This window comes from Variovorax sp. YR634 (genome assembly GCF_900106655.1).
Classification (GTDB): domain Bacteria; phylum Pseudomonadota; class Gammaproteobacteria; order Burkholderiales; family Burkholderiaceae_C; genus Variovorax.
Genome location: NZ_FNOL01000001.1, coordinates 503865 through 901262 on the forward strand (window position 1 = coordinate 503865; position 397398 = coordinate 901262).

At 66.4% G+C, this 397398-nt stretch carries 363 protein-coding genes, 4 tRNA genes, 1 other RNA gene and 2 pseudogenes (1 of these 370 cut by a window edge); 201 read left to right on the forward strand and 169 right to left on the reverse strand.

What is annotated here, in order from left to right; genetic code table 11:
* Positions 1 to 321 carry the beginning of a substrate-binding domain-containing protein gene (locus BLV60_RS02360; protein ID WP_093049234.1) on the reverse strand. The gene continues 789 nt to the left of window position 1, outside the view, so only the first 321 of its 1110 coding nucleotides appear in the window; it begins with the start codon at positions 319 to 321; its stop codon lies beyond the left edge, outside the window.
* A 142-nt stretch (positions 322 to 463) separates the two neighbouring features.
* On the opposite strand from BLV60_RS02360, the gene BLV60_RS02365 reads away from it, so the two are divergent.
* Positions 464 to 898, forward strand: coding sequence for a MarR family winged helix-turn-helix transcriptional regulator (locus tag BLV60_RS02365; protein WP_093049237.1), 435 nt, complete (start codon positions 464 to 466; stop codon positions 896 to 898).
* A 9-nt stretch (positions 899 to 907) separates the two neighbouring features.
* Here the strand turns inward: BLV60_RS02365 and BLV60_RS02370 are convergent, their stop codons facing one another.
* Genes BLV60_RS02370 through BLV60_RS02410 form a run of 9 tightly spaced genes read right to left on the reverse strand, consistent with a single transcriptional unit; the run spans position 908 to position 9156 of the window.
* Positions 908 to 1261: a RidA family protein gene (locus BLV60_RS02370; RefSeq protein WP_093049240.1), complete on the reverse strand. Its 354-nt coding sequence runs from the start codon at positions 1259 to 1261 to the stop codon at positions 908 to 910.
* Entirely contained in the window at positions 1258 to 2415 is a 1158-nt protein-coding gene (locus BLV60_RS02375; RefSeq protein ID WP_093049242.1) for an NAD(P)/FAD-dependent oxidoreductase, read from the reverse strand. The genes BLV60_RS02370 and BLV60_RS02375 overlap by 4 nt, the downstream gene beginning before the upstream one ends.
* On the reverse strand, positions 2412 to 3791 hold the full coding sequence (locus BLV60_RS02380; RefSeq protein ID WP_093049245.1) for an NAD(P)/FAD-dependent oxidoreductase: 1380 nt from the start codon (positions 3789 to 3791) through the stop codon (positions 2412 to 2414). Before BLV60_RS02380 ends, BLV60_RS02375 begins: the two co-directional genes overlap by 4 nt.
* Entirely contained in the window at positions 3781 to 4146 is a 366-nt protein-coding gene (locus BLV60_RS02385) for a (2Fe-2S)-binding protein (RefSeq protein WP_093049248.1), read from the reverse strand. Before BLV60_RS02385 ends, BLV60_RS02380 begins: the two co-directional genes overlap by 11 nt.
* The gene (locus BLV60_RS02390) at positions 4136 to 5272 is read right to left on the reverse strand and encodes an NAD(P)/FAD-dependent oxidoreductase (protein ID WP_093049251.1); all 1137 of its coding nucleotides are present in this window, start codon (positions 5270 to 5272) and stop codon (positions 4136 to 4138) included. The genes BLV60_RS02385 and BLV60_RS02390 overlap by 11 nt, the downstream gene beginning before the upstream one ends.
* 60 nt (positions 5273 to 5332) lie before the next feature.
* Positions 5333 to 6127, reverse strand: coding sequence for an ABC transporter permease (locus BLV60_RS02395; RefSeq protein WP_093049254.1), 795 nt, complete (start codon positions 6125 to 6127; stop codon positions 5333 to 5335).
* A 16-nt stretch (positions 6128 to 6143) separates the two neighbouring features.
* Positions 6144 to 7022, reverse strand: coding sequence for an ABC transporter permease (locus tag BLV60_RS02400; RefSeq protein ID WP_093049256.1), 879 nt, complete (start codon positions 7020 to 7022; stop codon positions 6144 to 6146).
* Positions 7015 to 8085 (reverse strand): ABC transporter ATP-binding protein, encoded by a 1071-nt coding sequence (locus tag BLV60_RS02405; RefSeq protein WP_093049259.1) that lies wholly within the window; start codon positions 8083 to 8085, stop codon positions 7015 to 7017. Before BLV60_RS02405 ends, BLV60_RS02400 begins: the two co-directional genes overlap by 8 nt.
* Positions 8086 to 8091: 6 nt before the next feature.
* The gene (locus tag BLV60_RS02410) at positions 8092 to 9156 is read right to left on the reverse strand and encodes an ABC transporter substrate-binding protein (protein WP_371127340.1); all 1065 of its coding nucleotides are present in this window, start codon (positions 9154 to 9156) and stop codon (positions 8092 to 8094) included.
* Positions 9157 to 9341: 185 nt separating this feature from the next.
* Between BLV60_RS02410 and BLV60_RS02415 the strand changes: the two genes are divergently transcribed.
* Positions 9342 to 10250 carry a LysR substrate-binding domain-containing protein gene (locus BLV60_RS02415; RefSeq protein WP_093049262.1) on the forward strand — a complete coding sequence of 303 codons (909 nt, stop codon included), beginning with the start codon at positions 9342 to 9344 and terminating at the stop codon, positions 10248 to 10250.
* Positions 10251 to 10266: 16 nt separating this feature from the next.
* On the opposite strand, the gene BLV60_RS02420 is transcribed toward BLV60_RS02415, so the two are convergent.
* From BLV60_RS02420 to BLV60_RS02460, 9 genes are all read right to left on the reverse strand, one after another.
* Positions 10267 to 11601, reverse strand: coding sequence for an amidase (locus tag BLV60_RS02420; protein WP_093049265.1), 1335 nt, complete (start codon positions 11599 to 11601; stop codon positions 10267 to 10269).
* Complete coding sequence (locus tag BLV60_RS02425; protein WP_093050376.1) at positions 11601 to 12320, reverse strand: DUF2848 domain-containing protein; 720 nt, start codon at positions 12318 to 12320, stop codon at positions 11601 to 11603. Before BLV60_RS02425 ends, BLV60_RS02420 begins: the two co-directional genes overlap by 1 nt.
* A gap of 11 nt (positions 12321 to 12331) precedes the next feature.
* Positions 12332 to 13669 carry an MFS transporter gene (locus BLV60_RS02430; RefSeq protein ID WP_176928694.1) on the reverse strand — a complete coding sequence of 446 codons (1338 nt, stop codon included), beginning with the start codon at positions 13667 to 13669 and terminating at the stop codon, positions 12332 to 12334.
* A 37-nt stretch (positions 13670 to 13706) separates the two neighbouring features.
* A complete protein-coding gene (locus BLV60_RS02435) occupies positions 13707 to 14387 on the reverse strand; it encodes a DUF4286 family protein (protein ID WP_093049268.1) in 681 nt (226 codons plus the stop codon).
* Between the two features lie 144 nt (positions 14388 to 14531).
* Positions 14532 to 15449, reverse strand: a complete 918-nt coding sequence (locus BLV60_RS02440; RefSeq protein ID WP_093049270.1) for a LysR family transcriptional regulator — start codon at positions 15447 to 15449, stop codon at positions 14532 to 14534.
* A 47-nt stretch (positions 15450 to 15496) separates the two neighbouring features.
* The gene (locus tag BLV60_RS02445; protein WP_093049273.1) at positions 15497 to 15865 is read right to left on the reverse strand and encodes a nuclear transport factor 2 family protein; all 369 of its coding nucleotides are present in this window, start codon (positions 15863 to 15865) and stop codon (positions 15497 to 15499) included.
* Between the two features lie 86 nt (positions 15866 to 15951).
* Positions 15952 to 16293 (reverse strand): NIPSNAP family protein, encoded by a 342-nt coding sequence (locus tag BLV60_RS02450; protein WP_093049276.1) that lies wholly within the window; start codon positions 16291 to 16293, stop codon positions 15952 to 15954.
* 15 nt (positions 16294 to 16308) lie between these two features.
* Positions 16309 to 16998, reverse strand: a complete 690-nt coding sequence (locus BLV60_RS02455; RefSeq protein ID WP_093049279.1) for a hypothetical protein — start codon at positions 16996 to 16998, stop codon at positions 16309 to 16311.
* 73 nt (positions 16999 to 17071) lie between these two features.
* Positions 17072 to 23053: an alpha-2-macroglobulin family protein gene (locus tag BLV60_RS02460; RefSeq protein WP_371127346.1), complete on the reverse strand. Its 5982-nt coding sequence runs from the start codon at positions 23051 to 23053 to the stop codon at positions 17072 to 17074.
* A 265-nt stretch (positions 23054 to 23318) separates the two neighbouring features.
* On the opposite strand from BLV60_RS02460, the gene opgC reads away from it, so the two are divergent.
* Entirely contained in the window at positions 23319 to 24461 is a 1143-nt protein-coding gene (gene opgC, locus BLV60_RS02465; protein ID WP_093049285.1) for an OpgC domain-containing protein, read from the forward strand.
* A 10-nt stretch (positions 24462 to 24471) separates the two neighbouring features.
* Here opgC and BLV60_RS02470 read toward each other — a convergent pair whose 3' ends face one another.
* From BLV60_RS02470 to BLV60_RS02480, 3 genes are all read right to left on the reverse strand, one after another.
* On the reverse strand, positions 24472 to 25230 hold the full coding sequence (locus tag BLV60_RS02470; protein WP_093050382.1) for an SGNH/GDSL hydrolase family protein: 759 nt from the start codon (positions 25228 to 25230) through the stop codon (positions 24472 to 24474).
* Positions 25231 to 25331: 101 nt separating this feature from the next.
* A complete protein-coding gene (locus BLV60_RS02475; protein WP_093049288.1) occupies positions 25332 to 26093 on the reverse strand; it encodes an anti-sigma factor in 762 nt (253 codons plus the stop codon).
* 28 nt (positions 26094 to 26121) lie between these two features.
* Positions 26122 to 26697 carry an RNA polymerase sigma factor gene (locus tag BLV60_RS02480; RefSeq protein ID WP_371127341.1) on the reverse strand — a complete coding sequence of 192 codons (576 nt, stop codon included), beginning with the start codon at positions 26695 to 26697 and terminating at the stop codon, positions 26122 to 26124.
* Between the two features lie 166 nt (positions 26698 to 26863).
* Between BLV60_RS02480 and BLV60_RS02485 the strand changes: the two genes are divergently transcribed.
* Together BLV60_RS02485 and BLV60_RS02490 are read left to right on the forward strand one after the other, a co-directional pair.
* The gene (locus BLV60_RS02485; RefSeq protein WP_093049294.1) at positions 26864 to 27403 is read left to right on the forward strand and encodes a hypothetical protein; all 540 of its coding nucleotides are present in this window, start codon (positions 26864 to 26866) and stop codon (positions 27401 to 27403) included.
* A 30-nt stretch (positions 27404 to 27433) separates the two neighbouring features.
* On the forward strand, positions 27434 to 28744 hold the full coding sequence (locus BLV60_RS02490) for a hypothetical protein (RefSeq protein ID WP_093049296.1): 1311 nt from the start codon (positions 27434 to 27436) through the stop codon (positions 28742 to 28744).
* A 9-nt stretch (positions 28745 to 28753) separates the two neighbouring features.
* Here BLV60_RS02490 and BLV60_RS02495 read toward each other — a convergent pair whose 3' ends face one another.
* Genes BLV60_RS02495 through BLV60_RS02510 form a run of 4 tightly spaced genes read right to left on the reverse strand, consistent with a single transcriptional unit; the run spans position 28754 to position 32742 of the window.
* A complete protein-coding gene (locus BLV60_RS02495) occupies positions 28754 to 29578 on the reverse strand; it encodes an ABC transporter substrate-binding protein (RefSeq protein ID WP_093049299.1) in 825 nt (274 codons plus the stop codon).
* 20 nt (positions 29579 to 29598) lie between these two features.
* Positions 29599 to 30969 (reverse strand): MmgE/PrpD family protein, encoded by a 1371-nt coding sequence (locus BLV60_RS02500; RefSeq protein ID WP_093049302.1) that lies wholly within the window; start codon positions 30967 to 30969, stop codon positions 29599 to 29601.
* Between the two features lie 59 nt (positions 30970 to 31028).
* Positions 31029 to 32003 carry a Bug family tripartite tricarboxylate transporter substrate binding protein gene (locus BLV60_RS02505; RefSeq protein WP_093049305.1) on the reverse strand — a complete coding sequence of 325 codons (975 nt, stop codon included), beginning with the start codon at positions 32001 to 32003 and terminating at the stop codon, positions 31029 to 31031.
* Between the two features lie 46 nt (positions 32004 to 32049).
* Positions 32050 to 32742, reverse strand: a complete 693-nt coding sequence (locus BLV60_RS02510; protein ID WP_093049308.1) for a GntR family transcriptional regulator — start codon at positions 32740 to 32742, stop codon at positions 32050 to 32052.
* A 137-nt stretch (positions 32743 to 32879) separates the two neighbouring features.
* Here BLV60_RS02510 and BLV60_RS02515 point away from each other — a divergent pair, with 137 nt between their 5' ends.
* From BLV60_RS02515 to BLV60_RS02535, 5 genes are read left to right on the forward strand one after another with little or no spacing between them, the layout of a single operon-like run.
* Complete coding sequence (locus tag BLV60_RS02515; RefSeq protein WP_093049311.1) at positions 32880 to 34070, forward strand: CaiB/BaiF CoA transferase family protein; 1191 nt, start codon at positions 32880 to 32882, stop codon at positions 34068 to 34070.
* A 10-nt stretch (positions 34071 to 34080) separates the two neighbouring features.
* On the forward strand, positions 34081 to 34890 hold the full coding sequence (locus BLV60_RS02520; protein WP_093049314.1) for an enoyl-CoA hydratase: 810 nt from the start codon (positions 34081 to 34083) through the stop codon (positions 34888 to 34890).
* A 23-nt stretch (positions 34891 to 34913) separates the two neighbouring features.
* Positions 34914 to 35900, forward strand: a complete 987-nt coding sequence (locus BLV60_RS02525) for a zinc-binding dehydrogenase (RefSeq protein ID WP_093049319.1) — start codon at positions 34914 to 34916, stop codon at positions 35898 to 35900.
* 51 nt (positions 35901 to 35951) lie between these two features.
* Entirely contained in the window at positions 35952 to 36926 is a 975-nt protein-coding gene (locus BLV60_RS02530; RefSeq protein WP_093049322.1) for a Bug family tripartite tricarboxylate transporter substrate binding protein, read from the forward strand.
* Between the two features lie 57 nt (positions 36927 to 36983).
* Positions 36984 to 37661, forward strand: a complete 678-nt coding sequence (locus BLV60_RS02535) for a GntR family transcriptional regulator (RefSeq protein ID WP_093049325.1) — start codon at positions 36984 to 36986, stop codon at positions 37659 to 37661.
* Positions 37662 to 37679: 18 nt separating this feature from the next.
* Here the strand turns inward: BLV60_RS02535 and BLV60_RS02540 are convergent, their stop codons facing one another.
* Positions 37680 to 39158, reverse strand: a complete 1479-nt coding sequence (locus BLV60_RS02540) for a rhomboid family intramembrane serine protease (RefSeq protein WP_093049328.1) — start codon at positions 39156 to 39158, stop codon at positions 37680 to 37682.
* A 19-nt stretch (positions 39159 to 39177) separates the two neighbouring features.
* Positions 39178 to 40575: an argininosuccinate lyase gene (gene argH / locus BLV60_RS02545; protein WP_093049331.1), complete on the reverse strand. Its 1398-nt coding sequence runs from the start codon at positions 40573 to 40575 to the stop codon at positions 39178 to 39180.
* Between the two features lie 56 nt (positions 40576 to 40631).
* Between argH and BLV60_RS02550 the strand changes: the two genes are divergently transcribed.
* From BLV60_RS02550 to BLV60_RS02560, 3 genes are read left to right on the forward strand one after another with little or no spacing between them, the layout of a single operon-like run.
* Entirely contained in the window at positions 40632 to 41705 is a 1074-nt protein-coding gene (locus tag BLV60_RS02550; protein WP_143042540.1) for a sensor histidine kinase, read from the forward strand.
* The gene (locus BLV60_RS02555) at positions 41702 to 42448 is read left to right on the forward strand and encodes a LytR/AlgR family response regulator transcription factor (protein WP_093049334.1); all 747 of its coding nucleotides are present in this window, start codon (positions 41702 to 41704) and stop codon (positions 42446 to 42448) included. Before BLV60_RS02550 ends, BLV60_RS02555 begins: the two co-directional genes overlap by 4 nt.
* Positions 42445 to 43722 (forward strand): AI-2E family transporter, encoded by a 1278-nt coding sequence (locus tag BLV60_RS02560; RefSeq protein ID WP_093049337.1) that lies wholly within the window; start codon positions 42445 to 42447, stop codon positions 43720 to 43722. Before BLV60_RS02555 ends, BLV60_RS02560 begins: the two co-directional genes overlap by 4 nt.
* Before the next feature lie 237 nt (positions 43723 to 43959).
* On the opposite strand, the gene BLV60_RS02565 is transcribed toward BLV60_RS02560, so the two are convergent.
* A complete protein-coding gene (locus BLV60_RS02565) occupies positions 43960 to 44451 on the reverse strand; it encodes a winged helix-turn-helix transcriptional regulator (RefSeq protein ID WP_093049340.1) in 492 nt (163 codons plus the stop codon).
* A gap of 99 nt (positions 44452 to 44550) precedes the next feature.
* On the opposite strand from BLV60_RS02565, the gene BLV60_RS02570 reads away from it, so the two are divergent.
* Positions 44551 to 44946 (forward strand): tautomerase family protein, encoded by a 396-nt coding sequence (locus BLV60_RS02570; RefSeq protein WP_093049343.1) that lies wholly within the window; start codon positions 44551 to 44553, stop codon positions 44944 to 44946.
* On the opposite strand, the gene BLV60_RS02575 is transcribed toward BLV60_RS02570, so the two are convergent.
* A complete protein-coding gene (locus tag BLV60_RS02575; RefSeq protein ID WP_093049346.1) occupies positions 44940 to 46196 on the reverse strand; it encodes an MFS transporter in 1257 nt (418 codons plus the stop codon). The two genes, BLV60_RS02570 and BLV60_RS02575, sit on opposite strands and share 7 nt — an antisense overlap.
* A complete protein-coding gene (locus BLV60_RS02580; RefSeq protein WP_093049349.1) occupies positions 46183 to 46707 on the reverse strand; it encodes a GNAT family N-acetyltransferase in 525 nt (174 codons plus the stop codon). Before BLV60_RS02580 ends, BLV60_RS02575 begins: the two co-directional genes overlap by 14 nt.
* 48 nt (positions 46708 to 46755) lie before the next feature.
* Here BLV60_RS02580 and BLV60_RS02585 point away from each other — a divergent pair, with 48 nt between their 5' ends.
* Positions 46756 to 47682, forward strand: a complete 927-nt coding sequence (locus tag BLV60_RS02585; protein WP_093049352.1) for a LysR family transcriptional regulator — start codon at positions 46756 to 46758, stop codon at positions 47680 to 47682.
* 18 nt (positions 47683 to 47700) lie between these two features.
* Here the strand turns inward: BLV60_RS02585 and BLV60_RS02590 are convergent, their stop codons facing one another.
* The 5 genes from BLV60_RS02590 to ppc form a co-directional block, all read right to left on the reverse strand.
* Entirely contained in the window at positions 47701 to 48951 is a 1251-nt protein-coding gene (locus BLV60_RS02590; RefSeq protein ID WP_093049355.1) for an MFS transporter, read from the reverse strand.
* A gap of 197 nt (positions 48952 to 49148) precedes the next feature.
* Positions 49149 to 49682 (reverse strand): hypothetical protein, encoded by a 534-nt coding sequence (locus BLV60_RS02595; protein ID WP_093049358.1) that lies wholly within the window; start codon positions 49680 to 49682, stop codon positions 49149 to 49151.
* 109 nt (positions 49683 to 49791) lie between these two features.
* Positions 49792 to 57957, reverse strand: a complete 8166-nt coding sequence (locus tag BLV60_RS02600; RefSeq protein WP_093049361.1) for a glycoside hydrolase family 94 protein — start codon at positions 57955 to 57957, stop codon at positions 49792 to 49794.
* Entirely contained in the window at positions 57954 to 58172 is a 219-nt protein-coding gene (locus BLV60_RS02605) for a hypothetical protein (RefSeq protein WP_093049364.1), read from the reverse strand. Before BLV60_RS02605 ends, BLV60_RS02600 begins: the two co-directional genes overlap by 4 nt.
* A gap of 163 nt (positions 58173 to 58335) precedes the next feature.
* A complete protein-coding gene (gene ppc, locus BLV60_RS02610) occupies positions 58336 to 61179 on the reverse strand; it encodes a phosphoenolpyruvate carboxylase (protein ID WP_093049367.1) in 2844 nt (947 codons plus the stop codon).
* Positions 61180 to 61291: 112 nt separating this feature from the next.
* Here ppc and hemC point away from each other — a divergent pair, with 112 nt between their 5' ends.
* The 4 genes from hemC to BLV60_RS02630 are packed head-to-tail and all read left to right on the forward strand — an operon-like array spanning position 61292 to position 65374.
* A complete protein-coding gene (gene hemC / locus BLV60_RS02615; protein ID WP_256328816.1) occupies positions 61292 to 62197 on the forward strand; it encodes a hydroxymethylbilane synthase in 906 nt (301 codons plus the stop codon).
* 16 nt (positions 62198 to 62213) lie between these two features.
* On the forward strand, positions 62214 to 62987 hold the full coding sequence (locus BLV60_RS02620) for a uroporphyrinogen-III synthase (RefSeq protein WP_093049373.1): 774 nt from the start codon (positions 62214 to 62216) through the stop codon (positions 62985 to 62987).
* Positions 62984 to 64084 (forward strand): uroporphyrinogen-III C-methyltransferase, encoded by a 1101-nt coding sequence (locus BLV60_RS02625; protein WP_093049375.1) that lies wholly within the window; start codon positions 62984 to 62986, stop codon positions 64082 to 64084. The genes BLV60_RS02620 and BLV60_RS02625 overlap by 4 nt, the downstream gene beginning before the upstream one ends.
* Positions 64085 to 64090: 6 nt before the next feature.
* Entirely contained in the window at positions 64091 to 65374 is a 1284-nt protein-coding gene (locus tag BLV60_RS02630) for a heme biosynthesis protein HemY (protein WP_093049378.1), read from the forward strand.
* 6 nt (positions 65375 to 65380) lie between these two features.
* Here the strand turns inward: BLV60_RS02630 and BLV60_RS02635 are convergent, their stop codons facing one another.
* Complete coding sequence (locus BLV60_RS02635; RefSeq protein WP_093049381.1) at positions 65381 to 66943, reverse strand: MFS transporter; 1563 nt, start codon at positions 66941 to 66943, stop codon at positions 65381 to 65383.
* A 122-nt stretch (positions 66944 to 67065) separates the two neighbouring features.
* On the opposite strand from BLV60_RS02635, the gene BLV60_RS02640 reads away from it, so the two are divergent.
* Positions 67066 to 67932 carry a LysR family transcriptional regulator gene (locus BLV60_RS02640; protein WP_093049383.1) on the forward strand — a complete coding sequence of 289 codons (867 nt, stop codon included), beginning with the start codon at positions 67066 to 67068 and terminating at the stop codon, positions 67930 to 67932.
* 46 nt (positions 67933 to 67978) lie between these two features.
* On the opposite strand, the gene BLV60_RS02645 is transcribed toward BLV60_RS02640, so the two are convergent.
* Entirely contained in the window at positions 67979 to 71176 is a 3198-nt protein-coding gene (locus tag BLV60_RS02645) for an Rne/Rng family ribonuclease (protein ID WP_093049386.1), read from the reverse strand.
* A gap of 561 nt (positions 71177 to 71737) precedes the next feature.
* Between BLV60_RS02645 and BLV60_RS02650 the strand changes: the two genes are divergently transcribed.
* From BLV60_RS02650 to BLV60_RS02665, 4 genes are read left to right on the forward strand one after another with little or no spacing between them, the layout of a single operon-like run.
* On the forward strand, positions 71738 to 72838 hold the full coding sequence (locus tag BLV60_RS02650) for an RluA family pseudouridine synthase (protein ID WP_093050385.1): 1101 nt from the start codon (positions 71738 to 71740) through the stop codon (positions 72836 to 72838).
* The gene (locus BLV60_RS02655) at positions 72831 to 73502 is read left to right on the forward strand and encodes an HAD family hydrolase (RefSeq protein WP_093049389.1); all 672 of its coding nucleotides are present in this window, start codon (positions 72831 to 72833) and stop codon (positions 73500 to 73502) included. Before BLV60_RS02650 ends, BLV60_RS02655 begins: the two co-directional genes overlap by 8 nt.
* A gap of 12 nt (positions 73503 to 73514) precedes the next feature.
* A complete protein-coding gene (locus BLV60_RS02660; protein WP_093049392.1) occupies positions 73515 to 73886 on the forward strand; it encodes a Rieske (2Fe-2S) protein in 372 nt (123 codons plus the stop codon).
* 1 nt (position 73887) lies between these two features.
* Entirely contained in the window at positions 73888 to 74904 is a 1017-nt protein-coding gene (locus BLV60_RS02665; RefSeq protein ID WP_093049395.1) for a S49 family peptidase, read from the forward strand.
* A 4-nt stretch (positions 74905 to 74908) separates the two neighbouring features.
* Here the strand turns inward: BLV60_RS02665 and BLV60_RS02670 are convergent, their stop codons facing one another.
* Genes BLV60_RS02670 through BLV60_RS02680 form a run of 3 tightly spaced genes read right to left on the reverse strand, consistent with a single transcriptional unit; the run spans position 74909 to position 77408 of the window.
* Positions 74909 to 76060, reverse strand: a complete 1152-nt coding sequence (locus BLV60_RS02670) for an MFS transporter (RefSeq protein ID WP_093049398.1) — start codon at positions 76058 to 76060, stop codon at positions 74909 to 74911.
* Positions 76061 to 76062: 2 nt separating this feature from the next.
* A complete protein-coding gene (locus BLV60_RS02675) occupies positions 76063 to 76830 on the reverse strand; it encodes an SAM-dependent methyltransferase (protein ID WP_093049401.1) in 768 nt (255 codons plus the stop codon).
* The gene (locus BLV60_RS02680) at positions 76827 to 77408 is read right to left on the reverse strand and encodes a Maf family nucleotide pyrophosphatase (RefSeq protein ID WP_093049404.1); all 582 of its coding nucleotides are present in this window, start codon (positions 77406 to 77408) and stop codon (positions 76827 to 76829) included. The genes BLV60_RS02675 and BLV60_RS02680 overlap by 4 nt, the downstream gene beginning before the upstream one ends.
* Positions 77409 to 77490: 82 nt before the next feature.
* Here BLV60_RS02680 and BLV60_RS02685 point away from each other — a divergent pair, with 82 nt between their 5' ends.
* From BLV60_RS02685 to BLV60_RS02800, 24 genes are all read left to right on the forward strand, one after another.
* Positions 77491 to 78048, forward strand: coding sequence for a YceD family protein (locus BLV60_RS02685; protein ID WP_093049407.1), 558 nt, complete (start codon positions 77491 to 77493; stop codon positions 78046 to 78048).
* Between the two features lie 155 nt (positions 78049 to 78203).
* On the forward strand, positions 78204 to 78386 hold the full coding sequence (rpmF, locus tag BLV60_RS02690) for a 50S ribosomal protein L32 (RefSeq protein ID WP_007830466.1): 183 nt from the start codon (positions 78204 to 78206) through the stop codon (positions 78384 to 78386).
* A gap of 61 nt (positions 78387 to 78447) precedes the next feature.
* A complete protein-coding gene (plsX, locus tag BLV60_RS02695; protein ID WP_093049410.1) occupies positions 78448 to 79545 on the forward strand; it encodes a phosphate acyltransferase PlsX in 1098 nt (365 codons plus the stop codon).
* Positions 79545 to 80525 (forward strand): beta-ketoacyl-ACP synthase III, encoded by a 981-nt coding sequence (locus tag BLV60_RS02700; protein WP_093049413.1) that lies wholly within the window; start codon positions 79545 to 79547, stop codon positions 80523 to 80525. Before plsX ends, BLV60_RS02700 begins: the two co-directional genes overlap by 1 nt.
* Positions 80526 to 80580: 55 nt before the next feature.
* Entirely contained in the window at positions 80581 to 81534 is a 954-nt protein-coding gene (fabD, locus tag BLV60_RS02705) for an ACP S-malonyltransferase (RefSeq protein WP_093049416.1), read from the forward strand.
* A gap of 28 nt (positions 81535 to 81562) precedes the next feature.
* A complete protein-coding gene (gene fabG / locus BLV60_RS02710) occupies positions 81563 to 82306 on the forward strand; it encodes a 3-oxoacyl-ACP reductase FabG (protein WP_093049420.1) in 744 nt (247 codons plus the stop codon).
* A gap of 99 nt (positions 82307 to 82405) precedes the next feature.
* Positions 82406 to 82645 carry an acyl carrier protein gene (acpP, locus tag BLV60_RS02715; RefSeq protein ID WP_007830471.1) on the forward strand — a complete coding sequence of 80 codons (240 nt, stop codon included), beginning with the start codon at positions 82406 to 82408 and terminating at the stop codon, positions 82643 to 82645.
* Between the two features lie 102 nt (positions 82646 to 82747).
* Positions 82748 to 83992, forward strand: a complete 1245-nt coding sequence (fabF, locus tag BLV60_RS02720) for a beta-ketoacyl-ACP synthase II (protein ID WP_093049422.1) — start codon at positions 82748 to 82750, stop codon at positions 83990 to 83992.
* A 13-nt stretch (positions 83993 to 84005) separates the two neighbouring features.
* A complete protein-coding gene (locus BLV60_RS02725; RefSeq protein WP_093049425.1) occupies positions 84006 to 84488 on the forward strand; it encodes a hypothetical protein in 483 nt (160 codons plus the stop codon).
* A 10-nt stretch (positions 84489 to 84498) separates the two neighbouring features.
* The gene (gene rpoE, locus BLV60_RS02730; protein WP_093049428.1) at positions 84499 to 85167 is read left to right on the forward strand and encodes an RNA polymerase sigma factor RpoE; all 669 of its coding nucleotides are present in this window, start codon (positions 84499 to 84501) and stop codon (positions 85165 to 85167) included.
* 17 nt (positions 85168 to 85184) lie between these two features.
* A complete protein-coding gene (locus BLV60_RS02735) occupies positions 85185 to 85859 on the forward strand; it encodes a sigma-E factor negative regulatory protein (protein WP_093049431.1) in 675 nt (224 codons plus the stop codon).
* Positions 85860 to 85884: 25 nt separating this feature from the next.
* Positions 85885 to 86970: a MucB/RseB C-terminal domain-containing protein gene (locus BLV60_RS02740; protein WP_093049434.1), complete on the forward strand. Its 1086-nt coding sequence runs from the start codon at positions 85885 to 85887 to the stop codon at positions 86968 to 86970.
* A gap of 94 nt (positions 86971 to 87064) precedes the next feature.
* The gene (locus BLV60_RS02745) at positions 87065 to 88546 is read left to right on the forward strand and encodes a DegQ family serine endoprotease (RefSeq protein WP_093049437.1); all 1482 of its coding nucleotides are present in this window, start codon (positions 87065 to 87067) and stop codon (positions 88544 to 88546) included.
* A gap of 522 nt (positions 88547 to 89068) precedes the next feature.
* Complete coding sequence (gene lepA, locus BLV60_RS02750; protein WP_093049440.1) at positions 89069 to 90880, forward strand: translation elongation factor 4; 1812 nt, start codon at positions 89069 to 89071, stop codon at positions 90878 to 90880.
* 8 nt (positions 90881 to 90888) lie between these two features.
* A complete protein-coding gene (gene lepB, locus BLV60_RS02755) occupies positions 90889 to 91860 on the forward strand; it encodes a signal peptidase I (RefSeq protein WP_093049443.1) in 972 nt (323 codons plus the stop codon).
* A gap of 39 nt (positions 91861 to 91899) precedes the next feature.
* Entirely contained in the window at positions 91900 to 92268 is a 369-nt protein-coding gene (locus tag BLV60_RS02760; protein ID WP_093049446.1) for a DUF4845 domain-containing protein, read from the forward strand.
* A 17-nt stretch (positions 92269 to 92285) separates the two neighbouring features.
* Entirely contained in the window at positions 92286 to 92972 is a 687-nt protein-coding gene (gene rnc / locus BLV60_RS02765) for a ribonuclease III (protein ID WP_093049449.1), read from the forward strand.
* 7 nt (positions 92973 to 92979) lie between these two features.
* Positions 92980 to 93945 carry a GTPase Era gene (gene era / locus BLV60_RS02770; protein WP_093049452.1) on the forward strand — a complete coding sequence of 322 codons (966 nt, stop codon included), beginning with the start codon at positions 92980 to 92982 and terminating at the stop codon, positions 93943 to 93945.
* 1 nt (position 93946) lies between these two features.
* Positions 93947 to 94720, forward strand: coding sequence for a DNA repair protein RecO (gene recO / locus BLV60_RS02775; RefSeq protein WP_093049455.1), 774 nt, complete (start codon positions 93947 to 93949; stop codon positions 94718 to 94720).
* Positions 94717 to 95475 carry a pyridoxine 5'-phosphate synthase gene (locus BLV60_RS02780; protein WP_093049458.1) on the forward strand — a complete coding sequence of 253 codons (759 nt, stop codon included), beginning with the start codon at positions 94717 to 94719 and terminating at the stop codon, positions 95473 to 95475. Before recO ends, BLV60_RS02780 begins: the two co-directional genes overlap by 4 nt.
* Positions 95476 to 95488: 13 nt before the next feature.
* The gene (gene acpS / locus BLV60_RS02785; RefSeq protein ID WP_093049461.1) at positions 95489 to 95881 is read left to right on the forward strand and encodes a holo-ACP synthase; all 393 of its coding nucleotides are present in this window, start codon (positions 95489 to 95491) and stop codon (positions 95879 to 95881) included.
* Positions 95878 to 96957 (forward strand): beta-N-acetylhexosaminidase, encoded by a 1080-nt coding sequence (gene nagZ, locus BLV60_RS02790; protein WP_093049463.1) that lies wholly within the window; start codon positions 95878 to 95880, stop codon positions 96955 to 96957. Before acpS ends, nagZ begins: the two co-directional genes overlap by 4 nt.
* Positions 96958 to 97082: 125 nt before the next feature.
* On the forward strand, positions 97083 to 97757 hold the full coding sequence (locus BLV60_RS02795; RefSeq protein ID WP_093049465.1) for a class I SAM-dependent methyltransferase: 675 nt from the start codon (positions 97083 to 97085) through the stop codon (positions 97755 to 97757).
* Between the two features lie 13 nt (positions 97758 to 97770).
* Positions 97771 to 98586 carry a glycosyltransferase family 2 protein gene (locus BLV60_RS02800; protein ID WP_176928695.1) on the forward strand — a complete coding sequence of 272 codons (816 nt, stop codon included), beginning with the start codon at positions 97771 to 97773 and terminating at the stop codon, positions 98584 to 98586.
* Here BLV60_RS02800 and BLV60_RS02805 read toward each other — a convergent pair whose 3' ends face one another.
* The 4 genes from BLV60_RS02805 to BLV60_RS02820 form a co-directional block, all read right to left on the reverse strand.
* On the reverse strand, positions 98587 to 99105 hold the full coding sequence (locus tag BLV60_RS02805) for a YgjP-like metallopeptidase domain-containing protein (protein WP_093049471.1): 519 nt from the start codon (positions 99103 to 99105) through the stop codon (positions 98587 to 98589).
* Complete coding sequence (locus BLV60_RS02810) at positions 99102 to 100382, reverse strand: Hsp70 family protein (RefSeq protein ID WP_256328817.1); 1281 nt, start codon at positions 100380 to 100382, stop codon at positions 99102 to 99104. The genes BLV60_RS02805 and BLV60_RS02810 overlap by 4 nt, the downstream gene beginning before the upstream one ends.
* Entirely contained in the window at positions 100379 to 101917 is a 1539-nt protein-coding gene (gene lysS, locus BLV60_RS02815) for a lysine--tRNA ligase (protein ID WP_093050387.1), read from the reverse strand. Before lysS ends, BLV60_RS02810 begins: the two co-directional genes overlap by 4 nt.
* A 124-nt stretch (positions 101918 to 102041) precedes the next feature.
* Positions 102042 to 102686, reverse strand: a complete 645-nt coding sequence (locus BLV60_RS02820) for an LON peptidase substrate-binding domain-containing protein (protein WP_256216697.1) — start codon at positions 102684 to 102686, stop codon at positions 102042 to 102044.
* A 49-nt stretch (positions 102687 to 102735) separates the two neighbouring features.
* On the opposite strand from BLV60_RS02820, the gene BLV60_RS02825 reads away from it, so the two are divergent.
* Entirely contained in the window at positions 102736 to 103296 is a 561-nt protein-coding gene (locus tag BLV60_RS02825) for a YggT family protein (RefSeq protein WP_093049480.1), read from the forward strand.
* A gap of 64 nt (positions 103297 to 103360) precedes the next feature.
* Here BLV60_RS02825 and accD read toward each other — a convergent pair whose 3' ends face one another.
* The 12 genes from accD to BLV60_RS02885 all read right to left on the reverse strand — a co-directional run bounded on the left by accD (position 103361) and on the right by BLV60_RS02885 (position 117392).
* Complete coding sequence (gene accD, locus BLV60_RS02830; RefSeq protein WP_012746558.1) at positions 103361 to 104233, reverse strand: acetyl-CoA carboxylase, carboxyltransferase subunit beta; 873 nt, start codon at positions 104231 to 104233, stop codon at positions 103361 to 103363.
* A gap of 25 nt (positions 104234 to 104258) precedes the next feature.
* Positions 104259 to 105104, reverse strand: a complete 846-nt coding sequence (gene trpA / locus BLV60_RS02835; RefSeq protein WP_093049483.1) for a tryptophan synthase subunit alpha — start codon at positions 105102 to 105104, stop codon at positions 104259 to 104261.
* Positions 105104 to 106390: a tryptophan synthase subunit beta gene (gene trpB / locus BLV60_RS02840; RefSeq protein WP_093049486.1), complete on the reverse strand. Its 1287-nt coding sequence runs from the start codon at positions 106388 to 106390 to the stop codon at positions 105104 to 105106. Before trpB ends, trpA begins: the two co-directional genes overlap by 1 nt.
* A gap of 47 nt (positions 106391 to 106437) precedes the next feature.
* Positions 106438 to 107139, reverse strand: a complete 702-nt coding sequence (locus tag BLV60_RS02845) for a phosphoribosylanthranilate isomerase (RefSeq protein ID WP_093049489.1) — start codon at positions 107137 to 107139, stop codon at positions 106438 to 106440.
* Positions 107136 to 107948 (reverse strand): tRNA pseudouridine(38-40) synthase TruA, encoded by an 813-nt coding sequence (truA, locus tag BLV60_RS02850; RefSeq protein WP_093049491.1) that lies wholly within the window; start codon positions 107946 to 107948, stop codon positions 107136 to 107138. Before truA ends, BLV60_RS02845 begins: the two co-directional genes overlap by 4 nt.
* A 33-nt stretch (positions 107949 to 107981) precedes the next feature.
* Positions 107982 to 110804 (reverse strand): FimV/HubP family polar landmark protein, encoded by a 2823-nt coding sequence (locus BLV60_RS02855; protein WP_093049494.1) that lies wholly within the window; start codon positions 110802 to 110804, stop codon positions 107982 to 107984.
* A gap of 169 nt (positions 110805 to 110973) precedes the next feature.
* Positions 110974 to 112116, reverse strand: a complete 1143-nt coding sequence (gene asd, locus BLV60_RS02860) for an aspartate-semialdehyde dehydrogenase (RefSeq protein ID WP_093049497.1) — start codon at positions 112114 to 112116, stop codon at positions 110974 to 110976.
* Between the two features lie 90 nt (positions 112117 to 112206).
* A complete protein-coding gene (leuB, locus tag BLV60_RS02865) occupies positions 112207 to 113295 on the reverse strand; it encodes a 3-isopropylmalate dehydrogenase (RefSeq protein ID WP_093049500.1) in 1089 nt (362 codons plus the stop codon).
* 40 nt (positions 113296 to 113335) lie between these two features.
* Entirely contained in the window at positions 113336 to 113986 is a 651-nt protein-coding gene (leuD, locus tag BLV60_RS02870; protein ID WP_093049503.1) for a 3-isopropylmalate dehydratase small subunit, read from the reverse strand.
* A gap of 14 nt (positions 113987 to 114000) precedes the next feature.
* Positions 114001 to 115422, reverse strand: coding sequence for a 3-isopropylmalate dehydratase large subunit (gene leuC / locus BLV60_RS02875; RefSeq protein ID WP_093049506.1), 1422 nt, complete (start codon positions 115420 to 115422; stop codon positions 114001 to 114003).
* Positions 115423 to 115484: 62 nt separating this feature from the next.
* Positions 115485 to 116429 (reverse strand): LysR substrate-binding domain-containing protein, encoded by a 945-nt coding sequence (locus tag BLV60_RS02880; RefSeq protein WP_093049509.1) that lies wholly within the window; start codon positions 116427 to 116429, stop codon positions 115485 to 115487.
* Between the two features lie 141 nt (positions 116430 to 116570).
* Positions 116571 to 117392: a helix-turn-helix transcriptional regulator gene (locus BLV60_RS02885; protein ID WP_093049513.1), complete on the reverse strand. Its 822-nt coding sequence runs from the start codon at positions 117390 to 117392 to the stop codon at positions 116571 to 116573.
* Positions 117393 to 117564: 172 nt separating this feature from the next.
* Here BLV60_RS02885 and BLV60_RS02890 point away from each other — a divergent pair, with 172 nt between their 5' ends.
* The gene (locus tag BLV60_RS02890; protein ID WP_093049516.1) at positions 117565 to 120909 is read left to right on the forward strand and encodes an autotransporter outer membrane beta-barrel domain-containing protein; all 3345 of its coding nucleotides are present in this window, start codon (positions 117565 to 117567) and stop codon (positions 120907 to 120909) included.
* A gap of 20 nt (positions 120910 to 120929) precedes the next feature.
* On the opposite strand, the gene BLV60_RS02895 is transcribed toward BLV60_RS02890, so the two are convergent.
* The 8 genes from BLV60_RS02895 to BLV60_RS02930 all read right to left on the reverse strand — a co-directional run bounded on the left by BLV60_RS02895 (position 120930) and on the right by BLV60_RS02930 (position 128151).
* A complete protein-coding gene (locus BLV60_RS02895) occupies positions 120930 to 121988 on the reverse strand; it encodes a purine-nucleoside phosphorylase (RefSeq protein WP_093049519.1) in 1059 nt (352 codons plus the stop codon).
* Between the two features lie 98 nt (positions 121989 to 122086).
* Complete coding sequence (gene gltA / locus BLV60_RS02900; protein WP_093049522.1) at positions 122087 to 123397, reverse strand: citrate synthase; 1311 nt, start codon at positions 123395 to 123397, stop codon at positions 122087 to 122089.
* A gap of 24 nt (positions 123398 to 123421) precedes the next feature.
* On the reverse strand, positions 123422 to 123736 hold the full coding sequence (locus tag BLV60_RS02905) for an FAD assembly factor SdhE (protein ID WP_093049525.1): 315 nt from the start codon (positions 123734 to 123736) through the stop codon (positions 123422 to 123424).
* 28 nt (positions 123737 to 123764) lie between these two features.
* Complete coding sequence (locus tag BLV60_RS02910) at positions 123765 to 124466, reverse strand: succinate dehydrogenase iron-sulfur subunit (RefSeq protein WP_093049529.1); 702 nt, start codon at positions 124464 to 124466, stop codon at positions 123765 to 123767.
* A 49-nt stretch (positions 124467 to 124515) separates the two neighbouring features.
* Positions 124516 to 126324: a succinate dehydrogenase flavoprotein subunit gene (gene sdhA, locus BLV60_RS02915; RefSeq protein WP_093049532.1), complete on the reverse strand. Its 1809-nt coding sequence runs from the start codon at positions 126322 to 126324 to the stop codon at positions 124516 to 124518.
* Positions 126325 to 126331: 7 nt separating this feature from the next.
* Positions 126332 to 126697, reverse strand: a complete 366-nt coding sequence (gene sdhD / locus BLV60_RS02920) for a succinate dehydrogenase, hydrophobic membrane anchor protein (RefSeq protein WP_093049535.1) — start codon at positions 126695 to 126697, stop codon at positions 126332 to 126334.
* Positions 126698 to 126710: 13 nt separating this feature from the next.
* On the reverse strand, positions 126711 to 127157 hold the full coding sequence (gene sdhC / locus BLV60_RS02925; protein ID WP_093049538.1) for a succinate dehydrogenase, cytochrome b556 subunit: 447 nt from the start codon (positions 127155 to 127157) through the stop codon (positions 126711 to 126713).
* Between the two features lie 235 nt (positions 127158 to 127392).
* A complete protein-coding gene (locus tag BLV60_RS02930; RefSeq protein WP_093049541.1) occupies positions 127393 to 128151 on the reverse strand; it encodes a GntR family transcriptional regulator in 759 nt (252 codons plus the stop codon).
* Between the two features lie 184 nt (positions 128152 to 128335).
* Between BLV60_RS02930 and BLV60_RS02935 the strand changes: the two genes are divergently transcribed.
* The 5 genes from BLV60_RS02935 to BLV60_RS02955 all read left to right on the forward strand — a co-directional run bounded on the left by BLV60_RS02935 (position 128336) and on the right by BLV60_RS02955 (position 134373).
* Entirely contained in the window at positions 128336 to 129322 is a 987-nt protein-coding gene (locus BLV60_RS02935; RefSeq protein ID WP_042578072.1) for a malate dehydrogenase, read from the forward strand.
* A gap of 16 nt (positions 129323 to 129338) precedes the next feature.
* Positions 129339 to 130124, forward strand: a complete 786-nt coding sequence (gene tam / locus BLV60_RS02940; protein ID WP_093049544.1) for a trans-aconitate 2-methyltransferase — start codon at positions 129339 to 129341, stop codon at positions 130122 to 130124.
* Entirely contained in the window at positions 130121 to 131119 is a 999-nt protein-coding gene (locus BLV60_RS02945; RefSeq protein ID WP_093049547.1) for an HpcH/HpaI aldolase/citrate lyase family protein, read from the forward strand. The genes tam and BLV60_RS02945 overlap by 4 nt, the downstream gene beginning before the upstream one ends.
* Before the next feature lie 34 nt (positions 131120 to 131153).
* Positions 131154 to 131711, forward strand: a complete 558-nt coding sequence (locus tag BLV60_RS02950; protein ID WP_093049550.1) for a hypothetical protein — start codon at positions 131154 to 131156, stop codon at positions 131709 to 131711.
* A 76-nt stretch (positions 131712 to 131787) separates the two neighbouring features.
* The gene (locus tag BLV60_RS02955; protein ID WP_093049553.1) at positions 131788 to 134373 is read left to right on the forward strand and encodes a bifunctional aconitate hydratase 2/2-methylisocitrate dehydratase; all 2586 of its coding nucleotides are present in this window, start codon (positions 131788 to 131790) and stop codon (positions 134371 to 134373) included.
* 75 nt (positions 134374 to 134448) lie between these two features.
* Here the strand turns inward: BLV60_RS02955 and BLV60_RS02960 are convergent, their stop codons facing one another.
* Positions 134449 to 135309, reverse strand: coding sequence for a hypothetical protein (locus BLV60_RS02960; RefSeq protein WP_093049555.1), 861 nt, complete (start codon positions 135307 to 135309; stop codon positions 134449 to 134451).
* Between the two features lie 20 nt (positions 135310 to 135329).
* A complete protein-coding gene (locus BLV60_RS02965; protein ID WP_093049558.1) occupies positions 135330 to 136466 on the reverse strand; it encodes a DUF2827 domain-containing protein in 1137 nt (378 codons plus the stop codon).
* A 502-nt stretch (positions 136467 to 136968) separates the two neighbouring features.
* On the opposite strand from BLV60_RS02965, the pseudogene BLV60_RS34830 reads away from it, so the two are divergent.
* From BLV60_RS34830 to BLV60_RS02990, 6 genes and pseudogenes are all read left to right on the forward strand, one after another.
* A pseudogene (locus BLV60_RS34830) lies at positions 136969 to 143850 on the forward strand (ESPR-type extended signal peptide-containing protein); the annotation flags it as partial.
* A gap of 81 nt (positions 143851 to 143931) precedes the next feature.
* A pseudogene (locus BLV60_RS34835) lies at positions 143932 to 144249 on the forward strand (YadA-like family protein); the annotation flags it as partial.
* An 82-nt stretch (positions 144250 to 144331) separates the two neighbouring features.
* Positions 144332 to 145483: a DUF2827 domain-containing protein gene (locus BLV60_RS02975; RefSeq protein ID WP_093049564.1), complete on the forward strand. Its 1152-nt coding sequence runs from the start codon at positions 144332 to 144334 to the stop codon at positions 145481 to 145483.
* The gene (locus BLV60_RS02980) at positions 145480 to 146634 is read left to right on the forward strand and encodes a DUF2827 domain-containing protein (protein ID WP_093049567.1); all 1155 of its coding nucleotides are present in this window, start codon (positions 145480 to 145482) and stop codon (positions 146632 to 146634) included. Before BLV60_RS02975 ends, BLV60_RS02980 begins: the two co-directional genes overlap by 4 nt.
* An 8-nt stretch (positions 146635 to 146642) precedes the next feature.
* Positions 146643 to 147236 (forward strand): hypothetical protein, encoded by a 594-nt coding sequence (locus BLV60_RS02985; protein WP_093049571.1) that lies wholly within the window; start codon positions 146643 to 146645, stop codon positions 147234 to 147236.
* Between the two features lie 110 nt (positions 147237 to 147346).
* Positions 147347 to 149611, forward strand: coding sequence for an acyl-CoA dehydrogenase (locus BLV60_RS02990; protein WP_093049574.1), 2265 nt, complete (start codon positions 147347 to 147349; stop codon positions 149609 to 149611).
* Here the strand turns inward: BLV60_RS02990 and BLV60_RS02995 are convergent.
* Complete coding sequence (locus BLV60_RS02995) at positions 149511 to 150362, reverse strand: helix-turn-helix domain-containing protein (protein WP_093050390.1); 852 nt, start codon at positions 150360 to 150362, stop codon at positions 149511 to 149513. The genes BLV60_RS02990 and BLV60_RS02995 overlap by 101 nt on opposite strands.
* 131 nt (positions 150363 to 150493) lie before the next feature.
* Between BLV60_RS02995 and BLV60_RS03000 the strand changes: the two genes are divergently transcribed.
* Together BLV60_RS03000 and BLV60_RS03005 are read left to right on the forward strand one after the other, a co-directional pair.
* The gene (locus tag BLV60_RS03000; RefSeq protein ID WP_093049576.1) at positions 150494 to 150928 is read left to right on the forward strand and encodes a hypothetical protein; all 435 of its coding nucleotides are present in this window, start codon (positions 150494 to 150496) and stop codon (positions 150926 to 150928) included.
* A gap of 159 nt (positions 150929 to 151087) precedes the next feature.
* Positions 151088 to 153952, forward strand: coding sequence for an aconitate hydratase (locus BLV60_RS03005; protein WP_093049579.1), 2865 nt, complete (start codon positions 151088 to 151090; stop codon positions 153950 to 153952).
* Between the two features lie 27 nt (positions 153953 to 153979).
* Here the strand turns inward: BLV60_RS03005 and BLV60_RS03010 are convergent, their stop codons facing one another.
* Entirely contained in the window at positions 153980 to 155446 is a 1467-nt protein-coding gene (locus tag BLV60_RS03010) for a C13 family peptidase (RefSeq protein WP_093050392.1), read from the reverse strand.
* Between the two features lie 81 nt (positions 155447 to 155527).
* On the opposite strand from BLV60_RS03010, the gene BLV60_RS03015 reads away from it, so the two are divergent.
* The 5 genes from BLV60_RS03015 (at position 155528) to BLV60_RS03035 (ending at position 159862) form a co-directional block, all read left to right on the forward strand.
* The gene (locus BLV60_RS03015) at positions 155528 to 156022 is read left to right on the forward strand and encodes a metallophosphoesterase family protein (RefSeq protein ID WP_093049582.1); all 495 of its coding nucleotides are present in this window, start codon (positions 155528 to 155530) and stop codon (positions 156020 to 156022) included.
* A gap of 143 nt (positions 156023 to 156165) precedes the next feature.
* A complete protein-coding gene (locus BLV60_RS03020) occupies positions 156166 to 156468 on the forward strand; it encodes a FeoA family protein (protein WP_093049585.1) in 303 nt (100 codons plus the stop codon).
* Entirely contained in the window at positions 156461 to 158356 is a 1896-nt protein-coding gene (locus BLV60_RS03025) for a ferrous iron transporter B (protein ID WP_093049588.1), read from the forward strand. Before BLV60_RS03020 ends, BLV60_RS03025 begins: the two co-directional genes overlap by 8 nt.
* Before the next feature lie 28 nt (positions 158357 to 158384).
* On the forward strand, positions 158385 to 158672 hold the full coding sequence (locus BLV60_RS03030) for a DUF6587 family protein (RefSeq protein WP_093049590.1): 288 nt from the start codon (positions 158385 to 158387) through the stop codon (positions 158670 to 158672).
* A gap of 5 nt (positions 158673 to 158677) precedes the next feature.
* Positions 158678 to 159862, forward strand: coding sequence for an FAD-dependent monooxygenase (locus BLV60_RS03035; RefSeq protein ID WP_093049593.1), 1185 nt, complete (start codon positions 158678 to 158680; stop codon positions 159860 to 159862).
* Positions 159863 to 159884: 22 nt separating this feature from the next.
* Here BLV60_RS03035 and BLV60_RS03040 read toward each other — a convergent pair whose 3' ends face one another.
* The 9 genes from BLV60_RS03040 to BLV60_RS03080 form a co-directional block, all read right to left on the reverse strand.
* Entirely contained in the window at positions 159885 to 161135 is a 1251-nt protein-coding gene (locus BLV60_RS03040) for an SMI1/KNR4 family protein (RefSeq protein ID WP_093049595.1), read from the reverse strand.
* Between the two features lie 70 nt (positions 161136 to 161205).
* Entirely contained in the window at positions 161206 to 162591 is a 1386-nt protein-coding gene (locus BLV60_RS03045) for a reverse transcriptase family protein (RefSeq protein WP_093049598.1), read from the reverse strand.
* A 241-nt stretch (positions 162592 to 162832) separates the two neighbouring features.
* Entirely contained in the window at positions 162833 to 163681 is an 849-nt protein-coding gene (gene kynA / locus BLV60_RS03050; RefSeq protein ID WP_093049601.1) for a tryptophan 2,3-dioxygenase, read from the reverse strand.
* 16 nt (positions 163682 to 163697) lie between these two features.
* Positions 163698 to 164183 carry a hypothetical protein gene (locus BLV60_RS03055; RefSeq protein ID WP_093049603.1) on the reverse strand — a complete coding sequence of 162 codons (486 nt, stop codon included), beginning with the start codon at positions 164181 to 164183 and terminating at the stop codon, positions 163698 to 163700.
* Positions 164184 to 164196: 13 nt separating this feature from the next.
* A complete protein-coding gene (gene kynU / locus BLV60_RS03060) occupies positions 164197 to 165474 on the reverse strand; it encodes a kynureninase (RefSeq protein ID WP_093049606.1) in 1278 nt (425 codons plus the stop codon).
* 10 nt (positions 165475 to 165484) lie between these two features.
* Complete coding sequence (gene kynB, locus BLV60_RS03065) at positions 165485 to 166135, reverse strand: arylformamidase (RefSeq protein ID WP_093049609.1); 651 nt, start codon at positions 166133 to 166135, stop codon at positions 165485 to 165487.
* Between the two features lie 74 nt (positions 166136 to 166209).
* Entirely contained in the window at positions 166210 to 166524 is a 315-nt protein-coding gene (locus BLV60_RS03070; protein ID WP_093049612.1) for a YkgJ family cysteine cluster protein, read from the reverse strand.
* 26 nt (positions 166525 to 166550) lie between these two features.
* Positions 166551 to 167492, reverse strand: a complete 942-nt coding sequence (gene argF, locus BLV60_RS03075) for an ornithine carbamoyltransferase (protein ID WP_093049615.1) — start codon at positions 167490 to 167492, stop codon at positions 166551 to 166553.
* The gene (locus BLV60_RS03080) at positions 167489 to 168697 is read right to left on the reverse strand and encodes an aspartate aminotransferase family protein (RefSeq protein WP_093049618.1); all 1209 of its coding nucleotides are present in this window, start codon (positions 168695 to 168697) and stop codon (positions 167489 to 167491) included. Before BLV60_RS03080 ends, argF begins: the two co-directional genes overlap by 4 nt.
* 161 nt (positions 168698 to 168858) lie before the next feature.
* On the opposite strand from BLV60_RS03080, the gene BLV60_RS03085 reads away from it, so the two are divergent.
* The gene (locus BLV60_RS03085) at positions 168859 to 169188 is read left to right on the forward strand and encodes a DUF3579 domain-containing protein (protein WP_093049621.1); all 330 of its coding nucleotides are present in this window, start codon (positions 168859 to 168861) and stop codon (positions 169186 to 169188) included.
* Positions 169189 to 169333: 145 nt separating this feature from the next.
* Here the strand turns inward: BLV60_RS03085 and rpsT are convergent, their stop codons facing one another.
* Complete coding sequence (rpsT, locus tag BLV60_RS03090) at positions 169334 to 169648, reverse strand: 30S ribosomal protein S20 (protein WP_007831346.1); 315 nt, start codon at positions 169646 to 169648, stop codon at positions 169334 to 169336.
* Between the two features lie 131 nt (positions 169649 to 169779).
* Here rpsT and murJ point away from each other — a divergent pair, with 131 nt between their 5' ends.
* The 7 genes from murJ to BLV60_RS03125 all read left to right on the forward strand — a co-directional run bounded on the left by murJ (position 169780) and on the right by BLV60_RS03125 (position 176713).
* A complete protein-coding gene (gene murJ, locus BLV60_RS03095; protein ID WP_093049624.1) occupies positions 169780 to 171333 on the forward strand; it encodes a murein biosynthesis integral membrane protein MurJ in 1554 nt (517 codons plus the stop codon).
* 75 nt (positions 171334 to 171408) lie between these two features.
* Positions 171409 to 172260 carry a SirB1 family protein gene (locus BLV60_RS03100; RefSeq protein WP_093049627.1) on the forward strand — a complete coding sequence of 284 codons (852 nt, stop codon included), beginning with the start codon at positions 171409 to 171411 and terminating at the stop codon, positions 172258 to 172260.
* Between the two features lies 1 nt (position 172261).
* Positions 172262 to 172690, forward strand: a complete 429-nt coding sequence (locus BLV60_RS03105; RefSeq protein ID WP_093049630.1) for a bleomycin resistance protein — start codon at positions 172262 to 172264, stop codon at positions 172688 to 172690.
* A 144-nt stretch (positions 172691 to 172834) separates the two neighbouring features.
* Positions 172835 to 173266, forward strand: a complete 432-nt coding sequence (locus tag BLV60_RS03110) for a YciI family protein (protein WP_093049633.1) — start codon at positions 172835 to 172837, stop codon at positions 173264 to 173266.
* Between the two features lie 37 nt (positions 173267 to 173303).
* Positions 173304 to 173729, forward strand: coding sequence for a YciI family protein (locus BLV60_RS03115; RefSeq protein WP_093049636.1), 426 nt, complete (start codon positions 173304 to 173306; stop codon positions 173727 to 173729).
* A gap of 70 nt (positions 173730 to 173799) precedes the next feature.
* Complete coding sequence (locus BLV60_RS03120) at positions 173800 to 175044, forward strand: RNA polymerase sigma factor (protein ID WP_256328839.1); 1245 nt, start codon at positions 173800 to 173802, stop codon at positions 175042 to 175044.
* A gap of 61 nt (positions 175045 to 175105) precedes the next feature.
* On the forward strand, positions 175106 to 176713 hold the full coding sequence (locus BLV60_RS03125) for a M14 family metallopeptidase (RefSeq protein ID WP_143042534.1): 1608 nt from the start codon (positions 175106 to 175108) through the stop codon (positions 176711 to 176713).
* 6 nt (positions 176714 to 176719) lie between these two features.
* Here the strand turns inward: BLV60_RS03125 and BLV60_RS03130 are convergent, their stop codons facing one another.
* From BLV60_RS03130 to purM, 5 genes are all read right to left on the reverse strand, one after another.
* Positions 176720 to 177721 (reverse strand): GlxA family transcriptional regulator, encoded by a 1002-nt coding sequence (locus BLV60_RS03130; protein ID WP_093049644.1) that lies wholly within the window; start codon positions 177719 to 177721, stop codon positions 176720 to 176722.
* Positions 177685 to 178314, reverse strand: a complete 630-nt coding sequence (locus BLV60_RS03135) for a DJ-1/PfpI family protein (RefSeq protein ID WP_093050395.1) — start codon at positions 178312 to 178314, stop codon at positions 177685 to 177687. The genes BLV60_RS03130 and BLV60_RS03135 overlap by 37 nt, the downstream gene beginning before the upstream one ends.
* Positions 178315 to 178319: 5 nt before the next feature.
* The gene (locus tag BLV60_RS03140; RefSeq protein ID WP_093049647.1) at positions 178320 to 178880 is read right to left on the reverse strand and encodes a cysteine hydrolase family protein; all 561 of its coding nucleotides are present in this window, start codon (positions 178878 to 178880) and stop codon (positions 178320 to 178322) included.
* A gap of 120 nt (positions 178881 to 179000) precedes the next feature.
* On the reverse strand, positions 179001 to 180086 hold the full coding sequence (locus BLV60_RS03145) for an AI-2E family transporter (protein ID WP_176928696.1): 1086 nt from the start codon (positions 180084 to 180086) through the stop codon (positions 179001 to 179003).
* Between the two features lie 50 nt (positions 180087 to 180136).
* Positions 180137 to 181177 carry a phosphoribosylformylglycinamidine cyclo-ligase gene (gene purM / locus BLV60_RS03150; protein ID WP_093049650.1) on the reverse strand — a complete coding sequence of 347 codons (1041 nt, stop codon included), beginning with the start codon at positions 181175 to 181177 and terminating at the stop codon, positions 180137 to 180139.
* A gap of 130 nt (positions 181178 to 181307) precedes the next feature.
* Here purM and hda point away from each other — a divergent pair, with 130 nt between their 5' ends.
* From hda to BLV60_RS03180, 6 genes are all read left to right on the forward strand, one after another.
* On the forward strand, positions 181308 to 181994 hold the full coding sequence (gene hda / locus BLV60_RS03155; RefSeq protein ID WP_305367572.1) for a DnaA regulatory inactivator Hda: 687 nt from the start codon (positions 181308 to 181310) through the stop codon (positions 181992 to 181994).
* Between the two features lie 27 nt (positions 181995 to 182021).
* A complete protein-coding gene (gene pcnB / locus BLV60_RS03160; protein WP_093049656.1) occupies positions 182022 to 183656 on the forward strand; it encodes a polynucleotide adenylyltransferase PcnB in 1635 nt (544 codons plus the stop codon).
* Positions 183653 to 184291, forward strand: a complete 639-nt coding sequence (folK, locus tag BLV60_RS03165) for a 2-amino-4-hydroxy-6-hydroxymethyldihydropteridine diphosphokinase (protein ID WP_093049659.1) — start codon at positions 183653 to 183655, stop codon at positions 184289 to 184291. Before pcnB ends, folK begins: the two co-directional genes overlap by 4 nt.
* 5 nt (positions 184292 to 184296) lie before the next feature.
* Positions 184297 to 184905 carry a trimeric intracellular cation channel family protein gene (locus BLV60_RS03170; protein ID WP_093049662.1) on the forward strand — a complete coding sequence of 203 codons (609 nt, stop codon included), beginning with the start codon at positions 184297 to 184299 and terminating at the stop codon, positions 184903 to 184905.
* Between the two features lie 125 nt (positions 184906 to 185030).
* Positions 185031 to 185675, forward strand: a complete 645-nt coding sequence (locus tag BLV60_RS03175) for a DUF47 domain-containing protein (RefSeq protein WP_012746613.1) — start codon at positions 185031 to 185033, stop codon at positions 185673 to 185675.
* A gap of 13 nt (positions 185676 to 185688) precedes the next feature.
* Positions 185689 to 186699, forward strand: coding sequence for an inorganic phosphate transporter (locus BLV60_RS03180; protein ID WP_093049665.1), 1011 nt, complete (start codon positions 185689 to 185691; stop codon positions 186697 to 186699).
* A gap of 3 nt (positions 186700 to 186702) precedes the next feature.
* Here BLV60_RS03180 and BLV60_RS03185 read toward each other — a convergent pair whose 3' ends face one another.
* Both BLV60_RS03185 and BLV60_RS03190 read right to left on the reverse strand, forming a co-directional pair.
* Entirely contained in the window at positions 186703 to 187149 is a 447-nt protein-coding gene (locus BLV60_RS03185) for a TM2 domain-containing protein (RefSeq protein ID WP_093049669.1), read from the reverse strand.
* On the reverse strand, positions 187146 to 187670 hold the full coding sequence (locus BLV60_RS03190; protein ID WP_093049672.1) for a GNAT family N-acetyltransferase: 525 nt from the start codon (positions 187668 to 187670) through the stop codon (positions 187146 to 187148). Before BLV60_RS03190 ends, BLV60_RS03185 begins: the two co-directional genes overlap by 4 nt.
* A 179-nt stretch (positions 187671 to 187849) precedes the next feature.
* Here BLV60_RS03190 and rpsP point away from each other — a divergent pair, with 179 nt between their 5' ends.
* The 8 genes from rpsP to BLV60_RS03230 all read left to right on the forward strand — a co-directional run bounded on the left by rpsP (position 187850) and on the right by BLV60_RS03230 (position 194029).
* A complete protein-coding gene (rpsP, locus tag BLV60_RS03195; protein ID WP_093049676.1) occupies positions 187850 to 188113 on the forward strand; it encodes a 30S ribosomal protein S16 in 264 nt (87 codons plus the stop codon).
* A 15-nt stretch (positions 188114 to 188128) separates the two neighbouring features.
* Positions 188129 to 188683, forward strand: a complete 555-nt coding sequence (gene rimM, locus BLV60_RS03200; RefSeq protein ID WP_093049679.1) for a ribosome maturation factor RimM — start codon at positions 188129 to 188131, stop codon at positions 188681 to 188683.
* A gap of 16 nt (positions 188684 to 188699) precedes the next feature.
* A complete protein-coding gene (gene trmD / locus BLV60_RS03205; RefSeq protein ID WP_093049682.1) occupies positions 188700 to 189446 on the forward strand; it encodes a tRNA (guanosine(37)-N1)-methyltransferase TrmD in 747 nt (248 codons plus the stop codon).
* Between the two features lie 110 nt (positions 189447 to 189556).
* Complete coding sequence (rplS, locus tag BLV60_RS03210; RefSeq protein ID WP_093049685.1) at positions 189557 to 189940, forward strand: 50S ribosomal protein L19; 384 nt, start codon at positions 189557 to 189559, stop codon at positions 189938 to 189940.
* A 130-nt stretch (positions 189941 to 190070) separates the two neighbouring features.
* On the forward strand, positions 190071 to 190814 hold the full coding sequence (locus tag BLV60_RS03215) for a CoA pyrophosphatase (protein WP_093049688.1): 744 nt from the start codon (positions 190071 to 190073) through the stop codon (positions 190812 to 190814).
* 62 nt (positions 190815 to 190876) lie between these two features.
* Positions 190877 to 191878, forward strand: coding sequence for a CobD/CbiB family protein (locus BLV60_RS03220; RefSeq protein WP_093049691.1), 1002 nt, complete (start codon positions 190877 to 190879; stop codon positions 191876 to 191878).
* A 19-nt stretch (positions 191879 to 191897) separates the two neighbouring features.
* A complete protein-coding gene (hisC, locus tag BLV60_RS03225) occupies positions 191898 to 192989 on the forward strand; it encodes a histidinol-phosphate transaminase (protein WP_093049694.1) in 1092 nt (363 codons plus the stop codon).
* 14 nt (positions 192990 to 193003) lie between these two features.
* Positions 193004 to 194029: a hypothetical protein gene (locus BLV60_RS03230; protein WP_093049697.1), complete on the forward strand. Its 1026-nt coding sequence runs from the start codon at positions 193004 to 193006 to the stop codon at positions 194027 to 194029.
* Positions 194030 to 194042: 13 nt separating this feature from the next.
* Here BLV60_RS03230 and rsgA read toward each other — a convergent pair whose 3' ends face one another.
* The 3 genes from rsgA to BLV60_RS03245 are packed head-to-tail and all read right to left on the reverse strand — an operon-like array spanning position 194043 to position 196649.
* Positions 194043 to 194996, reverse strand: a complete 954-nt coding sequence (rsgA, locus tag BLV60_RS03235) for a ribosome small subunit-dependent GTPase A (RefSeq protein WP_093049700.1) — start codon at positions 194994 to 194996, stop codon at positions 194043 to 194045.
* Between the two features lie 12 nt (positions 194997 to 195008).
* The gene (locus BLV60_RS03240; RefSeq protein ID WP_093049703.1) at positions 195009 to 195359 is read right to left on the reverse strand and encodes a 4a-hydroxytetrahydrobiopterin dehydratase; all 351 of its coding nucleotides are present in this window, start codon (positions 195357 to 195359) and stop codon (positions 195009 to 195011) included.
* Between the two features lie 30 nt (positions 195360 to 195389).
* Complete coding sequence (locus BLV60_RS03245) at positions 195390 to 196649, reverse strand: M48 family metallopeptidase (protein ID WP_093049706.1); 1260 nt, start codon at positions 196647 to 196649, stop codon at positions 195390 to 195392.
* Positions 196650 to 196708: 59 nt separating this feature from the next.
* Between BLV60_RS03245 and orn the strand changes: the two genes are divergently transcribed.
* The 6 genes from orn (at position 196709) to BLV60_RS03275 (ending at position 203417) form a co-directional block, all read left to right on the forward strand.
* On the forward strand, positions 196709 to 197305 hold the full coding sequence (orn, locus tag BLV60_RS03250) for an oligoribonuclease (RefSeq protein ID WP_093049709.1): 597 nt from the start codon (positions 196709 to 196711) through the stop codon (positions 197303 to 197305).
* A gap of 254 nt (positions 197306 to 197559) precedes the next feature.
* Positions 197560 to 199461 (forward strand): DEAD/DEAH box helicase, encoded by a 1902-nt coding sequence (locus tag BLV60_RS03255; protein ID WP_093049712.1) that lies wholly within the window; start codon positions 197560 to 197562, stop codon positions 199459 to 199461.
* Positions 199462 to 199674: 213 nt separating this feature from the next.
* Positions 199675 to 200748 (forward strand): NAD/NADP-dependent octopine/nopaline dehydrogenase family protein, encoded by a 1074-nt coding sequence (locus BLV60_RS03260; protein WP_093049715.1) that lies wholly within the window; start codon positions 199675 to 199677, stop codon positions 200746 to 200748.
* Entirely contained in the window at positions 200738 to 201742 is a 1005-nt protein-coding gene (locus BLV60_RS03265; protein ID WP_093049717.1) for a 3-hydroxybutyryl-CoA dehydrogenase, read from the forward strand. The genes BLV60_RS03260 and BLV60_RS03265 overlap by 11 nt, the downstream gene beginning before the upstream one ends.
* Positions 201739 to 202536 carry an alpha/beta fold hydrolase gene (locus BLV60_RS03270; RefSeq protein WP_093049720.1) on the forward strand — a complete coding sequence of 266 codons (798 nt, stop codon included), beginning with the start codon at positions 201739 to 201741 and terminating at the stop codon, positions 202534 to 202536. Before BLV60_RS03265 ends, BLV60_RS03270 begins: the two co-directional genes overlap by 4 nt.
* The gene (locus tag BLV60_RS03275) at positions 202533 to 203417 is read left to right on the forward strand and encodes a quinone oxidoreductase family protein (protein ID WP_093049723.1); all 885 of its coding nucleotides are present in this window, start codon (positions 202533 to 202535) and stop codon (positions 203415 to 203417) included. Before BLV60_RS03270 ends, BLV60_RS03275 begins: the two co-directional genes overlap by 4 nt.
* A 22-nt stretch (positions 203418 to 203439) precedes the next feature.
* On the opposite strand, the gene BLV60_RS03280 is transcribed toward BLV60_RS03275, so the two are convergent.
* Positions 203440 to 203919 (reverse strand): MarR family winged helix-turn-helix transcriptional regulator, encoded by a 480-nt coding sequence (locus BLV60_RS03280; protein WP_093049726.1) that lies wholly within the window; start codon positions 203917 to 203919, stop codon positions 203440 to 203442.
* Positions 203920 to 204063: 144 nt separating this feature from the next.
* Here BLV60_RS03280 and BLV60_RS03285 point away from each other — a divergent pair, with 144 nt between their 5' ends.
* The 23 genes from BLV60_RS03285 to BLV60_RS03395 all read left to right on the forward strand — a co-directional run bounded on the left by BLV60_RS03285 (position 204064) and on the right by BLV60_RS03395 (position 229467).
* Entirely contained in the window at positions 204064 to 206256 is a 2193-nt protein-coding gene (locus BLV60_RS03285; RefSeq protein WP_093049729.1) for a thiamine pyrophosphate-dependent enzyme, read from the forward strand.
* Between the two features lie 4 nt (positions 206257 to 206260).
* Positions 206261 to 207769, forward strand: a complete 1509-nt coding sequence (locus BLV60_RS03290) for an indolepyruvate oxidoreductase subunit beta family protein (RefSeq protein ID WP_093049732.1) — start codon at positions 206261 to 206263, stop codon at positions 207767 to 207769.
* A gap of 13 nt (positions 207770 to 207782) precedes the next feature.
* Positions 207783 to 208775 (forward strand): PDR/VanB family oxidoreductase, encoded by a 993-nt coding sequence (locus BLV60_RS03295; RefSeq protein ID WP_093050401.1) that lies wholly within the window; start codon positions 207783 to 207785, stop codon positions 208773 to 208775.
* 23 nt (positions 208776 to 208798) lie between these two features.
* Positions 208799 to 210112, forward strand: coding sequence for an aromatic ring-hydroxylating dioxygenase subunit alpha (locus BLV60_RS03300; RefSeq protein WP_093049735.1), 1314 nt, complete (start codon positions 208799 to 208801; stop codon positions 210110 to 210112).
* Positions 210112 to 210600 (forward strand): aromatic-ring-hydroxylating dioxygenase subunit beta, encoded by a 489-nt coding sequence (locus BLV60_RS03305; RefSeq protein ID WP_093049738.1) that lies wholly within the window; start codon positions 210112 to 210114, stop codon positions 210598 to 210600. The genes BLV60_RS03300 and BLV60_RS03305 overlap by 1 nt, the downstream gene beginning before the upstream one ends.
* 7 nt (positions 210601 to 210607) lie before the next feature.
* Positions 210608 to 212245, forward strand: a complete 1638-nt coding sequence (locus tag BLV60_RS03310; protein WP_093049741.1) for an AMP-binding protein — start codon at positions 210608 to 210610, stop codon at positions 212243 to 212245.
* On the forward strand, positions 212242 to 213417 hold the full coding sequence (locus BLV60_RS03315; protein WP_093049744.1) for a thiolase family protein: 1176 nt from the start codon (positions 212242 to 212244) through the stop codon (positions 213415 to 213417). The genes BLV60_RS03310 and BLV60_RS03315 overlap by 4 nt, the downstream gene beginning before the upstream one ends.
* 85 nt (positions 213418 to 213502) lie before the next feature.
* Complete coding sequence (locus tag BLV60_RS03320) at positions 213503 to 214756, forward strand: SDR family NAD(P)-dependent oxidoreductase (RefSeq protein WP_093049747.1); 1254 nt, start codon at positions 213503 to 213505, stop codon at positions 214754 to 214756.
* Positions 214757 to 214772: 16 nt separating this feature from the next.
* Positions 214773 to 215585: a cyclase family protein gene (locus tag BLV60_RS03325; RefSeq protein WP_093049750.1), complete on the forward strand. Its 813-nt coding sequence runs from the start codon at positions 214773 to 214775 to the stop codon at positions 215583 to 215585.
* A complete protein-coding gene (locus BLV60_RS03330) occupies positions 215582 to 216313 on the forward strand; it encodes an SDR family oxidoreductase (RefSeq protein ID WP_093049753.1) in 732 nt (243 codons plus the stop codon). Before BLV60_RS03325 ends, BLV60_RS03330 begins: the two co-directional genes overlap by 4 nt.
* Before the next feature lie 49 nt (positions 216314 to 216362).
* Positions 216363 to 217529: an ABC transporter substrate-binding protein gene (locus BLV60_RS03335; RefSeq protein ID WP_093049757.1), complete on the forward strand. Its 1167-nt coding sequence runs from the start codon at positions 216363 to 216365 to the stop codon at positions 217527 to 217529.
* A gap of 1 nt (position 217530) precedes the next feature.
* The gene (locus BLV60_RS03340; protein ID WP_093049760.1) at positions 217531 to 218676 is read left to right on the forward strand and encodes an ABC transporter substrate-binding protein; all 1146 of its coding nucleotides are present in this window, start codon (positions 217531 to 217533) and stop codon (positions 218674 to 218676) included.
* 28 nt (positions 218677 to 218704) lie between these two features.
* Complete coding sequence (locus tag BLV60_RS03345; protein WP_093049764.1) at positions 218705 to 220030, forward strand: aromatic ring-hydroxylating dioxygenase subunit alpha; 1326 nt, start codon at positions 218705 to 218707, stop codon at positions 220028 to 220030.
* Entirely contained in the window at positions 220027 to 220491 is a 465-nt protein-coding gene (locus BLV60_RS03350; protein ID WP_093049767.1) for an aromatic-ring-hydroxylating dioxygenase subunit beta, read from the forward strand. The genes BLV60_RS03345 and BLV60_RS03350 overlap by 4 nt, the downstream gene beginning before the upstream one ends.
* Positions 220492 to 220535: 44 nt before the next feature.
* Positions 220536 to 221699: an ABC transporter substrate-binding protein gene (locus tag BLV60_RS03355; RefSeq protein WP_093049770.1), complete on the forward strand. Its 1164-nt coding sequence runs from the start codon at positions 220536 to 220538 to the stop codon at positions 221697 to 221699.
* Between the two features lie 34 nt (positions 221700 to 221733).
* On the forward strand, positions 221734 to 222789 hold the full coding sequence (locus BLV60_RS03360) for a branched-chain amino acid ABC transporter permease (RefSeq protein WP_093049773.1): 1056 nt from the start codon (positions 221734 to 221736) through the stop codon (positions 222787 to 222789).
* Complete coding sequence (locus BLV60_RS03365; RefSeq protein WP_093049776.1) at positions 222786 to 224576, forward strand: branched-chain amino acid ABC transporter ATP-binding protein/permease; 1791 nt, start codon at positions 222786 to 222788, stop codon at positions 224574 to 224576. Before BLV60_RS03360 ends, BLV60_RS03365 begins: the two co-directional genes overlap by 4 nt.
* Complete coding sequence (locus BLV60_RS03370; protein ID WP_007831224.1) at positions 224573 to 225304, forward strand: ABC transporter ATP-binding protein; 732 nt, start codon at positions 224573 to 224575, stop codon at positions 225302 to 225304. Before BLV60_RS03365 ends, BLV60_RS03370 begins: the two co-directional genes overlap by 4 nt.
* Positions 225294 to 226883, forward strand: coding sequence for an ATP-dependent acyl-CoA ligase (locus tag BLV60_RS03375; protein WP_093049779.1), 1590 nt, complete (start codon positions 225294 to 225296; stop codon positions 226881 to 226883). The genes BLV60_RS03370 and BLV60_RS03375 overlap by 11 nt, the downstream gene beginning before the upstream one ends.
* Before the next feature lie 10 nt (positions 226884 to 226893).
* Positions 226894 to 227643 (forward strand): SDR family NAD(P)-dependent oxidoreductase, encoded by a 750-nt coding sequence (locus BLV60_RS03380; protein WP_093049782.1) that lies wholly within the window; start codon positions 226894 to 226896, stop codon positions 227641 to 227643.
* A gap of 53 nt (positions 227644 to 227696) precedes the next feature.
* Positions 227697 to 228473: an SDR family NAD(P)-dependent oxidoreductase gene (locus BLV60_RS03385; RefSeq protein WP_093049785.1), complete on the forward strand. Its 777-nt coding sequence runs from the start codon at positions 227697 to 227699 to the stop codon at positions 228471 to 228473.
* Positions 228470 to 229003 carry a MarR family winged helix-turn-helix transcriptional regulator gene (locus BLV60_RS03390; RefSeq protein WP_093049788.1) on the forward strand — a complete coding sequence of 178 codons (534 nt, stop codon included), beginning with the start codon at positions 228470 to 228472 and terminating at the stop codon, positions 229001 to 229003. Before BLV60_RS03385 ends, BLV60_RS03390 begins: the two co-directional genes overlap by 4 nt.
* A 2-nt stretch (positions 229004 to 229005) precedes the next feature.
* Positions 229006 to 229467, forward strand: a complete 462-nt coding sequence (locus tag BLV60_RS03395; RefSeq protein ID WP_093049791.1) for an acyl-CoA thioesterase — start codon at positions 229006 to 229008, stop codon at positions 229465 to 229467.
* Positions 229468 to 229474: 7 nt separating this feature from the next.
* Here BLV60_RS03395 and BLV60_RS03400 read toward each other — a convergent pair whose 3' ends face one another.
* Positions 229475 to 229867, reverse strand: coding sequence for a hypothetical protein (locus tag BLV60_RS03400; RefSeq protein WP_093049836.1), 393 nt, complete (start codon positions 229865 to 229867; stop codon positions 229475 to 229477).
* A gap of 723 nt (positions 229868 to 230590) precedes the next feature.
* On the opposite strand from BLV60_RS03400, the gene BLV60_RS03405 reads away from it, so the two are divergent.
* The 4 genes from BLV60_RS03405 (at position 230591) to BLV60_RS03420 (ending at position 231629) form a co-directional block, all read left to right on the forward strand.
* A tRNA-Arg gene (locus BLV60_RS03405) sits at positions 230591 to 230667 on the forward strand.
* Between the two features lie 41 nt (positions 230668 to 230708).
* A complete protein-coding gene (locus BLV60_RS03410; protein WP_093049839.1) occupies positions 230709 to 230915 on the forward strand; it encodes a short-chain dehydrogenase in 207 nt (68 codons plus the stop codon).
* Between the two features lie 25 nt (positions 230916 to 230940).
* Positions 230941 to 231014 (forward strand) — tRNA-His (locus BLV60_RS03415).
* Between the two features lie 51 nt (positions 231015 to 231065).
* Positions 231066 to 231629 carry an HNH endonuclease gene (locus BLV60_RS03420; RefSeq protein ID WP_093049842.1) on the forward strand — a complete coding sequence of 188 codons (564 nt, stop codon included), beginning with the start codon at positions 231066 to 231068 and terminating at the stop codon, positions 231627 to 231629.
* Between the two features lie 88 nt (positions 231630 to 231717).
* On the opposite strand, the gene BLV60_RS34285 is transcribed toward BLV60_RS03420, so the two are convergent.
* Entirely contained in the window at positions 231718 to 231888 is a 171-nt protein-coding gene (locus BLV60_RS34285) for a hypothetical protein (protein ID WP_176928697.1), read from the reverse strand.
* 274 nt (positions 231889 to 232162) lie between these two features.
* Here BLV60_RS34285 and BLV60_RS03425 point away from each other — a divergent pair, with 274 nt between their 5' ends.
* The gene (locus tag BLV60_RS03425) at positions 232163 to 232573 is read left to right on the forward strand and encodes a hypothetical protein (RefSeq protein WP_093049845.1); all 411 of its coding nucleotides are present in this window, start codon (positions 232163 to 232165) and stop codon (positions 232571 to 232573) included.
* A gap of 27 nt (positions 232574 to 232600) precedes the next feature.
* Here BLV60_RS03425 and BLV60_RS03430 read toward each other — a convergent pair whose 3' ends face one another.
* Positions 232601 to 233419 (reverse strand): SDR family NAD(P)-dependent oxidoreductase, encoded by an 819-nt coding sequence (locus tag BLV60_RS03430; protein WP_093049848.1) that lies wholly within the window; start codon positions 233417 to 233419, stop codon positions 232601 to 232603.
* A gap of 13 nt (positions 233420 to 233432) precedes the next feature.
* Positions 233433 to 234059: an MSMEG_1061 family FMN-dependent PPOX-type flavoprotein gene (locus BLV60_RS03435; protein ID WP_256328840.1), complete on the reverse strand. Its 627-nt coding sequence runs from the start codon at positions 234057 to 234059 to the stop codon at positions 233433 to 233435.
* A 129-nt stretch (positions 234060 to 234188) separates the two neighbouring features.
* Between BLV60_RS03435 and BLV60_RS03440 the strand changes: the two genes are divergently transcribed.
* Complete coding sequence (locus BLV60_RS03440; protein WP_093049854.1) at positions 234189 to 234968, forward strand: AraC family transcriptional regulator; 780 nt, start codon at positions 234189 to 234191, stop codon at positions 234966 to 234968.
* A 67-nt stretch (positions 234969 to 235035) separates the two neighbouring features.
* Here BLV60_RS03440 and BLV60_RS03445 read toward each other — a convergent pair.
* Positions 235036 to 235111, reverse strand: a tRNA-Lys gene (locus BLV60_RS03445).
* A 142-nt stretch (positions 235112 to 235253) separates the two neighbouring features.
* Between BLV60_RS03445 and BLV60_RS03450 the strand changes: the two genes are divergently transcribed.
* Positions 235254 to 235961 (forward strand): SDR family NAD(P)-dependent oxidoreductase, encoded by a 708-nt coding sequence (locus BLV60_RS03450; RefSeq protein ID WP_093049857.1) that lies wholly within the window; start codon positions 235254 to 235256, stop codon positions 235959 to 235961.
* A gap of 52 nt (positions 235962 to 236013) precedes the next feature.
* Here BLV60_RS03450 and BLV60_RS03455 read toward each other — a convergent pair.
* Positions 236014 to 236089 (reverse strand) — tRNA-Ala (locus BLV60_RS03455).
* A gap of 90 nt (positions 236090 to 236179) precedes the next feature.
* Between BLV60_RS03455 and BLV60_RS03460 the strand changes: the two genes are divergently transcribed.
* Positions 236180 to 237046 (forward strand): alpha/beta hydrolase, encoded by an 867-nt coding sequence (locus BLV60_RS03460; RefSeq protein ID WP_093049860.1) that lies wholly within the window; start codon positions 236180 to 236182, stop codon positions 237044 to 237046.
* 21 nt (positions 237047 to 237067) lie between these two features.
* Here the strand turns inward: BLV60_RS03460 and BLV60_RS03465 are convergent, their stop codons facing one another.
* The gene (locus tag BLV60_RS03465; protein WP_093049863.1) at positions 237068 to 238045 is read right to left on the reverse strand and encodes a GMP reductase; all 978 of its coding nucleotides are present in this window, start codon (positions 238043 to 238045) and stop codon (positions 237068 to 237070) included.
* Positions 238046 to 238251: 206 nt separating this feature from the next.
* Between BLV60_RS03465 and BLV60_RS03470 the strand changes: the two genes are divergently transcribed.
* Complete coding sequence (locus BLV60_RS03470; RefSeq protein ID WP_371127342.1) at positions 238252 to 240669, forward strand: UvrD-helicase domain-containing protein; 2418 nt, start codon at positions 238252 to 238254, stop codon at positions 240667 to 240669.
* Positions 240670 to 240698: 29 nt separating this feature from the next.
* Here the strand turns inward: BLV60_RS03470 and BLV60_RS03475 are convergent, their stop codons facing one another.
* Genes BLV60_RS03475 through BLV60_RS03485 form a run of 3 tightly spaced genes read right to left on the reverse strand, consistent with a single transcriptional unit; the run spans position 240699 to position 243030 of the window.
* On the reverse strand, positions 240699 to 241535 hold the full coding sequence (locus BLV60_RS03475) for a BPSS1780 family membrane protein (RefSeq protein WP_093049869.1): 837 nt from the start codon (positions 241533 to 241535) through the stop codon (positions 240699 to 240701).
* 9 nt (positions 241536 to 241544) lie between these two features.
* A complete protein-coding gene (locus tag BLV60_RS03480) occupies positions 241545 to 242603 on the reverse strand; it encodes a homoserine kinase (RefSeq protein ID WP_093049872.1) in 1059 nt (352 codons plus the stop codon).
* A gap of 55 nt (positions 242604 to 242658) precedes the next feature.
* The gene (locus tag BLV60_RS03485; RefSeq protein ID WP_093049875.1) at positions 242659 to 243030 is read right to left on the reverse strand and encodes a hypothetical protein; all 372 of its coding nucleotides are present in this window, start codon (positions 243028 to 243030) and stop codon (positions 242659 to 242661) included.
* A 97-nt stretch (positions 243031 to 243127) separates the two neighbouring features.
* On the opposite strand from BLV60_RS03485, the gene polA reads away from it, so the two are divergent.
* From polA to BLV60_RS03500, 3 genes are read left to right on the forward strand one after another with little or no spacing between them, the layout of a single operon-like run.
* Positions 243128 to 245944 carry a DNA polymerase I gene (gene polA, locus BLV60_RS03490; RefSeq protein ID WP_093049878.1) on the forward strand — a complete coding sequence of 939 codons (2817 nt, stop codon included), beginning with the start codon at positions 243128 to 243130 and terminating at the stop codon, positions 245942 to 245944.
* 43 nt (positions 245945 to 245987) lie between these two features.
* A complete protein-coding gene (locus tag BLV60_RS03495) occupies positions 245988 to 247280 on the forward strand; it encodes a M20/M25/M40 family metallo-hydrolase (protein ID WP_093049881.1) in 1293 nt (430 codons plus the stop codon).
* A gap of 13 nt (positions 247281 to 247293) precedes the next feature.
* Positions 247294 to 248196, forward strand: a complete 903-nt coding sequence (locus BLV60_RS03500) for a LysR family transcriptional regulator (RefSeq protein ID WP_093049884.1) — start codon at positions 247294 to 247296, stop codon at positions 248194 to 248196.
* On the opposite strand, the gene BLV60_RS03505 is transcribed toward BLV60_RS03500, so the two are convergent.
* The gene (locus BLV60_RS03505) at positions 248193 to 248795 is read right to left on the reverse strand and encodes an FMN-dependent NADH-azoreductase (protein ID WP_093049887.1); all 603 of its coding nucleotides are present in this window, start codon (positions 248793 to 248795) and stop codon (positions 248193 to 248195) included. The genes BLV60_RS03500 and BLV60_RS03505 overlap by 4 nt on opposite strands.
* An 88-nt stretch (positions 248796 to 248883) precedes the next feature.
* Here BLV60_RS03505 and BLV60_RS03510 point away from each other — a divergent pair, with 88 nt between their 5' ends.
* The 3 genes from BLV60_RS03510 (at position 248884) to BLV60_RS03520 (ending at position 251203) form a co-directional block, all read left to right on the forward strand.
* The gene (locus tag BLV60_RS03510) at positions 248884 to 250305 is read left to right on the forward strand and encodes a MocR-like pyridoxine biosynthesis transcription factor PdxR (protein WP_093049890.1); all 1422 of its coding nucleotides are present in this window, start codon (positions 248884 to 248886) and stop codon (positions 250303 to 250305) included.
* Positions 250306 to 250412: 107 nt separating this feature from the next.
* The gene (locus BLV60_RS03515) at positions 250413 to 250877 is read left to right on the forward strand and encodes a carboxymuconolactone decarboxylase family protein (protein ID WP_093049893.1); all 465 of its coding nucleotides are present in this window, start codon (positions 250413 to 250415) and stop codon (positions 250875 to 250877) included.
* Between the two features lie 5 nt (positions 250878 to 250882).
* Positions 250883 to 251203, forward strand: coding sequence for a DMT family transporter (locus tag BLV60_RS03520; protein ID WP_093049896.1), 321 nt, complete (start codon positions 250883 to 250885; stop codon positions 251201 to 251203).
* An 18-nt stretch (positions 251204 to 251221) separates the two neighbouring features.
* On the opposite strand, the gene BLV60_RS03525 is transcribed toward BLV60_RS03520, so the two are convergent.
* Positions 251222 to 252433 carry a D-amino acid dehydrogenase gene (locus tag BLV60_RS03525; protein WP_093049899.1) on the reverse strand — a complete coding sequence of 404 codons (1212 nt, stop codon included), beginning with the start codon at positions 252431 to 252433 and terminating at the stop codon, positions 251222 to 251224.
* 187 nt (positions 252434 to 252620) lie between these two features.
* On the opposite strand from BLV60_RS03525, the gene BLV60_RS03530 reads away from it, so the two are divergent.
* From BLV60_RS03530 to BLV60_RS03550, 5 genes are all read left to right on the forward strand, one after another.
* The gene (locus tag BLV60_RS03530) at positions 252621 to 253511 is read left to right on the forward strand and encodes a transporter substrate-binding domain-containing protein (RefSeq protein ID WP_093050403.1); all 891 of its coding nucleotides are present in this window, start codon (positions 252621 to 252623) and stop codon (positions 253509 to 253511) included.
* Between the two features lie 31 nt (positions 253512 to 253542).
* Complete coding sequence (locus BLV60_RS03535) at positions 253543 to 254283, forward strand: aspartate/glutamate racemase family protein (RefSeq protein WP_093049902.1); 741 nt, start codon at positions 253543 to 253545, stop codon at positions 254281 to 254283.
* A 102-nt stretch (positions 254284 to 254385) separates the two neighbouring features.
* Positions 254386 to 255282 (forward strand): dienelactone hydrolase family protein, encoded by an 897-nt coding sequence (locus BLV60_RS03540; protein WP_093049905.1) that lies wholly within the window; start codon positions 254386 to 254388, stop codon positions 255280 to 255282.
* A gap of 121 nt (positions 255283 to 255403) precedes the next feature.
* Positions 255404 to 256294 (forward strand): ZIP family metal transporter, encoded by an 891-nt coding sequence (locus BLV60_RS03545; protein ID WP_093049908.1) that lies wholly within the window; start codon positions 255404 to 255406, stop codon positions 256292 to 256294.
* A 129-nt stretch (positions 256295 to 256423) separates the two neighbouring features.
* Positions 256424 to 256636: a hypothetical protein gene (locus BLV60_RS03550; RefSeq protein WP_093049911.1), complete on the forward strand. Its 213-nt coding sequence runs from the start codon at positions 256424 to 256426 to the stop codon at positions 256634 to 256636.
* A gap of 15 nt (positions 256637 to 256651) precedes the next feature.
* Here the strand turns inward: BLV60_RS03550 and BLV60_RS03555 are convergent, their stop codons facing one another.
* Genes BLV60_RS03555 through BLV60_RS03590 form a run of 8 tightly spaced genes read right to left on the reverse strand, consistent with a single transcriptional unit; the run spans position 256652 to position 266314 of the window.
* A complete protein-coding gene (locus BLV60_RS03555) occupies positions 256652 to 258109 on the reverse strand; it encodes an N-acyl-D-amino-acid deacylase family protein (protein ID WP_093049914.1) in 1458 nt (485 codons plus the stop codon).
* A 22-nt stretch (positions 258110 to 258131) separates the two neighbouring features.
* Entirely contained in the window at positions 258132 to 259121 is a 990-nt protein-coding gene (locus BLV60_RS03560; RefSeq protein ID WP_093049917.1) for an ABC transporter ATP-binding protein, read from the reverse strand.
* Positions 259118 to 260149, reverse strand: a complete 1032-nt coding sequence (locus tag BLV60_RS03565; protein ID WP_093049920.1) for an ABC transporter ATP-binding protein — start codon at positions 260147 to 260149, stop codon at positions 259118 to 259120. The genes BLV60_RS03560 and BLV60_RS03565 overlap by 4 nt, the downstream gene beginning before the upstream one ends.
* Before the next feature lie 10 nt (positions 260150 to 260159).
* Entirely contained in the window at positions 260160 to 261062 is a 903-nt protein-coding gene (locus BLV60_RS03570; protein ID WP_093049923.1) for an ABC transporter permease, read from the reverse strand.
* Between the two features lie 19 nt (positions 261063 to 261081).
* Positions 261082 to 262017 (reverse strand): ABC transporter permease, encoded by a 936-nt coding sequence (locus tag BLV60_RS03575; protein WP_093049926.1) that lies wholly within the window; start codon positions 262015 to 262017, stop codon positions 261082 to 261084.
* Between the two features lie 27 nt (positions 262018 to 262044).
* The gene (locus tag BLV60_RS03580) at positions 262045 to 263616 is read right to left on the reverse strand and encodes an ABC transporter substrate-binding protein (RefSeq protein WP_093049928.1); all 1572 of its coding nucleotides are present in this window, start codon (positions 263614 to 263616) and stop codon (positions 262045 to 262047) included.
* A 43-nt stretch (positions 263617 to 263659) separates the two neighbouring features.
* Complete coding sequence (locus BLV60_RS03585; RefSeq protein ID WP_093049930.1) at positions 263660 to 265111, reverse strand: M81 family metallopeptidase; 1452 nt, start codon at positions 265109 to 265111, stop codon at positions 263660 to 263662.
* Between the two features lie 45 nt (positions 265112 to 265156).
* Positions 265157 to 266314, reverse strand: coding sequence for an NAD(P)/FAD-dependent oxidoreductase (locus BLV60_RS03590; protein ID WP_093049932.1), 1158 nt, complete (start codon positions 266312 to 266314; stop codon positions 265157 to 265159).
* A gap of 203 nt (positions 266315 to 266517) precedes the next feature.
* Between BLV60_RS03590 and BLV60_RS03595 the strand changes: the two genes are divergently transcribed.
* Positions 266518 to 267252, forward strand: coding sequence for a helix-turn-helix domain-containing protein (locus BLV60_RS03595; RefSeq protein WP_093049934.1), 735 nt, complete (start codon positions 266518 to 266520; stop codon positions 267250 to 267252).
* Between the two features lie 4 nt (positions 267253 to 267256).
* On the opposite strand, the gene BLV60_RS03600 is transcribed toward BLV60_RS03595, so the two are convergent.
* From BLV60_RS03600 to BLV60_RS03620, 5 genes are read right to left on the reverse strand one after another with little or no spacing between them, the layout of a single operon-like run.
* Entirely contained in the window at positions 267257 to 268447 is a 1191-nt protein-coding gene (locus tag BLV60_RS03600; RefSeq protein ID WP_093049936.1) for a DUF5624 domain-containing protein, read from the reverse strand.
* Between the two features lie 12 nt (positions 268448 to 268459).
* A complete protein-coding gene (locus BLV60_RS03605) occupies positions 268460 to 269536 on the reverse strand; it encodes a hypothetical protein (RefSeq protein ID WP_218132209.1) in 1077 nt (358 codons plus the stop codon).
* A 31-nt stretch (positions 269537 to 269567) separates the two neighbouring features.
* Positions 269568 to 270461, reverse strand: a complete 894-nt coding sequence (locus tag BLV60_RS03610; protein ID WP_093049938.1) for an amidohydrolase family protein — start codon at positions 270459 to 270461, stop codon at positions 269568 to 269570.
* A gap of 44 nt (positions 270462 to 270505) precedes the next feature.
* On the reverse strand, positions 270506 to 271507 hold the full coding sequence (locus BLV60_RS03615) for a Bug family tripartite tricarboxylate transporter substrate binding protein (RefSeq protein ID WP_093049940.1): 1002 nt from the start codon (positions 271505 to 271507) through the stop codon (positions 270506 to 270508).
* Complete coding sequence (locus BLV60_RS03620; RefSeq protein WP_093049943.1) at positions 271491 to 272336, reverse strand: HpcH/HpaI aldolase family protein; 846 nt, start codon at positions 272334 to 272336, stop codon at positions 271491 to 271493. The genes BLV60_RS03615 and BLV60_RS03620 overlap by 17 nt, the downstream gene beginning before the upstream one ends.
* Positions 272337 to 272447: 111 nt before the next feature.
* Here BLV60_RS03620 and BLV60_RS03625 point away from each other — a divergent pair, with 111 nt between their 5' ends.
* Positions 272448 to 273356: a LysR substrate-binding domain-containing protein gene (locus BLV60_RS03625; RefSeq protein ID WP_218132210.1), complete on the forward strand. Its 909-nt coding sequence runs from the start codon at positions 272448 to 272450 to the stop codon at positions 273354 to 273356.
* Between the two features lie 10 nt (positions 273357 to 273366).
* Here BLV60_RS03625 and BLV60_RS03630 read toward each other — a convergent pair whose 3' ends face one another.
* Positions 273367 to 274605 carry an MFS transporter gene (locus tag BLV60_RS03630; RefSeq protein ID WP_176928698.1) on the reverse strand — a complete coding sequence of 413 codons (1239 nt, stop codon included), beginning with the start codon at positions 274603 to 274605 and terminating at the stop codon, positions 273367 to 273369.
* 234 nt (positions 274606 to 274839) lie between these two features.
* On the opposite strand from BLV60_RS03630, the gene BLV60_RS03635 reads away from it, so the two are divergent.
* Positions 274840 to 276108 (forward strand): M20/M25/M40 family metallo-hydrolase, encoded by a 1269-nt coding sequence (locus BLV60_RS03635; protein WP_176928699.1) that lies wholly within the window; start codon positions 274840 to 274842, stop codon positions 276106 to 276108.
* A 27-nt stretch (positions 276109 to 276135) separates the two neighbouring features.
* Here the strand turns inward: BLV60_RS03635 and BLV60_RS03640 are convergent, their stop codons facing one another.
* From BLV60_RS03640 to BLV60_RS03675, 8 genes are all read right to left on the reverse strand, one after another.
* Positions 276136 to 278118: a DUF3300 domain-containing protein gene (locus BLV60_RS03640; RefSeq protein WP_093050409.1), complete on the reverse strand. Its 1983-nt coding sequence runs from the start codon at positions 278116 to 278118 to the stop codon at positions 276136 to 276138.
* 180 nt (positions 278119 to 278298) lie between these two features.
* Positions 278299 to 278937, reverse strand: coding sequence for a DUF3299 domain-containing protein (locus tag BLV60_RS03645; protein WP_093049955.1), 639 nt, complete (start codon positions 278935 to 278937; stop codon positions 278299 to 278301).
* A gap of 3 nt (positions 278938 to 278940) precedes the next feature.
* The gene (locus tag BLV60_RS03650) at positions 278941 to 280203 is read right to left on the reverse strand and encodes an ABC transporter permease (protein ID WP_093049958.1); all 1263 of its coding nucleotides are present in this window, start codon (positions 280201 to 280203) and stop codon (positions 278941 to 278943) included.
* Positions 280200 to 280946 (reverse strand): ABC transporter ATP-binding protein, encoded by a 747-nt coding sequence (locus BLV60_RS03655; protein ID WP_093049961.1) that lies wholly within the window; start codon positions 280944 to 280946, stop codon positions 280200 to 280202. The genes BLV60_RS03650 and BLV60_RS03655 overlap by 4 nt, the downstream gene beginning before the upstream one ends.
* A gap of 4 nt (positions 280947 to 280950) precedes the next feature.
* Positions 280951 to 281550: a DUF2796 domain-containing protein gene (locus BLV60_RS03660; protein ID WP_093049964.1), complete on the reverse strand. Its 600-nt coding sequence runs from the start codon at positions 281548 to 281550 to the stop codon at positions 280951 to 280953.
* Positions 281547 to 282455, reverse strand: a complete 909-nt coding sequence (locus BLV60_RS03665) for a sulfurtransferase (RefSeq protein WP_093049967.1) — start codon at positions 282453 to 282455, stop codon at positions 281547 to 281549. Before BLV60_RS03665 ends, BLV60_RS03660 begins: the two co-directional genes overlap by 4 nt.
* Positions 282456 to 282494: 39 nt before the next feature.
* Positions 282495 to 283427 (reverse strand): DMT family transporter, encoded by a 933-nt coding sequence (locus BLV60_RS03670; RefSeq protein WP_256216693.1) that lies wholly within the window; start codon positions 283425 to 283427, stop codon positions 282495 to 282497.
* A gap of 58 nt (positions 283428 to 283485) precedes the next feature.
* Positions 283486 to 284628 (reverse strand): aromatic ring-hydroxylating oxygenase subunit alpha, encoded by a 1143-nt coding sequence (locus BLV60_RS03675; protein ID WP_093049970.1) that lies wholly within the window; start codon positions 284626 to 284628, stop codon positions 283486 to 283488.
* A 228-nt stretch (positions 284629 to 284856) separates the two neighbouring features.
* Between BLV60_RS03675 and xseB the strand changes: the two genes are divergently transcribed.
* The 4 genes from xseB (at position 284857) to BLV60_RS03695 (ending at position 289269) form a co-directional block, all read left to right on the forward strand.
* Positions 284857 to 285123, forward strand: a complete 267-nt coding sequence (xseB, locus tag BLV60_RS03680; protein ID WP_007829283.1) for an exodeoxyribonuclease VII small subunit — start codon at positions 284857 to 284859, stop codon at positions 285121 to 285123.
* On the forward strand, positions 285120 to 286040 hold the full coding sequence (locus tag BLV60_RS03685) for a polyprenyl synthetase family protein (protein ID WP_093049973.1): 921 nt from the start codon (positions 285120 to 285122) through the stop codon (positions 286038 to 286040). Before xseB ends, BLV60_RS03685 begins: the two co-directional genes overlap by 4 nt.
* 181 nt (positions 286041 to 286221) lie before the next feature.
* Positions 286222 to 288078: a 1-deoxy-D-xylulose-5-phosphate synthase gene (dxs, locus tag BLV60_RS03690; protein ID WP_093049976.1), complete on the forward strand. Its 1857-nt coding sequence runs from the start codon at positions 286222 to 286224 to the stop codon at positions 288076 to 288078.
* A 111-nt stretch (positions 288079 to 288189) separates the two neighbouring features.
* The gene (locus BLV60_RS03695) at positions 288190 to 289269 is read left to right on the forward strand and encodes a TRAP transporter substrate-binding protein (protein WP_093049979.1); all 1080 of its coding nucleotides are present in this window, start codon (positions 288190 to 288192) and stop codon (positions 289267 to 289269) included.
* Positions 289270 to 289326: 57 nt separating this feature from the next.
* Here the strand turns inward: BLV60_RS03695 and BLV60_RS03700 are convergent, their stop codons facing one another.
* The 3 genes from BLV60_RS03700 to BLV60_RS03710 form a co-directional block, all read right to left on the reverse strand.
* Positions 289327 to 289815 carry a hypothetical protein gene (locus BLV60_RS03700; protein ID WP_093049982.1) on the reverse strand — a complete coding sequence of 163 codons (489 nt, stop codon included), beginning with the start codon at positions 289813 to 289815 and terminating at the stop codon, positions 289327 to 289329.
* Positions 289812 to 291353, reverse strand: a complete 1542-nt coding sequence (locus tag BLV60_RS03705; RefSeq protein ID WP_093049984.1) for a TRAP transporter large permease — start codon at positions 291351 to 291353, stop codon at positions 289812 to 289814. Before BLV60_RS03705 ends, BLV60_RS03700 begins: the two co-directional genes overlap by 4 nt.
* 68 nt (positions 291354 to 291421) lie before the next feature.
* On the reverse strand, positions 291422 to 291961 hold the full coding sequence (locus BLV60_RS03710) for a TRAP transporter small permease subunit (RefSeq protein WP_093049987.1): 540 nt from the start codon (positions 291959 to 291961) through the stop codon (positions 291422 to 291424).
* 175 nt (positions 291962 to 292136) lie between these two features.
* On the opposite strand from BLV60_RS03710, the gene BLV60_RS03715 reads away from it, so the two are divergent.
* Positions 292137 to 293438: an SUMF1/EgtB/PvdO family nonheme iron enzyme gene (locus BLV60_RS03715; RefSeq protein ID WP_256328824.1), complete on the forward strand. Its 1302-nt coding sequence runs from the start codon at positions 292137 to 292139 to the stop codon at positions 293436 to 293438.
* 6 nt (positions 293439 to 293444) lie between these two features.
* Here BLV60_RS03715 and BLV60_RS03720 read toward each other — a convergent pair whose 3' ends face one another.
* The gene (locus tag BLV60_RS03720) at positions 293445 to 294887 is read right to left on the reverse strand and encodes an MFS transporter (protein ID WP_093049991.1); all 1443 of its coding nucleotides are present in this window, start codon (positions 294885 to 294887) and stop codon (positions 293445 to 293447) included.
* Between the two features lie 107 nt (positions 294888 to 294994).
* On the opposite strand from BLV60_RS03720, the gene BLV60_RS03725 reads away from it, so the two are divergent.
* Positions 294995 to 295855, forward strand: coding sequence for a hypothetical protein (locus BLV60_RS03725; RefSeq protein ID WP_093049994.1), 861 nt, complete (start codon positions 294995 to 294997; stop codon positions 295853 to 295855).
* Between the two features lie 33 nt (positions 295856 to 295888).
* On the opposite strand, the gene BLV60_RS03730 is transcribed toward BLV60_RS03725, so the two are convergent.
* Positions 295889 to 297244, reverse strand: coding sequence for an omega-aminotransferase AptA (locus BLV60_RS03730; protein WP_093049997.1), 1356 nt, complete (start codon positions 297242 to 297244; stop codon positions 295889 to 295891).
* Between the two features lie 106 nt (positions 297245 to 297350).
* Here BLV60_RS03730 and BLV60_RS03735 point away from each other — a divergent pair, with 106 nt between their 5' ends.
* Positions 297351 to 298310 carry a LysR family transcriptional regulator gene (locus tag BLV60_RS03735; RefSeq protein ID WP_093050000.1) on the forward strand — a complete coding sequence of 320 codons (960 nt, stop codon included), beginning with the start codon at positions 297351 to 297353 and terminating at the stop codon, positions 298308 to 298310.
* A 6-nt stretch (positions 298311 to 298316) separates the two neighbouring features.
* Here the strand turns inward: BLV60_RS03735 and BLV60_RS03740 are convergent, their stop codons facing one another.
* Complete coding sequence (locus BLV60_RS03740) at positions 298317 to 299081, reverse strand: FadR/GntR family transcriptional regulator (RefSeq protein ID WP_093050003.1); 765 nt, start codon at positions 299079 to 299081, stop codon at positions 298317 to 298319.
* Between the two features lie 206 nt (positions 299082 to 299287).
* On the opposite strand from BLV60_RS03740, the gene BLV60_RS03745 reads away from it, so the two are divergent.
* The 9 genes from BLV60_RS03745 to BLV60_RS03785 all read left to right on the forward strand — a co-directional run bounded on the left by BLV60_RS03745 (position 299288) and on the right by BLV60_RS03785 (position 308183).
* A complete protein-coding gene (locus tag BLV60_RS03745) occupies positions 299288 to 300493 on the forward strand; it encodes an ABC transporter substrate-binding protein (RefSeq protein ID WP_093050006.1) in 1206 nt (401 codons plus the stop codon).
* 24 nt (positions 300494 to 300517) lie between these two features.
* Positions 300518 to 301378 (forward strand): branched-chain amino acid ABC transporter permease, encoded by an 861-nt coding sequence (locus tag BLV60_RS03750; RefSeq protein ID WP_093050009.1) that lies wholly within the window; start codon positions 300518 to 300520, stop codon positions 301376 to 301378.
* 8 nt (positions 301379 to 301386) lie between these two features.
* The gene (locus BLV60_RS03755) at positions 301387 to 302346 is read left to right on the forward strand and encodes a branched-chain amino acid ABC transporter permease (protein ID WP_093050418.1); all 960 of its coding nucleotides are present in this window, start codon (positions 301387 to 301389) and stop codon (positions 302344 to 302346) included.
* Positions 302343 to 303110, forward strand: coding sequence for an ABC transporter ATP-binding protein (locus tag BLV60_RS03760; protein WP_093050013.1), 768 nt, complete (start codon positions 302343 to 302345; stop codon positions 303108 to 303110). Before BLV60_RS03755 ends, BLV60_RS03760 begins: the two co-directional genes overlap by 4 nt.
* A complete protein-coding gene (locus tag BLV60_RS03765; protein WP_093050016.1) occupies positions 303107 to 303820 on the forward strand; it encodes an ABC transporter ATP-binding protein in 714 nt (237 codons plus the stop codon). The genes BLV60_RS03760 and BLV60_RS03765 overlap by 4 nt, the downstream gene beginning before the upstream one ends.
* A gap of 34 nt (positions 303821 to 303854) precedes the next feature.
* Positions 303855 to 305108, forward strand: a complete 1254-nt coding sequence (locus BLV60_RS03770; RefSeq protein ID WP_093050019.1) for a Zn-dependent hydrolase — start codon at positions 303855 to 303857, stop codon at positions 305106 to 305108.
* Positions 305105 to 306223: an ABC transporter substrate-binding protein gene (locus BLV60_RS03775; RefSeq protein WP_093050022.1), complete on the forward strand. Its 1119-nt coding sequence runs from the start codon at positions 305105 to 305107 to the stop codon at positions 306221 to 306223. Before BLV60_RS03770 ends, BLV60_RS03775 begins: the two co-directional genes overlap by 4 nt.
* The gene (locus BLV60_RS03780) at positions 306220 to 307713 is read left to right on the forward strand and encodes a M81 family metallopeptidase (protein WP_093050025.1); all 1494 of its coding nucleotides are present in this window, start codon (positions 306220 to 306222) and stop codon (positions 307711 to 307713) included. The genes BLV60_RS03775 and BLV60_RS03780 overlap by 4 nt, the downstream gene beginning before the upstream one ends.
* 92 nt (positions 307714 to 307805) lie before the next feature.
* Positions 307806 to 308183, forward strand: coding sequence for a nuclear transport factor 2 family protein (locus tag BLV60_RS03785; RefSeq protein WP_093050028.1), 378 nt, complete (start codon positions 307806 to 307808; stop codon positions 308181 to 308183).
* 28 nt (positions 308184 to 308211) lie between these two features.
* Here the strand turns inward: BLV60_RS03785 and BLV60_RS03790 are convergent, their stop codons facing one another.
* Positions 308212 to 309357, reverse strand: coding sequence for a helix-turn-helix domain-containing protein (locus tag BLV60_RS03790; protein WP_093050031.1), 1146 nt, complete (start codon positions 309355 to 309357; stop codon positions 308212 to 308214).
* Positions 309358 to 309535: 178 nt separating this feature from the next.
* Here BLV60_RS03790 and BLV60_RS03795 point away from each other — a divergent pair, with 178 nt between their 5' ends.
* The 7 genes from BLV60_RS03795 to BLV60_RS03825 all read left to right on the forward strand — a co-directional run bounded on the left by BLV60_RS03795 (position 309536) and on the right by BLV60_RS03825 (position 317160).
* The gene (locus tag BLV60_RS03795; RefSeq protein WP_093050034.1) at positions 309536 to 310033 is read left to right on the forward strand and encodes a (2Fe-2S)-binding protein; all 498 of its coding nucleotides are present in this window, start codon (positions 309536 to 309538) and stop codon (positions 310031 to 310033) included.
* Positions 310034 to 310046: 13 nt separating this feature from the next.
* A complete protein-coding gene (locus BLV60_RS03800; protein ID WP_093050036.1) occupies positions 310047 to 312431 on the forward strand; it encodes a xanthine dehydrogenase family protein molybdopterin-binding subunit in 2385 nt (794 codons plus the stop codon).
* 23 nt (positions 312432 to 312454) lie between these two features.
* A complete protein-coding gene (locus tag BLV60_RS03805) occupies positions 312455 to 313246 on the forward strand; it encodes an FAD binding domain-containing protein (RefSeq protein WP_093050039.1) in 792 nt (263 codons plus the stop codon).
* A gap of 67 nt (positions 313247 to 313313) precedes the next feature.
* A complete protein-coding gene (locus BLV60_RS03810) occupies positions 313314 to 314204 on the forward strand; it encodes an AAA family ATPase (protein WP_093050042.1) in 891 nt (296 codons plus the stop codon).
* Positions 314201 to 315421 carry a vWA domain-containing protein gene (locus tag BLV60_RS03815; RefSeq protein WP_093050045.1) on the forward strand — a complete coding sequence of 407 codons (1221 nt, stop codon included), beginning with the start codon at positions 314201 to 314203 and terminating at the stop codon, positions 315419 to 315421. The genes BLV60_RS03810 and BLV60_RS03815 overlap by 4 nt, the downstream gene beginning before the upstream one ends.
* Positions 315422 to 315454: 33 nt before the next feature.
* On the forward strand, positions 315455 to 316123 hold the full coding sequence (locus BLV60_RS03820) for an SRPBCC family protein (RefSeq protein ID WP_093050048.1): 669 nt from the start codon (positions 315455 to 315457) through the stop codon (positions 316121 to 316123).
* 14 nt (positions 316124 to 316137) lie between these two features.
* On the forward strand, positions 316138 to 317160 hold the full coding sequence (locus tag BLV60_RS03825; RefSeq protein WP_093050051.1) for an XdhC family protein: 1023 nt from the start codon (positions 316138 to 316140) through the stop codon (positions 317158 to 317160).
* A 46-nt stretch (positions 317161 to 317206) separates the two neighbouring features.
* Here BLV60_RS03825 and BLV60_RS03830 read toward each other — a convergent pair whose 3' ends face one another.
* The gene (locus tag BLV60_RS03830) at positions 317207 to 317758 is read right to left on the reverse strand and encodes a MarR family winged helix-turn-helix transcriptional regulator (RefSeq protein WP_093050054.1); all 552 of its coding nucleotides are present in this window, start codon (positions 317756 to 317758) and stop codon (positions 317207 to 317209) included.
* A gap of 152 nt (positions 317759 to 317910) precedes the next feature.
* Here BLV60_RS03830 and nadC point away from each other — a divergent pair, with 152 nt between their 5' ends.
* Genes nadC through BLV60_RS03850 form a run of 4 tightly spaced genes read left to right on the forward strand, consistent with a single transcriptional unit; the run spans position 317911 to position 322708 of the window.
* Positions 317911 to 318744, forward strand: coding sequence for a carboxylating nicotinate-nucleotide diphosphorylase (gene nadC / locus BLV60_RS03835; RefSeq protein WP_093050057.1), 834 nt, complete (start codon positions 317911 to 317913; stop codon positions 318742 to 318744).
* Positions 318745 to 318752: 8 nt separating this feature from the next.
* Positions 318753 to 320894, forward strand: a complete 2142-nt coding sequence (phnN, locus tag BLV60_RS03840) for a phosphonate metabolism protein/1,5-bisphosphokinase (PRPP-forming) PhnN (protein WP_093050060.1) — start codon at positions 318753 to 318755, stop codon at positions 320892 to 320894.
* 15 nt (positions 320895 to 320909) lie between these two features.
* Entirely contained in the window at positions 320910 to 321896 is a 987-nt protein-coding gene (locus BLV60_RS03845; protein ID WP_093050063.1) for a Bug family tripartite tricarboxylate transporter substrate binding protein, read from the forward strand.
* Entirely contained in the window at positions 321893 to 322708 is an 816-nt protein-coding gene (locus BLV60_RS03850) for an FRG domain-containing protein (protein WP_256328828.1), read from the forward strand. The genes BLV60_RS03845 and BLV60_RS03850 overlap by 4 nt, the downstream gene beginning before the upstream one ends.
* 10 nt (positions 322709 to 322718) lie before the next feature.
* On the opposite strand, the gene mnhG is transcribed toward BLV60_RS03850, so the two are convergent.
* The 21 genes from mnhG to gyrA form a co-directional block, all read right to left on the reverse strand.
* Positions 322719 to 323075, reverse strand: a complete 357-nt coding sequence (mnhG, locus tag BLV60_RS03855; RefSeq protein WP_093050066.1) for a monovalent cation/H(+) antiporter subunit G — start codon at positions 323073 to 323075, stop codon at positions 322719 to 322721.
* Positions 323072 to 323350, reverse strand: a complete 279-nt coding sequence (locus BLV60_RS03860) for a K+/H+ antiporter subunit F (RefSeq protein ID WP_093050069.1) — start codon at positions 323348 to 323350, stop codon at positions 323072 to 323074. Before BLV60_RS03860 ends, mnhG begins: the two co-directional genes overlap by 4 nt.
* Positions 323347 to 323838, reverse strand: a complete 492-nt coding sequence (locus tag BLV60_RS03865; protein WP_093050072.1) for a Na+/H+ antiporter subunit E — start codon at positions 323836 to 323838, stop codon at positions 323347 to 323349. Before BLV60_RS03865 ends, BLV60_RS03860 begins: the two co-directional genes overlap by 4 nt.
* Entirely contained in the window at positions 323835 to 325502 is a 1668-nt protein-coding gene (locus BLV60_RS03870; RefSeq protein ID WP_093050423.1) for a monovalent cation/H+ antiporter subunit D, read from the reverse strand. Before BLV60_RS03870 ends, BLV60_RS03865 begins: the two co-directional genes overlap by 4 nt.
* Positions 325503 to 325543: 41 nt before the next feature.
* Positions 325544 to 325894, reverse strand: coding sequence for a Na+/H+ antiporter subunit C (locus BLV60_RS03875; RefSeq protein ID WP_093050075.1), 351 nt, complete (start codon positions 325892 to 325894; stop codon positions 325544 to 325546).
* Positions 325894 to 328842 carry a monovalent cation/H+ antiporter subunit A gene (locus BLV60_RS03880; protein WP_093050078.1) on the reverse strand — a complete coding sequence of 983 codons (2949 nt, stop codon included), beginning with the start codon at positions 328840 to 328842 and terminating at the stop codon, positions 325894 to 325896. The genes BLV60_RS03875 and BLV60_RS03880 overlap by 1 nt, the downstream gene beginning before the upstream one ends.
* Positions 328843 to 328919: 77 nt before the next feature.
* Positions 328920 to 329297: a fluoride efflux transporter CrcB gene (gene crcB, locus BLV60_RS03885; protein ID WP_093050081.1), complete on the reverse strand. Its 378-nt coding sequence runs from the start codon at positions 329295 to 329297 to the stop codon at positions 328920 to 328922.
* A 41-nt stretch (positions 329298 to 329338) separates the two neighbouring features.
* On the reverse strand, positions 329339 to 330652 hold the full coding sequence (locus BLV60_RS03890) for a TRAP transporter large permease (RefSeq protein WP_093050084.1): 1314 nt from the start codon (positions 330650 to 330652) through the stop codon (positions 329339 to 329341).
* Between the two features lie 5 nt (positions 330653 to 330657).
* On the reverse strand, positions 330658 to 331191 hold the full coding sequence (locus BLV60_RS03895; RefSeq protein ID WP_093050087.1) for a TRAP transporter small permease: 534 nt from the start codon (positions 331189 to 331191) through the stop codon (positions 330658 to 330660).
* 3 nt (positions 331192 to 331194) lie between these two features.
* Positions 331195 to 332163, reverse strand: coding sequence for a TRAP transporter substrate-binding protein (locus tag BLV60_RS03900; protein WP_093050090.1), 969 nt, complete (start codon positions 332161 to 332163; stop codon positions 331195 to 331197).
* Between the two features lie 143 nt (positions 332164 to 332306).
* Entirely contained in the window at positions 332307 to 332627 is a 321-nt protein-coding gene (locus BLV60_RS03905; RefSeq protein ID WP_093050093.1) for a ComEA family DNA-binding protein, read from the reverse strand.
* 137 nt (positions 332628 to 332764) lie between these two features.
* On the reverse strand, positions 332765 to 333934 hold the full coding sequence (gene lapB / locus BLV60_RS03910) for a lipopolysaccharide assembly protein LapB (protein ID WP_093050096.1): 1170 nt from the start codon (positions 333932 to 333934) through the stop codon (positions 332765 to 332767).
* The gene (locus BLV60_RS03915; RefSeq protein ID WP_093050099.1) at positions 333924 to 334259 is read right to left on the reverse strand and encodes a LapA family protein; all 336 of its coding nucleotides are present in this window, start codon (positions 334257 to 334259) and stop codon (positions 333924 to 333926) included. Before BLV60_RS03915 ends, lapB begins: the two co-directional genes overlap by 11 nt.
* Positions 334260 to 334305: 46 nt before the next feature.
* A complete protein-coding gene (locus tag BLV60_RS03920; protein WP_093050102.1) occupies positions 334306 to 334635 on the reverse strand; it encodes an integration host factor subunit beta in 330 nt (109 codons plus the stop codon).
* Positions 334636 to 334713: 78 nt separating this feature from the next.
* Complete coding sequence (rpsA, locus tag BLV60_RS03925; RefSeq protein WP_007829366.1) at positions 334714 to 336402, reverse strand: 30S ribosomal protein S1; 1689 nt, start codon at positions 336400 to 336402, stop codon at positions 334714 to 334716.
* Between the two features lie 215 nt (positions 336403 to 336617).
* Entirely contained in the window at positions 336618 to 338630 is a 2013-nt protein-coding gene (locus BLV60_RS03930) for a bifunctional 3-phosphoshikimate 1-carboxyvinyltransferase/cytidylate kinase (RefSeq protein WP_093050105.1), read from the reverse strand.
* A gap of 1 nt (position 338631) precedes the next feature.
* Positions 338632 to 339522: a prephenate dehydrogenase gene (locus BLV60_RS03935; protein ID WP_093050107.1), complete on the reverse strand. Its 891-nt coding sequence runs from the start codon at positions 339520 to 339522 to the stop codon at positions 338632 to 338634.
* A gap of 20 nt (positions 339523 to 339542) precedes the next feature.
* Positions 339543 to 340667: a prephenate dehydratase gene (gene pheA, locus BLV60_RS03940; protein WP_093050110.1), complete on the reverse strand. Its 1125-nt coding sequence runs from the start codon at positions 340665 to 340667 to the stop codon at positions 339543 to 339545.
* Positions 340668 to 340691: 24 nt separating this feature from the next.
* Entirely contained in the window at positions 340692 to 341759 is a 1068-nt protein-coding gene (serC, locus tag BLV60_RS03945) for a 3-phosphoserine/phosphohydroxythreonine transaminase (protein WP_256328841.1), read from the reverse strand.
* Positions 341760 to 341829: 70 nt separating this feature from the next.
* A complete protein-coding gene (locus tag BLV60_RS03950; RefSeq protein WP_093050116.1) occupies positions 341830 to 342420 on the reverse strand; it encodes a DUF2059 domain-containing protein in 591 nt (196 codons plus the stop codon).
* Positions 342417 to 345062 (reverse strand): DNA gyrase subunit A, encoded by a 2646-nt coding sequence (gyrA, locus tag BLV60_RS03955; RefSeq protein ID WP_093050119.1) that lies wholly within the window; start codon positions 345060 to 345062, stop codon positions 342417 to 342419. Before gyrA ends, BLV60_RS03950 begins: the two co-directional genes overlap by 4 nt.
* Before the next feature lie 224 nt (positions 345063 to 345286).
* Between gyrA and ompA the strand changes: the two genes are divergently transcribed.
* The 17 genes from ompA to BLV60_RS04030 all read left to right on the forward strand — a co-directional run bounded on the left by ompA (position 345287) and on the right by BLV60_RS04030 (position 363597).
* On the forward strand, positions 345287 to 345937 hold the full coding sequence (ompA, locus tag BLV60_RS03960; RefSeq protein WP_093050122.1) for an outer membrane protein OmpA: 651 nt from the start codon (positions 345287 to 345289) through the stop codon (positions 345935 to 345937).
* A gap of 128 nt (positions 345938 to 346065) precedes the next feature.
* Positions 346066 to 346800: a bifunctional 2-polyprenyl-6-hydroxyphenol methylase/3-demethylubiquinol 3-O-methyltransferase UbiG gene (gene ubiG, locus BLV60_RS03965; RefSeq protein ID WP_093050125.1), complete on the forward strand. Its 735-nt coding sequence runs from the start codon at positions 346066 to 346068 to the stop codon at positions 346798 to 346800.
* Positions 346797 to 347465 (forward strand): HAD family hydrolase, encoded by a 669-nt coding sequence (locus BLV60_RS03970; protein ID WP_176928701.1) that lies wholly within the window; start codon positions 346797 to 346799, stop codon positions 347463 to 347465. Before ubiG ends, BLV60_RS03970 begins: the two co-directional genes overlap by 4 nt.
* 12 nt (positions 347466 to 347477) lie before the next feature.
* Positions 347478 to 347862: a transfer-messenger RNA gene (gene ssrA, locus BLV60_RS03975) on the forward strand.
* Positions 347863 to 347939: 77 nt separating this feature from the next.
* Positions 347940 to 349634: a site-specific integrase gene (locus BLV60_RS03980; protein WP_093050131.1), complete on the forward strand. Its 1695-nt coding sequence runs from the start codon at positions 347940 to 347942 to the stop codon at positions 349632 to 349634.
* Between the two features lie 121 nt (positions 349635 to 349755).
* Positions 349756 to 351378 (forward strand): site-specific DNA-methyltransferase, encoded by a 1623-nt coding sequence (locus tag BLV60_RS03985; protein ID WP_093050134.1) that lies wholly within the window; start codon positions 349756 to 349758, stop codon positions 351376 to 351378.
* Between the two features lie 20 nt (positions 351379 to 351398).
* Positions 351399 to 354101: a DEAD/DEAH box helicase gene (locus tag BLV60_RS03990; RefSeq protein WP_093050425.1), complete on the forward strand. Its 2703-nt coding sequence runs from the start codon at positions 351399 to 351401 to the stop codon at positions 354099 to 354101.
* A gap of 46 nt (positions 354102 to 354147) precedes the next feature.
* Positions 354148 to 355239, forward strand: coding sequence for a DUF3644 domain-containing protein (locus BLV60_RS03995; RefSeq protein WP_093050137.1), 1092 nt, complete (start codon positions 354148 to 354150; stop codon positions 355237 to 355239).
* A gap of 516 nt (positions 355240 to 355755) precedes the next feature.
* Complete coding sequence (locus tag BLV60_RS04000) at positions 355756 to 357198, forward strand: DNA cytosine methyltransferase (protein WP_176928702.1); 1443 nt, start codon at positions 355756 to 355758, stop codon at positions 357196 to 357198.
* 98 nt (positions 357199 to 357296) lie between these two features.
* Positions 357297 to 357935, forward strand: a complete 639-nt coding sequence (locus BLV60_RS04005) for a hypothetical protein (RefSeq protein ID WP_143042535.1) — start codon at positions 357297 to 357299, stop codon at positions 357933 to 357935.
* A gap of 22 nt (positions 357936 to 357957) precedes the next feature.
* Complete coding sequence (locus BLV60_RS33900; RefSeq protein WP_143042536.1) at positions 357958 to 358500, forward strand: hypothetical protein; 543 nt, start codon at positions 357958 to 357960, stop codon at positions 358498 to 358500.
* A gap of 21 nt (positions 358501 to 358521) precedes the next feature.
* A complete protein-coding gene (locus BLV60_RS04010) occupies positions 358522 to 358947 on the forward strand; it encodes a hypothetical protein (protein ID WP_093050146.1) in 426 nt (141 codons plus the stop codon).
* A 337-nt stretch (positions 358948 to 359284) separates the two neighbouring features.
* Positions 359285 to 359650: a plasmid mobilization protein gene (locus tag BLV60_RS04015; RefSeq protein ID WP_176928703.1), complete on the forward strand. Its 366-nt coding sequence runs from the start codon at positions 359285 to 359287 to the stop codon at positions 359648 to 359650.
* 131 nt (positions 359651 to 359781) lie between these two features.
* Entirely contained in the window at positions 359782 to 360117 is a 336-nt protein-coding gene (locus BLV60_RS33905; protein ID WP_143042537.1) for a hypothetical protein, read from the forward strand.
* Positions 360114 to 361523 carry a relaxase/mobilization nuclease domain-containing protein gene (locus BLV60_RS04020; RefSeq protein WP_143042538.1) on the forward strand — a complete coding sequence of 470 codons (1410 nt, stop codon included), beginning with the start codon at positions 360114 to 360116 and terminating at the stop codon, positions 361521 to 361523. The genes BLV60_RS33905 and BLV60_RS04020 overlap by 4 nt, the downstream gene beginning before the upstream one ends.
* Before the next feature lie 91 nt (positions 361524 to 361614).
* A complete protein-coding gene (locus BLV60_RS04025) occupies positions 361615 to 362529 on the forward strand; it encodes a hypothetical protein (protein WP_093050155.1) in 915 nt (304 codons plus the stop codon).
* A 99-nt stretch (positions 362530 to 362628) separates the two neighbouring features.
* Positions 362629 to 363597: an ArdC family protein gene (locus BLV60_RS04030; protein ID WP_093050158.1), complete on the forward strand. Its 969-nt coding sequence runs from the start codon at positions 362629 to 362631 to the stop codon at positions 363595 to 363597.
* A gap of 473 nt (positions 363598 to 364070) precedes the next feature.
* Here the strand turns inward: BLV60_RS04030 and BLV60_RS04040 are convergent, their stop codons facing one another.
* Complete coding sequence (locus BLV60_RS04040) at positions 364071 to 364352, reverse strand: hypothetical protein (RefSeq protein WP_093050166.1); 282 nt, start codon at positions 364350 to 364352, stop codon at positions 364071 to 364073.
* Positions 364353 to 364672: 320 nt separating this feature from the next.
* On the opposite strand from BLV60_RS04040, the gene BLV60_RS04045 reads away from it, so the two are divergent.
* The 13 genes from BLV60_RS04045 to BLV60_RS04105 all read left to right on the forward strand — a co-directional run bounded on the left by BLV60_RS04045 (position 364673) and on the right by BLV60_RS04105 (position 379557).
* The gene (locus BLV60_RS04045; RefSeq protein ID WP_093050169.1) at positions 364673 to 366268 is read left to right on the forward strand and encodes a class I SAM-dependent methyltransferase; all 1596 of its coding nucleotides are present in this window, start codon (positions 364673 to 364675) and stop codon (positions 366266 to 366268) included.
* A 53-nt stretch (positions 366269 to 366321) separates the two neighbouring features.
* A complete protein-coding gene (ggt, locus tag BLV60_RS04050; RefSeq protein WP_093050172.1) occupies positions 366322 to 368058 on the forward strand; it encodes a gamma-glutamyltransferase in 1737 nt (578 codons plus the stop codon).
* A 61-nt stretch (positions 368059 to 368119) separates the two neighbouring features.
* Positions 368120 to 368869, forward strand: a complete 750-nt coding sequence (locus BLV60_RS04055; protein WP_093050175.1) for a pseudouridine synthase — start codon at positions 368120 to 368122, stop codon at positions 368867 to 368869.
* Positions 368870 to 368951: 82 nt separating this feature from the next.
* Positions 368952 to 369959 (forward strand): YncE family protein, encoded by a 1008-nt coding sequence (locus tag BLV60_RS04060; protein WP_093050178.1) that lies wholly within the window; start codon positions 368952 to 368954, stop codon positions 369957 to 369959.
* A complete protein-coding gene (locus BLV60_RS04065) occupies positions 369943 to 370755 on the forward strand; it encodes a polysaccharide deacetylase family protein (RefSeq protein WP_093050181.1) in 813 nt (270 codons plus the stop codon). The genes BLV60_RS04060 and BLV60_RS04065 overlap by 17 nt, the downstream gene beginning before the upstream one ends.
* A 13-nt stretch (positions 370756 to 370768) precedes the next feature.
* Positions 370769 to 371743 carry a sterol desaturase family protein gene (locus tag BLV60_RS04070; RefSeq protein WP_093050184.1) on the forward strand — a complete coding sequence of 325 codons (975 nt, stop codon included), beginning with the start codon at positions 370769 to 370771 and terminating at the stop codon, positions 371741 to 371743.
* A gap of 50 nt (positions 371744 to 371793) precedes the next feature.
* The gene (locus BLV60_RS04075; RefSeq protein WP_093050187.1) at positions 371794 to 372684 is read left to right on the forward strand and encodes an EI24 domain-containing protein; all 891 of its coding nucleotides are present in this window, start codon (positions 371794 to 371796) and stop codon (positions 372682 to 372684) included.
* Positions 372681 to 373481, forward strand: a complete 801-nt coding sequence (locus tag BLV60_RS04080; protein WP_176928704.1) for a competence/damage-inducible protein A — start codon at positions 372681 to 372683, stop codon at positions 373479 to 373481. Before BLV60_RS04075 ends, BLV60_RS04080 begins: the two co-directional genes overlap by 4 nt.
* Positions 373482 to 373627: 146 nt before the next feature.
* The gene (gene glnA / locus BLV60_RS04085) at positions 373628 to 375043 is read left to right on the forward strand and encodes a type I glutamate--ammonia ligase (protein WP_093050193.1); all 1416 of its coding nucleotides are present in this window, start codon (positions 373628 to 373630) and stop codon (positions 375041 to 375043) included.
* Positions 375044 to 375196: 153 nt separating this feature from the next.
* A complete protein-coding gene (locus BLV60_RS04090) occupies positions 375197 to 375706 on the forward strand; it encodes a hypothetical protein (protein ID WP_093050195.1) in 510 nt (169 codons plus the stop codon).
* 2 nt (positions 375707 to 375708) lie between these two features.
* Positions 375709 to 376788: a nitrogen regulation protein NR(II) gene (gene glnL, locus BLV60_RS04095; protein ID WP_093050198.1), complete on the forward strand. Its 1080-nt coding sequence runs from the start codon at positions 375709 to 375711 to the stop codon at positions 376786 to 376788.
* A gap of 27 nt (positions 376789 to 376815) precedes the next feature.
* Positions 376816 to 378348: a nitrogen regulation protein NR(I) gene (ntrC, locus tag BLV60_RS04100; RefSeq protein WP_093050201.1), complete on the forward strand. Its 1533-nt coding sequence runs from the start codon at positions 376816 to 376818 to the stop codon at positions 378346 to 378348.
* Positions 378349 to 378537: 189 nt separating this feature from the next.
* Positions 378538 to 379557 carry a patatin-like phospholipase family protein gene (locus tag BLV60_RS04105; RefSeq protein WP_093050204.1) on the forward strand — a complete coding sequence of 340 codons (1020 nt, stop codon included), beginning with the start codon at positions 378538 to 378540 and terminating at the stop codon, positions 379555 to 379557.
* A 27-nt stretch (positions 379558 to 379584) separates the two neighbouring features.
* Here BLV60_RS04105 and BLV60_RS04110 read toward each other — a convergent pair whose 3' ends face one another.
* The 6 genes from BLV60_RS04110 to BLV60_RS04135 all read right to left on the reverse strand — a co-directional run bounded on the left by BLV60_RS04110 (position 379585) and on the right by BLV60_RS04135 (position 384385).
* A complete protein-coding gene (locus tag BLV60_RS04110) occupies positions 379585 to 380094 on the reverse strand; it encodes a hypothetical protein (protein WP_093050207.1) in 510 nt (169 codons plus the stop codon).
* Positions 380095 to 380098: 4 nt separating this feature from the next.
* Positions 380099 to 380884 carry an exodeoxyribonuclease III gene (gene xth / locus BLV60_RS04115; protein ID WP_093050428.1) on the reverse strand — a complete coding sequence of 262 codons (786 nt, stop codon included), beginning with the start codon at positions 380882 to 380884 and terminating at the stop codon, positions 380099 to 380101.
* Between the two features lie 210 nt (positions 380885 to 381094).
* A complete protein-coding gene (locus BLV60_RS04120) occupies positions 381095 to 381313 on the reverse strand; it encodes a hypothetical protein (RefSeq protein ID WP_093050210.1) in 219 nt (72 codons plus the stop codon).
* Positions 381314 to 381463: 150 nt separating this feature from the next.
* The gene (locus BLV60_RS04125; RefSeq protein ID WP_093050213.1) at positions 381464 to 382150 is read right to left on the reverse strand and encodes an RraA family protein; all 687 of its coding nucleotides are present in this window, start codon (positions 382148 to 382150) and stop codon (positions 381464 to 381466) included.
* Between the two features lie 22 nt (positions 382151 to 382172).
* Positions 382173 to 383159, reverse strand: a complete 987-nt coding sequence (locus tag BLV60_RS04130) for a Bug family tripartite tricarboxylate transporter substrate binding protein (protein ID WP_093050215.1) — start codon at positions 383157 to 383159, stop codon at positions 382173 to 382175.
* Positions 383156 to 384385: a pyridoxal phosphate-dependent aminotransferase gene (locus BLV60_RS04135; RefSeq protein WP_093050218.1), complete on the reverse strand. Its 1230-nt coding sequence runs from the start codon at positions 384383 to 384385 to the stop codon at positions 383156 to 383158. The genes BLV60_RS04130 and BLV60_RS04135 overlap by 4 nt, the downstream gene beginning before the upstream one ends.
* A 102-nt stretch (positions 384386 to 384487) precedes the next feature.
* Here BLV60_RS04135 and BLV60_RS04140 point away from each other — a divergent pair, with 102 nt between their 5' ends.
* Positions 384488 to 385492 (forward strand): LysR family transcriptional regulator, encoded by a 1005-nt coding sequence (locus BLV60_RS04140; RefSeq protein WP_093050221.1) that lies wholly within the window; start codon positions 384488 to 384490, stop codon positions 385490 to 385492.
* A gap of 18 nt (positions 385493 to 385510) precedes the next feature.
* Here the strand turns inward: BLV60_RS04140 and BLV60_RS34290 are convergent, their stop codons facing one another.
* The 4 genes from BLV60_RS34290 to phnD all read right to left on the reverse strand — a co-directional run bounded on the left by BLV60_RS34290 (position 385511) and on the right by phnD (position 390330).
* Positions 385511 to 387694: a histidine phosphatase family protein gene (locus BLV60_RS34290; protein WP_176928705.1), complete on the reverse strand. Its 2184-nt coding sequence runs from the start codon at positions 387692 to 387694 to the stop codon at positions 385511 to 385513.
* Positions 387695 to 387821: 127 nt separating this feature from the next.
* Positions 387822 to 388661 carry a phosphonate ABC transporter, permease protein PhnE gene (phnE, locus tag BLV60_RS04150; protein WP_218132211.1) on the reverse strand — a complete coding sequence of 280 codons (840 nt, stop codon included), beginning with the start codon at positions 388659 to 388661 and terminating at the stop codon, positions 387822 to 387824.
* Positions 388658 to 389464 carry a phosphonate ABC transporter ATP-binding protein gene (gene phnC, locus BLV60_RS04155; protein ID WP_093050227.1) on the reverse strand — a complete coding sequence of 269 codons (807 nt, stop codon included), beginning with the start codon at positions 389462 to 389464 and terminating at the stop codon, positions 388658 to 388660. Before phnC ends, phnE begins: the two co-directional genes overlap by 4 nt.
* A complete protein-coding gene (gene phnD, locus BLV60_RS04160; RefSeq protein ID WP_093050230.1) occupies positions 389461 to 390330 on the reverse strand; it encodes a phosphonate ABC transporter substrate-binding protein in 870 nt (289 codons plus the stop codon). Before phnD ends, phnC begins: the two co-directional genes overlap by 4 nt.
* 116 nt (positions 390331 to 390446) lie before the next feature.
* Between phnD and BLV60_RS04165 the strand changes: the two genes are divergently transcribed.
* A complete protein-coding gene (locus tag BLV60_RS04165) occupies positions 390447 to 391334 on the forward strand; it encodes a LysR substrate-binding domain-containing protein (protein ID WP_093050233.1) in 888 nt (295 codons plus the stop codon).
* On the opposite strand, the gene BLV60_RS04170 is transcribed toward BLV60_RS04165, so the two are convergent.
* From BLV60_RS04170 to BLV60_RS33915, 5 genes are all read right to left on the reverse strand, one after another.
* The gene (locus BLV60_RS04170; protein ID WP_093050236.1) at positions 391327 to 392238 is read right to left on the reverse strand and encodes a LysR substrate-binding domain-containing protein; all 912 of its coding nucleotides are present in this window, start codon (positions 392236 to 392238) and stop codon (positions 391327 to 391329) included. The two genes, BLV60_RS04165 and BLV60_RS04170, sit on opposite strands and share 8 nt — an antisense overlap.
* An 82-nt stretch (positions 392239 to 392320) precedes the next feature.
* The gene (locus tag BLV60_RS04175) at positions 392321 to 394471 is read right to left on the reverse strand and encodes a phosphocholine-specific phospholipase C (RefSeq protein WP_093050239.1); all 2151 of its coding nucleotides are present in this window, start codon (positions 394469 to 394471) and stop codon (positions 392321 to 392323) included.
* Between the two features lie 22 nt (positions 394472 to 394493).
* Positions 394494 to 394739, reverse strand: coding sequence for a hypothetical protein (locus BLV60_RS04180; protein ID WP_093050242.1), 246 nt, complete (start codon positions 394737 to 394739; stop codon positions 394494 to 394496).
* Between the two features lie 13 nt (positions 394740 to 394752).
* Positions 394753 to 396996, reverse strand: coding sequence for an alkaline phosphatase family protein (locus tag BLV60_RS04185; RefSeq protein ID WP_256328830.1), 2244 nt, complete (start codon positions 396994 to 396996; stop codon positions 394753 to 394755).
* A gap of 234 nt (positions 396997 to 397230) precedes the next feature.
* A partial coding sequence (locus BLV60_RS33915; RefSeq protein ID WP_143042539.1) for an aldehyde dehydrogenase family protein occupies positions 397231 to 397398 on the reverse strand: 168 nt, incomplete at its 5' end.

Consider the following 397398-nt stretch of genomic DNA (forward strand, 5'->3'; position numbering starts at 1 on the left):
GCGATGGCGCACGGCGCTGGTGTGCATGCCGATGATGGCGTCGATGTCGCCGGCCTGCACCAGTTCGGTCAGCGTGGCTTCGATGTCGGCCGAATCGCCCGCGGCATTGACGGTCAGCAGCCGGCATGAGCGGCCCCCGATGCCCGCGTCGCGGTTGAGCTCGGCCTGCGCCAGCTTGGCGCAGGCGAGGGAAGAGGGAGCCCATATGCCGGCCGTGCCGCCCAGCGGCACGCACAGCGCGATGTTGAGTTCCTGGCGCGCAAGCAGGGGCCGCGGCCGTTGCGCGCGGGCCGCAATCCTGTTCGATGAGAGGGCGGGCATGGGACGAGTGACCGGTGCGGAGGATGGAAGGACGGCGACTGGGGCTGAGCATGCTGCAAAAATCGCGCCAATACTTTCCAAGGCAAACGATTCTGCGTAGACTCACCCGCATCCGATTCCGACGCAGACCGCCCCGCCGCCCATGCCCGAGCAAGACATTTCCCAGTACCTGGCCTACCTGCTGGCCTCCGCCAACCGGCGCATGCGCATCGGCCTGGCCCAATCCATCGCCGCGGAAGAGGTGACGGAAGAGCACTGGCGCATCCTGCAGGTGCTGGCCGACGAGCAGGGGCGTTCCATGGGCGACCTGGCGGAAACCGTGCTGCTTAACCATCCGGCGCTGACCAAGAACATCGACAAGCTGGTGAGCCGCGGGCTGGTGCAGCGCGCAGCCGACGCCACCGACAGCCGCAGGGTGCTGGTCTACATCAGCGACCTGGGCCTGGAAACGGTCTCGCGCCTGAAGAAAAGCGTGGACGCGCACCACGATGTCATCGAAGAAGCGCTGGGGCCGCGCAAGACCAGCCAGCTCAAGAAGCTGCTCGAGAACTTCATCGACGAGTGCGAAGCGCCCTGACGCGACGCCCTACAGCGCCGCCGTCACGATGATCTCGACGCGCAGGTCGGGCGCTGCCAGCCTGGCCTCGCAGGTGGCCCGTGTGGGCATGGCATCGGCGGGAATCCACTCTGCCCAGGCGGCGTTCAGGCCGGCGAAATCTCGGTCGATGTCCTGCAGCCAGATCTGCACCGACAACAGGCGCGACTTGTTCGTGCCGACGCTCGCAAGGTAGCCGTCGATCTTGGCGAGGATGTCCGCGGCCTGCGCCTGGGCGTCGCCGCTGCGGTCGTTCGCGGTGACGCCTGCGACGTAGACCACCGAGTTGTGCACGACGATGCGGGAAAGGCGTGCGTTGGAGTCGTAGCGCTGGATGTCGCTCATGATGGTTGTCCTTGCTGGAGTGGTTGAAAAGTTGCGGCCGCTCGACGCGCGAAGCGGTCGACGGCAAAGGCTTCGATGGGCAGCGTGCTGCGGCCTTCGGTCACGAGCTCGGCAACGATCTGCCCGCCGATCGGCCCGAGCTCGAAGCCGTGCGCAGAAAAGCCGAAGGCATGCACGAGGTTCGGCGCCGCGCGGCTCGGGCCGATCACGGGAATACCGTCGGGCATGAAGGCCTCGACGCCGGCCCAGGCGCGGTTGACGCCCAGCGGCTTCAGGTGCGGGAACAAGTCGGTCACCGTGCGCGCGCTGCGGGCGAGCTTCGGCATGTCGACGATGCCATGCCGCGCGTCGAGGTCCGCGGTGCAGCGCAGCCCACCGCCGATCAGCACCGTGCCGTTCGCGAACTGCTTGAAGGACAGCGGCCGGCCGGTCGCGCCGAGCACCGGCGTGACGAAGGGCGGTGCACGGTGCGTGATCATGAGCATCAGCCCGCCCCCTTCGACCGGCACCGGGTCACCGGCCTGCGCGGCCAGCGTGCCGGCCCAGGCACCGGCGGCGTTGACCAGATGGGTGGCATCGAAGCTGCCACGCGTGGTTGCCACGTGCCAGCGGCCGGCGCGATGGTCGATGCGTTCGACGCGCGTCTCCTCGTGCACTTCTGCGCCGGCGCGCTGGGATGCCAGCCGGAATGCGGTGACGGCGCGGTACGGCAAGGCATGGCCGTCATCGCGCACCCAGATGCCGCCGACGACGTGCGGCGCAATGGCGGGCACGAGTTCGCGCACCTGTTTGGCGTCGACGAGTTCTTCATGGCCGAAGCCAAGCGAATGCAGACGCGCAACGGTGTCGCGCAGCGTCTGCAGTTCCTCATCGGTCTCGGCAACCTTCAATTGGCCGCTGGGCGCAAAACCCGCGTCATCGCCGACGAGTTCGGCCAGCCGGTGCCACATTGTTCGCGACGCCAGCGCGAGCGGAATCTCGGCGACGTGGCGCCCGAGGGTTCGCACGCCGCCCGCGTTCACGCCGGAAGCATGGCGGCCACAGAACTCGGCCTCGAGCACGATGACCGCCAGCCCGCGCTGCGCAAGATGCAGCGCGCTCGACAGGCCGTGCAGGCCGCCGCCAACGACGATCACATCCGCCGATCGCTTCATTCCGCGCCCGCGAGCTCGCCCAGCGAGATCGGCTTGATCGGCGGCCGGATGCGGTAGTAGCCCACTTCGGCCGGCGTCACGCCGCGCGCGTCCGCGATCAGCTCAGTCACGGTCAGGCCGCACTGGCGCCCCTGGCACGGGCCCATGCCGCAACGCCCGAAGGCCTTCGCCTGGTTCGGTCCGTCGCAGCCGAGCGCCACGAAATGCCGGATGGCGCCGGCAGCGACTTCCTCGCAGCGGCACACGATCACGTCGTCTGCCGGAATGCGGTTGGCCTTCTTGGGCCGGTACAGCGCATCGAGGAAGGGGCGGATGCGCAGGTGCTCGCGCAGCGCCGCGCGAAGCGGCTCGGCAAGCTTGTCGCGCTCCGCGGTGGTGATCCGGCCGAGCCCGTGCATCGCGCCGAGCGCCGCAAGCTCGCCCTGCTGCGCCGCCGCCAGCGCACCACCGATGCCGAGGCCATCGCCGGCGACGTGGATGCCGGGCACGTCGAGCGCACCCCAGGCATCCGCCTCGGGCCGCCAGCACAGTTGCGCGTCGTTCCAGGTGTGCCCGGCCCGCAGCGACCAGGTGAATTGCGTGTTCGGCACCACGCCGTGGTGCAACAGAAGGGTCGAGGTTTCGATGCGATGCGCCTTGCCGCCGGCCGTGAAGCGCAGCGCCTCCACGCCGTCATCGCCTTCCGCTGCGAGGTTCTCGGCACCGGTGTGGAAGGGCACACCGGCGCGCTTCAGCACACGCATGAGCGACAGCCCTTTCTTCAGGTAGCGCCAGCCGGCCAGCGCGCCGCCGAGGTGCGAGAGCGCGCGGCGGTAGTCTTCCATCGACGTCGTGTCGACCAGCGCGCGAATTGGCACGCCCGCGCGCACGTACTGCCAGCCGAGCAGGTAGAGCAGCGGTCCGCAGCCCGCGAGCACGACGGGCTCGGCCGGCACCACGTCGGCGCTCTTCAGCAGGATTTGCGCAGCGCCAGCGGTGAGCACGCCCGGCAGCGTCCAGCCCGGGATCGGGAACGGACGCTCCATGGCGCCCGAGCAGAGCACGACGCGTCCGGCCTGCAGCGTTGAGGTCGCGCCGTCGCGCAGGTAATGCACAGCGCCTTCGGGCGTCACCTGCCAGACGGCGGCGTTGGTCAGGTGCCGGGCGCCGCTTGCAGCGAAGGCATCGGCGAGCGAGCGGCCGGCGGCGTAGTCCGGCCCGAGCAGGTCGACCCGGCGCGCCGGCGCGTCGGTGATGGAGCGATAGATCTGCCCGCCCGCACCGCGTTGCTCGTCGAGCACGACGACGCTGGCGCCGAGCCGCGCGGCAACGATGGCGGCCGACATGCCGGCCGGTCCGGCGCCAACGATGGCGATGTCGCAACGTTCATTCGACATGCGCGGCCTCTTCGGCTATCACGGCATCAGCGCCGTCGAAGGAACGCAGGCCGGCCTGCGTCTTTACCTGCATGCCTTCGGCCACCGCGACGAGGCAGCTCTGCCGGTTGGGCTGGCCGTCGATATCGACCAGGCAATCGAAGCACGCGCCCATCATGCAGTAGGGCGCGCGCGGCGCCCCGCTCACGGGCGTGGTGCGGAAGGTAGAGACACCGTTGGCGAGCAGGGCCGCGGCCACGCTGCAACCGGCCGGAGCCTGCAGGCCACGGCCATCGAAAAACAGGTTGACCATCGGCTCGCCGCGCGGCGAAGCATCGGCCGGAACCAGGGAGCGAAAGCGGATGTTAGTGGGCATGTTGGAAGGTCTCGTTGCCGTTGAGGAAGCGGTCACCGCTGAAAGATTCGATGCCGGCCGGTGCGCCGTCCCCGGCGCTGCCGGCGATCCACGGCGCGATGGAGAACGCATGGTTGGCGGCCAGCGTCACGCCGCTGTGACAGGTCACGACGAATGCGCCAGGGCACTGCGTCGATGCTTGGTAGATCGGAAAGCCGTCGGGCGTCATCACCCGCAGCGCGCCCCATGCGCGCACCAGCCGCAGGCTCTCCAGCACCGGAAAGCTGCGCACGCCGCGACGCGCGATGGTGCTCAGTACGTCGGCGGTCGTGCCGTCGTCGAGGCCGACGTCCTCGAGCGAATCGCCGAGCTGGATCGTGCCTTCGTCCGTCTGGCGCACGTAGGTGGTCGGATGGTCGAGAAAGCGGGCGACGCGTTCGCCGACCAGCACCTGGCCCCGGTTGGGTTGCACTGGCGCAAAGAGGCCGACCTGCGGCGCCAGCTCGCGGTTGCCGAGGCCGGCCGCGAGCACCACGCGCGGCGCGTGCCATGTGGCCGTGCCGGCCTCGATCTCGAAGCCGCCGGCCTGCGGCGTGATCCGCGTCGCCCGGCTGCCCTGCGCGAAGCGCACGCCGTGATGGCGGCAGGCCGCGTGCAGCGCCCGCAGCAGCTTCAGCGGATTGGCGTGGCCATCCATCCGCGTATAGCTCGCGCCGGCGACCGCGGGCCCGATGCCGGGCAGCCGTGCCTTGAGCGATGCGTGGTCCAGCATTTCGAAGGAGTAGTTGCCGTCGAGCGCGTCGCTGATGCTGCGCATGCGCGCTTCGCGTGCCTGCATCTCCTCGTCGGAAAAGCAGAAATGAAAGCCGCCGGGCTGGCGCAGCTGCACGTCGATGCCGGTGTCGGTATTCAGTGCCTCGGCGAGCTGCGGCCATTGCGCGGCCGACCTCATCGTCCAGCGCGCATACGGCGTCATGCCGAAGCCCTTGCCCTGGACCCATACGAGTCCGAAGTTGCCGCGCGACGCACGAAAGGCATCGTCGCCCTCGTCGAGGACGGTCACGCGAGTGCCGTTGCGCGCCGCGCCGTAGGCCAGCGCGGTGCCGACCAGGCCGCCGCCGACGACGATCAAATCACTTGTGTTCATGGAATGCAGAAAAAGAAATGCCCGGATGCGAGCAGATGGGCAGAGGCGGGCAGGGCGCGCTCAGCCCTTGCCGATCAGCACGCGGTCGAGACCGACGAGGCGGTCGAGCAGCACCATCAGCACCACCGTGCCGGCGATGAGCACGGTCGATACCGACGCCACCAGCGGGTCGATGGTCTGCGCGATCTGGTTGTACATGGCGACCGGCAGAGTCGTGGTGCCCGGCGTGGCGACGAACACGGTCATGGTGAGCTCGTCGAAGCTCTGGATGAAGGCGAGCATCCAGCCGCCGACCACGCCCGGCAGGATCAGCGGCAGCACGATGCGGCGGAACGCGGTCATGCGGTTCGCGCCGAGCGAGAGCGCGGCCTTCTCTGCATCGCGATCGAGGCCCGTGGCCGAGGCCAGCACCAGCCGCAGTGCGTAGGGCATGACCACCACCACGTGCGTCAGCGCGAGCCACGCGAACGACCCCGACACGCCCACCGTGGTGAAGAAGCGCAGGAACGCCACGCCCAGCACCACATGCGGAATCATCAGCGGCGACATGAAGAAGGCCGCGAGCACGCCGCGCCCCGGAAAGCGGTAGCGCACCAGCGCCAGCGCGGCCGGCACTGCCAGTACCACGGCGACGGTCGCGCTCGCAAGGCCGAGCCAGAGCGAGATCCAGAACGCGTTGACCAGCTCGGTGGCGCCGCCGATGGCGCGGAACCAGCGCAGCGAGAAGCCGTCGGTCGGCAGCGAGATGTAGCCCTTGCCTGTGAACGACACCAGCACCACTACGACCAGCGGCGCCAGGATGAAGGCGATGAAGATCGCGTGGTAGACGAGGGAGAGCAGTCCGTTCTTGCGCATGTCGTGCCTCTTTTTCTCAGCCTTCGAAGACCTGTGCGTAGCGCCGCTCGAGCCAGCGGTTGAAGCCGGCGATGACGATGACGTTGGCCACCAGGAGCAGGATCGCGATCGACGCGCCCAGCGGCCAGTTCAGCGTGCTCAGGAACTCGTCGTACGCGGCCGTGGCCACCACCTTGAGCCGGCGCCCGCCAAGAATGGCCGGCGTGGCGAAGGCCGAGGCCGCCAGCGCGAACACGATGATCCCGCCCGACAGGATGCCTGGCAGGATCTGCGGCAGGATGACCCGGCGAAACACCGTGAAAGGCGCCGCGCCGAAGGAGAGCCCCGCGTTCTCGACCTGCGGATCGAGCTTCTGCAGCGAGGCCCACACCGAAATCACCATGAACGGCATCAGCACGTGCGTGAGCGCGATGACCACCCCGGTCATCGTGAACAGCAGGCGTACCGGTTCGTCCGTGAGGCCGAGCGCCCGCAGGCCCGCATTGATGAGCCCGTTGTTGCCCATGAGGATGGCCCAGCCCAGCGTGCGGACCACGACCGAGACCAGCAGCGGGCCAAGAATGACGATCAGGAAGATGCCGCGCCACGGCGCCTTCATGCGCGACAGGATGATGGTTTCCGGCACGCCGAACAGCACCGACAGCAGCGTGACCGCGAGCGCCAGGCCGGCCGTGCGCAGGAAGATCTCGTAGTAGTACGGGTCCGAGAAAACTTCGAAGTAGTTGCGCGCGGTGAAGTCCGGCAGCACACCGCGCGTGCCGTCGAACGAATGGAATGACAACACCGCGGTGAGCGCGAGCGGAATCACCAGCAGCCCGAGAAACAGCAGCAGCGCGGGCGCGCTGAGGAACCAGGGCGCAGAACCCGCGCGCGGCCCGGAGGCTGCCTCAGCCATTCGCGGCCTCCGTGTCGAGCAGGCGCAGGTCGTCGTCCAGCCAGTGCAGCGCGACGGCTTCGCCTTCGGCCGGTGGCACCGCGCCGATGTTGGGATGGCTTACGCGCATCGGCCCGAGCGCGCTGTCGACCTCGACCAGCCAGTGGTTGCCCAGGAAGAGCCTCGTGCGGATGGTGGCCGGAATGCCGTTCGCGGCCGAGGCCGGCGCAAGCTTCACCTTCTCGGGCCGAACATAGACGTTGACCTCGCGCGCAAGCGGCTTTTCCTGGTGCGGCACGTGCAGCAGCGAATCGCCGACACGCACTTCGCAGCAGCGCATGTTGCGGGCTTCGACGACACCTTTCAGCACGTTCGTCTTGCCGAGGAAGGACGAGGCGAATGCGGATTCGGGTCGCTCGTACGCCTCGTAGGGCGTGGCGAGCTGCACGATGCGCCCGCCGTGCATGACCGCGATGCGGTCGCTCATGGTCATGGCCTCGACCTGGTCGTGCGTGACCAGGATCGTGGTGATGCCAAGGTGCCGCTGGATGCCGCGCAGCTCGACGTGCATGTCCTCGCGCAGCTTCGCGTCGAGGTTCGACATCGGCTCGTCGAGCAGCAGCACCTCGGGGCGCACCGCCAGCGCACGGGCGATGGCAACGCGTTGCCGCTGGCCGCCCGAGAGTTCCTTTGGATAGCGCTTGCCCAGGCCCGGCAGCCGCACGAGCTCGAGCGTCTCGTCGATGCGTTTCAACTTCTCGGCGCCCCGCATGCCGCGCATCTCGAGGCCGAAGCCGATGTTGTCGGCCACGGTCATGTGCGGAAACAGCGCATAGCTCTGAAACACCACGCCCATGCCGCGCTTCTCCGGCCGCATGGCCGTGATGTCGGCGCCGTTCAGGCGGATGCGTCCGCGCGTCGGCTCGACGAAGCCCGCCACCATCTGCAGGGTGGTGGTCTTGCCGCAGCCCGAGGGGCCGAGCAGCGAGATGAACTCGCCGCGCTCGACATGGAGGCTCAGGCTCTCCACGGCGCGGAAGTCGCCGAAGGTCTTGCCGAGTTGATCGAGTTGAAGGAAGGTCATGCTTGCTCAGCGTTCGACGGTGCGGTTCCAGCGGTTGGTCCACTCGGCGCGCTTCTCGTTGACCAGCGTCCAGTCGGTGGGCAGCAGCTTGTCCATCTGTTCCTTGCCGTACGGCACCTTGGCCGCCACTGCCGGTGCCAGCTTGGTGGTCGAGTTGGCCGGGCCCCAGCCCTGCGTGTCGGCGAGGATGGCCTGCACTTCAGGCGTCAGCAGGTAGTTGACGAAGGCCTGCGAGAGCGCCGGGGCGGTGTTCTGCGCCACGGGGCAGGCAGCTATCAGCAGGGCCGGCGCGCCTTCCTTCGGAATCACGAATTGCACCGGGAAGCCCGTGTCCTTCAGCGCCTGCACGCGGCCGCTGCCCCACACGGCCAGCATGATGTCGTTGTTCTGGAACAGCTCGGTCATCTTGCCCGGCGACGGTTCCCACGCCAGCACGTTGGGCCCGACTTCGCGCGCCATTGCCGTGAAGCCCGGGTCGATGTTCTTGTCGCCGCCCTTGCGCAGCTTGGCGAAGGTCAGCAGCGTCTGCAGGCCGTAGGTGTTGCTGATCGGCGGGATCGCGACCTTCTGCTTGAAGCGCTTGTCGGTGAGCACCTCCCACGAATCCGGCGGAGGCAGGTTCGCCTTCTTGAAGGCTTCGGTGTTGTAGGCGATGCCGGCGGCGACGATGCCCACGCCGACTGCGCTGTCGGTCATGCGTGCGACGGGGTACAGGTCTTTCAGCACCGGCTGGTTGCCCAGCTTGTCGCAGAAGCCGAACTGCACAGCCTGGTACATCGGGCCGTCGTCGAGCAGCACGACGTTGAGTTCCTGCTTGCCCTTTTGTGCCTGCAGCTTGGCCAGTGTGTCTGTCGAGTTGCCCGACACGTAGACGATCCTGGCGTTGTGCTTGGCCTCGAACGCGGGGATCAGCTTCTCCTTGAAGGCCTTCTCAGTCGAGCCGCCGTAGGAGCCGACGTAGAGCGTGGTCGGCTGCTGGGCTGACGCGATGGTTGCTGCGGCAAGGGCGCAGAAGGCCAGCACGGTGGACAGCGCCGCATTCACGGCCGCGGAAACGGGACGAAGCATCATGGGATTTCCTTTGTTGCGCACCAAAAAGTCCGGGTTTTCCCTATCGTGATGCGTTTCTCTTATGGCGCACCAGAATGGGTTCTGCAGTTCGTTTCACTCGAAGAACGCAGATTAACGATGCGTTCGTTCGCTGAACAATCGTTTTTTTTCGGAAGGCCATAACATTCATGTATGGAGTGCCCGACATGAAGATTCGTCAATTGGAGGCCTTTCGCGCCGTGATGCTGTGGCAAACGGTGACACGCGCGGCCGAGTCGCTGCACGTGTCGCAGCCCGCCGTCACGCGGTTGATTGCCGACCTGGAGGAAAGCGTGGGCTTCCCGCTCTTTTTGCGTGTGCGGGGGCGCCTGCAACCCACCGCGGAGGCCGAGGCGCTGAACGAGGAGGTCGAGCGCTCGCTGCTCGGCATGGAGCGCATTGCGCGAACCGCCGAGGAGATCCGGTCGTTGCAGCGCGGCGCGCTGCGCGTTGCCGCCGCGCCGGCATTGGCGCTGTCTTTCCTGCCGCGCGCAATTGCGGGCTTCCTGGCCGAGCACAACGACATCCGGGTGTCGCTCGCCAACCATTCCTCGCGCACGGTGGTGGACCTGGTGGTGGGCGAGCGCTGCGACGTCGGATTCGTCATCCTGCCGGTAAGCCATTCGAGCACGCACGGTGAGCGGCTGATCGCGACCCGGATGGTTTGCGTAATGCGCAGCGATCACCGGCTCGCGAAGAAAAAGGTGATCCGTCCTCCAGACCTGGCTGGCGAGCACTTTGTCTCGCATCCGCATGTGATCGAGTCGCGGCTGCACGTCGACGCGCTCTTTGCGTCCTACGGCATCGAGCGCAAGCTGCAGGTCGAGACACAGGTGTCGGCCGGCGTTTGCGCCATGGTGGCTGCCGGCCTCGGCGTGTCGCTGGTGGACCCGATCACCGCGCTGGAGCACGCCGGCCAGGGCCTGAGCTTCCTGCCCTTCGAGCCGGAAATGGTGACGGATTTTTCCGTGCTCACGCCGGTGCGGCGGAGCTCGTCATTGCTGGTGAGCGCCTTCGTCGATCACGTGCGCAAGTTCGCCGTGGCGCAACTCGACCCGAGATTCGTCAGCCCCTGATTTACGTTCCGGGCTTCTACAGCGCAGCCTCCACAGCCAGCGCCACGGCCGCAAGCCGCGCATCGTCGCCGCGCATCGAGGCCAGCATCAGCCCCACCGGCAGTTCGCCCGGCGCATGGCAGGGCAGGCTGAAGGCGCAGCCGTCGAGCAGGTTGATCGCGAAGGTGTTGCGCAGCAGCAGGCCGTTGGCCTTGAAGAAGGCGGCGTCTTCCGCCAGCGCCGCAATGGGCGGCGCGACGATCGGCACGGTCGGGCACACGAGGGCGTCGAAGCCTTCGATGGCCCGTTCGACGCGGCCGATCCAGTCGCGCCGGCGGTCTTGCATGGCGATGTAGTCGGCGGCGCGCACTTCAGTGCCGAGCGCGATGCGTGCGGCCACGCGCGAATCGAAGCCGCTGCGCTTTGCGGCGAAGCGCTCGCGATGCACCGCAGAGGCCTCGACCGGCGAGAAGCCGCCGGGCGCGTTGACGGTCGCGATCTCGGCGAGTTCGGCCAGCGTGATGTCGATGATCTGCGCGCCAGCGGCCGATAGGGCCTGCAGCGCGCGGTCGAAGGCGTGCGCCACTGCGGGCTCGATATCGTCGAACATCATCGTGCGCGGCACGGCAAGGCGCATGCCCTGCAGCGGGCGGCGGCGCACCGCGAGCGGTGCATCGGCAATGGCCGCATCGGCGATCAGGCAGTCTTCGACGCTGCGGGCCATGGCGCAGACCGTGTCTAGCGAGCGCGCCAGTTCGAAGGCACCCGTGCGCGGCACGCGCGACTGCGTGCTCTTGAAGCCCACGAGCCCGCACAGCGCGGCAGGAATGCGGATGGAGCCGCCCGTGTCCGAGCCCAGCCCCGCGACAGCGAGGCCGAGCGCCACCGACACCGCAGCGCCCGACGACGAACCACCCGGAATGCGCGCCGTGGCCGCGTCGGCCGGATTGCGCGGCGTGCCGTAGTGCGGGTTGATGCCCACGCCCGAGAACGCGAACTCGGTCATGTTGGTCTTGCCGACGATGGCAGCGCCTTGCGTGCGCAGCCGCGTCACGGCGATTGCGTCGCGCGTGGCCGGCGGCTCGCCTGCGCAGACGGCGGAGCCGGCCATGGTGGTCTCGCCGGCCACGTCGTAGAGGTCCTTGACCGACACGGGCAGGCCGGCGAGCGGGCCGAGCTCGATGCCGGCCTTGCACGCCGCATCGGCGTGCCGGGCTGTAGCGAGCGCGGCATCGGCGTAGAGCCGCGTGAAGACGTGCTCGGCAGCGGGTTGCGTGGCCGCTTCGAGCACCTGTTCGATCAGCGCCTCGTGCGACAGCTCGCCGCGCGCGATGCGTTCGCGCAGGGCTGCAATGGTGAAGCCGTCTTTCATCACGCCACCACCGGTAGTGCTTCCACCGCATAGCGATGCACGATGCGGCGCTGCAGCTTCGGGTCGTGCAGTTCGATTTCCATCTGCCCGGCAGGCCGGATGCCTTCGCCCTTCGCGTTGGGCAGTGCGCCCAGCGTGCCGCAGGTCATGAACAGGCCTTCGGGCGCGCTGCCTGCGCCGGGCATGCCGTCGCGCAGCGCGGCCAGCGGCCGGATCGACGCGAGCGTGCCGTGCTGGTAGTCGGTCCAGCGGCCATCCTCGAAGATGCGCGAGCGCAGTTCGAGTGAGTCCTGGTGCGCCTGCACGTCGCGCCAGCGCCATGCGGTCTCGGCCACGGGCTTTGCGCACATCTGTTTCGACACGGCCACCGAATAGCTCTCGACATGCCGGTCGGTGTGATCAGAGGCCACGCTCAGCCACCACTCGCCCTGCGAGAAGAAGAACACGGGCTCGGCCTCGCCGGAGCTCTGGTCGCCCAGCGCCTCGATGGCCGGCGATTGCGTCAGCAACTGGGCCGCGACGCGGTAGTACAGCGGCACGCTCGAAGGGCGCGGCACGCCGAGGGCCGCCAGCTCCTCGATGTGGTGCTCGATGGCAGCGATGTCGCGGCCGGTCCAGCCCGCCACCACGAGCGCGCGGGGCGCGACGCTGTGCAGGGTGGTGGAGCGGGTGCCGTCGTCGGCAATACTCTCGCAGGCGAAGCGCAGGGAATGATGCATGTTCGTCGTCATCACTTCTCCAGCGGGCGCTTGGCGGTTTCGCGGGCCACCACGAGGGCGATCAGCGTCAGGCCCAGTGCGGCCACCACGTACAGCGACACGGCCACGGTGGTGCCCCACGACTTGAACAGGCTCGCGATGATCAGCGGCGCGAAGCCACCGCCCACGATGCCGGCCAGCGTGTAGGCCAGCGAGGCGCCCGCATAGCGCACGCGGCCGGGGAACTGCTCGGTCACGAAGGCGGCCTGCGGGCCGTACATCATTGCGTGGATCAACAGGCCCACCACCACCGCCGCGCAGATGGCGACCGGTTGCACGCTGTCCATCAGCACGAAGAACACGAAGGCCCACACCATGCCCAGCAGCGCGCCGGCAATGTAGACCGGCCGGCGGCCGATGCGGTCAGACAGGCTGCCGAACCACGGCACTGCAATCGCGTTGCAGGCCGCGCCGATCATCGTGGCGGTGAGCGCCAGCGGCCGCGACAGGTGCAGCACCGTCGTCACGTAGGTCAGCGTGAACACCACCACCAGCGCGTACAGCACGTCGGAGCCGATGCGCGAGCCGCCGGCCACCAGCAGGCTGCGCCAGTGCTGGGTGAACACTTCCTTGATGGGGGTCTTGGCGGTGGCCTTCTTCTCTTCCATCTCGCGGAACACGGGAGTCTCGTCAACACCGCGGCGCAGCCACAGGCCGAACAGCACCAGCGCGACGCTGGAGATCAGCGGCAGGCGCCAGCCCCAGGCCTGGAACTCTTCCGGGCTCAGCCAGGCCGACACGATGGCGATGAAGCCCGTGCCTATCAGCGTGCCGCACGACGGGCCGACCTGCGTGAACGAGGCGTTGCGGCCGCGCTCGTCGGGCTTGCCGTGTTCCATCGACAGCAGCACCGCGCCGGCCCATTCGCCGCCGAGCGCCACGCCCTGCACGAAGCGCAGCGCAACCAGTGCCACCGGCGCCCAGATGCCCCACGTTGCATAGGTGGGCAGCAGGCCCATCAGGCCAGTGGACACACCCATGATGACCAGCGTGGCCACCAGCACGAAGCGCCGGCCCAGCCGGTCGCCGAGGTGGCCGAACACCATGCCGCCCAGCGGACGCGAGATGTAGCCGACCGCATAGGTCGAGAACGCGAGGATGGTGCCGGTGAGCGGGTCGAACGACGGGAAGAACACCGCGTTGAAGACCAGCGCGGCCATGATGTTGTAGACGGTGAAGTCGTACCACTCCAGCGTGGTGCCGATGGAGCTGGCCATGGCCAGGCGGCCCATCTTGGCGGACCCGGAACTGGAACCGGGTGTGGGCGGCGTGGCTGCGGTGGCCGCAGCGGGAAGAACATGTTCGGTCATTGGAATACCTTTGTTCAGGGAAGAGATGGAAGTCGGGTCAGCCCAGCTCGGCCGCGCTCAGCTTCCAGCCGAGAGCGAGCAGCCAGCCTGTGGCGGGGTCGGCATCGAAGGCGGCGGCGGCCGTGGCACGCGCGGTGCGCGCGGCGTCGGCGCTGCTGGTTTCGATCACCAGCATCGGCTGCAGCACGCGGCCTTCGGTGGATTCGCGCGGCAGCGGCGTGCTGAGCGCGGTGTCGGGCACGAGCAGGTACGACTGCACGAAGCCTGCCTGCTCTTTCTTCAGCTGAAGGCCGGTGCGCTCTGCGCTTTGCACCAGCGCTTCAGCGTCGGCGGCCACCGGCAGGGGCAGCACGACCACGTGGCTGCCGCTGCCGAAACCCGTGACGGCGCGCACGGCGCAGACGCGACGGATCGGCTGCCGCATGCGGTCGAGGTTGGCGATGGACCACGGCGTCTGCTTCTCGAAAGCGGCGCGGTAGCCCGGCGAGCCGAACACCGCCAGCGATTCGGTGCGGTACAGCCCGAGGTACTTGCGGCCGCCTTCGAGCGAGAAGTAGCGCGCGCCCGAGAGAAAGCCGGGGATGCGCACGCGCTCTTCCACGTGCTCCTGGTCGTACCAGCGGTTGAAGTCGGCATCGTCGGCCGGCTCGACATCGGAAGCGACGAACAGCAGGCCGTTCGCGTTCGCTACGGGGAAAGAAAGGTCAGGTGTGTTCATGGCGGCGGAAGAGCAGGCGGGCCTTCGAAAAATGAAGGCGCGATCTTCCGTCGCAGGGGCGAACTGTCACAAACGAGTTTTTCTGGGCTACAGCCACAAGAATTACTGGCCCCTTTTCGGGGCCGAAATGCGCTGTTTTGAGGGTTAACCCTCTGCCGATGCGCTCCAGGTTGGTGCGATTGCCGACGTGGTGAACTGGTCGGAAGCGCGGCAGGCCAGCTCGGCCACGAGCCGGATGGCGTCGGAGTCTGCGGCTTCGAGGTGGCTCACCACGATGCGCTGCGGCGAGATGAGCGCGTCGCACTCGATGATCCGCACGTCGCCGATGGCCACGTATTCATAGCAGGGCGGCAGCGGCACCAGCGCGTTGCCGAAGCCCGCCTTCACCAGCCGCGCCAATGCAGAGATCGAGCTCACGCAGTGCACCTTGCCCAGCGGAATGCCGGCCGCGCGGAACAGGTTCTTCAGCGCTTCGTGCGGCTGCGAGCCGGGGCTCATCGTGAGCACGGGCTGGCGCAGCAACTGCTCGACCGTCTGCATGGGCTCGGCGCCGGGCGGCCCGACCCAGCCCATGGGCATCGGCAGGCAGGGCGTGCTCACGATGCCCGCGCCGGCGATGTGGTCGGTCTGCAGCGCGATGTCGAGCGCGCCTTCGCGCAGGCCGCGGTGCAGGGCCAGCGTGGTCTCGGAGGTCAGCTGCACCTCGATGCCCGGGTAGGTGGAGCGCAGGTTGGTGAGAAAGCCCAGCAGCCAGGTGTGGACGACGGTCTCGATGGCGCCGATGCGAACCAGGCCGAGGATGTCTTCGCGCGGACGGCCGAGCGAGACGATCTCGCGGCGCAACTCGAGCAGGCGCTCGCCGTAGTCCATCAGCCGCACGCCCACCGGCGTGAGCCGCAGCTCGCGCGCATCGCGTTCGAACAGGCGCGCGCCGATGTCTTCCTCGAGGGAGGCGACACGGTTGGACACCGCCGCCTGCGTGATGTGGAGCCGGTCGCTCGCCGCGCGGAAGCTGCCGAGCCGTGCGGCCCAGAGAAAGGCTTCTACAAATCGTGTGTTCATGGGGGCACCTGCAGGCATTTTGCCGGTGTTCGTGCCCCCGGGGCGCCTCAGCCGCCCATCGAATAGAAGAACTCTTCGCGCACGATGGCCCCGTCCTTGACGGTGTAGAGGCCCGCTTCCTCCATCTGGAAGCGCTGGCCCGTGGGCTTCATGGTCACGTCGAAATCGAAGCCGACGATGAAGCGGTCGTCATGCGGCCAGGGGCCGGTGATCTTGAATGAATGCACTTCGTGGTTGTCGCTCCACCACTTGCCCTTGGCCTCGATGGCTGCCAGGCCGACGGCTTCGCGCTGCTGGCCGGGCGGGGCGCCCGCCTCGACGCTCACCGCGTCATCGGCGTAGAGCGATTTCGCGTCCTCGAACTTTCCTTCTCTGCACAGCGCGACGAGCTTGTTCGCGATTTCGAGCGTGGTCATGGTTGTCTCCTGGGGAAGGGGCGGGTGGGAAAGCAGTTTAGGCCGATGGGCGCGTCAGAGGGCGTTCAACACTGCCTGTGTCGCGGTCAGCCGGGGTTCAGCGAACGCATGCTGGCCACGGTTTCGTCCGACGCCCACAGCAGCGTGTTGAGGTAGGTCTCGATACGGTCGACCAGCGCGCTGCGCGGGCCTTCGCGCCATTCAGCCGAACCGTAGAACGCGGCCTGTTCCGCTTCCAGCGCCTGCCGGTTCGCATACGCACGCACGAGGTGGTAGGTCTCTTCCTCGTGGTCCGACTTGCCGTAGGTGACGACGTCCATGCCCTTGCTGCGCAGCATCGGCACGGCCCGCGTGTGCATGGCTTCGTGGAAGTCGGCGAGCGTGCCGGGCTTGAGCCTGTAGGTGCGGATTTCGAGCAGCCGGGTCATGGTGGAGTGACGGCGTCAGCAGAAAACAATCGCCGTCTTGTGCGCAATGCTCAGCCGCGCCGATTCATACAGCAGCAGCCAAGACACGTATTCCCGGTACAGGCCGCCGTCTTCCTCGATCAGCGCGTCGATGCGTTCCGCTTCCTCGTCCGAGAGCTTGCCGTTGTCGAGGTGGATGCCCAGGGCCGGAGCCACGAACACGAGTTCTTCGAGCAGGCGGTAGGACGAGCCGAGCATGCCGCCGGGGAGGCCGGCTTCCTCTTCTTCCTCGTCTTCGTCGTCCTCGTCATCCTCTTCGCAGCTGTCATCCCCGTCGAACAGCACATCCTTGAAATCGATGGGAACGTAGAAGCCCTCCGCGTCCGAGTGGCACAGCAGGTGGCTTGCCGAGCCGTCGAGCAGCGCCTGGATCTTCGGGTCGGCCGTGGGGTCGACGTCGTCCGGCAGCGGCGTCGCTACCCAGTCGGGCGAGAGCAGTCGGTGGGCGTAGGCGCGGCGCAGGTAGTGGATGAAGGAATACGGGAAGCCGTCGATCGAAGCGCGCGAGTCGAGCTCCATCGGCTCGCGTGGCTCCGTGTGCTGGGGAAGCCCCGCGGCGGCCAGCACGCGGTTGGCTTCGGCCAGTTCTTCCTCGAAGCCCTCGGCGCTTTCGGGATCGTCTTCGAGCAATTCGGCGAGCATGCCGACACAGACAGCCAGACCCATGATCTTTCCTCCAGGTTGTTGGTTCGCCGCGATGGTGACGACCGCCGGTGAAGAAGCGATGACCGCTAAATTGTTACTTCGCCGCCTCCACCTTCACCCGCGCATTCGGCGCCTCGCCGAACATCTCCGGCGCATACATCGCCTCGACGCGGCTTGGCGGCAACGCGAAGTCGCCGACGTTGTTCAGGCGCACGGTGTATTCCATCTTCACCACGCCCTTGGGCAGGTACTCGTAGTAGCTGCGGAAGGCCTCGAAGCTGCGTTCCTCGAAGGCGGCCCAGCCGGCGCCCGACTTCTTCTCGCCCTGGGTGGCGATCTGCGAGTCGCGGCCGAGGCCGCCGCCGAGGATGGTGGCACCACCGGGGATCGGGTCGCTGATGACTACCCAGGTCATGTCGGCGCTGGCGTTCACTTCCAGCGTCACGCGCAGCACGTCGCCGCGCGTGTACTTGCCCGCGGTGGCCTGCTCGACCGGCGTGATGGTCTTCTTGATGGCGTAGCCGGCCGCGAACGGCGCCTTCAGCTGCACGGCGGCAATCGACTGCAGCGTGAGCCACGGCTTGCCGGTTCCCTGCTGCGTTACCAGCAGGGTGTCGCGCACGGGTGCGCCCGACGGCGATGCTGCCCACGGCAGGAACATCGTGTTGTTCTTCAGGTTGCCCGGCGAAGCGGGCGCGCCGAAGAAGGTGGTCTGGTTCGGTGCACCGGCCGGGTCGCTGGTCTTCACGCGTTCGACCTGGCTCCAGTTGACCTGGGCTTTCACTGCACCGAGCGTGGCGGCAGTGACGCCGGCCACCGGCGTGCTTTCGAACACCTTGCTGAACTTCTCCAGCGCCAGCCCGCCCCACAGGTTGGCGGTGGTGGTGTGCCATGCGCCGTTCTGCTGACGGCCGATGAAGCCGTTGGCGAGCTTGCCGATGTCGTCCTTCCAGCTCGGGTCGTCCATCACGCTGAGCAGCAGGCGGGCGGTGTTGACGTCGCCGTTGGTCATCAGCCACCACCAGTAGTCGTCCTGCTCGGTGCTGAAGATCAGCTTGGTGCCCTGGTATGAGAGACGGGCCTTCAGCACGTTGTTGGCTTCGTCCAGGCGCTGCTGGCGCTGCGGCACGTCGTTCACGCGCTTGAGGATGTTGAGCCAGTCGATCACCGCGCTGGTGGGCCACTGGTTCGGCGCAATGGTGATGCTGCCGAGCATGCTGCCCTTGGCCTTGCCGTAGCGCGAGAGCGCTTCGAGCGCGGCGAGCTTGCGCACGTCGAGGTCCTTGCGCGGGCTCCAGAACTCGCGCGTGATGCGGCCTTCGACGAAGGCGATCAGGCCCGACTCCATCGGCGCGCGCACGTCGTCGGCCAGCGCGAAGGCCGGGTTGAGCTGCGCGGCCTCGTTCGTCGCCGCGAGCAGGTACGACGTGAGGATGTCGCTGCCGCGGTTGGCCTCGCCGTCGCGCGGCGGGAAGTAGTTGGCCAGGCCGTCGCTGTCGAGGTACGTCGGCAGCTGGGCCAGCACGCCCTGCCACATCTTCGCGTCGCGCAGGCCGACCGACTTGCTGGTCTTCTGTTCGAGGCAGATGAAGGGGTAGTTCGCGAACCAGTCGCGCACGCCCGGCAGGCCTTCGGCCAGCTTGGGCTGCAGAGACAGCTTGAGGCCGCCGCGGCCGGGGAGGGCGTCGGCGGGCGGTGCCACGTCGAGCGTGAACGGCCCATCGACCTGCACCAGCGTGGCTTGCTGCACCGTGAGCGGCACCGAAGGCACGATGCGCTGGCGCACCTTGAGCGCATCTCTCGCACCTTGCGCGCCGCCGATGATGTCTTTCGCCTCGATCTCCCACAGGATGGCTTCGGCGCGCGTCTGCGCGAGCTGCGCGGGCGCGGTCACGGTCCATGCCACTTCACGCGCCTCGCCGGCCGGAATGTCCACGGTCTGCGGCTCCAGCGTGAGCAGGGTGGCGCGCGGCGTGGCCTCGACCTTCATCGGCTTCTGCGTGGTGTTGCGCAGCGTGATCTGCGCGCGGAACTGGTCGTCCTCGCGCACCAGCGGCGGCAGGCCGCTGATGATCTGCAGATCCTGCGTGGCCTGGATGCTGGCCTGGCCGGTGCCGAACAGGCTGGTGCCCGAATCGGCCACCGCCACGATCTTGAAGGTGGTGAGCGCGTCGTTCAGCGGCACCGTCACCACGGCCTGGCCGTTGGCATCGAGCACCACCTTCGGGTTCCATACGAGCAGGGTGTCGAGCAGTTCGCGCGTCTGGCCCTTGCCGCCGCCACCGCCCGCGGGCACGGCCTTGCGCCCGTAGTGGCGCCGGCCGACGATTTCCATCTGCGCGGTGGAGGTGCTCACGCCCCAGCTGCGTCGCTGCAGCATGGCGTTGAGCAGGTTCCAGCTGTCGTTGGGCATCAGCTCCAGCAGGGCCTGGTCGACCGCGGCCAGCGCCACTTCGGCACCTGCCGCCGGCTTGCCGTCGGGCAGCTTGGCGCTGATGGTGACCTGCGCCTTGCTGCGGATCGGGTAGCTGGGCTTGTCGCTGGTGACGGTCACGTCGAGCTGATGAGCGCGCGTGCCGACGCGGATCTCGGCCATGCCGAGGCGGTAGGCCGGCTTGCTCAGGTCGACCATGGCGGTCGGCGCCACGTATTCCTTGCCTTCGTACCAGAAGGCCGTCCACCACTCGCGCGGCGACTTGAAGCCCCAGGTGAAGAAGCTGTACCACGGCACTTCGCGCAGGCGGCCGCGCAGGGCGAGCACGCTCACGTAGGCGTTGGGCCCCCATTCGGGCTTGACCTGCAGGGTGACGGTCGGGTCCTTGCCGTCGAGCTGCACCACGTGCGTCTCGATGATGCCTTCGCGTTCCACCGCGACCAGCGCGGTCGCGAAGCGGAAGGGGCTGCGCACTTGGAACTTGGCGACCTCGCCGGGCTGGTAGCTCTTCTTCTCGGGCAGCACGTCGATGCGGTCGTTGTCCTCGCCGCCGAACCAGAGCTCGCCCTGCTTCGTCACGTAGACCGAGCTCACGGCCTTGGCGTCGCGGCCGTCGCTGTCGGTGGCGCTGGCGATGAGCTCGACTTCGCCGGCTTCCTTCAGCTCCGACTCGCACAGCAGCAGGCCGCGCGCATCGCTCTTGCCGCTGCAGACGGTGCCGATGTCCTTGGTCTCGGTCTTGTTGTCGTAGGTGTAGAAGCCGCCCACCATGCGCTTGCGGCTGGTGGTGGTGATGCGCGCCACGGCGCGCACGTTGAGCGTCACGTTGGCCTGGGGCTTGCCCGTGAGGTCGAGCGCGAGTGCCTGGAACTTCAGCTTCTGGGCGGTGGAGACCCAGCCCTCGGTCTTGATGCCGGCGATGACGGATGCAGGCCACAGCGTCTGCGTGCTGCGGATGGTCTGCACCTCGCCGTTCGGATCGGCGTACGTGGCTTCGAGCAGCAGCTCGCGCGCGGCCTTGACCTTGGGCACCTTGTCGATGGTGACCTTGCCGCCGCCGTCCTTGTTCAGCGTGAGCGGCAGCTTGTCGGCGATCACGCGGGTGTCGTTCACGCTGTTGAGGTCTTCCTCGCCGGCGCTCGTGTCCGCGGCCGGTGTGGCGGCCTCGGTGCCATCGCCCTGCGTGGCGCGCGGCGGATTGAAGCTGAAGGCGTCGTAGTCGGAGAAGCTCAGGGCCTTGCCGCGCACCATGGCCGACACGCGCACCGGCAGGTTGGCGGCGCCGCCGCCGGCCACGTAGTTGATCTGCACGTCGGTCGGCACGCTGGTGGCTGCCACCAGCGGCTTCTTCTCGGTGGGCGAGATGCGGCCTTCGAGCACGGGCAGGCGGAATTCCTCGACGCGGAACATGCCGGTGCTGAAGCTGCGGGCGTAGTCCTCGTCGCCGTCGGACTCGCCTTCTCCGTTGGCATCCTTGCCTTTGCCGGTGCGCAGCATCACCTCGTACACGCCGAGCTTGGCTGCCGGCGGAATGGGGAATGTGTTCTCCGCGCTCAGGCCGCCGGTAGCCGTCTTGCGCCAGTTCAGCGGCTGCGTGAAGCGCTGGCCGCTGCCCGTGTGGGTAATGACAAGGGTGTCGGGCCGGTTCTCCGGCAGGCCGAAGCCCTTGCTGGTCTGCGTGCGGATCAGGCTCTTCATCGACACCGTTTCGCCGGCGCGCAGCAGCGTGCGGTCGAAGATGGTGTGGGCGACGCGATCGGGCTCGGCCTGCAGGTTGGTCGGCACATTGAAGCGCCAGGGCTCGATGCCGCGCTGCCAGTCGCTCCAGGTGAAGGCGAGGTCTTCAACGCCCTTGTCGTCCTTGGCGCGGGCGCTGACGAACCAGGCGCCCGTTTCGTATTCGTTCGGGCCGTTGCACGACGGCGGCTGCGGCGACACGCCGTTCAGCATGACGATGCCGTTCGCATCGGTGGTGCCGCTGGCCACGGCCTTGCCGTCGCAGCCGGACACGCGCACTTCGGCGCCGGCCACGACCTTGCCCTTGTCGAGCGTGGTCACCCAGGCCATCGAGTTCTCGCGGCCCAGCTTGAAGTGCACGGCCAGGTTGGTGGCCAGCGCGGTGGTGCGCACGTACATCGTGCGGCCGGCGTTGTAGCGCTCGTCGAGCAGCGCCTCGCCGAGTTTCTGCGAGGCGATTTCCAGCACGTGGAAGCCGGGAGTCAGCGGAATGCCGATGACTTCGAAGGGGCGCGGATCGCCGGCGTCCGACTTGGGCATGTCGAGCGCCTTCACGCCCGACTGGCCCGCCAGCAGCGACAGCATGCGCGTTTGCAGGCTGGTGCGGTCGTCCTTGTCGATGACCGGGGGCAGCGGGCCCTTCACGTCCTTGCGGGCTTGTTCGCGCGAGATGGTGAAGCTGTCGTAGCGGCGCACCTTGCGGAACCACGCGATGATTTCCGCGTCGGTCTTCGGGTTCATGTCGCTCACCTTACCGGGCGTGAGGGCGTTCACCATCAGCTTCGGCTCCACGCGGCGCACGGTGACCGGCATCATGGCCGGGGTGTCGGGCTCGGCCAGTCGCTCGACCACGCCGAAGGGCGAGGCGGCGAACTTGGCCAGCGGCGGCATCATGCCGGTCGCCACCTTCAGCGGGAAGGTGCCGGGCGAGGCCAGCGGGCGGCCCGAGGCGTCCTCGAACTTCGAGGGCAGTTCGATGCTGTATTGCGTGCTCTCGGCCAGCGGCGGCTCGAAGCTCACGCCGTTGACCACGTCATCGTCGCTCTGCGTGCCGCCCTCGTTCTCGAGCTTGGCCTTGGTGGTCTTGTCGCCCTTGAGCTGGATCTGCGCGGCCAGCTTGCGCGTGACCGGTGCATTGAACGTCAGCTGCATCGGGCGCAGCGGCAGGCAGGCGGCCTGCGCGTTCTCGCGCTCGCAGGTGAACGAGACGGCGAAGGGCTCGCGCACCTGGAAGTCGAGGCGGCGTTCCACGTTGTTGGGCACACCGGAAGGCGTGGCCACGCCCTTGCCGTAGACGACCTGCACCTTGGCGCCGGGAGTCAGCGTGCGGTTGCACTGCATGGTGACGAAGCGCAGCGGGTCTTTCTCGGCGGCCTTGTCGCGGCCGAAGGCCTTGAGCAGGCCTGCGCGCTGCTCGCCGTCGAGCAGCTTGACGGGAATGCGCTCGCCCACGCCGTCGGCGGCGCACCAGATGTTCTGGCGCACGCTGTCGAGCGTGGCCGCGCCGTTGAGCTCGAGCACGAACATCTGCTGTTCGTCGATGCGGCTGTAGCTGCCCGGCATGTAGTTGCGCACGAAGGGGCCACCGGTGTTGAACTGGTAGCGCTCGGGGCCGGTCAGCTCGCCGCTGGCGGGCTTGAAGGTGGGAATGCGGGTGACCGTGCAGCGCACGCCGGGCGGCAGGTCGTTCTCGAAGTCGTAGACCCAGGCCTTGGCGTCGGTCCAGCGGCCCGTGCCCTTGGCGGCCTGCGCGTCGGTGCAACTCACCGTGAGCGGGGCGGGGGCCTTGGGGTCGCCGAAGTTGACGGCGGCCTGGTCGAACTTGGCGACGACCTGGCGTACGCGCGCGACCTCGCCCTGGGGCGAGAGGCTGGTGATCTGGAGGGCAAAGCCCGGGCCGGCCATGAGGACGCCGCCGGCCAGGAGCAATGTTGGAAGGAAACGGTTCACTTTTTTGTATCTCCACCTTGAGGCAGCGCGCAGCGTAGCCGATTTGCGCGACGCTTCGGCAGTGCCAACAGTCATAGGCCGTCGGCGCTGTCCGGAGCTGCGCTCACTACGACGGTGTCGTTCGCACGCACCCCGAAACGTCTTTACACCGGCCTTCTTACAATCAGCCGCTGTCGTGCGTGCGCCGCGCGGACCGCCACCAAGACCTCGCCGCCGACCGATGAAACGCTACTGGGAAATAGACGCCTTGCGCGGGCTGATGCTCGTGCTGATGACCGTCACCCACCTTCCCACCCGGCTGACCGATCCGCTGGGCCAGCCTTTCGGGTTCGTTTCGGCGGCAGAGGGCTTCGTGCTGTTGTCGGCCTTCGTGGCCGGGCTGGTGTACAGCCGCATCGGCTATCTGCGCGGGGTCGATTCGATGCGCCAGGCCTTCTGGAGGCGCGTGCTGAAGGTCTACCTGTGCCAGGCGGCGATCCTGCTGTTCCTGTTCACGGTGATCGCGGCGGTGGGGCTGCACATCGACCAGCCGGCCGTGAAGAACCTGGTGTCGTACTACCTGGCGGAGCCGCGCGAGGGCTTCCTGTTCGGGCTGCTGCTCATCTACGAGCCGGCGCTGCTCGACATCCTGCCGATGTACATCTTTTTCATGCTTTTGAGCCCCTGGGTGCTGGCCTTCGCCATGCGCCATGGCTGGACCTGGGTGATGGTGGCGAGCGCGACCGTGTGGGCGGCGGCGCAGTTCGGGCTCAGCGAATGGGTCTACGGGCTGGCAGAGCGCTACCTCGGTGTGCCGGTGCCGTTCCACGAGATGGGCGCGTTCAACACCTACGCCTGGCAGTTCCTGTGGTTCGCGGGGCTGTGCATCGGCGCCACCCGCAACGGGCCGGAAGCCCGGCCGCTGCGCTTTCCGGCGTGGCTGCTGGTGCTGGCGGCGGGCATCGCGCTGTACGGCGTCTATTGGCGCCACACCGGCATCAACGGGCAGGCGCCGTTCGGCGGCGACGTGGAGCTGAACCTGCTGTTCGACAAATGGCAGCTCGGGCCGCTGCGGCTGGTGAACCTGGTGGCGCTGGGCATCCTGGCGGTGCGCTTCGGGCCCTGGCTGATGCGGCGCATTCCGCGGCTACGCTGGCTGGAGGCAATGGGCTCGGCCTCGCTGCCGGTGTTCTGCGCGCACCTGGTGGCGGTGCTGCTGGTGCTGGCCTTCTACGGCGACAGCCAGACGGCACGGCCATGGTGGGGCGACGGCCTGCTGCTGCTGGCGGTGTTCTCGGGGATGTACTTCGTGGCGCGTTTCACGCGTGGGGCGGACGTGCCGCCGCCGGCGGACGACGTGCCGTCGGAGCCCGCGCCGGCCTGAGCGCCCAGGTTCAGGGCAGGCTGGCCGTCGGCGGCGCGGGCGGAACAGGCAGGTGCGGCGCGATCACCGAGTGCCAGAGTCGGTAGCCCTCGTCCGTCATGTGCAGCCTGTCGCCGCGGAAAAGCTCCATGCGCGGGCGGCCATCCGCGCCGAGCATCGGCGTGTAGATATCGATGAACTCACTGTTGGGCAGCAGGTTCAGGTAGGCCGAGATCACGTGATTGGTCTCGCGGATCTGCGGCATCAGCTGCTCGCGCGAGGGGCTGGGCTTGACCGAGATGAAGCTGATGCGCGCATCCGGCAGCTCGGCGCGCACCGCGTTGGCAAAGCGCGCGAAGCTGTCGAGCACCTGCAGCGGCGTGCGGCCCTCGGCCAGGTCGTTATCGCCCGCATAGACCATCACCTGCCGGGGCTTGTAGCGCACCACGAGGTCGCGGGCGAACAAGCTGCAGTCTTGCAGCGTCGAGCCGCCGAAGCCGCGGTTGATCACGCCGCCGGGCACGCGCGCGAAATCTTGCTGCAGGCGGGTCCACATGCGCACCGTGGAACTGCCGACGAACACCACGCCGCCGGGCGCGGGAAAGCGTTCCTGGTCGGCGCGCGCAAAAGCCGCGAGCTCGTTGTGCCAGCGGTCCTTTGCGGCCAGGTAGTCGCGCGCGGCCGCGGCCTCGGCAGCGGCCGTCTCGGATTCCTGGGGGAAGAAGCTGGACTGGGCGTGCGCTGTGAGCGCTGCGGCGAGCAGGGCGATCGCGGCCAGCGCGGTTTTCATCGAATGCATCGGAAGAACGGAAGAAGGGCGGGGAGCGAGCGGTAGGCGGATTTTCCATCACGACGCCCCAGGGGCCGTGATCGTTGACAGCCGGGTCCCGCCTAGATGGTTTTCTCGATGAGCGCGCCCTTGAACAGGACCGGTCCTTTCGGCCCGCTGCCCGGCGGGACGCCGCCCTTGGCTTCGAGCGTGATGGCCAGCGCAGGCACGGCATGCACGTCGGACTCCGATGCCGCGAGGCGCAGGCCCGGGGCGTTGTCGAGCACACCCAGCGATCGCGGCGCGCCGCCCGGCGGCAGGGCCCAGAGCTGCAGCGACTTGTCGTTGCCTTCATTGAAGCCGCCCACGCGCTGAAGCACCAGCTGCTTTTTCTTGGGGTCGAAGGTCACGAGCATCGAGGCTGCGTCCTTGTCGTCGCTCAGCACGGCCACGTACTGCACCGCCGGGGCGTTGTGCAGCTGGTCGCGCAGGTTCAGGCCGACCGCCACGGCCAGCACCGTGGCCAGCGCGCCGGCGGCGGTGGCGCCGCGCCACAGCGTGAGGCTGCGCAGCCAGCCGCCTTGGCGCGGCTCACTGTCGGCCCTGGCATTGGCGGCATCGCGTTGCCGTTCGATGGCGAGTGCCGACTGCTCGGCGTCGATCATGTTGCGGATGCGGGTCCACACGGCTGGGTCGGGCGCGACCGAGGTTTGCAGTTCGGTCATGCCCGCGAGCCGGCCTTGCCAGACCAGCGCGGCGGCGCGCACCGGTGCCTGTTCGCGGGCCAGGGCTTCGAAGCGGCGTCGGGCGCCGCCGCGCAGCGTGCCGAGCGCATGGCTCGCGGCCAGCAGTTCGAGCAGTTCGGGGTGGGCGATGAGGTTCATTGGGAGGCTGCCTTGTTCATCGTCGCTCTCACGCAAAGCGCCCCATGCAGACGCGCAGCTTTTCCAGCCCGCGCCGGATCCACGTCTTGACCGTGCCGAGCGGCAGCTTCAGTTGCTCGGCCAGCTCGCCGTGGCTCATGTCGCGCAGGTAGGCCAGGCTGACCACCTCGCGCTGGCGGCCCTCTAGCTGGCTCAGGCACTGGTGCAGCGCCCAGGCCTGCTCGCTCGCATCGGCGGTGTCGGCCGGGTTGGGCGCGTCCGATTCGAGCTGGTCGGCCATGAGCTCGTCGAATTCCTGGGTCAGCTGGGCGCGGTCGGCGGTGCGGCGGCGCAGCAGGTCGAGCGCCCGGCTGCGCACGATCAGCCCGAGCCATGCGAGCGGCGGGCTGAGCGAGGCGCGATAGTCGCCGGCGACTCGCCAGACAGTCAGGAAGGCCTCCTGGAGCACGTCCTCGGCCCATTCGCGCTGCCGCACGACCCGCATCGCCAGGCCCATCAGCCTGGGCGAGGTGCGGTCGTAGAGCTGGCGCAGGGCGGCTTCGTCGCGATGGCCGATGCGGTCGATCAGCGCCATCAGTTCGGCGTCGGGGCTGGGAGCTGGCATCCGCGGATTGTGGGGCATCGATGCACATGCCAGATATACGGGGCGCCCGGGTGGCCGGATTCATGCCGCAGGCCCGATTTGGGGCCGAATGCAGTCTTTAGGAAACATTCGGCAACGTATACTGCCCGCAAAATTTAGAGGGACGCGCACACGCGCGAGCGGGGAAATGAAGCAAATTGCGATTGCGATCGTGCTCTGCGTGGGCGCGTGGTATTTCTTTATCGGCGGTCGCAAGCTCGACGAGCCGATGGTGCGCGACTACTACCAGAAGGAAGCGCGCGCCATTGCCGCCCGCGACGCCGACAAGCTGTGCAAGCAGCTCAGCCGCAAGGCCGTCATCGACAGCAAGACGACCATGATGGGCCGCACGGAAGAGACCTCGCACAACCGTGACGAGGCCTGCGAGGCGCAGCACAAGACCTTCGAGATCCTGCGCCGCGTCGGCGACCAGATGGGCGGCATCCTCACCCTCGACTACGACTACCACATCGATTCCGTCGAAGTGGCGCCCAACCGCAAGAGCGCCATCGTCAAGGGCACCAGCGTGCTGCAGATGGGCGAGTCGGTCATTCAGCTCAAGACCAGCTTCACGCAGCGTCTGGAGAGCGAGCTGGGCCAGATGCGCTTGGTGCATGCCGAAGAGGCCACCGTGGTGCGCCTGGGCGGCCGGGGCGCCATGAGCCAGAGCGATTTCTTCCGCAAGTAAGCGAATCCATAAAAACAGGGGGTCGTTGCCATGATCGTCGTCAAGGATGCGGCGCCGCCGCCACCGCCGTTCTGGCACCGCCTGAACAGCTTCTTCGCCTTTCCGTTCCAGATGCGGCCGCTGGCCTACGGGCTGCTGCTGTCGTTCTGCAGCCTGTTCTTCGACGCGATCTTCTTCCTGCCCGACGCGCTGGCGCTCTTCGTCATCGAGGTCGGCATCATGCTGGCGGCCAGCCGCTACGGCTTCAAGATCATTGCGCTGGGCGCGCGCGGCATCCGCGATTCGGCGGACTTCGGCCGCGAGTCCAGCGACGACTGGACCTACCTGCCGTGGAAGCTGTTCGCGATCACGATGGTGCAGGCCTTTCTCATCGGCTGGCTTGCCTGGTACGCGCCGATCCTCGGCACGGTGGGGCTGTTCGTCATGTCGTTCACGTTCCCGGCGGCGGTGATCGTGCTGGTGCAGTCGGCCAGCTTCTTCCAGGCGATGAACCCCGGCAACGTGATGGACGCGATGCGCATCATCGGCTGGCCGTATGCGCTGCTGTGCTTCTTCCTGTTCCTGCTGAGCACGGGCGCGCAGGTGGCGCTGTCGATGCTGCTGCCGATGTTCGACGGGCGCATCGCGCTGCCGGTGATCAACTTCGCCTTCATCTACTTCGGCTGGGTCATGGCGAGCCTGCTGGGCTACGTGATGTTCCAGCACCACGACGCCTTCGGCTTCGACGCCGTGCCGGGCAGCGAACTGGGCGACGGCGCCACGGTCGACCGCCGCACGCCCGAGCAGATCGCCGCGCAGCGCATGGACGCAGAAGTGGCGCAGCTGATCACCGAGGGCGACCTCGCCGCCGCATTGGGCTCGGCCTACGAGGCCCAGCGCACGGCCGCGTCCGACGACCTCGCGGCGCAGCGCCGCTACCACCGTGTGCTGGCGCTGATGCCCGACAAGAAGGACACGATGCTCGATCAGGCGCGGCGCTTCATCCCGCTGCTGATGCGGCGCGACCTGGCCTCGGAGGCGCTCAAGGTCTTCAAGGCCTGCAAGGAAAAGGACAAGGCCTTCGCGCTCGACGATGCCGCCATGGTGATCGCGATGGCGCGCGCCGAATGGCGCAACGGCGATGCGCACGCCACGCTGGCACTGCTGTCGGGCTTCGACAAGCGCTTTCGCGGCAACGAGGCGATTCCGCAGGCCTACGAGCTGGCCGCCCGCGCGCTGGTGCAGGGGCTGGGCCGGGCCGACATGGCGCAGCCCATCCTGACGACGATGGAGTCGCGCTACCCCGACAGCGAGCAGACGCAGGAAGTGCGCTGGTTGCTGCGGCCGACCCCGGCGGCCTAGCGCGCGGTATTACGAGGCGCGGCGCGGCGCCACCGCGGCGCCCTCGATGCCGTGCCGTTTCAGCGCCTCGGCAACGAAGCCTGATGCCTTCATCTCCTCGATGAAATCGCTGAGCCACGCCTGCGCAGCGAGCCGGCCCTTCGGCACGCCCATGGCCTGCTCGATCACCATGAAGCGGCCCGGCAGCAGGCGCACGCCGCCCACTCGCGCGGCATCCGCTTCCAACTGCTGCTTCACGCCGGCGGCCACGTCGAGGTTCTGGGCCAGGAACTGGTTCGTGACCTCGGGCGAGGTCGGCGCGCGCACCAGCGTGGCGGCCTTCAGCTCGCGCGTGAGGAACAGGTCGTAGGCGCTGCCGCGGCCCACCACGACGCGGGTTCCCGCACGGTCGACATCGGCGTTGCGCTGCAGCGGCGAGCCGTTGCGAACGAGGTAGGCGCCTTCGATGATCACGTAGGGCGCGGTGTATTCCATGTCCGCCGCGCGCACCGGGTCGATGGCGACAAAGGCCATGTCGACCTGCCGCGCCTTGACCGCTTCGACCACGTTGCCGGCGGAGTTGAACTGCACCAGCTCGACGGCCAGGCCGAGGCGGCGCGCCGCCTCGCGCGCAAGGTCCACCGAGACGCCGCTCGGCACGCCACCCGCGCCTCGGCTGGCGAGGATCGGGTTGCCGAAGTTGATGGCGGCGCGCAGCTTGCCGGCGCCGCCGAGCTCCGCCGCGGCGGCTGCTTGCAAACTGGCCCTGGTGCCGGCGCAGCCCGTCAGCAGGAGTCCGCCCGCGGCGCAGAAGGCGCGGCGGTCGATGGCGCGGGAAAGGTCGGACGGTTTCATGCGGGTCTCCGTTCTCCGTACTAGGGCCGGGCCAGCGCCACAAGGCTGCGCACATCGGCGGCAGTGCCCAGCGACCAGCAGGCCGCGAGAAGCTCGCTCGTGCGCTGCGAGCCCAGGATGCCGTCAGACAGTCCATGGAACTTGCGCTCCAGGTCCGCGTCGCTCATGGGGCGTTGCAGCGAGCCAATCGCGTGCTCGATGAACACGTGCTCGCGGCGGCCATCGGTCAGCACCGCGGTCACGTCGGCGCTGGCCTCGTCGATGCTGTCGTCGACCGTGGCCACCACCTTGCGACGCAGGGCGACCACGTCGGGCCGCGTCACGATGTCGTCGGCGAATTCTTCTTCGGCCGCACGGCCGAACAGCAGGCCGGCCGCGCACCCGTGGTACACGCTGAACTTGCCTTGCAGCCCGTCGGCCGGCTCCTTCTTGCCCGTGAGTTCGAGCACCAGCGAGTGCACCTTGAGCTCGATGCGCTCGATCTGCTCCGGTGCAATGCCGCGCTCGCGCAGTTGCACGCAGGCGTCGATGCTCGGGTGGATCACGATGCCGCAGGCAAAGGGCTTGTAGCTGTTGAACGAAATCTCGAAACGCTCGCCGAGCTCGTCGGTGACTTCGTCCCACGCGTACCTGGTCGACATCACCTGCGCCCAACCGCGCGGCGCCTCGATCGCCTTCGGGCTCGCGGTGTAGCCGTGCCGGGCCATCAGCGCGGCCATCAGGCCGGCGCGCGCCGCGCCGCCTGGATGGAATGGCTTGGTCATGGTGCCGAACTGCTCGCGCAGGCCGACCGGCTGCGACGCGGCAATGCCGAGCGCCATCGCCGTGCGGTCCGCATCCAGGCCGAGCAGGCGCGCGCAACCCGCCGCCGCGCCGAACATGCCCGTGGTGCCGGTGATGTGCCAGCCGCGGTCGTAGTGCTCGGGGTAGACGGTGTTGCCCAGGCGGCAGGCAACGTCGATGCCCAGCACCAGCGCATCGAGCACCGCGCGGCCGCTCGCACCGGTGTGCTCGGCCAGCGCCAGCACGGCGGAGGCCACCGGGCCGGCGGGGTGGATGATGGTCTTCAGGTGCGTGTCGTCGAAATCGAAGGTGTGCGAGCTGATGCCGTTGAGCAGCGCCGCGTTCGCGATGTCGACTTTCTCCGTGCGGCCGAGCACGGTGGCCTGCGGTGCGGGCTGCAGCACCTGCACGGCAGCCAGCGCGGCCTCGACGGCTTCGTGCCGCGCGGCGCCCACGGCGCAGCCCAGCCAGTTGAGGAAGGTGCGGTGCGCCTCGTGGTCCACCGCGTCGCTCCAGCCGCGCGAGGCATGGCCCGCGACGTACTCGGCAAGGATGCGGGTGATGGGAGGTGCGTTGTGGTCTGCGGCGACCTGGGTATTGCGGGCCATGTGTGTGAAAGCCTTTGGTGGATAGCTGGGAAGGGAAAAAAGGAAAACTGTGGCGGGCTTCAGGTCGTGAGCTCGATCTTGCGGTCGCGCGCGAGCTGGGTCCATCGCGCGACGTCGGCGCGGATGTAGTCGCCGAACTGCTGCGCGCTCATGGGCATGGGCTCGACGGCCTCGATCGCCAGCTTCTCGCTGAGATCGGGCGCCTTGAGCACGGTGTTGAGCGTGTCGTTGAGCAGCTTCACGACGGCGGGCGGTATGTTGGCCGGGCCGACCACGCCGTACCACTGCATCGCGTCGAAGCCTTTCAAGCCCAGCTCCTCGAGCGTGGGCACGTCCTTGATCTGTGGGTGGCGCGCCTTGCCGGTCACTGCCAGCGGACGCACGCGGCCCGACTTGATGTGCGGCATTGCCGCGGCCAGGCCGGGGAACATGGCCTGCGTCTGGCCACCCATCAGGTCGTTGAAGGCTGGCGCCACGCCGCGATACGGCACGTGCGTCATCTGCAGGTCGGTCTGCTGCTTGAAGAGCTCCATCGTCAGGTGCGTCAGCGAGCCCGCACCGGCCGAGCCATAGCTGAGCTTGCCCGCGTTGGCCTTCGCGTATTCGACGAACTGCCTGAAGTCCTTGGCCGGCAGGTCGGCGTTGACCACCAGCACGTTGGGCGTGCCGCCGATCATGCCGATCGGCGTGAAGTCCTTGACCGGGTCGTAGGGCACCTGGCGCGTCGCGGGGCTGGTGCCGTGCGTGGCGACGTAGCCCTGCATCAGCGTGTAGCCGTCGGCCGGGGCGCGGGCCGTGTTCTGCGAGGCGATCACGCCGCCTCCGCCGCCCTGGTTGTCGACGATGAAGGTCTGGTTGAGCAGCTTGCCCCAGCGTTCGGTGACGGTGCGGCCCACCATGTCGCTGCCGCCGCCGGCCGCGACCGGCACGATGTAGCGGATGGGCTTGTTCGGAAAGTCCTGCGCACGCGCAAGACCGTGCATCCCGAGGAATGCGGAAGTAGGAATGGCCAGTGTGAAGGCGCGGCGTTGCATGAATGTCTCCTGTAGTTGTTCGGGCAAGAGCGGCTGCGCCGCGTGTTCAGCGGCGATGGCTCTGCAGGCGGTCGTAGGCGTCGCTCACGTGGCGCGCCATGAGGTCTTCGCAGCGGGCGATGTCGCCCTTGCGCAGCGCGCGGGCAATGCGCGTGTGCTCGGTGATCGACGCGCGCATGCCCATGTCCTGCGAGAGGTTCTTCAGGCGCGACAGGTGCAGCTTCTGCACGATCGTCCGGTAGGTCTGGGCCAGCGCGTGGTTGCCCGCCGCCTCGACGATGGCCCAGTGGAAGGCGAGGTTCTCGCGGTAGTAGCGCTGCACGTCGTGGGCGGCAAAGGCAGCGTTCATGGCGGCGATGGAGGCGTCGAGCACATCGGCCAGCGCGATGCGCTCCGGCTCGGCCAGCCGTGCCGCGCGGCGCCCGGCAAAGCCGTCGAGCAGGCCGCGCATCTCGTAGAGGTCGCGCACTTCGTCGCTGGTCGGCTCGCGCACGAAGACGCCGGCGTGCTTGCGCGCGACCACGAGTCCGGTGCTTTCGAGTTCGCGCAAGGCCTCGCGCACCGGCACCCGCGAAACGCCGAGTCGGGCGGCAACGTCGGGCTCGTTGATGCGCTGGCCGCTCTTCAGTTCGCCTCGCAGGATCATCGCCAGCATGTCGTCTCGCACCAGCTTCGCAAGCGGTGTGTCGCGCACGGTCGAGAGGTGATCGGAGGCCTGTTCGGCGAGCCAGGGCAGCATGCGGAGATCCTTTGTTTGCCGAAATATCGTATACGGTTTCCGCCTTTAATGTCCACTGTTTCTATAAAAGTGTTGACACTTTTGGTTGTCGATGAAAACAATCTGGCCCGTTCAAGGTCCTTCTTCATCGAGCCCGCATGCCCCATCTGCCTGCCTCTTCCGCCCTGCAACGCTTTCGCGTCATCGACCTGACCCAGGTGCGCGCCGGGCCCACGGCCTGCAGGCAACTCGCCGACTGGGGCGCCGACGTGATCCAGGTGCAGATGCCCGAACACATGCGCGGCGACGACACGCTCGGCGGGCAGGACGGCTCCGACTACCAGTACACCCACCGCAACAAGCGCTCGATCACGCTCAACCTGAAGGAAGAAGAGGGCGTCGCTACGCTGAAGCGCCTGATCGCCAGCGCCGACGTGGTGGTCGAGAACTTCAGGCCCGACGTGAAGTTCCGCCTGGGCATCGACTACGAAACGCTCTCGGCCGACAACCCGGGCCTGGTCTACGCCAGCATCTCGGGCTTCGGCCAGAGCGGTCCGCTTGCCAAGCGACCGGGCTTCGACCAGATCGCGCAGGGCATGGGCGGCCTGATGTCGGTGACCGGCCTGCCGGGCGACGGCCCGGTGCGCGTCGGCATCCCGATTGCCGACCTTTGCGCCGGCATCTTCGCGGCGCAGGGCATCCTCGTGGCCCTGCTGGAGCGCGAAGCATCGGGCCGCGGCCAGTGGCTGCACACCTCGCTGCTGGAGGCGATGGTCTACATGATGGATTTCCAGACCTCGCGCTACCTGATCGACGGCGAAGTCGGCACGCAGGCGGGCAACTTCCACCCGACCAGCATTCCGACCGGCGTCTACAAGGCGCGCGACGGCTATCTCAACATCGCCGTCTTCGGCTCGAAGATCTGGGAGCGCTTCTGCCAGATCCTCGGCGCGCCGGAATGGATCGAAGACCCGCGCTATCACGACAAGGCTTCGCGCTCCGTCAACCGCGACACGCTCAACGCCGAGATCAACCACCGGCTGGCCGCGCAGGACCGCAGCCACTGGATCGAGCAGTTCAACGCCGGCGGCGTGGCCTGCGGCCTCATCAGCGACATGCGCGAAGTGTTCGAGGAGCCGCAGATCCGGCACCTCGGCATGGTCAAGGACGTGGTCTCGGCGCGCCTCGGCCCGCAGCGGCTGGTCGGCCAGCCGATGCAGCTCGAACGCACGCCCAGCACCATCGCCCGCGCAGCGCCGCGGCGAGGTGAACACACGGAAGAAGTCCTCGGCGAACTGGGCCTCGGCCCGGACGAGCTTGCCCGAATGAAGGCGACCGGAGTCTATTGAAGAGAAGAGCATGACCAACCCCACCTACGCATCCAGCACCGAACGCGTGCAGACCTGGCTCGACGCCAGCACGCTGCACATCCGCTTCAACAACCCCGCGCGGCACAACGCGCTGTCGGTCGACATGTGGGAGGCCGTGCCGCAGCTGCTGCGCGTGGCGCAGGACGACGACCGTGTGCGCCTGGTCGTCTTCTCGGGCGCGGGCGAGAAGGCCTTCGTCTCGGGCGCCGACATCTCGCAGTTCGAGGACATGCGCGCGGCGCGCGAGGCCGTGGCCCGCTACGAGGCCATGGCCGAAGACGCGCTGATGAGCATCCACGACTTTCCCAAGCCCACGCTCGCCTGCATCCGCGGCTACTGCATCGGCGGCGGCGTGAACGTGGCGATCAGCTGCGACATCCGCATCGCGGCGCAGGACGCGGTGTTCGCCATTCCGGCGGCGCGCCTCGGCCTGGGCTACCGGTACTCGGCGATGAAGAACCTGGTCGACCTGATCGGCCCCGGCGCAGCGAAAGACCTGTTCTTCACGGCCCGCCGCATCGACGCAGCCGAAGCCAGGTCGCTCGGCCTGGTAACGCGCGTGAGCGCGCCGGACGCACTGGACAAGCTGCTCGCCGAATACACCGGCGCGATGGCGGAGAACGCGCCGCTCACCATTGCGGCGGGCAAGGCGATCACGCGCGAGATCCTCAAGCCCTCGCCGGAACTTGACCTGGCGCTGTGCAATTCGCTGATTCGCGGCTGCTTCGAAAGCGCCGACTACACCGAAGGCCGCACCGCCTTCATGCAGAAGCGCAAGCCGGTCTTCACCGGACGCTGAGAAGAAGCAAGGAGACAAACACCATGCAGTCGTACAGGATGCAGATGAGCGACGAGGCCACGGTCCTCGAAATACGCGACACGGCCGTGCCGCAGCCGGGAGCGAACCAGCTGCTGGTGCGCATGCGGGCCGCGTCGCTCAACCGCGGCGAGTTCGTGTCGGGCCATGGCCTGCACGGCCAGGCCGGGAGCTGGAAGGCGATCGGCGGGGAGGGGGCCGGCGAGGTCGTTGCCGTGGGTGCGGAGGTCACGCGCTTTCGCGCGGGCGACCGGGTGATGGGCCGCTGCGCAGGGGCTTTTGCCGAATACGCGCTGATGGAAGACATCGAGGCGATGGCCATGCCGGCCAGCCTGTCGTGGGAAGAGGCCGCCAGCGTCGCGCTGACCTTCCTGGTGTCGTACGACATGCTCGTGCTGCAGGGCCGGCTGCGCGCGGGCGACTGGGTGCTGATCAACGGCGTGTCTTCCGGCGTGGGCGTGGCTTCGCTTCAACTTGCCAAGGTACTCGGCGCCAAGGTGATCGGCACCTCGGGCTCGGCCGACAAGCTGGCGCTGCTGCAAAGCCTGGGGCTCGACGTAGCGATCTGCACGCGTACGCCCGACTTCGCGGCCGCCGTGCTGGAGGTGACGCAGGACCACGGCGCCGACATCGTCATCAACACCGTTGGCGGCACGGTGTTCGCGGAAAACATCCGCGCGATGGCCTTCGAAGGCCGGCTCGCCACCGTGGGCTATGTCGACGGCGTGGTGAAGGCCGAGCTCGACCTGGCGGCCCTGCATGCGAAGCGGCTGGCCGTGTTCGGCGTGTCCAACAAGCTGCGCAGCAAGGCGCAGCGCGCAGCGGCGCTGCCCGCCTTCGTGGCCGACGTGCTGCCGCACATTGCCGCGGGGCGGATCAAGCCGCACGTCGACCGTGTCTTCGACTTCGCCAGGCTGCAGGAAGCGAAGGACCGGATGGAAGCCGGCGGCCATGTCGGAAAGATCGTGCTGCGAATGCCGCCTGCGGGCTGATCGATCTGTCCCGAAGCGCGCGACGAAAAACACAATGAAGGAGACAAGCGCATGAAAACAACGAAGAACCTCGTCATGACATTGGGGCTGTGCGTCTTCGCGGGCACTGGCTGGGCGCAACCGGCGGACTACCCGAGCAAGCCGGTGCGTCTCGTGATCGGCTTCGCCCCGGGCGGCGCGGCCGACTACGTGGCCCGCGCGATGGGCGACGCCTTCGCCAGGGCGCTCGGGCAGCCGGTGGTGATCGACAACAAGCCTGGCAACGGATCGAGCATTGCCGCGGAAATCGTGACCAAGGCACCGCCCGACGGCTACACGCTGCTGATCGCAAGCCCGAGCAGCATCTCGGTGAACCCGGCGCTCAACCCCAGGCTGGCCTACTCGGCGCGCGACCTCGCGCCCGTTACCAAGATCACCACCTCGCCGCTGGTGCTGGCCGTCAACCCCGCGACCGGCATCCGCTCGGTGGCCGACCTTGTCGCGGCGGCGAAGAAGGACCCGGGCAAGCTCAACTACTCGACTTCTGGCAACGGCTCGGCGCCGCACCTGGGCGCGGCGCTGTTCGGCCAGATCACCGGTGCCGAGATGACGCACATTCCCTATCGGGGCGGCAGCCTGGCGATCCAGTCGGTGATGGCGGGCGACACGCAGCTGACCTTCGGCACCTCGCCCTCGGTGCTGCCCATGGCCAGCGGCGGCAAGCTGCTCGCGCTGGCCGTCAGCACGCGCGAGCGCTCGCCGCTGGTGCCCGGGCTGCCGGGCATGAAGGAGGCGGGCCTGCCCGACTACCACCTCGAGTTCTGGTACGGCATGTTCGTGCCCGCCGGCACGCCGCCGGCCGTGGTGAAGAAAATCTACGACGCGACCGTCACCGCGATGCAGCAGCCTTCGGTCAAGGCCTCGCTGGCGCGCGACGGCACCGAGGTGTCGGTCTCCGCGTCGCCCGAGGCGTTCGGCAGCTTCCTGGCGGAGGACGGCAAGTTCTGGGTGAAGCTGGTGAAGAGCGCGAACGTCAAGGTCGACTAGCCGCCGGCCAGGACGAGGCTGGGCGGAGCGCAGTTGGTCTGAAGTTAGGATTGCCGCATGCCTCCGCCATCTTCCAGCACCCGTGGTTCCGCACTGTCGGATGCCATCGTCAATGAACTCAAGCAGCTGATCTACACCGGGGAGTTCAAGCCGGGGGAGCGGCTCAACGAGGCGGCCCTGGCACTGCGCATGGGCACCAGCCGCGGACCGATCCGCGAGGCCATCAAGGTGCTGGCGGGGCTGGGCATCGTCAATGCGGTAACCAACCGCGGCGTGTACGTGCGGCAGCTTTCGCTGCGCGAGATGCTGGAGATCTACGAGATGCGCGCACTGGTGTTCGGCTATGCCGCCGACCGCGCCTGCGAGCACCTCACCGAAGAGCACAAGAAGCAGTTCGAGTCGTTGCTGTCTGCGATGGACACCGCCTGCGACGCGGAAGACGGCACGCTCTACTACGAGCTGAACCTGCAGTTCCACGCGCTGATCCTCACGCTGTCGAACAACCGTCGCGCCCACCAGGCCTACGACGACTACGTGAAGGAACTGCACCTGGTGCGGCGCAAGTACTTCAACGCGCCGGGCAACATGCGCCGCTCGAACATCGAGCACCGCGCGATCTTCGAGGCGATCGTGGCGTCGAACCGCGCGCGTGCGCGCTCTGCCGCCGAACGCCATGTGCTGGCTGGCCGGGCGCGGCTGCTGTCGAATTTCGAAGAGCCGATGCCGGGCGGTTGACGCCCGCTCAGGCGCTTGTCAGGCGCGCTGCAGGGCGCGCGTGACCATGTCGTTCGGCGCCAGCCGCAGCAGGTGCGGCAACAGGCCCAAGGCCTTTTCACGTTCGCCGGCATGCAGCAACCCGTTCGCACACACGGAGAGCGTGTCGGCCAGCTGCGGATGATCGGGCGCGGTCTTCAGCAGGATGCGGCACAGCATGTCGGCATCGCCGAACTCGCGGATGCGGGCGAAGCGGCGCGCGAGCCGGGCCATGTCGTCGGGCTTCAGGCGCAGGCCAGGCTTGGCCTGGTCGAGGTAGGTCTTGTAGCTGGCGTGTTGCAGCGCGATCGTCTCGGGGTCGGTGCCGGGCAGGCGGAAGATGCGGCGCGCAGCCTGGTGGAAGTCGTCGCTCGCGGGCTGCAGCCGCGCGGTGTTGAACCAGGCGCGCAGGGTGTCGGCGTCGTTGGGGCGCAGGGCGGCGGCGGCGCGCCACTCGGCGCAGGCGGGCTCGAACTTCATTGCGGCAGCCAGCCGGCGTGCGGCGGCCACGTGCGCATCGAAATGGTCGTCGTCGTTCGTCATTTCCGACTTGACGGTTTCGGGCGTTTTCACGCGGCCCAGCAGCATGGCGCCGGTCATCAGCGCGGCGCCGGTCAGCAGGCCACCCAGGTGGGCCATGTAGGCGATGCCCTGGCCGCCCAGCCAGTGCTGCATCAGCTCGTTGACGATCCAGGCCGGCAGCAGCAGCAAGGCCGGCGCGGTGACGTAGTTGAAATAGAAGAACAGCTGGTAGAAGAAGCGGATGCGCCGCAGCCGGTACATCACCGCGTACATGCCCATCAGCGCCGAGATGGCGCCCGAGGCGCCGAGCCCGTAGCCCTCCTTGCCCGCATAGGCCCAGCCGGCCAGCAGGGAGGAGCCGACGGCGCCCAGCAGATAGAACGTCAGGTAGGTGCCGCGCCCCAGCGCCAGCTCGACCGAGAAGCCGAACAGGAAGAGGAACAGCATGTTGCCCAGCAGGTGGCCGGTGCTGCCGTGCAGGAAGGCGGCGGTGATCCAGGTCCAGGGCTTGAACTCGGCGTCCTTGTTGTAGTCCTGCGACCAGCGCTCGGTGAAGGGCGCCGGCAGCATCGCCTCGTACTGCTGGCGGTCGCGCTTCCATTCGCCGTACTGCGGGTTCGTGGGCTTGATGACCTCGTCGGCCCGCAGCTTTGCCAGGAACTTCTTGTCGTTCTGCAGGCCTTCCAGCAACTGCGCATAGGCCTCTTCGTGCGGCAGCATGCGCCGGGCCAGCTTGCCGCGCTTGGGGTCGGTTTTTTCCAGCCATTCGACGAAGGGCGGCAGCTCCAGTTCGGGCAGCACGCTCTTCGTGTAGTAGTTGGCGGCACGCTCGCGCGTGTTCTCTTCACTGCGCTGCGGCCCCCAGAACACGAGCATGTTCAGGAGGATCAGCAGCACCGTCATCCACGGTGGGTTGCGCCAGCTCGGTTTGTTCTCGAGCGGGATGGCGTAGAACACGGTGCGGCCGCCGGTGCGATCAGCCGAGGCGGGCGCGGTGGCGCGCCACTTGCGCCTTCACCTGCGCCGGGGCGGTGCCGCCCAGGATGTTGCGTGCGTTCAGCGAGCCGCGCAGGCTCAGCACGTCGTACACGTCCTTCTCGATGCCCGGGTTGAACTGCTGCAGCACGGCCAGCGGCAGCTCGGCCAGGTCGACCTTGTGCGAGGTGGCGGCCTTGACGGCATGCGCCACCGTTTCGTGCGCGTCGCGGAAGGGCAGGCCCTTCTTCACCAGGTAGTCGGCCAGGTCGGTGGCGGTGGCATAGCCGCGCAGCGCGGCCATTTCCATGGCCTCGGGCTTCACGGTGATGCCGCCGATCATCTCGGCAAAGATGCGCAGGGTGTCCTTGAGCGTGTCGACGGTGTCGAACAGTGGCTCCTTGTCTTCCTGGTTGTCCTTGTTGTAGGCCAGCGGCTGGCCCTTCATGAGCGTGATGAGCGCCATCAGGTGGCCGACCACGCGGCCGGTCTTGCCGCGCGCCAGCTCGGGCACGTCGGGGTTCTTCTTCTGCGGCATGATCGACGAGCCCGTGGTGAAGCGGTCGGCGATCTGGATGAAGCTGAAATTCTGACTCATCCACAGGATGAGTTCTTCGCTCATGCGGCTGATGTGCACCATGCACAGGCTGGCCGCAGCGGTGAATTCGATGGCGAAGTCGCGGTCGCTCACGGCGTCCAGGCTGTTCTGGCACACGCCGTCCATGCCCAGCGTCTTGGCGACCAGCTCGCGGTCCAGCGGGTAGCTGGTGCCGGCCAGCGCGGCGGCGCCCAGCGGCAGGCGGTTGACGCGCCTGCGCACCTCGCCCATGCGTTCCGCATCGCGGCTGAACATCTCGACATACGCCAGCATGTGGTGGCCGAAGCTCACCGGCTGCGCCACCTGCAGGTGGGTGAAGCCCGGCAGGATCACGTCGACGTTCTTCTCGGCGATGTCGACCAGCGCCTTCTGCAACTCGACCAGCAGGTCGCCGATCAGGTCGATTTCGCCGCGCAGCCACAGGCGCACGTCGGTGGCGACCTGGTCGTTGCGGCTGCGGCCGGTGTGCAGGCGCTTGCCGGCGTCGCCGACCAGCTGGGTCAGGCGGGCCTCGATGTTCAGGTGCACGTCTTCGAGGTCGAGCTTCCACTCGAAGGCGCCGGATTCGATTTCGGCGCGAATCTGCGCCATCCCGCGTTCAATGGCGGCGTGGTCCTGCACGCCGATGATCCCCTGTGCGGCCAGCATGCCGGCATGGGCCAGCGAGCCCTGGATGTCGGCCTGCCACAGGCGCTTGTCGAAGAAGACGCTGGAGGTGTAGCGCTTCACCAGGTCGCTCATCGGTTCGGAGAAAAGGGCCGACCAGGCTTCGGATTTCTTGTCGAATTGGTTTTGGGTCATGGGAGCCGTCCAGGAGGCAATAATGGGTTGGTCACCCGATGGATCTGATGTCTGCGATGCGCAACCCGGCGATTTTATCGGCCAGCTCTACCCCCACGCCCCCGTCATCGTCGGAAAGGGCTCGCATGCCCTTGCGCGGCGACCCGTCGATCTTCGACGCCTGCCAGATCGGGGTGGTGCTGCGCACCGTGGTGTTCGTCGAGGCGGTGGTGGCCATCGCCACCCTGTTCGTGGCCTCCACGCCCGGCGAATGGCTGGTGCAGACGGCCACGGTCACGGGCGGGGCCCTGCCAGCCACCCTGATGTGGCTGGTGAGCGCCTGCGGGCTGAAGAAGCCGCTGCGGCGCCTGCCGAAGCAGGGGCAGTACGCAGCCGGTGCGGTGCTCGGTGCGGTGTCGGCGCTGTATGGCTGTGGCCTGCTGCGGCTGACGGGTGTTCTTGCCAGTGCGCCGTGGCTGGCCAGTGCGTTGACCGGAGCCCTGTTCGCGGGGCTGGTAATGGCCGCGATGGTGCTGCGCGCCCGGGGCCAGACGCCGGCGGCGACCACCGCGCGGCTCGAAGAACTGCAGTCGCGCATCCGCCCCCACTTTCTGTTCAACACGCTCAACAGCGCCATTGCGCTGGTGCGCGAGGAGCCGGCCAAGGCCGAGACCATGCTCGAAGACCTGGCCGAACTGTTCCGCCAGGCGCTGGCCGACCCGGGCGAATCGTGCACGCTGGCCGACGAGATCGCGCTGGCCGAGCGCTACCTGGCCATCGAGCAGGTGCGCTTCGGCGACCGCCTGCGCATCCGCTGGGACCTGGACGCCGCCGCCAGCAACGCGCGCCTGCCGCCCCTGCTGCTGCAGCCGCTGGTCGAGAACGCCATCAAGCACGGCGTGGAGCCCAGCCCCGAGGGCGCCAGGCTGCGCATCCGCACCGAGCGGCGCGGTTCCATGGTGGTGATCGAGGTGGTCAACAGCCTGCCGCCGCTGCGCTGGGCCGACGAGCCGCTGCCGCGCGGCCACGGCATTGCGCTGGCCAACGTGCGCGACCGGCTGCGGCTGCTGCACGACATGCAGATGCAGTTCAGCGCCGGCATGGACCAGAAAAGCTACCGGGTGCGCATAGCGATCCCCGCCGAATCATGACCCTCAAGACACTCATAGTTGACGACGAAGCCCTGGCGCGATCGCGCCTTCGCACGCTGCTGCGCGACTGCACATCGCCCGCCGCCGAAGTGGTGGCCGAGGCTTCGCAGGGTGCCGAGGCGCTGCAGCACCTGACGACGATGGCGCTCGACCTGGTGCTGCTCGACGTGCACATGCCCGGCGTCGACGGCATCGAGGTGGCGCGCGCGCTGCGCAGCCGCTCCGATGCGCCGGCCGTGGTGTTCGTGACCGCGCACGCGACCCACGCGGTGACGGCCTTCGACCTCGATGCGGTCGACTACCTCACCAAGCCCGTGCGCGCCGAGCGTCTGCAGCAGGCGCTGCAGAAGGCAGAACGCTTCCTGAAGGAGCGCCGCGCGCTGCAGGCCGAGGCCGTGCCCGAGACGGTGCTGATCCAGGACCGCGGCCGAGCCGAGCGCGTGCCGCTGTCGGAAGTGCTCTACCTCAAGTCCGAATACAAGTACCTCACCGTGCGCACCGCCACGCGCAGCCACATCCTCGACGGCTCGCTCAACGAGTTCGAGGAGCGCTATCCGAACCGCTTCCTGCGCGTGCACCGCAATGCGCTGGTGGCGCGCTCGGCGATTCGCGCGCTGGAGAAATACGACGACGGCGAAGACGCCGAGGGCTGGGCCCTGCGGCTCGACGCCATTCCCGAACCCGTGGCCGTGTCGCGTCGCCAGCTTGCCGCGGTGCGCGAAGTGCTCAAGGAAGCGCGATGAGCGACGACAAGCCCGCGGCTGCCGAGGCGCCACCGCCGCCTGAGCCAAAGCCGGAACCGGCTGCCGAGCCACCGCAGGCCGCAGCGGTCGAGCCCGCACCTGCGCCCGAGGCGCAAGAGCCCGAACCGGTCACCGAGCCCGAACCGGAGCCGCCCGCACCCGCGCGCGACCGCCTGCTGCTGCACATGCCCGTCGACGTGCGCAGCGCCTCGCTGGTGGTGCTCGCGGTGCTGGCCAGCGTGTTCGCGCTGCAGTGGGGCCAAGCCGTGTTCATTCCGCTGATGCTGAGCCTGCTGCTGACCTACGCTCTCTCGCCGCTGGTGGACCTGCTCCATCGCTGGAAGCTGCCGCGCTGGATCGGCGCGGCGCTGATCCTCGTGGGGCTGTTCGGCGGGCTGGGCTGGACCGGCTATTCGCTGTCGGGCAGCGCCTCGCAATTGCTCGATTCGTTGCCGGTGGCCGCGCAGAAGCTCGGCCAGGCCATGCGCCGCGACAAGGGCGCCAGCGCCACGCCGCTCGAAAGCGTGCAGCAGGCCGCCGCGCAGCTCGAGAAAGCCGCCGAAGAAAACTCCGCCCGCGTTGCAGGGCGCAAGGGCGTGGCGCGCGTGGTCATCGAACGGCCGGGCTTCAACGTGCGCGACTACCTGCTGAGCGGCACCGTCGGGCTGCTGAGCGCGATGGGGCAGCTCACGCTGGTGGCTTTCCTCACTTACTTCGCCCTGTGCTCGGGCGACACCTTCCGCCGCAAGCTCATCAAGATCACCGGGTCGAGCCTGCAGAAGAAGAAGGTCACGGTGCACGTGCTGGACGACATCACCCGCAACATCGAGCGCTACCTGCTGGTGCAGATACTGGTGAGCGGGGTGGTGGGCGTGGCGACCGGGCTGGCGTTCTGGGCCCTCGGCGTGGAGAACGCGGCGGTGTGGGGAATCATCGCGGCAGTGACCAACCTCATTCCCTACATCGGCTCGGTGATCGTGCTGGCGGCCGCGGGGCTGGTGGCCTTCCTCCAGTTCAACAGCCTGCAGATGGGCATCGTGGTGGGCGGCGTGTCGCTGGCGATCCACACGATCATCGGCAACCTGCTGATGCCCTGGCTCACCAGCCGCACCAGCCGCATGAACCCGGTGGCAGTGTTCGTGGGCGTGATTTTCTGGGGCTGGCTCTGGGGCATCTGGGGCCTGCTGCTGGGCATTCCGATCACGATGGTGATCAAGTCGATCTGCGACCGGGTGGAAGACCTGCAGCCGATCGGGGAGCTGCTGGGGGAGTAGGCCTAGCCCAGCAGGGCCTTCAACTCGCCAGCCGCAGCCGTGAGGATCTCCCGCGAAAGAGCCTCGTCGTTGACCGCACGCGACAGCGACACTGCACCCACCAGCGAAGACAGCGCCGAGAATCGGGCGATCGGCTGCAGTGGGTGGGGAACGTGAACGGCGCCGAGACCGTCTACGAGAGCGACCCCGGCGTCGACTTCGGCACGCGGCTGCAGCTGTGGCTGCTTTTCCCGTTCATCAGCGAGAGCCTGCTTTAGTCGCTGTTGTTGCCGTTGCCGTTCTTGCCGGCAGTTTCTTCACGAAGGTGAGGTCCGGGTCCAGCGGCTTTCCGTCGCGCGTGCGCAGGTCGATCTTCGGCACCGGCTTGCCGCTGTCGCGCTCGAGCAGCACCGAATGCCGCTCGCCCTTGGCGTACAGGTGCGCTTCGCCCCAGTGCCGCAGGCCCACCACCACGGGAAACAGGCCTTTGCCCTTGGCCGTCAGCACGTACTCCTGGTAGAGCGAGCCGTCGGAGGCGGGCACCAGGTCGAGCACGCCTTCCTGCACCAGATTTTTCAGCCGGTCCGACAGGATGTTCTTCGCGACGCCCAGGCTCTGCTGGAACTCGCCGAAGCGCTTCATGCCGTCGAACGCATCGCGGATGACAAGCAGCGACCACTGGTCGCCAACGATCTCGAGCGCGCGTGCCATCGGGCATGCGTCGGTTTTGAGGCTTCTTCTTCGGGCCATGGCTTTTCTTCCTGCGTTGGGCGCGAGTTTAGACCGCAATGGCCGTTCGGTTGCAGAGTAAAACCGCAATGACTAGCATCAGCCTGAAGGAATCCCCAGATGCCCTATCTCCAACTCGATGTGAACGGCCGCCACCCCGTGGCCGACAAGAAACGCCTCGCCAAGAAACTCAGCGAAACCTACGCGCAGATGATGAGCGTCGACATCCGCCGCATCAGCATCGCAATCCGCGAAGTGGGCGAAGGTGGCGTGTGGCGCATGGTGGACGGCGAGCCCGCCGAGGTGTCGGTGCTCATGTGCGACATCCGGCGCGGCCGATCGGCCGAACTGCGGCTCGAAGTGGCCAAGGCGCTGTGCCGCGACTGCATCGAGATCCTGGGCTTGCGCGAAGACCGGCTCAATGTCGAGTTCACCCAGCATTCGGGCGACGAGATGTACCACCCGACGCTCGGCGGCTACAGCCCCGAGTGGTCCGAGGGCGAAGAAGCTCAGTGAGCAGCAGCCGCGTGTGCACGGTGCAGCCGTGAGAAGCGCGCGATCATCAGCGGCCCCAGCAGCGCGCCCAGCCCGACCGAACTCCACGCCGCCACCCAGCCGTGCGTGCTGCCCAGGCCGAAGCGCGTCTGCCCCCAGTCCAGCGCGAGGCCGAACACCCACGGACTGAGCGCCCCCGCGCCGAAGCCCATCACCGAACGCACCGAATACGCCACGCCCAGCCGGTGCGGCGCCACCACGTCGGCCAGCGCGGTCGAGTAGACCGACGAATCCGCAATGGCGAGCAGGTTGTAAATGGCGGCGGCCGCAGCCAGCAGCCACAGCGGCCAGCTCCACATCCAGCCGAAGGCGAAGGACATGCACAGGCTTGCGACGGTGGCGATCATCATCACCCGCGCGCGGCCGAGCCGGTCGGAAGCCGCACCGCCCGCGATGCTGCCGAACACGCTGACGAGGTGCGCCAGCGCGGCAAGCGCGATGCCCGCGCCTTGCCACGATGTCGCCGTGCCTGAGGAGGCCACAAGATAGGCCGGCAGCCACGCCCACAGCGCCATGAGCTCCCAGCAATGGAAGGCGTAGGCCCAGTTGCCCGCCATCGCGGGCTTGTCGCGCACCGTGGCGGCCAGCGCGTGCCAGGTGCCTTCGCGGACCGCGCCAGGCACGGGCGCCGAAGGCGGTCGCATGCGGCGCAGCGCCTGCAGCGTCAGCAATGCGCCCGCCACGGTGCAGCCCGCCGCGACCAGCAGGCCCAGCCGCCAGTGCTGCAGATGGCTGAATGCCGCCACCACCGCAAGCGAGAGCGCATAGCCCATCGACGACGAACCAATGAAGAGGCCCATCGCACGCCCACGTACGGCGGGCTCGGTGTTGCGCGCCAGCAGTTGCAGGCCCGGCGTGTACGAGGCCCCTGCGCACAGCCCGGCCAGGCCGTAGAGCAGCATCGCCGAGAGATGGCCGCGCGCGAAGATGGCGAAGGCCAGTGCCGCCATCGCGCTGATGGCGCTGCCGGCGAAGAAGATGCGGTGCGGCCCGTAGCGGTCGGCCAGCAGGCCCACGGCGAACAGCGAGCTCATGTAGCCCACGTGCCAGGCGCTCTGGATCGAGCCGGCCTGCGCGGCCGTCATGTGCCAGTCGGCCATCATGAACGGCAGCACGCCGGAATAGGCGGTGACGATCATCGCCTGCAGCAGCCGGCTCGTGCACAGCAGTGCCAGCCAGCCGCGCTGCGGGGCGGGCTCAGCGCAATGCACGTTGCAGGAGCACGGTGTCGACCCACTGCCCGAACTTGAAGCCGATGTCGCGCAGCACGCCGACCTGCTCGAAGCCCAGGCTTTCGTGCAGCCGCAGCGAGCCCGTGTTGGCGCTGTTGCCCACGCACGCCACCATCTGCGTGAAGCCGCCGTCGGTGCAGCGCCGGATCACTTCGCGCAGCAGCGCCTTGCCGATGCCATGGCCGTGCATGCCTTGCGCGACGTAGATCGAGTCTTCCACCGTGTGCCGATATGCGGAGCGGGCGCGGTAGGCAGTGGCGTAGGCATAGCCGGCGACCTCGCCGTCCTCCAGCGCGACGAGGTAGGGAAGGCCGCGCTGGAGCACATCGGCGCGGCGCGCCTGCATCTGGTCGACGGTGGGTACTTCTTCCTCGAAGGAGCACAGGTCGTTCAGCACGTAGTGGCTGTAGATGGCCTGCACGGCGGCCATGTGATGCGGCTCGGCGTCGAGGATTTCAACGGTGGCGGAAGTGAGGCATGGAGATGACATGGCCCGATCTTGACGATCCACAATTGATAAGTGAAGCTTCGTTGACCTATGCAAGGCATAAGAAATACTTTGAATAAATCACTGAACCTAGACCAGCTCAAGTCTTTCGGGCTGGTGATTGAAACGGGCAGCTTCTCGGCAGCGGCCGACCGGCTAGGCATCTCGCAGCCGGCCGTGAGCCTGCAGATCCGCCAACTGGAGCGCCACTTGGCGGTGCGCCTCGTCGAGCGGGTCGGCAAGCGCGCGAAGGCCACGCCAGCGGGCATGGAGCTGCTGCGCCACGCGCAACACATCGAGACCGCGGTCGAGAACGCCGTCGATGCATTGGCCGACCATGCCAGCGGCATCGCGGGCCGCGTGCGGCTGGGCACTGGCGCGACGGCCTGCCTGCATTTCCTGCCGGCCGTGCTGCGCGGACTGCGCGAGCAGTTTCCGGAGTTGGGCGTGGTGGTCAGCACCGGCAACACCGAAGACCAGGCGCGCAAGGTGGAAGAGAACAGCCTCGACCTAGCGCTGGTCACGTTGCCGGCAGCTGGGCGCTCGTTGACGGTGATGCCGGTGCTCGACGACGAGTTCGTCGCCATCGGCCGGGCAGACCTCGCACCGCTGAAGGCGAGGGTGGCGCCGGCCGATCTGGGCGCGCTGCCGCTGGTGCTGTTCGAGCCCGCTGCCAACACGCGCAAGCTGGTCGACCGCTGGTTCGCCGCCGGTGGCCTGCAGCCGCAGCCCGTAATGGAGCTGGGCAGCGTCGAGGCGATGAAGGAGATGGTGGCCGCGGGCTTGGGCTACGCCATCGTGCCCGGCATGTCGATGGTGGGGCGCGGTGCCCACCCCGAGTTGAAGACCAGCCGCCTGAATCCCCGCATGCACCGCACGCTGGCCGTGGTGATCCGGCGGGACAAGCCCGTCAACAAGGCCTTGCGCGTGGTGCTCGATGCGATCGTGGCGGCCGGAAAGAAGCCCGGCCGCCGTTGATCGATCTTCAGTGCCGCGTTATTCCGGAACCGCAGCCAGCGAAGCACCGCCGCGTGCCCGGCCCAGCGTGCCGACGATGAGCGCAGCGATCAGCACCAGCACGCCGCTGAGCACCATCGCGCTGGAGATGCCGAAGCTGTCGACCGTCACGCCACCGATCAGCGCGCCGGAGGCAATCGCCACCTGGAAGCCGCTCACCAGTAGGGCCTGGCCGGCTTCGGGTGCGTCGGGCACCGCTTCCATCATCCAGCCCGTGAGCGCCACGGGGATCAGGCCGAAGGCCACGCCCCAGATCACGACCACCACTGCGCCGGGCACGAAGCCGGAGCCGATCACCGTCGTCAGCAGCAGGGCGGTGGCGAGCATCAGCGCCGCCAGCAGGGTGGTGCCGCGCACGCTGCGCGCCACCAGGCTGCCGCCGACGAAGGTGCCGACGAAGCCCACCGCGCCGTAGACCAGCAGCAGCGTCGAGACCGAGTTGGGCGCCAGGCCGAACACCTGCTGCAGCAGCGGCTTCAGGTAGGTGTAGGCCGCGAAGTGGCCCGCGATGAAGAACAGCACCGCGAGCAGGCCGACCTGCGCCATGCGGCGCGTGAGCGGCGTCAGCAGGTCGCGTGCGCCGATGGCGCGCACCGGCGGAATCGCGGGCAGCAGCCACAGCTGCACCAGCAGCACGACGGCCGCCAGCGCACCGGTCACCGCGAACGAGGCGCGCCAGCCGAACAGTGTGCCGAGGAACGAGCCGGCAGGCACCCCGAGCACCGTGGCGGCCGACACGCCGGCCAGCACCAGCGACATGGCACGCGCCTGCGAAGCATGCGGCACCAGCTGCGTGGCGGCGGCGGGCGCAAAAGTCCAGAAGCCGCCGACGCACAGGCCGAGCAGCAGGCGCGCCACGAGCATCGTGCCGAAGTTGGGCGCGAAGGCGGCGAGCAGGTTCGAGGCAATCAGCAGCGTGGTGAGCGCGATCAGCACGGTGCGGCGGTCGAGCTTGCCCGACGCCACGATCAACGCCGGGCCGGCGAATGCGGCCAGCACGCCGGGCATGGTGACCATCAGGCCGGCCGTGCCGTCGGACACGTTGAGCCCGCGCGCAATGTCGGTCAGCAGGCCGATGGGCATGAACTCGGTCGAGACCATCGCGAAGGTGCCGACGGCGATGGAGCTGACGGCGAGCCATGCGGAGCGGGACGCAGGCACCGGTGCGGAGACCGGCGCCGGTGCAGCGAGGTCGTCGATGCACGGGTTGCTGCTTGGGGAATTCATCATGGGAAGCGGTCCTTGGAAGCATCGGCGACGCGTGGGCCAATGCTGGTGAAGAGGCATTGGAGTGTGCGAGCCGTCGCCTCCGCGACAAAGACGCCGGGGAGCAGTAGTCAGTTTCCCTGGGGCGAACAATCGACCCTTTTGATGGCTGTAGCCATCCGCGTATCCGTATTTGCTGGCTTTGCTGGCGCGGTCCGCAGCTACAGCACCCGGCCGTCGGCGATGAACGAGTCGCCGATCAGTACACGAAAGACCGCACCCTGCGCAAACTTCGGTTGTGCCACGGCCGGCGAGAGGAATTCGACCTCCAGCGCCGCAGGCTTGCCGCGCTCCAGCGCATCGCCCGGTGGCACGACCCAGCGCGCCGAGAAGCCTTCCTTGTCGATCACCAGTGCGCAGCGGTATTCGCCCGGCGCAATCGGCACGTCCTGCGAGGGCAGCGCGGGCTTGCGGAAGGTGAGCTCGACGCGCGCATGCGGCGTGAAGGCGCCTGCCGTGTCGAAGCTCGGCGGCATGACGGCCGGCGCACTCGGCGCACGGCGCGGGCGCTTGCTGATGAGCCATGCAATCACGTTGCCGATGATCGGCACCCACAGCACCATCAGCAGCGTGGCGATGTCGCGCGTGGTGGTGCCGGGTGTCGCGTAATGCCGGACGACGGCGCCACCGACGGCCACGCACAGCAGGACGATGACGATGACCTTGCGGCGGAACTGGATCTTGGTGGTGCTCATGTTCTGGGTGGCGCCGCTTCGGGAAGCGATGGAATGTCGGATGCGTGATCGAGTCACGACTTCTGATGCGAGGTCTGGTTGCGAGTCTAGGGCCACCGCGAGTGCCGGCTCATCCCACCCGCAGCACCGCATCGGCCGGCAGCGCCTGCCAGTCGATCCATTCGCCCACCGCCAGCTGATGCGTGGAGGCGGCAGCGCCTTGCACATCGCCCCATTGCAGCGTGAGCTTGCGCGCGCCGAGCCGCAGTGCGATCTCGAAGCCCGGCCAGTGCGCAGGCACGCGCGGCGTCAGCGAGAGCTGGCGACCCTTCACGCTCAGGCCCAGCAGCGTCTCGACCGCCGCACGGTGCAGCCACGCGGCCGAGCCGGTGTACCAGCTCCAGCCGCCACGGCCCACGTAGGGCGCGGCACCGTAGATGTCGCCCGCCATCACGTAGGGCTCCAGCTCGTAGGCCGGGCCGCGCTCGGGGTGCTGTGCGCGATGGGCAGGGCTCAGCCCCTCGAAGCTCCGCCACGCGGCCTCGTGGTCGCCCTGCAGCGCCTGCGCCATCAGCGCCCACACCGCGCCGTGCGAGTACTGCCCGCCGTTCTCGCGCACGCCGGGCGGGTAGGCCTGGATGTAGCCCGGGTTGTTGCCCGAACGCGCGAACGGCGGCGTCAGCAGGCGCAGCAGTCCGGCCGGTTCGTCGTGCAGCAGTTTCTTGACGGATTCCATGGCCGGCCCCGTGTGCGCCGCGTCCGAGGCGCCCGACAGCACCGACCACGCCTGCGCAATCAGGTCGATGCGGCATTCGTCGTTGGACGAAGAGCCCAGCGGCGCGCCGTTGTCGAAGAAGGCGCGGCGGAACCACGCGCCGTCCCAGCCGGCGTCGTGCAGCGCGGCGATCCAGCCGGTGCGTGCCGCGGTCCAGCGCGCGGCGCGTTGGTGCTCGCCGCGTGCCTGGGCCAGCGGCGCAAACTGCGCGACCACGCTGCACAGGAACCATGCGAGCCACACCGATTCGCCGCGGCCTTCGTTGCCCACGCGATTCATGCCGTCGTTCCAGTCGCCGGTGCCCATCAGCGGCAGGCCGTGCACGCCGGTCTTCAGGCTGCGGTCGATGGCGCGCGCGCCGTGCTCGAACACGCTGGCCATCTGGCCGCTGCGCTGCGGCGCGTAGTAGGCGTCTTCGGCACCGTCGGGAATGGCGGGGCCTTCGATGAAGCCGGCCATCTCGTCGAGCAGAGATGCATCGCCCGTCACCTCGACATAGTGCGCCGACGCGTACGGCAGCCACAGCAGGTCGTCAGAGAAATGCGTGCGCACGCCGGCACCGCCGGGCATGTGCCACCAGTGCTGCACGTCGCCTTCGGGAAACTGCCGCGCCGCGTTGACCAGGATCTGCTCGCGCAGCCGCGCCGGGTCGGTGAGCGCGAAGGCCATCGCGTCCTGCAGCTGGTCGCGAAAGCCGAAGGCGCCGCCTGCCTGGTAGAAGCCCGCTTTCGACCACAGCCGGCAGGCCAGCGTCTGATAAATCAGCCAGCGGTTGACCAGTGCGTCGAACAGCGGATCGGGCGTGCGCACCTGCAGGCGGCCGAGCAACTCGTCCCAGAAGCCGCGCACCTGCGCCAATGCTTCGGGCACGTCGCGCTGGCGCCAGCGGCGCGCGAGTTCGAGTGCGGCGTCTGCGCTGCCCGCGTGGCCCAGCACGAAGGTGAAGCTGGCGGTGTCGCCGGCCGCCACCACGAACTCGCCGCCGATGGCCGCGCAGGCGTCGAGCCCGCTGCCGGCGCGCCGTGCGAGCGCGTCGGGTACTTCGACCATGCCGCGATCACCGAAGAATTCATTGCGGTCGCAGGTCCATTGCGTGGCACCTTGCAGCCCCGCCAGCAGCAGGAAGGCCGTGCTGCCGCCGAAGCCCGCGCCCGATTCGCGCTGCTGGCCGAACACTGCCGGCTGGTCTTCCGGCTTCCAGCAATGCACGGTGCGCCGCGTGCCCCGCGCGTCGCCGAGCTGCCACTCGGCCATGGCCAGTGCGCGCAGGCGGCGCGTGCCGGTGCCGCCGTTTCGCACGCGCACATGCACGAGCTTGACGGCCTCGTCGCGGTCCGCGAAGAAGGTGGTTTCCAGCGCGAGACCATTCGCCTTGTGCTCGAACACCGTGTAGCCCTGTCCGTGTCGCACACGGTGGCGTGCGCTGCCCGCGCTGCCGCCGGCAGGTGTCAGCGGCAGCATCTCGCGCGAAGCAAGGTCCTGCAGCAGGTAGTGCTCGAAGGCCGGGTCCTGCACCGGATCGTTCGACCACGGCGTCACCTGGTGCATGCGGCTGTTGCCGGCCCAGGTGAAGCCCGTGCCCCACTCGGACACCTGGAAGCCGAAGCCCGCGTTGGCGATGACGTTGATCCACGGCCGTGGCGTGCGCCGGCCTGCGCCGACCTCGAAGCGGAACTCGCCGGTGCCGGCGTCGAAGTCGCCGGTCGGGGCGGTAGCCGATGGCGTCGGGGCAGGGCGCGGCAGCAGGGGCACGCCCGGCGGTGCGGCGACGTCATTGACCATCGATGCCGTATCGCTGCGGGCCTCGTGCAGCGCAGCCACCTGCACTTCGAGCGGGCGCCCGTCGGCCGTGAAGACCGCGCGCGCCAGGCTGGAGAACGCGGCCTTTTCCGAGGGCACCACGTCCTGGTCGCGCAGCAGGTAGAAGCCGGCCGTGTCGTTGCGCGGAAAGCTGTTCTGCGTCTGCTGCGCGACGCGCGCGCGCAGGCTTTCTATTTCGCGCTGCAGCGGCATCAGGTACGAGTTGGGCTCGCTGTTGAGCACCACCAGGTCGCAGGCCACGCCGCCGAAGCCCCACCAGGGCTGGGCGCGCAGCAGCGTGTTGATGAGCCCCATGCCGATCATCGAGTGGATGTGCACCAGCACGATGGGCTTGTCGCCCGAGATGCCGAAGCGCCAGATCTGCCGCAGGTCGATCAGCCCGCGGTCGCGCATGACGCGCGGCGTGGTGTAGGTGAGGATGGTCGTCAGGTCCTGCAGCGCCAGGTTCTGCGCGGGCGCGATGCTCAGGTCGCGCAGCCGCACCTGCGCCAGCGTGGCGGCCATGCGGGTGGCGCGCTCCACGTGCATGGGCTGCATGTAGCGGTCGATGCCGGGCATCAGCGCATCGATGTTCTTGTCGGCCGCGGTGGCAAAGCTCAGGCGCGCGGTGGCACCGGGCGCAATCGACAGCCGCACGCGCAGGCAGGCGATGGGGTCCAGCCCGTTGACCTGCTTGCCGTTGGGCGTGAGCGGCTGCGCGTCGAGCGCGGGGCTGGCGAGCGTGCGGTTGCGCCCGATGAAGGCGCGCCGGTCGGTCATGCAGTCGACCGAGAGCACTTGCGCGTCCGCCGAGGCCAGGAAGTGCGCGGCGGCCATCACCGCGTCGCCATGCAGGCGCGGCTTGCGCGACATCAGCAGCGCGCGCCATGCGGGCTCCCAGCGCGACTCGACGAACAGGTTGGCGAAGGCTGGATGCGCCTCGTCGGCCTTGGGGTTCGACAGCACAGGCTCGAAGTACGAGACCAGTTCGAGCGTGCGCGTTTCCTCGCCCGAGTTGTGCAGCGTGATGTTGCGCAGCTCGGTGTCGTCCTCGGGGCTGATGAGCACAGTGGTACGCACCTGCAGGCCGGGGCCGGTCGCGTCGAACTGCACGTGGTCGGCAAGGAAGCGGGTGCGGTAGCGCCAGCCGTCGCCCGGCGCGGGCAGGGCGGTGAGCGAGGTGAGTTCCTGGGTTCCCTCGTCGCGCACGAAGAAGAAGGTGCCGTAGCTGTCGCGCAGCGGGTCGTCGCGCCAGCGCGTCACGTTGAACGAATGCCAGCGGCTCACACCGGCGCCGTTGGCGCGCAGGGCAACGGTGTAGCGGCCGTTCGACAGCAGGTGCGTGGGCTGGAAGCCGGGCGCCATCGGGTCGACAAGGCGGGGCTGGAACAGCGGCGCCAGCTCGGCCTGGCTGGGCTCGGGCGGCGTGCGCGGATCGGCGCTGCCGATGATCTGCCGCGGCGTGCGCTCGTGCAGCAGCGACTCGTGCGCCTGCACCAGCGCGGCGCTGCCGAACCAGCGGCGCGGCGCATCGGCGCACAGCACATTGCACAGCGCCACCAGCGACATGCCCTGGTGGTGCGCCATGAAGTTGCGCACCACGGTGAAGTCCTGCCCCTCGGGTTGGCGCGAGACGGTGAAGTCGACCGCGTCGTGAAAGCCGAACTCGCCGCGCGCGCCGAGCGATTCGAGCTGTTCCAGATTGATCACCGCCGCCCCGGGCGCGAACGGCGCGGCCATGGCGCTCGCATAGGGCGCCACCACGCGGTCGGTGGGCGGCGTGCGCCGCAGTGCGAGGCGCGGCACGCCGAAGGGCGAGTACTGGTAGGCCAGCGAGTGGTCTTGTGCGAAGTAGGCCGATTCGGAAACGCCCCACGGCAGGTTCTGCGCCCGCCCGAAGGCCTGCTGCTCGGCAATGGCGGCGGCATTGGCCACTTGCAGCAGGCCGTCGGTGGGCTCGGTCATCACCAGCGCGGGCATCACGTACTCGAACATCGAGCCCGACCACGACTTCAGGCTGGGCCGGAAGCCCACCAGAAGGAACGGTCGGCCCAGCGCCATCCAGTGGCGGCGCGGCACGTCGCCCTTGGCAATCGCCAGGAAGCTCAGCAGCCGCGATTCGGAAGCCAGCAGGTCGTAGTAGCTTGCGTCGAGCACGTTCTCCTCGACCCGCAGGCCGATATGGAACAGGTGACGCTTGGGGTCGTAGAGGCCGCTGAAGTCCATGCCGGCGTGCAGCGCGTCGCAGCGCTCGGCAAGTGCTTCGAGCGCGGGCGCTTCATGGGGCTGGCAACCTTCGGCGGCGAAGGCGCGGCAGGCCTGCGCCACGGCCACGAGGTGGCCCGCGAAGTTGCCGCTGTCCACGCTCGACACGTAGTCGGGCGGCAGCGGCTTCAGCGTCTGTGTGTCGTACCAGTTGAACAGGTGGCCGTCGTGCTTCTGCATGCGGTCCACGCTGTCGAGCGTGGCGGCGATGCGGGCGAGCAGGGCGGCGGTGTCGATCCACCCGAACTCGCGCGCGCAGCAGGTGGCCAGCAGGTACATGCCGATGTTGGTCGGCGAGGTGCGATGCGCGACGATGGGTTGCGGCTCCAGCTGCAGGTTGTCGGGCGGCAGGTGGTTGTCGTCCGGGCCCACCACATGCTCGAAGAAGCGCCATGTGTCGTGCGCAAGCTTCTCGAGGTAGGTGCGCTGGTCGGTGCTGAGCGGGTCAGGTGCCTTTGCTTCAGAGCGGCTGCCCCACCAGGCCGCGACCGGCGCCAGCGCCCACAGCACGAACAGCAGCGTGCCGATCACGGGGTATGCGCTCCAGTGCGCCGCCACGGCGAGCGCGATGCACGCCACGCTGCTCGCGGCGGCATTGCGCACAAAGGATGCGAGGCGACCGCTCGATTGCGCCTGCGCCTGCGCGGCCGTGGTCCATTCGAGCAGATGCCGGCGGCTGACCACGAGGCGCCATGTCGCGCGGAACCACGCGTCGAGCAGCAGCCGCGTCTGCGCCGCGAGTTGCACGAACTGCCAGGCCGCGCCGGCCATGGCGCGCAGCAGCTCGACCGCGCCCACGTCGAAAAAATGGCGCAGCTCGATGGCGCGGCGCGTGGGCACCAGCCCGGCCAGCGCGCCGAGCAAGGGCCCGAGCGTGAGCGCCGACGCCACGGCCGCCAGCGCCCAGCCCAGCGGCATGGCCTGCGTGAAGACCACCAGCACCAGCAGCGCGAAAGAAGCCGGCACCACCAGTGAGCGGCGCAGGTTGTCGCTCATCTTCCAGAGGCCCAGCGCATCGATGCCGAAGCGGCGCGCGCGCCACATCAGCGGCAGCAGCTGCCAGTCGCCGCGCACCCAGCGGTGCACGCGCGACGCCGCAACGCCGGCATGGTGCGGATGATCCTCGACAAGTACGACGTCGCTCACCATCGCGCAGCGCGCGACCGTGCCTTCGAGCAGGTCGTGGCTGAGCACCGCGCCGTCGGGCAGGCGGCGATCGAGCGTGGCGTGCAGCGCACGCACGTTCAGCAGGCCCTTGCCGGTGAAGGAGCCGCTGCCGAACACGTCCTGGTAAATGTCGGAGGCGCCGCTTCCGTAGGGGTCTAGCCCGCACTGGCCGGCGAACACCCAATGGAAGAAGGAGCGCTCGTGGCGCTGCGGAAACGGCGTGACGATCCGCGGCTGCAGGATGCCGAAGCCGGCGACCACGCGCTGGCGTTGCACGTCGATTTCGGGCGCGTTGAGCGGATGCGCGGCAATCGACACCAGGTCGCGCAGGGCGCCCGGCGGCAGGCCGGTGTCGCTGTCGAGCGTCAGCACATACGGCGTGCGGCCGGCGGCGAGCCGCAAGCCCGGTGCGAGCGGCAGGAAGCCGCTGGCGTCACCGGCTGCGAGCAGGCGCACCAGCATTTCGAGCTTGCCGCGCTTGCGTTCCCAGCCCATCCAGCGCTGCTCGGTGTCGCTCCAGCTGCGCGGGCGGTGCAGCAGCAGGAAGCGCGGCGCTTCGCCTGGCGCCACGGGGTATTTGGTGTTGAGCGCGGCGATGCGCTGCAGGGCGTCGTCGAGCAGGGGGCCGTCTTCGGGCAGCGAGGCCAGCGGTGCATCGGCCCAGTCGGTGAGCAGCGCGAACTGCGCATTTGTTTCGCGGTTGGCGAGCCAGTGCAGTTCGAGCCGGTGCGCGAGCTGCGCGTTGTTCGCTGCCGAACCCAGCAGCGTGGGCATGACGACGAGCGCGCGGTGCCGCTCGGGAATGCCGTTCGCAAAGTCCAGGCGCGGCAGGCCCTGCACTCGCACCGACTCGGCCATGATGCGTTGCGCAAGCGCGAGCAGCGCTTCAGAGAGCGGCCACGCCAGAAGGACGAGCGCCAGCACGGTGGTCCAGTCTTCGCGGTGCGGCAGGCTGTGCACCACGGCGAACAGCAGCAGCGCGGTGCCCAGCGCAACGGAACCGACGTAGACGGGCAATCGCCAGCCGCGATGGCTGCGTGCCTGCCGCGTGTCGGGCGCCCGCCCGGCACGGCCCGCATGACCGTTCGATTGCAGCGCCGCGATCAGCGCGGGCCTGCCCTGGCCGAAGAGGTAGTAGCCGGCGGTGCCGTCGGCGCGGTCGGTCTCCGCGCCCGCGTCGTCGGCCGGCGCGCTGGCGGCCAGTTGCACCACGGCTTGCGCGACGGCGCGCTCGGGCTGTTCGCTGCTGCGCGCCACCTGCTCCATCGCATGCGTGATCTGCTGGCGCGTGAGTTCGCTCTCGTTGGCGAAGCTCGGCAGTTCGCGCAGCACGCGCAGCGAACGGCTCACGGGCTCGATCAGGTCGCTCCACTCGACCTGGCCGATCATGCGCAGCGTGGTGATGATGTTGCCGACCGTGAGATTGGCGGCGGCCTGTGCGTTCTGCGCTTCGCCGATCAGTGCCGGCCCGTTGGGGCAGTGCTGCTCGGTCCAGCGCACCAGCGCGGGCATGTCTTCGCCGTGCTCGACGGGCAGGCGCTGCCACAGCTGCGTGAGGTAGTTGTCCTGCAGGCCGTGGCTTTGCAGCGCGCGGTAGAGCACGTCGAGGTCTTGCACCGAAAGGTGCGGCGCGGCGTCCCATGCGGCATGCGCGATCTCGCGCGCCACCTTGTTCTCGGCAATGCTCTCGGCCACGCGGCGCAGGTTTTCGAGCAGCACCACGCGCAGGGTGGTGGGCAGCGCCCACAGCTCGCCGAGCGTGAGCTCGTCGATGTCCTGGTAGGCGTTGAGGAAGGCGGTGAACAGCGTCTTGTTGAGCACGCTGTCGGTGTGGGCCACGTAGGCCCATGCAATGCCGTACACGCGCGGCAGCCCCGCCAGCGGCGGCGCGGCGAGCTTGGGCAGGCGCGCGTAGTAGCTGCGCGGCACGCCGTCGTGAATCTGCTGGAGCTGCGCCTCGACCAGGTGGAAGTTGTCGAGCAGCCACTCGGCCGCGGGCGACACGTAGCGCCCGCTGAGCGAGATCAGCGCGATGTAGTCGAAGGCGTTGCGCAGCGACGCGAGGTTTTCGTCCACGCGCGGAAAGAAGGGCGCGCCCTCGCGCGCGAGGCGGCGGTCTTCTTCCACCACCTGGGCGCGGGCGAGGCTGTGGCCGTGCTGCTCGAAACGCTGGATGCCGAAGAGTTCGGCGCGGATCGGTGCGGCTACCGGATCATGCGGGCCGAGCAGCAGCGCCCGGGCGTACGGACTGAGTCCCTGGAGACGGTCGACGACGGCTGCGGCGCTCAAGCGATGGCGAAGAGACCGATACCCAGCACCACGGCCACGCAGGCGATCGTGACGATGCGGCCCGCAGCGAGCGCGCGCACCCGTTGCATGTGGCTTCGCAGCGAGAACCAGCGCCCGTGAGCGCGCGCGCAGTGGCGCATGTGGGAGGCCAGCGCCTCGGCGTCGTTGCCGACGAAGTCGATGGGCGAATGGGTGAGGGACTGCGGGACTGGCATGGCAACGGGCTCCTTGTAACGACTTCGAGCTGCCGCGCGATTGCGAGAACTGTGAACGTGTCCGACCGTACCCTTTTAAATGACCTTACAGGTGCCTGATTGCCGATGCCAGACGTAGGAAAGGGCGCCGAAGCGCCCTTTGCCGTGGTCGGAATGGGTGTGGTCAGCCCGTGTTGCGCAGCCCCGCCGCCACCCCGTTGATCGAGATGTGGATGCCGCGCTGCAGCCGCTCGCCGCCGTCGCCCGCGCGGTAGCGCCGCATCAGCTCGACCTGCAGGTGGTGCAGCGGGTCGATGTACGGAAAGCGGTGGCGCACCGAGCGTTGCATCTCGGCATTGCCTTCGAGCCGCTGCTTCGCGCCGGTGATGAGTGTGAGTGCGTCGGAGGTGCGGTGCCATTCGGCATCGATCATCGAGAACACCTTCTGGCGCAGCTTGCGGTCGGTGACCAGCTCGGCGTAGCGCGAAGCCAGCGCGAGGTCGCTCTTTGCCAGCACCATGTCCATGTTCGACAGCAGCGTGCGGAAGAAGGGCCACTGCTCGTACATGCGCTGCAGCAATGCCTGGCGCTCCTTCTTCCCCGCAGCCGTGCCCGCTGCGGCGAGGAACTGTTCGACGCCCGAGCCGAAGCCGAACCAGCCAGGAATGGTGAGGCGGCACTGGCCCCAGCTGAAGCTCCACGGCACCGCGCGCAGGTCGTCGATCTTGTGGCTGGGGTTGCGCGAGGCGGGGCGCGAGCCGATGTTGAGCTCGGCAATTTCGCGGATCGGCGTGGAGCCGAAGAAATAGTCGCCGAAGCCCGGGGTTTCGTAGACCAGCTTGCGGTACGCGGCCATGCTGGCGGTCGACAGTTCGCCCGCAGCCGAGAGAAAGGTGGCGGGCGCCGACTTGCCCTGCGGCAGCAGCGTGGCTTCGAGCGTGGCAGCCACCAGCGTTTCGAGGTTGCGCCGGCCGATCTCGCGGTTGGCGTACTTCGAGCCGATGACTTCGCCCTGCTCGGTCAGGCGGATCTGGCCGCGCACCGTGCCGGGCGGCTGCGCGAGGATGGCCTGGTAGCTCGGGCCGCCGCCGCGTCCCACGGTGCCGCCGCGGCCATGGAACATGCGCAGGCGAATGGGGTTGGCCTTCTTCTTGTTGAGCTCGTCGAACAGCGACACCAGCGCGATGCCCGCGCGGTACAGCTCCCAGTTGCTGGTGAAGATGCCGCCGTCCTTGTTGCTGTCGGAGTAGCCGAGCATCACGTCCTGCTCGGCGCCCGAGCGTTCGACGAGCGCCTGGATGTTCGGCAGTGCATAGAAAGCGCGCACGATGGGCGCGGCGTTGCGCAGGTCTTCGATGGTTTCGAACAGCGGCACCACGATCAGGTCGCAGGTCGCGTTGCTGTCCATCGCGCCGCGCAGCAGGCCCACTTCCTTTTGCAGCAGCAGTGCTTCGAGCAGGTCGCTCACCGTTTCGGTGTGGCTGATGATGTAGTGGCGGATGGCCGCGGCGCCATAGCGCGCACGCGAAACGCGGGCGGCGGCGAAGATGGCCAGCTCGCTCTTCGCAAGCGGCGAGTAGTCGGCGTCGGGCACGCGCAGCGGGCGGGCGTCGTCGAGCAGCCTGAGCAGCAGGGTCTGCTTGGCTTCTTCGGCCAGCGACGCATACGAGGGCTCGATGCGAGCGGTGGCCAGCAGCTCGGCGATCACCGCCTCGTGCTTGTCGGAGCTCTGGCGCAGGTCGACCGTGGCCAGGTGAAAGCCGAACACCTCGACCGCGCGAATCAGCGGCAGCAGGCGCGGCGCGGCAAGCACGGTGCCGTGCTTTTCTTCGAGCGATTCGGCCACGGTGCGCAGGTCGGCCAGGAACTCTTCGGCTGTGGCGTACGGGTTCTGCGGCGCGACGGCGTGGCGCGCGGCCTCGCCGCCGGTGAGCTCGCGCAGCGTGGCCGCAAGGCGCGCATACACACCGGTGAGGGCGCGGCGGTAGGGCTCGTCCTTGCGGTGCTCGTTGGTGTCGGGCGAGCGTTCGGCCAGCGCCTGCATCTCGACCGTCACATCGACCAGCGTGGCCGACAGCGACAGCTCGCCGCCCAGGTAGTGCACTTCGGTGAGGTAGTGGCGCAGCGCCAGTTCGCACTGGCGGCCCAGGGCGTATTCGAGCGTCTGGGCGGTGACGTTGGGGTTGCCGTCGCGGTCGCCGCCGATCCACTGGCCCATGCGCAGGAAGGGCGCGACCGAAGGTGTGTGGCCGCCCTGGGCGAGGGCTTTTTCGAGGTCGGCGTAGACGCGCGGAATCTCGCGCAGGAAGGTGGCTTCGTAGTAGCTCAGCGAGTTCTCGATCTCGTCGGCCACCGTGAGCTTGGAAAAGCGCAGGATGCGCGTCTGCCAGATCTGCGTGACGCGGGTGCGCATCTGCGTTTCGTTCTCGGCAAACTCGAGCGGCGAGAGCGCATCCTTGCCGCCCGCATAGGCGCTCTGGCGCAGCCTGATCTCGTCGCGCACGGTGAGCAGTTGCGCGATGGCGCGCTCGGCATCGAGGATGCTCTTGCGCTGCACTTCGGTCGGGTGCGCGGTGAGCACCGGCGACACATAGCTGTGGGCCAGCGAGGCGACGATGTCGTCGGGCTTCACGCCGGCCTTGCGGATGCGGGCGAGTGCCGTTTGCAGGTCGCCTTCGACGCTTTCGCCGGCGCGTTCCGTTTCCGTGCGGCGGCGGATCTGGTGGCGGTCTTCCGCAAGATTGGCCAGGTGGCTGAAGTAGGTGAAGGCGCGAATCACGCGCACCGTCTCGGCCGCGCTCAGGCCCTTGAGCAGGTTCTTCAGCGCGCGGTCGGCGGCGTGGTCGGCGTCGCGGCGGAAAGCCACGGACAAGGTGCGGATCTTTTCGACCAGCGCGTAGGTTTCGTCTCCTTCCTGCTCCCGGATCACGTCGCCGAGGATCCGGCCCAGCAGCCGGATGTCGTCGATCAGTGGCTGGTCTTCGGTCTGGCGGCGCTTGGGGGGAGCAGGGGTCTTGCTGGCTTTCATTCGATGTTTGTCCTGGACTTTTTGACTTCTTGAATGGATGCGCCGCCTGCGTTGTTGCGGCGCAACATGCTAGCATTCCGGCGGTTTAGAACATGTACTTTTGGAACCGGTCTTGAGCAATATCGTGATCGCCACGCGCGAAAGCCGCCTGGCACTGTGGCAAGCCGAACACGTCCGGGCGCTTTTGCAAGAAAAGGGCCATACGGTCAGCCTGCTCGGCCTGACGACCACCGGCGACCAGATCCTCGACCGCACGCTCAGCAAGGTGGGCGGCAAGGGGCTCTTCGTGAAAGAGCTCGAACTCGCGCTCGAAGAAGGGCGCGCCGACATCGCCGTCCATTCGCTGAAAGACGTGCCGATGGACCTGCCCGAAGGCTTCGCGCTGGCCTGCGTGCTGGAGCGCGAAGACCCGCGCGACGCGCTCGTCTCCCCCCGCTATGAATCGCTCGACGCGCTGCCACAGGGTGCGGTGGTCGGCACTTCGAGCCTGCGCCGCGTGGTGCTGCTGCGCGCGCTGCGGCCCGACCTGCGCATCGAACCGCTGCGCGGCAACCTCGATACCCGCCTGCGCAAGCTCGACGAAGGGCAGTACGACGCCATCGTGCTGGCGGCGGCCGGGCTCAAGCGGCTGGGGCTGGAAAGCCGCATCCGCGTGGCCTTCGATCCCGACACCATGCTGCCGGCCGCCGGGCAGGGCGCATTGGGCATCGAGGTGCGCGCGGACCGTGCCGAACTCATCGAACTGCTGCGCTCGCTGGCCCACCAGGGCGATTGGCTTTCCACCGCCGCCGAGCGCGCTGTGAGTCGCGCGATGGGCGGCAGCTGCTCCATGCCGTTGGCGGCTCATGCACGCTGGCAGGCCGACGGCGCGCTGCGCATCGACGCCGCTTGGGGCGATCCGGAGGGCAACGCGCCGCTGGTGAAGGTGCATGCGCTGGCGCAGGCCGGCGATTTCGCGCAGGCCGATGCGCTCGGCGAGCGCGCCGCGGCGCTGCTGCGCGACGCCGGGGCCCACTGAGATCGGTGGTCATCGTATGACCGCCCGCCCCGTCATCGTCACGCGGCCGGCGCGCGAGGCGGCGCAATGGGTGAGTGACCTGCGCGCCGCTGGGCTCGATGCGGTGGCGCTGCCGCTCATCGTGATCGCGCCAGTGGCCGATGCCGAACCGCTGCGTACGGCGTGGCGGCAGTTGGTGGACTACGCGGCGCTGATGTTCGTGAGCGCCACGGCCGTCGAACATTTCTTCCAGCACAAGAACGCTGCCGATACGCTGGCAGAGCGCCGCTTCTGGGCCACGGGCCCAGGCACCACGCGCGCCTTGCTTCGCGCCGGCGTGCTGTCGGAGCTCATCGACGCACCACCTCCCGAGGCCACGCGTTTCGACTCCGAAGCGCTGTGGGAGCGGGTGCAGGCCCAGGTGTCTGCCGGCGTGCGAGTGCTGATCGTGCGTGGCGGCGACGAAGCCGGGCACCCCACAGGGCGCGACTGGCTCGCCAATGAAATCGATGCCGCGGGCGGCCATCGCGACACCGTGGTGGCCTATCGCCGGTTGCCGCCGTCGCTGGATGTCGTACAACGTCGGCTGGCCATCGACGGCGCCGAAGGCCGCGCGATCTGGCTCTTCAGCAGCTCCGAGGCCATCGGCAATCTGCAGCGCGCGATGCCCGGTGTGCAATGGCATGCCGCGAGCGCGGTCGCCACGCATGCACGAATCGGCGAAGCCGCGCGGGCCGCGGGTTTCGGGGCGTTGCGTGTATGCACACCACTGCGGGATGCGCTGATCGCGTCTATAGAATCCTTGGCATGAGCGCCGCGTCCCCGTCAGACGATTTTTCCTCTCCTTCCCCAACCGCTGCCACGGCGCCGGTGCCCGCCACGCTGGCACCGCACCAGACGCCGGCCGCACAGGCAGCAGGGGCGCTGATCCTCTCTCGCATCGCATTCGGCCTCGTGGCCCTCGTGGCGCTGGCCGCGTTGCTGATGACGATCGCGTTGTGGCAGAAGGTCGGCGGCATGAAGGAGCAGCTGGCACGCCAGAGCGCCGATGCCATCGCGCAATCGATGGAGGCGCGCACGCTGGCCCGCCAGGCAAGCGACACCGTTCGCGAGGCCTCGGCCCGCGTGGCTCTGGTCGAAACCCGCGTGGCTGAAGTCGCGCTGCAACGCTCGCAGCTCGAAGAGCTCATTCAAAGCCTCTCGCGTTCGCGCGACGAGAACCTCGTGGTCGACATCGAGTCGGCCGTGCGCCTTGCCCTGCAGCAGGCACAGGTCACCGGCAGCGTCGAGCCGCTGCTGGCTGCGCTGAAGGCCGGCGACGTGCGCATCGCGCGAGCCGCGCAGCCACGGCTGACGCCACTGCAGCGTGCCATGCAGCGCGATGCCGACCGCCTGCGCAGCACTGCAAGCACCGACAGCGCCGAAGCGCTGCAGAAGCTCGACGAACTGATGCGCGGCGTGGACGACCTGCCCACGCTCAACGCCGTTGCCGTGCGCGGCACCGGCACCAACGCCTGGCAGCCCGAGCCGATTCCCGCCGACGCGCCGTGGTGGCGCCGCGTGCTGCTCACCGTGCGCGGCGAGGCACGCTCGCTGGTGCGCGTCGGCCGCATCCAGAGCCCGGAGGCGATCCTGCTGGCGCCCGAGCAGTCTTATTTCCTGCGCGAGAACCTGAAGCTCAAGCTGCTCAATGCGCGCCTGTCGCTGCTGTCGCGGCAAATGGAGGCCACGCGCGGCGAGCTGTCGCAGGTAACTGCCTCGCTCAACCGCTATTTCGATCCCGCATCGCGCCGCACCCAGGCCGCCGCCACGCAGCTGCAGCAGCTGCAGGCGCTGGTGAAGACGTCCGAGCCGGTCCGCATCGACGACACGCTCGCGGCACTGGCCACCGCCGCAGCAGGACGCTGATCGGACATGCGCGCCGCAATCTGGCTCCTCGCGCTGTTCGCTGTTGCAGCAGCAGTCGCTCTTTTCGCAGGCAACAACCAGGGCACGATCACCGTGTTCTGGCCGCCCTGGCGTGTCGACCTGTCGCTGAACCTCGTGCTCGTGATCCTGCTGGTGGCCTTCGTGCTGATGCACGTGGCTTTGCGTGCGCTGGCAGCACTGTTCTCGCTGCCGACGCAGGCGCGCCAATGGCGGCTGCAGCAGAAGGAGCGCACGCTGCATGCAGCCCTGCTCGATGCGATGGTGCAGCTGATCTCGGGTCGCTTCTCGCGTGCACGCAAGGCCGCGCAGGCCGCGCTCACGCAGGAGAAAACGCTGTCGGCGCTCGGCGCCAGCCTGCCGCAGGCGCAGCAGGTGCGCGTGCTGTCGCACCTGCTGGCAGCCGAGAGCGCACAGGCCCTGCAAGACAAGCCAGCACGCGACGCCCATCTGCAGCAGGCCCTCAACGAAAGCGCCGACCGCGCCGTGCTCGCCAGCCCGGAGACGCGCGAAGGCGTGCAACTGCGCGCGGCGCGTTGGGCGCTCGAAGACCGCGATGCAGCCGCGGCACTTGCGCGGCTCGAAGAACTGCCGCAAGGTGCACAGCGCCGCACGCTCGCACTGCGCCTGCGGCTCAAGGCGGCACGGCAGGATCGCCGCACGCTCGAAGCGCTCGAAACCGCGCGCCTGCTGGCCAAGCACCGCGCCTTCTCTGACGCCGCGGCACAGAGCATCGTGCGCGGGCTGGCGACCGAGCTGCTGACGGGCGCGCACGATCCGGCGCAGCTGCTTCGCGCGTGGACTGAGCTCGATGCCAATGAGCGCGACATGCCCGAAGTGGCGATTCACGCTGCCCAACGGATGGTCGCGCTGCGTGGCGACCTTGCTCTGGCGCGCGGCTGGCTGCTGCCGGCCTGGGAGCGCATGGTGGCCAACCCACGCGCGCTCGGCGATGCGCTGCGCGTCAAGCTGGCGCGTGCGCTCGAAGCGGGGCTCGACTCGGTCGATGCCGACTGGCTGGCGCGCATCGAAAGCGCGCAGCGCAACAACCCGCGCGACCCGAACCTCCAGTACCTCGCAGGCATGGCCTGCATGAAGCGCCAGTTGTGGGGCAAGGCCCAGCAACTGTTGACGCAGGCCGGCCTTGGGCTGCAGGACACCGATCTGTACCGCCGTGCCTGGCTCGCGTTGGCCCAGTTGGCCGAAGACCGCGACGATGCCGAGCAAGCCGCCGAGGCGTGGAAGCGCGCGGCGCAGATCGAGAACAGCTGAGCGTTTTCAGGGGCAGGACCTCTCGGCGTGCAGGCCCGATGACTGCGCCAGTGGCTTGCCACTGCCGAAGATCAGCAGACTGACGCCGGCCAGCACCCAGACGCCGACTCCCCCGTAGAGCATCACCAGCCCGAAGCTGCTCACCAGCGCCGCATGCACGACGGCGCCGGACGGGTCCGCCTGCGACAGCGCCGGAAAGCCTTCGGCAAGCGACGCGAAGTTGCCGGCCGCGATCTTTTCCGCCAGCGCGCGCAATTGCATTGCGTCGAGCGATGCCGACAACGCGCCGCGCAGATGCGCATGAATGCCTTCGAGCAGGATGAACCCCATCAGAGCGATGTTGATGGCCAGCGTGATCAGCCGTGCGCTCATGTCCATGCCCGAAGCCATGCCCGCGCGCGAGCTCGGCACCGAACCGGTGGTAGTGTTGGTGACGGGCGTGTTGGTCAGGCCCAGCCCGATGCCGGCCAGCAGGCAGCCGGGCAGCATCGTCATCCAGCCCGCGTGAACCATGCCGCTGCCATAGCGCATTGCAATGAAGCCGAGCCCGATGACGAACAGCCCTGCGGGAATGACCACGCCGGGCCGGTAGCGCAGCGACAGCCGCTCGGCCAGCGGCGGCAGCACGAGCGTGGGCAGCGTGTAGGCCAGCAGTGCCGAGCCGGCCGTGACCGCGTCGTAGCCCAGCGCGCCCTGGAAGTAGATCGGCAGGTAGATCATGAACGGCCAGAAGCTGAAGTTCATGCCGATGGAGCCGATGATCGAACCCGAGAAATTGCGAATCTTGAAGACCGAGAAGTCGAACATCGGATGCGGGTTGATCTTTTCCACCCACAGGAAGAGCGCGAAGCTCGCGGCCGACGCCGCGATCACGCCGATGGCCAGCGGGCTCGCAAAGCCGAGACCCGGCCCCTGCGTGATGAAGTACGTCAGGCCCAGCACCGCAAGCGACAGCGTGACGATGCCAGGCAGGTCGAGCTTTTGCGCATCGGGGTCGCTCGACTCTTCCACGCTGCCGAACACCAGGGCAACGGCCACCGCCGCCAGCGGCACATGGACCAGGAACACCCACTGCCAGTTCGACAGCGCCACGATCGCGCCGCCGATGATCGGCCCGAACCCCAGGCCCATGCCGAAGACCACGCCCCAGATGGCGAAGGCCTTGCTGCGTTGCTTGCCTTCCTGGAACTGGTGCGAGAGCACGGCGAGCTGGCAGATCAGCATCGCGCCGCCGCTCAGGCCCTGGAGGAAGCGGCTGACGATCAGCACCGGCGCGCTCTGCGCCAGCCCGCAGGCCAGCGAGGTGAGGCCGAAGAGCACCACGCCGACGACGAGGAGGCGCTTGCGGCCGTAGCGGTCGGCAAGCGTGCCCGCGGCCATCAAAACCGTGGTGCAGGCGATGGTGTAGGCGTTCATGATCCACTGCATGTCGCTGAAGTCGGCGTGCAATGCCTGTTCGAGCGTGGGAAGAATGACCGGCACGCTGGAGATTTCCAGGCCGAACATCAGGGCAATGAGGCAGATCGCGGCCAGCGCGACCCGGTTCTTGCCGGTATGGGAGAGAGGCATCGGAAGTCTTTCGGGAGTCTTTGGCAAAGAGGTCCGGGCGATTCTGGGGAAGGCCTCTTCATGATGGAAATGATTTAATTTCCTAGAATCCATGATGATTCATCATTGATTGGTTGATTGCCATGGATTTCGACCCTGCGCTGCTGCGAGCCTTCGTGGCCGTCAAGGAAACCGGCGGCTTCACGCGCGCTGCCCAGCGGCTGCACCTGACGCAGTCGGCCATCAGCCACCAGATCCGGCGGCTCGAGGAACAAGTGGGCCGGCCGCTGCTGCATCGCACGACACGCCGCCTCACGGTGACGGAAGACGGCGAAGACTTCCTTCGCTATGCGCAGCAGATCCTCGACACGCTCGACACGATGACGCGGCGCTTTCAACCCTCGCTGATCTCGGGCGTGGTGCGCTTCGGCGCGCCTGACACCTTCATGGGCGACCGGTTGCCGCCGCTGCTCTCGCAGTTCGCGCGCTCGTTCCCCGCCACGCGCATGGAAGTCAGCGTGAGCATGCACCTCGACTTTCGCGCAATGATCAAGGCGGGCGAGCTCGACCTCGCGGTGGTGATGTCGCCGGCCGATTGCGAGGAGGGCACGCGCTTGCGGCGCACGCAACTGGTGTGGGTGGCGGCTGAGACTTTCGAGCCGCCCGCCGGCGCGTCGCTGCCGCTGGCGTACTTTCCGAAGCCCTGCGTCAACCGTGAACTGGCCGGCGCAGCGCTGGATGCGACGCCGGTCGACTGGCACGTCGTGTTCACCTCCGCGAGCCAGCATGGCATTCGCGCGGCCGTGCTGGCGGGGCTGGCCGTGACGGTGCTCACGCGCGAGGACGTGGAGCCGGGCATGAAGATCGTCGACGGCCGCTATGGCCTGCCGCCTTTGCCGAACGTGGATTTTTCGCTTATCTGGAGCGAGGGCGGCAAGACGGAATGCGCCTGCCGGTTCGGCCAGCTGATCCTGGAGATGCCGGAACTGCCGGCGCACGACAAGGCATAAAAAAACGGCGCCACTGGCGCCGTTTTTACTTGGGAGCGTGTGTCGCTCAGAGGCTGCGTTGCTGCTCTTGCTCGAACGGCAGCGACATCGAACCGAGGTCGCGGCGGGTTTCGACCAGCACCAGCGGACCTTCGTCGAGCACAACCACCGGTGGGCGTTCGCGCGGCACGTGCACCGGCTTCGGCTCGGCTTCGATGGCGGCGCGTGCTTGCGCGATGCGTTCGGCATCCGAGTTGACCCACTGCAGGCCCGAGCTCTCGGCGATCTGCGCGAGCTCGTTCAGCGGCAGTTCGAAAGGCTGGACCTTGGGCAGTGCGCGGCCGTTGGCGGCGACAGGCGCCTTGGCGCTTTCGACGACGATCGGCGCAACTGCTGCCACGACAGCCGGTGCCGGCGCGGGGCGCTCAGCGCGGACCTGCTGCGGTGCTGCCACGGGTTCTCGGACTTCCGGTGCCGCAGCGGCTTCGACTGCTTCGAAGCGTTCCGACGCCAGCGGCAGTTGCTGCTGCGGGGCTTGCTGCTGTGCATCGCCCGTGGCTTCCGTTGCGGCGCCTTCGGCGGTGGCTTCGGCTTCATCGCGCGGGCCGCGTTCGCGGCGGTCACGGCCGTAGCGGTCACGCGAACGGCCGCGGCGCTCGTCGCCTTCGCGGCGCGGTGCCTGCTCGTTGCTGCCGTTGATGCTGGCTTCGCCGCCTTGATCGACATCGGCTGCTGCGGCCTCGGCGCCGCGTGCATCCGCTTCGGCTTGAGGTGCGTCGTTGCGGCGTTCGCGGCGGCCGTCGTTGCGGTCGCTGCGTTCGCCACGCGGTGCGCGCTGCTCGTCGCGGCCGTTGCGGGGCTGGCGTTGCTCGCCTTGTGCGGCGCCTTCGCCGGCTTCGGCATTGTTGCGTTCGCGGGCGCCGTTGTTGTCGGCGCCATTGCGTTCGCCACCACGTTCACCGCGCTCGCCACGTTCACGGCGTTCGCCGCGGGCGCGGGGTGCGCGTTCCGCTGCGTTGCCTTCGTCGCCTGCAACGGCGCCGGGCGCCAGTTGCTGGGCTTCGAGGTTGACGTTGCCGTCGAGTGCTTCGGCCGGTGCGTTGTTGCGACCTTCGCGGCCTTCGCCTTCGCGGCGCTCGCCACGACCGTTGCGGCGTTGTTCGCCGTCGCGCGGTGCGCGCGCTTCACGCGGCTCGCGGGGTTCACGCTGCTCGCGCGGTTCGCGTTGTTCACGCGGCTGGTTGGCGGCGTCGTTGCGCAGTTCGCTGCTGCGGCCTTCACGGCCTTCGCGACCTTCACGGCGCTCGCCACCACGGCCGCCACGGCGTTCGCCGTCGCGACCGCCGGAGCGTCCGCCGTTCTCGCCGCGGCCTTCGCCGCCGCGGCCGCCGCGGCGCTGTTCGCCGTCACGTGCGCCGCCGCGTGCTTCGCCGTCGCGGCCAGGACGGCCGTCGCGACGGGGCTTCGGTGCCTCGACCGGGATCGCGGACGGCGCAGGCGCCGCAGCGGGGGCCGGCGTGCCGCCGAACAGGTTCTTGATCCAGGCGAAGAAGCCGGTCTGCGCCGGAACCGGTGCGCTCACCACGGGCGGTGCGACCGGTGCGGGTGCTGCTGCGACAGGCGCACGCACTGCTTCGGGCTTGGGCGGCACCACGGGCGCGGGCGCATCGGGCAGCACGCCCTTGATGACCGGCGTCTGCTTGTTGGTGGGCTCTTGCGAACGGCGCGTGACCGATGTCGGGTCTTCGATCTCGTCGGCCATCTTGTAGCTGGCTTCGATGTGGTCGAGGCGCGGATCGTCGTGCTTCAGGCGCTCGAGCTTGTAGTTCGGCGTTTCGAGCGTCTTGTTGGGCACCATCAGCACGGTGACGCGCTGCTTGAGCTCGATCTTCGCGATTTCGGGGCGCTTTTCGTTCAGCAGGAACGAGGCGACTTCCACGGGCACCTGCACATGCACGGCGGCCGTGTTGTCCTTCATGGACTCTTCCTGAATGATGCGCAGGATCTGCAGCGCGCTCGATTCGGTGTCGCGGATGTGGCCCGAGCCGCCGCAGCGGGGGCAGGGGATCGACGAGCCTTCGGAGAGCGCGGGCTTCAGGCGCTGGCGGCTCATTTCCATCAGGCCGAACTTGCTGATCGAGCCGAACTGCACGCGGGCGCGGTCCTGGCGCAGCGCGTCGCGCAGGCGGCTTTCGACTTCGCGGCGGTTCTTCGACTCGTCCATGTCGATGAAGTCGATGACGATCAGGCCGCCCAGGTCGCGCAGGCGCATCTGGCGGGCCACTTCGTCGGCGGCTTCGAGGTTGGTGCGGGTGGCGGTCTCCTCGATGTCGCCGCCCTTGATGGCGCGGGCCGAGTTCACGTCGACGGAGACCAGTGCTTCGGTGTGGTCGATCACGATGGCGCCGCCCGAAGGCAGTTGCACGGTGCGGGCGTAGGCCGATTCGATCTGGTGCTCGATCTGGAAGCGGCTGAACAGGGCCGCGTCGTCGCGGTAGCGCTTCACGCGGGCGGCATGCTCGGGCATGACGTGCGCCATGAACTGCTGCGCCTGGTCGTAGATGTCGTCGGTGTCGATCAGGATGTCGCCGATGTCGTGATTGAAGTAATCACGGATGGCGCGGATGACGAGCGAAGATTCCTGGTAGATCAGGAAGGCACCCTTGCCGCCCTTGGCCGCGCCGTCGATGGCGGTCCAGAGCTTGAGCAGGTAGTTCAGGTCCCACTGGAGTTCGGACGCGATGCGGCCGATGCCGGCGGTGCGCGCGATGATGCTCATGCCCTTCGGGTACTCGAGCTGGTCCATCGCCTCCTTGAGTTCAGCGCGGTCGTCACCCTCGATGCGGCGCGAAACGCCACCGCCACGGGGGTTGTTCGGCATCAGCACGACGTAGCGGCCGGCCAGCGAGATGAAGGTGGTGAGGGCTGCGCCCTTGTTGCCGCGTTCTTCTTTTTCGACCTGGACGGTGAGTTCCTGGCCTTCGCGGATCGCGTCCTGGATGCGGGCCTGGCTGGCAGACACGCCCTCGGCGAAATATTGCTTGGAGATTTCCTTGAACGGCAGGAAGCCGTGGCGGTCTTCGCCGTAGTCGACGAAACAGGCTTCGAGCGAGGGCTCGACGCGCGTCACGACGGCTTTGTAGATGTTGCCCTTGCGCTGTTCGCGCCCTTCGATTTCGATTTCGTAGTCGAGCAGTTTCTGCCCGTCGACGATGGCCAGGCGGCGTTCTTCGGCCTGCGTGGCATTGATCAGCATCCGCTTCATGATGCGTTGTCCTTATATGTATCGTTCTACCGGCCCTTGATGGGCCAACGATGCACGGACGACGCCCGCGAAACCAGGGAATTGCCGCTTGGGCCCCGGATGCTGTTCACTGCCGCGCCAGGCGCGAGCAGGCCTCTCGAGCGTTAGCTCAAGAAGACAGCCGGGGTGGGGGCGCGTGGATGGGCGCGAGCCAGATTCGGTGTTGGCCAGCTATCTTTTTGATAGCTGGTTGCGCAAGAGTGGCGCACGCTGCCAACGATTCAATGCCTGAGGCCACTGGTCGAAACCAGGTTGGCCAGCGCAGGCACATTTGAATCAGCAGCATCAACACAACAAGGGACTCGCTTCGATCCGCCGGCAGCTTGGAAGCTGCAGGCTGGTATTCCGTATCGGTGTTTCGTGGGTGTCGGCTTGACTTGGGTGCCTGGTCTGCCACTTTGCGCAATTGCGCGGGGTTTGCAGCTCGGCGCCAAAGCGGCATCGACCTCACAGCGCCGTCCTGGGTATTTGATGGCAGTGGACTAAACTTCTGTCTAATCAAGCACTTACATGACCGCGCTGGTGAAAAACATTATAGGTGCGAAGCAAGGCCCCGCGGCTGCTCCAAATCCCGCAGGCCAAAAAGCCCCAGGCGAAGCCGGGGCGCCGCATTCGGCCATCACATTCCTCACGGTCGACGCCGAATCTGCCGGGCAGCGGCTCGACAACTTCCTTTTCCGCCATCTGAAAGGCGTTCCGAAGACGCACGTCTACCGGATCATCCGGTCGGGCGAGGTGCGCATCAACAAGGGCCGGGTGCAGGCCGAAACCCGTATCGAGGCGGGCGACGTGCTGCGGCTGCCACCGATCCGCATCTCGCCGCGCGCTGAAGAGGGCGGCACCCCGCCGGCACCGGCGCGCGAATTTCCGGTGCTGCTCGAAGACGAAGCCGTGCTGGCCATCGACAAGCCGGCCGGCGTGGCCGTCCATGGCGGCAGCGGCGTGAGCTTTGGCGTAATCGAGCAACTGCGCACGGCCCGGCCCGCCGCCAAATTCCTGGAACTGGTGCACCGGCTGGACCGCGAAACCTCCGGCATCCTGCTCGTCGCCAAGAAGCGCAGCGCGCTGGTCGCGCTGCAGGACCAGTTCCGCGAACGCGAAACCGGCAAGACCTATCTGGCGCTGGTCGAGGGCACCTGGCCGGCCAACAAGAAGGTGCTCGACGCGCCGCTGGCCAAGTATTTGCTGCCCGACGGTTCCGGCGCTGGCGCCGGCGAGCGCCGCGTGCGCGTGGTCGCCAAGGACCATCCGGACGCCATGCGCGCCGTCACGCTGGTGCGGGTGCTGGCGCGGCTCTCGCTGCCGGGCGATGCCGCGCCGCTGTCGTTGCTGGCAGTGACTATCAAGACCGGGCGCACGCATCAGATTCGCGTTCACCTCGCGTCGGCCGGGCACCCGATTGCCGGCGACGACAAGTACGGCGAGTCCGAACGCCAGCGCGCATTTCAGAAACTTGGCCTCAAGCGCATGTTCCTGCACGCCTGGCGGCTGCAATTCAACCATCCGGCCAGCGGCCATCGCGTGGCGCTGCAGGCCGACCTGCCGCCCGAACTGCACGCGCTGATGCCGCCCGCTGCCCTCGAGGCACTGGCCCAACACCCCACTCCCACGGCCCATGACTGATTCTTCCAGACCTCTTCGCTTCGACCTGATTGCCTTCGACTGGGACGGCACGCTCTATGACTCCACGCGCCTGATCGTGCGCTGCATCCAGGCCGCGGTGATCGACGTCGGCGGCGCCAAGCCGAGCGAGAACGACGCCGCCTGGGTGATCGGCCTCGGCCTGGCCGAGGCGCTCGCGCGTGCGGCGCCCGACGTGCCGAAAGAAAAATACCCGGAGCTTGGCGCCCGTTACCGCTACCACTATCTTCAGCACCAGGACGACCTCGTGCTCTTCGATGGCGTGCTGCAGATGCTCGATGCCCTGCGCGCGCGCGGCCACAAACTGGCCGTGGCCACCGGCAAGTCGCGCCGCGGCCTCAATGAGGCGCTCAAGTCGGTCGCGCTGCGCGACCGCTTCGATGCCTCTCGCACTGCCGACGAAACCTTCGGCAAGCCGCATCCGCGCATGCTGCTGGAGCTGATGGAAGAACTCGACGTGCCGCCGGAACGCACCCTGATGATCGGCGACACCACGCATGACCTGCAGCTTGCGCAGAACGCCGGCTGCGCCAACGTGGGTGTGAGCTACGGCGCGCACGAACCCGCCAGCTTCGACGAATTCAAGCCGCTGCACATTGCGCATTCGGTGGCCGACCTCGAGGCGTGGCTCCTCGGAAACGCCTGAAAAAGTCCCGCCATGAGCGACGAAGAACGTATCCCGTTGTGCAATGCCGCGGACCTGGTCGAAGGCAGCCTGGCCGTGCCCTTCGACGTGGTCTATGGCGGAGAAACCTGCCGCGCCTTCGCGATACGTTTCGAGGGGCAGCCGCATGCGTTTCTCAACCGGTGCAGCCACGTCGCGATGGAACTCGACTTCCAGCCCGACCGCTTCTTCGACGACACCGGCCAGTGGCTGCTGTGCGCGACGCACGGCGCGGTCTACAAGCCCGACACCGGCGAATGCGCGGGCGGGCCGTGCCGCGGCGGCCTCGTGAAGATCGCCTTGAGCGAGCATGACGGCGTAGTGCACTGGCATACTGGCTGGAACCTTCACCCCCTGACCTTCTGACATGACCGACCCGAACCGAACGGAACCCGCCGGGTTCGAACCATTTGAGCCGGCCCCTCCCACGAATATGGCCAAAGATCCCACGCAGCGCCCCGGTTGGGAGCGCGCCACCCTCGAAAAGCTCGCCTTCGCTTCGTTGAACGAACAGAAGGCCACGCGCCGCTGGAAGACCTTCGTGCGTCTGTCCTGGCTTGCCTTCTTCGTCTTCCTGGCGTGGTTCGCGCTCTCGCGCAGCGCGCCGAGCACGGCCAAGACCACGGCGCACACCGCCGTCGTCGAGATCAAGGGCGAAATCGCCAATGGCGGGGATGCGAGCGCGGAGTTCGTGGTCGCCGCGATGAAGACGGCCTTCGAGGACGAAGGCGCCAAGGGCGTGGTCCTGCTGATCAACTCGCCCGGCGGCAGCCCGGTGCAGGCCGGCATCATCAACGACGAGATCAAGCGCCTGAAGGCCAAGTACAAGAAGCCGGTCTATGCCGTGGTCGAGGAGACTTGCGCCTCGGCCGCCTATTACATTGCCGCCGCCGCCGACAAGATCTACGTCGACAAGGCCAGCATCGTCGGCAGCATCGGCGTGCTGATGGACGGCTTCGGCTTCACCGGCGTAATGGAGAAGGTCGGCGTCGAGCGCCGCCTGCTGACGGCGGGCGAGAACAAGGGCTTCCTCGATCCGTTCAGCCCGATGAGCGATGCGCAGCGCGCGCACGCGCAGACGATGCTCAACCAGATCCACACGCAGTTCATCAATGTGGTGAAGGCCGGCCGTGGCGACCGCCTGAAGCTCGACACCCCCGGCCTGTTCAGCGGACTGTTCTGGAGCGGCGAGCAGGCCGTCGAATACGGCCTGGCCGACCAGCTGGGCAATGTCGACTACGTGGCGCGCGAAGTGATCAAGGCCGAAGAGGTGATCGACTACACGCGGCGCGACAACGTGGCCGAGAAGCTGGCCAAGAAGTTCGGCGCGGCGATGGCTGAAACCACGGTGCGGCTGATGCACACCGCGCCGGCCCTGCGCTGATCTCTTATTTGTTTTCGCCGCTGGCGGTGTATCGCGCAGATGCCGCCAGCGCCGCGGCGAAGACCACGACGACATAGAGCGCGGCGGTCAGCGAGGTCGCCCGCGCCAGCAGCCCGATCACTGCCGGGCCTGCCATGAACCCCAGATAGGCCAGGGCCGAGACCGACGCAATGCCGCGTGCGGGCTCGATGCCTGGAACTTTCGCCGAGGCCGAGAACAGGATCGGCACCACGTTCGCAAAGCCGACCCCCACGCCCGCGAAGCCGACCAGCGCCAGCCAGGGCAGGTCGGTGATGAGCACCAGCGCCATGGACGCCGCGGCCAGCAGGCCGCTGCCGAGCAGCAGCGTGCTCGGCGAGAAGCGGGCGCGCAGCGCGTCGCCGCCGAAGCGCGCCGCGGCCATCGCGGCCGAGAAGCTTGCATAGGCCAGGGCGGCCTGTTGCTGGGGACTGCCGATTTCCTGCTGCATATAGAGAACGCTCCAGTCGTAGATCGCGCCTTCGGCGATCAGACCCAGTGCGGCGAGCACGCCCAGCACCGCGAGCGTGCCGCGGGGCAGCAGGAAGCCGTGATCGGCCTCGGTGGCGCCGCTGGTGGCGGGGCGGGGCAGCATGCGTGTCGAGGCTACGGCAACGAGCAGCACCATCGCGACCGAGACCAGCAGCAGGTGCGCCTGCGCGCCGAGCCCGGCCGCCAGCGCGGCGCTGCCGCTCGCGGCGCCGGCCATGCCGCCCAGGCTGAACATGCCGTGCATGCCGCTCATCAGGGGCGTGTCGCCGTGCAGTTCAAGCTGGGCGGCTTCAGTGTTGATCGAGACGTCGAACACGCTGGTCACGAGGCCGAAAGCCGCCAGCAGAACCAGCAGCGCGGCATAGCCGGGCATCGCGATCAGGCCGGCCAGCAGCAGTGCATAAATGCAGCCGCAGATGCCGGCCACGCGACGCGGGCCGTGGCGGCCGATCCAGCGGCCTGCACTGGTCAGGCCGAACATCGCACCGGCACCGGCCGCGAGCATCGCCAGCCCGAGCTGGGCTTCGTCGATGCCGTAGTGCGCCTTGACCGTGGGCACATGCACGCCCCAGGTCGCGAAGATGAAGCCGGCGGCAAAGAACTGCGCGCGCGATGCCCAGCGCGTGGCTGCGGTAACACCCACCATCGTCAGCGGCCGATCGCGAACACGGCGGGCAGGCGTTCGTCTGTGGTGGCTTGTGGCTTGGCGCGCCAGGATTTGACCGTCTCGCTGCGCACGTGGGCGGAGGCGAGCGTCAGGCCGCGTGCCACGGCGAGCCGGGTGTTGTGCTGCAGGGTCTGCACGAGGGCCTGCAGCAGCGTGGCGTTGCGATAGGGCGTCTCGATGAACAGCTGCGTCTGGCCCGACTTGAGCGCGAGCGCTTCGAGCTCGCGGATGCGGGTCTGGCGCTCGCCGGCGTCCTGAGGCAGATAGCCGACGAAGGCGAAGTTCTGGCCATTGAGCCCGCTCGCGGCCAGCGCAAGCAGCAGCGAGACCGGGCCGGTCAGCGGCACCACGGTAAGGCCCAGGTCGTGCGCGGCGCGCGCCACCGAGGAGCCCGGGTCGGCCACCGCCGGCATGCCTGCCTCGCTCAGCAGGCCGATGTCGTGGCCTTCGAGCGCGGCGGCCAGCAGGGGGCGGGCGTCGAACTGGCCTGCGTGATCGCCTTTCTTGTGCACTTCGCGCGGTAGTTCCTGGATGTTCTGCGCCTGCAGCGCAGCGGCCAGTGGCGCCACTTCGTCGATGCGCTTCAGGTAGGCACGCGCGGATTTCGCGTTCTCGCAGATCCAGTGGGTGATGCCGGCGGCTGTCTGCAGCGTGCCCAGCGGGAGGGCGTCTTGCAGCGGGGCTTGCACGTCGCAGCCGAAGTCGAGCGGCGCGGGAACGAGGTAGAGCTTGCCTTTTTGTTGTGTCACAGCAGATCGACCCCCGCGGCGCGCAGCATCTGGCAGGTGCGGATCAGCGGCAGGCCGACCAGTGCGGTCGGGTCGTCGCTGTCGATGGCGCTCAGCAGCGCGATGCCGAGGCCTTCGCTCTTGGCGCTGCCGGCGCAGTCATAGGGCTGCTCGGCCTGCAGATAGTGTTCGATGGCGGCGTCGCTGAGGTCGCGGAACACCACGCGCACGGGCGCGATGTCGCGCTGGACGAAGCCGGTGGCCTTGCAGACGACGGCCACGGCCGTCTGGAAGATCAGCGTCTGGCCGCGCATGCGGCGCAATTGGGCGGTGGCGCGGGCATGGTCGCCGGGCTTGCCCAGCGCCTCGCCGGCCAGGTCGGCCACCTGGTCCGAACCGATGACCACGGCTTCTGGGAAGCGGGTAGCCACGGCGTTGGCCTTTTCCAGCGCGAGGCGCACGGCCAGGTCGTGCGGCGTTTCGCCGGTCTGGGGCGTTTCGTCGACTTCCGGCGAGTGCACATCGAAGGGCAGGCGCAGGCGGGTGAGCAGTTCGCGGCGGTAGCGCGAGGTCGAGGCGAGGATCACGGTGCGTTGCATGGTGACGATTGTGCGTGAGCCGCCCAGAACTCTCAGGTATGCCCCAAGCCGGTGAAATGGCCGGCACGCTAGACTGGCGCGGATGAAGAGAGAATTTGCCCCCGAACGGCTCAATGTGCCCGGCTTTACCGCCGCTGCCGCCACCCTGGAAGCCGCCGATCCGGTTCCGAACTATGTACGCCTGGTCGCCGAACTGGCCGTCCCGGCGCCCGACGCGGTGGTCCGATGGGAGGCCCACGGGGAAGAGCGCCCCGGTGCGGATGGCAAGGCCGCGCCCTGGCTGCACCTGGAGGCTGAAGCCACCGTGCCGCTGGTCTGCCAGCGTTGCCTGTCGCCGGTCGACACGCTGCTTTCCGTGGATCGCTGGTTCCGTTTCGTGGCCGACGAGGCCACTGCCGAGGCGCAAGACGAGGAATCCGAGGAAGACCTGCTCGTCGTGAGCCGGGATTTCGACCTGCGTGCCCTGATCGAGGACGAGCTGCTGATGGAAATCCCCGTCATGCCCGTTCACGATGTCTGCCCCACGCCGGTGCAACTTGCGTCCAGCGACGAGGACTTCAAGGCGGCTGAAGAGGCCAAGCCGAACCCCTTCGCAGTGCTCGGCGCGTTGCGTTCGCGCAAGCCCGAAGAGGGAAAGTAGCCCTTTCCCGCAGGCTGGGCTATAATCATGGGCTTCGCGCGCGCCGCCGTGAGCAGCAGTACAGATAAAGGCATTCCATACATGCCGTTAAATTTTTTGTATTGCCACCGCTTGAGCCCGCATCCAATCACTCACCTAACAGTCCAGGAGCCATCATGGCCGTCCAGCAAAACAAGAAGTCGCCTTCCAAGCGCGGCATGCACCGTTCCCACAATGCGCTGGTCGTGCCCGGCATCGCCGTGGAACCGACCACCGGCGAAACGCACCTGCGCCACCACATCAGCCCCAACGGTTTCTACCGTGGCCGCCAGGTGCTCAAGAACAAGTCTGAAGCCTGATCTCGCATTCCAAGGCCAAGGCCCGAAGCTACTTCTGCTGTAGCGTCGGGCCTTTGTTTTGATGGCTACGCCTTCTTCCCCCGAAATCACTGCTGCGCCTTCTGCAATCACGCTCGCCGTGGATTGCATGGGAGGCGATCATGGGCCGCGCGTCACGCTCGCGGCCTGCCGCGCGTTTCTCGAGCGGCATAGCGAAGCCTCGTTGTTGCTGGTCGGCGCGCCGGCCGCGCTGGCGGGGTTTGCCGCGCATCCGCGTGCCCGCATCGTCGCTGCAAGCGAAGTGGTGGGCATGGATGACCCGGTTGAAATCGCCCTGCGCAAGAAGAAAGACTCTTCGATGCGCGTCGCGATCCAGCAGGTCAAGGACGGCGCCGCCCAAGCCGCCATCTCCGCCGGCAACACCGGCGCCCTCATGGCGATTGCGCGCTACCTGCTCAAGACGCTCGAAGGCATTGATCGCCCCGCGATCGCACCGCAGCTTCCCAATGCCAAGGGCGGGGCAACGACCGTGCTCGATTTGGGTGCGAACGTCGATTGCGACGCCGAAGACCTGCTCCAGTTCGCCGTGCTCGGCTCGGCCCTGGTGTCGGCGCTGACTGGCAACGAGGCGCCCTCGGTCGGCCTGCTCAATATCGGCGAGGAAGCAATCAAGGGCAGCGAAACGATCAAAAAAGCGAGCCAACTGCTGCGTACAGCTGCCAACTCCAAGGATCTGAACTTCTACGGCAACGTGGAAGGTAACGACATCTTCAAGGGCACGACCGACATCGTCGTCTGTGACGGCTTCGTCGGAAACGTGGCTCTGAAGGCCAGCGAGGGCGTGGCTTCAATGATCGGTGAATTCATTCGCGTCGAATTCTCCCGGAGCATTTTTACCAAGGTGGCGGCAATTGTTGCCTATCCGGTTCTAAAAGCGTTCAAAAGTCGCCTGGATCATCGTCGCTACAACGGCGCAGCCTTGCTGGGGCTGCGTGGCCTGGTTTTCAAGAGCCATGGCTCGGCTGACGAAGTGGCTTTCGGCCATGCGCTGGATCGCGCTTATGATGCCGCTCGCAACAACCTGCTCGATCGCGTGCGGGCCCGCATCGCCCACGCCGCGCCTTTGCTAGCGCGACAGGAACCGGCGGCGCCGGTCGACGCGACGGCCCTTCACGTTTGATGACCCCTTCTTATTCACGCATTACCGGCACCGGCAGCTATCTGCCCCCACGCCGCGTGACCAATGACGATCTCGCCAAGGATCTGGCGACGCGAGGCATCGAAACCTCCGACCAGTGGATCGTCGAGCGCACCGGCATCCACGCGCGGCATTTCGCCGCGCCGGATGTCACGAGCAGCGACCTTGGTCTTGAAGCGGCCCGACACGCCCTGGAGGCTGCCGGCCGTAAAGCCAGCGACATCGACCTGATCATCGTCGCGACCTCGACGCCCGACATGGTGTTTCCGTCGTCGGCCGCCATTCTCCAGAACAAGCTCGGCATTGCCGGCTGCCCGGCGTTCGACGTCCAGGCGGTTTGCAGTGGTTTCGTCTATGCACTGACCGTCGCCGACGCGATGATCCGCACCGGCACAGCGCGTTGCGCGCTGGTGGTGGGTGCCGAAGTGTTCTCCCGCATCCTCGATTTCAACGACCGCACCACCTGCGTGCTGTTCGGCGATGGCGCGGGCGCGGTGGTGCTCGAAGCCAGCGAAGAGCCCGGCATTCTGGCCAGCGACCTGCATGCGGACGGCAAGCACGTCGGCATTCTTTGTGTGCCGGGCCACGTTTCAGGCGGCAATGTGCTGGGCACGCCGCTGCTGCACATGGACGGCCAGGCCGTCTTCAAGCTCGCGGTCCGCGTGCTCGAAGAGGCTGCGCGCGCCACGCTGGCCAAGGCCGGCAAGGTCGACACCGACATCGACTGGCTCATTCCGCATCAGGCCAACATCCGCATCATGGAAGGCACGGCGAAGAAGCTGAAGCTTCCGCGCGAGAAGCTGATCGTCACGGTGAACGAGCACGGCAATACTTCCGCCGCCTCGATTCCGCTGGCGCTCGACGAGGCCGTGCGCTCCGGCAAGGTGAAGAAAGGCGAAACGCTCATGCTCGAAGGCGTGGGTGGCGGCTTCACCTGGGGCGCGGTGCTATTGAATCTGTAGTGCGTTGCGGCGCCCTGGAAGAGGGCGGCCGCGATGCGAGATGGCGCATACAACAATGAAATCCTTTGCTTTTGTCTTTCCGGGTCAGGGCTCGCAGGCGGTCGGCATGCTCGACGCCTGGGGCGATCACCCGACCGTGGCTGAAACGCTGCGCGAAGCTTCCGAAGCGCTCGGCGAAGACGTCGGCGCGCTGATCAAGAACGGCCCCAAGGAAGAGCTGGCGCTCACCACCAACACTCAGCCCGTGATGCTGGTGGCTGGTGTTGCTGCATGGCGCGCCTGGTTGGCCGAGGGTGGTGCCGCGCCTTCTGTGGTGGCTGGTCATTCGCTCGGCGAGTATTCGGCGCTGGTGGCTTCGGGTGTTCTGACGCTCGCGCAGGCTGCGCCGCTCGTGCGTTTCCGCGCGCAAGCGATGCAACAGGCGGTGCCCGTCGGTGTCGGCGCGATGGCTGCGGTGCTCGGCATGGAGTCGGGCAAGGTGGCGGCAGGCTGCGCGGAAGCCACTGCCAGCTTTGGCTCTGGCAGCGCGGAAATCGTCGAAGCGGTGAATTTCAACGACCCCATGCAGACCGTGATCGCCGGCAGCAAGGCTGCGGTCGACAAGGCCTGCGAACTGCTCAAGGCCAACGGTGCCAAGCGGGCGCTGCTGTTGCCGGTTTCGGCGCCTTTCCATTCGAGCCTCATGAAACCTGCCGCGGAAGCGCTGCGCGAGAAGCTGGCTTCCATCGCGCTGGCCACGCCGCAAATTCCGGTGCTGAACAATATCGACGTCGCCATCGAGACCGATGCCGACCGCATCCGCGACGCCCTGGTGCGCCAGGCCGCCGGCCCGGTGCGCTGGGTCGAGAGCGTGCAGGCCTTGAAACTGCGCGGTGTAGCCGCCATCATCGAGTGCGGTCCCGGCAAGGTGCTGGCCGGCATGGTGAAGCGCATCTCCCCCGATCTGGAAGCCGCGTCGGTATACGACCCGGCCACGCTCGCGGACACCCGACAATCGCTCGCCGGCTGACCGGCGCAAGGCTCCGACACTTTTTCTTATGAGCATTCCCAAATTCGAAGGGCAAGTCGCCCTGGTCACAGGCGCAACGCGCGGCATCGGCGCGGCGATCGCGTTGGAGCTGGCGCAGCGCGGCCTCAAGGTCGTGGGCACCGGCACCACCGACGATGGCGCGGCCAAGATCACTTCGGCCCTGAGCGCCTACGGCGGTCGCGGCCGTGCGCTCGACGTGAACGACGGCGCCGCCGTCGAGGCCCTGATCGACGAGATCGTGCAGGCCTACGGCGCCATCCACGTGCTGGTGAACAACGCCGGCATCACGCGCGACACGCTCGCCATGCGCATGAAGGACAGTGATTGGGACGCGGTGCTCGACACCAATCTCAAGGCCGTCTTCTCCCTCTCGCGCGCCGTGATCCGCCCGATGATGAAGCAGCGCTACGGCCGCATCATCAGCATCACCAGCGTGGTCGGCGCCTCCGGCAATGCCGGCCAGGCCAACTACGCCGCTGCCAAGGCAGGCGTCGCGGGCATGACCCGTGCGCTGGCCCGCGAGCTGGGCAGCCGCAACATCACCGTCAACTGCGTCGCACCTGGTTTCATCGAAACCGACATGACGGCCAGCCTCCCCGAAGCCCAGCAACAGGCGCTGCTCCAGCAGATCCCGCTAGGCCACTTGGGCAAGCCGGCCGACATCGCGCACGCGGTGGCTTACCTCGCATCGCCCCAGGCGTCCTACGTCACGGGGCAAGAGCTGCACGTCAACGGCGGCATGCACATGTAGCCGCAAGGCGCAAGTTTTTCCCGTACCGGACGCGCGGCAAATGCCACAATGCGCCCGGCTAAAATCCACCGATTACCTACAACCCTCAGAGGGAACCAAATGAGCGATATCGAAGCACGTGTCAAGAAAATCATCGCCGAGCAGCTCGGCGTGGAAGAGTCCCAAGTGACGAACGAAAAGGCTTTCGTGGCCGACCTCGGCGCTGACTCGCTCGACACGGTCGAACTCGTGATGGCACTCGAAGACGAATTCGGCATCGAAATTCCCGACGAAGATGCCGAGAAGATCACCACGGTGCAAAACGCCGTCGACTACGCCACCAAGAATCAAAAGGCCTGATAGGCCAGCTGACAACACTGCAACTGCGGCCGGCGGCTTTTCCTTTAAAAACCGCACGCGCCGACAGGCAACTGTTCAGCGCTTCCAGAAAGGTTTGCCGGCATGACCAAACGCCGCGTCGTCGTGACCGGACTCGGTTGCATCGCTCCTGTCGGAAACACCGCAACCGAATCCTGGGCCAACCTGTTGGCCGGGAAATCGGGTATTGCGAACATCACCGCGTTCGATGCAAGCGCCTTCGCCTGCAAGTTCGCCGGTGAGGTCAAGGGTTTCGACATCACCCAATACATCTCGGAGAAAGAAGCGCGCCACATGGACCGCTTCATTCATCTGGGTCTCGCCGCCGCCATCCAGGCGGTGCAGGACAGCGGACTGCCGACCGGCGAAGCGCTGTCCTATGAAAAAGCCGTGCGCATCGGATGCAACATCGGCTCCGGCATCGGCGGCCTGCCGATGATCGAAGAGACGCACGGCGAACTGATGAGCCGCGGCCCGCGCCGCGTCTCGCCGTTCTTCGTGCCGGCATCGATCATCAACATGATCTCGGGCCACGTCTCGATCAAGTACGGCTTCAAGGGCCCGAACATCGCGGTCGTGACCGCCTGCACCACCGGCCTGCATGCCATCGGCACGTCGGCACGCATGATCGAGTACGGCGATGCCGACGTGATGATCGCGGGTGGCGCGGAGTCGACCATTTCTCCGCTCGGCATCGGTGGCTTCACCGCGCCTCGCGCGCTGAGCACCCGCAACGACGATCCCGCCACGGCCTCGCGTCCGTGGGACAAGGACCGCGACGGTTTCGTGCTGGGCGAGGGCGCTGGTGTGCTGGTGCTCGAAGAGTACGAACACGCCAAGGCACGTGGCGCCAAGATCTACGCGGAAGTCGCGGGCTTTGGCCTGACGGGCGACGCGTATCACATGACCGCGCCCGACGTCGACGGCCCGCGCCGCTCGATGGCCATGGCGCTGGCCAATGCCGGTGTCAATGCCGATCAGGTGCAGTACCTCAATGCGCACGGCACTTCGACGCAGATCGGCGACGTCAACGAGACCAATGCGGTCAAGCTGGCATTCGGCGATCACGCGAAGAAGCTCGTCGTCAATTCGACCAAGTCCATGACCGGCCATTTGCTGGGCGGCGCGGGCGGCATCGAATCGGTGTTCACGGTGCTGGCACTGCACGAGCAGAAGAGCCCGCCGACCATCAACATCTTCAATCAGGATCCGGAATGCGATCTCGACTACTGCGCCAACGAGGCGCGCGATCTGAAGATCGACGTCGCGGTCAAGAACAACTTCGGCTTCGGCGGCACCAACGGCACGCTGGTGTTCAAGCGCGCTTGAGCACTGCTCTTTCATGCACAGCGCACCGTCGGTGACCTATCCGGTGGGGCGCTCGCGTGGCGCAACCCGGATTCTCGTTGTCCTCTGGGCCCTGGGCGCTTGCTGTGCGGGTGCATCTTGCTATCTCTTCGATAGCGCCGGATGGCGCCAGCTGCTGCTGGTTCTCAGTGTCGTGTTTGCAGGTGTCGCCGCGGGCTTCGGCTTGCGACGCGATGGCGCGGGCGTTCTGCATTTCGACGGCCTCTACTGGTCGTTGACGGGAGGCCATGCCTCCCGGGCCGTGCATGCTGCCAGGGCGTTCGTGGCGCTCGATTTCCAGTCGCTGATGCTGGTGCGGCTCAGCGAGCCGGGCCGCGCCCGCCGCTGGGTCTGGATCGAGCAGCGGGCCATGCCTGAGCGCTGGCGCGACGTGCGCCGTGCGGTATATTCGCGCCCCCCGTCCGCAGCACCTGCGGGCGACCCCTGGCGCGCGACGGCTCCCGCCGACGCGCCCTGATCCTCCGTCGATGACCACTTCTCCGCCTGTGCCGCCGGATTCCGGCCTGAACGATGCGCCCGCCGTGGTGCGTCCGGGCGAGGTCGATTTCCAGCTGGTCCAGCGCACCGTCGCGGGCGACCAGAAGGCATTCGAGTTGCTGGTCATCAAGTACCAGCGCCGCATCGAGCGCCTGATCGGGCGGATGGTGCGCGATGTCGACCTGGTCGAGGACATTGCGCAGGAAACCTTCATTCGCGCGTATCGCGCGCTGCACCAGTTCCGCGGTGAGGCGCAGTTCTACACCTGGCTCTACCGGATCGCCGTCAACACCGCCAAGAAGGCACTGGTGGACATGAAGCGCGATCCGACTGTCTCCGAGGCCGCTCTCAGGCCTTCTTCTGAGGACGACGATGAAACTTACCGTCCCGGAAACGAACCAACCACCGACGAAACCCCCGAATCGGTCATGGCGGCGAATGAAATCGCCAGTGCCGTCGAGGCGGCCATGGAAGCACTCCCTGCCGAGTTGCGCCAGGCGGTCACGCTGCGCGAAATCGAGGGCATGAGTTACGAAGAGATTGCCGAGGTCATGGATTGCCCTATCGGCACGGTGCGTTCGCGTATTTTCCGGGCGCGCGAGGCCATTTCGGCCAGGGTCAAGCCGCTGCTGGACAACCAGTCCGGCAAGCGTTGGTAAGTAAGCAGGTGAATGAAATGAATCAGACGATGACGGTTCGGGAACAGGTGTCCGCACTTGCGGATGGTCATTTGCAGGGCGAGGCGTTTGCGCAGGCGATCGAAGCTGTCTGCGCCGAAGGCGAATCGCGCGCGGCATGGCAGGCCTACCACGTGGTGGGCGATGTGCTGCGTTCGGGCTCTCATTCGCCGTGCAGCGACACCTCGGCATTCCTGGCGCGCTTCCAGCAGCGATTGGCGGCGGAGCCTGTGATGGTCGCCCCCATGTCGGTGCCGGTCGCCGCACCGGTGGCACTGCCCGCGCAGCGCAGGGCGGAAGCGGCCAACGAGCCTGTGTTCCGCTGGAAGCTTGTGGCTGGTGCCGCGTCGCTGATGGCCGTGGCTGCCATCAGCTGGACCCTGGTCGGCAACGGCACAGCGGTGCCGCAGGGCGGCGCGCAGCTGGCTTCGGTCCAGCAGCAACAGCAGCCGGCGGTCAATTCGGTGTTGGCGGCGGCTGCGGTCAACAGCCCGCAACCCGCGAGCAACACGTTGACCCCGACCCGCGTGATCGTGGGTAACGGCAATCCGCAGGTCATGCTGCGTGACCCGCGGCTCGATCAACTGCTCGAAGCGCATCAGCAAGCCGGCGGTGCTTCGCAAATGCCTTCCGGTTTCCTGCGCAATGCCACCTTCGAGGGTCCGACGCGCTGAGTGCGCGCACCCCTAGCTGCCCGTAATGACCGTTCCGATGCCGATCTCCGCGCGCGCTTTCGTACTTGTGTTTGCTGCTTTTTGCCTTGCGCAGACTGCCACCGCGCAGACCCGCTCGGGCGCTGCGAATACGAAGAGCGCGGCAACTGCGCAGACGGACGAGCCACCGGCCATGAGCGTGACCGAGTGGCTGCAGCGCATGCACGCGGGCGCCCGGCAGCGCAATTACGTGGGCACCTTCGTGGTGTCGGCGCCGGGCGGCGACCTGTCGAGCGCACGCATCTGGCATGTGCGCGACGGCGAGCATCAGATCGAACGCATCGAAGCTCTCTCGGGGCCGCCGCGCTCGACCTTCCGGCGCAACCGCAATGTCATGACCTTCCTGCCGGAGGCGAAGGTGGTGAAGGTCGAGAAGCGCGAGAACCTTGATCTCTTCCCGAACCTGCCGGACAAGCCCGATTCGTCGATTGGCGATTTCTACGACGTGCGCGCGATCGGCAAGGACCGCGTGGCCGGCTTCGATGCCGACGTGGTGCAACTGGTGCCGCACGACGCGCTGCGCTTCGGCTATCGCATCTGGAGCGAGCGCCGCTCGGGCCTGGTGGTGAAGCTGCAGACCATTGACGGCGATTCCCGCGTGGTGGAGCAGTCGGCGTTTTCCGAGCTGCAACTCGACGCGCCGGTGAAGGCGCAGGCGCTCTCGCAGATGATGTCCAACACCTCCGGCTACCGCATCGAGAAGCTGGAGCTCGAGCGCAGCAATGCGCAGGACGAAGGCTGGACGCTGCGCACGCCCGTGGCCGGATTTAAGCCCCGAAGCTTCTTCCGTCGCCCGACAGCGGGCGGTGATGGCGACAGCAGCGGCAAGTCGAAGCAGGACGCGGCGACGGTCCAGTGGACCTTCTCCGATGGCCTGGCCTCGGTGTCGCTTTTCATCGAGCGCTACGACGCGGCGCGCGCGCCCCGCGACGGCGTGCTGACCATCGGAGCGACCAACGCCATTCGCCGGCGTCTGCCCGAGCCGGCCAGCGACTGGTGGCTGACCGCAGTCGGCGAGGTGCCGCAGCAGACGCTCAATGCATTCGCCCAAAGCCTCGCGCGCACGCGCTGACAGGCCAAATAAGCGCCAATTGCGCTGAACCAAGCACACAGCGCAAACTCATAGCACTTGTTTTCAGCCGCTCTGTTCTTTTGAAAGAAAACCGATGATCTTCAAAGTCGAGGGACACAAGTTTCGTTCCGGTCTGCTGGCTTGCGCGCTCGCACTGACTGCAAGCGCCACATTCCTTCCGGTCGAGCCGGTCCATGCGCAAACGCGCACGCTGCCCGATTTCACCGATCTGGTCGACCAGGTCGGCCCTTCCGTCGTCAACATCCGCACCGTCGAGAAGGTTGCCCAGCGCGGCGGCAATGGCGAGATGGACGAGGAGATGCAGGAGTTCTTCCGCCGTTTCTTCGGCCAGCCTCTGCCTGGCCAACCGCGTCAGGGCCCGACCCCCAAGCGCCCGCAGCAGCCGCAGGAAGAGGAGCGTCCGCGTGGCGTCGGATCCGGCTTCATCCTGACGGCCGACGGCTACGTGATGACCAATGCGCACGTGGTCGAAGACGCTTCCGAAGTGCTGGTCACGCTGCCCGACAAGCGCGAGTTCAAGGCCAAGATCGTTGGCGCCGACAAGCGCACCGACGTCGCGGTCGTCAAGATCGAGGCCACCGGCCTGCCAGCGGTGAAGGTTGGCGACATCTCCAAGCTGCGTGTCGGCGAATGGGTGATGGCAATCGGTTCGCCCTTCGGCCTCGAGAACACCGTCACGGCCGGCATCGTGAGCGCCAAGCAGCGCGACACCGGTGAGTACCTGCCGTTCATCCAGACCGACGTGGCCATCAATCCCGGCAACTCGGGCGGCCCGCTGATCAACATGCGCGGCGAAGTGGTCGGCATCAACAGCCAGATCTACTCGCGCTCGGGTGGCTTCATGGGCATCTCGTTCTCGATCCCGATTGACGAGGCGATTCGCGTGAGCGATCAGCTACGCACCTCGGGCCGCGTCTCGCGCGGCCGCATCGGCGTGCAGATCGACCAGGTCACCAAGGACGTGGCCGAGGCCATCGGCCTGGGCAAGGCACAGGGTGCGCTGGTGCGCGGCGTCGAAGCCGGCTCGCCGGGCGAAAAGGCCGGTGTCGAGCCGGGCGACGTCATCACCAAGTTCGACGGCAAGCCCATCGAGAAGCCGAGCGACCTGCCGCGCCTGGTGGGCAACACCAAGCCGGGCACCAAGAGCACGCTCACCGTGTTCCGCCGCGGCGCTTCGCGCGACCTCAGCGTGACCATTGCCGAGATCGAGCCCGACAAGCCGGGCAAGCGTGCGGGCGACCGCGACGAGCCGGCGCCGAAGCCGCCCGCATCTGCAGCCGCCAAGTCGCTCGGTCTGGCTGTGAGCGATCTCACCGACGCGCAGAAGAAAGAGCTCAAGCTGAAGGGCGGCGTGAAGGTCGATGCCGCCAGTGACGCCGCAGCCCGTGCAGGCTTGCGCGAAGGCGACATCATCCTGTCGGTGGGCAATGTCGAGGTGTCGAATGCGCGCGAATTCGAGTCCGCCATCGGCAAGGCCGACAAGAGCAAGGCGCTCAGCGTGCTGTTTCGCCGTGGCGATTGGGCGCAGTACGCGCTGATTCGCCCTGCACGCTGATCTGGCTCTGGCGTCAAGTGGCCCCACCCGGCAGTCGGGTTTGGGGCCGTTTTTTTGAGGTGTTTACGACGTTCAGGCGCCGGCCCCTAAAAAAATCTGAGGGCTCGGAAATGCCGATTTTTGTTTGTGCTCACTAACTTTTAAAGAGGCTAAGGACGGATTTCGGTAGAATAGGGCGCTCTCGGCGGTCGGTCGGCGCATAAGGAGTGCCCTGACCTTCACCATGCGAGATGTCAGACAGCAGTCCACCGGTGCTCCACAGATCGCCCACAAGTTGTTCAGTGACTGCTCCACCGATCCTGTTGATAACCTGTTCATATCTTTCATGTTGTGGACCTGCAACGACCCCTTTGGACCCCGTTCCCGGATGTACGCGCTTCCCTTTTTGCCTACAATGAAGTTCCAACTACTGCAGTTGCCATTGCTTGTTGGTTCAGGGCGCGTCTCCAGAAGACGCGCCCTTTTTTCTTGCCTGTCGCACTCTGCGCACGAGCCAATTCAAGTACTTAAGCGTTCCCGTTGATGAATCACATCAGAAATTTTTCGATCATTGCGCACATCGACCATGGCAAGTCGACGCTCGCAGACCGTTTGATCCAGCGTTGCGGCGGCCTCGCAGACCGCGAGATGGAAGCGCAGGTGCTCGACTCGATGGACATCGAAAAAGAGCGTGGGATAACCATCAAGGCGCAGACCGCTGCGCTGCACTACAAGGCACTCGATGGGCAGGTCTACAACCTCAATCTGATCGACACGCCGGGCCACGTCGACTTCTCGTATGAAGTGAGCCGCTCGCTGTCGGCGTGCGAAGGCGCACTGCTCGTCGTCGATGCATCGCAAGGCGTCGAAGCGCAGACAGTGGCCAACTGCTACACCGCGCTCGACCTCGGAGTCGAAGTGGTGCCCGTGCTCAACAAGATCGATCTGCCCAACGCGGACCTCGACAACGCGCGCACCGAAATCGAAGACGTGATCGGCATCGACGCGACCAATGCGATCCCGTGCTCGGCAAAGACCGGCGTGGGCATCGACGACATTCTCGAAGCCATCGTTGCCAGGATGCCCGCGCCCCGCGGCAACCCCGACGGCCCGCTGCGCGCGATGATCGTCGATAGCTGGTTCGACCCATACGTCGGCGTCGTCATGCTGGTGCGCGTGGTCGACGGCCGGCTCGCGAAGGGTGATCGCATCAAGATGATGGCGTCGGGTGCGATGTACAACGCCGACAGCGTCGGCGTCTTCACGCCCGCCAACGAACCCCGCAATTCGCTCGAAGCGGGCGAGGTGGGTTACATCATCGCGGGCATCAAGGAGCTGCAGGCGGCCAAGGTCGGCGATACGGTCACGCTGATCAAGGCCGGCACTGGTGGTGCCGCGGCAACGGCGACCGAGGCACTGCCTGGCTTCAAGGAAATCCAGCCGCAGGTGTTCGCGGGCTTGTACCCGACCGAAGCGAGCGAGTACGACTCGCTGCGCGACGCACTCGAAAAGCTCAAGCTCAACGATTCGTCGCTGCGCTACGAGCCCGAGGTGAGCCAGGCGCTCGGCTTCGGCTTCCGCTGCGGCTTCCTCGGCTTGCTGCACATGGAAATCGTGCAGGAGCGCCTGGAGCGCGAGTTCGACCAGGACCTGATCACGACCGCGCCGAGCGTGGTCTACCAGGTGGTCAAGAACGACGGCGAAGTGATCATGGTCGAGAACCCGTCCAAGATGCCCGACGTCGGCAGGATGGCGGAGATCCGCGAGCCGATCGTCACCGTTCATCTCTACATGCCGCAGGAATACGTCGGCTCCGTCATGACGCTGGCGAACCAGAAGCGTGGCGTGCAGATGAACATGGCCTACCACGGCCGCCAGGTCATGCTGACCTACGAGATGCCGCTCGGCGAGATCGTGCTCGACTTCTTCGACAAGCTGAAATCGGTGAGCCGAGGCTACGCCTCGATGGACTACGAGTTCAAGGAGTACCGCGCGTCCGACGTGGTGAAGGTCGACATCCTGCTCAACGGCGACAAGGTCGACGCGCTGTCGATCATCGTGCACCGCAGCCAGTCGCAGTACCGCGGCCGGGCCGTGGTGTCGAAGATGCGCGAGATCATTTCGCGCCAGATGTACGACGTTGCGATCCAGGCGGCGATCGGCGTCACCATCATTGCGCGTGAGACAATCAAGGCGCTTCGCAAGAACGTGCTGGCCAAGTGCTATGGCGGCGACATCACCCGCAAGAAGAAGCTGCTCGAGAAGCAGAAGGCGGGCAAGAAAAGAATGAAGCAGATCGGCTCCGTCGAGGTCCCGCAAGAGGCCTTCCTCGCGATTCTGCAAGTCGAAGACTGATCAAAAAAATGGCATTCATCACCACCCTGGTCCTCGCGGCCTTCGCCGCCTATGTCGGCGCCTGGTATTTCAACGCGATCGAAGGCAACTTTGCCTTGCTGCTGTTCCTGGCGACGGTGGTCACCGGCCTCTACTGGCTGGCCGAGCGCTTCTATTTCCTGCCCCGGCGCGAACAGGCCGCCGCCAAGCTGGAAGCTTCGCTGACCGAGCGCAATGCGCGCTTGTCCGAGCAGGGTATCAAGCAGGTCGACACGGCCGACGCGAAGGCGAGCGAACGGCTGCTGATGCAGCCCTGGTGGCTCGACTGGACCGCCGGCCTGTTCCCGGTGATCCTGGTGGTGTTTCTGCTGCGCTCGTTCCTCTACGAGCCTTTCAAGATCCCGTCGGGCTCGATGATGCCCACGCTGCTGACCGGCGACCTGATCCTGGTCAACAAGTTCACCTACGGCCTTCGCCTGCCCGTGATCAACACCAAGATCACCGACGGTACGCCGCTGGCGCGCGGCGACGTGGTGGTGTTCCGCTACCCGCCCAAGCCGAGCATGGACTACATCAAGCGCGTGGTCGGCGTCCCGGGTGACGAGGTGGCCTACCTGAACAAGAAGCTCACGATCAACGGCCAGCCGGTGTCCAAGGAGTCGGATGCCGACTACCTCGACGGCGAATCGATGCGCCTGCTCAAGCAGTACACCGAGAACCTCGGCGGCAAGCAGCACAAGATCCTCAACGACGAAACCACGCCATCCTACGTTCCCGGTGCCAGTGGCTTCAATTTCCCGGGCATCGAAAACTGCCGCTACTCGGTCGAGGGCGTGGTCTGCAAGGTGCCGGCCGGCAACTATTTCATGATGGGCGACAACCGCGATAATTCGGCGGACTCGCGTTTCTGGGGCTTCGTGCCGGACAAGAACATCGTGGGCAGGGCGTTCTTCGTCTGGATGAACTTCGGCGATCTGGGTCGCATCGGTCCGTTTCAATAAGCATTCATCTGAATAGTTCAGTTCGAGGGGTATGAGGGCATGAGAACACATCGGTTCGTTCGCAGCAGGGCTGCGCAACAACGCGGCATTTCGTTCATCGGCTTGGTGTTTGTCGCGGTCGTGCTCGGGTGCCTGGGCGTGGTCGTCGCGCAGGTCATCCCGACGCTGATCGAATGGCAGGCCATCGACAAGGCGGTCAACAAGGCCAAGGAAGGCACGACCGTGCCTGAAGTGCGCGCCATCTTCGATCGTGCCCAGGCCATCGACGACTTCAAGTCGGTCAGCGGCAAGGATCTCGACATCAAGAAGGTCGGCGACAAGGTGGTCGTGTCGTACTCGTACGAGCGTGAGATCCCCCTGTTCGGCCCGGCCTACCTGACGCTCAAGTACAAGGGCGAATCCCGCTGAACACGGCGCCCAAAAAGGTGGAGGGCAGCCTCGCCGCGCTGCAGGCGCGCCTCCAGCACACCTTCTCCGATCCGCGGCTGCTCCAGCTCGCGCTCACGCATCGCAGCTTCTCGGCCGACCACAACGAGCGCCTTGAATTTCTCGGCGACTCGGTGCTGAACCTGGCGGTCTCGCACCTGCTCTACATGCGCCTGTCGGCTCTGCCCGAAGGCGACCTGTCGCGCGTGCGGGCCAACCTGGTCAAGCAGGACACGCTGCACCGCCTGGCGGTAGGGCTGGCGCTGTCGCCGCTGCTGCGGCTCGGCGAAGGCGAGGCGCGCTCGGGCGGGCCCAACCGGCCGTCGATCCTGGCCGACGCGCTCGAGGCGCTGATCGGCGCCGTCTATCTCGACGCCGGCTTTGCGGCCGCACAGTCGCTGGTGCACCGGCTCTACGAGGCGGTCGAAATCAATCCGCGCATGGAAGCCGCAGCCAAGGATCCCAAGACCGAATTGCAGGAATGGCTGCAGGGTCACAAAATGAAGCTGCCGGTGTATCGCGTGGCCGCCACACTGGGCGCAGCGCATAAGCAGACTTTTGATGTCGAGTGCGAGGTGCCCGAGTTGGGGCTTCGCGAACGCGGCATCGGCGGCTCGCGCCGCGCCGGCGAGCAGGCGGCTGCGGCCGCCATGTTGATCCGGCTCAAGGCACGCGGCACCGCGTGAAACCAGAATGAACGATGCTATCAATCCCGTAGCGGGACCCGAAGACACTGCAGGCGATGCGCCTGCCACCGGACCCCAACACTGCGGCCTCATCGCCATCGTCGGCAAGCCCAACGTGGGCAAGTCGACGCTGCTCAATGCGCTGGTCGGCCAGAAGATCAGCATCACCTCGCGCAAGGCGCAGACCACGCGCCACCGCATCACCGGCATGCGCACGCTGGGCGCCACGCAGTTCGTGTTCGTCGACACGCCGGGCTTCCAGACCCTGCACGCCAACGCGCTGAACAAGTCGCTCAACAAGACCGTACAGGGTGCGGTCGGCGATGTGGACCTGATTCTTTTCGTGGTCGAGGCCGGCAGCTTCACGCCGGCCGACGAGCGCGTGCTCAAGCTGCTCGGCAAGGGCATTCCGACCGTGTTGCTGGCCAACAAGCTCGACAACGTGCACCGCCGCGGCGACATCGCGCCCTGGCTGAAGACCATGCAGGAGAAGCACAGCTTCGCCGAGTTCGTGCCCATGTCGGCGAAGAACGCCAAGGACGTCGAGCGCCTGTTCGGCATCTGCGAGAAGTACCTGCCCGAACAGCCCTGGTTCTACGACGAGGACGAGCTGACCGATCGCAGCGAGAAATTCCTTGCCGGCGAACTCGTGCGCGAGAAGCTGTTCCGCCTCACCGGCGACGAGCTGCCCTACACCTCGACCGTCATCATCGACAAGTTCGAGGAAGAGCCGCCCCAGAAGAAGGGCCAGAAGCGCCTGCTGCGCATTGCCGCCACCATCGTGGTCGAACGCGACGGCCATAAGGCCATGGTGATCGGCGACAAGGGCGAGCGCATCAAGCGCATCGGCATGGAAACCCGCGTCGAGCTCGAGAAGCTGGCCGACGCCAAGGTGTTTCTCGAACTGTGGGTGAAGGTGCGTTCGGGCTGGGCCGACGACGAAGCCCGTGTCCGTTCGTTCGGCTACGAATGAAGTGGCCGCTGCCCACCGCGTTTCGCACGAACCGGCGTACGTTCTCCATCGCTACGACTGGAGCGAGTCGAGCCTGATTCTCGAAGTCTTCACCCGCCACCACGGGCGCATTGCGCTCGTGGCCAAGGGGGCGAAACGGCCGAGTTCGAACTTTCGGCCGGTGCTGCTGCCGCTGCAGCCCCTGCAGCTCAACTACGGCGGCGACGCCGAAATCCGCACGCTCAAGGGCGCCGAATGGATGGGCGGCCATGTGATGCCGACCGGCGAGGCGCTGCTGTCGGGCTATTACGTCAACGAACTGCTGCTGCGCCTGCTGGCGCGTGACGATGCCCATGAAGCGCTGTTCGATGCCTACGCCGGGGTCGTTCAGGTGCTGGCAGGCGATCACGTCGGCGCGCAGGCCGCGACCCAGGCTGCCGCGCTGCGTGCTTTCGAGTTGCTGCTGCTGCGCGAGGTCGGCCTGCTGCCGTCGCTCGATGTGCAGACCCTCACGCTGGAGCCGCTTGCTGCCGAGCAGCGCTACAGCCTCGTGCCGGAAGCCGGCCTGCGCCAAGCCGCCGACGACGAGGCCGCGCTGAATGGAGCCGACTGGCAGGCTCTGCAGACCGTTCTCGACGACCGCGCCCCTTTTACCGTCACGTTGCGTGAAATTGCCACCATGAACGCCGGCAGCAACAGTGCCCTGCGAAACCAGTTGCGCACCTTGCTCAACTACCATTGCGGCGTGTCCACGCTGCGCACGCGGCAAATGATGAGAGATCTGCAAGCACTATGAGCACTTCAGGCACCACCACCTCGCTGTCCGTCAACCTCAACAAGGTGGCCCTGGTCCGCAACACGCGCCACCTGGGCATCCCGAGCGTGGTGAAAGCCGCCCAGGCCTGCCTGGCTGCCGGTGCGCACGGCATCACCGTGCACCCGCGGCCCGATGCCCGCCACATTCGCGCACACGACGTGAGCGACCTGTCGGCGCTGCTCGCCAAAGACTGGCCCGCGATCGAATTCAATATCGAAGGCAACCCCTTCCAGAACCTGATGGACTTCGTGCGCACGCTGAGGCCGCACCAGGCCACCTTCGTGCCCGACAGCGAAACCCAGTCGACCAGCGACCACGGCTGGACCTTCCCCGACGACGCCGAGCGCCTGCGCCCCCTGATCGCCGAAGCCAAGGCGCTGGGCGTGCGCGTCAGCCTGTTCATGGACCCGATTCCCGAAATGATGGCGGCGGTCAAGGCCGTGGGCGCCGACCGCGTCGAGCTCTACACCGAAGGCTATGCCGCATCGCGCGGAACGCCCGACGAGAAGGCCGTGCTCCAGCGTTATGCTGACACGGCGCGCGCGGCCCATGCCGCAGGCCTGGGCATCAACGCCGGCCACGACCTGAGCCGCGACAACCTGACGGCTTTCCTGCGTGCCGTGCCTGGCGTGCAGGAGGTCTCGATCGGCCATGCCTTCGTGGCCGACGCGCTCGAGCTTGGCTATACGGCCGCCACGCGCGACTACCTGCGCTGCATCAACGAGGCGCAATGAGCGCCGGCGCCGCATGATCTACGGCATTGGCACCGACATCTGCGACCTGCGTCGCATTGCCGCGACCTTCGAGCGCCAGGGCGAACGCTTTGCCCGCAAGGTGCTGAGCGACGCTGAATTCGCAGTCTGGAAGGCCCGCAGCGAACGCTGGCCCAAGCGCGGCCTGAGCTATCTGGCGACCCGCTTCTCCGCCAAGGAGGCCTTCAGCAAGGCCATCGGCCTGGGCATGCGCATGCCCATGAGTTGGCGCCTGTGCGAGATCGCCAACCTGCGCAGTGGCAAGCCCGTCATCGTGCTGCATGGCGGCCTGAAGGACTGGTTCGAGGCGCAGGGCCTCACGGCCCATGTGACCGTGACTGACGAAACCGAATACGCCGCGAGCTTCGTGGTGGTGGAGAAGCTATGACTGCCGGGCCCGCCGCTCGCCCCCATGCGCCGCTGATCATCGATGTGGCGGCTACCGAGCTCAACGACGCCGACCGCCGTCGCCTCGCCAATCCGCTGGTCGGCGGAGTGATCCATTTCGCCCGCAACTGGCAGGACCGCGCGCAGATGACTGCGCTCAATGCCGAGATCAAGGCGATCCGCCCCGACCTGCTGATCTGCGTCGACCACGAGGGCGGCCGCGTGCAGCGCTTTCGCACCGACGGCTTCACGCACCTGCCGTCGATGCGCGCACTCGGCGAGCTGTGGATGCGCGACGCCATGCGCGCCACCCAGACCGCGACCGCGGTCGGACAGGTGCTGGCGGGCGAGTTGCGCGCCTGCGGCGTCGACTTCAGCTTTGCGCCGGTGCTCGACCTGGACTACGGCGGCAGCAGCGTCATCGGCAGCCGCAGCTTTCATCGCGATCCGCGCGTGGTGGCGCTGCTGGCCAAGAGCGTGATGCACGGCATGCTGCAGATGGGCATGCGCAACTGCGGCAAGCATTTTCCGGGGCATGGCTTCGTGCAGGCCGATTCGCATGTCGAGATCCCGGTGGACAAGCGCGGCCTCAAGGCCATCCTTGACGACGACGCACGGCCGTACGACTGGCTGTCGGGCACGCTCGGCGCGGTGATGCCGGCGCACGTGATCTATCCGAAGGTCGACAAGCGGCCGGCGGGGTTTTCGTCGAAATGGCTCAAGGCGATCCTGCGGCAGCGCTTTGCCTTCGACGGCGCCGTGTTCAGCGACGACCTGAGCATGGAGGCGGGCCGCTACATCGATGGCCGGCTGCTCAGCTATACCGATGCGGCGCTGACCGCGCTGGAAGCCGGATGCGACATGGCGCTGCTGTGCAACCAGAGCATCGGCGAGGGGAGCCTGCTCGACGACTTCCTCGAGGGCTTCGAGGCTGCCGCGCGCGCGGGCCGATGGCTGCCGGACGCGAGCAGCGAAGCGCGCCGCCAGGCGCTGCTGCCGCAGGGCGCTGCACCCGATTGGTCGACGCTCGTCGCTTCGCGCGGGTACCGCGATGCGAGGCGGATGACGGACGTTTGAAGGCTGTCCAGCCGATCCGGAATTGGCGCATTTGTGAACAAGCTGGCAAATACGCCAGATAAGTCAGCCGCGCCGTCCTATAGAGTCAAATGTTCTGAATCAGGCAGTTTCGGGGGACATTTCTCATGGCGCACATCGGCGAATCCTGGCTGACTTTCGACAGCTTGACGCAGCACGTCGTCAAGACGATCAATCCCAAGCGCATCCTGGACATCGGTGCCGGGGGCGGCAAATATGGAGCCTTGCTCAAGAACGTCGTGCCCGAATGCGAGCTGACCGCGCTGGAGTGTGACGAAGTGGCATTTCCTCAACTGCGCGAGGTCGGCTACCACCAGATTCTTCCGATCACGGCCGACAAGCTCTATGAACGCAGCGGCGATCTCTACGACGTGGTGATCCTGGGCGATGTCATCGAGCACATGCTCCATTCGCAAGGCCGCGACCTGCTGGAATTTCTCAACTACCGCTCCCGCTATCTCATCGTTTCCACGCCGGAATGCATGCCGATGAGCCGTCCCATCTTCTTCGAAGGTCACAACTCGCTGTGGCGTCCCGATTCGTTCGGCTGGCACGACTACTGGGCGCACCAGCAGTGCGGCGTGATGCACTTCTATCTGCTCAGGGGGCACGACAACTGGGCTGGGCCGGGTCTGGCAGAGGTAGTGAGTGCGGTCAATGGAGCGGGAATTTTCAACGACCATTCCAGCGACAAGAAGCAGGCCGTCAACCTGACGATTCATGACACGCGCTACAAGGAGCCGGCCGACGAACACAACGTCGTGCTCTACCGCCCCTTCTGACGGACGTTGTTTCATGACGGCAACCGACAAGATCTCCCTTCGCGATATAGACATCATCGTTTCGTACAGGGAGGCGACCGAAGAGCGGCGCGAGAACCTCTATGCCGTGCTGGCGCATCTGGCCTACACCTATACCGACTACCGGCTGTGGTTGATGGAGGCGGCGACGGCGCCGCGCTTCGACTGGCAGCGGCTGTGCGATCCGAAGATCCGGCATGTCTTCATCCATCACGATGGGCCGTTTCCCAAGTCGATGCTCTACAACACGGGCGTCCGGCTGGCCCGCAGCCCTGTGATCTGCTTCCACGACGCCGATTCCATTGCCCAGCCTTCAACGCTGCGTGGCTGTGTCGATGTGCTGCTGGACCGTGACAGCAGCGAGGTGCTGTGCCCCTACTGGAGCGTCATCAACGTGACGGGTGAACTCAAGCGCGATTTCATGCAGTTGCCCGACTACGCCCGATTCGCATCGATCAACGTGGAGCAACTGCCTCCGGATGCCGGCGTGCTGTACTCGAATGCCAATGGGGGCATCGTGCTGTTCAAGCGCAGCGAGTACATCCGTGTCGGCGGGTACAACGCACGCCTGGAAGGATGGGGCGGCGAGGACGACGAACTGCTGCGCAGGGCAGGGCGGCTGGGTCTGCGTTGGCACTCGATGCACGTGCCCCTTTTCCACTTGCACCACGATTCGGGTTCGCGCAATGAATTGATCGAGAGCCTTCATGGCACCGAGAACCTGCGTGCGTCGCATGCCATCGAGACCATGTCCCAGGAAGAGGTCGAGGTGCTGGCGCGCGAGTTGTCCGCGTTCTTCGCGTCCGACTGATCAGGGCCGGGAGCTGGCGTCCCAGAGCCGACGACCGTTCATGTCCAGGTGCGTCAGATACAGCCGCAAGTCGAATTCGAGCTGCTGGTAGTCCGGCTCCATGTGCATGCACAGCGCATAGAAGGCCTTGTCGTGCTCTCGCTCCTTCATGTGGGCAAGTTCGTGCACGACGATCATCCGCAACCAGGCCAGCGGCACGCCCTTGAACAGGCTCGCCACCCGGATCTCCCGCTTGGCCTTGAGCTTCCCGCCCTGCACGCGCGACACCGTGGTGTGCGTGCCCAGCGCGTTGCGGATCACGTGCAGCTTGTTGTCGAACATCACCTTCGACAGCGGTTCGGCCTTGCGCATGAACTCGCTCTTGAGCTCGCTCACGTACTCGTAGAGCGCGCGGTCGGTCTGCACGTTGTGCACTCCGTCCGGATAGCGCTTGCCGAGCAGCGCAGCGAGCTTGTCCTCGGCGATCAGCTGGCGGACCTGGTCCAGCAGGGGTGCCGGATAGCCCGCCAGGTATTTCATGCGCGACGGCGCTCCGTGCGCGCCGCGCAGGCCAGCCCCGTGGCCACGCCGCCGAACAGGTCGCCCTCGACCAGGTTCACGCCCGCGAAGCTCTTGCGCAGTGCGTGCTGGAACGGTCGCAGCGCCGAAGAGCCGCCGGTGAGGTAGATCGCGTCGAGGTCGCCGCTGCGCAGGCCCGCGCGCTTGACGCAGGCGTGTGCGCACGCGATCACGTTCTCGAGCGGTCCGGCCAGCTGCTGTGCCATATCGTCCGGCGTGAGCGAGGCCACCAGCCCGTGTTCGGCGCAGGAGAGGTCGATGGCCGTCGCCGCATCGGTCACCGAGGCATCGATCTTGGCCGCTTCCACCGCACTCGCGATGCGGTGCCCGTGCCGCTCTTCGAGCACGGTCATCAGCCGGTCGTGCAGCCGCGTGTCGCTGTAGCTCGTGCGCAAATCCTTTGCCTGGCGCACCGCCTTGGCGGCGTAGAGCCAGTTGATCAGGTGCCAGGACGAGAGCTCGAAGAACACCTTGCTCGGCACCTCGCGTCCCTGCGGGCCGTGGTGGCGGAAGCCGAATTGCGGCATCACGCGCTCGAGGTTCAGGCGCTGGTCGAAGTCGGTGCCGCCGATGTGCACGCCGCTGGTGGCCAGCACGTCGTCGCTGCGGTCCTCGCGCGCGGCACGCTCGGGGCCGACGCGCACGACGGTGAAGTCCGAGGTGCCGCCGCCGATGTCGACGATGAGCACGATCGATTCCTTGGCGATGCGCTGCTCGTAGTCGAAGGCGGCCGCAATAGGTTCGAGCTGGAAGGCGATCTCGCGGAACCCCGCCGCGCGCGCTGCGTGGCGCAGGCTCTCTTCGGCACGCTCGTCGCGCTTGGCATCGTCGTCCACGAAATGCACGGGCCGTCCGATCACCACGCGCTCGGGCATCCGGCCGAGCTCGCGGCTGGCGCGCATGGCCAGTTCGCGCAGGAAGCGCGCGATGATGTCCTCGAAGCTCACGAGACCGTCGTAGATGGCAGTCTTCTCCTGCATCAGCGCGCTGCCGAGCAGGCTTTTCAGCGAGCGCATCAGGCGGCCTTCGGTGCCCGAGAGGTACTGGCCGATGGCATCGCGGCCAAAGTGGGTCGTGCGGTCTTCGGCGTTGAAGAAGATCGCGGTGGGCAGGGTGGTGGCCGCGCCTTCGATGGGCAACAGGCGGGCCTCGCCGTCGACCCGGCAGGCCACGGCGGAGTTGGAGGTGCCGAAGTCGATGCCGATCGTCGGCAGCGACGACGGTGACAACACGCTCAAGATTCCCTGCGCAGCGCCGGGAACAGGATCACGTCGCGAATGCTCGGCGAATCCGTCAGCAGCATCATCAGCCGGTCGATGCCGATGCCGCAGCCGCCGGTGGGCGGCATGCCGTATTCGAGCGCACGCACGAAGTCGTGGTCGTAGTACATGGCTTCGTCGTCGCCGCTGTCCTTGGCGGCCACCTGCGCGTTGAAGCGCGCGGCCTGGTCTTCGGCGTCGTTCAGCTCGCTGAAGCCGTTGCCGAACTCGCGGCCGGTGATGTACAGCTCGAAGCGTTCGGTGACCTCGGGGCGCTCGTCGTTGGCGCGCGCCAGCGGCGAGATCTCGGTCGGGTGCTCCATGATGAAGGTCGGCTGCCAGAGCTTCTCTTCCACAGTCTCCTCGAAGTACATCACCTGCAGGCTGGCCAAACTGCGCTGCGAGAGCTTGTCCTTCTCTTCGCTCAGGCCGATCTTGCGCAGGGCGTTGATGAGCCAAGCGGCGTCGTCGACACCATCACCGGCGTCGGTGTACTTCAGGATCGCCTCGCGGATCGTCAGGCGCTCGAAGGGCTGGGTCAGGTCGACCGGCTTGCCCTGGTAGGTGAGCTGCTGCGTACCCACGGCCTTGTCGGCGATGGTGCGGATCAGCGTCTCGGTGAAGTCCATCAGGTCGCGGTAGTTCCAGTAGGCCGCGTAGAACTCCATCATCGTGAACTCGGGGTTGTGCCGCACCGAGATGCCCTCGTTGCGGTAGCTCCGGTTGATTTCGAACACGCGCTCGAAGCCGCCGACGATCAGGCGCTTGAGGTACAGCTCGGGCGCGATGCGAAGGAACATCTCCTGGTCGAGCGCGTTGTGGTGCGTCTTGAAGGGCTTGGCGTTCGCGCCGCCCGGAATCGGGTGCAGCATGGGCGTCTCGACTTCGAGGAAGTCGTTGGCCACCATGAACTCGCGCAGCGCGCTCACGGCCTTGCTGCGCGCGGTGAAGCGCACGCGTGCCGATTCGTCGGTGATCAGGTCGACGTAGCGCTGGCGGTACTTCTGCTCCTGGTCGGCCATGCCGTGGAACTTGTCGGGCAGCGGGCGCAGGCTCTTGGTGAGCAGGCGCAGCTTGGTCACCTTGACCGACAGCTCGCCGGTCTTGGTCTTCATCAGCGTGCCTTCGGCGCCAACGATGTCACCCAGGTCCCAGCGCTTGAAGTCGGCGTAGATGTCTTCGCCGACCGCGTCGCGCGTCACGTAGAGCTGGATGCGGCTGGTGGCATCTTGCAGGGTGGCGAAGCTGGCCTTGCCCATCACGCGCTTGAGCATCATCCGGCCGGCTACGCTCACTGCAACGGCTTGCGCCTCGAGGGCTTCGGCCTCGGTGGCGTCATACGCCTCGGCGAGTGCCGCCGCACGGTGGCCAGGCTTGAAGTCGTTCGGGAACGCAACGCCTTTGCCCTCGGCCTGCGCCGTGCGCAGCAGCTTGAGCTTTTCGCGGCGTTCTGCGATGAGCTGGTTTTCGTCGACGGGGGGCGGAGGAGGCGAGGGGGTCTTTTGATCGGACATGGGAGGCGGGTGGCGCGCATCCGGGAGCGTGCGCGGGGCTGGCATTTTAGCCCATCGGGTTTGAATAAAACCTGCGCCCAGCGCCCGTCAATCCTGCGCAATGTGCTACAAAAAAAGTAGCGGCCTATTCAGTGATGCCCGTGCGTGCGAGCAGATCGCTGACCAGTTCGAGCCGCATCAACGGACTGTCGAGCTCCATCAGGCGCTGGCGCAGTTCGAGTTGCATCGGCACCAGTTCGCACCAGCGGTTGGCCACCCAGCCGCAATCGTTGAGCTGGTAGGGCGCGCCGATGGGCAGCCGCACCGCTTCGCCTTGCGCACGCCGGCGTTCTTCCAGCGTGTCGATCAGGCGCTGCAGCGCGGTGGCGGTGTGCCGCAGGTCGTCGGGGATTTCGAGCGCGACGTCGTCGCTCACGGCCTCGACTTCGGCGACCCACAGGCCATGCTTCTGCAGCTCATTGCTGCGAACCCGAAAGCGTTGCGTGCCCACGCATTCGATCTGCAGCAGGCCGCTCTGCGGCGATTCGAACTCGCGGATCATGGCCAGCGTGCCGATGGCGGCGAAGCTTTCCGCATCGGCGCCGGCCTTGCGCACTTCGCTGCCGCTGGTGAGGCTCACCACGCCGAAGGGCGCATCGGCCTTGCGGCACTTGCCGATCATGTCGAGATAGCGAACCTCGAAGATGCGCAGTGGAAGAAGGCCACCCGGAAACAGGACCGTACCGAGCGGGAACAATGGCAGTGAATGCAAAAAGGGTTGTGTCGTCATCGAAGAGCCTTGCGTGGCTATCATCGCATTCCGCTCACGGCCACGCCCCATGCTCTATCAGATTCCCTCGTTCCTTCTCGACGTGATCGTCGGCCTCCTCGGCGGCGCATGTCTGCTGCGGCTCTACATGCAGTACCACCGGGTGCCGTTCGGCAATCCGCTCGGGCGCTTCGTGTTCGCCATCACCGACTGGATCGTGCTGCCGCTGCGGCGCATCGTGCCCGCGGTGAAGCGCTGGGACATGGCAAGCCTGATCGCGGCCTGGCTGCTGGTGATGCTGAAGTTTCTGCTGCTGTGGCTGCTGGTGGGCAATCTTGGGCGCATCGCGACCTTGCCGCTGGTGTCGCTGGTCGGGTTGATGCAACTGGCGGTTTCCGGCCTGACCGCGCTGCTGGTGGTCTACGCGGTGCTGTCGTGGATTCCAAACGCCTCGCCGATGCTGCTCGACCTGATCTCGCGCCTGGCCGAGCCGCTGGTGCGGCCGTTTCGCCGCTTCATTCCGCTGATCGGCGGGGTCGACCTGTCGCCGCTGGCAGCCATCGTCGTGCTGCAGGTGATCGCGATCGTGCTGGGCAACCTGCTGGTGTTTGCCTATCAACTGACTTTCTGAAGCGGCAATAAAAAAGGGCCCGGATGCATCGCACCCGGGCCCTTTTGCTTTTGCCCTGTTTCGCTCAGCTGACCGCGTCGGCCGGCTGGCGCAGCAGCATGGCCAGCGTGCTGGCGATGGTCTTGCGCAGTTCGCGGCGGTCGCTGATGAAGTCGATGGCGCCCTTGGTCTGCAGGAACTCGGCGCGCTGGAAGCCTTCGGGCAGCGTCACGCGCACGGTCGATTCGATCACGCGCGGGCCGGCAAAGCCGATCAGCGCCTTGGGCTCGGCGATCACCACGTCGCCCACGAAGGCGAAGCCTGCCGACACGCCGCCCATGGTCGGGTCGGTCAGCACGCTGATGTAGGGCAGGCCCTTCTTTGCCAGGCGCGTGAGCGCGGCATTCGTCTTGGCCATCTGCATCAGCGAGAGCAGGCCTTCCTGCATGCGCGCACCGCCGGTGGCGGTGAAGCAGATGAAGGGCACCTTCTGCTCGATGGCGGTCTCGACGCCGCGCACGAAGCGCTCGCCGACCACGCTGCCCATGGAGCCGCCCATGAATTCGAACTCGAAGCAGGCCACGACCACGCTGATGCTGTGGACCGAGCCGCCCATGACGACCAGCGCATCGGTTTCGCCGGTGTTTTCCAGGGCTTCCTTCAGGCGCTCGGGGTACTTGCGGCTGTCCTTGAACTTCAGCGCGTCGACGGGCAGCACTTCCTGGCCGACTTCGTAGCGGCCCTCGGCATCGAGGAACGCGTCGAGCCGCGCGCGGGCGCCGATGCGGTGGTGGTGGCTGCAGCTGGGGCAGACGTTCTGGTTGTGCTCGAGATCGGTCTTGTACAGAACGGTCTCGCAGGCGGGGCATTTGATCCACAGGCCCTCGGGCACCTGGCGGCGCTCGGACGGGTCGGTTTGTGCGATCTTGGCGGGTAGCAGTTTTTCAAGCCAGCTCATAAGGGGCTCCTTGTGTTGGCGGTGATTATCGACCAGCCGCGTTCTTGGCCGTGGCGGCAGGCAGCGCGTCGAGCGCCTCGCGGATGCCCGCAAGGAATTCGCGCACCGCCGGCACCACCCGCTCGCGGGGCTGGTCTTCGATGAGTTGAATGATCTTGGTGCCGATGATGACCGCATCCGCGGCCGATCCGACCGCCTGCGCCGTGCGCGCATCGCGGATGCCGAAGCCCACGCCGACCGGGATGCTCAAGTGCTGGCGGATGCGCGGGACCATCTGGCCGACCGCCTCGGTGTCGAGGTGGCCAGCGCCGGTCACGCCCTTGAGCGACACGTAGTAGACGTAGCCGCTGGCAATGCGAGCCACTTGGGCCATACGCTCGTCGGTGCTGGTGGGCGCCAGCAGGAAGATCAGGTCGATGCCGGCAGCCTTCAGTTCGGCGGCGAAGTCTTCGCATTCCTCCGGCGGGTAGTCGACCACCAGCAGGCCGTCGACGCCGGCGGCGACCGCATCGCGGATGAAGGCTTTCTTGCCGTGCACGAGGTCGTAGCGCTCGACCGGATTGGCGTATCCCATCAGCACCACGGGCGTCGTCGAGTCCTTCTGGCGGAAGGCGGCCACGATGGCGAGCACCTGCTTCATGCCGATGCCCAATGCCAGCGCGGCTTCGCCGGCTTTCTGGATCACAGGCCCGTCGGCCATGGGGTCGGAGAAGGGCACGCCCAGCTCGATCACGTCGGCGCCGGCCTCGACCATGCCGTGCATCAGCTCGGGCGTGATGTCGGCGAAGGGGAAGCCGGCGGTCACGTAGGGAATCAGGGCGCGACGGCCGTCTTTTTTCAGCGCGTCGAAGGTGGCGGCAATGCGGCTCATCACTTGCCTCCCTTCACGCTCAGACCGCGCATCGAGGGCCGGTCGTAGAAATCGACGCCCGACAGATCGGCGACGGTGCCGATGTCCTTGTCGCCGCGGCCCGAGAGGTTCACCAGGATCGACTGGTCGGGGCGCATGGTCTTGGCGAGCTTCATTGCATGGGCCAGGGCATGGCTGGATTCGAGCGCGGGGATGATGCCCTCCGTTCGGCACAGGTAATGGAAGGCTTCGAGCGCTTCGGTGTCGGTGATGCCGACGTATTCGGCGCGGCCGATGTCGGCCAGGTACGCGTGCTCGGGACCCACGCCTGGGTAGTCGAGGCCCGCGCTGATGCTGTGGGTCTCGGTGATCTGCCCGTCCTCGTTCTGCAGCAGGTAGGTGCGGTTGCCGTGCAGCACGCCGGGGCTGCCGCGCAGGATCGACGCTGAATGCTTGCCGCTGTCGAGCCCTTCGCCCGCAGCTTCCACGCCAATCAGGCGCGTGCCAGCGAACGGGATGTAGGGATGGAAGATGCCCATGGCGTTGCTGCCGCCGCCCACGCAGGCGACGACCACGTCGGGCTGCCTGCCCTCGGCCTCGCCGGTGATGCCGTCGGCCGCGAGCATGGCCGGCATCTGCTCGATGCACTCGGTGCCGATCACGCTCTGGAAGTCGCGCACCATCGTCGGATAGGGGTGCGGGCCGGCGACGGTGCCGATGATGTAGAAGGTGTTTTCCACATTGGTGACCCAGTCGCGCATCGCCTCGTTGAGCGCGTCCTTCAGCGTCTTGCTGCCGGATTCGACGGGCACCACGGTCGCGCCGAGCAGGTTCATGCGGTAGACGTTGGGGCTCTGGCGCTTCACGTCCTGGCTGCCCATGTAGACCACGCATTCGAGGCCATAGCGCGCGCAGATGGTGGCGGTGGCCACGCCGTGCTGGCCGGCGCCGGTTTCGGCAATGACGCGGGGCTTGCCCATGCGGCGAGCGAGCATCGCCTGGCCGATCACGTTGTTGATCTTGTGCGCGCCGGTGTGGTTCAGGTCTTCGCGCTTCAGGTAGATCTGCGCGCCGCCCATTTCACGGCTGGTGCGTGCGGCGTGGTAGATCGGCGAGGGGCGGCCGACGAAGTGCTTCAGCTCATAGTGGAATTCGGCGAGAAACGCCGGATCGTCCTTGAACCTGGCGTACGCGTCGCGCAGTTCGTTGATCGCGTGGGTGAGCGTTTCGCTCGCGAAGGTGCCGCCGTAGTTGCCGAAATGGCCGGTGGCATCGGGTTGCTGGTAGTCCTGGAATTGGCTTTGCATGATTCTCGATCGGTGAGCCGCAGCCCGACAACGATCGGCTGCGGCGGCTAACTGGAGAAGGACGCGTCGGCAGCCCTGACGGCTGCGACGAATTGCCGGATCTTTCCGGCGTCCTTGAGGCCCTTGTTCCCGGGACCGTCGATTTCGACGCCCGAGCTCACATCAACGGACAGCGTCTTGCAGCGCGTCCGCAGGATGCGAATGCCATCGCTCACGTTTGCAGGTGTGAGCCCACCACTCAAGACGAGGTGAGCGTCGACGGCGGGTGGAAGAAGTGACCAATCGAATGCCTTGCCGCCACCGCCATAACCTTCGACATGGGCGTCGAGCAGGATGGCCTGGGCGTGGGAGTAATCGGACGCGTATTTTACGAGGTCGAAGCCGGCCCCGGCAGCCCCCAGCGGAATGCGGGCCGCGCGCATGTAGCGAAAGCGCCCCGGACCGCTGGCTTCTTCGCACTGTTCGGGCGTCTCCTCGCCGTGGAATTGCGCGATGGCGCCCTTCACGCGGCTGAGTGCTGCTATGACTTTGGGAGCATCCTCGTTCACGAACAGCAGCACGGGCGTGATGAACGGGGGCAGGCGCGAGGCCAGTTCGGCGGCGCGCTCGGGTGTCACGGCCCGGGGGCTCTTCGCGTAGAGCACGAAGCCGATGGCGTCGGCGCCGGCTTCGACTGCCGCATCCACGTCGGCCTCACGTGTCAGACCACAGATCTTGATGCGGGTGCGGGGAACGGGAGGCGCGGTCATGGCGGACCATCATACGGAGCCCCGCCGGCCTGCAGCGTGGCTTCCGCCGGCAGACCCCACTTGGCGTCGTACAACGGGCCCAGGAAATACAGGCCGTCCGCGGAGAAGGTGGGCGCCGCCACCTTGCGGCTGCGCGCCTCGAGCACTTCAGAAATCCACTCGGGCCGTTCGTCGCCACGGCCGATGCGCACGAGGCAACCCATCAGGTTGCGGATCATGTGGTGCAGGAAGGCGTCGGCTTCGAATTCGAAATGCCAGCGGCAGCGTTCGCCGTCGCCCACGCGCGTGATCTCGATGCGCCGCAGGTCCTTGACCGGCGAGCGCGCCTGGCAGGCCGAGGCGCGGAACGAACTGAAGTCGTGCCGCCCGACGAGCAGCGCGGCCGCGGCGCGCATCGCATCGCCGTCGAGCGCATGCATCGACCAGCCGACCCGGCCCGTATCGAGGCTGGGCCGCACCGGCGATTGAGAAAGCACGTAGAGGTAGCGGCGCGCCAGGGCACTGGCACGGCAGTGGAATTCGTCGGGCACCGGCTGCGCCCACTGCACCGCGATGTCGTCGGGCAGAAAGCGGTTGGTGCCGCGCATCCAGGAGAAGGGTTCGCGCTCGACGGTGGTGTCGAAGTGCACCACCTGCATCAGCGCGTGCACGCCGGCATCGGTGCGTCCGGCGCACAGCGTGCCGATGGGCTGCGCGGCGAACTTCGTGAGGGCCGCTTCGAGCTTGTCCTGCACCGTGCGGCCCGAGCGCTGGCTTTGCCAGCCCTCGTACGCTTGGCCGTTGTACCGGATGCCGAGCGCCAGCCTCACGAATTCAGGAAGAACGACAGGAGCGGCAATCGCTCAGCGCAGTTCCGCGAGCAGTTGACGGGCTTGCGACTTGAGGTCGCCGGCGCTTTCGGCCTCGACTTCCTCGACCAGCGAACGGGCGCCTTCGACGTCGCCGATGGCTTGCAGTTCGCGAGCGAGCGACAGCTTGACGGCGTGCGGGCTGTCATCGCCTTCGTCGTCAGGCGCGGTAGCCGCAGGCCTTGCAGTTTCGGCCGAGCGGGCAGCCGGCAGGCCTGCCAGTGCGCTCATGTCGAACTCGATGAAACCCGAGTCGGCCGGCAGCGCATTGCGCAGCGCGGCGGGGCGGGTGTTGTGTTCCGCATCGCTCAGCGAGCTGGGGAGCGTGTCTGCCGACAGCGCGCCGGGGGCGGTGTCGAAGTCGTTCTCGAGATCGACAGGCGTTGCGGCGTGGCCGTTCGACAGGGACGGCGCGGGGCGTGCTGTCGTCGGAGCGGGCGCGTAGACCGACTTCGGCAGGCTGGCGCCGACCGGTGCGTGCTGGACCGGCGCAGGGGCGGGTGCCGGCGGCGTGGTCAGGTCGAGGTCGAAGTCCAGCGGTGCCACCGAGGGCACGAAGGCGGGCGGTGCAACGGCCACTGGCGGTGCTGCGGGAGGCGGAACTGCTGCCGGCTTGGCGGCCGAAGCGAGGGCGCCTGCGAAGGCGGCCGTCTCGGCAGCGCTGGCACCGCCACCGCTGCGGGGAGCGCCCGATTCGTACAGCGGGTTGCCCGGATCGAGATCCTTGCCCATGTCGACCACGCGGGTCCAGTCGGAGCCGAGGCCGCCGGTCAGCTTGTGCACTTCGGTAGCCAGGCCTTCGTAGGCGCGCACATCGCGGCGCTTGGCGTGGATTTCGAGCAGCTTCAGGTGGATGGCGGTGCGGTCGGGGTTCAGGCGCAGCGCTTCACGCAGGATTTCCTCGGCCTGCAGGTCGCGGCCGTAGGCCAGGTACACGTCGGCTTCGGCCACGGGGTCCACGTCGCCTGCGTCGAGCTGGCTCGGGGAGTACGACAGCGACGAGACGGTGGAGTCGCCGCGATGCTTGGTGTCGACTGATTCACCGCCACTGGCGCCGAAGAACGAATCCTTCGGGATGCGGCTTTCGAGGAACACGCTTTCGCTCATTTCCTCGCGCCGGCGGCCCAGCACGCGGTACAGCAGGAAGCCGATCAGCAGCGCGATCAGCGCCGCGCCGGCCAGCATCAGCGGGTTGTCCAGCAGTTCTTCGAGGAAGGTGGGCTCCGGCGGGGGCGGCGGAGCGGGCTTCTTCACGACTGGCTTCGGTGCAGCGGCGGCCACCGCAGCGCTCGCTGCCGCGGTTGCGGGAGCGGCACCGGCGTCGGTTGCAGCCGGCGCAGCGGCGGCTGCCTCGGCCGTCGGAGCCGGTGCAGCAGCAGGGGCTGCAGCCGTTGCCTCGGGCGTGGGCGCGGGGCTCGGTGCTGCTGCGGGAGCGGCTGGCGCGGCTGCCGCAACGGGGGCGGGAGCCGGGACTGGTGCAGCAACGGGTGCCGGTGCAGGGCTTGCTACCGGGGAAGCGGTCGTGGCACTGGTGGTCGGTGCCGGAACCGGGATGCCCGGCGTCGACGGTGCTGCCGGCGCAGCGGCTGCGGCAGGTGCCGACGAACCGGTGCCCGTTGCAGCCTTGAGCTTGTTCAGCTCGTTGATGTTCTTCGACAGTTCCGCGACGCGGTTGTTGTTGTCTTGTGCCTGACGGGTCTGCGCGACCTTTTCGTCGGCGGCGCGGGTGGCCGCGTTGCCTTGCGAGATCGTGAGCTTGTCGGGGGCACTGGCCGCTGCATTGCGGTCTTCGACGTTGGCTTGCAGCTTGCCCGATGCCTTGCGGCTGGCGGCGGCCACGTTCGAGGTCGGCGCGTTGTCGGCCAGGCGCTGGCGGTAGGCGCCGAAGTCGCGGCTCTGTGCCGTGACCGTGCGGCGGGCTTCGTCCGGCAGAATGGCGGCCGCCTCGGCACCGCTCGGCAGATCGAGCACCGCGCCGGCGCGCATGCGGTTGACGTTGCCGCCGACGAATGCATCGGGATTGGAGAGCAGCAGCGCCACCAGCATCTGGTCCAGCGACACGTCAGCTGGCTTGTGGGCGCCGGCGATCTTGCTGGCGGTGTCGCCGCGCTGAACGGTGACTTGTTCGCCGCCACCGCTGCGAACTGCCGGAGCGGCTGCGGTGACAGGGGCGGGTGCTGCCGCAGCGGGCGCAGGCGCCGGTGAAGCTGCCGCAGGTGCAGAGGGGGCTGCCGAAGGCGCAGCCGGCACCACCGGAGGGCGCTCGCGGCGAGCACGGGCTGCCGGGGCAACGCGTTCGGTCGGCGTGGCGATCTGGGGCGAAATGGGCGTGGCCGGTGCCGCCGCCTGGCGCGTGGCCGGCGGATCGAGCAGCACGGTGTAGTCGCGCACGATGCGGCCCGACGAACCGTTGGCCTCGAGCAACAGGTCGATGAACGGGTCGTTCAACGGGCGGTTACCGCTCAAGCGCACCACGTATTGGCCGCCGGCGCGGCGCTGAAGCGTCGCCTTGACGTCGCTCAGTGCCGAGTTGTACGGAACGCCCGCGCTCTTGAAAGCTTCGGCCGTGGCGATGTTGATCTTCAGACCGTCCGCCTCGTTGGCGGCGATTTCGGTCACGTCGATCTCGGCGCGCAAGGGTTCGCCCAGCGCCGATTGCACCTTCAGCTGACCCAGCGCGAATGCGCTGGCGTCGGTGCTGACGATGCCCAGGGCCACGGCTGCCGCCGCGCCAAGGATGGAAAGGCGCCAGCCATTCGATGGCAGAGGCGGGCGAGCGGCCGATGGGCTGGCCGCAGGCAACAGATGTCTTGTCATGCTGATAGGGGGCGGCTCAGGCCCAGAATTTGTAAGAGGACGTTAGCACCATCACCGGGCACTGACAAGGCAATGCGCTTGTTCTACCCAGTGCGCGCATACTTACGCACACATTCGATGTTGCCGTAAGGCAACAATTCATGTTTCAAAAGGCCCTGAGCAGCCCGCATCAGGCTTCGAGCAGGATACGCAGCATGCGGCGCAGCGGTTCCGCGGCGCCCCACAGCAGCTGGTCACCGATGGTGAAGGCACCAACGTATTCCGGGCCCATCGCCAGCTTGCGGATGCGGCCGACTGGGATGTCCATGGTGCCCGTCACGGCCACCGGCGTCAGGTCCTTCAGGGTGGCTTCGCGCGTGTTCGGCACGACCTTCGCCCAGGGGTTGTCGGCGGCGATCATCGCTTCGATGTCGGCGACCGGCACGTCCTTCTTGAGCTTGAAGGTCAGGGCCTGGCTGTGGCAGCGCATCGCGCCGATGCGAACGCAGAAACCGTCGACCGGCGTGGCAGCGGTGCTGAAGCCCGGGCCCTGGCCGAGGATCTTGTTGGTCTCGGCGCCGCCCTTCCACTCTTCCTTGGACATGCCGTCGCCCAGGTCCTTGTCGATCCAGGGGATCAGCGAACCGCCCAGCGGCGCGCCGAAGTTGGCCGTTTCAGCGGCGCTGAGGGTCTGCTGCTTGTGCAGCACCTTGCGATCGATTTCGAGGATGGCCGACTTCGGGTCGTCCAGCAGGGCGCGCACTTCGGCGTTGAGAGTGCCGAACTGGGTCAGCAGCTCGCGCATGTGCTGCGCGCCGCCGCCCGAGGCTGCCTGGTAGGTCATGCTGGTCATCCACTCGACCAGGCCTGCCTTGTAGAGGGCGCCCACGCCCATGAGCATGCAGCTCACGGTGCAGTTGCCGCCGATCCAGTTCTTGCCGCCCTTGGCGAGCGCGTTCTCGATGACCGGCAGGTTGACCGGGTCGAGCACGATGATCGCGTCGTCCTGCATGCGCAGGGTGGAGGCGGCGTCGATCCAGTGGCCGTTCCAGCCGGCGGCGCGCAGCTTGGGGAACACCTCGCTGGTGTAGTCGCCGCCCTGGCAGGTGATGACGATGTCGCACTTCTTCAGTGCCTCGATGTCGTTCGCATCCTTCAGCGCGGTTTCGTTCTTGGCCATCGCCGGGGCCTTGCCGCCGGCGTTGGAGGTCGAGAAGAAGACCGGCTCGATGAGACCGAAGTCGCCTTCGGCCTGCATGCGGTCCATCAGGACCGAGCCGACCATGCCGCGCCAGCCCACGAGGCCGACCAGAGGTTGAGATGCGTTCGCCATTTCAGTTTGCCCTTATGAAAAAAGAAAAATTTGTCTTTTCTTGCCCCCGACTCGTCGAGCCGGGGAGGGGCGTGACGAAGCGGGCTGCGGTTAGCCGGTAATCGTCTTTTTGGTGATTGCTGCAACGACCGCGTCGCCCATTTCGCGGGTGCCGACGCGCTTCGTACCTTCTGACCAGATGTCGCCCGTGCGCAGCCCGGAGGCGAGCACGTCCTTGACCGCCGACTCGATACGGTCGGCAGCTTCGGCTTGGTTGAGTGAGAAGCGGAGCATCATGGCAGCGGACAGGATTGTAGCCAAAGGATTGGCAACCCCTTTGCCGGCAATGTCGGGGGCGCTCCCGTGGCTGGGCTCGTACAGGCCCTGGTTGCTCGAATTGAGCGACGCCGAAGGCAGCATGCCGATGGAGCCGGTGAGCATCGCGGCCTCGTCCGAGAGGATGTCGCCGAACATGTTGCCGGTGACCACCACGTCGAATTTCTTGGGCGCCTTCACGAGCTGCATGGCCGCGTTGTCGACCAGCATGTGGTCGAGTTCGACGTCCGGATATTCCTTCGCGATGTCGAGCATCACGTCTTTCCACAGCTGCGAGGTTTCCAGCACGTTGTTCTTGTCGACGCTGGTCACGCGCTTGCTGCGCTTGCGGGCCGCCTCGAAGGCCACGCGGGCGATGCGTTCGATCTCGGGGCGCGAATAGCGCATCGTGTCGAACGCCTCTTCGGCGCCCGGGAAGTGCCCGTCCGTCGCGATGCGGCGGCCGCGCGGCTGGCCGAAGTAGATGTCGCCGGTCAGCTCGCGAATGATGAGGATGTCCAGGCCCGCGATCAGCTCGGGCTTCAAGCTCGATGCATCCACCAGTTGCTCATAGCAGATGGCGGGACGGAAGTTCGCGAACAGGCCGAGGTTCTTGCGCAGCCCCAGGATGGCCTGCTCGGGCCGCAGCGGCCGGTCGAGCTTGTCGTACTTCCAGTCGCCGACGGCGCCGAACAGCACTGCGTCGGCTTCTTTCGCCAGCTTGAGCGTCGATTCGGGCAGCGGGTGGCCGTGCGCCTCGTAGGCCGCGCCGCCGACCAGTGCCGACTCCATCTCGAACTTCAGGTCGAGCACGTCGAGCACCTTGACGGCTTCCGCCACGATTTCGGTGCCGATGCCGTCACCCGGGAGAACTGCGATTTTCATAAATTGGTCTGAGGTTTTTTGAGAACGGAAATGCGCGCGATCAGGAGATCATCGTGTGCGCGAGCCACGGCTTCTGCGCCAGGCGCTCGGCCTCGAAGGCCTTGATCTTGTCCTTGTGGCGCAGCGTGAGGCCGATGTCGTCCAGCCCGTTGATCAGGCAGTACTTGCGGAAGGCCTGCACGTCGAACGCGAACTCCTGCCCATCGGGCTTCACGACCATCTGGCGTTCCAGGTCGATGGTCAGCTGGTAGCCCGGAAACGCGAAGGTCTCGTCGAACAGTTGCGCCACCTGCGCCTCGGGCAGCACGATCGGCAGCAGGCCGTTCTTGAAGCTGTTGTTGAAGAAGATGTCGGCGTAGCTCGGCGCGATGATCGCGCGAAAGCCGTATTGGTCCAGCGCCCACGGCGCATGCTCGCGCGACGAGCCGCAGCCGAAGTTCCTGCGCGCCAGCAGCACCGAGGCGCCGGCGTAGCGCGGCTGGTTCAGCACGAAGTCGGGGTTCGGCTTGCGGCTGGCCGGGTCCTGGCCCGGAAAGCCTGCGTCGAGGTAGCGCCATTCGTCGAACAGGTTCACGCCAAAGCCGGTCTTCTTGATCGACTTCAGGAACTGCTTCGGAATGATCGCGTCGGTGTCGACGTTCTCGCGGTCCATCGGGGCCACGAGGCCCTTGTGCACGGTGAATTTCTGCATGTGTTGTCTCCAGATCAGGCGAAGGTGCGCACGTCGACGAAGTGGCCGTGCACGGCAGCAGCGGCAGCCATCGCGGGGCTCACGAGGTGGGTGCGGCCGCCGGCGCCCTGGCGGCCTTCGAAGTTGCGGTTGCTGGTGGATGCGCAGCGCTCGCCGGGCTCGAGCCGGTCGGCGTTCATCGCGAGGCACATCGAGCAGCCGGGCTCGCGCCATTCGAAGCCTGCTGCCTTGAAGATCAGGTCGAGCCCTTCGCGCTCGGCCTGTTCCTTCACCACGCCCGAGCCGGGCACGACCATCGCGAGCTTCACGTTCTTCGCGACCTTCTGGCCGAGCTTCTTCACCACGGCGGCGGCTTCGCGCATGTCTTCGATGCGGCTGTTGGTGCAAGAGCCGATGAACACCTTGTCGATGAAGATGTCGTTCATGGCCTTGTTCGGCTCCAGGCCCATGTAGACCAGCGCGCGCTCGATGGCGCCGCGCTTGTTCGCATCTTTTTCCTTGTCGGGATCGGGCACGCGGCCGTTGATATCGACCACCATCTCGGGCGAGGTGCCCCAGGTCACTTGCGGCTGGATCTGCGCGGCGTCGAGCTCGACCACGGCGTCGAAGGTCGCGCCAGGGTCGGACTGCAGCGTGCGCCAGTAGGTCACTGCCTGGTCCCACTCCACGCCGGTGGGCGCGAGCGGACGGCCCTTCACGTAGCTGATGGTCTTCTCGTCGACCGCCACCAGCCCGGCGCGCGCGCCGGCCTCGATGGCCATGTTGCAGACCGTCATGCGGCCTTCCATGCTCAGGTCGCGAATGGCCGAGCCCGCGAATTCGATGGTGTAGCCGGTACCGCCGGCCGTGCCGATCTTGCCGATGATGGCCAGCACGATGTCCTTGGCGGTGCAGCCGAGCGGCAGCTTGCCTTCGACCTTCACGAGCATGTTCTTCGCCTTCTTGCCCAGCAGCGTCTGCGTGGCCATCACGTGCTCGACCTCGCTGGTGCCGATGCCGTGCGCCAGCGCGCCGAACGCGCCGTGCGTGGAGGTGTGCGAGTCGCCGCAGACGACAGTCATGCCCGGCAGCGTCGCGCCCGACTCGGGGCCGATCACGTGCACGATGCCCTGGCGCTTGCTCAGGAACGGGAAGAACGCGGCCGCGCCGAATTCGGCGATGTTGTGGTCAAGCGTGGTGACCTGTTCCTTGCTGGTCGGATCGGCAATGCCTTCGTAGCCGCGCTCCCAGCCCGTGGTGGGCGTGTTGTGGTCGGCGGTGGCCACGACCGAGCTGATGCGCCACAGCTTGCGACCGGCTTCGCGCAGGCCTTCGAAGGCCTGAGGGCTGGTCACTTCATGCACCAGGTGGCGGTCGATGTAGAGGATCGCGGTGCCGTCTTCCTCGGTGTGGACGACGTGTTCGTCCCAGATCTTGTCGTAGAGCGTGCGTGCCATGTCGGTCTCTTGTCTTTCGTGGGGAAATGGATTGTCTGTCGTTGCGGCCGTGAATTCGAGGTTCAGGCCGCGATCTGTTCTGTGGCGTCCGCAGCCGCGTGCAGGTGATTCACCAGCGAGCGCGCCGCCACCGGCAGGGTGGAGAAGTCGCGCGCCACCAGCCGGATCTCGCGTGCAGCCCAGGCGTCGTTGAGTGCCACGCTCACGAGGCCGCGGCCGATGCCGTTCTGCATGAGCTCGAAGGCGCGCTGCGGCATCACGCCGATGCCCAGGCCGTTCTCGATCATCCGGCACATGGCGTCGAGGCCCGTCACGTGGATACGCAGCTTGATGCTGCGGCCGGCGTCGAGCGCGGCCTCGTGCATCGCGACGTAGATCGAGCTGTTGGTGTGCAGGCCGACGTGGTCGAAGTCGAGCGAATCCACGAAGTCGATGGCGCCCTGCGCCGCCAGCGCATGCCCCGTGGGCACGATGAGCGCGAGGCGGTCGTGCCGGTACGAGAGGCTTTGCAACTCGCCCACGCCGCCGGCCACGTGGCACACGCCGAGGTCGGCCGCGCCTTCCTGCACCGCGCGGATCACTTCGCTGCTCAGGTGTTCTTCAAGGTCGATCTTTATGGCCTCGTGGGCGCGCGTGAACACGCCCAGGTCTTCGGGCAGGAACTGAACGATGGCCGAGATGTTGGCGTGCACCCGCACGTGGCCGCGCACGCCGTCGGCGTATTCGCTGAGTTCGCCCTGCATCTTCTCCAGGCTGTAGAGCACCGAGCGGGCGTGATGCAGCAGGCTTTCGCCAGCGGGCGTGAGGTCGACGCCACGCGCGTGGCGGTAGAGCAGGGTGGTGCCGAGCGTGGCCTCGAGGTCGGACAGCCGCTTGCTGATGGCCGAGGCCGCGATGAACTCGCGCTCGGCAGCGCGGCCGATGCTGCCCAGTTCGCACACGGCAACGAACAGCTGCAGCGACGTGAGGTCGATGCGGCGGGCGAAGTTGCGTTCGGATGTGCTCATGGGGCTGTGGGGAGTCATCGCGCTTTGCGATGAGATCGTCATTTTCCCCTTGTTTTCGCCCCATATCCATCGCGATGCACGATGGCATCGTTGCCGGGTGGCGACGGGATGCCCTGCGGCTGCACGGCTTCGCCGTGCGCGTCACCCAAGTCTGGTTTGCGTTTTCCACGTTCCCATCGGCAGCTTCCACAGCGGCGGCATCTGCGAGAACGGCGGCACGGTGTGGACAAGCTTGGCCAGGGCGAGCCGGCTGTCGGTGCCGATCTTGCTGAAGATCGCCTTCAAATGCGCCTTGACGGTATCCAGAGTGACGTTCATGGCACTGGCGATGGCCTCGTTCGAGTTGCCTTGGGCAATCCACACGGCAACCTCGACCTGACGCTGCGTCAACTCCGGAAAGGCGTAGCGAAGGCGGTCGGCTGGGGGAAGGTTGTCGACGGTGCGCTGCTGCGCCTGGCGGTATACGCGCAGCACGTGCCCTCGGTAGATCTGAAGCCGGTCGCGCTGCGCATCGCTGTATGCCGGTCGCCCGATGACCCGATGCGCGCTCAGGTCCAACGCGTATTCGCCGTGCTGAATCAGGACGCCCATGATGCGGTGAGCGCCCGATGGCAGGAAGACATCGCGAGCCATGGGGAGCGCCATGAATTCCTCATCGGTAAAGACATCCGATTCACGCACCGCGCGCTCGCCGTAAAAGGCTGGATCCTTCTGCCAGAAAGGGTGGCTGCCCGCGTGACGTGCGTAGGCTTGGAACGCTGTCTGGCGCCGATCCGGGTCGTCTTCGACCGACAGCAGCGCGCGCAGCTCGCCGCTGCGATGGTGGACCTCCGTCCAGCCGACCACGTCGGAGTCCGTCAGGCGGACCACACCCTCGAAGAGCAGCTGCGGCAGCGTCAGCAGGTCAGGTTCGGCCTCGTAGAGGCGCACGATTTCCTGCAACAGGATCGGGTCGGTGTTCATGACTACTCTTTCGGGTAATTGAATCGTCCTGTTGCAAATCTTACATTGGCTCCTTCAAGTCTCCCGGATGCCCGGCATAGCTCCGTCGCGAGCAAGTGCCTCGAGTGGCGTTCCGTGAAACGCGGCTGCGACCACGTAGCCGGATCCGACAAAACAGAACGGGATCAACAGGATGAATCGCACTTTCAGGGTCGTCTGGAACGGGAGTCTGGGCGTCTGGCAGGCTGTGTCTGAACTGGCCGTGTCGGCCGTCAAAGGAGCGGGCGCGGGCGGGAAGCGCCGCGCACGGCGTCGCGCTGCGGCGAGCGCGATGTTCGCGGTGTCGCTGGGCCTGGCCGCGCCGCTTGCGCACGCGGCCGACGTGCTCCTCATAGGCACAGGCGGCACGGGCGGCGGTGACGGTGGCAACGGCAGCATCAGCGGCGGCGGTGGCGGGGCAGACTTCTACCTTCCAGGCGCTGGTGGTGCGGGTGGTGTTCCCGCTCCGACGCAGACGCTCCCCAGCCCGGCCAGCGGCAGCAGCCTCCTGCCGATCTACGACTACGTCGGCATCGGGGGCGGCGCCGGCGGCGGGGACGGCGCCAACCTGGGCGGCATGAATGGAGGCGACGGAGGTGCAGGGGTACTCAATCTCAACGGCACGGCCCTGAACGTCACCAACACGCTGCTGATCGGCGGTGCCGGTGGCGGTGGCGGTTCGGGGGGAGCCCCTTTCACACGGGGCGGCAATGGCGGCACGGGCGGCAGTGGAACGCTCACTGCCACCGGCGGGGCGACCATCACGGTCGGCACCCAGCTGTACATCGGCGGCCTGGGGGGCACGGGCGGCAACTGCGGCTGCTCCGGCAACGGCGGGGCGGGCGGCGCGGGTGTCTTCAACCTGGGTGATGGCAGCACGCTGAACCTGACCGGTGCCGCTTTCACCATCAATGGAAACGGCACGCTCAACATCGGCAATGCCACGGCCAACGGCACGACCGCCGGCACCGTCACCGGGCTGGTCGGCAGCATCACCAATGCGGGCACGATCAACTTCAACCAGTCCGATGCCACCTACACATTTGCCACGGCCATCGCCGGCACTGGCGCGGTCGTGCAGAACGCCAGCGGCATCACCTTCCTGACCGGGGCGAACACCTACTCGGGTGCCACGATCGTCAACGCCGGCCTGATCAACTTCAGCAACGGCGGCAACCTCGGCACCGGCCGCATCACCCTGAACGGCGGCGGCCTGCAATGGGCCGCGGCAAACACGACGGACATTTCCGGCCGGTTGAATGCGCTGGGTGCAAGCGGCGGTACGTTCGACACCAACGGCAACGACGTGACGCTGGCAAGCGGCATCAGCGGTACCGGCGGCCTGACGAAGACGGGTACCGGCACCCTGACGCTGACGAACGCGAACAGCTACACGGGCGAGACGACCATCAGCAACGGCACGCTGAAATTGGCCGGCGCGGGCACCCTGGCCGGGGCGACCGGGGTATCGCTGACGGGGGGCAGCGCGGTGTTCGACCTGTCGACCGGCAGCAGCCAGTCGGTGGCGCACCTGTCGGGCGTGGCGGGCAGCCTGGTGGCACTGGGCGCCAACACCTTGACCCTGACCGACAACACATCGCAAACCTTCAGCGGCAGTCTGACCGGCACCGGCGGCGGCCTCGTCAAGCAGGGCACCGGCACGCTGACGCTCTCGGGCGCCAGCACCTACACCGGCGGCACCGCGCTGCGCCAGGGGCGCCTGAACCTCGGCAACAACCTGGCGCTGGGCACCGGCACGCTGTCGATGGACGACGACACCACGCTGGGCTTCAGCGCCGACGGGCTGACGATCGCCAACGCGATCCAGCTCACGGGCAACAACGATCCGGTCATCGACACCGGCGCATTCAACGCGATCTTGAGCGGCGCGATCAGCGGCGGCGGCTTCATCACGAAGGAAGGCACGGGTACGCTGACGCTGTCGGGCGCCAACAACTACACCGGCGCGACCAACGTCGCGCAGGGCACGCTCAAGGCGGGCGCCGCCAACACCTTCAGCGCGGCTTCGGCGCACAGCGTGGCTTCGGGCGCGACGCTCGATCTGGCGGGCTTCAATCAGAGCGTGGCCTCGCTAGCCAACAGCGGCACCGTCTCGCTGGTGGGTGCGACCGCAGGCACCACGCTGACGGTGACGGGCGCGTACGTCGGCAACAACGGCGTGCTCAGGCTCGGCACCGCGCTCAACGGCACGGGGCCGTCGGATCGTCTGGTGCTCAACGGCGCATCTGCGGTGGCCAGCGGCAAGACCACGGTGCAGATCACCAACCTCGGCGGCCTGGGTGCGCTCACCAGCGGCAACGGCATCGAGGTGATCACCGCGCAGAACGGCGCGACGACCACTGCCCAGACGACCAAGGATGCGTTCTCGCTGGCCAATGGCCATGTGGATGCCGGCGCCTACGAGTACCGCTTGTACGCCGCCGATGCCAATGGCGCAGGCGAGAACTGGTTCCTGCGTTCGAGCACCACTGCATCGCCAGGTGCGCCCACGCCCTCTGCGCCCGTGATCACCTACCGCGCGGAAGCCTCGCTCTACGCCGCGCTGGCGGGCCAGCTGCGACAGGGCAACCTCGCGATGCTGGGCGACCTGCGCAAGCGCGTGGGCGATGACGACGTCAAGGGCACCGCGACCACCCCGACCGGTTCTGATCGCCGCGCCTGGGCCCGCGTGCTCTCCACCGACATCGACATCCGGCAGGGCGGTGCCGTCTCGCCATCCAGCAAAGGGCGCCTCACCGGCTTCCAGGCAGGCACAGACCTGCTGGTCATGCCGAACTGGCGAGCAGGCCTCTACGTCGGCCAGCTCGACGGCGATGCCCGCGTGAACGGCTTCGCCAGCGGCATCCAGAACCTGGCCGTGGGCCGCAACGACCTGCGCAGCCAGTACCTGGGCGTGTACGGCACCTACACCAGCGACAGCGGCTTCTACGCCGATGCGGTGGTGCAGTCGGGCCGTCACCGCTACACGGTCGAGCCATTCCTGAGCCCGGGTGTCGGCGGCAAGGGCAACAGCCTGCTGGGCTCGATCGAGGTGGGCCAGGCCTTTGCGTTGGGCGGCAGTGGCTGGAGCGTCGAGCCGCAGCTGCAGCTGATTCACCAGCACATGGATCTGAACAACTCCGCCATCGCTGGCGCCATCGCGCAGCCGCAGGCCGACAGCGGCTGGATCGCCCGTGCGGGCGTTCGGGTGAAGGGCCAGATCGACACCGGCATCGGCGCGCTGCAGCCGTACGGCCGCTTCAACGTCTACAGGACATCGAGCGGCGCGGACATCGCGCGCTTCGTGAACGGGGCGACGACGACCGATATCTCGGCGCCGACGGGCGGCACAAGCACCGAGCTGGCAGGCGGCTTCACGCTGGCGCTGGGCCAGACGACAAGCCTCTACGGCGAAATCGGCAAGCTCTGGGCCAGCGGTGGCGACGCCAAGGTCAAGAGCTCGATCAACGGGTCGATCGGCGTGCGGGTGAAGTGGTGAAAGGCTGAGCCCGGAACGGATCAGTCCGCGGGAACCCCCGCGCTCCACGCGGACCAGTTGCCCACGATCGCATCCACCAGCGGGCGTCCCGCGATCAGGAGATTGCCGGTAGCGATCGGGAAACCGCCCGACTCGGCATTCAACGAGGCGTAAGCGGTCTGCCCCTGGTAGGGCCGATCGAAATTGGAGGCCGTGCGGAGAACCGCCACGCGCTGCAGGTCGAGCAGCCCCGCGCTGGCGCCTCGCTTCAATGCCTCGTAGGTGGCGTTGTCTTCCTGCTGGGTGGTGCAGTACTTGCCCTGCCCGTCGGTCACGAGCGAAACCCAGCGCGTGGCGGTTTCGCCCAGGAACCTGCCGTGCCAGTAGGTGTCCCCGGCCGCGGTGTCGCATTGCAGGACCGACGGGCGGGCCTTGGCGGTTGGCTGCGAATACCTGGCGCGGTAGGCGCGTGCCTTGTCGTTGTCGGCCAGCGGCGCATTGGCCGACAGCTTCAGGGCCTTCTGCAGCAGCTTCTCGTTGAGGCGGAAGACCTCGGTCCGGTATTCGAACTTGGGCTTCGAGTCCGGATCTTTGGCGCCGATGCCGAAGTAGCCAGAGCGCCAGGTCGATGGCATTTCACGCGCATCTATCTCGTGCGCGATGCCGAAGTCGACCAGGAACCTGGCCCAGGTGGCAGAACCGATGGTCGAGACATTCGGGTCAACGCCCGCGATGCCGGCCACGAGGAAGTAAGTCTTCGAGAGGTCGAACTTCCCGCTGAACACCAGTGCCGTGATGGAAGCCGCCGCGTTGGTATGGCCCATGCCGGTGGTGACCTGGCACACCGAATCGGCGTTGCACCGGACCAGCGGATCCTCGGCGGACAGGCCGGGCACCTTGATCTCCCGGGTCAGCTTCAGCGGCTCGAACCACACCTGTGCCTCGGGCTTGAACATGCTGATGATGAGAACCTTCACTGCAATCTGCTGCGGCGCCTTTGCGCCGGGAGCGTCGGTAGCGCAGCCGAACAGCAGCGTTGTCGCGAAGGCAACGAATGCCGCCTTCGCGCCAAACCAGGTCACGCGTTGAAAAACTGACATTCGCCTTCTCCTTCTTGAGCCCAAAGAGATCGCAATTTACAGGCCAAAAAAAAGCTGCCCGAAGGCAGCTTTTCTGATCATCGAGATTCGACGGAAGCTCAGCGAGCCGTGATCGGCTTCACGTCGCGCTTCGGCGAACCTTCGAACAGCTGGCGCGGGCGGCCGATCTTGTACTCGGGGTCGCCGATCATTTCGTTCAGCTGGGCGATCCAGCCGACCGTGCGGGCCAGCGCGAAGATCGCGGTGAACAGCGGCACCGGGATGCCGATGGCGCGCTGTACGATGCCCGAGTAGAAGTCGACGTTCGGGTACAGCTTGCGCGACACGAAGTACTCGTCTTCCAGGGCGATCTTTTCCAGTTCCTTGGCGAGCTTGAACAGCGGGTCTTGTTCCAGGCCCAGCTCGGTCAGCACTTCGTTGCAGGTTTCCTGCATCAGCTTGGCGCGCGGGTCGTAGTTCTTGTACACGCGGTGGCCGAAGCCCATCAGCTTGACGTTCGAGTTCTTGTCCTTGACCTTCTTGATGAACTCGCCGATCTTCTCCACGCCACCTTCCTTCTGGATGTCGTAGAGCATGTTCAGCGCCGCTTCGTTGGCGCCGCCGTGGGCGGGGCCCCAGAGGCAGGCCACGCCGGCCGCGATGGCCGCGAAGGGGTTCGTGCCCGACGAGCCGCACAGGCGCACCGTCGAGGTCGAGGCGTTCTGCTCGTGGTCTGCGTGCAGGATGAAGATGCGGTCGAGCGCGCGCTCGAGCACCGGGTTCACCTTGTACTCTTCGCACGGCGTGGCGAACATCATGTGCAGGAAGTTGCCGGCGTAGCTCAGGTCGTTCTTCGGGTACATGTACGGCTGGCCGATCGTGTACTTGTAGGCCATGGCCACGAGCGTGGGCATCTTCGCGATCAGGCGGATCGCGGCGATCTCGCGGTGCTCGGGATTGTTGATGTCCGTGCTGTCGTGATAGAAGGCCGACAGGGCGCCCACCAAGCCGGTCATGATGGCCATCGGATGCGCGTCGCGGCGGAAGCCGCGCAGGAAGAACTGCATCTGCTCGTTCACCATCGTGTGGTTGGTCACGAGCTTGGTGAAGTTGGCCTTCTTGGCCGTGTCCGGCAGTTCACCGTACAGCAGCAGGTGGCAGGTCTCCATGAAGTCGCAGTTGGTCGCGAGCTGCTCGATGGGGTAGCCGCGATACAGCAGCTCGCCCTTGTCGCCATCGATGTACGTGATGGCCGACTGGCAGGCGGCGGTCGACATGAAGCCCGGGTCGTAGGTGAACATGCCGGTCTGTGCGTACAGCTTGCGGATATCGATCACGTCGGGGCCCACGGTGCCCTTGTAGATCGGCAGTTCGACGCTGTCGCCGCCGTTGCTGAACGACAGCGTGGCCTTGGTATCGGATGCTTTCATTTCGGTTTACTTTCAGAGGTGGATTCAGGACGAAGGAGAGATTGCGGGACGCTGCGCGCCGTCGGTACGCATCAGCTGCAGCAATGCGACCACCTCGGCCCCGGCCCATGCGGGCTCGGGCTCCTTCCTGCGCAGAAGGAGGTCAAGGAGGTCGTTGTCCGACAGGTCCATCAGTGTCTCCATCGCTCCCGCTTGACCCACGGTCATGCGGAATTCGTGCCGCTCGAAGAAGCGGGCGATGAACAGGTCGTTCTCGAGCAGTCCGCGCCGGCAGCGCCATTTGAGCTTGCTCAGCGCACGTTCACTGAGCAGGTCGGCGGAGTCGGCGGCGGGTTGCATGGTGGCTTCTCGAACAAATGGATCAGGGTCAGATGGCGCGGCGCACCATCAATTCCTTGATCTTGCCGATGGCCTTGGTCGGGTTCAGGCTCTTCGGGCACACGTCCACGCAGTTCATGATCGTGTGGCAGCGGAACAGGCGGTACGGGTCTTCCAGGTTGTCCAGGCGCTCGGCGGTGGCTTCGTCGCGGCTGTCGGCGATGAAGCGGTAGGCCTGCAGCAGGCCGGCGGGGCCCACGAACTTGTCGGGGTTCCACCAGAAGCTCGGGCAGCTCGTGGAGCAGCTCGCGCACAGGATGCACTCGTACAGGCCGTTGAGCTCTTCGCGCTCTTCGGGCGACTGCAGGCGTTCCTTCTCGGGCGGCACGGTGTCGTTCTGCAGGTACGGCTTGATCGAGTTGTACTGCTTGAAGAACTGCGTCATGTCCACGATCAGGTCGCGGATGACGGGCAGGCCCGGCAGCGGCTTGAGCACGACGGTGCCCTTGAGCGTGTTCATGTTGGTCAGGCAGGCCAGACCGTTCTTGCCGTTGATGTTCATCGCATCGGAGCCGCAGACGCCTTCGCGGCACGAGCGGCGGAACGAGAGCGTAGGGTCTTGCGCCTTGAGCTTCATGAGGGCGTCGAGCAGCATGCGCTCGTGGCCGTCGAGTTCGATCTCGACCGTCTGCATGTAGGGCTTGGCGTCCTTGTCCGGGTCGTAGCGGTAAATCTGGAATGTGCGCTTCATCGTAGTGACCTTGTGAATGCTTTGTGTGAGCTGACTGTGAGCCGTTCTCTTAGAACGTGCGGACCTTGGGTGGAACCGAGGCCACGGTGAGCGGCTGCAGCTTGACCGGCTTGTACGAGAGGCGGTTGTCCTGGCTGTACCAGAGCGTGTGCTTCATCCAGTTGACGTCGTCGCGGCCGAGCGGTGCGACAGGGTCGTCCGCCGGGCGTTCGTAGTCTTCGACCGTGTGGGCGCCGCGGCATTCCTTGCGGGCGGCGGCCGAAACCATGGTGGCCTGCGCCACTTCGATCAGGTTGTCGACTTCCAGCGCTTCGATGCGGGCGGTGTTGAACACCTTCGACTTGTCCTTCAGGCCGATGGCCTTGACGCGCTCGCGCACGGCGGCGATCTTGGTCACGCCTTCGTCCATCGAGGCCTGCTTGCGGAACACTGCCGCATGTTGCTGCATGACGGCGCGGATCTCGCCGGCCACGTCCTGGGCGTATTCGCCGGTGGTGGTCGATTCGAGGCGGTTCAGGCGCTCCAGCGTGCGGTCGGCCGCATCGTTGGGCAGGGGCTTGTGTTCCTTGAGCTTGTCGTTGAACTCGACGATGTGGTTGCCGGCCGCGCGGCCGAACACCAGCAGGTCGAGCAGCGAGTTCGTGCCCAGGCGGTTGGCGCCGTGCACGCTCACGCAGGAGCATTCGCCCACGGCGTAGAGGCCGTTCACCACTGCGCTGTTCTCTTCACCCTTCTGGATGACGACCTGGCCGTGGATGTTGGTCGGGATGCCGCCCATCTGGTAGTGGATGGTGGGCACGACCGGAATCGGTTCCTTCGTGATGTCGACGTTGGCGAAGTTGACGCCGATTTCGTACACCGAGGGCAGGCGCTTGTGGATGGTTTCGGCGCCCAGGTGGTCGAGCTTGAGCAGCACGTAGTCCTTGTTGGGGCCGCAGCCTCGGCCTTCCTTGATTTCCTGGTCCATCGAGCGCGACACGAAGTCGCGCGGCGCCAGGTCTTTCAGGGTGGGCGCATAGCGCTCCATGAAGCGTTCGCCGTTGCTGTTCAGCAGGATCGCGCCTTCGCCGCGGCAGCCTTCGGTCAGCAGCACGCCTGCGCCGGCCACGCCGGTCGGGTGGAACTGCCAGAACTCCATGTCCTGCAGCGGAATGCCCGAGCGGGCCGCCATGCCGAGGCCGTCGCCGGTGTTGATGAAGGCGTTGGTCGAGGCCTGGAAGATGCGGCCTGCGCCGCCGGTGGCCAGCAGCACGGTCTTGGCCTGCAGGATGTGCAGGTCGCCGGTTTCCATTTCGAGCGCGGTCACGCCGACCACGTCGCCTTCGTCGTCACGGATGAGGTCGAGTGCCATCCATTCGACGAAGAACTGGGTGCGGGCTTCGACGTTCTTCTGATAGAGCGTGTGCAGCATCGCGTGGCCGGTACGGTCGGCCGCGGCGCAGGCGCGCTGCACGGGCTTCTCGCCGTAGTTGGCCGTGTGGCCGCCGAACGGACGCTGGTAGATGGTGCCGTCGGGATTGCGGTCGAAGGGCATGCCGAAGTGTTCGAGCTCGTACACGACCTTCGGGGCTTCACGGCACATGAACTCGATCGCGTCCTGGTCGCCGAGCCAGTCGGAGCCCTTGATCGTGTCGTAGAAGTGGTAGTGCCAGTTGTCTTCGCTCATGTTGCCGAGCGATGCGCCCACGCCACCTTGAGCGGCGACGGTGTGCGAACGGGTCGGGAACACCTTGGAGAGCACGGCCACGTTGAGGCCGGCACGGGCGAGTTGCAGCGAGGCGCGCATGCCGGAGCCGCCGGCACCGACGATCACGACGTCGAACTTGCGCTTGGTGATTTTTTCTTTTGTGTAGGTCATGGTGGGGTCAGATCTTCCAAAGCACTTGAATGGCCCAACCCGCACAACCGACAAGCCAGACGATGGTGAAAATTTGCAGCACGAGACGGATGCCGACGGGCTGGACGTAGTCCATCCAGACGTCGCGCATGCCGACCCACACGTGGTAGAGCAGGGCGACGATCACGGAGAACGTGAGCACCTTCATCCACTGCGCGGCGAAGATGCCGGCCCAGAGGTCGTAGCCGATGGGGCCGCGGGTGAAGATCAGTTGCGCGAGCAGCACGATCGTGAAGAGCGCCATCAGGCCGCCCGTGATGCGCTGGCTGAGCCAGTCGCGCAGACCGTAGTGCGCGCCGACGACGATGCGCTTGGAGCCGTAATTCACAGACATGGTTGGCTCCTTCTCAGTACAGGCCGAACAGCTTGGCGCCGAGCACCACGGTGAGCAGGATGCTCAGTGCCAGCGTGACGACGGCCGAGGTGTGGCCGAATTCCTTGGTCACGGCGGCGTGGCTCACGTCCATCCAGAGATGGCGCAGGCCGGCGATGAAGTGGTGCAGGTAGGCCCAGATGAGCGCGAGCGCGACCAGCTTGAAGAACCACCCCGGAACGAAACCAAGGCCGCTGTTGAAGGCGGCCTTGAACTTGGCGAACGAATAGTCGGAAGACAGCGAGGTGTCGAACATCCAGATGATGAACGGCAGCAGCAGGAACATCAGCACGCCGCTGACGCGATGCAGGATCGACACGATGCCGGCCGGCGGCAGCCGGTAGGTCGTGAGGTCGGTGAAGGCATTGATGTTGCGGAATTCGCGACGCGGAGGCCGGGGGGGAGTTGCAAGCTCTGTCATTGGGGGAAGTGCTTTCGTGGCTTTTGTGACTTGTTGGCTTGTTCTGAGAGCGAACGCTTTTGTTTCTTCTGCGGAAATGCAAACAACGCAAAATTCTATTGCAATGCACCATCGCGCAGCGGACATGCACGAGTCGGCGCACCGTTGCAGTCGGATGCTATTGACTTCGTAGCGCAATGCGCAGCTTGTATGCGCACATCGGCGCGGCGGTATTCGGCCTTCGTCTGCATCGGGATCAGCCCAGCTGGTTCCTGTAGTGGTGCGTGTCGGTGCGATAGAGCCCGCGACGCAGCTCCATCGGCATGTCATGGTAGGTGTGCGCCACGCGTTCCACGCTCAACAGGGGCATCTGCAGCGTCACGTCGAGCAGCGCGGCCTGTTCGGCATCGGGCAGCACGGCGCGGATTTTTTCTTCTGCGCGCACCATGCGCACGCCGAACTCGGTTTCGAACAACGCGTACATCGGGCCGGGCCACGCGCGCAGCCGCTCGGCGGTGAGCCCCTTGAAGGGCGCACCGGGCAGCCAGAGGTCTTCGAGAATGGTGGGCACGCCGCCATAGGCGAGCACGCGCCGCACCTGCAGCACCGCGTCGCCCGTACGCAGGCCGAGCGCGCGCGCCACGTCGGCCGATGCGCGCTGGCGCTTGCAGTCGACGATGGTGCGCACCGCCGGGCCCTCGGTGTTCGGGTCGCCCGCATCGGGCACGAGCTTGAGGAAGCGGTACTGCACATGCTGCTCGGCATGCGTGGCGACGAAGGTGCCCTTGCCCTGGCGGCGCACCACGAGGTTTTCGGCAGAGAGTTCGTCGATGGCCTTGCGCACCGTGCCCTGGCTCACCCGATAGCGCACGGCCAGATCCATCTCGCTCGGGATGGGCTCGCCAGGCTTCCACTCGCCCGCCTGCAGGCTCTGCAGGATCAATGTCTTGATCTGCTGGTAGAGCGGACTGAAGGACGGCGTCGCGGGCTCGTCGAATGTGGTGGGCGTGTTCATGGCAGCGGTGGGGTGCGCCTTGGCGGACCCCCAGAGGATATCTTATATAAGACATAAGACGAGGCTCATTGAATCGGCTTAAAATGCGGCCGGTCTCGCGCTGCGGGAAGTATTCCCAGCCCGCAGAACCCCTGGCGCCCCACGAGAGCGCCGACACCGTTTCATTACCTTCTGGAGTCTTCCCATGAGCAAAAAGCCCGTCCGCGTTGCCGTCACCGGTGCCGCCGGTCAAATCGGTTACGCCCTGTTGTTCCGTATCGCCTCCGGTGAAATGCTCGGCAAAGACCAGCCGGTCATCCTGCAACTGCTCGAAATCCCCGACGAGAAGGCCCAGAAGGCGCTCAAGGGCGTGATGATGGAACTCGACGACTGCGCCTTCCCGCTGCTGGCCGGCATGGAAGCCCACGGCGACCCGATGACCGCCTTCAAGGACGCCGACTACGCACTGCTCGTCGGTTCGCGCCCCCGCGGTCCCGGCATGGAACGTGCCGAACTGCTGGCCGTCAACGGCGCCATCTTCACCGCGCAAGGCAAGGCCCTCAACGCCGTCGCCAGCCGCAACGTCAAGGTGCTGGTGGTCGGCAACCCGGCCAACACCAACGCCTACATCGCCATGAAGAGCGCTCCCGACCTGCCGCGCAAGAACTTCACCGCCATGCTGCGCCTGGACCACAACCGTGCCGCCAGCCAGATCGCCGCCAAGACCGGCAAGGCCGTGGCCGACATCGAGAAGCTCACCGTCTGGGGCAATCACTCGCCCACGATGTACGCCGACTATCGCTTCGCCACCATCAACGGCGAAAGCGTCGCCAAGATGATCAACGACCAGGAATGGAACGCCAACACCTTCCTGCCGACCGTCGGCAAGCGCGGCGCTGCCATCATCGAAGCACGCGGCCTGTCGTCGGCTGCCTCGGCTGCCAACGCCGCCATCGACCACATGCGCGACTGGGCCCTGGGCACCAACGGCAAGTGGGTCACCATGGGCATTCCGTCGGACGGCCAGTACGGCATTCCGAAGGACGTGATGTTCGGCTTCCCGGTCACATGCGAAAACGGTGAATACAAGCTGGTCGAAGGCCTCGAGATCGATGCATTCAGCCAGGAACGCATCAACAAGACCCTGGAAGAACTGGAAGGCGAACGCGCCGGCGTCGCTCACCTGCTCTAAAGCACGACCAGCCAGCATGCTCGACTGGAACCCCGCGCTCTACCGTCGCTACGAGGACGAGCGCACCCGACCCGCACAGGAGCTCCTGGCGCGGGTGCCACTGACCGAGGCCGCCCGCGTGGTCGACCTCGGGTGCGGACCGGGCAACTCCACCGAGCTGCTGGTCAACCGGTTTCCGAAGGCGCAAGTCCTCGGAACCGACAACTCCGAAGCCATGCTTGTCAGCGCGCGCGAGCGCCTGCCGCAGGCGCGCTTCGAGTTGAGCGACATTGCGACCTGGGCGCCGCAATCCCAGGAAGAAGCGCCCGACCTCATTTATGCCAACGCGTCCCTGCAGTGGGTGCCCGATCACGAAAAGCTGATCCCGCGCCTGTTCGACGCGCTGGCCCCGGGTGGCGTGCTCGCCATCCAGATGCCCGACAACCGCCAGGAGCCCACGCATCGCCTGATGCGTGCGTTGGCCGCTGAAGCACCGTGGGCCGAACGCATCGGCGACGCCGACAAGCTGCGCACCCTGCTGCTCGACCTCGGTGGCTACTACGACCTGCTGGCGCCGCGTGCGGTGCACGTCGATGTCTGGCACACGATCTACCGGCACCGCATGGCCGATGCCGCATCCATCGTCGAATGGGTGCGCGGCACGGGGCTGAAGCCTTTCGTCGACCGACTGCCGCCGGACCTGCAGGCGAGCTACCTCGCCGAGTACGAGCGTCGAGTGAACGAAGCCTATCCGGCGCGCACCGACGGCAAGCGGCTGCTCGCCTTTCCGCGCATGTTCATCGTGGCGCAGAAAAAGGCATGACGAAGACGGCGCATCCCGCTGAAGTACTGCTCGGCGCACAAGCCGGCGCCGTGACGCTGCCCGTGTGCGACCACTACAGCGGCGTCGAGGCGCGCATGAAGAAGAGCCTCGCGCTCCAGGTCGAAATGGCCGAGGAGTTCGGCGCCTGCGTGTTCGACGTTACCCTCGATTGCGAAGACGGCGCCCCGGTGGGCGGCGAAGCCGAGCATGCCGCGCTCGTCACCGAACTGGCGCTGGCCGCCAGGCCCGGCATGCGCGTCGGCGTGCGCGTGCACCCCGTCGACCATCCCGCCTTTGCCGGCGACGTGATCACCATTGCCGGCCGTGCCGCCCAGCGCCTGAGCCATTTGATGGTGCCGAAGGTCGAATCGGTGGCCGATGTGTTGCAGGCTGTCGCGGCGCTCGAAGCGGCCGATGCCGATGCATTGCCGCTGCACGTGCTGATCGAGTCGCCGCTCGCCGTGCACAACGCCTTCGAGATTGCCGCCCATCCGCGCGTGCAGTCGCTGAGCTTCGGCCTGATGGATTTCGTCTCGGCCCACGCCGGCGCGATCCCCGCCGATGGCATGGGTGCGGCAGGGCAGTTCAGCCACCCGCTGGTGGTGCGCGCCAAGCTGGCCATCGCATCGGCCGCGCATGCCTACGGCAAGGTGCCTTCGCACTGCGTGGTCACCGAGTTCAGCAACACCGATGCCATGCGCACGGCGGCCCGCAAGGCGGCCACCGAATTCGGCTACACGCGCATGTGGAGCATCCACCCGAACCAGATCCGCCCCATCCTCGAGGCCTTTGCGCCCGACGAGGCGCAGATTCAAGTTGCCACACAAATCATTGCAAAAGCGGCGCTTGCTGATTGGGCTCCGACACAAATTGATGGCACATTGCACGACCGCGCGAGCTACCGCCACTTTTGGCAGGTCTTGACGCGCGCCCACGCAACAGGGCGCGCGTTGCCCCCCGAGGCGAAAGCCTGGTTTGCGCTCGCGGCCTCCTGAAACTCTCTGAATCCAGCCTCAAGGAAACCCACACATGAAGAAAATTGCCCTGATCGCCGCCGTCGCCCTGGCCCTGCCGCTTGCAGCAGTCGCGCAGGACGCCAAGCCCGCGGCCAAGCCTGCGGCAAAGGCCGAAGCCAAGAAGACGCCTCCCAAGCGCCAGGTCACCCGCAAGGCGGCCAAGGCTGTCGAGGAAGTCACGCCGATCGCCGACGACACCAACGTCGTGCTCACCGATGCCGACCTGGCTGTCGCCCAGCGCGTGTCGATCGGCCGCGCCCAGTGCGAACTCGGCGCCGACGTGACCGTCACGCCCGACGAGAAGAAGCCCGGCTTCTTCACCGTGACCACCAAGGGCCTGAAGTACCGCATGCACCCGGTCGAAAGCCGCACCGGCGCCATCCGCCTCGAAGACCCGCGTGCCGGCGCCATGTGGCTCCAGCTCGGCAACAAGTCGATGCTGATGAATCAGAAGGCCGGCCTGCGCATTGCCGATGAATGCCAGACCGACGCCCAGGTCGCATTTGCCGCAGAAATGAAGAAGAACCCGCCGAAGGCCCTGTTCGAAGGCGCCGACGGCGAAAAGAAGTAAGTAACGAAACGGCGTGCGGCGCGGCTCTTGCTTGCCGTACTGCACGCCCGCCAGCTCAGTTTCCGGAGAAAAGAAGATGTTGCAAGCCTACGTTGACCATGTTGCCGAACGCGCCGCGCTCGGTATCCCGCCGCTGCCCTTGAGCGCGAAGCAGACCTCTGAAGCAATCGAGCTCCTCAAGAGCGCGAACGCCAAGGACGGCGCCTTCCTGCTCGACCTGCTCACCTATCGCGTGCCCGCCGGCGTCGACGACGCCGCCAAGGTCAAGGCGAGCTACCTCGCGGCCGTGGCCCACGGCACCGAGAAGAGCGAGTTCATTTCGCGCGCCCGCGCAACTGAACTGCTCGGCACCATGCTCGGCGGCTACAACATCAGCCCCATGATCGACCTGCTCGACGACGCTGAAGTCGGCGCTGTGGCAGCAGAAGGCCTGAAGAAAACCCTGTTGATGTTCGACCAGTTCCACGACGTCAAGGAAAAGGCCGACAAGGGCAACGCCAACGCCAAGGGCGTGCTGCAAAGCTGGGCCGATGCCGAGTGGTTCACCAGCCGTCCCGAAGTGCCCGAGAGCATCACCGTCAGCATCTTCAAGGTGGCCGGCGAAATCAACACCGACGACCTGTCGCCCGCACCCGACGCGACGACCCGTCCCGACATTCCGATGCACGCCCTCGCGATGCACAAGAACGCACGCCCGGGCATCGTTCCCGAAGAAGACGGCAAGCGCGGCCCCGTGAAGTTCATCGAAGACCTGCGCGCCCGCGGCCACCTCGTGGCCTATGCCGGCGACGTGGTCGGCACGGGTTCTTCGCGCAAGAGCGCGACCAACTCGGTGCTCTGGTTCACCGGCGAAGACATTCCCTTCGTGCCGAACAAGCGCTTCGGCGGCGTCTGCCTCGGCGGCAAGATCGCTCCCATCTTCTACAACACCATGGAAGACTCGGGCGCGCTGCCCATCGAGCTCGACGTGGCGCAAATGAACATGGGCGACGTGGTCGAGCTGCGTCCCTACGAAGGCAAGGCGCTGAAGGACGGCAAGGTCATCGCCGAGTTCCAGGTCAAGAGCGACGTGCTGTTCGACGAAGTGCGCGCCGGCGGCCGCATTCCGCTGATCATCGGCCGCGGCCTGACGGCCAAGGCGCGCGAGGCGCTGGGCCTGCCTGTGTCGACGCTGTTCCGCCTGCCGCAAAGCCCGGTCGACACCAAGAAGGGCTTCTCGCTGGCACAGAAGATGGTCGGCCGCGCCTGCGGCCTGCCAGAAGGCCAGGGCGTTCGCCCGGGCACGTACTGCGAACCCAAGATGACCTCGGTCGGCTCGCAGGACACCACCGGCCCGATGACGCGCGACGAACTGAAGGACCTGGCTTGCCTGGGCTTCTCGGCCGACCTCGTCATGCAGTCGTTCTGCCACACGGCGGCGTACCCCAAGAAGGTCGACGTCAAGATGCACCACGAACTGCCCGAGTTCATGGCCAACCGCGGCGGCGTGTCGCTGCGTCCTGGCGACGGCGTGATCCACTCGTGGCTCAACCGCCTGCTGACGCCCGACACCGTGGGCACGGGCGGCGACAGCCACACCCGCTTCCCCATCGGCATCAGCTTCCCGGCGGGTTCGGGCCTCGTGGCCTTTGCTGCCGCCACCGGCGTGATGCCGCTGGACATGCCCGAATCGGTGCTCGTGCGCTTCAAGGGCAAGATGCAACCCGGCGTGACGCTGCGTGACCTGGTCAACGCAATTCCGCTGTATGCCATCAAGTCCGGCCTGCTGACGGTCGAGAAGAAGGGCAAGAAGAACATCTTCTCGGGCCGCATCCTCGAAATCGAAGGCCTGCCCGACCTGAAGGTGGAACAAGCCTTCGAGCTGAGCGACGCCTCGGCCGAACGCTCGGCCGCCGGCTGCACGGTGCACCTGAACAAGGAGCCGATCATCGAGTACATCAACAGCAACATCACGCTGATGAAGTGGATGATTGCCGAAGGCTACGCCGATGCCCGCACGCTGCAACGCCGCATCGCCGCGCAGGAAGCCTGGCTTGCGGACCCGCAACTGCTCAAGGGCGATGCCGACGCTGATTACGCCGCCGTGATCGAGATCGACCTGGCCGAGATCCACGAACCCATCGTGGCCTGCCCGAACGACCCCGATGACGTGAAGACGCTCAGCGACGTGGCCGGCGCCGTGATCGACGAAGTGTTCATCGGTTCGTGCATGACCAACATCGGCCACTTCCGCGCCGCGTCGAAGCTGCTCGAAGGCAAGCGCGACATCCCGGTCAAGCTGTGGATCGCTCCGCCCACCAAGATGGACGCGCAGCAGCTCACCGAGGAAGGCCACTACGGCGTGTTCGGCAATGCCGGTGCCCGCACTGAAATGCCGGGCTGCTCGCTGTGCATGGGCAACCAGGCACAGGTGCGCGAAGGCGCGACGGTGATGTCGACCAGCACGCGCAACTTCCCCAACCGCCTGGGCAAGAACACCAACGTGTACCTCGGTTCGGCCGAACTGGCCGCCATCTGCTCGCGCCTGGGTCGCATCCCGACCCGCGAGGAGTACATGGCCGCCACGGGCGTGCTCGATGCGTCCAGCGCGCAGATCTACCAGTACCTGAACTTCGACAAGATCGAGGACTACAAGGGCGTGGCGGACACGGTCGCGGCCTGATCTTCTTCGGATCGCTCCAACCAGAAAGCCCCGCTTCGGCGGGGCTTTTTTGTGGGCGATGTGCCTTCGTTCAGCTCAGAGCGAGGGCGCGTTGGGCTGCAGGTACTCCTGGCCCGTGAGCACCATCTTCGCGCCGACCGGGCCGCCCACCGCATGGGGCAGGGAGGTCAGCAGCGAGTTGGCGAAGTCGCCGCGGTACAGCTTGGCGCCCTGGTGTGTCAGGTTGGAATTGGCGTCGATGTAGATCGACTCGCCCAGCCCCGACCACAGGCGGCAGAAGCCGTAGTCCTCCGAGAGATAGCGGCGCGTCTGCGGGTCGACCATCACGTCGAAGAAGCGGTAGTGCAGGCCCAGGTCGGCCTCGCCGATGCTGTCGGGCACGTAGGCGAGGTCGGGGTAGCTCGCCATGAGCCGCTCGAACACGGCGCGCTTGATCACCATGAATCCGGTCGGTGCCTCGGTCATCTCCATGAAGCCGTCGGGCTGGATCTTGAGTTCGACCTGCGAAGTGGTCTCCGAGGCCTTGGCGTTGACCGTGTAGCGGGTGAAGGTGGCCTCGAACTGCTGCTGCGTCGTGCCCGCGGCCACGCCGCCGTCGGGCCAGTTCTCCCGCTTGAGCGGATAGACGCCGGCCGCGATGTCGTAGCCCGACAGCAGCAACCGGAAGGCCGCCTGCGCCGAGAAGCCGATGTCGGCGTCGATCCAGAACAGGTGGGTCCATTGCGGATTGGCGAGGAACTGGGCCACGCAGTTGTTCCGCGCACGCGTCACCAGGCTCTCGCCCTGGTGCATCAGCACCTGCATGCGCATGCCGGCGCGCTCGGCCTGGACAGTGAAGTTCAGCATCGAGGCGACGTAGTTCTGGAAGAACTTGCCGTCGTGGCTCGGCGTCACGACCACGGGAAAGAACTGCCGGAGTTCGGACGGGTCAAGCATTTCGGGCTCCGTGTGCCTGTCTATCGGGCGGGGCGCTGCATCAGGCCGAGCAGCAGGTTGTTGTAGACCTCGGTGGCCGCGGCGTTGCCGGGGAGGTAGCGGTCGATCAGGCTGCGCTGGCGCTCGCGATAGGCGGCTGCCTGCGCATCATGCGTGTCGATGGCTTCGAGCACCCGGGCGCTGCCGCCGGCCACGTCGTTGCCCTGGTAGTAGTAGCCGAGGTCCGCGCACAGGTGCGCGTTGTGCACCAGCGGGTAGCCCTGCCAGCAGGTTTCCAGGTAGAAATAGTTGAGCGGGTTCTCCCACTGGTGCGAAACCACGATGTCGGTGTTCTGCGCGAGGAACACGGGCGTTTCATGTCGGCCCAGGAAGACCGCCTTGTGCTCGCGGACCAGGTCGAGTTGGTTCATCAGCGTGATGAACTCCATGTTCTCCCTGGCCAGCCGTTCGGCATTGGTGACCTGCAGCAGCGCGATGGCTTCGGGCCGGGCGCGGTAGGCCAGCTCGGCGATCAGTACCGGGTAGAGGCAGAACTTCACCACGTTGATGTTCGGCTCCATCACGCTGAGGCGGCGCGGCCCGGTGTGCGGCTGGTAGACGCCGGCGTCGGGCAGGGCTCGCGTGCGTTCGTCCAGGAATACCGGGCTCCACACGAAAGGCACGGGGCGCGCCTCGGCCCGGCGCAGCACCTCGAAGTACGGCTGGCTGATGTTCGCCACCTGCGGAACCATCCAGATGTCGTCGTAGCGCTGGTTCACGAACAGGTTCTGCCCCCAGAGCGGCTTGTTGAACAGCATCGACTCCATGGCGTGCACGTATTCGAAGCCGCAGCAGTAGGACACCAGCCGCGCGCCGCGCTGCTTCAGGTAGTCGGTCTGCGCCGGGTCGATCTGGCCGCCGAGCTCGATCAGCACGTCCACGTTGTCCTTGGCCGCCTCGAAGGTCACGGTAGGCCAGCGTGTCTGGTCCCAGGGCAGGGCCGGGGTGATCGGGATCGCCGTGGTGTTGACCAGTACCACCGAGGCCACATCCGGGCAGTGCTTCAGTGCTTCCGCCAGGAACACGGCGTTTTGCTTGATGCCGTTGTTCCAGAGGGTTTCGGCCTCGTGGTGGAGGCCGATGGTGATGCCGATGCGCAGCTGAATGGCGGACCTCATTTAATTGTTTCAAGAATGTTAATTGCCATCCGCGGCGATTGGAGATCGCTTTCTGGGATTGGCAATTAATTAACTGCTATGTGACGAAATTCCTATTTCAGCGGGCTTTGTCATTCTTCGAAGCTTGCAAAGAGCAGACGTACTGTTCTTTGAGTAGGCGGAGAGAAGAAGGAGAAAGAGGGCTTATCGGCGAAGTTGTGTGAAAAAAGTCCGCTGAAGCCGCGCTTTGGATTCTATGTGGCCTCCCGCTTTCAGTGGCTTGTCGGCAACCCTCGGGCCTGAATGAGTTCACTCATATTTCATTTTTGTGAACTAAATCATTGGTTCGAAATTTCCCTATTGCGGCATGCGAACTGAAATGTAAACAAGTCCGTACATTCCAGCATTCCTGTAATCGAGGCACTCCCAAGCGCGTGCCTTCAGCGATGGAACCTGACGCAGGGGCATCGCATTTTTTGTCGATCTGAACCCGTCAATCCATTCACCGCGAGCCGAACAGTAAATGAACAAGTCATACAGAAGCATATGGAACGAAGCCCTGGGAGCATGGGTGGCGGCTTCCGAGCTCACCTCGGCGCGCGGCAAGCGAAGCGGTAGCGCGAAGCGGTCGACATTCCGTCTCCTGGCCGTGGCGGCCATCTATGGGGTGATGCAGGGCGCAGCCGGGGTGGCGTACGCCAACGTCATCAATACCGACGGCACCTGTGTGACGGGATCGAGTGGCATCGTCGGCCGCGTGAATCCCGGAAGCACCAGTGGAGCGACCGGTGCACCGACGCAAGACGGTACCGGCACCTACTCGCTGGTGGCGGGATGCAACGCGACCGGTACGGGCTCGACCGCGGTGACCGTGTACGGCGCGTTCGCCCAGGGCCGGGCAACCGGGGCTTCCGCATTCGGCTTCCTCAGCAACGCGAGCGGCAAGTGGAGCAGCGCCTACGGGCTGGAGTCGAGCGCGGGTGGCATCTCCAGCATCGCGATGGGCTTCGGCAGCAACGCTGCCGCGCTCAATTCCGTAGCCATCGGCGGCGCTGGCGGGGACGGCACCACCCCGCTGACCGTTGCCAACTCGACCACCGCCTCGGGCAGTGGGGCGGTGGCCATCGGCAGCAACGCGACCAAGGGCGCGCAGGCGACCGCGACGGATTCCATCGCCATCGGCGGCCAGGCTTTTGTCAGTTCCGGGGCTACTTCGGGCGTAGCCATCGGCCGCGGCGCCAACGTCGCGGGTACCAGTGCGATTGCGCTCGGTGACGGCGCGAACGCGATCGGCAGCAATGCCATCGCCATCGGCACGAATGCCAACGCTGCGACCACCGGCGCCTCGAATCTTGCGATCGGCTGGGGCGCCGTGGCGACGGGTACGGCTGCATCGTTGGGCGATTCCACCGCCGTTGGCACAGGTGCCAAGGCCACCGGCCAGGATTCGACCGCCGTCGGCGGCCAGACCACGGCCAGTGCCTTGAACACGCTGGCGATCGGCAACAACGGCACCACGGCTTCTGCCAGCGGCGCGACCGCCTTCGGGGTGGGAGCCAAGGCCACGGGCCAGAACTCGCTGGCAGCGGGCAATGGCACGCTGGCTTCGAACACCGGCTCCATCGCCATCGGCAGCAACACCACCGACGTGGCAAAGTCGGCGGCCGTCGACGGCATCGCCATCGGCGGTCAGTCTTCGGTGGCGGCTGCCGCCAACTCCGGTATCGCGGTCGGTCGCGGCTCGATCGTCAGCGGCACAGCCGGTGTTGCCGTTGGCGACGGCGCCAATGCGTCGGCCCTCAACGCGGTAGCCCTCGGCGTTTCTGCCATTGGCTCTGGCGCCAACGCAGTCGCGGTCGGCGCCGGTGCCAAGGCCAATGGCGGCGGCGCGACGGCCTTCGGCAACAACGCCAATGCAGCCTTCGGCAACGACATGGCTTTCGGCACCAACGCGCGTGCCGTTGGCGATGCATCGGGACTGGCACCTTCGACCGCTTTCGGCAACAGCGCAAATGCCACGGGCAGCGGTTCCACGGCATTCGGGACCCTTTCGAATGCCCAGGGCGCCACCTCCGCAGCTATCGGTTATGCCGCGCAGACCGGCGCCGGTGCAACAAACGGCCTGGCGGTCGGCACCAATGCTTCTTCCATGGGTGACCGCAGCGCTGCCATTGGCTCGGGAGCCAACGCCACAGGCGCCTACTCCGTGGCCCTTGGCCGGACAGCGAATTCGTTCGCTGACGGATCTACCGCGATTGGCTCCAACTCCGTTGGCGGGGCGAAGGCGCTTGCGAACGATTCGATCGCCATTGGTGGGCAGTCCGCTGTCGCTGCGACGGCAACCTCCGGCATTGCTGTCGGACGTGGCTCAGCCGTCAATGGCGCGTCCGGCATTGCTGTCGGCGACAGCGCCAATGCAGCGTATGCAAACAGCGTCGCAATTGGCGCGGGCAGCGTGACCGGCGCCGCGGCGCCTACCGGCAAGGGGTTCCTCACCAACACCAACGCGCCTGCGTCCGAGGTCTCGGTGGGTTCGTCTTCCGCCCTGCGGCGAATCACGAACGTTGCCGATGGCGCGGCGCCCCAGGACGCTGTGACCGTAGCTCAGTTGAGCACGGGCATGAGCACTACCGCGAGCAGCATCGGCAGCCTGTCCACGGGCCTGAGCACAACGAACAGCAATGTGACCAGCCTGTCGACTTCGACGTCTACCGGTCTGAGCACTGCGACGAGCAACATCGGCAGCCTTTCGACCGGGCTCAGCACGACCAACAGCAGGGTTTCCAGCCTGTCGACCTCGACTTCGACCGGTCTGAGCACTGCGACGAGCAGTATCGGCAGCCTGTCGACTGGTTTGAGCACGACCAACAGCACCGTCAGCAGCCTGTCCACTGGCCTGAGCGCGTCGGCGAGCAGCATCGGCAGCCTGTCGACCGGCTTGAGCAGCACGAACAGCAGCGTGACCAGCCTGTCCACGTCGACCTCGACGGGTCTGAGTACGGCGACTAGCGGCATTGGCAGCCTGTCCACTGGCCTGAGCACGACAAACAGCAATGTCTCCAGCCTGTCGACGTCGACCTCGACCGGTTTGAGCACCGCGACGAGCAGCATCGGCAGCCTGTCGACTGGCCTGAGCACCACGAACAGCAACGTGACCAGCTTGTCGACCTCGACGTCGACCGGTCTGAGCACAGCGACGAGCAGCATCGGTAGCTTGTCGACTGGCCTGAGCACCACAAACAGCAACGTGACCAGCTTGTCGACCTCGACGTCGACCGGTCTGAGTACAGCGACGAGCAGCATCGGCAGCTTGTCGACTGGCCTGAGCACCACGAACAGCAACGTCACCAGTCTGTCGACCTCGACCTCCACAGGTCTGAGCACCGCGACCAGCAGCATCGGCAGTCTGTCTACAGGCCTGAGCACGACCAACAGCAACGTTGCGAGCCTGTCGACTTCGACCTCGACGGGTCTGAGCACCGCCACGAGCAGCATTGGCAGCCTGTCTACCGGCTTGAGCACGACGAACAGCAACGTGACCAGCCTGTCCACCGGCTTGAGCACCGCAACGAGCGGCATCGGCAGCCTGTCGACTGGCCTGAGCACGACCAACAGCAACCTTGGCACCCTGAGCTCGTCGGTCAGCTCGATCTACAACACCGGTACGAAGTACTTCCACGCCAACAGCACCGGCGCGGACAGCCAGGCCAACGGCGCCGACAGCGTGGCCATCGGCCAGAACGCGATCTCCAACGGCGACAACAGCGTGGCGGTCGGCAAGAACGCCCAGACCACCAAGCCTGACAGCGTGGCGCTGGGTGCGAACTCGGTTGCGAGCGTGGGCGCGTTGGCCAACTACGACGCGTTCGGCCTGACGAGCAAGCAAAGCTCATCGGGTGAAGTGAACGTGGGCAACCGCCAGATCACAGGCGTGGCGCCGGGCAGCGCGGACCAGGACGCCGTCAACGTCCTGCAAGTCAAGACAGTCACAGCTTCGTTGTCGAGCAGCATCGGCACCGCGACGAGCAGCATTGCCAGCCTTTCGACGGGCCTGAGCACGACGAACAGCAATGTGACCAGTCTGTCGACCTCGACGTCGACGGGTCTGAGCACAGCGACAAGTAGCATCGGTAGCCTGTCCACTGGCTTGAGCACGACAAACAGCAACGTGACCAGTCTGTCGACCTCGACGTCGACCGGTCTGAGCACAGCCACCAGCAGCATCGGCAGCTTGTCTACCGGCTTGAGCACGACCAACAGCAATGTGACCAGTCTGTCGACCTCGACGTCGACTGGTCTGAGCACTGCGACGAGCAGCATTGGTAGCCTGTCGACTGGCTTGAGCACGACGAACAGCAATGTGACCAGCCTGTCGACTTCGACCTCCACGGGCCTGAGCACAGCGACAAGCAGCATCGGCAGCCTGTCTACCGGCTTGAGCACGACCAACAGCAATGTGACCAGTCTGTCGACCTCGACGTCGACTGGTCTGAGCACTGCGACGAGCAGCATCGGTAGCCTGTCGACTGGCCTGAGCACCACGAACAGCAACGTGACCAGCCTGTCGACGTCGACCTCGACCGGGCTGAGCACTGCGACGAGCAGCATTGGTAGCCTGTCTACAGGTTTGAGCACGACGAATAGCAACGTGACCAGCCTGTCGACTTCGACCTCCACGGGCCTGAGCACAGCGACAAGCAGCATCGGCAGCCTGTCTACCGGCTTGAGCACGACGAACAGCAATGTGACCAGCTTGTCGACTTCAACGTCGACCGGTCTGAGCACTGCCACGAGCAGCATTGGTAGCTTGTCTACCGGCTTGAGCACGACCAACAGCAATGTGACCAGTCTGTCGACCTCGACCTCGACTGGCCTGAGCACTGCGACGAGCAGCATTGGTAGCCTGTCTACAGGTTTGAGCACGACGAATAGCAACGTGACCAGCCTGTCGACTTCGACGTCGACGGGTCTGAGCACTGCGACGAGCAGCATCGGTAGTCTGTCCACCGGCTTGAGCACGACGAACAGTAATGTGACCAGCCTGTCGACTTCGACGTCGACTGGCCTGAGCACAGCCACAAGCAGCATCGGCAGCCTGTCGACCGGCCTGAGCACGACGAACAGTAATGTGACCAGCCTGTCGACTTCGACGTCGACGGGTCTGAGCACGGCGACCAGCAACATCGGCAGCCTGTCGACTGGCCTGAGCACCGCGACCAGCAACATCGGTAGCCTGTCGACTGGCTTGAGCACGACGAACAGCAATGTCACCAGCCTGTCGACTTCGACCTCGACTGGCCTGAGCACAGCCACAAGCAGCATCGGCAGCCTGTCCACGGGCCTGAGCACGACGAACAGTAATGTGACCAGTCTGTCGACCTCGACGTCGACCGGTCTGAGCACGGCGACCAGCAACATCGGCAGCCTGTCGACTGGCCTGAGCACCACGAACAGCAACGTGACCAGCCTGTCGACTTCAACGTCGACCGGGCTGAGCACCGCCACCAGCAACATCGGCAGCCTGTCCACCGGCCTCAGCACCGCCAACAGCAGCATCGGCAGCCTGTCCACGGGCGTCGCGAACTCGGTCCAGTACGACGATGCGACTCACACCAAGGTCACGCTGGGCGGCGCTGGTGCGACATCGCCGGTCATCCTGACCAACGTTGCCGCGGGTGTGAACCCCACCGACGCGGTGAACTTCAGCCAACTGACTTCGCTGTCGACCTCGGTTTCCAGCGGTATTGCCAGCCTGTCGACTTCCACCTCGACTGGCTTGAGCACGGCGACGAGCAGCATCGGCAGCCTGTCCACCGGCCTGAGCACGACGAACAGCAACGTCTCGAGCCTGTCGACCTCGACCTCCACGGGCCTGAGCACCGCCACGAGCAGCATCGACAGCCTGTCTACGTCGACCTCGACGGGCCTGAGCACGGCGACCAGCAGCATCGGCAGCCTGTCGACCGGTCTGAGCACGACGAACAGCAGCGTCTCCAGCCTGTCGACTTCGACCTCCACAGGGCTGAGCACCGCCACAAGCAGCATCGGCAGTTTGTCCACATCGACTTCGACGGGCATCAGCAGCCTGTCGACCGGCCTGAGCACGACCAACAGCAACGTTTCCAGCCTCTCGACTTCGAGCTCCACGGGCCTGAGCACTGCTACGAGCAGCATCGACAGCCTGTCCACGTCGACTTCGACGGGCCTGAGCACGGCGACCAGCAGCATCGGCAGCCTGTCGACCGGCCTGAGCACGACAAACAGCAATGTGACCAGCCTCTCGACCTCGGTCTCCACGGGTCTGAGCACTGCCACGAGCAGCATCGACAGCTTGTCGACTTCGACTTCGACGGGCCTGAGCACGGCGACCAGCAGCATCAGCAGCCTGTCGACCGGCCTGAGCACGACGAACAGCAATGTGGCGAGCCTGTCGACGAGCCTGAGCGGTTCGACGAGCGCCATTGCCAGCCTGTCGACTTCGACCTCGACTGGCCTGAGCACCGCCACGAGCAGCATCGACAGCCTGTCCACGTCGACTTCAACAGGCTTGAGCACCGCGACCAGCGGCATCAGCAGCCTGTCGACCGGCTTGAGCACCACCGACAGCAACCTCGCAAGCCTGTCGACCTCGACCTCGTCGGGCCTGAGCACCGCAACCAGCAACATCGCCAGTCTCTCGACCGGCGTCGGCAGCCTGTCGACCAGCCTGAGCACGACCAATGTCAACGTCAACAGCCTGAGCACGTCGGTCAACAACATCTACAACACCGGCACCAAGTACTTCCACGCCAACTCGACGGCGGCAGACGCAGACGCCTCCGGCCAGGAAGCAGTGGCGATCGGCCCGCAGTCGGTGGCCAGCGGCGCCAACTCCTTTGCGGCCGGCAACGGTGCGAAGGCGACGGCCGACGGCGCGGTGGCGGTGGGCTTCGGCGCCCAGGCCACGGGTGCGAACGCGATCGCAATCGGCACAGGGGCGCTGGCCACGGGCTCGCAGGCGATCGGCGTGAACTCCCGCGCGGGCGGCGGCGGCGTGGCGCTGGGCGACAACGCGGATGCCGGCGGCACGCAGCTGAGCAAGGCACAGAACATCTCGCAGGGCACGGCCATCGGCTTCGGCGCGATCGTGACGCAAAGCGGCGGCGTCGCACTGGGCTCGGGCTCGGTGGCTTCCACCGCGGCGGGCGTGGCCGGTTATGTGCCGGGCGGTGCGTCGGCACAGCAGCAGGCAGCCGTCAATGCGACCACCAGCACGCAGGCCGCAGTGTCGGTGGGCGATGCGGCCAGCGGGCAGTACCGCCAGATCACGGGGGTGGCAGCAGGCACGGCCGACAGCGACGCGACCAACGTGGCGCAGCTCAAGGCGTCGGCAGCCGCCGCGAAGGCCGGCAGCGTGCAGTACGCGACCAACCCGGACGGCTCGGTCAACTACAACCAGATCACGCTGGGCAACGGCCAGGCAACTGGCGGCACGCGCATCAGCAACGTGGCGCCGGGCATCCTGCCGGGCGACGCGGTCAACATGAGCCAGCTGAACCAGGTGCAGAGCCAGGTCGGTGACGTGGCCCGCATTGCCTACTCGGGCACGGCGATGGCCTTCGCGATGTCGGGCACCTACCTGCCGACGCTGTACCCCGGCGAGAAGACGGTGGGCGTGGGCCTCGGCAGCTACAAGGGCTACAGCGCTGTGGCGCTGACCTTCAAGGCGCTGTCCGACGACGGCAAGATGTCCTGGGGCGCGGGCCTGACGACCACGGGCAAGGAGTGGGGCGTCAACGCCGGCATCGGCTGGAAGTGGAAATAAGCCACTGAATCGGCCAGCGACCGGCCGGCTCCCGCGCTGTGATGGTGCGGGAGCCTTTTCTTTTGGTACACACTTCGCCCCCATGCGCATTGGTATTTCAGTCCTCACCCACGCAGGGCAGAACATCTGGGAGAACGGGATGGGGCAGAACGTCCTGTTCCTCGCCCGGCTGCTGCAACGCATCGGGTTCGTCGAATCCGTCACCCTGATCGACGCCGGCGACCAGCCGAACATGCCCCCTCAGGTCGACTTGGCCGCGATGGGCCTAGCCTTCGGGCGGGCGCGCGAGCTGACCGATGCGCTGGACGTGGTCATCGAGATGGCCGGCGCGCTCGACGTGCAATGGCTCTCCTACTTTCGCGCGTGCGGCGGCCGCGTGGTGTTCCATTGCGTGGGCCAGCCTTTCGCGGCGCTGGCCGAGCCGATCGTGTTCACCGACAAGGGCCACTTCAGCAAGCCCGAGCGCTGCGACGAGGTGTGGCTGCTGCCCAAGGACGAGGCATTCATGCCCATGATGCGCACCATGCATCGCTGCCCGGTGTTCGAGGTGCCGTACCTCTGGTCGCCGCAGTTCCTGGCCCAGCGCGTCGCGGAGGTCGAGGCCGCGGGCCATCGTTTCGGCTACACGCCGCGCACGGCGCAGCAGCCGGGCTTTCGGGTGGCGATCTTCGAGCCCAACATCTCGGTGGTGAAGTCCAGCAGCGTGCCCATGCTGATCTGCGACGGGGCCTACCGTGCAGACCCGGCGGCCGTGACCTCGATGCAGGTGCTCAACACCCTGCACATCAAGGACCACCCGACCATGCTGTACCTGGCGAACTCGCTCGACATCGTGCGCCAGCACAAGGCGGTCTTTCATGGCCGGCACGACTTCGCGGGCTTCATGGTGCAGTTTGCCGACGCAGTGGTTTCGCACCAGTGGCAGAACGACCAGAACTACAGCTACCTCGATGCGCTCTACGGCAACTACCCGCTGGTGCACAACTCGCCCTGGCTGCGCGATGCGGGCTACTACTACCCTGACTTCGACGTGGCAGCCGGCGCCGCGCAACTGCAGCAGGCCGTGCGCAATCACGACCGGCAGCTGGACGACTACCGCGCCCGCTCGCAACGCGTCTTCGACGCGGTCGATCCGCTCAACCCCGCGAACGTCGACGGCTATGCGCAGCGCCTGCTGAACCTGGTGGGTGGCAATGCCGCATTCCGTGCCGACGGCGTGAAGGCTGCCGCATGAACGAGGCGCAGCAACAAAAGACCGCAATGCCGGCCAGGCTGAAGGTCGGCGTTTCCATCTTCATCCGGAAGGGTGAGCAGAGCCTGTGGGAGAACGGCGTCTACCAGAACTGCCTGTTCCTCGTGATGCTGCTGCTGCGTTCGCCGCGCGTGGAAAGCGCCGTGCTGGTGGCCGGTGGTGGCGACGGCGGCCCGGCGGACGCCACCAACTTCCTCGCCGATTCGCCGGTGCCCATCATCGACATGGCCACGGCAGCGCAGGAGCTCGACCTCATGATCGAGATGAGCGCCCAGCTGGCCATGCCGTGGTCCGTGGCGTTCCGTGAGCGCGGCGGCAAGATCGTCTCGATGCGCGTGGGCAACGACTACGTGATCGACATCGAGCGCATGATCTTCAACAAGCCGCACGGCCTGCTGATCTCAGGCGCGCCCTACGACGAGGTCTGGACGATTCCCGAGTACGAGGTTTCGTGCAAGCCCTACTTCGAGAGCACCTTCCGCGCGCCGGTGCGGCTCATGCCGCATCTCTGGAGCCCGATGGTGCTGGAGCGCGCCATGACCCGCGCGCCGGCGGACGGCCCGCCCTTTGCCTACGAGCCCGGCCGCAAGCAATGGCGCGTGGCCATCTTCGAGCCCAACATCTGCATGGTGAAGACCAGCTTCATCCCCATGCTCGGCTGCGAGGCGGCGCATCGCGCGCAGCCGCGGCTGATCGAGAAGATGTGGGTCTACAACAGCTTTCACCTGAAGGACAAGCCGCTGTTCATCGGCTTCGCGCAGAGCCTGGACCTCGTGCAGCACGGGCTGGCCACCTTCGAGGGGCGCTTTCCGATGTACCAGGTGATGCCCGGCAAGATCGACGCCGTGTTCGCGCACCACTGGGAGAACGCGCAGAACTACCTCTACTACGAGGCGCTGTACGGCGGCTACCCGCTCGTCCACAACTCGCACCTCATCGGCGACTGCGGCTACCGCTACCACGGCTTCGACTGCGAGGAGGGCGGCCGCGCCCTGCAGCGCGCCTTTGCCGAGCACGACGCCAACCTGCCGGCCTACCGCGAGCGCGCGCGCCGCTTCATCGCCACGCTCGACCCCGAGGGCGAGGACAACGTGCGCGCCTACACCGCCGCCATCGAAAACCTTTACGCATGAGGACCGGGATGAAGCCGACCCAACGAATCTCCCACCTGCTGATTGCCGCCCTTGCATGGGCCGCCGCCGGCACCGCGCTTGCCCAAGGCGTGCTGGTGCCCCAGGCCCCGCCCGCGGCCCCGCAAGACACGCTCACGCGCGCTGCCACCAGCGTGGGCATCAAGCGCTGCCTGCCGGCCATCACGCGGCTTTCCACGCTCACTGTGCAAGGTGCTCGCAGCCACGACGTGCTGCTCGACTGGGACCGCAAGCGCCCCGACGCCGGGCCGATGTTCTCGCTGATCGGCATGGAGTTTCCGAACGCTGGCGTGGCTGCTTCGATCACCGCCATTCCCGATGAAAGCGGCGCCTGCACCGTGTCGGCCGAGCGCATCTCGGTCGCGCCCTTCACCTGCGCGAGCGTCGGCCAGCAGGAGCTGGCGAGCTACAAGATGACGCGGCTGCTGCCCAACTACGCGGTCTACACCGACGAGAAGGAGCCGACCTCGTCGGTCTCGCTGATCGATTCGCCGCCGGGCTGCCTGGTCATCCGGCGCTATGTCGAATATGGCTGGCGGGATCCCGCCGCTGCTGCTGCGGCCCAGCCGCCGAAGAAGCGGTAGGCGCGTCCGTCTCCGACAGGCCGGGGAGCCCTTGACCGGCCCTCGGGGCCAGCCACAAGCCTCAAGAATGGTGCCAATCCGCGCGCATTCGTCGCGGAAGGAGACGCACCATGCCTCTGGCGACACTGATCGGCCGATGGGCCATGCAGCCATTCTCGAAGGCGCTCCCGCCGCTGGGCGACACCGAGCGCGCGGCGCTCGAGGCGGGCACCGTCGGCTTCGAAGGCCAGCTCTTCGCAGGCCGCCCGGACTTCGATGCACTGGCGGCCATGGGCCCCAACCAGCTCACCGAACGCGAGCAGGCCTTTCTCCACAACGAAGTGCGCGAGCTGTGCCACATGCTCGACGACCACGCCATCGACCAGGCGCACGACCTGCCGCCCGAGGTGTGGCGCTACCTGCGCGAGAAGCGCTTCTTCGGAATGATCATTCCAGAGGAATTCGGCGGCCTCGGCTTCGGTCACCATGCACACGCTACGGTGGTGGCGCGCATCGCCACCGTCAACGTGGCCACGGCTGTCACGGTGATGGTGCCCAACTCGCTGGGGCCTGCCGAACTGCTGCTGCGCTACGGCACCGATGCGCAGAAAGAACACTACCTGCCGCGCCTTGCCGACGGTCGCGAGCTGCCGTGCTTCGGCCTGACATCGCCGTATGCGGGATCGGATGCGGCGTCGATTCCCGACCGTGGCGTGGTGGTCGAGCGCGAATTCAACGGCCGCATGACGCGCGGCTTCCTGGTCGATTTCGACAAGCGCTACATCACGCTCGCGCCGGTCGCCACCGTGGTCGGGCTGGCCTTCCACGCCATCGACGAAAGCAGGCCCGAGGGCGAGCGCGAACTCGGCATTACCTGCGCGCTGATTCCAGTGCCGCACGAGGGCATGGAGATCGGCCGCCGCCATCGCCCGATGGACAGTGCCTTCATGAACGGCCCGATCCACGGCCGTCAGGTGTTCGTGCCGACGGACTGGATCATCGGCGGCGAGCAGCAGGTCGGGCAGGGCTGGCGCATGCTGATGGAATGCCTGGCCGCGGGCCGTGCGATCTCGCTGCCGGCGCTGGGCTCGGCGATGCAGCAGACCGCGCTCTACGTGAGCAACGGCTACGGGCAAATTCGCGAACAGTTCGGCATGCCAGTCGGCAAGTTCCACGCGGTCGCCGGGCTGGTGGCGCAGATGTCGGCCGAGCTGTATGCGACCGATGCGGCGCGGCGCTTCACGGCGGCCGCGCTCGACAAGGGCGAACGGCCCAGCGTGGCCAGTGCCATCCTCAAGGTGCAGCTGACCGAAGCCGGACGCCGCGCGGTCAACCACGGCATGGACATCCTCGGCGGCAAGGGCATCATCTCCGGTCCGTCGAACCTGCTCGGCGTGTCCTACCGGCAGGCGCCGATCGCGATCACGGTGGAGGGCGCGAACATCCTCACGCGCGCGCTCATCGTGTTCGGGCAGGGCGCGGTGCGATGCCATCCGCATGTGCTCGACGAAATGGCTACCGTGCAGGCGAAGGACGAGACCGCGCTCGGCAAGGCGCTCATGGCACACGGCAGGCACGTGGCGGTGAACCTGTGGCGCAGCCTCTTCGGCGCGCCGGTGTTCGGCGCGCCGCCCGATGAGCTGATGCACGAAGCGCGGCTCGTCGCGCGCATGAGCGCCAAGTACGCGCTCACGGCCGATCTCGCGATGGGGATGCTCGGCGGCAAGCTCAAGCGCATGGAGCTGCTGTCGGCGCGCCTGGGCGATGTGCTCGCGCACCTGTACCTGGCCAGTTCGTGCATCTGGCGCTATCGCGTCGATGGTGCGCCCGAACTGTTGCCCTTCGCACGGGCTGCGATCCGTCTGCAGATCGACGAGGCCGGCAAGATCCTGCGCGATCTGTATGCCAACCTGCCGACGGCGGGCCGGCGCGTGATCGGTGCGCTGGTACTGCGCCGCACCGCGCACCTGGCGCCGCTGCGCGACGTGCAACTGCTCGAACTGGCCGACCTGCTGCGCAAGGACCCGCGCATCATCGAACGCCTGGCGCCTGACCTGAGCGAGCCCGCCGCGGGTGGCCTGCGCGATCTGATGTACGCGATGGAACTGGGCGTGCAGCTCGGCGATGCCACGGCTGCGCTCAACAAGGCGCTACGCCGCACGAACTCGCTCGAAGAGGCGGCCCGCTCGGCACCCGACCCCGAACTGGCGCTCGCCTACCTGAAGGCAGCCGACAAGGTCATCCAGGTGGACGACTTCGAAGGCCCGCCGCGCGATGCAGACGGCAGGGCCGACCTCAGCCCGCCTGTTGCTGCTGCGCAGCCAGTGCCATCAGCGCCGCAGCCGTCTGCTCATCCGCCGGAAAGAACGACTCCACCGCGAGTTCCTGCAATGTGACGTCGACCGGCGTGCCGAAGATCGTGATGGTGCTGATGAAGCTCAGCACGCCGCTCGGCATGACCACCTGAAAGGGCACGGCCACCGCAGACAGCGCGGTGTCGATGACGGGCGCGTCATGGCTCACGGCGGGCGAGGGATAGGCCGCAAGTTCATCGTGCAGCGCTTGCAGCACCGCGTCGCCCGTGGCGGCAATCTGCTGTTGCAGCCGTTCGAGCAGGTGAGTGCGCCACTGCGCGAGATTGGCAATGCGCGGCGCCACGCCGTCGGGGTGCAGGCTCAGGCGCAGCACGTTGATGGGCGGCTTCAGCAGCTCGGGCGAGGCGCCTTCCATCAGCAGCGGCACCAGCGCGTTGTGCGCGACCAGGTTCCAGTGGCGGTCCACGGCCAGCGCGGGAAAGGGCTCGTGGCCTTTCAGCACCAGATCGACCGCGCGGCGTGCGGCGGCCATTGCCGGATCGTCGAGCGAGCGCTGCCGGTACATCGGCGCGAAGCCGGCGGCCACCAACAACGCATTGCGCTCGCGCAGCGGCACCTCGAGCCGCTCGGCCAGGCGCAGCACCATCTCGCGGCTGGGCGCGGCGCGGCCGGTTTCAACATAGCTCAGGTGGCGGGTCGAGACCTCGGCCTCCTGCGCCAGGTCGAGCTGGCTCAGGCGGCGGTGGGTGCGCCAGTGCCGCAGGTGGGCGCCGAACGGGTCGCGCGCGCCGGGCTGGCTGGCCTTGGTCGGGTGGGAGCGGGTGGTGTTCATGAGGCGCATTCTGGCGTGGCGGCGGCGCGGCGCCATGACCTCCCAGGTCATCGACGCGATCCACGCTGGCCGGAATCATTGGCTCCAACACGGCAGGACTGGCTTGCCGCGTAACCACCAAGGAGATCCTCATGTCCGTCTTCGCATCCCCCCGCTTCCTGCCCGCCGTGATGTGGGCCGACGCCGCCTCCTGCGCCGCGACCGGCGCGCTGCAGGTGGCATTCACCGGCGCACTGGCCGGGTTGACCGGGCTGCCGGCGCCGCTGCTCATGGGTACGGGCGTGTTCCTGCTGGTCTATGCCGCCGCCGCGGCCTTCATGGCCAGTCGCAGCACGCCGCCACGCACGCTGATCGGCCTGGTCGTCGCCGGCAACTTCGGCTGGGCCGTGGCGTGCATCGCGCTGCTGGTGAGCGGCATGTTTGCGATCACTGTGCTGGGCATGGCCTGGGTGCTGGCGCAGGTGGCGTGCGTGGTTGTGTTGGCCGAGCTGCAATGGACTGGCCTGCGCCGCACCCGCGGCAGTGCAGGCGCGGTCACCGGGCTGACGCCGGCCGGTCGTTGGTGATCCGATCTCGCGCAAATGCCGGCGGCACCCCTTTACCCGGCATTTTTCGCGATGAGGAACAGGGCGGCAGAAGGCGGGATCGGAGAAGACCGACTACAACGGCTGACATTGATCCCTGATATCTTTGAGGGGCTTCCACGAACAAACAGGAGTCTCTCCATGGCCAAAGCTCCGGCGCATGCGTTTGCGTCCACCCTCAAGACCTTCAAGACCCCGTCTGGCAAGTCCGGCAAATATTGGTCCCTGAAGGAACTGGCCAAGCAATACCCCACCATCGACCGCCTGCCCGTCTCCATCCGCATCGTGCTCGAGTCGGTGCTGCGCAATTGCGATGGGCAGAAAGTCTCGGCCAAGCACGTCGAAGAGCTGGCCCACTGGGCGCCCAACGCCGAGCGCGTAGACGAAATTCCCTTCGTCGTCACCCGCGTGGTGCTGCAGGACTTCACCGGCGTGCCGCTGCTGGCCGACCTGGCCGCCATGCGCAGCGTGGCCGCCAAGCTGGGCAAGTCGCCCAAGACCATCGAGCCGCTGGTGCCCGTCGACCTGGTGGTCGACCACTCGGTGATGGTCGACTACTACGGCACGCCCAAGGCGCTCGACCTGAACATGAAGCTGGAATTCCAGCGCAACAACGAGCGCTACCAGTTCATGAAGTGGGGCATGCAGGCCTTCGACACCTTCCGCGTCGTGCCGCCGGGCTTCGGCATCGTGCACCAGGTCAACCTCGAATACTTTGCACGCGGCGTCTACAAGAGCCCGAGCGACAAGGACGACAAACCAACGTATTACCCCGACTCGCTGGTCGGCACCGACAGCCACACCACCATGATCAACGGTATCGGTGTGGTCGGCTGGGGCGTGGGCGGCATCGAGGCCGAGGCGGCCATGCTGGGCCAGCCGGTCTACATGCTGACGCCCGACGTGGTGGGCTTCGAGCTCACCGGGAAGCTGCGCGAAGGCGTCACGGCAACCGACCTGGTGCTGTACGTCACTTCCATCCTGCGGGCTGAAAAGGTGGTCGGCAAGTTCGTCGAATTCTTCGGCCCCGGCGCCGCATCCATCGCCGTGCCCGACCGCGCGACCATCGGCAACATGGCGCCTGAATACGGCGCGACCATGGGTTTCTTCCCGGTCGACGACATGACCGTGGCGTATTTCGAAGGCACCGGCCGCACCAAGGAAGAGGTCGAGCGCTTCGCCGCCTATTACAAGGCGCAGGGCCTCTACGGCATGCCCAACCCGGGCGACATCGACTACACGAAGGTCGTCAAGCTCGACCTCGGCACCGTCTCGCCCAGCCTGGCCGGCCCGAAGCGCCCGCAGGACCGCATCGACCTCGGCCACCTCTCCACCAAGTTCTCGGAGCTCTACAGCAAGCCCAACGACGCCAACGGCTTCAACCAGCCGGCCGACAAGCTCAAGCTGCGCTATCCGCTGGTCGCGGCCGGCAAGGCCGGTGACGAAGAAGCCGCTCCGCCGCCAGCAGGCGCGCCGCTCGACGTGGTCGAGATGGTGGCCAACCGCTCGACCAACGCCGCCGCGCACGTGAGCGCCACCGCGCCTTCGGCGCCCAAGGGCGAAGTCACCATCGGCAACGGCGACGTGCTGATCGCGGCCATCACCTCGTGCACCAACACCTCGAACCCGAGCGTGATGCTGGCCGCCGGCCTGCTGGCCAAGAAGGCCGTCGAGGCCGGCCTCACGGTCAAGCCGCACATCAAGACCTCGCTGGCTCCAGGCTCGCGCATCGTCACCGAATATCTTGAGAAGGCAGGCCTGCTGCCGTACCTCGAAAAGCTCGGCTTCTACCTTGCGGGCTACGGCTGCACCACCTGCATCGGCAACGCCGGCGATCTCACGCCCGAGATCAACGAGGCGATCACCAAGAACGACCTGATCGGCGCGGCCGTGCTGTCGGGCAACCGCAATTTCGAGGCGCGCATCCACCCGAACCTGAAGGCCAACTTCCTGGCCTCGCCGCCGCTGGTGGTTGCCTTTGCCATCGCCGGCAACGTAATGACCGACCTGATGACCGAGCCCGTTGGCAAGGGCAAGAAAGGCAAGGACGTGTACCTCGGCGACATCTGGCCCACGCCGAAGGAAATCGACGACAACCTGCGCTACGCAATGAACGCCAAGTCGTTCCGCTCCAACTACGACAAGGTCAAGACCGACCCGGGCAAGTTCTGGAGCAGCATCAAGGGCACCAATGGTCAGGTGTACGACTGGCCGAAGTCGACCTACATCGCCGAGCCGCCGTTCTTCGAGGGCTTCAAGATGAAGCCGCACGCGTCGGACGCAGGCTTCAAGGGCGCGCGCGTGATGGCGCTGTTCGGCGACTCGATCACCACCGACCACATTTCGCCGGCCGGCTCCATCAAGGAAAGTTCGCCCGCGGGCATCTGGCTCAAGGCGCACGGCGTGCCCAAGGCCGACTTCAACAGCTATGGCTCGCGCCGCGGCAACCACGACGTGATGATGCGCGGCACCTTTGCCAACGTGCGCATCAAGAACCTGATGATTCCGCCGGATGCCAACGGCACGCAGGAAGAGGGCGGCGTCACGCTGTTCCAGCCGGGCAACCAGAAGATGTTCATCTACGACGCCGCCATGAAGTACATGGAGCAGGGCGTGCCCACGGTGGTGTTCGGCGGCGAAGAGTACGGCACCGGTTCCTCGCGCGACTGGGCCGCCAAGGGCACGCAGCTGCTGGGCATCAAGGCCGTGGTGGCGCGCAGCTTCGAGCGCATCCACCGCGCCAACCTGGTCGGCATGGGCGTGCTGCCGCTGCAGTTCCGCGGCGCCGATTCATGGCAGACGCTGGGCCTCACGGGCGACGAGCAGATCGACGTGGTGATCGGCAGCGAGCTGAAGCCGCAGATGGACGTGAAGCTGGTGGTGCACCGCCCCGACGGTACGCACCAGGAGGTGACGGTGCGCCTGCGCATCGACACGCCTATCGAGGTCGACTATTACAAGCACGGCGGCATCCTGCCGTTCGTGCTGCGACAGCTCCTGGAATAACTCCCGGGAGCAGGCCCGTCGACGCTGCTACTTCGAGGCGGCGTCGAGTCGCTGCGCAAGCTGGTCGAGCAACGGGCGGATCTTTTCGCCCACGCTGATCTGCGGGTTCGAGAAGCCGTCTTCCTTGCCGGCCTCGATCTCGCGCTGCTTGATCAGCGGTACGGCCGCCGCGAAGGCGGTTTCGAAGGAGCGGGTCTTGCGCAGTTCCTCGTTGAACATCGCGCGACCGAAGAAGGTCAATTCAGACAGCCGGCCGCATCCGTACGAGGTGTGCGTGGCGTCGGCGGCGGTCATCACCAGCGTGTTTTCGTTGGCCAGCGGTTCGATCCATCCCCCTGAATAGCAGGCCGACACCGCCACCACCCGGTGGCGAATGCCGGCTTCGTCGAGCGCTTCGCGCAGTTCTTCCGGCGTGAGCCAGGGCACGGCCAGCGGCCAGTGCGCGGCGGCCAGCTGGTGGTCGCGCGCGCCGTGCGAGGTGAGGTAGACGATCAGCACGTCGTTCTCGCGGTCCATGCGCTCGGCCAGCGCGGCAATGGCCCGCTGCAGGTTGAGCGGGGTGGCCCAGGGCAGCGTCTCGGCTGTGGTCGCGTGGTTCATCAGGTGGATCACGCGGCCCTTGGCGTCGAAGCGCTCTTCCAGCAACTGGGTGACCATGTTGCTCTCGCGCAGGAACACGTCTTCAGACGCGTAGGGCGCAAACACCAGCCCGTAGACGTTGGTTTGCCCCGGCTTGCCGGCGGGCAGGGCCGCGACCGTGCGCTCCCACAGCGCCTGTTGCTCCTCGAAGAGTTCCTGCGTCAGCTGCATGCGCGGACGCTCGGGCTGGGTGGATGCGCTGGTGGCATCGGGCTGCCACATGCGGTCCTGCGTGTTGAGCGATTGCCAGAAAGTAAGCGTCAGCAAGGCCACGAACGCGGGCGCGAAGACCGCAAGCCGCCAGCGCGCGCCGGCTTCGCGCGCGGTGAACCGCACCAGCGCCAGCACCATCCACGCGCATCCCAGGCCGAAGACGACCCAGTAGCCGGGCGAGGTGGCGATCGCCGACGGCAACCAGCCGCGTGTGTAGCCCAGCGCCAGCATGCCGAGCGCCAGGTTGGGCGGGAACATCGCCCAGGTGGCCAGCACGAACCAGCGCGCCAGTCCGCCGCCGCGGGCCCGCCCGGACAGCGCGAACCAGCCCAGCCACGCGAGCACGCCGAGCACCCAGAGCGTATTGAGGCCGACGGTTTCGTAGAGCCGTGCGGGGCCGGCGATTTCGAGGCGCGCCAAGCCAGTCCAGACGAGTTCGGGCAGCAGCACGAGCAGCAGCAACTGCCAGGGCGCGGGTCGTGCATCGACGCGCGGCTCCAGCAGGAGCGAGGCGCGCAGGCCGCCGACCAGCCAGTGCAACAGGCTCGCGCTCGGCGGGGTGTCCTGCGTGGGCGGAGGCGAAGCGGATGCTTCTTCGGTGTTCTCGGGAGGCTGCTGCGGTGCGATGATGTCTTCGGGCATGCCGTCGATCATGCCCTTGGGGGCCGTGCTTCTTGCCGGCTGTCGCCCCGGGTTTGCCTGAATAACTTTCTTCTTCTGCCTATGCTTCGCATCGGTCTGATCTCCGACACGCACGGGCTCATGCGGCCCGAGGCCCTCGCCTTCCTGAAGGGCAGCGACTTCATCGTGCACGGTGGCGACATCGGCAGCGCCGGCATCCTCGAAGCGCTCGCGGCCATTGCGCCGTTGACGGTCGTGCGAGGCAACAACGACCGCGAACCCTGGGCAGATGCCATTGCGGAAACCGAACTTGTGAAGTTCGGCGGCGTGCACCTCTATGCCATTCATGATCTTGCGCAGCTCGACATCGACCCGCCCGCAGCCGGCGTGCGCGTGGTCGTCTCGGGCCATTCGCACAAGCCGAAAGTCGAAGAGCGCGATGGTGTGCTCTACGTCAATCCGGGTAGCGCGGGCCCGCGACGGTTCAAGCTGCCGATTTCCGTCGCCGAACTCGTTATCGACGGTGCGTCAGTGACTGCGCGCGTCGTCTCGATCGACCCGCAGGGTGGTCTTCCCTCTACCGGGGGAGGCACCTGAGACCCGGCCTTGAGCCGGTTTCTTGGTGTTTCTGGATCGATAGGGCCTGATTTCGAGGGGTTGGTCAGGTATTTGTGAGTGAGAATTGCTAGCATCTAGGTTTTGCTTACCGGCGCGCCCGATATCCCGGGCGTCCTCTCACCGTGCGAACCAACGATTTCGGCGCAGCGCCGACCACCGCCGTCGCCCTGCGCCTCGACCAGCTTCCGAACAACCAGTGGGCCACCGTGCTCGACGTGGCGCGCCCCGACAACGCCGACGACCGGGAACTCGTCCTGCGCCTGACCGAAATCGGCTTCGTGCCGGGCGAGGCCGTGCGCATCGTCGCCAGCGGCATTCCGGGCCGCGAGCCGCTGGCGGTGCGCCTCGGCCACACCACCTTCGCACTGCGCCGCCACGAGGCCGCGCTGATCCACGTCACGCCGGGAGCCGCAAACCATGGTTGAAGCCGTCATCCAGGGCCCCGGCCGCCTCGCCGCCACCGCTCAGCCGGGCCGCATCGCCCTGCTGGGCAATCCCAACTGCGGCAAGACCGCGCTGTTCAACCTGCTCACCGGCAGCCGCCAGAAGGTGGCCAACTACGCCGGCGTGACCGTCGAGCGCAAGGAAGGCACGCTGCGCACGCCCTCGGGCCGCCGCGTGTTCGTGCTCGACCTGCCGGGCGCCTACAGCCTGAATGCGCTGAGCGCCGACGAGGCCGTCACCCGCGACATCGTCACCGGCCAGAGCAAGGAAGCCCTGCCCGACCTGCTGGTGTGCGTCACCGACGCCACCAACCTGCGCCTGAACCTGCGGCTGGTGATCGAAGCCAAGCGGCTCGGCCTGCCGATGGTGGTGGCGCTGAACATGACCGACATGGCGAAGAAGCAGGGCATCGTGGTCGACACGGCCGTGCTCTCGCGCGAACTGGGCGTGCCCGTCATCGAAACCGTCGGCGTGCACACCGGCGGCGCGCAAGGCCTGCTCGCAGCGCTCGACACGCCAGTGGCCGCCGCCACGCCGCAGCCCTGGCAGGCGCCGGGCCTCGACGACGTGCTGGCCACGCAGCGCGAGGTGCGCCGCATCCTCGGTCTCACGGTGAAGGAGCCGGTCGGCAGCCTTGCCACCAGCGACCGCATCGACCGCGTGGTGCTGCACCCCGTGTGGGGCATGCTGGTGCTGGCCGTCACCATGTTCCTGATGTTCCAGGCCGTGTTCAGCTGGGCCAACGTGCCGATGGACGCCATCAAGGCCGGCACCGAGGGGCTCGGCAACCTGCTCAAGACGGCCATGCCCGAGGGCATGCTGCAGAGCCTGCTGGTCGACGGCGTGATCGCAGGCGTGGGCGGCGTCATCGTCTTCCTGCCGCAGATCCTGATTCTTTTCCTGTTCATTCTTGCGCTGGAAGACTCGGGCTACCTGCCGCGCGCGGCCTTCCTGCTCGACCGCGTGATGGGCACCGTGGGCCTGTCGGGCCGCTCGTTCATTCCGCTGCTGTCGAGCTTTGCCTGCGCCATTCCGGGCGTGATGGCCACGCGCACCATCAGCAACTGGCGCGACCGCATCACGACCATCATGATCGCGCCGCTCATGACCTGTTCGGCGCGGCTGCCGGTGTATGCGCTGCTCATCGCGGCCTTCATTCCGGCGCGCACCGTGGGCGGCGTGTTCAACCTGCAGGGCGTGGTGCTGTTCGCGCTGTATGTGTTCGGCATCGTCTCGGCGATGGCCGTGGCCTGGGTGATGAAGCGCTTCCGCGACAACACGCAGCATTCGCCGCTGCTGATGGAGCTGCCGGCCTACCGCTGGCCGAACCCGCGCAACCTGGCGCTGGGCCTGTACGAGCGCGCATGGATCTTCATCCAGCGCGTGGGCACGATCATCCTGACGCTGACGATCCTGCTGTGGTTCTTGTCGACCTTCCCGTCGCCGCCAGAAGGCGCGACCGGCCCGGCCATCCAGTACAGCCTGGCCGGCATGATCGGCCGCGGGCTGGAGCACATCTTCGCGCCCATTGGCTTCAACTGGCAGATCTCGATCGCGCTGGTGCCCGGCATGGCGGCGCGTGAAGTGGCCGTGGGTGCGCTCGGCACGGTGTACGCGCTGTCGGCCACGGGCGACGACGTGGCGGGCCAGCTGGAGCCGCTCATCGCCGGCAGCTGGTCGCTGGCTACCGCGCTGTCGCTGCTGGTCTGGTACGTGTTCGCGCCGCAGTGCATCTCGACGCTGGCTGCGGTGAAGCGCGAGACGGGCTCGTGGAAGTACGTCTGGATCATGGCTGGCTACCTGTTCGCGCTGGCCTACATGGCCTGCTTCATCACCTACCGCGTTGCGGTGGCACTCGGAGCGGGTTAAAACCTGTCATGAAAGGTTTGAAGAAGAAATGGCACAGCAACTGATCGTCGGATTGATCGTCGCGGCCGCCGCGTTCTACGCGGTCTGGCGCTGGATGCCCGCAGGCTGGCGCCGCGGCGCGGCACAGAAGCTCGCGGCCGGCACGCATCGCGCGGGCTGGGTCGACGAAGAACGCGCCAAGGAACTGGCTGCATCGCTCGCCAAGACCTCGGGCTGCGGCTCGTGCGACAGCTGCGGAAGCTGCGGTCCCAAGACACCTCTCAAACAACCGGAAGCCGACCAGGCCACCATCAGCCCGTCCATGCACGGCCGCTGAGACCGATGCCCGCGCACATCCTCGTCGCCGGGGGCGGCATCGGGGGGCTGGCCACTGCGCTGGCGCTTTCCAAGGGCCGGCACCGGGTCGACGTTTTCGAGCAGGCCGCCGTCTTCGGCGAAATCGGTGCCGGCGTGCAGCTCGGGCCCAATGCCACGCGGCGTCTTCAGCAACTCGACCTGGGCCCCGGGCTCGCAGCCATCGCGGCGCGGCCCGATGCGCTGGTGGTGCACAGCGCCGAAGGCGGCTCCGAACTCGCCCGCATGCCGCTCGCCGATGCCATGCAGCAGCGCTACGGCGCTCCCTACTTCTGCGTGCATCGCGCCGACCTGCACGGCCTGCTGCTCGATGCCGTGCGTGCGCGCGGCACCGGCACGCTCGTGACTGGCGCGCAGATCAGGCAGGTGGAAACCAGCGATGACCTCGTCTGCCTGTCGAGCACCGACGCGCGCGCCTGGGAGGGCGAAGCCATCGTCGGAGCCGACGGCCTCTGGAGCATGGTGCGCAGGCAGCTCGATTGCGCGTCTGCCGCGCAGCCACCGCGCGTTACCGGCCACACGGCCTGGCGCGCGTTGATCGAGCAATCGCGCCTGCCCGCCGCATTGCGCCGCAAGCGGGTCGATGTGTGGCTCGGCCCACGCCTGCATGCCGTGGCGTACCCGGTGCGCGGCGGCGACTGGCTCAACGTGGTGGTGATCGCCGAATCGGCCCCGGCCGGCGACGCGCGCGACTGGGACCAGTCCAGCAGCATCGCCGCCCTGAAGCAGGCCATGGGCCGCAGCTGCGCCGGACTGCAGTCGTTGCTCGATGCCATGCCCGGCTGGCGCGCATGGTCGCTCGGCGACCGCGCCCCCATGACCAGCGCAGCCGAGATGGCGCATGAGCGTGTCGCGCTGGTGGGCGATGCCGCGCATCCGATGGTGCCGTACCTGGCGCAGGGCGCGGGTATGGCCATCGAAGATGCGGTGACGCTGGCCGATGCGCTCGCTGACAGCAGCGCGGCTGGCGTGCCCGCTGCCTTTGCGCGCTATGCCGAGGCGCGCTGGGCGCGCAACGCGCAGGTGCAGGCACGTGCGCGCCGCAACGGCGAGATCTTCCATGCCACGGGCGCCGTGCGCCTGGGCCGCGACATGGCGATGCGCCTGCTGGGCGCAAAGCTGCTCGACCAGCCCTGGCTGTACGGCGGCTGAGCGAACGGCGCGCCGGCGCCTTTCAGAGCCGGAATGTCTGAAGGTGCTCGATGCGTTCTGCGAGCCCCTCTTGTCCGAGGTAGTGCCCGTGCGTGCCGTCCTGCATCTGCGCGAGCGTGGTCTCCAGTTCGAGCAGCATCGCATCGCGCTCCGCAACGAATGCGGGCGCCACATCGATGCCCGCCTGCGCGCAGGCATCAGCGATCAGGTGCGCGCTTGCGGGCGCGCCGCACGCCGCGCACTTGACGATGGCCGTCACGTTGGGCTCCGCGCCGTTGGCAAGCAACGCGCTCGTGAGTTCGGGAGCGATCTGCCCGTCGATGTTGCGCAGGGCGTCGGCAGCCACCGGCGCGCCTGCGCGCACCAGCGCTGCTGCGGCGGCGAAGGCGCCGTGCCCAACCGCGACGTCGGTCGCGAGCGCGCTGCCCTGATGCGGCCCGTCGAAGCCCACGCCCGAGGCGGCGAGTTCGGCGACCAGCCCGGCGTCGTCGGCCGCGATGGCATGGCGCAAGGCCACGCGCGCGATCGACGGATGGTGGCGCAGCGTGCCTTCGGCCAGCGGCGTGCGCCAGTCGACCACGGCGTGGCAATAGAAGGTCACCAGCTTGTCCATCAGGTCGAGGTCGAGCCCGTGGTCCTGGTGGCGGTCGTCGAGGTAGCCGAGCAGCGTCTGCCCCGAGAAGTAGTCGCTCGTGGGCGCCAGCGGGTCTTCGTCGAGCTGCAGCGCCGCGAATGCGCCGCGCAGGTCGGGCGCGATGGTGTTCACGCTGTCTTCATGCAGCGCGTGCGTCCAGGCCGGTGGCAGGCCCTTCTTCCACGCGACGATCTGCCCGTGCCCGGCACCGGGTTCGACCACCGCGTAGACGCGGTCGGTGTACTCGAAGCCGCCGAAGGGCAGGTGTGTGAGCTTGCCGCTCGATGGCTTGCCGCCGTCCTCGGCGGCTTCCTTGGCCAGTTCCAGTTCGTGCTCGATCCAGCCCTGCAGGTCGTGGTAGCCGTCGCTGCCGTTCCAGAACAGCTCGTTCCAGCTGATGGCTTCGAGGTTGCCGTTCATCTCGAGCGACAGGTCGTAGTCGAGCCGACCGCCCGCCGTCTGCTGCCACAGCGCGAGCAGCGCTTCGGGAACGGGGCCCGCGCACAGGGCCTGCACGGCATCGATCTGCTGCCGGGGCATCGGCGGCTGCGCGTCGAAGATCACGCGGTCGGCGAACAGCACGACGCCATGTTCGCGCAGGGTGGAGAGCTCGTCGGGTGTGAACCGGATGTCGTGCATGGCGGGGGCCTCCGTTGTTTTCAAAACTGTAGCGCTTTGCGCCGACGGAACAATCAGGTCCACCCCAGCTTCATGAGGGCGTTTGCGTGGTACCCGTCCAGTCGATGCGGTCGAAAAGCCTCATCAGCCGGGCCTTGCGCGTCGGGCTGAACTGGCCGATCCATGCGATGTGGCCCAGCAGGTGACCGCGAAAGTCAGCTGCCTTCGCGCGGTTCTGGCTGGCGGGGCCGTCGAGCGCGCAGCGATGCAGCACGGCCTTGAGCCGGTCGAAGTCTTCGCGCGGCGCGTTGGCCTTGTCGTTGATGACCACGCCAGTCACGCGCTGCTGGCGGTGTTGAGGCATGCAGCGCACCTTGCGCGGGTGCAGCTCGAAGCCCTCGTCGGCCGCGATGCCGTCGACCCAGGCGCGCAAGGCGGTGAACCGCGCGCGCAGCGAGGCCGGCCCGGAGAACACCAGGTCGTCGGCATAGCGCGTGTAGGTGGCGCCGAAGACCCACGCCAGGCCTTCGAGCCGCAGGTCGAGCCGGAATGCGCAGAGGTTGGCCAGCGCGGGCGAGCAGGGCGAGCCCTGGGGCAGGTGCGGCGCGGCGAGGCGCTTGGCGCCCATCCAGTCGAGCCCGCCGTCGTCGCGCAGGCGCTCGATCACGGCGGCATCGGTGCGGTGCGTGCACAGCGCGGTGAGGGCGCGCGCCACGCCTTCGGGGTAGCCCAGCGTGCGCCACGTGGCATGCACGCGCGAGGCGCGAACGGCGGGGAAGAAGTCGCGCAGGTCGAATCCGATCACGACCTCCTTGCCGGCGTGGGCGGCCGCGTGGCTCGCGACCGAGCGGCCCGGCACGAAGCCGTGCGCCGCTTCATGAACGGGCACGTGCTGCAGAAGGTCGTCGAGGATGCGGCGCTGCGCGCGCTTCAGGTCGGCCTTGGGAATCTCGAGCAGGCGCAGGCCGCCGAGGCGCTTGGGCTGCAATTGGTAGCGGTAGTGCGATGAGGGCTGCACGCCGGGATCGCTGGGTGCGCGAAAAGCCTGCGCCGGCGATGTGAGCCAGGCCAGCCGGTCCGCGTCGAGCTCCAGCCACTGCGCGAGGTCGGCGAGCGTCGGGATGTTCGGCAGCGCGAAATGGTCCAGCCCCATCGGGCGGGGGAACATCTCCGCAGGCCGGAGGATGATTCGCCGCACGCGTGGCTCCTCGTCCTGCTCGAAGGCCGCATCGAACTCAGGCATTTCATGGATCGCCTTCGCCAGCGTGGGCAGGTCGGTGCGCCGCCAAGTGGCTCGCGACCGGTTGCCGAGCGCTTCCGCCAGTGGCTTCAGCCAGGGCGCGTCGGCGCCCAGCGTTGCCGCAGCCCGCGCGCGTAACGCACCGGGCGCGGTGCCGCCGGGTTGCCTCGCATCGGCAAGCAATGCGCGCGCTAGGCTTTGGGCGATCCATTCGCTGTAGCTCAGTTCACGCGTCATGAATGAAGATGGCGAGGCCTGTGAAGGTGGGTGGCAACCAGCCCTTCAACCAGCCGGTGATGCGCTAGCTGGGCTGCGCGGTAGCGCAGGTCCGCTCACGCGCCGGAATGTGTAGCCATCCATCCACCACGGGGTTCCCCCGCAGTACAAGACCAGGCGACGGATCGCAGAGCCTTGTCGAGTCTTGAAGTGCTGGTGCCGCGCGGATTGTAGGAGCCAACTTCGCGCGCGGTCTTCCAGATTACAGGTCGGTGCGAAGCTTCCAGATCTCGGGGAACAGCACCACGTCGAGCATCTTGCGCAGGTAGCTCACGCCGCCCGTGCCGCCGGTGCCGCGCTTGAATCCGATCACGCGCTCGACCGTCGTCACGTGGCGGAAGCGCCAGAGGCGGAACGCGTCTTCCAGGTCGGTGAGCTTTTCGCCGAGCTGGTACAGGTCCCAGTGATCGTGCGGATTGCGGTAGACCGTGAGCCACGCCGCTTCGACACCATCGCTCGATTCGTAGGGCTGTGTCCAGTCGCGTTCCAGCCGGTCGGCGGGCACCGGCAGGCCGTGGCGTGCCAGCAGGCGCAGCGACTCGTCGTACAGCGAAGGCGCGCGATAGGCCGCTTCGACCTGCGCCAGCAGATCGGCGCGGTGCGCATGCGGCTTGAGCATGGCGGCGTTCTTATTGCCGAGCGCGAATTCGATGCACCGGTACTGCGCACTCTGGAAGCCGCTGGAGTTCGCGAGGTAGGGGCGCATCGCCGTGTACTCGGGCGGCGTCATGGTCGAGAGCACGGTCCATGCGCTTACCAGCTGTTCCATGATGCGGCTCACGCGCGCAAGCATCTTGAATGCGTCGGCCAGCTTCTCTTCGGCGATGTGGGCGGTGGCGGCACGCAGCTCGTGCAGCATCAGCTTCATCCAGAGCTCGCTGGTCTGGTGCTGCACGATGAACAGCATTTCGTCGTGCGCGGGCGAAAGCGGGTGCTGCGCGTTGAGGATCTCGTCGAGGTGCAGGTAGTCGCCGTAGCTCATGGACTTGCTGAAGTCCAGCTGCGCTTTTTCCTCGTGGACGATTTTCTCGGGGGACTTGTCGGTGCTCATGATGTTTGCTGGCGGGTCATCGCCAGACCACGGCGGTGTAGGAAGGAAGGCCCATGCCGGACTCCTTCTTCGGATAGACGAAGCGCACGACCTCGTTCTTGCGCTTGTATTCCTGGTAGGTCTCGCCGCCGGGAATGCGGCCCTTCTCGCCCGGCTTGTAGCCGGTGTCGCGTGCCTCCTTCACGAGGCGCTCGAAGGCGGCCTTGTCGGTCAGCGAGAGCTGCACGCCGTCCTCGCTGCGGCGGCTTTCCACGTAGGTGGACTTCATCAGGTGCGTGGTCTGGCCGTCGACGAACTTCTCGTACTCGATCATGCTGACCTCGTCGGTCACGGTCTTGTCGGCATACGAGAAGCCCTGGCTCTTGATCTGCTGGCGAAAGGCGTCGGGCGTCAGTTCGGCGAAGGCTTTCAGTTGCGGCAGCGTGAACGCCGGTTGCTGTGCAAGGGCGGGTGCCGCCAGCATCAGCAAGGCGGTGTACAGAATGATCAGTCGGGATTTCATGGCTGGCTTCGTCTCAGGTTACGGCGTTCTTGCGGTTGAACTCTTCGCGCTTCCACTCGCCCGTCTCCAGCACCTGCGCCAGGTGCTCGACCGAGTTCCACACGTCTTCGAAGCTCAGGTACAACGGCGTGAAACCGAAGCGCAGGATGTCGGGCATCTGCGAGTCGCCAGCGCGGTAGTCGCCGATCACGCCGCGCGCGATCAGCGCCTGCACGATGGCGTAGGCGCCTTCTTCTCGGCTCAGGCAGACCTGGGAGCCGCGCAGTGCGTGGTCGCGCGGGGTGACGAGCGAGAGGCCTTGACCGGCGCAGCGCTCTTCGACCAGTGCGATGAACAGGTCGGTGAGCGCGAGCGACTTGGTGCGCAGCGCGGCCATCGCGCCGTTCGTGCCGTTGAAGGCTTCGGCCGCGAGCACGGTGTCGAGCCCGCATTCGAGCCCGGCCAGCGCGATGATCGGCTGCGTGCCGCAGAGGTAGCGGCCGACACCCGGGGCAGGCCGGTAGTGCGGCGTGAACTCGAAGGGCGCCGCATGGCCCCACCAGCCGGACAGCGGCTGCTCGAACTGGCCCGCATGCTTCGTGTTCACCCATGCGAACGCCGGCGCGCCGGGGCCGCCGTTCAGGTACTTGTAGCCGCAGCCGATGGCGTAGTCGGCCTCGCTGTCGTTGAGCGCGACCGGCACGGCACCTGCGCTGTGCGCGAGGTCCCACACCGTGAGCGCGCCCACGGCGTGGGCGGCGGCGGTGACGGACTTCATGTCGTGCATGGCGCCGGTGCGGTAGTTGACGTGCGTGAGCATCAGCACGGCCACTTCGTCGGTCAATACGCCGGGCAATTCGCTCGCATCGATCAGCTTCAGCGTGAAGCCGCGCTCGCGGCACAGCGATTCGGCGATGTACAGGTCGGTCGGGAAGTTGCTGCGCTCGCTGATCACCAGCTTGCGACCGCTCTCCTTCTGTTGCGAGAGTGCCGCGAACAGCACCTTGTAGAGGTTGACCGAGGTGCTGTCGGTGCACACCACTTCGCCGGGCGCGGCGCCGATCAGTCGGGCCACCTTGTCGCCCAGGCGTTGCGGGAGGTCGAACCAGCTCGCGGTGTTCCACGAACGGATCAGGCCTTCGCCCCATTCCTTGGTCACGACTTCGGCGATGCGCGCGGGCGCGGCCTTGGGCATCACGCCGAGCGAGTTGCCGTCGAGGTACAGCACGCCCTCGGGAATGGTGAATTGGTCGCGCAAGGCGCGCAGCGGGTCTTGCGCGTCGAGCGCGCGGCAGTCTGCAAGGGTCGTCATGGTGGAGTTTTCAGCGGGGGAGTTCGCGCAGCACGGCGCGAACGGGGGAGGCATCGGCGCTGACCAGCTTGAGCGGCAGCGCGATGAGTTCGTAGTCGCCCTCGGGCACGTCGTCGAGCACGAGGTTCTCGAGCACGCGCAGGTCGAGGCGCCGGATGCGTTGATGGCTTTCCAGCGTCTTGCTGTCGGCCGGGTCGATGCTGGCGGTGTCGATGCCGATGAGCTTCACGCCCATGGCCGCGAGGCGCTCGACGGTGGCGGGGGCGTAGGCCGCAAGTTGCGGGTCCCAGTGGCCGACCGGCATGGTGGTGTACGTGCGCACCAGCACACGCGGGGGCAGGGTGCTGTCGACGGCGTGGGCGATGTGATCCCACTCGACGAGCGGGCCCTTGTCGATCGCGTGGATCACGCGGCAGGGGCCGAGAAAGGGCGCGAGGTCGACGTTGCCGATGGTCTGGCCCTCGGGGTCGTAGTGCAGCGGCGCATCGGCGTGCGCGCCGATGTGGGGCGAGAGCTTGATCTCGCTGACATTCACCGGGCAGTCCGGCGAAATGGTCGCCGCCCAGCGCTGCTGGTAGGGCGTGTCGCCGGGAAAGACCGGCGCGCCTTCATGCACGGGCGGCGAGATGTCCCAGATGCGTTGCTGATGTGATGGAGCCATGGCGCGAAGTTAGCGCCGGGCGAGGGGTCGTGGTGTCGGTTATTTCCAACACCGAACGTGACGAGTTGAACGGATCAGTGCAACGACGACAGCGCCGGCAACCCGTGCCGTGCCCGCGCCCGCTCGCATGCGTCGCTGCCGGCCTGCAGCTCGTGGCACGGATTGGGGCGCCATTCGTAGATGCCGCAGCCCACGGACTGGCCGATCTTGCCGGTGAGCGCGGCGCAGCGCATGGGCGTGTGGTCGGTGCCGCGCATGCGGCAGATGGCGTCGTTCACCTCGACGGCGAGGCCCGAGGGCACCTTGCCGCCGTTGTCGTCGAGCTCATGCACGCTGAAGTCGACGCGATAGCTGGCGCAGCAGGCGCCGCATTGCTGGCAATCGGACATGCGGCTGCGCCTTGTGCTTCAGGTGGTCAGAGCCTGCCGAGGAGCAGGAACTCCATCAGCGCCTTTTGTGCGTGCAGGCGGTTCTCTGCCTCGTCCCACACCACCGACTGCGGTCCGTCGATGACTTCGGCCTGCACTTCTTCGCCGCGGTGGGCAGGCAGGCAGTGCATGAACAGGGCGCCGGGCTGGGCGATGCGCATCATGTCCTCGTCGACGCACCAGTCGGCAAAGGCCTTGCGGCGCGCCTCGTTCTCGGCCTCGTAGCCCATGCTGGTCCAGACGTCGGTGGTCACGAGGTCGGCGCCGCGGCAGGCTTCCATCGGGTCCTTGAAGACCTTGTAGCTGTCGCCCGAGCGGATGCCGGCGATCGACTGGTCCACCTCGTAGCCGCTGGGCGTGCTCACGTGCACCGTGAAGCCCAGGATCTCGGCCGCCTGCAGCCAGGTGTTGGCCATGTTGTTGCCGTCGCCCACCCACGCCACCGTCTTGCCCTGGATGGAGCCGCGATGCTCGATGTAGGTGAAGATGTCCGCGAGGATCTGGCAGGGGTGGAACTCGTTGGTCAGCCCGTTGATGACCGGCACGCGCGAGTGCGCGGCAAAGGTGTCGATCTTGGTCTGCTCGTAGGTGCGGATCATCACGATGTCGACCATGCGGCTGATGACCTTGGCGCTGTCCTCGATGGGCTCGGCGCGTCCGAGCTGGCTGTCGCCGGTGGTCAGGTGGACCACGCTGCCGCCGAGCTGGTACATGCCGGCCTCGAAGCTCACGCGGGTGCGCGTGCTGGCCTTCTCGAAGATCATGGCCAGCGTGCGGTCGACCAGCGGCTGGTGCTTTTCGTAGGTCTTGAACTTCTTCTTGATGATCGCCATGCGATCGAAGAGGTAGGCGTACTCGTCGGCCGTGAAGTCCGAGAACTGCAGGTAGTGCCGGATGGCGGCGGGCGCGGTCGTCGTGGCGGTCGTCATTGGGCGGCAGGCTCCGACAGGAAGTTTTTGACGATGGGCGCGAGGATGGCAACGATCTCGTCTGCCTCGGCAATGCTCAGGATGAGCGGCGGCACGAGGCGGATCACCTTGTCGGCCGTCACGCTCAGCAGCAGGCCGGCGTCGCAGGCGCGGTTCAGGATCACGCCGCAGGGACGGTCGAGCTCGATGCCCAGCATCAGGCCCTGGCCGCGGATTTCCTTCACGCCGGGCAGGCCGCCGATTTCGCGCTCCAGCGCGGCCTTGAGGTGGGCGCCGACGGTGGCGGCGTTTTCGAGCAGCTTGTGCTCTTCCATGATGCGGATGGTTTCGATGCCGGCACGCATGGCGAGCGGGTTGCCGCCGAAAGTGGTGCCGTGGTTGCCCGGGCCGAAGATGTTGGCGGCCTTGGGGCCGGCCACCACGGCGCCGATCGGCACGCCCGAGCCCAGGCCCTTGGCCAGCGGCATCACATCAGGCTTGATGCCCGCCCATTGGTGGGCGAACCACTTGCCGGTGCGGCCCATGCCGCACTGCACTTCGTCGATCATCATGAGCCAGTCGCGCTCGTCGCAGAGTTGGCGCACCTGCTTGAGGTATTCGACGCGCATCGGGTGGATGCCGCCTTCGCCCTGGATGGTTTCGAAGAACACGGCAACCACGTTGGGGTTGCCTTCGGTGGCCTTCTTCAGCGCCTCGATGTCGTTCAGCGGCACGCGGATGAAGCCCTCGACCAGCGGGCCGAAGCCGGCCTGCACCTTGGGGTTGCCGGTAGCCGACAGGGTGGCGATGCTGCGGCCGTGGAAGGCGGCTTCGTAGACGACGATTTCGGGGCGCTCGATGCCCTTGTCGTGGCCGAACTTGCGCGCCAGCTTCAGGGCGGCTTCGTTGGCTTCGAGGCCGGTGCAGCAGAAGAACGCGTTGGTGAGGCCCGACAGCTCGGTCAGCTTGGTGGCGAGCTGTTCCTGGCCGGTCACGTGGTAGTAGTTGGAGCTGTGGATCAGCTTGGTCAGCTGGTCCTGCAGGGCGGGCACCAGTTCGGGGTGGTTGTGGCCCAGCGTGTTCACGGCAATGCCGCCGAGGCCGTCGATGTAGGCCTTGCCCGTGGTGTCCCAGACTCGGCAACCCTGACCGTGCGACAGTGCGATCGGCAGGCGACCGTAAGTGTTCATGACGTGGGGCGAGGTGGGCTGGGCGGTAGCGCTCATTCGGGTTCTCCAGATAGGGAAGGCGGATTCTAGGCGTGCCGTTTGACGGCTTCGTTGAGGATTCCGCATTACAGCAATGCCCCATGTTCAGGATGCAAAAAGTGCCGCGGATAGAATCGCTTGCTGCACCGCAGCACCCGCTCCGGTCGCCTCATTCAACGATGATTTCCCCCACTGCCAAAGAAATCTTCATCCAGGGCATCACCAAGGATGGCCGGACATTCCGCCCCAGCGATTGGGCCGAGCGTCTGGCCGGCGTGATGTGCTCTTTTCGCCCCGGCGGCGCCTATCCGGGCAGCCACCTGAGCTACTCGCCCTGGTGCATTCCGACGACCATCAACGGCGTGAAGTGCGTGATCGTGAACCGCGAGCTGCGCGATGCCGAGCCGATGGCCTGGGATTTCTGCGTGAACTTCGCGAGAGACAACGACCTGCAGGTGGCCGAGGCCTGTCTGGTGCCCGATACGCCCATCCCCCCCAAGAAGGCCTGAGCGGCCTTTTTTCTTGCCCGTCGCCCTGGGGCGCAAATCGAATGGGCATGAAAAAACCGCCCGAAGGCGGTTTTTCACTTTGCTGCAGCGCACCCCGATCAAACGGCGGACTGGAGAATTCCGGTCCGGGCTTGCCTGACAGGTGTCAGGCGGCGGCCTTTTCAGGCGCGAGGGCGAGGGCCTTGACCTTGGCCGACAGGCGGCTCTTGTCGCGGGCTGCCTTGTTCTTGTGGAAGATGCCCTTGTCGGCGACGGTGTCGACGATGCTCTGGGCCTTCGCGAACAGTTCGCTTGCCTTGGTCTTGTCGCCAGCCAGAACAGCCTTTTCGACGTTCTTGACAGCGGTACGGTATTTGGAGCGCAGCGAGGTGTTCGCAGCGTTGAGCTTGGTGTCCTGGCGGACGCGCTTACGACCGGAGGCGAGGCGCGGGTTCTTCTTCTTGGGCTTGGCGGATGCCATATTTAATGTTCCTTAGGTGTCTGAGGATGATGCAGCAAAGCCCTCCATTATAGGCCGGGTTGGCCCTTTTGCCCAATTCGCGCCCGAATCGGCCCGTTTCGGCACCTTCGCGGGCCCTACACTCGGCCCCCGTGTCCCTGCTCAAATCCGCCTCCACCGTCTCCCTGCTGACTCTCGCTTCGCGGATCACGGGCCTTGTGCGCGACGTGCTGTTTGCCTCGGTTTTCGGCGTCAGCGCGCTGACCGACGCCTTCAACGTCGCATTTCGCATCCCCAACCTGTTCCGGCGGGTCTTCGGCGAAGGCGCCTTCAGCCAGGCCTTCGTGCCGGTGCTGGCCGCGCGCAAGGCCGAAGACGGGGAAGAGGGCGCCCGGCAGCTGATCGACCATGTCGCCACGCTGCTCACCTGGACGCTGCTGGTCGTGTGCGTGGCCGGCGTGGCCGGCGCGCCGCTGCTGGTCTGGGCCATGGCGAGCGGACTGCCCGGCTTCGACCCGGCCGTGATCATGACGCGCTGGATGTTCCCGTACATCGGCTTCATGTCGCTGGTGGCGCTGGCGGGCGGCATTCTCAACACTTGGCGCAAGTTCGCGGTGCCGGCGGCGTCGCCGGTGCTGCTCAACATTGCGCTGATTTTGGCGATCGTGGTCGGGGCGCCGCTGTTCCGCCGCTGGGGCATCGAGCCGATCTACGCACAGTGCGTGGGCGTGCTGGTGGGTGGCGTGCTGCAGCTGGCCCTGCAGATTCCGGCGCTGCGCAAGCTCGGGCTGATGCCGCGTGTCGGCGCGAGCTTCCGGGCGCTGCGGACCGCATGGACCGACCCTGCCACGCGCAAGGTGCTCAAGCTGATGCTGCCCGCGCTGCTGGGCGTCAGCGTGGCGCAGATTTCGCTGCTCATCAACACGCAGATCGCCTCGCACCTTGCGGTGGGCAGCGTCACCTGGATCACCAACGCCGACCGGCTGATGGAATTCCCCACCGCCATGCTCGGCGTCGCGCTCGGCGTGGTGCTGATGCCGCAGCTGGCCGGCGCCCGCGCCGCCAAGGACGACGCGCGCTATTCGTCGCTGCTCGATTGGGGCCTTCGTCTCGTCGTGCTGCTTTCGGCGCCTTGCGCCATCGCGCTGCTGCTGTTTGCCAAGCCGCTGGTGGCGGTGCTCTTCCACAACGGTGCGTACACCGGCGAGGACGTAGGCCGCACGACCCTGGCGCTGATGGGCTACGGAGTCGGGCTGGTCGGCATCGTGGCCGTGAAGGTGCTCGCGCCCGGCTACTACGCCAAGCACGACACGCGCACGCCGATGCTCATCGCAGTCGGCGTGCTGGTGCTGACGCAGGTGCTCAATATCTTCCTGGTGCCGGTGCTGCAGCACGCGGCGCTGACCCTGACCATCGCCATCGGCGCGCTGGTCAATTCGACCTGGCTGCTTGTCGGCCTGATGCGCCGCGGCAGCTACAAGCCCGAACCGGGTTGGGGCAAGTTCGCGCTGCAGGTGCTGGCGGGCACGCTGGTGCTGGCCGGCCTGCTGTTCTGGGGCTCGGGCCATTTCGACTGGGTCGGCCTGCGCGAGCAGCGCCTGCTGCGCATCGGCCTGCTCGCTGCGCTGATCGCCGGCTCGGCGCTGCTCTATTTCGCCGTGCTGGCGGCCGTCGGCGTGCGGTTGCGCAGCTTCCTGCGCCGCTGAAGCCCGCGCGCAGGGCGTTGGCAATACGCACGTGTCCCGCCTTGACGCTCCCTGAATGCTCCTCTACAAAGACACATGACGTTCAGCTTTCAGGTTCCTACCGCACTGGAGTATTTCGAATCGCTGGTTCGCAGCGACGATCAATTTCCGTTGCTCGAAGCTGCCGCCAGCCTGGCGCAGGACGAATACCCCGATCTCGACGTTCAGCAGGTGCTTGGCGATGTAGACCAGCTCCTGGCCCGCCTGAAGCGCCGCCTGCCGGCCGACGCCGCACCGCTGGCCCGCCTGCGCGCCCTGAACCAGTTCTTCTTCAATGACCTGAGCTTCGGCGGCAACGTCAACGACTACTACGACCCCGACAACAGCTACCTGAACGCCGTGCTGCGCACCCGCCGCGGCATTCCGATCTCGCTGGCCGTGCTGTGGATGGAACTGGCGCAGGGCCTGGGCCTGCAGGCACGCGGCATCGGGTTTCCGGGGCATTTCATGCTCAAGGTGACGCTGCCCAAGGGGCAGGTGGTGATCGATCCTTTCACCGGCAAGTCGCTGTCGCGCGAGGAACTCGGCGAGCGGCTCGAACCCTACAAGCGCAGCAATGGCCTGGTCGGCGATTTCGACGTGCCGCTGGGCCTGTACCTGCAGCCCGCAAGCCCGCGCGAAATCATCGCGCGCATGCTGCGCAACCTGAAGGAAGTGCACCACGCGCAGGAAGACTGGCAGCGCGTCATCGCCGTGCAGGACCGCCTGATCGCCCTGCTGCCCAGTGCCTGGGGCGAATACCGCGACCGCGGCATCGCGCACGCCGAGCAGGGCAACACGGCGCAGGCCGTGCGCGACCTGGAAACCTATCTGGGGAAGGCCGAGGACGCCCTCGACATCGACGCGATCGCCGAGCGCGTCGCCATGTTGCGCCGAATGGCTAGCTGAAATGAACACCAAGGCCGGTGTGAGCCCGGCGCCCGACCTGGGCACCCTGCATGAATTCCACGGCGTGCAGCCGGTGCTGCCGGTGTCGGACGTGTCGCGCGCCGCGCGCTGGTTTCGCGACGTGCTGGGCTTCGAGCTCGACTTCATCGCGGGGGAGCCGCCCAGCTACGCCCGGGTGAAGAAGGGCGACCGCAGCTACGGCGACCCGGTCTACCTGAGGCTGTGGCAATGCAACTCGCGCGAGGCCAAGCCCTGGCGCGGCGAAATCGTGATCCACGTGGGCAAGGACATCGACGGCCTGCACGCCGCCTACGTGAAGCGCGGCGTGACGGTCATCGAGCCGCCAACCTCCCAGCCCTGGGGACTGCGCGAATTCGCGATCCGGGAGCCCGACGGCCACGTGCTGCGCTTCTGCGGCTACCTGCCCTGAAGCCTCAATTTCAGAAACACAAAATTACAAATAGATCGATGCGATCGTGTCGATCCGTCTTCCGCTCGTCCGACGTGTGAACAGGAGCAGGCAAATTTCATTCGTCAGCCGCTCCCAGTCTCATCAACCTTCAGGAGAAACGACATGCGATTCATGATTCTGGTCAAGGCCAACGCCGATTCCGAAGCCGGCGTGATGCCCAGCACCGAAATACTCACCGCCATGGGCAAGTTCAACGAGGAACTGGTCAAGGCCGGCGTGCTGCTGGCGGGCGAAGGCCTGCACCCCAGCTCCAAGGGCGTGCGCGTGCGCTGCGAAGGCCCGACCAAGCGCACCGTCATCGACGGCCCCTTCGCTGAAACCAAGGAGCTGCTGGCTGGTTTCTGGCTGTTCCAGGTCAAGTCAAAGGAAGAAGCCATCGAGTGGATCAAGCGCAGCCCCTTCCAGGAAGGCGAGATCGAGATCCGCCAGGTGTTCGAGGCTGCCGACTTCGGCGATTCGATGACGCCGGAGTTGCTCGCCCAGGAAGACCGCCTGCGCGCCGAGACCGAGGCCCGCGCGAAGGCCGGCAGCTGAAGCAGCCGCAACCGAATCGAACCCAAGGAGATCCACCATGCGATTCATGCTGCTGATGATTCCCCACGGCTACGAAACCGCGGCGCCCGGCACCATCCCCGAAGACGTCGATGCGGTGTCGGCCATGATGGCCTACAACGAATCGATGCAGAAAGCCGGCGTGCTGATCAGCTGCGACGGCCTGCATCCGCCCTCGATGGGCGCGCGCGTGAGCTTCAAGGACAAGAAGCCCAAGATCGTCGACGGCCCCTTCGCCGAGGCCAAGGAAGTGCTCGGCGGCTTCTGGGTCATCGACGTGCCCTCGCGCGCCGCCGCCATCGAATGGGCTGCCCGCTGCCCCGGCTCCGACAACGAAGTCATCGAGGTGCGCCAGATCCAGGAAATCGGCGACTACCCGCCCGACGTGCAGGCGCTGACCAGCGAGTTCGCGTCGATGCAGACGGTCAAGAAGACCGAGCCGTAAAGCTGTGATCAGGGAAGAGGGCCGCGCGGACGTCGCCGCCATCCACCGCACCATCGAGGCGGTGTGGCGCATGGAGTCCGCGAAGATCATCGCCACCGTCGCGCGCATGGTGCGCGACGTGGGCCTGGCTGAAGAGCTGGCCCAGGACGCGCTGGTCTCGGCGCTTGAGCAATGGAGCGAATCCGGCGTGCCCGACAACCCCGCGGCCTGGCTCACGGCAGTGGCCAAGCGCCGCGCGCTCGACCGCCTGCGCCACCTGCAGCTGGCCGAGCACAAGGCCGGCGAAATCGGCCGCGAGATCGACGCGCAGCATGAGATGGCACAAGACGATTTCGCCGAGGCGATCGATGCCGCGCTGGACGACGACATCGGCGACGACCTGCTGCGACTGGTGTTCACCGCCTGCCACCCGGTGCTGTCGACCGAGGCCCGCGTGGCGCTCACACTGCGGCTGATGGGCGGCCTCACCACCGACGAGATCGCGCGCGCCTTTCTCGTGCCCGAGGCCACCGTGGCGCAGCGCATCGTGCGCGCCAAGCGCACGCTGGCCGAGGCGCGCGTGCCCTTCGAGGTGCCGCGCCGGCACGAGCTCGAAGCCCGGCTCGCCTCGGTGCTCGAAGTGATCTACCTGGTCTTCAATGAAGGCTACTCGGCCACCGCCGGCGACGACTGGATGCGCCCCACGCTGTGCGACGAGGCCCTGCGCCTGGGTCGCATCGTGGCCGAGCTGGTGCCGAAGGAGGCGGAGGTGCACGGCCTCGTGGCGCTGATGGAAATCCAGGCCTCGCGCACCGCCGCGCGCATGGGGCCTTCCGGCGAGCCGGTGCTGCTGCTCGAACAGAACCGCGCGCGCTGGGACCAGATGCTGGTCCGTCGCGGCCTTGCGGCGCTCGCGCGTGCTGAAGCACTCGGCGGCGCGCTAGGCCCCTATGCGCTGCAGGCCGCCATCGCCGCCTGCCACGGCCGCGCGCGCACCGCCGACGAAACCGACTGGGGCCGCATTGCGGCGCTCTACGACGCGCTGGCCGAACTCACGCCATCGCCCATCGTCGAGCTCAACCGGGCGGTCGCGTTGTCGATGGCCTTCGGGCCGGCGACGGGGCTGGAGGTGGTCGATGCGCTCATGGACGAGCCCTCGCTGAAGGGCTACCACCTGCTGCCGACCGTGCGCGGCGATCTGCTCTTCAAGCTAGGCCGCCGCGATGAGGCGCGCAAGGAATTCGACCGCGCCGCAGCGCTCACGCGCAACACGCGCGAGCGGGCCCTGCTGCTCGCGCGTGCGCGGGCCTGCCTCCTCGATGGCCCCGCCGGGTGAGCTGAACGCCGGCTGAAGCTGCGCTGGCCCGCGCGGCCGGTGCCGGGAGAAAATGCGCGCCATGCTGCGCACCCCCTCCCTCCGCCTCCTGTGCGTTTCCTGCCTGGCCCTGCTGCCAGCCCTTTCGGCCCAGGCCCAGTTCGACCCCGCCAAGGCGTGGGTCGAGCCGCAGGCCATCGCCGCGCGTTTCCCCAATCCGCCGGTGAGCTACGCCACGCCGGGCTTTCGTGCCGGGCGCACCGACTTTCCCTCGCACGTCGAGGTGCTGGCCTTCCTGAGCGACCTTGCGCGCCAGTCGCCGAACGTTCGCGTCGAGCGCCTGGGCCTGACGCAGCAGGGACGCGAAATGCCGCTGGTGGTGCTGGCCGACCAGGGGCGAATCGATCCCGCGCGGCCTACCGTGATGGTGATCGGCCAGCAGCACGGCAACGAGCCGGCCGGTGGCGAAGCGGTGTTGGCATTGGCGCAGCAGTTCGCCAGCGAGCCCGGCGCCGCGCTGCTGAAGAAGGTGAACCTGGTGCTGGTGCCGCGCGGCAACCCGGACGGCGCCGAGCGCTTCACCCGCGTCACCGCCAACGGCATCGACGTGAACCGCGACCACCTGCTGCTGCGCACCCCCGAGGCGCGCATGCTCGCGGCCGCCACCTTGCGCTACCAGCCGCAGGTGGTGCTCGACCTGCACGAGTTCACCGTCGGCGGCCGCTGGATCGAGAAGTTCGGCGCGGTCATGAAGTACGACGGCCTGCTGCAGCCTGCCACCGTGGGCAATCTCGACTCCGCCATCGCCGTGGGTGCGCAGCGCGACTACGTCGACGCCATCCAGTCCGCATTCACGCAGGCCGGCTTGCAGGGCTTCAAGTACCACACCACCTCCGGCGGCAAGAGCGAAGACCGCACCGTGTCGATGGGCGGCGTGCAGCCCGACACCGGACGCAACGTGAGCGCGCTGCGCCAGGCCGTGAGCCTGCTGCTCGAAGTGCGCGGCGTGGGGCTCGGGCGTGCTCACTTTGCGCGTCGCGTGCACACGCAGGTGCTGGCTGCCACCACCGTCATCGAGACGGCCGCGAAGCAGGGGCCGGCGCTGATGCAGCTCACCGCGCAGGCTGGCCAGCGCGCCAAGGCCGAGGCGTGCCATGGCGATCTGGTGGTCGAGGCCTGGCAGACGCCGACGCGGCAGCGCCTCGAATTCCTCGACGCGAAGACCGGGGAAGACAAGACCATCGACGTCGAATGGCGCGCCGCCGAGCCGCTCAAGATTGCCAACGCGCGCCCGCGCCCGTGCGGCTATCTGCTCGCGGCCAGCGAGACCACGGCCGTGCAGCGCCTGCAGATGCTGGGCGTGCGGGTAGAGCGCATCGACAGCGCGGCGCCCTGGCAGGTGGAGCGCTACGAGATCCTGTCGCAAACCGACGGCCAGCGGCAGGACGCGCGCGGCGCCATCGAGGACGGCGAGGCGATCCGCGCCTTCCGCGTGCGGCCGCGGGCCGGTCGCGCGGTGGTGCAGCCGGGGAGCTTCTACGTGTCGCTGGCGCAGCCGCTGTCGCCGCTGGTCAGCGCGGCGCTGGAGCCCGACTCGCAGAACAGCTATGCGGCCAACCGGCTGCTCGAAATCGGTGACGACAGGCTGCTGCGCGTGCCCGGGCCGGCGCCCGTCGGCGTCTGGCACTGAGCGTTTTCAGGCCTTGAAGGCCGAGTTCGCCTCCGAAGGCGAGCCCGGCAACCCGAACTGGTGCCACGCGCGGCGCAGTTGGGTGTCCGAGCCGAAGCCCGATTGCTCCGCCGCCCGCGTCACGCTCGCGCCCGAGGCCAGCGCGAGCTGAGCCGCCGCGAGCCGCAGCCGCCGCAGATAGGCCAGCGGCGCTACGCCCGCATGCTCGACGAACAGCCGCGTGAGATGCCGCGCCGAGGTGTGCCCCACCTCGGCCATGCGCGGCACGCTCCAGTCGGCCTGCGGCTGCTCGCTGACCGCGTCCTGCACGCGATGCAGCGCGGCATGCAGGTGGTTGCGGTAGGCGAGAAAGGGCGACAGCTCCGGGTCGTGCGGGCCGCGGCGCAGCGCCACCACCATGGTCTGCGCGACCTGCGCCGCGAGCGCTTCGCCGCACAGCCCGGCGATGCGGTGCAGGACCAGGTCGATGCCGGTCGTCACGCCCGCGCTGCTGTACAGCGGCGGGTCGATCACGAACACGCGGTTGCTGACCACGTCGCAGCGCGGCTCCACGGCACGAAGTTCGTCGAGGTGCTGGTGATGCGTAGTGGCGCGTCGGCCTGCCAGCGCACCGGCATGCGCGGCCAGCACCGCGCCGGCGCAGATCGTCAGCAGCTCCAGCCGGTCGCGTTCGAAGCGCAGGCCGCGCAGCCAGTGCAGCAGGTCTTGCGTCTCGGGGTTGTCGATGGCGATGGTGTCGCCGGGCAGGCCGACCAGCACGATCCAGCCGGGGCCGTCCCACTGCGTCGGCAAGGGCGAAAGCCCGGCCAGCGCGACGCCGACCGAGCCCATCGTCGTCGGCCGGGGGCTCGCGAACTCGATGGCAAAACGCTCGGGCTGGCCCATTGCGCACAGCCGCTGGTTGGCGATGCGCAGCGCCTCGGCCGGGCCGGCCCAGTCGAGCACGATGCTGCCGGGCAGGAGGACGAAGACTACGCGGATGGGTTGTGGCCGGGGTTGCGGGTCCATGCGTAGTCCATCTGGCGCGCGGTGCGCTCGGCCAGTTCGCGTCCGGCCAGCCGCTCGACGAGGTGCAGGCTCATGTCGATGCCGGCGCTGATGCCCGCGGAGCTGACGATGCGGCCGTTGTCGACCCAGCGCACGCCGTCGCGTACGTCGAGCGAAGGAAAGCGCTCGCGCAGGTCGGCGATGTCTTCCCAGTGGGTGGTGACGGTGTCGTTCGTGATCACGCCGCTTTCGGCCAGCAGGAAGGCGCCGGTGCAGACCGAGGCGACGACCTGCGCACCGGCTGCGCTGTGGGCGATCCATCGCAGGGTGTCGGGGCTGGCCATCGGCGCGTCGACCACGCCGCCGGGAACGATCAGCACGTCGGCCTTCGGGCTGTCGGCCAGCGTGTGGTTGGCCAGCAGCTGCAGGCCGGCGCGCGCCTGCACGGGCTGGCCGTGTGCAGCGTGGGCCACCGATGCGACATCGAACGGCGCCGCGGTGCCCGGCTGCATCCGCTGGCTGACCCGGCTCGCGGTGGTGAACACTTCGAAGGGGCCGGCGAAGTCCAGCGCTTCGACGCCGTCGAAGGCGAGGATGAGCACGCGCAAGCTCATGCCGCTCACGCCACGGCCCGTTCGAGCGCCTGCGCCACGGTGCAGACGGTGGCGAAACGGCCCTGCAGCACGGTGGTGGTGCGGGCCTTGATGTCGGCGGCCGAAAGCGGCCGGCCGTCGGGCTGCACCATGTCGAAGGTGAGCGTGGCGTCGGTCACGTAGTCGACCTCCCAGCCCAGGTCCGAGGCGTGGCGGGTTGTGGTTTCGCAGCACTGCTCGGTGCGGATGCCGCTCACGATCAGCCGGCCGATGCCGTTCTGCGTGAGCCAGATGTCCAGCCCGCTGTTGACCAGCGCGCTGTGGCGGTGCTTGGTGAAGGTGGCTGCTGCGGCAAAGTCGGCAAGCCCGCCGATGGGGCGCACGTGGCCCGATTCGACGGCAAACGGGTTGCCCGCATCGGACGGCTCGTCGGTGTGAAAGACCCGCACGATCGGCACGCCGGCGGCGGCGCAGCCTTCGATCAGCGCGTTCTGCGCGGCGAAGTAGGGAGTGGCCTGGCTCTCGGACCAGTACGCGCGCTGGCGGAATGATTCCTGGGCGTCGATCACAATCAGACAGGTTTTCATGGCGGGGCTCGTAGAGGCAAAGTGGATGATGCCGCCTATTCTTCTGCCTTGCCAGCCTGCAGTCCGCTCGCGGCCGGACCAAAACCGATCAGATCAGGACATTGCTTCCCGACGGTTGCCTCAGACCAGCGATGCCGCCTGCAGCTCTTTCTTCAGGTACGCGTAGTACAGCGGCGCCGCCACCAGCCCGGCCGGCCCGAACACCGCCTCAGCCACGAACATCACGGCCAGCAGCTCCCACACGCTCATCTGCGTGCGTGCGCCGACCACCTTGGCGTTGATGACGTACTCGGCCTTGTGGATCACGATCAGGAAGATCAGGCACGCCGCCGCCGTGACCGGCGACACCGACAGCCCCACCAGCGTGATCACCGAGTTGCAGACCAGGTTGCCCACGATCGGCACCAGTCCGGCCAGGAAGGTGAGGGTGATGAGCGCCGGCGTGTACGGCAGGTGCGCCCCCCACGTCGGCATGATGAACAGCAGGAAGATGGCCGTGAGCAGCGTGTTGAAGGCCGCGATCCAGAACTGGGCCGCCACGATCTGGCCGAAGGCTTCGCCGAAGGTCCGCACGCGCTGGTGCAACTGGTCGGCCAGCGGCAGGCGGCGCAGCGGCGCGTGCGCCACGGCGGCCAGGCCGCCCACGATCAGGCCCACGTACGAGAAGAGAATGCCGTGCAGCCAGGCGCGCCCGGCCACGGCCAGCGAGCCGGCCTGCGCGCGCAGGTAATTGGCGATCACCCGCTGCACCTCGGCCGCGCCCTCGGGTAGATAGACAGCGATTTCGACCGGCAGCTTGGAGCGCAGCTCCAGCACCGTGCGCGCCGTGTAGTCGAGCAGTTCGCGGTACTGGTCAGGCGCGTCGACGATGTATTCGCGGGCCTGCGACAGCAGCAGCGTGATCAGCGCGATCGGCCCCACCAGCACGAGGATGACGGCCAGCACGCCGGCCCAGCCATCGGCGCGCTGGCCGCCGAGTGCCGGAATGCGCCGCATGCCCGCACTCAGCACCCGTGCGAACCACCGCGTGGCCAGGAAGCCGATGCAGACGCACAGCAGCCCCGGCAGCAGGTGCTCCCACATCACCAGCAGCAAGGCGGCCAGCATCAGCAGGTAGCTTGCGATCATCACGCCGCGCGAGGCGGCCGGGCGGTGGACGGGGGCCGTTGTCACGGCGGGGCTGATGGGTTGTGGCTTCTTGGCCATCCGGGGCGTCGCGTGCTCTGTTCAGGACATTGTGGATGGGCAGCCGGCGCTCAGCCGACGACTACCGCGGCGCCTTCGCCGCGCTCGGCGATCACGCCGATCTCGTGCACCGATTCGCCAGCGGCGCGCAGCGTGGCGGCGCAGGCGGCGGCTTCAGCCGCGTCGATCACGACCACCATGCCGATGCCGTTGTTGAAGGTGCGGTTCATCTCGATGTCGTCGATGCCGGCTACCTTCTGCAGCCAGGCGAACAGCTCGGTCTGCGGCCAGCTGCCCTTCTTGAGATGGGCGGCGGTGCCTTCGGGCAGCACGCGCGGGATGTTCTCGAGCAGGCCGCCGCCGGTGATGTGGGCCAGTGCCTTGATCGGGTGCTTGCCCAGCGCTTCGAGCACGGGCTTCACGTAGAGGTGGGTGGGCTCCATCACGGCTTCGCGGAAGGGCTTGCCGTCGAGGGTGGCGGGCAGGTCGGCGCCGGCGCGTTCGATCACCTTGCGCACCAAGCTGAAACCGTTGGAGTGCACGCCGGCCGAGGCCAGGCCCAGCACCACGTCGCCGGGCTTGACGTTCTGGCCCGTGAGGATCTTCGACTTTTCGACCGCGCCGACCGCAAAGCCCGCCAGGTCGTACTCGCCGGCCGGGTACATGCCGGGCATTTCGGCGGTTTCGCCGCCAATGAGGGCGCAACCCGACAGCTCGCAGCCGCGGGCGATGCCGCCCACCACGGCCGCGGCCGTGTCCACGTCCAGCTTGCCGCAGGCGAAGTAGTCGAGGAAGAACAGGGGCTCGGCGCCCTGCACCAGCACGTCGTTGACGCTCATTGCCACCAGGTCGATGCCGACCGTGTCGTGCATGTTCCATTCGAAGGCCAGCTTGAGCTTGGTGCCCACGCCGTCGGTGCCGCTCACCAGCACCGGCTCCTTGTAGCGCTTGGGCACCTCGAACAGGGCGCCGAAGCCGCCGATGCCGGCCAGCACTCCTTCGCGCATGGTCTTCTTGGCCAGGGGCTTGATGCGGTCGACCAGCGCGTCGCCGGCATCGATGTCGACACCGGCATCCTTGTAGCTGAGAGGAGTGGGCGTAGGGGAAGTCATGGGTGGTCGAGGTCGGGAAGGACGCGAAGAGTAGGAGCGGAAGGCGGCGCCGGTAACCATGGTGGCCAGGCCGATAGAATTCCTCACGATTTTAAGGGCCCTCGCGGCCCCCTCCATGAACCTTCCCGGGATGAAACAGCTCGCGCTCGATATCGGCATTGCGACGGGCCCCAGCTTCGACGCCTTTTTTGCCGGCCCCAACGAGGCGGCGCTGCGGCACCTGCAAGTGTGGGTGGGCGGCGCCGGCAGCCCCGCGCTGCACTCGCCGGTGCCCACCTATCTTTGGGGCGAAGGCGGCAGCGGCAAGAGCCATCTGCTCGAATCGGTGCGTGTCGCACTGCGCGAGCAGGGCGCCAGCGTGGGCTGGCTGCACGCCGGCCTGCTGGAGCCGCCCGAGTTCGACGAGCGCTGGGGCGCCGTCCTGCTCGACGACGTGCACCTCTACACCGCCGTGCAGCAGCACGCGGCCTTCAACTGGTTCGTCAACGCCCAAACCCTGCAGCGCGGCGTGGTCGCCGCCGGCGCCTTGCCGCCGGCCGACCTGCCGCTGCGCGAAGACCTGCGCACCCGCCTCGGCTGGGGCCACGTGTTCCACTTGCAGGTGCTGAGCGAAAGCGAACGCCGCGCGGTGCTGCGCCAGGCCGCCGATGCGCGCGGCGTGATGCTGTCCGACGACGTGCTCGACTACATGCTGCACCGATTCAGCCGCGACCTCGGCAGCCTGATGGAGCTGCTCACGCAGCTCGACGGCTATGCCCTGCAGACGCAACGCGCGATCACCATTCCGCTGATCCGCTCCATGCTCGAGAACGAATAAAAGAGCGAACTAGGCTTTCAACCAACAATGATCAAGAAATTCATCGACAAGCTGCTTGGCAAGACCGCCGGCGGCACGCAGGGCAAGAGCCGCTTCGGCAAGCGCCAGGAGGTGCCGGCAGAGGTTCACAAGATCGATCCGGCCCTGGTCGACGAACGCGCGAAGAACGTGGTCACCACGCTGCAGCAGGCCGGCTACGAGGCCTACGTGGTGGGTGGCGCGGTGCGCGACCTGCTGCTGGGGCTGCGCCCCAAGGACTTCGACGTGGCCACCAATGCCACGCCCGAGCAGGTCAAGTCGCTGTTTCGCCGTGCATTCATCATCGGGCGGCGCTTTCGCATCGTGCACGTGGTGTACGGCCGTGGGCGCGAGCACGAGGTGATCGAGGTCTCGACCTTCCGCGCCTACATGGACAACGCCGCGGCCGAGCAGGTGGCGGGCAACGAGCGCACCAGCAAGGGCGAGCTTGCCAGCATGAAGCACGCCGTGGACGCCAGCGGCCGCGTGCTGCGCGACAACGTCTGGGGCCCGCAGGAAGAAGACGCGGCGCGCCGCGACTTCACCGTCAACGCCATGTACTACGACCCGGCCAACCAGGTCGTGGTCGACTATCACAACGGCATCAAGGACGCGCAGAAGCTCACGCTGCGCATGATCGGAGACCCGGCCACGCGCTACCGCGAAGACCCGGTGCGCATCATTCGCGCCATCCGCTTCTCGGCCAAGCTCGCCGCCCTGGGCTTCAAGATGGAAGCCAAGACGGCGGCCCCGCTGGTCGAGTCGAGCAAGCTGCTGGCAGATGTGCCGCAAAGCCGCCTGTTCGACGAAATGCTCAAGCTGCTGCAGACCGGCCATGCGATTGCGACCGTCGAGCAGCTGAACAAGCTCGGCCTCGCCCGTGGCATCTATCCGCTGCTCGACGTGGTGGTGGAGCGCGCCGACCAGCCCTTTGTGAAGGCCGCCCTGCAAGACACCGACCGCCGCGTGGGCGAAGGCAAGCCCGTGGCGCCCAGCTTCCTGCTGGCCTGCGTGCTGTGGGCCGACGTGCGCGACGGCTGGGCCCAGCGCCAGGAAGGCCGCCACGGCCAGCGCCCGCAGCCGCCATTTCCGGCGCTGCAGGACGCCATCGACGACGTGTTCAACGCCCGCATCGGCGATGTCTCGGGCCGCGGCAAGCTGGCCGCCGACATGCGCGAGATCTGGATGATGCAGCCGCGCTTCGACAAGCGCACCGGATCCACGCCCTACAGCCTGGTCGAGCAGGCGCGTTTCCGCGCCGCCTTCGACTTCATGCGCCTGCGCGCCGACGTGGGCGAGGTGAGCGAGGCGATTGCCGAGTGGTGGCAGGAATTCAGCACCGCCGACGACGTGCGCCGCCAGGACCTGCTGGAGCAGGTGCGCGAGGAGCAGAAGGTGCGTCAGCGCGTGCGGGTGCGCGAAACCCCGGCGCCGAAGCCGCGCGGCGGTGAACCGGCTGCGCGCAAGAGCCAGGTCCCCGATTCGGAGCAGGACGACGAAGTCGAAGAGGTTGAAGTAGAAGCCGGCGCCGTGCCGCCCGATGGCGAGGCGGTACCGCGCAAGCGCCGGCGTCGCCGCAAGCCCCGCACCGGAGGTGGTGGCGGTGCTGGTGGTGGGGGCGGCGGGAGCGCCGGAGGCGCATGAGCACGCCCAACCGGCCGAAGGACGGCAAGCCAGGCCCCAAGGCCAAGGCTGCACCGCCGCGTGCGGGCGGTGGTGCCAAGCCACCGTCTGCAGGCGCAAAGAGCGGACCGCCCGCGCGCCGCGCGCCCACCCGTGCACCTTCGCGCAGCCCACGCGGTCCGCGGGAGGATTACCCCACGGCACAGGCTTTCATCGCCATCGGCGCCAACCTGGGCGATGCCGAGGCAGCCGTGAAGGCCGCCATGGCCGACATCGGCGCGCTTCAGCGAACCGTGGTGACGGCCCGCTCGTCGCTCTATCGCAGTGAGCCGGTGGATGCCGAAGGCCCCGATTTCATCAACGCCGTGGTGGCCGTGCGCACCGGCCTGGATGCCGAGCAGTTGCTCGTGGCGTTGCAGCGCCTGGAGGCGCTGGCCGGCCGCGAAAGGCCGTTCCCCAACGCGCCGCGCACGCTCGATCTCGATTTGCTGATGCACGGCAACTCGGTGATCGACACGCCCACGCTGACCTTGCCGCACCCCCGCATGCGCGAGCGCGCCTTCGTGCTGAAGCCGCTCGCCGAAATCGCGCCCGACAAGGTGCCGCGCGCGGCGCTGGCACGCGTTACGGGCCAGGTGGTCAAGCGCATCGTCTGAAGGCTGTGCTGCTCTACGTCCTCGATCTCGCCGGCGTGGCGGTCTTCGCGGTCAGTGGGGCGCTGGGGGCCGGCCATGCGGGCCTCGACTGGCTGGGCGTGGTGGTGATCGCTTCGGTCACCGCGGTGGGCGGCGGCACGCTGCGCGACCTGCTGCTCGACCGCCATCCGGTGTTCTGGATCCGCGACACCCGGTATGTCTACGTGATCCTCGCGGCTGCGGCGCTCACCATCGTCTGGGTGCACCTGTTGCCAGTGCCGGAGCATGCGCTGGCCGTTGCCGACGCCCTGGGGCTCGGCCTGTTCGCCATCACCGGTGCGCAGGTGGCCGAGGAGCGGCGCCTGCCGGCCGTCATCGTGCTGCTGGTCGGCACCATGACCGGCGCGGCCGGTGGGCTGCTGCGCGATGTGTTCACCGCCCGCGTTCCGCTGCTGCTGAGCAGCGGCATCTACGGCTCGGCCGCCATCGCGGGCATTGCGGCCTACCTGCTGCTGCAGGCGGCCGGAACGCCGCGGCGCTGGGCTTTTCATGCTGGCGTGCTGCTGATCGTGGCGCTCCGCCTGGGCGGAATCTACGGCGGCTGGCACCTGCCGGTGCTGCGCTTGCCGGCCTGAAAGTCGGGTGTTCCGGCAGCCCCGAAAAGCCTGCCCGGCCGGGCAGGGCCCGCGCGCCCGTTAAACTTCGCCGGTTTTTCATCAAGGCGTCATGAAACTGTGATTGGCGCTCCCCTGGAGTTTTCATGTTCGGCAAGCTGCTGCCCCGCGAGGGCAATTTCTTCGAGATGTTCAACCAGCACGCCGAGCGCATCGTGGAGGCGGCGAGGGCCTTCGAGCAGCTCGTTGCCAACTACAGCGACGTGCACCTGCGCGAGCAGTACAACCGCGACGTCGACAACGCCGAGCGCGCCGCCGACCGCGTGACGCACGACGTCAACCGGCTGATTCACAAGACTTTCATCACGCCCATCGACCGCGAGCAGATCCACAAGCTCATCAACACGATGGACGACGTGGCCGACCTGATCCAGGACTCGGCCGAGACCATGGCGCTGTACGACGTGCGCCACATGACCGACGAGATCGTTCGCCTCACGGCACTGAGCGTGAAGTGCTGCGACCGCCTGAAGGACGCCGTCAAGTTCCTCGGCAAGATCGCCGACCCGGCTGTGGCCGAGGCCACGCTGAAGACCTGCGAGGAAATCGACCGCCTCGAATCGGACGCCGACCGCGTGATGCGCAGCGCCATGAGCAAGCTGTTCCGCGAAGAGCCCGACGTGCGCGAGGTGATCAAGCTCAAGGCGATCTACGAGCTGCTCGAGACGATCACCGACAAGTGCGAGGACGTGGCCAACGTGATCGAGGGCATCGTCCTCGAGAATTCCTGAGCGGGCAGCGCTGATGGCAACGGTTCAGGTCGCCCTCTGGGTGGTGATAGTGCTGGTCGCGCTGGCGATCCTGTTCGACTTCATGAACGGGTTCCACGACGCCGCCAATTCGATTGCGACGGTGGTGTCCACCGGGGTTCTCAAGCCGGGGCAGGCCGTCGTGTTTGCGGCCTTCTTCAACCTGATCGCGATCTTCATCTTCCATTTGAGCGTGGCCGCCACCGTGGGCAAGGGCATCGCCCAGCCGGGGGTGGTCGACGTGCACGTGGTGTTCGGTGCGCTCGTGGGTGCCATCAGCTGGAACCTCGTGACCTGGTACTACGGCATTCCGAGCAGCTCGTCGCACGCGCTGATCGGTGGCATCGTGGGCGCGGTGATCTCCAAGACCGGTACCAGTGGCCTGGTGGCCTCGGGCATCTGGAAGACGGTGGCCTTCATCTTCGTGTCGCCGTTGCTGGGCTTCCTGCTCGGTTCGATGATGATGGTCGTGGTGGCCTGGGGCTTCCGGCGCGCCACGCCGTCGCGCGTGGACCGCTGGTTCCGCCGGCTGCAGCTGGTTTCGGCCGGCGCCTACAGCCTGGGCCACGGCGGCAACGACGCGCAGAAGACCATTGGCATCATCTGGATGCTGCTGATCGCCACCGGCTACGCCAATGCCGGCGACGCGAATCCGCCGACCTGGACCATCGTGAGCTGCTACGCCGCGATTGCGCTGGGCACGATGTTCGGCGGCTGGCGCATCGTGAAGACGATGGGCCAGAAGATCACCAAGCTCAAGCCCGTGGGCGGCTTCTGCGCCGAGACGGGCGGGGCGCTGACGCTGTTCCTGGCGACGGCGCTGGGCATTCCGGTGTCGACCACGCACACCATCACGGGCGCCATCGTCGGTGTCGGCTCGACGCAGCGCGCGAGCGCGGTGCGCTGGGGCGTGGCGGGGAACATCGTATGGGCGTGGATCTTCACGATCCCGGCCTCGGCGTTCGTGGCGGCGATTGCCTACTGGATTAGCATCCAGCTGTTCTGACGGCTACTGCGAGATCTTCCGGCCCTCTTCGACCTGGTGCTCGAAGTAGCGCTGGAAGCTGAACACGATGCTGGCCATCAGGATCGTGCTGCCGAAGAAGAGCGAGAGCACGACGGCACCGATGGTGAACCAGTTCGTGCGGCCGGGTTCCGCGTCGGCCGGCGCGCTGGCGTTGAAGCGGGCATTCCACTTCTCGGGCGTCATGAGGCCATAGATGATGGCCATCAACGCGCAGCCTGCGATGGTGAAGCCCAGCAGCGGGATCAGCGCCCAGCTAACGCCGTCGTCCACGCCGTACATGCGCACGCGCTCGATGCCGTAGATGCCCAGCGCCGTGGGAATGGGCAGCAGCCAGCCGAGCAAGTCGCCCATGCCGCGCAGGTAGAAGCGGTGCAGGCCGAGCGGGCCGCCCAGGAAGGAGAGCCAGGCGGCAACAGTCTTGTTTTTCATTCGGGTTTGGTGGTGCTGCCTTCGCCGAGCACTTTTTCCATCAATACGACATCGCGCCATTCGCCGAACTTCCAGCCGCAGTCTTTCAGCACGCCCACATGCGTGAAGCCCTGGCTGCGGTGCACGCCGACGGAGCCGGCGTTGGCCGAATCGCCGATCACCGCGATCAGCTTGCGCACGCCGGCCGCCTCGGCAGCCTGCGACAGCGCTGCCAGCAGCTTGGCGCCCAGACCCTTGCCGCGTGCTGACTCCGACATGTAGATCGAGTCTTCGGCCGAAAAACGGTAGGCCGGGCGCGGCTTGAACCAGTTGCAGTAGGCAAAACCCAACACTTCGCCATTTTCTTCGGCAACCAGATACGGCAGGTTCTTGCCCAGTACGTCGGCCCGGCGGGCGGCCATGTCGGCGGGGGAAGGAGGCTCTGTTTCGAAGGTGCCGGTGCCGTGCAGCACGTGGTGGGCGTAGATGGCGGCGATGGCCTCGACGTCTTCGTCGCGGCTGGGGCGGATGGTGAGGGGCATGCGGTGGAAACGGGTGGCGCAAGGCCGGAATTCGGAGAAAACGCGGGTCGGGCTATAATCGCGGGCTTTTCAGCGTGTCGCTGGCCGGGTGGCCATGTCGCGTGTCTCGACGCTGGAAGAACATTGTGAGCGGGCCTCTTCTTCATCCATAAGGCCTGCTGACCACCCAAGGATAAATCATGGTCGTCATTCGACTCTCCCGCGGCGGCTCCAAAGGCCGTCCGTTCTTCAACATCGTCGTGTCGGACAAGCGCGTTCGCCGCGATGGCCGTTTCATCGAGCGCCTGGGTTTCTACAACCCGACCGCCAAGGAAAACGAAGAAAGCATCCGTATCGCCCAGGACCGCCTGGCCTACTGGAAGAGCGTCGGCGCACAAGCTTCGCCCACCGTTCTGCGCCTGATCCGTCAAGCTGCCTCGGCAGCTCCCAAGGCGGCGGCCTAAGCCGTCCGCACGGCGATGCTGCCCGCACTCGAAACCGCCGAATTGCCGGCGGATGCGATTGAAGTAGGGCGCATCGCCGATGCCTGGGGCATCAAGGGCTGGTTCAAGGTCCTGCCCCACAGCGCCCAGCCCGAGGCGCTTTTTTCTTCCAAGCGCTGGTTCCTGCAGGCTCCCGGAGCCTCGGCAAGCACCGCTTTCCGGCTCGCGATCCGCGAGGCCAAAGAACATTCCGACTGCATCGTCGCCACATCCGAGGACGTGCCCGACCGCAATGCGGCCGAGGCGCTGCGTGGCGCGCGCGTGTTCGTGCCGCGCTCGAGCTTTCCTACGGCTGGTGACGACGAGTACTACTGGGTCGACCTGATCGGCCTGTCGGTGGTCAACCGCGAAGGCGTGGTGCTCGGCACCGTGCGCGAGCTGCTCGCAACCGGCCCGCAGACCACGCTGGTGCTCACCGCCGAAGAAGACGGCAAGGCCATCGAGCGCATGGTGCCCTTCGTCTCGGTCTTCGTCGACAAGGTCGACCTGCCCGGCCGTCTCATCACGGTCGACTGGCAACCCGATTTCTGATCCGGACCTTGCGCGCATGCGCTTCGACGTCCTCACGCTTTTTCCTGAACTGTTCGCTCCTTTCATGGCCAGCGGCGTGACGCGCCGTGCCTACGAGTCGAAGCAGGTCGAAGTCGTCTTCTGGAATCCGCGTGATTTTGCGCAGGGCAATTACAAGCGCGTGGACGATCGCCCCTTTGGTGGCGGCCCAGGCATGGTGATGATGGCGGAGCCGCTGGCGGCCTGCCTTGATGCGGCGCTGGCTGAACGCGGGGCGCAGGCGCCCGTCGTGTTGTTTTCTCCGATCGGGGAGGCGCTGCGCCATGAGGCGGTCGAGAAGTGGTCGGCCAGCGAAGGCGCGGTGCTGATTTGCGGCCGCTACGAAGGCATCGATCAGCGCTTCATCGACGCGCGCGTCACCCACCAGATCAGCCTCGGCGATTTCGTGCTTTCCGGCGGCGAGATCGCGGCCATGGCGCTGCTCGACGCCGTGGCCCGGCTGCAGCCGGGTGTGCTCGGCGACGAGGCCAGCCACGTGCAGGACAGCTTCAATCCCGCGCTCGACGGCCTGCTCGACTGCCCGCACTACACACGGCCCGAGCAATGGAACGGGCAGGGCGTGCCGGCGCCGCTGCTCTCGGGCCACCATGCGCAGATCGAGCGCTGGCGGCGTGACCAGCGGCTGGCCATCACGGCCGCACGGCGCCCCGACCTGATCGACGCAGCCCGCGCAGCGGGGCGTCTTGGCAGAGCCGATGAGGCCGCGCTGAAAAAAAAGCTATAATCCCCGGTTCCCCGATCCTCTGCCCGGCCGCGCCCGGTCTTTTCCCGGTCATCCCGTGAAAGCCAAAGGCGCCTTTTGTGTAGCCCGACACGATCGACTTTCAGGAAATCATGAACCTCATCCAGACCCTCGAGCAGGAAGAAATCTCCCGTCTCGGCAAGACCATCCCCGATTTCATGCCCGGTGACACGGTCATCGTCAGCGTGAACGTCGTCGAAGGCACCCGCAAGCGCGTGCAGGCCTACGAAGGCGTTGTGATCGCCAAGCGCAACCGTGGCCTCAACAGCGGCTTCACCGTGCGCAAGATCTCCAGCGGCGAAGGCGTGGAGCGTACGTTCCAGACCTACAGCCCGCTGATCGCCGCTATCGAAGTCAAGCGCCGTGGCGATGTGCGCCGCGCCAAGCTGTACTACCTGCGCGACCGCAGCGGCCGTTCGGCACGCATCAAGGAAAAGCTGCCGAGCAAGTCGACGGCTGCAGCGGCTGCCAAGTAAGCAGTCCGCCTGCCGTGCAAGAAAAGCCGCCGCTCTGGCGGCTTTTTGCATTGTTGCCCCCGCTCAGCGACAACCTTCCTTTTTTCCGCTCTACTTCTTTCTTTCCTCCGCCTCAGGTACGTTTCATCTCTTGACCAACTCATCCATTCCTCTGCAGGCCGCATCCGTCGAACCCGTCAACGCCGTGGCGCCGCCCACGCTGCTGCAGTTCGACCCGCGCAAAGTGCCGTTTGTGGCCGGAGGAGTCGAGGGATTGCCGGCGGTGTCGGCCGTGCAGCTGACGGCGCAGGCGTTGCGAGCCCGCTTCGCGACACCGCCTGCCTGGACGCCGGAGCTGCGGCGTGATCCGCGGATGACCGACCGTGTCCCCGCGCAGGCTGCGGTGCTGGTGCCGATCGTGCAACGCCCCCAGGGCGCGACCGTGCTGCTGACCGAGCGGACCTCGAATCTGTCGACGCATTCGGGGCAGGTTGCGTTTCCCGGTGGCCGCGTCGACCCGGAGGACGCCAACATCGCGGCTGCCGCTTTGCGCGAGGCCTGGGAGGAGGTCGGCCTCTCGGCGCAATACATCGAGGTTCTGGGCAACCTGCCGACCTACACGACGGTGACCTCATTCATCGTGACGCCGGTGGTTGCGCTGGTGCAACCTGACTTCGAGCTCACCATCAATCCTTATGAGGTCGCGCAAGCCTTCGAGGTGCCGCTCGCATGGCTGATGGACCCGGCCAATCACCGCCACCACACCGTGCCCGCACCCGATGGCACCCGGCGCCAGTGGTACTCGATGCCCTACCAGGACGGGCCCGACGAGCGCTTCGTCTGGGGCGCGACTGCGGGCATGCTGCGCAATCTCTATCGTTTCCTCGCGGCCTGACTGAATCCGCGGCTCGAATGAAGATGGCCTGAACCTTCAGGCGCTCTCGCTATCATCGAAGGATGAGCTTTTTTGCCATCCTGTGCGCGCTGCTGATCGAGCAGGTGCGGCCCCTGGGCCCGCACAACCCCGTGTACGGCGCGGTGCTGGCGTGGACACGCTGGACCAGCCGCAACTTCGACGCGGGCAAGCCGCATCACGGATGGATCGCCTGGGGCCTCGCGGTGTTCGTGCCCACGCTCGGCGCGCTGGGCGTGCACTGGCTGCTGGTGCTCACGCTCGGCCTGCCGTTCGCGGTGCTCTGGAGCATTGCAGTGCTCTACGTCACGCTGGGCTTCCGGCAGTTCAGCCACCACTTCACCGACATCCGCGATGCGCTCGACGAAGGCGACGAGCCGCTCGCGCGCTCGCTGCTCGCGCATTGGCAGGGCGTGGATGCTGCCAACCTGCCGCGCAGCGAGATCGTGCGCCACGTGATCGAGCATTCGGTGATCGCAGCGCACCGCCATGTGTTCGGCGTGCTCGCGTGGTTCTCGATCGTTGCGGCCATCGGTCTTGGGCCGGCGGGCGCGGTGTTCTATCGCATGAGCGAGTTCGTCTCGCGCTACTGGGCGCACAAGAACGGCGCTGCCGTGCAGCCGTCGAGTGTTTCTGTGCAACAGGCCGCAGACCGCGCCTGGCACATGATCGACTGGCTGCCCGCGCGCATCACGGCGCTGGGTTTCGCGGTGGTCGGCAGCTTCGAGGAAGCGATCGATTGCTGGCGCAATGACGCACAGCGTTTTCCCAATGAGAACGACGGTGTGATCCTCGCGGCCACGTCGGGCGCGGTCAATGTGCGCCTGGGCGGTGGTTCGTTGCGCCCGATTCCGGTCACCGACCCGCTGCCGCGCGCCCAGGCCGGCGAATCGCTGGCCGACGGCCGTCGCACCGACACCGGCAGCACGCCGGGGCGCGAGCCCGAGCCCGGCCACCTGCGCAGTGTGGTGGGTCTGGTCTGGCGCTCGGTCGTGATGTGGATGGTGCTGCTGGCCTTGCTCACCCTGGCTCGCCTGCTCGGCTGAGCGAAGCGGCGAACGAACCATGACACATCCCGTGCCGGCCTTCTGGAGCCCGCGCATCGGCGCGCTCGAACCCTACGTGCCCGGCGAGCAGCCGCGCATCGCGAACCTCGTCAAGCTCAACACCAACGAGAACCCGTATCCGCCGTCGCCGGTCGCCATCGAGGCCATCCGGCGTGCGGCCGAGAACGGCCTGGAGCGCTATCCCGACCCCACCTCGCTTGTGCTGCGTGAAGCGGTAGCGCGGCGGCATGGCCTGCGGGTCGACGAAGTGTTCGCGGGCAACGGCTCGGACGAAGTGCTCGCGCACGCCTTCTTCGCGTTCTTCCAGCAGGCCGAGCCGCTGCTGATGCCCGACGTGAGCTACAGCTTCTACAAGGTCTACGCGCAGTTGTACGGCATCGTCTGCGAGCAGCAGCCGGTGGACGAGGGCCTGCGCATCGATGTCGACGCCCTTGCAGCGCGTGCCCGCCAAGGTTGCGCAGGCATCGTCATCGCGAATCCGAACGCGCCGACCGGCATCGGCCTGCCGCTGTCGCGCATCGAGCAACTGCTCGAAGCCTGCCCCGATCGCGTGGTGCTGGTCGACGAGGCATACGTCGATTTCGGTGGCGAGAGTGCGTTGCCGCTGATCGACAAGCACCCGAACCTGCTCGTGGTGCAGACCCTCTCCAAGTCGCGTTCGCTGGCTGGCCTGCGGGTCGGCTTTGCCTGCGGCCAGGCGCACCTCATCGACGCGCTGGTGCGCGTCAAGGACAGCTTCAACTCGTACCCGCTCGACCGGCTGGCCTCGGCCGGCGCCGTCGCCGCGCTCGAAGACGAAGACTGGTTTCGCAGCACCCGCGACAAGATCGTCGACACCCGGGAGGGCCTCGGCCTGCAGCTCGAAGACCTGGGCTTCGAGGTGCTGCCGTCGCAGGCCAATTTCGTCTTCGCACGCCATCCGCAGCGCGACGCTGCCGAACTGGCGGCCCTGCTGCGCGAGCGTGCGGTGCTGGTGCGGCATTTCAAACAGCCGCGCATCGCGCAGTACCTGCGCATCAGCATCGGCACGCGCGAGCAATGCAGCACGCTGGTCCAGCGGCTGCAGGACATCCTCACTCCAAACCCCTGAAGGAACCCCTGGCGATGCCGACCCACGACACCGATCCGCGCACAGCGGCCTGCACAGGCTTCTGGCAAGCAGTGAGCGCCCAGCTCGAGAGCCTGCGCGCCTTGCCCGCTCGCGAATTGATGGAAGGGTTGAACGAACTGCTCGAACCCTTCTTTCCGCGGCTGGCGGCCGAAGTGGCTGGCGAGCCGCCCGAGTTCAAGCTGGTGCTGACGGCGCACGGTTCGGTAGACGACTTCGAGGATCTGATGGCGCTGGTGCAAAGCAGCCCCAAGCTGCCGCAGGTCGAGGTGGAAGCCTTTCGTCAGCGTTCGAGCGATGGCTTCGGCATGCGCATGAACGACTTCGAATTGGCAAGCTCCGAAGTCCTTGTGAAGCACGAGCTCTACCGGGGGCGGGTGGCGCTGGAGATCGGCTTCGCCAAGCCCATCCCGATGGACATGCAGGACCATGCGCGCCACATGAGCCTCATCATGCTCGACCATATCCTGGGCGAGTACGACTTCGCGGTGAAGGTCGGGGCGGTCGACTACGTCGAGGCCGACGCGCACGCGGATTTCGATGGCGTGCCGCTCGACGATTTCGTGCCCGTGTTCGACGCCTGCTGGCGCGACGAACTCGGCCACACCGGTGTGTTTCCCCAGGGTGAACACGCCTGGTCGGGCATGAACGCGACGCGCACGGCCGAGGACGACCGCGAGATCGAGGTGATCGTCATGCGCAATGACGCGGCCACTGCCCTGGTGGGGCGCGCCGACCTGTGCCATCGCCTGTCGACGGCAGTGCCGGTCGAATCGGGTGAGGAGTTGGAAGAGGCACGCGTCTACGAAGACCGGCTGACGGCGCGGCTGCAGACGCACGAAGCAGGCTGCTGCACGCACGTGGTGTTGGAGGAGGGCGTTCGCACCGTCCACTTCCAGGTGTCCGACCCTGAGGCAGCGATTTCGCATGCTCAATCGCTGCAGGACGACATGGACCTGCCGGTGACGTTGGACCTTGTCTTCGACCCGACCTGGAAGTCCTACCGCATCTGGCTCGGCTGAAGCTGCCTTTCGGTCAGTACCGCTTCTGGCTCAACTCGGCAAACAGCTCGCCATAAATCTTGTAGCGGCTCGCGCTGATGGCGCCCGGTCCGCTGCTCGCTGTTTCCACGTTCGCAATCACGCCGCAGCCCGGCTCGTGCAGATGCGTGCAGTTGTAGAACTTGCAGTCGTTCGCATGCTCGGCGATGTCCGGCATGAGCCCGGCGAGCTGCATCGGCGCGATGTGGTTCAGGCCGAACTCCTGGAAGCCCGGCGAGTCGATCAGGCCGGTGGTGCGGGCTTCATCGATCCAGTACCAGGTGGTGCTCGTGGTTGTGTGCTTGCCCGAATTCAGCGCCTGCGAAATCTCCTGGGTCAGCACGGTCGCGCCCGGCACCAGCAGATTGGTCAGCGTGCTCTTGCCCGATCCGGACGGACCGAGCACCAGCGTGGATTTGCCGGCCAGAAGCTTCATAAGCGAGGCGTAGTCCGCCTCGCCTGACGCCTTCAGCGACAGGGGCAGCACGCCGTGGTGCATGCGGCGGTAGGGTGCCAGCTTGGTCCATGCGCGCTCGAAGGGCTCGACAAGGTCGCTTTTGTTGAGCGCGATGATCGGCGTAATGCGCTCGGCCTCCGCCGCGATCAGCGCGCGAGCCAGCTGATGTTCGGAAAACTCCGGCTCGGCCGCGATCAGGATCAGCACGTGGTCGAGGTTGGCCGCGAACGACTTGGTGCGAATCTCGTCCTGCCGATAGAACAGGTTGCGCCGCGGCAGCACCTGCTCGATGGTGCCTTCGTCCTCGCTGGCCTGCCAGTGCACGCGGTCGCCGACCACGGCCTGGCTCTTCTTGCCGCGCGGGTGGCAGATTAGCCGCTCGCCCGTGGGCGTTTCGACGAGGCAATGACGCCCGTGGCTGGCAACGACAAGGCCCTCGTGGAGTGCCTTCGCAGCAGCGGCTGCGGGCGCGGCGCGGCCGGGCTTAGCCAAGGGCTCGTTCCGTCATGCGGCGGGGGGCGCGACCAGCGCGTCGGCCTGGCGGGCGCAGTCGAAGTCGGTGACCGACAGGCCGCCCACGTCGTGCGTGTTGAAGCGCACTACGCAGCGGTTGTAGTGCACCGCCAGGTCGGGGTGGTGGTCTTGCGTGTGCGCCACGAAAGCCAGCGCGTTCACGAAGGCGATGGTCTCGAAGTAGTTGGCGAAGCTGAAGGTTTTCTCGATGGCGACGTTGGCGCCGTCGCCGGTGAGCATCCAGCCGTCGAGGCGCGCCAGGCCGGCCACGATCTCGGTGGCGCTCAGCGCCTTGCGGGGAGGGAGGTTCTTCCAGTCCTTGGGCTTGAACATGCTGCTCATGATGGGCTTCTTCGAAATGAGGGGGTCGGGTCAGGCGGCCGTCATGCGCGCAAGGCGCTCTGAAGCCGGCGGGTGCGAATAGTAGAACTTGACGAACACCGGATCGGGCGTGAGCGTCGACGCGTTGTCCTGGTAGAGCTTGAGCAGGGCGGCCGACAGGTCGGCGCCGCTGGTTTGCGCCACTGCGTAGGCGTCGGCCTCGAACTCGTGCTTGCGCGACAGTCGTGCGGGCAGCGGAGCAACGAAGAAGCCGAACACCGGCACGGCAATCATGAACAGCAGCAACGCCAGCGCGCTGTTGGGTGCCGTCATGTTGGGCTGCACGCCCAGGCCCGTGTAGAACCAGACCTGCGTCGACACCCAGCCCAGCAGCGCGAAGCCAGCCAGGCTCAGGGCGAACATCGCGACCAGCCGCTTCACGATATGGCGGTGCTTGAAGTGTCCCAGTTCGTGCGCGAGTACGGCCTCGACCTCGCCGGCGTTGAGCTGGCGCAGCAGCGTGTCGTAGAACACCACGCGCTTGCTGGCGCCGAAGCCGGTGAAATAGGCGTTGGCATGGGCGCTGCGCGTGCTGCCGTCCATCACGAACAGGCCCTTGGCCGCGAAGCCGCAGCGCTTCATCAATGCCGTCACGCGCTCCTTGAGCGTCGGGTCGTCGAGCGGCTTGAACTTGTTGAACAGCGGTGCGATGAAGGTCGGGTAGATCAGCATCAGCAGCAGGTTGAATCCCATCCACGCGCCCCAGGACCACAACCACCACAGCTGCCCGGCCGCGCCCATGAGCCAGAGGATCAACGCTGCGATCGGCAGGCCGATCACCGCGCCCAGCAGCGTCGACTTGAGCGTGTCGGCCAGCCAGAGCTTCCAGGTCATCTTGTTGAAGCCGAAGCGCTCTTCGAGCCTGAAGGTCTGCCAGAGCGTGAAGGGCAGTTCGAGCAGGCCGCCGATGGCCGCGAAGGCTGCCAGCAATGCCAGCTGCTGCGCCATGCCGCCGCCGATCCACGCCAGCAGAAGCTTGTTGAGCACGTCGAGGCCGCCGAGCAAGGTCCAGCCCAGAAGCAGCGCTGCGCCCCAGGCCATCTCGACCAGGCCGAAGCGCGCCTTGGCGATGGTGTAGTCGGCCGCTTTCTGGTGGGCGGCGAGGGTGATGGTCTGCGCGAAAGCGGCCGGCACGATGCCGCGGTGCTGCGCCACATGGCGCACCTGCCGCGTGGCCAGCCAGAACTTCACGAGCAGGCCTGCAACCAATGCGGCCGCAAAGGCGATGGTGAAGATGAGCGAATAGGACATGGAGCGGCGAGTTTAGTCCCCGCTATCTGGGGGCGCAGCCCTTCGACGACAATCCTGCGATGCCTGAATCCCTTGACCCGACGCCCCCCGCAGCTGTGCCCAGCCTGAAGAAAAGCGACCAGAACCTGGTCTGGCTGGACTGCGAAATGAGCGGCCTCGACCCCGAAAAAGAGCGCCTGCTCGAAATCGCCGTGGTCGTTACCGGCCCCGACCTCACGCCCGTCATCGACGGCCCCGTGCTCGTCATTCACCAGAGCGACGCCGTGCTCGACGCTATGGATGCCTGGAACAAGGGCACCCACGGCCGCAGCGGCCTGATCGACAAGGTCAAGGCATCCACCCTCGACGAAGCCGCCGCCGAGCAGCAACTGCTGGAATTCATCGCCAAATACATCCCGCGCAGCGGCTCGCCCATGTGTGGCAACACCATCGGGCAGGACCGGCGCTTCCTGGTCAAGTACATGCCCAAGCTGGAGGCGTACTTCCACTATCGGAACCTGGACGTCAGCACCCTCAAGGAGCTGGCCAAGCGCTGGAAACCCACGGCCTACAGCAGCTTCAAGAAGCAGCAGGCGCATACCGCGCTGGCCGATGTGCACGAATCCATCGAGGAACTGGCGCACTACCGCGAGACCTTTTTGCGCCTGACGGATTGAGTAAAGCCGGGGATTAGGTAAAAACCCGAATCCATGCCATAATCGCAGGCTTCGCTGATCGGGAAGGTATTTCAAGCCCGGCCAGCGTCTCTTGCATCTCCCTATCTTGCACACCGCGCCCGATCGCATTCGCTGATCAAAAAGGGCCGCAACCTCAGGCGTCAGCCCGAAGTTGAATGTCGTTGGATGGTTGATGTTTTTAACCACCAACGGGGCGCCGCCTACGGCAGCGCTCGCGTTTGAGATTGATATTCATGACCGACGCTTTTGAAGCGCAGGGCGAGTTCGCGCCTGTGCAATCCGCTACCCACAACGAATTCACCGCCGCCACGGACACCATGTCCGAGGCGCCCATCCTCGAGGCGCTGGATGCGGCTGCCCCCGAAGCTGCCGCGGCCGAAGAGCCCGCCAAGCCCAACGGCTTCATCAAGCTGGGCCTGGCGCCCGAGCTGATCGCCGCCGTGGCTGACCTGGGCTTCACCCAGCCCACCACCGTGCAGGAAAAGGTCGTGCCGATCGCCATGGGCGAAGAGGGCGCTGCCCGCTTCGTCGACCTGATGGTTTCGAGCCAGACCGGCTCCGGCAAGACCGCCGCCTTCCTGCTGCCCGTGCTGCACACGCTGCTCAAGCGCCAGGCCGAGGCAGAAGCCGAAGCCAAGGCCGAGTTCCAGCGCCTGGCCGCCGAAGCTGCTGCCCGCGGCGAAGCCCCGCCCAAGAAGCCGAAGCGCAAGGATCCGACCAACGCCCGTCATTTCAAGGCCGCCACGCCCGGCGCCCTGATCCTGTGCCCGACGCGCGAACTCGCGCAGCAAGTCGCGCACGACGCCATCGAACTGGTTCGCCACTGCCGCGGCCTGCGCATCGCCAACGTGGTGGGCGGCATGCCTTACCAACTGCAGATTGCCAAGCTGCAGAACGCCGACCTCGTGGTTGCCACGCCCGGCCGTCTGCTCGACCTGCAACGCTCGCAGCAACTCAAGCTCGACCAGGTCAAGTTCCTGGTGGTCGACGAAGCTGACCGCATGCTCGACCTCGGCTTCTCCGACGACCTGGCCGAAGTCAACCAGCTCACCATCGAGCGCCAGCAAACGATGATGTTCAGCGCCACCTTCGCGCCGCGCATCCAGCAGCTGGCCCAGCGCGTGATGCGCGAACCGCAGCGCATCACCATCGACAGCCCGCAGGAAAAGCACGCCAACATCAAGCAGGTGCTGTTCTGGGCCGACAACAGCCAGCACAAGCGCAAGCTGCTCGACCACTGGCTGCGCGACACCAGCATCAACCAGGCGATCGTGTTCGCGAGCACGCAAGTCGAGTGCGACGGCCTTGCCAACGACCTGCAGCAAGAAGGCTTCAGCGCCGTGGCGCTGCACGGCGCCCTGAGCCAGGGCCTGCGCAACCGCCGCCTGATGGCGCTGCGCCAGGGCCAGGTGCAGATCCTGGTGGCCACCGACGTTGCCGCCCGCGGCATCGACGTGCCGACCATCACCCACGTCTTCAACTTCGGCCTGCCGATGAAGGCCGAGGACTACACCCACCGCATCGGCCGCACCGGCCGTGCCGGCCGCGACGGCCTGGCCGTCACGTTCGCCGAGTTCCGCGATCGCCGCAAGATCATGGACATCGAGCACTACAGCCGCCAGCAGTTCAAGGCCGAAGTGGTGCCGGGCATGGAGCCGCAACAGCGCATGCCGCAATCGCGTCCGCCGCAAGGCGAATTCCGCGGCGGCCGTGGTGACAGCCAATCGCGCGACCGCAAGTTCGGTGGCGGCGGTGGCGGTGGCTACCGCGGCGGCAATGGTGGCGGCAACGGCGGCAACGGCGGCTATGCCGGCGCCAGCGGCTTCAACGACCGCAACTCGCGTGGTCCGGCCGCACCAGGCCCGCGTGGTTTCCAGGGCGGCCAGAATGCCGGTTTCGGCGGCGGCCGTGACGAAGGCGGCAACGGTGGCGGTGCCGGCTACGGCCGCAAGCCGGGCTGGGGCGACAGCGCTCCGCGCGGCGGCCACGGTCACGGCGGTGGCCGCGGCGATGGCGGCTTTGCACCGCGCGAGGGCTTCGCGCCCCGCGGCAATGGTGCTGCCGGTCATGGCGGCCCGGGCAAGGTGTTCGTGCCCCGCGACGCGCAAAAGCGCGCGTTCAAGCCCAGCCGCTGATCCTGCTTCCCGAGCGGCCTGACGGCCGCCTCGCCCCCAGAAAGCCCGCGCTTCTAACGAACGCGGGCTTTTTCATTTCGGGTTTTCGAGCAGTCAGGTGACATCGAATTTGATTGACATCTGAATCGATGAAAAGTAATGTAATAAGGCATTATTTCCCCGGATCCGTCCTGCGGCCGCCGGTTCATCGACACCTGTTTTTCGACTTTCGACATGAAAATTGCGATTCTTGGGGGTGGCCACGGCGCCTATGCGGCCGCTGCGGACCTGTCTGAAACCGGCCATGAAGTGCGCCTGTGGCGCCGCGACGCCGCGGCGCTCGAGCCGCTGGCGCGTGCCGGCTCGATCACGCTGAAGGACGCCGACGGCGCGCGCGAGGTGCCCATTGCGCTGGCCACCGCCGACATCGGCGCAGCCCTGAAGGGCGCCGAGCTGATCGTCATTCCCACCCCCGCGATCGCCCAGCACGACATCGCACTCGCGATGGCACCGCACCTGGTTGACGGGCAGATCGTGTTCCTGCCGCCGGGCACCTTCGGCAGCTATGTGATGGCCAAGACGGTGAAAAAGGCCGGCAGCCGTGCCGACGTCGCCTGGGCCGAGACCGGCACCCTGCCTTACCTGGCCCGCAAGCACGGCGAGCGCGAAGTCAACGTCACCATCCGCGCCATCCGCCTGCCTACCGGCGTCTATCCGGCCCGCAAGGAGGCGCAAGCCATCGAGGTGATCCGCAAGGCTTATCCGTCCGTGCACGGCTGCGGCGATGCGCTCTCCGGCGCGCTGATGAACGCCGGCCCCGTCATCCACCCGCCGTTGATGGTGATGAATGCCGCGCCGCTGCAGCACTTCGAGCGCTGGGACATCCACAACGAAGGCACGCAGCGCGCCGTGCGCGACGTGACCGACCGGCTCGACCAGGAACGCGTCGCCGTGCGAAAAGCCTTCGGGCAGGGCGCGCCGCACTATCCGCTGGCCGACCACTACAACAACGACCAGTGGATGTACGGCGACGCGCACAAGCAGCTCGTCAAATCGGGCGACTGGCGCGAGAACATCGACCTGCACACGCACCGCTACATCACGGAAGACACCGAGCTCGGCCTGGCTTTTCTGGCTTCGGCCGCGCGCCACGCGGGCGTGGATGCACCCATCGCCCACGGCCTGCTGGCCATCGTCGGCGGCTTTCTCGGGCGCGACCTGCGGCGCGGGCCGCGCACCTTCGAAAGCCTGGGCCTCGCCGACCTGAGCGCGGCGCAACTCAAGCAGAGGCTGCACGATGGCGAATGACGCCGCGCTCCCCCGGTTCGCGGCGGTCGGCGCGGGCCGCATGGGGCGCGGCATCGCCATCGCATTCGCCTATGCCGGCCATCGCATCTCGCTGATCGACCTGCGCCCGCGCAGCGACGAAGCCTGGCAGCGCCTGCGCGATGAAGCAAAGGCCGAGATCGAAGCCAGCCTCTCGGGTCTCGCGCAACTCGGCGTGATCGACGCATCGCAGATCGAGCGCATCGCCGCGCGCGTGGACTTCGTCAACGCCGCGGCCGCCCCGCAGGCGCTGGCCGCAGCCGAACTCGTGTTCGAAGGCGTCCCCGAAACCATGGAAGCCAAGCGCGAGGCCTTCGAGCAGCTCAACCGCCATTGCCGCGACGACGCGATCCTCACCTCGACCACCAGCAGCATCCTCGTGACGCAGCTGGCGTCATTGGTGCGGCTGCCCGGGCGCTTCCTCAACATGCATTGGCTCAACCCGGCCTACGTGATCCCCGTGGTCGAGCTGAGCTGCCACCCCGGCACCGACGCCGCCGTGCTCGCCCGCACCAAGACGCTGATGGAAGAGATCGGCAAGCTGCCCGTGGTTTGCGGTGCCTCGCCAGGCTACATCGTGCCGCGCCTGCAGGCGCTGGTGATGAACGAAGCCGCGCGAATGATCGAGGAAGGTGCCGCCACCGCCGAAGAAATCGACAAGGCCACGCGCTACGGCCTGGGTCTGCGCTTCGCCGCGCTGGGCGTGGTCGAGTTCATCGACTTCGGCGGCTGCGACATCCTGCATCACGCGAGCCGCGAGATGTCGGCCTCGCTCGACGCCGGCCGCTACACCGCGCCAGCCATCGTCGGCCGCATGGTCGAGCAGGGCCGGCTGGGCCTCAAGAGCGGCAGCGGCTTCTACGACTACGAAGGCCGCGACATCGCGGCCTACCGGCGTGACGTGCTCTCGCGCACGCTCGGCGAACTGCGGCATGCGGGCCTTTGGCGCGCGCCCGCGGACGAGACCTTGCCATGAGCATCCGCCGCGCCTTTGCCGACCTGTCGGTGGGGCAGGTGCACTACGCGGCGTGCGGCGACCACCAGGCGCCGGCCGTGCTGTTGCTGCATCAGTCGCCGCGCAGCTGGGCCGAGTACCGCGCAGTGCTGCCGTTGATCGGCGCGCATCGTCGGACCATTGCGATGGACACAGCCGGCTTCGGCGATTCGGCCGACGGCGGAGTGCCGGCGAGCATCGGGCAATGGGCACGCGTGGCCTGTGAACTGCTGGATGCGCTGGGCATCGCGCAGGCCGACGTGGTGGGGCATCACACAGGCGGCGTTATCGCGGTCGAACTCGCGGCAGCGTTTCCTGAGCGCGTTCGCAGCCTGGTGCTGTCTTCGACGCCGTACACCGACGAGCCCTTTCGCAAGGCACGAGCACAACGTCCACCCATCGACGAAGTCGCGCCGAGCGAAGACGGCTCTCACCTCGCAGCGCTGTGGCAAAAGCGCCAAGGTTTCTATCCGCTAGGACGTCCCGACCTGCTCGAAGCCTTCGTGCTCGATGCATTGAAGGTCAAGCGTGTCGAAGAGGGCCATCGCGCCGTCGCGTCGTACCGCATGGAAGAGCGCATTAGTCGCGTCACGCAGCCCACGCTGATCGTTCGCGCCACCGCCGACCCGTTCGCGGCGCCGCATGCCGAGGAGCTGCAGCACCACCTGCCGCAAGCACGCATCGTCGACATCGAAGGCGGCATGGTGCCGCTGCCCGACCAGATGCCTGAAGCCTTCGCGCGTACGGTGCTCGATTTTCTGGAGACGCTGCCGTGAAGGCAGTGCGCATTCACGGATTCGATGCGATCCCCGTGCTGGAGGAGATTGCCGACCCTGTCGCGCGGCCGGGCCGCACCCTGGTGCGCATGGAAGCCGCAACGGTCGGGCACATCGATCGCACAGTGTGGCGCGGCAGTTTCCTTCGCCATCCTCCGTTGCCCTACACGCCTGGCGTGGAGGCTGCAGGTGTAGTGATGGCAAGCGAACGGTATGCCGTCGGCCAGCGCGTGTGGCTGCGCGGCAGCGGGCTCGGCACGCTCTTCGACGGCACCTGGTGCGAGCAGATCGATGCGCCCGACGAAGCGCTGGGCCTGTTGCCGGATGCGGTGCCGATGGCGCTGGGCGCTGCTTTCTTCTCGCCCACGACCTCGGCATGGGTGGCGCTGCACGAAGTCGCGAAGCTGCAGGCCGGTGAGCAGGTGCTCGTGACCGGCGCGAGCGGCGCCGTCGGCTCGCTCGTGATGCAACTCGCACGGGACGCAGGATGCACGGTGACGGCAGTGAACCCAGATGCCGCGCCGCCATCCGCTGCCAGCGCCGATCTGCTGATCGACACGGTCGGCGGAGATGTGCTCGCCAAGGTCCTGCCTTCGGTGCGGCCAGGCGGCCGTGCCGTGCTGGTCGGCTACACCGCCGGCCCGACGCTGCAGCTCGACATCGCGCACTTCCTGCAACGCGATGTTGCGCTGTTGCCTCTCAACATGTTTCGACGTGAAGCCGTCGGCCGTGCAGCGGCGCCCGAATTGCTCGCGAGGCTGGCCGATGGCCGCCTGCACCTCGACGTGCAGCCGTTCGCATTTGCCGATGCAGCCCACGCGCTTGAATGGATCGCACAGCGCGGCCACCGCGGCCGCGCCGTCCTCGTGCCCCGCCTCTGAGCGGAGAGGCGAGCGAGCAAGCTCAGTCTTCTTGCGGCTCCTCGACCGGCACATGCACGTGCAGGTCGATCATCTGCCTCAGCGTCTGCTTGAGCTCTTCGGCGCGTCGCAGCCCGAAGGGTTCGAGCACGCGCCGCTCATGGTCGCGTGCCAGTTCCATCAGGTGCTCGACCGCCTTCAGCCCCTTGCGCGTGATGCGCACCAGCGTGATGCGGCGATCACTTTCGTGGGGCAGGCGCTCGACCTGTCCGCGTGATTCCATGCGGTCCAGCAGCCGCGTCACCGTGGGTTGCTTGGTCACCGTCACCTGCGCGAGCTGGCCGATGCTGATCGGCTCGCTGCCGGCGAGCGATGCCATCACGCGCCACTCCGATACGGAGAAGCCCTGCTGCCGCGCAACCTCGTGGAACTCCGAGGAGATCAGCTGGCTGGCCTGCGCAAGCAGTGCCGGCAGGTAGTCATCGACGAAGCGATGCGATTCGACGGGTTGTTCTTCAGCCATGAAGGCACCTCACAGTCGCCGCGGGCACGCTGTTTGCATGTCTAGGGTAATTCATGATTGTGGATACATTCATTTGTCAACATTATATGAACCGCGATGCAGCTCCCCAAGCTCATCGTCCCACGATAGACAACAAGGACCCAGATGGCCGAGCGTTCATTCGTTGAAGAAGTCAAGAAGCTGCGGCTTTCTGGTGGGGAAGTCTTCCGTGGGGAGGGCATTCTGGCGGTTACCAAGGCCTTGCTCGAATCGGGAGTTTCCTATGTGGCGGGCTACCAGGGCGCACCCATTTCGCACCTGATGGACGTGCTGGCCGACGCGCAGGACATCCTCGCCGAGCAGGGCATCCGCTTCGAGAACAGCGCGAGCGAGGCCACCGCCGCCGCCACGCTGGCCGCCTCCGTCAACTACCCGCTGCGCGGCGCCGTCACCTTCAAGGCGACCGTGGGCACCAACGTCGCGTCTGATGCGCTGGCCAACCTGGCATCCGGCGGCGTCACCGGCGGCGCGCTCATCATCGTCGGCGAAGACTACGGCGAAGGCTCGTCGATCATGCAGGAGCGCAGCCATGCCTTCGCCATGAAGTCGCAGATCTGGCTGCTCGATCCGCGTCCCAACCTGCCGAGCATCGTCGATGCGGTGAAGCAGGGCTTCGATCTTTCAGAGGCCAGTAACACGCCGGTGATGCTGCAGCTGCGCATTCGCGCCTGCCACGTGCACGGCCACTTCATTGCAGGCGACAACCGCCGCCCGAAGTTCACGCTGAAAGACGCGCTCGAGAACCCGCAGCGCGATGTCAGCCGTATCGTGCTGCCGCCCGCGAGCTTCGTGCATGAACAAGAGAAGGTGAAAGACCGCTGGCCCGCTGCCGTGCGCTTCATCGAGGAGCGCAAGCTCAACGAGTTCTTCTCCGAAGATGTGGACGACATCGGCATCATCGTGCAGGGCGGCAGCTACAACACGCTGCTGCGTGCCCTCGAGCGACTGGGCTTGGCCGACGTGTACGGCAACACGCAGGTGCCGCTCTATGTGATGAACGTGGCCTACCCCGTCATCGAGAGCGAGGTGATCCGCTTCTGCGAAGGCAAGCGCGCCGTGATGGTCGTGGAAGAGGGGCAGCCCAACTTCGTCGAGCAGAACCTGGCAACCATCCTGCGCCAGGCCGGCTCGACCACTGCGCTGCACGGCAAGGACATGCTGCCGGTGGCCGGCGAGTACACCGCCTCCGAATTGCTCAAGGGCGCGCGCAGCTTCTGCGAGCGCTACGAACGCCTGGCACCGCTGCCGGTGCCAGCGCCGGTGCGCAAGGTGATTCCGTTGAAGGAAGTGGCGGCCATCGGCATCGATGCCGCACCCGAGCCCGCGCAACCGTCGACAGCATTGGGCGAGGTAGTCCACGCCCGTCCGCCGGGCTTCTGCACCGGCTGCCCCGAGCGCCCCATCTTCAGCGCCATGAAGCTGGTCGAGCGCGAACTCGGAGCGCACCACGTGAGCGCCGACATCGGCTGCCACCTGTTCTCCATCCTGCCGCCCTTCAACATCGGCAACACCACCATGGGCTACGGCCTGGGCGGCGCAGGTGCCGCGGCGCTCAATGCACCCGCCGGCAAGCGCGCGATCTCGATGATGGGCGACGGCGGCTTCTGGCACAACGGCCTCACCAGCGGTGTAGCGAACGCGGTCTTCAACAAGAGCGACAACCTCACCATCGTCGTAGACAACAACTACACCTCGGCCACGGGCGGGCAGGACATCCTGTCGTCGCACGCCGTCAACAAGACGCGCAGCACCGGCCACGAAATCGAGCGCGCCGTGCGCGGCGTGGGCGTGGAGTGGGTGAAGACGCTGCGCCGCACCTACGACGTGGCAGGCATGCGCGACGCGCTGAAAGACGCACTCACCACGACGAAGAAGGGCCCCAAGGTCCTGATCGCCCAGTCGGAGTGCATGCTCAACAAGCAGCGCCGCGAGAAGCCGCTGGTGCGCAAGGCCATTGCCGACGGCAAGCGCATGGTGCGCGAGAAGTTCGGCGTCGATTCCGACACATGCACCGGCGACCACTCCTGCATTCGCCTGTCGGGCTGCCCGTCGCTGTCGATCAAGCCCAACCCCGATCCGCTGCGCACCGACCCCGTCGCGACTGTGCTCGACAGCTGCGTGGGCTGCGGTGTGTGCGGCGAGGTCTCGCATGCCGCCGTGCTGTGCCCGTCGTTCTACAAGGCCCAGATCGTGAGCAACCCCAGCCGCTGGGACGTGCTGCGCGAGCGAGTGCGCGCCGCCGTCATCGGCTGGCTGCAACGCGGCGAAGCGCGCCGCCGTGAAGCCTATGCCTTCTGAAGCAATGACGAGCAACGCACAACCCATAAAGGTTGCCATCCTCGCCATGGGCGGGGAGGGCGGCGGCGTGCTGGCCGACTGGATCGTCGACATGGGCGAGGCCAACGGCTACGTCGCCCAGACCACTTCGGTGCCGGGCGTGGCCCAGCGCACCGGCGCGACCATCTACTACGTCGAGCTGTATCCCACGGCGCAAGCCGAGGCCGATGGCGGCCTGCCGGTGCTCGCGCTGATGCCGCTGCCGGGCGACGTCGACGTGGTGCTGGCGTCGGAGCTCATGGAGGCCGGGCGTGCCGTGCAGCGCGGCCTCGTCACGCGCGACCGCACCACGCTGATCGCATCCACGCACCGTGTCTTCTCCATTGCGGAGAAAAGCGCCTTGGGCGACGGCCGCGTCGACAGCGACCAGCTTCTCGCACACACCGCCAAGGCAGCCAAGCGCTTCATCCGCTTCGACATGGCACAGGCAGCCGAAGCCTCGGGCAGCGTGATCAGCGCCGTGCTGTTCGGCACGCTGGCAGGTTCGGGCGTGCTGCCATTCAGCCGCGCGCAGTTCGAGGCAACCATCGAGCGAGGCGGCGTGGGCGTGAAGCCCAGTCTCAAGGCCTTTGGCGCGGCGTTCTCTCGCGCACAGGGCGGTGACGACGGCGAGCCTGCGAAAGACGTGCCTATCGCCGCGCCAGCACCGCAACCGCGCCACCCGGCCGTGCGGGCATTGGTCGAACGGGCGCAACACGACTTCCCGGTGCAAGCGCAAGACTTCCTGCTCGAAGGCGTGCGCCGTCTCATCGACTACCAGGACCCGGCCTACGCCAGCCTGTACCTGGATCGCATGGCCGCCATCGCCGCGTTGCCGGGCAACGACGACCATCGCCTGCTGCGCGAAACCGCGCGCCACCTCGCGCTCTGGATGTCCTACGAAGACACCGCCCGCGTCGCAGCCCTGAAGACCCGCGCCACCCGCTTCGAGCGCGTGCGCGGCGAGGCCCGCGTACAACCGGGCCAGGTGCTCGCCATCAACGAATACATGCACCCGCGCCTGCAGGAAATCTGCGAGACGCTGCCTGGCGGCATCGGCCGCTGGCTCATGAACTCGACGATGCCCAAGAAGCTCGTCGAGCGCTTCACGCAGCACGGCCGGGTGATCCAGACCAGCTCGTTGCGCGGCTACCTCATGCTGCGCATCGTGGCGGCATGCAAGCGCTGGCGCCTGTCGACGATGCGCTATGCCGAAGAAAACCGCCGTATCGAGGAATGGCTGCAGCGCATCGCCGCCACCGCGCAACGCAACCCCGAACTGGCCGTCGAGCTGGCCCAGTGCCAGCGCCTCGTCAAGGGCTACAGCGATACGCACGAACGCGGCATTCGCAACTACGACACCGTGATGCGTGCTGTCGAGCGCGCCGGCACAGCGCTGGCACCGGCCACGCTGCGCGAACTGCGCGACGCGGCCCTGGCCGACGAACATGGCCACAAGCTGCAGGCCGCACTGGCACAGCACGCACTGGCCTGAAGAGACAACGAAGATGACCGCACCCTCAGCCACCCTCTCACTGCGCGTCGTCGAGGCGCGGGCGTTGAATCCGCTGATCCGCATGCTGCGCCTGCGCGCCGAAGACGGCCGTGCGCTGCCCGGCTTTGCAGCCGGCGCCCACATCCGCGTGCAGGTGTCGCTGCCCGACGGCAAGACCGACTGGCGCCACTACTCGCTCATCAACTTCGACACGGCGCGCAATGCCACCAATGCGCCGGCTGAATACGTGATCGCAGTGCGCAAGGAGGCCGAAGGCCGGGGCGGCTCGCGCTTCATGCACGAGCAGCTGAAAGAGGGCGACACCCTCGCCATCGAGGCGCCCAAGAACGACTTCCCGCTGCACACCGGCCCCGGTGGCACCGTGCTGGTGGCCGGTGGTATCGGCGTGACGCCGCTCGCCACCATGGCCGCCCGCCGCCGCGCCGAAGGTGCAGCCGTGCGCATGCACTACGCCGGCCGCAGCCGCGACCTGATGGCCTTCCTGCCCGAGCTTCAAACCCTGCTCGGCGATGACCTGCGCGTGCACGCGGACGCCGAGGCCGGCACGCCGCTCGATATCGACGCGCTGCTCGACAGCGTTCCCACCGGCGACCGCCTTTACGTCTGCGGCCCCAAGGTCATGCTCGACGCCGTGCTCGAGCGCACCCAGGCGCGCGGCTGGGAACATGACCGCGTGCACTTCGAGCTTTTCACCGAGCCCGTCGCGGAAGAAGGCGATCAGCCCTTCGAGGTGGAGCTCGCCCAGTCGGGCCAGCGCTTCACCGTGCCGGCCGACCAGAGCATCCTCGACTGCCTGATAGAGAACGGCTGCGACCCGATGTTCGACTGCAAGCGCGGCGAATGCGGCGTGTGCGCGGTGCCCGTGCTCGAAGGCGAGATCGACCACCGCGACTACGTGCTCACCGCCCGAGAGAAGGCGGAAGGCAACGTCATACAGATCTGCATCTCGCGCGCCAAGGGTGCGCGCCTGGTGCTCGACATCTGATGAAGCAAGGAGCCATGAGAACCATGACCTCGTACCGAGACAACCCCGATGCCATCCGCGCGCTGGTGCAGCATGATCGCGTGCACCGCGACCTGTACACCAGCCAGGAACTGTTCGAGCTGGAGCAGGAGCATTTCTTCGCCAACACCTGGAACTACGTCGGCCATGAAAGCCAACTGCCCAAGCCCGGCGACTGGATCAGCAACGAGATCGCGGGCCGCCCGCTGATCATCGTGCGCCACTCCGACGGCAGCGTGCGCGCCATGATGAACCGCTGCGCCCACAAAGGCTCGCGGCTCGTGAACGGGCCCTGCGGCAACACCGGAAAATTCTTCCGCTGCCCGTACCACGCCTGGACATTCAAGACCGACGGCGCACCGCTGGCGATTCCGCTGAAGACGGGCTATGAGCACACGCAACTGCACGAGTGCGAGTCGGGCAAGGGCCTCACCACTGTGAAGCACGTGCGCAGCCACCGCGGCTTCATCTTCGTGAAGATCAACGACGCGGGCCCCGACTTCGACGAATACTTCGGCGACTCGCTGAGCTCCATCGACAACATGGCCGACCGCTCGCCCGAAGGCGAGCTCGAAATTGCGGGCGGCTGCCTGCGCTTCATGCACCAGTGCAACTGGAAGATGTTCGTCGAGAACCTCAACGACACCATGCACCCCATGGTGGCGCACGAATCTTCCGCCGGCACCGCCAAGCGCATGTGGGCCGACAAGCCCGAGGACGAGCCCAAGCCCATGGCGGTAGAGCAGTTCGCGCCCTTCATGTCCGACTACAAGTTCTTCGAGGACATGGGCATCCGCACCTACGACAACGGCCACAGCTTCACGGGCGTGCACTTCAGCATCCACAGCAAGTACAAGGCGATCCCCGCGTACGACGACGCCATGAAGGCGCGCTACGGCGAGGAGAAGACGGCGCAGATCCTGGGCATGGCGCGGCACAACACCGTGTACTACCCGAACCTCACGATCAAGGGCGCGATCCAGGCGATTCGCGTGGTCAAGCCGATCTCTGCCGACAAGACGCTGATCGAGAGCTGGACCTTCCGCCTCAAGGGCGCGCCGCCCGAGCTGCTGCAGCGCACCACCATGTACAACCGGCTCATCAACTCGCCGTTCTCGGTGGTGGGGCATGACGACTTGCAGGCCTACCGTGGCATGCAGGCCGGGCTGCACGCAAGCGGCAACGAGTGGGTGAGCCTGCACCGCGACTACGACCCCTCCGAGTTGAAGGGCGGCGAGATCACAACGGGCGGCACCAACGAGCTGCCCATGCGCAACCAGTACCGCAGCTGGGTGCAACGCATGACGGAGACGATGTAATGGCCGGTACCGAAGTCACCCGCCAGGACCTGATCGACTTCGTCGTGAACGAAGCACACCTGCTCGACACGCGGCGCTACGAAGAGTGGAACGCGCTCTTCACCGACGACGCCTTCTACTGGGTGCCGCTCGTGCCCGACCAGGAAGACGGCCTCAACCACACCTCGCACCTGTACGAAGACAAGCTGCTGCGCGACCTGCGCATCGAGCGCTTGAAGAGCCCGCGCGCTTTCTCGCAGCAGCCGCCGAGCCGCTGCCACCACCTGCTGCAAGTGCCGGTGGTCGAACAGTTCGATGCCGAGGCCAACCGCTACCTGGTGCGCACAGGGTTCCACTACACCGAATCGCAGGGTGACGAACTGCAGTTCTACGTCGGCACCTTCTTCCACCACCTCACGGTGCAGGATGGCGCGCTGCGCATGACGCTCAAGCGCGTCGACCTGCTCAACTGCGACGCGGCCCTGCCGGCCGTGCAGCTCTTCATCTAGGGACGCGATGCAAGACTCCACCGCTCTCGCCACCGTCCACAACGTTTTTGCGGCCACCGCGGCGCGCACGCCGCAAGCCGAATTCCTGTTCACCGAATCGGTGACTGCGGCCGCCTATGGCATCGAAGCAGGCGCCATCCGCTGGGGCGAGGCTGCCGCACAGATCGAACGCCTGCGCACGGCCTACGCGCAAGCCGGCTACGGGCACGGCCATCGCGTCGGCTTGTTGCTGGAGAACCGGCCGGCCTTCATCTTCCACTGGCTCGCGCTGAACGCACTGGGCGTGAGCGTGGTGCCGATCAACGCCGAGATGCGCTCGGCCGAGCTGGTCTACCTGATCGGCCACAGTGAAATCGGCCTGGCCGTGACGCTGCCGGCGCGCGCGGCCGACCTGCGTGCCGCGGCGGCGCAGGCGGGCGTGGCTTTCGAGACGATGGGGCCTGAAGACGCCGTGCCGCCAGCGAAGACCGCCGCACCGCGCGCCCATGAGCCCGTGGGCGCCGACACCGAATGCGGCCTGCTCTACACATCCGGCACCACGGGCCGCCCCAAGGGCTGCATCCTGAGCAACGCCTACTTCCTGCGCGCGGGCGAGTGGTATGCGGCGCTCGATGGTGTGTGCGGCATCCGGCCTGACAAGGAACGCGTCATCACGCCACTGCCGCTGAACCACATGAACGCGATGGCCTTCTCCACCATGGTGGTGCTGGTTGCGGGCGGTTGCCTGGTGCAGCTTGATCGCTTCCATCCGAAGACCTGGCTGGCCAGTGCGAAGGAAAGCGGCGCGACCATCGTGCATTACCTCGGCGTGATGCCGGCGATGCTGCTGTCTGCGCCCGCATCGGCGGCTGACCGCGACCACGCCATCCGCTGGGGCTTCGGCGCCGGTGTCGACCGCAAGAACCATGCGCCCTTCGAGGAGCGCTTCGGTTTCCCGTTGGTCGAGGCCTGGGCCATGACGGAGACCGGCGCGGCCGCCTGCATCATGGCCAACCGCGAGCCGCGCCTCGTGGGCACCAGCTGTTTCGGGCGGCAGGAAGATTTCGTCGAGATTCGCCTCATGGGTGAGGATGGCAGCGACGTCGGCGTCGATGCACCGGGCGAACTGCTGGTGCGTTCGGCCGGCAATGACCCGAAGCGCTATTTCTTCTCCGGCTACCTGAAGGACGAGGAGGCCACGCGCGAAGCCTGGGCCGACGGGTGGTTCCACACCGGCGACCTGGTGCGCCGCGACGCCGAGGGCAACTTCTTCTTCGTCGACCGCAAGAAGAACGTGATCCGCCGCAGCGGCGAGAACATCTCCGCCGTCGAGGTCGAGAGCGTGCTCAACCAGCACCCGGCGGTGAAGACTTCGGCCGTAGCAGCCACGCCCGATGCGGTGCGCGGTGACGAGGTGCTGGCCTGCATCGTGATGCGCGAAGGCGCCGATGCCTCGCAGCGCGTGCAGATCGCCGCCAGCATCGTCGAACACGCGCTGGCCCAGCTGGCGTACTACAAGGCACCCGGCTACGTGGCCTTCGTCGACGCGCTGCCGCTCACGCCTTCGCAGAAGATCCAGCGCGGCCAGCTGCGCGAAATGGCGCAGTCGCTGCCGGGCCAGGGCCATTGCGTCGACACACGCGCCATGAAGAAGAGGCAGGCATGACGACGAAACGACGGCTCTCCTACGAAGGCGTCGCGGTCGCGGTGCCCGTGACCGTGCCCTACGTGCGCTACTCCACGCGCACCGCGCACTGGTTCATCGGCCAGGCCATCGAGGCGCTGGTCGATGCCAGCGGCGTGGCCAAGGAGCAGATCGACGGCCTGTGCCTCAGCAGCTTCTCGCTCGCGCCCGACACGGCCGTGGGTGTCACGCAGCACCTGGGCCTGTCGCCTCGCTGGCTCGACCATGTGCCTACCGGCGGCGCATCTGGCGTGATGTGCCTGCGCCGCGCGGCGCGGGCGGTGCAGGCGGGCGATGCCGACATCGTGGCTTGCGTGGGTGCCGACACCAACCACGTCGATTCTTTCCGCCAGACGCTGGGCAGCTTCAGCAACTTCGCGCGCGATGCCAGCTACCCCTACGGCTCTGGCGGCCCGAACTCGATCTTCGCGTTCATCACCGCCAACTACATGCGCACCTACGGCGCGAAGCGCGAAGACTTCGGCCGCATCTGCGTCGACCAGCGCACCAACGCGCTCGGCAACCCGAACGCGATGTTCAAGAAGGGCTTGACGCTCGACGAGTACATGGCCGCGCGGCCCATCTCCGACCCGATCCACCTGTTCGACTGCGTGATGCCCTGTGCGGGCGCCGATGCCTTCCTCGTGATGAGCGAGGAGCGCGCGCGCGACCTGGGCCTGGCGCACGTGGTGATCCGCGGCGCCATCGAGCGCCATAACGCCTACGCCGAAGACCCCGTGATGGTGCAGGGCGGATGGCGCAAGGACCGCGACGACCTGTATGCGCAGGCCGGCATCCAGCCCATCGAGCTCGACTTCGTGCAGACCTACGACGACTACCCCGTCATCGTGATGATGCAGTTCGAAGACCTGGGCTTCTGCGAGAAGGGCGAGGGCCCGGCCTTCGTGCAATCGCACACCATGACCTTCGACGGCAGCTTTCCGAACAACACGAGCGGCGGGCAGCTCTCGGCAGGGCAGGCCGGCGCGGCGGGCGGATTCCTCGGCATGGTCGAGACGATCCGCCAGCTGACTGATCAAGCAGGCCCACGCACCGTGCCCGATGCACAGCTGGGCCTGGTCGCCGGCTTCGGCATGGTGACCTACGACCGCTGCCTGTGCACAGGCGCCGTCATCCTGGGGAGACCGGAATGATGTACCCCCACGTTTGCCGCTTCGCGGCTGCACTGCCCCCCGAGGGGGCCGCGCACCTGCCTTGGGGCGGCCCGGCGGAGGCGCTATGACCATGCCGATGATGCGCCCCCCGCGCAAGAACCCGGTGCTGCGCACCCGGCAGATGAACCTGCCGCCCGGCGCGCGTGGCCGCGTGGCGCTCGGCCTCACGGCTGCTGCCGCCGAAGGCCGCTTCGAGCTGCAGACCTGCGAAGACTGCGGCACGGTGCAGTACCCGCCGCGCGAGGTCTGCCACAAGTGCCTCTCGGCCGCCTTGCGCTGGCGCCAGCAGAGCGGCGAGGGCGAGCTGCTCGGCAGCACCACGCTGCATCACAGCAACGACTTGTTCTTCCGCGAGCGGCTGCCCTGGCGGCTGGGCCTGGTGCATCTCGATGCCGGCCCGACGCTCATGGTCCACCTGCACGGCGAAGTCGGCGATGCGCCGCAACGCGTGCGTGTCGGCGCCCGGCTCGACCGCGCGGGGCAGGCCGTTCTCATTGGTTTTCCGAATGAAGGGAGTGCCCATATGGCCGACGACAAGATGCTTCGCGAAATGACCAGCGACCCGAAGTTCCGCAAGGCGCTGGTGACCGACGGCAAGACCGAGACCGGCCAGGCCATCGTGCGCGCGCTGGTGAAGGCTGGCGCCGACATCGTCTGGGTCGGCCATGCCGAGCCCTGGAAGAAGATGGGCGACGGGCTCGACGACATCTCGGCGCTGCCGCAGGTCACGCTGGTGCCGCTCGATCTGACCAACGGCCGCCAGGTGACGGAGCTTGCGGGCTCCATCGGCGGCAAGGTCGACATCGTGATCAACAACGCCGAGGTGCACCGCACCTTCGGCATCGGAGCGCGGCGCGGCACCGACGTGGCCAAGGCCGAGATGGACATCAACTACTTCGGCCTGCTTCGTCTGGCGCAGGAGTTCGGCCCCGCGCTGAAGGGCCGCTCGGCCGACGGCGCAACCGGCGCGACAGCCTGGGTCAACCTGCTGTCGATCTACGCGCTCAGCAACTTCCCGCCGCACGGCACCTTCAGCGCGTCGAAAGCCGCAGCGCACTCGCTCGCGCAGTGCCTGCGTGCCGAGATGCGGCCGGCCGGCATCCGCGTGATCAATGTGTTCCCGGGGCCCATTGACGACGAATGGAACCAGCACACGCCACCACCCAAGCTCGCACCCACAGCGCTGGCCAACGCCATCGTGAAGGCGCTGCGCGACGGCGTGGAAGACGTCTACCCCGGTGACGTGGCGCAGGAGTGGCTGGAGCGCTGGCGCGACAACCCCAAGGTGCTCGAGCGCGAGCTCGCGGCGGGCGGCTGAGACAGGAGCCATACGAATGACCACGACAACCGAACTGATGTCCGCCGCCGAAATCCTCGGCGGCCTGGTGACCGCAATGGCCAGTGGCCGCATCCGCGTGATCGACCTCACGCAGACGCTCACGCCCGAGTTCCCGCAGATCGCGCTGCCGCCCGAGATGGGCCAATGCTGGCCCTTCCGTATCGAGGAAGTGTCGAAGTACGACGAGCGTGGCCCGGGCTGGTACTGGAACAACTTTTCCTGCGGCGAACATACAGGTACGCACTTCGACGCGCCGATCCACTGGATCTCGGGCCGCGACCTGCCGAACAACTCGGTCGACACCATTCCCGTGCAGCACTTCGTGGCGCCGGCCTGCGTGATCGATTGTTCGGCCGATGTGCAGTCGAACGACGACTACCTGCTGAGCGTGGCCGACATCGAGCGCTACGAGGCGGCGCATGGCCGCATCCCGAAAGGCGCTTGGGTGCTGATGCGCACTGACTGGTCCAAGCGCAGCGACCCCGAGGCGTACCAGAATTTCGACGAGACGGGCCAGCACACGCCGGGCCCGAGCACCGAGGCCGTGCGCTTCCTGGTCGAGCAGCGCGACGTGCTGGGCTTCGGCTCCGAAGCCATCGGCACCGACGCGGGGCAGGGCTATCACCTGCGGCCACCGTATCCGTGCCACTACTACATGCACGGCGCGGGACGCTACGGACTGCAGTGCCTGAGCAACCTCGACCTGCTGCCACCGGCCGGCGCGGTGCTGATCTGCCCGCCGCTGAAGATCGAGAAGGGCAGCGGCAGCCCGCTGCGCGTGCTGGCCCTGGTGGGAGCCTCGGCATGAGCGCGGCGCCCAAGGTCGCGGCCGTCACCGGCGGCAGCGCCGGCATCGGCAAGGCGATCTGCGAGGACTTGCTCGCGCAGGGCTACGAGGTGATGTCGCTCGCGCGCCGCAAGGCCGAGATCGACCACCCGAAGCTGCACAGCATCGAGGTCGACCTGAGCGACCGCGCCGCAACCGGCGAGGCGGTGCGCGAACTGGTCGAACGCTTCGCGCCGACCACCATCGTCCACAACGCAGGCGTCATCCGCGCCGCGCTGCTGCCCGAAGTAAAGCTCGACGACCTCGACGCACTGGTCGACCTGCACCTGGGCTGTGCCATTCAGCTCGTGCAAGGTGCGCTGCCCGCGATGCGTGCACAGCGCTTCGGCCGCGTGGTGCTGCTGTCGTCACGCGCCGCGCTGGGGCTGGCCACGCGCACCAGCTACTCGGCCACCAAGGCCGGCATGCTGGGCATGGCGCGCACCTGGGCGCTGGAGCTTGCCGCTGACGGCATCACGGTGAACGTGGTGGCCCCGGGGCCGATCCGCACCGACATGTTCTACGACGTGGTCGAAGCCGGCAGCGAGAAGGAACACGCGCTCGCAGCCTCGGTGCCCGTCAAGCGCCTCGGCGAATCAGCCGATGTGGCACGCGCCGTGCGTTTCTTCGCCGATGCCGAGAACAGCTTCGTCACGGGCCAGGTGCTGTATGTGTGCGGCGGCACCAGCGTCGGAAGTCTCGCCCTCTGAGTTTTTTGCTTTCCTCACGTTCATCCAAAACCACCTCTGGAGCCTCGCCATGAAAGTCCTGAACCGAATTCGCACACTCGCGGCCATTGCCGCGGGCCTCGGCGCGCTGAGCGCCGCGGGCGCGTGGGCCGCCGATCTCAAGGTCGGCTTCATCACTTCGATGTCGGGGCCGGTGTCGTCGCTCGGCATTCCGTACGACAAGGGCATGAAGGCGGCAGTCGCCTACAAGTCGGAGGTCGCAGGCCGCAAGGTCCAGGTGATCCAGCTCGACGATGCGTCAGACCCGTCCACGGCGGCGCGCAATGCGCGCAAGCTGATCGAGGAAGACAAGGTCGACGTCATCATCGGCACGGCCGGAGCGCCGGGCTCGCTGGCCATTGCCGGCGTGGCGCGTGAAACCAAGACCCCGCTGATCTCCATCGCCAATGCCGACCTGGCAGGCGAAGAAGGTGCATGGATGGTGACGTTGCCGCAGCCCGCGCCGCTGATGATGGGCGCGATGGTCGAGAAGATGAAGCAGGCCGGCGTGAAGACGGTGGCCTACATCGGCTACTCCGACGCCTGGGGCGACCTGGTGTACGACGCACTCATGAAGTCGGCGCCCACGGCGGGCGTCAAGGTGGTGTCGAACGAGCGTTATGCGCGCAGCGATTCGTCGGTGGCCGGCCAGGTGCTGAAGATCGTGGCGCTGCGGCCCGACGCGGTGATCACCGGTGCGTCGGGCACGCCCGGTGCGTTGCCGTACCTCGCGCTCACCGAGCGCGGCTACAAGGGAAAGATCTACGGCATGCATTCGCTGATCAACCCCGACTTCATCCGCGTTGGTGGCCCGTCGGTCGAAGGCCTGCTGGCGCCCACGGGCCCGGTGGTGGTAGCCGAGCAGCTGCCCGACAACAACCCGATGAAGAAGATCGCGATGGACTTCCGCGCTGCCTACCAGAAGGCCAACGGCGCAGCGCCCACCGACACCTTCTCGGCCTACAGCTTCGATGCGTGGCTGATCTATCTCGATGCTGCGCAACGCGCGTTGGCCAGCAAGGCTGAGCCTGGCACTCCGCAATTCCGGCTGGCGCTGCGTGATGCCATCGTGAGCACCAAGGAGCTGGTGGGCACGCATTCGGTCTACAACTTCAAGCCCACCGACCGCTATGGTTCGGATGACCGCTCGCGCGTCGTCGTGAAGCTCGAAAAGGGTCAATGGAAGCTGGTGCCCTGAGATGAAGAACAAGCTAACCCATATCCTTGGCGCAACAGCGCTTGCGCTGGCGGCCTCGCAGGCCATGGCGGCTGACCTGAAGATCGGCTTCATCAGCTCGCTCTCGGGCCCCGTGGCCGCGCTCGGGATTCCTTACGAAAAGGGCATCCGGGCCGCCATTGCCGAGCACCCGGAGATTGCCGGTCGCAAGGTACAGCTGATCGTGCTCGACGACGCTTCTGATCCCACCACAGCCGGGCGCAACGCACGCAAGCTGGTGACCGAGGACAAGGTCGACGTGCTCATCGGAACCTCCGGCGTGCCAGGCGCCATGGCCATCGCTGCGGTGGCCAGGGAACTGAACACGCCATTGATCTCGCCCACGCCGGTCACCATCGCCGGCCCCGAGGGCGCGTGGACGGTGACGGTGTCGCAGCCGTTCCCGCTCATGGTCGCTGGCGTGGTCGAGCGCATGAAGAAGTCGGGCGTGAAGACGGTGGCCTTCATCGGCTTCTCGGACGCACTGGGTGACCTGGCCTACGACTCGCTGGTGAAGAGCGCCGACGCCGCCGGCATCAAGGTGGTGGCGAACGAGCGCTATGCGCGCAGCGATTCGTCCGTGGCCGGGCAGGTTCTGAAGATTGTCGCGTCGCGGCCTGATGCAGTGTTCGCCGGCAACTCGGGCACGCCCGGCGCGCTGCCCTACATCGCGCTGGCCGAGCGTGGCTACAAGGGCAAGATCTACGGCACGCACGGCCTCATCAACGCCGACTTCGTGCGCGTGGGCGGCGCTTCCATCGAAGGCCTGCAGGTGCCGAGCGGACCGGTGCTGGTGGCCGACCAGCTGCCTGACAGCAACCCGATCAAGAAGGTGTCGATGGGCTTTCGCAACGCCTACCAGAAGGTCAATGGCGCGGTGCCGACGGATGCCTTCTCGTCGTACACCTACGACGCCTACCTGCTGCTGGCCGATGCGGCCTCGCGCACCAAGGGCGAACCGGGCACGCCGCAGTACCGCACGGCGCTGCGCGACGCCATCGTGAGCACGAAGGAGCTGGTGGGCACGCACGGCATCTACACCTTCAAGCCCGACGACCGCTATGGCTCCGACCAGCGCGGCGTGGTCATCGTGCAGATGACAAAGGGCCAGTGGAAGCTGGTTCCGTAGTTTCCGCCGAACCACCGAGCACATCGCCATGACCATCTATCGCAACCGCCCCGATCTCGTCGCGGCGCTGGTGCAGGACGACCGGGTGCACCGCGACCTGTACCTCAGCGAGGAGCTTTTCGCGCTGGAACAGGAGAACCTGTTCGCCAACACCTGGGTCTTCCTCGGCCACGCGAGCCAGGTGCCCGAGGCCGGCGACTTCGTCACGCAGGACATTGCGGGACGGCCGCTGCTGATGGTGCGCCAGCCCGATGGCGATGTGCACGTGCTCTACAACCGCTGCGCCCACAAGGGCACGCAGCTGGTGACGGACGAAAGCGGCAACACCGGCCGGTTCTTCCGCTGCCCGTACCACGCGTGGACCTACAAGCTCGACGGCGCACCGCTCGGGCTGCCGCTGAAGAACGGCTATGAGGGCACGCAGCTCAAGGCCTGCGAATCGGGGCAGGGGCTGTCGGTGGTGAAGCACGTGAAGGTGTACCGCGACTTCGTGTTCGTGCGGTTGTCTGACACCGGGCCTTCGTTCGAGGACTACTTCGGCGAGGTGCTGGGCGCCATCGACAACATGGTCGGCCGCTCGCCCGAAGGCAAGCTGACAGTGGGCGGAGGTGTGCTGCGCAACATCGTCCACTGCAACTGGAAGATGTACCTGGAGAACATCAACGACACGGTGCACCCGATGTCGACGCACGAGTCGGCCACCAAGGCGGCCGAGGCGCTGTGGGAAGGCCATGCGCCCACGGACCCCAAGCCGATGGCAATGGAGCAGATACTGCCATTCGGCTCGGGCTACGAGTTCTTCGACAAGATGGGCGGGCGCGTGTTCGCCAACGGGCACAGCGTGCTGGGGGTGAACTTCAGCATCCACTCCAACTATGCGCAGCTGCCCGAGTACGAAGCCGCGATGCGCGCCGCGCACGGCGAGGCGCGGGCCACCGAGATATTGCAGCGCTCGCCGCAGAACTCGGTGTTCTATCCGAGCCTGTCGGTCAAGGGCTCGCCGCAGGCCATTCGCGTGATTCGCCCGCTGGCGGCCAACCGCACGCTGATCGAGGCCTGGAGCTTCCGTGCGGCGGGTGCGCCCGCGCTGCTGTTCGAGCGCGCCATGAGCTACAACCGCCTCGTGTTCTCGCCGATGTCGGTGGTCGCGCACGACGATGTGCACCTGTTCGAGAGCATCCAGCAGGGCCTGCGCGCCGGCGGCAACGAGTGGGTGAGCCTGCACCGCAACTACGACCCGGCCGAGACGCAGCAAACCACGGTCACCACCAACGGCACCAACGAACTGCTGATGCGCAACCAGTTCCGCGCCTGGGCGAAGTCCATGGCGGCGGGCATGGAGGCTGCGGCATGACGGACCCGCGCGATTTCGTCGCCCACGAGGCGGCGCTGCTCGACGAGCGACGCTTCGACGACTGGTTGACCCTGTTCGCCGAAGACGGCCACTACTGGGTGCCGCTGCTCGGTGCGGCGCAGGCCGACCCGTTCTCGCACAACTCGCTGGCCTATGAAGACCGGCTGCTGCTGCAGCTGCGCGTCGACCGCCTCAAGAACCCGCGCGCGCATTCGCAGCATCCTGCGAGCCATAGCCAGCATGTGCTGCAGCCTTCTCGCATCGAGCGCGAGGAGGGCGACGAGGCATGGCTGCGCACGCCGTTCCTCTACGTCGAGGCGCGCGGCGAAGACCAGATCCTGCTGAGCGGCACCGCCCGCCATCACCTTGTTCGCACCTCCACCGGCTGGCTGATCCGCGAGAAGCGCGTCGACCTGCTCAACGCCCCGCGCGCGTTGCCGGCCATCCAGTTGTTCATCTGAGTTACCCACCTGTCCATTCCAACAATCCTCACCGGAGCTACGACATGAAGAGCCTGATGCAGATCCTGACGCGCGGCACCCTCGCCGCGGCGCTGACCGCCTGTGGCATAGCGAGCGCGTTCGCGGCCGACCTCAAGGTCGGCCTCAGCGTGTCGCTGTCGGGGCCCAACTCCTCGCTGGGCGTGCCCTACGCCAAGGGCATGCAGGCCGCGCTGGCCTACAAGGGCGAGGTGAACGGCCGCAAGATCCAGCTCGTCGTGCTCGACGACGGCTCCGACCCCACCACGGCCGGGCGCAACGCGCGCAAGCTGATCGAGGAGGAGAAGGTCGACGTGCTCATGGGCACATCGGGCGTGCCGGCCGCCATTGCGATGGCGCAGGTGGGCAAGGAAGCAAAGACGCCGATGATCGGCCTCACGCCCATCCTGCTCGACCCCAACGAGAACCCTTGGGTGATGACGGTGGCGCAGCCGACGCAGTTGATGATCGATGCGGTCGTCGAGCGCATGAAGCGCAACAACGTTAAGACCGTGGGCTACATCGGCTTCTCCGACGCCTGGGGAGACCTGGTCTACGACGCGCTGATGAAGGCCGCGCCCGGCGCCGGCATCAAGGTGGTGAGCAACGAGCGCTATGCGCGTGCCGACGCCTCGGTGACGGGGCAGGTGCTGAAGATCGTGGCGTTGCGGCCCGACGCGGTGATGACCGGCGGCGCCGGCACGCCGGGGGCGCTGCCGTTTCTCGCGCTGCAGGAGCGCGGCTTCAAGGGCGGCGTGTACGGCCAGCACGGCTTGATCAACCCCGACTTCGTGCGCGTGGTCGGTGCAGCCGGCCAGAACGCGCTGATGCCCACCGGCCCGGTGATCGTGGCCGAGCAACTGCCGGACAGCTACCCGACCAAGAAGATCGCGACCGACTTCCGCGCCGTGTTCCAGAAGGTCAACAACGCACCGACCAGCGACGCCTTCTCGGCCTACTCGTTCGACGGCTGGCTGGTGTTCGTCGATGCCGCCTCGCGCGCCATGAAGAAGGCGGAGCCAGGCACGCCCGAGTTCCGCGTGGCGCTGCGCGATGCCATCTTCAGCACGAAGGAAGTGGTGGGCACGCACGGCGTCTACACCTTCAAGCCCGGCAGTCTCTACGGCGTGGACGAACGCGCCCGCGTGATCGTCAAGCTCGACAACGGCCAATGGAAGCTCGCACCTTGAACCTCTCGCCTTTGTTTTTCCGGAGGGCCGCGCGATGACATGGGACGTGGCGCTGATTCTCCTCACCGACGGCCTGGCCAACGGGGCCGTCTATCTGCTGGCCGGGCTCGGGCTGGTGTTGATCTTTTCCGTCACGCGGGTGGTGTTCGTTCCGTTCGGCGACATCGCGGCCTTTGCGGCCCTGTCGCTCGCGGCCTTCGAAACCGATCGTGTGCCGCCGACCATCGGCATGGTCGCGGTGCTGGCGGCGCTGGCCCTGGCCACCGAGATCGGCAGCCTGCTGCGTCGCGGCGAGGCCGCGCGCATTCCGAAGGCGGTGCTGATGTGGGGTGTGCTGCCCGCCATTCCGTGCGTGCTCGCATGGCTGGCGGCGCGGCCGGGCGTGCCGGTGGCGGTGCACATCGCGGTGGCGGTGCTGCTGGTGGTGCCCATCGCGCCGCTGCTGGCGCGAGTGGTGTTCCAGCCGATCGCGGATGCATCGGTGCTGGTGCTGCTGATCGTGTCGCTGGCGCTGCACTTTTTGCTGTCGGGGCTGGGCTTGCTGTTCTTCGGGCCCGAGGGTTCGCGCACCACGCCGCTGACCAGTGCGGTGTTCACGCTGGGTGATGGCTTCACGGTCAGCGGGCAGGTGGTGTTGATGGTGGGAGCGGCCATCGTGTTGAGCGGGTTGTTCTTCCTGGTGTTCGAGCGCACGGTGGCAGGCAAGGCGCTGCGCGCCACGGCCGTGAACCGGGTGGGCGCGCGGCTGGTCGGCATACGGCCGGTGCGCACGGCGTTGCTGGCGTACGGCTGCGCCTCGCTGCTGGCGGGGCTGATCGGCGTGCTGATCGCACCGGTGACGACGATGTATTACGACTCGGGCTTCATCATCGGCCTGAAGGCTTTCGTGGCCGCGATCATCGGCGGGCTCGTAAGCTACCCGATGACGGCCATTGGTGCGCTCGCGGTTGGCGTGGTGGAGAGCTTTGCCTCGTTCTGGAGCGGTGCGCTGAAAGACGTGATCGTGTTCAGCCTGCTGATTCCGGTGCTCATGCTGCGGTCTTTCATGGCCACGCACGCCGAAGAGGAAGAAGACGAGGTGGACCAATGAACGCCAACCGCAACAAGCGCCGGGCGTGGATCGCCGGGCTCGTCGTCGTGCTGGCACTGGTGCCGGTGCTGGCGGGCAGCTTCACCGTTTCGCTGCTCAACGACATCGGCATCGGCGCGCTGGTGGCGCTGGGCCTCGTGCTGCTCACGGGCGTGGGCGGCGCCACATCGTTCGGGCAGGCGGCCTTCGTGGGCATCGCGGCTTATGCGACGGCGTGGCTCACGACCACGCAGGGCATGTCGCCCTGGATCGGGCTGCTGTTCGCGCTGCTGCTCACGGGGCTGTCGGCGCTTGCCATCGGCATGCTCACGCTGCGGCTCGGCGGGCACTTTCTGCCGCTGAGCACCATCGCTTGGGGACTGTCGATCGCGATGCTGTTCGGCAACGTCGACGCGCTCGGTCGGCACACGGGGCTGTCGAACATTCCGGCGCTGCAGGTCGCGGGATGGTCGCTGGCCGACCCGCGCGCGATGTACTACCTGATCTGGGTGGTGGTCGGCCTGGCCTGCCTGTTCAGCTACAACCTGCTGCAGTCGCGGCCGGGGCGCGCGATTCGCGGACTGCGCGGCGGTGCGACGCTGCTGGCGAGCGTGGGGGCGGATGCGTACCGCGTGCGGCTGTCGCTGTTCGTGACGGCCGCGCTGTTCGCGGGGCTGGCGGGCTGGCTCTATGCGCATATGAACCGCTTCGTGAGCCCGTCGCCCTTCGACGTGCGCGCCAGCATCGAGTACCTGCTGATGGCGGTGGCCGGCGGTCTCGGTCAGCTGGGTGGTGCGCTGGTTGGCGCCGCGCTGGTGCTGGTGCTGAAGAACGGCCTGCAGGACGTGCTGCCGATGCTCACGCAACGCGCCGGCCAGCTGGAGGCCGTGGCCTTCGCCGCGCTGTTCATCCTGCTGCTGCACTTTGCGCGCGGCGGCGTGATGGGCCTGCTGCGACGCTGGACGCGTCGTCGCGGTGCTGCGCAAGGACCGTCGCGCCACGAGGCGCCGCCGGTCGAACCGTTGCCGCATCGCACGCTGCCCGAACGCGGCTCGCAGGTGTTGTCGGTGAATGGTGCGGTCAAGCGTTTCGGCGGGCTGGTTGCGGTGAACGACGTGAGCTTCGACGTGAAGGCCGGCGAGATCGTCGGGCTGATCGGGCCCAACGGTGCAGGCAAGTCGACCATGTTCAACCTGCTGACCTGCACGCTGCCGATGAGCGCGGGCCAGGTGCGCTTCCTGGACCACGACATCGCGGGCATGCCGCAGCGCGAGGTGGCGCGGCTGGGGTTGGCGCGCACCTTCCAGCACGTGAAGCTGCGCCCGCACATGAGCCTGCTGGACAACGTGGCGCTGGGTGCGCACTCGCGCACGCGCTCGGGCATCCTGAAGGCGGGGCTGCGGCTCGATCGCACGGAAGAAAGTCAGATCCTGCAGGAGGCCCAGCGCCAGCTCGACCGCATCGGCCTGGGCGACCGCGCGCACGAACTGGCGGGCAGCCTGCCGCTGGGCACGCAGCGCATTCTGGAAATTGCGCGCGCTCTGGCCGCCGACCCCGTGCTGCTGGTGCTCGACGAGCCGGCTGCCGGCCTGCGCCGCAAGGAAAAGATGGCACTCGGCGATTTGCTGCGCAAGCTGCGCGAGGAGGGCGTGACCATCCTCATCGTCGAACACGACATGGACTTCGTGATGAAACTGGTGGACCGGCTGGTGGTGATGAACTTCGGCTCCAAGCTCGTGGAGGGCGTGCCGTCGGCGGTGCGCGCGGACGAGCGCGTGCAGGCGGCTTACCTGGGGAGCGTTGTATGACCGCGATGCTGGAGATCGGCGATCTGCATGTGTCGTACGGGCAGGTCGAGGCTGTGCGCGGGGTGTCGCTGGACTTACAGCCGGGCCAGATCATTTCGGTGATCGGGCCGAACGGCGCGGGCAAGACCACGCTGTTGGCCGCGGCCATGGGCCTGCTGCCCTGCAAGGGCACGCTGCGCTTCGAAGGCGAAGACCTGCAGGGGTTGGACGTGGAAGCGCGCGTGGAGCGCGGCCTGTGCCTCGTGCCCGAGAAGCGCGAGCTGTTCGGCGAGCTCACCGTGCTCGACAACCTGCAGCTCGGCGCGTACGCCAAGCGGCTGCGTGGCGATGCGATGAAGAAGCGGCTGCAGTCGGTGTACGACCGCTTTCCGCGGCTGGCCGAACGGCGCTCGCAGCGCGCGGACACGCTCTCGGGTGGCGAACGGCAGATGCTGGCGGTGGGGCGCGCGCTGATGTCGGCGCCGCGCCTGCTGATGCTCGACGAGCCCAGCCTCGGGCTGGCGCCGCTGATCGTGCGCGACATTCTGACCATCGTGCGCAAGCTGCGGGAAGACGGCGTGTCGATCCTGCTGGTGGAGCAGAACGCGCGCGCCGCGCTCGAAAGCTCGGACGAGGGCTATGTGCTGGAGACGGGCGAGATTGCGCTGTCGGGTGCTTCGGCCGAGCTGGCCAGCGACCCGCGGGTGCAGGCCACCTACCTCGGCGGAGGCACGCACGATGACGAGTGACCCGCGCGCCGTACCGCCCGCCCTGCGCACGCTGCCGGCGATGCTGCGGCGGCAGGCCGGGCTGTTCGGCTCGCGTGCGTTGCTGCGGATCGCGGGGAGCGAGTGGACGCATGGCGATGCGGCGCGGGCTGCGGCTGTGCGTGCTGGGGCATTGGCGGCGGCTGGCGTGGTACGCGGCGACCGCATTGCGGTGATGTGCGGAAACCGTGTCGAGTTTCTCGAAAGCTTTCTCGGCGCAGGCTGGTTGGGGGCATCGATGGTGCCGGTCAACACGGCGTCGATGGGGCCGCAGATCGAATACTTCCTGGCGAACAGCGAGGCGAAGCTGCTGGTGATCGAGGCGGGCTTCCTGGAGCGGCTCGCGACGGCAGACCTGACGCGCACTGCGTTGCGCGAGGTCTGGGTGGTTGGTGAAGCGGCATCCAACGCGTGGCGAGCGCCTGAAGGTGTGCGCGTCGTGGCGTATCCCGAGGGCGGGGAGCCCGTTGATCCGGCTGCGGTGCAGCCCGGCGACGCGCTCGCGATCCTCTACACCTCCGGCACGACGGGGCCGGCCAAGGGTGTGATCTGTCCTCACGCGCAGTATTTCTGGTGGGGCCTGAACAGCGCTGAAGTGCTCGGCGTCGGCGCCGACGATGTGTTGTGCACCACGCTGCCGCTCTTTCACATCAACGCGCTCAACACCTTCGCGCAGGCCGCGCTGACGGGTGCACAAGTGGTGTTCGAGTCGCGCTTCTCGGCCTCGGGCTTCTGGCCGACGATGCGCTCGAGCGGGGCGACGGTGGTGTATCTGCTGGGCGCGATGGTGCCGATCCTGCTCGCGCAGCCGGAAGGCCCTGGGGAGCGCGACCACCGCGTGCGCATCGGGCTGGGGCCCGGCGTGCCGTCTGTCGCAGGCGCTGCGTTCAAGGCGCGCACAGGCGTGTCGCTGCTCGAAGGCTACGGTTCGACGGAAACCAATTTCGCCATCGCCACCGCGCCCGATTCGCCGCGCGGCGGTGTCATGGGCTGGCTGCGCCCGGGCTTCCAGGCGCGCGTGGCCGATGAAGACGACGTGGCGCTGCCGCCCGGCGAAGCGGGCGAACTGCTGCTGCGTGCGGACGAGCCGTACGCCTTCGCGAGCGGCTACTTCAACATGCCGGAGAAGACGGTCGAGGCCTGGCGCAATCTCTGGTTTCACACCGGTGACCGCGTGGTGCGCGATGCCGACGGCGCATTCCGCTTTGTCGACCGCATCAAGGACGCGATCCGCCGGCGTGGCGAGAACATCTCCTCGTTCGAGGTCGAGCAGGTGCTGCTGAGCCACCCGGGCGTGGCCTCGTGCGCGGTGTACCCGGTGCGCTCCGAGCTGGCCGAAGACGAGGTGATGGCTGCGCTGGTGGCGCGCGAGGGCGTGTCGATCGATCCCGCCGAACTCGCGCGCTTTTGCGAAGGGCGCCTGCCGTACTTCGCCGTGCCGCGATACATCGACCTGCTGGCCGACCTGCCGCGCACCGAGAACGGCAAGGTGCAGAAGTTCAAGCTGCGTGAGCGCGGTGTCGGGCCGCAGACCTGGGACGGACGGCCCGCCAGGGCCTGAGGCGAATCGCATGACGAGCGCAGTGCTGCTCCCGCTTTCCGGCCGCGCGGCGTTCGTGACGGGTGCGGGGCAGGGGCTGGGAGCGGCCATCGCGCAAGGGCTGGCGGAAGCCGGGGCGCGCGTGGCCCTGGCCGACATCGAGCTTGCGAATGCCGAAGCCGTTGCGGCGGAGGTCGGCGGGCTCGCCTTGCAACTCGATGTGCGCGACGAGGCGGCGTTCTCCGCTTGCTTCGACAAGGCGGTTGCACATTTCGGCGCTGTCGACGTCATGGTCAACAACGCGGCGCGCACGCCGACCACATCGCTCTGGGACATCACACCTGAAGAGTGGGACGACGTGCTCGCCGTCAACCTGCGTGGCAGCTTCTTCGGCTGTCGCATTGCCGGGCGGCACATGCGTGAGCGCGGCGCGGGGCGCATCGTCAACCTGACTTCGATGGCGGGGCAGCAGGCCAGCACGGCGACCGGCGCGCACTACGCAGCGAGCAAGGCCGGACTGCTGGCGCTGACGCGATCGTTCGCGCAGGAACTGGCGCCGCACGGCGTGACGGTGAATGCGCTGGCCCCTGCGGCGATCCGCAGCCCCGCGCTTGACGCCATGGAGCCAGCGAAGCAGTGGGCGCTGCGGGCGGGCATTCCCCTCGGCCGCTTCGGATTGCCAGAGGAGGTGGCCGCGGCGGTGGTCTATCTCGCTTCGCCGGCAGCAGCCTTCATGACGGGCACCACGCTGGACCTCAACGGCGGCCGTTTCATGCGCTGACAACTCGGGCCGGCGCACTCCGTTAAAATGATTCAGAACTAAAACATTCAGGTATGCAATCAAATTCACTCACTGGCCGCCACGCACTTGTCACGGGCGCGGCACGCGGCATCGGCGCCGAGATCGCCCGCACCCTGGCAGCCGAGGGCGCCGTCCTGACGCTGCTGGGCCGTGACCGTGAGGCGCTGCAGCGCGTGGCCGATTCGCTCGCGGGCAGCGGGCATGGCGTCGTGGCCGCCGACGTGGCGAGCCCCGAGGCGGTGCAGGCGGCGTTCGCCGACGCCCGCGCTGCGCGAGGCCCGGTCGCCGTGCTCGTCAACAACGCGGGCGCGGCCGAAAGTGCGCCCTTCCTCAAGACGTCGTTCGAGCTCTGGCAGCGGATGCTGTCGGTCAACCTCACCGGCAGCTTTCTCTGCGCGCAGGCGGCACTGCCCGACATGCTCGACACCGGCTGGGGCCGCATCGTCAACATCGCCAGCACGGCGGGGCAGAAGGGCTACGCCTACGTGGCCGCCTACACCGCGGCCAAGCATGGCGTGATCGGGCTCACGCGCTCGCTGGCGCTCGAGGTGGCGCGCAAGGGCATCACGGTGAATGCCGTGTGTCCGGGCTACACCGACACCGACATCCTGCGCAACAGCGTCGCCAATGTGGTCGGCAAGACCGGGCGCAGCGAGGCCGACGCGCTAGCGGAGTTTTCCAGCGTCAATCCGCAGAAGCGGATCGTGCAACCGTCCGAGGTGGCCGATGCCGTGCGCTGGCTGTGCGGGCCCGGTGCAGCATCGGTCACCGGGCAGTCCATCTCGGTTTCGGGGGGAGAAGTGACATGACACGCAACAACGATGCTTCGCACGCCGCGCTGAGCGATGCGGAAGAACTGGGCCACGAAGCCCGCGCGGGCCACGAGGACCACGCGATGCTCAAGCTGTGGCTGCGCATGCTGGCCAGCACCACGCAGATCGAGGCCGAGATCCGTCGCCGGCTGCGCGAGCGCTTCGGCATCTCGCTGGCGCGCTTCGACTACATGGCGCAGCTCTACCGCTACGAGGATGGGCTCAAGATGCGCGTGCTGTCGCGCTACCTGATGGTGACCGGCGGCAACGTCACGGGCCTGACGGATGAGCTCGAACGCGAAGGCATGGTGGCGCGCGCGCCCAGCCCCGACGACCGCCGCGCGTGGATCGTGAGCCTCACGCCCACGGGGCGCCGCACCTTCGAGACGATGGCGAGCGAGCACGAGCAGTGGATCCTGGAGATGTTCTCGGGGCTCGACATGAAGACGGTCAAGCAGATGCACACGCAGCTGGGCCTGCTGCGCGTGCATGTGATGCGCGGCGAGCCTTCGGGCGAGGAGGGTTGAGGATGAGCGACGACACGCACGTCGATCTGGCGGCCGCGAGCAACGAGTTCTGCAGGCCGCGGCTGATCCGGTTTTCGGATTGCGATCCGGCGGGCATCGTTTTCTATCCGCAGTACTTCGTGATGCTCAACGGGCTGATCGAGGATTGGGTCAATGAAGGCTTGGGGCTCAGCTACCACGGCCTGGTGGCGCAGCGCCGCATCGGCTTGCCGACCGTGAAGCTCGATGTCGATTTCCGCGCCGTGAGCCGCATGGGCGACCAGGTGCTCCTCGGGCTCACGGTGCAGCGGCTGGGCTCGCGTTCGATGACGCTGGCGGTGCGCTGCTTCAGCGCCGAGACGGGCGAAGTGCGCATGCAGATGACTCAGGTGATCGTGACGACTTCGCTCGAAACGCATCGCGCCGTCGCCATTCCGGACGACATGCGCGTGGCCATCCTGCGCAACGCGCCCGAACTGGGCTGATCCTTGTTCAGGGCGCGGGCTCGTTGCCGGCAGCGTCCTGCGCGCGCTTCTTCAGCCAGCCGCTGAGCTCTTTCTTGCCCTTGGCATTGGCCGTGCGCCATGCCTCGCGCGCGGCGGCAATGAAGCGTTCTTCTGCTGCATCGGGCACCTCGGAGGGGCGATCTTCCTTGTCGAGCCAGCCCGGCTCCACGTTGCAGTGCCGTTCGATCTGCCGTGCCAGGTTGTCGCCGATGGGCCGGGAACTCTTGATCTGGCTCCACATGCTGGGGGAGATTTCGATCTTCTTCGCAAACGCCTGGTCCAGCCCCTTGGCAGGCAGGCCCGCGGCAACGGCCTCTTCGAGAAAGCGGCGGTGCAGCGCGAGAGCATTGCGGCGGCGCGCGACGGTGATATTGGGCACTGTTCAAAAACAACAACAAGACAAAAAAAGATTGTCCCGGTTGTTGACGCAGTCGTAAACACTATTTACAGTTGCCCTCAATCGCGGCCCAAAGCCGTACCTTTTTTCCAACCCTTTACAGCCGACAGCGGCAATTTTTGACTCAGGAACCATCGTGAACACCGCATTGAACCTCACCAGCATTCGACCCGCCTCGGGCCGATCGCTCGTGCGCGTCTGGGCGTGTGGTGGTTTCGATGGCATGCCGTCGTTCCGACTGAATCAGCACCAGAGCCACGTGTATTCCACAAAAGCTGCAGCCAGCCTGCGCGTTGGAAAAGTCGAGGATCAGGTGCTACCGGGTGGAGGTTGCGCATAGGCGCACACCTTCCAAGCTCTCTCATGCAGAGGCCCGGACACCGCAAGGTTCCGGGCCTTTTTGTTTTTGGCTTCTTGTTTGCCATTTCGGGTGTGCCTTCACCACACCGCCAGAGCCCACCGCGTAGACGGTCTGGCGGGATGTGCAGGAATTGATCACTCCTGTGCAGCGACGTCGTACGGGGCAGCGCCCAGCGCGCTGTCCGTCGCGTGAGGACACAACCGAAATGGAAAGCGGGCCACCGCTTTTTTGAACAACACCGAACCCGAGCGGGACCGGGCCATTGCAGATGGCCCTCCCGCGGAAACCGGCCGCAAAGATTGGGCGGCGCCGGAACTCGTAACCGGACACTTTCTTGTTTTCGACCCGCGTTAGCTCAATGGATCAGAGCACTTGCCTACGAAGCAAGGGGTTGCACGTTCGAGTCGTGCACGTGGGGCCATTTCTTTCTTTGTTCAGCTGTCACACAACCAAGGAGCCACCATGCGCAAGCGCAACACCCCGATCCGGATGATCACCGTGCGCCCGGCACAACCACGCAAGCGCATGGTGCTGGCCCTGGCCCAACGCTTCGGCATCGTGACCGATGCACGTCGCGCGAACGAATGCGCGCCGACGTCGCCGGGCCGAGAGGCACCACTCGAAGGCCTCGATCTCGACCAGCGCGTGCGCGCGGTCGGCGAGTGGTGAGTCGGCTGCTCGTCTTTTTCTTATGGTGTACGTAGCTCAACGGCAGAGCCGCGGGTTGTGGTCCCGCTGACGACGGTTCGATTCCGTTCGTGCACCCCATGGTTTCATTTCATTCAACCTCACAACCATCGCCGCAAAAGGAGGCGAGTCATGCACCCTCACGTCCTGCAACTCGATATTCAGGGCACGCCGCAAGCCTGGATTTCGCTGGAGCAGGCGGTGTTGCACTACGCGACCGGCTCGGTCGCATGGGAAGACGGCGACCTGCCGCTGGCCACGCTGCGTGGCGGCTTCAACGTGGCGCGCGGTGTGCAGTCGCGCGTCGAAGTGGCGCCGATCATCGCGCTGCGCGGTGCGTCGAAGATCAACCTCTTCGACGTGATTCCGAGCGTCACCAAGAACAAGCTGCTGCGCCGCGACCGTCACACCTGCGCCTACTGCGCGGGCGTGTTCCACGAGCGCGACCTGCAATGCGAGCACGTGCTGCCCGAATCGCGCGGAGGCCCATGGACCTGGACCAACCTCGTGAGCGCATGCGCGGTCTGCAACAACCGCAAGGCCGCGCGCACGCCGGAGGAAGCAGGCATGCCGCTGGTCTATCTGCCTTATGTGCCGAGCCGCTATGAGAACTTTCTGCTTGAAGGCCGCAACATCCGTGCGGACGTGCACGAGTGGCTGGCCAAGCGGCTGCCCAAGGGCTCGCGGCTTCAGTAAGGGCTGGGCTGTGACCTTGACCCATGCCCATGAAAAAAGCCCGCTGTCTTCCGGACGGCGGGCTTTTGTTTGTGCGGGGGATCGGTGGTCAGCGCCCGAAGAAGCGGTAGGCGATCAGGCCTGCGGCCGCCAAGCCACCCACGACCGCGAGGATCACCTTGGTGGCACGACCGGAACCGCGCTTCGAGCGCGGCCAGTGATCTGGCCCGATCAGGTCGATGGGGACGGTGGGTTTGCCTATGTCGGACGCCTTTTCCATGGGAGGAAATATAGCTCACGCCCGAAGCGTGGTCCGAGGCAGGTCACATTCTGTGGCCTCCGAACATCGTCACCGGCCCTGGCCGCGGCCGGACAAAAAAATACCCGCATGAGCGGGCCGAACGAGCTTTTTGGCTTCGAAGTTGATATCCCTGTGTCTCTTGTTGTTGTGATGCGTGACAGCAGGTACAAGATGCCATGCCCAATGGGTGTCTTTTGCAGGTCGGGGCCGAAGCAGGTTGCAAGTGATAGGCAAAACCGTGAAATATTCCCGTATGAACAAAGAAATCATTCTTGAAAGTTTGACGCGTGCGCTGGAGAGCTGGGTTCGCAATGCTTCTGCAGCGCAACTCTGGCACGTGCATCAAGCGGGCGGCCTCGCGGCCTCCATCGAGGCGGACGATGAGGTCGTGCAGGTGCGCATCGTCCTCGGCGGCGCGCGAGACGCCTTGTCGGACATCGGCAAGACCGATGGGCGACTGCCCGTCACCGAGGCTTTTCTCGGCAGTTCGGCATGGGGTGCGCCGCCGGCACAAGGAAGCCCGGAGCGCGAGCAATGGTTCCTGTCGAGCGAACTGGCGCAGACACACGCACGCCAGTATCTGATGGCCGAGGTGGGTGAGCGGCGCGATCTGCTCGAGCGCTGTGTCGACGACTGGATCGCGCGGCAGGGAGCCGCTTCCTGATAGTCCGGCTCACCGGCGGTCCGCAGGTCAGCCTTGTGCTCCCTCGGACACGGCAGCCCAGGCTTCCCAGGTCGACATGCGTTGCGAATAGGCCTGCTTCGCGGCAGGCAAGCAGGCCTTTCCGAGAAAGAGTCGCAGCGGCGGTTCCTCTGCGTCGACTACAGCGAGGATCGCCGCAGTCGTGGCAACCGGATTGCCTAGCGCTCGGGTGGCGCTGAGGGCCTTGATCTTCTGGCGCAGCCCCTCGTAGACCTGCATCGGCTCAGCGCTGATGGCCGAGGCTCCTCGCCAGTCCGTGTCGTAGCCGCCGGGCTCGACGAGCGTCACCTTGATGCCGAAGGCCCCGACTTCCGATGCGAGCGTCTCCACGAGTCCCTCGACGGCCCATTTGGTTGCGTTGTAGACCCCGGCAGTGGGGAAGGTGATGACTCCCGCCACGCTCGAGGTCACCAGGATGTGCCCTCCGCCTTGCACCCTCAGGTGGGGAAGCGCTGCCTGAATGACCCAGAGAGTTCCGAAGAGGTTGGTCTCGAACTGCGCACGCGCCTGCGGTTCGCTGCTTTCCTCGATGGTGCCGAACAACGCATAGCCGGCATTGCTGGCGATGACGTCGAGTCGGCCGAAACGGGCAATCGCCGCGTCCATCGCTGCGAATACTGCGTCGCGATCCGTGACGTCGAGAGTCACCGGGAGGATGGCGTCGCCGTACTTCGCCACCAGCGGCTGTAGTGCCTCCATGGAGCGGGCTGTTGCCACGACCTTGTCGCCGCGTTCCAGCGCCGCCTGTGCCCATGCGCGTCCGAGTCCTCGAGACGAGCCTGTGATGAACCAAACCTTGGATGTCATGTGTTGCTCCGTGTTAGTACAAATCGTGTTTGACCGCGTCCTGGTACTTCGCATCAAGGGCCGACGCAGAGACGTCGTGCAGCTCTGCAAGTGCGACCAGCACCGTCCCGACCGTTGGCAGGGAGTTGCGATCCAGGAGTGCGGCGGGATCCCACAGCCGCGCGCGATTGACGGCCTTGCCGCAGTGGAACAAGGCTTCCTCGACCGTGACCACAACGGCGGCTTTGGGATGCTTGCCTCGCTCGACAAGCCTGCCAAGCAGATCCGGCGATGTGGAGATGTGCCCATGGCCATTGATGCGCATGAACACATCCAGCCCGGGAAAGAGAAAGAGCATTGCAACCCTGTCGTCGTCCTGCAGATTTTTCAGTGACTCGATGCGGTTGTTGCCGGGCCAATCCGCGAACGTGAGCGTCTGGGCATCGAGCATGTGCACGAAGCCAGGCGGACCGCCGCGCGGAGAAGCGTCGAGGCCCGAGCTCTCGCGCCCCGTCGCAAGGCAGAAGAACGTCGCGGCTTCAAGGTAGGGGCGGTGGTACTCGGTCAGTCTGCGAGACACCGCCTTCTGGATCATCGGGGATGGCTCGGCGTACAGCTCGCCGAGTGCAACGACGTTGCGTTCTCTTGCTCTGTCTTCCATGTCGGCACTGTCGGGAAGGATGTCTTGGGCTTGCATGGCGGTCATCTGCTCTGAAGTGTTGGATCGATGCTAGGTTTTTGGACCTGGCGTTGCTATGCTGTTCAGGCCATTCAATAGCTCATTTGCGCCATGTCCTCGACAACCCAGCAGCCCGACCTTGCGGACCTGAAAGATGGCGCCGCGGGGCCGTTGGCGATCGTTGTTTCCCAATGCGTCGAAGGGAGTTCGCTGGTGGAGCCTCACAGCCACGGACGAGGGCAGCTCCTTGGTGTTTGGCGAGGCCTGCTGACGCTTGGCACGGAGTTCGGCAAATGGCTCGTGCCGAACGTGCACGCGGTGTGGATACCGCCCGGGCAACTGCACTGGGCGAGCGCGCACGGACAGGTCGACACGTGGAGTATCTACGTTCAGAGCGGTGCGGGTGAGGGGCTGCCTGAACGACCGGCGACGCTTCGTATCTCGGCCCTGTTGCGCGAGACAGTGCGGCGGCTTGAAAGTCTCAACAGCGAGCCTGCTGGAGCGATGCGAGGTTTGCTCGAACTCGTCGTGGTCAACGAGATCAGGTCCTTGCCGATCGAAGAGCTCAGCCTGCCGATGCCGACAAGCCCATCGCTGATGAAGATCGCGCAAGAGCTCCTGGCGCAGCCCGCTGACGATCGTTCGTTGGACGCCTGGGCCGGGTTGGCGAATATTTCGCCTCGCACGCTGAACCGTCGCTTTCCCTTGGAGACCGGATACAGCCTTGGAACATGGCGGCAGCGTGCGCGCTTGCTGCGTGGGTTGGAGCTCCTGGCTGAGGGACGCTCCGTCACGACTGTTGCCCTCGAACTCGGCTACAGCAACATCAGTGCGTTCATTGCCTTGTTCAAGCGCACGTTTGGTGCCACTCCCACTCAGTACATGCGGTAGCAGCCACAATGAAAAACGCCCGCTACCTTGTGAGTAGCGGGCGTTCCAGCGATGACGCGATGTTGGTTGGTGGGCCCTGAGTGACTCGAACACTCGACCTACGGATTAAGAGTCCGCTGCTCTACCAACTGAGCTAAGAGCCCTTGCGTTGAAAACGTTTGGTGTTTTCTGGCAAGACCACGAGTATATCCCAGAATTTCTGCCCGTCCAAAAAATTTGTAGGTCGCGGCGTTAGGATTCGCCTCTACCGACGGGGGCACGGCCCTCTCAACCAGGAGAACTTCGATGAGCGACGCCAACACCACGCCTCATGTCTTGATCACCGGCGCCGCAGGCGCACTGGGCCGTGCCGTGGCTCAGCACTTCATCGACCAGGGCGCGCGCCTTGCGCTGGTCGACCATCATGCAGGTCGTCTTGCGGAGGTCTTCCCGGGCCTCGACAACTCGCAGCATCTTTTGTTGGCGGGCGACGTGACTTCCGCGTCCGAGATGGCTGCCCTCGCGGAGCAGGCGCTCAAGTCTTTCGGTCGCATCGATACGCTGGTCCACATCGCAGGCGGCTTCGAGATGGGTGAGGCGACGCATGCGCTCACGCGCGCGAGCTGGGACCGGATGATGAATCTCAACGCATGGTCGTTCGTGGCGGTGACGCAGGCCGTGCTGCCCTCGATGATCGAGCGACGCGCCGGCAGCGTCATCGCCGTGACGGCGAAGGTTGCAGCGCGCGGCTTGCCGGCCATGGCCGCGTACATCGCTTCGAAGAGTGCGCTGCAGCGCCTGGTGGAAGCCATGGCCGCCGAGGCGGCACCGCATGGCGTCAACATCAACAGCGTGGCTCCGAGCGTGCTCGACACGCCGGCCAACCGGCAGGCGATGCCCGATGCGAATCCGGCTGACTGGGTGTCGACCTCGGTCGCCGCGCAGACGATCGGCTTCCTTGCATCGCCGGGCGCCGCGGCGCTGCACGGCCAGCATCTGACGCTCGATACCTGAGCCGGAAAAAAGAAAAGGCCCTGGCGGATGCCAAGGCCTTTTCTGTATTGGTTGGTGGAGAGGATGAGGATCGAACTCACGACCTCCGCATTGCGAACGCGGCGCTCTCCCAGCTGAGCTACCCCCCCAACGCAAGGCGAATTTTAACCGGAACTCCTGTTTTGGCGCACCATGCCGTGCCAAGATGCGCGCCTCGCGAAACACGGAGCAAAGACCGCATGGCCTCGTTCGACCCCGCCTGGCTGGAAGGCATGTACAACAACCTTGCACGGGTGAAATATCACCCCGCGTACTTCGAGCGATGGGCGCGCGAATCGGCCGCAGTGCGCGAGGCCTTGCCGGCACGGATCGATCTTCCCTATGGCCAGGGCGTGAACGAAACGCTCGACATCTTTCCCGCACCGGTGCCCGACGCGCCCGTGCTGGTCTTCATCCACGGCGGCTACTGGCGCGCCATGGACAAGAAAGACCACTCCTTCATTGCGCCTGCGTTCAATGACCGCGGCATCTGCGTGGTCCAGCCCAACTACGCGCTGTGCCCCGGTACGCTGGAGCAGCCTGTCACGGTGCCCGGCATCCTGCTGCAGATGGTGCGTGCGCTCGAATGGACCTGGCGCCACATCGCGGCCCATGGCGGCGATCCTTCGCGGATCACCGTAGCAGGCCATTCGGCCGGTGGTCACATGGCGGCGGCACTGTTGGCTTGCGACTGGAAGGCGGTCGCACCCGATCTGCCCACGCAGCTCGTGCGCAACGCGCTGTCGATCTCGGGCCTTTACGACCTTCGCCCGCTGCAGCGCACGCCATTTCTCGAGAATGTGCTGAAGCTGACCGATGCAGACGCCCTGCGTGCCAGCCCGGCACTGTGGCGTGCGCCCAAACGCGGCCAGCTCTACGCCGTTGCTGGCGGCGGGGAGAGCGAAGAGTTCATCCGCCACAACGCGATGATCCGCGAGGCGTGGGGTCGCAACACCGTGCCGGTGTGCGAGGTGCTACCGGGGCTCAACCACTTCGATGTGGTCGACGCGCTCGCCGATCCGGCCCACACCCTGCACCGGCACGCGGTGCAGTTGCTGGAAGCCTGACCGGCGCCCGGGTGGGGCGGCCTACATCAGCAGGTGCTCGCCCGCGTTGTCGCCACCCAGCGTGACGTAGTTGACCTTGCGGATGTCCATGAGCGCGCGGCCGCCCGCGTAGCTGATCGAGCTCTGCACGTCCTGCTCCATTTCGACCAGCGTTTCGGCCAACTTGCCCTTGATGGGTTCGAGGATGCGCTTGCCCTCGACGTGCTTGTATTCGCCCTTGTTGAAGTCGCTGGCGGAGCCGTAGTACTCCTTGAACAGCACGCCGTCGACCTCGACCGTCTTGCCCGGCGATTCCTCGTGCCCCGCGAACAGCGAGCCGATCATGACCATCGACGCGCCGAAGCGCACGCTCTTGGCAATGTCTCCGTGGTCGCGGATGCCGCCGTCGGCAATGATCGGCTTGGTCGCCACGCGCGCGCACCACTTGAGCGCCGACAGCTGCCAGCCGCCCGTGCCGAAGCCGGTCTTGAGCTTGGTGATGCAGACCTTGCCCGGGCCGATGCCGACCTTGGTCGCATCAGCTCCCCAGTTCTCGAGGTCGATCACCGCTTCGGGCGTGCCGACATTGCCGGCAATCACGAAGGTCTTGGGCAGCTTTTCCTTCAGGTGGCCGATCATGTTCTTCACACTGTCGGCGTGGCCATGTGCGATGTCGATCGTGACGTACTCGGGCACGAGGCCCTGTGCCACGAGTTGGTCGACGGTGTCGTAGTCGGCCTTCTTCACGCCCAGCGAGATGGAAGCGAACACGCCCTTGCCCTGCATCTCCTTGACGAACTTGACGTTGTCGAGGTCGAAGCGGTGCATCACGTAGAAGTAGCCGTTCTGCGCCAGCCACAGGCAGATCGACTCGTCGACCACCGTCTTCATGTTGGCGGGCACCACCGGCAGGCGGAAGCTGCGCTCGCCCAGCGTGACGCTGGTGTCGCACTCGGAACGGCTCTCCACGCGGCACTTGCGAGGGAGCAGAAGGATGTTGTCGTAATCGAAAATTTGCATGACCAGGCTCCTGAAAGGAATCGTTGAAAGAAACGAATGAGCGCTTGGTCCGGCCGGCTTTCATGGTGTAGTTCACAAAGGAAACGCCCACAAAAAACCGGGCGCAAGAAACTTGGGCCCGGTGATTGATTTTACGCGGTCTCGCAAAGGCAGGTCTTCCGGTTCTTCATATAACCCGCATACGCCGTGGTTTCTACAATCGCATGATGTTGTTTAACGATCCTGCGGCTGACGCCCACCCCCCAGCGCTGCCGCTGCTCCAGAACCTGAACGCGGAGCAACTCGCCGCGGTCACGCTGCCAGAGGGCAACGCGCTGATCCTGGCCGGCGCCGGTTCCGGCAAGACGCGCGTGCTCACCACCCGCATCGCCTGGCTGCTGCAGACGGGCCAGGTCTCCGCCGGCGGCATCCTCGCCGTGACCTTCACCAACAAGGCTGCGAAAGAAATGATGACGCGGCTGACGGCGATGCTGCCCGTCAACGTACGCGGCATGTGGATCGGCACCTTCCACGGCCTGTGCAACCGCCTGCTGCGCGCGCACTGGAAACTGGCCAACCTGCCGTCGACCTTCCAGATCCTCGACACGCAAGACCAGCTCTCGGCCATCAAGCGCCTGATGAAGCAGTTCAACGTCGACGACGAGCGCTTCCCGGCCAAGCAGACCCAGTGGTTCATCGCCGGCGCCAAGGAAGACGGCCTGCGCCCCGGCGACGTAGAAGTGCGCAGCGACGACGACCGCAAGAAGGTCGAGCTCTACCGCCTCTACGAAGAGCAATGCCAGCGCGAGGGCGTGGTCGACTTCGGCGAGCTCATGCTGCGCAGCTACGAACTGCTGCGCGACAACGACCCGGTGCGCGAGCACTACCAGCGGCGCTTCCGCCACATCCTGATCGACGAGTTCCAGGACACCAACCGCCTGCAGTACGCGTGGATCAAGATGCTCACCGGCAACACCGTCGCGGGCCAGTTCACACCGAGCGAGAACAGCAGCGTGATCGCCGTGGGCGACGACGACCAGAGCATCTACGCCTTCCGCGGCGCGCGCGTGGGCAACATGACCGACTTCGTGCGCGAGTTCGACGTGCGCCACCAGATCAAGCTGGAGCAGAACTACCGCAGCTACAGCAACATCCTCGACTCGGCCAACGAGCTCATCAGCCACAACAAGAAGCGCCTGGGCAAGAACCTGCGCACTGACCAGGGTCCGGGCGAGCCGGTGCGCGTGTACGAATCGCCCACCGACCTCGCCGAAGCCCAGTGGATGGTCGAGGAAATGCGCCAGCTCGCGCGCGACGGCTACGAGCGCAAGGAAATGGCCGTGCTCTACCGCAGCAACGCGCAGAGCCGGGTGATCGAAACGGCGCTCTTCAATGCCTCGGTGCCGTACCGCGTGTACGGCGGCCTGCGCTTCTTCGAGCGCGCCGAAATCAAGCACGCGCTGGCCTATCTGCGCCTGCTTGAGAACAAGGACGACGACACCAGCTTCCTGCGCGTCGTCAACTTCCCGCCGCGCGGCATCGGTGCGCGCACGCTCGAAACCCTGCAGGACGCGGCGCGCGCGGCCGGGCGTTCGCTGCACGATGCGGTGAGCGTCGTCGGCGGCAAGGCCGGCGCCAACCTCACGGGTTTCGTCGCCAAGATCGACGTGCTGCGCGAGCAGACCCAAGGCGTGAGCCTGCGCGAGATCATCGAGCTGGTGCTCGACCACAGCGGCCTCGTCGAGCACTACAAAGCCGACCGCGAAGGCGCCGACCGCCTCGAGAACTTGGACGAACTCGTGAACGCGGCCGAGAGCTTTGTCACGCAGGAAGGCTTCGGCCGCGACGCCGTTGCGCTGCCGGTCGACGAGTTGCGCCAGTCGCCTGCGAGCCAGGGGATCGACCCGAGCCGTCCGGTGCTCGACGAGCCGCTCGCGCCCGACGCCGAAACCGGCGAAACGCTGAGCCCGCTGGCCGCTTTCCTCACGCACGCCGCGCTCGAATCGGGCGACAACCAGGCGCAAGCCGGGCAGGACGCGGTGCAACTGATGACCGTGCATGCCGCCAAGGGCCTGGAGTTCGACTGCGTGTTCATCACCGGCATGGAAGAGGGCCTGTTTCCGCACGAGAACTCGATGAGCGATTTCGAGAGCCTCGAGGAAGAACGCCGCCTGATGTACGTGGCGATCACGCGTGCCCGCAAGCGCCTGTACCTGAGCCATTCGCAGACGCGCATGCTGCACGGCCAGACGCGCTACAACGTCAAGAGCCGCTTCTTCGACGAGCTGCCCGAAGGCGCGCTGAAGTGGCTCACGCCCAAGAACCAGAGCTTCACTCCATCGGCCTTCGGCTATGGCGGAGGCTACGCGAGCACGCGCGGCGGTGGAGGCGGCTACAGCGGTGGTGGCTATGGAGGCGGCGGCAGCCGCGACAAGGATACCTTCGCCAGCCCACCCGTGCCGCCGCAGAAGACAGCGCCTTCACACGGCCTGCGCTCGGGCATGCAGGTGTTCCACAACAAGTTCGGCGAAGGCACGGTGACCGCGCTGGAAGGCACTGGCGACGATGCGCGCGCACAGGTCAAGTTCGCGCGGCACGGCGTTAAGTGGCTGGCGCTGTCGGTGGCCAAGCTCACGCCGATCTGAGTTCAGGGCGCCGCTTGCTGCGGCGGCACTCAGTCCGGATTGAAAGTGTCGCGGAAGGTGAACCAGTTCGACGCCTGCGCCATGGCGGCGAGCGTCAGCACCGTGCCGACCATCAGGATGTTGCCGATGGCCATTGCGCCGGTGTCCGAGCCCAGAGAGCCCACGCCGATCACGATGGTGCCAACCAGCGCCGCCGCCAGCAGGCCAAGCACCAGCACGCCGCACCACGCGAGCCAGTACAGCGCATAGGCGCCGAAATTCCTGAACATCGCCACCAGGCTGAAGAAAATGCTCTTCACCGGCTCCACCCGGTGCCAGTGAACCAGCGCGGGGGCATGCCACATCGCCGCGACCAGCGGTAGCGCGAGGCACATCTGAAGCAGATTCGCCATCTGGAAGCGGCTGCTTTCCAGCACTTCCTTGGTCGGGGTTTCGCCCAGCAGGTAGCTGCGCATGAACTGGCCGCCATCGACCAGTGCCGTCAGGAACACGGTCAGGAAGCAATACACCGCCGAGATCACGCCAAGTACAGCCAGAGCGCGCCATTCCGTTCGCATGGCACGGGCCACCGACAGGAACATGAGCGCGCCGGTCGGCTTCTTCACGCCGTCCGCTTCCCCAGGAAGATCGGTGTTGGTCGCCGAGGCGTCGGCCACCGACGCCGCGACCATGAAGCCCAGCGTGGAGAACGGCAGCAGCACGAACGGAATGAATCTGCCGATCAGCGGCAGCTGCGAAATGCTCGTGATCAGCGCCATGAACATCAGGAACAGCGAGACAAAGGCCAGCGGCTGCCGCCAGAAGTTCTTGAGTCCGAGGCGGACCCATTCGACGCCGGTTCGCGCCGGCACGAGGTTGAGTTTCATGTGTAGAGGTCAGGCAGCCAGCAGCGGCTCGAGGGCCTGTGCCATGGCATGCGGGTGGGTGGCGCGGTCGCGCAGCACGCGTTCGAAGTGCGTGGGGTCATGGGGCTTGAGCATGCTCGCCTCGCGCGGCAGATGGAAGTCCCAGAGCCGGGAAATCCAGAAGCGCAGCGCCGCGGCTCGCAGCATCGCGGGCAGCAGGGCGCGCTCGGCGGCGTTCAGCGGTCGCACGGTTTCGTAGGCCGACAGCAGTGCGTCAGCGCGTTCGGCATCGTGCCGGCCGGTCGGCAGGTCGATGGCCCAGTCGTTCAGGCACACGGCCAGATCGAACAGCCAGGTGTCGGTGCCGGCGAAGTAGAAGTCGAACACGCCGGTCAGGCGGGGCGCAGCGCCGGCCTCGCCACCGGTCGCGAACATCACGTTGTCGCGGAACATGTCGGCATGCACCGGGCCGCGCGGCAGGGCCGCATAGGCCGAAGACTCGGCGACGTGGTTCTGGTAGGCCAGTTCGGCACGAAGCAGGGCGGCTTGCGATTCCTCGATGTACGGCAGCACCACCGGCACCGTCTCGTTCCACCAGTGCAGGCCGCGCAGGTTCGGCTGGATGCGGGGGTAGTCGCGCCCCGCGAGGTGCATGCGTGCCAGCATCGCGCCCAGTTCGGCGCAATGTGCCGTGCCGGGGGCCAGTTCGCTGTGGCCCGAGAGTTTCTGCACCACTGCCGCGGGTTTGCCGGCCACGATGTGCAGCAGGTCGCACGCGGCTTCGGCGGGCACGGGGGGCTGGTTCTTCCTGGGCTTCTCGGCGGCGGCGGGCTCGGCTGCCGCCACGGGCGCGGGAACAGGCAGGCCGGCAGCCGCTAGGTGCTTCATCAGACAAAGGTAGTACGGGAGCTGCTCGGCACTCAGGCGCTCGAACAGCGTCAACACGAACTCGCCGGACTCGGTGGTCGCGAAGTAGTTGGTGTTCTCGATGCCGCCCTCGATGCCGCGCAGTTCGCGCAGCGGGCCCAGGCCCAGGCGTTGGACGAGCGCGTCTGCCTCGCCGAAACTGACTTCGGTGAAAACTGCCATCGCGGTACTCAGCGCCGCGTTGCCGCTGCAAAAACTAGGACGAAAGAACGCACGGTCAGAACTTCATCACGTTCCAGACGCGGGGGCCGTTGGCGCCCGTTTCGGACGAACCCTGGCGTCCCGTGTACGCGTCGGCGGGCAGCACTTCGTAGCCCGGCACGTTGGCCTTGGGCGTGACGTTGATGCTCTGCGTGCGGCCGCCGTAGCGGACTTCGTCGACCGAGGCACCGCTGTCCTCGGTATGGATGTTCTCGACCTTCTGGTTGCGTCGGCCTTCGGCTTTGTCCTGCTCCTGATTTGGTAGCGATGCGGCCGGGGCCGCCGCTGGGGCGGCTGCGGGCTGCTGCGCCTGTACGGCGGCAAAGGGGGCTGCGAAAGCCAGCGCCAGCAGGATGCGGCGGGCGACCAGGAGTGTGGAGCTAGGCATGCCTTGATTGTAGGCTCGCCCCCGGTTCCGGGGCGTCGGTTGACACCTCGTGCCGTCGTGGCTTCGGACGCCGTCGCGGGCACGGCAAAATGGCCCGATGACCGACAAGAAAACGCTGCTGCTCGTCGATGGCTCGAGCTACCTCTACCGCGCCTTCCACGCGATGCCCGATCTGCGGGCCGTGCCCGGCGATCCCAAGAGCCCGGCGACCGGCGCCATCCGGGGAATGATCAACATGATGACCGCGCTGCGGCGCGAGGTGCGCGCCGACTACGCAGCCTGCATCTTCGACGCTCCCGGCAAGACCTTCCGCGACGACTGGTACCCCGAGTACAAGGCCAACCGCTCGCCGATGCCTGACGACCTGCGCAGCCAGATCGACCCCATCCACGAAGTGGTGAAGCTGCTCGGCTGGCCCGTGCTCAGCGTGCCCGACGTGGAAGCCGACGACGTCATCGGCACGCTCGCAAAAGTCGCCGCCGCTCAGGGCGTCGAGGTGATCGTGTCCAGCGGCGACAAGGACCTGAGCCAGCTGGTCGACGAGCACATCACCATCATCGACACGATGAACGGCAAGAAGCGCGACGTGGCGGGTGTGACGTCCGAGTTCGGCGTACCGCCGAACCTGATGATCGACTACCAGACGCTGGTCGGCGACACGGTCGACAACGTGCCCGGCGTCCCGAAGGTCGGCCCCAAGACTGCCGCCAAATGGCTGCTCGAATACGGCTCGCTTGATGCATTGATCGAACGCGCAGCCGAAGTGAAGGGCGCCGCGGGCGAGAACCTGCGCCAGGCCATCGACAAGCTGCCGCTGAGCAAACGCCTCGTCACCATTCGCACCGACTGCGACCTCGACGGCCACGTTACCGGCCTGCCGTCGCTCGAAGGCCTGCCCGTCGGCGCGCCGCAGACGGCCGAACTGAAACCCTTCTACGAGAAGTTCGGCTTCAAGAGCCTGGTCAAGTCGCTCGAAGTGCAGGAAGTGCCGCCCGAGCTGATCGAAGAGAGCATCAAGAAGAAGGCTGCCTCCAAGGCCGACAGCGACCAGGGCGGCCTGTTCGACGAGCCCTCCGAGCTCGAAGCGCAGGAGGCCGCCGCGCCCGCGAGCAATCTCAAGTACGACACGATCACGAACTGGGCGCAGTTCGACGCCTGGCTCGCAAAGCTCGAAGCTGCCGACCTCGCAGCCATCGACACCGAGACCACCTCGCTCGACGAGATGGTCGCGCAGATCGTCGGCGTGAGCTTCAGCGTCACGCCCGGCGAAGCGGCCTACATCCCGCTTACGCACAACTACCCCGATGCGCCCGAGCAGTTGCCCATCGACGAGGTGCTGGCGAAGCTCAAGCCCTGGCTGGAGAACGGTGCCAAGAAAAAGCTCGGCCAGCACATCAAGTACGACCGCCACGTGTTCGCCAACCACGGCATCGAGGTGCAGGGCTACGCGCACGACACCATGCTGCAGAGCTACGTGCTCGAAGTGCACAAGCCGCACGGTCTTTCCAGCCTGGCCGAACGTCATCTGGGTCGCAGCGGCATCTCGTACGAAGACCTGTGCGGCAAGGGTGCGCACCAGATCCCGTTCAGCCAGGTCGACATCGCCAAGGCGGCGGAGTATTCGTGCGAGGACAGCGACCAGACGCTCGACGTGCACAACACGCTGTGGCCGCGCCTTGAAGCCGACGAAAAACTGCGCTTCATCTACCAGCTCGAAATGGATTCGAGCGAGGCGCTCTACCGCGTCGAGCGCAACGGCGTGCTGATCGACGCCCCTACGCTTGCCACGCAGAGCCACGAACTCGGCAAGCGCATCATGGAACTGGAGCAGGAGGCCTACGACATCGCCGGCCAGCCCTTCAACCTCGGTTCGCCCAAGCAGATCGGCGAAATCTTCTTCACCAAGCTGGGCCTGCCCGTGGTCAAGAAAACGCCGAGCGGCGCACCCAGCACCGACGAAGAGGTGCTCGAGAAACTGGCCGAAGACTATCCGCTGCCGGCCAAGATCCTCGAACACCGCGGCCTGTCGAAGCTCAAGGGCACCTACACCGACAAGCTCGGCCAGCTCGCCAACCCGCGCACCGGCCGCGTGCACACGCACTATGCGCAGGCCGTGGCCGTCACGGGCCGCCTCAGCAGCAACGACCCCAACCTGCAGAACATCCCGATCCGAACGCCAGAAGGCCGCCGCGTGCGCGAGGCCTTCGTGGCACCGGCGGGCAGCGTGATTGCCAGTGCCGACTACTCGCAGATCGAACTGCGCATCATGGCCCACATCAGCGGCGACGAATCGCTGCTGCGTGCGTTCACCGAAGGCATCGACGTGCACCGCGCGACGGCCGCCGAGGTGTTCGGCTCCACGCCCGACCAGGTGTCGAGCGAGCAGCGCCGCTATGCCAAGGTCATCAACTTCGGCCTGATCTACGGCATGAGCAGCTTCGGCCTTGCGCGCAACCTCGGCATCGAGACCAAGGCCGCGGCCTCGTACATCGAGCGCTACTTTGCGCGCTACCCGGGCGTGAAGGCCTACATGGACGAGACCAAGGCGCTCGCCAAGGAGCAGGGCTACGTCGAGACTGTGTTCGGCCGCCGCCTCTATCTGCCCGAGATCAATTCGCCCAACGGCCCGCGACGCGGCGGCGCCGAGCGCGCGGCCATCAACGCGCCGATGCAGGGCACGGCCGCCGACCTGATCAAGCTCAGCATGGTCAAGGTACAGAACGTGCTTGACGAGGAGAAGCGCGGCACCCGGATGATCATGCAGGTGCACGACGAACTGGTGTTCGAAGTGCCCGAGGCCGAGATCGAATGGGTGCGCACCGAAATCCCTCGTCTCATGGCCGGCGTGGCCGCGCTGAAGGTGCCGCTGCTGGCCGAGATCGGTGTCGGTCCCAACTGGGACAAGGCGCATTGATGAATAAAAAGACGAGACAACCAACCGAGAAGAACGCACGAACATGACTCAATTTCCGCACCGCAAACTTCTGCTCGCCGCTGTCTGCGCGGCCTGCTTCGGCACCGCCTTCGCCGCACCCGACGCGCAAGTCGCTTCGCTCGCCGCCAAGGAAAAGCCCGCGCTGCTCGACACGCTGAAGGAGCTGGTCTCCATCGAGTCGGGCAGCCGCGACCTCGACGGACTCGAGAAAATCTCCGACCTCATCGCCGCGAAGTTCAAGGCGCTGGGCGGCCAGGTCGAGCTGATCGACCCGAGCGCCGAGGCCTACCGCATGGAAGACACGCCCGAGAAAATGGGCCGCGTGGTGCGCGCCACCTTCAAGGGCACGGGCAAGAAGAAGATCTTGCTGATCGCGCACATGGACACGGTCTACACCGTGGGCATGCTCAACAAGCAGCCGTTCCGCATCGATGGCGACAAGGCCTACGGCCTGGGCATTGCCGACGACAAGCAGGGCGTGGCCGTCATCACGCATATCGTGTCGATGCTGCAGGCAATGAAGTTCAAGGAATACGGCACGCTCACCGTGCTGATCAACGGCGACGAGGAAATCAGCTCGCCCGGCGCACGCGCGCTCATCACGCGCATGGGCAGCGAGCACGATGCGGTGCTGTCCTTCGAAGGCGCCTACGTCAAGGAAGACAAGCTCTCGCTCGCCACGGCGGGCATTGCCTCGGTCACGCTGCATGTCACGGGCAAGGCCTCGCATGCGGGCTCGGCGCCCGAGCTGGGCGTGAACGCGCTGTACGAGCTTTCGCACCAGATCCTGCAGATGCGCGACCTGTCCGACCCGGCCACCGGCCTGAAGATGAACTGGACCATCTCCAAGTCGGGCAGCAACCGCAACGTGATTCCGGCCAGCGCCACCGCGGGCGCCGACGTGCGCGTGCTGAAGGTCAGCGACTACGACCGCATCGAGCAGCAGGTGAACGAGCGCGTGAAGAAACAGCTGATTCCCGAGGCCAAGGTCGAGATGAACTTCGAGCGCCGCCGTCCGCCGCTGGAAGCCACCGACGCTTCGCGCGCCATGGCCCGCCATGCGCAGCAGATCTACAAGGACGAGCTCGGCCTGCCGCTGGGCGCCGACGACAAGGCCGCCGGCGGCGGTACCGACGCGGCCTTCGCGGCACTGAAGACCAAGGCGCCCGTCATCGAACGCTTCGGCCTGCAGGGCTTCGGCGCGCACTCGGCCGATGCCGAGTACGTGCTGGTCAACTCCATCGAACTGCGGCTGTACCTCGGCACCCGCATGGTCATGGACATCGCACGAGGCAAGACCGCTTCGGGCAACTGACCCGCCGTTCGCGATGCGCCTTCGCCACATCGAAGTCTTCAACGCGATCATGCTCACTGGCAGCGTGAGCGCGGCGGCGCGGCTCATCAACATCACGCAGCCGGCGGTGAGCCGCACGCTGCAGCATGCCGAGCTGCAACTGGGCTTCCCCCTGTTCCAGCGCGCCAAGGGCCGGCTCACGCCGACCACAGAAGCGCTCACGCTGTATCCGCACATCGAGCGGCTGTTCGCGCAGCTCGACGAGGTGCAGCGGCTTGCTTCCAACCTGCGCACTGCGGGCGACACGGGCGAGCTGCGCATCCTCAGCGTGCTGGCGTTGAGCTACGACATCCTGCCGCGCGCGCTCAAGGCCTTTCGCGAAAAGCATCCGGGCTATGCGATCACCGTCGAGTCGCTGCACTCGCCGCAGATCATGTCGGCGCTGCTGCTGCAGGAAGCCGACGTGGGCTTTGCCTTCAGCCCCGCGGTGCATCCCTCGCTCACGCAGGAGACGTTGGCCGACAGCCGCATGGTGTGCATCGCGCCCAAGGGCATGCTGCCGCGCGCGCTGGTGCGCAACGGTTCGGTGGCGCTGCACGATCTCGTCAACCGTCCGGTGATCGGCCTCGACAGCCGCGACCCCGTCGGCACCAGCCTGAGCCAGGCCTGCCGGCAGGCGGGCGTGGGCTTCCAGCAGGCGGTGGTCACGGTGCAGACCTATCACGCGGCACTGGCCATGGCGCACCACGGCATCGGCGTGGCGCTGGTCGACGGTTGCACGGCGCGATCAGCAGACCGTGCGAAGGTCGAGGTGCTGACGCTGGAGCCGCACATTCCGGTGCCGATTCGCGCGCTGCGTTTTGCGGCGCGGCCCGATTCGGTGGCGGTGCGCGGCATCACGCGCTGCATGCAGCAGGCGATCCAAGAGGCGCTCTAAGAGAAATACGCCTGCAGCGCCAGGTCGGTCTTGGCCCTTGCGTGCGCGACGACATCCGGGCCGAGGCCCGTGCCCTGGACCGAGAAGAAATTCAGGTCCTTCAGCCCGATGGTGCCCAGGATGGTCGTCAGGTACGGCGTCAGGAAATCCGGCTGCCGTGCATGTTCCCCGGAAAATCTCCCGCCCGAAGCCACGGCGATGAAGACCGGGCGGTCGCGCAGCGTGCCCACCTTGCCCGCGGCACCCACATTGAACGTGCGGCGCGCCCGAACGACATGATCGATCCAGGCCTTCAGCGCAGAGGGCACGCTCAGGTTGTGCATGGGCGTTCCGATGACCACGACGTCCGAGTTCTCCAGTTCCCGGATCAATTCTTCGGATGTGGAAATCGAGCCTTCCTGATTTATTTCTGCCGCGGACGAATGCTGGGCGAACGCGTAATTCGCGTCGATATGCCTCAGGGCGCCGCCGCCAATTTCTCGATTGACCAATACGGCATCGGGCGACTTCTTCAGCAGAAGATCGACGATTTTTCGGGAAAGCTTGAAGCTCTCGGAGGCTTGCCCGCGGGAGCTGCAATTGACGTGCAGGATTTTCATGATTGATATGGCCGCAAGGGAGAAGCGTCAATCCTAGAATTTGTATGGCCTACACTCCAGAGCCAAGAATGGAGCTAGTGATTGATCCATGATCGCCGAGAAGACCAGTCCCGTATCGCCCCTGGACCCCGCAGCGGCCGAGCCCTACTACCGGCAGATCTACGAGCGGTTTCGCAATGCCATCTCCAGCGGATTGCTCAAGCCCGGCGACCGGATACCCGCCGCCCGCGCACTGGCCAAGGAATTGGGCCTGGCAAGAGGAACGATCGAAGCCGCGTACTCCTTGCTGGTCGCCGAGGGATACATCCAGGCACGTGGCCAGGCCGGGACCATCGTGGCGCCGGGTCTCAAGCCGCAAACGCCAGTGGCCATTCCGGAGTCTCCGCTCGACAAGAGAATTTCTTCGATCGGTTTCCGGCCGGATTCGATTCTTCCGTTTCAAATGGGGCTGCCCGCCCTCGACGAATTCCCTCGAAAGATATGGGCCCGCCTGGGTGCGCGCTGCGTGCGTGCCATGCAGCCATCCGACATGGCGCATCCTTCCATCTACGGGTTGCCAAAGCTGCGTGCCGAAATCGCCGCGTATCTGCAGGTGTCGCGTGGCATCAACTGCGCTGCATCGCAGGTGTTCGTGACCTCGGGATACCGCCACACCATCGAGCTGATCGGCCTCGCCTTGCTGAAGGCGGGAGACCGCGTCTGGCTCGAAGACCCGGGCTACCCGCCCACGCGGGAGCTGCTCGCGCACATGCAAATCGCGGCTGTCCCGGTGCGTGTAGACCAGGAGGGCATGGTCGTTTCCGAGGGCATCAAGTCGGCGCCGCGCGCGCGTGCAGCCGTGGTTACGCCGGCGCACCAGAGTCCGCTGGGCGTGTCGTTGTCCTTGCCCCGGCGCCAGGCGCTGCTCGACTGGGCCGGACGGCACAACGCGTGGATCGTCGAGGACGACTACGACGGCGAATACCGCTATGTCAGCCGACCTTTGCCTGCGCTGAAGAGCCTGGACCGCGACGGACGCGTGCTCTATGCGGGCACCTTCAGCAAGGTGCTTTTTCCGAGCATCCGGCTGGCCTATCTCGTCGTGCCGGAGTCGCAGGTCGAGCGCTTCGAGCAGATCATCCAGACCTTCGCCGGGGGCAGTCCCGAACTGACGCAAGCCATCGTCACCGCCTTCATCACGGAGGGGCACTTCGCGCGGCATATCCAGCGGATGCGCAGGCTCTATGCCGAGCGTCGCGAGGCGACCAGCGCGGGCTTGCAGAGCGTGCTCGGGCAGCACGTGCGAATCGACGCGCAACCCGGTGGCATGCATCTCATCTTGCGGTTGCAAGGCCGGCAATCGGATCGCGAGCTCGTGGCGCGCATGCGGGAAGAGGGCCTGTACGCGGAGGCATTGTCAGACTGGACGAAGGAGGGCGAGGGCGCTTCGGCCCTGCTCGTCAACTTCACGAACATCGATTCCCGGCGCACCGCCGAGAAGCTCGGAAAGCGCATCCTGAGCCTGATGTGATCTGGAAGATCATGGCCCAGTATCGAATGCCATTCATGGATCTTCTGGGCTAGACCAAGATTCGACACCATGGAGTCCTTTCCAACCAGTACATACAAGGACTCTTCATGAGCAATCGCATCGACTACGCAAAGATTTCGCCCGAGGTCTACAAGGCTTTCGGAGGGGTGTACATGGCCGTCCAGAAAAGCGGCTTGCCCAAGCAACTGGTCGATCTCGTCTACCTGCGGGTTTCGCAGATCAACGGCTGCGCCTATTGCATCGACATGCATTCGCGCGACCTGCTCAAGTCCGGCCTGGCGGTCGACAAGCTCGTGCTGGTTCCGGTGTGGCACGACGCGGGCGACGTCTTCAGCCGCCGCGAACAGGTCGCGCTCGCCTGGGCAGAAACCGTGACGCGCGTCGCTGAAACCGGCGTTCCCGATGCTGACTACGAAGCCGCTGCCGCCGAGTTCAGCGACAAGGAACTGGCCGACCTCAGCTACGCGATCGGCCTGATGAACGCCTTCAACCGCTTCGGCATCACGTTCCGCTCGACGCCCGCTGCCACTGCCGCCGCTGCCAAGGCCTGAACGCCATGGCATGGGCATTGCTCGGCGTTGCCGGCGTTCTTGAAATCGTCTTCGCCTTTGCGATGAAGTCGTCCGAAGGTTTCACGCGGCTGGTGCCCGCGCTGTTCACGGTCGCTGCCGGCCTGTCGAGCGTGGTGCTTCTTTCGCTCTCGCTGCGGACATTGCCGATGGGGACGGGCTACGCGGTGTGGACCGGCATCGGCGCCGCGGGCACCGCGATCGTGGGCATGGTGGTGCTGGGCGATTCGGCCGCGCCGATGCGGCTGCTGTGCATTGCGCTCATCCTGACCGGCGTGATCGGGCTCAAGCTGGTCACCACCAGCTGAGAAGGAGGCAGGTTGCGCTCAGGCCCGCAAGGCCTGCCCGATCTGCAGCGCCGACCCGAAGGCCAGCGTGAAGCCCAGCGCGCCGTGGCCCGTGTTGAACAGCATGTTCGACGGCGCGCTCTCCAGCCGGCCGATGATCGGCAATCCTTTCGGCGTGGCGGGCCGCATGCCTGTCCACGGGTGCAGTTCCTCGAGCCGGCTTGCATGCGGGAAGAGGGCACGCGTCGCCGTTGCCAGCGTCTCGATGCGCGTCGCAGGAATGCTTGCGTCGTGCCCCACCAGCTCGGCCATGCCCGCCACGCGCAGGCGCGAGCCGATGCGTGCGAACACCACCTTGCGTGCGCTGTCGGTCACGTTCACGTGCGGCGCGGCGCCGGGCGACGGATCGACCTCCACGGTAATGCTGTAGCCCTTGAGCGGATACACCGGTAGATAGGCCCCCAGCGCACGGCCCAGCTTGTGCGAGGCAGAGCCCAGCGCCATCACGAAGGCATCGGCCTCCACGTCGCCTTCGCTGGTGTGCACGGCCGCGATGCGGTTCTCGCTGCGCGCAAAGCCATGCACGTCGGCACCGAGCATGAAGCGCACGCCGCGCTCGCTCAATGCCCGCATGAGCTCGGTGCACACCTTGAGGCAGTCGGCCGCGCATTCGCTCGGCGTGTGCACGGCGCCCGCCATCTGGCCGCGGTAGCTGGCAAGCGCGGGCTCGATGGCGATGCATTCGTCAGGCGTTACCAGGCGCTGCTCGCTGCCCATGGCGCGCTGCAGTTCGAGCTGCGCGCGCGCACCTTCGAGCGATGCAGAGCTGGCGTACAGCACCAGCTTGCCGGTGGCCGAGAAATCGCAATCGGGTGCGATATCGGCGCGCATCGCCTCGAACTCCGTACGGCTCGATGCGGCCAGCGCCAGCAGCCTAGCCGTCGTGTCGCGCGAAGTCTGCGCGTTGCAGGCCGCGAGAAAGGCCATGCCCCAGCGCCATTGCAGCGGGTCGAGCTGCGGCTGCAGCTTGAGCGGCGATGTGGGCGACAGCAGCAGCTTGGGCAACTGCTTCCAGATCGACGGGTCGGCCAGCGGCTGCACGTACGAGTAGCTGAGCTGCGCGCCATTGCCGCCGCTCGCACCCGCGCCAGGGGCGGCGCGGTCGATCACGGTGACCTGATGGCCCTGGCGTTCGAGCTGCCAGGCGGTGGCCAGGCCCACGATGCCGGCACCGAGCACACACACATGCATGGAGGCAACTTTCCGGAGATTGAGAACTTGAGCCGTGACTGTAGGCGCGCGCGGCTCCGGCCGGAAATGCCAAAAGAACCCCCGCCCATAACCTTTGGGCATGGGCCGGCTTTCAATTGGAATTGTTGTTTTGTTTCGCTGCTTCTTAAACTGGCCGCATGTTCAGTCCAACCGAATGAAGGCTCGCATGAAACTCCCCGTCCTCATGGCTTCCATGGCCGCAACGGTGCTCTTCAGCGCCACTGGCGCGCAGGCTGCCGACACGCTGGCCAAGATCGCCGAGTCCGGCAAGATCACGCTCTCTTATCGCGAGTCGTCGGTGCCCTTCAGCTATCTCGACGGCCCCAACAAGCCGATCGGGTTCTCGGTCGAACTCTCCAACGCCGTGGTCGAGGCGGTGAAGAAAAAACTGAACAAGCCCAACCTGCAGGTCGCGCTCATGCCCGTCACCTCGCAGAACCGTATTCCGCTGATCACCAACGGCACGGTTGACCTGGAGTGCGGCTCCACCACCAACAACACCGCGCGCGGCAAGGACGTGGCTTTTGCCATCAACCACTTCTATACCGGCACGCGCCTGCTGGTGAAGAAGTCTTCGAAGATCAGGAACTACGCCGACCTCGCGAAGAAGACCGTGGCCAGCACCACCGGCACTACCAACGCACTGGTAATGCGCAAGTACAACACCGAGAAGAACCTCGGCATGGACATCGTGCTCGGCAAGGACCACGCCGATTCGTTCCTGCTGGTCGAGAGCGACCGTGCGGTGGCCTTCGCCATGGACGACATCCTGCTGTTCGGCCTGATCGCCAACGCCAAGACGCCGGCCGACTTCGAGGTGGTGGGCGATTCCCTGCAGGTCGAGCCCTATGCCTGCATGCTGCCCAAGGACGACCCGGCCTTCAAGAAGCTGGTCGACGACACCTTCGCCGGCCTGATGAAGAGCGGCGAGTTCGAGAAGCTCTACAACAAGTGGTTCATGCAGCCGATCCCGCCGAAGAACGTGCCGCTGAACCTGCCGATGAGCCCGCAGCTGAAAGAGAACCTGAAAGCTCTCAGCGACAAGCCCGCGACCTGATCCAGGCGCGACGAGAAGATAAGAAAAGGACATGGCAGTGACGCAGGTGGTCGGCATTCTTGGAGGCATGGGCCCCGCGGCGGGCGCCGACTTCGTACGGCTCTTCGTGCTGGCCTGCGCGCAGCAGATGCGTGCGCGTGGCGAGCCGGTGCGCGACCAGTCCTTTCCCGAACACTGGCTCGCGCAGGTGCCGGTGCCCGACCGTACCGACGCACTGGCTTCGGCAGAACAGGGCGCACACCAGCCGCTGGAGCCGATGCTGCAGGCGCTGGGCCGGCTGGCCGCGCTCGGCAGCCGGGCCGTGGCCATCGCCTGCAATACCGCGCATGCATGGCACGCCAACCTGCAGGAGCGCTTTCCGCAGGTCGAACTGCTGCACATGGCGCGCGAAACCGCGCAACAGCTGGCCGGGCAGGGCACGACCAGCGTCGCGCTGATGGCTACCGAGGGCACCTACCGCGTGCGCCTCTACGAACAGGCGCTGGCCGAAGCGGGCCTGGGCTGCCACGTGCCGACGCCGGCGGAGCGCCACACCATCACGCGCGGCATCTTCGACGGCGTGAAGGCCGGCAACATGCAGCTCGCCGAGCAATGCTTTTCCGATGTGGCGCTGCGGCTGGCCGAGCGCCATGGCCCCGTCACCATCATCATGGGCTGTACCGAAGTGCCGCTGGGTCTGCAGGGTTCGGCCGCGGTGGCGGGCCTCGACCTCGTCGACCCCGCGCAGGTACTGGCCGCGGCGCTGGCCCGGCGGGCCTACCAACCCCACTGAAACCAGGGGACATAGAGGCAGGAGTCGATTTCGCCTACATTGCGGCGTGCGTTTTTGATAGCGCAACGCCCCTTGTCCGACGATCCAACTGGAGCCCTTCCCATGCCCCTCGACGACAGCCGTTCCGACTTCGATTCGCTTCGCCCCGGCGAGAGCACCGAGCAGGGCGCCACGCGCCGCACTGCACTCAAGGCCGCCATCGGCGTGGGCTATGCCGCCGCCGTGCTGCCGGTGGCCGCGCAGACTGCCATCAGCACCTCGGCCGAAGGCCTGAAGGCCGGCCCGATCAAGTACACCGTCAACGGCTTCGATGTGCCCGCCTACGCTGCGGCACCCGCCGGAAAGACCGGCCTGCCGGTGATTCTGGTGATCCAGGAAATCTTCGGCGTGCACGAGTACATCGCCGACACCTGCCGCCGCTTCGCCCAGCTCGGCTACCTGGCCATCGCGCCAGAGCTATATGCGCGCCAGGGTGACCCGCGCGGCTACACCGACATTCCCAAGCTGCAGGCCGACATCGTCAGCAAGGTGCCCGACGCACAGGTGCTGGGCGACCTCGACGGTGCGCTGGCATATGCCAAGGCCAACGGCGGCGACACCAGCAAGGCCGGCATCACCGGCTTCTGCTGGGGCGGGCGCATCGTGTGGCTGTATGCCGCCACCGGCAAGGTCAAGGCGGGCGTGGCGTGGTACGGCCGGCTGGTCGGGCAGCCCAGCGAACTGGCGCCGAAGCACCCCATCGACATCGCCGCCAGCCTGCAGGCGCCGGTGCTTGGCCTGTACGGCGGAAAAGACCAGGGGATCCCCCTTGACACGGTTGATAAGATGAAAGCAGCTCTGGCCACTGGAACCCCGGCGGCCAAGGCGTCGAGCTTCGTCGTGTACCCCGAAGCAGGCCACGCATTCCATGCCGACTACCGCCCCAGCTATGTCAAGAGCGCGGCGGACGACGGCTGGCAACGTGCCACGGCCTGGTTCAAAGCCAATGGCGTCGCTTGAACGCGGCGCCCTGTAGCCACCCCCGCCGAAGGCCGTCGAATGACGGCCTTTTCTCTTTTTATGAACGGACAACGGCCTTGTTGAAACAGTTTCAGCGGCCGCTCCTCTTGCGCAAGCAGCTATGAATTTGATAGTCATCATCGCGGCGACCCTGGTTGCCGGTATCGGAAGCGTCTGGCTCGCGGCCCTCCTGCTGAAGGTGGGCGTGCGCAGCGGCTCGGGCGGCGTGAACCCGCAGCATCTGCTGAGCCTGGCAGCTGGTGCGCTGCTTGCCACGGCGTTCATGCATCTGCTGCCCGAGGCGTTCGAGAGCCGCATCGAGCCCGCGCTGCTGTTCGCGGTGCTGTTGTTCGGGCTGGTGTTCTTCTTCCTGCTCGACAAGGCCGAGTTGTGGCACCACGGGCACGAACATCACCATGGCGACGAGAAGAGCGCGCACGAGGGGCACGACCATGACCACGGGCACTCGCATGGCCACACGCACGACCACGGCCCCCGAACCGGTGGCTGGGCCGTGCTCACAGGCGACAGCGTGCACTGCTTCGGCGACGGCATCCTGATCGCCTCGGCCTTCACCGCCGACCTGCGCCTGGGCCTGGTTGCTGCCATCGCGGTGCTGGCGCACGAAATTCCGCACCACATCGGCGACCTCGTCGTGCTGCGCCAGAGCTCCGCCAACCAGCGCGCGGCGCTGGTGAAGGTGTCGCTCGCCGGCACCATGACCGCGCTGGGCGGCATCGCGGGCTGGTGGCTGGTCGACCAGCTGCACAGCTGGCTGCCGTACTTCCTGGTGCTGGCCGGCAGCAGTTTTGTCTACGTGGCGCTGGCCGACCTGATTCCGCAGCTGCAGAAGCGCCTGCCAGCACGCCAGACCGCCGCGCAGATCCTGTGGCTGGCCGCGGGCATCGTGCTGGTCACGCTAGTGAGCCGGCTGGCGCATGGCGAGCATGGGCACGACCACGGCCACGACGACCCGGGCCACGGGGAGCACGGCCACGTGCACAAGGACTGACGGTCGGTCAGCCGGTTAGCGAATCCCGCGGGAAACTTTCCGACACCGACGCTGCGCGCCGGATGAACCGGAACGGCCGAAACAGGCGCACCATAGGGGGTCTGTCAGAAATCAGCCGAGGAACCGATCATGAACACCATCGACGCCACCGCGCGATCCGCCTCGCCCGCCGAAGACGATGAGGACGACACGCCCGCCGATGACTTCGAGGAGCAGGACAGCGACGTGTCCGACGACCTGTCGGAGGAAACGGGCATCGATCTCACCGATGCGAGCGAACTCGATGCCGACAACGTGCCGGCCGACGAAGAGTTCGACCGCGTGATGAACGCTCCGGACTGAGCCTGCTCAAGCCATTCAGGCAGTCTCGCGCCGCGTGATCACCTGTCCGTTGCGCACCCCGCAGTGCGACCCATCGCGCCAGGTCACGGCGCCATTCACGATCACCGCATCGATGCCCTCTGCCGGCTGCATCGGCGTTTCGTAGTTCGCGGTGTCGCGCACCGTCGCGGCGTTGAAGATCACCACGTCGGCATGGTGGCCTGGCTTCAGCGTGCCGCGCTCGTGCAGGCCGAAGTTGCGCGCCGTGAGCCCCGTCATCTTCCACACTGCCGTCTCCAGAGGGAACAGGCCGATGTCGCGGCTGTAGTGGCCCAGCACGCGCGGAAAGGTGCCCCACAGGCGCGGATGCGGCTTCTCGCCCAGCGGAATGCCGTCCGAGCCGATCATGGTCTCGTCGAACGCGAGGATGCGCTGCACGTCGTCCTCGTCCATCATGAAATAGATCGCGCTGCCGGGCTGCAGCCGCCTGGCCGCCTCTTCGCCCGACACGCCCCATCCGGCTGCAATGTCTTTCAAGTCGCGGCCTGCGCATTCAGGGTGCGGCACGCTCGATGCTATGAGCACGCGGCCTTCCATCATTCCGCGGTCGGTGCGGATCATGGTGGAGCCGGCCGTGTAGGGGTAGCAGTCGAGCCCGATGCACTGGTGCTGCATCGCTTCCTTGATGAACGGCAGCGTGACTTTCGTCTTGCCGAAGTTCTGCGTGTTCTGCACCTTGTGGTGCGACACCACGACCGGAATGTCGAGCGCGCGGCCGATGTGGAAGGTTTCTTCCAGCGACTCCATCACGCGGTCGCTCTCGTCGCGCATGTGGGTCACGTACAGCGCCTTGCGCGAACTGAGCGGGCGGCCGACTTCGATGATCTCCTCGGTCGTCGCCTTCACGGCCGGCGGATAGAAAGTGCCGGTCGACAGGCCGATGGCGCCGGCCTGCATCGCCTCTTCGACCAGCGCCTGCATGGCCGCGATCTCGATGTCGTTGGCGGGGCGGTCGAGGTCGGCCATGACCACGGCGCGCAAGGTCGAATGGCCCACCATCGCCGCCACGTTCACCGATGAGGGCGTGGCGCGCAGCGCATCGAGGTACGCCGCGAAGGTGGTGAAGCGGCCTTCCGCCGGCGAGTCGAGCAGGCTCAGCGGCATCGGCAGGTCCATGTCGGCGCGCAGCGGTGCGGCGCTGATGCCGCAGTTGCCCGCCACCACCGTGGTCACGCCCTGCGACACCTTGAATGGCATCTGCGCCTGCGACAGCACGGCCTGGTCGTCGTGCGTGTGCGAGTCGATGAAGCCAGGCGCGACGATGCGGCCGGCGGCGTCGAGCGTCTGTTCGGCCGTGTGGCCCGCGAGCTTGCCGATGGCGGCGATGCGGCCGTTCACGATGCCGATGTCGGCATCGAAGCGCGGCGCCTTGGTGCCGTCGATGACAGTGCCGCCGCGGATCAGCAGGTCGTAGTGGGGAGGTTTTTCGGACATGGAAAGATCCTTTCTTTCTTCTTCAGCGGAAATGGCAGGCAACCCAGTGACTGCCGTTCGCGGACGACGGCCGCTCGCTCAACTCGGGCGTCTTCTCCTTGCACACGGCCTGCGCCATCGGGCAACGCGTGTGGAAGCGGCAGCCCGAAGGCGGGTTGGCGGGGCTCGGCGGATCGCCCTGCAGCAGCATGCGGCGTGCGGGCGTGCGTGGATTGGGCACGGGCACGGCCGACAGAAGAATCTCGGTGTACGGATGCAGCGGCGAAGAGAACAGCGTGTCGCGGTCGGCAATCTCCACGATGTGCCCGAGGTACATCACTGCCACGCGATGGCTGATGTGCCGCACCACCGCAAGGTCGTGCGCCACGAAGAGATACGCGATACCGAACTCGGCCTGCAGGTCCATCAGCAGGTTGACCACCTGCGCCTGCACCGACACGTCGAGCGCCGACACCGGCTCGTCGCACACGATCAGCTTCGGGTTCAGCGCCAATGCACGCGCAATGCCCAGCCGTTGCCGCTGTCCGCCCGAGAACTCGTGCGGAAACTTCTTCGCCGCCTCGGGCCGTAGCCCGACGCGCGAGAACAGCCACTGCACGCGCTCGCGCCGTTCCGCTGCCATGCCCATGCCGAAGTTTCGCAGCGGCTCGGCCACGATGTCTCCGGCTGTGAGGCGCGGGTTCAGCGAGGCATACGGGTCCTGAAAAATAATCTGCAGCTGCCGCCGGCGCATACGCATGTCTTCGGCGGACAGCGTCAGCAGCTCTTCGCCTTCGAGCTCCACCGAGCCCGAGGTCGGCTCGACCAGCCGCATGACCGACTTGGCCGTGGTCGTCTTGCCGCAGCCCGATTCGCCGACCAGCGACAGCGTTTCGCCGCGCGCAACAGAGAACGACACACCGTCGACCGCCTGGATCGAAGGCCTGGCCGGCCGCAGCCAGCGCTTGGGCGAGATGTAGTGCTTGCGCAGGTTGCGCACCTGCAGCAGTGGCGTTGCAGCGGTCGTCGTCATGCAGCCATCTCCTCGGTACCTGCCCAGTGTTCTTCGACTGCAAAGCACGCCACCACATGGTCGCCGCCCTGCTGCACGAGCTGCGGCGTCTCGATGCGGCAGCGTTCGCGCGCATGGCTGCAGCGCGCCGCAAAGGCGCAGCCGCGCCCCAGTTCGTGTGCGGCCGGCACCAGCCCCGGAATCTCGGTGAGCCGCGTGCTCGCAGTGTTCATCGCGGGCATCGAGGCCATCAGAGCACGCGTGTAGGGGTGCAGCGGGCGGTCGAACAGATCGATCACGTCTGCCTCTTCCACCTTCTTGCCGGCATACATCACGACCACGCGATCGCAGCTTTCGGCCACCACGCCGAGGTCGTGCGTGATCATCACCACGCCCATGCCCAGCTCCTTCTGCAGGCGCTTGACGAGGTCGAGGATCTGCGCCTGGATCGTCACGTCGAGCGCCGTCGTCGGCTCGTCGGCGATCAGCACCTCGGGGTTGCAGGCCAGGGCCAGCGCGATCATCACGCGCTGGCGCATGCCGCCCGAGAGCTGGTGCGGGTACTCGTTCACGCGTCGCTCGGGCTCGGGGATCTGCACCACGCGCAGCATTTCGACTGCGCGCTTCATCGCATCGGCGCGGCTGGCCTTCTGGTGCAGCTGCACGGTCTCGGCGATCTGCCGGCCCACGGTGAGCACCGGGTTCAGCGATGTCATCGGCTCCTGGAAGATCATCGAGATGCGGTTGCCGCGAATCTGCCGCATCTCGCGTTCGCTGAGCTGCATCAGGTCGGTGCCGCGCAGCCGCACCGCGCCCATGTGGCGTCCGGGCGGTGTAGGCACCAGCCGCAGGATCGACAGCGCCGTCACGCTCTTGCCGCAGCCCGATTCGCCGACCACGCCGAGCGTGCGGCCTGCGCGCACCGTGTACGAAACCCCGTCGACCGACCGCACCACGCCCGCCAGCGTGTGGAAGTGCGTGCGCAGGTTGTCGACTTCGAGCAGAGGCTCGCCGGGGGCGAGGGCGGTGTGGGACATGGTGATCGTCATGACATGTCCTTCACAGCTGCCGTGCCAGGCGCGGGTCCAGCGCATCGCGCAGGCCGTCGCCCAGCAGGTTGATCGCCAGCACCGTCGCCGCCAGCAGCAGCCCCGGGTACAGGATGATGTGGAACGCCACCGTCACGAAGTTGCGCCCCTCGGCCATCATGTTGCCCCAGCTCGGCGTCTGCGAGGGCACGCCCACGCCGAGGAATGAGAGCGCGGCCTCGGTCAGCACGGCGGCCGCCGCCACGAAGGTCGCCTGCACCACCAACGGCGCCACGATGTTCGGCAGCACGTGGCGCACCAGGATCACCGGCAGCCGCGTGCCTACCGCGTGTGCTGCCTCCACGAACAACTGCTCGCGCAGCGTGAGCGCGAGCGATCGCACCAGCCGCACCACGCGCGGAATCTCGGGCACCGTGATGGCCACGATCACCGTCGCGAGGCTGGCGCGCGTCACCGCCATGAGCGCGATGGCCAGCAGGATGCCGGGGATGGCCATGAGCCCGTCCATCACCCGCATGATCGGACCGTCCGCCCAGCGCACGAAGCCCGACACCAGTCCGAGCGCAATGCCGAAGAAGGTGGCCAGCACCGCGACCGCGGCGCCCACGATCATCGACACGCGCCCGCCCCACACGGCGCGGCTGAATACGTCGCGGCCCAGCGCATCGGTGCCGAACCAGTGCTCGCCGGAGGGCGGCTGCATGCGCGCGAGCGGGTCGATGTCCTGCGGATCGTGCGTGGCGATCCACGGCGCGGCGATGGAGAGAATGGCCACCGCAATCAGCAGCAGCGCACCGATGATCAGCGTCGGGTGCTTGCGCACCCAGCGCCAGCGCGGCGGCACGAAAGGGGCTTCGTCGTCGGCCGCGGCGTCGGGTGTCTGGATGGTGTTCAAGGGAAGGACCGTGGACATTGCGTGGGGTTCTTCTTCATCAGTACTGGATGCGCGGGTCGAACAGGCGGTAGCTCAGGTCGATCAGCAGGTTGATCAGCACATACACCCCCGCCGAGAGCAGCAGCACGCTCTGGATCACCGGGTAGTCGTGCCGCTGCACCGAATCGATCACGAGCCGGCCCACGCCCGGAATGGCGAACACCGTTTCGGTGACGACAACGCCGCCGATCAGCAGCGCGATGCCCGCGCCGACGGTGGTTGCGATGGGAATGGCCGCGTTGCGCAGCGCATGCCCCAGCACCGGCAGCACGCCCAGGCCCTTGGCGCGCGCGGTGCGGATGTAGTCCTCGTGCAGCACTTCGAGCACGGTGGCGCGCGTCATGCGCGTCACCAGAGCGATGTACACCAGCGCCAGGTTCACGCAGGGCAGCACCAGCGACCGCAGCCACTCGCCCGGGCCCTCAGCAAAGTGCACATAGCCCTGCACCGGAAACCACGGCAGCTGGACCGCGAAGCTGTAGACCAGCAGGTAGCCGACGAGGAACACAGGCACCGAGAAGGCCAGCACCGCGAACAGCATCACCAGCCGGTCGATCCAGCTGCCCGCGCGATGCGCCGCGAGCGTGCCCAGCGGCACCGACACCACCAGCGTGATGAGCATGGTCAGCGCGGCGATCGACACCGTCGGCTCCAGCCGCTGCCCCAGCAGCTGCGCCACCGGCATCTGCGTGAATATCGAGGTGCCGAGGTCGCCGGTGAACAGCTTGCCGACCCACAGCGCGAACTGTTGCCACAGCGGCAGGTTCAGGCCGAGCGCGGCGCGCAGCTTCTCGATGTCCTCGGTGGTTGCAAGGTCGCCCGCGATGAGCGCGGCCGGGTCGCCCGGCGACAGGTGGATCAGCAGGAACACCACCACGGCCACCACCGCCATGACGGGGAGCGTCGAGAGAAAGCGTCGAACGATGTAGCCCATGGCGATGCCTTGTGCTGGCGCTTCGTCTTACTTGTCGAGTACCCAGACCGTCGGCAGGCCGGCCCAGAGTTTGTCCAGCCCCTTGAGGCTGGCGCGCGCGGCGAACGCGGCCGAGTACTGGCCCGCGTTGATGTACGGCACGGCTTCGTAGGCGCGGCGCTGGAAGGCGTCGAGCAGCTCCTTGCGCTTGGCCGGCACAGTCTCTTTCAGCCATGCGGTGCGCAGCTTGTCGAGCGGCTTGTCGCAGGGCCAGCCGGGCAGCGTGTTGCCGCACGCCGCGCCCAGGTAGGCGTTGGCGATGGGCGAGTTGGCGTCGAATTCGCCGGCCACGGTGACGTACATGTTCCAGCCGCCCGCGTCGGCCGCGTCGCGCTTGGCACGGCGCGCGCCGATGGAGGCCCAGTCCATGCTCTGCGCATCGACGTTCAGGCCGATGCTCTTCATGGTCTGCGCGGCCATCAGCGCCTCGGCGTTGAGGTAGGGCACGTCGCTGGGCACCATCAGCACCACCTTTTCGCCCTTGTAGCCGGAGGCTGCGAGCAACTGCTTGGCCTTGGCCACGTCGGCCTTGCGGTAGGGGTCGGCGCCGGCGGCCGTGTCGTTGGGGCTGCCGCAGATGAAGTAGGTGGCGCAGTAGGCCATGCGCATGTCCAGCGGGAAGCCCATGGCCGCCACGAAGCGTTCCTGGCTCACGGCCTGCAGCAGTGCCTGGCGCACCTTCGGGTTGTCGAAGGGCGGATGCAGCTGGTTCATCACCAGGAAGCCCTGGTAGGTGCCGAAGGCGCCGATCTTCACACTGGTGTCGGTGCGCAGCGGCGCGATGTAGTCGGGAGGCAGCTGTTCGATGAGGTCGACCTCGCCGCGCTTCAGGGCGGCCACCGCGCTGTTGGCGTCGGGCAGGTAGAGCCATTCGACGCGGTCGAAGCTGCTCTTCTTGCTGCCCGACAGGCCGCTCGGCGGTTCGCTGCGCGCCACGTAGTTGGGGTTGCGCACGAACACCGTCTTGTTGCCCGGCACCCACTCGTCGCGCTTGAAGATGAAGGGGCCTGAACCAAGCACCTCGGTCAGCGGCGCGGTGGCCGGCATCCTGGCCAGCCGCTCGGGCAGGATCACCGGCGGAAAGCCCGAGGGCTTGGCCAGTGCCTCGAGCACCATGCCGAAGGGCTCGTTGAGCGTGAGCGTGAAGCTGTGCGCATCGGTTGCCTTCCACTCGGCGCCGCTCGCCACCATCGCGCGGCCCAGGCTGTCGCGTGCCGCCCAGCGCTGCAGCGAGGCGATGGCGTCGGCCGAGGTGACGGCGCTGCCGTCGGAGAACTTGAGGCCCGGGCGCAGCGTGAAGCTCCACTGCTTGCCGTCTTTCGAGGTCGTGTACTTGTCGACCATTTGCGGCTGGGGCTTGCCGCTCGAATCCTGCGCGAACAGCGTGTCGTAGACCATGTAGCCGAAGTTGCGCGAGATGTACGCCGTGGTGAAGGTCGGGTCGAGGATCTTCAGGTCGGCGTGCGCCACCACCTTCAGCGTCTTGGGAGGCGGCGTCTGGGCGAACGCCGGGAGAGAAAGCACCAGGGCAGCGAGGGCGGCAAGCGTTCGTCGTTTCATCGTCGGTTCTCCGGTCGGGGGCGAAAGAAAGAAAAAGAGGAGGTCAGGCGGCGACACCGATCGGCCACTTGGGCAGGCGGGCCTTGCGGTACGGCAGCGTGTTCAGGTCGAGCGTCACGGCGCCCGGTGCGCCCGCGTAGATGACGTGCTTCGCCACCTTGGAGTACGACGCGTAGAAGTGCTGCGACGACTTCACGACGATGATCTTCTTCGCGGCGAGGTCGCAGCCCAGCTGCGTGAACAGGTCGGTGCCCATTGCCTGGTTGCGCAGCGTGATCAGCACGATCTCGATGCCGTTCGCCTCGATCAGCGCGCTGTCGCCCATCAGCGTGGGCGTGCCGGCCAGGCCCGTCATCACCAGGTCGTGCTTCAGCGCCTTCACGGTGCAGTCGAGGTCCAGCGGATCGCCAGAGAGTGGGCTGATCTTGCCGCCGATGCGCATCTGCAGCCTGGCGCCCACGCCCGCATCGAATGCGATGCGCACCGCGATCGGGTCCCACAGCGGGCCCAGCGCCGCGTTGGTGATGCCGCGCTCGACCATGCGGCGCAGGATGAAGGTGGAGTCGCTTGCCGCGCCGCCGCCGGGGTTGTCCGCACCGTCGGACAGCACCACCGGGCCGCCGTCGAAGGCCAGTGCTTCGTCGAGCGAGGCATCGATGCTCGGGTAGTTCACCGTGAGGCCGTCGCGCATGGCGATGACTTCGTCGGCGAGCTGGCGCGCAAGAGCGTCGGCCTGGGCCTGGTTGCCGTCTGTGTAGACCAGCACCTTGGTGCCCATCTCGGGCACGTCGCCCCAAGAGAAGCCGTGCGTGAGCGAGACCGACAGCACGCCGTTCTTGCCCTCGAGCGACTGCATGCGCTCGACGAAGCCGCGCGCCGGCTGGCGCGAGGTGTGGACCGTGACGATCATGTCGCAGTCGACCACCGCGGCCACCGGCTTGACCTTGCCTTCGACCATGGCGGCGCAGATGTCCACCAGCTCCAGCCCGCGCTCGAGCACGTCGGTGTGCGGGTACTCCTTGAACGAGATCATCAGGTCGGAGTTCTGGACCATCGCGGGCGTGAGGTGGTTGTGCGGGTCGAGCTCCGCGCCGATCACCACGCCGGGCCCGACGATCTGCCGCACGCGCGCCAGCAGGTCGCCTTCGCAGTCGTCGTAGCCGTCGGCCACCATCGCACCATGCAGGCCGAGCAGCACCATGTCGACCGGCAGCACCGCGCGCAGGTCGGCCAGCAATTCGTCGCGCAGCGTTTCGTAGGCGTGGCGCGTGGTGGTGCCACTGGGCTGCGCGCCGGCCACCAAGCCTTCGAAGAGCGTCCAGCCCTTGTCGGCGCCGCGCATGCGCGCGGCCCACAGCGGGCCCGAGAACAGCGTCATCGCTTCGGGGTGCTTGCCGGCGGGGAAGTAGCCGCGGTCCTTGAAGGAGGCGAGGCCGGTCGGCATCGGGCCGAAAGTGTTGGTTTCGGTGGCGAGGGAGGCACTGAAGACGCGCATGGTGATGTCTCGTGGAGTGGGATGTTTTTCTGTGTGTGGCTGCGCTCAGGCCGTGGCCGTGCGCAGCCGCTGCGGGCCCAGCATCCCGGCCGTGAGCCCGAAGGAGGCGATGCGCTCCGGCAGCGGCAGTCCGCGTGCCAGCGCGGCGCAGGCCTCGCCCATGGCCGCCGAGGTCTGGATGCCGTAGCCGCCTTGCGCCGCCACCCAGAAGAAGCCGGGCACGCCGGGCTCGAAGCCGCCTACCAGGTCGCCGTCGGCTACGAAGGATCGCAGGCCGGCCCAGGTGCGCGTGGGCCGGCGAATGGCGAGCGTGGTCGCTTCCTCGATGCGGTGCATGGCGATGGCGATGTCCATCTCCTCGGGCTGTATGTCCTGCGGCTCGACCGGGTCGGCATTGGCCGGCGAGCCGAGCAGCATGCCGGCGTCGGGCTTGATGTACCAGCCCTCGTCTGCGCCGAACACCATGGGCCAGTGCGCGACGCTCTGGCCTTCGGGCGGCGCGAAGATGAAGGCCGAGCGCCGGCGCGGCTCGATGCCCAGCGGCGGCACACCGGCCATGCGTGCGACGGTGTCGACCCATGCGCCCGCCGCGTTGAGCACCACGGGCGCCTCGTACATGGCGCCGCCGGCCTCCACGCGCCAGCGCTCGCCCACGCGTTCGATGGCCGTAACGCCGGCATCGCACACCAGCTTGCCGCCGGCGCGGCGCATGCCGCGCAGGTAGCCCTGGTGGATGGCGTGCACGTCCATGTCGGACGCATCGGGTTCGTACACCGCGCCCATCACCTGCTCGGGGCGCAGCGCCGGCACCATCTCGCGGGCCTGCTCGCCGCTCAGTCGCGAGGCGCCGGTGTCCATGGCGCGCAACACCTCCCAGTGGGCTTCGAGCTCGGACATGTGCCCGGCGCCCGCGACCATCATCGCGCCGCGCGGCGTGAGCAGCGGGTGCTCCGAGAAGCCTTCGGGCGGATGTTCGAGGAAGGCGCGGCTCGCCATGGTGAGGGCGCGCACCTGCGGCGTGCCGTAGCTTTCCATGAAGAGGGCGGCGGAGCGGCCGGTGGAGTGGTAGCCCGGCTGCGACTCGCGTTCGAGAAGGATCACGCTGGCATGCGGTGCGAGCCAATGGGCCACCGAAGCCCCGGCGATGCCGCCGCCGATCACGAGGAAATCTGCCACGACGGGCGTTGGGGTGCTGGAAGTCATCGGCAAAAAGTGTAGGTAGAAATTTGCGGATACGCAAATTGATTTGGTGGCACCAAGGGGAAACCATGGTGCACCGCTTCGGTGAAATTTGCGTCAACGCAATTTGCGTATACGCAACTTCCGCGCCTGCGTCACGCGGGTTGGCATGGATGGCGCACCGCCCGGCTGGCAGAATCCACTTGCATCACAAGAGAAAGCCAAGCGTGAATCCACACACAGGGACCAGGACGGCAACGAAGCCGAAGGACGAGCCGCCCACGCTGGACCGCACCACTTTCGGTCATCGCCTGCGCAGCGCGCGCAAGCGTTTCGGCTGGACGCTGGCACAGCTGGCCGAGCGCTCGGGCGTGTCGATCACCACCATCTCGCGCGCCGAGCGCGGGCAGCTCGCGTTGGGTTATGAAAACTTCACCGCGCTGGGCCGTGCGCTCGAGATGGACATGAACGCGATGTTCGCGGGCGCAGGCGTCAAGCCCGCGCAGCTCGACGGGCCGGTGGTCACGCGCGCAGGCAAGGGCGTGGTGTACCGGGGGCTGTCGATTGCCTACGAGTTCCTGGGCACCACGGCGGCGGGCAAGCAGATGAGCCCCATCGTCGGCACGGTGCATGCGCGGCGCATCCACGGGCCGGAAGACTTCGTGCGGCATGCGGGCGAAGAGTTCGCCTATGTGCTGTCGGGCGAGATCGAGGTGCACTTCGACAACGGCGAAGTGCTGCACATGGCGCGCGGTGATTCGCTGTACTTCGACAGCCGCCTCGGCCATGCGTACATCAGCGTGAGCCGGCAGCTCGCGCGGATCGTGGGCATGACCATCGGCGAGAGCCGGCACATGCAGTCCGCGCGCGAGGGAGAGGCGCGCAAGGCGCCGGTGCCGGCCAAGCCTGCGGCACGCAAGACCGTGAAGGCCAAGGCGCCAGCAAGCAAAAAGGGCGCCTAGCCCCTCAGGAGAAATACGCGGGGTAGTCCGTGCCGTCCAGGCCCGGCACTACCGCCTTCAGCGGGTCGTTGCCATTGCCCTGCAGCTGGTCCGCCGCATAGTCGGTAACGCAACCCGCCAGCAGCTGCCGCGGGTCTTCGAGGATCACGCGCATGCGGGTGTTGAGCGCATGCCAGTCCTCCGGTCCGCCGATGGCGGGCATCTCGCTGACTTCGGTGGTGTCGGGCTGCAGCACCGGCCGGCCGCCGCGCCCGGGGGCGAAGCGCGGGTAGCCCTCGTACATCATCGGCCCCAGGTCGCTCATGGCCCGCGTGGCCCACCAGAGCTTGCGCATCGGCGCCTCGTGGGCAGACACGGCCGGCAGGTCGACGGGGTAGGTGAAGGTGGGCGCCGGTGCATGCGGTGCGATGTACACGCGCTCCAGCGGCAGCGCATGGTGCGACGAGGCGAGGATCATCGAGCACACGGCGTTGGTGCTCCAGGTAACGCCCGCGGTGGGGCGGCCCTGCCTGCCCACGATCAGCACCATTGCGTTCGCCCAGTCGATGCGGTGGCGCTCGAACCATGCGATCACGCGGTGCCCGGTGTCCAGGCCGACAAGGAAGAAGGTGGCGATCATCACCTTGTTCATCGGCACGCTCGCGCCGATGGCATCGCCCGTGGCTTCGAGGTAGTGCGTGCGCAGGTCGGCGGCAGTGAGGGTCTCGGGGTGGGCGAGGGCACGCGCGATGTAGCGCTCTGTGACTTCGCAGGCGTAGTGCACCATGTTCGCGATGGCCGTCTCGCGGCCCCGATAGGCGGGCACTGCGATGTCGTCGCGCCAGAGCGCCACGCTGTTGGCTTCGCGCGCGGCCACGGTGGCGGCGAGCAGGTGTTCGGTTTCGCTGCGCCACAGCGTGCCTTCGGGGTCGAGCTCGCGCAGTCGCACCAGCGAGGCCAGCGCTGGGCCGAGGTGCGACACCGCCGCCAGTTCCTTGAAGCCGCGCGTCGTGAGCCGGTAGCCCTCGACCTCGGGCGGCCTGCCCCTGCCGGGGAACAGGATGAAGTCGGCCGCCGTGGCAACGATCAGCGCCGCGTCGGGCGCGGCCTCGGCGGTGGCGTGCGTCATCTTCGCGCCGATGCTGTCGGCGCTCGCGGTGTAGGTCTCGAAGAGGCGCAGGAACTCGGGGCTCTGGAAATTCGGGTTTGCCGTCATGGTGGCTCCTGTCTATGCGCCGAGCCGGTACACCTTGCTCGGCGTGCGAAAGCGGATGTCGGCGCCGAGGCTGTTGGTCACCACCAGGTAGGCGTGGCCGTTGTCCTCGAAGGCGCAGGCATCGGTGGCGCCGGAGGTCGGAAACTCGCGCTGCGGCACCAGCTTGCCGTCGGCGAAGCGGTAGCCAACCGAGGTCAGCGAGGTAATGGGTGCCTCGCGGCTGCCGAGCAGGAAGTTGATCTGCACCAGCTCGCCACCCTGCGCATCTTCGCGCCAGACAAACTCGCGCCCGCCGGGGCCGCTCAGCGTCTGGTGCGCGACGAAGCCGGTGCCGTTCCAGCGCAGAAGCACGGTGTCGTCGTGCAGGCAGGCGAAGGCCAGCCAGGCTTCCCCTTGCGCCTCGAAGAACTGGAAGGCGCGGCCGGTCTTGCCGTCGAGCAGCTGGAAGTCTTCGAAGCGCGTGCCGCTCCACAGCATGACGCGCGAGCGCGCCACGTGGTCGGCATAGGCCAGGAAGCGCTGCCCGCCAATCTCGAAGAACGCGAAGTTGTAGCCCCAGGTCGAGTCGATGACCTGGAACTCCGCGAAGCACTCGCCGTTCCATTCGTAGATGGCCGACTTCGACGGATTCCGGGCCTCGGTGCCTTCCATCGCCACGCCTTGTGCGAGCGCCAGAAAGTGGCGTTCGCCGATGGTGAAGTGCGTCCATTGCTTGGCCGCGAAAGTGGGCACGCGCTGGAACTCGGTGAATGCGCCGTCCTTCAGTTCGAAGATGACCGAGTCGACATTGAGCTCGTATGGGCCGGCACCCGACTTGAGGCTGGCAGTGGCCAGGAAGGCGCGGCCGCCGATCTCGAAGAACTCCGCGTCTTCTCCACCTGGCACGGGCAGTCGCGTGTGCGGCATGAAGGTTTCGTCCTGCCAGCGGTAGACCAGCGCTTCGATATCGCTGTTGCCCACGGTGATCATCGCGGGCTGCCCCGGCACGTCGACTGCGAGCTGCGGCACGACGAGGTAGCGCGTGCCGCCGTGAATGAAGGTCTCCGCTGCGCGCGCGCCGGAGGTGTCGAGGTCCTGGATGTTTTTCATCGCGGTCGTTCTTTCGTTCGGCATGCGCACCTTACTGCGGAATCGGCGCAAAGCCGAACAGCCGCGCCGGGTTGTCCACCAGGATGCGCTGGCGCGCCGGTGCGTCGGGCGCCCACGGCGCGAGCAGGTTCAGCAGCTCGCCGGTGTCGCGCGCGCCGTCGGGAATGTGCGGCCAGTCGCTGCCCCAGATGGTGCGTTCGGGCAGGGCGTCGACGATGGCGTGCGCCAGCGGGCGCAGCTTCTCGAAGTTGCCGTCCTTGGCCACGCGGTAGGGGCCGGAGAGCTTCATCCAGCCGCGCCCGTCGGCCAGCACCCGCAGCAGGCGGTCGAAGTCCTGCCGCGTGAGGCCGTCGCTCTCGAGCATGTAGCCCATGTGGTCGATGACGAAGTCGGCATCGATGTCGCCCAGGTACGGAATGAGGTCGCGCACCACCCAGCCCGGCGTGTAGAACTGCAGGTGCCAGCCCAGAGTCTTCGTCATGCGCACGCTGCGCTGGATGTACTGCACCAGCTCGGCGGTCGGCAGGCCCGAGCGCAGGAACAGGTCGAGTCGCAGCGCGCGCACGCCGCGGCGGTGCATGTCGTGCAGCATCTCTTCGGTGACGCTGTCGGCCACCATGGCCACGCCGCGCGCGCGTTCGCCGGCGATGTCCAGGGCGTCGAGCATGCAGCGGTTGTCGGTGCCGTAGAAGCTGGGCTGCACGATCACATAGCGCGCCAGGCCCAGCGACTCGCACATGGCATCGAGCTTGGTGAGCGGGCCGTCGGGCAGCGTGTAGTGCGGCTGGTCGACGTGCGGGTAGCGGTCTTCGCTTTCGAACACGTGCACGTGCGAGTCGCAGGCGCCGGCAGGCACGGTGAAGGCGGGGCGCGCCAGCGTTTCGGGCGCGCGCATGGGCGTGGAAGTGAGGATCTGGGAACTCATGATGTCGAAGGAAAAAAAGATGAGAGGAAAAAATCGATGAAGGCTCATTCGAGCGAGATGCCGCCGGCGGCAATCAGCCGGCGGTTGCGCTCGAGTTCGGCGGCGACGGTGCGGCGCATCGTCTCGGCGTCGGGCGTGACCGGCGCGAAGCCCTGCGCTTCGAGTGCCTTGAGCGTCTCGGGCCGGGCCAGCACCTCGCGCAGCGCCGCAGTGGCACGCTGCCGCGCAGCCGCCGGCACGCCTGCCGGCAGCACGATGCCGACCCACGAGCGGTAGGTGTAGTTGCGCAGCGCGTCGATGCCGGTCTCCGCAAAGCTCGGCACCGCGGGCAGCGCAGCCCAGCGGGTCGATGCCGTGGCGGCGAGCGCCCGCGCGCGGCCGTTTGCCACGAAGGGCACGATGGGCGAAGTGACGTAGGCCATCATGTCGACTTCGCCTGCGATCAGTGCATTCATCGCCTGTGCCTCGCCCTTGTACGGCACGTGCCGCGCCGTGATGCCGAGCGTGTGCAGCAACTCCTCGGTCTGCAGGTGCAGGCTGGTGCCGACGCCGAAGGAGCCGTATGTCAGCGCGCCGGGGTGTGCTTTCGCATAGGCCACGAGCCCTGGCATGTCGGCCGCGGGCAGGTCGGCGCGCACCGCCAGCACGCCGTCGTTGAAGGCGACGATGCCGAGCGGATCGAAGTCCTTGAGCGGGTCATAGCCCGCCGCCTTGTCGACCACCGGATTGACCGATGCGATGGAAGGCGAGACCGCAATCAGCGTGTGGCCGTCGCGTGCGGCCCGCAGAGCCGCCTGCACGCCGATCTTGCCGGCGGCCCCGCCCTTGTTCTCGACCACCACCGGTTCCCCCAGCACGGAAGACAGGCCCTGCGCCACGATGCGGGCGACGCGGTCGATGGGTCCACCCGGCGGCGTCGGCACGACGAGGGTCGTCGCTCCTTGTGCAACCTGGGCGAATGCCGAGCCTGGCAAGGCCAGCATGCCGAGCAGCAGCGCGAGCACGGCGCCGGTGCGGCGCAGGACTGCTTCAGCGCACGACCGCATCGCCGTTCTCCACGCCGACCGAACTCAGCGCCTTCGCGACGCGCTCGTGCGCGGCGGCCAGCAGCATGTCGGTGTCGATGCCGGTCATGAGGAAAGGTGCTGCACCACGGTGTACCAGCTCGGCCGAGTAGGCCGCGTCGGCGATGCCGCCGATGGCGAGCGGCTTTCCCACGCGCAGGCAGGCGGCCAGCGCAGTCTCGTGCGCGGCGCGTACCAGCGGGTGCTTGAAGTCACCGGCCACGCCCAGCTCGGCGCTCAGGTCGTTGGTGCCGATGCCCACGATGTCGATGCCCGGCACCGCGGCGATGCGCTCGATGTTCTCGATGCCCAGCGGGCTTTCGATCAGCACCTTCAGCGCAGTGGCGCGGTTCATGGCGGTGTTGAAATCCGCCGCGGCCATCTTGCGATAGCCCACGTGCGGCAGCGTGCCGATGGCCGAGCGATGGCCCAGCGGTGGAAAGCGGCAGGCGGCCACGAGGTCTTCGGCCTGTGCCACGGTCTCGATGCGCGGCGCGATGATGCCGCCCGCGCCGCCGTCGAGCAGCCGGCCGATCACGCCGTACTCGCGCTCCGGCACACGCACGAAGGGCATGAGGCCGATGTCCATTGCGGCGGCACAGATCTGCACGGCCGCGTCGATGGCGATGCTGCTGTGCTCCAGGTCCACCCAGATCGCGTGGTGGCCGCTGGCCTTGGCGATGCGCGCGATGTCGGGCGTGCGCGAAGCGCGGATGCCCAGTGCCGCCACCGGCAGGCGCTGGCGCAGGCGGCTCACGACGAGGTTGGTCGATGCGGCGTCGGCGGACGCCGTTGCGCTGTCTTGCACCATGCGGGTTCTTCCTTTGTCTCTGTGGTTGTAAAGGTGTGAAGGGATGCTAGAGAATGGGTGTCATATCCGGAAATACCGGATTCGGATTGCATTCGATACGCTGGAGATATCGTGGAACTTCGACACCTGCGCTACTTCGTTGCCGTGGCGGAAGAACTCAACTTCACCCGCGCCGCGGAACGCCTCTACATGGCACAGCCGCCCCTGAGCACGCAGATTCGCGGGCTCGAAGAAGAGCTGGGGGTGCAGCTTTTCGAGCGCGACAAGCGCCGCGTGTATCTCACGCAGGCCGGGCGGCACTTTCTCGACCGGGCGCGCACCATCCTTGCCTCGGTGCAGAGCGCGAAAGACGAAGTGCAGAGCGCCGCAGCGGGCGAGGTCGGCAAGCTCAACGTGGGCTTCACCGCTTCGTCGATGCTCACGACGGCGCTGCCATCGGGCATTCGCCAGTACCGCGCGAGCTTTCCGGCGGTCGAGCTGCAGTTGCGGGAAATGGCGTCGATGCATCAGCTCGACGCCATCAATGCCCGCGAGCTAGACCTCGGCGTACTGCGCAAGCCCAACGTGAGCATTCCGGTGGGCGTGACCATCGAGGAGTGGTACTCGGCGCCGCTGGTCGCGGCGATGCCGCAGCAGCACGTGCTCACGCGTGGCAAGGGCATCCACATCCGCGAACTGAAGGACGTGCCGCTGATCGTCTATCCGCGCGACGCGGGCATCGGCCTGTACTGGAAGGTGCAAGAGCTGTGCGCCAGGGCCGGCTTTCGCCCGGCGGTGATGCACGAGACGCGCGAGGCCTCGACCATGGTCGGGCTGGTGGCGGCGGGTTTCGGCGTGGCCATCGTGCCGGCCGACACGCAGTGCATCCAGCTCGAAGGGGTGCTGTACAGCCGCATCCTCGACAAGGACGCGGTGTCGAGCCTGTACCTGGGCTACCGCGATGCAGACGCCAATCCGCACCTGGAGAGCCTGTTGCGGCTGTTGCGCGGCACGCAGGTCGCGTCGAGCCGCAAGCGCTGACGACGATCTGTCAGCCGCGCGGCTTGCGGTAAGCGATCCAGCCCAGGGCCGCCGCCGCGATGAAGGCCGGGATCGCGGCGAGCAAGAACAGCTGCCCCCACGGCAACTTCGCACCTACCAGCAGCCCACCGACCAGCGGCCCCACGATGGAGCCGATGCGGCCGACGGACATCGACAGCCCCACGCCGGTTGCGCGCACGCTCGCCGGGTAGTAGTGCACGCACAGCGCGGGAATGTTCATCTGCCCGCCGATCACCAGTAGGCCGATGGCGAACACCAGGCAGAAGGCGGCGACCTCGCTGCCGACGATGTGGAAGCCGAAGAAGGGCACGAGCGCAGCGCCCAGCGCCAGGCACAGCGCCACCGGTCCGAAGGGGCTGCGCCGCGCCACCACGAAGGACATGGCGAAAGCCCCGGCCACGCCGCCCACGTTGAGCATCACGCCGGCAAGCGCAGAGCGCTGCGGGCTCATGCCGTTCATGGCGAGCACGCTGGGCGTCCAGCTCAGCAGGAAGTAGCTGACCAGCAGGATCATGAAGGCCGCGGTGGCGATGAGCACCGTGCCCGGGCCGCGCCCTTCGGCGACGAGTTCGGCCAGTGGGCGCCTGGCATGGGCGGGGCTTGCGTCCGCTGCCGTGGTGCTCGTGCGCCCCGACTCGGATATTGCGAACACCAGCGGCAGCAGCGCCAGCGCCAGCGTGCCGCCGCCGATGAAGATGCCGCGCCAGCCCACCGACTGCATCAGCGCTGCCGTGATGGCGCCACCGGCCACGGCCCCGATGGGAAAGCCCAGGAACATGCGCGAGACCGTCGCGCTGCGTTGGTCCGGATGCGCATGCTCGGCCGCCAGCGCCGAGATGGTGGGAATCGCGCCGCCGAGGCCGATGCCCGAGAGAAAGCGCCATAGCATCAGCTGCTCCGGGCTGGCCGATGTCGCACTCAGCAGGATGAAGCCGCCTGCCACCAGGATCGAAGCAAGCAGCAGCCGGCGCCTGCCGAAGCGGTCGGCCGCCGCACCCACGGTGAGTGCTCCCACCACAGCGCCCGCGAAGCTCACGGCGAACACCTTGCCGAAGGCGCCGGGCGGCATGCCCCATTCCCTGGAGATGAGCGGTGCGACGAAGGACAGCATGAGCGTGTCGTAGCCGTCGATCAATGCGATCAGGAAGCAGACGACGATCGAGAAGCGGCTGGCGTAGGGGAGGGCGCGTGGCGGGCGGCTGGCCCCGGCGAGTGGAAGCGATGACATGTTTTTGTCTCCTGATGGATGCAGCTGCTCTTTGGCGCTGATGCGGCCGATGCTAGGAGCCGCCATGCATATCCACAAATACATTTTCCGGAATGCATTGCGGTAGCTTTTGCGTATGGAGCCCTGCGGCGGACCAGTCGGGCAAACCCTGTCGTTGCCGTGTCTCCGATTTGCTCGCCCGGCACGAGCGCGTGGCTATGCTGTGTGCCGTCATTCACTCCCGAGAAAAACACCATGACTTTGCGTTTGTCCTCCTTCCCGCTTCGCTCCATGGCCCTGGCCTGCGGCCTCGCGCTCGGCGCTGTCGCCGGCGCGCACGCCGCGCCCGATGCGAAGCTGCTCGCCGCCGCCGAGAAGGCGCAGCCCGCGGTGATCGACAACCTCAAGGAGATGGTGCTGATCGAATCGGGCAGCCTCAACGTCGACGGCCTGCTCAAGATGGCCGACGTGGTGGAAGGGCGCCTGAAGGCCGCCGGCTTCAAGACCGAGCGCCGCAAGGCCACGGCCGGCGCGGGCGCCGACCTCGTGATCGGCACCATCAAGGGCACGGGCAAGCGCAAGATCATGCTGCAGGGCCACATGGACACGGTGTATGCGCCGGGCATCCTGAGCAGCCAGCCCTACAAGGTCGACGGCAACCGCATCTACGGCCCCGGCATCGCCGACGACAAGGGCGGCCTGGCCGTGATGATGGCCTCGCTGAAGATCCTGGCCGATGCCGGCTGGCGCGACTACGACACGCTCACTGTGGTGATGAACCCCGACGAGGAGGTGGGCTCGGTCGGTTCCGGCGAGCTGATCGCCACGATGGCCGACCAGCACGACACGGTGCTGTCGTTCGAGCCGACGGTGGCGAAGTCGGTGGTCAAGGGCGAGTCGCTGCTGCTGGGCGCGGCCGGCATCGCGCAGGCCACGATGGAAGTGAAAGGCCGCGCGGCACACGCCGGCGCGGCGCCCGAACTGGGCCGCAACGCGCTGTACGAGCTGTCGTACCAGATGCTCCAGACCAAGGATCTCGCCAAGGACATCCCCGGCGTTACGCTCAACTGGACCGTGGCGCGCGCCACCGGCCCGATCAACCAGATCACCGAGAAGGCGCAGGCGCTGGGCGATATCCGCATCACGCAGCCCGGCGCCGAGAAGAAGCTCAACGAGGCGCTGCAGGCGAAGATCGCGGCCGGCAAGCTGATTCCCGACACCGAGACCACGGTGAAGGTGGAAGTGGGTCGCCCGGCCTTCATCGCGGGCGACAAGGGCCGCGCGCTGGCTGAGAAGGCGCAGGCCATCTACAAGGAAATCGACCGCGACCTCGCGCTGACGCCGATGACCGGCGGCGGCACCGACGCGGGCTATGCGGGCCGCTCGGGCAAGGCCACGGTGGTCGAGAGCTTCGGCCTCGCGGGCTTCGGCTACCACGCGCGCGACGAGTACATCGAAGTCGACTCGATCGTGCCGCGCCTCTACCTCGTCACGCGGCTGCTGACCGAGATCGGCAAGAACTGATAGACGCCGCCCGGCAGCGCAGGCGCGCTACTGCTGTTGCTGTCCGGGCTCGCCGGGCCGTCCCGGTGGGCGCCGCGCCGCGACCGCAGCCGCTGCGGCCGCGCGCTGTTGCTGCTGCTGGGCCTGCTGCTGTTGCTGCTGGCGCTGGATCTGCTGTTGTTGCTGCTGCGCCTGTTGCTGGGCACGGGCCTGCTGTTGCTGCATCTGCTGCTGACGTTGCTGCTGCTGTTGTTGCATCGCCTGTTGCTGTTGAGCGCGCACGGCTTGCTGCTGTGCCTGTTGTTGCGCCTGCTGCTGGCGGCGTAGCTGCTCCTGCTGGGCTTGCTGCTGCTGCCGGGCCTGGTTCTGGGCCTGCTGCTGTTGCGCCTGTTGGCGCTGGACCTGCTGTTGCTGTTGTTGGGCCTGCTGCTGCGCACGGGCCTGTTGCTGCGCCTGCTGTTGCTGCTGCATCTGCTGGCGGCGCGACTGCTCTTGCTGGGCCTGTTGCTGGCGCTGTTGTTGCTGGCGTTGCTGTTCCTGTACCGCCTGCTGCTGTTGGCGCTGCTGTTGCTGCGCCTGCTGTTGGGCCAGCTGTTGTTGTTGCGCTGGTTGGGCTTGCTGGCGGCGCGCAGGGTCTTGCTGCTGCTGGAGCCGGGCCTGGCGTGCCTGCTGCTGTTGCTCGCGCGCTTGCTGTTGTTGCTGTTGTGCCTGCAACTGCTGGGTCTGCTGCTGCGAACGTTGCTGGACTTGTTGCTGCGCCTGCTGTTGATGCATCAGGGCTTGCTGCTGGCGGACTTGTTGTTGCTGCTGTTGCTGCTGGCGTTGTTGTTGCTGCTGCTGTTGCTGTTGCTGTTGCTGTTGCTGTTGCTGCGCGAGCAGGGCTTGCTGCTGTTGCGCAGGGCCCGGGCCGGCCGCGAAGTTGGGTGGCGGTGCCCCCGGCGGCAGCGCGCCGCGCGGTCCGCCATTGTTGTTGTAGACATTGCGCACGTTGTTGTTGACCACCGTGGTCGAGCGCGAGATGTAGGTGCTGTTATTGTAGACCACGGCCGGCCGGGCGAAGGCTGGCTGCACGGCGGGGCCACGATCGCGGTCACGCCCGCGCGGTGCGCCCCAGTTCATGTTCCACGAGTGCCAGCCCCAGTCGTGCCGCTCCAGCGCGGCGCCCACGATCACGCCGGCTCCGAACGCGAGCGCACCGGCAGCCGCCACCTGGCCGCCGCTGTAGCCCCGCGACACCACCTCGACCGGCGGTGCATAGGCATAGCCGGGATAGATCGGCTGCGGATCGCCGTAGATGACCTGCGGGTCATAGGCCGGCACGTACACCACGTCAGGCTGCACGGGCTCGATGGTGATGTACTGCGGCGGCGGCTCGATCACCGCGGGGCCTGCGTACATGGGCTGCATGTCCGGCGAGGGCGCGTAGTTCTGCGGCGGCGCGGCACTGGCCACGCGCAGCTTGTCGTTGTTCTTGAGGCGGCCCGCCTTCGATGCACGCTGGCGCATGACCTGGATCGCGTTCATCACATCGGCCGGGTCGTTGTAGTAGGCCTGCCCGAGCGCCTCGGTCCACGGGATGTTGCCGGCCATCTGGTCGATGACGGGGCGGAATGCGGTGAGCGACTTCACGCTCGGGTCCCAGGGCTGCTGGTTGGCCGCATCGGACAGCGGACCGGCCTTGAGGTTGCGGTTCTGCGCAAGCCATTCGTGCGCGGCGGTGATCTGCTCGGGGTAGGTGGCACCGGCCAGGATCTGGGCCACCAGCTTGTCGGGGTAGAGCGCGATGGGCGCGACCATCTGGTAGAGCTGCTCGGCGGCGGGCGGCGTGTAGGCAGCCTGCACAGGGGCTGCGGCAGGGGCCGGTGTCTGCGGCACCGAGGGCGCGGGAATGGTGGTTGCCGGGTCGGTGGCGGCGGCAGTGGGCGCGGCAGCCGGCGTACTGGGGGTCTTGTCGCAGCCTGCGAGGACGAGGGCGCCGATGCACAGCGAGATCGTCAGCAGTCGCGGAGCGAGGGGGAGATTTTTTGTCATCTGGAGTTCCATGAGGACGCCGGCGTCGTGCCCGGAACTCTTTCAACGGTGCGCGGCAGCAGGCGATGACAAAGCCTGCGCCGTGGATGCAACGGTCTGTGTCGGTGGTGCGCCGTCAAACCTGTCGGCGCAGAACCACACGGCAGGGAGGCCGCTGCCTCCCGCGCTGCTGCGTTGCTGCTACTTGGCGCCGCCCGTGTACTTGGTGACGCTGGCGGCGCTCACGTGGTAGCCGCTCACGCCCATCATCGAGTCGTTGCGCAGGGTCTGCAGCTTGCCGGTGACCCACACGGTGTCCATGGCGCGGAACTTGGCGCCCTTCTGCGGCACCACGTGCAGGATCTGGTTGGCGGGCGGCGGCGGCGTGTGGATGCAGGCGCCGAAGTAGGGCACCAGCAGGAACTCGGTGACTTCGCCCTTGGCCTCTTCGAGCGGCACGATGAAGCCCGGAATCTTGACTTCGGTGCCATTCATCGCGGGGTTGGTCGGCGCGTTGTTCGACACCTCCTGCATCTTCATGAGCAGCTCGTTGGCGCGCGGGTCGCCATCGTCGAGTGCGCTCAGGTCCATGCCCTTGAACTCCTTGGCCGGGTCCCAGTCCTTGGGCACCAGTTCTTCCCAGGTGATCTGGCGAGGCTGGCCCGGTGCGGCCTTGGCGGCGGCGGGTGCTGCAGCCTTTCCACCCAATGGGTTGGTGGCGGTGGTGTCCTTGGGCGCGGGCTCGGCGGCCCAGGCGGCGGCGGTGAGGCCGGCACCGGCGATCAGCATTGAAAGCCGGATGAAAGCTTTGCTCTTGGACGTCGTGTGTGCAATGGGCATGGTTCAAATCCTCGGTGAGAGGCCGTCGGCAAGGGAGAGTCGGTAGGCGCGGATGCCAGGCAAGAGGCTTGCCAGCCATCCAGCGACCAGCAGGCTTGCCATGAGCAACCATTCGTTCAGTGTAGGTTCTGAAAGGCTCAATGTCAGCCCGAACTGTGCCTGCAGCCATGGCGAGAGCAGGGCGATGCCGAGCACCGCCATCACCACGCCGAAGGCCACGCCCAGCACGGTGACCATCGCGCCTTCGAGCGCGAGCAGCGCCAGCACGTGGCGCAGGCCCGCGCCCACGGCGCGCAGCACGGCGAGTTCGCGGCGGCGTTCGTTGAGGCCGGCCATCACCACAGACACGAGCCCTGCGAGGCTCACCAGCGCGACCAGCGCCGACATCAGCAACAGCGCGTTCTCGCCGATGCCGATCACGCTCCACAGTTCGTCGAGCGCCACGCCGGGCAGGATGGCCATGAGCGGCTCGCCGGTGTAGGTCGAAATCCAGCGCTGCACGCCGAACACGGCGGCGCGGTTCTTCAGGCCCACCAGCGCGGCCGTCACGTTCTTGGGCGTGAGGTCGAACTTGCGCACCTGCTCGGCCGGAATGTGCACGCCCGGCATCGGCGCGCCGCCCACCCATTCGAGGTGAATGGCTTCCATGGCCGCGAGGCCGATGTGCACCGTGCGGTCGACCGGCGTGCCGGTGCGCGCGAGCACGCCGACCACGGTGAAAGGCTTGTCCGCATGCTCGGCCACGTTGAGCTCGCCGCTGCCGTGCGCGAGCGTGATCTTCTGGCCCACGTGGTAGCCGAGCTTGTCGGCCACTTCGGCGCCAACTACAGCATCGAACAGTTCGCTGAAGGGCTTGCCCTCGCGCAGCTTCAGCGTCTGCTTGTCGCCGTAGCGGAAGTGCGTGAAGTAGTCGGTGGAAGTGGCCAGCACTGCGAAGCCGCGATGCGAATCGCCGAGCGACAGCGGCACCACCCAGTCGACGCCCGGGTGCTCCGACAGCGCCTGCACGCTCTTCCACGAGATGTTGTTGGTGGCCGCGCCGATGCGGAACACCGAGTACAGCAGCAGCTGCGTGGAGCCGGTGCGCGCGCCCACGATCAGGTCGGTGCCCGAGACGGAGGATGCGAAGTTCTCGCGCAGCTCGGTGCGGATGCGTTCGACACCCAGAAGAAGAAAGGTCGACAGAGCGATCGAGAACACCGTGAGTGCCAGCGTGAAGCGGCGGTTCCAGGCGCTGCGCCAGGCAATCGAGAAAAGTGCTTTCATGCGTCCACCGCCATTGCGCTGGTGGCGGCGCGGTTGATCTCGGGCAGCAGCACGTGTCGCACAAAGCGCTGCGCGATGCGCTGGTCATGGCTCACGAACACGAGCGCGCTGTGGTTCTCGGCGCAGGCTGTCAGCAACACGTCGAGAAAGGCTTCGCGCCGGTCTTCGTCGAGTGCCGAAGTGGGCTCGTCGGCAATCACCAGTTCGGGCTGGCCGATGAGCGCGCGCGCAGCGGCCACGCGCTGCTGCTGGCCGACCGACAACTGCAGCGCCTGGCGTTTCCACAGGTTGCGGTCGAGGCCCATCTGGTGAAGCAGGTGCTCGGCCTCGTCGCGCGAACTGCCGTTGCGTGCGGCATTTGCTTCGCGCCGCTGCGAGAAGCGGCAGGGCAGCAGTACGTTGTCGATCACGCTCAGGTACGGAAGCAGGTTGAACTGCTGGAAGATGTAGCCCACGTGCGCCACGCGGCTGCGGTCGCGCGCTGCGCCCGAGAGCTTGGACCAGTCGTGCCCCAGCAGCGTGACGCGGCCTTCGTCTGCCACCAGCACGCCGGCCAGCAATGACAGCAGCGTGCTCTTGCCACAGCCGCTCGGGCCATGCAGGAACACCGATTCACCTGCGGTGATACGAAAGGCCTCGATGTCGATGCACGGCGTTTTCACGCCGGGCCATGCGAAGCGCAGCGCTTCGGCGGCGAGCACGACGCGCAAGGGCGACGACTCTGCCTCGGGATGGGTACTCACAGCGTTACTTGCCCCAGCTGAGCCGGGCGGGCTGGCTTGCCTGCGCGCCGGCCGGGCGCTTGAGCTGGCGCTTGAACTGCCCCTGCGCCGTGGCAATCTGCGAGTCGATCTGGCGCAGGCCCTTGAACACGCTGAACAGGTTCAGGTCGATGAACTTCGCGGCCGCCGCGTTGGTGCAGTTGAAGGAGAAGGTGGCGTCGAGGTCGGCATGGCCGACGGGCTCGCTCGGATCGGGGTTGCCCAGGCCCAGTGCGCCGGAGCGCAGGTCGACCGGGCCGAGCTTGCAGTTGGCGGCCGGGTCGACGATGAAGAGCTTGTCGGCCGCGCGCAGCTGCGCAACTGCTTCCTCGACGAGCTTCTTCTCGGCGTCGGTCTTGGGTGCGCGTTCGAAGCCGACGATGTTGTCGAGCGGCGACTCCATGTCGATCACCACCGTGGGGCCGTCGACGGCCACGTCGAGCTTGAGCTGGCCGTGCACGTGGGCGTGCTGCTGCTGGGCCTGTGCGGTGAGGAACGGGGCGGCCGCGAGGAGGGCGGCGGCGATGGCGAGGCCGGTGGTGCGGCCAAGGCTTCGGGAACGTCGATTCGTCGTCGTCAATGTCATGGTTCAGCGCCTTGCCGGGTCGGCAGCCCCGGCGTGTTGCTCCATTCGCTCCAGCTGCCGGCATAGAGCGCGGTCGTCCCGAATCCCGCGATCTGCATGGCGAGCAGATTCGGCACGGCGCTCACGCCGCTGCCGCACTGGTGGACGACTGTCGCCGCGTCGCGTCCCGCGAGCAGCGCTTCGAACTCGGCACGCAATTGCGATGCCGGCTTGAATTTGCCGTCGGGGCCGAGGTTGTCGGCGAAAGGCCGGTTGAGGGCCCCGGGGATGTGACCGGCAATCGGGTCCAGAGGTTCCACCTCGCCGCGGTAACGTGCACCGGCGCGTGCGTCGATCAGGTTCTGGTCAGGCTGGCCGAGCCGACGCACCACGGTGTCGGTAGTGACGAGCTTCGCAATCGGTTCGCCCATGACGAAGTTCGACTGGAAGCGCGCGGGCTCCTCGCTGCTCGTGACTTCGCCGCCAGCGGCCTGCCAGGCCTGCAGGCCGCCGTCGAGCACGGCCACTGCGTCGTGGCCCATCCACTTGAGCATCCACCACAGGCGGCCGCAGTAATTGGCGCCGTTGCGGTCGTACACCACGGCCTGCATGCCGTTGGCGAAGCCGATGCTCGAGAGCCAGGCCGCGAACTTCTCGCGGCTGGGCAGCGGATGGCGTCCACCCGAGGCGGGCAGGCCGTCTTCCTGCGCCACGACCACCTCGCCGTGCGCGCCGGGGGCGCCGTGCTTCGCGCTGAGGTCGGTGTCGAGGTTTGCGTACAGCGCGCCCGGGATGTGCGCGGCCGCGTATTGCTGCGCGCCGCTCTCGGGCTTCATGAGGTCGAAGGTGCAGTCGAACACCATGAGAGGCGTATCCGTCGATTGCAGCTTGCGGAGTTGTTCGACGCTGATGAGGGTGGTGTACATGGTGTGTGTCCTTCTCTGGTCAGGTCAATGCAGAAAGAGTCAATGTTCCTCGGCCGGCGCCTTGGGCACCGCCCGTTGTCGCAACACGGTTGCAGCAATGCCGCTGGCGATGATAAGGGCCATGCCCGCCCAGCCGGTGGCATCGATGCGGTCGTTGAACAGCACCACGCTGTAGAACGCCGCGAACACGATGCCCGAATACTGCAGGTTGGCCACCACCAGTGTGCCGGCCTGGGTCTTGGCGGTGGCGTAGGCGCGGGTCATGCAGAGTTGTCCGAGGGCGGCCAGCAATCCGATGGGCAGCAGCCACAGCGCATGCTGCCAGGTCCAGGCGCCACCGCCCGAAAACCCGGTGGCCGCCGTGGCGAAGGCTCCGGCCACGGCCGAGCCGACCGCGAAATAGAACACCGTGCGCAGCTCGGGTTCGCCGATGCGCGACAGCGCCATCACCTGCATGTAGGCAAACGCGGCCGTCAGGCCCGACAGCAAACCCAGCATGCCCGCGAAACCCTCGCTGCCGTTGACGCTGGGCTTGAGCATCAGCACCACGCCCACGAAGCCGGCGAGCACGGTCAGCACCAGCGTGCCCTGCAGCGGCGGGCGCTCCACGCGGCCGTCGCGCCCGGGCACCGGCACCCAGGCCAGCAGCGAGCCGCCGACCAGGAAGGCTGCGACCCACACGCTGCTCATGTAGTTGAGGGTGACGGCCGTGGCCAGCGGCAGGTGGGCGATGGCATAGAACCAGGCGCCCAGCGACAGCACGCCGATGGTGCTGCGCCAGGCGTGCATGCCGGGGTATCGGGTGGCCAGCGAGACGCCGCGATTGCGGGCCAGCAGCCAGAGGAAGACGATGCCGATCAGGCCGCGGCCCAAGACCATCTCACCGCTGTTGAACCACTCCGAGGCGACTTTCACGACCACGCTCATCGTGGCGAACAAAAAGGCCCCCAGCACCATCCACAGCGCTTGCATCGTTTCGACTCTAAGGTAAGGAAAAAGAGTGCCCCGGCGAGTGCGGGGCGGGCCGGTCTCAGGCTGGTTTCTGCATCGCGGCCTTGTACCACTCGTGGAACTGCTGCATGCCGTCTTCCATGGGACTCTGGTAGGGGCCGGTCTCGTTGTCGCCGCGCAGCATCAGCGCGCGGCGTCCGGCGTCCATGCGCTCGGCGATCTCGTCGTCTTCCACACAGGTTTCCATGTAGGCGGCCTGCTGTGCCTCGACGAACTCGCGCTCGAAGGCGACGATTTCCTCGGGGTAGAAGAACTCGACCATGTTGAGCGTCTTCGTCGGGCTCACGGGGTGCAGGGTCGACACCGTGAGCACGTGCGGATACCACTCGACCATCACGTGCGGGTAGTAGGTGAGCCAGATGGCGCCGTACTTCGGCGGCTTGCCGTCGCGGTACTTGAGCAATTGCTCCTGCCACTTCTGGTAGACCGGGCTGCCGGCGCGGCCCAGGCGGTTGGCCACGCCCACCGTCTGCACCGAATAGTGGGGCTTGAACTCCCAGCGCAGGTCGTCGCAGGTGACGAAGCTGCCCAGGCCCGGGTGGAACGGGCCGACGTGGTAGTCCTCGAGGTAGACCTCGATGAAGGTCTTCCAGTTGTAGTTGCACTCGTGCAGCTCGACGCGGTCGAGCGCGTAGCCGCTGAAGTCCAGGTCGGCCTGCGGGCCGAGGCCGGCCATGTCGGCCGCCACGTCGGGGCCGGAGCCGTCTGCGTTCTTCTCGAAGAGAAGGCCGTTCCACTCGGTGAGTGGGTAGTTGTGCAGGTTCAGGCAGGGGTCCTGCTCGAAATGCGGGGCGCCGATCAGCGTGCCGGTGGTGCGCGAATCGCTCGCGGCGTAGGTCCAGCGGTGCAGCGGGCACACGATGTTGCCGCCGGCCTGGTTGTCGAGCTGGCCCCGGCCCTGCAGGATCAGGGCCTGGCGGTGGCGGCAGACGTTGGAAATCAGCTCTACGCCCTTGGGCGTATGGACCAGCGCCCGGCCCTGATGCTCCTGCGGCAGGGTGTGGAAGTCGCCCATTTCGGGCACGGCCAGGCGATGGCCGACATAGCGGGGCCCTCGCGCGAAAAGGTTTTGCATTTCGCGGGCATAGAGCGCCTCGTCGAAATACGCGGAAACTGGAAGTTGGCTCGCGGCCTGCTGCAGTTGAAGACTTAAATCAGACATGGAGGACCTGACCAAGCTCCCCACAGGGAGAAAAAAAGAAAAGAACGGAAAGGCGCCGCCAGGAAGGGTCGGCGGCCCGAAGAATGTGTTGACGTCGTCAACGAGAGAAGTTCGCATTGTACCCGGGGGGCTTTTTTGTGCCCCCGGCTTTTCACCCGGTCCGGCGGCGGTCGCCAGTTGTTTCGATCCCAGTCCTAAAATGCCCGATTTCACCCACGTTTCGCTTGCATGCCCAAGGTGCCCCCCCCTTCCTCGTCCAGCCCGGCGGCAACGCCCGATACGGGCCCGCTGCCTGCCAGTTACGAAGCCGGGCTCCAGGAACTGGAGCAACTGGTGGCGGAACTCGAATCGGGCCAGTTGCCCCTCGACCAGCTGCTAGTCAGCTACCAGCGCGGCGCGGCGCTGCTCGCCTTCTGTCGCGACAAGCTGCAGGCGGTCGAAGACCAGATCAAGGTGCTCGATTCGGGCAGCCTGAAGGTCTGGACGCCTGAATGAGCGCCGCCGCGCTGAATTCCAGCCATTGGGACGCCCGCACGCTAGCCGGCTGGAGCGACCCCCACCTGGCGAATGTCGAAGCGGCGCTGTCGCGCTGGGTCGGCGTCGACGCCCCCGTGCTGCTGGGTGACGCCATGCGCTATGCCGTGCTCGACGGCGGCAAGCGGCTGCGACCCCTGTTGGTGCTGGCCGCCAGCGAAGCCGTCGGCGGCAACCGGGCCGCCGCCCTGCGCGCGGCCTGCGCCACCGAACTGATTCACGCCTATTCGCTGGTGCACGACGACCTGCCGTGCATGGACAACGACGTCCTGCGCCGCGGCAAGCCCACCGTGCACGTGAAATTCGGCGAGGCCGATGCCCTGCTGGCCGGCGACGCGCTGCAGGCCCTGGCCTTCGAACTGCTCACGCCCGACGGCGACGAGATTCCCGCCTCCACCCAGGCCCTGCTGTGCCGCCTGCTCGCGCGCGCCGCGGGCAGCCAGGGCATGGCCGGCGGCCAGGCCATCGACCTCGCCAGCGTCGGCATTGCGCTCGACGAAACGCAGCTGCGCGAAATGCATCGCCTGAAGACCGGCGCGCTGCTGCAGGGCAGCGTCGAGATGGGCGCCGCCTGCGGTTCGGTCACTCCCGCGGCACTGGCCGCGCTGCGCGACTACGGCGCCGCCATCGGCCTCGCGTTCCAGGTGGTCGACGACATCCTCGACGTCACGGCCGACTCGCAGACCCTGGGCAAGACCGCCGGCAAGGACGCCGCGGCCGACAAGCCAACCTACGTGTCGCTGCTCGGCCTCGACGGCGCGCGCGCCCAGGCCCGCCAGCTGCTGGCCGATGCGCTCGCCGCCCTGGAGAAGAGCGGCCTGGCCGACACCGCAGCTCTGCGCGCGCTGGCCCACATGGTGGTCGACCGCGACCGCTAGGATGAAACTTACCCCCAGTCTTCGCGCACTTCGTGTCGCTTCGCCAACCCCCTTTCAGGGGGCGACACCAGCAGCCCGGCAAAGCCGGTTCCGCGGTGTCTCCCGACTGAATCGCGGCAGTTTCATGCGTTGCGGGCCCTACGAAGCGTGATGGAACACTGAGAAAAGAAAATACCTCCCCATGGCTCCGCTGCTTCCCACACTTCACGACCCCTCGCCGATCCGCAAATACGACCGGGCGCAACTGCGCCAGCTGTCCGACGAGGTGCGCGCCAGCGTGCTCGACAACGTCTCGCGCACCGGCGGCCACCTGAGCTCCAACCTCGGCACGGTCGAACTCACGGTCGCGCTGCATCACGTGTTCAACACGCCGCACGACCGGCTGGTGTGGGACGTGGGCCACCAGACCTACCCGCACAAGATCCTCACGGGCCGGCGCGAGCGCATGCCCACGCTGCGGCAGATCGGCGGCATCTCGGGCTTTCCGCAGCGCAGCGAGAGCGAGTACGACACCTTCGGCACTGCCCACTCGTCGACCAGCATCTCGGCCGCGCTCGGCATGGCCATGGCTGCCAAGCAGAAGGGCGAAGACCGCCACACCGTGGCCATCATCGGCGACGGCGCGCTCACGGCCGGCATGGCCTTCGAGGCGCTGAACAACGCGGGCGTGTGCGACTGCAAGCTGCTCGTGATCCTGAACGACAACGACATGTCGATCAGCCCGCCGGTGGGTGCGCTCAACCGCTACCTCGCGCAACTGATGAGCGGCAACTTCTACGCCGCCGCCAAGAACGTCGGCAAGAGCATGCTGCGCAACGCACCGCCGCTGTTCGAGCTGGCCAAGCGCCTGGAGCAGCATGCCAAGGGCATGGTCGTGCCGGCCACGCTGTTCGAGCAGTTCGGCTTCAACTACGTGGGCCCGATCGACGGCCACGACATCGACTCGCTGGTGCCCACGCTCGAGAACCTCAAGCACCTCGAAGGCCCGCAGTTCCTGCACGTGGTCACGAAGAAGGGGCAGGGCTACAAGCTGGCCGAGGCCGATCCGGTGGCCTATCACGGCCCCGGCAAGTTCGATCCGCAGGTGGGGCTGGTCAAGTCCGCCGCGGTGGCCAAGCAGACCTTCACGCAGGTGTTCGGCCAGTGGCTGTGCGACACGGCTGCACACGACGGCCGCCTCGTGGGCATCACGCCCGCGATGCGCGAAGGCTCGGGCCTCGTTGAATTCGAGAAGCGCTTTCCCGATCGCTACTACGACGTCGGCATTGCCGAGCAGCACGCCGTGACCTTCGCGGCCGGCCTGGCATGCGAGGGGCTGAAGCCGGTGGTCGCGATCTACTCGACCTTCCTGCAGCGCGCGTACGACCAGCTGATCCACGACGTGGCGATCCAGAACCTGCCGGTGGTGTTCGCGCTCGACCGCGCGGGCCTCGTGGGCGCAGACGGCGCCACGCATGCGGGCGCGTACGACATCCCGTTCCTGCGCTGCATCCCGAACATGAGCGTGGCCTGCCCGGCCGACGAGCGAGAGTGCCGGCAGCTGCTGTCGAGTGCCTACGAGCAGAACCACCCGGTGGCCGTGCGCTACCCGCGCGGTTCCGGCGCAGGCGTCACGCCGCACCTCACGCTCGAATCACTGCCCTTCGGCAAGGGCGAGATTCGCCGCGAAGGCAAGCGCATTGCCATCCTCGCGTTCGGCACGCTGCTGTACCCCGCGCTCACCGCCGCCGAGTCGCTCGACGCCACGGTGGTCAACATGCGCTGGGCCAAGCCGCTCGACGTCGAGCTGCTGCTGAAGGTCGCAGGCACGCACGATGCCATCGTCACGCTGGAAGAGGGCGCCATCATGGGCGGCGCGGGCAGTGCGGTGCTCGAAGCACTGCAAGCCGCGAACGTGCAGAAGCCGGTGCTGCAACTCGGCTTGCCCGATCGCTTCATCGAACACGGCGATCCGGCCAAGCTGCTGGCGTCGATCGGACTGGACGCCATCGGCATCGAGGCATCGATCCGCGAGCGCTTCGTTTCGAGCGCAGGGTAAACCCCTGCCGGCGGCTGTAAGCGCGTTTTTACAATCGTCCGGACTTAGACAAAAGTCCCCAACGCGGTCACAAGCCGCGTTTTGTTTTTCCAAGAACTCGGAGAGCTATCAATGGATCGTCGTTCCCTCATCAAAAACGCCGGCATCGCGGGCGTTCTGGCTGCCGGCATCGCACCCGCGGTTCACGCGCAGGCCACCGTTCGCTGGCGCCTGGCGTCGAGTTTTCCCAAGTCGCTGGACACCATCTTCGGCACCGCCGAGGTGTTCTCGAAGAGCGTCAGCGACATGACGGGCGGCAAGTTCCAGATTTCCGTTCATGCCGGCGGCGAGCTGATGCCCGCATTCGGCGTGGTCGACGGCGTGCAGAACGCCTCGGTCGAAATGGCCCACACGGCCCCGTACTACTTCTACGGCAAGGACCCGACCTTCTGCCTGGGCTGCGCAGTGCCCTTCGGCATGAACACCCGCCAGCAGAACGCCTGGATGTACGAAGGCAACGGCCTGAAGCTGATGCGCGCGTTCTACGCCAAGTACAACATCATCAACCTGCCGGGCGGCAACACGGGCGCGCAGATGGGCGGCTGGTTCCGCAAGGAAATCAAGTCGGTCGCCGACCTGAAGGGCCTGAAGTTCCGCACCAACCCGTTCGCGGGCAAGGTGCTCGAGCCTTTCGGCGTGATCCCGCAATCGATCCCCGGCGCAGACCTGTACCCGGCGCTCGAAAAGGGCACGCTGGACGGCCTCGAATGGGTCGGCCCGTACGACGATCAGAAGCTGGGCTTCAACAAGATCGCGCCGTTCTACTACTACCCCGGCTGGTGGGAAGGCGGCCCCGAGCTCGACTTCTACATCAACACCAAGGCATGGGAAGGCCTGTCGGCCGAGTACAAGGCCATCGTCGAGGCGGCTGCCGCACACGCCAACATCACGATGACGGCCAAGTACGACTCCAAGAACCCGATCGCGCTGAAGCAGCTCGTGGGTTCGGGCACCAAACTGCGTCCGTTCTCGCAGGACGTGATGAACGCGGCCTTCAAGTCGGCCCAGCAGATCTACTCGGACCTGAACAACACCAACCCCGAGTGGAAGAAGATCTACGGCGACTGGTCGAAATTCCTGGCCGACCAGAACGCCTGGTTCCGCTACACGGAAGGCACGTTCGACCGTTTCATGCAGCAGCAGAAGCTGTAAGCAGGCGCCTCGCGCGCTGCATGCAAAAAAGCCCCGCTGGAACCAGCAGGGCTTTTTTTATTTCGTCGACCCGGTATCGGGTTCGGGGGTATCCGGCTTCGATGGAATGGAGCGCTTCGCCACCTGTTCGCCAAAGGCCACGAGCACGCTCGCATCGGCCGAGTGGAACCACGTCATGCCGCCGTAGCGCCGCCGCACCAGCAGCCGCGGCGCGATCACGCGTTCGAGCATGCGAATGTGCACCAGCTTGAGCTGTGCCACTTCCTGCGCGCTCACGCGCTTGTTCCAGAGCCAGGTCTGGATCAGCACGTCGCCTTCGAGCCGCGTGCGGCTGTAGACGATCCAGTAGCCGACCCACACCACGCACAGCGCCGCGATGCCGAACACCACGAGGGCGCTCGTGGACCACGCGGTGCTGCGCAGCGAGGGCAGGCTCCAGATCGCGAAGGCGAAGAGATCGACCACCAGCACCACCGCCAGCGTGCGCAGCAGCGCAGGGAAGGCGGGGCTTTCGAGCGAGGGGGTGCTGCCGCCGTCGTCGCTCACGGCTTGGTGGCTTCGCCGGAAGCCGGCGGCGCCGCCGGTGTTTCTTCCGGTGTCTTCTTCTCGTTGCCGAACGGGTCTTCCATGTTCACGCCATTGCTGTCGGGCGCGGGCGGCGGCTCTGCGTCGGCGGGCATGTCGAGGTTGACCTTGTCGATGTCGACGACCTTTTCCTTCTCGAGGAACACGGTGACCGTCTGCGGAAAGAAGATCACGATGGCCACCAGCAGCAGCTGCATCAGCACCCACGGCACGGCGCCGAGGTAGATGTCGCGCGACTCCACCTTCTTGGGTAGCGCCCCGTTCTTGAAGAGGGTGTCCGCAATGCCTCGCAAGTAGAACAGCGCGAAGCCGAAGGGCGGGTGCATGAACGAGGTCTGCATGTTCACGCACAGCAGCACGCCGAACCACACCATGTCGATGCCCAGCTTGTGGGCCACGGGGCCCAGCAGCGGCAGGATGATGAACGCGATCTCGAAGAAGTCGAGGAAGAACGCGAGGAAGAACACGAAGATGTTCACCGCGATCAGGAAGCCCACCTGGCCGCCCGGCAGGCCCGAGAGCATGTGCTCGATCCACTTGGCGCCGTCGACGCCCTGGAACACCAGCGAGAACACGCGCGAGCCGATGAGGATGAACACCACCATCGCAGTGAGGCGCATGGTGCCTTCCATCGCGTCCTTCATCAGCTGCCAGTTCAGGCGGCGATGGATCAGCGCGAGGATGAGCGAGCCCACCGCGCCCATCGCGCCTGCTTCGGTCGGCGTGGCGATGGCCTTGTCCATGAAGGGCAGGCCGCCCATCGAGCCGAGCACTGCGAAGATCAGGATGGCCGATGGGATGATGCCGCGCAGGCACTTGCCCCACAGCGCCCAGCCGTTCAGCGTGCGCGCGCTGGCCGGCAGGCCCGGCACGTAGTGCGGGCGCAGCCGCCCGACCATGAAGGTGTAGATCGCGAAGATGATGACCTGCAGGATCGACGGACCCCAGGCGCCCTTGTACATCTGGCCCACGTCGGTGCCGAGCTGGTCGGCCATGACGATCAGCACCAGCGAAGGCGGCACCAGCTGCGTGATGGTGCCCGACGCGGCGAGCACGCCGGTCGAATAGCGCATGTCGTAGCCGTAGCGCATCATGATCGGCAGCGAGATCATCGCCATTGCGATCACCTGGCCCGCCACCGTGCCGGTGATGGCGCCGAGGATGAAGCCCACGATGATCACCGAGTAACCGAGGCCCCCGCGGATGGGGCCGAAGAGCTGGCCCATCGAGTCGAGCATGTCCTCCGCCAATCCGCATTTCTCCAGTACGGCTCCCATCAACGTGAAGAACGGGATCGCGAGCAGCGTCTCGTTCGACAGGATGCCGAACACGTTCAGCGGCAGGTTGGCCATGAAGCCGGCCGGGAACCAGCCCATCTCGATGGCGAAGAAACCGCAGATCAGGCCGAGGGCGGAGAGCGAGAACGCGACCGGGAAGCCGATCAGCATGATCACCACGAGCCCCGCGAACATGATCGGGGCGAAATTTTCCATGTGCATTTCTACTTATCCTGCGGTGCGGGAGAGGGCTAGACCAGAAGGGGCGCGAGGGATGCGAAAAGCGCCCGTCACTGCACCGGCTTCTCGTAGTGCGTGTCCATCTCGATCAGGCCGCGCAGGTAGGCAATGCGCTTGATGATTTCCGAAACGCCCTGCAGGAACATCGCGGCGAAGCCCACGGGCATCAGCAGCGCGGCGGGCCAGCGGATCAGGCCGCCGATGTTGCCGGACATCTCGCCCGTGACCCACATGTTCCAGAACATGGGCCAGGTGACGTAGGTGAAGAGGGCCATCACCGGCAGCAGGAAGAAGGTCAGGCCGAACAGGTCGACGTACACCGGCCCGTAGCCCTTGAGCTTGCCGTAGATGATGTCCACGCGCACATGCTCGTTGAAGCGGAGCACCACGGGCGCGCCGAGCATCACGGTGGCGGCGAACAGGTACCACTGGATCTCGAGGAACGCGTTGTTGCTGAAGTCGAAGCCGTAGCGGACGAGGGCGTTGGCCGCCGAAATGAGCGAGGCCGCCAGCACGGCGTAGCCGGCGATCTTGCCGAGTTTTTCGCTGATCCAGTCCATGCCGGTCGCGAATTTGAGGAATGCAGACAAGGGGGTGTCTCCCGCGAAGCCCAAGGTGAAACGCCGGCCCCTGGTGGGAGCTGCGCAAAGCCCGAGATGTTACCCCGTTGAACCTTTGTATCTACTTGGCATGAGGGGCGGGGTTTACCCGGAATCCGGGTCTTGTCCGGGGCGTGGGAGGCGACCCTGGTCGCCATAATCGTCCATGTCTTCGCGCCTTCCGCCTTCGACGCCTTCGGGCGCCATGGGCCTGCCCCATTCGATCGATTCGCCCGACATGTGCCGCGCGGGCCGCGAGCTGTTGTCCCTGGCGCTGATCGACGCGCGCAACCACACGCTGCACCTGCTGTCGCTCTACGAGGAGGCCCTGGGCGCCGAAGCGCTTGCCGTGCCGCCCGTGCCCGAGGAAGAGGGCGTGGTGCCGCCGGTCTGGCTGGCCGGCCACATCGGCTGGTTCGCCGAATGGTGGATCGGGCGCAACACCCAGCGCGCCTTCGGCGTCGACTGCCCGGTGCGGCCCACGCGCCTGGCGCCCATCGACCCCGGCGCCGACGACTGGTGGAACCCGTCGCAGAGCACGCCGGGCCGCCGCTGGTCGCCCGACCTGCCCGACCTCGCCCAGACCAAGGCCTACCTGCTCGAAACGCTGGAGAGCACGCTCGAGCTACTCGAGAACGCGGCCGAGACCGATGCCGGCCTGTACTTCTACCGCCTCGCGCTGTTCCATGAAGACCTGCGCGGCGAGCAGTTCGTGGTGATGGCGCAGACGCTGGGGCTGCCCCTGGGCGTCGAGCAGGCGCCCATCGCCGTCACGCGCGAGCCGCTGTTGCTGCCTGCCACGCGATGGGAGCTGGGCATGCCCGAGGGCGGTTTCGCCTTTGCGCAGGAGCGCAGCGCGCACCGGGTCGACGTGCCCGAGTTCGAGATCGACGCGCAGCCCGTCACCTGGAACCAGTACATCGAATTCGTCGACGACGGCGGCTACGACCGCGAGGAACTGTGGCATGGCGAAGGCTGGCGCTGGCTCGGGGCGCAGATCGAGGGCCGGCGCGGGCCGCGCCATGTCGAGCAGATCGGCGCGGCGCGCAACGGCACGGGCGGTTCGGTGCTGCAGCAGCGCTTTGGCGTGACCGTGCGTGCGGCAGGCCACCACAGCGCCGTGCATCTGAGCTGGTGGGAGGCCGATGCCTGGGCGCGCTGGGCCGGGCGGCGCATCGCGACCGAAGTCGAATGGGAGATAGCCGCGCACACGGCCGGGCGGCGTGGCTTCCGGTGGGCCGACGTTCACGAGTGGACGGCGGGCACGCTGCAGCCGTGGCCGGGGTATCGGGCCGACCCGTGGAGCGCGGGGGGAGAGTTCGATCCTGCGGCTGCTTTCGGCCGGGCCCGCGTGCTGCGCGGGGCTTCGTTCGCGACGCGTGCGCGCCTGCGTTCTCCGCGCCGCCGTGGCTTTGCGCTGCCCGAGCGTGACGACGGGTTCTTCGGTTTCAGAACCTGCGCGCTGTAGAGACGATCAGCGCTCGCCGCCGCCTTCGGACGACAGCGGCGGCGCCACTTCCTCCAGCGGCTTGCGCTCAGCATCGGCCGCATAGCGCAAGGCCAGCAGCCCCGCGACAATGACCAGCGCCGCGCCGATGCCGTAGCCCACCATCACCGCGCCCCGGCTGCCGGTTTCGATCAGCAGGCCGAACAGCAGCGGCGCAGCGAAGCCGCCCGCACCCATGCCGACTGCATAGAAGATCGCGATGGCCATGGCACGCATCTCGAGCGGAAACACCTCGCTCACCGTGAGGTACGCCGAACTCGCCGCCGCCGACGCCAGGAAGAACACCGCCGACCAGCACAGCGCCTGACCGCGCGCATCGAGCCAGCCCATCATGAAGGCCCAACCCGTGAGCGCGAGGCCGACGCCCGCGAGTACGTACGTCAGCGCGATCATCCGGCGCCGGCCCACGCTGTCGAACAGCGGGCCCAGCAGCAGCGGCCCGAGCACGTTGCCCAGCGCGAACGGAAAGATGTAGAGCGCCACGTCGCCTTCGGGCACGCCGTAGAAGCGCGTGAGCACCAGCGCATAGGTGAAGAAGATCGCGTTGTAGAAGAAGGCCTGCGAGATCATCAGCGCCAGCGCGACCATGCTGCGCTGCGGGTAGCGCCTGAGCAGCACGCGCGTCACTTCGCGCATCGACGGGCTGTTGGCGCGCGCGGCCGTGTAGTTCACGACAGAGCCTTGCGGTGCGGGCAGCGGACCGTGCTGGGTCTCGATCTCCGCTTCGATCTGGTCGACGATGCGTTTGGCCTCGTCGGCGCGTCCGTGTGCAATGAGCCAGCGCGGGCTCTCGGGCACGTCGCGCCGCACCAGCAAGATAGCCACCGCCAGCACCGCGCCCAGCGCAAAGCCCGCGCGCCAGCCCCACACCGGGCCGATCACGCGAGCGTCGAGCAGCACCAGGCTGAGCGCCGCGCCCAGCGCCGCGCCGATCCAGAAGCTGCCGTTAATCGCGAGGTTGACGCGCCCGCGCACGCGCGCCGGGATCAGTTCGTCGATGGCCGAGTTGATGGCCGCGTACTCGCCGCCGATGCCAAGCCCCGTGACGAAGCGGCACAGCGCGAAGAAAGCAAAGTTGGGAGAAAACGCCGTGGCCAGCGTGCCGACCGTGTAGACCACCAGCGTGATGAGAAAGAGCTTCTTGCGCCCGAGCCGGTCGGTGAGCCGGCCGAAGAGCAGCGCGCCGAGCACCGCGCCCGCCACGTACACCGAGCCCGACAGCCCGATCTCGCCGGCCGTGAGCCCCAGCGTGTCGGGCCGCTCCAGCACCGCGCCGATGGAGCCGACCAGAGTGACTTCGAGCCCGTCGAGCACCCAGGCCACGCCCAGCGCGATCACCACGCGCCAGTGCCAGCGCGACCACGGCAGGCGGTCCAGGCGGGCGGGGATGTCGCTGCTCAGTACCGTCATGCCTGCGATTCTGGGAGTCGGTCGCAGCGTCCGCTGTAGGACCGTGCCGGTCTATGATCCGCGCGCCGCATGGGAGCGGCGACTACACCAATGGAGCGAGGGGAAACATGATCTGTCTCGATGGCGCGCATCGCCGCGCGTTCTGGCTTTGCACGCTTTTGGCTATTGCCGGCTTGACGGGCTGCGGCACGCCGCCCACTTACAAGAATCGTCCTGTCTCCGGCAGTTCGCCCGGGACTTTCGCACTCGCGCATGCCAAGGCGGTGGAAGAGCCGCGGCATGCGATGCGGCACCTGGACGATGCCAGGAGCATTGTCTACACGCAGTTGGAAGGTGGAGGTGGCCTGGCAGTTGGATTGCTGTTCGGCCCTCTGGGCGCGGCGGCCAATGCCGGCATGATCGACAGCAGGACGGGGCTCGATGCCCAGCGCCTGAAGGGCAAGCTCACGCTGGAACCTCGGCAGCTGTTCCTCGATGCCGCGATCCGCCAGGGGCTGGATGTCGCCGGCGCTGGCGCGGCGGGGCAAACGGGTGCAACACCCTACTTGCATGTGAGCAAGGCGAGCAACGAGCGGCTGCTGACGGCCGCGGCGGTCCGGCTGGAGCAGGGCGCAAGTGCCGACCAGTGGTCCGGTCTCTACATGTACCAGTTGCCATCTTCCTACACGCTGGATGATCTGGCCCAGCCCACCGAGGAAATCCAGCGCCGACTGAGCGCGGAAGCCGCACGGGGCTTTTCGGAACTCGCGGCCTTTATTGCGAAGGAGGGGCAACCCAAGGATGGATCGGGAAAGGTGGCGCCGGAAAAAGAATTCACCTATATCTCGGACCTGCTGACGCCACGCTTCGAAATCGAGATGCGTGGGCGCTTTATTGCAAGGTCGGAAGACCTGGTGTGGTTCAGGACCTTCGACGGCGTGTACGCCGTGCGCACCTCCAGCATCAAGATCAGGTCGGGCCGGATCTGACGGGTTGCCCCGCCGGATCGTGTCGGCCCCCGATCAGGCCGTCTCGGCCAGCGCGTCCGCCAGTGCGTTGACCATGCGGTCGATCTCGGCCTTCTCTGCGATGAAGGGCGGGGCGAGCTGGATGGTGTCGCCGCCGTAGCGCACGTAGAAGCCCTTCTTCCAGCAGTTCATCGCGATCTCGTACGGACGGCGTGCAGGCTCGCCCGGCAACGCGGCGATCGTGATGCCGGCTGCGAGGCCGTAGTTGCGGATGTCGGCCACGTGCTTGCTGCCCTTCAGGCTGTGCACGGCGTTCTCGAAATGCGGCGCCAGCGCCTGCACGCGGCCGATCATGTCTTCCTTCTGCAGCACGTCGAGCGCTGCGATGCCGGCGGCGCAGGCCACGGGGTGTGCGCCGTAGGTGTAGCCGTGCGGGAACTCGAGCATGTAGTCGGGGCCGCCTGCGGCCATGAAGGTGTCGTAGATTTCCTTGCTGGCGACTACTGCGCCCATCGGCTGCGCGCCGTTGGTCACCTGCTTGGCGATGTTCATGATGTCGGGCGTCACGCCGAAGGCTTCCGCGCCGGTGAGCGCGCCGCAGCGGCCGAAACCGGTGATCACTTCGTCGAAGATCAGCAGGATGTTGTTGGCCGTGCAGATGTCGCGCAGGCGCTTCAGGTAGCCCTTCGGTGGAATCACCACGCCGGCCGAACCCGCGAAGGGTTCGACGATCACCGCCGCGATGTTCGATGCGTCGTGCAGCGCGATCAGGTCGAGCAGGCGGTCGGCCAGCTCGGCGCCGTTCTCGGCCATGCCGCGCGTGAAGGCATTCGACGCGAGCTGGGTGTGCGGCAGATGATCGGCTTCGACGGCCTGGCCGAAGAGCTTGCGGTTGGCCGCGATGCCGCCGACCGAGATGCCGCCGTAGTTGACGCCGTGGTAGCCCTTCTCGCGGCCGATCAGGCGCGTCTTGCTCGCCTGGCCTTTGGTGCGCCAGTAGGCGCGCGCCATCTTCAGCGAGGTGTCGGCGGCTTCGGAGCCCGAGCCGGTGAAGAACACATAGTCGAGGCCTGCGGGCGTCATTTCCTTGATCTTGTTGGCCAGCTCGAAGGAGAGCGGGTGGCCGAACTGGAAGGCGGGCGAGTAGTCGAGCTTGGCGATCTGGCGGCTCACCGCCTCGGTGATTTCGGGGCGGCCATGGCCCAGGCCCGAGCACCACAGGCCCGAGAGGCCGTCGAAGATCTTGCGCCCGTCGATGTCGGTGAAGTAGGCGCCCTTGGCCTCCACGATGATCCGCGGATCGGCCTTGAAGTTGCGGTTGCCGGTGTAGGGCATCCAGTGCGCGTCGAGCCAGGCGGCGTCGGTGCGCGCGGTGGGCGTCGGTTCGATGGCGGGCGTTGCGAGGGTCATGGCGCTTCCCGCACGGGGCGGGCTCCGGGGGTGATGGGATGTGCCGATTGTTGGCAGAGCCTTCAGTGTGGAGAATGGCGCAATATCAATGTTCACTTGACACTTCATGCAAGTAAAGGCCAAAGCCCGAAGCGGTACCCAAAACAGTGCCCGCAACCGCGCCGTATTGGGGCAGCTCAGCGACATGGACCTGCGCCTGCTCAAGGTGTTCAAGAGCGTGGTCGACTGCGGCGGCATGGCGGCCGCCGAGCTGGAGCTGAACATCGGCACCTCCACCGTGAGCCGCCACGTGAAAGACCTGGAGACGCGGCTCGGCCTCGTGCTGTGCCGGCGCGGGCGGGCGGGTTTTGCGCTCACCGCCGAGGGGCAGCGCGTGTACGACGAGACGCTGCGCCTGCTGGCCTCGGTCGACGCCTTCCGCGGCAGCATCGACGACATCCACAACCGCATGGGCGGGCAGCTGGACGTGGCTCTGTTCGACAAGACGGCGACCAACCCGAAGGCGCGCATCGGCGAGGCCATCGCGCGTTTCACCGAGATCGCACCCGAGGTGACTCTGGCGCTGCACGTGGGCTCGATCAACGCCATCGAGCAGGGCGTGCTGGAGGGCAATTTCCAGATCGGCATCATCCCGGCGCACCGCAGCTCCAAGAGCCTTGTGTACGCCGACCTGTTCGACGAGACGATGCTGCTGTATTGCGGCGCGAAGCACCCGCTGTTCGGCGCCGATCACGCCAGGCTCACCTGGGCCAAACTGCGCGAGCATCATTTCGCGGGGCTCGGCTACCACTCGCCGAACATGGAGCTGAGCCACCGCGCGAAGCTGTCGCGCAAGGCCACCGGCTTCGACCAGGAGGCGATTGCAACGCTGATTCTTTCGGGGCGCTTCCTGGGCTTTCTGCCCGACCACTACGCGCAGGTGTTCGAGCAGCGCGGGCTCATGAAGGCGGTGCTGCCGGCGCGCTTCAACTATGCGTGCCGCTTCGTCAGCCTGCTGCGGCGTTCGCCGAAGCCGTCACGCGCGGTGCTGGCGTTTCAGGAGTGCCTGGAGAAGGCCCACCGGTAACGCAGGTCAGCGCTGCCCGCTCGGCAGCAGCAGATGCTTGGCGCCGATATGCGCCTCCATCTCGTGCATGTGCTGCTCGGCATCGACCATGTGCTCGGACATCAGCCGGCGCACCTCATCAGCGTCTTCCTTGCGGTAGGCAGCCAGCAGCTGCGTGTGATAGTCGACGTTGGCTTCGCCGAAGTGGTGGTGGTCCAGCGCCTTCTTGTAGACCACGAGGTCGCGCAGCAGGTCGTTGAGAAAACGGCACATGAAGGAGAGCACCGGATTGGGGCAGCTCTCGGCCAGCATCGTGTGAAAGCCGAGTTCGGCCTCGCGCTGCGTGCGCAGTTCGTCTTCGTTGGTCGGCTCGATCATGCACAGCCGGACGTTTTCTTCCAGCTGCTCGAACTGCTCGGGTGTCAGTCGGCCCACCACGCTCACGGCCAGCTCGGGCTCCAGCGCCTTGCGCAACTGGTAGATGTGATGGCCGTCGAGATGGTGAAAGTGCAGGAAGTTGCGCAGCGGCTCCGATGCATGGTCCACCGACACCTGCTGCAGATACGCCCCGCCGCCGGGGCCGGTGCGGATGGAGACCAGGCCGCGCACCTCCAGCGCCTTCAAGGCCTCGCGCACCGTGCTCTTCGAATAGCCGAAAAGCTCGATCAGTTCTTTCTCGTTCGGCAGCCGGTCGCCGGGCTGCTTGCGCTCCGCCACGATCCAGCGCTTGACGTCTTCAACGATGACGTCCGAGAGCTTTTGCCGCTTCGGGCGGTTCTGCCCCACTCTCATTCACACGCTCCATGCCCATCGGGAGATGCGCGGGATGCGCAACAGCGGGCGATCTTAAACGGCGTCATGCGACGGGGCGGTCTGGTTTTGGGCACAAGGATTGCTAGCGGGTTTTTACCAGCATATTAATCCGATTTATCCGCTTAAATTCGCCAGCGATCGCAGGCACCACCTTTCCCTTACTTCCCACCACGACCGGAGAACTCATGCAACGCAGACATCTTCTTCAGCTGGCCGCCCTGTCGGCTGCCCCCGCTTCGCTCCTGGGCGGCCGCGCCGCCTTTGCCCAGTCGGCGGACGCGATCCGCTTCGGCTGCCCGGTCCCGATGTCGGGTGCCTTCGCAGCCAATGGCAAGTTCGCCGACCTGGGCATGAAGCTGGCCATCGAGCAGTACGGCAGCGTGCTGAAGCGTCCGCTGGCCTACACGGTGCTCGACACCGAAGGCAAGCCGGCCACCGCGGTGCGCAAGGTGCAGGAAGCCTCGCAGCAGCAGGGCGCGAAGTTCTTCGCGGGCGGCATCCTCTCGTCGGAAGCGCTGGCCATGGGCAAGGAGGCCGAGAAGGCCGGCGGCCTGTTCATCACCACCGCCGGCGCCGATGAAATCACCGGCAAGGACTGCAACCCCGCCACCTTCCGCTGGTCGGTGCCCACCTTCGGCGCCATCGAGCAGACGGTGCGCCCGCTGATCGCCTCGATGCCGAAGGCCAAGCGCTGGTACACGATCACGCCGCAGTACGTGTTCGGCGACGGCCTGCTGAGCGCGGCCAAGAACATCTTCCAGGAGAAGGGCATCGAGCACGTGGGCAACAGCTACCACTCGCTCAACGAGAAGGAATTCAGCGGCTACCTCACCAACGCCATGGCCGCCAAGCCCGACGTGCTGCTGCTGCTGAACTTCGGTGCGCAGTCGTCCGCCGCGCTGCGCCAGGCGGTGAGCTTCGGCATGCACAAGAACATGACGATCCTCATGGCCTGGGCCTCGGGGCTGGAGCAGTTCGACGAGCTGGGCGCCGACCTGTGCGACGGCGTCTACTTCGGCGCGCAGTACTGGCACACGGCCGACACCACGCTCAACAAGGACCTGGTGAAGCGCACCGCCGACAAGCTCAAGATCGTGCCCAACTACAGCCTCGCCGGCTCGTACGTCTGCACCAAGATCCTGATCGATGGCATCGTGAAGGCCGGCACCGTGGACCAGAAGGCGGTGATTGCCGCGCTCGAAGGCATGAAGTTCGACGGCCTCACCGGCACCGAGGAAATCCGCAAGGCCGACCACCAGGTCATCAAGGACTACTACCTGCTCAAGGGCAAGGCGAAGTCGAAGATGAAGGACGCTGCCGACTACGTCGATGTGGTGAGTTCGGGCAAGTCGTTCCTGCCCGTCGACAAGACCGGCTGCAAGCTGGCCTGAGCACGCAAGGACACCGACGCGCCCATGTCCGTCTACCTGCTCCAGACCATCAACGGAATCGGCATCGGCATGCTGTATTTCCTGCTGGCCGTTGGCTTGTCCATCGTGTTCGGCCTGCTGCGCTTCGTGAACTTCGCGCACGGGGCTTTCTATCTGCTGGGTGCCTACCTGTGCTACCAGGCCATGCAGTGGGGCCTGAACTTCTGGGTCGCGCTGCTCGTGGTGCCGCTCGCCGTCGGCGCGCTGGGCTGGCTGGCCGAGAAGCTGCTGCTGCGCCGCGTGTATGCCAAGGCGCACGAATTCCACATCCTCGTGACGGTGGGCCTCGCGCTCGCGGTGCAGGAGATCGTGATCGTGTTCTGGGGCCCGCTGGGCAACAGCGTGGCCACGCCCGACCTGCTGCAGGGTGTGGTCATGTGGGGCGCCTTCGTCTATCCCAAGTACCGGCTGTTCGTGATCGGCTTCACCGCCGTGCTCGCGGTGCTGCTGTGGTGGGTGCTCGAAGGCACGCGCCTGGGCAGCGCGGTGCGCGCGGGCAGCGAATCGACCGAGATGGTGTCGCTGCTCGGCATCAACGTGTTCCGCGTGTTCAGCCTGGTGTTTGCGCTTGGCGCGGCCACTGCTGCGCTGGCCGGGGTGCTGGCCGCGCCGATTCGGGGTGCGGAGCCTTTCATGGGCGTCGAGGCGCTGAGCGTGGCCTTCGTGGTGGTGGTGATCGGCGGGCTCGGCAGCTTTGGCGGCGCGCTCGTGGGCGGGCTGGTGATCGGCATCGTTCAAAGCCTCATGAGCACCATCTGGCCGCCGGGGGCGAGTCTGATGATCTACATCGCGATGGCAGCCGTGCTGCTGCTGCGCCCGCATGGCCTGCTCGGCCGCAAAGGATGAACGACGCCATGCCGAGAAAAATCACATTCCTCCTGGCGCTGATCGCCGCGCTGGGCCTGCCGCTGGTGCTGAGCTCGGGCTCGCTCGCGAGCGAAGTGCTCATCTACGCGCTGGCAGCGCTGGGCTGCAACCTGCTGCTGGGCTACACGGGGCTGCTGTCCTTCGGGCAGGGCATCTTCTTCGGGCTGGGCAGCTACACCATCGCGATTCTGCTCACGCGCCTGCACCTGCCCATGCCGCTCGCATTGCTCGCGGCCATGGCCATGGGTGCGATCGGCGCGGCGGTGGTCGGCTGGGTTGCCATCCGCCAGCGCGGCACCTACTTCGTGATGCTCACGCTGGCCTTCGCGCAGATGTTCTATTTCATTGCCTACACCGCGACCGACCTCACGGGCGGCGACAACGGCCTGCTCGACGTGCCGCGCCCCGGCTTCATGGACACGCCGTGGAAGTACTACGCCTTCGTCGCGGTGATCTTCCTGATCGCCTTCGGCCTGCTGCTGCGCGTGACCGATTCGATCTTCGGCCGCACGCTGCTCGCCATCCGCGACAACGAGGACCGGGCCGCCGCCGTGGGCTACGACCTCAAGCGCTTCAAGCTGCTGGCCTTCATGATCTCGGGTGCCGTCACCGGCCTGGCGGGCGGGCTGCACGCCATGATGACCGGCATCGCGCCGCTGTCGAACGCCGAGTACCACACGAGCGAGATGATCCTGGTCATCACCGTGATCGGCGGCACCGGCAACCTGTTTGCCTCGGTGTTGGGCTCGGCCTTCTATGTGCTGCTGGCCGACTGGCTCTCCACGCTGTGGCCGCGCTGGCTGCTGCTGCTTGGGCTGCTGCTGATCGGCGTGAGCATCGGCATGCAGCGCGGGCTCTGGGGGCTGGGCGAGGGCATCTGGAAACGCATCTTCCGGCGGATGCCACCGGCTCCAAACGCGCCTGCCGCGCAAGGGGAGAAGGCATGAGCGACGTTCTCATCGAAGCCATTGGCGTCACCAAGCACTACGGCAAGTTCGCCGCGCTCGGCGGGGTCGACCTGAAGATCAGGCGCAACACCGTGCATTCGGTGATCGGTCCCAACGGCGCGGGCAAGACCACGCTGTTCCACATGCTCACGGGCACCGGCACGACCACTGGCGGACGCATCCTGTTCGATGGCCACGACGTTACGCGCGAGCCCGACCACCGGCGCGTGCAGCGCGGCATGGCGCGCTCGTTCCAGGTCACGGCGCTGTTCCTCAGCCTGTCGGTGCGCGAGAACCTGCGCGTGGCGGCGCAGGGCGTTTCGCCGCGCCAGGCCATGAACTGCTGGCGCGCGCCGGTTGGCGAACTGGCCTGCACGCAGACGGTGGACGAGGTGCTGCAGCGCGTCGGGCTCGAACGGCTGGCGAACACGCCGGCCAGCGAGCTTTCGCATGGCCAGCAGCGCCGCCTCGAAGTGGGCATGGCGCTGGCCGCCAGGCCGAAGGCCATCTTCCTCGACGAGCCGACCTCGGGCATGGGCATCGACGACCTCGACGACATGAAGCAGCTCATTCGCAGCCTGCGCGACCGGCACACCGTGGTGCTGATCGAGCACAACATGAACATCGTGATGGACATTTCCGACACCGTGACCGTGATGCAACTGGGCCGCGTGCTCGCCGAGGGACTGCCGGGCGACATCCGTGCCGATGCGCGCGTGCGCACGGCCTATCTGGGCAACATGATCACCGGAGGCAAGGCATGAGCGGCCAGAACATCCTCGAAGTCGAAAAACTCCATGCGCACTACGGCAAGAGCCACGTGCTGCAGGGAATCTCGATGCGCGTGGGCGAGGCCGAGCTCGTCACGCTGCTGGGCCGCAACGGCGCGGGCAAGTCGACCACGCTCAAGAGCATTGCTGGTGCGGTCACCCCCACGAGCGGGCGTGTGCGCTTCCAGGGCGCCGATATCGCGGGCATGCCGCCGCACCGCATCGCCACGCGCGGCGTGTGCCTGGTGCCGGAGCACCGAGGCGTCTTCAAGCTGCTGACGGTAGAAGAAAACCTGCTGCTCGGCCTGCGGCGCGAATCGCCCTGGCAACTTGCCGACATCTACCGCATCTTTCCGCGCCTGAAGGAGCGGCGGCGCAACGGCGGCGGGCAGCTCTCGGGTGGCGAGCAGCAGATGCTGGCCATTGGCCGCGCGCTCATGAACCACCCGCGCCTGCTGATCCTCGACGAGCCCGTCGAGGGCCTGGCGCCGGTGATCGTCGAGGAGATCGTCGCGCAGCTGAAGACCATCAAGGCGGCCGGCGTGGCCATCCTGCTGGTCGAGCAGAACCTCGAAGTCTGCGTGCAGCTGGCCGACCGCCACTACATCGTGGAGCAGGGCGTGATCGTGCACGAGGCCGGCAACGCAGCCTTCATGGCCGACCATGAAGTGAAAGACCGCTATCTGGGCGTGGGCCTTGCTTGAGGCTTCCCGCAACACTCATCCCTATCGCAAAGCCATGAACTCACACACTGAACTCCGCATCGACGGCCAGCGGCTCTGGAACTCGCTGATGGAACTGGCGCAACTCGGCGCCACCGAGAAAGGCGGCGTTTGCCGCATCGCGCTGACCGACCTCGACCGCCAGGGCCGCGACCTGTTCGTGCACTGGGTGCGCGAGGCGGGCTGCGAAGTCCGCGTGGACGCCATCGGCAACATCTTCGCGCGCCGCGCCGGCCGCAACAACGCGCTGCCGCCCGTCACCACCGGCAGCCACATCGACACGCAACCCACCGGTGGCAAGTTCGACGGCAACTACGGCGTGCTCGCGGGGCTGGAGGTGATCCGAAGCCTGAACGACGCCAAGATCGAAACCGAGGCGCCGCTCGAAGTGGCGGTGTGGACCAACGAGGAAGGCTCGCGCTTCGTGCCCGTGATGATGGGCTCCGGCGTGTTCGCCGGTGCATTCACGCTCGAGCATGCACTGGCGCAGTGCGACAACGACGGCGTCAGCGTGTCCGACGCGCTTGCCTCCATTGGCTACGCGGGCAGCACGCCCGCGTCGGCAACAACATCGCCGGTGGGCGCGTACTTCGAGGCGCACATCGAGCAGGGCCCGGTGCTCGAAGCCAACGAGCGTGTGATCGGCGTGGTCGAGGGCGCTCTCGGCCAGCGCTGGTACGACGTGGTGGTGCAGGGCATGGAAGCCCATGCCGGCCCCACGCCGATGGAACTGCGCAAGGACGCGCTGCTGGCCGCCTCCGAACTCGTGATCGAGGTCAACCGCATTGCGCTCGCCCACGCGCCGCATGGGCGCGGCACGGTCGGCTGGATCGACAACTACCCGAACTCGCGCAACGTGATCCCGGGCCGCGTGAAGCTCAGCGTCGACCTGCGCGCGGCCGACGACGTGGTGCTGTCGGCCATGGACGCCGCACTGAAAGAAGCCGTGCAGCGCATTGCCACGAAGGGCAAGGTCGAGATGTCGGTGGAGCAGGTCGTGTACTTCCAGCCGCAGCCTTTTACGCCCAAGCTCGTGTCCGCAGTGCGCGAAGCTGCGCAGGCGCAGGGCATGACCTGGATGAACGTGATCAGCGGCGCGGGCCACGACGCGGTGTACCTCGCACGCGTGTGCCCCACGGCCATGATCTTCGTGCCTTGCCTCGACGGCATCAGCCACAACGAGATCGAGGACGCACAGCCCGACCATCTCGAAGCCGGCTGCAACGTGCTGCTGCAAGCCATGCTGCAAAGCGCGGGAGTCGTGTCGTGAAGGCGTGGAGCCGCGCCCTGATGGCGCTTGCCCTCGCATGGTCCGTGGTGCCGGCAGGCGCTGCCGAACCCATCCTGGTGGGGCAGTCCGCGGTACTGACGGGGCCGCTGGCACCCAACAGCCTCGCGTTCATGGAAGGCCAGACGCTGTTGTTCGACCAGCTGAACAAGGCCGGTGGCATCGGCGGGCGGCCCGTCAAGATGATCACGTACGACGATGTCTATGCGGCCGACAAGGCCGCGGCCAACGCCGAGAAGCTGCTGGGCACCGACCGCGTGGTCTGCCTCTTCGGCACCATGGGCACGGGTATCGGCGCGGCCATGGCGCCCGTGGCGGCGAAATACGACAGCTTCATCTTCGGCGGGCTGACCGGTGCCGCGGTGCTGCGCGGGCCGAAGGTGCCGATCTATCACGTGCGCGAGTCATACGCCGACGAAGTGCGCCGCGTGATGACCCACCTGGCGACGGTGGGCCTGACGCGTATCGCCATCGTCTCCAGCGACGATGCGTACGGCAAGGGCATCGAGAAGGACGCGATAGACGCGCTCCAGAAGAACGGGCTGTCCCAGGTGCTGGCGTTGCGCTTCGACCCGCAGGAAAAGGAACCGACGCGCGCCGCGCAGCAGATCATTGCCAGCGGCGCGCAGGCCGTATACGTCATTGCGGCGGGCATGCCGGCGATCAACATGATCCGGGCGCTGGTCGCTGCGCCGATTCATCCGCAGATCTACACGAACTCGGTGGCCAGTTCTTTCCTGCTCTACAAGGAGCTTGGCGAGAAGAGCCGCGGCATCGTGCTGTCGCAGGTGATGCCGCCGTTCTGGAAGACCCGCTTCCCGATCGTCGACGAGTACCAGCGCGCGCGCAAGAGCGCGGGCAGCGAGGGCGAGGGCTCCTACCTGGGCCTGGAGGGCTACATCACGGCCAAGGCGTTTGCGGAAGCGCTGCAGCGCGTCAAGGGGCCGATCACCACCGAATCGCTCAGGCGAACCATCGAGACTTCGCCGCCCATGAACCTGGGTGGCTACATGCTGACGTTCAAGGCCGACAACCGCAACGGTTCGAATTTCGGCGACATCACGATGCTGGCAAGCGGCGGGAAGTTTGCTCAATGAAAGTCTTGATAGCGCGCCTCAACCACGAGACCAACACCTTCTCGCCCGTGCCCACGCCGCTCGCGGCCTTCGGGCCCGACGGGCCGACCTTCGGCGAGCAGGCCTACCGTGACAACAAGGGCATGCGCACGGCGATGTCGGCCTTCATCGACCTGGCCGAAGCGGCCGGCGCCGAACTCGTCACGCCGGTGTCGGCCTCGGCCAACCCGAGCGGGCCGGTCGACACGCAGGCCTACACGCTGCTGACGCAATGCATCGTCGATGCGGCTGCGGGCTGCGATGCCATCCTGCTCGACCTGCACGGCGCGATGGTGGCGCAGAACAGCGCCGACGGCGAAGGTGACCTGCTGGTGCGCCTGCGCGCGGCGGCACCGGGCGTGCCCATCGGCGTGGCGCTCGACCTGCATGCCAACGTCACGCCCGAGATGGTCGGCAACGCCGACGTGATCGTCGGCTTCAAGACCTATCCGCACATCGACATGTACGAAACCGGCGAGCACGCCGGCCGGCTGATGTTCGACCTGCTGGCCGGGCGCAGCAAGCCGGCAATGCGCTGGCACCGGCTGCCGCTGATGGCGCACACGCTGCGCAGCGCGTCGTTCACCGGCGCGATGCAGCGCGCCATCGAGGCGGCGCGCGAGGCCGAGAAGTCGGAGTCGCTCGCGGTGTCGATCCTCGCGGGCTTCTCGCTGTCGGACATCGAGTCGCCGTGCATGAGCGTGATCGTCGTCGATGCGCAGTCGCCCGAGCGCGCGCAGGCCACGGCCGATCGCATCGCCGCGCAGATGTGGAGCGAGCGCGAGGCCTTCATCTACCGCAGCGAACCGCTGGCGCAGTCAATCGGGCGCGCGAAGCTGATTGCCGAGGGCGCGACGCGCCCGGTGCTGTTGCTCGACCACGGCGACAACTGCATGTCCGGCGGCAGCTGCGACACCATGGACGTTCTGCAGGAGGCGCTGGCGCAGGGGCTGCACGGCATCGGCGTCGGGCCGCTGTGCGACCCCGAAGCGGTGGCGCAACTGGTCGAGGCGGGCGAGGGCGCGCAGGTGACGGTGGCGCTCGGCAACAAGGTCTCGCTCGAAGGCATCGGCCTTTCGAAGACGCCGGTGCGCCTGACGGGCACCGTGCGAACCATCAGCGACGGCGAGTACGTCATTACCGGTCCCACCTACACGGGCCAGCGCAGCAGCATGGGGCGCACGGTGCTGTTCGACATCGGCACGGCACGCATCGTGGTGACCGAGCGCACGCAGGAGCCTTGGGACATCGGCGTCTTCGAATGCGCGGGGCTCGATCCGCATACCGAGCGCTTTCTGCTGCTCAAGTCGCGCATGTATTGCCGGCCGGTGTTCGAGCCGCTGTCGGCCGCGCTGGTGGAGTGCGACAGCCCTGGCGTCACCAGTTCGGACTACAGCCTGTTCCCGTTCAGCAAGGTGCGCCGGCCGGTGTTTCCGTTGGATGCGAACGCCTCGATGGACGCTGCAGCATGACCTGAGACGTCATCGACGCGAATCGCGTGCGACGCGACCATTCCTTCACCCCGCGATGTTGCGGGTCGAAACCCTCGAAAGGAATCGTCATCATGAACACCGCCGCACACGATGCCACCGCGATCGCCCAACGCTACATCGCCGTCTGGAACGAAACCGACGCCGCGCGCCGCGCCGCGCTGATCCAAGCCGAGTGGACGGCCAACGCCCGCTACGTGGACCCGATGACGCAGGCCAGCGGGCACGAGCAGATCAGTGCGCTGGTCGGCGTGGTGCACCAGCGCTACCCGGGCTTTCGCTTCAACCTGCTGGGCAAGGCCGATGCGCATGGCGACCACTTGCGCTTCTCATGGACGCTGGGGCCGAGCGGGGCGGAGGACCTGATTCAGGGCACCGACTTCGTGCGGCTCGATGCAGGCAAGCTCAGTTCGGTGACGGGCTTTCTGGACAAGGTGCCGGTCGGCGCCTGAGCCTGAACGAAAGCTGAACGGCGGGCGCTCAATCCGGCGCGCCGGCCGGCCGTCCACGCCACAGCTTGCGGTAGACGGTCGCCCGGCTGATGCCCAGGGCCCGCGCCGCTTCCGCCACATTGCCGCGCGCATCGGCCACTGCCTTGCGGATCAGCGCGGTTTCCACATCGCGCAGCCGCGGGCGGGTGTCGGGAGCAGGCGCGCCCGCCGTGCCGCTGGTGCTGCTGCGCTGGGGTCGCACCTGCACTCGAAGGCCCGACCAGAGCGGCACTTCGAGCACCGCGTCGGCGCGTCGGGCCGCGTCGAACATCATGTGCAGCGGCAGCGCGAACAGGTCGTTGAAGTGCAATGCATGCTCGCTGCGCGGCAGCGGCTGGTGCAGCATCTGCCGGGCCGCCGCGTTGGCGCCCGTGACGCTGCCGGTGGCGTCGATGCACAGCAGACCCTCGGTGGCCTCGCTGTTCGTGCTGCCGGGCCACGCCAGATGCAGCAGCAGTTCGCAGGGCTCGCGCATCACCAGCATGTTCTCGATGCTGCGCGCCGACAGGGTGGCCAGGTGGCGCAGCTCGGGTCGTTCGACCACCTGCACGCCGGTCAGGTCGAGCATGCCGATGCAGTCGCCACGGGGGCCGAAGAGCGGGGCGCCAGCGCAGCTGTAGACGCCGGTGTCGTCGAAGAAATGCTCGCCACGGTGCAGCCACACCGATTCCTGCTCGGCCAGTGCGGTGCCGATGGCGCTGGTGCCGATGGCGCGCTCAGAGAGGTCGACGCCGACGCGTCCGATGTCGCGTGCATACCGGCTGGCGGCGTCGGCGCCGTCGGGCAGGTTGCCCACGTCGATGACGATGCCGTCGGCATCGGTCAGTACGGCGAAATAACGGGTGTCGGCAATGGCGCGCGACAGCCGCTCTATCACCGGGCGGGCCGCCGAGACCAATGCCCGGTTGCGCTCGGCGACGTCGCGGCTGGCCGAGCGGCTCACCGGGTCGAAGCTGACTCGCTGCTGGGGCCGGCGACCGGCCTCGATGCAGCGCTGCCAGGAACGGGTGATCCACGAATCGACGCAGGCGGCGCCGCGCGCCCGGGCGGCCGACTCGCCCTCGATCACTTCGCGGCGGGCTTGGGCAATGGCCAGGGAACGCTCAGGCGATGGCGAAACGATAGAGACGGGCATCGTGGTTTTTCGCGCGTGTGGGGCGGCTTTTCCTGGCTCGCCGGACGGCAAGCTGTTTCATTTTGAGAATTTCGCGCGGTCTGTGCAAGTGTCAAGGGTTTTGCCTAGGATAGTGCGAAAGGTCGGCATCCAAGATGCTTTTGCTGAAACAGCCATCACCTTTAACGGAGACAGCCAAATGCAGGTCGCTTTCAAGGTCAACGGCCGTCAGGTCACGGTCGACGCTCCTCCCAACACCTTCCTCGTCTACGCCATCCGGGAGCACCTCCATCTCACCGGTACCCACGTTGGCTGCGACACCGCCCAGTGCGGTGCCTGCACCGTCCACGTGAATGGCCGGGCCGTCAAATCTTGCAATGTGCTGGTAGCCCAGGCTGCCGGCGCGGACATCACCACCATCGAGGGCATTGCCGAGGCTGACGGCACCATGCACCCCATGCAGGCGGCCTTCAAGGAATGCCACGGCCTGCAGTGCGGTTTCTGCACCCCCGGCATGGTCATGAGCGCCATCGACCTGTGCACCCACCACCCCAAGTCGAGCGAGTCGGAAATCCGCGAACTGCTCGACGGCAACCTGTGCCGCTGCACGGGCTACCAGAACATCGTGAAGGCAGTGAAGATGGGCGGCGAGGCAATGGCCTCGGGCACTCCCGTCAAGACAACCGTAACGGCATGAAGGGAGCGACATCATGGGTGCTTCCGACTTCTCGAACCTGCCGCACATCGGCGAGGCGCTACGGCGCAAGGAAGACTACCGCTTCCTGACCGGCGCCGGCAACTACACCGACGACATCACGCTGGCCAACCAGAGCCATGCAGTCTTCGTGCGCTCGCCGCACGCCCACGCCGCCATCAAGTCGATCGACATTGCCGAGGCACTGAAGATGCCCGGTGTGATCGGTATCTTCAGCGGCAAGGACATCGAAGGAAAGATGGGCGGGCTGCCCTGCGGCTGGCTCATCAACAACCCCGACGGCACCCCGATGAAGGAGCCGATGCACCCGATCCTCGCGATCAAGAAGGTGCGCTACGTGGGCGACCATGTCGCGATGGTCGTGGCCGAGACGGTCGAGCAGGCCAAGAACGCGGCCGAGGCGGTGGTGGTCGACTACGACGTGCTGCCCGCGCTCGTGAGCGTGGCCGACGCGGCGAAGAAGGCCGGCGGCGCGGTGCTGCACGACGAGGCGCCCGACAACCAGTGCTACAAGTGGGCGCTGGGCGACAAGGCGGCGGTCGATGCGGTGTTTGCCAATGCCGCGCACGTCACCAAGCTAGACCTGGTCAACAACCGGCTGATTCCCAACCCCATCGAGCCACGCGTGGCCATCGGCAGCTACAGCCGGGGCACCGACGACTACACGCTCTACGTGTCCAACCAGAACCCGCACGTCGAGCGCCTGCTGATGACGGCCTTCGTGCTGGGCCTGCCAGAGCACAAGGTGCGGGTGATAGCGCCCGACGTGGGCGGCGGCTTCGGTTCCAAGATCTTCCTGTATGCAGAAGACGTGTGCCTGACCTGGGCCGCCAAGCAGCTCAACCGCAACATCAAGTGGACGGCGGAACGCTCGGAGTGCTTCCTGTCTGACGCGCATGGCCGCGACCATGTGAGCCACGCCGAAATGGCGATGGACAAAGACGGCAAGTTCCTCGCGCTGCGCGTGCATACAGACGCCAACCTCGGCGCCTACCTGTCGACCTTCTCGACCGCGGTGCCCACCATCCTCTACGCCACGCTGCTGGCGGGCCAGTACACCACGCCGCAGATCTACGTGGAGGTCGACGCCTGGTTCACCAACACCGCGCCGGTCGATGCCTACCGCGGAGCGGGGCGGCCCGAGGCTACCTACCTGCTGGAGCGGCTGGTGTCGCGCTGCGCCTGGGAAATGAAGCTGGGGCAGGACGAGATCCGCAAGCGCAACTTCATCAGCACCTTCCCGTACCAGACGCCGGTGGCGTTGCAGTACGACACGGGCGACTTCCACGCCTGCATGGACAAGGCCCGCGTGCTGGCCGAGGTCGATGGCTTCGCGGCGCGCAAGTCGGCCACCGAGGCCAAGGGCAAGCTGCGCGGCATCGGCTACTCGAGCTACATCGAGGCCTGCGGTATTGCGCCGTCGAACATTGCCGGGGCGCTTGGCGCGCGGGCGGGCCTGTTCGAATGCGGCGAGATCCGCGTGCACCCGACCGGCAGCGTGACCGTGTTCACCGGCTCGCACAGCCACGGGCAGGGCCACGAAACCACCTTCGCACAGGTCGTCGCGGCGCGGCTGGGCATTCCGGTCGAGAATGTCGACGTGGTGCATGGCGACACCGGCCGCGTGCCCTTCGGCATGGGCACCTACGGTTCGCGCTCCATCTCGGTGGGGGGCGCGGCCATCATGAAGGCGCTCGACAAGATCGAGACCAAGGCCAAGAAAATCGCCGCGCACCTGATGGAGGCGAGCGACGCCGACATCGAGTTCGCCAACGGCGAGTTCACGGTCAAGGGCACCGACAAGAAGATCCCCTTCGGCCAGGTGGCGCTCACGGCCTACGTGCCGCACAACTACCCGCTCGACAAGCTGGAGCCGGGCCTGAACGAAACCGCCTTCTACGACCCGACCAACTTCACCTTTCCGGGCGGCACCTACATCTGCGAGGTCGAAGTCGACAAGCAGACCGGCGAAGTCAAGGTCGACCGCTTCACTGCAGTGGACGACTTCGGCACCATCATCAACCCGATGATCGTCGAGGGCCAGGTGCACGGCGGGCTGGTGCAGGGCATCGGCCAGGCGCTGCTCGAAAACTGCGTCTACGACAACGAGACAGGCCAGCTGCTCACCGGCAGCTTCATGGACTACGCCATGCCACGAGCAGGCGACTTTCCGCAATTCAAGCTCGACACCGTGTGCACCCCGTGCACACACAACCCGCTCGGCACCAAGGGCTGCGGCGAGGCGGGGGCCATCGGCTCGCCGCCGGCCGTGATCAATGCGGTGCTCGACGCGCTGGCGCCATTGGGCGTCAAGGATTTCGATATGCCTGCCTCTCCCAGCCGCGTCTGGGAAGCGATGCAGGCCGTGGCCCAACACTAAAACAAAGAAGAAGGAATCACACCATGTATGCCTTCACACTCGAACGGCCCGCCACCGTGGCCGATGCGGCCAAACTCGTTGCCGCCGGCGCCAAGCCGCTGGCGGGCGGGCAGACCCTGCTGGCTTCGATGAAGCTGCGGCTCTCGGCGCCCGAACAGCTGGTGGACCTCAGCGGCATCAAGGAGCTCACCGGCATCACGAAAAACGGCAACGCCATCACCATCGGCGCCATGTCGCGCCATCTCGACGTGGCGAACAACGCCGACGTGAAGGCCGCCTACCCGGCGCTGGCCGACCTGGCTTCGCGTATCGGCGACCGGCAGGTGCGCGCGATGGGCACCATCGGCGGCTCGGTGGCCAACAACGACCCGGCGGCGTGCTACCCCAGCGCGGTGCTCGCCTCGGGCGCGACCGTGGTCACGTCGAAGCGCGAGATTGCCGCCGACGATTTCTTCCTGGGCCTGTTCACCACGGCGCTGGAAGAAGACGAGCTGATCACCGCGATCCGCTTTCCCATTCCGAAGCGCGCCGTCTACGAAAAGCTGCGCCAGAAGGCGTCGAACTTTCCGCTGGTCGGCGTGTTCCTTGCGCAATACGACAGCGGCGTGCGCGTGGCGATCACCGGCGCGGGCAACGGCGTGTTCCGCCATGCCGGGCTGGAAGACGCGCTCAACAAGAGCTTCACCGCAGCCGCCGCTGCAGCGGTGAAGATCGACGCGAGCGATCTCAACAGCGACCTGCATGCGTCGGCTGCGTACCGCGCGAACCTGATCAGCGTGCTGACCCAACGCGCCGTCACCAAGGCCCTGGGCTGAAGAGGCCGGGGCTGCCGATTGCCCACCGGAAGGCGCGATACCCTCGCGTCTTCCGCTACGCTTCGCCATGATCTTTCCGACCATCGATTCCCTTTCCGAAGCTTTGGTGCAGGCCGGCTACTTCGCCGACCGGCGGCTGGCGACGGCTGTGTTTCTTGCGCTCAAGCTGCAGCGCCCGCTGCTGCTCGAAGGCGAGCCCGGCGTCGGCAAGACCGAGCTGGCGAAAGCACTGTCGACCGCGCTGAACCGAGAGCTGCTGCGCCTGCAGTGCTACGACGGTCTCGAGCAGCGCGAAGCCCTCTACGAATGGAACTACGCAGCGCAGCTGCTGCACATGCGCGCGGCCGAGGCCACGGGCGCGGCGCGCGACGTTGAAGCCGAGGTCTACCAGCCGCACTACCTGATCCGCCGCCCGCTGCTGCAGGCGCTGCAGACGCCGCTGCCCGGCGCCGTGCTGCTCATTGACGAGGTAGACCGCGCCGACGAACCCTTCGAGGCCTTCCTGCTTGAATACCTGGGCGAGTACCAGGTGAGCATTCCCGAGCTGGGTACGGTGCGCGCCGTGGTGCCGCCCGTCACCATCCTCACGAGCAACCGCACGCGCGAGCTCAACGATGCGGTCAAGCGTCGCTGTCTTTATCACTGGCTCGACTACCCTGAGCGCGAGCGCGAACTGGCCATCGTGCGCGCGCAGGTGCCGCAGGCCGGCGAGAAGCTGTCGGCGCAGGTGTCGGCATTCGTCGCGCGGCTGCGCGAGGCGCCTTTCGTCAACGCCTTCCAACGTGCACCCGGTATCGCCGAGAGCGTCGAATGGGCGAGGGCGCTGATTGCGCTCGACACCGTCGAGCTCGACCCCGAGGTGGTGGTCGACACCGCCGGCATCCTGTTCAAGCAGCGCGACGACGTGGCCGCGCTGACGCGGGAGCTGGCGTCGGACCTGCTCAAGCCCGAGGCATGACGACCACCGGTATCCAGCAACTCGGCGACGTTCGCAGCGGCAAGCTCGCCGGCAACATCACCGCCTTCGGCCGTGCGCTGCGCCGTGCCGGCGTGCGCACCGACGCCATGCGCATCGCGCTGGCTGCCGAAGCGGCCACGCTGGTAGGCGTGGAAGACAGGCTCGACCTGAGCGCCGCGATGGAAGCCGTGATGGTGAGCCGCGAGCAGGATCGCATGGTGTTCCGCGAACTCTTCGACGCCTGGTTCCGCGATCCGGAGCTGGCCAACAAGCTGCTCGCACAGATGCTGCCGAGCGCCGAAGGCAAGGCGGAGCCATCGAAGCGCCGGCCGCGCGTGCGCGAGGCGCTCACCGCACCGCGCAACCCTGCCAAGCCAGCCGAGCTGGCCAAGCCCGACCGCGAGATCGAGTTCGACGCTGCCATGACGTCGAGCGACCGCCAGCGCCTGCTGCATGCGGACTTCAACGCGCTCGGCGCTTCCGAATACCGCCTGGTCGAGCGGCTGGCGCGCGACATCAGGCTGCCGATTCCCGAGCTGCCGTCGCGCCGTCTGCGCGTGGCTGGCGACGCGGGCCGGCAGCACGCGCGCATGCACTGGCCAGGCGTGCTGCACGAGGCGGCGCGCACGGGCGGCGAGATCCTGCGGCTGCCCAAACTGGCCCGGCGCCAGCAGCCCTTGCCGCTGCTGGTGCTGGTCGATGTGTCGGGCTCGATGGAGCGCTATGCGCGGCTGCTGCTGGCTTTCCTGCACGCCGCCACCCGCCGGGCTGGCCGGCGCGACGTGTTCGCCTTCGGCACCCGCCTGACCGACCTGACCCCCGCCTTCCGGCTCGCCGACACCGACGCCATGCTCGGCGCCGCCAGCCTCGCCATCGACGACTTCGCGGGCGGCACCCGGCTCGGCAGCTCTTTGACCGAATTGCGTCGAGCCCACACCCGCCGCCTGACCGGCCGCCGCACCCTGGTGCTGGTGATCAGTGATGGCCTCGACACCGGCGAGCCGTCGCTGCTGGAACAGGAGCTGCTGTGGCTCAAGCGCCATTCGCGCCGCCTGCTGTGGCTCAACCCCTTGCTGCGCTTCGAGGGCTACGCCCCTCTGGCGCGTGGGGCCAGTGTTCTGCACCGGCAAGCAGACGCGATGCTGGCGGTTCACAATCTCAGCGCACTCGAACAGCTCGCAGCGAGCCTGGCCGCCCTGATGCGGTCCGGCCGCTAGCGTTGCCCGGGAAGGAAGACAAAGGAACCCACCATGGAAATGCTCGGAAACCGCCGCCTCGGCATCACCCAACAACAGGCCTGGGAAGCGCTCAACGACCCCGAGACGCTGAAGAAGTGCATTCCCGGTTGCGACAAGTTCGAACTCACGGGCGACAACCAGTACAGCGTCGCGCTCGCCGTCAAGATCGGCCCGGTGTCGGCCAAGTTCAACGGCAAGGTGATGCTGTCGGACATCGTGGCGCCCGATGGCTACAAGCTGAGCTTCGAAGGGCAGGGCGGCGTGGCAGGGTTCGCCAAGGGCTCGTCGAGTGTCTCGCTCAAGCCGGTAACGGCCGAAGCTGCACCAGCCGAGGCTGCCGTCGTGCATGAAGCCGAGGCCGCATCGCCTCCTGCTGTCCCCGGCTGCGAGCTCGACTACACCGTGCAGGCCCAGGTCGGCGGCAAGATCGCCCAGCTCGGCCAGCGTCTGATCGACGGCGCAGCCAAGTCGACCGCCGACGATTTCTTCAAGCGCTTCGAGGCCGAGATGCAGAGCCGCTACGGCCCGCCGCCCGCGCCCGTCGTGGAAGCCACCGCCGACGCGCCTGCAGAGAAGGCCGGCATGATGTCCGGCCTCATGAAGAAGATCGGCCTCGGCAAGAAGGACGACAACAGCGACAACAAGGACGCGCCCGCCGCACCGGGCGACGCCAGCAGCTAGGAACCGGCCGCGCCATGGAAAACCTCGACGTCATGGTGCTGCGCACGCTGCGCGACTGGCGGCGTGCCGGCAAGCGCGCGCTGCTGACGACAGTCGTGCGCACCTGGGGCTCGTCGCCCCGGCCCGTGGGTTCGATCATGGCCCTGGCCGAAGACGGCGCGGTGGTCGGCTCGGTCTCGGGCGGCTGCATCGAGGACGACCTGATCGCGCGCTACAGCCACGCCCATGGCAAGGGCGAAGACGTGCCGTTGGGTGCGCCACCCGCGCTCGTGAAGTACGGCATTACTGCCGACGAGGCGCATCGTTTCGGACTGCCCTGCGGCGGCACGCTGGAGCTGCTGCTCGAATACGCGCCCGATGCCAGCTCGCTCGACCTGCTGGTCGCGCAGCTGGAACAAGGCAAGCTCATGCAGCGCACGGTGACGCTCGCCACCGGCGCGGTGCGGCTCGCCGAGGCGAAAGCCCCCGACGAGCTCAGCGTGAACGACACCGAGCTCACCAACACCTTCGGCCCCGAGTACCGCATGCTGCTGATCGGCGCCGGCCAGCTGGCCGAGTACCTCGCGACGATGGCCAAGTTCAGCGGCTTTGCCGTGACGCTGTGCGACCCGCGCGCCGAGTACCGCACCGCGTGGTCGCTGCCCGGCGTGCACATCACGACCGAGATGCCCGACGACGCGGTGCTGGCCTTCAAGCCCGACCGCCGCAGCTGCGTGGTTGCGCTCACGCACGATCCCAAGCTCGACGACCTCGCGCTGCTCGAAGCACTGCAGAGCGAAGCCTTCTACGTCGGCGCCATCGGCTCGCGCCGCAATGCCGACGCGCGGCGCGACCGCATGATCGAGCACTTCGACCAGACCGAAGAATCGCTCGCGCGTCTGCGTGGACCCATCGGCATCTACATCGGCAGCAAGACGCCGCCGGAGATCGCGGTCAGCGTGATGGCCGAGATACTGGCTGTGAAGAATGCGGTGACGTTGCCGCGCGAGGTCGAGGTGGCGCGGGCCAAGGAGATGCAGCAGCTGCTGCCGAGCTGATCTGCGCTCAGGGCGCAGACAGGGCTTGAGGCCCTGAGCCGCCGCCTCAGGACGTGGCAATGCCGATATCGGCGAGCCGCTTGCCCAGTTCCCGCGTCGAGGGCATCCGCCGCTTCGTGCCCTCGGCCGCAGCCTCGTCTTCGGCCAGCGCCGCGAGGATGGCGAGCAAGACTCGCCGCGTGGTCTCCACATCTTCGGCGGACACGCCGCGCACGCTGACTTCGTTGACCTCCTCGGCCAGCGGCACGAGCTTGCGCTTGAGCTGCTTGCCTGACTTCGTCAGGTAGACGTGCACGTTCTTGTTGTTGCCCGGCAGGTGCATGCGCTCGATGTAGCCCAGCGTTTCCAGTGCCTTCACGGCCGTGAACGTGGTCGGCTCGGCGATGCCGGCCTGCTCGCTGAGTTCGCGCTGCGTCAGGCCGTCGCGGTCCCACAGCACACGAAGGATCGACCAGTGGCCATACGACACCGAATGGGACACCAGCCGCATCTGCAATGCGCGAACGTAGGCGCGTGCCGCGTCCTTGACGATGTGCGCCAGCCGTTCCTGGCTGGGCTCGGGCGCGTCGGCGGGCGGGGTTTGTGGTCGGTCTCTCATGGCGAACCGATGATAAATGCATCGATGCACGCAGGTGGTGCGCTTCTTCCTGGGGTACCTTGATTTAACTTAGATATAAAATTATTATTGACATCAGGCGCAGCGATCGTAGACTGGCGATAAGTTTCGATAGCTAATCAATGGAGCGAAAGATGTACGACACGTTTTCGACCGATCGCCTGATCGACCAATGGCTCATGGAAGACATCGGAGGCTGCGACCTCACGGTCCAGGCCATGATCGGCAAGCACGAGACCGGCGCGTTCCAGATGAATGCGCGCGAGCCGATGATCATTGCGGGCGTTGACGTGGCGGCGCGGGTGTTCCAGCGCTACGACCCGTCGCTCGAAATCAAGGTGAAGGTGGCCGACGGCGATCGCGTGGAAAAGGGTGCCATCCTGCTCGAGGTGCGCGGCGCGGCGCGCAGCATTCTCACGGCCGAGCGCACGGCACTGAACATCATGCAGCGCTTGTGCGGCATCGCCGGCGAGACGGCGAAGTACGTGAATGCCATTGCAGGCACCTCTGCAAGGCTGATCGACAGCCGCAAGACCACGCCCGGCCTGCGCATGCTCGAAAAGCACGCCGTGAGCTGCGGCGGCGGCCTGAACCACCGGCTCGGCCTCGACAACGGCGTGATGATCAAGGACAACCACATCGCCGTCTGCGGCGGCATCATGGCCGCGGTCGAGCGGGCTCGCAAGACGCTGCCGGTGTTAACCAAGCTGGAGGTGGAGTGCGACCGCCTGAACCAGGTCGGCGAAGCGCTGAAAGCCGGCGTCGACGTGATCATGCTGGACAACATGTCGGTCGCCGACATGAAGAAGGCGGTGGATCTGGTCAACGGGCGCACCAGGATCGAAGCCTCGGGCGGCATTCGCCTGGAGACGATCCGGCCCATTGCGGAAACCGGCGTCGACTACATCTCGACAAGCAAGATCACGCAGGCCGCGGCGGCCGTCGACATCGGCCTCGACGAGGCTTGAGCGCCGTCATGGATGCCGGCCTTTTCTTTCTGGTCGTCGGCCCGAGCGGTGCGGGGAAAGACGCGCTGATCGACGGTGCCAGGGAGCGCCTGTCGGCCGCGGGCCGGCATGTGTTTGCCAGGCGCACCATCACGCGGCCCGCGGCATCGCCCGGCGAAGACCACGACAGCGTGTCCGAAACCGAATTCGGCCAGCGCGAGGCGGCCGGCGAATTCCTGGCGACATGGCAGGCACATGGCTTGCGCTATGGCCTGGCGTCGTCGCTGCTGCGAGCGCTCGACAACGGGCAACACGTCATTGCCAACGGCTCCCGCCGCATCGTTGGCGCGCTGGCTGCCCGGCTGCCGGGCCTGTGCGTGATCGAGGTGGGGGCGCCGCCGGAAATGCTCGCGGCGCGCATCGCAGGCCGCGGGCGCGAAAGCGGCGACGAGCTGCTGCAACGCCTGGCGCGGCGCGGCGAACCGGTCCCGGATTCGGTGGCGTCGCTGACCGTGGACAACGATGCGACGCTGACCGAAGGCATCGACCGCTTCGTCGAGGCCATCGAATCGTTTCGAGGGCGGCGGACCGTTCGCCGTCTTGCGATGCATGGCGGCGCGGACCGCATGGCCTACCTGCCATCCGCCGACGCATTGACGGGCGCGGCCGGCCACGTGGAACTGCTGGCCAGCCTCGGGGAGGGCGCCGTCTCGCGCCTGAAAGCCCGCGTCCATGTCTGCGCAATTGACGGTGCGCTGCGGGCCGGCGAGATCGGGCTTTCGAGCGAGACCTTCGATGCGCTGGGCGCGCCGCAGGGCAGCCAGGTGATGGTGCGCGCGATTCCGCCGCCACGCAGCCGCGAACTCCTCACGCGCAAGATTCGCGGCGAAGCCCTCGACGAGGCACAGTACCGCCGGGTGCTGCGCGACGTGGTCGAAGGCCGCTACAACGACCGCGACCTGACGGCGTTCCTGGTCGCCGCGACGCAGCATCTTTCGGATGCCGAAGTCCTGGGCCTGGCCCGCGTGCGTGCCAGCCTGGCGCGCCAGATCGACTGGGACGAGCGCATCGTCGTCGACAAGCACTCGATGGGCGGCGTGCCCGGCAACCGGCTCAGCCCCATCGTCGTGCCGCTAGTGGCGGCGCACGGGCTCGCAATGCCCAAGACCTCTTCGCGCGCGATCACCTCCGCAGCGGGAACGGCGGACGTGATGGAAGTCGTGGCCCGCGTGGACCTCGGCGCGCAGGACGTGCGGCGCTGCGTTGCACAGGCGCGCGCCTGCATTGCCTGGAACGGCCGGCTCAGCCACTCGGTGCTCGACGAGGTGATGAACGCCATCACCCGGCCGCTCGCGATGGATTCGAACCGCTGGTCGGTCGCGTCCATCCTGTCGAAGAAGAAGGCGGCGGGCGCGACCCATGTGATCGTCGACCTGCCCTATGGCCCGCACGCCAAGATCCGCACGAAGCAGGCCGCCCTGGAACTGGCGGCGCTGTTCGAGGCCACCGGCCGCGGGCTCGGCCTGCAGGTGCGCGCGCTGGCCACCGATGGCAGCCAGCCGATCGGCTGCGGCATCGGCCCCGCGCTGGAGCTGCGCGATACGCAGCGCGTGCTCGACAACGATGCGCGTGCACCGGCCGACCTGCGCGAGAAGGCGCTGCTGTTCGCCGGGCTCATCCTTTCCTGGGACCCCGCGGTGGGGTCGGTGGAGGCGGGCCGCAAGCGTGCGCTGGAGCTTCTGCAATCGGGCGCGGCGAGGCGGGCGTTCGACCGCATCGTCGACGCGCAGGGGCGCCGCGATGAACCTCTTGCAGCGCCCGGTGCGTTCACGCACCTCGTGGTCGCGCCGCGCGACGGCCGGGTGGCCGCCATCGATGGATGGGCGATTGCCGGCATCGCACGGCGGGCCGGCGCTCCGCACGACAAGGGGGCCGGCATCGACCTGCTCTGCAAGGTCGAGGACACGGTCCGGGTCGGCGATCCGCTGTACCGGATTCATGCGGCCTCGGCCCAAGACCTTGCCGCCTGCCTGGAGCGCCTGCATGCCGGACACTTTCGCGGCGGCAAGGCCGAATGCGCCACGGGCATCCGCCTCGAGCCGCCACCCGTTCCATTGCCATGGCACACCGCTGCCACCCTCCACCCGACCGACGAAGCGGCCGTGAGATGAACGAAGGAGTCGCGCATGAATCGCTGCAGCCCAACGGTCCGGATCGCCATGCTTGCCGCGGCACTCGTCTTCGCCGGGCCGTCGGCCGCGGGCGGTGACAAGGCCGCAGGGCCGGGCGCGCCGCTCGAGATCACGGTGACCTTTCCGCCGGGCGGCGGCACCGACATGCTGGCGCGGCTGATCGGAAGCCACGCTGCCGAAGGCCTGGGCAGGACGACCGTCGTCGAAAACCGGCCGGGCGCCAGCGGGAATCTCGGCGCGCGCTATGTCGCGGGGCGGCCGGCCGATGGAAGTTCGCTGCTGATGGTGAACAGCTCCTTCGCCGTCAACCCGGGCGTTTTCAAGGCACTGCCCTTCGACCCCAAGTCCGATTTCACGGCCATCATCAACGTGGCCTACATCGCCTCCGTGATCGTCGTGCCCGTGGCTTCGCCGTACAAGACATTCGCCGAGGTCATGGCGGGCGCCGCTCCGCAGAAGAACACGTTGTCCTACGGGTCCTGCGGCGCCGGCACGCCCCAGCACCTGGCGGGGGAGCTCATCAACATCCAGGCCAAGGTCCACATGCTGCACGTGCCCTACAAGGGTTGCGGCCCCGCGCTGAACGACATCATCGGCGGGCAGGTGGCGGTGGGGGTCATCACGATGTCCAGCGCCCTGCCGTTCATCAAGGCCGGCAGGCTCCGGGCGCTCGCGGTCACCTCCAGGGAGCGGTTTGCACAACTACCGGATGTGCCTACAGTGGCGGAGCAGGGCCTGCCGGGGTACGAGCTGAGCCAGTGGCACGGCCTGCTGGCACCCAAGGGCATGCCACCGGCGGTGAAGAACCGGCTCTATGAGGGCTTTGCAAAGATCATGGCGCGTGACGACGTGAAGAGCACACTGGCAAGCCTGGGCTATACGCCGGCCAACGACGGGCCCGAGGCATTCCAGAAGATCGTCGATGGCGACATCGACCGGTTTGCCATCCTGTCGAAGAAAATCGGACTTACCGCAGAATGAACACGCGCTCCCTCGTGCCGTCTCCCATGCAGGAAATCCGCGTGCGGTCATGGGCCGAGTTCGTCGACCATTGCGACCGGCGCGACGGCTGGGCCTTCCGCGGGCAGGCTGATCCGGGGTGGGCCCTGTTCAGTTCGCTTTCCCGGCGCCTCTTGCGCGACTCCTTGAGCCGCCAGGAATGGCGGCTGCGCGAAGAGCGGGCGATCCGCATCTTTCGCCGCAAGGCGCATGTCTATCTTCCCGACCGCTCGGTGCTGCAGGACGAGTTGCGCTGCCTGGCCCTGATGCAGCATCACGGGGCGCCGACGCGGCTGCTCGATTTCACGAAGTCGCCTTTCGTGGCCGCTTTCTTCGCGGTCGAGCAGGCGGCGGGCGATGCCGCCGTGTATGCCCTGAACACGCCGTGGCTGTGGTCGGCTGCGCCGAGCCACGATGCGACGCTGACGCGCGACGAGATCGATCCCCGCGTGCAGGGGAATTTCGAGCGCTATTTCGCCGACAACAGGCACCCGATGGTCTGGTTTGGCGAACCGTCGGAGATGGACCGGCGGCTGGTCGCGCAATCGGGCTTGCTGGTCATGCCCGGCACGCTGGAGATGCCGCTGGACGAGGTGCTGCGCAGCTATCGCAGCGCGCAGCCGCTGATCGAGAAGGTGGTGCTGGGCCGCGAGCTCCGCGCCGAGGCGATGCATGCGCTGTACCGCATGAACATCACGCAGGCCACGCTGTTCCCGGACCTGGAAGGGCTGGCCCGGTCCATTGCCTACGAACTCGAGGAAATCTGGCAGCGGCCGGCACCCGGCAGCGACTGATTCGTCGTCGTCAGCCCGACTTCGCCTCGGGCGGCACGTCGCCACCCTTCTGCCGCTCGCGGAACAGCGCCGCACGCATAAGAAAAATGGTGGTGATCGGCGCCGTGAGCGCAATGAACAGCACGATCAGCACCGCATGCAGGAACAGGCTGAAGCCCTGCACCGAAAAATAGACGATGGTGGCGACCGTCATGCACCACACGCCGACCGTCGCGCCCAGTGTGGGCGCATGGATGCGGCGGAAGAAGGTGGGCAGCCGAACCAGGCCGAAAGAACCTATGGCCGCGAAGGCCGCGCCCAGCACCGCGAACACGGCGGTGATGATCTCGGCCCACAGCGGCAGCGGGCCCACGATGAAGTCCGTCATTCGATCACCTCCCCGCGCAGCAGGAACTTGGCCATGGCCGTGGAGCCGACGAAGCCGAACAGCGCGATCAGCAGCGCCGCCTCGAAGTAGACGTTGCTCGCGTAGATGATGCCGAGCACCAGCATCATCAGCATGCCGTTGATGTAGAGGCAGTCGAGCGCCATCACGCGGTCTTGTGCGCTCGGGCCGATCAGCAACCGCGAGAGCGCGCACAGCATGGCCACGGCCAGCAAAAACAGCGCGAACTTCAGGGCCCAGAAGAGGATGGGTGTCATGACTCGAAGATCTCCATCAGGGGGCGCTCGTAGCGCTGCTTGATCAGTGCGACGAAGGCGGCCTCGTCGTCCACGTCGAACACGTGGATCAGCAGCGTGCTGCGGTTGAACGACACTTCGCCCCAGGCGGTGCCGGGCGTGAGGCACATCACCATGGCCAGCACCGCGAGCCCGTTGGGGTCGCGCATGTCGAGCGGAATCTGCACGAACTTCGAGGCGATCCGCGAGGTGCGTCGCGTGAGCAGCAGCCGGGCCACGTCGTACGCCGACTTCAGCATGTCGAAGGTCACGACGAAGGACAGCCGCAGCGCGACGCCGGGCCGACGCATGCGTACCGCCGCCGGGCGCAGGCCCTCGGTGAGCAGCGGCACCGCGATGGCGAGGATCAGGGCCGCCAGCAGCGTGGCGGCGTCGAGCGACTGGTTGAGCAGCAGCCAGACGATGAACAGCGCGAAGGACAGCGACGGAGAAGGAATCAGGCGCTTCATGGGGCCGTGCCTTCCTTTGCTTCTTCCTTTTTCACCGGATTCGGAATCTGCCGCGCGCCCAGCACCGCGTTGCGATAGGGCGTGGGTGTCTTCAGTCCTTCAGCGGTGACCCTGGCGTGCTGCATGACAGGCCCGGCCCACACAGTCAGCGCCACGCTGGCCGCGAGCAGCCCGGCCACCGGCAGCACTTCGAGTGCGGGCAGCGAGGGCATGGTGGGGTGGAGTTGCGTCCAGAAGTGGCGGATGCCGGTGCGGCTCAATGCAATCAGCGAGAGAAAGCCCGAGGTGATCAGCAGCGCAAGAAAGATCCAGCCGGCGGTGCCGATCGCCTTGGCGCCGAGCATGCCCGAGAGCATCGCGAACTTGCCGATGAAGCCCGACAGCGGCGGCAGGCCCGCGAGCAGCAATGTGCAGCCCATGAAGCTCAGGCCCAGGAATGCCACGCCGGCGGGAATCGCACGGCCGTAGAGTGCCTGCGCCTCGTCGTCGAGGTTCACGTCGTTGAGTGCGCGCAGGTCTTCGGCGAGAAAGGGCGCGTTGCCGGCCGCCTCGTGCGGCGCCACGCTCATGCCCGCGTTGCGCCAGCGCTCGATCATGTCGGTCAGCAGGAAGAAGGCGCCGACCGCGAGCGTGGAACTCAGCAGGTAGTACAGCGCTCCGGCCCACACGGCCGGCTGGCCGAGCCCGACCGCCGCGAGCAGAGTGCCCGCAGATACCAGCACGCTGAAGCCCGCGAGGTTCGATAGCCGCTGCGTGCCGACGATGCCGAGCGCACCGACGAAGAGCGTGGCAAGGCCCACGCCAACCAGCGCCGCCTGTCCGAAGGCGGCCGAGTCGCCGGTGTCGGGCGCGAACAGCACGGTCCACAGCCGCAGGATCGTGTAGACGCCGAGCTTGGTCAGCAGCGCAAACACCGCGCCCACCGGCGACACCGATGCGCTGTAGGCCGGCACCAGCCAGAAGTTGAGCGGCCACGCGCCGGCCTTGGCGAAGAAGGCAGTCGCGAGGATGGCCGCCGCCGCGTGCACCAGGCCGCGGTCGCCCGGCGCGAGTTCGGCAATGCGCACGCCGAGATCGGCCATGTTGAGCGTGCCGGTCACGCCGTAGAGGATGGCCGCGCCAATCAGGAACAGCGACGACGCAGCGAGGTTGATCGCGATGTAGTGCAGGCCCGCCTGCACGCGCAGCCGGCCCGAGCCGTGCAGCAGCAGGCCGTAGGAGGCCGCGAGCATCACCTCGAAGAAGACGAACAGGTTGAACAGGTCGCCCGTGAGGAAGGCGCCGTTCAGGCCCATGAGCTGCAGTTGCAGCAGCGGATGGAAATGCACGCCCGCGCGGTCCCAGCGCGAGGTGGAATAGATCGATGCGGCGAAGGCGATCACGCCAGTGAGCGCGACCATCATGGTCGAGAGCCGGTCGGCCACCAGTACGATGCCGAAGGGCGCGCGCCAGTTGCCCGGCAGGTAGACGCCGATGGAGCCGGGGCCGCCGCCGGTGTCGGCCGCGTTCACCCAGCGCAGCAGCGCGAGCGCGGCAAGCAGGCCGACGAGGCCCGAGACCACGCTCAGGGCCGACTTGGTGCGCCGCCGGTTCTCGCCCAGCAGCAGCATGAGCGCGGCCGTGAGCATGGGCACGAGGATCGGCACCGCCACCAGGTGCGGCATGCTGAACTCGAGCAGTTCGTCGAGCAGGTGGAAGATCTCTTTCACTCTGCCTCCTGCCGCTCTTCACCGTCCACGTGGTCGGTGCCGGTGAGGCCGCGCGAGGCGAGCATCACAACGAGGAACAGCGCCGTCATCGCAAAGCCGATCACGATGGCAGTCAGCACGAGGGCTTGAGGCATCGGGTCGGCTGTGTTGGCCAGCGTGGAGGTGAGGCCTTTGATGAGCACCGGCTCGCTGTCGACCTTGAGCCGGCCCATGCTGAAGATGAAGAGGTTGACCGCGTAAGAGATCAGCGTCAGGCCCATGATGACCTGGAAGGTGCGAGGGCGCAGCAGCATGTACACGCCCGAGCCGGTGAGCACGCCGATGGCGAGTGCGAGCACGATTTCCATCAGCTGGCTCCCCCGGCGGCGACGGCCGCCGCGGCGGCTTCGGCTTCTTTTTCGGCCTGCTCGTCGGCCCAGCGGTGGCTTCGTATCGACTGGTGGGCCAGCGCGGTGAGGATCAGCATGGTGGCGCCGAGCACCAGCGCGAACACGCCGATGTCGAAGAAGAGGGCGCTGGGCACGTGCACCTCGCCCAGCAGCGGCAGATGCAGGTGCGCGGTGTGCGTGGTCAGGAAGGGATAGCCGAAGAACACCGCGCCGCCGCCGGTGGCCAGCGCCAGCAGCAGGCCGATGGCGATCCAGCGGCGCGGGTAAATGCGCAGATGCTCTTCCACCCATTCGGTGCCCGAGACGATGAACTGCAGCACCAGCGCGACCGACATCACCAGCCCCGCGACGAAGCCGCCGCCCGGCGCGTTGTGGCCGCGCATGAAGAAGTAGACCGACACCAGCGCCGCCAGCGGCAGCACCAGCCGCACCAGTACGGCCGGCACCATCAGGTAGCCCACGGCGGTGTCCTTGGCGCGGCGCGGGTTCAGCAGGTCGCTGCTGCCGTCGTCGACTTGCAGCCGCTGCTGGACCGGCAGGGCCATCGATTCGATCGCGGGGCGGAAGCGCCGCAGCAGCGCATACACCGTGAGCGCGACCACGCCGAGCACGGTGATCTCGCCGAAGGTGTCGAAGCCGCGGAAGTCGACCAGCATCACGTTGACCACATTGGTGCCGCCGCCCTCGGTGAGCGCGTGTTCGAGGAAGAAGGGCGAGATGCTCTGCGGGAAGTTGCGCGTCATCATGGCCCACGCCAGCGCCGCCATGCCGCCGCCGGCGATGGTGGCCACCAGCAGGTCGCGCCCGCGCCGGCCCCACGGTCGCAGCCGCGCGCGTGCAGGTTGAATGACGTCCTTGCTGCGCATCGGCAGCCAGCGCAGGCCGAGCAGGATCAGCACCGTGGTCACGGCCTCGACCACCAGTTGGGTCAACGCGAGGTCGGGTGCCGAGAACCAGATGTAGGTCACGCAAGAGACCAGCCCCGCGCCCGAGGCCAGCATCAGCGCTGCCAGCCGGTGGAACTTGGCCTGCCATGCGGCGGCCAGCGCGCAGGTACCGCCGATGATCCAGGTCATGGCGAACATCGGCGAGAAGGGCAAAAGCTCGCGCGTGCCGGGTGCGGCGGGCGTGGCCCACAGGGAAGCCGCGGCGCCCGCCACGGCCGCGACTACCAGCAGCAGCAACTGCCACTGCAGCCGGCGCGTGCCGAACAGGCGGCGGCTGCGCCGGCCCGCTTCGCTGAGCAGCGCGAGCAGGTGCTCGAAGATGACCTGGCCGTCGAAGCGATGCAGCAGCGGCGTGTGCTCGAGGCCGCCGCGTGCGCGACGACGGCGCTGCAGCAGGTACAGCGCGGCGCCGCCCACCAGCGCGACGAAGCTCATCATCAACGGCAGGTTGAAGCCATGCCACACCGCCAGGCTGTACTCGGGCAGCGTGCCGCCGACGACCGGCGTGGCGGCCGCCGCCAGCATCGGGCCGACCGACCACGCTGGCACCACACCCACCACCAGGCACAGAAGCACCAGCAGTTCGACCGGCACGCGCATCCAGTGCGGCGGCTCGTGCGGGTGCTTGGGCACCTCGTCGCCGCAGGGCGGGCCGAAGAACACGTCGAACACGAAGCGCGCCGAATACGCCACGCTGAAGATGCCCGCGATGGTGGCGATGACCGGCAGGCTGAAGTCGACCCACGGCGTCGACTGGATGAACACCGTCTCGGCGAAGAACATTTCCTTCGAGAGAAAGCCGTTGAGCAGCGGCACGCCGGCCATCGAGGCGCTGGCGATGATGGCCAGCGTGCCCGTGATGGGCATGAGCCGCATCAGCCCGCTGAGCTTGCGGATGTCGCGCGTGCCGGTCTCGTGGTCGATGATGCCGGCCGCCATAAACAGCGACGCCTTGAAGGTCGCGTGGTTCATCACATGGAACACCGCCGCCACGGCCGCGAGCGGGCTGTTGAGGCCCAGCAGCAGCGTGATGAGCCCGAGGTGCGAGATGGTCGAGTAGGCCAGCAACGCCTTCAGGTCACGCTGGAACATGGCGATGAAGCCGCCGAGCAGCAGCGTGACGGCGCCCGCGCCGCCCACCATCCAGAACCACTGCTCGGTGCCCGAGAGCACGGGCCACAGCCGCGCCATCAGGAACACGCCGAGCTTCACCATCGTGGCCGAGTGCAGGTAGGCCGACACCGGCGTGGGCGCGGCCATGGCGCGCGGCAGCCAGAAGTGGAACGGGAATTGCGCGCTCTTGGTGAAGGCGCCGAGCAGCACCAGCACCAGTGCGACCGGGTACAGCGCGTGCGCTCGGATGAGGTCGCCCGAGGCCAGCACCACGTCGAGCTCGTAGCTGCCGACGATGCGGCCGAGCACCAGCACGCCGGCCAGCAGGCACAGCCCGCCAGCGCCGGTGACGGTGAGCGCCATGCGCGCGCCGCGCCGAGCGTCGCGCCGGTGGTGCCAGTAGCCGATGAGAAGGAAGGAGAAGAGGCTGGTGAGCTCCCAGAACAGCACCATCTGAATGAGGTTGCCCGAGAGCACCACGCCCATCATCGCGCCCATGAACGCGAGGAAGAACGAGAAGAAGCGCGGCACCGGATCGGAGGCCGACATGTAGTAGCGCGCATAGAGCACCACCAGCGCGCCGATGCCCAGCACCAGCATGCAGAACAGCCATGCGAAGCCATCCAGGCGGAACACGAGGTTCAGGCCGAGGGCCGGCAGCCATTCGATTTCTTGCCGCAGCACATTGCCGTGCGCGATCTGCGGGAAGAACCATGCGACCTGGATGGCGCAGCCCAGCGCGACCAGCCCCGCCAGCGTCGACTCCCTGTTGCGTGCGTTGGAAGGCATCAACGCGGCCAGCACGCTGGCAATGAAGGGGAGGGCGATGAGAAAGACCAGGGGCATTGCGGGCAATTCTATCGACCGACCCTATGGAAGGCCCTATCTATAACCGCAAGACATAAGGCAGTTTTTCGCTCGATTCAGGAGGAGAAAGCCTGCACCGTGCGCAACCCGAGCCAGGTCATGCACAGCGAGCCGCCAAGGTGCAACGCGATCGTGCCCATCGCGAGGCCGAGCCTGCCGCCCATGAGCATGCCGACCACTTCCGCGGAGAAGCTGGAGAAGGTGGTGAGCGTGCCCAGGAAGCCGGTGATGACCATGAGCCGCCACGCGGGGTCGATGTGGGGTAGCCCGTTGAACACACCGATGGCCACGCCGATCAGGTAGCCGCCGATGAGGTTCACCGCCAGCGTGCCCCAGGGCAGGATGCCGCCGGGGTTGAGCCACAGGGCAAAGCCCCAGCGCATGAGGGCGCCGACACACGCGGCGAGGCAGATGACGAGGACGTTCAGCAGCATGCCGGCGATTATCCGCAAGCTGCCGGACGGCCCTTCTCTTTCTACTTCTCCTTGCCCATCACCACATCGGGCAGGATCGTCACGATGCTCGGGAACAGCGTGATCAGCACGATGCACAGCACCAGGCAGAAGAAGAACGGAATGGCAGCCTTGGCGATCACGTTGCTGTCTTTCCCGGTCATGTTCTGCAGCACGAAGAGGTTGAAGCCCACCGGCGGCGTGACCTCGGCGATCTCGACCAGCAGCACGATGAAGATGCCGAACCAGATCAGGTCGAAGCCGGCCTTCTGGATCATCGGCAGCACCACCGCGCTGGTCAGCACGATCATCGAGATGCCGTCGAGCGCCGTGCCCAGCACCAGGTACACGACGACCAGCGCGCCGATCAGCGCATAGGGCGACAGGTGCATGCTGTCGACCCACTCGGCCAGCTCGCGCGGAATGCCGGTGAAGGCCATGGTCTTGGTGAGGAAGGCGGCACCGGCCAGGATGAACATGATCATGCAGCTGGTGCGGGTGGCGCCCATGATGCCGTCCTTGAAGTTCTTCCAGGTGAGGCTACGGCCCCAGGCCGCGATGGCCAGCGAGCCCAGCACGCCGAAGGCCGCGCACTCGGTGGCCGTGGCCCAGCCCGCCACCAGCACCCAGACGATGAAGACGATCAGCAGCGCGCAGGGAATCAGATTGCCCGAGAGCCGGATCTTCTCCATGAAGGTGGTCGGCGGATCGGCCGGCGGCACCTGGTCGGGATTGCGCAGGCTCCACCAGCCGATGTAGCCCGAGAACAGCAGCATCAGCAGAAAGCCCGGAAGAAAGCCTGCCAGGAAGATGCGGATGATCGACGCGTCGGCGGCCACGGCGTACACCACCATCGTGATCGATGGCGGAATCAGGATGCCCAGCGTGCCCGCGGTGGCGAGCGAGCCGATGGCCAGCTTCTCGTTGTAGCCGCGGCGCTTGAGCTCGGGCAGCGCCACCTTGGCGATGGTCGCGCAGGTGGCCGCCGATGAGCCCGAGACCGATCCGAACACGCCGCAGCCGAGGATGGTGGTGTGCATCAGCCGGCCGGGCACGCGGTTGAGCCAGGGGCGCAGGCCCTCGAACATCTCCTCGCTCAGCTTGGTTCTGAAGAGGATCTCGCCCATCCAGATGAACAGCGGCAGCGCCGCGAGCTCCCAGCTGGCGTTGCTTTCCCAGAAGGCCGAGAACAGGTTCTTGCCCGGCAGCGTGTTGGTGAAGAAGGCCTGGCCGACCCAGCCGACGATGGCCAGCGTCATCGCGATCCAGACGCCGCCCGCAAGCAGGAGCAGCATGATGGCGAGCAGCAGCGCGCCCATGAGCAGGGTTTCAAGCATAGGCGTCAGACGTCGGAGGAGAAATCGCCGGCAGCATGCCGCTCTTCGATGGCGCGCTGGTAGCTGGGCTTCTCGCCGCGCACCACGCCCACCAGCTCGTCGACCATGGCAATCAGCAGCAGCCAGCAGCCGATGACGAAGGTCGATTGCGGAATCCAGATCGGAATGACGACGAGGCCAGTCGCCATCTCGGCGAATTCGTAGCTCTCGTAGGTGAAGCTGGTGGCCCAGTAGGTCAGGTAGGCCACCGACACCGACGCGATCAGCAGGCATGTCACGTCGAGGATGCGCCGCACTTTCGGCGGCGCGGCTTCGAGCAGCAGTGTCACGCGCACGAAGTCGCCGTGACGGAATGCATGCGCCATCGCGAAGAACGCGGCGGCGGCGCACAGCCAGGCCACCACGTCGTTGAGCCCGCTCACGTACCAGTTCATCTGCCGGCCCACGCCGGCCAGGATCATCAGCACGAAGATCAGGAACACGCAGAACGCGCCGAGCGCGCCTGCACCGTCGTACAGGCGGTCGAGGAAGCGGCGCACGGCTTACTTCTTTTTATAAGCGTCGACGATGGCGGCGCCATCGGCCCCGGCTGCCTTGAGCCAGTCGGTCTGCATGATGCCGCCGACCTGGCGCATGTCGGCGTCGAGCTTGGGCGAGGGCTTGTGAACCTTCATGCCGCGCTCGGCGAGCAGGCGCTTGTATTCGTCGTTCTTCTCCTGCGCGACCTTCCAGCCGCGCACCTCGGCGTCGGCCGCGGCCTTGGTGACGGCGGCCTTGGTGGTGGCGTCGAGCGCGTCGAAGGCCTTGGCGTTCACGAGGATCGCGTTCTTCGGGATCCACGCCTGCGTGTCGTAGAAGTTCTTGATGTGCTCGTAGGTCTTGGTGTCGTAGCCGGTGGAGCCCGAGCTCATGTAGCTCTCGATCACGCCCGTAGCCATGGCCGCGCTGAGCTCGGCCTGCTGGATCTGCACGGGCTGCGCGCCGATGAGTTCGGCGATCTTGGCGGTGGCCGGGCTGTAGGCACGCCACTTGATGCCGCGCAGGTCGGCCACCGAGCCGATTTCCTTCTTTGTGTAGATGCCCTGCGGCGCCCACGGCACCATGAACAGCACCTTGATGCCCTGGGCCGCGAGCAACTTGTCCATGGCGGGCTTCGATGCGTCGTAGAGCTTCCTTGCCTCGGGGTAGGTGGTGGCGAGGAAGGGCACGCCGTCGAGCGCGTAGATCGGGTTCTCGTTCGCGTAGTTGGCCAGCAGGATCTCGCCGGCTTGCGCCTGGCCGCTCTGCACGGCGCGCTTGATCTCGGGTGCCTTGAACAGCGAGGCGTTGGCATGCACCGTGATCTTCACCTTGCCGCCCGTGGCGGCGTCGACGTCCTTCGCGAACTGCGTGATGTTTTCCGTGTGGTAGTTGGTGGCGGGGTAGGCCGTGGGGAGGTCCCACTTGGTCTGCGCGAAGGCTGCGGCGCCGAGGGTGAGGCCCGCGAGGGCAATGCCGAACTTGTGATTCATGTACGCGCTCCGGAATGGATTGAAAGCAAAACGAAAGGAAGCTTACGTGCAAATTCCGGACCACTTCCTGAGGCATTTCCCTGCCATGGCGCGCATGAAAAAGCCGCCCGAAGGCGGCTTTGCATATTTCTACCGGAGCGGAATCAGGGCTTGGCGGCCTTGGGAGCTTTCGCTTCCTTCGATGCGGATGGCGCCGCGCCACCGAAGCTCTTGCCATTGACCGTCAGGCCCTCGGCCGACAGCTTGGCCGCCTTCTTCTCCTTCACGCCCTTGACGCGCTGCATGAGGTCGGGCCAGTCCTTGAACTCGCCTTCCTTGCGTGCTTCGAGAATGCGCTTGGACATCGACGGGCCAACGCCCTTGACGCCATCGAGGTCGGCCTCGGTGCCTTTGTTGACGTCGACGGCGGCGAACGAAACGGCCGCGAACAGCATGGCCGTGATGGCCAGGATCTTCTTGAACATGATGAAAAACTCCCTCTTTTTTGTTGATGAGTGACAGCCGACAGAAGCGTCGGCCCAGGCTCAACGAGGAGGGAAAGAACGGCGTTGACGCGTAAAAGCCGTGCCGGCTTCTACGTGACCATTGTTCAGAAATGTGATCAGAGTTCTTCGACGCGGCGCGGCGGATAGCTGTCCCAGGCCTGGCAGCCAGGGCAGTGCCAGAAGTACTGGTGCGCCTCGAAACCGCAGGCTGCGCAGCGGTAGCGCATGAGCGGCCGGGTGGCCTGGTCGAGCGCGCGCTGCACCTGCGGATGAAACTGCTGGTGCTCGAAGTGTTCGCCCGCGAGCCAGCGCGAGGCCGCGACCAGCGAAGGCTGCTGTGCAAGATGCGCGATGTAGCCGTCGCGCGGCGTGGGGTTGGGTTCTTCTGCGGTGGCGGTCGGTGTGCCGCCGAGCGCCATCAGCGCCTCGAGCACGTCGATCGACGGCGACTCCACATAGCGGCGTTGCAGCAGTGCGAGCGCTTCGCCTTCGCGGTGCGCGGCCACGGCAGCCTGCTGCAGCGCGGCTGCGTAGAGCGGCAGCGCCAGCGGTGCGGTCTCGCTAAGGGCCACGAGCGTGTCGAAGGCCGCGGCCGCCTCGCCGTTGCGCAACTGCAGGTTGGCTGTGTCGATGGCGGGGCGCGGTGCCTGCGGCGCGAGTTCGACGGCCTGCGCGAGCAGCTTTGCGGCGCCGGGCAGGTCGCCCGCCGCAACGCGTTCGGTCGCCTGCTCGCAGAGGTGATGCGCGCGGCGCGTGCTGTAGCTGGCCTGGTCTGATTCGTCGAGCTTCTGCGCCACGTCGGCGGCCTGTGCCCATTCGCGCGAGCGCTCGTAGATGGCCAGCAGCGACAGCCGCGCCTCGTTCTCGTAGCGCGTGCCTTCGAGCTTCTGCAGCGCGGCTTCGGCACGATCGAGCAGGCCGGCGCGCAGGAAGTCTTGCGCCAGTGCGTGCTGTGCGCGTTCGCGGTCGCTGCGGCTCAGGTCGCCGCGGCCCAGCAGGTGCTCGTGCACGCGCACTGCGCGCTGGTACTCGCCGCGACGGCGGAAGAGATTGCCGAGTGCGAAATGGAGCTCTTGCGTGTCGGGGTCGTTCTGTACGGCTTCGATGAAGGCGTCGATGGCCTGGTCCTGCTGCTCGTTGAGCAGGAAGTTGAGGCCGCGAAAGTAGGCCTTTGGGGCCTGGCGGTTCTCGAGCTTGAGTTGCCGGATGTCGAAGCGCGATGCAAGCCAGCCGAGCACGAAGGCGACGGGCAGGCTGATCAGCAGCCAGCTGGGATCAAAGTCCATGTTGACGTACGGCGGGGAGGTCGGTGGCGGAGATGGTCGGAGCCGCTGCGGGCGCGGTCGTGGCGGTCGACGGTGCGGAAGCCTGGGTTTCGGCAGCGGCAGGCACTTGTGCCGCGGCGGTGCGGTGCTTCCACCAGCCCGGCAGCATGCCCAGCGCACCCACCACGAGCCCGCCGGCAAAGGCCGCGAGCACGACGAGCACCAGCGGCGCGCGCCAGTAGGTGCCGAAGAAGAAATAGACGGTCGCGTCGTGCTGGTTGTTCAGCGCGAAAGCGAAGAGCGTAAAAAAAATGGCTGCCTTGAGCAGCCACAGGAGGTATTTCATAGCCGTTCCCGTTGCCGGGAGCATTCTACGTTTGCATCCACGTGCGTCAGGCCTTGCGGCCCTTGGCTTCCTTGCCGCCGGCGTCGAGCTCCGCGGTGCGTGCATCGACGGCTTCGCGCAGCGCCTTGCCGGGCTTGAAGTGCGGCACCCGCTTCTCGGGAATCTGCACGCTCTCGCCCGAACGCGGGTTGCGGCCGATGCGCGGCGGACGACGGTTGACCGAGAAGCTGCCGAAGCCACGGATCTCGATGCGGTGTCCGCGCACCAGCGCGTCGCTCATGGCATCGAGGATGGTCTTGACGGCGTATTCGGCATCGCGGTGCGTGAGCTGTGCAAAGCGCGCTGCGAGTTCTTCGACGAGGTCTGAGCGGGTCATAGGCCGAACATAAACGAAAAACGTGGACGAAAAAAAAGACAGAGCGGCCCCAGGGCCTGCTCTGTCTTCCGACTCAGCTTACTTGCTGTCGTTGTTGTCGAGCTTGGCGCGCAGCAGGGCGCCCAGGCTGGTCGTGCCCGCGTTTTCGCGTGCCGACTGCTGGCTCAGGCTGGCCATGGCGCCTTGTTCGTCGACCATGTCCTTCTGCTTGATCGACAGCTGGATGTTGCGGGTCTTGCGATCCACATTCACGACGATGGCGGTGACTTCGTCGCCTTCCTTCAGCACGTTGCGGGCATCTTCGACGCGGTCGCGCGAGATTTCCGAAGCACGGAGGTAGCCGATGATGTCTTCGCCGAGGTCGATTTCAGCGCCGCGGGCGTCCACGGTCTTGACCTTGCCGGTCACGATCTGGCCCTTGTCGTTCACGGTGGTGAACGTGGTGAACGGGTCGCTGTCGAGCTGCTTGATACCGAGGCTGATGCGCTCGCGGTCGACGTCCACAGCCAGCACGATCGCTTCGACTTCCTGGCCCTTCTTGTAGTTGCGAACGGCGGTTTCGCCGGCTTCGTTCCACGAGAGGTCCGAGAGGTGAACCAGGCCGTCGATGCCGGCAGCCAGACCCACGAACACGCCGAAGTCGGTAATCGACTTGATCGGGCCCTTGACGCGGTCGCCGCGCTTGGTGTTTTGCGCGAACTCTTGCCACGGGTTGGCCTTGCATTGCTTCATGCCCAGGCTGATGCGGCGCTTGTCTTCGTCGATTTCCAGGACCATGACTTCGACTTCGTCGCCCAGCGAGACGATCTTGTTCGGAGCGATGTTCTTGTTGGTCCAGTCCATTTCGGAGACGTGCACCAGGCCTTCGATGCCGGGTTCGAGTTCGACGAACGCGCCGTAGTCGGCAATGTTCGTGACCTTGCCGAACAGGCGGGTCGATTGCGGGTAGCGGCGCGAAACGCCCATCCACGGGTCGTCACCCATTTGCTTGAGACCCAGCGAGACACGGTTCTTTTCGGTGTCGAACTTGAGGATCTTGGCGGTGATTTCCTGGCCGGCCTGAACGACTTCGCTCGGGTGGCGAACACGGCGCCATGCCATGTCGGTGATGTGCAGCAGGCCGTCGATGCCGCCGAGGTCCACGAACGCACCGTATTCGGTGATGTTCTTGACCACGCCGCGCACGACTGCGCCTTCCTTCAGCGTTTCCATCAGCTTGGCGCGTTCTTCGCCCATGCTGGCTTCGACCACGGCACGGCGCGACAGCACGACGTTGTTGCGCTTGCGGTCGAGCTTGATGACCTTGAATTCGAGGGTCTTGTTCTCGTACGGGGTCAGGTCCTTGATCGGACGCGTGTCGATCAGCGAGCCCGGCAGGAACGCGCGGATGCCGTTGACCAGGACCGTGAGGCCGCCCTTGACCTTGCCGCTGGTGGTGCCGGTGACGAAGTCGCCCGATTCCAGTGCCTTCTCGAGGGCGAGCCACGAAGCCAGACGCTTGGCGGTGTCGCGCGAGAGGATGGTGTCGCCGTAGCCGTTTTCAACGCTGCCGATGGCAACGGAAACGAAATCGCCGGCCTGAACTTCGAGTTCGCCCTTGTCGTTCTTGAACTCTTCGATCGGCACATACGCTTCGGACTTCAGACCGGCGTTGACGACGACGTGGTTGTGTTCGACACGCACGACTTCGGCCGTGATGACCTCGCCGGTGCGCATTTCGGAACGCTTCAGGGACTCTTCGAATAGGTCGGCAAAAGATTCAGACATTTATGGTTCCTTCCGTCAGGCAGGGTTGGCAGGCGCTCTTGCGAAATTGCGTGCGGCTGCTGTGGGTCTGTAGACGGCGGTTTTGTGGGCTTTTTGGATATAAACCCGGGTTGGTTGAACAACCAGCAGGCCGGTGCGCTGTCGCGCGGAAGGAGCCTGCTGGAGCGGTATGCGCCCTATGAATATTTCGGGATATTCCGTCGGGCGCCAGCTTTTCAAGCGGGCTTGAAAGGCTGTACTTGTTGCCACCAGTCCAAGACCTGATCGATCGATTGCTCGATGGACAGCTGGGAGTTGTCGAGGTGGCGGGCGTCCTGCGCCGGCTTCAGAGGGGCGACACTGCGGGATGAGTCCCGGGCGTCACGTGCTTCCAAGTCGGAGCGAAGACTGTCGAGTGTAGTCGAAATACCCTTTGAAATCAACTGCTTATGCCGCCGCTCGGCGCGCTGGGCGGCGCTGGCCGTGAGGAAGACCTTGAGCGTCGCGTCAGGGAAGATCACGGTGCCCATGTCGCGCCCGTCGGCCACCAGGCCGGGCAGCTGGCGAAAGCGCTGCTGCAGGGCCAGCAGCGCCTCGCGCACGGCTGGCAGCGTGGAGACGCGGGATGCGTCCATGCCAGCGGCTTCGGTGCGGATGTCGTCACTGACGTCTTCGCCGGCCAGCAGCACCTTTCCTTCGGTGAACTGCAGGGGCAGGGCGGCCGCGAGTGCAGCGATCTGCGTTTCGTGCTGGGCGTCAGCGCTCAGGCCTGCGCGGCGCATGGCCAGGCCGGTCACGCGGTAGAGGGAGCCCGAATCGAGGTAGTGGTAGCCGAGCAGGCGCGCCACTTCGGCCGCGAGCGTGCCCTTGCCGGAAGCGGTCGGGCCGTCGATGCAGATCACCGGCACCTCGGCGGCCTCTGCCACCGAGAACAGGGTCTCGAAGTAATCGGGAAAGGTCTTGGCGACGCAGTGCGGATCGAGAATGCGCACCGGCACCCCCGCCGGGTTGAATGCCGCGAGCGAGAAGCACATGGCCACGCGGTGGTCGTCGTAGGTGTGGATGCTCGCCGGGCGCCAGCCGGCCTGCGCCAGCGGGTGCACGCGGATGAAGTCCGGGCCGGCCTCGACGGCGGCGCCGAGCTTCTTCAGCTCGTTGGCCATGGCGTCGATGCGGTCGGTTTCCTTCACGCGCCAGCTCGCGATGTTGCGCAGCGTGCTCGGGCCGTCGGCGTACAGCGCCATCACGGCCAGCGTCATCGCGGCGTCGGGGATGTGGTTGGCGTCGAGGTCGATGGCCTTGAGCGGCCAGGCGCCACGGCGCACTTCGAGCCAGTTCGGACCGCTGTCGACCTGCGCGCCCATCTGGCGGGCGGCGTCGATGAAGCGGATGTCGCCCTGGATCGAATCGGCGCCCACGCCTTCGATTCGGATGCCGTCCTTGCCGGAAACACCCGTCGCTATAGCGCCCAATGCTATGAAATAGCTAGCAGACGAGGCGTCGGCCTCGACGTGAATGTCGCCGGGCGAGCTGTAGCTGCTGCCCGCCGGAATGGTGAAGCGCTCCCAGCCGTCGCGCCGCACCTGGATGCCGAAGCGCGCGAGCAGGTTCAGCGTGATCTCGATGTACGGCTTGGAGATCAGCTCGCCGACCACTTCGATCACGATGTCGCCGGCCGCCGCGAGCGGCAACGCCAGCAGCAGGGCGGTGAGGAACTGGCTCGACACGTCGCCGCGCACGCGGATCGGCGCGTCGAGCGCCAAATCACCGTGGGGCACCGGATGGATGCGCAGCGGTGGATAGCCGGGATTGCCGAGGTAGTCGATGCGGCAGCCGAGTTGGGTCAGCGCGTCGACGAGATCGCCGATGGGGCGCTCGTGCATGCGCGGAACGCCGCTCAGCTCGAACTCACCGCCCAGCAGTGACAGCGCCGCGGTGAGCGGGCGCATCGCGGTGCCGGCGTTGCCGAGGAACAGCGGCAGCAGCGTTTCGCTGGGCTTCAGCTGGCCGCCGAGGCCGGTGATGCGCAGCGTGTTTCCGTCCGGGTCGATGCCGCAGCCGAGCGCGCGCAGGGCGTCGAGCATCACGCGCGTGTCGTCTGAATCGAGCAGGTCGTGGATGGTGGTGGTGCCGCTCGCGAGCGCGGCGAGCAGCAGCACGCGGTTGGAGATGCTCTTGGAGCCCGGCAGCCGGACCGTACCGGCCGCGCCCGCGAGGGGCGGGAGATCGAGGAAGGTCGTCGAGAACATTTCAGTTGTCCTGCTGCTGCGACGAGGTGTCGGTGGCCGGTTTCCAGGCCGCGCGGGCCTTGCTGGCGGCGGCGATGGATTGTTCCAGCGCCTGCAGATCGCCAGCGGCCATCAGCGCTTCGAGGTCGTCCAGCGCTTTGCGGAAGGCCTGCGACTGTTGCAGCACCTGTTCGCGGTTGGCCAGCAGCACGTCGCGCCACATGACCGGGTCGCTCGCGGCGATGCGCGAGAAATCGCGAAAGCCCGGTCCCCCGAGGCTCAGGAAGCGGTCGCCCTGCGGCTGGCTGGCGATGGCGTTGGTGTACGCGAAGGCCAGCAGGTGCGGCAGGTGGCTCACGGCGGCAAAAGCGGCGTCGTGCTCTTCGTGCGTCATGGTGACGACGTGCGCGCCGATGCCGCTCCACACCTGCGAGGCCCGCTGCACGTTCGAGCGCAGCGTGGTCTTCACGGGCGTCAGCACGACCTGCCGGCCGGTGAACAGCGAAGCCTCTGCGTGCTCGATACCCGAGAGCTCCTTGCCGGCGATCGGGTGTGCCGGCACGAAGTTCGCGAACTGGCGCTGCAGGCCGTTGCGCGCGGCTTCGATCACGTCGCCCTTGGTCGAGCCGACGTCCATCACCAGCGTCTCGTTCGAGATGCCGTGGCGGATGGCCTTGAATGTGGCTTCCGATGCGGCCACCGGCACCGCCAGCAGCACGATGTCGGAGCCTGACACCGCCAGCAGCGCCGAAGGCGCTACCACGTCGATCACGCCAAGCTGGCGAGCCCGCTCGGTGGTGGAGGGCGACTTGCTGTAGCCGACCACGCGTTTCACCAGCTTCGCGCGCTTGAGTGCGAGCGCGAAAGAGCCGCCCATCAGGCCGCAGCCGATCAGTCCCAGTTGTTCGAACATGTTGTGGGGCTGCCTGCCGCTCAGGCCTTGACGGGGTAGGCGCCCAGCACCTTGTAGAACGCGCAGAGACCGCGCAGCTCGGCCAGCGCCGCGGCCACGTTGGGCTGCGAGGGATGGCCGTCGAGGTCGATGTAGAAGTAGTACTCCCACTGGCCGGTGCGAGCGGGGCGCGACTCGAAGCGGGTCATCGATACGTTGTTGGCCTTCAGCGGCACCAGCAGGTCGTGCACCGCGCCGGGCCGGTTCGGCACCGAGACGATCAGGCTCGTGCAGTCGCGGCCCGAAGCCGGCGGCATGGCCAGCGTCTGCGGCAGGCAGATCACCGAGAAGCGGGTGCGGTTGTACGAGTCGTCCTGGATGGCGTGCGCCACGATGTGCAGGCCGAAGCGGGTGGCGGCGCGTTCGCCGGCCAATGCGGCCCAGGCCGGGTTGGTGGCCGCGAGGCGTGCGCCTTCGGCATTGCTCGACACGGCACGGCGCTCGGCGTTCGGCAGGTGCTTGGACAGCCAGGTCTGGCACTGTGCCAGCGCTTGCGGATGGGCCAGCACGGCCTCCACGCCTTCGAGCGAATTGCTGCTGCGCAGGAGGTGGTGGCGCACCAGCAGGCTGACTTCGCCGACGACATGGGTGGGCGAGTGCAGGAACAGGTCGAGCGAGCGTGTGACCACGCCTTCGGTCGAGTTTTCGACGCCGACCACGCCGTACTGGGCGCTGCCAGCGGCGGTGGCGTGGAACACCTCGTCGAAGCTGGCGCAATAGATCAGGTCGGCGGCGCCGCCGAAGTATTCGATGGCGGCTTGCTCGCAGAAGGTGCCTTCGGGGCCAAGCACGGCCACGCGTTGCGGCGATTCGAGCGCCAGGCAGGCCGACATGATCTCGCGCCAGATGGCCGCCACGTGGAGGTCCTTGAGCGGACCGCCATTGCTCTTCTGCATCTTGTCGATGACCTGCGCCACGCGGTCGGGGCGGAAGAACGGGGTGCCTTCGCGCTTCTTGACCTCGCCGACCAGCTCGGCCACATGGGCCCGCTCGTTGAGCAGGCTGAGCAGTCGCTGGTCGAGCGAGTCGATCTGCACGCGCAGATCGGCCAGGCTTTCGGAGTTGTCGGAGGGAGAAGAGGGCGGTGTGGGTGCGGAGGCGGTCATCGTTGCGAGCAGCTGGGCATGCGCCTAGGCATGCGATCGCTCGAATTCTCGCATGTAGGCCACAAGTGCCTGCACCCCTGCCAACGGCATGGCGTTGTAAATGCTCGCGCGCATGCCGCCGACCGACTTGTGGCCCTTGAGCTGCAGCAGCCCGGCTTCGCGCGCGCCGGCCAGGAAGGCCTCGTTGCGGCCTTCGTCGGCCAGGAAGAACGGCACGTTCATGCGCGAGCGGCAGCCCGGGTCGATGCGGTTGGCGTAGAAGTCGGAGCCGTCGATGAAGTCGTACAGCAGCTTTGCCTTCGCGATGTTGCGCTGCTCCATGGCGGCCACGCCGGTGTGCGAGCCTTCGGTCTGCTGCAACAGCCATTGGAACGTGAGCCCCGCCATGTAGATGCCCCAGGTCGGCGGGGTGTTGTACATGGAGTGGTTGTCGGCCACGGTCTTGTAGTTGAACGCGCTCGGGCAGATCTCGAGCGCGTGGCCCAGCAGGTCGTCGCGCACGACCACGATGGTCAGGCCGGCAGGGCCGAGGTTCTTTTGTGCGCCGCCGAAGGCCAGGCCCACGCGGCTCCAGTCGACGCTGCGCGAGGCAACGTGCGAGGAGAAATCGATGACCAGCGGGGCGTTGCTGCCGAGCGCGGCCAGATCGGGCAACTGCTGGAACTCGATGCCGTTGATGGTCTCGTTCGAGCACACGTGCACGTACGAGGCATCCTTGGAGAGCTGCCAGGTCGCAGGGTCGGGCAGCTTCGTGTGCTGGTCGTCGGCATTGCTCGCGACAACGCGCGCTGTGCAGTAGCGCTGCGCTTCCTTGTGCGACTTGCTGCTCCAGCTGCCGGTGATGACGAAGTCGGCGGTTTTGCCGCGCGACAGGTTCAACGGCACGATGGCGTTCTCGCCCAGTCCGCCGCCCTGCATGAACAGGACCTGGAAGTGCGAGGGAATGGCCAGCAGCGTGCGGATGTCGGCTTCGGCCTGGGTGCAGATTGCACCGAATTCCTTGCCGCGATGGCTCATTTCCATCACGCTCATGCCGCTGCCCTGCCAGTCGAGCATTTCGGCGGCGGCGCGTTGCAGCACCGCCTCCGGCATGGCAGCCGGACCGGCCGAGAAGTTGTAGGGGCGCTTGCCGGCCGGCGTCTGCTGCTGGGTCACGTTGCTTTTACTTCTTGGCTGGGGCCTTGGCAGGTGCCTTGGCGGGAGCGGAGCCTTGGGCAGCGCCATCGGTCGGTGCGCCGAGTGCCTTGGCGACTGCGGTGTCGAGCGCGCGCATCTTGGGTTCGACCGTGGTGCGCGTGTCGGCCACGAGCTTTTCCGTCAGTGCGGTCTGCATCTTCGGGTTCAGGTCCTGGTACTTCTTGCTCAGGGGCGAGTTGATCCAGGCCAGCAGCTGCTTGAGTTCGTCTTCGTTGAAGTTCTGCTCCATCAGCGGGGTGAGGGCGCCCGGGGCCAGTTGAACGGCCTTGTCGCGAACGATGGGGTAGGTTTCGTCGAAGTATTTCTTCAGCTCGGCGTCGGCAGCCTTGGCGGCAGCTTCGCGCTTGGCTTCAGGCACTTGCGTCTGCAGGTATTGTGAACCCGCTTGCGCGATCGGAGCGCTCGATTGCTCGACAAGACCGCGTGCCAGCGATTCGATACCGGGGCGCTGGATGTCGATGAACTGCTTGATGAGCGTGGCCTTGTCCTGGGCCATGGCGGCCATCGAACTGCTTGCCAGGGCGACCGTCAGAAGTGCGAGTTTGATTTTTTTCACTGAGGATTCTCCGTTGAAGATGAGGAAGTATCGTCCGCGTCAGGCTCGCTTTCGCCGTTCGCGTCGTTTTCGACGATACGTTGTAGCCCGCTGAGTTTGGCGCCTTCGTCGAGTCCGATCAGCGTAACGCCTTGCGTCGCGCGACCAAGTTCACGAATTTCGGCAACCCGGGTGCGCACCAGCACGCCCTTGTCGGTGATGAGCATGATCTCATCATCCGCATGCACGAGAGTGGCAGCAACGACCTTGCCGTTGCGCTCACTCTGTTGAATGGCAATCATGCCTTTGGTTCCCCGGCCGTGGCGGGTGTATTCCGTAATGCTTGTTCGCTTTCCGTAACCATTTTCCGTGGCCGTGAGCACGCTTTGCTGCTCATCTTCGGCAACCAGCATGGCAATCACGCCCTGTCCGGGGTCGAGCGACATGCCGCGCACGCCGCGGGCATTGCGGCCAAGCGGGCGGACGTCTTCCTCGTCGAAGCGCACGGCCTTGCCGCCGTCGCTGAAGAGCATGACGTCGTGCTTGCCGTCGGTCAGTGCCGCGCCGATCAGGTAGTCGCCCTCATCGAGGTTCACGGCAATGATGCCGCCCTTGCGCGGGTTGTTGAACTCGTCGAGCGCCGTCTTCTTGACCGTGCCCATCGAGGTCGCCATGAACACGTACTGGTCGGCCGGGAAGTTGCGCTTTTCACCCGTCAGCGCGAGCGCGACGTTGATCTTTTCGCCTTCCTGCAGCGGGAACATGTTGACGATGGGGCGCCCGCGCGAGCCACGCGAACCCGCCGGCACTTCCCACACCTTGAGCCAGTACAGCCGGCCGCGGTTGGAGAAGCACAGGATGTAGTCGTGCGTGTTGGCGATGAAGAGCTGGTCGATCCAGTCGTCGTCCTTGGTGGCGGTAGCCTGCTTGCCGCGGCCGCCGCGTTTCTGCGCGCGGTATTCGCCCAGCGGCTGGCTCTTGATGTAGCCGCTGTGCGAGAGCGTCACCACCATGTCGGTCGGCGTGATCAGGTCTTCGGTCGATAGGTCGTAGGCGCTGTGCTCCACCAGGCTGCGGCGCGCGCCGACCTTCGACTGGCCGAACTCCTGCTTGATGGTGCCGAGCTCGTCGCCAATGATGGTGGAGACGCGCTCGGGCTTGGCCAGGATGTCGAGCAGGTCGTCGATCTCGGCCATCACGTCCTTGTACTCGGCCACGATCTTGTCCTGCTCGAGGCCGGTCAGGCGCTGCAGGCGCATCTGCAGGATTTCCTGGGCTTGCGTTTCCGACAGGCGATAGAGGCCGTCGCCGCCCATGCCGAAATTGCGCTCGAGGCCTTCGGGGCGGTAGTCGTCGGCGTTGATCACGCCGCCGTCGGCGCGCGTGCGCGTGAGCATTTCGCGCACCAGCTTGCTGTCCCAGCTGCGGGTCATCAGCTCGGCCTTGGCGACAGGCGGCGTCGGCGATTCGCGGATGATGCGGATGAACTCGTCGATGTTGGCCAGCGCCACTGCGAGGCCTTCGAGCACGTGGCCGCGCTCGCGGGCCTTGCGCAGCGTGAAGACGGTGCGGCGCGTGACCACTTCGCGGCGGTGCTGCAGGAAGACCTGGATCAGGTCCTTCAGGTTGCACAGCTTGGGCTGGCCATCGACCAGCGCCACCATGTTGATGCCGAAGGTGTCCTGCAGCTGCGTCTGCTTGTAGAGGTTGTTGAGCACCACCTCGGGCACTTCGCCGCGCTTGAGCTCGATCACCAGGCGCATGCCCGACTTGTCGGACTCGTCCTGGATATGGCTGATGCCTTCGATCTTCTTCTCGTGCACCAGCTCGGCCATGCGCTCCTGCAGCGTCTTCTTGTTGACCTGGTAGGGAAGCTCGTCGACGATGATCGCCTGGCGTTGGCCGCGGTCGATGTCCTCGAAGTGGCACTTGGCGCGCATCACGACCTTGCCGCGGCCGGTGCGGTAGCCGTCCTTCACGCCGTTGATGCCGTAGATGATGCCGGCGGTGGGGAAGTCGGGCGCGGGCACGATTTCCATCAGCTCGTCGATGCTGGCTTCGGGGTTGCGCAGCAGGTGCAGGCAGGCGTCGACAACCTCATTCAGGTTGTGCGGCGGAATATTGGTGGCCATGCCGACCGCAATACCGCCGGAGCCATTGACCAGCAAATTCGGGAGCTGGCTTGGCAGCACTTTCGGCTCTTTTTCGGAGCCGTCGTAATTGTCCTGAAAGTCGACAGTTTCCTTGTCGATATCGGCCAGCATTTCGTGTGCAATTTTGGCCAGCCGGATTTCCGTATACCGCATTGCGGCCGCGTTGTCTCCATCGACCGACCCGAAGTTGCCCTGGCCGTCGACCAGCATATGGCGCATCGAGAAGTCCTGGGCCAGGCGCACGATGGTGTCGTAGACCGACTGGTCTCCGTGCGGGTGGTACTTACCGATCACGTCGCCGACGATACGGGCCGACTTCTTGTATGGCCGGTTCCAGTCGTTGTTGAGCTCGTGCATCGCGTACAGCACGCGGCGGTGCACAGGCTTGAGGCCGTCGCGGGCATCGGGAAGCGCTCGGCCCACGATCACGCTCATGGCGTAGTCGAGATAGCTGCTGCGCATTTCCTCTTCGAGACTGATGGGCAGGGTTTCTTTTGCGAAGGAGGTCATGAGCGAGGGGCTGGCGGCAGGAAGGCGAAATTTTACGCTGTGAGGGGTGTCGCACCGCCGCAACACAAGGCGCCTATTCCGCCTCCGTCCTACGCTTCGGGGCCGTCCAGCGGCCTGTTTGCCAAAGACCCTATGGCACAATCGCCTCAACGTTTTGGGTGGTGGTCACTTAAAGCGTCCTTGATTCGCAGCGCGGCTGCGGCTTTTTCCCCAAGAGGAGAACCATGAAGAAACTGAATAAAGTGGCGATGATGTTTGCAGTCGCTGCGCTCGCCACTGCCGCCGGCGCGCAGACCCGTGTCACCGCTGCGGACGGCGGTCCTACGATCGACAACTGGCAAAACGGCACCGGCGAACTGGTCTGGAAGAACGGCACGAATGAACTGTGCTGGCGCGATGCCAACTGGACGCCGGCTACGGCTGCCGCTGGTTGCGACGGTGCTCTGGTTCCTGCTGCTCCGGCTGCTGCTGCTCCGGCTGCTGCTGCCCCGGCTGCCCCGGCTGCCCCGCAAGTCGCTGCCAACAAGGTGACCTTCGCTGCCGACGCATTCTTCGACTTCGACAAGTCGGTTCTGAAGCCTGAAGGTCGCGCCAAGCTGACCGATCTGGTCGAGAAGATCCGTGGCGTCAACCTCGAAGTCATCATCGCTGTGGGCCACACCGACTCGATCGGTACGGACGCCTACAACCAGCGTCTGTCGGTGCGTCGCGCCGAAGCCGTCAAGGCCTTCCTGGTCTCGAAGGGCATCGAACGCAACCGCGTCTACACCGAAGGCAAGGGCGAGAAGCAGCCTGTGGCTGACAACCGCACCAAGGAAGGCCGCGCCAAGAACCGTCGCGTGGAAATCGAAGTGGTCGGCACCCGCGCCAACTAATCAATCGATTCCATCGATCATGAAAACCCCGCCTCGGCGGGGTTTTTTTATGGCTGTCGAATTCGTGATTGATCTTTGGCAAAGCCCGCGCGGTGTTTATTGGACATTGCTCGTTTCATAATCGCTGTATGACAGAAAACGTGAATGCGGATCCGGCCGAACTGGCCAAGTTTTCAGAGCTCGCGCATCGCTGGTGGGATTTGGAAAGCGAATTCCGCCCGCTGCATGAAATCAATCCATTGCGCCTGGAATGGATTGACGGTATTGCACCTATTTCGCAGCGCCGCGTGCTCGATATCGGCTGCGGCGGCGGCATCCTGGCCGATTCGATGGCGCGCAAGGGGGCCGACGTGCTGGGTATCGACCTCGCGGGCAAGGCGCTCAAGGTTGCGCAGCTGCATGCGCTCGAGGCCGGCACCCGCGGCGTGAAGTACCGTGAGATCAGCGCAGAGGCGCTGGCAGCTGAGCAGCCGGGCAGCTTCGACGTCGTCACCTGCATGGAGATGCTTGAGCACGTGCCGCAGCCGGCCTCGGTGATCCAGGCCTGTGCCACGCTGGTCAAGCCGGGTGGTTGGGTGTTCTTCTCGACGATCAACCGCAGCCTGAAGTCCTTCATGCTGGCGATCGTGGGCGCCGAGTATGTCCTCGGCATGCTGCCGCGCGGGACCCATGAATATGCGAAGCTGATCCGTCCGAGCGAACTGGCCGGCTACTGTCGCGCGGCGGGCCTTGACCTGCGGCACACCCGCGGCATGGAACACAACCCCCTGACCCGGCGCTACTGGCTCAGCGGCGACACCAGCGTCAACTATATGTTCGCCACGCAGAAGCCGGCCGAACTGAAATCGGAATCGCAAGGATGATGGGCATCGAGACGAAAGCCGTGCTGTTCGACCTCGACGGCACGCTGATTGACAGCGCGCCCGATCTGGGCGCCGCAGCCGACAAGATGCGCACTGATCGCGGCCTCGATTCGTACCCGCTGGAGCGTTACCGTCCCATGGCTGGTGCGGGCGCGCGCGGCATGCTCGGCGTGGCGTTCGGCATCACGCCAGAATCGCCGGAGTTTCCTGAGCTGCGCGAAGAGTTCTTCGTGACCTACGAGCGCCGCATGCTGCTCAACACGCAGGTGTTCGATGGCGTCCAAGCGCTCATCGAGGCGCTGCGCGAGCGCGGCCTCTTGTGGGGTGTCGTCACCAACAAGTCGATGCGCTTCACCGATCCGCTGACGCGCGCCATTCCGCTTTTCGCGAGTGCGGGCGCGGTTGTGAGCGGCGACACCACGCCGTTTGCCAAGCCGCATCCCGAGCCCTTGCATGAAGCTGCGCGCCGGCTTGGCGTGGCATCGCGGGCATGCATCTATGTCGGCGACGACGAGCGCGACATCATCGCGGGCCGCGCTGCAGGCATGCGCACGGTCGCAGCCACCTACGGCTACATGGGGACACAGGCCGATTCGGCACTCTGGCAGGCCGATGCTTCAATCTCTTCGCCCCTTGAGCTCTTGAAGTTACTCAATAGCGCCTAAAATGGGTTGCTTGGGGCTGCACTGGTTTCGACGTGGGTTCGGAGTCGCAGCGGGGCATGTCGAGCTGAATGCGCTCGTAAAACAGATTCAAACAAACTAACTGCAAACGACGAACGTTTCGCACTCGCTGCTTAATTGCCAGTGAGCCTTGCAACAGTTGGCCGATGGGCTGGGCAAGGGGGTCTGGAGCAATCCTGACCTCCCGGCTGCAAGGATAATTACATGGGCTGGCTCCGATCCGGGTACCTTGGGTCGGGGCGAGAAAATAGGGTGCTGGCGTCCGGTTTAGCGTGTGACTGCGCGACTCCGGAAGCGAGACTTAAATCAGATCACTAAACATGTAGAACTGCGCGATGAAGGCTTGCGGACGGGGGTTCAAATCCCCCCAGCTCCACCATATTGCTATAACCTGTTGATTTTCATGGTAAAAACATGAAATGACAGGTGCCAAGGGGTATCACGTGAGGTATCACGATGCCAGCTCCTTGGCTCATAGCCCGCACCAGCGGACTTTACTGTCGGGTCTTTGTCCCGGCTGACTTACGCACCCATATCGGGCAGCGCTTTCTGGTTCGTTCACTTGGCAGCAGGGACAGGGATCACGCCCGCCTGTTGGCCGCCCGTTATGCTCTGGCCATAGGCGACTTGTATCGTCAGTTGCGCAGGGAGCTTGCAATGCCAGAACCGAAGGTCGAAGACATCATCAAGGCGATCCAGTCCGGGGGCACGCGCGACCTCATTCGTATGGGCAAGATGACCTTGCCAAATGGCGCTGTCATCGAAGGGCTGGAAGTCGATACTGAGGATGAGTTGGAATCGGTGGTTAAGCATGCCAGTGCTGCCGCACCCACACCCGCGTCCGGACCCTATCGGATGTTTCCTGCCTATGGTGTGCTGGTGTCCGAGAGAGCCAAGCAGTATTGCGAACACCTCAGCGACACGCATGACAAATATCAGGCAGCTACCAAGCGGGTGTTGCAAATGTTGGTTGATATTTGTGGCGACCATGCCCCGGATGACTACGATGCAGATGCAATCGATTATTTTGAGTCTCGTATCAAATTTTTGCCACTGAACCCCGATAAGGTCAAGGCTCATCGGGAGCGTTGGGTCGGTAGAAACTTTGCCCAGATCGCCAATGACGTGGAGCTTTTAGGTGGCGTAAAGACCATCGGCGACACCACCATTAAAGGACACTTCCAGCGTCTGGCCTCGTTCTTCAAGTTCTGTTACGAGCGGCGCTACATGGGACAGCCCTCGCCAGTTGCAGCGCGAGCAAAGAAGGAAGTGAGCGTCAACCCGGATGTTCCCGTGCGGTTGGGATTCTCCAAAGAGGAGTTAGCGGTCATCTTTGACCCGACAAACTATCAGTCGCGCACACTCCCGCATTCTTTCTGGCCGCCGTTGATGGCCCTATATACCGGCGCCCGATGCAACGAAATCGCCCAGCTCTACCTAGACGACATCGTGAACGATGATCCTCTGCATCCGGAGCGCTGGCGCATCATGATCCGCATTGGTCCGGGCAGGACTGACCAGCGCCTTAAAACTAAATATAGCAATCGCTCGATCCCCATTCACCACCGGCTTATCGACTTGGGTTTTATCGACTACCTCAACGATGTTCGTGCCTTGGGCTTTGAGCGGGTATTTCCGTCTCTGCGTTGGACGAAGGCAGCCGGTTATGGCGATACCGTTTCTGACATGTTCAGCCCTTACCTGCGCGACAAGGTCAAGATCACAGACCCCTTAAAGGTGTTCCACAGCTTTCGGCACTACTTCTGCAATCAGGCGAACAACCTGACCCAATATGATCAAGCTCGCATCTTTGACCTGACCGGTCACAAGCGGGAAGGGGTGTTCAACCTCAGCTATGCCAAAGAACTTTTTTGGGAGACCAAGTTGGCCATTCTGAATGACATCCCGCTGCCGACCCTCACATTGCCGGCTTACACGCCGGGCACGTTCACCAAAGAGTTGCAAGCCACGAAGGAGCGACTGAGGTCAATGTCAAACGCCAGCGAAGCGATCAAGGACAGCCATGCCAAGGTTCGCCGCGGTGCCGAGAAAAAAATTGTGCCGCTGGCCAGCAAAATCCAAGAAGGTGGACCAAAGCCTTTTAGCATCAAGGCAACCAGGAAACGGGTAGCACGTCCCAGCGGTGGCTGACAATGACTGTTTTCATAGCACTGCATTGCAGCTTTGATGCTCTTGTACACCGTATTAGTTTATTTTGTGGGCTGGCTGGCCACGTGCCAGCGACCCGCGCGAAGATAGAAAAGACCAAGAAATGCCATTTTTAGACTGGGTGAATAAGAACCAAGCAAAGGAGACCACCCGGGAGGTGCCTTATCACTTGCTCAAACAGGAGTCCATCCACGGGGACGTGAGCGGAGCCAATGCCGATAACCTGCTGATTCAGGGCGACAACCTGCTGGCGCTCAAAGCCCTGATTCCGTTCTATGCGGGCCGGGTCAAGTGCATTTTCATTGACCCGCCCTACAACACCCAAAGCGCGTTTGAGCACTACGACGACAAGCTGGAACATAGCCAATGGCTGTCGATGATGTATCCACGGCTGGTCTTGCTTAGAGAGCTTTTGAGTAAGGACGGCTTCATCATCTTCCACATCGACGATGCGGAGAGCCATTACGCCAAGGTCTTGATGGATGAGGTTTTTGGTCGTTCAAATTACCAAACCTCAATTTACGTCCAAGTGAGATATACGTCTAAGACGTTGAAATCTGACATGGCGTATCACAAACAAATTGAACAGGCGCTGGTCTATCGGCATTCTTGGGGCGCCAAGCCCTATAAACCGTCTATTCAGACAGAGGGCTTTGAAAAATTCAATTTTGACATCACAGAATTGGCGCAGGGCCGCGAGACCGTCCTTGGCGGTAAGGCCGTCACGATTTTTCGACCGGGCGAGTATGAAATCAAGAAAGTCGCAGGCCATGTCGATGGTTTGAAGGAGATATGGGCAACGGGCTCAATTCTTGATGGGAATTCATCGGGAAGATTTTTTCGAGATTACTTGGCCGGTCGATTTGAGGCGGATGGCGCAGGTGCCCTCTACAAGGTGGCAGACATCGGTGACGACGGGCTGGGTTACCGGTATCTGACCGGACCAAAGAAGGCCTCAGCGACCAAGGGCAAGTATTTTCAGGGTGTCCCGATGGAGAAGCGCAGCTTGGATGTCCAAGAAGCAGAGATACCCATAGAGAATTTTTACGATTTCTCGCCACAGTTCGGAAATTGTCGCAACGAAGGGGGGGTCGATTTTCGATCAGGCAAAAAGCCTGAGGCCTATGTCAAGAAGATGCTGGACTTGTTCTCAAAACCGGGTGACCTTGTGATGGACTCGTTCTTGGGGTCTGGCTCAACAGCAGCGGTGGCCCACAAGACCGGGCGTGGATACATCGGCATTGAGCAAGGTGAGCAGGCGCGCACCCATTGCATCCCACGTCTTATGACCGTCATTTCAGGCGACAGAACTGGTGTGGGTGCGGAAGTCGAGTGGAGCGGCGGTGGCGGTTTCCGTTTTTGTACTTTGGGCGAGCCAGCCTTTGACGAACAGGGCCGCATCAGCGCCACAGTGCAGTTCGCCACACTGGCCGCGTATGTATGGCACTTTGAGACTGGTGAACCTGGTCATCAGGTGTTCGACAAGCCGCTGCTGGGTGTCAACAACGGCACGGCCTTTTACCTGCTTTACAACGGTATCTTGGGCGACCGCCGACCGGCAGGTGGCAACGTCCTGACGCATGCCGTGCTGCAAGCCATCAACGAGATATTCCCCCATTCCGGGCCGAAGGTGGTCTATGGCGAAATGTCGCGGCTGGGTGCATCGCGCCTTGCCGCCGAAGGCATCACCTTCAAGCAGATTCCCTACGACGTGAAGATGCGTTGACCAGCAAGAAAACTAGAACCATGCTGACCCTCAAAACCTACCAACAGAGTGCCCTCGCGGTGCTCACCCAGTTCCTGACCGACACCCGTAGCAAGCCCGTGCCGGATGCATACGCCACGATCCTCGCAGGCCAGGACCGCGCGGGCGAGACCTACCAAGCGCTGTTTGGCGACGTTCCATGCGTGTGCCTGCGCGTGCCCACCGGGGGCGGCAAGACCATCATGGCGGCGCACGCCGTGGCTATGGCGGGCAAGGCAGTGCTGGACAGCGATGCGCCCATTGCCTTGTGGCTCACGCCCTCGGACACCATCCGCACCCAGACCCTCGAAGCACTGGCCGATGCACGCCACCCCTACCGGCAGGCACTGGCCCAATACTTTGGCGACCGGGTGCAGGTGTGCGACCTGGAAAGTCTGCAAACCATCAGTCCGCACGACGTTGGCAAGGCTGCCATCGTCATCGTTGCCACCATCCAGTCGTTCAACGTGACCGACACCGCTAAGCGCAACGTGTATTCGTTTTTCGAGGAGCTGGCGCCCCACTTCGACAACCTGCCGCCGCACCTCACCGCTGGCTTGGAGAAGGTGACCGAGACCGACTTGCTGACTCAGCCTTATCTGACGGCAAAGGACGTGGGTCGCGTGAAGTATTCAGTCGCCAACTGGATGCACTTGCAACAGCCTATCGTCATAGTGGACGAAGCCCACAACAACCGCACGGATCGCTTTTTCAAGTCGCTGGGGCGGGTCAATCCGAGCTGCGTCATCGAGATGACTGCCACCCCGGTGCCGGGTAACAACGTGCTGTATCACGTCGCCGCCGCCGAGCTGAAAGCAGAGCAGATGATCAAGCTGCCCATCGTGCTGGCCGAGCATCCGCAGGGCTGGCGCGAGTGCCTGCGAGATGCCGTGCTGACCCGTGACCGTTTGGAACTGACTGCGCAGCGAGAGCCTGATTACCTTCGGCCAATTGCCTTGGTGCAGGCCATGCCGATCAATGGAGAGGCAACTGTGGCTGTGGTGCGCCAACACCTGATCGAGCAGGAGCGCGTCCCCGAGGAACAGATCGCCGTGGCGACAGGCACCCAGAAAGAACTGGACGGCATCAACCTGTTTGACCCCGCATGCCCCATCCGCTATGTCATCACCGTGGAGGCTTTGAAAGAGGGCTGGGATTGTTCATTCGCCTACGTGCTGGCCAGCCTGCAATCGGTCAACTCGTCTAAGGACGTGGAACAGTTGTTAGGCCGGGTGTTGCGCATGCCGTATGCCAAAAACCGGACGCAGGATGCGCTAAACCGAGCCTATGCCCACATCGTGGCCGACAACTTCGCGCAGGCAGCCGCAACCCTCAAAGACCGCATGGTGCAGAACATGGGTTTCGAGAGACTGGAAACTGCTTCGCTGATCATCCCTCAGCAGGCGCTGCCGTTGGTTGGTGGCGCGGGCGGTGCACCCGCCGCAGGCCGTGCGGGTGGCGCGGCCACGCCTGCTTTTCCAGATTGCCACATCGAGCTGCCACAGGCACCTGATACGCAGCACTGGCCCGAGGAATTGAAGCAGGCCGTTCGAGTCATGCAAACCACGCAGGGTGTAACAGTCCTGCTTAACGGTGAGGTTAGCAGCGAGATGCTGGCGCAAGCCGAGGCGTTCATCAGCAACGCCATGCCCGTCAAGGCCCGCGACAAGGTCAAGGAGCAGTTCGACGCCCATCGGGCAGTACGACAAGCTACGCGTGCCCCGGCGCAGTTAGGATTGGACTTTGCCGCCATTCCCCAACTCTGTCTGAGCTTGGACGGCCACCTTGAAGTGGTGGAGCGGGAAACGCTGTCCAGCTTGGGAGATTGGAGTCTGCTCGACCAGCCGGTGCAGCTTGCCGGGTTCGGCATCACCGAGACCGTCAATTCCTTCGAGATTGACGTGAACGGGGAAAAAGTGAAGTGGCGCCACATTGACGCGCAGCAGCTTTTGCTGAATGAAACCATCAGCCACACCAGCCAGCAAGACCTGGTTCGGTGGCTCGATGTCGAGGTGCGTCAGAGCGACATCGGGCAGGCGCAGATGCAGGCATATTTGGTCAAGATAGTGACCCACCTTACCGCCGAGCGCGGTTTCACCCTGACTTCATTGGTTCGCGCTCGCTTCCAATTGGCGCAGGCCTTAGACAAGGAAATTGGCCGAGTGCGCGGCGTGGCCATGGCCCGAGGTTTTCAAGGCCGACTGATGGACATGGCAGTGCCGGGCGTCGCGGAGTTGGCGCATTTCAGCTTCCATTACCAGCCGGGCCAATACCCGGCGCGCCAGTTGTATCAGGGCAGCTATGAGTTTTCAAAGCACTTCTACCCGGTGATTCATGACTTGCGCGAAAAGACGCAGGCGGGGCAAGTCGCAGAAGAGTTCCGCTGTGCGCAGGCCATTGACGCTCACCCTAAGGTCAAGCAGTGGGTGCGCAATATCGAGCGGCAGGAAAAATTCTCGTTCTGGCTGCCAACCGCTACGGATTACTTTTATCCCGACTTTGTGGCCGAGCTGACCGACGGCCGTGTGCTGGCTGTGGAATACAAGGGCGAACCCTACAAGACCAACGACGATTCGCGCGAGAAGCAGCAGGTTGGGCATCAATGGGAGCAATCCAGTGATGGGCGTTGCCTGTTTCTGTTTGCTGTCGAGCGCGACGAAGTGGGCCGCGACGTGTTTCGGCAGCTCGATCACAAACTGGCGTAGTTTGCAGGCGGGCTATTGAAGTCATCAATACGACTGGGAGGTCGAAATGTCCAACAAGCGTATCGGACGGTTATTGCGCCCCTATTTGGATAAGGCGCGAGATTCTGCGCTCCTAGCGATTGAGGTCTACAACAAGCCAGCCGTCAAGTTTCGGAGTTCGGGCTACATCGCATTGATGGTCATTGCCTGGACCGCGCTGATGCATGCGGTCTTCATTCGGAAAGGGGTTAAGCCCTATCACAAAAACGCGCAAGGCAAGTATCAGGAAGTGGATGGCGACTTCCGGCACTGGGAACTTTCCACATGCGTTGCCGAGTATTGGAAGGCCCAGCCTAATCACCCTGTGCGCAGCAACGTAGAGTTCTTTATTCCGTTGCGAAACAAGATCGAGCATCGGCATCTTCCCGAGCTGGATACCGCGATTTTTGGGGAATGCCAAGCTCTGCTGCTCAATTTTGACGAACTGTTGGGAGAGCATTTCGGCCCGGCACAACAACTGCGCGAGAGCCTTTCGTTTTCTCTGCAATTGTTTCCAAGTGGTGAGTCGTTCGCCCAAGCAGTCAAAGCCAACAAGCAACTCGCTGATGTCAAAAAGTTTATTGATGACTATCGCGGGATGATATCCACGCAGGTAATGGGGAGCAGCCAATTCGCCTTCAAGGCATTTTTGATCCAGGTTGCCAATCACCAATCCAATGATGCCTTGCCGATTCAGTTCTTTCATCGCGACAAACTTACAGATGCTCAACGGCAGGAGTTTGATAAGTTTGCGGTGATGATCAAATCGAAGGACGGCACCATTGTGAATGGTGGGTTACTCAAACCCGCAGTCGTGGTGTCGATGGTTCAAGCTGAGCTTGGCAATCCCAAGGTGATGCGCCCAACCGGAGAAACAAACAAGTTCAACCTGAACACGCATTCACTGTTCTGGAAGCGCTACAAGGTAAGACCTGCCGGTGGCTCAAAAAAGCCAGCAGACACCGTGAAGGAGTATTGCGTCTATGACGAGCCGCACAAAGACTATCTATACACAGCCGCTTGGGTCAAATTCTTGATTGAGAAAATGCAAGTTGCTGGTGAGTATGAGGGACTGTTTCAGCCACAGGTTGCAGTCGTAGGCGTCAAGAACAAAAGCTGATGGCGCATTTTCTCAGTATGGGATGCGGCTGCCAAAGGGGCGTACCGTAAACGATCTTGGTTGCGGAGATGGGCGCACCGTGCAGGGTGTTGTTTTCATGACTTATTGACGAATAAAAATTAAGGGGGTCAAGCGTGCCAAAACGCGCACGACCTTGACCTTTATTTTAAAATTCAACCTGCCCGTGAGATTCAGTGTCTGAACAGAATCAGACCTCCTCAGCGTCCCGGCAACGAGGTGATGCAACACCGACAAGTTGGGGAATCGGGCCGATAGTTAAGACACTGGCGGAATTGCGCCGCCCGCGAAGCAAACGGCTATTCGTAGCCGAAGGGGCTTTCATCGAGTGGTGGAAGTGCACCTGTCCGGTTTGCCCGCGTTACCCGGGGGTATGCACACCCGCACGGAGCTTTCGGAGGCGATCCCATTGCCGGGTGGTAATGGAGGAGTGGCCGAAATGACGGATTCCTAGCGATGCTTGACAGCGTGAAGCGCTGTCGCATGCGGGAGTTTGTCGTGTCCTACATCGCCAAGTGCGCCAACGAGCGCAGCCGTTTTTCCCATAAAAAATCCCCCGTTGCCGCAGTAGCCGCAGCCGCCCCATCCCCCTTCAACGCCCGTGGCGTGGTGGAGTCGCCCCAATTCGTTTTGGTGCGTCCTGATGTCGCCACGGGCGAAATCAGCATCACGGTCCGCGCGCACTGCGTTAGCAAAGGTCGCTGGATTGCTGCCGCCGCGTGGGGTAGCCTGAGCCAGCACCTGCCCTTTGACGGCACGTTCCCGAACCGCTGGGCCACCGAGTTCAAGAGCCTCAGCGAAGCCGTGGAGCACGCGACCAATCTGGCACTGCGCCAGATCAACGAGCAACTAGGCAAACTGGTGAACACCAAGGCGTGGCGCGGCAAGGTCGATGCCGTTACCGCCTGGGCTGTGGATGCGATCCGCCACACCCGCCAGCATGACGAAACCCTGCCATTGCGTGGCCTGCGTGTCATTGACCTGTGTGCCGGTGGCGTGGGCGGCTTCGGCATGGGCCTGACCAGTCTGGGCGCTCAGGTGCTGTTGGCTTGCGAAATCGACCCAGACGCCCGCTCGATCTATCTGCAAAACGTCAAGCCCGCCAAGATGCACGCGGACCTGTGCACGTTGGACGGCACTAAGCTGACTTGCGACATCCTGACGCTGGGCCTGCTGTGCCAGGCATTCTCACAGGCGGGCAAACGCAAGGGCTTTGCCGACCCCGTGCTGGCCGAGGTCTACCGCCACACCAAACGCCTTTTGCGCGAAATCCAGGCCCGTGTGGTCATCATCGAATGCGCCCGCCAGTTCCTCACGCAAGACGGCGGCAAGGACGCCGCCGAAGTGCGCGAACTGCTGATGCAAAGTGGCTACCGCGTGCAGCACCGCACGCTAAATGCCGCAGGCTTCGGTGTGGCCCAAAGCCGCGAGCGCTCCTTCATTGTGGGCATCCGTCTGGACATCGCCACCGACGACATCCTGGGTTACGTGTTCCCTACCGAGCAAGAGCCAACTGCTGTGGTTGCGGACATCCTCGAACCCGGCATCACGCACACCATCGACCAAAGCCAGATCGTGTTGCACCGCACGGTGCCGACCAAACGTCGCACCACGCTGGCCGAGGTGGGCTTGCTCAAAACCGTCGACACCCAGCAGGTGCGCGACTGCCAGGGCTATCGCGTCTACGACCCCAAAGGCTTAGGTCCGAGCCTCACCGCTTCGGGGGGCGGTCGCGCGAGCCGGACAGGGGCGTTTCTGGTCAACGGCCATGCCCGTGGCCTGACACCCCGTGAGGCCTACCGCATGCAGGGTATGCCGGAATGGGCGGCACACCACAACACCACCGGCCACGCCCTCAAACACGCAGGCAATGCTGTCGCTGTGCCGGTGGCCCGCGAGCTGGCACGCCAGCTCGGTGTCATCTTGGGCCGTCGCCCCTGAAAACAGATCCCGGTGGGTGCATCCGCACCTGCCAACCGGATTGCGTTTTCAGGGCGGCGCAACCCGGACGTCTTCACGCCCGTATTACGGAGAAATCAATGGGTAAATCATCCAACAAGCGCAAGGCAGCGCGGCAGTCTGTCGTGCTGGTAAACGAGTGCAGCAAGGGCGGAATCACCGTTCGAGCAACGCGCGCCTTTCCACCGGAGCTTACGCTTCTGGTTCTTCATGCATTCCGCCATTTCATCAATGACCGAACCGGAGAGGGCATGCAACTGGTCGTAGAGCTGCAATCCCACGGCTACGACTTTTTTGACTTCACGATGGCCTCAACCACAAACCCCCAGTTGGGCGATTCAGACCCTCTGAGTTGGGCGTGGGCGGCCGCCAGCAGGTCGTCGCTTCTGTGGCTTACAGCAAATTGCCTCAACAGAGGTCGGATTGACCTACGTTTCTTTGTGATTCTTCCTCACCAGCTTGAATTGGTTGAGAAATATTCCGAGCGGTTCCGACTCGGCGCGGAAGTGTTCGCCCTGTTGGCAGGCTATTTGGTAAGCATTGGCGATGTGGATTGCTATGACGACATTTTTGAAGCCGCAATACCGCGTGCGTGTGCGATCTTCAAAGGCGTGAGGGCTGAAACAAAAGCTAATGAGGAGCGTGCGACGTTGACTGAAAACACGCCCGACGTGTCGCAGTCAACACCGTCGCAAACCGCCGCCGCTGGTCGCCTTTGAGCCCACATTCAAGGAGAAATTTATGGATAACCAAAAACCGAAACAGTCCCGCGCTGAAATCAACAAGCGCGTCTGGCGTGCTGTGGATGCGGCATTTGAAAACGACGTGGCCACCTTGGAGCAAGTTGTTTTGACCCGTGCTCAGGCCAACTGGGTAACGCCCAACCGGCAGGGCCAGTCCCTGCTCTGCTGTGCCGTCATCAAGAAATCGACCGAGGCAATACATTGGCTTTTAGAAAAAGGGGCTGATCCGAACACGCTATTCGAAGGTAAACGACGCATCAGTCCCGCAGACGCTACGGATTGGCCAGTTTATGAATCACCCTTCGCAGGGGCGATTCGCATGCGGGACGTGGGGGTTATTGCAGCGTTTCTTGACCATGGTGCCTTGTTGTCCCTCCCCCACAACTACTTTCTCTCGTTTCATGGGGGGGCCAATTGTGGCAATTTGCTCAATGCCACGGGTCTCGCACAGGAGGTCACTGCTTTTCGGGAAGCAAAACAACTGGCGCAATCCACCCCACCGGGCTTGCAGGTGTCGTCAGCGACCGCCCGCCGCCTTTAACCACCCATTAAGGAAAACGACATGAGACACAGTAAGAAGACCCTCGCGCTTTTGGCGCGTTATCCAACGCTTGAAGATTGGATCATCAACAACCTGTCGGCAGATCAGCTCCATGCCCTTATGAACGCACCGATGTGGGAGGTCGCCTTCGGGGATAGCCACCCGCTCACCAGCCAGCGGCTGGGCGTTGAGCTTTGGCGGGCATACTGGGATCAGGTGGTGTTTGAACTGGAATGCCTGCTGGGAGAAGACGAAGACCACGCCATTGCTCCTACTGGTTGCGACCGCAATGCCTACTTCCACGAGTCGGTCTGCTTTGCCATCGGCAATTACGCCCGTGAGCAAGACGAGCTGATGGACGGGGTGATCGAACGACAAAAGCAAGAAATCGCCCAAGCCATGGCGGCTGTGCCAATGGAGCAGGCCGCAAGTCGCCCCCGGCTATGACGATTAGCAACCTGAAATTCAATACACAAGGCCGGACACTCCCCGGCCTTTTTGCTGGGCGTTCCGCAACCGTTTTAGTTTAAGTACACGATGGCACGAAGTGTCAAGGCGCAACCCCGCATGCCGCGCGCGCCGCTTTTTACGCCCAAAAATCGACCTCGTAGAACGGCCTACAAGCGTTTTATTCAGAGGGAATAAGGGGTAGGCCTTGACTTCCGGGAGCAGCTTTGAGAGGCATAGAGGGGACGGTAAGCAGCCAGCTATGTTCTTCCCCGGTTTAGGACCGGCTCAGAACGCTGGGTCTGCGACCCAAGAAACCCCAATCGAGACCCATGCCATGCCCCGCCCGCTCAAATCCAGCCGCGATCTGCGCCAACGCTTCGACCTCTATCTGGATGTTGCCGAGGTAGAGCAAATCCGCGCCAACGCCCACGCCGCCCGCCTGCCCATGTCCACGTTCGTTCGGCGCGTGGCGTTGCGTCAGCAGATCGAGCTACCGCCATCAGCGGGCAATCTTGCCCGCTGGCAGGAGTTGGCACCCCTGGCGTCCAATCTGAACCAGATTGCGCGCGCCTGCAACGCGGGTTTTTTGCCGGAGGGGATTTACCCTGCCGTCAACGACCTTGCCGAGCAGGTGCGCCTTTTGCGCCTGGAGCTTCTGGACTGCAACGCGAGCGGCGCAAAGCGCAGGAGGGCTGTGTGAGAAAAATAACCCGACGATTCAGCCATTCATTCGTTCAGTTTTTTGCCTGGAAGAGCCATCGACTGATAGGGGGCACCACCGGACCGCACACGACCCAAAGGGATGCTCTTCAAGCCTTGCACCAAAGACGCATGCTTCAAACCCGAGAAATCCCAGACCCTCATGCCGACTTCGTGCTCTGTCGTGAAGTAGCCGAATCGGACCCGAACGATGACGAATGGCTGGAAATTGCTCTGAGTGTCATGGACCGCATCGGCGCGGCGGACGCGATGTGGTGGGCGTTTGTCAGTAGCTATGAGAACGAACGTTCCAAGCTTCACATTTATGCCTTGCTGATTGACTCCACAGGGAAGCCGGTTGCAACGCGGCGACACCACTGGGCGAGCTTGAACGCAGACGGCAGTAGACGGGAGCGAGTTCCGAAAGAATTATGGCTAGCGCTGAATGGCCGTGGTGATGCCAATTGATTGGCAAGATCGCACCGAATGGCAAGGGAGCAAGAGGCCTTGCGAGTTACCTGCTGCGCCGTGGGCGCGGCAGGATCATTGCAGGCACCATGGCCGGGTTCACCCCGCGCGAACTGTCGCGGGAGTTCGGCGCGCTGCGCCGCCTCAATCCCAATCTGACCAAGGCGGTTGCGCACCTGATGCTCAGCCCGGCACCGGGCGACCCACCCCTGACCGATGCCCAGTGGCAGGCCATTGCCGAGCGATACGCCGAGGCCATGGGCTACGCCAAAACCGCGTGGTGCGGCGTGGTGCACAACGACACCGACCACCAGCACCTGCACATCATTGCCTGTCGCATCGACATCCACGGCAAAACCATTTCGGATGCCAACAGCTATCGCAAGTCAGAGGCCATTGTCCGGAGGCTTGAACGCGACTTCGGGCTTGTGGCCGTTGCAAGTCCTACCGGCATCAAGCGCAAGTCGCAGCCATCCCCCAAAACATCAACAACCATCGAGGAGCCCAGCACCATGACCGACAGCCTTACACCGTCCCAACCGTCCACTCCCCCCAACCCCTTCGACCCATCCGATTCTCAGCACGCCACCTGGCCCGAACCTTTCGAGCCGGGGCGCGATGTGGCAGAGCTGGCCCTTGTGTCTTCCACGCCCACCATCGTGATGCCGGGTGCCAGCCCCGCCGAGATGCTGACGGACTCCAAACGGCGCGACATGCGCCGGGCGCTGGTCGAAGCGGACTACGCGCAGCGGATGCAGACCATTCTGGGCGATGACCTGACCCGTGTTTACAAACACGCGCAAGGCGCAATACTGTATTTCAGGCAGCCGGGCCGTATCTCCGATCAGGGCGACAGGCTCACCGTGCTGGGTGGCATGGAAGAAAAACTGGCCGCCCAACGCATCGTCGCTCTGGCATGCGAGAAACGATGGGAAACCATAAGTTTCACCGGCAGTGCCAGCTTTGTGGAACGCGCCATGCGCGAGGCATTGAAGCAGCACCTGACCGTGGTCGCCAGAAGCCAGGCGCAGGCGACGATTCTGGCGAAGGTAATGGCAGAACGACAAGGGGGTATGGGCACTGCGGCAGGGCCAGCGATTCTGCCACCGGGGGCCGTTGCAGGCGATGAGGACATCCTTGCACCGCTCGATGAGCTGGATGACCTCCCGCTACCAGCGCCCTGGTCGAAACCGACCAAGGCGCAGACACCCACTCAGCCCGTGGCGGTGCCACCGGCTGCCCCCGCTGTGCCCGCATCCCCCAACGAGCTGCCCAAGACGCCACCCGTCGGCGTATTGCCCCGGTTCCTGAATCTGCGCGAACGCTTGCAAGACCGGCGCGACCGGACGCCGCAGACGGCGCCGAAGCAGTCGCCCGCCCAGCCACCCAAGCGCTCGGCCCCATGAGCTTTCAGGATAGAAGCCCCCGATGCGCGCGACACAAGGGGGCGTACCGTAAACCACGATGGTTTATATCAACCCAACACAGGAGGATGACATGAGCAGCAAAATCACAAAAAACGCCACCGCAAAGCCAGCCAAAGAGGGCACGGCCTACATCAGCTTCAACCGGGACGAATGGGCAGCCCTGCAAAAACTGGGGTTCCGCGAACGTTGGGCCTACGCGCAACTGAAATGGCTGGCCAACTTCAAGACCGGCATGGTGGGCAACTTCCGCAAGCAGCGCCTGAGCTATCAGGACATTGCCAGTCTGGTTACCGCGCCCGGCATTCAGGGCCGGGGCATGGGCAACATCGACGACACCCAGGCCGCTGACTTCCTGCCGCGACTGGCAGCCGTGGGCCTGCTGGTGCAGCACCCTAACCGGCCCAATGGCGGTTTGCTGTTGGAGTTGCCACTGTCCCCGATCAACCGCAAGCCCATGGCGCTGGCCATCCCGGCACCCGTGCAAAGTATTTCCCCGAACCAGCCTGGTCGCCAGGAGTCTATTTCCCCGGACGACGAGGTGCCGCCATTCGATGAAATCGCAATGGCCACGCCGGTTTGCGACGATGCAGAGCCCTCTCTATCAGTATTGGCTTTAACAAAGTTAAAGAACAATACTGTGGAACAACCCCCGGCTTGCGCCGAGGTTGTTCCACTCAGCCGCGCCACTGGCGCGGCTGCCGCTCTGGAAAATCCCGCATCGCAGCCACAGGCTGCGGCGCCGCTGACCGCGCGCCAAATCCAGCACGCCGTATCCGGCGACTGGACATTCACCCAAACCGATTCGCCCGAGGCTTTGGCGCTGTATGCGTCCTGGGCAGAGGCGGGCATCAACCTGGACGACCTGCATGGCGCCATGACCAGCCTGGGTGAAGACCCGGATCGCCCCGAGCCGACACCAGCCAACCTCAAATCCCGGCTCTGGCCCAAGGTGGTGAATGCGTGGGAGCGCCAGTTGGCGGCTTGACCCCGGAGACCGACCAGCGGCCCAGACATTCGGGCCGCTTTTTGGGAAGGTATCCCGATTGCAGGCAATCAGCGCCACATCGCGCCATCGGGAGGGGCCATGGACATCCGGCAACAGATCACGGACGAGATCGTTGCGGCCATGGAGGCAGGTCCGCCGCCATGGCGCAAGAGCTGGGAATCGGGCGGCGGTCTGAACTTCAATGCCAGCAGCGGGCAGGCCTACAAGGGGATCAATCAGCTCATTTTGGCCATCTCCCCAGCCGCGGCCAGTGGGGATGTTCGCTGGCTCACCTACAAGCAAGCCGAGGGCATGGGCGTGCAGGTGCGCAAGGGCGAGAAGGGCACGCGGATCGTCAAAATGGTGGAGGTCAACCGGGGGCAGGCCACAAAGGAGGCAAATACAGGTGGCGAGGTGCTGGCCGAGGACGGCAGCAAGGCGCTGGTGATGAAGGCATATACCGTATTCAACGCCAGCCAGATCGACGGCATGGCACCCATGCCGGTGCGAGAGTGCAATGTCTCCTGCGCAGACGCCGTGGAGCAGATCATTTTTGGTTTGCAGAACACGGGCCTCAAAGTCAACTTCGGGCAGGGGTTCCAGCCCTGCTACATCCCGCGCACCGATGAGGTCAGGTGCCCACCGGCCAGTGAGTTTGACAGCTTGGAGGACTTCCACGCCACCCTCTTGCATGAGAGCGCCGGGCATGGCAGCCAGGCCATGAAGCGATTGGCCATGATGTCGTCGGATGTCCCACGATTTGGCTCTGCCGAATACGCGCGGCTTGAACTTGTGGCCGAGCTGGTGTCGGCACAGCTTGGTGCCCAGCTCGGGCTACCCATGGGGCCGTCGCTCATTGCCTCGCATGCCGGATACCTGGCGAGCTGGTTGCAAGTGCTCAAAGATGACAAGAACGAGATTTTCAAGGCGGCGGCGAACGCGCAAAAGATTTGCGATTACGTCAGCAAACTGGCGGTAGAGGCGCAGCCGCTGGTGGTCAAGGATGCCGTGGCCGACCCAGTGGCCGAGTCGATTGTTCTGGCGCGGACAGCCAGGCTGTGCATGTGACTTGCGGACGGCGGTTCAAATCCGTAAAACACACTTGAACTCAATTACTTCTAATTGCTTGCTCGGGTGTCCAGCATTGCCTGGCCATTCGGTGATACCTCGGGTATCATGCGAGGTATCGTTTTGGGGGATTTTTCGGTAATTGTCCCGAAAAATATTATTCAAAAACAACCACTTGAAGCAATATGGTGGAGAATCCCCCCAGCTTCACCGAAGGCGATCCCCGCTGAGACGTTCCCTGCGTTATCAGGCTCCGGGACTCAGTAGCACTGAAACAAAACACCCTGCTCCGCAGGCGCCTTGCCAAGCCAACGCGGCGTCTTGCTTCGCGCGTCGCAATAGTCCGAGGCTTGAACGTAGGTCATGGCACGCAGTACGCCTTCGCGAACTTGCGTCACCTCGTTGGGGGGGGTCGAGCAGCCGGTGAGGACCAGGGCAAGCGGAAGCAGTGTGCGCCAATTCATCGGGGCATTCTAAGTAAGACCACCGGGATCGTTCGAACTCCGCCCGCGGTCGGGATAGAGATACTTGAAGTACTTACCGGACTGGCCGAACAATTGCCGCGCCAGTAGCACCGGATCTTCGCCCTTGTGCTTTTCGTAGAGCACGGGCCCCCAGATGATGAAGCCGTCGATGCTGAGGCTCCTCGGGGAAGGCTCGATGGCCTTCCATGCATGCGCAAACTTCGAGATCCAGGCCAGCGCTTCCTTGAGCGCATGATTGGGCGGGGTGGTTGTTTCCTCGGGCAGAGACATGGCGGCATCCTTTGTTAAAAGACTGTACAAATATACAGTAGACTATGCCCATGAAGACATCGTTTTTTCCACCCATCCGAATTTCTCCTTGACGGGTAAACCGTCCCCCGCTGGTCAACCTGTGCGGGGGCCTTGATGCATGCCAAGCAGATAGGCTTTCAAGCCCAGCCTCACAGCTGGGCTTTTTTTATGCGCGGTTCGCGAGGCCCTGTGCAAGCCCGCTTTTTTTCGCCGGAACGCGGGGCTATAGTCGGCCAGCACTGTCACATTGCAGTCACTGCAGTTTCCAGCTGCCTGCCCAGATCCCGATAAGGACGCCCGTGCCGGATTCCCTGACTTCCGAGTTGACCAGCTATTACGACACGGTGCCCTATGACTCGCATCCGTTTCCACAGTCAGCGATGGAGCATCTGGAAGCCTTGGCATTTCTCTTCGGGCTCGATGCTCCGCCTCCCGCGAAGGCCCGTGTGCTGGAGCTCGGCTGCGCGGCCGGCGGCAACCTGATTCCCTTTGCGGCACGCCACCCCGAGGCGCGTGCAATCGGCATCGATCTGTCGCCAGTGCAGGTGGCGCAAGGTGCGGCGGCCATCGGGCGCGCCGGGCTGTCGAACATCGAACTCAAGGCTTTCAACCTTGCGGACATCGACGCTTCGTTCGGCCAGTTCGACTACATCGTCTGCCACGGCGTCTACAGCTGGGTGCCAGGCCCGGTGCAGGACGCGATCCTGCGCATCTGCTCCGAAAATCTCGCACCCACCGGCGTGGCCTACGTGAGCTACAACGTGTACCCGGGCTGGAAGGCGCGCGAGATCGTGCGCGACGCGATGATCCTGCGCGGCGGTCCGCGCGACACGCCGGAAGAAAAACTGTCTTACGCACGCGGCATGCTCGACTTTCTCGAGCAGTCGGCCCGTGCCGACAGCGTGCTCAAGAAGACGCTCGAAGAGGCGATGCCGATCGTGCGTAACGCCAACAGTTCGTACCTGCTGCACGAGTTTCTCGAGCCCTGCAACGCGCCGTGCTATTTCAAAGAGTTCGTGGCGCGAGCTGATGCCCACGGACTCGCCTATTTGTGTGATGCGGAGCCGTCCACGATGTTCGTGCAGAACTACGGCGACAAGGTGCGCGATCCGCTGCTGCGCGAATGCGGTGGTAGCCAGATCATGATGGAGCAGTACCTCGATTTCCTGGTCAATCGCACCTTCCGCCAGACCCTTCTGGTCAAGCAGACGCAAGCGGCGCACATCCGCTACAAGCTGGACCCCGCGCGCATCCGCTCGCTCGAATTCGCCGGCATCTTCAGGGCCGACGACGGTGGGGCGCTCACGCTCGATGCCCGCGAGCAGCCCTGCAGCGCAATGCGAGGCCTGAAGGTCACGCTGCGGTTGCCCGTGCACAAGGCGGTGGCGCAGTTGCTCGACACGCGTTATCCGGCATCGATCTCTGCGTCGGCCCTCATCGAGGCCGCCTCCGGGCTCACGGGTCAGCCGCAGGCCGCCATCGAATCTGCCGCGATGGCGATGCTCGAGGAGCTGCTGATCCTCGGCGCCCTGCGCATCCGACGCACGCCGGTGTTCGCGGCCGACGTGGTCTCCGGTTTGCCGCAAGCGCTGTCCGCGGTGCGAGGCGCTTCGGGTCTTGCGTCGGGCGTCGGCGCCACTGCCAACACCTGCAATCAGTGGCACGAGCCCGTGGTGTTGACGCTGCTCGAACAAAGCCTGCTGCCGCTGCTCGACGGCACGCACTCGCACGACGCGCTGGCCGAGCACCTCGAAGCGGAGGTTCGAAGCGATCGCCTGCGCTTCGTCAAGGACGACAAGCCGCTGACCGATCCGTCGGCAGTCAGGGAATTCGCCCGCCAGCAAGTCTCGCTGGCGCTCGACGGCCTGCGCCGCAAGGCGCTGCTCACGGGCTGACCCGTACGTACATCACCGTTTTTCTTCAACACACTCAAAGAGGAGATACCTGCATGCAACAAATTCACTGGACCCCGAAGCTGCGCGCTGCCGTGGTGGCGGTGCTCGCGCTGGCGGCCGCCGGCGCGTCGAATGCCGCATCGGTGGCGCCCGTCGCGGCCGAGCACGGCATGGTCGTGAGCGCGCAGCACCTGGCGAGCAAGGTCGGCGTCGACGTGCTCAAGCGCGGCGGCAATGCCGTCGACGCGGCCGTGGCCGTGGGCTACGCACTGGCGGTGGTGTACCCCGCGGCCGGCAACCTCGGCGGCGGCGGTTTCATGACCGTGCAGCTGGCCGACGGCCGCAAGACCTTCCTCGACTTCCGCGAGAAGGCCCCGCTGGCCGCCACGGCCAACATGTACCTCGACAAGGATGGCAACGTCATCAAGGGCCTGAGCACCAATGGCCACCTCGCCGTGGGCGTGCCCGGTTCCGTCTCGGGCATGGAATACGCGCGCGAGAAGTACGGCACCATGAAGCGCGCCGACCTCATCGCCCCCTCGATCCAGCTGGCCGACAAGGGCTTCGCGCTGGAGCAGGGTGACATCGACATGCTGTGGACCTCCACCGCCGATTTCCAGAAAGACCCGGTCTCCGGTGCGATCTTCCTGAACAAGGGGCAGCCCTTCCAGGTCGGCCAGAAGCTGGTGCAGAAAGACCTGGCGAAGACGCTGAGGGAAATCAGCGCGAAGGGCCCCGACGGCTTCTACAAGGGCTGGGTCGGCAACGCCATCGTGGCGTCGAGCCAGGCCGGCAAGGGCATCATCACCCAGGCCGACCTCGATCAGTACAAGACGCGCGAACTCGCGCCCGTCGAGTGCGACTACCGCGGCTACCGCGTGGTGTCGGCGCCGCCTCCCAGCTCGGGCGGCGTGATCATCTGCGAGATGCTCAACATCCTCGAGGGCTATCCGCTCAAGGACCTGGGCTTCCGCTCGGCCCAGTCGGTGCACTACCAGATCGAAGCCATGCGCCACGCCTACGTGGACCGCAACAGCTACCTGGGCGACCCCGACTTCGTGAAGAACCCGCTCGACCGCCTGCTCGACAAGGGCTACGCCGAGAAGATCCGCGCCGTCATCGATCCGAAGAAGGCCGGCGTCTCCAAGGACATCAAGCCCGGTGTCGCGCCGCATGAAGGCAGCAACACCACCCACTATTCGATCACCGACCAGTGGGGCAATGCCGTCTCCGTGACCTACACGCTGAACGACTGGTTCGGCGCCAAGGTCACGGCCGCCAAGACGGGCGTGCTGCTGAACAACGAAATGGACGACTTCACCTCGAAGATCGGCGTGCCCAACATGTACGGCCTGGTGCAGGGCGAGGCCAACGCCATCGCCCCGGGCAAGCGTCCGCTGAGCTCGATGAGCCCGACCATCGTGTCGAAGGACGGCAAGCCGGTGTTCGTGGTCGGCACACCCGGCGGCAGCCGCATCATCACGGCGGTGCTGCACACGATCCTGAACGTGGTCGACTACGGCATGAACGTGCAGGAAGCGGTGGACGCTCCGCGCTTCCACCAGCAATGGCTGCCCGACGTCACCAACGTCGAGACCTTCGCGCTGAGCCCCGACACGCGCAAGATCCTGACCGACATGGGCCACAACCTGGGTGTGCCGCAGCCGGCCAATCACCTCGCGGCCATCATCGTCGGCGCGCCGTCGCTGGGCGGCAAGCCAGTCGGCAACAACCGCTTCTACGGTGCCAACGATCCGCGCCGCAACACGGGCCTGGCGGCAGGCTACTGATCCTGCGGCAAACTAGAAGGCGGTCGTGCCCTTGTCGGCGCGGCCGCTTTTTTCATTTTTCATGCACCTGCAAGACATCCTCTATACCCAGGGCTTCGGCACGCGGCGCGTGTGCGCGGGCCTCGTCCAGCAAGGCCACGTGACCATCGAAGGCCAGGCGGTGACCGACCCCTTCGCCGATCTCGACCCCGAAGGTCTTCACTACACAGTCCAGGGCACTGCGTGGGCGTACCACGAGAAGGCCTACCTGATGCTGCACAAGCCGGCCGGCACCGAGTGCTCGCAGAAGCCCTCGACCTATCCGAGCATCTACACGCTGCTGCCGTCGCCGCTGCGCCTGCGGCCCAACAAGGGCGCGGTGCAGGGCGTGCAGGCCATCGGCCGGCTCGACCAGGACACCACCGGCCTGCTGCTGCTGACCGACGACGGCCAGTTCATCCACAAGATGGGCTCCCCCAAGCACCACGTGCCCAAGGTCTACGAGGTAACGGCCAAGCATCCGGTGGACGAGGCGCAGATCGCCAAGCTGCTGGCAGGCGTGGTGCTCGACGACGACCCGAAGCCCGTGCGCGCCGCCGCCTGCGAATCCGACAGCCCGCTGCACCTGCGGCTCACGCTCACCGAGGGCAAGTACCACCAGGTCAAGCGCATGCTGGCCGCGGTCGGAAACCGGGTCGAGGGGCTGCACCGCTCGCGCATCGGCGACCTGGCGCTGCCCGACGACCTTGCGCCGGGGCAGTGGCGCTGGCTGACCGCCGACCAGGTTGCCGCCCTGCGCGCGCCGGCCAAACCGGCCAAACCGCCGAAATAAGCGGAACAAAGCGCCCCCTGACGGTCAGCCAGTCCTAAGGCTCGACCGTTAATCTCGCCAAGCTCTCTCCCGGAACCTTCCCTTGCGACTCCCTGCTCGACCGAACGGCCGCATCGCGGCTTTCCTGTTTTCCTGTCTGACGGCCCTGGCGGCATTCCCCGCCGCCGCCGCGCCGGCCGAACTTCCCCCGATCTTCGTGCTCAATTCGCTGGACGCCAGCGTGAGCGTGATCAATCCCGTCGACTGGACGGAAAAACAGCGCATTGCCACCGGCAAGGAGCCGCACCACATCTACATGACGCCGGACGAAAAGTCGGTCATCGTGGCCAATTCGGCGGGCGATTCGCTGACGTTCCTGAACCCCCGCACGGCGGAAGTGCAGCGCGTGGTCTACGGCATCATCGATCCGTACCAGCTGCAGTTCTCGCGCGACATGAAGTGGTTCGTCACGGCCGGCAACCGCCTGAACCACGTCGACATCTACCGCTGGGACGGCAAAGACCTGAAGCTGGCCAAGCGCATCGCCAGCGGCAAGACGCCCAGCCACATCTGGATCGACAACACCAGCACCATCGCCTACGTGACGATGCAGGACAGCGACGAGATGATCGCCGTCGACCTGCCCACGCAAACAGTCAAGTGGCGCGTTGCCACGGGCACCATGCCTGCCGACATCTTCGGCGTGCACAACGACAAGACCCTGCTGGTGGGCCTGACCGGCAGCGACGGCGTGCAGGTGTTCGACGTGGCCGGCGCCGAGCCCAAGCTGGTCGGCAAGATCCCCACCGGCAAGGGCGCCCACGCCTTCCGCTCGGCCGGCGACGGCAAGAGCGTGTTCGTGAGCAACCGCGTGGCCAACACCATCAGCCGCATCGACCTGGCGACGCTGAAGGTCATCGCGACCTATCCCGTGCCCGGCGGTCCCGACTGCATGGACCTGTCGGCCGACGGCAAGACCCTGTACGTGACCTCGCGCTGGATCAAGAAGCTCAGCGTGGTCGACCTGGCCAGCAACAAGGTCGTGCGGCAGGTGAATGTCGGCCGTTCGCCGCATGGCGTCTGGACGCTCGATCATGCCAAGCGCATCTAGCCGCATCGGCGCGGCCCTCGCGCTGTCGCTGGCCGGAGTCGTGGCTCCCGTCGCCTGGGGGGCGACACCGGGCGCCACCTGCGAAAAGCCTGTCTACCTGACCTTCGACACCGGCCACATGGGCATCGCCCCGCTGGTGGCCGACGTGCTCAAGCGGCAGGACGTGCGCGTCACCTTCTTCGCCGCCGCCGAGCGCACCCAGACCGACGGCGACAGCCTCGACGACCACTGGGCGCCCTGGTGGAAGGCGAGGGCGGCCGAAGGCAACGAGTTCGGATCGCACACCTACGACCACGCGTACTGGCGCGCCGACGTCAAGGGCACGCCGCCGAGCTTCCGCATCAAGCCCTCGGCCGGCCCGCAGGACGGCAAGGAATCGACCTGGAGCGCGGCCGAGTACTGCGCCAACATCCGCAAGTCGTCCGACCGGCTGGCCGCCATCACCGGCAAGAAGCCGCTGCCGCTGTACCGCGCGCCGGGCGGCAAGACCTCGCCCGCGCTGCTGGCCGCCGCCGAAGGCTGTGGCTACAAGTACGTCGGCTGGGCGCCCGCCGGCTTCCTCGGCGACGAGCTGCCGAGCGAGAAATTCAGCAACGCCAAGCTGCTGACTCAGGCGCTCGACACCATTCGCCCCGGCGACATCCTGCTCGCGCACCTGGGCATCTGGTCGCGCAAGGACCCATGGGCTCCGGCCAACCTCGAGCCGCTGATCGTCGGGCTCAAGGCCAAGGGCTTCTGCTTCCAGACGCTGCGCCAGCACCCGGACTTCCGCGCCTGGATTGCATCTCACCCCTGAACGAGTTTTCGCCGTGATCGATTGGCTGACAGACGCTTTTTCCGCCATGCAGGGCTGGTTCTTCGAGGCCGCCGTGCAGCCGCTGGTCTACGCCGTCGGCCTCGGCGGCTGGACCGAGGATGCCTTCGACGCGACCGGCTGGCTGCTGGTCGGCGTCATCCAGATCCTGGTGCTGCTGGCGATCATCGGGCCGCTGCAGCGCTGGCGATCGGTGGAGCCGGTGGTCGACCGCCACGCGATCCGCATCGACATGCTCTACACGCTGATTCACCGGCTCGGCCTGTTCCGGCTGGCGATCTTCTTCACGCTGCAGCCCTTCTTCGACGATGCGATGGGCAGCCTGCGCACGGCGGGGTGGGGCACTTTCCACCTCGACGAAGTGTGGCCCGGCGTGACCGACGTGCCGGTGGTCGCCTTCGCCATTTACCTGGTGGTGCTCGACTTCGTCGGCTACTGGATCCACCGCGGCCAGCACCAGTTCAACTGGTGGTGGGGCCTGCACTCGCTGCACCACTCGCAGCGCCAGATGACGATGTGGAGCGACGACCGCAATCACCTGCTCGACGACATCGTCCACGACACGCTGATCGTCATCGTGGCGCAGCTGATCGGCGTCGCGCCGGGGCAGTTCATTGCCTTTGTCGCCTTCACGCAGCTCAGCGAAAGCCTGCAGCACGCCAACCTGCGGCTGAGCTTCGGCGCCATCGGCGAGCGGCTGTGGATCAGCCCGCGTTTCCACCGGCTGCACCACAGCATCGGGCTGGGGCACGAATCGAACGGCAGGAGCACGCTCGGCGGCCACAACTTCGGCGTGCTGCTGCCTTGGTGGGACATGCTGTTTCGCACCGCCAACTTCGAGAACCGCTACGACCCGACCGGCATCCGCGACCAGGTCGAACCCAGCGCCGACGGCCGCGTGCGCGAATACGGGCGCGGTTTCTGGGCCCAGCAGTGGCTCGGCCTGAAGCGAATGGTCGGTCGCGGTTGAGGGGCTCCGGCCCCTGAACGGCTCGTCCGAGGCGTTATCCTCGGTGCTCAATGCGCCTGCTCCTCGACTCCTTCTGGCGCGCGGTCGCCTATTGCATGCTGCCGCGCGTGATCGTGCTGTCGCTGCTTCCTCTGGGGTTGATGGTGGTGCTGGCCGCGGGGCTCGGATATTTCTACTGGGACTCCGCCGTGACCTGGACACGCGGCGCACTCGATGCCTGGCCGCTGCTGTCGAGCTTCTGGGCGTGGATCGGCCGTCTTTTCTCGGGTGACGTCACTTTCGCGCTGGCGTCCCTGGTCGTGGTGTTCGCCGCCACGCCGCTGATCGTGGTGGTCTGCCTGCTGATCGTGGCCGGCTTCATGGCGCCTGCGCTGACCAAGCTCGTGGGCGAGCGGCGCTTTCCCTCGCTCGAGCAGAAAAAGGGCGCTTCGTTCTTCGGCAGCGTCGCGCGTTCGCTCGGCGTCACCATCCTGGCGCTGATCGCTCTTGTGGTGTCGATGCCGCTGTGGCTCATTCCGCCGCTGGTGCTGATCCTGCCGCCGCTGATCTGGGGCTGGCTCACCTACCGCGTGATGAGCTTCGATGCGCTGGCCGAGCACGCCAGCCCCGAGGAGCGCGCCGCGCTGCTGCGCGCGCACCGGCTGCCGCTGCTGTGCATCGGCGTGCTGTGCGGCTACCTGGGCGCGGCGCCCAGCATCGTCTGGGCATCGGGCCTGCTGTTCGCCGCCGCCTTCTTCGTGCTGGTGCCGATCGCCATCTGGATCTACACACTGGTCTTCGCCTTTTCGGCGCTCTGGTTCGCTCACTACTGCCTCGACGCGCTCGCGCGGCTGCGTGCCCAGCGCGCTGTGGCCGAGGCATCGGCCGCCAACGGCACAACACCGGCGCTCGAAGCCGAAGAGGCTAGCAAGGCCGCTCTTTCCCAATGGGGTTCACCATGACACGCGCATTCGGTCTCATCGTCGTCGGTGACGAGATCCTTTCTGGCAAGCGGGCCGACAAGCACATGGCCAAGGTCATCGAGTTGCTCGCCGCGCGCGGGCTGCAGCTGAGCTGGGCCGAATACGTGGGCGACGAACCGGCGCGCATCACGGCCGCGCTGGCGCGCGCCTTCGCCTCGGGCGACATCGTCTTCTCGACCGGTGGCATTGGCGCCACGCCCGACGACCACACCCGCCAGTGCGCCGCCAAGGCGCTGGGCGTGCCGCTGGCGCTGCACCCCGAGGCCGAACTGCTGATCCGCGAGCGCATGCAGGACACCGCGCGTGAGCAGGGCGTGCCCTACGAGCCCGACCGGTCCGACAACGTGCACCGGCTCAACATGGGCGTGTTTCCGCAGGGCGCCGCGCTCATCTACAACCCGTACAACAAGATCCCCGGCTTCAGCGTCGGCGACGTGCACTTCGTGCCGGGCTTCCCCGTCATGGCCTGGCCGATGATCGAGTCCGTGCTCGACGGCCGTTACGCCGAACTGTTTACCCGCAATGCCGTCGCCGAGAAGTCGGTGATCGTTTTCGGTGCCATGGAAGCCACGCTGACGCCGCTCATGCAGGCCATCGAGGCCACCCACGCCGGCATCAAGGTGTTCAGCCTGCCGAGCGTCGATCACCCCGAATACGGCCGCCACATCGAGCTGGGCGTCAAGGGTGACCCCGGCCGGCTCGATGCCGCCTATGTCCAGCTGATCGAAGGGTTGCACACCTTTGATGCCAAGCTTGGTCCAGAATTGGTGCGTTAATGCTGAGCGCACCATTTTGGTGAAATTCCGCGTTCATTTGGGGTTTGCGGCGGCCACTAAAGCCTCATCGAGTGAGGTGACAATGGCACAGAAACTGCATCCCTCGTCCCTGTATTCCTAACCACCATCCAACTCAGGAGAAACTGATGGCAAAGACCGTCGCCGATGTACTCAAGCTCGTCAAGGAAAACGAGGTCAAGTTCGTCGACTTCCGCTTCACCGACACCCGTGGCAAAGAGCAGCACGTGACCGTGCCGGTCTCGGCTTTCGATGAAGACAAATTCACCTCGGGCCACGCATTCGACGGCTCGTCCATCGCTGGCTGGAAGGGGATCGAAGCTTCGGACATGCAGCTCATGCCCGACCCGAACACCGCCAACATCGACCCCTTCTTCGAAGAAACGACGCTGATCCTGACCTGCGACGTGATCGACCCCGCCGACGGCAAGGCCTACGAGCGCGATCCGCGTTCGCTCGCCAAGCGCGCCGAGGCATACATGAAGGCTTCGGGCCTGGGCGACACCGCCTTCTTCGGTCCGGAACCCGAATTCTTCGTCTTCGACGGCGTTCGCTGGAAGAACGACATGTCGGGCTGCTTCGTGAAGATCGACTCCGAAGAAGCCTCGTGGAACACCGACAAGGAATACGAGCACGGCAACACCGGCCATCGTCCGGCAGTCAAGGGCGGCTATTTCCCGGTTCCCCCGGTCGACAGCTTCCAGGACATGCGCTCGGAAATGTGCCTGGTGCTCGAATCGCTCGGCATCCCGGTCGAAGTGCATCACCATGAAGTGGCCAACGCCGGCCAGATGGAACTTGGCACCAAGTTCAGCACGCTGGTCCAGCGCGCCGACTGGGTCCAGCTGCAGAAGTACGTGATCCACAACGTGGCCCACGCCTACGGCAAGACCGCCACCTTCATGCCCAAGCCCATCGTCGGCGACAACGGCTCCGGCATGCACGTGCACCAGTCGGTCTGGAAGGACGGCAAGAACCTGTTCGCTGGCGACGGCTATGCAGGCTTGTCGGACTTCGCCCTGCACTACATCGGCGGCATCATCAAGCACGCCCGTGCCCTGAACGCCATCACGAACCCCGGCACCAACAGCTACAAGCGCTTGGTGCCCGGCTTCGAAGCCCCGGTGAAGCTGGCCTACTCGGCCAAGAACCGCTCGGCCTCGATCCGCATCCCGTTCGTGGCCAACCCGAAGGGCCGCCGCGTCGAAGCGCGCTTCCCCGATCCGCTGATGAACCCGTACCTCGGCTTCGCTGCGCTGCTGATGGCCGGTCTCGACGGCGTGGAAAACAAGATCCATCCGGGCGAAGCCGCCAGCAAGGACCTGTACCACCTGCCGCCGGAAGAAGACGCGCTGATCCCGACCGTCTGCCACAGCCTCGACCAAGCCCTGGAATACCTGGACAAGGACCGTGCGTTCCTGACCAAGGGCGGCGTGTTCACCGATGCGTACATCGATGCGTACATCGATCTGAAGATGCAGGAAGTCACGCGCTTCCGCATGGCGACCCATCCGGTCGAGTTCGACATGTACTACTCGCTGTAATCGCGCGAAGTACAACCTCACCAATCCATTGGCGGGGATGTAATGAAAAAGGACGGCCACGGCCGTCCTTTTTCAATGGAGTGGAACATCTTGTCACTGGTGGCATCGAATTGCACGAAAATGCACCTTTGTCGCCGCCCTCCACCGATACACATGAAGACTGCTTCTCTTATTTTCCTGGCCGGTTCATTGATCGCGCTGCCGGCGCTCGCGCAGGAACGCGTCTGGCGTTGCGGCAACGAGTACACCAACAACGCCACCATCGCCCAGCAGAAGGGCTGCAAGGTCATGGAAGGCGGCAACGTCACGGTCGTGCAAGGCACCAAGTCTTCGGGCGGTGGCTCTGCGTCGTCCGGTGGCTCTTCCGCGGCGCGTGCGCCGGCGGGCAGCCCGCGTGTCGAAGGCGTCGACCAGCGTGCCCGTGACGGCGAGGCTCGTTCGGTGCTCGAGTCTGAGCTCAAGAAGGCCGAGGCGCGCCAGGCCGAGCTGCAGAAGGAATACAACAACGGCGAGCCCGAGAAGCAGGGCAGCGAAGGCCGCAACTACCAGAAGTACCTGGACCGCGTCGCCGAAATGAAGGCTGAACTGGCGCGCAACGAGAGTGACATCGCCGGCATCCGCCGCGAAATCGGCCGCCTGCCGAACAAGCAGCAGCCGCAGTAGTCATGGTGTTCGGGAAGAAGGCGACCGGCGCCAATCCGCGCTTCCAGTCCTTCGACCTGCTGTCCACGCTGATCGCGGTGGTCAACAGCAACGGCTCCGTGCTGTTCGCCAACGCAGGCCTCGAAGACGCACTGGGCACCTCGCGCCGCACGCTCGAAGGCTCGCAGTTCGGCGCGTGTTTTCATGAGCCGCAGGTGCTGCGTACGGCCATCGACGGTGCGAGCAGCAACGACTTTGCAACGCTGCGCTATGAGGCCTTCCTGCGCCGCGTCAACCACGAGCTGATGCCCGTGCAGGTCACGCTTGCGCAGGGCGACAAGAAGGGCGAGCTCATCATCGAGATGTCGCCGCTCGAGCAGCAGGTGCGACAAGACCGCGAAGAGCGCCTCATCGACCAGGCGCAGGCCAACAAGGAGCTCATCCGCAACCTCGCGCACGAGATCAAGAACCCGCTCGGCGGCATCCGAGGCGCGGCGCAGCTGCTGCAGATGGAGGTCGAATCGCGCGACCTCATCGAATACACCCAGGTCATCATCCACGAGGCCGACCGGCTGCAGACGCTGGTCGACCGGCTATTGGCACCGCACCGCCGTCCGCACGTGGTGGGCGACGTCAACATCCACGAGGTGTGCGAGCGCGTGCGCTCGGTCATCCTCGCGGAGTTTCCGCGCGACCTGCACATCGAGCGCGATTTCGACGTGTCCATTCCCGAGTTCCGCGGCGACCGCGAGCAGCTCATCCAGGCCACGCTCAACATCACGCACAACGCGGCGCAGGCGCTGACCGAGCGCCGCGCGGCAGGCGACGCGCAGATCACTTTCAAGACGCGCATAGCCCGTCAGGTGATCTTCAACAAGCAGTGGTATCGACTGGCACTGGAATTGCATGTAATCGACAATGGACCGGGTGTGCCGGACACGATCAAGGACCGCATCTTCTATCCGCTGGTATCGGGCAGGGAAGGCGGGACAGGGCTGGGATTGACGCTCGCGCAAACTTTTGTGCAACAGCATCACGGCGTGATCGAGTGCGACAGCGTCCCGGGCCGAACCGATTTCAAGATATTGATACCGCTGCCCTAGCGCAGCCACCGGCAACAGAGGAGATGCATGAAGCCGATCTGGATAGTTGATGACGACCAATCGATTCGCTTCGTGCTCGAGAAGGCTCTATTGCGCGAAGACCTGCCCACGCGCAGTTTCACGAACACGCGCGAGGTGCTGGCAGCACTCGAACAGGCCGCCGACGACGATCAGCAAGGTCCCCAGGTTCTGGTGAGCGACATCCGCATGCCCGGCGGTTCCGGGCTCGACCTGCTCGACAAGATCAAGGCCAAGCACCCCGGCCTGCCCGTCATCATCATGACGGCCTTCTCCGACCTCGACAGCGCCGTTTCGGCCTTCCAGGGCGGCGCTTTCGAATACCTGCCCAAGCCCTTCGACCTGCCGCGTGCGGTCGAACTCATCCGCCGTGCCGTCGATGAAAGCCAGCGCGAGGAAGTCGCCGAAGAGCGCATGGTCGCAGCGCCCGAAATGCTCGGCCAGGCCCCTGCGATGCAGGACGTGTTCCGCGCCATCGGCCGGCTTTCGCAAAGCAACGTCACGGTGCTCATCACCGGCGAATCGGGCTCGGGCAAGGAACTGGTGGCGCGTGCGCTGCACAAGCACTCGCCGCGCGCCAACGGCCCCTTCGTTGCCATCAACACCGCCGCCATCCCCAAGGACCTGCTGGAGAGCGAACTCTTCGGCCATGAGCGCGGCGCCTTCACCGGTGCGCAAACCATGCGCCGCGGCCGCTTCGAGCAGGCCGAGGGCGGCACGCTGTTTCTCGACGAAATCGGTGACATGCCCTTCGACCTGCAGACGCGCCTGCTGCGCGTGCTGAGTGACGGCCATTTCTACCGCGTGGGCGGCCACAACTCGGTCAAGGCCAACGTGCGCGTCATCGCGGCCACCCACCAGGACCTGGAGCAGCGCGTCAAGCTCGGCGGCTTCCGCGAAGACTTGTTCCACCGCCTCAACGTGATTCGCCTGCGCCTGCCGGCACTGCGCGAACGCGGTGAAGACGTGCCCGCGCTCACGCGCCACTTCCTGCAGGTGAGCGCGCGTCAGCTGGGCGTCGAGCCCAAGCGCATTTCCGATGCGGCGCTGGCCAAGCTCGCGGCCTTCGGCTTCCCGGGCAACGTGCGCCAGCTCGAGAACATCTGCCACTGGCTGACCGTGATGGCGCCGGCCCAACTGATCGAAGCGAAGGACCTGCCGCCCGAGGTGATGGCCGTCGGTGCAGGCGCTGAGACTCTCCACGTGCCCGAAGCCGCGACCGTCGCGCCGACCGCAGCGGCCCAGCCCGTGGCGTCGCTGCCAGTTGCAGGCAGCGAATCGGCGCCCGCGCACGCCGTCTCCGAGCCCGCTGAAGCCCATGCGGGCGTGAGCAGTTGGGAAAGCGGCCTGGAGCACGAAGCCCAGGCCTTGCTCGCGGCCGGCCGCACCGATGTGTGGGACGTGCTCTCGCGCCGCTTCGAGTCGAGGCTGATCCTCACAGCCCTGGCCAACACGCGCGGCCGCCGTATCGAGGCCGCGCAGAAACTGGGCATCGGGCGCAACACCATCACCCGGAAGATCCAGGAACTCGGCATCGAATGAAAAGGCCCCTTGGGGCCTTTTTTATTACCGGCCGGACTTATCCAGCCGGCCGTACCGGTGCAGAAGATCGCCCATCCCTCGTTCAAGTGATGCGCTGCTTCACCAATTGACTCACATTCCGGCCTGAGACCAAGGAGCATCCGGGCCCGCGCGCCGCGGGTACCGTCCACTCAAGCAAGGAGCGTAGCCATGTCTTTCAAGATTCTCTGCTGCGACGGCGGCGGTATCCGCGGCGTCATCACGGCGATGCTGATCCAGGACCTGGACAAGAGTTTCGGCATCGTCGCAGGCGCGAACGGTTTCGCCGGCACGTCCACCGGCGGCCTGATCTCGCTGGGCCTGGTGAACAACGTGAGCATCGACAAGATCGTCAGCGTCTACCAGAACGATGGCTCCACCATCTTCAAGCCCAACGGCTGGCTGCTGGACGCGCAAGCCAAGCAGCAGGACCGGGCACCGGCGCAGTCGACGGAAGACCTGCTGGGCAGCGGTCCGGGCATCTTCAAGTGCCAGTACGTCAACACCGGCTTGCAATCAGTCGCCCAGCAGCTGGTGGGTAGCGGCGGTGCGCTGTCCTCGGCGAGCCGCTTCGTGGCCGTCAACTCCGCGCGGCTGTGGGATGCGAACCAGAACAGCTGGGCGCCGTGCACCATCTCCAACGGCCAGAGCAACGCCTACCGCGGCATCAGCATGGTGGACGCCGCGCTGGCCACCTCGGCCGCGCCAACGTACTTCCCGCCGTACCAGATGGGCGACTTCGGCTACTTCGCCGACGGCGGCACCTTCGCCAACAACCCTTCGATGACGGCGATCGTGGAAGCAATCTACCAGGGCTGCGCCACCGCCCCGTCGGACATCGTGATGCTGTCGCTGGGCACCGGCGTCAATCCGGTGGGTGTGCCGCCCAGTTCCGTGTCCAACCCGCTGGACTGGGGCGTCACGCATTGGCTGTGGCCGTTCAGCGACGGCGTGGTGCCGGCTACTGCGCTGCTCAACCTCACCATGGATGCCACCGCGGAGCTGGCGGCGACCCAGGCCGGCCAGCTGCTCGGCAACAACTACATGCGCGGCAACGTACCGCTGGCCCAGCCGTTCGGCCTGGACGACTACAAGAACGTGGGCGAGCTGGTGAGTGCGACGCAGAAATACATCGAGAGCTCGCCCGAGTGGGCGGCGGTGCGCAGCTGGGTCCAGCAGAACTGGACTTGAGCGAGGCGAGCGACGCCGGCGGCGTGACTATCGGCTTCGCTGGCCCAGGGTCAGCGAATCGATCTGGAAATTTCCGCTCTTGTCCCAGAGCCAGGTATCCACGTACGTATGGGCGCCGAGCTTGCCGGGGTTCGGCAAGGGCGACGTGGCCTTGATCAGCTCGGCAATCATCGGCGGTACTTCGGGTGCATGGCTCGGCGTGCGGCTGAAATCGACCCTGATCACCTTGCCCGTGGCGTCGATGTCGGTTTCGACCACCACCACCGCATACACCAGCGGCGGAATCTTGCCCTTGTAGATGCGGCTCGCGTACTTGTTGTAGATGTGGCGCGCGCCGATCTTGCGGTAGGTCCGCACGGCCGGCGTCTGCGCGGTGATCAGCCGCACCGTCGGCACGTCGCGTCCGGACGCGGTCTCGTCCGCAGGCGAGGTTGCAGCGCTCTTGCCGCCTTCTTCCGCCTTGTCGCCGGGCTTCAGCAGCGAGCAGGCCGTGAGCGTCAGCGCGACGGCCGCGATTGCGAGGTTGCGTATGGTCATGGGCTCAGGCACCCTGCTCGAGATCGAGCACCACCGGCGCATGGTCGCTCGGCTTTTCCCACTTGCGCGGCACGCGGTCGATGATGCAGCCCTTCACGCGCGGCACCAGCGGCTGGCTCACCAGGATGTGGTCGATGCGCAGCCCGCGGTTCTTCTGGTAGCCCAGCATGCGGTAGTCCCACCACGAATAGCTCTTCTCGGGCTGCTCGAACATGCGAAAGCTGTCCGTCAGGCCCAGGTCGAGCAGCGCCTTGAAGTGGTTGCGCTCTTCCGTCGTGTGATGGATCGTTTCCTTCAGGCCCACCGGGTCGAAGCTGTCGCGGTCTTCCGGCGTGATGTTGAAGTCGCCCAGCAGCACCAGGTTCGGGTTGGCCGCCAGCTCCTGGCGCAGCGAGTCGCGCAGTGCGTCGAGCCACTTCATCTTGTATGCGAACTTCTCGCTGCCCGGCTCCTGGCCATTCACGAAGTAGCCGTTGACCACGCGCAGCGGACCCGAAGGCGTCTCGACCGTGGCCGCGATCACGCGCGACTGGTCATCGCTGAAGTCGGTGATGTTCTTCACCACGTCGCGCACCGGTGCAAGGCTGAGAATCGCCACGCCGTTGTAGGTCTTCTGGCCGAACACCGCGGCCTCGTAGCCGGCCGACTTCAGCACCTCGAGCGGGAACTTGTCGTCGGTCATCTTGAGCTCCTGCAGGCACAGCACGTCGACCGGGTTGGCAATGAGCCAGTCGAGCACGTGCTGCAGGCGCGCAGTGAGGGAATTGACGTTCCAGGTGGCGATTTTCATGGGTTTGCTGACTTGTTGATTGCCAATGATCTTTGCGTCGCGCGCGGCGCAGCGCTGCATTTGGCCGGTCAGCTTAGCAAAAGCACTCGACCTCTCCGAGTGCAAGGCAGGTAAGTGGGCGCAACAGTAGTTCGGGGCAGGCAGGCGGGCACGCCGGGGAATGCTCCGGTTTCTTCGGCCATAGGCGCCCGGACGGCGAATGCGATGCGGCTACTCCCGCGCAGCAGCGGATGCCTGGGATTCCTGCGCCTGCTGCAGGCTTTGTTGCTGCGGTGCGTCGACCGGAGCGGTCGGCCCGCATGCACTGCGGTTCCTGATCGCGACGCCCTTGACGAGGTGGCGGGGCACGTGATGTGTCCTTATCAACTGCGCCAGCGCCTCGCTGCGTGCTGGTTCGCATACCGGTAGAAACATGTGCAGTGAGCTCATGGTGTCGTCCAGTGAACGCCAGAAAAGAAAGCTCGGATCTGAAAGAGGAGGGGAAGGCGGCCTCTGGCGTGGCCGGCGGACATTATGAGCGCCTGAATTCCGCCGTGCGCAATCGCCCTTCCGGCGCAGATGCCATCGGTCGAATGAGGCCTACAGCGTCTCGTTTTCCTTGAGCACGCCCGCCTTGCGCAGGGCGGAGTCCAGCCACTTGGCCGCCGTGTCGCCTTTCCTGATGGCCTCGATGCGTGCGGCTTCGTCCTCGACCTTCTGCTTTGCGGCCTGAAGAAGCGTCTCGACTCTTTCCCGCTCGACCACCACCACGCCGTCGGCATCGGCCACGACCAGGTCGCCTGCACGCACGGCCACGCCGCCCACGGACACCGGATGCCCGATGCGCCCCGAGGCCAGCTTCGTCGGGCCGTTGGGATTGGTGCCGACCGAGAAGACGGGAAAATCCATCTCGTCGATCTCGACGCTGTCGCGCACCGCGCCGTCGATCACCACGCCGGCGATGCCGACCTGCCGGCAGGCGTTTATCATGATCGTGCCCATCAGGGCGGCGCTCTGGTCGCCCTTGCCGTCGATCACCAGCACGTCGCCGGGCTTTGCCAGCGCGATGGCGGCGTGGATCATCAGGTTGTCGCCCGGCCGCACTTCGACCGTGAGTGCACTGCCGACGAGCGTCATCCGGTGGCGCAAGGCCTGGATGCGGCCGTGCAGGGCGCCCCGGCGGCCTGCCACGTCGGCAAGGATGGCCGGCTGGAACGCCGAGGCCTGCCGGACCAGATCGGAGGGAACGCGCTCGAAGTCGCGAATGATGTCGGGTAGCTGGTTCATCGTCTGTCTCTCGTTCTCTTTCTTACTCGGCCTTGACGTCGGCGTCCTTCACCACGCGGCCCCACTTGCGCTTGTCGGCAGCCAGGAAGGCGCGGAATTGCTCGGGGGTGCTCCCTACGGGCTCCAGGCCGTCGGATGCGAGTCGCTTGGAGATCTCGGGCATCGCCAGCACCTTGGCAACCTCGCGCTGGATGCGCTCGACGACGGCCGGCGGCGTGTTCTTCGCCGCGCAGATGCCTGCCCAGGTCACGGGGTCGAAGTCGGGAACGCCGGCTTCCGTCACGGTCGGAATGTCCGGAAAGGCCGCCAGCCGGCGCGGGCTGGCCACAGCCAGCGCGCGGAGCTTGCCGGCGCGTGCGTACTGCATCGAGCTGACGGGCTGGTCGAAGATCATCGAGACCTGGCCTGCAATGAGGTCCGTCATGGCCTGGCCAGTGCCTTTGTAGGCCACGTGAACGATGTCGATGCCCGCTCGGCTCTTCAGCATCTCGCCCGCAAGGTGCCCGCCGGTACCCGTGCCCGAAGAAGCGAAGTTGATCTCGCCGGGCTTCTGCTTGGCGTATGCAACGAGCTCCTTGACGCTCTTCACCGGCAGGGTCGAATTGACCAGCAGCATGTAGGGCGCGTTGACGACTTGCGTGACCGGTGCGATGTCCTTCTCTGGATCGAAGGGCATGCTCTTCAGGATGTACGGCTGGATCGACAGGGTTCCCGTGGTGCACATCAGCAGCGTGTGCCCGTCCGCAGGCGCGCCGAGCATCGCCGATGCCGCGATGTTGCCACCGGCGCCGGGACGGTTTTCGACCAGCACCTGCTGCCCGAGCCCTTCCGCCAGCTTCGGCGCGATCAGGCGCGCCACGACGTCGTTGGAACCGCCGGGCGAAAAGCCGACGAGGATCTTCACCGGTTTCGACGGAAAGGCATCTGCAGCCCACGCATGGGTGGCGCCAAGCCAGACGGTGCCCGCGGCAAGGGCCGGCAGCAGCTTCAGAAGAGGTTGGAGTTTCATTGCAGTTCCTGGTTGATGGCTTGGCCCGAGAGTTCGTCGCGCGCCCGCGCAATGCGGCGGCACCCTTCCAGCAGTTGCTCTGTGCTGGCGGCGAACGAAATGCGGAAATGCGTCGGCACGCCGTAGGCACTGCCTTGCAGCGCCGCCAGGTCCTGCGAATCGAGCAGGTGCATCACCCAGTCGTCGCTGCTCTCGATTGCGGCGCCCGTGCGTGTGCGAAGCCCGAACAGCGCGCTGCATGACGCGAAGATGTAGAACGCGCCGTCGGGCGCTGTGCAACGGATGCCGTCGATGGCATTGAGCGAGGCAACCACCATGTCGCGCCGCTTCTCGTATTCGCGCCGGTTAGAGGCAATGGTGCCCTGCGGTCCCGTGAGCGCGGCGACGGCTGCAGCCTGTGCGATCGAGTTCGGCCCGGAGGTGCTCTGCGACTGGAGCTTGACCATCGCCTTGACCAGCGCCGAAGGCCCGGCGCCGTAGCCGATGCGCCAGCCCGTCATCGCGTAGGCCTTGGAAACGCCGTTCACCGTCAGCGTGCGGTCCTTGAGGTCGGGCGCCACCTGGGCCATGGTGGCGAACTCGATGTCGCCATAGATCAGGTGCTCGTAGATGTCGTCGGTCAGCACCCAGACGTGGGGGTGGCGCCGCAGCACCTCGGCCAGTGCCTGGAGCTCGGCACGCGTGTAGGTCGCCCCGCTCGGGTTGTTCGGCGAGTTCAGCATCAGCCAGCGCGTCTTGCCGGTGATGGCGCGTTCGAGGTCGGCAGGCTGCAGCTTGAAGCCCGATGCCGCCGGGCAGTCGACGAAGACGGGGACGCCGCCGGCCAGCAGGGCGATGTCCGGGTAAGACACCCAGTAGGGCGCCGGCACGATCACCTCGTCACCCGCTGCGACCGTGCACATGAGTGCGTTGAAGATCACCTGCTTGGCGCCGGTGCCCACGATGATCTCGCCCGGTGTGTAGGCCAGCCCGTTCTCGTTCAGGAACTTGCCGGCAATGGCCTCCTTCAGCACCGGCGTGCCGCCCACGTCCGTGTAGCGGGTCTGGCCGTCGGTCATGGCTCGGATTGCCGCTTCCTTGATGTGCCCGGGTGTCTCGAAGTCGGGCTCGCCCGCGGTCAGGCCGAGGATGTCCCGGCCCATCGCGCGCAGCTCGCGCGCCCTCTGGCCGGCCATGGAACTGGGGGATGGTTTGATTCGATTCAGGCGTGGTGCGATGTGAAGCATGCACGCAGTATCAAAGTCCGGCTGCCGCAGGACAAACGAGAAATCGGAGGAGCGCGGTATTCCTTTTTTTCCTGCAGAGCCATGGGCGTACATTCCGCTGGCATGAACTTCACTTTCAAGCAGCTGGAGGCCTTCCTCTTCAGCGCCAAGCTCCAGAGCTTCAGTGCCGCGGCGGTGAAGCTGCACACCACGCAGTCGGCCATCTCCAAGCGCCTGGCGGAACTGGAGGAGTCGCTCGGCGGCCCCCTGCTGCATCGCACCTCCCACGGCCTGGAGCTGGCCCAGGCCGGCCGGGAGCTGCTGCCGCTCGCGGAAGAAGCGCAACGGCTCTGGCAGCGCATCGAGCACGACATCAGCCTCGACAAGACGCTGCGCGGCACCTTCCGGGTGGGCGTGACGGAGCTGATTGCGATGACCTGGCTCACGCGCCTGATCCAGCTGCTGCAGAAGCTGCATCCCCAGGTAACGCTGGAGCCGGTGGTGGACGCGGGGCTCACGCTCTTCGAGCGCCTCGAAGCCAACAAGCTCGACCTGACCATCATGCCCGGCATCTTCTGGGGCCAGGCCTTCGAATCGATCAAGGTGGGGCAGGTCGACCAGGCCTGGATCGCGAGCCCGCGGCTCGACATTCCCGCGCGGGCATTGAAGCCGCACGAGTTTGCCGACTACCCCGTGATCGAGCAGCCCGCAGGCGCCTCGAAGAACAGGTTCTACGAAGCCTGGCGCGCGGAGCACGGCTTCCGCTTTGGCAAGGTCATGCTGACGAACAGCACGACCGTCTTGCGCGAACTGACGATCAGCGGCTTCGGCATCAGCCAGCAGGCGCTCGACTATGTGCGCCCGGACATCAAGAGCGGCCTGCTGCGTGTGGTGAAGAGCGACCCCATGCCCCCGCCGCTGGTCTACAGCGCGGTCTACCGGCGCGACAACTCCAGCCCCGCGCTGGCGCGCATCGTCGAGCTGGCCGTCAAGACTTGCGATTTCACCTTGCGGGCGAGCCAGCACGACGTGGCCCCGGCGCGCCCACCGCGGGGCTCGGGCGCGACGCTGAGGCAACGCTCGCTGCGCCAGGGCGTGAAGACGCCCGCCAGGAAGACCAGGAAATAGATGCGGGGAGATGCGGGGCTACTGGGCCGCGTGCCCGTAGCAGGCCTTCAGGCCCGTGTAGTCGTAGTAGTGCGCCGTGCCCGCAGCCTTGGCGCCATCGCAGGCCGCCTTGAAGTCGGTTTCCTTCTCGTTGTAGAGCATGCGCACGAGCAGTTTTCCGCCGCCGTCGGCGAACACGTCCCACTGCATGTTGGCCGCCATCGGCGAGACGTAGTCGCCGCGCCACGTGTTGCTGTCGTAGCTGAAGCTGGAGGCCTTGGGCACGCTCTGGTCCTCGCCCTTCAGTCCCATGCGCACGGCGAAGGGCATCATGATTTCCGCGTGCGTGAAGCGCAGCTTGGCCGCGTGCGAGCGGTCGCCCCTGGCGATTGCATCGACTTCGTTGAACATGTCGTCGACCAGGATCTGCGACATGCGCGAGGTGATGTCGCCTTTCTCCGTCATGCCGGGGCCCTTGTCGTAGAAATCGGAGCCGTCGTTGAGCGCGGCGAAGAACTTCGCCTGCGCTGCCGGCATGTAGGCCGTGAAATCGACGCCGGCCTCGTTGCGCATCGCGGGGGCGATCACGTACAGCTCGTACAGCAGCGCGCCTGCGTCGCCGGGCGACTTGATCGATGTCTTGCCGTCACCGCTCAGGCTGGGCGCGAACTTGCCGTCGTCGCTCGTGTAGCTGAAGCTGCCGCTGTTGGAAAAGCTGTACGTGCCGTTGGCGATCTTGTCGACGAAGCTCCTGGCGAACAGGCGCTCCAGCAGCAAGCGGCCGGCAGCCGCGGCCTCGGGCGTGACCGTGAGGCCGCTCTGCTTGGCGAGCAGGTCGGCATCGTTGCTCTTGTAGTTCTGGTAGGCCAGGCTGGCCTGGTAGGTCGTGTAGAGCGGATTGGTGGTGTTCGTTACCAGGTCGGTCGCCTTCACGAGCTTGTGGAAGTACAGCAGGAAGCGGTTGGTGCCCACCGGCTGGCTCACGGCCGTGCCGTTGTCGGGGTAGGGCGCCGGTGCCGGCGGATAGGTCAGCAGCGGCGCCAGCGCGGGCTGAGTCGCCTTGAGCGACTGCACGAAGAAGTTGCCGCTGTCGACTGCGCGGTCGACGCCGGAGGTCACCGTCACGATCTGGCGTGGGGCGGAGCCGGCGTTGTCGCCGATCTGCTTCCAGTAGGCCGGCAGGCGCTGGACCAGCCTTGCCGCAAGCTGCGTGTGCTCATTGATGCCAACCTGCGTCTCGTTGCCGTAGCCGGGCGTGCTGATGCCGGCCACGCCATAGCCGAGCAGGAAGTTGGCCTTCATGATCTTCAGCACGTCGGGCCCGAGCTTCTCGCCCAGCGGCGTGAGGGCGCCGTCGTCTTGTGCCTTCTTCCACATGTTGTAGACCGCTAGGTCGTACTTGAGGCCCGAGAGCCCGCGCGAGCCGTGGCGCGCAACCACCTCGGTGTAGACCGGCGAGAAGCCCGCGGGCGCCGCCTCGTAGGTGCTGACATCCTGCTGCGGGCGGTACGGCGCCTTGGTCTGGTAGTAGCGGTCGGTCAGGGCGGCGGCCGTTACCACCGCCTTGACGTCGTCAGTGTTCGCGGCCGATGCGAGCGCATCGCGGATGCGCTGCAGGCCTTCGTCGGAAGCGGCCTTGAGCGCGGCCTTGGCAACGGGGTCGCTCTCGGTGTTGATGTCGCCGAGCAGCTTCGACGCGACCACGCCGACAGAGATTGCCACCTTGCCCGCAGCGGTCTTGAAGTCGAGCCCGTTGGCTTCCATCTCCGCGACCACCGCGGTCGATTCGAAGTCGACAACGCCCGGTGCTTCCTTCGGCGCACGCAGCACGAGCGCTGAAGTCACCGGCTTGGATGAGGGGATGGACGGATCGAGCTCCGTGGCATCGGTGCCGATCTCGGCCACGATGCCCGCGCCCGAGCCGGCAAGCGTGAAGCCGCCCTGCTTGTCCGATCGGGTGGACGGTTCGCCCGCATCGCAGCGGCCGTTGGAGTTGAGGTCCAGGCAGACCTTGGCGTTGACGAAGTAGCTGCCGACCACGACCCCGCTGGTGCTGGTGGTCGTTGTGCTGCCCGGCGTTGTGGAAACCCCGGCGGCCGGAGGCAAGACGAAAGAAGAACCGCTGTCTCCCCCTCCGCATGCAACCAGCAGGAGTGCCGAGAGACTGAGACAAGAAACCGGCACGAGGGCCAGGGCGCGGCGAAGCGGAGAAGTAGGCTGCATGAGAGTCACGGACGAGCGAAAGGGGTGGAGCTTTCAGCGCGTGCGTGACATGGCGGTGACTGACAGAGCGCAGCAGAAGGTGGTCAGGTCCTGGTCAGCTGGCCAGGCTGGCACTGACTACGCGCGATCAGTGCCGTCCGCTGCGCTGGATGCGGTGGCGCAGTTGACTGGAAAGCGTGTCCGCAACAATCACCATCACGGTGATGACGATGATGCAGGTGGCTGTCTCCGGATAGCGAAAGAGCTTGAGGCTGCTCACCAGTTCGAAGCCGAGCCCGCCGGCGCCGACCATGCCCAGCACCGTCGCCGAGCGCAGGTTCACCTCGAAGCGATAGAGCACCACGGCGATCCACGCAGTGACGACTTGCGGCAGCACGCCGAACACGATGACCTGCAACGGCCGCGCGCCGGTCGCGCGCAAGGCTTCGAGCGGGCCCTGGTCGATTTCCTCGATGGCATCCGCGAAGAACTTGCCCAGCATGCCCGCGCCATGGAGCGCCAGCGCCAGCACACCGGGAAACGGCCCCAGGCCCACGGCCGAGACGAACACCAGTGCCAGGATGAGCTCGTTGATGCTGCGCACCACGTTCAATGCCTGCCGCGTGCTCTGGTAGATCCACCGGTTGCTCTGCAGGTTGCGCGCGGCCAGGAACGAAAGGGGAATGGCGGGCAGCACGGCCAGCAGCGTTCCCCACACCGCGATCTGCACGGTCTCGAGCGCGGGTGCGACGAGGCGGCTCAGGATGTTCAGGTCGGGCGGCAGGGTGCGGCCGAGAAAGTCCAGGATCTGCGGCAGGCCCGCTGCGAGTTCCGTCCAGCTGAGCTGGGCTCCGGCGGAGCTCCATTGCAGCGCCCAGGCCACGATGCAGAGTCCGATGAGCAGGTTGAACCAGCCGCGGCGCCCTTCGGGGAGCGGGCCGGTCCAGGCGTATCTGGTCGATGCGGTCTTCATGTTCGTCATGTTCATCCTTGCGTGCCGGCCATCGAGGGCATGGCCAGTGCAGTCGGGGTGCTGGCTGCGTCCTTCCGGTCGACGGCCGGTTGCGGCATGTTGTAGATGCGATCGATGTCGTCCTGCCCCATGGCCTGCGGCACGCCATCGAACACGACGCGGCCTTGCGCGAGCCCGACGATGCGGTCGGCAAACTCGCGCGCGTAGTCGACCTGATGCAGGTTGCACAGCACGGTGATCCCCAGGTCGCGCGAGGCATCGTGCAGGTACTGCAGCACCTTGCGCGAGGTCTGCGGGTCGAGACTGGCAACCGGTTCGTCCGCGAGGATCAGCCTCGGTCGCTGCGCAAGCGCACGGGCGATGCCCACGCGCTGCATCTGGCCGCCCGACAGCGAATCGGTGCGTTCATGCGCCTTGTGCGCAAGGCCCACGCGGCCCAGGCACTCGTGCGCCAGCGCGATGTCTTCGCGGCTGAAGAAGTGCATCACCGAAGCGAGCGTCGACACTGTACCCAGGCGGCCGGTCAGCACGTTCTTCAACGCGCTCAGCCGCGGCACCACGTTGTGGTGCTGGAAGATCATTGCGACACGCTGGCGCAGCGCGCGCGTATCGGCGCACTGCACGGCATCCATGCCGTCGACCTTCAGTTCGCCGCCGTCCGCCACGGCCAGGCGGTTCACGCATCGCAGCAGGGTCGATTTGCCGGCACCCGACTCGCCGAGCACCACCACGAACTCTCCCGCAGCCGCGTCCAGGTCAACGCCGCGCAGCACGGCGTTGTCGCCGTACTGCTTGGTGAGCCGCCGGATGCGGATCACTTCATGCTCCGCAGATCGAGCTTGAGCACCTTGGCGGTGTCGCGCACGACGTTGTAGGCCGCGTCGTTCGTGGGCTGGAAGCCGTTGAGCACGCCCTGGTCGCCCCACGGCAGGTCCTTGACGTTGGCCAGGGCCTTCGCGATCTTTGCCTTCAGCGCCGGATCGAGGTCCTTGCGCCAGACCATCGGCGATTCGGGAATCGGGTTAGACGACCAGACGATCTCGAGCTCGTCCGCTTTCACCTGGCCCTTGGCGATGGCGCTCGCGAGGATGCGGTCCGCCACGGCTGCGGCATCGACCTTCTTGTTGGCCACGGCGAGGATGCTGGCGTCGTGCGAGCCCGAGAAGATGACGCGGCTGAAGAAGGTCTCGGGGTCGTAGCCGGCCTGCAGCAGGCCCGCCTTGGGGAACAGGTGGCCGGACGCGGAGGTCGGGTCTACGAAGGCGAAGGTGCGGCCCTTCAGGTCGGCGGTCTTGGCGAGGCCGCTTTCCTTGCGCGCAATGATCACGCTCTTGTAGGAGCTCTGGCCAGTCTTCTTCGTGACGGCCACCGCGAAGGCTTCTACATCGGCGATCTGGTTGGCAAGCACGTACGAGAACGGGCCGAGGTAGGCCACGTCGAGCTTCTTGGAGCGCAGGGCTTCGATGACGCCGTTGTAGTCGGTGGCAACGAAGGGTTTGACCGGCATGCCCAGTTGCTGCTGCAGGCTGTCGAGCACCTGGCGGCTGCTCTCGATCATGGCCTGCGAGTCCTCGGCCGGAATCAGGCCGATGGTGAGCGGTGGCGAGGCCAGCGCCGGCATGGCGGCGACGGTGGACAGGGCGAGGGCGATCAGGCTTCGGCGCAGGCGAAAGAGGGGGCTCATGGGTGGTGCTCGGTGGGGTGAAGGTTGGGAATTAGCGCAAGACTAAGAACGCCATGTGACAACGAAATATCAAATCGATCACGTATTTGTCACATATCTATTGAGACAATCTATGGATGTCAGCAGCCAGACTCCGTGCTTTTCTCGCCGTGGCCCAGCACGGCAGCTTCAGCGGTGCCGCGCGTGCCGTGGGCCTGAGCCAGCCGACGCTCACCACCCAGGTCCAGGCCCTTGAGCGCCAGCACAACGTCGTGCTCTTCCATCGCCAGGGTCACCGCATCGAACTCACCAGCGTCGGCGAGCGCCTTCTACCCATCGCGCGGCAGATCGCTTCGCTGGAGCAGGACTCGTACAACCTCCTTCACGACAGCGGCGACCTCCAGTCCGGCGAACTCAAGCTCGGGGCGGTTGGCCCCTTCCACGTCATCGAGATGGTCGATGCCTACCGCAAGCGCTACCCGCGCCTCGACGTCTCTATCCGCATGGGCAATTCGTCCTCGGTGTTCAAGGACCTGGAGGAATACGCCGTCGACATCGGCGTGCTGGCGCGCTTCCATGAGGCGCCCGGCTTCAGTGCCACGCCGTATGCGCGGCACGCACTCATCCTGTTCGTGCATCGCGACCACCCCTTCGCGAGCCGCGGCCAGATCCGGCTGGACGAGTTGCACGGACAGCCGATGCTCCAGCGCGAAAGCGGCTCGAGCACGCGGCGCGCGCTCGACGAGGCTTTCCAGCGCGCGGGCGTCCGTCCGAAGCTCGCCATGGAAATCGGAAGCCGCGAGGCCATCCGTGAAGCGGCCGCGCGCGGCATCGGCATCGGTGCCGTCTCGGAGGCGGAGTTCATTCCGGACGAGCGCCTGCGCACCGTTCGCATAGAGGGCGACCCCGCCGTGACGCACACCTACCTCTATTGCCTCCAGATCAGGCGCGAGAGCCGCGTGCTCGCATCTTTCTTCGACGTGGCGCTGAAGCTGCGCAAAGGGCTGCAGCCTGCGGCTACCTGAGCGCTGAGGAGGCAAGCGGCGGCATCGATCCTCCGCGAGCCTGCAGGCGGGCGTCGATCGCATCGAAGAACGACGAGATCAGCCGACTCTCCCGACGCTCGCGCAGGCAGCACACGTGAATGTGCGTGGAGACGACATCGCCTTCGATGCGCACCGGCCTCAGGCGCGGATCGGGCACGTATTCGGACTGCGAGACGGTGCCGATGCCAAGCCCCCTGGCCACGGCTTCGCGCAGCGCCTCGCGGCTTCCGATTTCCATCGCGACCTGCACGGTCACGCCCTGCGCGATCAACGCGTCCTCCAGCGCCTTGCGGGTCGTGGAGGCGGGTTCGCGCATCAGCAGCGGTTGTCCCGACAACTCCTTCAGCGCGATCGACTTGCGCTTGGCGAACGGATGATCGACGTGCACGAACACGATCACCGGGTACTGCGCGTAGAGCTGCGTGTAGTAGCGCTCGTCGGGAAACCGGCTTGCCAGCACGCCCACGTCGCTCACGTATTTGTCGAGCGCGTCGAGGATCACTTCGGAATTGCCCAGCGTGATGGAGATCTTGATGCGAGGGTGGACCGCGTGGTACGCCTCGATCATCTCGGTGACATGAAAGGGCCCGACCGCGCCGACCTTCAGCGATCCGTGCCGCAGCTTGCCGCTGTCGTCCAGCAGCGAGCTCATGTCGCCTTCGAGCGCGATCATGCGTCGGGCCAGGGGCAGCATCTCCAGCCCCAGCGCCGATAGTTCCACGCGCCGGCCGCGGCGGTGGAACAGCTCGGCACCGTATTCGCGCTCCATCATCTGGATCTGCGAATTGAGTGTGCTGTGGCTCATGCCCAGCGTGCGCGCGGCGGCTGTGAAGCCGCCCTCTTGCGCGACGGCGATGAATGCGCGAATCTGGTTGAGCGTCACTGCAGGGTCTCCCGGGCCACTGGGTCGTCTGAAAGGGCGCCATGATGCCGGGCGATCATGATGGCCGCGTGTAAGCCGCTGGCTACGTGGCCGCGACCCCCATGGCCGGATCGCTCACGCCGTCCTTGCCGGTCTCCAGCCGCCCCGCGAAGCGCCGTTCGAAGCTGGTGCCCATGGTCAGCGTGAAGTCGTACCAGCTGTTGGTTCCTGCGAGCGACCATGACGGCTCCACCTGCATGCCGGGCGCCACGGTGTAGGTCCAGGGGCCGTCTGTGCGGTACGCGTTGGCGCCGACCGTCACGGTCGCTGGGGCGTTGCCCATGTTCATGATCGTCAGGTACACCGAGTTGCCGCTGCTGTCGTAGCACACGCGAACTTCCGGGTTCGGCCCGCTGGCCAGCGCGCCCATGTCGCCCTTGAAGCGCCGGTGATAGCCGTTGGGCCCGAGCACCCACAGGCTGTACTTGCCCGTGTTGTCGGCCACCGCCGCCCAGGCGTCGGAAATCATCTTGCCGGGCTCCACGGTGAAGCGCCTGGGGTAGCGCGACAGGTTCAGCTCGTCGTACACATGGAACACGGCGCCTTGCGTGCCCGTGTTGCTGAACGTGAGCCACACCTGGCCGTTGGGCAGGTCGACGTTGGCGCTGGTGTGCAGGTGATAGGGCAGCGCACGCGAAGGCCGCAGGGCAAGCGCCTGCGCAGGCAGCGGCACCGAGCCCGCCGCGGGCACAGGCACGCCGGGCGCGGCCACCTGCTGCGACAGCGTGGCATCGGCCTGCGCCTTGGTCGGTGCCGTCACCAGCGCGGGCTTGGCGCTGTTGGGGTTGCGGAAGTCGAAGCACGACATCATGTCGCCGAACACCGTGCGGCGCCACGGGCTGATGTTGGTTTCGCGCACGCCGAAGCGCTGCTCCAGGAAGCGCAGCGTCGAGGTGTGGTCGAACACCTGCGAGTTGACCCAGCCGCCGATGCTCCACGGAGAAATCACCAGCATCGGCAGCCGCACGCCGGCGCCGAAGGGCTTGCCGTCGGGCGTGCGCTTGCTCGAGTCGCCGGGCGGCGGCGGCATCGTGTAGTACTCGTTGGTGATGTCCGCCGTCGACTTGCCGGCATAGGTTCCGTCCGCGTTGCGCCACGGCGGGGCCGGCGGCGGCATGTGGTCGAAGAAGCAGTCGTTCTCGTCGAAGTTGATGATGAGCACGGTCTTGCTCCACACCTCTGGATTGGCGGTGAGCATGTCGAGCAGCGTCTGGATGTACCACGCGCCCTGCTGCGGGACCGACATGCTCGGATGCTCGCTGTAGGGGCCCGGCGCAACGATCCAGCTCACCTGCGGCAGCGTGCCCGCGGCGATGTCGTCTGCCACGGCCTGCAGGTAGCCGCCGTCGGGCATGGTGTTGCCGAAGCCCTTGTACAGCGGCGACTGCGCTTCGATCGCAGGCGAGTACGCCACATTCGGCGAGCCTTGCGACCGCAGCTGCTCGTCGACGGCGCGATAGGAAGCGAACGCCACCAGCTGGTTGTTGTTGCTGTTGTTGCCCGGCCTGTTGTAGACCTTCCAGCGCACGCCGGCAGCCTGCAGCCGCTCGGGGTAGGTGGTCCAGGTCAGGCCATCGGTGGAGGACCCCAGGCCGCCCCAGTTGGCGTTGGTCACGCAGGCCTGGCCGGCCACGTTCGCACCGTTCGTGCCGCTCCACAGGAACATGCGGTTGGTGAAAGTGCCCGTGTGGATCGACGTGTGATACGCGTCGCAGATGGTGAAGGCATTGGCCAGCGCCCAATGGAACGGCAGGTCGGACTGCTGCAGGTAGCCCATCGAGATCTTGGTGTTCTTGGCTTTCGGCCATGCCGCCATACGCCCGCCGTCCCATGCGGATTGCTGGTCGCCCCAGTCGTGCGCGCCGCCGACGCGCAGCGCGTTGCCCTTGGTCGCATCGAGATAGAACGGCTGCACTGAGTCGGCGGTGCCCTGCTGCAGCCACACGGGGTTGCCCGAAGCCATCGGGATGGTGAAGCGGTCGCTGAAGCCGCGCACGCCGGGCATGGTGCCGTAGTAGTGGTCGAAGGAGCGGTTCTCCTGCATCAGGATGATGACGTGCTCCACGTCGTTGATGGTGCCCGTCGCGTTGTTCGCCGGGATGGCAAGCGCGCGCTGGATGGCGGGTGGAAACGGGCCGAGCGCGGCGCCGGCCGCGGCGGCGCGCAGGAAGGAGCGGCGGTTGAATGGAGTCATGGTTGTTGCAATCGACGTGCCCTCAGGGCGCGCAGTTGAGCTTCGAGTTCGGGAGCGTTGGCGGCAGGTCGGTGCCGGCGGCCGCGCAGCTTGCGCATGGCGCCGCCACGATCGGAACCTCGGCAGGCGCCGCGCCGTCGCCGGTTGTTGTTGCGGCAGCGACGGGCAACTGCAGGCTGGCCCCGCCGCTATCGCCGCCGCCACCGCACCCGGCGATGAACAGGCACGCGATACCTGCTGCAAGGAAGAGGCAGAAGCTGGATTTCATGATGGGTGCCTCCTCAGTTGACCTGCAGCGTCGACAACGGCTTGTTCGACAGGAAGATCGATTGCAGCTCGGCATCGGTCAGCACGCGGTTCCACATCGCCAGGTCGCCGAAGTGGTGCTGGTACGTGGGCGCGGTTGCGCACTTGCCGGCGTAGTACGGCGGCGTGACGGTGCCGTTGCACTTGTTCATCAGGAATGTGCCGGTGCCGTCGTCGCCGATGCCCCACTGCGGAAACGGCGAGAGCTTGGAGAGATCGACCGACCCCGTCGACTTGCCCACGGCCACGCGGTTGGTGGTGCTCGTCACCGGATCGAACACGTACATGTTCATGGTCTTGGCCACGCCGTCGACCGAGAAGGCGATGTACACCCAGCGGTTGACGGTGATCTGCGTGTAGGGGCTGGTCGGACCGTCCGCACGCACGCCCCCGCCGGAGCCGATGTTGAATGCCACGCCGCACTGGTTGCCCGAGCTGGCGAACAGGCCGATGGCAACGCCGGCGTTGCCGCCGCTCACATAGCTCTTGTTGGAGACGATGGTCACGTTGTTGGTGGCAACGCACGATGGCGTCTTGAACCAGAGCCCGATGGTGAATTGGGGTGCCGTGCCCTTGGAGATGTCGAAGCCATCGGCCGGCGTGAGACGGTAGCCCTCGACGCCGTTGGTGTTGACGAAGTTCGTGTCCACCAGCAGGCCGTTGGTGCCCGCGAACGGACCCGGCACCACGAGGCCGGCTGCGGGCGGAAGGTCGCTCGCGGCGGGCCCCATCGTGCTGTGCGCCATCGCATCGACCGGCGGCAGCGTGGCGCTGAACGGGTAGTAGGAGACCAGTCCGTTCTTCAGCGTCGGCGCTAGCGGAACCGGCGGAACGTAGGACACGAGTGGTGAGAGCACGGCCCTCGACGCGGCGTCCGCGCCGTCGCCGGCCTGCACCGTGTAGCTGAGCTGGTACGTGCCCTTGGCGCTCAGCACTTGCGAGAGCTGGTTGTCGGTGTACGTGGCGGTGCCCGCAGGCAGGTTCGAAGCGATGACCTGTCCGTCGCGCACGACCGTGATCGCGCCCTTGGCCGGAGTCGTCCAGTTCAGCACCACGCTCGCGCTGGAGGAGTTGTTGTCGGCCACCGATGTGGTCAGCTGCGACACGGCCTGCGCGCCGGTCAACGGGCTGCCGTCCAGCGCGTAGGTCTTCGCGTCCGGTAGCGCGCCAAGGTAGCCGAGCACGGTCGGCGCAACGTCGGCGATGCCGGCGTTCGCATACAGGTCGGTCAGCTTCTGCGGCAGTGCAGCGCCGACGCCTTGCGTTCCCATGTTCGCAGGCTGGCTCAGGCCGATGAAGGTGCTCGACTCGGGCACCAGCGGAAGGCCGTCGTCCTGGCTGTTGGCGCTGAGTCCGTGGTTGCCGGTCACGACGACGAGCCACCGCGTGTTCGGGCGTTTCGACGTGGCATCGACGAGAGTGCCGACGGCCTTGTCGAGCTTGGCCAGCGTGCCCGCGTACTGCGTGGAGCCGAGTCCGAAGTCGAGCGCGGCATCCTTCATCGCGCGGTACTGCGCGAGCACCGTGGCGTAGTCGCCGCCGATCAGTTGCGTGGCTTGCGTGGTCACGCAGTCGGTGGCAGTCGCATTGCCGGAGCAATCGGTGAGCGAGTCGAGGTAGCCGCTGTCGTGGTCGGAAGACAGCAATTGGGCCAGTCCCGACGAAGCGACGGCCGCGCCGTTCGGCCCCGTGTTCTTGCCCTTGGTCAACTGGAACACGGTGGCGCCGCGCACCGCCTGCTTCGGTGCTTCCGACATCACCTGGTGGCGGCTGGCCCAGGTGCCGGTGAGCAGCGTCGCCCAGCCGGGCGTGTCCAGCGTGGGTTGCTGGCTGGGCGTGCCGGCCATGCCGCCGCTGTAGGCCAGCCTCACTTCGAGCTTGGCGAGGTTCGGCAGCGTGCCGCCGGCGATGCCGCTTTGCACTGCGGCGTAGGTGGCGCCGTCGAGGTCGATGACCAGCGTGCGGTTGGCGAGCGGCGTCGATGGTGCTTCGGGCGATGTGGGGGCGGGTGATGACGGGGCCGGCAATGCAAGCGCCGCGCCGCCTGAACCGCTGCCGCCGCCGCAGCCGCTCAGTGCGGCAACGAGCGCGGTCGTGAGCGCGAAGGCGCGCGTCCATCCGGCAGCGCGCTGGCACGTGCCTATCGGGTCTGATGCCTTGCGCGCCCGCATGGCGGCGCCTGGGGGAATGGCTTGGGGAATGAAGTGCTCGACTGACATTTTTTTCGGCTGCCTCTGGTGGGGGGAGTGGTCGAATTACAGAAGAGCGGGGTGACGTGCCAGCGACGAAAGCCCATGGGTATTTCGATAGTCCTGTCGGCTTTTTCGTCAGATCGGGGCGTATCCACGCGCGCGACTTCGGCGTCCCTGGCAAGGGACGCAAGACGATGGAGAACGCGATGCGATGGGCGGCCAGGGCCTGGCTCCCGGTGTATCCGGGAGCAGGCCTCGAGCTCACCAGGGCAACGAGTAGGTCTTGGTGTTGGTAAAGCTCTTCATGGCCTCGAGCACGCCTTCCTTGTACCCCAGGCCCGAGTCCTTGATGCCGCCGAAGGGCGTGAGCTCCAGGCGGTAGCCCGGCACCTCGCGCACGTTGACGCTGCCCACGTTCAGCTCGCGGAT

Bases quoted from the DNA above. Each gene is read 5' to 3' on its own strand.
- BLV60_RS03440 (WP_093049854.1), top strand. From the start codon at position 234,189: ATGTCCTCGACAACCCAGCAGCCCGACCTTGCGGACCTGAAAGATGGC.
- BLV60_RS03240 (WP_093049703.1), bottom strand. From the start codon at position 195,359: ATGAGCAGCATGTTCAAGCCCAAGGACTGGAAGAACCTCCCTCCCCGC.
- BLV60_RS03670 (WP_256216693.1), bottom strand. From the start codon at position 283,427: ATGCAAGCGCTGTGGATGGTGCTGGGGGCCTTTTTGTTCGCCACGATG.
- BLV60_RS03030 (WP_093049590.1), top strand. From the start codon at position 158,385: ATGGCACAGCAACTGATCGTCGGATTGATCGTCGCGGCCGCCGCGTTC.
- BLV60_RS02670 (WP_093049398.1), bottom strand. From the start codon at position 76,060: ATGGTGGGTGTTACCGCAGCCACGCGCTGGGCATCGCGCGCGCAGTTC.
- BLV60_RS02995 (WP_093050390.1), bottom strand. From the start codon at position 150,362: ATGAACACCACCCGCTCCCACCCGACCAAGGCCAGCCAGCCCGGCGCG.
- BLV60_RS02725 (WP_093049425.1), top strand. From the start codon at position 84,006: ATGCACAGCGCACCGTCGGTGACCTATCCGGTGGGGCGCTCGCGTGGC.
- BLV60_RS03590 (WP_093049932.1), bottom strand. From the start codon at position 266,314: ATGACTTCCAGCACCCCAACGCCCGTCGTGGCAGATTTCCTCGTGATC.
- BLV60_RS03180 (WP_093049665.1), top strand. From the start codon at position 185,689: ATGGCAACGGTTCAGGTCGCCCTCTGGGTGGTGATAGTGCTGGTCGCG.
- BLV60_RS03500 (WP_093049884.1), top strand. From the start codon at position 247,294: ATGCGCCTTCGCCACATCGAAGTCTTCAACGCGATCATGCTCACTGGC.
- BLV60_RS03360 (WP_093049773.1), top strand. From the start codon at position 221,734: ATGACATGGGACGTGGCGCTGATTCTCCTCACCGACGGCCTGGCCAAC.
- acpS (WP_093049461.1), top strand. From the start codon at position 95,489: ATGATCTACGGCATTGGCACCGACATCTGCGACCTGCGTCGCATTGCC.
- BLV60_RS02735 (WP_093049431.1), top strand. From the start codon at position 85,185: ATGAATCAGACGATGACGGTTCGGGAACAGGTGTCCGCACTTGCGGAT.
- BLV60_RS03675 (WP_093049970.1), bottom strand. From the start codon at position 284,628: ATGTCTGATTTAAGTCTTCAACTGCAGCAGGCCGCGAGCCAACTTCCA.
- BLV60_RS02390 (WP_093049251.1), bottom strand. From the start codon at position 5,272: ATGAACACAAGTGATTTGATCGTCGTCGGCGGCGGCCTGGTCGGCACC.
- BLV60_RS03515 (WP_093049893.1), top strand. From the start codon at position 250,413: ATGAGCAATCGCATCGACTACGCAAAGATTTCGCCCGAGGTCTACAAG.
- trmD (WP_093049682.1), top strand. From the start codon at position 188,700: ATGCGCTTCGACGTCCTCACGCTTTTTCCTGAACTGTTCGCTCCTTTC.
- BLV60_RS04130 (WP_093050215.1), bottom strand. From the start codon at position 383,159: ATGAAACTCCAACCTCTTCTGAAGCTGCTGCCGGCCCTTGCCGCGGGC.
- BLV60_RS03475 (WP_093049869.1), bottom strand. From the start codon at position 241,535: ATGAAACTCAACCTCGTGCCGGCGCGAACCGGCGTCGAATGGGTCCGC.
- BLV60_RS02985 (WP_093049571.1), top strand. From the start codon at position 146,643: ATGAAGCCGACCCAACGAATCTCCCACCTGCTGATTGCCGCCCTTGCA.
- BLV60_RS03005 (WP_093049579.1), top strand. From the start codon at position 151,088: ATGGCCAAAGCTCCGGCGCATGCGTTTGCGTCCACCCTCAAGACCTTC.
- BLV60_RS03260 (WP_093049715.1), top strand. From the start codon at position 199,675: ATGAAAATTGCGATTCTTGGGGGTGGCCACGGCGCCTATGCGGCCGCT.
- BLV60_RS03685 (WP_093049973.1), top strand. From the start codon at position 285,120: ATGAGCGCCGCCGCGCTGAATTCCAGCCATTGGGACGCCCGCACGCTA.
- BLV60_RS03660 (WP_093049964.1), bottom strand. From the start codon at position 281,550: ATGACATTGACGACGACGAATCGACGTTCCCGAAGCCTTGGCCGCACC.
- orn (WP_093049709.1), top strand. From the start codon at position 196,709: ATGCCTGAATCCCTTGACCCGACGCCCCCCGCAGCTGTGCCCAGCCTG.
- BLV60_RS03120 (WP_256328839.1), top strand. From the start codon at position 173,800: ATGGAGTCCGCGAAGATCATCGCCACCGTCGCGCGCATGGTGCGCGAC.
- BLV60_RS03335 (WP_093049757.1), top strand. From the start codon at position 216,363: ATGAAAGTCCTGAACCGAATTCGCACACTCGCGGCCATTGCCGCGGGC.
- crcB (WP_093050081.1), bottom strand. From the start codon at position 329,297: ATGCTGCTGAACGTCCTCGTCATCTGCCTCGCCGCGTGTGTCGGCGCC.
- BLV60_RS03770 (WP_093050019.1), top strand. From the start codon at position 303,855: ATGAACTCACACACTGAACTCCGCATCGACGGCCAGCGGCTCTGGAAC.
- BLV60_RS03305 (WP_093049738.1), top strand. From the start codon at position 210,112: ATGGCCGGTACCGAAGTCACCCGCCAGGACCTGATCGACTTCGTCGTG.
- BLV60_RS03580 (WP_093049928.1), bottom strand. From the start codon at position 263,616: ATGAAACGACGAACGCTTGCCGCCCTCGCTGCCCTGGTGCTTTCTCTC.
- BLV60_RS03395 (WP_093049791.1), top strand. From the start codon at position 229,006: ATGAGCGACGACACGCACGTCGATCTGGCGGCCGCGAGCAACGAGTTC.
- BLV60_RS02795 (WP_093049465.1), top strand. From the start codon at position 97,083: ATGGCGCACATCGGCGAATCCTGGCTGACTTTCGACAGCTTGACGCAG.
- BLV60_RS02520 (WP_093049314.1), top strand. From the start codon at position 34,081: ATGACCAACCCCACCTACGCATCCAGCACCGAACGCGTGCAGACCTGG.
- BLV60_RS03495 (WP_093049881.1), top strand. From the start codon at position 245,988: ATGACTCAATTTCCGCACCGCAAACTTCTGCTCGCCGCTGTCTGCGCG.
- gyrA (WP_093050119.1), bottom strand. From the start codon at position 345,062: ATGACCTCCTTCGCAAAAGAAACCCTGCCCATCAGTCTCGAAGAGGAA.
- BLV60_RS03555 (WP_093049914.1), bottom strand. From the start codon at position 258,109: ATGTCCGAAAAACCTCCCCACTACGACCTGCTGATCCGCGGCGGCACT.
- BLV60_RS02475 (WP_093049288.1), bottom strand. From the start codon at position 26,093: ATGAACCTCATCGCCCACCCCGAACTGCTCGAACTGCTGGCCGCGAGC.
- BLV60_RS03780 (WP_093050025.1), top strand. From the start codon at position 306,220: ATGAAAGTCTTGATAGCGCGCCTCAACCACGAGACCAACACCTTCTCG.
- BLV60_RS03040 (WP_093049595.1), bottom strand. From the start codon at position 161,135: ATGCACGACATCCGGTTCACACCCGACGAGCTCTCCACCCTGCGCGAA.
- BLV60_RS02380 (WP_093049245.1), bottom strand. From the start codon at position 3,791: ATGTCGAATGAACGTTGCGACATCGCCATCGTTGGCGCCGGACCGGCC.
- BLV60_RS02510 (WP_093049308.1), bottom strand. From the start codon at position 32,742: ATGCTGCCCTGGCTCGCCGAACAGGCCTCCGATCACCTCTCGACCGTG.
- BLV60_RS03135 (WP_093050395.1), bottom strand. From the start codon at position 178,314: ATGAGCTTGCGCGTGCTCATCCTCGCCTTCGACGGCGTCGAAGCGCTG.
- BLV60_RS04040 (WP_093050166.1), bottom strand. From the start codon at position 364,352: ATGTCTCTGCCCGAGGAAACAACCACCCCGCCCAATCATGCGCTCAAG.
- BLV60_RS02470 (WP_093050382.1), bottom strand. From the start codon at position 25,230: ATGAAAACCGCGCTGGCCGCGATCGCCCTGCTCGCCGCAGCGCTCACA.
- polA (WP_093049878.1), top strand. From the start codon at position 243,128: ATGACCGACAAGAAAACGCTGCTGCTCGTCGATGGCTCGAGCTACCTC.
- purM (WP_093049650.1), bottom strand. From the start codon at position 181,177: ATGACTTCCCCTACGCCCACTCCTCTCAGCTACAAGGATGCCGGTGTC.
- tam (WP_093049544.1), top strand. From the start codon at position 129,339: ATGCTCGACTGGAACCCCGCGCTCTACCGTCGCTACGAGGACGAGCGC.
- BLV60_RS03430 (WP_093049848.1), bottom strand. From the start codon at position 233,419: ATGACATCCAAGGTTTGGTTCATCACAGGCTCGTCTCGAGGACTCGGA.
- BLV60_RS02990 (WP_093049574.1), top strand. From the start codon at position 147,347: ATGCCTCTGGCGACACTGATCGGCCGATGGGCCATGCAGCCATTCTCG.
- BLV60_RS02605 (WP_093049364.1), bottom strand. From the start codon at position 58,172: ATGCCAGTCCCGCAGTCCCTCACCCATTCGCCCATCGACTTCGTCGGC.
- BLV60_RS03795 (WP_093050034.1), top strand. From the start codon at position 309,536: ATGCAGGTCGCTTTCAAGGTCAACGGCCGTCAGGTCACGGTCGACGCT.
- BLV60_RS34290 (WP_176928705.1), bottom strand. From the start codon at position 387,694: ATGCAGCCTACTTCTCCGCTTCGCCGCGCCCTGGCCCTCGTGCCGGTT.
- BLV60_RS03645 (WP_093049955.1), bottom strand. From the start codon at position 278,937: ATGCCCATTGCACACACGACGTCCAAGAGCAAAGCTTTCATCCGGCTT.
- BLV60_RS04125 (WP_093050213.1), bottom strand. From the start codon at position 382,150: ATGAACCAGCTACCCGACATCATTCGCGACTTCGAGCGCGTTCCCTCC.
- BLV60_RS02935 (WP_042578072.1), top strand. From the start codon at position 128,336: ATGAGCAAAAAGCCCGTCCGCGTTGCCGTCACCGGTGCCGCCGGTCAA.
- BLV60_RS03385 (WP_093049785.1), top strand. From the start codon at position 227,697: ATGCAATCAAATTCACTCACTGGCCGCCACGCACTTGTCACGGGCGCG.
- BLV60_RS04135 (WP_093050218.1), bottom strand. From the start codon at position 384,385: ATGCTTCACATCGCACCACGCCTGAATCGAATCAAACCATCCCCCAGT.
- BLV60_RS03230 (WP_093049697.1), top strand. From the start codon at position 193,004: ATGCCGACCCACGACACCGATCCGCGCACAGCGGCCTGCACAGGCTTC.
- BLV60_RS03860 (WP_093050069.1), bottom strand. From the start codon at position 323,350: ATGACACCCATCCTCTTCTGGGCCCTGAAGTTCGCGCTGTTTTTGCTG.
- BLV60_RS03565 (WP_093049920.1), bottom strand. From the start codon at position 260,149: ATGACGATCACCATGTCCCACACCGCCCTCGCCCCCGGCGAGCCTCTG.
- BLV60_RS03600 (WP_093049936.1), bottom strand. From the start codon at position 268,447: ATGACGGCAAACCCGAATTTCCAGAGCCCCGAGTTCCTGCGCCTCTTC.
- BLV60_RS03295 (WP_093050401.1), top strand. From the start codon at position 207,783: ATGACCGCACCCTCAGCCACCCTCTCACTGCGCGTCGTCGAGGCGCGG.
- BLV60_RS03505 (WP_093049887.1), bottom strand. From the start codon at position 248,795: ATGAAAATCCTGCACGTCAATTGCAGCTCCCGCGGGCAAGCCTCCGAG.
- BLV60_RS03725 (WP_093049994.1), top strand. From the start codon at position 294,995: ATGATCTGTCTCGATGGCGCGCATCGCCGCGCGTTCTGGCTTTGCACG.
- BLV60_RS03420 (WP_093049842.1), top strand. From the start codon at position 231,066: ATGCACCCTCACGTCCTGCAACTCGATATTCAGGGCACGCCGCAAGCC.
- acpP (WP_007830471.1), top strand. From the start codon at position 82,406: ATGAGCGATATCGAAGCACGTGTCAAGAAAATCATCGCCGAGCAGCTC.
- BLV60_RS03320 (WP_093049747.1), top strand. From the start codon at position 213,503: ATGACCATGCCGATGATGCGCCCCCCGCGCAAGAACCCGGTGCTGCGC.
- BLV60_RS02530 (WP_093049322.1), top strand. From the start codon at position 35,952: ATGAAAACAACGAAGAACCTCGTCATGACATTGGGGCTGTGCGTCTTC.
- BLV60_RS02580 (WP_093049349.1), bottom strand. From the start codon at position 46,707: ATGTCATCTCCATGCCTCACTTCCGCCACCGTTGAAATCCTCGACGCC.
- BLV60_RS03085 (WP_093049621.1), top strand. From the start codon at position 168,859: ATGATTTCCCCCACTGCCAAAGAAATCTTCATCCAGGGCATCACCAAG.
- rpoE (WP_093049428.1), top strand. From the start codon at position 84,499: ATGACCACTTCTCCGCCTGTGCCGCCGGATTCCGGCCTGAACGATGCG.
- mnhG (WP_093050066.1), bottom strand. From the start codon at position 323,075: ATGACGGACTTCATCGTGGGCCCGCTGCCGCTGTGGGCCGAGATCATC.
- BLV60_RS03985 (WP_093050134.1), top strand. From the start codon at position 349,756: ATGCCATTTTTAGACTGGGTGAATAAGAACCAAGCAAAGGAGACCACC.
- rplS (WP_093049685.1), top strand. From the start codon at position 189,557: ATGAACCTCATCCAGACCCTCGAGCAGGAAGAAATCTCCCGTCTCGGC.
- BLV60_RS03290 (WP_093049732.1), top strand. From the start codon at position 206,261: ATGACGAGCAACGCACAACCCATAAAGGTTGCCATCCTCGCCATGGGC.
- trpB (WP_093049486.1), bottom strand. From the start codon at position 106,390: ATGCAAAGCCAATTCCAGGACTACCAGCAACCCGATGCCACCGGCCAT.
- BLV60_RS03740 (WP_093050003.1), bottom strand. From the start codon at position 299,081: ATGAGAGTGGGGCAGAACCGCCCGAAGCGGCAAAAGCTCTCGGACGTC.
- BLV60_RS02490 (WP_093049296.1), top strand. From the start codon at position 27,434: ATGATCGTCGTCAAGGATGCGGCGCCGCCGCCACCGCCGTTCTGGCAC.
- nagZ (WP_093049463.1), top strand. From the start codon at position 95,878: ATGACTGCCGGGCCCGCCGCTCGCCCCCATGCGCCGCTGATCATCGAT.
- rpmF (WP_007830466.1), top strand. From the start codon at position 78,204: ATGGCCGTCCAGCAAAACAAGAAGTCGCCTTCCAAGCGCGGCATGCAC.
- BLV60_RS02760 (WP_093049446.1), top strand. From the start codon at position 91,900: ATGAGAACACATCGGTTCGTTCGCAGCAGGGCTGCGCAACAACGCGGC.
- BLV60_RS03035 (WP_093049593.1), top strand. From the start codon at position 158,678: ATGCCCGCGCACATCCTCGTCGCCGGGGGCGGCATCGGGGGGCTGGCC.
- BLV60_RS04010 (WP_093050146.1), top strand. From the start codon at position 358,522: ATGAGACACAGTAAGAAGACCCTCGCGCTTTTGGCGCGTTATCCAACG.
- BLV60_RS03615 (WP_093049940.1), bottom strand. From the start codon at position 271,507: ATGCGGTCGTGCGCTGAAGCAGTCCTGCGCCGCACCGGCGCCGTGCTC.
- BLV60_RS02430 (WP_176928694.1), bottom strand. From the start codon at position 13,669: ATGACCGAACATGTTCTTCCCGCTGCGGCCACCGCAGCCACGCCGCCC.
- BLV60_RS03270 (WP_093049720.1), top strand. From the start codon at position 201,739: ATGAGCATCCGCCGCGCCTTTGCCGACCTGTCGGTGGGGCAGGTGCAC.
- BLV60_RS02440 (WP_093049270.1), bottom strand. From the start codon at position 15,449: ATGAACACACGATTTGTAGAAGCCTTTCTCTGGGCCGCACGGCTCGGC.
- BLV60_RS02780 (WP_093049458.1), top strand. From the start codon at position 94,717: ATGAGCACTTCAGGCACCACCACCTCGCTGTCCGTCAACCTCAACAAG.
- BLV60_RS02450 (WP_093049276.1), bottom strand. From the start codon at position 16,293: ATGACCCGGCTGCTCGAAATCCGCACCTACAGGCTCAAGCCCGGCACG.
- hda (WP_305367572.1), top strand. From the start codon at position 181,308: ATGAAACAGCTCGCGCTCGATATCGGCATTGCGACGGGCCCCAGCTTC.
- BLV60_RS02855 (WP_093049494.1), bottom strand. From the start codon at position 110,804: ATGACAAGACATCTGTTGCCTGCGGCCAGCCCATCGGCCGCTCGCCCG.
- BLV60_RS03815 (WP_093050045.1), top strand. From the start codon at position 314,201: ATGACGACCACCGGTATCCAGCAACTCGGCGACGTTCGCAGCGGCAAG.
- BLV60_RS03265 (WP_093049717.1), top strand. From the start codon at position 200,738: ATGGCGAATGACGCCGCGCTCCCCCGGTTCGCGGCGGTCGGCGCGGGC.
- BLV60_RS03000 (WP_093049576.1), top strand. From the start codon at position 150,494: ATGTCCGTCTTCGCATCCCCCCGCTTCCTGCCCGCCGTGATGTGGGCC.
- BLV60_RS03310 (WP_093049741.1), top strand. From the start codon at position 210,608: ATGCAAGACTCCACCGCTCTCGCCACCGTCCACAACGTTTTTGCGGCC.
- plsX (WP_093049410.1), top strand. From the start codon at position 78,448: ATGGCTACGCCTTCTTCCCCCGAAATCACTGCTGCGCCTTCTGCAATC.
- BLV60_RS03245 (WP_093049706.1), bottom strand. From the start codon at position 196,649: ATGTCCTATTCGCTCATCTTCACCATCGCCTTTGCGGCCGCATTGGTT.
- BLV60_RS02890 (WP_093049516.1), top strand. From the start codon at position 117,565: ATGAATCGCACTTTCAGGGTCGTCTGGAACGGGAGTCTGGGCGTCTGG.
- BLV60_RS03130 (WP_093049644.1), bottom strand. From the start codon at position 177,721: ATGGACCCGCAACCCCGGCCACAACCCATCCGCGTAGTCTTCGTCCTC.
- BLV60_RS03055 (WP_093049603.1), bottom strand. From the start codon at position 164,183: ATGAAATCCCGACTGATCATTCTGTACACCGCCTTGCTGATGCTGGCG.
- BLV60_RS03745 (WP_093050006.1), top strand. From the start codon at position 299,288: ATGCAACGCAGACATCTTCTTCAGCTGGCCGCCCTGTCGGCTGCCCCC.
- BLV60_RS04090 (WP_093050195.1), top strand. From the start codon at position 375,197: ATGAAGACTGCTTCTCTTATTTTCCTGGCCGGTTCATTGATCGCGCTG.
- lysS (WP_093050387.1), bottom strand. From the start codon at position 101,917: ATGTCCGATCAAAAGACCCCCTCGCCTCCTCCGCCCCCCGTCGACGAA.
- BLV60_RS03365 (WP_093049776.1), top strand. From the start codon at position 222,786: ATGAACGCCAACCGCAACAAGCGCCGGGCGTGGATCGCCGGGCTCGTC.
- lepA (WP_093049440.1), top strand. From the start codon at position 89,069: ATGAATCACATCAGAAATTTTTCGATCATTGCGCACATCGACCATGGC.
- phnD (WP_093050230.1), bottom strand. From the start codon at position 390,330: ATGAGCCCCCTCTTTCGCCTGCGCCGAAGCCTGATCGCCCTCGCCCTG.
- BLV60_RS04175 (WP_093050239.1), bottom strand. From the start codon at position 394,471: ATGACTCCATTCAACCGCCGCTCCTTCCTGCGCGCCGCCGCGGCCGGC.
- BLV60_RS02550 (WP_143042540.1), top strand. From the start codon at position 40,632: ATGCGCAACCCGGCGATTTTATCGGCCAGCTCTACCCCCACGCCCCCG.
- hisC (WP_093049694.1), top strand. From the start codon at position 191,898: ATGACACATCCCGTGCCGGCCTTCTGGAGCCCGCGCATCGGCGCGCTC.
- BLV60_RS03175 (WP_012746613.1), top strand. From the start codon at position 185,031: ATGTTCGGCAAGCTGCTGCCCCGCGAGGGCAATTTCTTCGAGATGTTC.
- rpsP (WP_093049676.1), top strand. From the start codon at position 187,850: ATGGTCGTCATTCGACTCTCCCGCGGCGGCTCCAAAGGCCGTCCGTTC.
- argF (WP_093049615.1), bottom strand. From the start codon at position 167,492: ATGACGACCGCCACGACGACCGCGCCCGCCGCCATCCGGCACTACCTG.
- BLV60_RS02495 (WP_093049299.1), bottom strand. From the start codon at position 29,578: ATGAAACCGTCCGACCTTTCCCGCGCCATCGACCGCCGCGCCTTCTGC.
- BLV60_RS03220 (WP_093049691.1), top strand. From the start codon at position 190,877: ATGAGCTTTTTTGCCATCCTGTGCGCGCTGCTGATCGAGCAGGTGCGG.
- BLV60_RS03765 (WP_093050016.1), top strand. From the start codon at position 303,107: ATGAGCGGCCAGAACATCCTCGAAGTCGAAAAACTCCATGCGCACTAC.
- lapB (WP_093050096.1), bottom strand. From the start codon at position 333,934: ATGGACTTTGATCCCAGCTGGCTGCTGATCAGCCTGCCCGTCGCCTTC.
- BLV60_RS02570 (WP_093049343.1), top strand. From the start codon at position 44,551: ATGCCCTATCTCCAACTCGATGTGAACGGCCGCCACCCCGTGGCCGAC.
- BLV60_RS03255 (WP_093049712.1), top strand. From the start codon at position 197,560: ATGACCGACGCTTTTGAAGCGCAGGGCGAGTTCGCGCCTGTGCAATCC.
- BLV60_RS03995 (WP_093050137.1), top strand. From the start codon at position 354,148: ATGTCCAACAAGCGTATCGGACGGTTATTGCGCCCCTATTTGGATAAG.
- BLV60_RS03350 (WP_093049767.1), top strand. From the start codon at position 220,027: ATGACGGACCCGCGCGATTTCGTCGCCCACGAGGCGGCGCTGCTCGAC.
- BLV60_RS02845 (WP_093049489.1), bottom strand. From the start codon at position 107,139: ATGACCGCGCCTCCCGTTCCCCGCACCCGCATCAAGATCTGTGGTCTG.
- BLV60_RS03920 (WP_093050102.1), bottom strand. From the start codon at position 334,635: ATGACCCGCTCAGACCTCGTCGAAGAACTCGCAGCGCGCTTTGCACAG.
- BLV60_RS02880 (WP_093049509.1), bottom strand. From the start codon at position 116,429: ATGAGCACATCCGAACGCAACTTCGCCCGCCGCATCGACCTCACGTCG.
- pheA (WP_093050110.1), bottom strand. From the start codon at position 340,667: ATGACCGCCTCCGCACCCACACCGCCCTCTTCTCCCTCCGACAACTCC.
- BLV60_RS03630 (WP_176928698.1), bottom strand. From the start codon at position 274,605: ATGTCATCGCTTCCACTCGCCGGGGCCAGCCGCCCGCCACGCGCCCTC.
- BLV60_RS03535 (WP_093049902.1), top strand. From the start codon at position 253,543: ATGGCAGTGACGCAGGTGGTCGGCATTCTTGGAGGCATGGGCCCCGCG.
- phnE (WP_218132211.1), bottom strand. From the start codon at position 388,661: ATGAACATGACGAACATGAAGACCGCATCGACCAGATACGCCTGGACC.
- ggt (WP_093050172.1), top strand. From the start codon at position 366,322: ATGCAACAAATTCACTGGACCCCGAAGCTGCGCGCTGCCGTGGTGGCG.
- BLV60_RS02975 (WP_093049564.1), top strand. From the start codon at position 144,332: ATGCGCATTGGTATTTCAGTCCTCACCCACGCAGGGCAGAACATCTGG.
- BLV60_RS02445 (WP_093049273.1), bottom strand. From the start codon at position 15,865: ATGACCACGCTCGAAATCGCGAACAAGCTCGTCGCGCTGTGCAGAGAA.
- BLV60_RS03345 (WP_093049764.1), top strand. From the start codon at position 218,705: ATGACCATCTATCGCAACCGCCCCGATCTCGTCGCGGCGCTGGTGCAG.
- dxs (WP_093049976.1), top strand. From the start codon at position 286,222: ATGGCTCCGCTGCTTCCCACACTTCACGACCCCTCGCCGATCCGCAAA.
- BLV60_RS03510 (WP_093049890.1), top strand. From the start codon at position 248,884: ATGATCGCCGAGAAGACCAGTCCCGTATCGCCCCTGGACCCCGCAGCG.
- BLV60_RS03070 (WP_093049612.1), bottom strand. From the start codon at position 166,524: ATGTCCGATTGCCAGCAATGCGGCGCCTGCTGCGCCAGCTATCGCGTC.
- fabG (WP_093049420.1), top strand. From the start codon at position 81,563: ATGAGCATTCCCAAATTCGAAGGGCAAGTCGCCCTGGTCACAGGCGCA.
- ubiG (WP_093050125.1), top strand. From the start codon at position 346,066: ATGACAGAAAACGTGAATGCGGATCCGGCCGAACTGGCCAAGTTTTCA.
- BLV60_RS02655 (WP_093049389.1), top strand. From the start codon at position 72,831: ATGACTGATTCTTCCAGACCTCTTCGCTTCGACCTGATTGCCTTCGAC.
- BLV60_RS03730 (WP_093049997.1), bottom strand. From the start codon at position 297,244: ATGACCCTCGCAACGCCCGCCATCGAACCGACGCCCACCGCGCGCACC.
- BLV60_RS03800 (WP_093050036.1), top strand. From the start codon at position 310,047: ATGGGTGCTTCCGACTTCTCGAACCTGCCGCACATCGGCGAGGCGCTA.
- BLV60_RS03520 (WP_093049896.1), top strand. From the start codon at position 250,883: ATGGCATGGGCATTGCTCGGCGTTGCCGGCGTTCTTGAAATCGTCTTC.
- BLV60_RS02885 (WP_093049513.1), bottom strand. From the start codon at position 117,392: ATGAACACCGACCCGATCCTGTTGCAGGAAATCGTGCGCCTCTACGAG.
- BLV60_RS04005 (WP_143042535.1), top strand. From the start codon at position 357,297: ATGGGTAAATCATCCAACAAGCGCAAGGCAGCGCGGCAGTCTGTCGTG.
- BLV60_RS02595 (WP_093049358.1), bottom strand. From the start codon at position 49,682: ATGAGCACCACCAAGATCCAGTTCCGCCGCAAGGTCATCGTCATCGTC.
- BLV60_RS03870 (WP_093050423.1), bottom strand. From the start codon at position 325,502: ATGCCGCACCTGGTGGCGGTGCCGATCCTCGTGCCCATGCTCACGGCC.
- BLV60_RS03905 (WP_093050093.1), bottom strand. From the start codon at position 332,627: ATGTTCAAGAAGATCCTGGCCATCACGGCCATGCTGTTCGCGGCCGTT.
- BLV60_RS03460 (WP_093049860.1), top strand. From the start codon at position 236,180: ATGGCCTCGTTCGACCCCGCCTGGCTGGAAGGCATGTACAACAACCTT.
- BLV60_RS04030 (WP_093050158.1), top strand. From the start codon at position 362,629: ATGGACATCCGGCAACAGATCACGGACGAGATCGTTGCGGCCATGGAG.
- BLV60_RS02645 (WP_093049386.1), bottom strand. From the start codon at position 71,176: ATGAAGCGGATGCTGATCAATGCCACGCAGGCCGAAGAACGCCGCCTG.
- BLV60_RS03550 (WP_093049911.1), top strand. From the start codon at position 256,424: ATGAACACCATCGACGCCACCGCGCGATCCGCCTCGCCCGCCGAAGAC.
- sdhA (WP_093049532.1), bottom strand. From the start codon at position 126,324: ATGACCTACACAAAAGAAAAAATCACCAAGCGCAAGTTCGACGTCGTG.
- BLV60_RS03915 (WP_093050099.1), bottom strand. From the start codon at position 334,259: ATGAAATACCTCCTGTGGCTGCTCAAGGCAGCCATTTTTTTTACGCTC.
- BLV60_RS03610 (WP_093049938.1), bottom strand. From the start codon at position 270,461: ATGAGTTCCCAGATCCTCACTTCCACGCCCATGCGCGCGCCCGAAACG.
- BLV60_RS03370 (WP_007831224.1), top strand. From the start codon at position 224,573: ATGACCGCGATGCTGGAGATCGGCGATCTGCATGTGTCGTACGGGCAG.
- BLV60_RS03015 (WP_093049582.1), top strand. From the start codon at position 155,528: ATGCTTCGCATCGGTCTGATCTCCGACACGCACGGGCTCATGCGGCCC.
- sdhC (WP_093049538.1), bottom strand. From the start codon at position 127,157: ATGACAGAGCTTGCAACTCCCCCCCGGCCTCCGCGTCGCGAATTCCGC.
- glnL (WP_093050198.1), top strand. From the start codon at position 375,709: ATGGTGTTCGGGAAGAAGGCGACCGGCGCCAATCCGCGCTTCCAGTCC.
- BLV60_RS03695 (WP_093049979.1), top strand. From the start codon at position 288,190: ATGGATCGTCGTTCCCTCATCAAAAACGCCGGCATCGCGGGCGTTCTG.
- BLV60_RS03330 (WP_093049753.1), top strand. From the start codon at position 215,582: ATGAGCGCGGCGCCCAAGGTCGCGGCCGTCACCGGCGGCAGCGCCGGC.
- BLV60_RS04065 (WP_093050181.1), top strand. From the start codon at position 369,943: ATGCCAAGCGCATCTAGCCGCATCGGCGCGGCCCTCGCGCTGTCGCTG.
- leuD (WP_093049503.1), bottom strand. From the start codon at position 113,986: ATGCAGAAATTCACCGTGCACAAGGGCCTCGTGGCCCCGATGGACCGC.
- BLV60_RS02680 (WP_093049404.1), bottom strand. From the start codon at position 77,408: ATGCAACGCACCGTGATCCTCGCCTCGACCTCGCGCTACCGCCGCGAA.
- BLV60_RS04015 (WP_176928703.1), top strand. From the start codon at position 359,285: ATGCCCCGCCCGCTCAAATCCAGCCGCGATCTGCGCCAACGCTTCGAC.
- BLV60_RS03285 (WP_093049729.1), top strand. From the start codon at position 204,064: ATGGCCGAGCGTTCATTCGTTGAAGAAGTCAAGAAGCTGCGGCTTTCT.
- leuC (WP_093049506.1), bottom strand. From the start codon at position 115,422: ATGGCACGCACGCTCTACGACAAGATCTGGGACGAACACGTCGTCCAC.
- BLV60_RS03760 (WP_093050013.1), top strand. From the start codon at position 302,343: ATGAGCGACGTTCTCATCGAAGCCATTGGCGTCACCAAGCACTACGGC.
- ompA (WP_093050122.1), top strand. From the start codon at position 345,287: ATGAAGAAACTGAATAAAGTGGCGATGATGTTTGCAGTCGCTGCGCTC.
- BLV60_RS03545 (WP_093049908.1), top strand. From the start codon at position 255,404: ATGAATTTGATAGTCATCATCGCGGCGACCCTGGTTGCCGGTATCGGA.
- BLV60_RS04180 (WP_093050242.1), bottom strand. From the start codon at position 394,739: ATGAAATCCAGCTTCTGCCTCTTCCTTGCAGCAGGTATCGCGTGCCTG.
- nadC (WP_093050057.1), top strand. From the start codon at position 317,911: ATGTACGACACGTTTTCGACCGATCGCCTGATCGACCAATGGCTCATG.
- BLV60_RS03105 (WP_093049630.1), top strand. From the start codon at position 172,262: ATGAACACCAAGGCCGGTGTGAGCCCGGCGCCCGACCTGGGCACCCTG.
- BLV60_RS03865 (WP_093050072.1), bottom strand. From the start codon at position 323,838: ATGAAGCGCCTGATTCCTTCTCCGTCGCTGTCCTTCGCGCTGTTCATC.
- BLV60_RS02565 (WP_093049340.1), bottom strand. From the start codon at position 44,451: ATGGCCCGAAGAAGAAGCCTCAAAACCGACGCATGCCCGATGGCACGC.
- BLV60_RS03280 (WP_093049726.1), bottom strand. From the start codon at position 203,919: ATGGCTGAAGAACAACCCGTCGAATCGCATCGCTTCGTCGATGACTAC.
- BLV60_RS02620 (WP_093049373.1), top strand. From the start codon at position 62,214: ATGACCGCCCGCCCCGTCATCGTCACGCGGCCGGCGCGCGAGGCGGCG.
- BLV60_RS02590 (WP_093049355.1), bottom strand. From the start codon at position 48,951: ATGATGAATTCCCCAAGCAGCAACCCGTGCATCGACGACCTCGCTGCA.
- fabD (WP_093049416.1), top strand. From the start codon at position 80,581: ATGAAATCCTTTGCTTTTGTCTTTCCGGGTCAGGGCTCGCAGGCGGTC.
- BLV60_RS02630 (WP_093049378.1), top strand. From the start codon at position 64,091: ATGCGCGCCGCAATCTGGCTCCTCGCGCTGTTCGCTGTTGCAGCAGCA.
- BLV60_RS02745 (WP_093049437.1), top strand. From the start codon at position 87,065: ATGATCTTCAAAGTCGAGGGACACAAGTTTCGTTCCGGTCTGCTGGCT.
- BLV60_RS03485 (WP_093049875.1), bottom strand. From the start codon at position 243,030: ATGCCTAGCTCCACACTCCTGGTCGCCCGCCGCATCCTGCTGGCGCTG.
- glnA (WP_093050193.1), top strand. From the start codon at position 373,628: ATGGCAAAGACCGTCGCCGATGTACTCAAGCTCGTCAAGGAAAACGAG.
- BLV60_RS03980 (WP_093050131.1), top strand. From the start codon at position 347,940: ATGCCAGCTCCTTGGCTCATAGCCCGCACCAGCGGACTTTACTGTCGG.
- BLV60_RS03315 (WP_093049744.1), top strand. From the start codon at position 212,242: ATGACGACGAAACGACGGCTCTCCTACGAAGGCGTCGCGGTCGCGGTG.
- BLV60_RS03620 (WP_093049943.1), bottom strand. From the start codon at position 272,336: ATGGTGCAAGACAGCGCAACGGCGTCCGCCGACGCCGCATCGACCAAC.
- leuB (WP_093049500.1), bottom strand. From the start codon at position 113,295: ATGAAAATCGCAGTTCTCCCGGGTGACGGCATCGGCACCGAAATCGTG.
- BLV60_RS03970 (WP_176928701.1), top strand. From the start codon at position 346,797: ATGATGGGCATCGAGACGAAAGCCGTGCTGTTCGACCTCGACGGCACG.
- BLV60_RS03325 (WP_093049750.1), top strand. From the start codon at position 214,773: ATGACCACGACAACCGAACTGATGTCCGCCGCCGAAATCCTCGGCGGC.
- BLV60_RS03540 (WP_093049905.1), top strand. From the start codon at position 254,386: ATGCCCCTCGACGACAGCCGTTCCGACTTCGATTCGCTTCGCCCCGGC.
- BLV60_RS04105 (WP_093050204.1), top strand. From the start codon at position 378,538: ATGTCTTTCAAGATTCTCTGCTGCGACGGCGGCGGTATCCGCGGCGTC.
- BLV60_RS02435 (WP_093049268.1), bottom strand. From the start codon at position 14,387: ATGAACACACCTGACCTTTCTTTCCCCGTAGCGAACGCGAACGGCCTG.
- BLV60_RS03830 (WP_093050054.1), bottom strand. From the start codon at position 317,758: ATGAGAGACCGACCACAAACCCCGCCCGCCGACGCGCCCGAGCCCAGC.
- serC (WP_256328841.1), bottom strand. From the start codon at position 341,759: ATGCCGGAGGCGGTGCTGCAACGCGCCGCCGCCGAAATGCTCGACTGG.
- xth (WP_093050428.1), bottom strand. From the start codon at position 380,884: ATGAAAATCGCCACCTGGAACGTCAATTCCCTCACTGCGCGCCTGCAG.
- BLV60_RS03530 (WP_093050403.1), top strand. From the start codon at position 252,621: ATGAAACTCCCCGTCCTCATGGCTTCCATGGCCGCAACGGTGCTCTTC.
- BLV60_RS02980 (WP_093049567.1), top strand. From the start codon at position 145,480: ATGAACGAGGCGCAGCAACAAAAGACCGCAATGCCGGCCAGGCTGAAG.
- BLV60_RS04140 (WP_093050221.1), top strand. From the start codon at position 384,488: ATGAACTTCACTTTCAAGCAGCTGGAGGCCTTCCTCTTCAGCGCCAAG.
- gltA (WP_093049522.1), bottom strand. From the start codon at position 123,397: ATGAAAGCATCCGATACCAAGGCCACGCTGTCGTTCAGCAACGGCGGC.
- rpsA (WP_007829366.1), bottom strand. From the start codon at position 336,402: ATGTCTGAATCTTTTGCCGACCTATTCGAAGAGTCCCTGAAGCGTTCC.
- lepB (WP_093049443.1), top strand. From the start codon at position 90,889: ATGGCATTCATCACCACCCTGGTCCTCGCGGCCTTCGCCGCCTATGTC.
- BLV60_RS02960 (WP_093049555.1), bottom strand. From the start codon at position 135,309: ATGCTTGACCCGTCCGAACTCCGGCAGTTCTTTCCCGTGGTCGTGACG.
- BLV60_RS04185 (WP_256328830.1), bottom strand. From the start codon at position 396,996: ATGTCAGTCGAGCACTTCATTCCCCAAGCCATTCCCCCAGGCGCCGCC.
- BLV60_RS02480 (WP_371127341.1), bottom strand. From the start codon at position 26,697: ATGCCAGCTCCCAGCCCCGACGCCGAACTGATGGCGCTGATCGACCGC.
- kynU (WP_093049606.1), bottom strand. From the start codon at position 165,474: ATGACGACCCTTGCAGACTGCCGCGCGCTCGACGCGCAAGACCCGCTG.
- BLV60_RS03355 (WP_093049770.1), top strand. From the start codon at position 220,536: ATGAAGAGCCTGATGCAGATCCTGACGCGCGGCACCCTCGCCGCGGCG.
- BLV60_RS02405 (WP_093049259.1), bottom strand. From the start codon at position 8,085: ATGACCTTCCTTCAACTCGATCAACTCGGCAAGACCTTCGGCGACTTC.
- BLV60_RS03735 (WP_093050000.1), top strand. From the start codon at position 297,351: ATGCAAGTAAAGGCCAAAGCCCGAAGCGGTACCCAAAACAGTGCCCGC.
- BLV60_RS02800 (WP_176928695.1), top strand. From the start codon at position 97,771: ATGACGGCAACCGACAAGATCTCCCTTCGCGATATAGACATCATCGTT.
- BLV60_RS04080 (WP_176928704.1), top strand. From the start codon at position 372,681: ATGACACGCGCATTCGGTCTCATCGTCGTCGGTGACGAGATCCTTTCT.
- sdhD (WP_093049535.1), bottom strand. From the start codon at position 126,697: ATGTCTGTGAATTACGGCTCCAAGCGCATCGTCGTCGGCGCGCACTAC.
- BLV60_RS03785 (WP_093050028.1), top strand. From the start codon at position 307,806: ATGAACACCGCCGCACACGATGCCACCGCGATCGCCCAACGCTACATC.
- BLV60_RS02505 (WP_093049305.1), bottom strand. From the start codon at position 32,003: ATGCAACGCCGCGCCTTCACACTGGCCATTCCTACTTCCGCATTCCTC.
- BLV60_RS02375 (WP_093049242.1), bottom strand. From the start codon at position 2,415: ATGAAGCGATCGGCGGATGTGATCGTCGTTGGCGGCGGCCTGCACGGC.
- BLV60_RS03850 (WP_256328828.1), top strand. From the start codon at position 321,893: ATGAACACGCGCTCCCTCGTGCCGTCTCCCATGCAGGAAATCCGCGTG.
- BLV60_RS03990 (WP_093050425.1), top strand. From the start codon at position 351,399: ATGCTGACCCTCAAAACCTACCAACAGAGTGCCCTCGCGGTGCTCACC.
- BLV60_RS02820 (WP_256216697.1), bottom strand. From the start codon at position 102,686: ATGACGACACAACCCTTTTTGCATTCACTGCCATTGTTCCCGCTCGGT.
- BLV60_RS03140 (WP_093049647.1), bottom strand. From the start codon at position 178,880: ATGAAAACCTGTCTGATTGTGATCGACGCCCAGGAATCATTCCGCCAG.
- BLV60_RS34285 (WP_176928697.1), bottom strand. From the start codon at position 231,888: ATGGAAAAGGCGTCCGACATAGGCAAACCCACCGTCCCCATCGACCTG.
- BLV60_RS02385 (WP_093049248.1), bottom strand. From the start codon at position 4,146: ATGCCCACTAACATCCGCTTTCGCTCCCTGGTTCCGGCCGATGCTTCG.
- trpA (WP_093049483.1), bottom strand. From the start codon at position 105,104: ATGAGCCGCATTGCCGCCACCTTCGACGCGCTGAAAAAAGACGGCCGT.
- BLV60_RS33900 (WP_143042536.1), top strand. From the start codon at position 357,958: ATGGATAACCAAAAACCGAAACAGTCCCGCGCTGAAATCAACAAGCGC.
- BLV60_RS02485 (WP_093049294.1), top strand. From the start codon at position 26,864: ATGAAGCAAATTGCGATTGCGATCGTGCTCTGCGTGGGCGCGTGGTAT.
- BLV60_RS03665 (WP_093049967.1), bottom strand. From the start codon at position 282,455: ATGTACACCACCCTCATCAGCGTCGAACAACTCCGCAAGCTGCAATCG.
- BLV60_RS03605 (WP_218132209.1), bottom strand. From the start codon at position 269,536: ATGAAAAACATCCAGGACCTCGACACCTCCGGCGCGCGCGCAGCGGAG.
- BLV60_RS03650 (WP_093049958.1), bottom strand. From the start codon at position 280,203: ATGAAAGCACTTTTCTCGATTGCCTGGCGCAGCGCCTGGAACCGCCGC.
- rpsT (WP_007831346.1), bottom strand. From the start codon at position 169,648: ATGGCATCCGCCAAGCCCAAGAAGAAGAACCCGCGCCTCGCCTCCGGT.
- BLV60_RS03755 (WP_093050418.1), top strand. From the start codon at position 301,387: ATGCCGAGAAAAATCACATTCCTCCTGGCGCTGATCGCCGCGCTGGGC.
- BLV60_RS04120 (WP_093050210.1), bottom strand. From the start codon at position 381,313: ATGAGCTCACTGCACATGTTTCTACCGGTATGCGAACCAGCACGCAGC.
- BLV60_RS03575 (WP_093049926.1), bottom strand. From the start codon at position 262,017: ATGGGCTACATCGTTCGACGCTTTCTCTCGACGCTCCCCGTCATGGCG.
- BLV60_RS03570 (WP_093049923.1), bottom strand. From the start codon at position 261,062: ATGTCCACGGTCCTTCCCTTGAACACCATCCAGACACCCGACGCCGCG.
- BLV60_RS04110 (WP_093050207.1), bottom strand. From the start codon at position 380,094: ATGACCATACGCAACCTCGCAATCGCGGCCGTCGCGCTGACGCTCACG.
- BLV60_RS03635 (WP_176928699.1), top strand. From the start codon at position 274,840: ATGACTTTGCGTTTGTCCTCCTTCCCGCTTCGCTCCATGGCCCTGGCC.
- BLV60_RS02825 (WP_093049480.1), top strand. From the start codon at position 102,736: ATGCTCTATCAGATTCCCTCGTTCCTTCTCGACGTGATCGTCGGCCTC.
- BLV60_RS03145 (WP_176928696.1), bottom strand. From the start codon at position 180,086: ATGGCCAAGAAGCCACAACCCATCAGCCCCGCCGTGACAACGGCCCCC.
- BLV60_RS02640 (WP_093049383.1), top strand. From the start codon at position 67,066: ATGGATTTCGACCCTGCGCTGCTGCGAGCCTTCGTGGCCGTCAAGGAA.
- BLV60_RS03010 (WP_093050392.1), bottom strand. From the start codon at position 155,446: ATGCCCGAAGACATCATCGCACCGCAGCAGCCTCCCGAGAACACCGAA.
- BLV60_RS03100 (WP_093049627.1), top strand. From the start codon at position 171,409: ATGACGTTCAGCTTTCAGGTTCCTACCGCACTGGAGTATTTCGAATCG.
- BLV60_RS03375 (WP_093049779.1), top strand. From the start codon at position 225,294: ATGACGAGTGACCCGCGCGCCGTACCGCCCGCCCTGCGCACGCTGCCG.
- xseB (WP_007829283.1), top strand. From the start codon at position 284,857: ATGCCCAAGGTGCCCCCCCCTTCCTCGTCCAGCCCGGCGGCAACGCCC.
- BLV60_RS02370 (WP_093049240.1), bottom strand. From the start codon at position 1,261: ATGAGCGACATCCAGCGCTACGACTCCAACGCACGCCTTTCCCGCATC.
- BLV60_RS03900 (WP_093050090.1), bottom strand. From the start codon at position 332,163: ATGAATCACAAGTTCGGCATTGCCCTCGCGGGCCTCACCCTCGGCGCC.
- BLV60_RS03465 (WP_093049863.1), bottom strand. From the start codon at position 238,045: ATGCAAATTTTCGATTACGACAACATCCTTCTGCTCCCTCGCAAGTGC.
- BLV60_RS03190 (WP_093049672.1), bottom strand. From the start codon at position 187,670: ATGCCCCTCACCATCCGCCCCAGCCGCGACGAAGACGTCGAGGCCATC.
- BLV60_RS02930 (WP_093049541.1), bottom strand. From the start codon at position 128,151: ATGAACACGCCCACCACATTCGACGAGCCCGCGACGCCGTCCTTCAGT.
- BLV60_RS04055 (WP_093050175.1), top strand. From the start codon at position 368,120: ATGCACCTGCAAGACATCCTCTATACCCAGGGCTTCGGCACGCGGCGC.
- opgC (WP_093049285.1), top strand. From the start codon at position 23,319: ATGAAACGCTACTGGGAAATAGACGCCTTGCGCGGGCTGATGCTCGTG.
- folK (WP_093049659.1), top strand. From the start codon at position 183,653: ATGAGCACGCCCAACCGGCCGAAGGACGGCAAGCCAGGCCCCAAGGCC.
- BLV60_RS02585 (WP_093049352.1), top strand. From the start codon at position 46,756: ATGCAAGGCATAAGAAATACTTTGAATAAATCACTGAACCTAGACCAG.
- BLV60_RS02805 (WP_093049471.1), bottom strand. From the start codon at position 99,105: ATGAAATACCTGGCGGGCTATCCGGCACCCCTGCTGGACCAGGTCCGC.
- argH (WP_093049331.1), bottom strand. From the start codon at position 40,575: ATGACCCAAAACCAATTCGACAAGAAATCCGAAGCCTGGTCGGCCCTT.
- BLV60_RS02945 (WP_093049547.1), top strand. From the start codon at position 130,121: ATGACGAAGACGGCGCATCCCGCTGAAGTACTGCTCGGCGCACAAGCC.
- BLV60_RS04075 (WP_093050187.1), top strand. From the start codon at position 371,794: ATGCGCCTGCTCCTCGACTCCTTCTGGCGCGCGGTCGCCTATTGCATG.
- phnN (WP_093050060.1), top strand. From the start codon at position 318,753: ATGGATGCCGGCCTTTTCTTTCTGGTCGTCGGCCCGAGCGGTGCGGGG.
- BLV60_RS02625 (WP_093049375.1), top strand. From the start codon at position 62,984: ATGAGCGCCGCGTCCCCGTCAGACGATTTTTCCTCTCCTTCCCCAACC.
- BLV60_RS03715 (WP_256328824.1), top strand. From the start codon at position 292,137: ATGTCTTCGCGCCTTCCGCCTTCGACGCCTTCGGGCGCCATGGGCCTG.
- BLV60_RS03450 (WP_093049857.1), top strand. From the start codon at position 235,254: ATGAGCGACGCCAACACCACGCCTCATGTCTTGATCACCGGCGCCGCA.
- BLV60_RS02365 (WP_093049237.1), top strand. From the start codon at position 464: ATGCCCGAGCAAGACATTTCCCAGTACCTGGCCTACCTGCTGGCCTCC.
- BLV60_RS33905 (WP_143042537.1), top strand. From the start codon at position 359,782: ATGCTTCAAACCCGAGAAATCCCAGACCCTCATGCCGACTTCGTGCTC.
- BLV60_RS02425 (WP_093050376.1), bottom strand. From the start codon at position 12,320: ATGCATCATTCCCTGCGCTTCGCCTGCGAGAGTATTGCCGACGACGGC.
- BLV60_RS02665 (WP_093049395.1), top strand. From the start codon at position 73,888: ATGACCGACCCGAACCGAACGGAACCCGCCGGGTTCGAACCATTTGAG.
- BLV60_RS02455 (WP_093049279.1), bottom strand. From the start codon at position 16,998: ATGGGTCTGGCTGTCTGTGTCGGCATGCTCGCCGAATTGCTCGAAGAC.
- BLV60_RS03930 (WP_093050105.1), bottom strand. From the start codon at position 338,630: ATGTTCTCGACGACCTTCCTCGATCTCCCGCCCCTCGCGGGCGCGGCC.
- BLV60_RS03805 (WP_093050039.1), top strand. From the start codon at position 312,455: ATGTATGCCTTCACACTCGAACGGCCCGCCACCGTGGCCGATGCGGCC.
- BLV60_RS02555 (WP_093049334.1), top strand. From the start codon at position 41,702: ATGACCCTCAAGACACTCATAGTTGACGACGAAGCCCTGGCGCGATCG.
- BLV60_RS03585 (WP_093049930.1), bottom strand. From the start codon at position 265,111: ATGCGCGTCTTCAGTGCCTCCCTCGCCACCGAAACCAACACTTTCGGC.
- BLV60_RS03880 (WP_093050078.1), bottom strand. From the start codon at position 328,842: ATGCCCCTGGTCTTTCTCATCGCCCTCCCCTTCATTGCCAGCGTGCTG.
- BLV60_RS03185 (WP_093049669.1), bottom strand. From the start codon at position 187,149: ATGAAAAACAAGACTGTTGCCGCCTGGCTCTCCTTCCTGGGCGGCCCG.
- pcnB (WP_093049656.1), top strand. From the start codon at position 182,022: ATGATCAAGAAATTCATCGACAAGCTGCTTGGCAAGACCGCCGGCGGC.
- BLV60_RS02515 (WP_093049311.1), top strand. From the start codon at position 32,880: ATGCCCCATCTGCCTGCCTCTTCCGCCCTGCAACGCTTTCGCGTCATC.
- BLV60_RS03810 (WP_093050042.1), top strand. From the start codon at position 313,314: ATGATCTTTCCGACCATCGATTCCCTTTCCGAAGCTTTGGTGCAGGCC.
- BLV60_RS03300 (WP_093049735.1), top strand. From the start codon at position 208,799: ATGACCTCGTACCGAGACAACCCCGATGCCATCCGCGCGCTGGTGCAG.
- BLV60_RS02950 (WP_093049550.1), top strand. From the start codon at position 131,154: ATGAAGAAAATTGCCCTGATCGCCGCCGTCGCCCTGGCCCTGCCGCTT.
- kynB (WP_093049609.1), bottom strand. From the start codon at position 166,135: ATGGCTCCATCACATCAGCAACGCATCTGGGACATCTCGCCGCCCGTG.
- BLV60_RS03560 (WP_093049917.1), bottom strand. From the start codon at position 259,121: ATGACGACGACCGCTGCAACGCCACTGCTGCAGGTGCGCAACCTGCGC.
- BLV60_RS02420 (WP_093049265.1), bottom strand. From the start codon at position 11,601: ATGAAAGACGGCTTCACCATTGCAGCCCTGCGCGAACGCATCGCGCGC.
- BLV60_RS03470 (WP_371127342.1), top strand. From the start codon at position 238,252: ATGTTGTTTAACGATCCTGCGGCTGACGCCCACCCCCCAGCGCTGCCG.
- BLV60_RS02525 (WP_093049319.1), top strand. From the start codon at position 34,914: ATGCAGTCGTACAGGATGCAGATGAGCGACGAGGCCACGGTCCTCGAA.
- BLV60_RS03890 (WP_093050084.1), bottom strand. From the start codon at position 330,652: ATGCTTGAAACCCTGCTCATGGGCGCGCTGCTGCTCGCCATCATGCTG.
- fabF (WP_093049422.1), top strand. From the start codon at position 82,748: ATGACCAAACGCCGCGTCGTCGTGACCGGACTCGGTTGCATCGCTCCT.
- BLV60_RS02965 (WP_093049558.1), bottom strand. From the start codon at position 136,466: ATGAGGTCCGCCATTCAGCTGCGCATCGGCATCACCATCGGCCTCCAC.
- BLV60_RS03080 (WP_093049618.1), bottom strand. From the start codon at position 168,697: ATGAGCGCTACCGCCCAGCCCACCTCGCCCCACGTCATGAACACTTAC.
- BLV60_RS02635 (WP_093049381.1), bottom strand. From the start codon at position 66,943: ATGCCTCTCTCCCATACCGGCAAGAACCGGGTCGCGCTGGCCGCGATC.
- BLV60_RS03935 (WP_093050107.1), bottom strand. From the start codon at position 339,522: ATGTTCGAACAACTGGGACTGATCGGCTGCGGCCTGATGGGCGGCTCT.
- BLV60_RS04025 (WP_093050155.1), top strand. From the start codon at position 361,615: ATGAGCAGCAAAATCACAAAAAACGCCACCGCAAAGCCAGCCAAAGAG.
- BLV60_RS03705 (WP_093049984.1), bottom strand. From the start codon at position 291,353: ATGCACATGGAAAATTTCGCCCCGATCATGTTCGCGGGGCTCGTGGTG.
- BLV60_RS02740 (WP_093049434.1), top strand. From the start codon at position 85,885: ATGACCGTTCCGATGCCGATCTCCGCGCGCGCTTTCGTACTTGTGTTT.
- BLV60_RS02460 (WP_371127346.1), bottom strand. From the start codon at position 23,053: ATGGCCGGCCCGGGCTTTGCCCTCCAGATCACCAGCCTCTCGCCCCAG.
- BLV60_RS02415 (WP_093049262.1), top strand. From the start codon at position 9,342: ATGAAGATTCGTCAATTGGAGGCCTTTCGCGCCGTGATGCTGTGGCAA.
- BLV60_RS03025 (WP_093049588.1), top strand. From the start codon at position 156,461: ATGGTTGAAGCCGTCATCCAGGGCCCCGGCCGCCTCGCCGCCACCGCT.
- BLV60_RS03790 (WP_093050031.1), bottom strand. From the start codon at position 309,357: ATGCCCGTCTCTATCGTTTCGCCATCGCCTGAGCGTTCCCTGGCCATT.
- BLV60_RS03640 (WP_093050409.1), bottom strand. From the start codon at position 278,118: ATGACAAAAAATCTCCCCCTCGCTCCGCGACTGCTGACGATCTCGCTG.
- BLV60_RS03425 (WP_093049845.1), top strand. From the start codon at position 232,163: ATGAACAAAGAAATCATTCTTGAAAGTTTGACGCGTGCGCTGGAGAGC.
- asd (WP_093049497.1), bottom strand. From the start codon at position 112,116: ATGGCGAACGCATCTCAACCTCTGGTCGGCCTCGTGGGCTGGCGCGGC.
- accD (WP_012746558.1), bottom strand. From the start codon at position 104,233: ATGAGCTGGCTTGAAAAACTGCTACCCGCCAAGATCGCACAAACCGAC.
- BLV60_RS03820 (WP_093050048.1), top strand. From the start codon at position 315,455: ATGGAAATGCTCGGAAACCGCCGCCTCGGCATCACCCAACAACAGGCC.
- BLV60_RS03825 (WP_093050051.1), top strand. From the start codon at position 316,138: ATGGAAAACCTCGACGTCATGGTGCTGCGCACGCTGCGCGACTGGCGG.
- BLV60_RS02560 (WP_093049337.1), top strand. From the start codon at position 42,445: ATGAGCGACGACAAGCCCGCGGCTGCCGAGGCGCCACCGCCGCCTGAG.
- BLV60_RS02895 (WP_093049519.1), bottom strand. From the start codon at position 121,988: ATGTCAGTTTTTCAACGCGTGACCTGGTTTGGCGCGAAGGCGGCATTC.
- BLV60_RS03110 (WP_093049633.1), top strand. From the start codon at position 172,835: ATGCGATTCATGATTCTGGTCAAGGCCAACGCCGATTCCGAAGCCGGC.
- BLV60_RS02685 (WP_093049407.1), top strand. From the start codon at position 77,491: ATGAAGAGAGAATTTGCCCCCGAACGGCTCAATGTGCCCGGCTTTACC.
- BLV60_RS03045 (WP_093049598.1), bottom strand. From the start codon at position 162,591: ATGACGCGTGAACTGAGCTACAGCGAATGGATCGCCCAAAGCCTAGCG.
- BLV60_RS03720 (WP_093049991.1), bottom strand. From the start codon at position 294,887: ATGACGGTACTGAGCAGCGACATCCCCGCCCGCCTGGACCGCCTGCCG.
- BLV60_RS02500 (WP_093049302.1), bottom strand. From the start codon at position 30,969: ATGGCCCGCAATACCCAGGTCGCCGCAGACCACAACGCACCTCCCATC.
- BLV60_RS03340 (WP_093049760.1), top strand. From the start codon at position 217,531: ATGAAGAACAAGCTAACCCATATCCTTGGCGCAACAGCGCTTGCGCTG.
- BLV60_RS03480 (WP_093049872.1), bottom strand. From the start codon at position 242,603: ATGGCAGTTTTCACCGAAGTCAGTTTCGGCGAGGCAGACGCGCTCGTC.
- BLV60_RS02400 (WP_093049256.1), bottom strand. From the start codon at position 7,022: ATGGCTGAGGCAGCCTCCGGGCCGCGCGCGGGTTCTGCGCCCTGGTTC.
- BLV60_RS03115 (WP_093049636.1), top strand. From the start codon at position 173,304: ATGCGATTCATGCTGCTGATGATTCCCCACGGCTACGAAACCGCGGCG.
- BLV60_RS03125 (WP_143042534.1), top strand. From the start codon at position 175,106: ATGCTGCGCACCCCCTCCCTCCGCCTCCTGTGCGTTTCCTGCCTGGCC.
- BLV60_RS02905 (WP_093049525.1), bottom strand. From the start codon at position 123,736: ATGCAACCCGCCGCCGACTCCGCCGACCTGCTCAGTGAACGTGCGCTG.
- era (WP_093049452.1), top strand. From the start codon at position 92,980: ATGAACGATGCTATCAATCCCGTAGCGGGACCCGAAGACACTGCAGGC.
- BLV60_RS02410 (WP_371127340.1), bottom strand. From the start codon at position 9,156: ATGATGCTTCGTCCCGTTTCCGCGGCCGTGAATGCGGCGCTGTCCACC.
- kynA (WP_093049601.1), bottom strand. From the start codon at position 163,681: ATGAGCACCGACAAGTCCCCCGAGAAAATCGTCCACGAGGAAAAAGCG.
- BLV60_RS02700 (WP_093049413.1), top strand. From the start codon at position 79,545: ATGACCCCTTCTTATTCACGCATTACCGGCACCGGCAGCTATCTGCCC.
- BLV60_RS02955 (WP_093049553.1), top strand. From the start codon at position 131,788: ATGTTGCAAGCCTACGTTGACCATGTTGCCGAACGCGCCGCGCTCGGT.
- ppc (WP_093049367.1), bottom strand. From the start codon at position 61,179: ATGAAAGCCAGCAAGACCCCTGCTCCCCCCAAGCGCCGCCAGACCGAA.
- BLV60_RS02535 (WP_093049325.1), top strand. From the start codon at position 36,984: ATGCCTCCGCCATCTTCCAGCACCCGTGGTTCCGCACTGTCGGATGCC.
- BLV60_RS03380 (WP_093049782.1), top strand. From the start codon at position 226,894: ATGACGAGCGCAGTGCTGCTCCCGCTTTCCGGCCGCGCGGCGTTCGTG.
- BLV60_RS02395 (WP_093049254.1), bottom strand. From the start codon at position 6,127: ATGCGCAAGAACGGACTGCTCTCCCTCGTCTACCACGCGATCTTCATC.
- BLV60_RS03435 (WP_256328840.1), bottom strand. From the start codon at position 234,059: ATGGAAGACAGAGCAAGAGAACGCAACGTCGTTGCACTCGGCGAGCTG.
- BLV60_RS03525 (WP_093049899.1), bottom strand. From the start codon at position 252,433: ATGCATGTGTGTGTGCTCGGTGCCGGCATCGTGGGCCTGGCCACCGCC.
- BLV60_RS02660 (WP_093049392.1), top strand. From the start codon at position 73,515: ATGAGCGACGAAGAACGTATCCCGTTGTGCAATGCCGCGGACCTGGTC.
- BLV60_RS03750 (WP_093050009.1), top strand. From the start codon at position 300,518: ATGTCCGTCTACCTGCTCCAGACCATCAACGGAATCGGCATCGGCATG.
- BLV60_RS04165 (WP_093050233.1), top strand. From the start codon at position 390,447: ATGTCAGCAGCCAGACTCCGTGCTTTTCTCGCCGTGGCCCAGCACGGC.
- BLV60_RS03845 (WP_093050063.1), top strand. From the start codon at position 320,910: ATGAATCGCTGCAGCCCAACGGTCCGGATCGCCATGCTTGCCGCGGCA.
- rimM (WP_093049679.1), top strand. From the start codon at position 188,129: ATGCTGCCCGCACTCGAAACCGCCGAATTGCCGGCGGATGCGATTGAA.
- BLV60_RS03875 (WP_093050075.1), bottom strand. From the start codon at position 325,894: ATGGAAATCGTGCTCGCACTCGCCATCGGCGTGCTCACCGGCTCGGGC.
- BLV60_RS03410 (WP_093049839.1), top strand. From the start codon at position 230,709: ATGCGCAAGCGCAACACCCCGATCCGGATGATCACCGTGCGCCCGGCA.
- BLV60_RS03390 (WP_093049788.1), top strand. From the start codon at position 228,470: ATGACACGCAACAACGATGCTTCGCACGCCGCGCTGAGCGATGCGGAA.
- BLV60_RS02910 (WP_093049529.1), bottom strand. From the start codon at position 124,466: ATGAAGCGCACATTCCAGATTTACCGCTACGACCCGGACAAGGACGCC.
- ntrC (WP_093050201.1), top strand. From the start codon at position 376,816: ATGAAGCCGATCTGGATAGTTGATGACGACCAATCGATTCGCTTCGTG.